This window comes from Actinotalea sp. Marseille-Q4924, assembly GCF_916618755.1.
Lineage (GTDB): Bacteria > Actinomycetota > Actinomycetes > Actinomycetales > Cellulomonadaceae > Actinotalea.
Genome location: NZ_CAKAKB010000006.1, coordinates 56,938 through 405,112, shown reverse-complemented (window position 1 = coordinate 405,112; position 348,175 = coordinate 56,938). Strand labels below are relative to the sequence as shown.

Here is a 348,175-nt window from a genome sequence, read left to right as displayed (position 1 = left end):
GTCCGGGGCGCCCCACCCTGACGCCGTGCCGGTCTGCCCCCGGCACCCCGACCGTGTCTCGTACGTGCGCTGCCAGCGGTGCGGGCGACCGGCGTGCCCGGAGTGCCAGCGCCAGGCCGCCGTCGGCGTGCACTGCGTCGACTGCGTGCGGGAGGCCGCGCGGACGGCACCGGTGGCCCGCACGGCGTTCGGCGCTCCCCTGCGCGAGGGTCGGCCCGTCGTCACGCTGACGATCGTCGCCCTGTGCGTGGTGAGCTTCGTGCTGCAGCTCGGCGTCCTCGGCGTGGGTGGCGGCGCATGGACCCAGCGGTGGATCTTCTCGCCGGCCGCGGGTGCGTTCGAGCCCTGGCGGTTCCTCACGGCCGGCTTCCTGCACAGCACCGGGATGCTCCTGCACATCGGCTTCAACATGTATGCGCTGTGGTTGCTCGGCCCGATGCTGGAGCGGGCGCTGGGGCGGTGGCGCTTCCTCGCGCTCTACCTGCTGTCCACGCTCGGCGGCACGGTCATGTTCACGCTGCTCGCGTCGGACGTCGTCGACTTCCGCACCGGTGTGGTGGGCGCCTCCGGAGCGGTGTTCGGGCTGTTCGGGGCGCTGCTGCCGGTGCTGCGGCGGCTGCGTCAGGACGCCCGCGGCATCATCGTGCTCGTCGCGATCAACGGCGTGCTCGGGTTCGTGGTGCCCGGCATCGCGTGGGAGGCGCACCTCGGCGGGTTCCTCGTCGGCCTGGGCCTCGGTGCGGCGTTCGCGTACGCGCCCCGGCGTCACCGCGCCGTCGTCGGCGTGGCGGCTCCTGTCCTCGCCCTGGCCCTGCTGGTGCTCGCCGTCAGCGGCCGCTACCTCGGGGTGTACGGCACGGTGCCGTTCCTCTGACGAGCGCGCACGTCCCCTGGTGACCCGCCCGCACACAGGTCCGCGCCGGCCTCCAGGGCCACGTCGACCTCTTCGTCCCCACAGTTCCCCACACCTGTGAACGACACCGATGTAGTTCTCCACAGGTTTGTGCACCGCTGGGGACAATCACATCGGTGTGACTTCCGTCGACAGCCGTTCGGGCGGGCGTCAGCGCCAGCGCAGCGTCAGGCCGAAGCCAGCGAACAGCAGGACGAACCCGATCGCGAGGTTCCAGTTGCCGATCTCCGGCACGGGGAAGCGCGTCTGCGAGACGTACGTGACGACGATCCAGATCAGGCCGAGGATCATCAGCGTGAGCATGGTGGGTACCAGCCACGGCGGGTTGCCCTCGACCTTCGCGGGTGCGGGGGCCGCGGGGGTGGTCGCCTTCTTGCGCGGCGGCTTCGACTCGGGCACGACGTCTCCTCAGGGGGTCCCGGGGCACCAGGGGCACCCGTCGTTCGTCGTCTAGCGTAGTGGTGTGCGCGCACCGACCGTGTGCACGCCGACGGCAGGCAGGAGGCACCTGTGCCCGAGCATCGCGACCACGCAGCGCACCGCGCGCCGCGGTGGCCGACGCTGCGCGGCGCGATCGGGGTGGCGCTCGTCCTCGCCCTCGCCGGTTACCTCTTCGCCGCCAACGCGCAGCTGTCGCGCGTCGGGAACGGCCGCGAGGTGCAGGACCTGCCCAGCCTGGTGGAGGCCGAGAGCGTCCGCACCGAGGCGCTCGCCGCGGAGGTCCGGGCGCTGCAGTCGGAGATCGACGAGCTCACCGACCTCGTCACCGCCGACGTGCCCGAGGCCGACCCCGAGGCCGAGCTCGTGCGGATCGCTGCCGGCCGCGTCCCGGTCACCGGACCGGGCGTCACTGTCTCGCTCACCGACGCGACGTCGAGCGGCACCCGGCCCGCGGGGGTGTCCAACAACGACCTCGTCGTCCACCAGCAGGACCTGCAGGCGGTCATCAACGCGCTGTGGTCCGGCGGTGCGGAGGCGATGGGCCTGCAGGACCAGCGAGTCATCTCCACGTCGGCGTTCCTGTGCGTCGGCAACGTCCTCCTGCTGCACGACAACGTGTACTCCCCGCCCTACACGGTGACGGCCATCGGCGACCCGGACGAGCTCGTCGACGCGCTCTACGACTCCGAGGCGATCCAGCGCTACCTGGACTACGTCGAGGCGTACGGCCTGGGCTGGGAGGTCACCGTGACCGAGTCCGCCGAGCTGCCGGCGTACGACGGCGCCATGGAGCTGCGCTACGCGTCGGTGCCGGGCAGCGAGGACGGCACCGAGGGCGGCAGCACGGACGGCAGTACGGACGGCAGCGCGGTCGAGGAGACCGCGGTGGTCGGCTCATGACCACGGCAGCCCGGTCGCCCGGGGCGGCCGACCTCCCCACCCTGACGAGCCGCCGCGCCCTGCGCCGCGCCGCCGCCCGGAGATGTCGTGCTCACGGCGCGAGGGTGGTCGGCGTGGTGGGCGAGCTCCTCATCACGCTGGGTGCGCTCCTCGCGCTCTTCGTCGTCTGGCAGCTCTTCTGGACCGACGTGGTCGCGGAGCGCGCGCAGGACCAGGTCGTGCAGGAGCTCGGCTGGGCGCGGACCGCCGACGACGCCCCCGGGGGCGGCGGTCAGGAGCCCGCCCCGGCGGTCCCGGCGGCCCCGGCACCGGAGGAGGCGCCCGCCGAGACCCCGGAGCGGCGGGACGCGGCGCCGGTGCTCGCCGAGCAGCCGCACGCGACGACCTTCGCGACGCTCGCCGTCCCGCGCTGGGGGCCGGACTACGTCCAGCCGATCAGCGAGGGCGTCACGCGGCGTGACGTCCTCGACGTCCTCGGCATCGGGCACTACCCCGGCACGGCCATGCCGGGAGAGGTCGGCAACTTCGCGGTCGCGGCGCACCGCGTGACCTACGGCAAGCCGTTCAACCGCGTGGCCGAGCTCCAGGTCGGCGACCCCCTCGTCGTCCAGACGCAGGACGCCTGGTACGTCTACCGCGTCTCGTCCACGCAGATCGTGCTGCCGCAGGAGGTGGACGTCATCGCCCCCGTGCCGGACCAGCCGGACGCCGAGCCCACGCAGGCGATGATCACCCTGACGACGTGCCACCCGATGTTCTCCGCGCGGGAGCGGTTCATCGTGCACGGCGAGCTGGACTACTGGATGCCGACGGATGCCGGGACGCCGGTCGAGCTCACCGGGGAAGGTTCGTGATGTACGGATGGTTGTGGCGGGTGATGCCCGGACCGGCCTGGTTCAGGGCGATCCTCATGCTGCTGCTCGCGGCCGCCGTCGTGGCCGTGTGCTTCCTGTGGCTGTTCCCCGCGATCGCGCCCTTCATGCCCTTCAACGACATCACGGTGGATGAGACATGACCCGGATCCTCGTCGTCGACAACTACGACTCGTTCGTCTACACGATCGTCGGCTACCTCGACCAGCTCGGTGCCGAGACCGTCGTCGTCCGCAACGACGCGGTGCCGTCGCGCCAGGAGCGGTCGGAGTACGACGGCGTCCTCATCTCCCCCGGGCCCGGTACCCCGCGTGCCGCGGGCGCGAGCATGGACGTCATCCGGGACTGCGCCGACGACGGGACCCCGATGCTGGGCGTCTGCCTCGGTCACCAGGCCCTCGGTGAGGTGTTCGGCGCGACCGTGACCCACGCGCCCGAGCTCATGCACGGCAAGACGAGCCTCGTCCAGCACGACGGCACGGGCGTCCTGGCCGGACTGACGACGCCGTTCACCGCGACGCGGTACCACTCGCTCGCGGTCGTCGACGGCACCGTGCCGGGCGAGCTGGTCGTCACGGCGCGCACCGCCGCGACGGACGGCACGACGACCGGCGTGATCATGGGCCTGCAGCACCGGGACCTGCCGCTGCACGGGGTCCAGTTCCACCCGGAGTCGGTGCTCACCGAGGGCGGTCACCGGCTGCTGGCGAACTGGCTGGAGCTGTGCGGGCTCGAGGGCGCGGTCGCCGCGTCCGAGGGCATGGCGCCGCTCGTGCGCGAGGGCGCCGGCTCGCACTGAGGACGCGCCGGACGGTGCGGGGGCATCGGTCCCGGACGTCGGCGGCGCCCGCGGGGATCAGTCCCCGCCGCCGCCGCCCTCGCCGCCGCCGCCGCCACCTTCGCCGTTGTTGCCGCCGCCCTCGCCCTCCGCGGGGCCGGACGAGACGACGAGGTCGACCGTGCTGCCCTCGGGGATCTGCGACCCGGCGGTGGGGCTGGTCCGGATGACGCGACCCGCCTCCACCTCCTCCGACGCCTCCTGCGTCTGCGCGCCGAGGTTGAGCGCCGTCGCGTTGAGGCGCTGCTCCGCGGTCTCCACCGTGAGGTTGAAGAGCTCCGGGACGGCGACGTTCTGGGGCTGCGGCTCGGTGGCGATGACGAGCTCCACCTCGCTGCGCTGCGGCACGGGCCCGGGCGTCCGGCTCTGCCGCACCACGGTGCCGGCGGGCTGGTCGCTCTCCTCCTGCGTGATGACCGGGGTGAGGCCGAGGTCCACCAGGGCCTGACGTGCCGTGGCCTCGTCGACGCCCGTGAGGTCGGGCAGCTCCACCTGACCGGAGGACAGCTGGAGGACGACCGGGTCCGAGGGGGCGATGCTCTCGCCGGCGCCGGGCGTCGTCCCGACGACGCGGCCCTCGGCGATGCTCGGGTGGTCCACGGTCTCGGTCGTGACGTTGGTGATCCCGAGGTCCGCGAGCTCGGCGCGCGCCTGCTCCTGCGTGAAGTTCTCCAGCACGGGGATCTGCACGGCGTCCGGCCCGTTGGAGATCGAGACCCGCACGGCCTCGCCCGGGTCGAGCATGGTGCCGGCCGGCGGATCCGTCTCGACGACGGCGTCCACGGGGACGTCCGCACTGGCGACCTCGAGGGGCTCGAAGACGAGCCCGAGGCCCTCGATCTCCGCCCGCGCCTCCTCGGCGGTGGCGCCGACGACGTCCGGCACCTCCACCTGGGTGAGCGGCTCCTCGCCGTCCCCGAGGGTCAGCACGAGGATGATCCCGAGGGCCGCGAGAACGGCCACGGCGATGAGCGTCCACAGCAGCCCACGGCGTCGCGGCTCGTCGTCGTCGCGGTCGCCCGGCGGCACGATCGGCTGCTGGCCGGTCTGGACCTGCGACCACGAGGACTGCGGCGGGACCGCCGCGGGTGCGGCGGCGCCCATGAGCCGGGTCTGCTGGCCGGCGCCCGCGGCGCCCATGACCTGCGTCTCGCCACCGCCGCCCGGTCGCATGACCTGGGTGGCGTTGCCGTCGTACGCCTGGGCCGCACCCGCGGCGGCCAGCCCCGCTGCCGCGGCCGCGGCGCCGATCGCCCCGACCGGCGGCGCGTCGACGTGACCGCCGCGCAGCGAGGACTCGAGGTCGGCGCGGAAGTCCCCGGCGGTCGGGTAGCGGTCGTCACGGTCCTTGGCCAGTGCCTTGACGGTGATGCGGTCCAGCGACTCGGGCACGTCCGAGGCGAACGTGCTCGGGGGCTGGGCCTCTTCGCGCGCGTGCTGGTAGGCGACCGCGACCGGCGAGTCCCCGATGAACGGCGGCCGGCCCGTGAGCAGCTCGAAGAGCAGGCAGCCGGTGGAGTAGAGGTCCGAGCGGGCGTCGACGGCCTCGCCGCGCGCCTGCTCCGGGGAGAGGTACTGCGCGGTGCCGATGACGGCCTGGGTCTGGGTCATGGTGCCCGCGGCGTCGGCCATCGCGCGCGCGATGCCGAAGTCCATGACCTTGACCGCGCCCGTGGGCGTCAGCATGACGTTGGCCGGCTTGATGTCGCGGTGGACGATCCCGGCGTGGTGGGAGTACTCGAGCGCCGACAGCACGCCGACGGTGATCTCGACGGCTTCCTCGATGGGGACCGCGGAGCCGTCGCGCAGGATGTCGCGGACGGTGTGGCCCTCGACGTACTCCATGACGATGAAGGGCACGTGGTGGACGGTGCCGGCGTGGTCGGTGTGCACGTCCTCGCCGGTGTCGTACACGGCGACGATCGCGGGGTGGTTGAGGGACGCGGCGGCCTGAGCCTCGCGGCGGAACCGCGCCTGGAAGGACGGGTCGCGCGCGAGGTCGGAGCGCAGGATCTTGATCGCGACGGTGCGGCCGAGGCGCGTGTCGTGGCCGATGTGGACCTCGGCCATGCCGCCGCGCCCGATGAGCTCGCCGACCTCGTACCGGCCGCCCAGCATCCGGGGTGCGTCGTCCACCACTACAGGTCCCTCGCTGTCGTCGTCGTCCCCGGTGCTCCGGGGACCCACTGGATCATCCCATCCTGGCTCTCCAGGACCGGGGAGGCGGGGTGCGAACCGCTCGCCCTGGACGGACCCCACACGCTATCCGCGAAGGCGGCGCCCAGAAGCGCGAAGACCACCATGAGGACGAGCGCGACGAAGGGGTGCGACACCGGCCCCCACCGACGTCCGGTGGTCGTGGAGACCCGGCCGGGTTCCTCCGCGGGAGCGGTGGGGTGGTCAGGGACCTCCGCCGCCCGGGTCGGCGGCGCGGTGCTCGTCGCGTGCTGCGCCGGCGTCGGGACGGCGGGGACGACGACGGCGGCCTCGGTGGACGGCGGCGGAGCGGCGGGATGCGCGGGCGGCACCGTGGGTGGCGCGGCCGTGGGTGGCGACCCGGCGGAGGGTGCCGACCCAGCCGTGGGTGGTGACCCGGCGGTGGGTGACGACGCGGCGGAGGGTGCCGACGCGGCAGTGGGTGGTGACGCGACGGGGGCCGGCGGAGCGACGGGCGTCGGCGTGACCGGGGCCGCCGGCGTGGGCCTGCTCGGCGGCACCGCGGGAGCATCCGCGGCGTCCGCCACGTCGACGGGCCGCGCGTGCCGGCCCTGGGCGACCGGCACGCCGTCGGACGGGGTCTTGTCGAGCATGTCGTCCAGGTGCCGCGCCAGCGACGCGGCCGACCGCGGGCGGGCCTGCGGGTCCTTGGCGAGCATGCGCATGACGACGTCGGCGAGCACCGGGTCGATGGACGCGGGCAGCGGCGGGACGGCGGTGTTGACGTGCGCGATCGCGATGTCGACGGCCGTGGACCCCGTGAACGGCCGGTGCCCCACGAGCGCCTCGTAGGCGACGATCCCGAGCGAGTACATGTCCGACGCGGGCGTCGCCGCCCGCCCCATCGCCTGCTCGGGCGAGAGGTACTGCGCGGTGCCCATGACCATCCCGGACGCGGTCATCGGCACCTGGTTGATCGCCGTGGATATCCCGAAGTCGGTGATCTTCACCTGGCCCGTGCGCGCCACGAGGATGTTGCCCGGCTTGACGTCGCGGTGCACCACGCCGGCGACGTGGGCGGCGTGCAGCGCCCGCGCCGTCTGGGCGAGGATCGGCAGGAGCCGGCGGGTCGACAGGACGGGCTGGCGGTCCAGGAGGTCGGACATGGGCTCGCCGAGGATGAGCTCCATGACGAGGAACGCCGAGCCGTCCTGCTCGCCGTAGTCGTACAGCGCCGCGATGTTGGGGTGGGACAGCTGCGCGCTGTTGCGGGCCTCGGTCCGGAACCGCTCGAGGAAGCCGGCGTCCCCGGCGAACTCCTCGCGCAGCACCTTGACGGCCACGTCGCGCCCGAGTGCCGTGTCGTGCGCGGCCCACACCTCACCCATGCCGCCGACGGCGATGCGTGTCCCGAGGCGGTAGCGGTCGCCCAGGGCGATCCCCTCGGTCGGCTTCACCGGCAGGCGCCGTCGTCGCGGGTGTGCGTGGTGCGCGCGCTCGGACCGGTCACTGGAGCGCCGCCTCGATCACGGCCCGCGCGATCGGTGCGGCGACCGCCCCGCCGGTGGCCTCGCTGCCCAGCGAGCCACCGTTCTCGACGACGACCGCGACGGCGATGCGCGGGTCGTCGGCGGGCGCGAAGGCGGTGAACCACGCGTGCGCGTCCTGCTCGTTGCCGGTCTGGGCGGTGCCGGACTTGCCCGCGACGCGGACGCCGGGGATCTGGGCGGTCCGTCCGGTGCCGTCGTCGACCACGCCCAGCATCATCTGGGTGAGCAGCTCGGCGGTCTCCGCGGAGATGCTGCGGCCCATCTCCTCGGGCTCGGTCTCGTCGACGACCTCCAGGTCGGCGCTGCGGACGGCCGCCACCGAGTACGGGCGCATGAGGACGCCGTCGTTCGCGACGGCAGCCGAGATCATCGCCACCTGCAACGGGGTCACACGCACCTCGTACTGCCCGATCGCAGAGAGAGCGGTCTGCGGGGCGTCCGGTTCGGCCGGGAAGGAGCTCTCCGTCACTCTCATCGGCACGGAGAGCTCCTCCGAGAAGCCGAACGCCTGCGCCTGCTCGCGCAGGGCCTCCGCGCCGACGTCGAGGCCGAGCTGACCGAACGCCGTGTTGCAGGAGATCCGCAGCGCGTCGGCGAGCGTCTGGGTGCCCGTCGGCGAGCACGCGGAGCCGCCGAAGTTCGGCAGGGTCGTGCTCGTCAGCGGCAGGTCGAGCTCCACGGGGGCCGGGATCTCGGTCGCCGGGTCCAGCCCGCTCTCCAGGGCCGCGGCCGCCGTCACGATCTTGAACACGGAGCCCGGCGGGTAGAGGTCGCCGCGGAGCGCCCGGTTCATCAACGGCTTGCCGGGGTCGGAGCTGAGGGCCTCCCAGGCCGCGGTCACAGCCGCCTGGTCGTGCGGGGCGAGGACGGCCGGGTCGTAGGTCGGCTTCGACACGAGCGCGAGGATCGCCCCGGTGCGGGGGTCCAGCGCCACGACGGCGCCCCGCTGGTCGCCCAGGGCGTCGGACGCCGCCTGCTGCAGGGCGGGCACGACTGTCGTCTCCACGACGGCGCCCTGCGGCTGGCGGCCGGTGACGAGGTCCTGCACGCGGCGCAGGAAGAGCGAGTCGGCGGAGCCGTTGAGCTCGGTGTTCATGGCGCGCTCGAGCTCGGAGCGGCCGTAGACCACGGAGTAGTACCCGGTGAGGTGCCCGTAGAGGGCGCCGTTCGTGTAGACGCGCTGGTAGCCGAAGACGTCGTCGACCGGGACCGACGACGCGATCGCCTCGCCGCCCACGACGATCGGGCCCCGCGGCGTGCCGAACTCCCGGTAGAGGGTCCGCACGTTGCGCTGGTCGGCGTTGAGGTCCGGCGCCGTGACGAACTGCACCCACGTGCTGCCGAGCATGAGCGCCAGGAACATCACGACGACGACGGACGCGAGCCGGCGCAGGGGCGTGTTCACCGCAGCTCCCTCACGTCGATCCGCTCGGTCTCCTGGTCCGGTCCGTCCCCGCCGCCCTCCGCCGGTCCGCCGCGACGACCGCGACGCCACCCGGCACGCGGGGCGTCGTCGGCCCCTGCGACGGGCGGGAGCGCCCCGGGCTCGGCGGCGGCCTCACGGGTGGGGCGGCGGGCGCTGTCGGAGATGCGGAGCAGGAGCGCCACGATGACCCAGTTGGCGAGCAGCGACGACCCGCCGTACGCCAGGAACGGCATGGTCAGCCCGGTGAGCGGGATGATCCGCGTCACCCCGCCGACGACGACGAAGCACTGGAACGCGACGACGAACGACAGGCCGCCCGCGAGCAGCTTGCCGAACCCGTCCCGGACGCCGATCGCCGTGCGCAGGCCGCGCTGGGCGAGCACGAGGTAGGCCAGGAGGATCGCCAGCAGCCCGGTGAGGCCGAGCTCCTCGCCGAGCGAGGCGACGATGAAGTCGGACTCGGCGAACGGCACGAGGTCCGGGCGACCCTCGCCCCAGCCGGTCCCCAGGAGCCCGCCGTTGGCCATGCCGAACAGCCCGCGGACGAGCTGTCCGGAGCCGCCCGGGGAGGCGTTGAAGACGTCGTCGTCGAAGGCGTTGAGCCAGGCCGCGAAGCGCTGCTCGACGTGGGAGAACACGTTCGCGGCGAGGACCGCGCCGCCGGCGAACAGGCCGAGGCCGATGACGACCCAGCTGAGCCGCTCGGTGGCGAGGTAGAGCATCGCGACGAAGAGGCCGAAGAAGAGCAGCGAGGTGCCGAGGTCGCGCTGGAGGACGAGGACGGCCAGCGACGCCGCCCAGGCGAGCAGGATCGGTCCGAGGTCGCGCGGCCGGGGCAGCTGCAGGCCGAGCACCTTGGGCCCGGCGAGTGCGAGGGTGTCCCGCGTCGTGACGAGGTAGCCGGCGAAGAACGTGGCGAGCACGATCTTGCCGATCTCGGCCGGCTGGAAGGAGAACCCGGCGACGCGGATCCAGATCTGCGCCCCGTTGATCTCGGTGCCGAGCCCCGGGACGAGCGGCAGCACGATGAGCACCAGGCCGACGACCATCGCCGTGTAGGTGTAGCGACGCAGCGTGCGGTGGTCGCGCAGGACCACGAGCACGACCGCGGCCAGGATCACCGCGAGCGCCGTCCAGGCCAGCTGGCGGGCGGCGAAGTCCGTCTCCCGCCCGCGCAGCGCGTAGGCGATGTCGAGCCGGTAGATCATCGCCAGCCCGATGCCGTTGAGCGCGACGACGATCGGCAGGAGGACCGGGTCCGCGTACGGCGCGCGCCAGCGCAGCACCACGTGCAGGCCGACCGACAGGCCGACGAGCCCGACCGCGTACCCGGTGATGCCCGCAGGCACGGTGCCCTGCGTCGCGAGGCCGACGAGGGCGTAGGCACCCACGCCCAGCAGGAGCGCCGGCACGAGGAGGAGCAGCTCGAGGTGCCGACCGGGGCGTGCCCGGTACGGGATCACCGTCGCCATGCGCCCACCCCCCGACGGTGCTCGTCGGTGCGGGCCGTCATGCGCCCGGGTCCGGCTCGAGCGAGGCGGCGCGCTCGCGGGCTTGGCGCAGGTCGTCGGCGGGGATGGTCTGGTCGAGCCGGTCCTGGACGAACCCGGGCAGGTCCTCCACCTCGATGTCCGTCGTCTCCAGGACGGTGGACAGCTCGAAGCCCGCCACGCTCTGCGGGATGCCCTGGTAGATCGCCACCCGGTCGCCGTCCACACCCACGTAGTACTGCTGCTGGGTCCAGCGGTAGCCGAACCACGCAGCCGCCGCGACGGCGCCGAGCACGAGGAGCGCCACCGCGAGGACCGCGAGCCGACGACGCACCGGGGACGGGTCCGCCTCCTCCTCGTCCTCGCGGACGGGACGGACCGGGGCCGGGGAGGCGCCGTCGTCGGCGGGCCGGTTGCGGGCCTGGGCGGACATCTGGGCAGCACGCGCTGCAGCGCCGTCACCGCCGACGGTCGGGCGCTTGCGGTCCTTCGCGGCCGCGCCGACGACGGCGGACGCGGTGGAGGGCGCGGCGCCGTCGGGCAGGCCGTCGACCTCGACGACGTCGCCGACGACCACCGTGATGTTGTCCGGGCCTCCTCCGCGCAGCGCCAGCCGGACCAGCTGGTCCGCGCACGCCTCGACGTCGCTGTACTCCAGGAGCGTGCTCGCCAGCGTCTCGGCGGAGACCACCCCGGACAACCCGTCGGAGCACAGCAGCCAGCGGTCCCCGGGGCGCGCCTCGCGCACGGACATGTCCGGGGCGATCTCCATGTCGAAGTCGCCGAGGACGCGCAGGAGCACGGAGCGCTGCGGGTGGTGCTCGGCCTCCTCCGCGGTGATCTTCCCGGTGTTGACGAGGTGCTGGACGAAGGTGTGGTCGCTGGTGACCTGCGCGAGCCGGCCGTCCCGCAGGAGGTAGGCGCGGGAGTCACCGATGTGCGCCATCGCGAGCTTGTTGCCCGAGCGCAGGAGCGCGGTGACGGTCGTGCCCAGGCCGGCGAGCTCAGGCTCGGCGTCGGCGCGGGCGAGGAGCTCCTGGTGCGCCGTCGAGAGGGCCCGGGTCAGCTCGGCGAGGGCGTCGTCGGGGCCGTGCGCCTCGTCGTCGAGCGGTGCGAGGTGGGCGACGGCGAGGGAGGAGGCCACGTCACCGCCGGCGTGCCCGCCCATGCCGTCCGCGACGACGAGGAGGTGGGGACCCGCGTAGCCCGAGTCGTCGTTCTTCGCACGCACCAGTCCCACGTCGGACCGGGCGGCGTACCGCAGGGCGATGGACACGCGGGACTACCTCTGCAGCTCGAGGGTGCTCTGCCCCACCCGGATCTGCGAGCCGGGACGGACGGGCGTCGGTGCGTCGACCCGCCGACGGTCCACGAAGGTGCCGTTGGTGGAGCCGAGGTCCTCGACGAACCACTGCCCTGCCTCGGGGTACACGCGGGCGTGGCGGGAGGAGGAGTAGTCGTCGTCGAGGACGAGCGTGCACGACGGCGCCCGGCCGATGAGGATCGCCGAGGTGGCCAGGGGCAGCGTCGTGCCGCGCAGCGGGCCCTCGGTCACGACGAGACGACGGGGGCTCGCGTCGCGGCGCGGGATCGGCGGGCGCGGCTCGCCCTGCCGGCCGTCCGGCTGACCGGCGCCGGGCGGGGCGGCGGCGGGTGCGGCGAGGGGGTTCTGCTCGCGGCGCAGGCGCCGGACGATGCGGGTGCCGTAGAGGTCGCGGCGGAGCACCCCGATGGCGGCCAGGACGAACAGCCACAGCAGCACGAGGTACCCCAGCCGCAGCAGGGTGATCGTCAGCTCGCTCACCCGGTGGTCACCCGTCCTCGGGGTCGTCGTCCACGCCGGTCCAGAACAGGATCCGCGTGCGACCGATGGTGATGGTGTTGCCGTCGACGAGCGTCGCTGCGGGGACCTGGTGGCCCTCGACGAACGTCCCGTTGGTCGAGCCGAGGTCCGTCGCGACGACGCCGTCGGGCGTGACGCGGATCTCCAGGTGCTTCCGGGAGATGCCGGGGTCGTCGACGATGATGTCCGCCTCGCTCCCCCGGCCGATCACCGTGATCGGACCGGTGAGCAGGTAGCGCTGGCCGTCGATGTCCACGAGGGGGTGGCGCATCGAGGCGGCCACCGTGGTCGCGGGCGCGACGGCGCCGCGGACTGTGGCGCTGCGGACCTGGAAGCGGCCCTCCTCGAGGGTGTCGTCCTCGACGAACGCGACGGTGACGGGGCCGACGAACGCGTAGCGCTGGTGCGTCGCGTGCTCGGTGACGCTGGCCGCGAGCTCGTCCGCGAGGGGCTCGGCGCCCCAGGCCAGGACCTTCTCGTGGTCCTGCGGGGACAGCTCGATCGTGAAGTCGTTCGGCACCACGGTGCGGTCCCGGCCGACGACGGCGGCGCGGTCGTCCACCTCGCGCCGCAGGGCGCTGGCGAGCTCCACGGGCTTGACCTCGCTGCGGAACGCCTTGGCGAACGCGGTGCTGACGACGCGCTCGACGCCCTTCTCGAACCGGTCGAGGACTCCCATGCCACCTCCTTCCCGTCTGGGGGACTTCCCGTGATCGGGACGGACCCGCACAGGTCCCAGGTGATGGTATCCGCCGGTCCGAGGTCCCGCCGGGACGTGCGCGGGTGAGGCGGTGGTGCTGCCGCTGTGGCGGCACTCCGGCGTTCGGAACGGCCCTGCGACGCGTGCTAACCTCGTCCGTCGCGGGCAAGTGGCGAAATGGCAGACGCGCTGGCTTCAGGTGCCAGTGTCCGAAAGGACGTGGGGGTTCAAGTCCCCCCTTGCCCACCAGAACAAGAGCCGGTGACCACCAGGTCACCGGCTCTCGTCGTCTCTCGGGTCGCTCCCGTCAGCCCTCCTCGGCGCTCCTCAGGCGTGGGTCGCCATGTGCGTGGGCGCTGTGGGATCCGCCGGCCCGATCCGGAACGGCCGCATCATCTCGTTGTCCTCGTGCTCGACGATGTGGCAGTGCCAGACGTACTGGCCCGCCCGCTCGAACTGCAGGCGCACCCTCGTCACCTCGCCCGGGTAGGCCGTGACGGTGTCCTTCCAGCCGTCCTCGTTGGGCTCCGGCGGGCGGGGTGTGTCGACGGCCTCGACGTGCCTCGTCTCCTCATCGAACGTGATCGGCTGCCGGTCGACGACCTGGAACAGCGCCTCGTGGATGTGGATGGGGTGGGCGTCGGCGGTCGTGTTGTAGATCTCCCACATCTCGGCGACACCGACGGCGGGGTTCTCCGTGACGACGTCGGCCCACGCGCGGGTCGTCCACGTGTTGCCCGTCACGGTCGCCAGGACTGCTGCGATGGGGGTGTCGGGGTAGTCCATGGACATCTCTTCCACCAGGGCGAGCGACCGCGTCACGACTGGAACGACCGATGCGATCGCCGGCAGCTGGAGGAACTGGACCGGCGTGCTGGCATCGGCGGTGAGCGCCGGCACGACGTCGAGGCGCAGCACGCGACCGGTGGACAGCGGGTCCGCCTCGTCGAAGTCCACGCCCGGCACACCGCCGCCGAACGGCTCGTCGGGGCCGACGTTCAGGAGCTCGTACGAGCCGGTCGGGACGTTCGTCAGGTCGAGGACGACGTCGGCGCGCTCGGCGGGCGCCAGGAGCAGCCGCCCACCGGTCGCCGTGAGGTCGACCGGCACCGCGAGGAAGCCACCCTCCGTGCCGATCTGCGACACCTGGGCACCCGGGATCCCCGAGAAGTCGAGGATGAGGAAGCGGGAGTTGCATCCGTTGAGCAGGCGCAGTCTGTACCTGCGCTGCTCGAACGTGTGGAACGGCCACGTCCGGCCGTTGACCATGATGGACGTGCCGAAGAACTCGGGGTTCCAGATGGGTGGGACGTCGCTCTCGGGGAGGTACTTCTCCTTGATCTCTTTGTCGAAGTACGCGCGGGTGTCCGGGTAGAAGAGCTCCCCGTCGTTCGTGAAGGTGCGGTCCTGGATCGCCAGCGGGATCTCGTAGTACGTCTTCTTGGCGGGGTCGAAGCCGTCGCCGTCCTGGGGCGCCGGTCCCGGCAGCACGGCGGGCAGCCCCGTCCGGCTGTCGAGGACGGCCTTGTCCCCGTCCGGCCCCCCACGGACGATGTAGAAGCCCGCAGGACCGGCGTAGACGTTGGTCCGGGTCATGCCCAGGGTGTGGTCGTGGTACCAGAGCGTCCCGGCGCGCTGGGAGTTCGGGTACTGCGCGATCACGGAGCCTGCCGGCCACGTGATCCCCAAGGCGGCGGCTGCCTTCGCCTTGAAGTAGTCGTACCAGGTCCCGACCTCGGCGTACCCGGCGGGCACACCGGCGTCCGCGGGCAGGTACCAGGCCTCCGGGTATCCGTCGCTCTCGTCCCCGACGCCGGCTGCGCCGTGCACGTGTGTGACCGCGGGCACCGGTCCGTCGTACGGGCCCGGGGTCGCCTCGAAGCTCGGACGGCTGTCCCGACCCATGGTTCCGCCGGCCGGGTTGGCCCAGTGCAGTGTGGGATCCACCGGGAGAAGGTGCGGCAGGTAGTGCCCGTCGTCGCCGACGAGCTCGTTGCGCCACCGGATGCGGACCGGCCGGCCGCTCTTCGTCTCGATCGTCGCGCTTGGCGCGTGGAAGACGGTGGCGGCGCGCCTGCCGACGGCCGTCGCGGGGCCGTAGCCCCACACGGTGGTCGCCCCGTTCTCGGGAGGCAAGATCTGCTGCACGTTCTGGCGCAGGGCGATGTCGTAGAGGTCGGCGTTCCGGCCGCCCTTGAGCCGTAGCGTGCCGGCGAGGGGCATGGCCGGCGGGATGACCAGGGGGGCTGCCCACTTGCGGATGCCCTGGCTGGGCAGGATGTCGAAGTCCTCGTCTTCGAGCGTGGCCTCGACCGCATAGGACGTCCCGCCGATCGAGCCGACGAACCAGAGCCCGAATCCGGCGCCGCCCGCCTTGAGCACGGTGCGCCGGGTGGGCGCGACGTCAGAGAATCGAGCGATCGTGCCGGGAGCGTCCATGACTCCTCCTTGAGTCACGAGCCAGTGATCCACTGACGGTAGGTCCCGGTAGAACCGGCAAAAAAGGGACCTTTCGCCCACGTTCATCCGAACGGCCGCGGGGAATTCGGGTGAGGGCGTCCTCGCTCAGGTCCACGCACGCGCCGAGCGTGCAGCCCAGTACGCCGCGGGCACCTCAGTTGCGGCGAGCGCCTCGGCGACGACGTCCTGCCGCAAGTCCAGCCGGGCCCCCGCGACGTGCGACGCGAGGTGCTCGACCGTCGCCGCGCCGGACAGCACCCGCCACACCCAGGGCTGGGCGAGCGCGACGGCGACGCACAGCTGGTCGACCGGGACGCCCGCCTCCTGGGCGAGGCCGACGACGTGACGCACGCCCGGGGCGTCGTCGGCGGTGCCGGGAGCCAGGCGGCCGTTGGCGACGGCCTCCTTGACGACGACCTGGGCTCCGCGGTCGGCAGCCTCGGCGGCCAGGGGACCCACCGACGGCTCCAGCGGGTTCCACGTCACCTGGAAGGCGGTGAAGAGCGGCGCCCCGCCGACGACGACGTCCAGGGCCGCCCGTACCGCGTCCGCCTGCTGGGGTCCGGACGTGGAGATGCCGACGCGGATCCCGCGGTCGCGCACGCGCGCCAGCTCCCGGTGCAGCGCGGGGTCGGTGAGCGCGCCGGTGTCGAGCGTCGCGGAGTGGACGAGGTACCGGCCGAGGTGGGCGCCGAGCAGCCGGTCGGTCTGCGGCCACTGCTCGTGGAACGCCGCGACGGAGTGGTCCTTGACCTCGTGGACGTCGGCGTCCAGCCGCCACCCGCCCACGTACCGGTAGCCCCACTTGGACCCGACCTCGACGTCACAGAGGTCCCGAGCGGCGAGCCAGGTCGAGACGAACTCCTCCGCACGGCCGTAGGAGCGGGCGACGTCGACGTACCGGATCCCGGCGTGGACGGCGGCGTCGAGCAGACCGTGCGTGTGGCGCTCCAGGTCCTCGGGTGCGCGGCCGCGGCCGAGGTCCGCCGACCGGCCCGGTGTGATGTACGCGGGGCGACCGACGGCGGCGAGGCCGAGCCCGAGGCGCAGGACGTCCGGCTGAGCGGGGGCCGAGGAGGTGCTGTGCGGCATGCGTCGATCATCCACCGACGCGCGATCACGGCGACCCGGTCGTAGCGTCGCTGGAGGGCGCCGCACGACCGGGCGCCCCAGCGACCGAACGGCCGCGCCGACCGGGGACGACCCCGGTCGCGGACCCAGCGAGAGGACCGCAGACATGGGAGCCGACGGCGAGACCGGTGCCTTCACGGGCACCCCCGACGCGCACTACAACCTCATCTGGTTCACCGAGGCGTGCCTGAGCAACGCCCTGCGCCTCGAGACCTACATCGGCGACGCGGAGCGGGACGGCGACACGGAGCTCGTCGACCTCTTCCGCAAGGCGCAGGCGGACAGCCGCAAGGGCGCCGACCTCGGCAAGAGGCTGCTCGCCCAGCGTCTCTCGGGCTCGGGCGGGTGACGGGCGCCTCGACCGACCGCCGACCGCTGACCGCACGACCGCCGGGCGACGTCCGGCAGGAGAGGAGCAGCCGATGACCGCGGAGATCGACGACGGCCTGTGGGAGGACTTCCACCGGGTGGTCAACATGACCTCGCGCGAGCTGCGCGACTGGCTCGCGACCGACCAGGCGGGTGAGGGGACGGACGGCCTGCCCGACCAGGCCGGCTCGGAACGCTCGCGCGGCGTCCTGGAGGTGCTCGGCAAGCGCCGCACGGACCTCACCCACGACGACGTCGCGATCATGCGGTCCGTCGTGGAGGAGGTGTCGGCGGAGCGGGGGCCCGACTTCGAGCCCACGGCCGGCGAGACCGGCTGGCGGCACCGCCTCATGTCGCTCGGCCACGACCCGCTCAAGCCCGAGGCGTCGAACGCGCAGAGCCGCTGACGACGACGGCGCCCGGCGTGGGCCTGCGGGAGGGCCACGGCCACCTCTACGGTCGTGACGTGATCACCGCCCGCAGGCCCGCGCCGTGACCGGCGTCCTCGACGTCCTGGCGTCCTCGCCGCTGCTGGCGATCGTCCTCGTCATGGCGCTCGGGACGGCGCTCGGCGCGGTGCCCTTCGGGCCCGTGCGCTTCGGTCCGGCGGGCGCGCTGTTCGTGGGGCTGGCCGTCGGCGCGCTGGACCCGCGGCTGGGCGAAGGGCTCGCGCTCGTCCAGACGCTGGGGCTCGCGCTCTTCGTCTACACGGTGGGGCTCGCGGCCGGGAACACGTTCTTCCGCGACCTGCGGCGCCAGCTCCCGCTCATGGCCGTCGGCGTCGGCGCGATCCTCGTGGCCGGCGCCACGGCGTTCGGGCTCGGCAGCATGGCGGGCCTCGGCGGCCCCCTCACCGCGGGCACCTTCACCGGCGCCATGACGTCGACGCCGGCGCTCGCGGCCGCCGTGGCCGCGGCGGGGAGCCAGGAGCCCGCGGTCGGGTACTCGCTCGCCTACCCCGTCGGCGTGACCGTGGCGATCCTCGTCGTCGCGGCGACCGTGCAGCGGCAGTGGCCGGGGTCGCGGGACCCGCAGCCCGCGGCCGGCCTCGGTCTGGTCGCCCTCACCGCCGAGGTCCGGCGCACGACCACGCTCGACGACGTGCCGGGCGTTCGGGACCAGCGGGTCCGGATGTCCTACCTGGCGCGGGGCAGCCGGACGCGCGTCATCGCGCCGCACGAGGAGCTGCACGCGGGTGACCAGGTCGTCGTCGTCGGGCCGCAGACCGCTGTGGACGAGGCCGTCGCCCATCTCGGGGTCCGGGTCGACGAGCACCTCGCCGACGACCGCACCGCGGTCGAGAACCAGCGGTTCGTGGTCTCCGACCGGCGCATCGCGGGCCGCACCGTCGCCGACCTGGACATGCCGGGACGGTTCGACGGCGTCATCACCCGCGTCCGCCGGGGTGACCTCGACCTCCTCGCGCGGGACGACCTCACGCTCGAGGTCGGCGACCGGGTGCTCGCCGTCGTGCCGCGGGAGCGGCTGCCCGAGGTCCAGGACTTCTTCGGTGACTCGGAGCGCCGGGTCTCGGAGATCGACCCGGTGCCGGTGGGCGGCGGTCTCGCTCTGGGTCTGCTGCTGGGCCTCCTGACCCTGCCGTTGCCCGGCGGAGCGGGGTTCTCCCTCGGCTCCGCCGCCGGCCCCCTGCTCGTCGGCATGGTGCTGGGACGGGTCGAGCGGACCGGACCGTTCGTCTGGCGGATGTCCCTGGCGGCGAACCTCACGATCCGCCAGATCGGGCTGCTGCTCTTCCTCGCTGCCGTGGGCCTCGCGTCCGGCCAGGCCTTCGCCGAGCAGGCGCTGACGGCCGCCGGTCTGCGCGTGGTGCTCGTGGGCGTCGTCGTCGTCGGTCTGTCCTCGGTGCTGTTCGTGCTCGGGGCGCGGCTCGTCGGGGTGAGCGCGCCGCGGGCCGCTGGGGGGCTCGCCGGGTTCGTGGGGCAGCCCGCGGTCCTCGCCTATGCGGGGTCGCGCGTGGTCGACGAGCGCGTCGAGGCGGGCTACGCGGCCCTGTTCGCGCTCGGGATCATCGTGAAGATCCTGCTCGTGCAGGTGCTCGTCGCCGTGTGACCTGCGGAGGGGCGTCTACTGCCCCGTCGCCTCGTGCTCCGCCGGCGGGCGCGGCTGCGAGGGTGCCTGCGCCGACTGCCCGCGGGCCCGCGCCTTGGCCGCGCGGACGCCCTCGGGGGTGTGCACGTCGGCCGCCGTCAGCGGCACCCACCGGGACGCGAGCCGCCCCTCGATGGCCGGCATCGTCGTGTACTCGAGGTCGTCCAGCGGCAGTCGGTGCGGCTCGAAGGGCCCGTGCCGGCGGTAGTAGTCCATGACCTCGTTGGCCTGCGCGCGGGCGCGGTCGAACGACGTGTCCGCGAACATGTCGCGCGGTCCGACGAGCTCCCCCTTCGTCATCTGGAAGCCCAGGCACACCACGCGCGGCGGTCCGTCGAAGCGGGTCGGGTGTGCGTCGTCGAGGCTCACCGGCATGAGCGGGGCGTGGTGGGACCCGCGCATGCACCCGGCCACGGTGTAGGGGAACGCGAAGGGCTCGAGGACCTCGCCGACCGCCGGCAGCCCGGACTGGGCGCGCACGATCATGACCGGGTCGTCCTTGCCGACGTACTTCCCGGCGATGAGCGAGAGCCGCTGGGTGCTCGTCGCCGCGGCGACGATGCCCTGGGCCACCGACCGGACCGAGTGCACGACGTACCGGGACGGTGCGCCGATGTACATGAGCAGGTCGTACATCTCCGCGGGGCACGTGAGCTCGATGCACGTGTTCTCGTAGAGGTCGTAGACCTCGAAGACGAAGCCCTGGTGCATGGCCGCGTCGATGACGAGGCCCGCCGACGTGAAGGGGTCGGCGAACATCTTGAACAGCGGGTAGTTCCAGGCGCCCGGCTCGGTCTTGTCCGCGAGGAAGCACAGGATCGGCTCGCTGCGTCGCTCGTGGCCGAGCTCCAGCTCCGCGTACCCGGGCCCCATGCCGCGGAGGTTGCCCGAGAAGGCGTCGGAGAGCAGGTCCTGCCCGCCGCCGTAGAGGCCGAGCTCCTCGGCGACCTGGGTCGTCTTGAGGAAGACGTCCCACGCGAAGCTGTGGATCCGCTGCGCGTCGGCGCCCTGCCGGTGGCTCATGATCAGGGCGAGGTCGTCACCGCACGCGGCGACGTGGCCGTCGTCGAGCAGCCCCGTCTCGATGGCGTGCCGCAGCTCGCGGGCGGCCACCGCCTCCTGATCGGGGTGGACGGACGAGTGACCCACCCAGCCACCGGTGTCGGCCTTGATGATGGAGAGCGTCCGCATCGTGCCCACCTCCGCGCGTCGTCGGGCGGCCCTCTCCACCGTCCGCCGGGGCCGTGGGGAGGTCGAGGGACGAAGGTCCCTTGCCCCGAGGATCCGAGCACGCCCGGGCGGACCGCAGGGGTCGTTGCGGCGGCTCGGCCCCTGCGCCGATCAGGCCGAGCCGCGCAGGACCACGTGCGTCTCGAGGAGCGTCCCGCCCGGCTCGGGGGCCTCGCCGCGGAGCTGGGCCAGGACGGACTCCGCCGCGCGCTCGCCGAGGAGCCGGGCCGGCTGGTGGACCGTCGTCAGCTGGGGGTGGGTGCGGCGGGCCCACGAGGAGTCGTCGAAGCCCACGACGCCGACGTCCTCCGGCACCCGCCGACCCCGTGCCCGCAGGGCGTCGAGCGCGCCGGCGGCGACGGCGTCCGAGGCCGCGAAGACGCCGTCGACGTCCGGGTCGCGGTCGAGGAGCTCCTCCATCGCCGTGCGTCCGGCGGTGTACTCGTACAGCGGTCGGTCGACGACGAGCCGCTCGTCGAACCGGTCCCCGAGGGCGTCGCGGAACCCGGCGAGGCGGTCGGCGCCGGAGTCGCGGTCCAGCGCCACCGCGATCATGCCGATCCGCCGGCGCCCGGTCCCGACGAGGTGCTCCGTGATCGCCGCCGCGGCGCCCCGGTTGTCGATGCCCACCCACGGCACCTGGACGTCGGCCGGCGGCCGGCCGACCAGCGTCGCCGGGATGCTCAGGCGCCCGATCGCCCCGAGGAGGGAGTCGTTCTGGCGGGCGGAGACGACGACGGCGCCGTCGACGAAGCCGCCGCTGAGGTAGCGGGCGACCCGGCTGCTGTCCCGCTCGGAGTCGATGACGAGGCTGACCATCTGGTGGTCGGCGCCTGAGAGCACCCGGTTGGCACCGAGCAGGATCGCGCCGATGTTCGGGTCCTCGAGGAAGAGCTCGTGCGGCTCGTGGACGATGAAGCCGACCGCCTGGGCGCGCTGGAGCGCCAGGTTGCGAGCAGCGGTGTTCGGCACGTACCCGACCTTCGCCACCGCGGCCTCGATGGCCTCTCTGGCCTGCGCCGACACGTAGGGCTCACCGTTGAGGACCCGGGAGACCGTGCCGCGCGAGACGCCGGCCTCGAGCGCGACGTCACGGATCGTCGCGCGCCGGGGGCGTCCCGTGGTGGACATGCCCGGATGCTAGCCGGACGCACGACGGCGCCCGGGGACCTCCGTCGCACACGGCCGTCTCGGCGACCTCTCCTCTCGTGACGCGACGGCTGCGGGCGCCAGTCCCACGCGCCGTGATCTCCCCGCGACCTCGCCGTGACCCTTCTGTGATCGGTTTTGGGCGGCATTGGTCGGATGTGTTGACACGTCGCAATCGCCGCCCTACGTTCTGTGCACGGTCACAGAACATCATCCGCCTCCGTTCGGCGTGCTGTCTGTGAACGGTCACAGAAACGTCAGAGCCGACGTCCCGGTAGTGCAGCAGCGCCGGCGGCTCTCGAGCGAAGGAGCGCGATGAGCACCCCCGGACGCGACGCCGCACGCGAGGCCGCCACAGGCGCGGTCCCGCCCGGCAGCCGCGCGGGAGCACGTCCGCGCTGGGCGCCGGAGCGCTTCGCGTTCGGGTGCGACTACAACCCCGAGCAGTGGGACCCGTCGGTGTGGCAGGAGGACGTCGTCCTCATGTGCGAGGCCGGGGTCGACCTCGTCGCGGTCAACGTCTTCGGCTGGTCGGACGTCGAGCCCGAGCCCGGCCGCTTCGACTTCAGCCGCCTGGACGCCGTCGTCGACCTGCTGCACACGCACGGCATCGGCGTGAACCTGGGCACCGGCACGTCCTCACCACCGCCGTGGCTGTCGACCCTGCACCCGGAGATCCTGCCCGTCATGGCGGACGGCACCACGCGCTGGCCGGGCGGCCGCCAGGCGTACTGCCCGAGCTCGCCGGTGTTCCGGGAGCGGTCGCGGGCGCTCGTCGAGCAGGTGGCGCAGCGCTACGGCGCGCACCCCGGCGTCCGCCTGTGGCACGTGTCCAACGAGCTGGGCTGCCACAACTCGCTCTGCTACTGCGACGTGACGGCGGAGGCCTTCCGGGCCTGGCTAAGTGCCCGCTACGGCACGGTGGACGCGCTCAACGCGGCCTGGGGCACGTCGTTCTGGAGCCAGCGCTACGGCGCGTTCGAGCAGGTCCTGCCCCCGCGGGCCACGGTCTCGAGCCGCAACCCGTCGCAGGTGCTCGACTTCCACCGCTTCAGCTCCGACGAGCTGCTGGACCTCTACCGCGGCGAGGCGGAGATCATCCGCAGCCACAGCGACATCCCGGTGACCACGAACTTCATGGTCACGGCGCACCAGCGGGACATGGACTACTTCGCGTGGGCGCCGGACATGGACGTCGTCGCGAACGACCACTACCTCGACCACCGCCTGCCTGACCCGCTCGCCGAGCTCGCGTTCGCGGCGGACACGACGCGGGGCATCGCAGGCGGCCGGCCGTGGCTGCTCATGGAGCACTCCACGAGCGCCGTGAACTGGCAGCCGGTCAACGTCGCCAAGTCGCCCGGCGAGATGCTCCGCGTCTCCCTCGCGCACGTCGCGCGCGGCGCCGACGCCCTCTGCTTCTTCCAGTGGCGCGCCTCGGCCCAGGGCGCGGAGAAGTTCCACTCGGCCCTGCTGCCGCACGCCGGGACGTCGTCGCGCACGTGGCAGGAGGTGCTCGAGCTGAGCCGGACGCTCGACGCGCTCCAGGAGGTCGTCGGGAGCACCGTGCGCAGCGACGTCGCCCTCGTCTTCTCCTACGAGTCGTGGTGGGCGGCCGACGGCGAGAACCGCCCGTCCGCCGACGTCCGGTACCTCGAGCAGGTCCACGCCATGTACGGGGCGCTGCGGGCCGCCGGGCTCGCCGTCGACGTCGTCCCGCCGGGCGCGGCGCCGGAGGTCCTGGCGCGGTACCGGATGCTCGTGGTGCCCGAGCTGTACCTCGTGCGCGACACCGAGGCGGCCGCGATCGAGCAGTACGTGGCCGACGGCGGGCACGCGCTCGTCACCTTCTTCAGCGGCATCGTCGACGAGGACGACCGGGTGCGCCTCGGGGGCTACCCCGGCGCGTTCCGCGACATGCTCGGCGTGGTCAGCGACGAGTTCCACCCGCTGCTCCCCGGCCGGACGGTCACCCTCGACACGGGCGCCACCGCGTCCCTGTGGACCGAGCAGCTGCGCGTGGTGACGGCGAAGGCCGTCGCCCACCACGTCGACGGGCCGCTGCCCGGGGTCCCCGCCATCACCCGCAACGAGCACGGTCACGGCACCGGTTGGTACGTCGCGACCGCGCTCGACCTCGACCACGCGACCGAGCTGGTGCGCGAGGTCGCGGCCCACGCCGGCATCCAGCCGATGCCGGGCGCGGGTCCTCAGGTCGAGGTGGTCCGCCGCGCGCACGACGGCGGCGCGTCCTACCTCTTCGTCATCAACCACAGCGACGACGTCGTCGAGGTGCCGGTGCCCGGTCACGAGCTGACCCGGGGCGAGCGCGCCGAGACGGTGCGGGTGCCCGCGGGCGCCGTGCGCGTCGTCAGGGAGGACGAGACGCGATGACCACCACCGCGTTGGACGCGCCGTCGACGACGGCGCCCCGCCGGACGAACCGCACGAAGGTCGGCCACAAGTCCGCGATCGCGGTCTTCGTCGCACCGTTCGGCCTGCTCTTCGCGCTCTTCTACCTGCTGCCCATCGGGTACGCGGTGTGGCAGTCGACGCGCGTGGTGGAGCGCGACGGCACCTTCGGCCCGCCGACGGAGGTGTTCGGCGGGCTCGCCCAGTACCAGAACGTCATCGCCGACGAGGCGTTCTGGGAGTCCGTCGGACGGGTGCTGCTCTTCGGCGTCGTGCAGGTGCCGATCATGCTCGGGCTCGCGCTCGTCTTCGCGCTCCTGCTCGACTCGCCGCTCGTGCGCGGGCGGCGCTTCTTCCGCCTGGCGTTCTTCGCTCCCTACGCGGTGCCGGGCGTCATCGCGGCGATCATGTGGGGCTTCCTGTACTCGCCGAACCTCTCCCCGTTCCGGCCGCTGACGGCGGAGATCAACTTCCTGTCGGCCGACCTCGTGCTCTGGGCCATCGCCAACGTCGTGACCTGGGTCTACGTCGGCTACAACATGCTGATCATCTACTCGTCGCTCCTGGCGATCCCGACGGAGGTGTACGAGGCGGCCCGGCTCGACGGGGCGTCGCAGTTCCGGATCGCCTGGTCGATCAAGATCCCGCTGGTCATGCCGGCGATCATCCTCACCGCGATCTTCTCGATCATCGGCACGCTGCAGCTGCTGGCGGAGCCCCAGGTCTTCCGGACCTTCACGTCTTCGGTGACCAGCGACTACACGCCGAACCTCCTCGTCTACACGACGGCCTCGGTGCCCAACCCCAGCCTCGCGGCCGCCTTCTCGGTGGTCCTCGCGCTCGCCACGTTCATCCTGTCCTTCACCTTCCTCAAGGTGACCCAGCGGAAGGCGTTCCAGTGAGCACCCCTGTCGTCACGCCGACCACCGACGGCGACCGGACGCCGCCGTCGGCCCGTGCCGCGGTCCGGACGCGGGACGGCCGCCCGGGGCCACCGTCGACCGGCCCGCGCGAGAGCATCCTGTCCCGCACGGGCGCGATGCTCGTCATGGGCGTCTTCACGCTCTACTTCCTCACCCCGATCTGGTGGCTGCTGGTCGCGTCGACCAAGAGCCGCGGGGACCTCACCAGCACGAACGCCCTGTGGTTCTCGGACGTCCAGCTCGGGCAGAACCTCGCCGCCGTCTTCGACTACCAGGGCGGCATCCTCCTGAAGTGGCTCGGCAACAGCGTGGTCTACGCCGGTGGGGGCGCGCTCGTGGCGACGCTGCTGGCGGGCATGTGCGGCTACGCGATCGCCAAGTACCGGTTCCCCGGGCGCGAGCTCCTGTTCAACGTCGTCCTCGGTGGTGTGCTGGTGCCGGCGACCGCGCTGGCGCTGCCGCTGTTCCTCATCTTCAGCGAGGCGAACGCCACCAACACGTTCTGGTCGGTGTTCCTGCCGAGCATCGTCAGCCCGTTCGGCGTCTACCTCACGCGGATCTTCGCCGCGGCCTCCGTGCCGGACGAGCTGCTCGAGGCCGCGCGGCTGGACGGCTCGGGTGAGGTGCGGACGTTCTTCACCGTCTCGGTGCGGCTCATGTTCCCCGCGCTCGTCACCGTCTTCCTCTTCCAGTTCGTCGCGATCTGGAACAACTTCTTCCTGCCGCTGATCATGCTGCGGGACTCCGAGCTCTTCCCCGTGACGCTCGGTCTGTACAACTGGAACTCCGTCGTCAACCAGGTGCCGGAGCTGCGGCTCTACGTGCTCGTCGGGGCGCTCGTCTCGATTGTGCCGCTGATCGGGCTCTTCCTGCTCCTGCAGCGCTTCTGGCGCACCGGCCTCGGCACGGGGGCAATCAAGTGACGGCCCGCGCACGACCTGCGCCCCGGGCGCCCGTCTCGAACCGCTGAGCGCACACCGGCGACGCGTCCCTCGCCCGCCCGCATCGGGCGACATCTGGCAGCACCACCTCAGCACCACCGCAGCACCATCCCGTGACACCCCGTCACCACCCAGCACGACCCTGCACCACCTCTGGACCGATCACCCCGACCGGAAGAAGGAATCGATGCGCACCACCACACGAGCGGTCAGCGTGGCCCTGCTCGCACCCCTGCTGCTCGCCGCCTGCTCCGACGCAGGCAGCGACGACGGCGCGGCGGCCGGGGGCGGCGGCGGCGACGCCGGCGCCTGCGAGCCGGCCGGCGAGCCGGTCACCCTCACCTACACCTCCTGGATCCCCGGGATCGAGGACGTCGTCGCCATCTGGAACGAGGCGAACCCCGACATCCAGGTCGAGGTGCAGACCGGTCCGAACGGCAACGGCGGCACCTACGCGAACTTCTTCAACCAGCTCGAGGCCGGCAACCCGCCCGACCTGGGTCAGATCGAGTTCGACGCCCTGCCGAACTTCCGCGTGCAGGACGGCCTGGAGAACCTCGCCGTCTGCGAGGACGTCGCCGCCGCCGGCGACCAGTTCATCGACTGGACGTGGAGCCAGGTCGGTCTCGGCGAGGAGGACGCGGCCTACGCGATCCCGCAGGACACGGGCCCCATGGCCATGTTCTACCGCGCCGACCTCTTCGAGCAGGCCGGCATCGAGATCCCCACGACGTGGGAGGAGTACGCGGCGGCCGCCGAGAAGGTGCGCGAGGCCGGCGGCTACATCACCAACTTCTCGACCGGTGACATCAACCAGTTCGCCGGCTTCGTGTGGCAGGCGGACGGCTCGTGGTTCAACAACACCGGTGAGGAGTGGGAGGTCTCGCTGACCTCCGACGAGTCCGTGCAGGTGGCCGACTACTGGCAGGACCTCATCGACCGCGACCTCGTCTCGTCGCTGCCGGGCTGGACCACCGAGTGGGACAACGCCTACAACACGGGCCAGGCGTGGACGTGGATCTCCGCCGTGTGGGGCGCCAACTCGATCATGAGCGGTGCGCCGGAGACGGCCGGTCAGTGGCGCGTCGCGCCGGCCCCGCAGTGGGACGGCGTCGACGGCGGCGGCAACTGGGGCGGTTCGACCACGGCCGTCTTCAAGGGCACGGAGAACCTGTACGAGGCCTCGCAGTTCGCGCTGTGGCTGAACACGTCCGAGGAGGCGCTCAACGCGCTCATCGAGGCGGCGAACCTGTACCCGGCCACGAAGGCGGGCATCGAGCTGCCGGCGCTGTCCGAGGGCGTCGAGTTCTACGGCGGCCAGGAGATCTACGAGGTGTTCCGCGAGGCGGGCGCCAAGGTCTCGCCGGACTTCGTCTGGGGCCCGACGATGACGCAGGTCTACAACGACGTGTCCGACGGCTTCTCGGCCGCCGTGTCCGGCCAGGGCACGCTGGGCGAGGCGCTCGAGTCGGGCCAGGAGTCGACGATCGCCGCCCTCCAGGCGCAGTCGATCCCGGTCGCGGAGTGATCTGACGGTCCCGTCTGCTGCTGACGCGGCAGGCGGGGCCGGCAGCGGCCCGGCGCGAGTCCCCCTCGTGCCGGGCCGCTGCTGCATGCTCCTCCAGACGCGGAGTGGCGGTCCGCCACCCGCAGCGCGCCCGGGAGATGCTCGGACCGGTCCGAGCGACACCGGCCGCAGCGCCCCATGGCCAGCGTCCTCACCCAGCCGTCCCCGCCCTCCCGCCGTCGAGGAGCCGACCCGTGATCTTCCATCTCCGTGCCGCGGGCACCAGCGTCCTGCTCGACGCGCGCGGGACGGCCGTGCCCGCCGTCGTCCACTGGGGCGCGGACCTGGGTGATCTCGACGACGCGACGGTCGAGCGGCTCGTCGACGCCCAGGTGCCCGCCGTCCCGCCGAGCGCGATCGACGTCCCCTTCCGGCTCAGCCTGATACCGACCCTGCACGAGGGGTGGACCGGCCGGCCCGGCATCAGCGGGTACGTGGTGGAACCTGCCGCACCGGCGTCGTCGGGCGCGGCCTCACCGACCGCCCGCCACCCTCTGCCGCCCCTGCGCCTGGGCGCGGCGCAGGTGGTCGAGCCCGCCTCGGGCTCGGGAGTCCCAGCAGGGTCCGCCGTCCGCCTGGAGCTGGCGGCCGACGGCGACCTCCGGGTCGTCACCGACGTCGAGCTCACGGGGGAGGGCGTGCTCCGCCTCCGGCACACCTGGACGAACGCGGGCGACGCCGTCGTCGAGGTCGGGTCCCTGGACGCCGTGCTGCCGGTGCCCGACCGCGCAGCGGAGGTGCTGGACCTGTCGGGGACCTGGGCGCACGAGCGCCGGCCCCAACGGCGCGCCGTCGGCGACGGGGTGTGGAGCAGGGAGGGCCGGCACGGGCGGCCGGGGCACGACCACGCCTACCTCGTCGTCGCGGGGACGCCCGGCTTCGGGTTCCGGTCCGGCGAGGTGTGGGCGATGCACGTGGCGTGGAGCGGGGACACCCGCCACGGGGTCGAGCGCTCGACGCTCGGCCGTACGGTGCTGGCCGGCGGTGAGCTGCTGGCGCCGGGCGAGCTGGCACTGGGGCCGGGGGAGTCGTGGACGACGCCGTGGGTCGTGGCCGTGTGGTCACCCGAGGGGCTCGACGGGTTGTCGGCGCGCCTGCACGCGTGGGTGCGGTCGACGTCCCCGGTGCCGTCGGAGCGGCCGGTCACGCTCAACACGTGGGAGGCGGTGTACTTCGACCACGACCTGGAGCGGCTCGGGGCGCTCGCCGACGTCGCCGCGCGGGTCGGGGTCGAGCGGTTCGTCCTGGACGACGGCTGGTTCCGGGGGCGGGTCGACGACCGGCGGGCGCTGGGGGACTGGTTCGTCGACGAGCAGCGGTGGCCGGACGGTCTCCACCCCCTCGCCGAGCGCGTGACGGGGCTGGGGATGCAGCTCGGGCTGTGGGTGGAGCCGGAGATGGTGAGCCCGGACTCCGACGTCGCGCGGGCGCACCCGGAGTGGCTGCTGTCGGGCGGGGTGACCTGGCGCCACCAGCACGTGCTGGACCTGCGCCAGGACGACGCCCGGGACTTCGTGCTCGAGCGGCTCGACGCGCTGCTGACCGAGTACCCCGTCGCGTACGTGAAGTGGGACCATAACCGGGACCTGCTGACGGAGGGTGCCCACGGTCAGACCGTGGCGCTGTACGGCGTGCTGGACGAGCTGCGCCGACGGCACCCCGGGGTGGAGATCGAGTCCTGCGCGTCGGGCGGGGCACGGGTCGACCTGGGGATCCTGGAGCGGGTCGACCGGTTCTGGACGTCGGACGTCAACGACCCCCTGGAGCGCCAGGCCGTGCAGCGGTGGAGCACCCTCCTGCTGCCCCCGGAGTACCTGGGGAGCCACGTCGGTCCGTCGCCGGCGCACACGACCGGCCGGCAGAGCGACCTCGGCTTCCGGCTCGTCACCGCACTGTTCCTCAGCGCAGGGCTGGAGTGGGACCTCACCCGCGCGTCCACGGCGGAGCTGGAGCACGTGCGCCGCTGGATCGGCGAGTACCGGGAGCTGCGAGGGCTGCTGCACGGCGGCACGGTCGTCCGTGTGGACGCGACCGACCCGGCGACCGAGGTCCACGGCGTCGTCGCGGAGGACCGGACGGAGGCGGTGTTCGCGCACGTCGCGCTGACGGCGCCCCGTTCGGCGCTCCCCGCGCCGGTGCGGTTCCCGGGTCTCGACCCGGAGCTGCGGTACGTCGTCCGGGTGCTCCCGATCGGTGACCCACCGCGGACGCTCGAACCCCGACCGCCGGCCTGGTTGCAGGGCGACGGCTGGCTCGGTGGCGAGGGCACGCTGCTCGACGACGAGGACCTGGTGCTCACCGGGCGCGTGCTCGGGGAGGTCGGCCTTCCGGGCGCGCTGCTGCTGCCCGGGCAGGCGATGGTGTTCCACCTCGGGGCGTGCTGAGGCGCGGTCGTTCGTGCTGCGCGCGCCATCGTTGGGCGCCCTCAGAACGGCGGTTCGCCGTTGCGGGCGGTGCCGGGGGGCTCCGCCGTGTCGCCGGGGCGCAGTGGGTTGCCTGTGTTGCGGCCGGCTGGGTCGTCATCGACCGTCGCCGTTTCGTCGCTGGGTGTGCCCGTCCCGAGTCTGTGTCTCGGTCTGCCCGTGCGGGGTGGTTCCGGTGCGGTCGATCCGGTGTCGCTGGGTCGGGTATCGCTCCGTGCGGTGTGGGTCGGTCTCGTCTCGCTGGGTGGGCTCTGGCTCGGTCGGTTCTGGTCGGGTCGGACCTCGCTCGGCGCAGCGACGGGGTTGCGGGTGTACGGCTTACCGGTCGGTGAGGTCCACGTCGTGACTCCGGTCGCGGGGTCGCGGTGGGGTGTCCATCCGGCGTGGGTCTTGAGCTGGTGGTGGTGGCGGCACAGGGCGGCGAGGTTGGACCGTCGGGTCTGCCCGGCCGCGTCGCGGGTGTCGTCGAAGGCGATGGTGTGGTCCAGGTCGCAGGTGTGGGCGGGGGTGCGGCAGCCGGGGAAGGTGCAGGTGACGTCGCGGCGATGATCGCCTCACGCAGGGCGTCCGGGGGGCGGTAGCGGCTGCCGGGTTGTTCCAGGGCCTCCCCGGTGGCGGGGTCGGTGCGTTGGAAGTGCCAGGTCGCCTCCGCGGCCAGGTGGCGGGCCAGGGAGGGCAGGACCGGCCCGTACCGGTCCAGCCATGCCGGGGTCCAGGTCGCCCCGGCCAGCGCGTCCGCGGTGACGGTGATCGCGAGCTTGACCGGGCGGCGCCGGCGCCGCCGTGAGGACCGCACACCGGCACCGGTACCGGCACCCCCGCCCGCGCCCGCGCCCGCGCTGTCGCGTGCGTCGGCGCCCGGGCCGCCGCGGCCGGTGAGCAGCGCGCCCAGGTCGTCGGTCGTACCGTCCAGGACCGAACCCAGGACGTCGACGAGGGCGTCCGCGCGGCGCGCGTCCACACCGCGGGGGTCCTCCGGGGCGGCGGTGGTGGCGACGGTGTCCAGGGCGTGCATGACCCGCACCGCGTCCCCCGCCGGCAGGTACGCCCGCAGCGTGGCCATGCAGTCCGGCGCGGGTTCGAGCACCACGCACCGGTCCCGCACCGCTTGGTGGTGGCGGTGCTCGGCGGCGTCGGGGTCCACCTGCAGCACCGCCCGTCGGGCGGCGGCACCGACCTGGGGTGCGGTCAGCTCGTGCGCCCGGTCCAGCACCTCGGTGTGCACCGCCCGGGCCTCCTGGCCGGTCAGGGACCCGGTCTCGCGCAGCAGCACGTCCGCCTTGCGCACCGACACCACCCCGAGCGCCAACGCGTCGTGGACCTCCGGGGCGTGACCGAGCTCCACGGCCCGGTCCAGCAGGACCTGCGCGGCCCGCCCCGACGCGGCCAGGGTCCCGGCGACCTCGTCCCGCAGGCCCTTGACCGCCCACGTGGACCCCACCGCCCGGCGGTGCAGCTCCTGCAGCACCCTGGCCTGACCGGCCACCACCCACCCGGCCAGCCGGTCCCACGCCGCGACCACCTCCAGCAGGTCCTCGCTGGGGGCGTCGGCGACCGCGACCTCCTGCACCATCCCGGCCAGCCCCGGACCGGGGACCGCAGCCGCGAACCGGGCCGCGTGGGGGTGGTTCAACGCCCACCGCACCGCCACGTCCTGCGCCGGGATCGACCGGCCCGCCCGCGACCGCGCGATCGCCAGCGCCGCGGCGACGTCGTCCTGCGCCGTCCGCTCCACCACCACGCCATCGAACATGTGTACGACACTAGAACGAGGCACCGACACGGACGGGACCAAGGACCGCGATGCTGTGGAGGAAGCCCCGCAACCCATGGCCCTTCATCGTTCGAAGCCCATGGCGCCAGGCGAGGTCGCGGACTCGGGTGATTCGAGAGGCGCATCACGTCGCCTCGTTCCTCGTCACCCTCCGCCTGTCGCTGCCCCCTCGTCGACGACCGACGCCCCGAGCCGCTCGACCTCCGCCGCCACCCCACGCGGCCACCGGCCGAACGGCTCCGCCTCCACGCGCCGCCGCTTCCCCGACCCCACGACCCGCCACACGCCGACGGCACGGCCGTCGTGGAGGACGGTGGGCCGGAACACGCCGTTCCCCCCGGGGACGATCCGGTCCGCGTGCTCGGGCGCCACGGTCACGGACCGGTCGGCATAGCCGAGCACGATCTCGTCGAAGCCCGGCAGAAGCATGGTCCGACGCGCGTCCTCACGGTGCGCCGGGAAGGCGTCGAGCAGCTCCGGCGCGACGTGCAGCACTCGACCGTCCAGCTCGAGCGTCGACAGCTGCTCCGCCACGGACGCCAGCCCACGTCGCACGTGGCCGAGCGGCAGGCCGGTCCAGCGCGCCAGGTCCTGGACGCTCGACGGACCGTGGCCCTGCGCGTAGCGGAGCGCGATCTCCGCGAGCGCCTCCTCCTCGTCCAAGTCCCGCCCGAGGACACGCGGGTCCCGGACCCACTCCGCCGTGAGGACGAACACCTGCTCACCGGCGCGGAACGGCCCGAGGCACACGACGCCGGTCTGGGCGAGGAAGGCGAGCAGGTGGTAGCCGGCGCCCTGCGCCGTCGGCAGACCGGCGTCCGTCCACAGCGCCAGCACCTCCTGGCGGCTCAGGCCTGCACCACCGGTGAGCGCCGCCGTGAGCACGACCCCGGCCTTCTCGACGTGCTCGTCCGTGAGTCCCAGCTGACCCCGTCGCTGCGCCGCAGCGGCACGGGGCCGTCCGGCCATGAGCGGCACCATCCAGAGCGCGTCCCGCGAGTCGACGAGATGGAGCGTCCCGCGCATCGGCCACGTGCGCACGACCTCGCCGCCGTCCACAGCCCGGACGACGTCCGCGACGGTGCTGCCCGTCCGCAGGGCCACCGACCGCAGTGCTCCGGGCAGGTCCTGGCTCTGCACGGCGGTGAGGTGGGCCACCGCCTCGCGCGGCGTGCCGGCGCGCGGTCCGGCCAGGCGCTGGGCGACCAGCCTCAGGAGGGCGACGTCGTGCGCCGTCGTCGGCGGTGGGCGGTCGGGCATCTCCCCAGTGAAGCAGCGCGGTCCGACACGGTCCGCGACGACATCCGGGCGGCGACCGGAGGAGAGCCGCCTCACCACGCACGACGGAATGCCGGGCGCGCCGCCGCGGTTCGACCGTGACATGAGCGCTGTGATCTCCGTGGACGTCTGGTCCGACGTCGTGTGCCCCTGGTGCTACATCGGCAAGCGTCGCTTCGAGCGGGGCGTCGAGCGCTACCGCGAGCAGGGCGGCGACCTCGAGGTCGAGGTCACGTACCACTCGTTCCTGCTCTCGCCGGACACGCCCGAGGACTTCGGCGGCACCGTCGCGGACTTCCTCGCCCGCCACAAGGGCATGCCGGCCGACCAGGTGGAGCGCATGCTCGTCCAGGTCACCGACATCGCCGCCGCCGAGGGGCTGAGCTACGACTTCGACGCTGCCCAGCACACGACGACGCTCCGGGCGCACGAGCTGCTGCACCTCGCTGCCGCGCACGGCCTGCAGGGCGCGATGGTCGAGCGGCTGTTCCGCGCGTACTTCGTGGAGGGTCGCCACGTCGGTCGCGCCGAGGAGCTGACGGAGCTCGCCGCCGAGGTCGGCCTCGACCCGGACGAGGTCCGTGCCGCCCTGGCGGACCGCCGCTACGCGGACGCGGTCGAGCAGGACTTCGCCCAGGCGCGCGCCTACGGCATCTCCGGCGTGCCGTTCTACGTCCTCGACGGGCGCTACGGCGTGTCCGGTGCGCAGGACGCGGAGGTCTTCGCCCAGGCCCTCGCCCAGGTCACGGCGGACCGGCAGGGTGCGGGCACGGGTGGAGCGCGGGCATGAGCGAGGGAGCGGACGCCGTGATCGACGTCGACGCCTGGCCGACGACGCCTCCGGACGAGGCCGAGTCACCGGCGCCGCGCTTCCAGCTGCTCGGCGGCGACGGGCCGGGGTGCGTGGGCGACGTCTGCGCCGTCCCGGGCACCGTCACTCCGCAGCGCTGACCGACCGCGACGCCGGCCGGCAGCCGCTCCGTCTCTCGATCGACGGCGCGTGTCGGCGCCGTGTGGTCGAATCGGCCTGAACGGCAGCCCGCGGCCACCCCGCACCGCCACCCGAACGACGACGCGCAGGAGCGAACCATGCAGCACCGGTACCTCGGCAACAGCGGCCTGAAGATCTCCGAGATCACCTACGGGAACTGGCTCACGCACGGCTCCCAGGTGGAGAACGAGACGGCCGTCGAGTGCGTCCGCGCGGCGCTCGAGGCCGGGATCAGCACGTTCGACACCGCGGACGTCTACGCGAACACGGTCGCGGAGGAGGTGCTCGGCGACGCCCTCCGGGGGGAGCGTCGGGAGTCGCTCGAGATCTTCACCAAGGTCTACTGGCCGACGGGCCCGAAGGGCCCCAACGACACCGGGCTGTCCCGCAAGCACATCATGGAGTCGGTCCACGGCTCCCTGCGCCGACTGGGCACCGACTGGGCACCGACTACGTCGACCTGTACCAGGCCCACCGGTACGACGTCGAGACGCCGCTCGAGGAGACGATGCAGGCGTTCGCCGACGTCGTCCGGCAGGGCAAGGCCTTGTACATCGGCGTGAGCGAGTGGACGGCGGACCAGATCCGGGCCGGGCACGCGCTGGCGCAGGAGCTGGGCATCCAGCTCATCTCGAACCAGCCGCAGTACTCGATGCTGTGGCGCGTCATCGAGGCAGAGGTGGTGCCGGCGTCCGAGGAGGTCGGCGTGTCGCAGATCGTGTGGTCGCCCGTGGCCCAGGGCGTGCTGACCGGCAAGTACCAGCCCGGGCAGTCGGTGCCCGAGGGGAGCCGCGCCGCCGACGAGAAGGGCGGCGCGGACATGATCAAGCGGTTCATGAACGACGAGGTGCTGACAGGGGTCCAGGCCCTCAAGCCGATCGCCGACGACCTGGGCATCACGATGGCGCAGCTGGCGATCGCCTGGGTGCTCCAGAACCCGAACGTCGCGTCGGCGATCATCGGCGCGTCCCGGCCCGAGCAGGTGCGCGACAACGTGCGCGCGTCGGGCATCGAGCTCGACGAGTACGTCATGGCGGCGATCGACGACGCGGTCGGGCACCTCGCCGAGCGCGACCCGGGAAAGACGCAGGTGCCGCCGACCCGCGTCGCCTGAGGCCACGGCGGAGCCGACGGGCACGCCCCGACTGCGCCGTCGTCGCGGGGCGGTTTCGGTCGGGGCCGCGCGCGCAGTCCTACCGGATCAGCGCGAGCAGGCTCGACGGCAGCAACCGGTCCGTCACCTCGAGGGCGGCGCGGTGGAGCGCCTCCTGATGGCGTAGCTCGAGGACGACGGACGCAAGCTCGGCGTCCTCCTCGGTCGGCCCTGCGGTCGCGCTGGAACCCGAGGCGCGACCGAGGTCCTCGACGAGCTCGTCCACCGCCGCGAGGACCGCGGACGCCCTGCGGTGCCCACGATCGAGCGTGCCGGAGCGGGGCGAGGTGCCCACGGCCGCCTCAGGGCCGGAGCGACGCGGGGTGCTCACCGCCGCCTCACCGGGTCCGGTCGAGCACGTGAGCGCTGCCGTCGGCGGGGCCGTCCGTCGCGTCGTCGGTCGCGTCGTCCGTGCCCACCGCGTCCTCCAGGGCCGTGAGCGCCTCCTGGACGGAGCGGTGCGACGTCGTGAGCAGCCCACTGTTGGTCTCGCGCAGGGCTCGGATCTCCTCGACCAGCCCGACGACGGCGCGCCGGTGGTCGTGGAGGAGGTCGTCCCACGGTGCGGGTGCCGCCTCCGCGAGGTCGGCCAGGCTGCAGTCCGGATCCAGGTCGAGCGCCAGAGCAGCGTCCTGCACCTCGACGGCTACGCCGAGCTCCGCGCCCCGCACCTTCTCGAGGACGCTCTCGATCTCGTCGGTCGTGTACTCGAGCCACTGCGTGCGCCCGTCGACGAGGACGAGGCGTTGCTCGTCGAGCTTGAACAGCAGCAGCTCGAGGAGCCGGCGCTCGCGCCACAGCGCGGCGGACAGCTCGTTCAACGCCATCGACGATCCCCCTCGTCCTGGACCGGGCCCTCGACCTTCCCGGTCACGAGGACTCATCGGACGCGCGCAGCGGCATGTGATGGGTTCGCAGCTGTGCCTGGGGCGTCGTGCCTGTCCACCACGTGGTCCGAACGGGGTACAGCGGCGATTGTGATAAAGATCACGTCAAGTTCCCGACCCATCCGTTGTGTCCGTATTCAAAATCGGACGGTTCCAGACAACCGCGGACAAGGTCGCTGAACTGCACCGATGTCATTCGATCGGGTGAGCGCCGCTAGGCAGCATTCACCCTCTGCTGCGCCTCAAGCGGGGGCTCATCCACCCCGAAAACCGGTCCATGGCTCCCACGGCAGCGACCCAGCACCCGACGAACGTTCTCGTGACCGAGAACCTCGCGCTCGTCGGCTACCACGTGAACGCGATGCTCGCCCGCGTGCCGAGCTACGTCTCGCGGAGCGACCTCGTCTCGGCCGGCCACCTCGCTCTCGTCCGCGCCGCCCGCTCCTTCGACGAGTCGACCGGGGTCCCCTTCGCCCGGTACGCGGCGCTGCGCATCCGGGGCGCGCTGGTGGACGAGCTGCGCTCGATGGACTGGGTCTCCCGCGGCGCTCGGCAGCGGGCGCGGCGTATCACCACCCTCACGGACGAGCTCACCGGCACCCTGGGGCGGACGCCGTCGCGGAACGAGCTCGCCGAGGCCATGGGAGTCGCCGTCGAGGAGGTCGACGTGGCGCGCGGTGCCGCGGAGACGCGGGTCCTCTCGATCGAGGGGTTCGACGGCTCCATCGCCGACACCGTCGCGACGACGACCATGGGTCCGGAGGAGAGCCTCCTCGTGAACGAGCGCCTGCAGTTCCTCGGTGCCGGTGTGGCCGCCCTGCCCGAGCGGCTCCGTTACGTCGTCGAGCAGCTCTTCTTCCACGACCGGCCCGTCTCGGACCTGGCGGACGAGCTGGGCGTGACGCAGTCGCGCATCAGCCAGCTCCGCACCGAGGCGCTCGGACTCCTCAAGGACGGCATCAACGCCAGCCTCGACCCTGAGCTCGTGCCCGTCGCGGACCGTCCCGCCGGCGTCGCGGAGCGTCGTCGTCGGGCGTACTTCGCGCAGGTGGCCGCGCGCGCGGTGTCGTCGACCACGGTCACGACGGTCGCGCACGTGCCGACGCAGCGCTCGCCGCAGCACGACGCGCTCGTCGCGCCCGCGGCGCGGCAGCACGTCGCGGTCTGAACGCCGCTCGACGTCGAGCCCGCCCTCGTCCCCTCCGGGCGACCGCCCTCACGCTCAGAGCGAGCTCCTCCGAGGCGCACGCACCGCCGCCACCGGGCCGCCCGAGCGGGTGAACTCGCTCCACCGGGGCGGGCACGGGCGCAGAACCTCTTCACACCCCGACCCGGGCACCCGATCAGGAGGGTGCCTGCGCGTACCGCGCGGCATCGGTCGGTGAGGAGCAGCTCATGCGTCTCGGGGTGTCCCCATGAGCACGGTCGTCATGCTGCCGACCGTCCCGCGGTCGGCGTCGCGTCCCGCCGCCGGGAGCCACGCAGCCGCGGCGAGGGTCATGACCGTCGCCGAGGTCGTCCGACGCGCCATCACGTCCCTGGAGGCCGCGGCCGTGCCGGAGCGCGTCCCGCCGACCCCGCTGACCCCACTGACGGGGTCCCCCGCACGCACCGCACCGTCCGACGCGGACGGCGGCCCCGCCGGCCTCGCGGACGTCCTGGACCTCACCCCGCTCCTGGCCGCCAGGAGACGCATGACCTTCGAGCGCTGACGAGGCGCGAGCAGGGGTCGTCCGTCCCCTCGGAGGGGGTGGGACGGGCGACCACGACGGCGGTGCACCGGGCCGGGTGCACCGCCGTCGTCATGCGGGCATCGCCGCCTCGACGGGGGCCGGCGGCGCTAGCGTCCCCGTCATGACCGCACGCCGCTTCGCCCAGGTCGACGTCTTCACGGCCGCACCGCTGCTGGGCAACCCCGTCGCCGTCGTCCTCGACGCGCAGGGCCTGACGACCGAGCAGATGCAGCGCTTCACCGACTGGACCAACCTCTCCGAGGCCACGTTCCTCGTGCCCCCGACGCATCCCGACGCCGACTACGCCGTCCGCATCTTCACCGCGGGCCGCGAGCTCCCGTTCGCCGGACACCCGACGCTCGGCACGTGCCACGCGTGGCTCGCGGCGGGCGGGACGCCCCGCGGCGACGTCGTCGTCCAGGAGTGCGGCGCCGGGCTGGTGCCCGTGCGTCGCGGCGACGACGGCGTCCTGGCGTTCGCGGCGCCCGGTCGGCGGCGCACCGGTCCGCTCGACGAGGACGACGTCCGGGCGATCGCCGAGGGTCTCGGACTCGCGCGCGGCGACGTCGTCGACCACGCCTGGTGCGACAACGGCCCGCCCTGGCAGACCGTCCTCCTGCGCTCCGCCGACGACGTCCTGGCCGTGCGACCCCGGGCGGACGTGCTGGGGGAGCGGTTCGTGGGCGTCGTCGGGCCCCACGCAGGCGGCGACGTCGCGCTCGAGGTGCGCGGGTTCTTCCCCAGGCCCGGCGGGTTCGCCGAGGACCCGGTGACCGGCTCGCTCAACGCCGCCGTCGGGCAGTGGCTCATCGAGGCGGGGCGTGTGCCGGAGCGGTACGTCGCCGCGCAGGGCACCGCACTGGGACGCGCCGGCAGGGTCGCGGTGGAGCGCGTCGGCGGCCAGGTGTGGGTGGGCGGCGGCACCGTGACGGTGCTGGAGGGAACCGCGGCCATCGGCTGAGCATCCGGCTCGGGGCCGCTGAGGGAGTCCCCCGACAGGGCCACCGTCGCACGGCCCGGGTGAGCGGTTGCCGTGGTGATCTTCCCGGCGCAGCATGGCAGCACCCGACACCAGGAGGCCCCAGATGCTGCCAGGACGTGCTCAGTCGTACTGGATCCGCTCGGCGCCGGGGACGCCGTACCCGTCCCTGCCCGGGGACCTCACGGTGGACGTCGTCGTCGTGGGGGGTGGCATCGCCGGCATCTGCACCGCGTGGGAGCTGACGCGGGCCGGCCGGAGCGTCGCCGTCCCCGAGGCGGACCGGATCGTCGAGAGCGTCACCGGCCACACGACGGCGAAGCTGTCCGCGCAGCACACGCTCATCTACGACCACATCCGCCGCTCGGCCGGCGAGCAGGCGGCGCGCGACTACGGACGCTCCCAGCTCGACGCCGTGCAGCACGTGTGGGACGTTGCCGCGGAGCTCGGCATCGACTGCGAGCTGGAGCGTGTGCCCGCATACACGTACCTGGAGTCCGCGGACGAGCTCGAGCAGCTCGCCGACGAGGTCGAGGCGGCCCGCTACGCCGGTCTCCCGGCCTCGTACGTCACGACGACCGACCTGCCCTACGACGTCGCCGGTGCCGTCCGCGTCGAGGACCAGGCGCAGTTCCACCCGCGCAAGTACCTCCTGGGGCTCGCGGAGGACGTCGTCCGGCGGGGCGGGCGCATCTTCGAGCGCACGCGCGCCGTCGGGCTCGACGAGGGTGAGCCCTGCCGCGTCACCACCGAGGACGGCGCGACGGTCACCGCCGAGCACGTCGTCGTCGCGACGCACTACCCGGTGTACGACCGCGCGATGCTCTTCGCCCGGCTCACGCCCCGCCGCGAGCTCGTCGTCGCCGCGACGATCCCGGAGGCGGACGACCCGCGCGGCATCTACATCACCGAGGAGCAGAACACCCGCTCCGTGCGCACCGCCCCGTACGACGACGGACGACGCCTCCTCATCGTCACCGGCGAGCACTTCAACCCCAGCGAGTCCGGCGTCGAGGACCGGTGGGAACGGCTCGCCGCGTGGACGACCGAGCGCTTCCCCCGCGCCGAGATCGTGCACCGCTGGGCGACGCAGGACATCACGTCGACGGACAAGGTGCCGTTCGTCGGGCCCTTCCACCCGGGGTCCGACCACGTCCACGTGGCGACCGGGTTCGGCGGCTGGGGGATGAGCACCGGGGTCATGAGCGGGCGCCTGCTGGCGTCCCAGATCGGCGGCGACCCGCTGCTCTGGGCCGACCTGTACGACCCGCGACGCCTGCACCCGCGGGACGCTCCGGCGATGGCGAAGCTGCAGGTGAACGTCGCCAAGCACTTCATCGGGGACCGGCTCAAGCGGTCCGACGTCGCCTCGCCGGAGGAGCTGCAGCCGGGGTCGGGTGCGGTCCTCCGCGTCGAGGGTGAGCGCTGCGCCGTCTACCGCGACGACGCCGGCGACCTGCACGCCGTGTCCGCCCGATGCACCCACCTGGGCTGCCTCGTCGGGTTCAACGACGCCGAGCGGGCGTGGGAGTGCCCCTGCCACGGCTCGCGGTTCGGCATCGACGGCGAGGTGCTCCAGGGCCCGGCGAACCGTCCGCTGGAGCGCAAGGTGCTCGGCGACGCGCCGACCAGCGGGTGAAAACCATGGTCCGAAAGGGTGATGTCGATCTTTGACCTGCTGACAACACTCAAGTCACGGGTGGAGAGTTCCGTTGTCAGCGACAAGGCAAACCCGTCGAAAGGCGGGGACGCAAAGCCACGGGACCACCAGGGTCAGCCGGGCTGCCGAACGGAAGCAGGTCATCATGGGTGATTTCGCCGTCGCCAACGCCGGTGCCTCCACCGCTCGCGAGGACGTCACCGCGGCAGTGCCGCCGCAGCTCGTGGCCCGGTGGGCCGCCATCGCCGGGGAGCGGGCGCTCCTCGGCTTCCTGCCCAACCAGGTCAGGACCGCCTGACACCCTCAGCACACGAGAGCCCGGCGCCCCGAGGGGTGCGCCGGGCTCTGTGCTGTCCGGGTGCGCGTCGGTCCGTGCGTGCCGCCCGTCCCGGGCAGGCACCTCCGCGCTACTGGTAGCTGACGAAGTCCGGCACCGGCTGCACCCCGCCGTACGTCTGCTCCGGCGTCAGCATCGGCAGGTCCTCGTCGACGAAGTTCTTCCAGCCCCACCACAGCCCCTCGGGCGCCGTCCTCCGCAGGGCGCTCCACGTGTCCTGCTTCGCCGGCTGGGAGCCCTGCCCGTCCACGTGGACCATGAGGGCGAGCTCCTCGTGCGACATGTCGAGCCGCTCCCGCTCCTGCACCATCGACAGCCGGAACTGGTGCAGGACCAGCAGCTTCTGGGGCAGCGCGTTGTCCCGGGTGAGCTGGGCGAGCCAGTCCGCGACGGTGTTGACCTCGTCGATCCCGACGGAACCGATCTGGCGCAGGTGCACCTGGTCCGGCGCGAGGCGCCACTCCGGGTCGAGCGCGAGCCCGACGTTCGGGTACCGCAGCAGCGGCTCGTACATCTTCGCCTGGGTGAGGAAGTCCGTGCGCCCCGGCTGCAGGTCGATGACGACGTAGACGCCGGCGTCCCGTGCCGCCTCGACCCACGGCACGAACGACTCCACGGGCAGCTCGCGCGAGTAGTTGCCGTCGGGTGTCGCCTCGGCCGCCGCGACCGTCGCGATGATCTCGAAGGCGGGGACGACGACGTCCGGCGTGAGGGCCTGGTACTGCGCGGCGAGCTGCTGGGCACGAGCGATGCTGCCCGGCAGGTCCTGCTCGCCGAGCATGCCGAGCGCGGACGTCCCCGGCGTGCCGTACAGCGCCACCATGCGCCGACCCGGGAACAGCACCTGGCCGCCGCCGGGCAGCTCGACCCCGGTCGCCGCGGTCCGGACCTTCCACGCCAGCTCCTCGGGCGTCCCGAAGGCCGGTCCGAGGGCCACCACGGTCTGCGGCGCGGCGGCCGCGACGGCCTGCACCGTCGCGCTCGTCGCACGAGGGTCGCCGCTGGGCACGGCGACGACGGCGAGCCCCGCCGCACGGGCCGTCGCCGTGGGGGCGAGGTCCTGCGTCCCGCCCGTGACCAGCAGCGTCGCCGCCTCCGGCGCCTCGGGCAGCTCGGTGAGGGGCCATGCCTCCGCCGGGGCGTCGTCGGTGGACTCCTCGCTGCCCTCGTCCTCGGGCGCCTCGTCCTCCTCGCTCGAGGGGGAGGGCGCGGGCGAGGTCCCAGGCGTCGCGCCGGGTGTCGCCCCGGGAGCCTCGGTGCCCGACCCGGTGGTCTCGTCCTCGGCGCCGGGCGCCGGGGGCGCCGCGCCCTCGAGCGCCAGCAGCGCGGGCGCCGCGCGGTCCAGTCCCGCGACCGACGTCGCCTCGCCCCCGGCTGCGACGGGCGTCGCCGCGCCGAGCTCCGTCCCGAGCAGCTCGGCGAGGGCGGCGTCGTCCTGCGGGGCGGCCACGACGACGACGTCCTCCGTGGCGTCGACCGTCACCTCACCGACGGTGAGGACGGCCAGGACCTCCAGGCGGTCCAGCTCGGCCGCGGTGGCGTCCGTGGGCGGGGCGCTCTCGTCGGACGCGTCCGGCGAGGGGGTCGGCGCGGGCGAGGCGGCGTCCCCGGACCCGTCCTCGGTGCCCTCGCCGGCCTCGGCCGCGGCGCCGTCGTCGGCAGCGTCCAGCAGGAGGGGCGCGCCGAGCGCGACGGCCGCGGACGCCGCCCGGAGCTGCGCCGCGACGTCGTCGGCCGGAGCGACGACGGCGACCGGCGCGGAGGCGAAGAGCGTCTCGCTGGTGCGCAGGGCGGCGGCGACCGGGTCGGCGGCGTCGAGGACGGTCGTCGCGTCCGGCGGCACGCTCACCTCGCCCTGGTGGACGGTCGGCGGCTCGGGCGTCGGGGTCGGCGTGGCGGTCGGCAGCGACTCGCGCTCGCCGTCGGGCGCGACGACGGAGCAACCAGCAAGGGCGAGCGCGACCACGGCGACGAGGGCGGTCCGGGTGGGACGAGGCATGCGGTCCTGGGTCCTGTGCGGGGGCAGACGGGCGCGCCGGACGTCAGCGGCCCGGACGACCCGACCATACGGGGGGCACCTGGGGAGCGCACCGTGGCGAAAACTCTTGGCAGACGGCCGACGGCGGCTTACCGTCGTGCCACACGGGAAAGGAGGTGGTCCGACGGTGCATACATCCAGGACGCGTGAGGTGACTGTCCGCTAGTCGCCCGAGAACATCGGACGGAGTGCTTCCGGTCCCGACCCGCCTCGAGCGGCGAGCGAGACCCAGGCAGTCGCCGGAGCCCGTGGGGGTCGTGACTCGTCCATCGCGACACCCTGGTCCCAGACCAGGAGCCCACGGGTTTTCTCCTGCCCGCCGGCGCCCCCCGCCCGCCCCACCCCGCGTCTGATCCGCCACCGTGCGTCCGATCCGCACGGTGCGACATGCGGATCGGACGCAGAGATGCGGCCTGGAGGGGTTGGGGTCGGCCGGCGCCGCGAGAGGTCCGCCCGTGCCGGCCGTCCGCGACAATGGGCACGTGAGCCGCCCCTACCGCGTCATGACCGTCTGCACCGGCAACATCTGCCGCTCCCCGATGGCCGAGGTGGTCCTTCGGGACCGGTTCGAGCGTGCGGGCCTCGGCGACGCCGTCGTCGTCGACTCGACCGGGGTGAGCGACGAGGAGCACGGCAACCCCATCGACCACCGCGCCCAGGTGGCCCTGCGCGCCGGCGGCTACGACGTGCCGCGTCGCCGCGCCCGGCAGGTGACGGCGGTCGACCTCGCCGCGCACGACCTCGTGCTCGCGATGACGGCGAGCCACGCCCGCGCACTGCGCCGGATCGCGCACGAGGAGCCGGGCGTGACGGAGCGCATCCGCATGTACCGCTCCTTCGACCCGGCCGCACCGACCGACGGGCCCGAGCACGCCCTCGACGTCGACGACCCGTGGTACGGCGACCAGGCCGGCTTCGAGACGACGCTCGCGGAGGTCGAGGCGGCCGCGGACGGCATCGTCGAGCACGTCCGTCGTGCGCTCGCGGACCGCGCGGCGGGAACAACCGGACCGTCCTGAGCGTCGAGTCAGTGGGATGCTCGTGCCTCGCCAGCCCGGCGACCACCGACCGAGGAGGACCCGATGCGCTGCCCCGTCGACAGCGTCGAGCTCGTCATGACCGACCGCCAGGGCATCGAGATCGACTACTGCCCGACGTGCCGCGGTGTGTGGCTCGACCGCGGAGAGCTCGACAAGATCATCGAACGGTCCACGGCCCCGGTCGCGGCGCAGTCGGCGCTCGACGCGGCCACGGGCGAGTACCGGCCCGACCACCACGACCCGCGCTTCCAACCGCGCTTCGGTGACGTCCGCCCGGACCCGGGGTACGGCAGCGGGTACGACCCGCGTCGCGACCCGCGGTCCGGGGACCCGCGGTACGGCGGTGACCGGGACCAGCGCGGCTACGACCCGCGCCAGGGCGGGTACGACCCCCGCTACGACAAGCGGCGCAAGAAGAAGGCCTTCCTCGAGGACCTGTTCGACTTCTGACGGCACCCCGGGGCGGTGCGCCGGGCGCACCCGGCACCATGGGGCCATGAGGATCGCCCGACGTTCGCAGGTGCCACCGTTCGCCGTCATGGAGGTCCTCGCGGCGGCCAACGCCCGCGCGGTCGCCGGCGAGTCCGTCATCAGCCTGTGCGCCGGTCAGCCGGCGTCGGGCGCACCGTCCGCCGTCCGCGCCGCGGCCATGGGTCTCCTCGCCGACGGCGACCTGGGCTACACCGAGGCGATCGGCACCCCGGCGCTCCGTGCGGCCCTCGCCCGGCACTACGGCCGCTGGTACGACGTCGACCTGGACCCGGCGCGCGTCGTGGTCACGACCGGGTCCTCGGGAGCCTTCCTGCTCGCGTTCCTGGCGGCGTTCGAGCCGGGGGACCGCGTCGCGCTGGCCCGCCCCGGCTACCCGGCGTACCGCAACATCCTCACGTCGCTGGGCGTCGATGTGGTCGACCTGGACTGCGGTCCCGCGACCGGCTTCCGCCCGACGACGGCGCAGCTCGCCGCCGCGCACGACGACGCCCCGCTCGCGGGTCTGGTCCTCGCGAGCCCGGCCAACCCCACGGGGACGATGGTCACCGGGGCCGAGCTGGACGCCGTCGTCGGCTGGTGCGCGGACCACGGGGTCCGGCTGGTCAGCGACGAGATCTACCACGGCATCACCTACGGCGACGCGGGGCGCGGGGCGACGGCCGCGGGCCGGGCGGACGAGGGCGCCGTCGTCGTCTCGAGCTTCTCGAAGTACTGGGGGATGACGGGCTGGCGGCTGGGGTGGCTCGTGCTGCCGCCGGACCTCGTGCCGCCGGTCGACGCGCTCGCCGGCAACCTCGCGCTGTGCCCGCCGGCGCTGGCGCAGCACGCGGCGCTCGCGGCGTTCACGGAGGAGTCGTACGCGGAGGCGGACGAGCGGGTCCGCGGGTACGCGGCCGCGCGGGACCTGCTGCTGCGGCGGGTGCCGGCGCTGGGCTGGTCCGTCGCCCCGCCCGACGGTGCGTTCTACCTCTACGCGGACGTCGGGACCGACGACTCCGTCGGCTGGTGCGCGCGGCTGCTGGCCGAGACGGGCGTCGCGCTGACGCCCGGGACGGACTTCGACCCGGTCGACGGCGCCCGGTGGGTGCGGTTGTCCTTCGCGGCGGGGGAGGCGGCGGTGGACGAGGCGCTGGACCGCATCGCCGCCTGGCAGGGCTGAGGCCGGCCCTCTCAGCGTTCGTTCGACACCTGGACGACGACCTTGCCGCGGACCCGGCCCTCCTGGACGTGCGCGAGGGCGGCGGCCGTCTCCTCGAGCGGGAAGGTGCGTTGGAGGGTCGGCCGGACCTGCCCGCGCTCGACGTAGCCGGCGAGCTCCTGGAGGTCCGCTGTGCGGGTTGACGAGACGAACATCCGCACCCGCGGTCCGCGGCGGCCGACGAGCGACGCGAGGCTCGCGCGGATCTGGCGGCCGAGGTTGCCGGTGACGGGGCCGCCGGTCTCGTCACCGACGAGCACGAGGGTGCCCGACGAGCGCAGCGCCTGCCGTAGCCGGGTCACCGGTCGCCCGCCGGCGATGTCGAGGACGGCGTCGAACGACCCGTCGGTCGGCAGGTCCTGCTCGTCGTGGGCGATCACCTCCGTTGCTCCGAGCGCGCGCACGAGGTCCGCCTTGGCGGCGCTGCACACGCCGACGACGTCGCAGCCCATCGCGACCGCGAGCTGCACCGCGTACGAGCCGACCCCTCCGGAGGCGCCGATGACGAGGGCGCGGTGGCCCGGCTGCACCCGCGCGACGTCGCGCAGCGCCTGCAGGGCCGTGAGGCCGGAGACCGGCAGCGCGGCGACCCGGACCGGGTCCACCCCCGTCGGGACCCGCGCGAGCTTGCGGGGGTCGGCGACGGCACGCTCGGCGAACGACGACGTCGCGGCGCCGTAGACCGTGTCGCCGACCGCGAGTCCCGTCACGTCCGGGCCGACGGCCTCGACGATGCCGGCGACCTCCAGCCCGAGGCCCGACTGCCGGGGGCGCCGCAGACCGGTGGCCACCCGCATGACGCTCGGCGTGCCGGTCATCATGTGGACCTGGCCGCGGTCGACGCCCGCAGCGACGACGCGGAGGAGGACCTGGCGACGGCTCGGGGCGGGCGTCGGCACGTCGCGGACCTCCACGACCTCCGGGCCGCCGTACTCCGCTCGGACAGCGGCGCGAATGGTGGGGCCGCGACTGGTCGCGGCTGCCTGCTGGGCGGGCTGACTCGACGACATGGCGACTCCCTGACGCTGTAAGGCTGATGTGGACGGACGCTAGTCTTACGCCGTAAGAGCCGTCAAGCCTTATGGTGTAAGTCGTCAGATCGGCGAGTGGACGACGACGGGAGGCGCCGTGCCCGCAGGCACCCGCACACCGCTCAGCCGCGAGCGCATCGTCGGCGCGGCGATCGCGCTCGCGGACGACAAGGGCGTCGAGGGGCTGACGATGCGCGCCCTGGGCCGGGTGCTCGGCGTCGAGGCGATGTCGCTGTACCACCACGTGCCGAACCGGGACGACGTGCTCGACGGCGTCGTCGACCGTATCTACGCCGAGTTCTACGCGCCCGTGGCCGGGGCGGACTGGAAGGACGAGCTGCGCCGTCGGTCGCACTCGGCGCGGGCGGTGATCCGGCGCCATCCCTGGGTGATCCCGCTGATGAACGCGCGCAGCAGGCCCGGCCGCGGCACGCTCGCGCACCTCGACGCCGTCATCGCCGTGCTGCGCTCCGCCGGCTTCTCCCTCCCCATGACGGCGCACGCGTTCGCGCTCGTGGACGCGCACCTGTACGGCTTCCTGGCGCAGGAGGTCAGCCTCCCGATCAGCCCGGGTCAGGGTGTTCAGGAGATCGCCGACGGCCTCGCGGAGACGACCGACATGGCCGCGCACTTCCCGCACCTGGCTGAGCTCGTCGCCGGTCACGCCCTGCAGCCGGGGTACGACTTCGGTGACGAGTTCGAGTACGGCCTGGAGCTGGTGCTGGAGGGCTTGGAGCGCGACCTGCACACGGACGAGGGCGCTCGGTAGGGCCTGTGCGGCGGGCGTGAGCCCTCGCTCCGTCGGGCGCGAGAACGGCATCTACCCCACGTGGAAACCTGTGGAGCCATGAGGGAACGCGCCGTCCACCGCGAGGTGAACTCTCATCGAGTTGACGCCCGCTTCCCACGTCACAGCCCGATCGGGCTGACTCATCCAGTCGCCCATGCCCTGCAGCAGCACCCCGAGTCGCTCGTCCGGGTCCCGACGAAAGCGCACGTACGCCGCACCGCCCGTCGGCAGCGGGCCGTCTGTCGCCCAGCCGAGGTCAAGGAAGCGTGCGGCGAACCAGGTCAGCACTGCTCCAGCACCCGCGTCGACCTCGACCCAACGCTCGACATAGGCATCGGCGCTTCCGTTGTCGAAGCCGCAGCCGGCGCCCTCGTCGTGCGCGTTCGTCGTCGCCGTTGACGCGCGCTCCGCCGGATGCAGCAATCGCATCTCGGGCGCGCTCAGCAAGTGCGTGCCTGTGACGGGACGCCGGTACCGAACCACCTCGCCGATGCTAGACCGCTTGCAGTTCGGCGTTCCGGAACGGCACCAGGCCGGTCACCCCAGCGCCCGGCCCACCGTCGAGCAGTAAGTCGGAACACTCGAAAGGGGAAGAACACGGCACGGCTATCACATCGGAAGTCGCGGGAGGCGGTGCGGTAGCGTCCCGACCGGTTGTCCAGGACGCCAGGAGGAGCATGAATCTGCCCCGCGGCAGAGATGTCACCATCGACGCCATTCAACTCGGCACGATGGCAGGTACACGAGGCCGTTCACTGGACATCACGGGCGCCGCCACCGTGCGCGACGTCGACTGCAGAGGTCTCCACTGGGAAGAGCTCGCCATCAGGGGTGAGCAGTCGTACTGGCGCTCAGGGATTCGACTCGTGATGGGAAAGCGTGCCCAGCCTGTGTTCATCCGGTGCGACTTCTCCGGACTCCGCACCGCGGGATTCGTCGCCCATGCCGACTTCGCGCAGTCGCTCTTCCGTGATGTGGAGGTGAAGGTGTCGCTCGGGACGCTCCGGTGCACCTTCGTTGGGTGCTCCTTCACGGGCGCCGAAGCCCGAGGTAGCGCGGGGCTCGCCCTCCTGGCCGCGGCGCTGCTCGTGAACGCCGTGTGGCTCCTGGGCCGAGCCCCGCTCGTCGGGGTGTGGGTCGCGCCGGAGGCCGTCGTCGTCCGCGGGTGGCTCCGCACCACGGTGCTCGACCGCGGCCGGCCCGTCGACGTGAGGGCGGCGCGCTACGACGGCGCGCTGGTCCGGGGTCGGTCTGCGCTGCTCTGGTACCTGGTGGTCCACAGTCCGGACCACGAAGAGCGCCGGCTGCGCGTCACGACCACGACGCAGCGGCGCGCACTGCAGCGGTGCCGTCAGCTCGAGGACGTCCTCGCGGCGGGGCAGCCGGCGTGATCGCCAGGGCGAGAACTGGCCACTGTGGGTGCGTCTCGTTCTCATCGGGCTCGTCGGGTTGAGCGGCGGCCTGCTCATCCCCGGAGCGTCTCGCAGAAACCGCGCGGACGGACCACCCGGCCCGGACGCGCGTCGGGACGGTGCGGACACAGCTTCCCTCTGAGGGCCGCTCGGGACGGCGAGTACGCTTGCCCTCCGAGCCACCACAACTGAATCGCTGCTCGAACCGTGACGGGAGAGCTCGCTGCCCACCCAGGCAGCCGGGCGCCGAAGGAGCAACCTCCCCGGGAATCTCTCAGGCCCACGTACCGCCACGGTGAGGCAACTCTGGAAAGCGGGCAGGCGTCCGATGACGTCGCCCCACCGACGGTGCAAGTCGGCGCGCCCCGGGCCCCTGCGACACGCAGACCGGCCATGGCGGACCGGCAAAACTCTCAGGTCGCGGCCCCGCCGCGGATGACAGAGCGGGGAACCCACACCCTCGTCCCGGCGCGCGCCGGGCACAGCCCTGGGGAGTTCCCGTGAACCACAGCCGCACCCCCGCCGCCGACGGCTTCGTCGACCGGCACGTCGGCCCCCGCGCCGCGGACCTCGACCGCATGCTCGAGACCGTCGGCGCCCCGTCCCTGGATGCGCTCGTCGACGAGGCCGTCCCCGCCAGCATCCGGCAGCCCCGGCCGTTGCAGCTGCCGCCTGCGCGCAGCGAGGCCGAGGTGCTCCGCGACCTCCGCGCGCTCGCGGCCCGCAACACCGCCCTCCCGACGATGATCGGCATGGGCTACCACGGCACCGTGACGCCGCCGGTGATCCGCCGCAACGTCCTCGAGAACCCCGCCTGGTACACGGCCTACACGCCGTACCAGCCGGAGATCAGCCAGGGGCGGCTCGAGGCGCTCCTCGTCTTCCAGACCGTCATCGAGGACCTCACGGGCCTGCCCGTCGCCGGCGCGTCCCTGCTCGACGAGGCGACCGCCGTCACGGAGGCCGTCCTGCTCATGCGTCGCGCGGTCAAGGGCAAGCCGGACGGCGCCGTCGTCGTCGACGCGGACTGCCACCCGCAGACGCTCACCGTCGTGCGCGGGCGCGCCGAGGCGCTCGGTCTGCCGCTCGTCGTCGCGGACCTCACCGACGGACTGCCGACCGACCTGCCCGACGACGTCGTCGGCGTCGTCGTGCAGCAGCCGGGCACCTCCGGACGCATCCGCGACCTGCGCGGCATCGTCGAGCAGGCGCACGAGCGCGGCGCCCTCGTCACCGTCGCCGCGGACCTGCTGTCCCTCACCCTCCTGACGAGCCCCGGCGAGCTCGGCGCCGACATCGCCGTCGGCACGGCGCAGCGGTTCGGCGTCCCGCTCTTCTACGGCGGCCCCCACGCCGCGTACATGGCGGTCCGCGGCGGCCTCGAGCGCAGCCTCCCTGGTCGCCTGGTAGGCGTCTCCACCGACGCCGACGGCGCCCCGGCCTACCGCCTCGCCCTGCAGACCCGCGAGCAGCACATCCGCCGCGAGAAGGCCACGAGCAACATCTGCACGGCCCAGGCCCTCCTCGCCGTCGTCGCCGCCATGTACGCCGTCCACCACGGCCCCGACGGCCTGACCCACATCGCCCAGACGGTCCACGCACGCGCCACCACCATCGCCGACGCCCTCCGCGCCGGCGGCCTCACGGTCGTCCACGACGCCTTCTTCGACACGGTCCTGGTCAAGACCGAGGGCCGTGCGGACGAGGCCGTCGCCGCAGCCCTCGACGCCGGCTACACCATCCGCCGCGTCGACGAGCACCACATCAGTCTCACCACCGACGAGACCACGAGCGACAGGGACGTCGAGGCGGTGACGCGAGCGCTGGTCCAAGCCCTCACCGGGGGTGAGGCACCGTCCCCCCGCGCCGGAGCGGACCCGACCACGACCTCGATCCCGGCAGACCTGCGTAGAAGCACGCCGTTCCTCGACCACCCCACCTTCCACCGCCACCGCAGCGAGACCGCCCTCATGCGCTACCTCCGCCGCCTCGCGGACAAGGACCTGGCGCTGGACCGCACGATGATCCCGCTCGGCTCCTGCACGATGAAGCTCAACGCCGCTGTCGAGATGGAGGCGATCTCCTGGCCGGAGTTCGCCAACCTCCACCCGTACGCCCCGGCCGAGCACGCCGAGGGCTACGCCGAGCTCATCGCCCAGCTCGAGCGCTGGCTCGCCGAGATCACGGGCTACGCCGCCGTCAGCGTCCAGCCGAACGCCGGCTCCCAGGGCGAGCTCGCCGGGCTCCTGGCGATCCGCGGCTACCACCGCTCCCGCGGCGACGAGGGCCGCACCGTCTGCCTCATCCCGGCCAGCGCGCACGGCACGAACGCGGCGAGCGCGGTGCTGGCGGGGATGCGCGTCGTCGTCGTCGGCACGGCGCCCGACGGCGAGGTCGACCTGGCGGACCTCAAGGCGAAGCTCGACCAGCACGGCGACACGGTCGCCGCCATCATGATCACCTACCCGTCGACGCACGGCGTCTACGAGGAGCACGTCCGCGAGGTCTGCGCGCTCGTCCACGAGGCGGGCGGGCAGGTCTACATCGACGGCGCGAACCTCAACGCGCTCGTCGGGCTCGCGCAGCCGGGCGACCTCGGCGGCGACGTGTCGCACCTCAACCTGCACAAGACGTTCGCGATCCCGCACGGCGGCGGCGGTCCCGGCGTCGGACCGGTCGCGGTGGCCGAGCACCTCGTGCCGTTCCTCCCGGGGCGCGGGGCGACGCAGGTCTCCGCGGCGCCCTTCGGGTCGGCCGGCGTGCTGCCGATCTCCTGGGCGTACGTCGCGCTGCTTGGTGCCGAGGGCATGCGGCGCTCGACGGAGGTCGCGGTCCTGTCGGCCAACTACGTCGCCACGCGCCTGCGCGAGCACTTCCCGGTGCTCTACACCGGCCCGAACGGCCGGGTCGCGCACGAGTGCATCCTCGACCTGCGTGACATCACCAAGCGCACCGGCGTCACCGCCGAGGACGTCGCCAAGCGCCTCATGGACTACGGCTTCCACGCCCCGACGCTGAGCTTCCCCGTCGCCGGCACGCTGATGGTCGAGCCGACCGAGAGCGAGGACCTCGGTGAGCTCGACCGGTTCTGCGAGGCGATGATCGCGATCCGTGGCGAGATCGACAGGGTCGAGGCGGGGGAGTGGGAGCTCGCGCGCTCCCCGCTGCGCAACGCCCCGCACACCGCGGCCGCCGTCGTCGCGGACGGCTGGGACCTGCCGTACAGCCGCGAGGTCGCCGCGTTCCCGGTCCCGGGACTGCGTGCCGCGAAGTACTGGCCACCGGTGCGTCGGATCGACCAGGCTGCAGGGGACCGCAACCTGGTGTGCGCCTGCCCGCCGATCGAGGAGTACGTGTGAGCGACGAGACGTCCCCCGCGACCGACGACGGCGTCGAGGCCCTGCGGCTGACCCCGCTCGACGCCGAGCACCGCGCTCTCGGCGCGACGATGACCGGCTTCGCCGGGTGGTCGATGCCCCTGCGCTACACCTCGGACCTCACCGAGCACCAGGCGGTGCGCGCGGCCGCGGGGTTGTTCGACCTGTCGCACATGGGTCAGATCAGCGTCACGGGTCCCGAGGCGGGCCGCGCGCTCGACCTGGCGCTGGTCGGGAACATCAGCGGGCTCGCCGTCGGCCGGGCGCGCTACACGATGATCTGCCAGCCGGACGGCGGGATCATCGACGACCTCATCGTCTACCGCACGTGCGAGCAGGAGTTCCTCGTCGTCGCGAACGCGTCCAACGCGACGGTCGTCACGGCGGAGCTGCAGCAGCGCTGCACCGAGCACGGGGTCGACGGCAGCGTCGGCACGGGCACGGAGGACCCGGCGGGCCCCGAGGCGACGACGACGGCGCTCGTCGCCGTCCAAGGTCCGGCGGTGGCCGGGATCGTCGGTGGGCTGGTCGTCGAGGACGACCGCGCCGCGCTGGAGGCCCTGCGCTACTACGCGTGCACGCGGGCTCGGTTCGCCGTCGACGGCGGCACGGTGGAGGCGCTCGTCGCCCGCACGGGGTACACCGGTGAGGACGGCTTCGAGCTGTACGTCGCCGCGGCGGACGCGGTCGCGCTGTGGCGCTCGCTGCTCGCCGCCGGCCGCCCGGAGGGGCTCGTCCCGGCCGGCCTCGCGTGCCGCGACTCGCTGCGCCTCGAGGCGGGGATGCCGCTGTACGGCCACGAGCTGGACCGCACGACGACGCCCCACGACGCCGGCCTCGGCCGCGTGGTCAAGCTGGACAAGACCGACGACGACGGCGCCCCGCTGCCGTTCGTGGGGCGCGAGGCGCTCGCGGCGCGCGGCGGCTCGGAGCCGTCGCGCGTGCTCGTGGGGTTGCAGGGCCTGGGCCGCCGGGCGGCACGGCACGGTCACGAGGTGCGGCGGCCCGGCTCCGAGCACCGCGTGGGCGTGGTGACGTCGGGAGGACCCTCACCCACCCTGGGCCACCCGATCGCGATGGCGTACGTGACACCGGAGGTCAGCGCGGTCGGCACCGAGCTCGCCGTCGACGTGCGCGGCCGGGCCGAACCGGTGCGCGTGGTGGCCCTGCCCTTCTACCGTCGTCCTGACTGACCTCTGCCTGACCTGACCTGCACGAGACCCGCACCGACCGCACTGGAGCCGACGTGAGCGACGCCATCCCCGCCGACCTGCAGTACACCGCCGAGCACGAGTGGGTGGCGCAGGGAACGCCCGTCACCGTGGGCATCACGCGGCACGCCGCGGACGCGCTCGGCGACCTCGTCTACGTCGAGCTGCCGGAGGTCGGCGCCGAGGTGACCGCCGGGTCCGTGTGCGGGGAGGTCGAGTCGACGAAGTCTGTCTCGGAGATCTTCTCGCCGGTCTCGGGCACGATCGCCGAGGTGAACGCGGCCGTCGTCGACGACCCTTCCCTGGTCAACACCGACCCGTACGGCGAGGGGTGGCTCTTCAAGGTCGAGGTCTCCGACGCGAGCGGTCTGCTCTCGGCGGAGGAGTACGGGGCGCTCGTCCAGGCCTGACCTGCCTCGGGGCGCTGCTCCATCCGGGTGAACCGACCTGGAGCGCGACCTGTGTGTGTCGCAACGCGTTGACCTGCGGTTTCGCGTCGCCACGACGCCGCTCTACCGCTCCCTGTCGGTCCGCGCAACGGCTCGCGGGCGATGTCGGGGGTGAAAACCGCGTCATGGCCGAGGCTGCGCGTGCTCTCACCCGGTGTCACCACGAGCACGCACGGCGCGCAGGAGCGCCGTCGCCCCCAGGAGGTCACCATGTCGACTCAGGCGGACGTCACCACGCATCGCCTCGGCGAGCCCCTCACGCGCCGCGAGCGCGTCATCCTGTCCAACCTGGACGAGGACGTCACTCTCGAGGAGATCGCGAGCAAGCTCTTCGTCACCCGCAACACGGTGAAGTCGCAGGTGCGCAGCGTGTACAAGAAGCTCGGCGTCTCCACGCGGGCCGACGCGGTGGCGTGCGCCCGCGCCTTCGGCCTGCGCTGACCTCTTCTCCGACGCGCGCCGGTCAGCCCGGGTGAGGGGCGGCCCCGAGGGGCCGCCCCGTTCGCGGGTACTGTCGGGGCCACGTGGTTCTCCCCCGGGCCCGTGCAGCCCCAGGTCGTTGGCAGGTGAGCGTGGATCGTCCGGCCGTGCCCTCTCCGGCGGACGACCACTGGGCCCCCGAGCGCATCGTCCTCGCCGGCCGCTCCCTGGACCACGCCGGTGTGCTGGTGGTGGAGCGTGACCAGTACGGCGAGGTCCTGACGCAGGAGCCCCTCGAGGGGATGGCGGCCGTCGAGCAGCGCTACCCGCCATGGGCCCGTGGACCCTTCGGGCGGATCGAGCCGCAGCGCCGCCTGCCCCGGCGGCCGGGGGTGTTCGCGCTGGTGCAGGCGGGGGTCGTCCGGTACGTCGGCGGTTCGCCGGACCTCGCTCGGACGTTCTCGCCGAGAGGGCTGGGGGAGATCAGCCGTCGGGACGCGCAGCGCAGCACGGCCGAGGAGGCGTGCCGCCTGAACCGGCTCGTCGTCGCCGAGGCCGGCGTCGGCAGGGTCGTGGACCTCTACGTCCTCGTGCTGGAGCGTCCGGCGTTCCCGGCCGCCCTGCTGGGCGGGGTCCTGCGGGGTGCGAGGAGCGAGGACCCGCACGCCGTCGCCGACGAGCTCGCCACCCGGAGCCGGGGGGACTGGCACAGGGCGCCATGACCGGGGCGGGTCCCACCGTGGCGTCGCCCACGTCGCGGATAGCGGCTCGTCCGACCTGCGAGAATCTGGACATGTCCGAGCGCCCTGCCCCGGTCGTCGTCGTGGCGGCCGCGCTGGTGGACGACCTGGTGGTCCCCCGGCGGCTGCTCGCGGCGCGCCGACGGCGCCCCCTCACGCTCGCCGGCCGGTGGGAGTTCCCGGGCGGCAAGGTCGACGCGGGGGAGACGCCGGAGGAGGCCCTGCACCGCGAGCTCGTCGAGGAGCTCGGGGTGCGCGTCGAGCTGGGTGAGGAGATCGTCGCCCCGGAGCCGGACGGATGGCGCATCACGACCCGTCACGTCATGCGGCTGTGGACGGCGGTGGTCGTCGACGGCTCCCCGGAGCCGCTCGTCGAGCACGACGCCGTGCGGTGGCTCGACCAGGGGGCCTGGCTGGACGTGCCGTGGCTCGACGCCGACGTCCCGATCGTCCACGCCCTCGCCGCGCGCGCCGCCGTGCTGCGGACCGACGACAGGAGCCGCTGATGGTCAAGGACCCGGTGCGGCGGCACGAGCACGCCGTGAGCGAGGAGGCGGTCCGGGAGCGGACCGGTCGCAGCCGCGAGGAGTGGTTCACGGCTCTCGACGAGGCCGGCGCGACGGCGTGGACCCACCCGCGGATCGCACGCTGGCTGGGGGAGGAGCACGGCGTCGACGCCTGGTGGTGCCAGTCGCTCACCGTCGGCTACGAGCAGGCGCGCGGGATGCGGGCGCCGGGGCAGCGCCCGGACGGCACCTTCGAGACCAGCTCGAGCGTGACCGTGCCGGTGGCGGTGGAGAGCGCGTGGGCGTGGTGCACGGAGCCGGAGCGCCGTGACCTCTGGCTCGACGAGCCGATCGAGGTGCGGGGCCAGACGCCCCACAAGACGGTCCGGTGGACCGCCGCCGACGGCCGACGTGTGCTGCTCAGCACCGATGCGCTGCCCGAGGGCACGCGCGGTCCGCGGACACGCGTGGCGGTGACGCACCGTGGCCTGTCGTCGTCGGAGGAGGTCGCGCAGCACAAGGAGCGGTGGGCGGCTCGACTGCGCCGGCTCAAGGAGCTGACCACCGGGGACTGAGCCGGGCAGGCGTCAGCCGGTGACGACAGGGCAGCCCGCCAGGTGGTCGTCGACGAGGCCGCACGCCTGCATGGCCGCGTACGCCGTCGTCGGGCCCACGAACCGGAAGCCCTGCGTCTTCAGGGCCTTCGCGAGTGCTCGCGACTCCGGCGTGGTCGCCGGGACCTCGGCGTAGGTGACCGCACGGGGGTCCCGCACGCGCTGCTCCGGCGCGTGCGACCACAGGAGGTCCGTCAGCGTCTGGCCGGCGTCCCAGAGGCCGAGGACCGCGCGCGCGTTCGCGATGCTCGCGTCGATCTTGGCCCGGTTGCGGATGATGCCCGCGTCGCCGAGGAGGCGCGCGACGTCGTCGTCGTCGAACCGGGCGACGCGCTCCGGGTCGAAGTCCGCGAACGCCGCCCGGAAGGCGGGACGCTTGCGGAGCACGGTGATCCACGCGAGCCCGGACTGGAACGCCTCCAGGCACAGGCGCTCGTACAGCGCCTGGTCCCCGCGGACCGGCACGCCCCACTCCGTGTCGTGGTACTGCTCGTAGAGAGGGTCTCCGTCACCGAAGCAGCGCCCGGCGACGGCGCCGGGTGTGCTCGCGAGCCCGGGCTGGGCCACGGACGATGACGGCGCGGCCGCGAAGGGTGACGAGGCGGATCCGTGCAGCGGCGGGGGCGTGGGCGGCATGTCCCGAGTCTGCTCCGAGGGCCCGACATCGGGGCGGGCGGCGGTCGCGGAGCCTGTGGACGACGTCGCCGGGCCGGGGGCTGTGCTCATCGGCTGCTCATCGGCTGCTCACCGCAGGACGACGACGTCCTCGCGACCGCCGGACGGGATGACGGCCACCACCGCCCGCCCCTGGCGCTGGACGAGCCGGCTCCCGTCGGGCAGCCGCGCGTCCCAGACCTGGCGTCCGGAGGCGAGCTCGAAGGTCGACATCGTCGCCACCCCGTCCCCCTGTCCCGTCAGCGCGATGCGGACGCCGTCGGTGAGGGTCGGCGAGGTCGCACCCTCCACGGTCGGCTGGAGCTCCGTCTCCCACAGCGTCTCGCCCGTGCGGACGTCGACGGCCACCAGACGGTCGCGCTCGGAGAGCACCAACCGCCCGTCCAGCAGTGCGCGCGCCCTGCCCGACGCCGGGCGCTCCCACCGCTCCTCACCCGTCCCGACGTCCACGCCGACCAGCGCGCCGTCGCGCACGAGCACCACGACCGGCGGCTCGGCGTCCCCCACGACGTCGAGCTCGACCGGCGCACCTGTCAGCGTCGCCGTGCGCTCGCCGTCCGGCGCCACCCACACGCCGGTCGTCGAGTCGGTCCAGATGCCGACGCCGTGCCCCGGCAACGTCGCGAAGGGCAGGCGTTCCGGAGCCGGCCCGGATGTCGGCGTCCGCTCGACGAACTGCAGCTCGCGGCCGTCCGCGGCCAGCACGACGGTGGCCTCGGCACCGCGGACGACGACCAGGTCGCCCACCGTGACCAGGCTCGTGGCGGCGCCCACGCCCACCTCGACGGAGAGTGCCGTCCGCCAGACCGACTCGCGCGACCCCACGTCGTAGCGCGTCACGTGCGTCGTCCGGGTCGCGTCGTCGCTCTCGACCAGCAGGAGGTCGTCGCCGACCTGACCGACCGAGACACCGAACCAGGGGGCGTCGTCGTCGACGCCCTCCACGCGGCTCGCCTCGCCGCTCGCTGCATCGACCAAGTGCCAGTCGACGACCGGCTGACCGACGGCGTCGGTCTCGTCCGTCACCCAGAGCGCGCAGAGCAGGACCGACCCGCCGGGCGGGCCGACCGCGGCGTCGCACGACCCCGGCCACGCCTCGGGCGGGCCCTCGACGCGCCAGCGCTCCTCTCCCGTCGCGAGGTCGAGCGCGGCCACCGCGGGTCGGTCGGGAGGGCGTGGGTTCGAGGACGTCACCAGGAGGTCTGCGAGCTGGGTCGCCGCGCCCCCCGCGCCGAGGTCCACCCGCCACGCCTCCTCGGGCGGCTCCGCGAGGGAGTCCACGACGCCGGGGACGTCCGCGTGGCGGTCGAGGCCCGACTGCCGTCCGCGTTCGTCGACGACGGCGTACATGCCCGCCGCCCCGACCACGGCAAGGCCCAGGACGACGGCCCAGGTGCGGCGTGCACCCCAGCCGGGTCCGGAGCCACGCCGCGACGCGCTCGGCCTGACGGCGGTGCCATCGCCCTGCGTATCCTGCTCGCCCTCGAGCTCGACGAAGGTCCCCCTGCTGTCCCCCTGCATCCGCCGAGGCTACCTGCGCGCCGTCGCTGGGAGGCCGTCGTCGTCGGCGCGCGACGCCTCGTGGCCGACCGGGACCGAGAGCAGCCCGTCGCGGACGGCACCGAGGAGCGACACGTCGACGCGCGTGGACGGCATCGTCAGTGCCTCGCGGGCGCGGGCAAGATCATTCGTGTCCGCCATGGCGGACAGGCTACGACGCGGGTGCCGCACGCGGGCAAGACCTCGGCCGGGTGAGTCGCGGGGTGAACTCGGCCCCCGCGTCGATGGGGAACGCCTGCCCCGCCGGCCGGTGCACCCGCTCCCCGTGAGCCGGGGTGCTACCGGCCGAGGGCCGTCCGGATGCGCTTGGCCGACACGGGCTGAGGGGTGCCGAGCTGCTGGGCGAAGAGGCTCACCCGCAGCTCCTCCAGCAACCAGCGCACCTCGGTCAGGCGCTCGTCGCGGGCGGCGTCGGGCGCCGCCGAGCGGGCGGCCTCGACGGCGGCGTCGTACTCGTCCTGGAGCTCGTGGACCTGCCACGCCAGGCCCTCGTCCTTGCCCGGGTTCTCGGCGGCCTTGCGCAGCCGGTGAAGCGCGGCCCGCAGGTAGCGCACCAGGTGGGGCAGGCGCCCGGCGCCGGCATCGGCGACGAAGCCGTCGTGGACGAGCCCCGCGAGCTGGTCCTTGAGGTCGGTGAGGGTGTTGAGCAGCGCGAGGCTCGACGTGCCGCGGATCGCGACGTCGAGGTCGCGGCCCGCCGTCAGCACCGCCGCGGCCTCCCGCGCGACGGCGTAGGTGCGGTCCTCGAGGGCGTCGCGGGCCGCGGTGCGGGCCTTGGCGTAGGTGTCGGCGTCCCGCACGGCGCGCGCCCCCCCGATGGCGCCCTCGAGGATCACCTCGAGCGCCGCGCGCTGCAGGTCGAGCACCAGCGCGTCCGTCGACCGGTACGGGCTCGCGGCCAGCGTCAGCGACTCCGCGGCCGTCCAGCGCGTGGTGATGCGTCCGGTCGCGAGCGCGAGCTCGGCCAGGAGCAGCTCGCGCACCCCCTCGGGGTGGCGACGGCGCTGCTGCGCCTGGTCGGCGAGGACCCGCACCGCGACGGTCGTACGGCCGCCGTTCGGTTCCACCACCAGCGCCGGGTACCCGTGCACCGTCAGGCCGCCGACGGCGGTCGTCACCACGTCGGGCAGGCGCCCGTCGGGCAGCCCGTCCGGCCAGGTCGCCAGGTGCTCCCGCTCCAGGTCCGTCGGAGGAGCGGCCGCCGCCGGCCGGCCGGCCGGCGTCGAGGTCGCCGCTTCGGGAGGGCCGGCTGAGCGTGACGGGGCAGTCTCGGCGCGGGCGGCGTCGTCGGCCGCCCGGGCGTCGCGCTCCGCGACGGCGGCGCGCACGGCGTCCCGGACCGCGGTGCGGACGGCGCTCTGGGACTGCGCGGCGAGGCGGCGCTGCAGGGCGAGCAGGTCGGTGCCCTCGTCGAGGACGACGGCGCCCGAGCCCCGCTCCTCGAAGACCCGGAACGTCATGCGCAGGTGGGCCGGAAGCCGGGCGGTACGCCAGGCGTCGTCGGGCACCTCGACGTCGCGCAGTGCCCGGACGGCGCGCGTGAACGTCTCGGCGAACGACGGCGCCATGTCCGCCGCGCGCACGATGTCCTCCCACGACGGCTCGTTCTCGCGGATCCAGGCGACGACCTCGCGGGCGACGTCCGGCGCGGGCACGAGCTGGACGCGCACGGGCTTGGGCAGGCCGCGGATCGTCTCCGTGACCAGGTCGGTGAGCATCCCCGGGACGAGCCGGTCGAAGCCCTCGGGCCGCACGCGGTTGAGCACCTGGACGGGGACGTGGACGGTGACGCCGTCGGCCTCCGTGCCCGGTTCGAACTGGTACGTCAACGGGAGGCGCAGGTCGCCCTGCTCCCACACCGCCGGGAAGTGGGCGAGGTCGGCAGCGGCACCGGCGGCCTCCTCGGTGACCAGCATGTCCAGGCCGAAGGTCAGCAGGTCGGGCTGCTCCCGCTGCGCGGTCTTCCACCACTGGTCGAAGTGCCGCGCGGAGACGACGTCGGCGGGCACGCGCTCGTCGTAGAAGGCGAAGAGGACGTCGTCGTCCACGACGAGCCCGCGCCGGCGAGCGCGGTGCTCGAGCTGCTCGGCCTCGGCCATCGTGACCTGGTTGTCCCGGAAGAAGCGGTGGTGCGTCGTCCACTCGCCCTGGACGAGCGCGTGGCGGATGAAGAGCTCGCGCGCGTGCTCCGGGTCGACCTTCGCGAAGAGCACCTTGCGCCGCGCGACGATCGGGACGCCGTACAGCAGCACCTTCTCGAGCGCGGTCGCGGCACCCTGCTTGGTCGACCACGCCGGCTCGGAGTAGGTGCGCTTGACCAGGTGGGGGGCGAGCTCCTCGGCCCACTCCGGCTGGATGCGTGCGGCGTCCCGCGCCCAGAGCCGCGAGGTCTCGACGAGCTCACCGGCCATGACCCACGACGGCGGCTTCCGCGACAGCGGCGACCCGGGGAAGATCGCGAACCGCGCCCCGCGGGCTCCCAGGTACTCGTTGCGCGCCTGCGGCTTGCGCCCGGGCCGGTCGCCGCGGCGGTCCTTGCCCGTCGGCCCCCCGACGCGCACCTCGGTGACCTCCTGCATGCCGATGTGCGACAGCAGCCCGGCCAGCAGCGCCTGGTGGATCCGGTCCGCGTCCCACGCGAGGCGCAGCGCGCCGGGGGCGGCCGGGTCGGCGTCGTCGTCGGCCGGGGCGTTGACGCGCGCCGGCGGGCGCACGGTGATGCCGAGCGGCTTGGCCATCTCCTTGAGCTGGGCGACGACGTCCTGCCACTCCCGCATCCGCAGGTAGTTGAGGTACTCGGCCTTGCACAGGCGGCGGAACGCCGACCCGGACAGCTCGCGCTGCTGCTCGCGGACGTAGTTCCACAGGTTGAGGTAGGACAGGAAGTCCGACGTCGGGTCGGCGAAGCGCGCGTGCTGCTGGTCGGCCTGGGCGCGCTGCTCGGCGGGACGCTCCCGCGGGTCCTGGATGGACAGCGCCGCAGCGATGATCATCACCTCGCGGGCGACGTCGCGCCGGCCACCCTCGACGATCATGCGCGCCAGGCGCGGGTCCATGGGGAGGAGGGCGAGGGCGCGGCCGACGTCCGTCAGGCGAGTGCCACCAGCACGGTCGGAGGGCCCCGTGCCACCAGCACGGTCGGACGACTCAGTGCCACCAGCACGGTCGGACGACTCAGTGCCGCCAGCACGGTCGGACGACGCAGTCCCGCCAGCACGGTCGGACGACTCAGTCCCTCCGCCGCGCTCCGGCGGCACCGTCTCCAGCGCGCCGAGCTCGGTGAGGAGCTGGACGCCGTCGCGGATCGCGCGCGTGTCGGGCGGGTCCACGAAGGGGAACGCGGCGACGTCGTCGGGGGTCTGCGCGACGCCGACCGCGACCATCTGCAGGATGACCGACGCCAACGACGTGCGGAGGATCTCCGGCTCGGTGTACTCGGGGCGGGACAGGAAGTCCGCCTCGGAGTACAGGCGGATCGCGACGCCCTCCGCGACGCGGCCGCAGCGCCCGGACCGCTGGTTCGCCGACGCCTGGCTGATCGGCTCGATGGGCAGGCGCTGCACCTTGGTCGCCTTGGACCAGCGGGAGATGCGCGCGGTGCCGGGGTCGACGACGTACCGGATCCCCGGGACCGTCAACGACGTCTCGGCGACGTTCGTGGCCAGCACGACGCGGCGGGTGCTGTGCGCCGCGAACACGCGGTGCTGCTCCGCCGCCGACAGCCGGGAGTACAGCGGCAGCAGCTCGACGGCGCGGGGGTGGCGTGGGTCGGTGACGCGGGGGCCGAGATGGCCGCGCAGGGCGTCCTCGGCGTCGCGGATCTCCCGCTCCCCGGACAGGAAGACGAGGACGTCGCCCGGGCCCTCGCGCTCGAGCTCGTCCACGGCGTCGCAGATCGCGGTCATGAGGTCGCGGTCCTCGTCGGCGCGCGGGGCGCTCCTGGCGCCACCGCCCTTCGCCGCCTTGCATTTGGGGGGCTTGCCCGCCTTGGGGGGCGACGGGGCCTCGAGGTCGCGCAGGACGTCGTCGTCGGAGCCCTCCGGGAGGTCTGGCGACAGGGGCCGGTAGCGGAGCTCCACCGGGTACGTCCGGCCGCTGACCTCGACGACCGGCGCGGGGACGCCGTCGGGGTGCTCGGGCGTCGGCGGGCCGGCGAAGTGCCGGGCGAACCGCTCGGAGTCGATGGTCGCGGACGTGATGATCAGCTTGAGGTCCGGCCGCCGGGGGAGCAGGCGCGTGAGGTACCCGAGGATGAAGTCGATGTTGAGGCTGCGCTCGTGCGCCTCGTCGACGACGATCGTGTCGTAGGCGAGCAGCTGCGGGTCCCGCTGGATCTGCGCGAGCAGGATGCCGTCGGTCATGACCTTGACCAGCGTCTCCTCGCTGGACTGGTCGGTGAACCGGACCTGGTAGCCGACGATCGAGCCCAGGGCACCGGTGCCGCCGGTGACCTCCTCGCTGATCCGCTCGGCGACGCTGCGCGCCGCGATCCGGCGGGGCTGCGTGTGGCCGATCTGCCCGTCCCGGCCGCGACCGAGGTCCAGGAGGATCTTCGGGATCTGGGTGGTCTTGCCCGATCCCGTCTCCCCCGCGACGACGACGACCTGGTGGTCGCGGACGGCCGCGGCGATGTCCGCCCTGCGCGCCGAGACCGGCAGCTCCTCGGGGTAGGTGATGGGCGGGACGACGACGGCGCGACGCTTCTCCGCCCGGCGCTCGCGGCGGGCGTGCTCCCGGGCGGCGTGCTGGGTGGCGCGGCCGACGGCGGCGCGGGCGTCGTCCTGCGGGCCCGTGGGGTCGGCAGGGCGGTCCGGCCGGCGCCGGCCGCGACCGCGTCCGCGCGAGCCGGGACGCCGTCGTCGGTCCTCCGACGACGGTCGCTGCTCCTGCTCGGGCTCACCCACGGACGACCATTCTCACCGACCGGCCGGGGCGTGGCCCGCGGATGCCCGGGAGGACGGTGCTGGGACACTGCCGTCATGCCGCTCGAGCCTCATGACCGCGCGCCCGTCGTCGTCGCGGTGGCCTCCGACGACGCCCACCGGTTCAGCAAGGTCCTGCGCGAGGCGATCACGCTCGTCGAGGGCTGGGGCGTCGAGGGCGACGCGCACGCGGGTGCGACGGTCAAGCACCGGTCACGTGCCGCCCGCGAGCCACAGCTGCCCAACCTGCGCCAGGTCCACCTGCTGCACGCCGAGCTGTTCGACGCGGTCGCCGACGACGGCTACGTCGTCACCCCCGGCGCCATGGGCGAGAACGTCACGACGCTGGGCGTCGACCTCCTGGCGCTGCCGACCGGCACGCTGCTCGAGCTGGGCGAGGACGCCGTCGTCGAGGTCACCGGGCTGCGCAACCCGTGCAGGCAGATCGACGCGCTCGGCAGCGGCCTCATGAGCCGCATGGTGCGGCGCCGGGCCGACGGCAGCCTCGAACGCCGGGCCGGCGTCATGGCCGTGGTGCGCCGCGGCGGCGTCGTCCGGGCCGGCGACGACATCCGCGTGCGCGTGCCCGACGGCGACCGGCACCCGCTCGAGCCGGTCTGACGCCGGCGTCGGACCCGTCCGTCCCCGGTCGGTCCCCACCGTGGAGGACTCCCCGCGTCCGCCGCGGGTAGGTCTCCACGATCGTGCGGCGAGCCAGGGTCAGAGCTCGGCGGCCATCGCGGCGAGCCGCCCGACGGTGTTCATGTTCCGCGCGGTGCCGTGCGCGGCCGCGGGGAGGGCGAGCCGCGACCGGCCCATGCCGACCTCGCCGTACGCGACGTAGATCTCGCGGGCGCCGACGGCGATCTGCTCCGTCGTGCGGTTCCGCGCCGCGGCCACGGCGTCGGCCGCAGGCGGCTCGGGCAGGAAGATGGCCACGGTGCTGCTCCCGGGAGCGTCGGGGAACGGGTTCGCCGCGACCACCGCGGCCATCTCCGCGGCCGTGCGGACGAGCACCCCGACCGGCTTTCCCGCGTACTCCTCGAGTCGGCTGCCCAGCGCGGCGACGACCTCCGCCTCGGTCCGGTCCGCGGTGAGGACGACGTTCCCGCTCGCGATGTACGTGCTCACGTCGCGGAACCCGGCGTGCTCGCACATCGCCCGCAGCTCGACCATCGGGAGCTTGCCGGTGCCGCCCACGTTGACGGCGCGGAGCAGGGCGACGTAGGCGCTCATGGTCCGGACCGTAGGGCCGTGCGCGCGGCGCTGTACAGACGGCCACCGGGCGGGGCCGTCGCGCCGCACCGTGGAGACCTTCCCGCGTCCGGCGCGGGGAAGACGGGTGCTGTTCGCTCTGCGCGCACCCGCTGTCGCCGGCGATCTTCGGGCCGGATGATGGGGACGGCGGGCGCCGGCGCTGGTCGCTCGCTCTCGCGTGACGGCTCAGCGGGTGCCCCGCCGCAGGAACCGGGAGAGGATGACCAACCAGGGTGCACCCGACCCGATCATGACCGTTTCCCGACCGGGCGACCCGGCAGACGACGAGCAAGGGGACCGTGTGAACGGCAACGCGACGACCGTCCACAGCAACGTGGCCCTGCTCTCGCTCGCGGCGGTCACCCCCGAGCGCGTCACGACGTCGGCCGAGCTGGACGACCGCCTGCGCTCGACGCTCGAGCGCCTGCGGCTGCCGAGCGGTCTGCTCGAGCGGATCGCCGGAGTGCACGAGCGCCGCAACTGGGCCGAGGGTCAGTCCTTCGACACGGCCGCGATCGAGGCCGGCGAGAAGGCCCTCGCGGAGGCGGGCGTCGACCGCTCCCGGATCGGCCTCCTCATCAACACCTCGGTGACGCGCCCGCACCTCGAGCCGTCCGTCGCGGTGCGCATGCACCACGGGCTGAGCCTGCCGCCGTCGGCGGTGAACTTCGACATCGCCAACGCCTGCCTGGGGTTCGTCAACGGCATGAGCCTCGCGGCGCAGCTCATCGACGCGGGCCAGATCGACTACGCGGTCGTCATCGACGGCGAGGACGCCGACGAGATCCAGGTCAACACCGTCGACCGGCTCAACCGGCCGGGCGCCACGCGCGCGGACTTCCTGCGCGAGTTCCCGACCCTCACGCTCGGCTCCGGCGCGGTGGCGGCGGTCCTCGGCCGCGCGGACCTGCACCCGTCGGGCCACCGGATCCTCGGTGGCGTGACGCGCGCGGCGACCGAGTTCCACGACCTGTGCGTCGGCAGCGTCACCGGCATGTACACGGACGCGAAGGCGCTGCTCAAGGGCGGGATGAAGCTCGTCATGGCGGCGTGGCAGGAGGCTCGGGAGCGCTTCGACTGGTCCGCGATGGACCGCTACGTCCTGCACCAGGTCTCGGACGTGCACACCAACGCGATCGTCAAGGCGGCGAAGCTGGACCGGTCCAAGGTGCCGCTGACGTACCCGCGCTTCGGCAACGTCGGGCCGGCGTCGATCCCCATCACGCTCGCCCACGAGGCGCCGAACCTCTCCCCGGGCGACCGGGTCCTGCTCATGGGCGTCGGCTCGGGCCTCAACACCGCGATGCTCGAGCTCGCCTGGTGAGTCGGGCGCGGCCCGCCCGACGAGGCCGCCCGACCGCCGTCAGCCCCAGCACGAGGACTCCACGATGACGACGACGTCCCCGCCCGCCGCCGCCACTTCGCCGGCAGCCCTGCCCCCGTCCGGGCTGCCCGGGCTGGACCCGGCCTGGTCGCGGCTCGTCACGGTGCCGGAGTCCCGGCTGCTCGGTGACCTCGGCTGGGGCTCCGAGACACACGCGGAGGCCGACGACGGCGCCGCGCGTCCGGCGCGCACCTGGCACGTCCTGGACACCGGGCCGTGCCTGGCGGAGCTCGGTGCGGAGCCCGTCGGCACGCTCCTGTGCGTCCACGGCAACCCCACGTGGTCCTACCTGTGGCGGGACCTGCTCGAGGCGTCCCTGCGCCAGGCCGCCGAGGGCGGGCCGGCCTGGCGCGTCGTCGCGGTCGACCAGCTCGAGATGGGCTTCTCGGACCGCTCGGGCGAGGTCCGGACGCTGCGCCGACGGGTGCGCGACCTCGGCGACCTCACCGACGCCCTCGGCCTCGACGGACCCGTCGTGACCGTCGGGCACGACTGGGGCGGCGTCGTCTCGCTCGGGTGGGCGGTGGACCACCGCGACGTGGTCTCAGGCGTCGTCCTGCACAACACGGCCGTGCACCACCCCGAGGGCGAGCCGATCCCCGCGCCGCTGCGGCTCGCGCTGCGCGTGCTCGGACCGTCCACCGTGGCCACCCCGGCGTTCCTCGAGACGACCCTCGCCCTGGCGCGCCCGCCGCTGGGGCCGGAGGTCCGCGACGCTTACCGTGCGCCGTACCGGACGGCGGAGCGGCGCGGGGGGATCGGTGGCTTCGTCGCGGACATCCCCGCCACGGCCGAGCACCCGAGCGCCGGCGAGCTCGACCGCATCGCCGAGGGGGTCCGGCGCCTCGACGTCCCGGCGCTGCTGCTGTGGGGGCCGCGCGACCCGGTGTTCGGCGACCGCTACCTCGACGACCTGCTCGACCGGCTCCCCCGCGCCGACGCTCACCGGTTCGAGGGCGCGAGCCACCTCCTGGCCGAGGACGTCGACCACGCGGGCGCGACGCTCACCTGGCTCCGCGACCGGCACGACGCCGTCGTCCGCCCCCAGCCCATGACGTTCGGTGAGCAGCCGATCGGGCAGGCCGAGGGTGAGCCCGTGGGTCGTCCGCCGCACGAGGTGGGCGCCCAGCCGGCGGTGGGCGGGGACCACGTGGACGGCGACGGGTCGCCCGGCGACGTCCAGGCGTCCGGACCCGACCTCGTGGGTCCACGCGCCGACATCGACGCGCTCGCGGGCGTCACCGCCGTCACGGCCGGCGGCTGGTCGGCGCCCGGGCAGCGTCCGCCGCTGTGGGAGCGCCTGGACGACCTCGCCGACAGCACCGCGACCGCGCTCGTGGAGATGGCACCGCCGGGCGGCGGCGGCGCGCCCCGGGTCGTCAGCTGGCGCCTGCTGTCCCGCCGGGTCCGCGAGATCGCGGCGGGCCTGCACGCCGTCGGGGTCCGGCACGGCGACCGCGTGTCGCTGCTCGTCCCGCCCGGCGCCGACCTCACCGCCGTGCTCTACGCGTGCCTGCGGATCGGCGCCGTCGTCGTCGTGGCCGACGCCGGGCTGGGCGTGCGGGGGCTGAGCCGGGCGGTCCGGGGCGCCCAGCCGGACCACGTCATCGGCGCGGCGAAGGGCCTCGGCGCCGCCCGCGCGCTCGGCTGGCCGGGCCGGCGCATCTCCACGACGCCGCTGTCGGCTGCGGCCGCGACGGCGCTCGGCGTCGAGATGTGCCTGGCGGACGTCGTCGACCTCGGCCGGGTCACCGAGCTGCCGCCCGAGCCCGCGCCCGACGACGTCGCGGCCGTCCTCTTCACCTCCGGCTCGACCGGGCCGGCGAAGGGCGTCGTGTACCGGCACGAGCAGCTGGCAGCCGTCCGTGACGTGCTCGCCGCGCAGTACGGCCTCGGTGTCGGGGACGGGCTGGTCGCCGGGTTCGCCCCGTTCGCGCTGCTCGGCCCCGCGCTGGGGTGCCTGTCGGTGACGCCCGACATGGACGTCACCGCCCCCCGGACGCTCACCGCCCGGGCGGTCGCCTCCGCTGTCCGCGCCGCCGGCGGGGACGCCGCCGAGGGCGGTGGGGAGGCCGACGCGGGCAGCGGCGGGCGCGGTGCGGGCGTGACGCTGTTCCTGTCGCCCGCCGCGATCGCCAACGTCGTCGCGACCGCGGACGACCTCGATCCTGCGGGCCGTGAGGCGCTGGGGCGCGTGCGGACGTTCCTGTCGGCGGGCGCGCCGGTGCCGGTGCGGCTGCTCGAGGGCGCCTCCCGGCTCATGCCGCGCGCGACCCCCCACACCCCGTACGGCATGACCGAGGGGCTGCTGCTCACCGACATCACGCTGGACGGCATCCGCGCGGCCGGCGACGGCGGTCCCGCCGGCGGCGTGTGCGTCGGGGCACCGGCGCCGGGCGTGCACGTGCGGATCAGCCCGCTCGACGACGACGGCGCGGCGACCGGGCGGCTGACGACCGCCACGGAGGTGACCGGCGAGGTCGTCGTCGCCGCGCCGCACGTCCGCGACCACTACGACCGGCTCTGGCTCACCGAGCGCGCGAGCCGGGGCGTCCACCCCGACGACGCCGCACCGGACGGCCTGCGCTGGCACCGCACGGGCGACGTCGGGCGGCTCGACGCGCACGGACGCCTCTGGGTCGAGGGCCGGCTCGCGCACGTCGTCGTGACCGCCGACGGCGTCGTCACCCCCGTCGGTCCCGAGCAGCGGGCCGAGGGCGTCGGGGGCGTCGCGCGCGCCGCCGTCGTCGGTGTCGGGCCGCGGGGGACGCAGCAGCTCGTCGTCGTCGCGGAGACCGAGCCGCGTGTGCGGCGCCCCGCACAGGTCGAGCCGGCGCTCGCTGCCGCGGTGCGGGCCGCCGTCGGGCGCCCGGTCGCCGCAGTCCTCGCGGTCGCGCAGCTGCCGACCGACGTGCGGCACAACTCGAAGATCGACCGGGCGCGGCTCGCGGCGTGGGCGGAGGGCGTGCTCGCCGGCGGGCGGGTCGGCGCGCCGTGAGGGTCCTCGTGACCGGGGCGAGCGGGCTGCTCGGCGGCAGCGTCGCGGGCCTGCTGCGGGACGCCGGGCACGACGTGCGGACGTTCCAGCGGCGGCCGAGCGGCGTCGTCGGCGTCGAGGACGTGCTCGGGACGGTGACGGACCGGACCGACGTGGACCGCGCCGTCGCCGGGACCGACGCCGTCGTGCACCTCGCGGCGAAGGTGTCGTTCGCCGGGGACCAGGCCGACTTCCGGCGCGTGAACGTCGACGGGACGCGTCTGGTGGTCGACGCCGCACGCCGGCACGGTGCGGACCGGTTCGTGCACGTGTCCTCCCCGTCCGTGGCGCACACGGGGACGTCGATCGTCGGCGCCGACGCGGAGCCGGCCGACCCGGAGCGCGCCCGCGGCGACTACGCCCGCACGAAGGCGGAGGCCGAGCTGGCGGCGCTCGCGGCCGACGGGCCGGACCTGCAGGTGGTCGCCGTCCGCCCGCACATCGTGTGGGGACCGGGGGACACGCAGCTCGTCGCGCGCGTCGCGGACCGCGCCCGGTCCGGGCGTCTGCCGCTGCTGGGCCACGGCCTCGCGCTCATCGACACGACGTACGTGGACAACGCGGCGTCGGCGATCGTCGCGGGCCTGGACCGGCTGGGCGACGACGGGGACGGATCCGGTGCGGGGGCCGTGCGGGGCCGGGCGTATGTCGTCACCAACGGCGAGCCGCGGACGGTCGCGGAGATGCTGGCCGGGATCTGCGCCGCCGTCGGCGTGCCTGCACCTGCCTGGCGCGTGCCCGCGTCCGTGGCGCGGGCGGCCGGGGGAGCGGTCGAGACCCTGTGGGCGTCCGGCCCGGGTACCCGGCCGGACGCCGACGAGCCGCCGATGACGCGCTTCCTCGCCGAGCAGCTGTCCACGGCCCACTGGTTCGACCAGCGCCGCACGCGTCACGACCTTCGCTGGTCGCCCGCGGTGAGCCTGGACGAGGGTCTCCGCCGCCTCGCCGCCCACCACGCCACGTCCTGACCACCGCCTCGTCCACGCGACGCGGCGGCTCGCCGGTGAATCGCAGGCCCACCGTCAGGCGCGGCGGGCCCGCCTCACCAGCAGGTCGCGGAGGGACAGCGGGCGGCGGCCGGTGACGCGCTCGACGTCGTCGGTCACGCGCGCCATCTCGCCCGCGGCGATCGCCGTGTACGTCGACACCCACGCGTCCACCTGCCACTGCGGGGCGCCGTACGACTGGCGCGAGGCGTACGCCTCCTCCAGCGACTCGTCGACGTACCGCACCTCCCGACCCGTCAGCTCCGTGATCGTCGCGGCGGCCTCCCCGAGCGTGAGCGCCTCCGGTCCGGTGAGCTCGTACGTCCGGTCGACGTGCCGGCGCGGGTCGAGGAGCACGGCCGTGGCGACCCGGGCGACGTCGGCCCGCGCCACCGCAGCGAGGCGGCCGTCCCCGGCCGGGCCTCGCAGGACGCCGTCGTCGCCCGCAAGCTCCGGCAGCAGGTCGAGGTAGAGGTTGTCGCGCAGGAGCGTGGTGCGCAGTCCTGACCGGCGCAGGTGCTCCTCGGTCTCCCAGTGGTCGCGGCCGAGGAGGAACGTCGCGTCCGGCGCCGCCCCGCAGAAGGACGTGTAGACGACGTGCTGCACACCGGCCTCGGCGAGGTCGTCGACGAACGCCCGGTGCTCACCGACCCGGTCCTGGCTCTCGGCGCCCGACACCATGAGGACGACGTCGAGCCCCTCGAGGGCCGGTGCGCAGTCCTCGCCGTACGCCACGCGGCGCACCTCTGCGTCCGGCAGGTCCGGGGCGTTCCACGGCGAGCGGACGAGGAGGCGCTGGGCGATGCCGGCGTCGGCGAGGGCACGGGCGACGAGCCCGCCGACCTGTCCGGTGGCACCCGTCACGCCGACGGTGGGGGAGGACGTCATGGTCCCGAGCCTCGCACGGTCGGCGGGTCGGGCGGAATCACCGGTCAGGGGGTGAGCGCCCCGCCGCGTCGGCACCCACGGCCCGCCCGCGACCGTCTGATCCGCCACCCTGCGTCTGGATCGCACGCTGCGACTGGCGGATCGGACGCAGGGTGGCGGACCGAACGGGCGGGTGGTGGGCAACGGGAGTGGGTTGGGGACGTTCGGACCTCGCGGGACGACGACGGCGCGCGGACGGTGGAGAGTGTGGAGCAGGGCGCACGCCTGCCGGCGCCCGAGGACCGGAAGGGAGACGGCCGTGACCCGCCCCGTCGTCGTCGGTGTCGAGGGCACCGAGTCCAGCCATCACGCCCTCGTCTGGGCAGCGCGCGCCGCCCTGTCCCGGCACGCGCCCCTGCACGTCGTCCACGCGGTCGGCCTGCCCGTCGTGGGCCTGGAGACCTACTGGGACGACTCGGTCGAGCGCTCCGCCAAGGAGCTCGTCGAGCAGGAGGCCGAGCGCGCCCGCGACGCGGGTCCGGGCCTCGACGTCGTCACGGTCGTGGACCAGGAGTCGCCGGGCCGGGCGCTCACGCACCGGTCGAGGGACGCGCAGCTCGTCGTCGTCGGCACGCACCGACTCACCGCGGCGGAGCGGATCTTCTCCGGCTCGCTCGCCTACCAGGTCGCGGCCGGCGCGCACTGCCCGGTGGCGGTCGTCCCGACCCTGCCGGCCGACGTCACCGATCGCGTGGTGGTCGGCGCCGACGGCTCCGCCGACTCCCTCGACGCCATCCGTGCTGCCGCGACGGAGGCGGACCGCGCCGGGCTCTCCCTCCACGTCGTGCACGCGTGGCAGCAGCCGGCCGTATACGTCGACGTCAGCCTGCTCGCCGACTACGACCGCGCCGTCGAGGAGGCCGCGCGCGTGCTGCTGGGCGAGTCGGTCGCCGGGCTCGCGGAGGACTTCCCCGACCTCGTCGTCACGCAGGACCTCGTGCAGGAGCAGCCGGCGACGGCGCTCCTCGACGCCGCCCAGGACGCCCGGCTGCTCGTCGTCGGCAGCCGGGGGCTGCACGGCGTGGCCCGGATGCTGCTCGGGTCGGTGAGCCACGCGGTCGTCCTGCACACCCCCTGCCCGGTGCTGGTGGTCCGGGGCTGAGCCCTGCACGCCCGGTACGGACCGCCCGACGGGTCCAGGAGCACAATGCTCGGGTGAGCGACACGCGCCCCGACCCGTCGTCCGACGCCGCCGGCTCGACGGCACCCGTCCCCGACGGCGAGGCGCGGGCCGTCGCCGCGCTCGACGCGTCGGGCCTGCGGTACCGGCTCGTCCGGCACGGGCGGGTCCGGAGCCTCGCGGAGGCCGCCGCGGCGCGGAAGGTCAGCCCGTCCCAGGTGATCAAGACGATGGTGGTGCGGCGGGGGGAGGACGACTACCTCTTCGTCCTCGTGCCCGGCGACCGGCAGATCTCCTGGCCGCGGCTGCGCGAGGTGCTCCAGGTGTCCCGGCTCTCGATGCCCGACGCCGACGTCGCGCGCGAGGTGACCGGCTTCGAGCGCGGCACCATCACGCCGTTCGGGTCGACGCGTCCCTGGCCGGTCGTCGCCGACGCCCGCGTGGCGGGCCGCGCCGTGTCCATCGGTGCGGGGGCGCACGGCGTGGCCGCGACCCTCGACGGCTCGAAGATGGTGCTCGCCCTCGGCGCCACCGTGGCGGACGTCACGGAGCCCGAGCCGCAGGGCTGAGGCTGCGCTGGCATCCCCGCAGGTGAGGGGCCTCCCGGTGAGCGCGTGTCAGGGCGCGGCCCTACGCTCCTGCGGGCGGTGACCGGAACGACCGGGGCCGCCGGGACGTCTGCACACGTGGACGACCACCCCCGACCGGAGAGGCCTTCGTGACCGACGACGACGCGACGACCACCCTGACCGACCCGTCCGGACCGGCGACCGGAGGTGCCGGCGACGTCGGCGGCATCGACGTGACGGAGGAGTCCGGACGCACCCTCGTGCGGATGTGGGGTGAGGTGGACGCCGCCCTGCGGGACCAGGCCAGCCTCGCCATGGTGGAGTGCGTGCGCCGCGCGCTGCCGGTCACCGTCGACGCCGGCCGCCTGACGTTCATCGACTCCTCGGGCCTCGCCTTCGTGCTGCAGCTGCACAAGGTCGGTCAGGAGGACGGCACGGGGATCGTGCTGCGTGACGCGCCGTCCCTCCTCCTGGACCTGCTCGAGATGATCGGGATGGCGGGCGCGATCCGGCTCGAGACCACCGACGGCGGGCCGGCGGTCCTGGCGCGCTGACGACGCACGACGGGGCCAGCACCGTAAGGTGCTGGCCCCGTCGTCGTTCCGGTGTCAGCCGAGCGTCTCCGGCAGCGGCGGCGGCTCCTGGCCGAGGACGTGCTGGGCGAGGAAGCCCTCGACGACCTGGTACCAGACCTTCGCGTGCTGCGGCGTGAGGATCCAGTGGTTCTCGTCGGGGTACAGCAGGAACCGGTGCGGCGACCGGCCGCGGTCGTCGGCCGGCAGGCCCGAGGAGGACAGCAGCTCGTACCAGAGCCGCAGACCCTCGCCGACCGGCACCCGGTAGTCCTTGTCGCCGTGGATGACGAGCATCGGCGTGACGATGTCCTGCACGAACCGGTGCGGGGAGTACCGCTCGGCCATCTCCGGGCTCATCTCGCGGCCCCAGTAGTACGCCGCGTCCGTCGTCGGCCCGAACTGGTCCAGCGCCCACAGGCTCGCGTGCGTGACGATCGCCCGGAACCGGTCCGTCTGGCCCGCGACCCAGTTCGCCATGTAGCCGCCGAAGGAGCCGCCCATCGCCGCGGTCCGCGTCTCGTCGACGTCGTCCCGGGCCACGGTGGCGTCCGTGATGGCCATGAGGTCCGTGTAGGGCGCGGCACCCCACGCGCCCCAGCCCCGCTGGACGAACTCCTGCCCGTACCCGGTGGACAGCGCGGGGTCCGGCAGCAGGACGGCGTAGCCCTGGGCGACCATCAGCCACGGGTTCCAGCGCCACGACCACGCGTTCCACGACCCGAGCGGCCCGCCGTGGATCCACAGCAGGAACGGTGCGGGCGTCTCCGCGGAGGCGCCGTCCGGCAGCGCGAGCCAGCCGCGGACCTCGGTGCCGTCCTCGGCGGTCGTGCGGACCTCCGTGAGGGTGCCGGGCAGCGTGGGCGGCGGGGTGGGGGCGCGCAGCACCGTGACCGTGCCGCGCCCGCGGTGCTCGTCCGCGACGAGGTGGATCCGCACCGGGTGGGCCGGCGCCAGGTACGACGAGCGCAGCGCGTAGACGACGCTCGCGTCCGGGGCGACCTGCAGGTCCGAGTACGCCGAGTCGTCGTGCGTCAGCTGCTCGACGGTGTCGGACCCGAGGTCGATCGTGAACACCGGGGCGCGGCCGTCCTGGTCCGCGGTGACGACGAGGCCCGAGCCGTCCGGCAGCCACTGGTGGCCGGACACCCAGCGGTCCCAGTCGGCGACGAGCTGCCGCGGCCGGCCGGGCTCGCGGCCCTCGCCTTCCAGGGGGAGCAGGTGGAGCGTGACGCGGGGCGCCTGGTCGGGGGTCGCGAGCGACTCCCGGACGTACGCGACCCCGGTCCCGTCGGGCGAGATGACCGGGCGACCTAGGTCGGCCTCGGGGTCGTCCACGAGGACGGTGCGCTCGGCGGTGTCGAGGTCGAGCCGGACGAGGATGCGTCGCTGCGTGCCGCGGGCCTCGGTGAGGTCCCACGTCGAGACGACGAAGGTGCCGTCGGGGCTGAAGTCGTACTCCGCCTCGCGCAGGGCGCCGCCTGGGCGCGGGGTGAGGTCGGAGACCTTGAGGTGCTCGGTGCTGCGGCTCGCGACCTCGACGGACCGGGCGACGTCGTCGCCGGCGGTGAAGTGCCAGCCCAGCAGGTGCGGCGCCTCGGGACCGAGGTCGTGGTCCCAGTACCGCACGGGGTACCCGTCGTGGAGGATCGCGCTGACCTTGGCGTCCTTGCGCACGGTGCGCAGGCGCTCGTCGTCGGCGCCGTCCTTGGCACCCGGCAGCATCTCGGTCGCGAAGACGACGGCGTAGGACGACCGGGCCGTCTTGACGCCGCTCACGCCGCCGGGCCGGGTCGCGACGATCCGGGCCTCGCCGCCACCCGCGGGCAGCACCCACAAAGCCGGCTTGTCGAGGGGCTTCTCGGAGTCCTCGGTGGCGTCGGCGTCGGGGCGGGAAGACGTGAACAGCAGGTCCCCGTCGGGCGTGAACGCTGCGCCCGACTCGCCCTGGGCGCTCCGTGTGAGGCGGCGGGCCGGCCGGGCGCGGGTCGGGTAGACCTCCCACAGCGCGGTGTGCACCTTGGTCTTGTCGTGGTTGAGCGTCGCGACCTGGGTGACCAGGCGCGAGCCGTCGGGCGAGAGGACGAGGCCGGACATCCGCGGCAGGGCGACGTACTCGTCGAGGTCGTGGAACGCGGTGCGCAGGCCCGCGAAGGCGCCCTGATCGCTCGTTCCTGCGCCGGCGGTGGGCCCGTGCGGCGGCGTGGGCCCGCCGTCGTCGGCTGTGACCAGCCGCAGCCCGTGCTCGTTCTCGGATGCCATCAGACCTCCAGCGTCGCGGGCGCGCGGGCCGTTCCCGCCGCGCCCTCCTCGTGCGTCGTGAGCGTGCTCAGCATGCTCGGGTGTCGGGGGCGCACGACGGCGCACCTTCCCCCCGGGGACGATCGGCCGACGGCGGTCGGGCATGACCTCTCCGTCGGGACCTCACCCGCGATCCTCGCACCGGGGTACCCGACGGCGCTGCGTCACCGGCCGTGTCGGTGCCCTCGGTTAGCGTCGCGGCCATGCGGATCCTGCACACGAGCGACTGGCACCTCGGTCGCACCCTGCACGGGGTCGACATGCTCGAGCACCAGGCCGCGTACCTGGACCACCTCGTCGAGCTGGCCCGCATGGCGGACGCCGACGCGGTGGTCGTGGCCGGGGACGTCTACGACCGTGCGGTCCCGCCGGTGGAGGCCGTCACGCTGCTGTCCGACGCGCTCTCCCGGCTGGCGCGGACGACGACGGTCGTGGTCACCCCGGGCAACCACGACTCGGCCGTGCGGCTCGGGTTCGGCGCCGATCTGCTCCGCAGCGGCGTGCACGTGCGGGCCCGGGTCGCCGACGTCGGCATCCCGGTCGAGCTAGGCGACGACGACGGCCCCGTCCTCGTCCACGCACTGCCGTACCTGGACCCGGACACGACGCGGCACGCGCTCGCCGAGGGCGACCCCACCGTGACCACGGGGGAGCCGCTGCCCCGGTCCCACGAGGCCGTGACGGCGGCGGCCCTGCGGCGGGTGCGGTCGGACCTCGCTCGCCGGTCGACCCGAGGCGGGGGACGCCCGCGGAGCGTCGTCATGGCGCACGCGTTCGTCGTGGGCGGGCAGGCGTCGGACTCGGAGCGGGACATCCGCGTCGGCGGCGTCGACGCGGTGCCGGCCGGCGTCTTCGGGGGCGTCGACTACGTGGCGCTGGGTCACCTGCACGGTCCCCAGCGGATCGGCTTCCCGGTCGGGGTGAACGGCGGTCCGGGTGACGGGGCCGCCGGCGCGGCGGTCGACCCGGTCCTGCAGTACTCCGGCTCGCCGCTGGCGTACTCGTTCTCCGAGCTGCGGCAGCGCAAGGCGACGGTGCTCGTCGACCTCGGACCCGACGGCGTCCGCGGGACCGAGCTGGTCCCCGCGCCCGTGCCGCGGCGGCTCGCCGAGGTGACGGGTCGGCTCGACGACCTGCGCGGGGCCGCGGGAGAGCCGCACCGGGACGACTGGCTGCGCGTCGTGGTCACCGACGACGCCCGGCCCACGGAGCTCTACGCCCGGGTCAAGGCTCGCTTCCCGCACGCGCTCGTCGTCGAGCACCGGCCGGCGGTCGCCGCACAGCGCGCCCGCGCGACGGTCGTGACGAGCGCGAGCGACCCGCTGCAGGTCACCGGCGAGTTCGTCGAGCACGTCACCGGTGCACCGCCGTCGCCGGAGGAGCTCGCCGTGCTGCGCCGTGCCTACGAGGACGTGCTCGCCGGGGACCGGAGCGCCTGATGCACCTGCACACGCTCACGTTCCAGGCGGTCGGCCCCTTCCCCGGCCGGCACACGGTCGACCTCGCCGAGCTCGGCGCCGGGGGCATCTTCCTGCTCGAGGGACCGACGGGTGCCGGCAAGTCGACGCTCATCGACATGATCGTGTTCGCGCTGTACGGCAAGGTCGCCTCGCGCGACGCGAGCGAGGACCGGCTGCGGTCGGGCCACGCGGGCCCCGACGTCGAGACGTTCGTCGACCTCGTCTTCGAGACCTCGTCCGGGGTCTATCGGGTGCGCCGCACGCCGGCCTACCAGCGTCCCAAGCAGCGCGGCGCGGGCACCACCACGCAGCAGGCCGGTGTGCGGCTGTGGCGCCTCGCCTCGCCGGACGCGCCGGACACCGGTGAGCTCCTCTCCGCGCGGCTCGACGAGGCGGGCGCCGAGCTGCAGCGCATCGTCGGGCTGGACCGCGACCAGTTCGTCCAGACGATCGTGCTGCCGCAGGGTGAGTTCGCCGGGTTCCTCCGCGCCAAGCCCGAGGACCGCCGAGGGCTGCTGCAGAAGGTCTTCGGGACGGCGGTGTACGAGCAGCTGCAGGTCCGGCTGGAGCGCATGCGCGCCGAGGTCCACCGTGACGTCGGGGAGGCGCTGGCGCGGGTGCGGCAGTCGACGGCCTCGTTCTGCGGGGCCGCCGGGCTGGACGAGGTCGCCACGGCGCAGCTGACCGACCTCGCGGCCGAGAGCCTCACCACCGCGGACGAGCGACCCCACGTCGAGCGGCGCGCGGCGGAGCACGTCGAGCACCTCGCCGCCGCGTCGGTGGAGGCGGACACCGCCGCCGCTGCCGCGCGCGAGCGGTGCGCCACCGAGCGCGAGGCCCTCGACGCCGCGCGGGCCCTGGCGGCCGCCCTCCGTCGCCGTGAGGTGCTGCGCGCGGAGGAGGCGGACCTCCTGGCGCAGGTCCAGGAGGTCGCCGCGCTCGCGGACCGGGCCGCCGCGGCACGGAAGGCCGGTCAGGTGCTGCCCTACGTCGATGCGCTCACCGAGGCCGACCGGGCCCACGCCGCGGCCCGTGACGTCGAGGCAGCGGCACAGCAGCGCGCGCCGGAGGACCTGCGGGCGACGGTCGCCGCCCAGGACGAGGGCACGAGCGGCGTGGAGCCGCACCTCGTCGCCGCTCGGGACGCGTGCACGGGCACCGTTGCGGTGCTGGAGCGGCTGGTCGAGCTCGAGCGGGGCATCCCGGCGCGGCGGGCCGCGCTGGCCACGGCGACCGGGGCGGTCCAGGCCATCGACGTCGAGCTGCACGCGCTGCACGGTGCTCGTGCCGAGCGGCCGGTCCGCCGCGCGGAGCTCCACGACCAGCTCGTCGTGGCCCGTGGGACGGCCGAGGGGCTGGGCGCGGCCGAGCAGGTCGTCGTCGCCGCCGAGGAGCGCCTGGCCGCCGCCGACGACGTCGCGGCCCGTGGTGTCGAGGTCGAGCGTGCGGCCGGTGGCCTGGCGCGCCTGGCCCAGGCGGCCGCGAGCAGCGTCGCGCACGAGGCGGCGCTGCGTGCCGCCCGGCTCGCCGGCATCGCGGGCGAGCTCGCCGCGGCCCTGCGGCCGGGGGAGCCGTGCGGCGTCTGCGGCGGCACGGACCACCCCGCCCCGGCCGGTCTGGCCGCGGACCACGTCAGCGCCGCCGACGTCGCCGCCGCCGAGGCGGCGCGCGCCACGGCGGAGGGCGCGGTGGCGTCGGGCGCGAGCCGGCTCGCTGCGCTCCGGGAGCAGGTCGAGGCGCGTCGTGCCATGACGGGCGGGCTCGACCAGGCCGCGGCCAAGGCGGCGCTGCTCGAGGCGCAGGACGCGCGGGACCGCGCTCGTGCGGCCGTACGGCGGCGCAAGGAGCTCGACACGGCCCTGGTCCGTCACGACCAGGAGACGCTGTCCCTGGACCAGCGGGTCGCGGACCTGGCGACCCGCCTTGCCGCGGAGCGGGCACGGGTGGAGGGCCTGGAGGCGGCGCTCGCCGCGGACGTGGCCGCCGTGGCGACCGAGCTCGACGGGCACGCCACGGTCGCCGAGCGCGTCGACGAGGTGCGTGACCGCGCCCGTCGCATCGGCGCGTGGCTCGCCGCGTCGTCGGCGGCACGAGCGGCCGCCACGGGCGTCGACCGCTGCACGGCCGAGCTGGCGGCGGCGCTCGGGCGCGCCGGCATGGCGTCCGCGGAGGAGGTCCGTGCCTGCGCCGTCACGGACGTCGTGCTCCAGGGGTGGGTCCGCCGCACCGAGCAGCACGCGCGCGACCTCGACCGGGTCCGGTCGGCGCTCGCCGAGCCCCCGCTGCGGGACCTGGGGGAGGACGTCGTCGTCGACGTGACCGGTGCCGAGGCCCGTCACCGGTCCGCGGACGAGGCCGCGACCCACGCGACCGCCCTCGCCGGCCAGGTGCGGGACCGCGCCCGTGCGGCCGAGGACGCCCTCGAACGGCTGCGGGCGTCGGTCGACGCCGCGGAACGGGTCCGGCGGGAGGCGGTCCCCGTGGTCCGCATGGCCAACCTCGCCGCGGCCTCGGGGTCGGACAACGCCAAGCAGCTCACGCTCGCCACGTACGTCCTCACCCGCCGGTTCGAGGACGTCGTCGCGGCGGCGAACGGGCGGCTCACGGCCATGTCGGCGGGCCGGTTCGAGCTCGCGCGGTCCGAGGAGAAGGAGGCCGTGCGCGCGCGGCGCACCGGGCTGGCCATGAAGGTCGTCGACCACGAGATCGGCGGCGAGCGCGACCCCCGGACCCTGTCCGGCGGGGAGACGTTCTACGTGTCGCTGTGCCTCGCGCTCGGCCTCGCGGACGTCGTGACCGCCGAGGCCGGCGGGACCGAGCTCGGGACCCTCTTCGTCGACGAGGGCTTCGGGACGCTCGACCCCGAGACCCTCGAGGTGGTGCTGGCCGAGCTCGGGCGGCTGCGCGACGGAGGGCGCGTCGTCGGCGTCGTGTCGCACGTCGAGGCGCTCAAGCAGGCCATCGCGGAGCGCGTCGAGGTCCGCCGGCTACCGGGCGGCGGCAGCACCCTGACGGTCAGGGCATGAGCCGTCAGGGCATGGGCCCCGGCGGCCGTGTCACGGGACAGGCGGTCACGGAACCAGGCGGCCACGGGTCCACGCGTGTCACCACGACCAGCCGCGTGACGCCAGCTCCATCTCCTCGCGGAACCGTTCCTGGTCCGACCAGGGGCTCGTCCCGCTCCCCGTGGCGAGCTCACCGTCGTCCTCGTCGAGCTCCACACCTGCGAGCCGGCACGCCTCCGCCAGGAGCGCGTCATAGGCGGCGCGGACCGCCATGAGCCGCCGGGCTCGCGCGAACACCTGCGGGTCGCTCTCCAGGACGCGCAGCTGGTCGGCGAGCATCCCGAGCCGCAGCTGGAGCGACAGCACCTCGAACGGGTCCGGCACAGGCGGCGGGGGCGGCGGCCGGCGGCGACGCCAGGCCTGCCGCGGCCTGTCGAGTGCGCGGGCGAGCCGAGCCCGCAGCCACCGTCCGGCGGACCGCACGACGCGGGACGGCGGGTCCTCGGGCAGGAGCAGGGACCCGATGACGCAGAACACGACCATCGGCAGCAGCACCCACACCAGACCCATCCGAACCCCCGCTGCGCGGGCCTCGTCGTCGAGGCGGTGACTCCAGGCTAGGTCGCTCCGCGCCCCCTGGACAGAGCCCTGGCGGTGCGCGTGCGCCCGGCGAAGCCACGGAGCCACAGCGCGGTCACAGCCGGGGCCACAGCGGGCGCGGGACCCGGTTCACCTCGCCCCGCCGGGGGCGGCTGCCTACTGTGCGTCCCATGGGTGCGCGTGCGGTGATCGGGACCGTGGTCGTCGTCGTGGTGCTCGCCGGGGGCGCCGTGGTCGCCGACGGCATCGCCCGCGACCGGACGGAGGACCGCCTCGCCGCGGACCTCCCGGAGCAGATCCGCGGGCTCGACGCACCCCCGGACGTCACCATCGGCGGCTGGCCGTTCCTCACCCAGGTGCTCGCGGGCGAGCTCGACCAGGTCGACATCGCCGCGGAGGAGGCGGTCCTCGAGGGGCTCACGCTGCAGGACGTCGAGGTCCGGCTCACCGGGGTGTCCACCGACCAGCCGACGACGGCCCGGACGGCCGAGCTGACGGCCGTCGCACCGGTCGACCGCCTCGGCGAGGTCATCGACCTGCCGGTCACGCTCACGGCGCGGGACGGTTCCCTGGTCGCCGAGGGCGACGTCCTCGGGATCCCGCTGGAGATCGTCCTGCTGCCCACCGCCGCGGGACGCGAGATCGCGATCGAGGTCCAGGAGATCAGCGCCGGCGGAGGCTCCTTCGACCTCAGCGGCATCCCGGGGCTCGAGGGTGCGTTCGACGGACTCGCCGTGCCCGTCGACCAGCTGCCGGAGGGGCTTGAGCTCACGGACGTGCGGGTGGAGGGTGACACCGTCGTCCTGGAGGCGGCGGGCGAGGACGTCACGTTCGAGACGCAGGCGGCGAGCGGCTGAGGAGGGGCCATGAGCAGCAGGACGGTGAGTGCGCACCACGGCGCCGACCGTGAGCAGTGGTCGGGCCAGTTCGGGTTCGTGCTGGCGGCGATCGGCTCGGCGGTGGGCCTGGGCAACATCTGGCGGTTCCCGGGGGTCGCCTACGAGAACGGCGGCGGCGCCTTCCTCATCCCGTACCTCGTGGCGCTGCTCACCGCGGGCATCCCGATCCTGCTGCTGGACTACTCGATCGGGCACCGCTTCCGCGGCTCGGCACCCACGTCGTTCCGGCGGATGAGCAGGCCGGCGGAGGGCCTGGGCTGGTTCCAGGTCGGCGTCTCGCTGGTCATCACCCTCTACTACACGGCCGTCATCGCGTGGGCGACGAGCTTCACGGTGTTCGCCGCGACCCAGGCGTGGGGCGACGACCCCGAGGGCTTCTTCTTCGGCGACTTCCTCCAGGTGGCCGACGCGCCCGGGGTGGGTCTCGACGTCGTGCCGGGGGTCCTGATCCCCCTCGTGCTCATCTGGCTGGTCACCATCGCGATCCTCGCGCTCGGCGTCCAGAAGGGTGTGGAGCGCGCGAACGTCGTCTTCATCCCCACGCTCGTCGTCATGTTCGCCGCCATCGTCGTCCGGGCGGTGACCCTCGACGGTGCGGCCGACGGTCTCAACGCCTTCTTCACGCCGGACTGGGGCGCCCTGACCGACCCCGGGGTGTGGATCGCCGCGTACGGCCAGATCTTCTTCTCGCTGTCGATCGCCTTCGGCATCATGATCACGTACTCGTCGTACCTGCGGCGCCGCGCGAACCTCACCTCCACGGGGCTCGTCGTCGGCTTCGGGAACTCCTCCTTCGAGCTCCTCGCCGGCATCGGCGTCTTCAGCGCCCTCGGGTTCATCGCCTTCGAGCAGGGCGTCGCCGTGAGCGAGCTGGAGACGATCCAGGGCGTCGGCCTGGCGTTCGTCGCCTTCCCGCAGATCCTGTCGCTCATGCCGGGCGGGCCCGTCTTCGGCGTCCTCTTCTTCGCCTCGCTGACGCTCGCGGGGCTGACGTCGCTGCTGTCGATCCTCCAGGTCGTCTCCGCCGCCTTCCAGGAGAAGTTCGGCTGGTCCCCGCGGCAGGCGGCGCTCCTCATCGGCGGCGCCGTCGCCGTCGTCTCGATCGTCCTCTTCTCGACGACGACGGCGCTCTACGTCCTCGACGTCACCGACAAGTACATCAACGAGGTGGGCGTCGTCGGGTCGGCGGTGATCATGACGCTCGTCGTCGGGCTCGCACTGCGCCGCCTGCGCGAGCTGCAGACGCACCTCAACGCCCGGCCGGGCGTGCACGTCGGCGGCTGGTGGCGCGTGCTCGTCGGCCTCGGCGTCCCGCTCGTCCTCGGCTACATCTTCGTCACGGGTGTCCGGTCGCTCCTCGGCGAGCCGTACGAGGGGTACCCGTGGGGATTCCTCACCACGATCGGCTGGGGCGCCGTCGGCCTCGCCGTGCTCGTGGCGATCGTCATGACCGTCGTCCCGTGGCGGCACGACGTGGACACCTTCGTCCCGCACGAGCTGCCGCCGCGTGAGCTCTGGGGCAGCAGGTGGTCGCGGGTCCCGGCCCGCCCCGGTGAACCCGTGCAGGGCACGCGCCCCACCCACCCCGAGGAGGGACTGCGATGACCGCGACAGCGATCGTCTTCCTCGTCCTGTCGGCACTCCTCATCTGGGGTGGCCTGGTGGTGAGCGTGGTCCTGCTGCGCCGCGACGGGCGGCTCGTGGAGGAGCTCGACGCGATCGAGCGGGAGGACGCCGGCCGCGGAGGGCCCGGCGACGCACGGAGCGGCTGAACTACAGTCGCCCCCATGGCTACCCCGCACATCGGCGCCGAACCGGGCGACTTCGCTCCCGACGTCCTCATGCCGGGCGACCCCCGTCGCGCGCAGCGCATCGCGGAGACGGTGCTCTCCGACGCGAAGCAGGTCACCGAGGTCCGGGGGATCCTCGGGTACACCGGCACCTTCGACGGTCGCCCGGTGTCCGTGCTCGCCTCGGGCATGGGGATCCCCTCGATCTCGATCTACGCGACCGAGCTGTTCCGGTTCTTCGACGTGCAGCGGATCATCCGCATCGGCACGGCGGGCGGCATGGCGCACCACCTCGACGTCGGCGACGTCGTCATCGCCAGCGCCGCCCACACGGACTCGTCGGTCAGCGCCCACCGGATCCCCGGCATGCACTACAGCCACGCCCCGAGCTTCTCCCTCATGGCAGCTGCTGCGGCCGCGGGCGACGTCGGGCCGGGTCACCCCAGGCCCGCGAAGCCCAAGGACGGCAAGGACCCGAAGGACGGCGCCGCGCGACGTCGTCGGCGAACCCGGGGCGGCCAGGTGTACGTGGGGCCCGTCCTGTCCTCGGACGTCTTCTACGCGAACCGGCCCGCGACCATGGACGCGCTCGTGCAGCACGGCACGCTCGCGGTGGAGATGGAGGCCGCCGGCCTCTACGCCGTCGCCGACCAGGAGCAGCGCGAGGCGCTCGCCATCTGCACGATCTCCGACCTGCTGTTCAAGGACGTCTCCCTCTCGGCCGCCGAGCGGGAGGTCCTCTTCGACCGGTCCGTCGCGCTCGGGCTCGCCGCCTTCGCGGAGGGCTGAGGGTGATCTTCCGGCGCGTGGGCTTGGCATGACCCGCACCGCGCTGCCACCCTCGGGCAGATGAGCTCACCGGCGAGCTGGGAACGGCGCGGGGACCAGGTGCCCGAGAGGGTGCGGGTCGCCGCCGACCTGGTCGACCCCCGGCCCGGCCAGCGGGTCTTGGAGATCGGGTGCGGTGCCGGCGTCCTCACGGACGTCCTGTGCCGGCGCGGCGCGACGGTCGTCGCCATCGACCGTTCGGCGACCGCCGTGGAGAAGGCCCGGCACCGCAACGCGGAGCACCTCGCCGCCGGCTACGTCGAGCTCCACGAGGTGGCGCTCGCGGACCTCCGGTACGACGGCCCCCGCTTCGACGCGATCGTCGGCGTGGACGTCAACAGCTTCTGGACCGGCAGCGCCGAGGAGGAGGTGCTGCGCGTCACGGAGCTCCTCGCACCGGACGGCCAGGTCGTCCTCGTGCACGCACCGCCCACCGGCAGCGGGACGCACCGCGCCGCCTGGCTCGTCCCCGCCGCGCTCCAGGCGGGCGGGCTCGTCACCGAGGTCCAGCACCACGGCGACCTCATCTGCATCACCGCCCGCCGCGGCACCGCCGCCTGAGCCGCGCCCGTCACTCCCCGTCGACGGGCCGCGCCTCGTGGTCCGGGCGGCCGTGCGTGCGGTTCTGCTCCTTGAGCTGCGCCTCGTACACGTGCCGCCGACCGTCCATGAGCCGGTCGCGGGCCTCCTTCTCCCAGTGCCGCCACTTGGACCAGTAGTGGTCGTCGTAGTCCTCCACGATCTGGAACGTCCACCGGTAGCGCAGGACGTTCTGGCCGAAGAGGTCCGCGCGGATCTTCTCCGCGAGCTCGCCGTGACCGGCCCGCTCGAGGGCCTCGATCGCCTCGACGAGGTCGTTGTCGGCGCGGCCGGTCATGCGGTGGACGCCGTAGAGCATCCCGCGCGCCTGCTCCACGACCTCCAGGGCCGCGGTCAGCTTCCCGACCGCCTCGACCGTGGCGTCGTCGACGCCGTCGGGGATGCGGTGCGCCTCGTCGGGGCCGTCGTCGTGGGCGCGGGTCGTGGTGGTGGTGTCGGTCATGGAGCGATCGAACGACGGCGCCGTGGGGTCGGCAACCGGAACCGGAGCGGCAGCCCCCAGCGCCACCTCAGCACCCGGTCATCGCGTACGGCACGTCCCGACGCGGTCACCGCGCCGGGCACGCCGCGGCGCCGCCCGGGATGAGCAGGTCGTGGTCGACGACGGCGACGTACCGGCGGTGGCCGCTGCGGTACTCGATCTCGACGGCCTCGTAGCGGGCGTCCTGGGCCGGGTCGCGGACCTGCGCGCGCCAGGTGAGGTTCGTCGGTGCCTCGTGCACGAGGACGGCGCCGACGAGGGGGTCGCCCTGCGCCCACACGACGTCGGCCGCGCCCGCGTCGGCCGGCGGGTAGCCGGGGACGTCGCCGAGGAGCGTCCGGTCGCCGTCGCCGTCGCGGTCACCGACGAACGGCAGCACGGTGCCCTCACGGACGACGACGTTCTGGGGCCGCACCGCGCGCACGTCGAGCACGACGACGTCGGCGGTCGGCTCGGCCAGGACGCCACCGATGGTCCAGTCCACGGCGGCAGGCGAGCTGCGCGACAGGCACGACCCCCAGCCCCAGCGCTCGCCGCCCAGCAGCGGTTCGTCGTCGTGGAGCGCCCCGAGCTCCCACACGGCGACGGCCCCGCCGACGAGCACGACCGCGGCGACGAGCCGTGCGCGGTCGCGTCGCCGCTCGCCGGGCGGCACGGCCGCCGGCTCAGGTGCCTCGCCGGGCGGGTGGTCCGGTGCCGTGCCGCGCGTGTCGACCGCCATGTGCCCTGTCCGATCCCCCCGGGTGGACGTGCGGTTGCACGTCCACCGCGACGCTACGGGCGCGCGGAAGCACGGCGGATCCACCGGAAGGACGACATGCGCGGGCCTCGGCTCACCCCGGAGAGGCGACGGCGGGGCGCCATCAGTCCCCGGCGAACCACCCGTGGGGCTCGGCGAGACGCGCGGACTCCGCCGGGCCCCATGATCCCGGCGCGTACGGCACCGGGTCGGGGCGGTCCCCGCCCAGCAGCGGCTCGAACGCGCGCCACGCGTGCTCGAGGCCCTCCGGCGTCGTGAAGAGCGAGCGGTCGCCCACGAGCACGTCCTGCAGGAGCGACGCGTAGGCCGCGAGCGGCTCGCCACCCTCGACGTCGCCGAGGTCCAGCCGCGCGGTCCCGGCGACGATGTCCAGGTCCGGTCCGGGCTTCTTGATGCTCGTCGTCACCTCGATGGCACCGTCGCCCTTGAGGGAGAGGCTGATGAGGCCGGGTACGACGCGGTCACCGAAGAGCTGCTCGGGATCGCGGCGCAGGACGAGCGTCACCCGCTGCGCCGACGCCGCCATCCGCTTGCCGGTCCGCAGGAGGAACGGCACACCGCGCCACCGGTTGTTGTCGACCCACAGGCGCGCGGCGATGAAGGTGTCGGTCGTCGAGTCGTCGGCCACGCCCTCGATGTCGCGGTACCCGTCGAACTGGCCGAGGACGACGTCGCCGGTCGGGTCGAGCGGCCGGAAGCACGCGATCGCCGCCTCCCTGGCCTCGACGAGGTTGTCGATGTCCATGCCCTTGGGCGGCTCCATCGCGACCTGCGCGGCGACCTGGAAGAGGTGGCTGACCACCATGTCGAGCGCCGCGCCCGTCGCGTCGTAGAACTCCGCGCGCTGGGCGACGTCGAGCGTCTCGGGCACGTCGATCTGGACCTGCTCGATGTGCCGGGCGTCCCAGACGCTCGCGAACAGCTCGTTGGCGAACCGCAGGACGTGCAGGTTCTGCACGGCCTCCTTGCCGAGGAAGTGGTCGATGCGGAAGACCTGCGACTCCTCCAGCGCCTCGTGCACGACGGCGTCGAGGGTGCGGAACGAGTCGGGGTCCGTCCCGTAGGGCTTCTCGTAGACGACGCGGACGGTGTCGGCGCGCCCGTCGGGGCCGCGGGTCAGGCCGTGCCGGTCGAGGTTCCGTGTGAGCGGCTCGAACGCCGCCGGCGGGATCGCGAGGTAGTGCACGACGACGACCTCGGACACGTCGCCGTCGGCCGCCTCGGCCAGGACGCCGCGCACGTGCTCCAGCGCCTCGGGCAGGGTGCCGGGGTCCTCGTCGCCGACCTCCGAGCAGAACACCGAGTGGCGCGTGAGCGCCGCGACGACCTCGCCGTCCGGGGTGTCCGTCCCGTCCTCGCCGCCGAACTCCGCCAGGGACTCCGCGACGAGCTCGTGGAACTCCGCGTCGGGCATGGTCTCCCGCCCGGTGCCCAGCAGGGCCCAGTGCGCGGGGAGGAGCCTCCGGTGGTGCAGGGTCGCCAGCGCCGGGTACACCGACCGGCGCGCGAGGTCGCCGCGCGCGCCGTGCAGCACGAGGACGAGCGGGTGCTCCGGTGCCTGTGCGGCGGTGGGCTCCTCGGCACCGAGGTCCGTGCCGGCGGACGGGTCGTCGTGGTCGTTCCGGTCGGGCGTGCTCATGGTGCTCGGGCCTCTCCTCGGGTCGACGACGACGCTACGGGAGCGGGGTGATCACCGCTCCCCGGGACCGATGGCCCGTTGCCCGCGCATCGGCGCACGCGGAGGATGGCGTCATGGCACAGCAGGGCGAGACGCCCGCCATCCGCACCACCGGGCTGGTCAAGGACTACGGGCGCACGCGAGCCCTGCACGGCCTGGACCTCGAGGTCCGGGCCGGCGAGGTCTTCGGCTTCCTCGGTCCCAACGGCGCCGGGAAGTCCACGACCATCCGACTCCTGCTGGACCTCCTCCGCCCCACCGCCGGGACGGTCGAGGTGCTCGGCCAGGACCCCACCGTGGGTGGCCCCGCGCTGCGCTCGCGCCTGGGCTACCTGCCCGGCGAGCTCGCGCTGCCGCCTCGCACCACCGCCGGGGAGTACCTGCACCACCTCGCGGCGCTGCGCGGTGGCCGCGGCGCGTCCCGGATCGCCGGGCTCGCCGACCGCTTCGCCCTCGACCTGTCCCGCGACATGCGCGCGCTGTCCAAGGGCAACAAGCAGAAGGTCGGGCTCGTGCAGGCGTTCATGCACGCACCCGAGCTGCTCGTTCTCGACGAGCCGACGAGCGGCCTGGACCCCCTGCTCCAGCACGAGTTCCGCGCCTTGGCCCGCGAGGCCGCCGACGACGGCGCCACGATCTTCCTCTCCTCGCACGTGCTGCAGGAGGTGGAGCAGGTGGCGGGCCGCGTGGCCATCATCCGGGCCGGGGTGGTGGTGGACGTCGACGACGTCGCGACCCTGCGCCGGCGCGCCGGCCAGCACGTGGTGCTGCAGTTCGCCGAGCCCGTCGACGCGGCGGAGCTCGCCGGGGTGCCGGGGCTGACGGACGTCGTCCTCGACGGCACGACCGTCACGTGCCTGCTGCGGGGGGAGCCCACCGAGCTGCTGCGGTTCGCGGCGCGGCACCGCGTGCTGCGCTGGCAGGCGCAGGACCGCGAGCTGGAGGACCTGTTCATGGACTTCTACCGGACCGACCCGGGCGCCGGCCCGCCGGAGGAGCCGGCCGGGGGCCGGGTCGCCGTCCTCCGGCGCGGCGTGCGGGGAGGCGTCCGATGAGCGCGCCGACGACGGCCCACGCCGCCCGACCGACGACGACGGCGCCCGCCGGCACCGTCCTGCGCGGGGTGCTGCACAGCGGGCGTCGGTCGACGCTGCTGTGGACCGTGGCCGTCTGCGCCGTCGGCGCGATGTACACGGCGTTCTACCCGAGCGTCGGCGGGGCGAAGATGGACGTCATGCTCGAGGCGATGCCGCCCGAGCTCATCACCGCGATGGGGTTCGAGAGCATCGCGACGGCCGGCGGCTACGTCCAGTCGACGGTCTACCAGCTGCTCGGCGCGATCCTGGTGCTGGTCTGCGCGATCGGGCTGGGTGCCCGGCTGCTCGCGGGGGCGGAGGAGGACGCCGTCCTGGAGCTGGAGCTGACGGCGCCGGTCTCCCGCACGACCGTCTACGTCGAGCGGCTCGCCTCCTTGTGGCTGGTCGTGCTCGTCCTGGTGGTGGCCCTCACCGCGGTGCTGGTGGCGCTCACGGGTGTCATGGGGATGGACCTGCCGGTGACGAGCCTCGCCGCGGGCAGCCTGGGGCTGTGGCTCTTCGGCGGAGCGCTCGGGACCCTGGCCTACGCGGTCGGAGCCGCCACCGGCCGGCGCGCGTCCGCGGTCGGAGCCGCAGCCGGGGTCGCCGTGCTGTCCTACGTCCTCGCCTACCTCGGCCCCCTGGTCGAGGGCGGCTCGTGGATGGAGCAGCTCTCGCCGTACCACTGGTACGTCGGTGGCGACCCGCTGACCGAGGGGGTCAGCGCGGGCGGCTACGGGCTGCTCGTCGCGCTCGCGGTGGTGGCGGCCGTCGTCGGCGTGATCGCGTTCCGCCGCCGCGACGTCATGGTGTGACGGGCGCCGTGCCCTAGCGTTCGACCACGCGGGCGACGGGGTCCGCGCGGTCGACGGAGGCGTCATGGGTCGCAGGGCACACATGCTGGGGTGGACGCTCGGTGCGGCCGTCGGGGCGGTGCTCGTGGGCGTCGTCGTCGGCGTCGTCGTCGGCCTGGCGTCCGGGGTGGGCGGGCCGCCGCGCGACGGCTGGGAGGACCTGGCCGCGTTCGCCCTCGGGCTCGTCGTCGGGCTGCTGGCCGCCGCGGTGGCGTGGGTCGTGCTCTTCACGCTCGTCCTGCGGCGGTTCGTGCGGGAGGGCCGGCGCCTTCGTGTGTGGCTGTGGTCGCTGCCGGTGCTGGTGGGGCTGCCGCTGGCGGTCTGGCTGCTCCTCGGGCTGAGCGGGGGCGTCGTGGGCGGGGAGCTGACGCGGACCGTGCTGCTCGTGACCGTGGCCGCCGCGCTCGTCGTGCCGCCGGCCGTCATGGTCGTGCGCGAGGGGGGACCGCAGCCGATCTAGGCGGTCGGCCGTCGGGCTCGCTCGCCGTCACACGACGGTGTGAATCCCACGGGTGGAACTCACCCGGGTGGCGGAGAAGATCGAGGTCCGGGCTTCAGTGGGAGCGCGCACAGGCCGATGGGACTGAGGTCAGGACGCGTCGGGACGACGGCGTCACGGGGATCGCGGGAGGTGAACGTGGTGATGGCGACGATCGCTGCGACCCGGAAGCCGCGCACCAGCGCGTCCACCATGGTCGTCCACGGCAGGCACCCGCTGCGCGGCTACGCCGTGACGTGGCGCATCACGCCGTTGACCGCACCGGGTGGCGAGGCGATGTTCGTCGTCGAACGGGCCGACGGCCACCTCACCGGCGACGCGTGGCACCTGGCGGAGAAGCAGTCGTCCCTCATGGGTGTCGACGGCGTCCGCGACCTGGTGCGCCAGGCCCGCGAGCAGCGGCCCTGACGTCCCTCGTCAGGACGTGACCGCGGCGATCGCCGCACCTTCCTGGCCGGCCGGACCGGCGCCCGCGGCGTAACGCTCCAGGGCCGCTGTGTGCAGGTCGATCGCCGGGCCGCTGCCCGGCCGGCCCAGCACCAGCGTGAGGTTGACCATCTGGAGGCGGCGCGCCGCGAAGAGGTCGCGCAGCAGCCCCGCGTCCAGCGCGGGCCACGGTCGGACGGCGGCATACCCGGCGCGGAACGCCGCGCACCGCTCGCCCGTCTCGTCGTCGCGGGACAGGCGCAGCAGCGAGATGGCCAGGTCCTGCTCGACGTGGCCCCACAGGAGGTCCTGGAAGTCGATCGGGACGAGCCGCGGCGCGTCACCGGGTGAGGTGTCCGCGGCGGTGTCCGGCGACGGCTCGGTCGTCAGGACGTTCGTCTGGGTGAGGTCGCCGTGCAGCACCCGCGCCGCGGCCCCCGCCCCGGCCCGGGACTCCCACAGGTCGTCGACGGCGGCCTGGGCCCGGTCGTGCGCGTCCCGCAGCACCGGCGCGAGGCGGCCGGCGGTGTCGAGGAGGTCCGGGACGGCGAAGGCCAACGCGTCCCGTCCGTCCAGGACACCGGGGGGCAGGAGCAGCGCCGTCGGCGCCAGCTCGTGCAGCTGCGCGGCGACGCGGCCCAGGTCCGTGGCCTGCTCGACGCTGCACGGCCTGCGGACGGGGACCCCGGGCACCCACGCCAGCAGCATGCACTCGCGCGCGCCGGGCAGGTCGGGCACCTCGACGGTGACGGAGGCGGCGCCGTCGTCCGTGGGCACGACGCGCGGTGCACGGACGCCCCGGGAGGCGAGGTCGTCCAGGAGCGCACGCTCGGCGTCCGCGGCACCTGGCCGGTGCACCGTCCCGTGCGGCGCGATGCGCAGCGCGAACGGGCCGCCTGGCGCGTCGACGCGGCAGACCGTGTTGTGGGAGGTGCTGATCTCGACGAACGGTGCGTTGGCCCGGCCGTAGGCGTCGAGTGCGGCGCGCGCGGCGGCGTGCAGTCCCCCGGTCATGACCCGAGGGTAGGGGTGCGGCGGGACCGGGCCGTCCGCGGTCGCCGGCGTGGGGTCGTGAGCTGTCGTCGGGGCGGCGCTGCGCCGCGCGGCGTCGTCGGCGGTCAGAGCCGGTCGCCGTACGGGTGGCCGAAGCGCTCGCCGTCCTCCCATGCGGGACCGGACGTGCCGTGGGCCGGGATGCCGCCGGAGCGCTTGAGCAGCGCCGCCATGTGCATGAGGTTCCAGCTCATGAACGTCAGGCTGCGCTGGGTGAAGACGTTCTCCGGGCCGCCGGAGCCCTCGTCGGCGTACGACGGGCCGGGCCCCGCCTCGCCCACCCACCCGCAGTCCGCCTGCGGCGGGATCGTGTACCCGATGTGCTGCAGGGAGTACAGGACGTTCATGCCGGCGTGCTTGTAGCCGTCCTCGTTGCCGGTGACCACGAGCCCGCCGACCTTGCCGTAGTAGATGTACTGGCCGGCGTCGTTGGTCTCGCCGGACAGGGCGTAGAGGCGCTCGATGACGCGCGTCGCCACGCTGGACTTCTCGCCGAGCCACAGCGGGGTGCCGAGGACGAGGATGTCCGCCGCGAGGACGCGCTCGCTCAGCTCGGGCCAGGCGTCGTCGGGGAAGCCCGCCTCGCGCATGTCCGGCTGGACGCCGGGGGCGATCGGGTGGTCGACCGCGCGGAGCTGGTCGACCTCCACGCCCGCCCCCCGCATGATCGCGATCGCGTTGTCCATGAGGGCCTGGGTGTTCGACGTCTGCGGGCTCGGCGTGAGCGTGCAGTTGATGAACAGGGCGCGCAGGTCGGAGTAGTCGGGAGGCGTCGTCATGCTCGCCAGGTGATCATCGCGTCCCGCGCGCCGCAACCCGGGACGGCGGCACGCTCAGCCGCGCCTCATGCGGCCGGCGGGTGGCGGTCGGTGCGAGCCCGCCGCGCCGGGGGATGATCTGCCCGGAGGTGGGTCGGTGGACGGTGCGGAGGGGTCGGTGACCCGGTGGCTCGGTGACCTGTGGCGGGAGGTGACGACGCCGCAGCCCCCGCCGCCCGGTCCCGTGGTGCTGGGCGCCGTCGTCGCCGTGCTCGTGGTCCTGGCGATGCCCCGCCTGTGGCGCGTCGCGCGCCACGCGCTGACGATCGTCCACGAGGCCGCGCACGCAGCGGTCGCGGTGCTCACCGGCCGTCGGCTGCAGGGCATCCGGCTGCACTCGGACACCTCGGGGCTCACCGTCTCCGTCGGCCTGCCCCGCGGCCCCGGGATGGTGGCGACCGCGTTCGCCGGGTACCCCGGGCCGGCGGTGCTGGGGCTCGGCGCCGCGTGGCTGCTCTCCCGCGGGTACGCGGTCGGGGTGCTGTGGGCGCTGCTCGTGGTGCTCGCCCTCGTGCTGCTGCAGATCAGGAACGGGTACGGGCTGTGGGTCGTGCTCGTCAGCGGCGTCGTGCTCGTGCTCCTGACGTCGTGGGCGCCGTCGGCCTGGCAGGTGGCTGCCGCGTACGCCGTCACGGGGTTCCTCCTGCTCGGCGCGCCCCGCGCCGTCCTCGAGCTGCAGGCGGCGCGGCGACGGGAGCGCCGGCGTGGACGGGGCGGGTCGGACGCCGACGTCCTGGCCGGGCTGACCCGGGTGCCCGCGCTGCTGTGGGTGGGGCTGTTCCTCGTCGTCTGCGTGGGCGCCGCGGTGCTCGGTGGCTCGTGGGTGCTGACGGCCGGCGGGGTGCTCGCGGGAGCGTGACGGGGCATCGGCGCCGATCGAGCCGCCCTTCGTGCGCGGTACGAACCGCACCGCGCAGGACCGGTGGGTGCTCGGCACCGGCGGGGTCAGGCCCGGCGCGGGGCGCCCTGCGGAGGCCGGCTCACGTCGCGGAAGACCGACGTCTGGAGGGCCGGCACGCACCTGCTGAGGTCGAGCTCGGCGGCGACGTCGACGTCGTGGGGGTGCCCCGCCGCGATCAGCTCGGCACCCGACGCACAGCTGCGCAGCTGGGCCCCCAGGCCCGCCCGGACCTCCCGGAACGCGGCAGCCGCGGTGCGGGCCTCCGGGGACGCGCTGGTCCACCCCCGCTCGAGCAGTCCGACGACGACCGCCCCTGCACCCCAGAGGTCCTCCACCGCAGGGCGCAGGGTGCCGCCGGGCCAGCGCTCACCGGAGGGGACGACGGCGACCGGGGCGCCGTCCGGACCGTGCTGGGCGGTGATCCACTCGGCGATCGCCGTGGCGTTGCGCAAGGACGCCGCCAGCACGCCGCGGCCGGAGCCGGAGAGGTGGGCGGCGATGGTGGAGCCGTTCGGCGACGGCAGCACGAGCCGCCTGATGCCCCGGGCGGCGCGGAGGCTCGCCGGGGAGAGGCTGACGTCGCCCGGCCCGGCCGATGAGCGGGGGACGGCCAGCACCGCGTCGTGCGCCACCGCGTGGTCGACCCCACCGGCGTCGGACGCGGGGTAGGGGAGCACGTCGATCCCCGCGTCCAGCGCGACCGACACCGTGGTGGTGAAGGAGAGCACGTCCACGACCACGGTCGTCGACGTCCCCGGTGCGATCGCACGGGCGCCGTCCAGGCCCCAGTCCAGCCGGACGAGGAACGGCAGCTGACCGTGGGCGGGGTCCACGGTCACGCGCCGGCGGCGGCCCGCGCGTCGCGCCAGCGGACCCACTGCTCGACCAGGGAGAGGTCGTAGTCGGGGCCGGAGACGCCGATGGTGAAGAGGGTGGCGCCCGCTGCGACGAGGGCGTCGGCGACGGCCTCGGGCGGCTTGCTGACGCCCACGGAACGCTCGATGACGGTCGCGTCGCGACCGACCGCGGCGCCGTGGTCGTCGAGGATGGCGCTCTTGCGCGTGAGGACGTCGACCCCACCGAAGGTGTGCCAGATGTCGGCGTGCTCGGCCACGATCCGCAGCGTCTTGCGCTCGCCACCGCCGCCGATCATCACGGGGATCTGCCGGGTCGGCGCCGGGTTCCCGGCAGCGAGGCGAGCCGTGAGGCGCGGCATGGCCTGGGCGAGGTCGGCGATCCGCGAGCCCGCGGTGCCGAACTCGTACCCGAGCTGGTCGTAGTCCTTCTCGAACCAGCCGGCGCCGATGCCGAGGATCAGCCGGCCGCCGGAGATGTGGTCGACCGTCCGCGCCATGTCCGCCAGCAGCTCGGGGTTGCGGTAGGAGTTGCAGGTCACCAGCGCGCCGATCTCGACGCGGCTCGTCTGCTCCGCCCACGCGCCGAGCATCGTCCAGCACTCGAAGTGCTTGCCGTCCGGGTCGCCGGACAGCGGGAAGAAGTGGTCCCAGTTGAAGATCGCGTCGACGCCCGCGTCCTCCGCGCGCAGCACGGCGTCGCGGATCTGCGTGTACTCGGCGTGCTGGGGCTGGAGCTGGACCGCGATGCGGATGGGATGCGTCATGAGGTGACTGTAGGTCGCGTCAGGCGCACGGCCACGGCGCCCGAGCTCGCGCTCGTGCCGCCTGTGCCTGCTAGGGGACCGGGCGGTCGTTGCGCGGCATGGCCAGCGCCGCGAGCACGAGGGCCCCGGCCACGACGGCGACCGCGGTGAACACCGCCGTGGCGGCGTCCCCGAAGCGCTCGGGTGCGGACACGGCGTCCTGGCCCCGCATGAGGCCGTTCACCAGCGCGCCCAGCATGGCGACGCCGACGGCGCTGCCGATCGCGCGGGCGAACATGTTGGCGCCCGTGACCACGCCGCGCTCGCCCCAGCCGACGCTGGACTGCGCGGCGATGAGGCTCGGGGAGGCGACGAGGCCGAGGCCCAGGCCCATGACGAAGCAGCACACCGCGACCACGACGACCGACGCCGTGCCGGAGGTGACGGCCAGCGTCGTCGCCGCCGTGACGAGGACGGCGATGCCGATGAGCACGGTGCGACGGAAGCCGATGCGCAGGTAGATGCGTCCCGACACCGTCGCGGCGATCGGCCAGCCGATGGTGAGGGAGGCCAGCGCGAGGCCCGAGACGAGAGGCGTCACGCCCAGCAGCGCCTCGAGGTAGGTCGGGACGTAGGTCGTCACGCCCATGAGCACGACGCCGACGCCCATGCCGATGAGCGCGGTCGTGAGCAGCAGGCGCCGACGCAGCACCCACAGCGGCAGGACCGGTTCCGCCGCGCGCCGCTCGACCAGCACGAACGCCGCGAGCATCCCCAGGCCGACCGTGAACGCACCCACGCTCTGCGGTGACGTCCACGCCCAGGCGTTCCCGCCCTCCAGCATCGCGAGGATGAGCAGGCTCATCGACCCGGTGAGCAGCAGGCCGCCCGCCCAGTCGATCCGGTGGCTGCGCCGCTCGACGGTCTCGTCGAGGAAGCGCACCAGCAGCCACGCGGCGGCGACGCACAGCGGGAGGTTGACGAGGAAGATCCAGTGCCAGGTGAGGAACTGGGCGAAGGCGCCGCCGAGCGTCGGGCCGACGACGGCTGAGACGCCCCACACGCTCGCGATGTAGCCCTGGACCTTGGCCCGCTCCGCGACGCTGTAGATGTCGCCGGCGATGGTCACCGCCATGGGCTGGACGGCGCCGGCCCCGAGGCCCTGGATGGCCCGGAACGCGATGAGGGCCGGCATCGACCACGCGACCGCGCAGAGCAGGGACCCGACCGCGAAGAGCCCGATCCCGAGGAGGACGACCGGCTTGCGACCCACCGTGTCCGCCAGCTTGGAGTAGATGGGGACGGACACGGCCTGCGTGAGCAGGTAGATCGAGAACAGCCACGGGAAGCTGGAGAAGCCGCCGAGGTCGGCGACGATCGTCGGGACCGCGGTGGCGAGGATCGTCGAGTCGATGGCGATGAGGCCCGTCGTCACCATGAGGGCGACGAGGATGCGGCCGCGCTCGGACCGGAAGCCGACGGCGGCCGTGCCGTCCTTCGTCGCGCGGTCGGTCGTCACGGTGCTCCTCGTCGGCTGCGGTGGACGTCGGTGCAACCGTGCCTCTCGCACGGGCATTCCGCAGGGCGGGGCCGACGACCCGTGCGTGTGCGGCCACCCGTGGCCCGTGGCGCGGGCGGGCGCGAACGGCGCCGTCAGGACGACAGCGGGTCGCTGCCGTCCCACGGCTCGGCGACCACGCTCCGGACCCACCAGGCGCCTTCCACCCACGCTGTGGTGACCTGCACGAGCTGGAGCCGGTGGTCGACGACCTCGATCTCGAGGGCCTCGGCGGCCGTCGGGTCGCCTGCGCGCACGGCGACGAGCTCGATGCCGGCGACGACCGTGCTGTGCGGTGGGTCCTCGGACGGCCCCCACGACGTGACGGGCCAGAGCGTCGTGGAGATGGTCACCGTGGGGTCCACGGTCGACTGCTGGGCTGCCTCGACCACCGCCGCGCAGTACGTGCACGACTCGAGCGAGAGGGCGCGCACCTGCGCCCCGTCACCGGTGTTGAGGGCGTCGTTCCAGGCGGCGACGAAGAGCGTGGCGGTGAGCTCGGCGCCGACCTGCGAGCCTTCGGCGCGGGCGGCGGCAGCGGCGTCGGTGGCGATCGCCGCCCCGCTGACGTCGTGCCCGTGCCCCAGGGCCGGGTCGACCGCTGCGATCGTGACGAGGTCGGAGAGCTCCCCGGCGTCCGACGGCGTGGTCCCGGGCTGGTGGGCGTCGTCAGCCCGAGGCGCCGCGGCGGCTGTGTCGTCGGTACGGCCCTGACCCGCAGGGTCGGGTGAGCTCGTGACGGGCCCCTCGGTGGTGGGGTCCTGGAGAGGTGCCGAGCAGGCGGCGAGGAGAGGGACGAGGACGGCGGTGAGCGCTGCAGCGGCGCGGAGTCGGATCACCTGGACACCCTGACCAGCGCCGGCCGGCGACCCGCCCCCGGGACCGTCCGGGCTGTGGATGGCGGACGACCCGGAGCACCGCGAGGTCAGCCCGGCGGCGGCGTCGTCGGCAGCGGTTCACGGAGACCCGACGCGCGGCGGATCGGCCGTGCGACCGCGACGCGGATCGCCTCCTCCGTCCCGACGACACGCACGTGCTCCCGCGCCCGCGTCACCGCCGTGTAGAGGAGCTCGCGCGTCAGCAGCGGCGACGTGGCGGGCGGCAGGACGACCGACACGCGTCGGAACTGGCTCCCCTGGCCGCGGTGGACGGTCATGGCGTGGACGACCTGGACCGCCGGCAGCCGGTGCGGTCGGACCAGGCGCGGGGAGTCCGGGTCGCCGAACGCCACGGTGCGCCCCCCGCGGCCGTCGTCGACGACGACGCCCGTGTCGCCGTTCGACAGGCCGGTGTCCCGGTCGTTCGTCGTCACGAGGAGGGGCAGGCCGAGCGGCCACGGCCCCGTGAGGTCCTCCTGCACCGCATCGGCGACCCACCGCTCGGCGCGGTCCGCCCAGGTGCTGACGCCCGCGGGACCGCGGCGGTGCGCGACGAGCAGCCGGTGGGACTCCAGCGCCCGGAGGGCCTCGGCGGCGTCGCCGGCCCGGGCGGCGTCCACGAGCGCCGTGCCCGTGGCGACGACGTCGGCGCGCACGCCGGCCACGTCGTCGTCGGTGAGGTGACCGAGTTCCCCGAGGTGCGCGGACTCGACGAGCTCGACGTCCGTCGCGCCGCCCCGCATCACGGCGAGGGCGGCGTCGCCGTCGCCGCGCCGGATCGCCTCCGCCAGCTCGGCGAGCGCTCCGTGGTAGCGGTGCACCCGGGTGAGCCGGACGACGCCGTTGCGGAGCGCGCGCAGCTCCGCCGGGTCGTCGGGCACGTCGCCCGGCACCACCGCGGCCAGCCGGGTCGGCAGGTCGACGGTGTCGCGGGAACCGGGGTCGTCGTCCGCGGGGGGCCGGGCGACGAGGTCGCCGAGGACGGCCCCGGCCTCCACGGACGCGAGCTGGTCGGGGTCGCCGACGAGCACGAGCCGAGCCTGCGGCCGCAGCGCCTCCAGGAGCCGGGCCATCAGCGGCAGCGACACCATGGACGTCTCGTCCACGACGACGACGTCGTGGGGGAGCCGGTGGGTCCGGTCGTGCCGGAAGCGGGTGGTCGAGCGCCAGCCGAGCAGCCGGTGCACGGTCGTGGCCGCCGGCTCCCCGACGCGCCGCCGGTCGGGCTCGGGCAGACCGCGCACGACGGCGTGAACCGCCTCCTGCAGCCGGGCGGCCGCCTTGCCCGTCGGCGCGGCGAGGGCGATGCGCAGGTCGCCCCCGCCGACCTCCTGGAGGACCGCGAGCAGGGTCGCCACGGTCGTCGTCTTGCCCGTGCCCGGACCGCCGGTGAGCACCGTGACGCGGCTCAGTGCGGCCGTGGCCGCGGCGAGCCGCTGGCGGTCGTCCTGGGCCTCGGGGAACAGGCGGGTCACCGCCGCGCGCACGGCAGCGGGCTCGAGGGCGGCGCCCGACCGCGGGGACGCGTCGTGGACCACCTCCCGTCCCGGACCGGCGCGCAGCCGCTCGTCCAGCGCCGTCCGCACGACCTGCTCGTCGCGCCAGTACCGGTCGAGGTAGAGCCGTCCGGCGACCCACCGCGCGGGGCGGACGTCCGCCAGGTCCTCCACGGGCCCGACCGCGACCAGGCGGCTGGCCTCCAGCGCGGCGGCCCACTCGGTGGGCTCGTACCAGGGCAGGTCCTCGACCGCCTCGTCCGCCTCGGTGGTGGTGAGGACCCCGCGGTCGGCGAGCTCGACGCAGACGGCCCCCTGGCGCAGGGCGCGGACCGCGAGGGCGACGGCGAGCACGACCTTCTCGTCCTGCTCGCCTTTGAGACGCGCGAGGCGTTGCGCGACGTGCACGTCGGCGGTCGTCAGGACGCCCGCGCGGTTGTAGGTGGCGAGCACCCCGGTGGCGAGCACCGCGAGCCGGGCGTCGCCGGCGGGCCGCTCGGAGGTGTCGGTGGTCACGGTCACGGGGTCCTCCCCTCGAGCAGGGCGGAGAGGCCGAGGACGACGGCGGTCGGGGGCCGCCATGCCATGACGCCGCAGGGCTGGCCCTCGACGACCGGGGTGTCGGCCCCGGCCATCCCGCGGACGAACAGGTAGAGCCCCCCGCCGAGGTGCTGGTCCGGGTCGTAGGCGGGCAGCCGCCAGCGCAGGAACCGGTGCAGGGCGGCCGCGTAGAGCAGGAGCTGCAGGGGGTAGTGGGCGTCCATCATGGCCGCCTCGAGCGCGGCCGGACGGAAGTGCCAGAGGGTCAGGTCCTCCTCCGGCCCGGCGAGCCGGTTCGTCTTGTAGTCGACGACGACGTACCGGGTCGGGCCCCCCGCGGTGTCGCGCAGGCGGAGGACGGCGTCGATGCTGCCGGTGAGGTAGCCGCGCACGTACTCGGCGGCGAGGTCCGGGTGCGCGAGCCGGCCCGCGTACGCCGCGAACGGGTCGTCGGGCGGCAGGTGCCGGGACAGCAGAGCCGCGACGTCACGGAGCGTCGCGGCTCGACCCGTCGGGGTGTCACCGCCGGCCAGCGGCAGCTCGAACTCGAGCTCGGGGAGCCGGTCGACCGGGGCGACGTCGCGGAGGCGGCGGTCACCACCGACCGGCCCGAGCGGGCTCTCCAGCACCGTCATGAGGCGCTCGGCGAGCGTGGCGGCGTCGACGCCCAGGCTGCGCCGCAGCGGCGTCTCCTCGCAGCGGCGCAGCACCTCGGCGGCCAGGTCCGGCGCCGCCGTGTCGACGTGCTCGAGGACCTCGTGCACGAGGGTGCCGAACGCGGTGCCCCCGGGCAGGTCCGCCATGGGGGACGGCAGCGCCCGCAGCCCGGGGGCGACCGTGGCGGTGCCGTCGGTCGGGGCGACCGCCGACCCGGCCGGCGTGGGCTCGTCCTGGATCCCGGCCCCCTCAGGCTCGTCCGCGACGACCGGTGCGCCCCCGTAGGCGTGGTGGGCGGCCGCCGTGAGGCCCGAGTACGAGGTCCGCCGCCACGTGCTGTCCAGCGTGCGCGCGAAGCGGGCGACGGCGAGCTCCGGCCGGGTGGCCTCCTGCGCGGTCCACCGGGTCGCCGTCGGTCGGTCGGTCACGACCTCGTGGGCCAGGGTCCCGCCGGACGCGGCAGCCAGGGCGGCGAACCGCTCGGTGACCAGGGCGTCGCGCGGCACCGCGACGGAGGACGGTGGTTCCCCGCCCTCGCTGCGGCCACCCAGCAGCAGGCGCGTGAGTGCCCCGCCGCCGGTGTTCCGGCTGGGCGCCCACCACAGGACGACGTGGCTGCTCGCGCGGGTCAGGGCGACGTAGGCCAGGCGCAGGTCCTCGCCGACGTCCTCGGCCTGGTGGCGCAGCAGCGCGTCGGCGTACCCAGGGCTGCCGACGTCGCCGACGTGCAGCAGCCGGTCGTCGCCCTCGTGGTACTGCAGGATCGCGGGGTTCTTCGGGGTGAAGCGGTCCCAGGCAAAGGGGACGTGCACGACCGGGAACTCCAGCCCCTTGGCGGCGTGCACGGTGACCACCTGTACCGCCTCCGCGTCGGTCTCGAGCCGGCGGCTGCGCTCCTCGGTGTAGTCCTGGTCGGCCTCGGCGATGCGCGCCCGGAGCCACTCGGTCAGCGCGGCGGCGCCGAGCTGCTGGCGCACGGCGGCCTCGTGCAGCACCTGACCGATGTGCCGGACGTCGGTGAGCAGCCGCTCGCCCTCGGGCCGCCCGAGCAGCCGCTCGGTGAGGCCCGCGGCGGTCGCCGCCTCCAGCAGCGCGGCGACCCCGCGCTCGGTGAGCACGTGGGCCCACGCGCGGAGCCGTTCGGCGAGGCGGTCACGGGCGTCGTCGTCGGCGTCCGCGAGGCCGTGGGCGTCCCAGCCGAGGAACGGCGTGAGGGCGGCCGCGGCGCCCCGACCCGCGTGCCCCGGCTGGTCGAGCGCCACCAGGAGTGTCAGCCACTGCTCGGCCGCCGCGGTCCGGAACACGCTGGACAGCCCGGAGACCACCGCCGGGACGCCCGCCGCCGTCAGCGCGTCGCGGACGGCGAGCGCGTCCGCGTTGCGACGGCACAGGACCGCCACGTCGCCCGGCCGCAGCGGCCGCCAGCCGGTCCCGCCGGCCCCGGACGCCGCGCCGTCGGCTCCGTCGACCGGGGTCGTGCCCGGCGGGGTCCCGTCGCGGAGCCGCTCCGTCCGGAGCTGCTGGACGACCTGTGCGGCGACGTCGGCGTACACGAGGGCGCGCACCTCGCCGATGGCCGGCGTGCCCGTCGACGCGCCCAGCGCCGCACGGGTGACCTGGCGCAGCCGGACCGCGGCCGCGCCGTCGTGCCGGCGGCCCGTGTGCTGCGCCTCGACCGGGCGGACCACGATCCGGGGGTCGCCCAGGGCCGTGGTGCCGAGGACGTGGTGCAGCCCGTCGAGGACCGCGGCGTCGCTGCGCCAGTTGCGGCCGAGCGTCGCCGTGTCGTGCGCGTCGCGGCGGGCGGCGAGGTAGGTGACGACGTCCGCGCCCCGGAAGGCGTAGATGGCCTGCTTCGGGTCGCCGATGAGGACGAGCGTGCGGTGCCCGTGGAAGGCGGTGCGCAGGATGTCCCACTGCACGCGGTCGGTGTCCTGGAACTCGTCGACCATGACCACCCGGTACCGGGAGCGGACCCGCTCGACGGCCGCGGGCCCGGTCTGCGGGTCGGTGAGGGCGTCTCGCAGGAGCGTGAGGAGGTCGTCGTAGTCGATGAGGCGCCGGGCGCGCTTGCGTCGCACGACCTCCGCGCGGACCCCGGCGGCGAACCGCAGGCGGTGCTCCGCGACACCGGTCGCCTCGGTCGGGCGCAGGTCGGCGTCGTGGTCGCTCACGGCGGCCCGCGCGACCTCGCGGGCGTCGCTGACGGTGAGGAGGGGCTCCCGGTCGAGGGCGTACCGCTGCAGGTACAGGTCGTCGACGACCTCCTCGCGCAGGTCCGCGATGTCGGGCAGCAGCACCGCGTCGGGGTCCGTGTCACCGGCGATGCCGAGAGTGGCGAGCATCTGCTGGCAGAAGCCGTGCGTCGTGGCGATCGTGGCGCGGTCGAACTCGGCGAGGGCCCGGGTGAGCCGTCGGCGACGGCGGTCGAGCTCCGCGTCGTCGACGTCCGACAGGTGGCGCAGCAGCGCGTCGTCGCTGTGCCGCACGCCCGGGTCCCGCAGCGCGCGCTCGGCGGCGACGAGGCGCTCGCGGACGCGGTCGCGCAGCTCGGACGTCGCGGCGCGGCCGAACGTGACGAGCATGAGCTCGGAGAGCTCCGCCGCGCCCTCCGCGACGTACCGGGTGGCCAGGGCCGCGATCGTGAACGTCTTGCCGGTGCCTGCGCTCGCCTCCAGCACGGTGGTGCGCTCCGGCAGGGGGCCGCAGACGTCGAAGACCCGCGGCTCGGCCGTCGTCGCGAGGGTGTCCACGCCCGCCTCGCGGCTCACAGCGTCTCCGTCCGCTCGTGCTGGAGCAGCGGCTCCCAGACGCGGCGCGCCAGGACGCCGAGCCGGCTGCCCTCCTCGGGCCACCACCCGGCCTCCGTCGGGCTCGGCTCCGCGAGGACGGTCCGCAGGGGCGCGCCGTCACCCCACACCAGACGGTGGTACGCGTCGGACTGCTCGCCGGGCACCATGCGGTCGTCCTTCCACTGCCGGTCCGCGCCGTCCAGCGCCTGGCCGACCTCCTCGTGGGCGTGGCGGCTCCGGGCGTAGGCGCACGTGGCCTTCACGGGCAGGGGCAGGGGCTCGCGGAGCGCGGCGTCGCGGAGGGCGACGAGCTCACCGAGGAGCTCGCGCGCGGTCGGCCCGTCGGGTGCCGTGAGCACCGACACCGCGGCGCGCGCGGACGTCCCCGGACCCCGGCCGATCGTCACGGCCGTCCACGACGCGGCAGGCTCACCGGCCGACAGGGCCAGCAGCTGGACCCAGGCGCGCAGCCGGTGCTTGGCGGCCAACCGCGAGAACACCGTGCGCACGAGGGCGTCGCCCCGCACGCCGGTCACGGTGCCGGTCAGTTCGCGACCGTCGGGGAGGCCCGCCGTGACGTCGACCGTCCGCGCAGCGGCACGGACATGGTGGCTCGTCGCCTCGAGGATGGGCTCCACCTGCTCCCGCATCTGCGTGAGCACCGCCCCGCCCAGCGCCCGGGGTGGTGCCGTCCCCCGGCGCCACTCCGCCTGGACCGCCCGGTCCAGGTCGCCGCCGTCGAGGGCCGCAGCCAGGAGCCGGTCGCCGATCTGCCACTTCTCCAGACCGTCGAGCTCGAGGGGGATGCGGTCGTCGACCTCGTCGACCTCGCCCGGCAGCGTCACGCCGAGGCGCTGCCGCACGAAGGTCCGGACCGGGTGCTCCAGCGCGCGGACGAGGTCCTCGAGGTCCACCGAGCCGGGGTCCCCGGGCGCCGGCAGCGGGGCGCGCAGGAACGGGGGCCGCTCGGGGTCGCCGCGGCGGGCGGTGAGGGCAGCGGCGTGCGTGAGCGCGTCGAAGCTGAACGGCCCGGGAGCACCGAGGGAGCCCGCGGAGAAGTTGCGCTCGTCGACCGTCTGCAGCGGGTGCCGGACGACGACGTGCTCCCGCACCGGCCGCCCGTCCGGCGCAGCGGCCGCGAGGTCGAGCGCGTCGAGCAGCTCGCTGACCGGCACCGCCGGCGGACGGGCGGCACCGGTCCGCTCGTCGGCACCGCTGTGCAGCACGACGAGGTGTTCGCCGGCGGCGGTGACCGCGTCGAGGAAGAGCTGACGGTCCTCCGCGCGCCGGTCGCGCTCACCGACCAGGGGGTCACGGAGGAGCACGTCGTCACCGTCGGCGCTCGAACCGCGCGGGAAGGCGCCGTCGTCCATCCCGAGCAGGCACACCACCCGGTGCGGGACGGCGCGCATCGGCTCCAGCGAGCAGACCGTCAGGGCCCCGGTACGGAAGCCCGTGCGGGTGGGCCGGCCCTGCAGGCGACGTGCGAGGAGTGCCCGGACGTCTCCGAGGCCGAGGGCCGTGGTGGCGTGCTCGGCGGCGGACCGGCGCGCGTCGTCGAGCACGGACCGCGCCTGGACGGTCTGCCACGCGTCGGCGGGGGACACGTCGGCGAGGAGGTCAAGCGCACGGTCGAGCGCGTCGAACCAGTGCGCCGGCGGGTGGGTGCCCGACAGGTCCGCCAGCACCGCGGTGAGCCGGTCGAGCACCTCGGCGAGCCGGCCGGCGAGGTCCACGTCGGTGGAGTCCACGTCGTCCAGGGGCAGCGCCGTCCCGACGTAGCGCTGGTCCTCCTCCGCCATCGCGGCGCCCAGGAGGATCCGGTCCAGGGCTGCGTCCCACGTGCCCTGCGCGACGGCGCCCACGCCGAACCGCCGGCGACGCTCGTGGTCCTCGCCCCACCGGGCACCGGCCTCGGCGGCCCACGAGCGCAGCCGGTCCACGTCGTCGTCGTCGAAGGAGAAGCGCCGGCGGACCGGCTCGCTCGCCGCGAGGTCGAGGACCTGCGAGGCCGTCACCCGGTCGTCCGCCAGCTCGAGCAGCCGGCTGACCAGCGACAGCAGCGGGTTGGTCTGGCGCAGCGACCGGTCCGCGAGGCGGATCCGCAGCGCCCGGCCGGGGTGCACCCAGGCCCCCTCGCCGTCGTCGGAGGGCAGGTCGGAGGGGGCGACGCCGAACGTCGCGGCGACCAGCGGCGCGAAGGTCTCGACGTCCGGGCACAGGACGACGACGTCCCGTGGCTCGAGCGTCGGGTCCGCCGCGAAGAGCCCGAGCAGGGCCTCGCGCAGGACCTCCACCTGGCGGGCGCGCCCGTGGCAGGCGTGGACCTGGACGGACCGGTCGTCCGGCGCGAGGGGATGGGCGGGCGCGCCGGGGTCGTCGTGGTGCAGGGCGTCCTGGAGTGCGCCGAGGAGCGTCGGCGGCGCCGACGGGGCGGCATGGTGCTCCGCACGGACCGCCCACGTCGCGAGCCTCAGCTGCAGCTCCGTCGCGTCCCGGGCCATCGAGGCCAGCAGCGGGTGGGCCGCCGCGCCGGGCAGCGCCGACCGCCGCACCGGATCCGGGGGCAGGGCCGTCACCCGCTCCCACAGCGTCGGCGACGGGTGCGGCAGCCACAGGTGCACGTCGCGGTGCGCCGCGAGCGCCGCCAGGACCTGCAGGTGGTGCTCGGGCAGCCGGGTGGCGCCGAAGAGGGAGATCCGCTCGGGCAGGTCGACGGCGGCGGGGCGCTCCCGTAGCAGGACCAGCGCGTCCTCCAGCGCCTCGGCCGGGCCGGGCGCGCCGACCGCGTCGCGGACGTGGCGCCAGAGGCGGGGCTGCCAGGCCAGGTCGTCCGGGACGGGTGAGCCCGCGCCGTCGTCGTCGGCGCCGGCGGCCCACGCGCGGAGCATGGCGGGGCGCTGCGCCGCGTACCCGGCGAACAGGTGGGCGAGGTGCTGCGCCGCCTGGAGCCGGCGGGCCTGCCGCACCGTGTCGGGCGCCAGGGAGCCCGCCCCGACGAAGCGTCCGAGCGCCCGGCACCACGGCTCGCCGGCGCACGTGTCGATGGCCTCCAGGACCTGCCAGGCGAGGCGGTCGGCGCGCCACGGGTCCGTCTCCGGGTCCACCCCGGTCACGGCGGCCAGCACGTGCGCGACCACGCGCCCGGGGGAGTCGAACGAGACGTTGGCGCAGATCCCCGCCTCGGCGTCGGTGGCGCCCAGGTGGTGGGAGAGACGCTGCGCCAGCCACCGCTCCACGCCGCGGGTGGGCACGGCGACGACCTCGCCCGCGAACGGGTCGGACGGCGGCGTGGACAGCACCGCGGCGAGCGGCGGGACGAGCGCGTCCGCCCGCTCCGAGCGATGCACGTGGAGCACGTCCCACCCCCCTGGTCGTGGCCCGCGACCACCTGCCGGACCCTTCGCACGACACCCTAGGCCGGGCCACCGACACGATCCCGCGTGTGCGCCCTACTCGCCGGTCGACCCGTCGATCGACTCGCGCAGCAGGTCCGCGTGGCCGCAGTGCCGCGCGTACTCCTCGACCATGTGGACGAGGATCCACCGCAGGCTCGGCGTGCGGCCGTCGGACCACGTCCGGGCCGCGAGCCGGTCCGCGCCGCCGTCGGCGAGTGCCTGGGCGACGAGCTCGCGCGACCGGGCGACGGCGGCGCGCCACAGCTCCCGCAGCTGGTCCGGGGTGTCGTCGGCCGCCGAGCTCCACTCCCAGTCCCGGTCCGCCGCCCAGTCGACGGTGTCCCAGGGCGGCGCCGGGTCGTTGCCGTGCAGGGACCGCGAGAACCAGTGGTCCTCCACGTCGGCGAGGTGCTTGAGCATGCCTCCGAGCGACATGGTGGACGGCGGCAGGGTCGCGCGGAGCCCCGCGGCGTCGAGCCCGGCGCACTTCCACTCGAGCGTCGCGCGCAGGAAGTCGAGGAAGCCGAGGAGCGTCTCGACCTCACCGCCTGCCGTGGGCGGCTCGGGCCGGCCCTGCTCGTCGACCACGGCTGGTTCGGTGTCGGTCATGGCGCCAGCATGCCCGGCGCACGTCGCGCGATGGCTGGGGCCCGGTCGGAGGGGTGTCCAGGAGGACGCCGAGCGGTCGTGTCGGTGGCTCGTGGTCGGATCCCGGCATGACGGACGACGACGCCACCTACCGGATCCACATCCAGCTGCTGCGGGTCCGGCCGCCGCTGTGGCGCCGTGTCGAGGTGCCGGGATCGATGACGCTCGACCGGCTGCGGCTCGTCGTGGACACCGTCATGGGCTGGCCCGGCGCCGACGGCGAGTTCCGCGTCGGGGACACGACGCGTGACCCGTGGGCGACGCCGGTGCGTCCCTTCGACGTGCTGGCCGCGGAGATCGCGCAGGACCGGCGGACGTGGTCACGGCTGGGGTTCTCGGGCGCCGAGCTCGAGGTCGTGGAGGAGGACCTCCTGGTCGAGGAGCACCTGCGCGTCCGGGACCTCCTGCCGCACGAGCGGTCGACGCTGCTCTACGCCTACGGGATCGCGTGGGAGCACCGCCTGCGGGTCGAGCGGGTGACTCCCGGAGCGGTCCCGCCCCGGCCCCGGTGCCTGGCGGGTCGGCGTGCCGCACCGCCGCAGTACCTGGTCAACGGCTGGAACTACACCGAGCTGCTCCGCCTCGCCCGACACGTGGCCGAGGGCCACGGCTCCGGGCAGGACGAGGTCGCCCTCGCGGTGCACATGCCCGGCCTCTCGCCGCGGGAGGCGTGGGCCGCGCTGGACGGCTTCGACGTGCTGGAGGCGGACGGGATGCTGCGCGTCCTGCACGAGCAGGGCCGCCTGTGACGGCCCCGCTCGCTGTCGGCCGGGCGCCCGCCGCACCGTCCGGCACCGTGCAGGTCAGCCGACCCTCACCACGACCTTGCCGCGCACGTGCCCGCTCGCGGACAGCTCGTGCGCCGCGGCCGTCTCCTCCATCGGGAAGACCTGCGCGACGTCGGCCCGGAGCCGGCCGGTGTCGACCAGTGCCGCGAGCGCCGCGAGGTCGTCGCTGTCCGGACGCACCCACATGTACGTCCCGCCGACCTTCGTGACGTCGGGGTCCGCCACCGAGCCCACGCGCACGTCGGCCGTCCCGACCTCGGGCGTCGTCGCCACCGCGCCGCCGCCGACGAGGTCCAGGACGACGTCGACGCCGTCCGGGGCGAGCGCACGCACGCGCTCCACGAGCCCGTCGCCGTACGCCACCGGCTCGGCGCCCAGGGCGCGCAGGTGCTCGTGGTTGCGCTCGCTGGCCGTCCCGATGACGCGCGCCCCGAACGCCTGCGCGATCTGCACGGCGAGACCGCCGACCCCGCCGGCCGCGGCGTGCACGAGCACGGTGTCGCCCTCGGTGACCTCCAGGCGGTTGAGCGCCTGGTACGCCGTCAGGCCGGCGAGCGGGATGGCGGCGGCCTCCTCGAAGGACGCCGTCTGCGGCTTGTGGGCGAGGGTGCGCACGGGCGCCGCGACGAGCTCCGCCGTGGTCCCGCCGCCGACGACGTCCTTGCGCACGTAGCCGAAGACCTCGTCGCCGACCTCGAGCTCGGGCACGTCCAGTCCAACCTGCTCGACGACGCCCGCCACGTCCCAGCCCGGGACGACGGGGAAGACCGTGTCCATCAGCCCGTCGAGGTAGCCCTCCCGCACCTTCCAGTCCACCGGGTTCACGGAGGTGGCGCGGACCCGGACGAGCACCGAGTCGGGCCCCACCTTGGGCGTCGGGAGGTCGGTCAGCTGCAGGACGTCGGTCCCGCCGAAGGTCGTGTACGCGATCGCTCTCATACGGGCGGCAACAGGTGAGCCCTCCAGATGTTCCCGTTGCTGCGCGAGAGCCCCTGCGCGTGCAACCGTGGCCCTCGTGCGGGAGCGACCGGGCGGAGGCGGCAAGGCCGGCGACGGCGGCCGCTCCGTGCCCGGGCCCCGGAGGGGCGAGCCCGACCCCGACGGCCCCCTCGACGCGATGCTGCTGCGCGCCTCCGGTCCGGGGGAGGAGGCGTTGGCGTCCCTGGTCCGCCGGGCGCGGCTCGACGAAGCGGTGGACGTCGACCGAGCGACGGCGACGCGGATGGTGGGCCCGGTCGCGTGGCTCGTGGAGCGGGTGGGGGTGGAGGGCGTCCCGCTCACCGCCGCGGGCTACCTGCGGCCGGTGGACGTCGCCGCCGTCGCGCACGAGCTCGACCTGGCCGAGGAGTGGCAGGGCACCCTGACCCGGGAGTCGTCGACGGTGCCGGTCCTCGTGTGGCGGGAGGCGCTGCAGCGGGCCGGCGTCCTGCGCGTGGTCAAGGGGCGGCTGCACGCGACCCGCGCGGCGGCGGCCCTCGCGGACGACCCCGTCGGGCTGTGGTGGTTCCTCGCCCAGCGTCTCCCGGTCGGCACGACCGCCGAGCACGACGCCGGGGTCGTCATGCTGCTGGAGCTCGCCGGGGACGACGCGGCAGCCGACGACGACACCCCGGCGGCACCGGGCCTGGCGGCCGTCGGCCACACCCGCACGGGGGCCGCGATGCACGCGCTGGGGTGGTGCGACCGCGACGGCGGCGTCCTGGGCACGGCGGAGGTCCGGTCCACCGCCGAACGGACCATCGAGATCCTGCACCGGATGGGCGCGTACCTCGACGCCGGGATGCTGGGCCGCCGTGCCGTCCCCACGCCGGAGGGCGTGCTGTTCGCGCGCGCCGCGCTCCAGTCCTGGCGGTAGGCGACCCGGCCGCGCGGGTCACGGCTCGGTGTCGATGGCCGCCGCCGTGCAAGGCTCGCCGACCTGCGCACACGTGAGGGGTAGAAGGCCCGACCGGGCCGGACCGAGCGGGACCAGCGCGGCACCACCGCGCGAGAGGGGTGAGCGCCATGGGCGCGAGGAGACGGGCGGCGCGCGGCGCCGTCGTCGGCGTGGCGGTGCTGGGCCTGGCCGCGTGCGGCGGGACGGTCGACGCGGGCAGCGGCGGCGAGAGCGGCGGGGGCGAGCAGGACGGGCTGGTGCGCGACGTGGAGACCGACACCCCGATGCTGCAGGTGGTCCAGGCGGGCGGGTTCGTCATGCCCGGCTACGACTTCGCGAGCGTCCCGCCGATCACCGTCTACGAGGACGGCCGGGCGATCACCCACGGGCCGCAGATCGAGATCTTCCCCGGTCCGGTGCTGCCGAACCTGCTCGTCGCGGAGCTCACGGACGAGGACCTGGACGCGATCGTCGCGGCCGCGCGGGACGCCGGTCTCCTGACCGAGTCGCCGGACTACGGCCAGCCGCCCGTGGCCGACGCCCCGACGACGTCCGTCACCCTCACCGTCGACGGCGAGACGTACGTGCACGCCGCGAACGCGCTCGGCCTGGGCGACGGCACGGAGCCGCCCATGGACGAGGGGATCGTCGGCGGGGAGGACGGGGCGGACGGCGGGTCGGACGAGATGGGCCAGCCGCAGGAGATCGGCCTCACGCCGGAGCAGGTCGAGGCGCGGACCGCGCTCAACGACTTCCTCGCCGCGGTCTACGACATCGTGCCGACCGGCGAGGGCGAGCCCTACGACGTCACCGCCTTCGCGGTCGCCGGCCGCCCGGCCGACGGCGGCGCAGCGGCCGACCCGGAGCTCGCACCCCAGGTCGTGCCGTGGCCGCTGGAGGAGGTCGCGCTCGCGGACCTGGGCGAGTGCGTCGTCGTCGACGGCGACGCGGCCGCCACCCTGCTGGAGACGCTCGCCGACGCCAACCAGCTCACGCAGTTCGACGAGGCCGGCACGACGTACGAGGTGTGGTTCCGCCCGCTGCTCCCGCACGAGACGGAGTGCCCGGACGGCGCGTGAGATCGGCCCGCGCGGGGGCCGCGGGTGGGCCGGGCACGGCCCGAGCGGACGGGGAGCCGGTGGTGGACCGGCTCCCCGTTCGTGTGCCCGGGGACCGACGACGCCCGGCGGCGCCCACGCGTGCGGCGGACCGGGCGTCAGCCGCCCGCGGTGAGCCCCGCGACGACGGCCCCGGCGATGACGCACACGAACGCCACCCCCATGAGCGTCAGTGCGGCACCGTTCTCGCTCGCCGGGGCGTCGAGGTCCGGCAGGTTCCCGCTGAGGCGGACGAGCGCCACGCTCGCCACGCCGAGCAGCACCGCCGTCACCAGCAGTGACCAGCGCTCGGTGAGCGGCGCGGCGATGAGCGCCGCGACCGCGAGGCCCCCGAACGCGAAGCCGATGACCCGCACGCGCCACTGCCGGAAGCGGCGGAACGAGCCGGGGGCGCCGGGGTCCTGGGTCATGGTGGGCGTCAGCGTAACGACCGCCGCGCCTCCCCCGGGACGTTCGCCCCTCGCGGGCGCCCGCGCCTCGCGCAGGCTGGGAGGAGCGGCGCGGTCGATCGTGGAAGGAGCGGAGATGAGCGTCCTGGTGGTGCACGGGTCCAAGCGCGGAGGGACGCAGGGCCTCGCCGAGCAGATCGCCGCGGAGCTGCACGCCCTTGGCGACGACGTCCGCGTCGAGCCGGCGCGCGGCGTCAAGCGGCTGGAGGACGCGGAGGCCGTCGTCGTCGCCGGCGGGCTGTACGCGGGCCGCTGGCACAAGGACGCCCGGCGCTTCGTGCGCAAGCACGAGCAGGAGCTCGCGGCGGTGCCGGTCTGGCTCGTCGCGTCCGGTCCGCTGGACACGTCGGCCGACGACGGCGCCCTGCCGCCCGTCGAGCACGTGCGCGAGGCGATGGAGCGGGTGCACGCGCGGGGTGAGGTCACGTTCGGCGGGCGGCTGGAGCCGGACGCCACGGGCTTCCCGGCCAGCGCGATGGCCAAGACGAAGGCAGGCGACTGGCGCAACCCCGAGCGGGTCCGGGCGTGGGCGGCGACGGTCCACGGCGACCTGGCGGGACAGGGCGCGGTGCCGGTGCGCTGACCTGCGACCGGCGGGGCGGCCTCGGCCGGCGCGGCCGACCGGGAGGTCGAGCGCTACATCGCGTCGTCGGCCCGGAAGGTGGCGTCGCCGGCGGCTGCCGCGCGGATCGTCGGCTGCCCCGGCACGGGCTCGGTCGGCCCGTGGTCGGCGAACGGCTCCGGCGCCGCCTCGCGGTACGTCCTGGACAGCGCCCGGTACACCGGCGTGCGCAGCGCGAGCAGCGCGGTGACCATCATGATCAGACCGGCGACGAGGAACACCAGCGCGATGCCTCGGGTCTCGCCGACGCCGAGCAGCGGCGCCAGTGCCTCGCCGCCCTCCTCGGACCGGGCGTAGGGGATGATCCACAGCTCGGCGAGCGGCGCGATGAGGAAGGCGGTGATCGGCGCGGCCGCCGTCTCGAAGGCCATCGCGAACCCGAACACCCGGCCCTGGCGCTCCAGCGGCACGACGCGCTGGATGACGGTCTGCTCGGCGGCCTCGCACGCGGGCACGAGGCTCAGGTACAGGAAGATCCCGATGATGTAGAGGGCGGCCCACTCGCGCACCGTGAACAGCGCGCCGAGCAGCCCCATCGCGGCGACGAGCAGCAGCATCGTCCGCATGGGGTTGCTGCCGAGGCCGAACCGGGCGACGGCCGCACCGCCGACGAGGAACCCGGTGGAGGCGAACGCGAAGACCAGGCCCCACACCTCGACGGAGAACATCTCCAGTCCGTAGGGGTCCATGAGCGCCATGTAGACGCCGCCGATGAGGTTGTTGAACGTGGCGAAGATGATCAGCGCGAACAGCCCCTGGGCGGCGCGGATGACGGCGATGGAGCCGCGCAGGTCGATCGCCGCGAGCGCGTTCTCCGCCGGGGCCGCGGCGACGCGGTCCTCGGGGAAGCGGATCGTCAGCAGGTGCAGCAGCGACGCCGCGGTCAGGCCGAGCGCGATGGCGAGCGTCCAGCCCATGCCCAGCATCCCGATCGACAGGCCGCTGAGCACGCTGGTGACGATGAACGCGACGCCCTGCACCGTCCCGACCAGGCCGTTGGCGTTGGCGCGGCGCTCGTCGGGCACGAGGATCGTCACGGTCGTCGACAGCGCGATGTTGCGCATGTGCTCCACGACCGCGCCGGCGAGGATGATCACGGCGAACATCCAGAACCAGGGTCCGCCGAGGTCGGTGAGCACGCGCTCCGGGACGAGCAGGAACACCGCCGCGGCGAACGCGAACGCCAGCAGGGTCAGCAGGCTCGACAGCCGCATGACGGCGAGCTTGCGGTGGTGGTCGACGATCGTGCCGAAGAAGATGCTGCTGAACGAGATGAACAGCATGTAGGCGCCGCCGATGAGGCCGGTCGCCAGGACGTTGCGCGTCTCGAGGTACGCCCAGAACGTCAGCCCCCACCACAGGTAGCTCGTCGTCACGTTCGCGACGGCGGTGTTCGCCAGGATGTGCAGGAACGTGCGCATCGCCGCGGGCGGGGCGATCGGGTCGGTGACGGGGGTGCTCACGGGCGCCTTCTCTCAGCGGCTGAAGCCTTCACACGACGACAGACCTCCGAGGGTGCCGGATCTCATCGGGGCGGCCGACGCCTTTTTCACGGTCCCTGTCCGTCACTCCCGGTGGTCGGGCGTGCAGCAGCCGTCGTCGCAGCCGTCCCCCGCGGCGTCGTCGTCGTGCGCCACGAGGGCGGCGACGGGGGAGCAGCACGGGTCGCCGCGCCACGCCTCGAGTCCCTCCTTGAGCGCGACGGCGGCGATGACCAGGGCCGCGAGGGGGTCCGCCCACGTCCAGCCGAGGGTCGAGTTGAGGACGAGGCCGACCAGCAGGACGCCGGAAAGGTACGCGCACAGGAGCGTCTGGTGGGAGTCGGCGACGGCGGTGTGGGAGCCCAGCTCGCGGCCGGTGCGGCGCTCCCACCACGACAGGCCGGGCATGACGAGGAGGCTCACGGCGGCGAGCACGATGCCGACGGTCGAGTGCTCGGGCTCGGCGGCGCCGAGGAGCGTGCGGACGGCGTCGACGGTGACGATCGCGGCGAGGCCGAAGAACGCGACGGCGATGAACCGCATCGCGCGGTGCTCGCGGGTGCGGGGGTCGGGCGCGGCGAACTGCCACGCGACGGCCGCGGCGGAGAGCACCTCGACGATGGAGTCGAGCCCGAAGCCGATGAGCGCGGCCGACGACGCCATGCGCCCGGCCGTGATCGCGACGACCGCCTCGATCAGGTTGTAGGTGATCGTCGCGCCGACGACCCAGCGGATGCGGCGCTCGAGGACGGCGCGGCGCTCCGCGGTGGGGGCCGTCCCGGACAGCGTGGTCATGAGCTGGTGCACCCCTCGGTCGAGCAGCGGGTCTGGTCAGGTCGTCGAGCCGGATCTGCCCGCCGGGCGCGGGTCTGGTCCGCGGCCTGTCGCGCTTGGTGACCATTCTGCGACGCGGAACGGCGCGCGCGCGCCGGCGTCGACGGCGGCGCGGCGGTCGGTGATCTTCCTCGTCGTCGCTGCCAGACTGGGCGCGCCCCGCGTCGCCGGTGACGCAGCGGGCTCGGACAGGGGGAGTCGTGACCGTCGCCGACGAGTACGCCGTCGTCACCAAGGACCTGCGCAAGACGTACCGCACGGCGCGCGGCACGCGCGTCGCCGTCGACAGCCTGTCGCTGCGCGTCCCGGTCGGCGGCGTCCACGGGTTCCTCGGGCCCAACGGCTCGGGCAAGACGACGACCATCCGCATGCTGCTCGGGCTGGTGCGGGCGGACGCGGGGCGCATCCGGATCTTCGGCCACCACGTGCCCGAGGCGCTGCCGGACGTCGTCGGGCGGGTGGGCGCGATCGTCGAGTCGCCGACGTTCCTGCCGAGCTTCTCCGGCCGGCGCAGCCTCACGCTGCTGGCGGACGCGATCGACGCCCCGGCGGGCCGCGTCGACGAGGTGCTCGAGGCGACGGCGCTGCGCGAGCGGGCCGACGACGCGTTCTCCGCCTACTCCCTCGGCATGAAGCAGCGGCTGGCGATCGCGGCGACGCTCCTGAAGCGGCCGGACCTGCTCATCTTCGACGAGCCGACCAACGGCCTGGACCCCGCCGGCATCCACGAGATCCGCACGACGATGCGCCGGCTCGCGGACGAGGGGCGGACCGTCCTGGTGAGCAGCCACATCCTCGCCGAGGTCGAGCAGGTCGCGGACACGGTCTCGATCGTCGGCCGCGGGCGGCTGCTGGCGTCCGGGACGGTCGCGGAGGTCATCGGGGACCGCGGCGGCGCCGTCCGCGTGGGGGTGCCGGACCCGGCGCGCGCCGCGCAGGTGCTCACCGCTGCGGGGCTCACCGTTCGGCCCGACGGCGACCGGCTGCTCGTCGAGGGCGAGCGGGAGCCGGGACGCATCACGTGGCTGCTCGCGCAGCAGGACCTGTGGGTGCACGAGCTCACGCCGGTCCGCGCCGGGCTGGAGGGCGTGTTCCTCGAGCTGACGCAGGGCGCGTCGCTCGGGGCGCCACCGCCCGACGGCGCCGCTCTGCCCGGGGGTGCCGCGGCGCCGTCGTCGGCGGCTGTGGGAGGTGTGCGGTGAGGCTGCTGGCGGTGGAGATGCGGCGGATCCGGGCGCGCCGGCTCGTCCTGCTGGTGGTGCTGGCGGGGCTCGGGGCGATCGCGCTGGTGCTCGCGGGGACCTGGCAGAGCGCGCGGCCGCTGACGGAGGCGCAGATCACGGACGCGCAGCGGCAGTACGAGTTCGCGCTGGAGGACTGGGAGGCCAACGGCGAGCAGATGGTCGCGGACTGCCTCGAGCAGCAGGAGCGCGAGTCCGAGCTGACGGGCGGGCCGGTGGACTTCGGCTGCGAGCAGATGGGCCCGCCGCGGGAGGAGTGGTTCTTCCCGCAGGCCAACGAGCTGGCGCAGACGTTCGTGCCGCTGCTGTCGTCGACGGCGACGCTGCTCGTGCTGCTGGTCTTCGCGATCGGGGTGACGTCGACGGCGGCGGAGATGAGCTCCGGCTCGATGTCGACGTGGCTGACGTTCGTGCCGCAGCGGATGCGGGTGCTGTTCTCCAAGGTCGGGGCGGCGGTGGTGGTCGGGCTGCCGCTGACGCTGCTGCTGGTGCTCGTGCTCCTCGCCGGGCTGGTCGGGGTGCACGCCGCGAACGACGCCCTCGGCGACCTGACCGGCGAGGTGTGGACCGACGTCGCGTGGACGGTGCTGCGGATCGTGGTGCTCGGCGGGATCGTCGCGGGCGTCGGGGCGGCGCTGGGTGTGCTGCTGCGGCACACGGGCATCGCGCTGGGCGTGGTGCTCGGGTACGCGGTGGTCGTCGAGGCGATCCTCGGCAGCCTCGTCACGCGGCTGCAGCCGTTCCTGCTGCGCACGACGATGACCGGCTGGATCGAGGGCGGGACGTCGTACTGGGTCAACGAGTGCACCGTGACCGACCGCGGGACGGAGTGCATGGGCACCGAGGTGCCGGTGTCGCTGCTGCACAGCTCGGTGGTGCTCGTGGTCGCGGTGGCGGTGGTGCTCGGGGTGACGGCGCTGGTGTTCCGGCGGCGGGACGTCGCCTGAGGGGGTGGCCTGGGGACCGCGGCGGTCGGCGCTGACGGCGGCTTTGGGGTCCGGCCCCTCCCGTTCGGTATGCCGCCCGGGAGGGCCGGACAGCCTGCATGTGTCGGGAGGGGTGGGTGTCTTGCACGGCACCTCGCAATGGTTGATCTCGACTCTGCGGCCGGCGTGAGCACTCGCCTGGCCGGTGAGGAACAGCGTGGATCGCGCGGTGAAAGACCGGCATGGACCGGGACATATGCCGTGCAGGAAGCCCGCTCACCCAGCCGAAGGAGACCTCCCGTGCGCACCTCATCCCTCATCGCCGCCACGGGCGGCGCAGCCCTCCTGCTGGGTGCGGCCGGCCCGGCGGTGGCCGGCGAACAGCCCCTGGTCGATCAGCGGAAGGTGCTCGAGCAGCGGGCCACCTTCTCGTGGGTCGAGGAGGACCACGGCGACACCGTCGGACGCGCCGGCACGGTGCACACCGGCGGGGTCCTCGTCGAGAAGGCGTACGGCAACACGGACCTGTTCGGGTACCTCGTGGACTGGGACTGCGAGCCCGGGGAGGTCCCCACGGCCGAGGGCCCCGGCGGGTGCGTGATGCTCAAGCAGTACGAGATCGCCTCGGCCGGCGCCGTGTTCGAGCTCGACGTCCGGTCCGGGTCGGCCACCCTGACCGGCGAGCTCGCCTTCTTCGACCTGGAGATGGAGGAGGAGCAGTTCCAGCTCCCCGTGGACATCGCGTGGACGAGCGACGGGAAGCCGATCCGCAGCCGGGTGCACCACAGCGACCTGTCGCCGACGTCGAAGGTTCAGGTGCACCAGCAGGGTGTGACGTGGGCCGGGACCGACGCCGCTGGGTCGATCGGTGCGCTTGTGCTCGGCGACGCGCCGGGTGAGGTGATCGAGCACGGCCTGTGGAGCGCCGACAGCCGGTACTTCTTCTGGCAGCGCGGCGGGGACGTGCCGCCGGACGACGGTGGCGGGATGGGGTGAGGCGACGACGACGGCGGCTCGGGCGACCGGGCCGCCGTCGTCGTGCACCGCCCGCGTCAGCCGGCGGGGTCGTAGGAGAGCTCGTAGTTGTCGAAGGTGCCGCTCGCCGGCTCGAACGACCCGTCGGCCGCGGCCGGCTCCACCGGGCCGACCATGACGGCGACCGCAGACGTCTCGCGGGCGGGCAACGTCAGCGACAGCCTGCTCTCCTCCACGCTGACCCAGACGCCAGGACCGGCCGCTTCCATGAGTACGGCGGTGAAGACCTGCTCGGTGCGGTCCTCGCTGTAGGCCATCTCCAGCGACACCTTGGCGCCGCCCTCGGCGATGACGTCGGCGGCGGTCTCCGTTGCCGTCCTGGCGCTGTCGAAGAGGTACAGCTGACCGGCGTCCGTCACCTGTGCGGTGACGTACCAGCCGTCGTCGGGGGTGGTGTAAGGAACACCGATGGCCGGGCCCGCGTAGGAGCCGGTACCCGGGAGGACGTCGACGGTGACCTGCGTGCTGTCCATCGGGCCGACGATCGAGTAGTCGAGCATGTCGCCGACCGAGCTCTCGAGGACCAGCGCGCCGTCTTCGACCGCTGCGCTGCCCATGCCGTCGTCGAACAGCTCGAACGCGACGTCGGTGCCTCCGAAGGTCTCGATGAAGGACCCGTCGTCACCCTCGGGGTCGGTGTTCACGATGAGGCCGCTCCGGCCGAGCAGGGCGATGAGTCCCCCGAGGAGTGCCAGCACGGCGACGCCGGCCACGGCGAGCACGATCATGAGCCGGCCGCGACGGCGCGGCGGACGAGCGGGCGGCTGCTGGGGTGCGGTGTGCCATCCGGGCGGCGGGCCCTGCGTCCACTCGGGAGGTGGCCCGCCCAGCGACTCGCTGGGAGGTGGGCCGGGTACAGGGCCGGGCGGCGCCGGGGAGGGAACAGGGCCCTGGGAAGGGCCGGATCCGCTGTGCCGGTCGGGGATGTGGATGGACATCGCCCTCACCTCCACCTTCAGGCTCCGCCCGGGCGGCAGTACGGGAAGAGACCAACGTCCCTCGACGGGTCACACCCCACTTCTCCCGGGCTGACGCGCTAAGGAGCCTTCAGGGGCCCGACTCGCAGCACGGCGTCGCGAAACGCTCGATGGGTGCTGAAGGCGTCTCTCCCAAGCCGCGCACGAAACTCGGGGAAGACCGCGAGGATCTCGTCACGAGCTCTCATCGCTCACGCCGATCGCCGGCGCCGTTGCCGTTTGCCGTCCCCCATCATCGCTCGCTGCGTCGACAAGGGCACGAGGGGACCGTGGCGGTGCGAGCAGCAGGAGGGGTTCATCCTCGCTTCGGGGCCACGCCGCGCACCGCACCCGGGGGAAACCGTTCCTCAGCTCGAACAAGCTTCTCCTGTGCCGCTCCGCGGAGATCGACCTCGAATACGTCGGCGAGCCGCACCAGGTAGAGCAGCACGTCCGACATCTCCTCGCTTACGCGCGCCCGCCGCTCCGGATCCCGGAAGTGCTCCACAGCCCCATCGGCGGGGATCCACTGCAACAGCTCCGCGAGCTCGCCCACCTCGCCCATCAGCGCGAGCACCAGCGACTTCGGGTCGTGGAACCGCCCCCAGTCGCGCTCCTCGGTGAAGGCGCGCATCCGCGCGGCCAACTCGGCGAGATCACCCGTGCCCTGGTGCTCGGTGTCGGTCACGGGAGCGAGCCTGCGCCCGGTTAGTCTCCGAGAGCAAACGCGGTTCGACGAGCTTCCGCGCCTCCGGGCCGGACATGCCCCCTCCGCACGATCCTTCGTGCTGCCCTGGGGGCGTTCGTGCAGGTTCTTCGGTGGAGCGGTCGCACGCTCGCCACGCTGTGTGACGGTGACGCGACAGAGCTGGAGCGGCGTCTGGCCGAGCACTTCCTGAGCCTCGGGATGGGCGTACCGGGCGCCGGCGAGCGCCGGTCCTGGCGCAACAGCCTGCCCGCCCTCGCCGCCGACCTCCACGACGCCGGCCTCCAGGACGTCGAGGTCATCCCCGAACACCGCCTCCCGCTGAGCAGCAAGCGCGCCGACGCCGTCCTGGCGGGCGTGCATCCGAAGACCGGTCGGCCCTCGTACCTGGTCGTCGAGCTCAAGCAGTGGGCCAGCGCCCACGCCTGGGAGGGCAGCGACACCCTCGTGGACGTCGACGGCGCCCGGTACCGGCCGGCCCTACACCCCTCCGCGCAGGTGGCCGGCTACGCGAGCTATATGCGCGACTTCGTCCGCGCCCTCGACGGGCAGCCGGACGCGATCGTCGGTGCGGCGTACCTGCACAACGCGACGGAGTTCGGCGTCTCCGACCTCCGCGCCATGCCCGCAGCCCAGGACGCCCGCCTCTTCACCGGCGAGCGCCGCGGCCAACTGCACGAGTTCCTCCGCAGCCGGTTCGCTCCCGAACCTGGCGTCGAGGCCGCCGACCTCTTCCTCGGTTCCGCGATCGCCCCGTCCAAGCAGCTGCTCGCCGTGGCGGCGGAGGAGATCCAGCACCGTGAGCAGTTCGTCCTCCTCGACGAGCAGCGGGTCGCCTACGAGATCGTGCTCGCGGCCGTAGAGCAGGCGCGGCAGGCGGACCGCAAGACCATCGTCGTCATCGCCGGCGGCCCGGGCAGCGGCAAGAGTGTCATCGCGCTGTCACTGCTCGGTGAGCTGGCGCGGCAGGGGCACACGGTGCTCCACGCGACCGGCTCGAAGGCGTTCACTTCGACGCTGCGGCAGGTCGCCGGCAAGGGTTCTACCCAGGTGAAGAGCCTGTTCAAGTACTTCAACAGCTTCATGACGGCGGAGAAGAACGGCCTGGAGGTGCTCATCCTCGACGAGGCGCACCGGCTCCGGGAGAAGTCCGTCAACCGGTACACCCGCAAGGAGCTGCGCGAGACAGCGCGCCCGCAGATCGAGGAGCTCATCGACGCCGCGCGCGTCCCGGTCTTCCTCCTCGACGAGAACCAGGTGGTGCGGCCGGGCGAGATGGGCAGCGTCGCCGAGGTCGAGTTGTACGCCCGTGCGCGCAACCTCGACCTTCGGCACGTCGACCTGAGCGCCCAGTACCGCGCCGGCGGGTCCGAGGCGTACATCGCGTGGGTCCTGCGGCTGCTGGGGCTGGCGCCGGGCGGGCCGACGGTGTGGCACGACGAGCCGCACTTCGCCGTCGACGTCGTCGACACCCCGCGGGAGATGGAGGACCGGCTCGCCGGCATGCTCGCCCAGGGCTACGGGGCGCGGATGACGGCGGGCTACTGCTGGCGCTGGAGCGACCCGCGGCCGGACGGGACGCTCGTGCCCGACGTGTCGATCGGCTCGTGGTCGCGGCCGTGGAACCTCAAGAGCGAGCGATCCGTCGGCGGGGCGCCGCCGTCGCAGCTGTGGGCTACCGATCCGGCCGGCTTCGGGCAGGTCGGCTGCGTCTACACGGCGCAGGGCTTCGAGTACGACTGGAACGGCGTCATCTTCGGCGACGACCTCGTGTGGCGCACCGACCGCTGGGTGGCGCGGCGGGAGTTCAACAAGGACCCGGACTTCAGGAACAGGAACGCCGTCGACGACGCGACGTTCGAGCGGCGGATCCGGAACGTCTACAAGGTGCTGCTCACCCGGGGGATGGTAGGGACGCTGCTGTACTCCACGGACCCGGAGACGCGGGAGATGCTCCGGAGGCTCGTGAACCCTCACGGCTGAGCGCGCAGATCTGGTCGCTACGCCGGCGCGTGCGCACCCATTGCTTCACAGCAGTGGAGAGCTGTGTCGGTCCACGACCCGACCGACTGCACCCGCGTGAAGACGACGAACACGCTCGGGCGCCGTCGGTGCTGGGCTAGCGTGGACGACGTTCCGCGGAACGACGGACTTCCGGGAGACCTCTCCCGGACATGACCCCTCCGCACGCTCAGCCGTGCTGCCCAGGGGTCACCCGTGTCGCCGACGACCGATCGCCGTCCCGAGGTCCTCCCGTGACCTCGGTGCTGATCCACGCCACAGGCGTGGCAGTGGCGCAGGGTCGGCGCAACTGGGCCACCACCATCGAAACACCCGTCGACTTCCGCTCCGGTGCGGTCGCCGCCGCGCTCAGCGGCGCCGAACGACGGCGCCTGGAGGAGGTGCACCCCGAAGGGCGAGCGCCGATCTGGGGTGCTCACCGCTACCACTCGGCGAAAATGGCACAGCTGGATCCCGGCGACGTCGTCATCTTCACAGGCAACAGTCGGGTGCTGGCGATCGGTCGGATCGGCTTGCTGACCGACAACCCTTCACTCGCGGACGCCCTCTGGCCCCGGCACCCCGCGCACGGCAGCTACCGGCATGTGTACAGCCTCGAGCCGTTCGCCTTCACCGACATCCCCTACCGCGAGTTCCGGACCCGCGGAGGCTTCGGTGTGGCGGACGACTTCCGAGGACTCCGTCTGATCACCGGCCCGAAGGCCGATCAGCTGCTTGCCGAGTTCGCCGACGAGATTCCGGGTGAGTCGGTCCGCCGATCCGGAACGGGCGTCATCGACATCTCTCATGGCGCTGCCCGCGGAGTGACGGTCGAGACGCCTGGCGATGTCGCCGCCCCGCCCGGGCTGGATGATCTACTCGCACGGCTGGAAGCGATGGGCACGACCGACGCAGCGGGCGCCGCGCGCGCGGTGCGCTTGGAGCAGTCCCTGCTGCGGGACTCCCTTGGAATCGGCGCTGCGGCTTCAGAGATGCCGGCCCAGTGCGGGCTCTGTGGGCGATACCTGCCGCGCGCCCTCCTTGTCGCCGCTCACGTGAAGCCGCGCAGCGAGTGCTCCGAGGAGGAGCGGCTGGACATGCCGCACGTAGCGATGGCCGCGTGCACGCTCGGATGCGATGCGTTGTACGAACGTGGCTATCTCGCGGTCGACGCGACCGGCCGCATCGTCATCGCGCGCGTGGCTGCTGGGGACGCCCACCTCCGGACGGTACTTCGCGGACTCGACCGGCACAGGGCACCGGCGTGGTCACCAGGGAGAGAGCCGTACTTCGAGTGGCATCGGGAGAACCGGTTCCGTGGGCGTACGTCCGTCGGCGTGGATGGGTGAAGTGGCTGTCCTGCGCCGAGGCTCTCGGAAGTCCAGGTCGACGACCGGCTCTTCACTGCCGATTCGGGACCCGATGTGTCTGGTCGGCAGGGGGATCGGCGAATCCGCGGTCAGCGCCGCCCGGCGAGGCCGTCAGGAAGCCGCTTGCTGTGGACCACTGCCAGTTCCCTGTTCGCTCGGGTCAGGCTCGTGTAGAGCAGGCCGTTGCGTCCAAGGTTGATGGGGAAGTCCGCGGGTTCGACGACGACGACCGCGTCGAACTCGAGGCCTCGGGCCGACTCAGGATGCAGTACGCGCACCGCCTGCCCTCCGCGTTCGCAGCGCTGCCCTCGGCACTTCCAGCCCTGATGGGCGAAGCGCTCTCGGGCGCCACGAGGGTCCACGGTGATCACGGCGACCGTTCCAGCGGTGTGACGACCCAGGAGGCTCGTTGCAGTCGTCACGACCTCCTCTTGGAGGACGGTCTGGGCGACGCGGACGACGACCGGTTCCGGACCGTCGGCCTGCAGTGACTCGACGGTCCGCTCATGACGGGGGAGGAGCAGCCCCGCGAATCGCATGATGGGTCCCGTCGAACGGTAGCCGCGTTCGACCACCACGACCGGCGGCTTCCCAGCCTCGTCCAGGCAACCGAGATGGTCTGCGATGTGTGTCCAGGAGTGGAACGCCCAGTCGTTCCGTCGCTGGTTCATATCGCCCAGGACCGTCCAACTCGGCTCTTCGAGAAGGTTGTCGAGAAGTGCCCACTGCAAGGGCAGCACATCCTGCGCCTCGTCCACGATCACGTGGTCGAACCCGCGCAGGTCCGGCGGTGGGCTCAAGGCCCAGGCGCAAGCAGCGAGCAGCCCTTGAAGGACGCGGTAACCGTGCGCCCGATCGTACGCCGGGAGTTGAGTGGTGAGGTAGGACGACCATTCGCGGTCGGACGTGATCACGCCTTGGGTGTCCCCGTTCGTCCGCAACGCTTCGTAGACGGCGGCTGCAGCCTCTCGGCGGCCTGGCGGAAGCACGCCGCGCCGCTGAAGCCGCCGCCGCGCGTCCTGAGCCAGAAGCATGAGGTGGACATCTGCGTCGCGGTAGTCCCGGCAGAGGGGTCCACTCAGCTCTGTGCTGACGCCACGGATGCGCTGGATCAGGTCATCGACGGAAGTGACCTCGACCGAATGAGGGTCCGTGACGAGGCTGCCGAGGAGCCCGCTGACGTGGTCGGCGTACTCGCGCGTCGGTCCGACCAGGAGGAGCTTTCGGACGCGGTTCTCCCGCCGCTCGGTGTCGACAAGGAAGGCTGCACGGTGGATCGCGATGATCGTCTTGCCGGTCCCTGGGTGACCCTGGACGAGCAATGGCTCGTTCCCCGGTCGGGACACCAGGTCGTACTGATCCGGCTGCAGGGTGGACAGCACCGCTTCGAGGCGGCTGGACCGAGGGGCTGCCAGGCGCTCACGCAAGGCCGACTCGGCGCGGAGGTGGGCCCTGGCCGGCGAGGGCGATCGACGTAGTGCAGTCGGTTGCCCCTCACTCACTGGAGCCGGCACGTTGCGACCGACTGCAGGAGTCTTCGAGGCGGTCGCCTCGCTCGAGCGCTGTACCGGCGCATCAGGGGCGGGCCGGGGGAGGGTCACCTTGCGAGGTGCTGCCGGGATGGACAGTTCGCGACGTGAGAACGGATCGGTGACCCCGTCCACCAGCGCCTCTTCGACGACCTGGGCGATGACGCCGTCCCGACGAAGGAAGGTCCGAACAGCCACCGTCGACTCGCAGAGCGCATGGTGATTCGTGCCACGGAAGAAGGCACACGCGACGGGGGCTGCCCAGCTGTAGACGTGGAGTCCGTCCTCCTCCACGTACCGCTCGCCGATGTAGAAGTCACCAGCATCGATCAGGGGATGGACACCACGCAGAGCGACGCGACCGACGAGCTCACCTTGTGCATGCGGCGCGAGGTGCGGGCGACCGGTGCCGGTCCACTGCGTGTTCCGCGGGCCCTGGTACTTGACGGGATGCTGCTTCCGCTCCAGTGCCTTGCGGTAGCGGCTCTCGGCGGCCCGCTCGTCAGCAGCGTCGATCCGGCGTTCCGGGGTCGACTTCACGGCGTCACCTCCAAGGCGCAGACGGCGAGCATCTCGAGCTCGATGGCCGCTCGTTCCTTGTCGTCGAGCTCTGCGAGCAGTTGGTCACGTCGCTGCACGGCGCGTCTCGCCTGGCCGCCGAACAGTCGTTCGGTCGCGGGCCCGCGCCCGCGCGCACGGGCCGTCTCCCGCCTCCGGCGGATCGCATCCATCCTCCGGTCGTACTGGGCCGTGATCGTGAGGCGACGCGCGTCGCGGAGCGCCGCTGATTCTGCGTCCTGACGACGCTGTGTCCGGACCTGCCTGCCGGCGAGCAGGTCGGTCGCGCACCGTGCAGGACGCGACAGGTCCGTCGTGGGGACCGCGCCGTCCGGAGTGCTGAGGGTCCCAGCAGCCAGACCCGCGAGCACGAGGTCCGCTACCCGGTCGCTCACCTCACGGCCTTGAAGATCGACCGCGGTGGCCCACATCTCGTCGCCTCCACCGATCGTCGCTCCGCGTGCCTGCGCCAGGACGACGACGTACCAGCCGGGAGACGTCCCCTCCTGGCCGGCGACCCGGATCTGCGAGTAGCGGGCATGCCGATGGCCCGGGACGTCGGTCGCCGCCAGAACCAGAGGGTGCGTGGCGGTCAGGAGGTCACCGCCGCCGGTGCGGGCGAACTCCTGGTCGAGGACGAGATGGATCTCGGCCTCGTCGCGCAGCTGCGACGCGTAGACGGAGATCTCCGCCCGAGCGCGGCGTCTGTCGCGCCCCAGCTGTTCGACTCGCCCCGCCATGGCGGTGTTGCCTCGGAGCACCATGGACCTGCCGTCCGAGTGGATCGTCACCGGCGGAGCGCCGTCGGTGCGACCCCAGTCGTCCAGAAGGAGGGCCAGTTCCCGCTGTCCGACGTACCGGCCTGTCCGGATGAGGTCGTCCTCGAGGCCGGCGATCTCCACGTCGTTGCTGACCAGCAACGCACTGGAGGCGTCGGTGAGCTCACGGATGCCGGCGCGCTGCGTCTCGACCGCCCTCTCGAACTGCCGGACCTTCATCTCCCGCTGTTCCGGAGTGAGAGTGAAGTCGAAGGCTGCCTGCAGTGCCTTCACCTGCTGATTGATGATCGGTTCGATCTCCCCGATGGAGCGCTTGAAGATCTCGATCCGGTCGAGGACGCGGACGAGGATCCGCTCGTCGATCGTCGCCTCGTTGTAGAAGTTCGCGACGAGGACCTTCTCCTCCTGCTGCCCGATGCGATCGATGCGGCCGATGCGTTGCTCGATCTCCATCGGGTTCCACGGGAGGTCGTAGTTGACGACGGCGGAGCAGAACTCGAAGTCCAGGCCCTCGCTGGCGACACGGTTGGCGAGGACGAGGTCGATCTCTCCGGCACGGAATCGCTTGAGGATCTGGCGCCGCTCCTCGCGCGCGACCCCGCCGTGCATGACCTCGGTCCGGAACCGGTCACCCAGGCGGCCACGCAGGTAGGAGAGAGTGGGCCGGGAGAAGGTGAAGAGCAGAACACGCTTGCGTTGGTGGCTGATGAGGCGGTCAAGGACCGGGGCCAGCCGGTCGAACTTGCTGTCGACATCGGGGTCGAGGGCGGCCGCTGCTTCGAGCAGTTCACGGTGGGGAGCCACGACGGCCGTCTGGTGCTGAGCCGCGGGATCGTCCTCGTCCTGCATCAGCGCGCCGCTGGGCTCCAACACAGCGCGGCGAGCCATGGGCAAGCACGCACTCGCCAGGCGCAACGGCATCTGCATCGCGAAGTACACCGGCATGCCCACGGCATCCGCCCGAGCGTGACACCAGCGGACGTACTCCTCGTAGAAGCGCTCCTCGTCAGGGGTCCATACGACCTTCGTGAGGTCTGGTTCCCGAAGTGTCTTGCGGTCGTCGACTTCCGCCTTGCGGGTTCGGGTGATGACCGCGGAGAGCGTGTTGAGGTCGGCGAGCAGCCTGCGGGCCTCCACGACGTCGGCCGCGAGGAAGGGGGTCCGCGAGATCACCTCTCGTAGGACCGGGACGTCAGGACGGAGAGCCAGGGTCCGCCCGAAGTCACTGGTCGGAAGCCGGTCGAGCAGTGCTACCCGCTCTGCGACCGTCGACGACGGCCGGGAGATGGCCTCGCTGAGCCGGTTCAGGACGGCGTTGGGTTCGAGCCGTCGCTCGAGATCGGCGAGATCGCCGAAGTCCTCCGGGACCAGCAGCTCGAGGAGGTGCAGCAGGTCCTCCTGGCGGAGGTTGATCGGCGTCGCAGTGAGGAACACCAGTGCGTCCGCCCAGTCGGTGAGCTGCTCGCCCAGTGCGTGGCTGCGGGTGTCGGCGTTCCGCATGGAGTGCGCCTCGTCGACGATGACGAGGTCGAACGCCGGCGGCGACTGCGCGAAGTCCTCGAGCCCGTCCCACTTGCGCAGCCTCTCGAGCGAGCAGATGTAGGCGCCGCGGGCGGGTGTGCGGCCGGTCTGGTGCTTCTCGAGCAGTGTGCGGAGGCCGGCGGTATCGAGTTCCGTCAGCTCGAAGCCGAACCGCTCGTCCATCTCCTCCTTCCACTTGCCGAGGAGGGACGACGGGCACACGACCAGGACACGGTCGGCCTCGCGCCGCGCCTCGAGCTCCGTCCAGATGAGCCCCGCCTCGATGGTCTTGCCGAGGCCGACCTCGTCGGCGACGAGGAGGCGGGCCTTCCCGGTCTGCAGCAGCTTGAGGACGGGTTTGAACTGGTACGGCCGGAAGGACGTCCTGGTGGCACGGAACGAGAACAGGGTGTTGGCGAACGTGCCCCTGAGCTTGGCTCGTGTGAGGGTCGCACCGAATCTGTTCACGGAAGCGGGTTCCTCGGTGACCCACACGGTGGGGTCGTCGACGGCCGCGATCGGAGCCAGGCCGGACTCCAGCACCTGACTCATGCGACCGTCCGTACGCACGTCGTACAGCCACGTGCCTTCGGTGAAACGCCGCCGCTGGACGATGGCGTCACGCCCCGCAGGGACGGTCAGGAGCGCCTCGTTCACCGCATACCGCGGCGGCGCGATCGGGTACGCCTGTTCCCACAGGTGTTCGCCCCAGGAGAGGGCGGCGACCAGAGGGTGGTCGTCAGGGAGCGAGCTCGGCGCGGCGGACTGGGTCTGAGCCTCAGGCGTCCCTGCATCGACGACTACGGCGAGCGTGGGGTCGAGCCCGCCGGCGAACCAGTAGGCGCCGTCCGGCAGTGGGCATGAGTCGGGTAGCAAGAGCCGTGCCTCGTCGACGAGGTGGACGACATCCGGAACGGACCGCGCGATCACGAGAAGTCGGTCGAACACCGCTGTCTGCAGCAGTTCGGCGGCCGCCGAGTGCAACGGGAAGTAGCCGAACGTGTCGGTCAGATCGTCGGTGTCGAACGGAAGTGAGCTCACCGTGTGTCCGGGACGTCCTTGTCCGGGCCGGGTCGATCGGTGCCCTGCCCCTGTGTGTCCAGTCTGCGTCGTCCCGAGGTTCGCGGCGACCGCCGATCGAGTATGGATGCGGTCAGGTCCCCGTGACGGGGACGATCGGCCCTCCTCCCTGCCGGCGAACCGAGAAGCCGACCCGGGGCGACGGAGCCGCTGAGCGCGGGAAGGCGAGGGAGAAGAGCGTTGCGATGTCGCCTGCCGGAGCCGGGTCGCGGAGATCCTTCGGCCCTCTGCCCGCACCGATGTCAGCGGCGAAGGTCAGGAGGAACGCTCCACGGTGATCACGGTGCAGCCCGGAGGCGATCGGATCGCCGTCGCTGGGCGGCTGACCGCCCGAGACGATCCGCATGGAGGGTCGTTGTCTGGGAGAGCTTCCCGAGAAGGCCCAGTTGCGCTCCGGACGGCGCTCGCGCTTGAGCACATGGAACGTGTCCTGGTGATCCACGACGTGCCGTTTCGCGACCGCGGCTCCCTCGAGGAGAGGGACGATGACGACCCAGTCCTGGAGCGTCCCCTCGGCCATGGCCTTCCTGTAGAACGTCAGTGTCGGTTGGATGACGTCGTCGTTCTGCCACCGGAACTGCTGGATCACGCTCAGGAGGGCCTCGGCGCCCACGATCCCGTACCGGGCCGCGTAGAGGTTGCGTGAGTCGTTGGCGAACGACCCCGTCTCCTGGGCCGCAGCGAGCAACGGGCCCACCGCCGCGAAGTGGTCCTCGTTCACCTTCGCGTCTCTCGGCGGCTGCTGGAAGAAGTCCCGCACCTGGCCGCCCTCACCCTGGAAGCTGAGGACGGCGTTGTACATCCGGTTCGTCCCGGTGGGCTTCAGCCAGGGCACCGACTGGAAGACCATGGGCGGCACGTCACGTGGCCGCAGCAGCGGGTTCCCCTGAGCGTCCCGGCCCTGGAACGCCCGCAGCTCCCGGCGGAAGTCCTCCTCATCACGGATGATCGCCTCGAACGTGCGGTAGAGGTCCACCGTCGTTCCCCGCGGGGCGGGCACGGACCTGCCGAGATAGAGGCGCACGAGGTCCTTGTACCCGGCGCGGTAGCCGAACCACCGGCCCATCTGCATGAGGGTGTCCGCCGCGGTGGTCCGCCGGGTGTAGTAGGACACCGTGAGTCCTTCGACCGTGAAGCCGCGACTCAGCTTGGCGCCGCCGACCAGGATCTTCCAGACGTCACGAGTGTCGAAGTTCAGGTCCGGCTGGGCGTAGTCGGACTCCTTGTTCCCGTTGACGACCGCGATGGCCGACGAGCCGCTCGAGATCCTGTCCACGGCCGGGCCGATCCATGGCGAGAGCTCCTTGAAGTCGCGCGGAACCGGCAGACCGTCGGCTCGAGCCTCGCTGACCGGCAGGACGTCGTCCCGCCAGAGGTCGTGGAGCCGGCGCAGACCATGGGACTGGCTGTACCCGGCGCGGCGCCACGTCGCCGCTACGGAGCGAGCCAGTTCCTCGTGCTTCTTCTGCTCGACCGCCTCGTGGACGAGCATCGTGTGGTGCCTGAACCGCGACTTCCCCTCGACGTCGTCCCGCCAGAGCTTCACCGCACCGGCCAGCACGTAGGAGTCGATCGCCCGGAGCAGCTCGGCATCGCGCGTCGCGTCGTCGTCGGGATCGGCGGTGAGGTCCCGCACGAACGCCAGCTCGTTCGAGTTCTTCACGGTCCTCGCGTCCTCCGGAGCCAGGTGCAGGTCGTGGAAGTCACGGCCGCCCATGTAGGCCGCCGGCGGCTCGAGGCTGACGATGAAGTCCTTGGGGAAGAGGTCCTCGGAGTCGTCCGGGTCGATGAAGACGTTGGCGAACGGAGTGGCCGTGTAGCCCACGTACTGCGCCCGCTTCAGCTGCCCGAGCAGTTCCGCGATGAGGCTGTTGATCCGTGTCCGCTCCCGGGCCTCCTCCTTCGAGGCACGTTTGTCCCGCAGGGTGTTGACGGACGCCTGGTCAGCCTCGTCGTCGATGATCAGGGTGGGGATCTCGCCCGCGCGGGCGTGGATCCGCGACAGGTCCTTGACCAGATCCTCGAGCGCCTTCTTGTTCTTCTTCACGACGGCGACGCGGACGTCGGTGCCGTGCAGGTTCACGGGGTCGTAGAGCGGCTTCGTCGCGTCGGCCAGCTCGTTGCCGACGCGGAAGTCGAGTGTGGCGATCCCCTGCTTGAGCGCGCGGTAGTCCCACTTCAGTCGAGTGAGCCGGCGGATCTCCGGCGCGCCGACGTCGCGGGGACGGACGCCGTGCTTCACGAATCTGCCGTCCACCCAGTCCCGGTCGCCGTCGCCCGCGTAGTCGACCTCGGCGAGCAGGTCCGTGCTCGCCGGGTCGATGCCGCCGAGGATGTTCTCGACGCCGACCAGCTCCATGTCCAACCGCCGCTGGGTCTGGGCGCGCAGGATCTCGATCGTGCCGGTGAGCACGATCACCAGGCGGTAACCGGCGTCCACGGCCTTGGCGATCACGCCGGTGAAGTTGGCGGTCTTGCCGCTCTGCACGTGCCCGACGACCAGCCCCTTCGACTGGTACGGCTGTGGCCGCGACGGATCGGCGAGCCGCCGCACCACCTCACGCGTGGCGTGGTCCAGACGGTCGACGGCGTAGGCGTCCATCTTCTGCGCGAGCACGCCCTTGTAGGCGTCCCAGTAGAAGGTCCGCTCGTTGGCTCGGTCGTCGGTGTACCAGGGTGTCCAGTCGGCCGGCTCCTCGGCGATGACGACGGTGTCCAGACCGTGGACGGGGAATGCCTCGCCGATCCTGGCGGCGGAGTCGTTGCCGAGGCCGAGGAGCCCGATGACATGGGCACGCCGGGCCGGCGACCCTGCCTGGGTGAGCGCACCGTCCGGTGTGTGTGCCCACGGCTCGTCGTCGACACCGTCCCAACGCGACAGCTGGATGTGGAAGCGGATGCGTACGGGATCGTCGAGGTTCGAAGTCGTGACCATCTCGACGAGTTCGTCCTCGGTGAGGGACTCCTCGGAGCGCCGTAGGTGGAAGTTCGCCAGCTCCAGCAACGGTTCGGGCTCGTACCCCTGCAGGCCGTCCAGCGCGCGGATCACGGCTGCACCGAGCGGGTCAGTCATCGTTGGCGTCCTCGTCGTTCAGGAAGTGGTCCAGTGGCCCGCCGGGCATGCCGGAGTCCCGGTTCGTGACGTCCACCCGGTAGGAGACGTCGCTGACGAGCTCGTGGTGTGGGACGGCGCGGGAGACCCGCGCCGTCGTGATCGCGGGGAAGTCGTCGTCGACGAGGTAGGCGGCAGGAGTCGAACGGGGGATGTACCGGGCGCGGTAGAGCTCGGCGTCGTCGTCGCGCCAGCCCTGGGTGACGAGGTTCTCCAGGAATCGGCCGCTGTGCGCCGGCAGGAGTCCACGGACCTCGTGAATCAGGGCGGGAAGGCTCAGCCCGTCTGCGCCGCCTGCCCGGGTCAGCTGGATGGACAGGAGCCAGAGCGGCCTGCCGGGATTCGGCTCGAGCTGCCCGGTGCCGTGGATGACGTGGGTGCGGCGTTCGGAGGTCGTGGTCTTCACCTCGACGTCGTAATCCGGCGTGGCGAGGTCGTGCTGCTCCGCGAGGGGGCCCAACCACCACTCGACGACATCGGCCTCGTCGAAGGAGCGCAGCAGCGAGCGCAGCACCAGGAGCTCACCGATGAGCCCGATCTCCTTGTCGTGCGTCAACCGGCGGCGGGACTCCAGCAGCGTGCGGAGGTTGCCCACAGCAGCCTCAGCGGCCGCCGCGAAGGACGCCCCGCCTCGCATCGCCTGGACGACCGAGACGACGACCCCGTACGTCTCGTGGCGCATCTCCCGGCAGTCGAGACGCAGCCGGAACCAGGGTCCGTCCTCCATCGACACCTGGTCGACGGCCACCCGCTTCATGCCCAGAAGATCCGGCTCCGCTCCGACGACGGGTGTGAGGAGCTCGTATGTCTGCGCCCCCGGGTCGATGATGAGATCGCAGCGCGGCGCACTGGCGAGCACGTGCGTCGAGGGGATTCCCGCCGAGAAGTACTGGTCGAGGGAGTCCGGCGAGAGCCGAGCGACCGTCGTGTCTTGGTCCGTCATCGCTGTCCTCCGTGCGGTCCGTCGTCAGAACGAGGTCGTCGCGCGTCGTCCTCCTGCACGGCGGCGAGGAGCATGGCGTTCCAGGCCGTCTCCAAACGCTTCTCCCGCGCCCCGGCGATCGCGCCGGCAGCGTGCGGTGCGAGCAGCAGGTGGAGGAGGACCTTGACGACCTGGCCGTCGTCGTTGCGCAGGCCGGTCGTCCCCCCGAGCGCGGCCCGGTACCTCTGGTTGACCCACAGGGTGCGGTTCTCGCGGTCGACACGGACGACCTGGTCGTCGGGCAGGCCCTTCCACCGGATGCTCACCGGCTCGGCGCCCTCGGGATAAGTGGCGTTGTCCTCGATCGCCTCGACCACCCCCGCCGTGAAGCCCTTCCCGGGTTCGGGGACCTCGACCGGGCGGGGGTTGCGCTTTCGCGAGGTCCGGGCACCGGTGCGCACGACCTCGAGGTAGTCGGCGAACGTCGCGCCGTCGTCGAGCCGACCCGACGCCCACGCCTCGGTGAACACGGCGTCGAGCGTGACGCCCGTCTTCTCCGGGTTGATCTGCACGTGTCCGGCGAGGGCCGCGCCGTACTCGACGGCGACGCGGGCGTGCACCAGGTCACGGCTGGGGTTCGTCAGGCCGTTCCACCCGCCGGCCTGCAGCAGCCGGTCCCGCCGGTACACGTAGAGCCCCTGGGACTCCACGGGCGTCCGGCCGCCGAGGAGCCAGGACGGGTGGGTGGGGTCGTGTGGCCAGACGTGCAGCTCGGTCTCGACGATGCCGTCGGGGAGGACGAGTGTCAGCGGCTGAGGGAAACTCGCGGCGCCGCTCCGGGAGTACCCGAACGGGTCGAGAGGCTCGACGGTCCGGGCCACGGTCCCGAGGTCCGGCCAGTGCTCGTCGAGGACGTCGATCCGGACGGTCACCTGCCGGCGCGCGAGGATCCGGTGCAAGGTCAGGCCGAGGTGGGTGCGCAGTCGCTCGATCGCCGACTCGAGCCAGGCCCGCTGCTCCTCAGGGTCGGGCGACTGCAGGAAGCCGCGCACGTCACGCCACTCCACGACGGTGCCGGTCTCCAGCGAGAAGCCTGCGTCCACGGCGGCCAACCGCTCGACGGCGTCCTCGGTGGCGATGGATTTCACGAGTGGTCCGGTGTCCAGGGACTCCCGTTCGAGCAGCCGGCCCACGGCCGGAGCGCCCCACCGGCGTGACCAGACCAGGAGCGTGTCCGCCTGGCTGAGGGACGCCGCCTTGAGGCCGATGCCGAAGTGGCCCAGGTCCTCCTCGCCGTACTCGCGGCGCCGTGCGTACCCCATGGCGTGGTCGACGGCCTCGGTGTCCATGCCCTGGCCGTCGTCGACGAGCAGGAGGCCGACCGCGCGCTCGTCGCGCTGCAGCACCCGGATGAGGACGTTCCGTGCGCCGGCGTCGATGCTGTTGTCGACCAGGTCGGCGACGGCCGTCTGGAGGGAGTGGTGCCGCCCGATCGCGGACGTGATCGAAGGGTCCGGGTCGACCCGTCGGACCTCCACCACGTTCGGGCGTTGCACCATCAGGCGTCCTCGAAGCGGGCCCGCGCCGCGCCGAGTGTGCGGCTGTTCTCGTTGACGGCGCGCACGGTGGCGGCATCGAAGCCCTCGTGGCGCTCGGCCGTGATCTCCAGGCTGATCTCCAGGACCTCCGGCCCGCCGCGCCGCAGTACGTCGACGACCTCCTGCGCGATGACGGCAAGGGCCTGCTCGACATCGCTCTCGGGGTCGATGTCGAACCGACCGGCCCACCGGACGTCCCGGCGCCGCTCGGGCGGGGGAGGGGTCCCCCCACCCGGTCCGGTGCCGCCACCGGGACGGACGCGCCCGCCCGGCTCCCCGTCACCGCCAGGCGGCGTGTCGTCGCCGTCCGGCCTCTCGCGTCGGCGGCGCTCCGCCTCCTTCTCCCGCTCCCGCTGGTCGACGGCCAGGTCCGGCCGGACGAGGAGGGTCGTGTCGGTGACGGCGCCGAAGTCGAGGTCGTACAGCGGCACTGCGAGGCCGCTGAAGACCCCGCTGCTCTCGCCGTAGCCGGTGGCGAGGGCGAACCCGGTCTGCACCCAGGCCGCGTCGTGTAGGACGTCCCGCAGGGTCTCGGTGAGCACACGCTTGTCCCGCAGTCGCGGCATGTACGGGTAGCGCGTGCAGTAGTCCCACAGCTCGCCGACGGAGACGTGCCCACGGTTCCACTTCGCGAGCAGGTGCCCGGTGAGGTCGACGTGCAGCGCGGCCGGCGCGAGTTGTGTTCGGAGGGCGTCCTCGCGGACGAGGCGCGCGCCGGCTCGGACGGCAAGCCGCTTCTCTGAGCCGTCGCACTTGACCTGGCCGACGGTGAGCGGCTGCCGAGGGTCTGTCTGGACACCGTGGAGGGCCCAGATCCACGCGTTGGCGATCTGGTCGTCGATCGTGCGGCTGCTGTCCTCGGTGCGCTTGCGGGCCTGTTCGGCGTTCTGCTGGGTGAGGTCGAGCCGGACGGTGTCGTCCATGATCGAGCGCCACGCGAGGTGGCTGCGGACCGTGGACTCGAGGTCCTTCCAGCGGCCCTCGTCCGCGGCGAGCGCGACGATGCTGTTCGGGCGGATCCGCGGTGCGGTGCCCCGGTGCTGGAGCAGGTCGAGGACGAAACGAGCGGCGCTGCTCTCCTTGTCCTTGCCGTTGTGCCGGTGCTCAGGGCGCAGCAGGACCAGACGTGTCGACTCCTCCTCGGGGACGTCCCCCGTGGTCTGCGGCGCGACGACGACGCCGCTGAACTCGGGGGTCGCTCCGCCGGCGCCCCGTCGAAGGCGGGCGATGACCTCGTCGTGCACCTGGTGCTCGTGGACGTTCCTCGCGCGTTCTGCGGCCATGCGGTTGAGCGACGGCTGGGTGTCGTACCAGTAGCGGTCGCCGTCGTGGAACATGTGGCTGGAACCGTTGACGAGTCCGTCGAGCGCGGAGCCGAGGTTGCCGACGACGTCGCCGGGCATGGTCACGCCCAGGGCGATGCGCTTGCGGTCGACGCCCTTGCGAGCGGTCTCGAGCGTCGGTGCGGAGTCGAGGAACACCGTGCGGGCGACGCGGAGGGTGAGGGCCCGCTTGCCGAGCAGGGGGCGCTCGGCGTCAACGCGCCGGGAGACGGCGTTGGCACCGTCGATGTCGGCCTGGACGATCTCGGCCCACCCGGCGTCGACGTACTGCACCACCTCGCTGCGCACCCCGGACGAGTCGAGCGGGACCGAGCCCGGCAGGATGAGCGGCGACGGGTCACCGCGCTCCCAGAGCTGATGGACGACCGTGCTCATGAGGCGCAGGACGCCGCGAGTGCGCTGGAAGCGTTCGAGCGTGGACCAGTCGCTGTAGAGCCGGTCGAGCAGTTCCGGGTGGATCGGGTAGGCGACCTTGATCCGGTTCTCGTAGTCGCGCTCGGTGACGCCGGAGGGGAACTCGGTGGCGTGCTGCCGGTAGTGGTCGCCGAAGCGCCGAGCGGTCGCGTTGATGACCGCCTGCGCGGCGTTGTCGGGCTCGCTGAAGAGCCGACGGCGCACGATCTCGTAGGACTCGTCGCCGGAGGCGTGCGCCCACTGGTGGGCGACCCGACGCACCACGTTCTCCAGCCGCTGGAGCGCCTCCCGGCCGTGCTGCCCGCCGACCTCGAGGTCCGAGACGTGCGTCTGCTCGTCCTCCGACCCGTCGGCGGCCGGCCGCCGGGCGTCGCTCGCGGGAACGGAGACGAGCAGGAGCATCCCGGGGACGGCGGCGACAGCCTGCGTGAGGGCCTGCGCGAAGGTGAACTGGGTCTCGAAGTCCCCGGCCGGGAGATCCGTCCGTGCGTGGAGCTGACGGGCGTAGGAGACCCACTCGTCGATGAGGACGACGGCGGGGGCGTGCGCAGCCAGCAGGTCACGCAGCGCGGCCCCGGGGTTCGTCGCGTTCCTGTCCGATTCGGCGACGACGGCGTAGCCGTCCGCACCGCCGAGCTGCCACGCGAGCTCTCCCCACAGCGTGCGGACCACGGTGCCGTCCGGCTTGGTGACCGGCTGGCCGGGCGCGATCTCGTTGCCGACGAGCGCGACGCGGCGGACCTCACCGTCGGGCAGCGGGACGTCGTGGAGGAGGTCCTGCACCTCCTGTGGGAAGGCGGTGAGCAGCCGGCCGGAGAGCAGGTGCCAGACGGCAAGCATCGAGTGCGTCTTGCCGCCGCCGAATGTGGTCTGGAGGTTGATGACCGGCTGGGCGCTGGGATCGCCGGCCACGCGTGCGGCCGAGCGGCGGAGGAGGTCCTTGAGGCCTTCGGTGAGGTAGGTGCGACGGAAGAACTCGACCGGTTCGGCGTACTCGTCGGCGGTCGCCGCGGGGTCCATGGCGACGCGGTAGAGGTCGGCCGCGAACTCGGAGGCGGCGAACGTGCCGTTCTGGACATCAGGATGCGGTGGCAGCACCTCGCGCCACGACGGCAGCTCGGCATCCGCGGTGTCCGGGGCGGTGGCGCGGGCGGCGGCGCGGCGGGTCTCGCTCTCGTAGGCGCCGCGCTGCACGTCGAGGCGTCGCCGACGCACCTCGTCCGCCTGCGGCGCTGCGCCGATCGCGCGCATGAGGCGTTCCACCGTGTCGAGCGACCGGTACGCGTCGTCCGTGCTGAAGGACTCGTTGTGGGCCACCCGGTTGCGCACGTCCGCCAGCTCGCCGGCGAGGTTGCGCTCCGCGCGGGAGAGGTCGGCGCTGAAGGGGTAGCCGATGTCGCCGTGGCGCTCGTTGATCGCACGCAGCTGCAGGTGCAGATCGTGCCGGTTGTAGCGCTCCATCGCACGGTTCCGGGCCTCGTCGCGGAGCTGCAGCAGCACGGTCCAGTCGTGGCCCGTGGGCACGTGGCGTGCGAGGACCCGAGCGACGAACGGCTCCAGAACCTCGGCGAGGAGATCGAGCCCCTTCGCCACGTGTTCCTTGTTGCTCAGCGCCATGGTCCGCTGCTCCTTGTAGTCGGTCGATCGGTCACAGTGCGTCCAGGTCCAGGCCGCCCTGCATCCCGCGGGTGTCTACGCGCTGAGCGGCAGCTGAGAGCGGCGCCCACTCGGACGCCAGCGCATTGAAGAGACCTGCGTCTTCCGGATCCTTGTGCTGAGCGAGCTCATAGAGCCGGTATGCGAGCAACTGAACGGCTTCCAGGTTGACCCGCGTGTTGGCTTTCGCCATGAGGCGGGCTGCAGCTTCGGTGCCCTCAGTTGTGACGGCACGTGCCAGGTGGCACGTGACCTCCCAAACTGAGATTCGGTCATCCTTCGCCGGGTCCCATTTACGCGGCAGCTCCGACGGGCGAAGGAGGCGGACCGAGCCTTCACGTGCGGTTAGCACGCCGCCGTGCTCAAGTCGCTTGACGGGAATATTGAGGGCGTTACCCATGCTCTCGGCGATCCCGTAGTCCCCGCGCTTCCAGCCGAACTGCTTGTACCAGCGCAGGCAGAACCGACTGTCCGCATCTAGATCCCCGTCCTGCTCTGCCAACAGTTCATCGAGTGCCTGGTTGACGAGCGAGAGCGCGGACTTAACCGACAGGCTCGAGCCGTCGGACTCGATGACACGTGAGTATCGAGAGTACACGGCCATGCCGGGGCCGATCGTCGCCTGCGCGAGGTCAACGGGAGCGATCGCACCTTGCTGGAGTTCCGTGAGCGCCGCTGGAAGCTCTGCCCTGAGTGCACGAATAAAGTCGCGTCGAGAGATCACCGGCTCGTCAGCATTCCGAGGCCGAAGGACGAGGACGATCGATGAAGCAAGGGCGTTGGCGCCTGAGGCGACCAGGCGTTTGTCCAATTCGGTAAGCAGGGGCCAGGTCGCAGTGATCCGCCACCCCGCTGCAAGCATCGCCTCAAGGATGGTTGCCCAGCCGGTCGAGAGGATATCGCTCGCTTTGCGTTCTTGCTGCTTGAAGGCGTAATACACGGTGATTGGCGTGTCGTTCCCCGCGCTTAGTCGCATGGCGGTAAAAACCTGCCTGAAGCCATCTTCGAAGTGCCGCTCGGCGGAAGCCGAGCCGCCGTGTCTCTGGGGACTTGCAATGAGTTCCTCAAGCTTGGGGGTCAGGACCGTGCCGAACAGGTCTGGATGTGCATCGCGGAGTACCCGTCGCAACCAAACATAGAAGAAGTCCGAGAGATCCGCGTACCCAATATTGCTGTAGTAGGGAGGGTCCGTCGAAACTACGAAGCCGGAGTAATCGCGCGTGCGCGCGTCCGCCTGCACCACCGTCGCTTCGCCAACTGCCCACGACATCGTCAACGGCTTGATCACGTACTTCAACGCGGCATCCAGGGATCCGCTGCTCGCGGCCAGCACATCGCCTCAGAATAGTCCCATACCATCGGAATCGATTGCTGTCCGAAGAGCTGCTGAGAAACCTGTCCCTTACTCTCCCAACGACAGAGGGAGTTCGACCAGTCGGTCAGCCTGGAAATCGCCAAACCAAGGTATGTGAGAACGGCGTCCGCGTAAGCCCTCGCGCCCGTACCGCCGCTCACAAGGGAACCCTCCTCGCTGAGTCCGGCCGAGATGCCGTCCATCAAGATTTCGGTGTGAAGATCGGACGCAATATCGCAAATTGTTGTCAAGGCGATGAGCTGTCTATCGGTAAAGAGGTGACTCCACGAAGTCATGCCGTAGGCCTGTACGCGAAATCCTAGCGCCGCCTCTGGAAGATTTCCCGGGACTCCGCTATTCTTCTTCTGCACCCTGGCCGCTCGCTCGTGCTCTTGAGTTGGAGGTAGATACTCCCGACCTCTCTTGCCTTGCGCCACAACCGCGATCAGCCGGCTGCCAATTCGATCAGCGCGGCCCTCGCTGCGAATGTACTTCAGTTCGATAGAGGAGTCACAGGCCAGGCAGCGAGCGCCCGAACCGCTAACGGTCCCCGGAGCGGTCGCCTGCTGGTTATGGCAAATCGTGTACTCGATAGCCCGTCCCGCTCCCGTGGCAGCGGGAACGACCTTTGGAAGGATCCGAACTTGCTTCCCGGGCTTACTGCTGAGTAGCCATGATTGAACGAGTGGAGCTTCCATGCGACACGCGGGATTCGGGCACTTGACCGTCCGGGCCCATAGCCAAGCGATCACTTCGGCGCTGCTGCCGTCGGGGAGAGTCGCGTTTGGATAGTGTTCGCGCAGTCATACTTTGGCCCGCTCGCGCAGCAGTTCGCCGTATCTCCGGACGTCTTCCGCGAGGCCGGTTGCACCAGGCCACGTGTTCAGGTCCCGACCAGCACTGCTAGGGGAGACCGGAGGGTTGCCGGCGAACCTTGGAGGGATCTCTACCAGTGCGCGCGTGAGAATGGCCGCAACGGGATTGAGATCGCTCGCTTCGACACCAAGGCCAAGGCGTTGCGCTTCGATCGGGATTGCGCCGCCACCGGTGAAGGGGTCGAGGACGGTAGGAGCGGTGCCCATCGACGCCACGATCTCAGCGTGCGCCTCGCGCATCAGTGCTCGGTCGTTGACCGCATCCCACTGAATGAGTCGCCTTATCAGGTCATGCAGGCGCGCACGCTCTCGGCGGACTGAGGCTTCCGTTGGAAATCTATCCGGATTCGAGGATGGATCGTCAACCAGCTGGGCGAAGAGAACGGCGCGCGCAGCCGTGATTGGGCGGCGAGCCCACCAGTGATGAATATGTTGCGGCTTGCCGACTTTTCTAGCCTTTTCCGCCTTGAGCGCACGATTGATGTCCTCCAGGGGCAGGGAGACCTCGATCAGCTTGCGACGCGTCACCTGGGGATTCCTTCCGGCCTGAGCGGGCCTGTGGATTCGTGCTCCGGGGCAGCGTAGGGCGAGGCACCCACACGGTCTTCCACGAGGTCCGTGCTGTCGGCAGCGGAAGACCGCCGACGCAGCGAAGAGCGGGTACAGCGTGCCTCGGCGGTCGTGCGGGCGTAGCCGGCGCAGCGTCGGGCGATGCCGTTTGCGGCCGTCATGGCCTCGGCGGTGGTGTCGACGCACGACGGGCCGTCCGGGAGCACGTCCCAGCCGAACGGTTGCTGGGGTGTCTGGCGCACCCACCTCACGTAGCCCGCGACGTCGTCGGCCGCGTAGCCGACCTCGGCCTCGGGCGGCGCGCCGGCGGTCGCGAGATTGACGACGCGAGCGAGGTCGTTGACGTCGTCGGCGGACACCTCCTCCTCCCGCCCCTCGGGTGCGGCGACCTCGAGGAGTGCCAGGGCGAGCGGCCGGCAGCGGAGGAACGGCCGGTGCAGGTAGGAGTTGGGCAGGTCCTGCCGGACGAAGGCGCGGACGACGGGCCGGTAGTCCGAGCCGTCGCGGAAGAGCTCGCCGCCCCACCACAGGCGGGCGATCGCCTGCTTGTTGACGGCCCCGGTCCAGCGGTCCTCGGTCACGCCCTTGTCGCCGTCCCACCGCCATCGGACGTAGTCCGCGCACTGCAGCGCGAGCCAGAGCCACACCTGGCGGTCCCCGGCCTGGGCCCGGGTGAGCCGTAGCGCCCAGTGCACCCTGGGGGCGAGCCAGCGGTCGCTCTCGGCGCGATCGGCGGACCACCGACCGGCGTCACGATGGTCCGCCCAGTTCGCCATGAGGTCCGCGAAAGCGGCGAGCGGGACGGGCGACCCGTCGCGGTGGGTGACCGGCCCCGCGCCGGCCGGGAGCCAGGCCGGGTCCTCGACGATCCGAGCCCGGTCCTGCGCATCGACCGGCGCCGTGAAGGTATGGAGCACGTCAGGCATTGCGGGCCTCCTCGCTCAGCGAGGCCTGGAAGTCGGGTAGCCCGGCCAGGCGCGCGACGGCACCGTCGATCTCGCTCCAGAGGTTCGCGCGGGCAATGGCCGGGCCGGTGTCGGCCTCGACGATCCGGCGGCACAGCTCGTCGATCCCACTGGTCGATCGCATCACTCCCGCGACGCCCTCGAGGGTCTGACGCAGGAGCTGATCCGCGGGTGTCACGACGCCGTCGTCGTCCGCCTCGAGGTCCGCGGCGGCTGCCCGCACCAGCGCGGTCAGCGTGATCCGGGCGACCTCCGCCCCCATGAGGTCGCGAGCCCGCCGGCGCTCGCCCCGCGCGGTGTCGGCGTGGAGGAGCCGGTGGAGCCCCGGCATGGCGTCGTTGAGGTAGAGCGTCGGTGAGCCCGAGAGGTCCATGACCGCCGGCGCGCCCGGAGAGCGCCTGGCGAGCTCCGGCGCTCCTGGGTCACCGAAGTCGACCCACACCATCGGGAAGGGTGGTGCTCCGACCGGGACCGGTGCGTCACTCGGGTCCACCACGACCGACCAGGGTTCGGACCGTCCGAGGAACCGTACGCGACCGTCGAGGACCGCCGTCAGCTCGGCGGTGACGGTCGCGATGCCTGCGAGCAGGTCCTGCGGCAGCTCGACGCGCGCGCGCCAGGAGCCAGCACCGTCCGGGGAGAGCGGGAGAGGCAGGCGGGTCTGGGCGCGGGGCGCGGAGACGAGGAGGTGAGCGGCGTCGGGACGGGGAGCACCACCCGCGGACGGAGCGGTGGCCACGGCCTCGAGGGCGCAGATCGCCCAGTCGGCCACCAGGTCAGAACGCAGCCGGCGATGATCCGGCATCAGCACGTCGCTGCGGGCGACCCCGTCGAACGTCGGCTCGCGGAGATCCAGCTGCCACGGTTCGCGGAAGGTCGGCCACGGGTAGAGCGGGATCATGCGTCCCGTCCCACCGGTGCGGGCCCGAGGGCACCCAGCACGACCTCGACAGCGGACTCCTCCGCAGGGATCGGCAGCTCTGCCGTGCTGACCCCCCGCACCAGGATTCTCACCACCCGCGCGTTGGCCTTGGCCGGGAGGAAGACGCGGCCATCGGCCGCCCCGCCCTCCCGCGACAGGACCTCCAGTGGTCCGTCCCACGTCACGTGACGGCGGGACCCGTCCAGGCCGACCAGCGCGAGCTCGGGCACGACGGACCAGCCCTCGTCCCGGTTCTGCGCCCTGACGGTGAAGTCGACAACCCACCGCCCCTCCTCCACCCAGCCGGAGTCCATCGCGACGGTGGGCTTCCGCGGCGCGGCGGGTCCGCGACCACCGCCCTCCCCGGGCTGTCCGCGGAGGAACCGCAGATGCTTAAGGACGGACAGGGGAGCGGTGTCCGGTGGCGGTGGCGGCGGTCCGAAGAGGTCCTGCAGTGCGCGGGCGACGTCGAGCTCGATGTCCGTGAGGTTCCGGCGCCACGGCGCCACGTAGACGCCGTTGAGGTTGACCTGGCTGACCTGCTTGCGGCCGCTCCGGGGGATCCAGCGGTCGTGCGGCGGGGGCTCGGCATGGCGCAGGAAGTCGTCGGCGCGGAGGTCCTCGGCGGTCGGCGATTCCGGGTCCTTCGCTCCACCGGCCAGGAGGAAGGCGTGGAACATCGCGCCCTCGACCGGCGGCGGGGTGAGCGTCTCGACGACCATCTCGGGACGGCGGAACAGGCACACCTGGTTCTCCAGGCTGTCCTTGACGTCGTCCGACAGGGTGACGACGAGCTTGGCCGTGTGCTCGAACGCGGGATGGTCGGGCCTCCGGCGACGCGGGACACGGATCGGGACGTCGCGGACGACGACGTCGCCGACCTCCTCGAGCGTCTCCTGCGCGCGCCCTTCGTCGTAGGCGCGGAGGGCGCCCACCAGCTCGGTGAAGGTCTCCTCGGCGTCGACCCGGTCCTGCTGCACGAGCACGCCGTCGTCGACGACGTCGATCCGGACGCTCATCCGACCCCGCGCCAGCGCCGGCCAGAAACTCTCCGCGATGCCCTGGCGGAGCTCCGTCGCGAGTCGGGTCAGGTCGCGTCGACCGTCGAGCGCCGACGTCGGGTCCTCGGGGTCGAAGAAGCCGACGATCAGGGCCGACGTCCCCGGGCGGTCGTCCTCGCGGGTCAGGTGCAGCGCGGCGACGAGCTCGTCGTCGGCCCAGTGCGACCGGACCAGGTCCTCGCCGTCCGGCACGACCCCGAAGTGGCCCCTGCCCTGGTACGGGACGCCGTCGCGGTGGTGGGAGACGCCCTGCTGCACGCCGAAGAGCCGGGTGCGTCCGCGGCCGTTGTCGTCGGCGGTCCTCGACCCGAAGAGGGCCGTCTGGAGCCGCGAGAACCGCCAGTAGACCGCCTTGCCGAGTCCGAAGGAGCCGCCGGCCGCTGCGTCCTTCCCGCTGAAGAGGTCCAGGCGACACAGCTTGACGAAGTCGCGGAAGTCGTCCGGATCGCCGTCGGCGAACTCCGGCCCACCCAGCCCGCGGCAGCCGTAGTCGGCGACGCGCAGGAGGACGAGTGACTCGGCGTGGCGGAGGGACTCCATGCCGTCGATCAGCTGGTTCGCCGAAACGGCGCCGCGGGACGCGGCACGCATGGCGTCGAGGTGGGGCTTGAGGCCCGTCTCCCAGCCCAGCGCGTTCTCGAAGGCGCGCCGGTCGCCGCCGGTGAGGCGGATCAGGGTGTAGACGATCTCGACTGCGCCTCCGGGTAGGGCTGCGTCATTGGAGTTCTGCGCGGTCTCCCGAGCGAGGGACGTCAGGCCGGCGCCGACGGTCCACTGGTTGGCGTTGCCGAAGTTGGCATGAGCAGGGCTCTGCCGCTCGAACTGCCACCGCAACGCCACGTCGTGGATCCCCTCGCCTCACGTCCCCTGCCCTCATCGGCACGGGACATCGAGTCCATGAGGGGATGCTCTCAGCTTCCCTCGGTTCTTGTCCGCTCCCATGCCACCATCACGCGGTCTGCCGCCATCGACGGGTCCTCGTGCTCCCAGATGCGCAGGACCGTCCAGCCGATGGCTGCCAGGTGAGCATCGGTGGACCGGTCCCTCGCGACGTTCCGCTCGAGCTTCGCCGACCACCATGCGGCGTTGCTGACGGGCTGGGTGCCGTGATCCGGGCATGCGTGCCAGAAGCACCCGTCGATGAACACGGCGATGCGGGCGCGCGGGAACAGGACGTCGGCACGGCGACGGGGGAGCCCGGGGAGGGGGTGGTCGACGCGGAAGCGGAGGCCACGCCGATGCAGGTCGTGCCGGAGCAGGACCTCCGGAGCCGTGTCACGGCGGGCCTGACGGGACATGCGAGCGGAGACCGCGGGGGAGTGGGGCACCGGTGCTGTCGCTGCAGGGTCATGGGGCACGGGCGTCGCCACCTCCGGGTTCGAGCCGTCGTCTCAGCCCTCACCATGATCCGCCGGCGTGGTGCCGCGGGCGTGTGGGTGGCCGGACCTATCGTGCGACCTGTGAGCTCCTCCGCCCCAGACCTTGCGCCTGCTGACGGAGACGAGCTCCCCGCGGCGGCGCTGACGGTCCTCGATCTCTTCGCGGGTGCGGGCGGCATCAGCACGGGACTCGGCTTGACGAAGGGCTTCCGCACCGTCGCCGCCGTGGAGATGGACGTCGCCGCTGCGGCCACGTACCAACTGAACCACCCGGACACCGAGGTCTTCGTCGGTCCCATCCAGGACTGGCTCCGGGACGCCGAGGTGCCGCGGGTCGACGTCGTCGTCGGTGGTCCGCCGTGCCAAGGGTTCTCCACCCTCGGGAAGCAGGACGCCGAGGACGTTCGGAACTCCCTGTGGCACGAGTACGCACAGACGATCGTGCGGGCACGACCGAAGTACTTCGTGCTGGAGAACGTCGGTGCCTTTCTGAAGTCGGCGCAGTACGAGCAGCTCGTCGCCGCGACCGAGCCCGGCGGGTTGCTCGAGAAGTACAGCGTCCTGGCCGATGTCCTCAACGCCGCAGACTACGGAGCCCCGCAGGCGCGCAAGAGGGTGGTCCTGATCGGCCATCGCAAGGACCTCGACTTCCCCGGATGGCCGGAGAAGAAGTTCGAGGGCCGCCACCGGACGGTGGGTCAAGCGTTGCGTGGCTTGGCGGCGGAGGTCGACGGGATCGACCTACCGCCTCGAACCGCTCCCGTCGGCAACAAGCGGCTGCCGGGTCCGTTCCGGACGATCGAGCTCCACCTCGGCCGGAACTACTCGAAGCTCTCCTTGGCTCGCTTCGCCCTCATCAAGGAGGGCGGGAACCGCTTCCAGATCGATGACCCGAAGCTGCTGCCTCCGTGCTGGGTGAACCACCGGAGCGGATCGGCCGACGTCATGGGACGCCTCCGATGGGACAAGCCGTCCGTGACGATCCGCACCGAGTTCTTCAAGCCCGAGAAGGGTCGGTACCTCCACCCCGAGGCCGACCGGGCGATCACCCACCTGGAGGCTGCACTCCTGCAGGGATTCCCCCTGGACTACCGATGGGTCGGGTCCAAGGTCGCGATCGCCCGGCAGATCGGGAACGCGGTGCCGATCCCGCTGGCCAAGGCGATCGGCGAGCAACTGCTCAGCGCCCGCTGACCTTCTCCAGGTCGTGCCACCTCGACCGGGCGGCGACGTGGTGTTCCTCGATGAGCTCCGTTCGCGGTCTGAGGCGCTCAGGCACGGTGATGCGGCGACCCTCGAGGGCTTCGAGGGAGGGATGAGCGGCCAGTACGACCGGCGCCACCCTGGAGGTCCAGGTCGACGGCTCGAACGTCACGAGGAGCCGATCGAACAGACGGTGGACGTCTGCGCGGAGAAGCAGGCCGCCGTCGTCCTCGTGCACCGGGCGCTCGGCGTACGTGTACAGGTGTGCCGCGTCGAGGACGGACTCCGGCTGGTCACCGGTGAGGGCGCACGTCGCGCCGAACCGGTCCAGCATCCGCTCGCGGAATCGCTGCTGGCCGACCCGCTGCTTGACGAGCCGCTCGACGTGGCCGGCCGCGAGCGGCGCCTTCCGCATGAGCACCTCCACGTGGAGGAAGGCCTCGACCCCACCGTGGAACTGCAGCAGTGCCAGGGCCTGGGCCACGTCCAGGCGACGGATCGCGTTCTGCTGGTCCGCTCCCGCGTAGACGGGCTCGAGGGCTCGGACCGGTACCGGGGACGGGAACTCGAACCACCAGGACGTGTACGACGCCGAGTACGTCATGACGTCCTTCGGGGTCGGTACGGGCGCCTCGAACGTGTTCTTGCAGTCGTTGCACCGCCATGGGGGCAGCGACCTCGTTCGCCGCTTCACGTCGGCCGAACCGCATTCTGGGCATCGGTCCATGACCTTGACGTCCGGTGCTCGGTCGATCGACTCGACCACGCCGTACCCGTAGACGAGATGGGCGTCGCGGAGGATCAGGATGTCGCCCTCGTGGACGTTGCTGTGATTGACGACGTTCGAGTCGTAGGCGTACCGGCGGCCCGTCTTGTCGCGGTAGAGCTGCGTCGCGTCCTCGGCGTCGCCCTTGGTGAAGCAGCTCCACGCCCGGATCTCCCCTGCCATGGGGTGAGCTCAGCACACGCCATGGCGGTTCGGTAGGGCTGTCAGGCGGCCGCCTGCGTGCGGGTCACCCGCTCGGACGAACCAGTGCCTGGCAAGCGGGGGGCGGACCTTGTCTGACTGCCGCGACCTGCCGATAGGGCAGCGAAGCCGCGTGAACACCGTGGAGGGGTGGCATGAGCACGACCGCAATGGCAGACATCGAGTGGATCCTCGAGCGGAACGACTGGGTCGTTCACGACTTCCAGGGCGTGTTGGTCATGTCCTTCGAGTCCGGCGTACACATCTTCGTGTCCGCGATCGACCTGGCCGGCGTGAGCTTCGTCTGTCTGCGGGCCTCCGTCGGATCGGACCTTCAGCCATCCCCCGCGCTGTACAGGTGGGTCGCCACCCAAGCAGGTGAGTCGATCGTCGGTGCGCTCGACGCCGACGTGACCGAAGACGGCCTCGTCGCCGTGACGCTCCAGTACTTCGTGCCGGTGGACGGGTTCAACGACGACACGGTCGACGTCCTCGTCGGCGCGATGTGCGCTCGTGCTGAAGGTCTCAAGGAGACGGTCACGCAGATGTTCGCGTGAAGGGAGGCCGCCGCGAAAGGTGCCGGGATACGTTCACGACATGCGGGCCGACGATGACGTCCACAACGAGCCGAACGGGCTCCTCGCCGCGCTGGTGACGGCGAGCGTCCTGGCGCAGCCGGAGGTCGCGCTGACCCGTGGCATCGCATGGGTGCTCGGACTGGAGGGAGCGTCGGGCGCTCTCGACCAGCTGGTGCGGGGCGCAGGCCTCGAACCATCCCATGGGACTCGGTGGTTCACCGAGGTGGCGGGTGCCGACGGTGGACGCACGGATCTCGAGTGCCATTGGGGGACGCCGTCACGTGCGCACGTCGTCGTCGAGGCGAAGCTCGGCGACGCGCTCACCTACGCGCAGTTCGGCGGCTACCGGTCCCGACTGCCGGCGGACGGTGGGCTGCTCGTCGCGCTCCTCCCGCAGGCCCGACGCGCCCACGGCGACCGCGTCGTTGCGGAGTACCGGCACGTCCACTGCGACGACCCCGTTCGTCTCGCCGTCTGGACCTACGACGACGTCCTCGGTGCGCTCGAGGCGCAACTACCGGACAGCGGCGACCTCGCCCAGCTGCGGAGCCTCCTCGAGGCGCATGAAGCCCTCGATGTGCCGCCGCTCACTGAGGACGACCTCTGGGACGACGGCCGGATCCGGGACCTCAGGACGGACCCGGTGTGGCGGGTGCTGGACGCCGCCTCGTCCGGGATCTTCGGGCACCGCCTCCCTGCTGGGCGGGCGCCGGGCATGCAGATGCGCCGCTACGTCGCCGTGACGCCTGATGGCGGGGTGTTCGCGGTCGGCGTGGGGCTGACGGAGAAGGACTCGACCGCACCGCGGCCGTGGCCATGGCTCGTGGTCCCGCATGACACGCCGTACGGCCGTGTCATGGCGCAGGCGGTCGCCGCCATGTCGGCCGGGCGCGCCGAGGAGCGACACGACGCAACCTTGGTCCCACTCGAGATGCCCCTCGGCGTTCCGGGCGCTGTCATGGTGCCGGAGGTACGCGCCCGCATCGAGGGCTACGCCGAGGCGGCGCGGGACGCCGTCGTCCGAGCGCAGCAGGCCTGGAGCGAAGACGCGCCGGACCGGTTGCTGCAGTACCTCCCCGCCGTTGCGGGGATCGCACCGATCGCCCCGGCCGACATGGTGGACAGCTCGGACCGGCGCCTGGCGGACATCGAGCACCTCGTGGACCAGTTGGGTCGCAGCGCCACGGCGGGCCGCGTCTCCCAGCGCATCTCGAACGATCCCGACTATCGCGTGGTGCGCTACATGGGTGTGCCGCCGCTCGCAACCTACGTGTCCACGGCGATCGGTGCCCGGACCTCGGACGACGAGCCGCTGCCCTGGGCCTGGCTCCGTGTGCCCCGTGGTGCCCGTACGTGGAGATGGCTTGGGAGGTGTTCGAGCAGATGGCGCCCGGCCGGGTACGTGAGGACCCGAACGGACGCGCGATCCCGATCGACTGGGCTGCTGGCGCAGAAGGTCCGGACCTACTGCGTGCCGCTCTTGCCCAGTTGCAGGACCTGCGGGACCGGATCCGGGCTGCCGTCCTCGCGGCCGAGCGGTGACGCCGCGCCGCCCGCGTGGCGGAACCGTCCGCTAAGTGACCCGCGATAGACAGGAACACGTGCCCCGCCTCCACCCTGAGACGCCGGCGTTCCTCGACGCCGGTGGTGACGCCGAGCGCACGGTCTGGGACCACCTCCGCGACCAGCTCCCCGACGACGCGGCGCTGTTCGCGCGGGTGAATCTCCTCCACGGGTCCCACGAGCGGGAGATCGACCTGCTCGTCGCGTGGCCGGGCGTCGGGCTCGCCGTCGTCGAGGTCAAGGGCGGCCACGTCACGTACCGCGACGGGCAGTGGTGGCAGAGCGGCGGTGCGGACACGCACCCGATCGACCCGGTTCGCCAGGCGCAGGGTGCCCGGCACACGCTCACCACGCTCCTGCGGGAGCGGGGACTCGCGGCGCAGCACGCGCGCGCCGTCCACATGGTCGCGTTCCCGCACAGCCGCGTGCCGCGCGACTTCGCCACCACGGAGGCACCGCGCGCCGTCGTCGTCGACCGGGACGACCTGGGCAGCGTCGCCTTCTGCGTGAAGCGGGCGATCGAGGAGCACGGCGCCGGGCACGGCGTGCCGGACGAGGCTGACGTCGACGCGCTGGTCGACCTGCTGGCCGGCGGGTTCGAGGCCCAGGTCGAGCTGCTCAGCCTCGCGGCGCAGCACGAGGACCGCATCGACCACCTCACCGCCGACCAAGCGCACGTGCTGGACGTGCTGCGCCATATGAACCGCCTGCAGGTCGTCGGCGGGGCGGGCAGCGGCAAGACATTCCTGGCGCTGGAGCAGGCGCGTCGTCGGGCGCGGCAGGGGGAGCGGGTCGCGCTGCTGTGCTACTCCCGTGGCCTCGGCCGGTACCTCGAGCGCGTGACGCAGACCTGGCCCCGCAAGGAGCGGCCGGCCTACGTCGGGCTCTTCCACGACCTGCCGCTGGCGTGGGGAGCCGAGCCGGGCGCCGACGACGACTCCGACTACTGGGAGCGGCGCCTGCCGCTGCGGTTGGCCGAGCTCGCCGACGCTCGGGTGCCCGAGCAGCTGTTCGACACGGTCGTCGTCGACGAGGCCCAGGACTTCGGCGAGCTGTGGTGGCCGTCGCTGCTGCGCTGCCTGCGTGACCCGGACCGCGGTGGGCTGTTCGTGTTCCTCGACGAGGCGCAGCGGGTGTTCGACCGAGACGGGCACGCACCCGTGGACCTCGCGCTGGTCCCGCTGGAGGAGAACCTGCGCTCGACGCGGCAGATCGCGCAGGTATGCGGGGCGTTCGTCGACGGGGTGGTCAAGCCGCGCGGGCCGGTCGGGACGCCGGTGCGGGTGGTGGACGTGCCCGCCGAGGACGCGATCGACGTCGCGGACGTCACCGTCGAGCGGCTCATGGACGAGGGGTGGAACCCCGGGCAGATCGCGCTGCTCACGACCGGGCACAGGCACCCCGCGCAGACGCTGGCAGTCGACATGGTCGGCCACGCCGAGTACTGGGACCGCTTCCTGGCGGAGGAGGACGTCTTCTACGGGCACGTGCTCGGGTTCAAGGGGCTGGAGCGGACGGTGGTCGTGCTGGCCGTCAATGGGTTCCGTGAGGCCGAGCGGGCGCGGAGCCTGCTGTACACGGGGATGTCGCGGGCGCGGCTGCAGCTCATCGTCGTCGGGCCGCGGGCGGAGATCGAGCGGGCGGGGGGAGAGGGCGTGCGGCGGCGGTTGGCGGAGGCGGAGGAGTGGGTGGTGGCGTGATCGCCGATGGGGTCGCTGGCCATCGTCTAGCCCGGGGCCGGCGACGGACTTGCCTGCGTGTCGGCGTCCCGGGCCCGCGGACTGCGAGATGGTGAAGGACGCGTACTACGGCGCGCCGCGTCGTCAGCGTTTCCGAGCGGTGGCTTCCCTGGACAACTCCGGGACCGGCATCGATTCATGTCCGCAGGTCAGAGAGGGGCGCAGGTTAGGACCGTAGATAAGAACACTCGCCCCGGAGTGCGCGCGGACCAAGACGGCCGTGGACGTCCGGCAGTTGCGGCCCTGGTCATCGGAGCGCGATCCGAAGGTAACTGCCTCTTTCCTCTCCCTTCCCCGCTGCCACCCATGTCGCGACCTGGCCGGGTTGGTCACTCCGCACATCAACGTTAGTGCGATTGAGATAGGCGCTGCCTCCGATGCACTTCACGACAACCCCCCAGCCGGGCCATGGTGCGTCTGCGTCGGCCACTCGCATGCCGACGGTCTCGAGCGCTGTGACCAAGGGTGCGACGGAGCCGACGGGCTGTCCTGGGACGGGTGCGTCAGACCCGGTACCGGCAGGCTCCGCCCGGACCGCCGTAGGCCGGTCCGGCGCCGGCGCGGGGCTCACGCGCACCGTCCCACCGAGAGCATCCGGGCCTGGCCAGACTCGGGTTGCCACGGATGCGAGGAAGGCGCATCGTGCATCGATCTCGGACTCGGTCCAGTCTTCGACGGCGGCGACTCCCTTGTTGATCACGAGGGCGCCCTGCTTTGCGAACTCTGGCCGCTTCGCGGCCCACCCCAAGTTCGACACGTCGAGGTTGAACGCCTGCGTGACGAGAGTCAGGTTGCCCAAGCGATCGAGAGCCTGACGACGTTCCAATACTCGTTGCACGGACGCAGCGTCTCCGGCATCTGGATCGACCGGAGTGCCGTCGCCGCCGATCAGCGGCCAGTGCATCGTCCAACTACGTGGCATCACGTGTTCGATCTGCAGGCCATCGAAGCCGATCGCCGCGGGCGGCTCGTGCAGGTCCTCGCTACGTAACTGGTCGTCGATCGCACGGAACAGTGCGCGGATGCGGTACTGCGCGACGGCGTTGTAGAACGGCCGTGTCCGAAACGCCTCGCGAACCTCAACGTCGGAGGGCCAGGCGAGCGCACCGTCCTGAAGCGCATCGACTACCGCATCAGCGACGTTCTTGCCCGCGACGGACGCGTTCTTCGCCGTGCGCAGGACGCGAGCTAGGTGTGTGCCGTATCCACGCGTCTGCCAACCCACGTATGAACGGCGCATCGCCCACGACTCCACTGCGTGGACGGCGCGCACCTCGTCGTCGAGGCTGATCAAATCGGGCGATGCGATGCGCAGCCAGGCGAGGAGGGGCACCGCCGTCGTGATCTCGAACTCGTTTAGCCTGTCGTACGACGTGCGCAGGCGCGGATCGACGGCCTCTGCGCCGTAGATGGCGCGGTACGCCTTGGCGTAATCGCTCAGCTCGCGCAGGACGTGCTCCGTGTCAGGTGCGTCCGACCCGTTAAGGTACTCCCGCGCCTCGCGGTACAGATGGCTCACGTTCGCCTCCTCGCCAGAGACAGCGGTGAGCCAGACCGATAGCAGGACGTCGCGCCGCCCGCGGGCTGCATGGCCACGACCAACGACGGCCTTCCACCAGTCGTCGTCGAAGCCTGCCCAGTAGGTGTCGTAGAGCCGGTCGACGTCTTCGTCGGCAAGCTCGCCGCGGAGGAAGAGCAGGTTCTTCACCAGGTCGATTGGCGCGAGCGGCGTCTGCCGTCCGTTGAGCACCTCGAAGATCACCTGCGCGTCGTCGTTGTCCTCGAGGTCGATGACAACGAGCTTGAACAGGCTCGACAACGCGTCCGCCAGAGCCTGGAGTCGCTCGGGGTCGGGCTCGCCTGCGTCATTGCGCACGCTCTCGCGCACGGCCTCCGCGAAGTAGCGACGTGCTCGCAGATACAGGTGGTCGTTGCTCCCGGCGTAGGCCGGGACCGCGTCACTCATCGCGGCGGGCCACACCTCGCGGTCCCGTCGCCTCGGCCACAGCTTGTGCACCTCCTCGGGCGAGTCCACCACGTCGTCAGGGTTGAAGAGCATGCGGCGGACCGACTTGCGCCTGTCGGACTCGATCTCCTGGAGGACGTCCAGCAGCCCCCGCACAAGGAGCTGGATCGTGGTGAGCCTCTGTTGACCGTCGATCACCGAGCGCAGCGCGACACCGCCAGTAGCGAACGGAAGGCTGGCGCACACGATCGCCCCGAGGAAGTGGGGTGTGACGTTCTGCTCCTTGTTCTTCAAGAGGGCAGAGCTCTCACCCTGGCTCGCGCGCGCATCGATCAGCCTGTCAGCCGTGCTTTCCAGGTCCTCGAACAGGAGCTTCCACTGACCGTCGAGCGTCCACTCGTAGTCGCGCTGAAACGTCGGGATGATGTATCGGCGCTCAGGCTTGAGGATCTCCTGCAACGGGTAGGTCTTGGCGTCCACGGGGCTCCTTGTCATCTGCTGCGATGCTCATGATGCCAGCGGCCCACCCGACGGCGTCTGCGGTCGGAGCCAGTCTGGAGAGTGGCGTCCCGCAGAGTGGTGTGCGACCGGTCCAGTCGGGGTGTCTTCGATGAAGGTGAGGCCAACCGCGTGACCTGGCGGTCGACGCCGCCCCGCTTGGACACGAAGGCTCAACCGCACCCCCTCCCCTGCCGATCCTTCCGCCAGGGAAGGGGGCCACATGCCCGCAGGGGACTCCGCCGGTACCGAGGCGCGCCGGCAGCTCGCGCTCGCTGATGCCCACACGCAAGCCGCCGCCGAGGCCCGCGCCACCGCCGGCCGCTACGCCGTCGCCGAGGTCACCGAGCGCCGCACCGCCCAGGCCCTCGCGCCGCTGAGCGCCGTCGGGCACCACCTCCTCGCCGACCGCGCCTGGCCCGGCAGCCGCCGCGCCCAGGTCGACCTGGTCGTCGTCGGCCCGGGCGGGGTGTTCATCGTCGACACCAAGGCGTGGAAGGACGTCGTCATCCACGCCGGCCGGATCCACCGCGGCCAGGAGGACGTCACCGACGACGTCCTCGCGCTCGCGGACCTGGGCAACCTCGTCGAGGCGGACCTCGCCGAGGTGGGCCTTGCGCCGGGGGAGGTGCGGCCCGTCGTCGTCCTCGCCGGACGGCAGGGGATCGACGAGTCGGTCCACACCGTGCGGATCGTGGGCGAGAAGGACGTGCTGCGGCACATCGCCTCCCACGGCACCCGCCTCACGCCGACGCAGGTCGACGCCGTCCTCGCCCGCGCGCTCGCGCTCTTCCCGCAGGTGGGGGCACCCGCCCCGGTGAGTATCACCGTGCCGGAGCCGGTGCTTCCGGCGCCGCCCGAGCCGGTTCAGGACGCGCTGCTCACCGAGGACGAGGTCCAGTCCGCCCTGATGGAGGGCATCCTCGCCAGCCCCATCGAGGAGTGGATGTCCTTCCTCCACCCCGACCAGGCCAAGCTCGTGCGCCGCAGCTTCAACGGGCCGAGCCGGATCCGCGGCGCGGCGGGCACGGGCAAGACCGTCGTCGGGCTGCACCGCGCCGCCTACCTCGCGCGGACCCGGCCCGGGCGCGTGCTCGTCGCGACGTACGTCCGGACGCTGCCGGCGGTCCTGCGGCAGATGCTGACGCGGATGGCGCCCGACGTCGTCGACCGCGTCCACTTCACCGGCGTCCACGAGCTCGCCCGGACGGTCCTGAGCGCGCGTGGCGTGCACTGCCGCGTCAACGACAAGCAGGTCGACGAGGCCTTCGCCGCCGCGTGGGCCGCCGTCGGCCGCACCGGACCGCTCGGCCAGGGCAAGCGGCTCGACGAGCGCTACTGGCGGGAGGAGGTCGACCACGTCATCAAGGGGCGCGGCATCACCGACCTCACCACCTACCTCGACCTCCTCCGCACCGGCCGCCGGCACCGCCTCGGCGTGGAGCAGCGGCGCGCCGTCTGGGCGCTGTACACCGCGTACGACGCCGAGCTTCGCCGCCGCCACCTGGTCGACTACGCCGACCTGGTCCTCCTCGCCGAGCGCGAGCTGCGGCGTCAGCCGTGGGAGGAGCCGTACACCGCGGTCATCGTGGACGAGGCGCAGGACCTGTCCTGCGCCATGGTGCGGATGCTGCACGCGCTGGTCGGCGACGCGCCCGACGCGCTGACGCTCATCGGCGACGGTCAGCAGTCCATCTACCCCGGCGGCTACACGCTCGCCGAGGTGGGGATCTCGGTCGCCGGCCGCGGCGTCGTCCTCGACGTGAACTACCGCAACACCGCGCAGATCCTCGACTTCGCCTCCCGCCTGGTCGACGGCGATGAGTTCGCCGACATCGAGGGCGTCGTCGGACGCGGCGACGTCCCGCAGGCGGTCTCGCGGACGGGGCCGGAACCGGTCATCGAGCGGTGCCGAAACCCGCTGGAGCGCGACGCGCGGATGCTGGCGCGGGCGCGCGCCGTCGTGCGCGAGGTGGGCACGCGGCCCGGTGACGTCGGGGTGCTGTGCCGCAGCCGGCGCGCCGTCGAGCGAGCGGCCGCGGCGCTCCGGGCCGACGGCGCCCCGGTCGTGCTGCTGACGGAGTACGACGGCGCCCCCACCGACGCCATCAAGGTCGGCACCGTCAAGCGCGCCAAGGGCCTGGAGTTCAAGCACGTCCTGCTGCCGGAGGTGCGCGCGAGCGACCTCGCCGAGGCCGGCCCGCCCGCCGACGACACCCGTCGCGAGCAGTGGGAGCGGGAGCGGCGCGAGCTGTACGTCGCGATGACGCGGGCGCGGGACGGGCTGTGGGTGGGGGTGGTGTGAGATGCACGGACCGTGCCGGGAACCTACGGGAGAGAGCCGCAGGACGAGCACGTCGGTCGGGAAGTGAAGCGCCTAACGGTTACTCGGAGAGAGACAGGTCGAATGAAGAGTGTGATGGGTGACGCGCGACGGGTATGCGATTTCACGTGGCACTCCACTCGGCTTCTTGTCTTGCTGCCGGCGGTCTTGCTGTCGGCGCTCGCGCTCGCTGGGTGCACCGCTGCGGCGCCCCCTGCGCCACCAGCGACGGTCACCGTGACAGCAGAAGCCCCCGCGCCGGCGCCCACCCCCACCACAGAGCCGACGGCCGAGGCGGCCGCTGAAGCGCCCGGGTCCCCAGCCCCGGCGGCAGAGGAGACGCCGCGAGAAGTCGAGCCATTGACGATGCCCGATCTCGTGGGTCAGAACCTCCAGTACGCCCAAGACACCTTGCAGTCCCTTGGCTCGTACGTCATTGATCAAGAGGATGCTTCCGGACTCGACCGGATGCAGGTCAACGACAGCAACTGGGTGGTGTGCTCCCACGAGCCTGTGGCCGGAACGGTCGTGCCGGTCGAAGCCCAGGTCACGGTGTGGGCGGTGAAGATCGGCGAGACATGCCCGTAGCCGTCACACGATGATGCCTGGAACGAGGCCGGAGTCGCTTCAGCCTTCGCCTCGGGCCTACCGCGTCGGGCGGGCGCGCGGGCACATCGGCGACGCCGCCGGGCTGGCCTGTCAGGGACCAAGTCCTCTGGACGCTCACACCGGCTCGTTCGACGCTGAAGGCGACGGAGCCCTCACGCGCGACAGCAGGCGATCACGATGGCGATGCACACCGCCCCCCACGGAGCCCTCACGCAGACGACGCCCAACGGCACACGCTGGTGGTGGGACGGTTACCAGTGGCATCCGCTCGTCCCGTGGCCGCCGCGGGAGCGACGAACGGTCACCCTTGCCGCGTGGTCCCTCGGCCTAGGGATCGCCGAGGTCCTCGGCGGCATGGCGATCATCTTGGCGCTCATCGGTCAGGGGCCGGAACCGACCCAGCCGTACGTCGTCGGTCCGATCGACGCCTGGCTGGGGGCGCTGTGGGTGATGCCGTCCATCGTCCTCGGCTTCGTGGTCCAGGCCCGGCGCCCGCCGACGAGCAACGTCCGCACGTTCGCCGTCATCGGCATCCTCGCCGGTATCGGCACGGCGCTCGTCACGGTGGGGGTGCCGCTCAACCTGATGTGGGTCGCCGCCAACTGAGGCTACGAGCGGCAGCAGCCGCGGCCCGCGCCCGCCGTCAGCGCGTCTCCGGCATAACCGGGGCGTGCCACCGCACGACGCCACCCATCGCCCGCGTCAGCATCCCGGCCGGTGCGAGCGCGATCGCTCGGTCCCGCAGCGCGACGGCCGCGGCGGAGCGCACCATCTGCCCCGTACGCCCGGCGCGCACCGCCGCTCGTGCCACCCGGGTCGCGCGCGGGCGCCGTCGTCGGTCGTACTCGGCCAGCGCGGTGGGCACGTCGTCGTCCGGCGCGACCACGGCGGCCAGCACCGCGGCGTCCTCGAGAGCCTGGTTGGCGCCCTGGCCGAGGTACGGCGGCATCGCGTGCGCCGCGTCGCCCAGGAGCGCGACGGCCCCGCGCGCCCACGGTGCCGGGCCGGGTCGCAGGTGCACGAGCTCGGTCCGGAGCACCGCCACCGGGTCGGTGCCGGGGACGGCGTCCACCACCCCGGCGTACCACCCGTCCACCAGTGCGGAGGCGTCCGCGTGCGCCCCACCCTGGCGTGACGAGCCGATCCGGTCGTCGGTCACGGACACGTACCAGTACACCCGCCCGTCCTCGAGCGGGACGAGCCCCACCTCCGTCCCCGGCCCCCACGACACCTCGGCGTCGCGCAGCGGCGTCGGGCCGCGCGTCACCCCGCGCCACGCCGTGCTGCCGACGGCGACCGGCCCGCGCGCCTCAGGCCACAGGACGGACCGAACCAGCGACCGCACGCCGTCCGCACCCACGAGTAGGTTCGCCGGGAGCGTCGTCGTCGACCCGTCCGCCGAGCAGTAGGTCACCTCCGGGCTGCTCCCGCCGACGACGCCGGTGACCTCGGCGCCGAGCCGGACGACGTCGTCCGGCAGGGCATCGGTGAGGAGCCGGTGAAGCGTCGCCCGGTGCACGCCGCAGCTCGGCGCGTCCGCGGGCATCGCCGCCCGGACGAGGACCCGTCCGCCCCGCGAGCGGAACGTCATGGCCTCCAACGGCCGCACCGTCGCTCGGACGCTCGCACCCACCCCGATCGCGTCGAGCGCGGCCAGCCCGTTCGCCATGAGGGTCAGCCCCGCCCCGACCGGGGCGAACTGCGGCGCACGCTCCAGCACGACGACGTCCCACCCCCGACGCCGCAGCCCGACGGCCGCGGCCAGCCCGCCGATCCCCGCCCCGACGACGACGGCGAGGCCCATCCGGCGTCGGCCCTCAGGCCACGGGGCCGCGGGCGACCGGGCACGACATGCACCGGGGCCCGCCGCGCCCGGACCCGAGCTCCGACCCGGCGATCGCCAGCACCTCGATCCCGGCGTCCGCGAGCCGGGCGTTGGTCTCGGCGTTGCGCTCGTAGGCGACGACGACGCCCGGCGCCAGCGCGAGGGTGTTGTTGCCGTCGTCCCACTGCTCGCGCTCCGCGGTCACGGGGTCCAGCCCCGTCTCGACGACGCGCAGGCGAGTCCCCATCGCCTCACCGGCAGCTTCGAGGAAGGGCACCGGGCCGGCGACGCGCACGCCGCGCCCGTTGCTGCCCGCCTGCCCTGCGGCGCCGTCGTCGGGCGTCAGCGTGTACGCGCTGAGGGTGTCACGCACCGCCGGGTACATGACGACGGCGTCGCGGTCGACCATGGTGCAGACGGTGTCCAGGTGCATCGTGGCCCGGGACTGCTCGATGGGGACGGCGAGCACCGCGCGCGCGAGCCCGTCGGCGAAGAGCGACCGCGCGAAGGACTCCGCCCCCGCCGGCGACGTGCGCTCCCCGACCCCGACGGCGACGACGCCCGGTCCCAGCAGCAGCACGTCCCCGCCCTCGAGCGGCGCCGAGTGCGCGGCGTAGGCCCGCGGCGTGCCGGCGAAGCGCGGGTGGTGCGCGTAGATGAGGTCCAGGACCGCCGACTCCCGCCGCCGCGCCGGCAGGGCCAACGACGTGACGGCGACCCGGTCCCCCACCCACACCGACGAGTCGCGCGTGAAGAGCAGGTTCGGCAGGGGGTCGACGGCGAAGTCGTGGGGATGGTGCATCGCACGGACCAGGGACGCACCCTCGGCGGCGGGCAGCTCCTCGAACGTCAGGCCGCCGACGAGCGCGCCCGCGACGGTCTCCGCGTCCGCCGACGCCAGGTGCGAGGTGAGGGCGTCGGCGAGGTGCAGGCCGACCCGCCGCTCGTCGACGAGGTCGCGGACGGCGCGCTCGCGGGCGGCCGGGTCCGCCAGGGCCTCGACCAGCAGGTCGACGAGGAGCAGCACCTCGACGCCGCGGTCCCGCAGCAGGTCGGCGAAGGCGTCGTGCTCCTCCTGGGCTCGCTCGACCCACGGCAGCCCGTCGAAGAGCAGCTGGTCGTTGGTGCGGGGAGTGAGGCGCTGCAGCTCCGGGCCGGGGCGGTGCAGGAGCACCGTGCTCAGCCGGCCGACCTCGGACGTGACTCCGGTGGGCTTGCCCATGGTCATGGACAGTAGACCCGAGGCCGGGCCGCCGCCCCCGAGCTGGCGTCCCGCTCACGTCAGCACCTCCACGGCTGGCATGCAGTCGGGGGTCGTGGTGGTCAGGCAGGTCTGGTCAACCTAGTCTTGTCTCCATGGCCCAGGTCAACGTGCAGCACGCCAAGACCCATCTCTCCGAACTCCTCCACCGGGTCGAGCGCGGCGAGGAGGTGGTCATCGCGCGGGCCGGACGGCCGGTCGCGCGGCTCGCCCCGATCGACGTGGTCTGGCAGCGCACCTTCGGAACCGTGGCTCTGGAGGTGCCCGACGACTTCGACGCACCCCTGGACGAGGAGGAGCTGGACGCGTGGGAGTGACGTACCTCCTGGACACGCACGTCCTCCTCTGGCTCCTCGCGTCCCCGGACAAGGTCCCGCCGGACGTTCGCGGCACCCTCGCTGCGGGGACGACGACGCTCCTCGCCTCGGCCGTGTCCGCGATGGAGGTCGCGACCAAGGCGCGCTCGGGGCGACTGCCGGGCGCCGACGCCCTCGTTGCCACCTGGACCGCACGGGTGGCCGAGCTGCAGGTCGAGGAGCTGCCGCTCAGGACGGAGCACGCCCTCCTCGCCGGATCGATGCGCTGGGACCACCGAGATCCCTTCGATCGCCTCCTCGTCGCCCAGGCGCTCGTCGACAACCTCACGCTCGCGACGGTCGAAGCGGCCGTGCGCGCGGTCCCCGGTCTCCGGACCCTCTCCTGGTAGCTGACCGCGATGGCGGCGCGGCCGGCAGGTCAGTCGTCGCGATCGACGAGGACCGCGAGCCCGTCGAGCGTCCGAGCCAACCCGAACCGCCATGCGTGAGCGGCGTCCCAGGCGCTGCCCTGGGCCTCGCCGGCCGCGGAACCGATCCGGGCGGCGCGGGGGTAGGCCTCCGCGTCGAGGACGCGCTCGAGCAGTGGTGCGTTCACCGCCCACCAGTCGGCGTCGCTCATGGCGGTGTCCGTGGTGACCCGTGCGGCGTCGTGCGCGGAGCGGCAGTGCGCCTGCACGAACCCCAGCAGGTAGGTCAGGGCGGCGTCGGTGTCGACGTCGGACAGGCCGGTGTCGTCGAAGGCAGCGAGCTCATGCTCGTACTTCGCCATGACGCCGGGGCCGAGGGGCGGGCGGCTCAGCGCCGCGACCTCGGTCAGCCACGGGTGTGCGGTGAGCAGCGCCCGGTTCACCTCGGCGACCGCGGTCAGCCGGTCGCGCCACGGCTCGCCGTCCCACGGCGGGCGCCCCATCCGCAGGTAGCGCGCGTCGACCATGAGGTCGAGCAGCTCCGGTTTGCCGGGCACGTACGTGTAGACGGACATGGGGGAGACGCCGATCCGCTGCGCGACCGCGCGGATCGTGACCGCGGCGAGGCCCTGCTCGTCCGCGAGCTCGAGGGCTGCGTCGACCAGCTGGTCGAGACTGGCCGACCTCGCGGGCCCCCGCCGGCCCGACGCGGCGGCCTCGCCCCACAGCAGCGCGAGCGTGCGGCTGGGTTCGCCCGATCCGGTGCTGCTCGCGGCCATGGCCGCCATGATGCCACGAATCGCTGTACATCGTACGACGTACAGCGTACAGTGTTGCTCCGCCACCGACCCGGCAGGAGATCACCGCATGCGCATCACTGGAACCGCCATCTCGCTCAACGTGCCCGACGTCGCCGCCTCCGCCGCCTGGGCGCAGAAGCACCTCGGCTTCACCGAGGCGATGTCCGCCGACGGATTCGCGTCGCTGAGCCACCCCGACGCCGGCATGAACCTCGTCTACCTGCGCACTGGCCTACCGACGTTCAAGCCCGCCTCGGCCGCCGGCCGCGCGGACGGGCTGCTCGTCGTCTTCACCGTCGAGGACATCGACGCCGACTACGCCCGGCTCCGGGAGGACGGCGTCGACGTCGTGACTCCCATCGAGACCGAACCGTGGGGCGAGCGGTACTTCCAGATGGCCGACCCGAACGGCGTGATCTACCAGCTCGTCCAGTGGGTCACCCCGACGGACCCGCAGTACGCGAGCTGACGACGACGGCGCCCCCCCTCACGCGGGGCGGCAGAGGTCGTGGATCTCGGGCAGCGGGCGGAAGCCCGCGGCGAGGTACGTCGCGACCGCCGCACGGTTGGCGCTCGGCGTGTAGACCATCGCGCTCGACGAGCCCATCTCCTGCAGGGCCGCGGCGGCGGCGATGGTGATCGCCCGGCCGTGACCGCGACCGCGATGGTCCCGGTGGACCCCCATCGGCTCGAGCAGCCCCGGGCGGCCCGGGCCCGCCGACCACACGGTGACCGCGGCGACCGCGGCGCCGTCGTCGTCGTACGCGACGAGGCAGCGCGCGTCCGCGTACGGGAGCCCGGCCGCCATCGCGTGCCAGCGCTCGACGGTGAACGTCGACCGGTCGAACGACGCCAGCTGCACGGCCGCGCGCAGGGCCGCCGCGTCGGGCCCGACGACCTCGATCCGCAGCCCCGGGTCCGGCACGCGGTCGCGCAGCTCTCGCCGCAGGGGCGTCCACGGCTCGCCTGAACTCCATCCGCGGGCGTCCAGCATGTCGTGCACGCGGGTGCTCGCGGGGACGTCGACGCAACCGTCGGCCGCGGGGAGCGCCCCGCGGTCGGGCTCGCTCAGGTCGTCGACCACGCGGCGGGCGAGCTCCTCGTCCTGCTCGGCGTCCGGTGCGATCGCGAGCCGCAGCAGCGCGGGGTTGTCGACCAGGCCGATGGCGAGGACGTCCCCGCCCCGGCGCCAGGTCCGCACCGCCCCCGCTGTCGCCTCGGCGCCGAACCGCCAGAACCAGCCGAGGTCCCCCGGGTGCAGCTGCATCGACGACCCCTCGGACCGCCACGCCCGCAGCACCCCGACGACCTCACCGAGCCCATCGACGTCCGGTACCCCCAGGACGATCGCCATGCCCCGATCTCACCTCACCGCGTCGCCTCCGCGCACGGTGAGGTGAGATCGGCTCGCCCCTGCAGCCCTGCCCCGACCCAAGACCTCAGGGCACGACGACGGCGCGGCCGTCCACCGTCCCGGCGTGCAGCTTCTCGTACCCGCTGATCGCGTCGTCGAGGCTGAACACCTCGGTGTGCACGTCGAGCCTGCCCTCCTTCGCCAGCTCGACCACCTCGTACAGGTCCTCGCGCGTCCCCCAGTACGGCGCCAGGACCGATGCCCCGTACGGCTGGGTCAGCAGGCTGACGTGCGCGACGCCGCTGCCCACGCCGACGATCGTGAGGTCCGACGCGGGCTTGAGGAGCTTGGAGGCCAGGTCGATGGTCGGCTGGGCGCCGACGAAGTCGATGACGACCTCCGCACCGCCGCCGGCGGCCTCCTTGATCGCGTCGAGGTTGTCCATGCTGGAGATGAGCGCCGCGTCCGCCCCGAGGCTGCGCGCGAGGGCCAGCTTCTCCTCCGACACGTCGAGCGCGACGACGCGCGCCGGCGAGACCATCTTGAGGATCTGGATCGCCAGGTGACCCAGCCCACCCACGCCGATGACGACGGCGGTGGCGCCCGGCGTCAGCTTTGGCCAGGAGCGCTTGATCGCGTGGTACGGCGTCAGGCCCGCGTCGGTGAGCGGGACGGCCTTGACCGGGTCGAGGTCACCGATCGGCACGAGGTGCCGCGCGTTGTCGACGATGACGTACTCGGCCAGGCAGCCGGGGGAGCCGAGCCCCGGCGGCATGATGCCGCGCGCCGCGGCGTTCGGGCAGTACTGCTCGCGGCCGGTGACGCAGACCGGGCAGTGCCCGCAGCCCCACGGCCCGTACACCGCGTACGCCCCGCCGATCTCGACGTCGCTGACGCCCGGACCGACCTCCTCGACGATGCCCACACCCTCATGGCCGAGGGTCATGGGCAGAGTGAAGTGCGGGAACGCGGCGATGTTCTCGACCACGAACACGTCGGAGTGGCACCAGCCGGCGGCGGTGACCTTGAGCAGGATCTCGCCCGGCCCGGGAGTGGGCTTGGGGATCTCGACGACGCGCGGGTCCTGGCCCGCCTCGACCAGCTGGACAGCCTTCATGGGGTGCTCCTTCGGTGTGGACGCCGTTGTCCGGCGGGCGTTCGCGGCCCGCTCGATCGATGCTCTCCCGCGGCCGCCGACCGGTGTAGGACGTTCGGACCTGGTCCGGAGCGCGACGAAGCCCCGCCCACCGAGGTGGACGGGGCTCCGGCACTGCGGTCAGCGCATCATCGCGTCACGGCCACGCCGACGGTGGCGCTGACGTCGTCGGCGCCGTCCGGGTCCGCGGTGTCGGATGCGGAGCCGCCGACGGCAGTGACCGTGCCGCCCTTCTTGGCCGACACCTTGCCGGTGACGGTGAGGGTCACCGACTCGCCTGAGGCGAGGGTCGGGACGGTCCATCGGGTGCCGGTGAGCGCCGTGCCGCGGACCGTGATCGAGCCCGCCTCCCCGTCCCCGCTGGCCGAGATCTTCGTGATCCCGCTGGTGGCGAGGACCGCGGAGACGCCCTCGGCCGTGGACGGGCCGTCGTTGGTGACGGTCATCGTGAAGGTCACCGTCGAGCCGGCACGGGCCGTGCTCGGGCCGGTCACCACGGTGCTGACGTCCGCCGACGGCGGCGCGACGACGACCCGGAAGGTGGTGGGTCGGGCCTGGTTGCCGGCGGAGTCGGCCGCCGTGCAGGTCACCGTGGTGGTGCCGACGGCGAAGTGCGAGCCGGAGGCGGGGGAGCAGACCGGGGTGAGCTGTCCGTCGCGTGTGTCGCCGGCCTCCGGGAGGCCGTACGTCACGACGGCACCGCTGCTGTCGGTCGCGGTCGCCGTCGCCCCGTCGTGCCCGGCGATGCGCGGTGCCAGCTGGTCGGTAGGGCGGGCGGCGAGCTTCGACGGGTCGACGATGCCCCAGTACGCCGGGGTGGCCTGCAGGTCGTCGTCGAAGGGCAGCGGCGTCTCCCACGGACGGGCCGCCGGCCAGGTCCGCAGCCAGCTGCGGGCGTTGCTGATCCCCCAGAAGGTCACCGACTCCAGGGAGTCGGAGTGGCTGCGCAGCACGTCGAACAGATCGCGGTAGTAGTAGCCGACCTCGGTGGCGGACTCGGCGGGGTCGGTCATCCCCGCGCGGTGCTGCGGGGTGGTGCCGGCGCTGACGTCGGCGCCGTAGTTCTCCGCGGAGCTGCTGACGTCCAGCTCGGTGATGACCTGCAGCAGCGTGGGGTCGAGGTCCTCCACCGCGGTGAGCGAGTCATCCAGCCACTGGATCGGCCGGGCGAAGTCGACGTGGACCTGGTGCCCCACGCCGTCGATCGGGGCGTCCCGTGCCTGCAGTGCCGCGACCAGGTCGAGGTAGTCCACCCGCTTGGTGGGCATCTCGGTGTTGTAGTCGTTGATGAAGAGCTTCTGCTCCGGGAAGTACGTCTCGGCCAGGCGGAACGCCTCGTCCACGAACTGCTCGCCGAGGACCTGGAACCACCGGCTGTCGCGCATGTCGTGCGGGTTCGGGGTGTCGCCGTCGGCGATCACCTCGTTGACGACGTCCCACGCCCAGATCGGGCTGTCACCGTTCGGGTAGCGGGCGGCGATGTGGTCGGCGATGCCCTTGACGTGCGCCTCCATGCGGGCACGCAGGAGCGCCTGGTCCTCCGGGCTGCTGGTCAGCGGCCGGGTGCCGTCGAGGAAGAACCACGCCGGGGTCTGCGAGTGCCAGAAGAGCACGTGCCCGTAGACGTCGACGTCGTTGGCGTCGGCGTAGTCGAGCAGGCGGTCCAGGTTGGTGAAGCTGAAGCGGCCCTCGGTGGGCTGGACGACCTCCGGCTTGCCGTCGTTCTCGGGCGTGATGGCGTCGTAGTGGCGCAGCAGGAGCTGCGACGGACGTCCCACCGTCTCGCGCTGGTCGATCGCGACCCCGACCCGCTCGATGCCGTCCTCGCCGAGCACGTCCTTGAGGCCGGGGAGGTCCTGGATCGGGGTCTCGACGACGCCCGTGAGCGCGAAGTCGTCGACGAGGAAGCTCACGCCGGCCGTGCCCTCGACGTACAGCTGCGCCTTATCGATCTGGGCGCCGAGCGTGTAGGTGCCCTTGAGCTGCGTCCAGGCGTCGGCCGAGACGACGGCGCTGGCGCCGGCCACGTTGTCGTAGCTGGTGCTCGTGCCGCGGTCCCGCTGGATCGAGACGCGCAGCGAGGCGGGCTGCTGCCCCGCTGCGAGCTTCGCCCACACCGAGACACCCACCGTCTCGCCGACGGCGAGGCCCTTGGTGACGTCGACCGTGGGGCCCTGCCAGGACTGCAGCCGGTTGGTGACGGACAGGCTGGTGGTGCCGCCGTGCGCGTCGCTGGTCGTGGTGGCGACCTGTGCCGCGCCACGCGGGCCCCAGCCCTCCAGGCCGGTCTCGAAGGTCGTCGCGATGTCGCTGCGGGTTCCCGGGACGACCGTGCCGGCGGCCTCGCCGACGATCCGCACGTCGTCGACGTAGAAGCTCTGCGTCGCGTCCGGGCTCTCGAGGTACAGCTCGAGCTGGCTGTTGGTGGTGGCGAACTCGTAGGTGCCGCCCACCTTGGTCCAGGTGGCGTCAGACACGGGGACCTGCCAGGCGACGGTGTCGTACGCGGTGGCGCCACCCGTGGGCGTGCGCGCCACGCTCGCCGTGACGACGTCGGTGCCGGTGCCCGGGGCGAGCTTGACCCACGCCTCGACGGTGTAGGTGCCGGCGGGCATGATCGGCCGGGCGTCCAGCGCCGGGCCGTGCCAGGTGTCGGTCCGACCGGTGACCGCGAGGCTGCGGGTCCCGGTGCGGGCGGTGTCGGTCGTGGTCGCGACGACGGCCGACCCGCGTCCGAACCAGGCCGAGGTGCTCTCCTCGAAGCCGGTCTCGTGGACGGTGCTGGGTGCGGCCGCGGCGGGCGCGCTGACGAGCGCCGCCGGTCCGAGCAGGGCCATGAGGGCGAGCCCGGCAAGAGGGCGTCGGGGCATACAGATCCGCTCCTTCGAGGACGTACGGCGAGGGGGATCAGGCGCGTCAGGGACCGGGACGTGACCTGCAGGGATTCGGGCGGGCGCCGACGAATCGGCCGCGATTCCGCTCGTCATCAGTGCAGCACGACGTATTGGGTCAGGTCAATAAACAAATGCAAGATCTTTCAGGGGACGGAGCCGGGACGGCGCGGCACGAGCGAGGCGTGACCGGCAGCCGTCCGCGTGCGCCCGGGCCGTCCACCGACCCGGGCGCACGCGGAGGCGTGGGCTGCTCAGCCCTCCGTGACCAGGCTCGTCGTCACCGGCGTGGCGTTGGTGAACAGGTCGAGCACCGGGCAGTGGGCGTCGACGGCGGCGTGCAGCTCGGCGTAGCGCTCCGGGGTCTCCGGGCCGGTGAGCCGGACGTCGAGGCGGATCTCCCCGAAGCCGGGGCGCACCGCCTCGTCCAGGCCGAAGAAGCCACGGACGTCGAGGTCCCCGACCGCGCTGACCTGCACGTCGTCGAGCCGGATGCCGAGCCGCGTGGCCCAGAACCGGTACGTCACCACCTGGCAGCCGATGAGGGAGCCGAGGGCGTACTCGACCGGGTTGGTGGCCGAGTCGTCGCCGCCGAGGGACGCCGGCTCGTCGACGACGAACGTGTGCTGACGCGCCTGGACGTCGGTCGCGACGGACCCGGTGGACGCGCCCGTCACCGTGAACTGGACGGCGGCGCGGGTCGGGTCGGCGGCGACGGCCTCGGCGGTCCCCGCGATGACGGCGGTGAGCTGCTCGGTGCGCTCCTCGGCGAGGCGGGTGCTGCTGCTGGTGGTCGTGGTCATGGTGTGCTCCTGAGGTCGATGGGTGCCCGGGTGGGCGTGCATCGACGGGCGTGCGGCGGTGCAGCCCGTCGCGGTGCGGGCACGGCCGGAGCCTCGGCACTCGATCGCTGACGTCGTCAAGCCGTCGGCGGGCGACGGCGTGGCGCAGCGAAACGGTCCGGCGGGAGCCGGTGTGCGAGGGACGGCGCGCGCCCTACGGCATTCGACGCCGGAGCGGGACGCAGGCAGGGCGGGGCGACGTGCTCGCCGGCCCGGTGTGCGTCATGACGCCGATGCAACCGCAGGTGCGCGCCGGCGACAACGGGCGTCCGGCATGTGGAGCCGCGAAGTTGCCGGTCGCAGGCCGTTCGCCCCGGGCTCCCGGAGTTGTCCACAGGTTTCCAGGGCCCTCGGCACGGGGCTCGGTCGGCGTCGGCATGATCGGCGTCGGTCGCGGGCAGGGGGTCGGCGGCTGGCCGCAGGGGGGTGTCGTGGGCGACGTGGGCACGATCGATCCATCGTTGTTCGCGGGTGCCGGCGTTGACCCGGACGCGGTGAGCGCGGCGGCGGTGGAGCTGAGCCGGGGAGCGCGGGCGGTCCGCGATGGTGGGGCGGAGGTCCTGGCGCAGTGGAGGCAGCTGGCCTGGCACTACGAGGCGCCGGAGGCGGACCGCCTCCTGGCTGCGATGGACCCGGTGGAGCGCGAGAGCGACCGGTTCGCGGACCACCTGGAGGCGGTCGCCACGGCGCTGCACCGGTACGCCGACGACGTGCGCCCGGTGCTGGACCTCCGGCGGATGCTGACGATCCAGGCGGAGGGGTTCGTGCAGCGGGTCGCGGCGGATGCCCGGTGGCAGTACGACCAGGGGCTCGTGGACGAGCACATGGGGCTGATGCGGTCGGCGAACGACCTGCAGGTGCAGCTGTGGGACGCCGAGCGGCGGTGCGCGAACGCGATCCGCGCGTCCTACGGCGCTGTGTCGTTCCGCGCGTCGACGGGCTCGGAGGATCCGCGCGGCTACGGGTGGGCGGAGATCCCCGCCGAGGCGGAGATGCCGTGGGGTTCGCCGGTGCGCCGTCGGGACGACTGCGCCAAGGCGGCGTTCGTCCAGGTCAAGCACTTCGTGTGGGACGGCGTGGTCTGGGACGGGGTGATGGGCGGCCTCAAAGGCGTGCTCGCCCTGGTGGGCGTGGGCGACGAGACCGACGGGTCCTGGGGCTGGTCGCACTCCTGGCAGTCGGCTGGGCAGACCTGGAGCGGGCTGACCGTGCTGGCCGGGTACGACGACGGCACCTGGTCCGCCGGCACGGCGGGCGACGCCTGGCTGGGGATGGGCGAGGGCCTGCTGTCGTGGGACACCTGGGAGGACGACCCGGGGCGTGCCGGCGGGGGCGCCGTCTTCAACGTCGCCTCCCTGGTCATGCCGCTCGTAGGGCTGGGAAAGGTGGCGTCCACCCTCGGGACCGCGGGACGTGCGGGCGCCGCAGCACGTTCAGCCGCGGGCATCGTCGAGCCGAGTGATGTCGCCGCCGACGTTGCGTCGGGCGCGGGCTTGGGACCGCCACCTGACCTTCAAGCACGGTTCCTGCTGAGAGGGCCGGACGAGCTCGTCGAGTCGGTGACCACGGTCGACGGCACAACCTTCGGAACAGGACCGAGCGGAATTCCGGCGCCCAACGGTCTGCAAGCCGTAGATGTCACGCCCGTACCTCGCAGGAATCCGCGGTCCTCCGCGAACTTCCTGCCGCCGACGAATGCCCCGGAGCCTCCGCCGATCTTCATCCCACAGGGGTATGAGCTCTGGGTTTCTGGTCCCACTCCCGACTACCCCACGGGATACTGGCGCCTCCGTAACGAGCATGGGCAACCGATCGATCCCGGTGCAGGACGCCCTCCGGCAAACGTCTCCGGCGCAAGAGCCGCCGCGCGCACGCACGTTCCACTCCCACATGATTGGCAGCCCTGAGATGCACGGACTACCCGATGACGCAGACCTCACCTTTCTTGTGGGCAAGACCTTGAACCAGGTCGGCGTCGGTCGCAATGACGTCGGTCTCTACTTCGACGGTCCGAAGACCAGCATCATGATCGAGGCTACGTCGGCGGTCGAGAACGGGTCGGAGGTGACGGCCTCGGACAACAGCTTCGTCATCGCGCCCGCGATGTTCCCTCTGATCGGCCGCACCGTCACAGACATCAGCTGGAACCGATCCGGAATGGTCCGACTCACGTTCGACGACGGCGCCGTTCTAGTCATCGAGGACGACTCCCCGCACTACGAGAGCTATCAGATCGTCCATGGCGACCTTCGCATCACCGTGTGAAGGGAGACAGCCGCCTGCACGTTCCAGTCTGCAGTCCGAGGCGACGGCGAACACTGGTCTACGATGTAGCACATGGACGACACCGTCGGGATCCGCGCTCTCAAGCAGAACGCGTCGTCGGTCGTCGCCCGGACGGCGGCGGGGGAGACGATCACGGTCACTGACCGCGGACGACCCGTCGCGCGCCTCGCGCCCATCCCGCGGTCTCCGCTGGAGGAGATGCTCCAGGCGGGGGAGGCGCGCCCCGCGCGTCGATCTCCGGTCGACCTTGCCCACCCCCGGGACGGCGCGGCGCTCTCGACCGAGCTCGCCGCCATGCGCGAGGCCGAGCGGACCTGAACGGTGGCGCACTACATGGACACGTCGGCGCTGACGAAGCTCGTCGTCGCCGAGCCGGAGTCGCCAGCCCTCCACGGGTGGGCGACGACGCCCGGACGCGTCCTCGTGGGCTCCGATCTCGCGCGAACCGAACTCGTCCGTGCCGTCCGACGGGTCGACGCGACGTTCGCGCTGGCCGCCCGGGCGGTGCTGGATGCGCTCGTCCTCATCCGTGCCACCTCGGCCGTCTTCGAGTCGGCGGCCCGCCTCGACCCGCCTGGGCTGCGCACGCTCGACGTCCTGCACCTGGCGACCGCCCTGAGCCTGGGCGACGACCTCGAGGCGATGGTCACCTACGACGAACGACTGGCACAGGCCTGCGCGCCCTACGGGCTCGCCGTCCTCGCACCGGCCTGAGCCCACCGGCCGGTCCGCCGAGCCGTCGTCAGCCCGGCGTCGCCGCGTCCCACCACGCGAGCGCCCGGAGCGCGTGGAACGTCAGCCACTTCGACGGCTCCCCGGCCGGGGCGTCGACCTCGAACCACACCCGGCCCGGGTGCCGCCGCTCCTGCATCCACGTGCCGTCCGACTGCCGCGCCCGGCGGATGACGTCGACGGCGTCGGCCAGCCGGGGGTCCGGTGCGACGTCGTCGTGCAGCGCCGCCTCGCGGAAGTGGTCCACGGCGTTGAGCGCGCTGTAGAACCACCGGAACGGGTAGACGAACCGGGTCGCCCAGTGCGCGACGACCTCACCGGTCGACTTCCGGTACAGCAGCCGCCGCTCGAGCAGGTACTCCTCGCCGGCGTGTCTCGCCGCACGGAGCCCGCCGTCGGCCCCGGTCGCGCGCTCGTAGTACAGCAACCCCTTGATCGAGTTCAGCGTCGAGTGGAACGACGAGCGCGTGGATCCCTCCACCCACTCGCAGTTCCACCCGCCGTCGGGCATCCGGTGCTCGACGAACCACCGCGCGAGCCGGGACACGTCTACGCCGAGCCACGCGCCGTTGGCGAGCGTGTACGCGTTGATGCAGGCGTCGACCTCCCCGTCCCAGTAGGGCAGGTCGTCGTACTCCCACCGGCTGTTCGCCCCCAGCCGCTCGGCGGTGTCGCCGAGGACGGTGCCGTCGACGCCCCAGTCCCGCAGGGTGTTGAGGGACCACGTCGTCGCGGTCCAGGGCTGGCCGGCGTCGTCGGCGGCCTCGGGGCCGTGGAAGTCGAAGTCACCGGGGAAGTACGCGCCGCCGGCCCACTGCCCGTCCGGGTCCTGGAGGGCGAGGAGCTGCGCGCCCATGCCCTCCGTCGCGACCCGCGCGCGCGTCGCCTCCCACACGTCCGCCGGCGCGCCCGCGAGATCCCGCTCGACCTGCCACCGCAGGGCAGGGTCGCTGTCGAGCAGCCACGCCAGCAGCCCGGGATCGACGACGACGGCGCCCGTGCCTCCCGACCCGTCGGCTGCCGCGCTCACTGGACGGCCCGACGGACGAGGTCGGCGATCCGCTCTTCCTCCGCCGCGCTGATCCCGGTCAACGCGTACGACGTCGGCCACATGGCGCCGTCGTCGTGCCGGGCCTCGTCACTGAAGCCGAGCGTCGCGTACCGGGCCTTGAACTTGGCCGCGTCCTGGAAGAAGCAGACGACCTTGCCGTCCTTGGCGTAGGCGGGCATGCCGTACCAGGTGCGGCAGGTGAGCTCCGGCGCGGCGGCGCGGACGATGGCGTGGACACGCTCGGCGAGCATGCGGTCCGGCTCCGGCATCTCCGCGATCCGCGCCAGGACCTCCGCCTCCTGGTCCTTCCCCTTGCCGCTGCGCGCGGCCCTGACCTCGCGTGCGCGGTCCTTCATCGCGGCGCGCTCCTCGGCCGTGAGCCCTTCCTGCTCGGCGTTGCGCGTGCTGCTGGTGTCGGACTTCGTCGTCCTCGCCATGGTCGGCTCCCCTCCGTGTGGCCCGTGGGCCACCAGGATGCCTCGGCGGAGGGCGACGGCGCCCATTCACGGCATCAGGGCGACCGCCGCTCATCAACCCACCGGGCATCAAGGCCTCGGTCTGCACCTCAGCCCGCAGCACCGGACGTGCTCAGGTCGTCCCAGAGAGGACGACCCCGCCCGCGAGGACGACCCACGGAAGCGCGGTCGCCGCCACACCCGACGGGACGAAGCCCGGTCGGCATCCCCCCTGCTGGTGGCGGTCCCGTTCTCGGTGGCGTGCTGGTGGCGCTCAGGCGCCCCGCACCGTCGATCCGCGCACCACCACGGTGCACTCGACGCGCTCGACGCCGGCCGTGGACCGCCCCTCGATCGCCGCGACCAGCCGCTGCGCCGCCCGCCGCCCGATCGTCTTGAAGTTCATGTCGACGGTGGTGAGCAGGGGGCGGGCGCCGGCGACCATGGGGTCCCAGTTGTCGAAGCCCATGACGGCGACGTCGTCCGGCACGTCGAGGCGCCGGTCGCGCAGGGCGTCGAGGACGCCCCGCGCGATCTGGTCACTGCCGGCGAGGATCGCGTCGACCTCGGCGCCGCCCTCGAGCAGCGAGTCGGTCGCGGCGCGTCCCCACGCCTCGGTCCAGCTGCCGTAGCGGACCGGCCCCACGAGCTCGAGGTTGACGTCGAGCATCGCCTCCCGGGCGCCGGCCGCGCGCTCCCGGGCCGCGGCGTACGTCTCCGGGCCAGTGATGTGGGCGACGCGCGTCCGCCCGAGCGAGATGAGGTGTTGGGTGGCGAGCACGCCGGCGTTGAGGTTGTCCGGGACCACCGACGCGTCGGTGTCGTCGGTCGACGGCGCGTACGCGTAGACCGCCGGGACGGGGAGGGCGTGGCCGAGCGAGGGCCGCGGGTCCGTCGAGCTGCCGACGACGATGAGCCCGTCCACACGCCGGCCCAGCAGCGCCTTGAGGTGGTACTGCTCGCGGATCGCGTCTTCGCGGGCGTCGCACAGCAGGACCGACATCTGCCCGGCGCCGAAAGCGTCTTCGGCACCCATGAGGATCGGCAGGCTGAACCGGCCCTCGAGGTCGTTCGTCAGGAGGCCCACGGTGCCGGTCTGCCCGGCCAGGATCGCCTTGGCGAGGCTGTTCGGGGTGAAGGACAGGCGCTCGGCCGCCTCCACCACGCGGCGCCTCGTGTCCGGGTGGACGTTGTCCCTCCCGTTCAGCGCCTTCGACGCCGTGGCCACGGACACACCCGCCACCTGCGCGACGTCGCGCAGCGTGACCGTGCGCGGCCGCGTCGTGGCGTCCTCCGTGGTGGCCACGGCGTCCCTCCAACACGTTTCGGTGACGAAAACCGAGTCACACCCTAGACCTGTTGACCACGTTCTGACCACGATGCTACGGTGCAGAAACCGGTTTCGGGAACTTTCGGGACCGGCGGTGCGGCGAGGTCGCCGGACCGGCCGACCGCGGGACGTTGCACGCCCCGCGCCCATCTGGATCGACGAGGATCGGAGACGGCGATGACCCCCACGACGCACGGTGCTCGTCCCACGGACGAAGGAGCTCCGTTGAGAGTCACCGACAGCAGCGGTCGCGCCAGCGGCGGCCGCACCGGGCGCCGGCGCGCGCTCGGCCTCACCGCGACCACGATCGCCGCCGCCCTGACGCTCGCCGCGTGCGGCGGGGGTGACGGCGACGGCGACGCCGACGCGGGCACGGATGGCGGGACCGAGGATGTCTCACAGGGCGACGGCACCGTCACCGTGTGGCACTACTTCAGCGACGACAACCAGGTCCGGCTCATGGACGAGTTCGCGGCCAAGTTCGAGAGCGAGCGGGAGGGCGTCACCGTCGAGAACGTCTACGTCCCGTACGACGAGATGAACTCCAAGGTCATCGCCGCAGCCGGCTCCCAGACCGGCCCCGACGTCGTCGTCTTCAACGGCGCCGAGACCGCCACGCTGGCCCTGGCAGGCGCGCTCGCGCCGCTCGACGACTACTGGAGCGGGTACGAGGACGCGGGCGAGTTCCCCGACTCCGTGATCCACCAGGTCGAGGGCCAGACCTACGCGGTCCAGGGCTACGTCAACCTCCTGGGCCTCTGGTACAACGCCGAGATCCTCGAGGAGATCGGCGTCGAGCCCCCCACCACCCTGGATGAGCTCGAGGAAGCCATGGCCGCAGCTGCCGACGCCGGCTACGAGGGCATCACCCTCTCCGGGCTCCCGCAGGGCCAGGGCGAGTGGCAGGCCTACCCGTGGCTGTCCGCCGAGGGCTTCACCTACGAGGACCCCGACGCCGCGGCGCTCGAGGCCGGCCTGGCCCGCGTCCGCGGGTGGGTCGACAACGGTTGGCTGTCGCAGCAGGCCGTCACCTGGGACCAGACCGTCCCGTTCCAGGAGTTCGCCGCGGGAGGCGTCGCCTTCGCCGAGAACGGCAACTGGCAGATGGGCACCGCCGAGTCCGACGCGACGTTCGAGTACGGCGTCGTCCCGCTCCCGCTCGGTGACGACGGCCAGGTCTACCTCGGCGGTGAGGGCCAGGGCATCGGCGCCTACAGCCAGGACCCCGACCTCGCGTGGGAGTACCTCACCGCCACCTATCTCGACGCCGAGGGACAGCTCCTCCCCGTCGAGATCGTCGGCTCGATCCCCTCGCGCAGCGACGCGGCACAGGACGAGATGGTGACCGGCAACGACCTGCTCCAGCCGTTCGCGGAGACGATCGAGAAGTACGGCGCCAACTACCCCTCGCCGGCGATCCCCCCGGAGAGCGTCGGTGACGTCCAGCTCACCGTCGGCCAGGCGTGGAGCGCCGCGCTCGGTGGCCAGCAGTCGCCCGCCGACGCCGCACAGGGCGTCGTGGAGCAGCTGCAGAACCTGGGCTGACGCGCACGGGCGGGCCGGTGCACGCCGGCCCGCCCACCGCGCACGGTCCTCGAGGCTCCGGACCTTCGTCCGGGGGACCGGCGACGACGACTGCCACCCGAGGGGGCGACATGACTTCACAGCTTGCGCCGACCGCCGCTCCGGCGGGCGTCTCGACGGCGAGCCGACGGCGGGGTCGGCGGATGAGCCAGCGGCAGGTGCGCCTGCTCTTCCTGGCGCCGGCCGCGATCTTCCTCGTCCTGTTCAGCCTCTTCCCACTCGTGCAGCTGCTGCGGATGAGCGTCAGCGAGGTCACCGCCCGGACGCTCAACGCTGAGTGGGTGTTCACCGGGCTGGAGAACTTCCGCAGGTCCTTCGACGGCGGGGAGGGGACCGACGCGCTGCTGCGGACGGGCATCTTCGTCCTCGTCGTCACGCTCCTCGGCATGCTGCTGGGCCTGGCGGCCGCGATCGCGCTGCGCACCCGAGGGCGCTGGTCCGCGGCGCTGCTCGCGCTCATGGTCTTCGTCTGGGCCCTGCCTCCGGTCGTCAACGGCTCGGTGTGGAAGTTCCTCCTCGGCGACCGCGGCCTGTTCAACATGATCGTGCTGGAGCTGGGCCTGCGGGACACCCCGATGCCGTTCCTCTACGACCAGTACTGGGCGCTCATGTCCGTGGCGTTCGTGAACTCCTTCGCGGTCATCCCGTTCAACGCGCTGGTCTTCCGTGCCGCGCTCATGAACATCCCGCCCGAGACGTTCGAGGCCGCGGCGCTGGACGGCGCGAACAAGTGGCAGGAGGTGCGGCACGTCATGCTGCCCGCCGTCCGACCGACCACCCTCGTGCTGCTCGTCCTCACGGTGGTCTACGGCTTCCGGAGCTTCGACTTCATCTACGTCATGACCTACGGCGGCCCCGGGACAGCGACCAACACGCTGCCGTTCCTGGGCTACCTCCAGGCCTTCGCCCGGTTCGACTTCGGCCTCGGCGCCGCGACGTCCGTGGCGACCGTGCTGGGTGTGCTCGTGCTGGCCGCCGTCTATGCCCGCAGCATCCGCCGTGAGGAGGCCGAGTCGTGAACTACACGAAGGCCGGCCCGGTCACGACCACGGTCAAGCTGTTGCTGACCCTCATGTACGGCGTGCCGATCCTCTGGATCGTCCTCACCTCGTTCAAGAGCTCGCAGGACGTCTTCAGCACGCAGGCGTCGTTCCTCTTCCGGCCGGTCGTCACCGCCTACGTCGACGCGCTCGACGGCGCCCTTGCCGACGCGCTCCTGAAGTCCGTCCAGATCGCGGCCGGCACGACGGCCCTCGTCCTGCTCATCGCGATCCCCGCGGCGTACGGCCTGGCCCGCACCCGCGGGTGGATCACGACGCTCGGGCTGGGCCTGCTCATCGTGCTGCAGATGATGCCGCAGACCGCCACCGTCATCCCGCTGTTCCAGATCTTCGGCGACTGGCGGCTCCTGGACCGCACGACCGGTGTGATCATCGCGGACGCCGCCCTGCTCACCCCCTTCGCGACCCTCCTGCTGCGCCCGTTCTTCCGGGCGGTCCCGCGCGAGCTCGAGGAGGCGGGTGCGATCGACGGCGCCTCGACGCTGCGGACCTTCTGGTCCGTGGTGCTGCCCGTGGCCCGCAACGGCGCGTTCACCGTCGGGACGCTCGTGTTCCTGCTGGCGTGGGGCGAGTTCCTCTACGCCGTGAACTTCTTCCTCTCACCGGGCAGCTACCCGCTCAGCGCCCTGCTGGCCCAGCAGGTCTCCGCGTTCGGCATCGACTGGCCCGGCCTCATGGCCCTCGCCGTCCTCACGTCGATCCCGATCCTGCTCGTCTTCGCCGCCACCTACCGGCTGCTGCGCGACGGGCTCACCGTCGCGCGGTCAAGTGACCGACGCCGCTCGCCGACCCCCCCGCCCCGTCCGCACCGACCGCACCGCACCGCACCGCACCGCACCAGGAGATCGCCATGCCTGCCGTCCCGACCAGCACCCCCGACAGTACGGACGCCGGTCACAACCACGGCCTGCCCGTGGCGCCGTCGTCGGGGGCCCTGCGACCGCTCGGCCTCGACGACGTCACCCTTGAGCACGGCTTCCTCGCCGACCTCCAGGCCCTCAACGCCGCGGCGATGATCGGCCACTGCGCGACGTGGGTGGAGCGCGCCGGGTGGGTCGACAACTTCGACGCTGCCGTCGAGGGCCGGCTGCCGCAGGACAGGAAGGGCCGGGAGTTCTCCGACTCCGACGTCTACAAGCTCATGGAGGCCATGGCCTGGGAGATCGGGCGGACCGGCGACCAGCACCTCGACGAGCTGTTCCGCTCGTACACCGCGCGGATCGCCCCGGTGCAGGAGCCGGATGGCTACCTCAACACGATGTTCGGCCGGCCCGGCCAGGGCGAGCGGTACAGCGACCTGCAGTGGGGGCACGAGCTGTACTGCTTCGGCCACCTGATCCAGGCCGGCGTCGCCCGCGCGCGGACCACCGGCGCCGACGACGACTTCGTGCGCGTCGCGGTCCGGGCGGCGGACCACGTGTGCGAGGCCTTCGGCCCGGACGGCAACGCCGGCGTGTGCGGTCACCCCGAGATCGAGGTCGCGCTCGTGGAGCTGTACCGCCTCACCGGCGACCAGAGGTACCTGGACCAGGCGCGGCTGTTCGTCGAGCGCCGCGGCCGCGGCGTCCTCGGCGACATCGAGTTCGGCGCGCAGTACTACCAGGACCACCAGCCGGTGCGGGAGCAGACGGTCTTCGACGGCCACGCCGTCCGCGCGCTGTACCTTGCGGCCGGCGCCGCGGACCTGGCGATCGAGGACGGCGACGACCAGCTGCTGGAGACCATCACCCGGCAGACCCTGACGACGCTCGCACGGCGCACGTATCTCACCGGCGGGATGGGCGCGCACCATGAGGGCGAGTCCTTCGGGGCCGACCATGAGCTGCCCCCGGACCGTGCCTACTCCGAGACCTGCGCCGGCGTGGCGTCGGTGATGCTGAACCACCGGCTCCTGCTCGCGACCGGCGAGGCCCGCCACGCAGACGCCGTCGAGCGCACCCTCTACAACGTCGTCGCCACGAGCCCGGCGGAGGACGGCCGCGCGTTCTACTACACGAACACGCTGCACCAGCGGACTCCCGGGCAACCGGCCGACCCCGAGCACGCCAGCCCCCGCGCCGCATCCAGCCTGCGGGCACCGTGGTTCCACGTGTCCTGCTGCCCGACGAACGTCGCGCGCACCGTCGCCTCCCTGGGGGCGTACCTGGCGTCGACCGACGACTCCGGCGTCCAGCTCCACCAGTACGCCGGGTCGACCGTCCGCGCGCACCTCCCCCAGGGCGACGTCGTCCTGCGCGTGGTCACGGACTACCCGGCCGACGGCGTCGTCCGGGTCGAGGTGGTCGAGGCGCCGTCGGCGGCGTGGACGCTGAGCCTGCGCGTGCCCGCGTGGGCCGAGGGGGCGACGCTCGAGGTGGCCGGCGGCCCGGCCGAGACCGTGGCGCCCGGGTACAGGCAGGTGGAGCGCACCTTCGCCGCGGGCGACACCGTGGTGCTCACGCTCCCCATGGCGCCGCGGTGGACGTGGCCCGACCCGCGCGTCGACGCGGTCCGCGGACAGGTCGCCGTCGAGCGCGGGCCGCTGGTGATGTGCGTGGAGTCCGTGGACCTGGGTGACGACGTCGCGGCGGTACGCGTCCGCACGGACCAGGCGCCGCGTGAAGAGGACGGGCGCGTCGTCGTCACCGCCTCGACCGTCGACCTCGCCGACACGCCGTGGCCGTACGGCGTGGAGCCCGATGCCGGCGCGGTGCGGGGGAGCAGCGGCGGGGAGCGGTCGGTGCCGCTCGTGCCGTACCACCATTGGGCGAACCGCGGGCCGTCGACCATGCGGGTGTGGATGCCGACGATCTGACGCTCGATCTGGCGGCGTCACCCGGTGCGCTGCCGAGCACCCTCCTCATCCCGAACGGCCGGAGGAGGGCGCTCGGCGGCCCGTGCGCCGGCGTCGGAGCGCTCGGTGCCGCCGGCTCAGGCGCGCTGCGCGTCCACGGTGTGCTCCGCCTGCCACCGCTCCGCGAAGGACCGCACGCGCGGCACGAGCAGCTCGACCGACGCCTCGGGGTCGTGCACGAACAGCAGGTGCTCGGGGGAGGCCACGACGACCAGCTGCTTCGAGGGCGCCTCGATCCGCGCGAAGACCGCGCGCGTGTAGGCGAGCGGGAACAGCGGGTCCCCGCTCGTGGCGACGACGACGACGGGGCACGTCACCGGCTGCGTCACGTCCTCCTCGAGCATCTCGGCCAGGAAGCGCAGCGGGTACGAGCGGCGCCCGAGCGGGTCGGTCCAGAACTGCTCGGCGGTGGCGGCGTCGCGGGTGACGCGAGCCATCTCCAGGTACATCCCGAACGGCACGGGCAGCCGCGGCGCGACCTGTGCCACCCCACGCAGGGCGGCCCGGAGCGCCGAGTACGCAGGAGCCAATGCTCTGGGGAGGCGCGTCGTGGCGAGCGTCTCCGGCAGCGAGGCGTCGAGCACGTTGTGGGCGACGACGCCGGCCGCGAGGTCCGTGCGGGCGGCGACGGCGATCGCGAGCACACCGCCCTGGCTGGTCCCGAGCAGCACCGGAGGGGCGTCGGGGAAGGTCGAGCGCACCCACGCGAGCGCGTCCAACGCGTTCCCGACGACGGTGGCGAACGTCAGCGGGTGGCGGGTGCGGGGGCTCTTGCCGTGCCCGGCGGCGTGCAGCCCGACGACCGTGAGGCCGCGGCGGTTCAGGCCGTCGAGGAACTCCTCGTAGAACAGGGGATGGGTCATCGTCCCCGGCAGGAAGAGGACGGCGGGGGCACCGGGATCGCCCCGCCAGACGGACAGCACGATCGGCGCCGCGCTCCCGTCGAGCACCACCTCGTCGTAGGCCTCGGGGCGCTGGACGTCGTTGATCAGGCGTTCGTGCGGCGTGCGCATCGCGGTTCCGTCCGTCGTCCGGCGCGCGGCTCGCGCCGTCCTTGACGGCCACGCTGCTGCCGCGTCGGCCCGGCCTCAAGGGCCGGAGGTCCGTGCCGCGCTCGTGCCTGGGTGCGAGAACCCGCGCCGGACGGCGCTCGCCGCGGCGGTCAGCCGAACGGCCCATCACGCGTGCGAGCGGCGGTGCCGACACAGTCGCCATGACCTCCCCGACGACGGCGCCCGCCGGCTGGTATCCCGACGGCGCACTGCCCGGGGTGCTGCGCTGGTTCGACGGCACCTCCTGGACCGAGCACGTGACCCCGGACCAGTCCGCGATGCCCGCGCAGCCATCGGCACGGCCGGACGCCGTGGGCGGGGACCCGGCGCCGTGGCAGCCGCTCGTTCCCCTGGCTGCACAGCCGGCTGTGGCATCGGCCGCCGCACCGGGACCCTGGCAGCAGCAGGGTCCCTGGCAACAGCACGGTGCGTGGCAGCAGCAGGGTCCCTGGCAGCAGCCGGGTGCGTGGGAGCAGCCGGCGCCGTGGCAGTACGCCCAGCCGGCGCCCGCCGACAACGGCCCGTCGACCGCCGTGCACTGGATGCTCCCGGTCGGTCGCTCGTGGCAGTCGGTGGTGGCGGGCTACCTCGGGCTGCTGTCGCTCGGCTTCTGGGTGCTCGGACCGTTCGCGATCGCGTCGGGCGTCTGGGCCCTCGTGCGCGCGCAGGACGGCGGCCATGGTCGCGGCCGGGCGATCACCGGCATCCTCGGCGGCGGGATCGGCTGCGTCATCCTGCTCGCGTTCGCCCTCAACGCCGGAGGCTGAGGCCGCCCAGAGCGTCGCCCGCCCATGACTGGGGAGCTTGTGTTGCGCCATGTGCGACGGATCTTCCCCACAGCGGCAGCGTCGCGGTAGCGGCTGGGGCGCGGGCGCGCACGGCAGCGGGCGCGCTAGGCACCCCGCACCTTCCGGACATACCGTGACGAGATGACCACGGTGGAGGTGTGGGGGAGCGGCCAGCGCGTCGTCCTCGTCCACGGGTCCGTCGCCACGGGGCCCACGGAGTGGCAGGGCCAGCGCGTCCTCGCGGATGCCGGCTACGAGCTCGTCGTCCCCACCCGTCGCGCCTATGCGGAGACGCCGGTGACGCGCGGCGAGGACGTCGTCGGCGATGCCGCCGAGATCGCCGACCTGCTCGGCGACGGCGGACATCTCGTGGGCCACTCCTCCGGCGGGCTCGTCGCGCTGCTCGCCGCCGCTGCCCGGCCGGACGCGGTCCGTTCGCTCGTCGTCGCCGAGCCGCCCGCGTTCTCCCTTGCCGAGCACGAGCCGGCCGTCGCCCGGCTGCGGGCCGACGTCGAGCCGCTGTTCAGCGAGGCGATGAGCGACCGCGCCTTCCTCGAGGAGTTCCTGCCCGCCGTGGGCAGCCCGGTCGACGAGCTGCCGACGACCGTCCTGGAGGAGTGGGAGCGTCTCGTCCCCGCGCTGCGCCGCGGGACGCTCATGTGGGACGTCGTCGTGCCGGTGCAGGCGCTCGCGGACGCGCCCTTCCGGATCGTCGTCGTGTCGGGCGGGCACCATCCCGGGTTCACGGCGATGTGCACGCACCTCGCGCAGGCGGTCGGCGGCGAGCACGTCGTCCGGCCCGGCGCCGGCCACGAGGTCCAGGAGGCGCCCGGCTTCACCGACCTGCTACGCCGCGTCTGGAACGGCCGCCCGACCGACTCGCCGATCTGAGGCGTCACCCGTCCAGCGGTGCGCGCCGCCCGCCCGCCGCACCTCGATCGATCTCACTCACCGGACAGCCCGGCGCGGTCCCAGGCCCGCTGTGCCAGGTTCTCCGCCATGTCCCGCACCCGCCTGCTCTGCCTGCCGCGCGCCGTCGTCGGCATGCGAATGCGCAGCGCCGGGTGGGACATCGCGACCGTCCGCTGACCTCCCCGGGCTCCGCCCGGACCTCGAGGCCCGACGCCGCACCCCTCACCGCACGGCGCTGACCGCCGCCTGCCCGCGTCCCTGGCGCGCCCGGCGGCGTCCGCACGCCCGGTGACCCGTCTCCCCGGCTCCCGTCGACCGACCGACCCCGGCACCTCCGCGCCGACCGGCCCGCACCCCTGCGGCCGACGACGCCCCGCGTGCCCGTCACCGACGAGGACCACCCATGCCCACGCACGACGTCCTGGCGCAGCTGCGCCCGACCCTGGACCGCATCGCCGCCGGCGCCGCCGACCGCGAGCGCACCCGCACCCTGCCGTTCGAGCCCGTCGTGTGGCTCCGCGACGCGGGCTTCGGCGCCCTGCGCGTCCCGACCGAGCTCGGCGGCGCCGGCCTCTCCCTGCCGGAGCTCGTCGAGGTCGTCACCGAGGTCGCCCGCGCGGACTCCAACGTCGCGCACCTGTGGCGTGGCCACTTCGCCGTCGTCGAGCATGCCCTGCTCGGCGACGACCCCGAGCGGCGCCGCCGCTGGGCGAGCGCGGCCGTCGGCGGCGTCGTCGTCGGCAACGCCAGCAGCGAGCAGGGCAACGGCGGCCTGTGGGACACCCGCACCCGGCTGACCCAGGACGAGGACGGCCGCTGGTGGCTGGACGGCATCAAGTACTACTCGACCGGCACGATCTTCGCGGACTGGGTCAACGTCGGGGCGGTGCTGCCCGACGGGACCCGCGCCGGCGTCCTCGTCCCGGTCACCGCCCCCGGCGTGCGGGTCGACGACGACTGGGACGGCTTCGGCCAGCGCCTCACCGGCAGCGGCACGACGCACCTGGACCGCGTGCCCGTCGAGGCGCGGGACATCACGCCGTTCGGTTCCGTGCGGCCGGCGTTCCTCGGCGCGTACTACCAGCTGTACCTGCTGGCGGTGCTGTGCGGGATCGGTCGGGCCGTCGTCGACGACGCCGTCGCGTTCGTCCGCCCGCGCACGCGCACCTTCGGTCGGGGGGACGCCCCGCCGCCGCGGCACGACCCGCTGGTCCAAGGCGTCGTCGGGCGCCTGCGCGCCGCGAGCTTCGCCGCCGACGCCGCCACCGCGGTCGCCGCCGCGCGCCTCGGCGAGCTGCTGGACCGGGGAGCCGTCGCGACCGACGACGACGAGGCCGCCGCCGACGTCGCCGTCTACCAGGCCCAGGTCGTCGTGTGCGACGCAGTGCTCCGCGCCACGACCGAGCTGTTCGAGGTGGGCGGGGCGTCGTCGACCGCCGTCGGCCGCGGGCTCGACCGGCACTGGCGCAACGCCCGCACCATCGCGTGCCACAACCCCGTCGTGGAGAAGGAGCGCCTGCTCGGCGACCACCTGCTCAACGGCACGCCGCCGTCGGCGACGTTCGCGACGCGCGTCCCCGATCGGCTCCCCGAGCCCGCGTCCGTCCCCGCCCTCGTGCGCTGAGGCGCGCCCGCTCGACCCGCCCCACCCCCACAGACCCGCGGAGTTGCCGCTCCGCACGCCCCCGGCCACCGCCGGACGGCACCACCCCCGTGCACCACCGTGCACACCCCGGAAGGAACGACCATGCACCGCACCATCCCCGCCGTGGCCCTGCCCATCACGCTCGCGACCGCCCTCTCCGCGTGCTCCGGCGCGCAGGCCGACACCGGCGACGACGGCCCCGTCACCGTCGGCGTCACCGACGCCAGCAAGGACTACTGGCGCACCTTCGAGCAGCTCGCGGCGGAGGAGGGGATCGAGGTCGAGCTGGTGAACTTCACCGACTACGCCCAGCCGAACCCGATCCTCAGCCAGGGCGAGCTCGACCTCAACCAGTTCCAGCACCTGCTGTACCTGGCGAACTACAACGTCAACGCCGACGACGACCTCGTCCCGGTCGGCTCGACGGCGATCTACCAGCTCGGGCTCTACACGACGAAGGGCTACGCGTCGCCCGAGGACCTGCCCGACGGCGCCGAGATCGCGATCCCCAACGACCCGGTCAACCAGGCGCGCGCGCTGCTCGTCCTGCAGTCGGCGGGGCTGGTCGAGCTCGCCGACGGCGGCAACGCGTTCTCCACGCCCGCGGAGGTGGTCGACGGCTCCCGCGTCACGGTCGTCCCGGTCGACGCCAGCCAGACGGCGGTGCAGGTCAACACGATCGACGCCGCGGTGATCAACAACAACTTCGCCGCGGACGCCGGCATCGACCCGACCACGGCGATCTACTCCGACCTCGAGGACACCCGCACCGCGCGGCCGTACCTCAACCTCTGGGTCGCGCGGGCCGACGACGCCGACAACCCCGTCTACGCGCAGCTCGTCGAGATCTACCAGTCCGAGGAGGTCCTGGCCGGGGTGGAGGCGGAGAACAAGGGCACCGCGGTGACCGAGCAGGTCCCCGCCGAGGAGCTGCGGGCGGACCTGACGGAGCTCGAGCAGCTCGTCCGGGACAGCCAGGGCTGAGGCGCGCGGCGGGGCCGGCACGGCCCGACCGTCACCGGCCCCGCACCCGTCTCCCGCAGCACGCAAGGAAGGAACCACCCGTGGACCCCATGGTCTCCCTGCGCGGCGTCTCCAAGGTCTTCGACGGACCGTCGGGACCCGTCCGCGCCGTCGACGACGTCACGCTCGACGTCGCGCGCGGCGAGGTGTTCGGCGTCATCGGCTACTCCGGCGCCGGCAAGAGCACGCTCGTCCGCCTCATCAACGCCCTCGAGCAGCCGACCGCGGGCGAGGTCGTCGTCGACGGCACGCGCCTGAGCGGCCGGCCGGAGCGCGAGGTGCGCCGGGCTCGTGCCGGCATCGGCTTCATCTTCCAGCAGTTCAACCTGTGGCGGTCCCGGACCGTCGCGGGCAACATCGCCTACCCGCTGCGGGTCGCCGGCTGGCCGAAGCAGGACCGTGAGGTGCGCGTCGCGGAGCTGCTCGACTTCGTGGGCCTGGCCGACAAGGCGCGGCAGTACCCCGAGCAGCTGTCCGGCGGGCAGAAGCAGCGCGTCGGCATTGCCCGTGCGCTGGCCACCTCCCCGAGCCTGCTCCTCGCTGACGAGGCGACGAGCGCGCTCGACCCCGAGACGACGAAGGACGTGCTCGACCTGCTCGCGCGTGTCAACCGCGAGCTGGGCGTGACGATCGTCGTCATCACGCACGAGATGAGCGTCGTGTCCTACCTCTGCGACCGCGTCGCCGTCATGGAGTCCGGGCGGGTCGTCGAGGTCGGCGACGTGTACGACCTCTTCTCCCGACCGCAGGCACCGGTCACGCGCCGCTTCATCGGCACAGCGCTGCACGACCGGCCCCGGCCCGACGTCGTCCTGCGCCTGCGCGACCGGCACCCGGGGCGGCTCGTCACGGTCGGCGTGCAGGACGCCGCCGGGCACGCCCCGCTCACCGACGCCTTCCGCGCGCACGGGGTGGCCGGGAACGTCGTCTTCGGCGGGATCACCGAGGTCGGCGCACGCGCGCTCGGCTCGCTCACCTTCGAGCTGACCGGCGCGGACGACGACGTCGCCGCGCTCCTGGCGGACCTGCGCTCCTGGACCGACGTCACCGAGTACGACGCCGACGGCGCCCCGGTCACCGTCGGAGAGGGCGTCGGCGTCGCAGCAGGGGTGGCGCGATGAGCAGCGGCGGTGTGTCCCTGTGGCCGGTGCTCCTCGACGCGCTCTGGGAGACCCTGTGGATGGTCTCCGCGACGCTGGCGATCGGCGGCCTGGGCGGGCTCGTCCTCGGCGTGGCGCTCTACGTCACCCGGCCCGGCAACCTCATGGCCCACCGGCCCGTGCACGTCGTGCTCAACGCGGTGGTCAACACGGTGCGGCCCATCCCGTTCATCATCTTCATCACCGCGATGCTGCCGCTGACGGTGCAGGTCACGGGCACGAGCTACGGCACCAGGGCCGTGATCTTCCCGCTCGCGCTCATGACGGTGTTCGGCACGTCGCGGATCGTCGAGCAGAACCTCGTGGCGCTCGAGCCGGGCGTGGTGGAGGCGGCGCGGGCGGTCGGCGCCGGACCGTTCCGGATCCTGCTGACCATCGTCATCCCCGAGGCGCTGGGCCCGCTGATCCTGGGCTTCACGTTCCTGTTCGTCGCGATCACCGACATGTCGGCGATGGCCGGCGCGGTCGCGGGCGGCGGCCTCGGGGACTTCGCCCTGCAGTACGGGTACCAGCGGTTCGACTACACCGTCACGTGGCTCACGGTCGCGGTGATCATCGTGGTCGTGCAGCTCGCCCAGCTGCTCGGCAACACCCTGGCGCGGCGCGTGCTGCGCCGGTGAGGCACGGGCGGCGCGTGCTGCGCCGCCGGGACGAGCGAGCGGGCGGCGCCGCGTGCGCCGCCCGCGTCGTCGTCAGCGTCCGCGCTTCGGCCCGCCCGGACGTCCGGTGCCGCCGCGGGGGGCGGGCCGCTGCGCGCCCTGCTGCCGACGGCGCGCCCGCTGCTCCGCGCGCTTCTGCGCCAGGACCTGGCCGCGGCGCCACTTCGGCCGGACGCCGTTCGGTGTCGGCAGGTTGAGCAAGGGCCACAGGGCCGCGATCACGCCGATGACGACGGGGACCGCCGCGGTGATGTACCACTCCTGACCCTCGGTGACGAGGGCGGCCGGCCACACGAGCGCCAGTGCGAGTCCGATGCCGGGCGCTGCGACGAGCGCCGCGCTCTCCTTGCGGCCGCCGCCGCTCCACCAGCGCCGGCCGCTGCGCGGGCGACGCCGCCACCAGAACGCGAGCGCGATGAGCACCACGCCCACCACCGACAGCACCGGTGCCACCATGAGTCCGTCCTCGTCCCGTGTCCGACCGTCACCGCGGAGGGGTGCACCCCTCCGACCCGCAGCGTGCCACGTCCGGGGGGCGTCGTCCGAGGATCCGGGCCGACGTCCCCGCATCGGAGCAGCGCGAGGAGCACGGCGCCCGACCCTGCGCCGGGTGCTGCGCTACCGCGGGCTCGCGGCGGCCGTGTCCGCGGCCCGGCCCTCGCGGCGCCGTCGTCGGCGGGGCTCGTCGACCAGCCACCACGTCACGGCACCCAGGACGAGGGCGGCGACCGCCACGGCGCCCCACGGCGTGAGGTAGCCGGCGAGCGCGTGCGCCAGGACGAAGCAGCCCGCGCCGACGCCGACGACGACCGCCAGCCGCTGCCACATCGTCCGGCGCGCCTCCCGGGCCAGGCACCAGCCGACGCCCGCCAGCACGACGACGGCGCCCGTGGCGGGGTTGTCGGTGATGCGCGCGGCGGCGAAGCCCAGGACGAGGGAGGCGCCGGCGACGACGGCCGTGGGGAGGCGGTGCACCCGCTCAGCCTAGGCACGGGGGCGCCCAGGGGTGGCGGACGTCACGCCTCCTGGGACCCTCGGCCCGCCCGCCTGGCGTCCGACATGCGAGACAATCGGAGGGCCGGTGACCCCGGCGCACGACCCACCACCCGTCACCCCTGGGAGCCCGCGATGTCCACCCTGACCACCCACCACGACCGCCCGTCGCTGCGCGAGGCCGTCCGCTGGTACCGCGAGGCACCCGCCCCGCGCTGGGAGGACGGCGCTGGCAAGAAGGCGACCTTCGCGGGCTACCTGGGCGGCAACGTCGTCGCCTGGATCGCCGTCGGCCTCCTGGGGGCCATGGGCCTCAACGCGCTCGTCGAGGCGCTCGCCGCCGCCCTCTGACGACGCCGGCGCCCCGAGCGCCCGTCGCGCGGTCGAGCACCGCGCCGGCGTGAGCGGAGGAGTCGTCCTGCGGCTCGGACCCTTACGCGGACGCGCGCTCGTCCGCGCCCACCGACCGCCGACGTCGGGCCGGGTGTCCTGACCACCCGGCCCGACGAACGGCACACCCGACCCTTTTCGGCGCCGGCGCGGATCGCTACATTCGGGACGAATCGGTCGCGCTGGCGCTCGACGGGGAGCGCCGCAGGGGAGGGCGACCCGCCTGAAGGGCATCTCCATGGCCATCGACGCCGCCCTGCCGACCCAGCCGTCCGACGCCCCCGACCTCGCCGGTCTGCGGGAGCAGCTCACCGGCCACGTCTGGCAGCCCGGTGAGGACCGCTACGCCGAGCTCGCGACACCCTGGAACGTCGCGGTGCGCACCTCACCGTTGGCCGTGGCGGAGGTCGCGGACGCCGACGACGTCGCGCGAGCCGTCCGCTGGGCGGGCCGGTCCGGCGTGCCGGTGACCGTCCAGTCGACCGGGCACGGCACCGGCTGGGACCTCGCCGGGACCCTGCTGGTCCACACCGGTCGCCTCGACGAGTGCACGGTGCACGCCGAGGGCTGGGCGCGCGTGGGTGCCGGCGTCCGGTGGCACCAGGTCCTCGATGCGGCGGCTCCGCACGGGCTGGCGCCGCTGTGCGGCTCGGCGCCGCACGTCGGCGTCGTCGGCTACACCACGGGCGGCGGGATCGGACCCGCCGCCCGCAGCTTCGGCGCGGCGTCGGACCGGGTGCGGGCGTTCGACGTCGTCACCGGCGACGGCGAGCTGCGCCGGGCCACGGCGACGCAGGAGCCGGACCTGTTCTGGGGCCTGCGCGGGGGCAAGGGGACGCTCGGCGTCGTCACCGCGATCGAGTTCGACCTCGTCCTGCAGCCGGAGATCTACGCCGGGGCGCTGTTCGTCGACGGCGAGCACGCGGACGCCGTCGTGCGCCGCTGGCTCGCCTGGAGCCTCGACCTGCCGATGGCGGCGTCGACGTCCCTCGCGATCCTCAACCTGCCGCCCCTGCCGTCCGTCCCGGAGCCGCTCGCGGGGCGGTGCACCGTCGCGGTGCGGTTCGTGTGGACCGGCGACCCGGACGACGGCGAGCGGACCTTCCGGCCGATGCGCGAGGTCGCGCCCGCGCTCATCGACGCCGTGCAGACGATCCCGTACGCGGCGATCGGGACCGTGCACGCCGACCCGGTCGACCCCATGCCGGTCCGGGACGTCGCGGCGCTGCTGGGGGACCTGCCCGACGCGGCCGCCGACGCGTTGCTCGAGGTCGCGGGCCCGGGGTCCGGCTCGCCGCTGGTCATCGCCGAGCTGCGCCGGCTGGGCGGGGCGCTCGCGGCCGAGCCGGCGGTGCCGTCGGCGCTCGGTCACCGGGACGCCACCTACGCGCTGTACGCCGTCGGGATCGCCGCCCCGCCCGTGGGCGAGGCCGTCGCCGAGCGGCAGGAGCGGCTCGTCGACGCGCTGCGGCCGTGGGCCACGGGAGGGGCGATGCCGACGTTCGTGGTGTCGGGATCCGCGCCGTTCCTGCCGTGGGACGAGGCGACCCGCACGCGCCTGGACGAGCTGGCGCGGCGCTACGACCCCGCGGGGGCGCTGCGGACAGGTCTCGTCTGAGGGCGCGGGTCGGTCCAGGACCGTCTGCGCCGAGCGGTGCGCGTCACGACGGGACAGCGGGTCGACGACGCCACCGGGCCGCTGGTAGACCGGACGCATGGACATCCCCACCGCCCTGGAGTTCGTGCGCGGCAACGGACACGCCGTCCTCGCCACCCGCCGGGCCGACGGCGAGCCGCAGATGTCGCCGGTGCTCGCCGTCGTCGACCAGGAGGGGCGGGTGCTCGTGAGCACCCGCGAGACGGCTGTGAAGACGCACAACCTCCGGCGTCATCCGCGCGCGTCGGTGTGCGTCTTCACCGACCGGTTCTTCGGGCCGTGGGTGCAGCTCGCCGGTCCGGTCGAGATCGTGTCCCTGCCGGACGCGATGGAGCCGCTGGTCGAGTACTACCGGCTGGCCGCCGGCGAGCACGAGGACTGGGACGCGTACCGCGAGGCGATGGAGCACGAGCAGCGCTGCCTGCTCGTGCTCACGCCCGACGAGGCCGGCCCGACGATCAGCGGCTGACCGAGCGCCGGCGCGCTGCCACCACCCGCTCCGCGTGGGCGACCACGTGCTCCAGGCGTGCGGCGTGCGCACCGCGCCAGTACACGCGTCCGCACGCGGTGCACCGGGAGAAGTCCGCGTAGGTGCGACGCGTCCCGGGCTCGAGCTGGGCGGCGACGTCGTCGGCCGATGCCTCGGCCAGCGTGCCGCCGCAGGCGACGCACCGGGTCCACGGGGCCAGGGGTGGGGCGAAGCGGTCGAGGACGTCGGCCGCCTGGTCGTCGACCCGTGTGCCCCGGACGAGCGCGCCGTCCGGCAGCGACCGCCGACGCAGCAGCCCCCGGTCCTGCGTGAGCAGCACGCGACGCTCCTCGGCCGCCCGCGCCGCGAGGGCGTCGTCGGCGGAGTCCGGGCCGTCGGGGTACCACGCGACGTCCAGCCCGAGCAGGCGAAGACGGCGCGCGAGGGTGCCGAGGTGGACGTCGAGGAGGAAACGCGGCGGGTCGGTGGGTCCGCGCTGGGGCCGCGGTCGGGCCGTCACCGCGATGCTGCGCCCGAGCGCGCGGGCCGACGGCGGCACGACCCGACCGTCGAGGAGCAGGGTGCCAACCTCCGTCAGCGGGATCCCGACCGACTCCACGACATGGCCGACCGTGTCGGTCGCGGACGCGGGGATGTCCGGCGTCCCGTTCCGGCGACGGGTGGGGAGGAGGAACCGCAGGTCCGGAGGCACCGCCACGCGGATCGAGGCGCGGGGCGTCGCGTCTCCCGGACGTTCCGGGCCGCGCGGAACCGGTGGATCCAGCGGATGCTGCCCGGTGCTCACGGTCGGCGGGCGCGGATCATGCGGAGGTGCTCGAGCACGTCGTCGGTCGGCACGACGACCTCGTCGGTCGCGGGCCGGGCGTCGGCGCGGTGCAGGCGGTCGTGGAGGCCCTCCATGAGGACGTCGAGCCGGTGCGCGGTCTCCGCCGCCTGTCGGAGCGCGCCGGCCACCTCGGCGGGTGCGTCACCGCGGTACTTGTAGAAGATCTTGTGCTCGAGGGTGGCCCAGAAGTCCATGGCGATCGTCCGCAGCTGCAGCTCGACCGGGACCTGGACGACCGAGCTCGACAGGAAGACCGGGACCTCGACGACGGCGTGCAGGCTCCGGTACCCGCTCGGCTTGGGCTCGAGGACGTAGTCGCGGACGCGGCGGACGGTGAGGTCGGCCTGGCCGCTGAGCATGTCGAAGACCCGGTACACGTCCGAGGTGAAGCTGCACGTGACCCGGACGCCGGCGATGTCCGTGACCTCCGCGCGGATGGCGTCGAACGACGGGTCGATGCCCTTGCGGGCGACCTTGGCGATGAGGGACTCGGGCGTCTTGACGCGTGAGCCCACGTGCTCGATCGGGTTGTAGGCGTGCAGGTGGAGGAATTCCTCGCGCAGGATGCCGATCTTCGTCGTCATCTCCTCGACGGCGAACCGGTAGGTGAGCATGAACCGCGTGAACTCGGTCCGCAGCCGGTTGAGCTCCTCCAGGTGCGGTGACGGTGGGGGGAAGCCGAGGCCGCCGCGGTCTGCGGGCGGTGCTGCGTCGGGGGTCATGCGCGGGCTCCTGGGCGGGTGGCGTCGCGACGTCCTGCACCACCATGCTCGCCCCTCGTCACCGCCGGGGCGAGGGTCCGCTGACCCGGTCGGGCCTCACCAGCCCCAGGTGCCGGTCCCGCCCTTGAACGGGCCGACGACGCGACTCGTCCCCCACCCGCCGTAGAAGTCACCCTGCTGTGCCTGGACGAGCTCGCCGTCGACGGTGCATCGCGTCATCCGTCCGGGGTAGAGCGCGACGTGCCCCGCGAGGTCGGCGTAGCCCGGCGCCGGCGACGGGTACGTCCACGCCGCCTGCTTCGCGACGAGCGGTCGGCCGAGCTCCTCCGTCCCGACGACGTCGAAGTACGTCGCCCGGCCCTTGAACTCGCAGAACGTGGCCGCGCCCTCGACGGGCACCAGCGCGCCGTCGGCGAGGTCGTCGAGAGGGAGGTAGTAGGTGGGCGGGTGGGACGTCTCCAGGACCCGCAGGGCCCGGCGCGTATCCGCGACCACCGTGGTGCCCAGGACGACGACGACGTGCTCGGTGGTCGGCACGACGGCCGGGGGGCGGGGGTAGTCCCACACCGACTCCTGCCCCGGCCCGGGTGGTGTGGCGGTGCGACCGCCCGGTGGTCGCGTGCGCGGACGCCACGCGCTGAACGCCTCGGGTCCCATGCCTGTACTACGGCGGGAGGGGCCTCCGTGGATGCGGGACAGGGGTGCGGCCGCCGGATCCGCCCCCGCGGTCTGCGGCCGCGGCGGCGGCGGCGTCGCCGTCGTCGGCGGTCGGGACCATGGTCCCCCCATTCCCACGCCCTGCGGGCGAGGCTGGGAGGGCCGGGGGCGGGGTGGCTCCCCCGTCCCCTGCCTCCGGCACCTGGTCGGTACAAGGACGTGCCCCGGTCGCCGCGAGCGCCGGGCCAGGACGGAGGCGACATGAAGGCATGGCACTTCACCGGGACGAACGAGCCGTTGGTGCTCGCGGAGATCCCCGAGCCGGAGCCGGGACCGGGTGAGGTCCTGCTCGACATCAAGGCGGCGGGCCTGTGCCACTCGGACGTCGGCGCGATGACCGACGCCGGGTGGATGGCGCTCATCGACTTCACGCCCATCGTCATGGGCCACGAGATCGCCGGCGTGGTGACGAAGGTCGGCGAGGGCGTGACCCGCGCCGCCGTCGGCGACCGTGCGGGCATCTGCCCGACGGCCGGTCACGGGGCGCCCGGCTACCAGCGCGACGGCGGCTTCACGCTCCAGCACGTCGCGCACGAGGACGACCTCGTCCCGATGCCCGACGGCCTGTCGTTCGAGCTGGCCGCGCTCGGGACCGACGCGGGGATGACGTCGTACCACGCCATCGCCGTGCGTGGTGAGGCCGGACCCGGCATGAAGATAGGGGTCATCGGGCTCGGCGGCCTCGGCCAGATCGGCGCCCGTGTCGGGGTGCTCAAGGGCGCGGAGATCCACGTCGCGGAGATCAACGAGGACGTCTGGCCGCTGGCGGAGAAGATCGGCGCGAGAAGCGTCGTGAAGAGCGTCGAGGAGTGGGCGGGCCAGGACTTCGACGTCATCGTCGACTACGCGGGGTTCGGCACCACGACGTCGGGCGCGCTCAAGGCGATCAGGCAGAACGGGCGCGTGGTCCAGGTCGGCATGGGCCGGCTGGAGACGACGCTCGACATCCGCGACGTGATCCTCAAGGAGGCGCAGCTCTGGGGCTCCGTGGGTGGCACCAAGGAGGACATCGCGGCGGTCTACGAGATGCTCGCCGCCGGTGACATCGAGCCGATCATGACGGTCACGGACTTCGAGGGGATCCCCGAGGGCCTGGACAAGCTGCACCACGGCGAGATCCAGGGCCGGCTGGTGGCGAAGGTCGCCGACTGAGGTCCATCCAGGCGGCGGGCGGCGCGTCCGGGGTTCGCGCCGCCCGCCGCCGTGTGCCCGGCTGCGCCCGCCGTACCCCAGAGCCCTGCGTGGAGACTTACCCGCGCGTGGCGCGGCGACTCCTCCGCGCTCACGGCCGGGGTGCGCGGCGTCGCAGGATCGTGGAGCGGTGCCCGTGCCCGTCGCGGGGACGTCTCCGCGGTCACCGGCCTGTCGCCACCGCGCACGTCGGGCCGCAGGGTCGAGGGCTTCCTCGCCACCCGCGGACGCGTAGCGCGTCGGCGACCTGGGCCGCCGTCCGGCACGGCGTCACGCGGACGTGGTGCCACCGGTACCGGAGGGCGATCTCGCCGAGTGCCACGAGCACGGCGTTGTCCCGCCAGGTGTCGGCGACCGTTCGCCCGCCCGGGTGCGCGAGCTCGCCGTCGAGCTCCACCCGCACGCCCATGCCCTCGTACACCGCATCCGCGCGGATGCTCCGGCCGCCCACGGCCTGCGCCAGCTGTCGCGTCGACCGCGGCAGGCGGTGCCGCTGCTCGACGTCACGGTGGTACCGCAGCTCCATGGCCGACTCCGTCCCGGCGGCGACCTCGCCGAGGAGCTCCGTGACGAGCTCGCGGTGACGGGCGCGGGGGCGTCGATGCAGGACGTCGAGGACCTCCTGCGGCCGGACCCCGGCCCGCACCGCGGCGGTCAGGACGCCGACGGCGTCGTCAGCGGAGCGGACCGTGTCGAGCACGTCGACGACGCTCCACCCGCGGCTGGTCACCGGGAGCCCCGCCCGCACCGTGACCTCGAGCTGTCGGCGTCGCCGGATGACGACACCGTGGCCGCCCGTCGCCCGACGGTGCTCAGGGATGGAGACCTCCAGCACCGTCGGGGCGTCCCGCAGGTGCTGATGGACGAACGACGCCGACCGGTGGCTGAGCGCTGCGCCGGCTCCGGCCAGGAGCAGCGCGCCCACCGCGCGGGCCCGCCAGCTCGGCGTTCCGGCATGGGTGAGGTAGACGCCCCTGTGCAGGCGCTGCCACTGCCCCGAGCGCACCCGGCGTTCGACGGCGTCCGCGCCCAGGCCGGCGACCACGCACTGCGCGACGGCCACCACACCGTCCTGCCGCCGGGCGAGGTCGCGGATCGGGGACGGGATGTTCTCCGTGCCACCTCATCCGACCGGCGGAGGACCGCCCTGCCGAAGCGGGTCCGCGTCGGCGGTGGACGCCGCCGGTCACCACCCGTCCTGGGCACGACGGAGGGCTGCCCCGCTCGCCGGCTCACCCGGTCACCGCGGAGGATCCCCCGCGCCGCACGCGGGCAAGATTCCGCGATCCGGCGCGACGCGACGTGCACGGGGCGGTCCTGAGCGATCGCGGAGGATCGGCCGCGGCGGGGACGGTGACCTTTCCGCGCCCCGCTGCGCCGGTGCGCCCCGGGGTGTCAGGCGGGCGTGTGACGATGCGCGGGTGCCGACGCTCGCGACGACGCTGACCCTGAGCGCGCCCACCGACGTCCGGCGCACGGTGTCCCCGCTGCGTCGGGGCTTCCGCGACCCGGCGTTCCAGCAGACCACCGACGGCGCGTTCTGGCGCACCACGCGCGTCCCGTCGGGCCCCGCGACGGTCCGGATCCGTCAGGTCGGGCCGTGCGATGTCGAGGTGGCAGCCTGGGGAGCCGGTGCGGACGATGCGCTCGCCGGCGTGCCCGCGGCGCTGGGCGCCCTCGACGACTGCTCGGGGTTCGACCCCCCGCACGGCCTCGTGCGCGACGCCCACCGCCGGCTCGCGCACGTCCGGATCGGACGCACGGGGCTCGTGCTCGAGGCCCTCGTCCCCGCGATCCTCGAGCAGCGGGTCATCACGAAGACGGCTCACGACGCCTGGCGTCACCTCCTGGTCCGCCACGGCGAGCCCGCGCCCGGCCCCGCGCCGGACGGGATGCGCGTCCCGCCGTCGGCGGACGGGTGGGCGCAGGTGCCGGTGTGGGACTTCCACCGCGCGGGTGTCGACCCGCAGCGCGCCCGCACGGTCCTCGCCGCCGCTCGGGTCGCCGGTCGGCTCCAGGAGGTAGTGGACCGTGAACCGGGTGAGGTGCACCGACGGCTGCTCACGGTGCCCGGGATCGGTCCGTGGACGGTCGCCGAGACGGTGCAGCGCGCGCTCGGCGACCCCGACGCCGTCTCCGTCGGGGACTACCACCTCGCCGGTCAGGTCGGCTGGGCGCTCGCCGGCGAGAAGGTCGACGACGACGGCATGCTCGCCCTCCTCGAGCCCTACCGCGGCCACCGCTACAGGGCGATCCGGTACCTGCTGCTCAGCGGGCTGGCGCGGGTGCCCCGCCGGGGACCGCGGCTGGCCGTGGAGGACCACCGCTCCCGGTAGACGGGCACACCGGGGAGCGTTCGTCGCGCCATGTGCCACGAGTCATCCCCGATCCCGTGGCCGCGGTGCCGCACGGGGCGGACGCGGCGACACGCCCGCAGGGTGACGCGGGCGCCGTCGTCGGGCGATGATCGAAGGGCACGACGACGACGACGGCGCCGGGACGGGCGCGGGACCGTGCGTCGACCGCGGGAGCGGGAGCGGGGAGGCGAGCACGGTGAGGTTCATGCTGCTGATGTCGTACGAGGAGATCCCGGGGGTCCCGCCGATCGAGCAGTGGGACCGCGCCGACATCGCCGCGCACATCGCCTTCCAGCAGCGGCTCGGTCAGGAGCTCGCCGACCGGGGAGAGCTCGTCGGTGGCGAGGGCCTCGCGGCGCCGCAGAGCGCGAAGGTGGTGCGGAGCGACGGCGCGAACCCACCCGTGATCCAGGACTGGCCGTTCGACGACGAGCGCACGCACCTCGCCGGGTACTGGACGGTCGAGGTCGGGACCGAGGAGCGTGCGCTCCAGGTCGCCGGACGGCTCTCCGCCGCACCGGGCCCCCGCGGCAGGCCGCTCCGTCAGCCGATCGAGGTCCGCGCGGTGGTCGGCCCGGGAGCCTGACCGGCGCGGCGTCAGGCCGTCAGTGGTCCGCGGTCAACGGCGTGAGCAGCAGCAGGGGGATGAGGCGGTCGGTGTTGCGCTGGTACTCGGCGTAGTCCGGCCAGACCTCCAGCGCGCGCGGCCACCACTCCTCGCGCTCGGCACCCTCCAGCTCGCGCACGGAGCAGTCGTACCGCTGCGCGCCGTCCTGGACCTCGACGAACGGGCTGGTGAGGAAGTTGCGGTACCACGCCGGGTTGTCGGGCGCCCCGCCCTTGGACGCGACCGCCAGGTACCGCCCGTCGTGCTCGACGCGCATGAGCGGCGTCTTGCGGAGCTTGCCCGACGACGCCCCGACGGACGTGTAGACCACGATCGGCACGCCGCGGAGCAGGTTGCCCTCCGCGCCGTCCGTCGCCTCGTACGTCTCAGCCTGCTCGCGGGCCCAGTCGGACGGGCTCGGCGCGTACTCCCCGGTCAGTGGCATGTCGGCGACAACCGTCGGCGCGGCGCCGTCCATTCCCGGCGCACCCCACCGGACGCCGTCAGCCGACCAGCCCCGACTCGTACGCCGCGATGACGAGCTGTACCCGGTCCCTCCGGCCGAGCTTGCGCAGCACCGCGGCGACGTGCGTCTTGACGGTCTGCTCCGTCACCCACAGCTCCGCCGCGACCTCCGCGTTGGACAGCCCGCGCGCCACCGCGAGCAGCACCTCGTGCTCCCGGGGCGTGAGGGTGCCGAGCCCGTCCACGGGGGCGCGCTCCGGTGTCCGGGTCGCGACGTCGTGCACGAGCCGTCGGGTCACGTTCGGCCCCAGGAGCATCGAGCCGTCGGCGACGGCGCGCACCCCCTCGACGAGACGCTCGGCCGGCACGTCCTTGAGCAGGAACCCGCTCGCCCCCGCCTGGAGGGCGTCGTAGACGTACTCGTCCAGGTCGAACGTCGTCAGGACGAGCACGCGCGTCGCCGGGTGGTCGCGCGTGATGAGCGCCGTCGCCGCGATCCCGTCGAGGACGGGCATGCGCACGTCGACGACGGCGACGTCGGGCGCGTGCTCCGCGACCGCCGCCACCAGCTCGCGGCCGTCCGCGGCCGAGCCGACGACGGCGAGGTCCGGCGCCGCGTCGAGGATCGCCGCGAAGCCGAGCCGCACCACCGGCTGGTCGTCGGCGATGACGACGCGGATCGGGCCGGCCGCCGACCGCTCCGTCCCCGCCTCGTGCACCGTCCCGGCACCGCGAGCCGCCTCCGGGCGGCGCGCCGACCGCTCCGTCCCGGCGCCAGGACCAGCTCCGCGAGCCGCCTCCGCGCCCCCATCCGCCCCGGCGGTCCCGGCGGCCCGGTCGGCACCGCCCGGTGTCACAGGGCACCACCGCCCAGGGGGACCCGGACGTCCACGGTGAGCCGGCCGCCGTCGGCCGTCACCGCGAGGATCCCGCCGAGCGCCTCCGTCCGCTCCCGCATCCCGAGCAGCCCTCGTCCGGGAACGACCGTCGTCGCGGCGGACGGGTTCGACGCGCGCAGCCGAGCGGCGCCGTCGGCGACGCTCACGTCCAGCTCGACGGCGGCACCGGAGGCGTGACGGCGCGCGTTCGTGAGGGCCTCCTGCGCCGCTCGGTACAGCACGTACCCGGGCGCAGGGGGCACGTCCGCGGGCCCGGTCCACGTCAGCCGGGCGTCCTGACCGGCGGACCGGGCCTGCTCCACCAGCCCCGCGATCTCCCCGGCGCCAGGCTGAGGGGCACGCTCGGCGCCCAAGGTGTCCGAGCGCTGCAGGACGACGAGGACCTGACGCAGCTCGTCGAGGGCGCCGCGCGCATCCGTCGCGATGTCCGCCAGGACGCCCCGCGCCACCGGGTCCAGGTCGGGGTGCACGTAGGGCGCGCTCTCGGCGCGGACCGCGACGAGGGAGACATGGTGCGCGACGACGTCGTGCAGGTCCCGGGCCACGCGCGCCCGCTCGGCCGCGACCGACTCCGTCTCCAGCGCCCGGCGGGTGTCCTCGGTCGCGCGGGCGTCCTGCCGGCGCGCGTACCGCACGACTCCGACGGCTCCGACGACGGCGACGACGGCGGTGGCCGCGACCGTCGCGAGAGCGAAGAGCGCCCAGGGGCTGACGTCCGAGGCCGTGCCCGCCGACGCCGCCGGCACGACAGTGGCGCCGATGACGGCGGGGACCTCCAGGAACGCGTGCACCGCCCCGGCGGCCAGGGTCAGCAGCATGGGGACGGGTGCGAGCACCGACCGGTCGTACGCGGCGAAGGCCGCGACCACGACGAGCCCCAGCCACCAGCCCGCCTCGAAGGAGCCCAAGAGCGGCACGAGCGCGAACGGCAGGGCGGCCAGGAGGCTCGCGAGGAGGCGGTGCCGCCGACCGAGCACGACCCCGAGGACCACGCTGACGCGCGCGAGCCAGACGAGCAGCGGGCCGGGTCCGTCGGCGAACCACGCCGCCGCGGGCTCCAGGACCACCTCGACCGGCGTGCGGGCCATCAGGACCGCGACCATGGTGCCGAGCGAGACGGGCCACTGCATGCTGGGCCGGGCGGCGCCGTCGGCCGCGGTGGTGCCGAGCGGTGCCGGTGCTGTGCCGGCGCCCGGGGGTGCGGCGGGTGCGGTGCGCTCGCCGGCCGCACGAGCCGGGCCGTCGCCGCTGCCGGTCACGGATGTCGGGGTCCCCTGCGTCGATGCCATGGCTCGATCCTGGCCGACGGACGCAGCGGGCCACGAGACCCGCAGGGATGGTGCGGTCTCACCCGCGAGAGGGAGATCGCGGTGCCGCGGGCGCCGTCGGCCGCTGCTCCTACTCACTCCAGAGGCACGGTCTCGCGAGCAGCCGTCGGCGGGTTCCCGGGCTCGTCAGGCGAAGCGGCTCGGGTCGCCCGCTCCCTCGCGCACGACCTCCGGGTACCCCTCGGACCAGTCCACGACCGTCGTCGGCTCGGTGCCCGTGTCCCCGCCGTCGAGGACCGCGTCGACGAGGTGGTCCAGCTCCTCCTTGATGAGCCAGCCCTCCGTCATGGGCTCCTCGTGGCCCGGGAGCAGGAGGGTCGAGGACAGCAGCGGCTCACCGAGCTCCCGGACGAGCGCCTGCGTGACGCGGTGGTCCGGGATCCGCACGCCGACGGTCCTCTTCCTCGGGTGGGCGAGGCGGCGCGGGACCTCCTTCGTCGCAGGGAGGATGAACGTGTACGCACCGGGGGTCGCGGCCTTGATCGAGCGGAACGCCGCGTTGTCCAGGTGCACGAACTGCCCGAGCTGGGCGAAGTCGCTGCACACGAGCGTGAAGTGGTGCTTGTCGCCGAGGTGCCGGATCCGCCGGATGCGCTCGGCCGCCGTCGGGCTGTCCAGGCGGGCGCCGAACGCGTAGCAGGAGTCCGTCGGGTAGGCGATGAGGGCGTCGTCCTGCAGCATCGCGACGACCTGGCCGATCGTGCGCGGCTGGGGGTCGTGCGGGTGGACGTCGAAGTACCGGGCCATCCGCCGAGGCTATGCCGTTGATCAGCGACCGGCCACGGATCCCTGGTCGGACGCGGCTGCGGGCGACGGACGCGGGTGAGCGCCGTCGTCGGGACCTTGTGCCCTCGACCGGTGCGGGGCCCCCGTCGCGATGCTGGGAGAGGCGCGACGACGCGCCCCGGACGAGGGTGAGGACCATGACGACCGAGCGACGCCCCACCGCCCACCACCGGACCCCCGAGCTGCGCACCGGACGCTTCACGAACGGCATGGAGTACGGCGTGTGGGGCGACGGGCCGAAGGACCTGCTGTGGATGCCTGGCGGCCCGGGTGGCACCGTCCCGACCGGGGCGATGTACCGCACGATGACGCGGCTCTTCCGCCCCCTGACCGACGACGGCTACCGCATCTGGTGGGTGCTGCGGCGCACGGACATGCCCGAGGGTCACACCGTCGCGGACATGGCGGACGACTACGCCACGGTGATCCGCGAGGACTTCGGCGGACGCGTCGACATCGCGGCGGGGGTCTCCTACGGCGGGATGGTCGGGCAGTACCTCGCGGCCCGGCACCCCGAGACGTTCGGCACCGTCGCACTCGTGGCGGCCGCGTGGAAGGCCAGCGAGTGGGCGATCGACGTCGACCGACAGCTCGCGGAGGCCACGGCGCGCGGCGACGCCCGGGGCGTCGCGGAGGCGATGGCGTCGTACGTCGTGCCGGACGAGCGCCTCGCGCGGCCCCGGCGGCTCCTGGTCCCCGCGATGGCTCGCATGGTGGGTCGCGACGTCGCGGCCGACGACGACGCCCTCGTCGAGTGGCGCGCGGAGGCGGCGTTCGACTCCCGTCCCGTCCTGGGGGAGATCACCGTGCCGGTGCTGCTGCTCGCCGGCGACCGGGACCGCTGCTTCGAGCGGGAGGTGATCGTCGAGACGGCGGCGCTCATCCCGCACTCCACCCTCGTCTGGTACCGAGGTCGGGGCCACATGCGGACCGCGACAGACCCGAGGGTCGGGCGGGACATCCTGCAGTTCGCGCGCGCGAACGAGCGCGCCAGCGCGGCCTGACGCCGGCTCCCGTCACCCGGCCCGGCACCGTGGAGGATCTGCCGCGCCTGGCGCGGTGAGGTCTCCGCGGTGCCGCCGGCGGATGCGCGTCCTACCGGGGTGACGGGGCGGTGGGGGCCCGGCGCTCCGGCGCGCCGACGACGGCCCGGGACGCCTCGAGCGCGGGCGAGGCTCTCGGTGTCGTGCCCGCTCTGCGAACGCGGAACTCACGGGACCGTGGGGACATTCCCGCGTCCGGCGCGGGGATCTCTCCACGCCCTGGCGAGCGCCGCCGGGCAGGGGTGCACATAGGTGCGTGGCTGCAGAGACGTCAGCCGAGGGTGAGGGCTGCGAGGGCAGCGTTGACGATCGAGCCGGGCAGCAGGTCGTGCAGCTCGTACAGGTCGTGCACCGACCCCGATTGCCCGAACGCGTCGACGCCGAGCGGCACGGCGTGCACACCGAGCGCCGACCCGAGCCAGGCCATGGCGTGCGAGGCGGCGTCGTGCACGGTGACCACCGGTGCGCGGTCCGGGAAGGCGGTCCGCAGCGCGCCGGCGACGCTCGGCGCCGTCGCGGTCCGCACGCCCTGCCGCAGCGTCCGCTGCCACGCCGTGTACAGCCGGTCCAGGGACGTGACGTCGACGACGTGCGCAGCAACCCCCTCGCCGGCGAGCTCCTCCGCGGCCGCCAGCACCTCCGGCATGACCGCTCCCGACGCTACGAGGTGCACGACCGGGGCGCTGTCGGTCTTGAGCCGCGGGTGGGCCTCGTGCGCGTCGACGAGCCGGTACGCGCCGGCGAGCACCTGGCGACGCGGTGATCGTCGACTGGTGCGCCCCGCCCTCCGGCGCGAGCGTGATGCCCGACGGCGTCCCGGCGACGACGAACCGCGCGCCGGAGTAGACGGCGTGCACGAACGCGTCGAGCCCGCGCAGCACGAACGGGTCGTACACCGTCCCGACCGCCAGCAGCGGCTGACCGGACAGGTCCCACGCCAGGCCCAGCTGCTCCAGCAGCAGGAAGAGGTTCATCTCCGAGATGCCGAGCTCGATGTGCTGCCCGGTCGGCGTCTCGGTCCATCGCAGCATGCGGTCCTCGGACCAGGACCTCCGCTCCGCCGGCGCGAAGACGCCGGTGCGGTTGATGAACCCGGCGAGGTTGGTCGACGTCGCGACGTCCGGCGCGGTGGTCACGAGCAGCGGCGCGACGGCCTCGTCGCGGCTGAGCTCCACGAGGACCCGCCCGAACACCTCCTGGGTGGAGACGGGCTTCCCGGACCGCGCACCGGTCGCCGTCGGCACGGTGACGCCCGACGACGGCGTCCGCGGCGACCGGGCGAGCGCCTCGCGCCGGGCCGCAGCCAGCACCCCCGCCGCCGACGACGGCTCGAGCCGGTCCCACTCCGTCTCGCGGCTCAGCCCGTGCTCCGTGCGCAGGGCGTCGACCTGTTCGGTGCTCAGCAGCGCGGCGTGGTTGCGGGGGTTGCCGGCGATGGGCAGGCCCCAGCCCTTGACCGTGTACGCCAGGACGACGCTCGGCCGGTCCGTCACCGCGTCGCACTGGGCGAAGGCGTCGAGGAGCGCGGCGAGGTCGTGGCCGCCGAGGTCCGTCACGAGGGGCGCCAGCTCGGCGTCGGGGATGCCGGCGACGAACGTGGCGACCTCCGGCGGGGCGCCGTCGAGGAAGCGCTCGCGCACCACGGCCGGCTCGGGGCCGAACAGCGACTGGTACTGCTCGTTGGGCATCGCGTCGATCCACGCACGCAGGTGCTCCCCGCCGGGACGGGTGTACGCCTCGGCCAGCCGGCGGCCGTACTTGACCTCGACGACGTGCCAGCCGGCCGCCTCGAACTGCCCGCGCCACTGCGCGACCCGGACGCCGGGGACGACCCGGTCCAGCGACTGACGGTTGAGGTCGACGACCCACATCACCTCGCCGAGGCCGGCCGTCGCCGGGTCCGCCACGGCCTCCCAGACGTTGCCCTCGTCGAGCTCCGCGTCGCCGAGCAGGGCGATGAAGCGCGACCGTGGGCGCGGACCGAAGTGCGCGTCGACGTAGCGGCGCACGGCCGCGGCGAACAGCGGCGCCGCGGCGCCGAGGCCCACGGAGCCCGTCGAGAAGTCGACCTCGTCCGGGTCCTTGGTGCGGCTCGGGTAGGACTGCAGGCCGCCGCGCTCGCGCAGGCGCGTGAGGTAGGAGCGGTCCAGGTTGCCCAGCAGGTACTGGATGGCGTGGAACACCGGCGAGGCGTGCGGCTTCACGGCCACCCGGTCGGGGCCGTCGAGGTGGGCGAACCACAGGGCGGTCATGACGGTCACCAGCGACGCGCTCGACGCCTGGTGCCCCCCGACCTTGACGCCGTCGCCGGTGTCGCGGTCGTGGTTGGCCGCGTCGACGATGCGGGTGGCGAGCCACAGGACGCGGCGCTGGACCTCGTCGAGGACCTCGAGGTCCGCGGGCGCCGTCGCGGCGTCGACCGCGCGGGCGAGCGCGGTGACGTCGTCGGGGGCGGTGGTCACCGCGGTCCCTCGACGGCGAGGGCCTGTGCGAGGTCCGCCTGGAGGTCGGCGGGGTCCTCGAGGCCGATGGACAGACGCAGCAGGTCGGCTCCGGGCCGCGCGTCGGCGGGCACGGGACGGTGGGTCAGGGCGGCGGGGTGCTGGACGAGCGAGTCGACCCCGCCGAGGGAGACCGCGTGCGTGAAGAGGCGGACGCGCTCGGCCGTGCGTGAGGCGGCGTCGTACCCGCCCGCGAGCCGGATCGTCACCATCGCACCCGGGCCGCGCAGCTGCCGGCCGAGGAGCCCGGTCGGGTCCGTGCCCGGCAGCCCCGGGTAGAACACCTGCGTGACCGCCGGGTGCTCGGCGAGCCAGCCCGCCATCTTCTCCGCCGACTGCTGCTGCGCGCGGACGCGCACGGGCAGCGTCGGCAGGCCCCGGTGCAGCAGGTACCCGGCGAGCGGGTGCATGATCCCGCCGGTCACGGCCCGCACGCGGCGCAGCGCTGCCGCCCAGGCCGCGTCCGTCGCCACCACGCCGCCGACGGCGTCGCCGTGCCCGCCGAGGTACTTCGTGGCGCTGTGCAGGACGAACGTCGCGCCGTGGTCGGCCGGGTTCTGCAGGACGGGCGTCGCGAAGGTGTTGTCGACGAGCACGGGGCGCCCGGCGGCGGCGCGCACGACGGCGGCGATGTCCACGAGGTCGAGCGTCGGGTTCGCCGGGGTCTCGACGACGACCAGGCACGTGTCCGGGCGGACGGTCGCGGCGACGTCGTCGGCGGAGCAGTAGGTGGTCTCCGTGCCGAGCAGTCCGGAGCCGAGGAGGTGGTCCGTGCCGCCGTAGAGGGGACGGACCGCGACGACGTGCCGGCCTCCGCTCTCGGCCTGAGTGGCGAGCACCGTCGCGGTGACCGCAGCCATGCCCGACGCGAACGCGACGGACTCCTCGGTGTGCTCGAGGGCGGCGAGGCCCGCCTCGAAGCGGGCGACGGTCGGGTTCCAGAGGCGCGCGTAGACATGCCCGCCCGCGGTGGGGTGACCGCCGGTCGCCATGGCCTCGTAGGCCTCGCCACCGGCGTCGACGCTCGGCAGCGGGTTGGTCGTGGAGAGGTCCAGGGGTGGGGCGTGCACGCCGGCCGCGGTGAGGTCGTCGCGTCCGGCGTGGACGGCGAGCGAGTCCAGCGCGAGGCGGGGCGCGGTGCGGTCTGCGGTGCCGGCATCGGTGGCGGCGTTCGGTCCCATCGGTCGATGGTCGCCCGATCCTGCGGCCGCCCTCAAGATGTGACGCAGATCTCGTCGGTGCTGGGCGGTTCACCGCTGGATCCTGCATGATGCCGTGCGTGGAGGAGTCGACGACGACGCAGGATCCGCGGCGAGCCGGCGGGCGCCCAGCGGGTCCGGGCGGCGCCGTCGGCGGTGCGCGCGCACCCGGCGGGGTGCTGGACCGGACGGACCTGCGGCTGCTGGCCGAGCTCGTCGAGAACGGCCGGCTGACGAACGCCGCGCTCGCGGCCCGTGCGGGCATCGCGGAGTCCACCTGCTCGCAGCGCGTCCGGGCCCTGCGCGAGTCGGGGGTGGTGCGGCGGTTCACCGCCGACGTCGACCCGGCCGCCCTCGGCCTGGGCATCCAGGCGGTCGTGAAGGTGCGGCTCGCCACGCACGGGCGCGACCACGTGCTGGCGTTCCACGCGATGGTCCAGCGGATCCCCGGCGTCCTGACGATCTTCCACGTGGCGGGGGAGGACGACTACCTCCTGCACGTGGCGGTCGACACCGCCGCGGCGCTGCGCGACCTCGTGCTCGAGCACCTCAACGTCCACCCGACGGTGCGGCACACCGAGACCCAGCTCGTGTTCGAGGTGCTCCCGGGCGCGGGGATCCTGCCGCGGGCCTGAGCCGGGCCTCGACCCGCCGACCTCAGCGCGCGCCCTCCAGCAGGTCGTCGACGACCACGCACCGGTCGAGCTCGCGGTCGATGGCGTCGCGCTCGGCCGCCGTGACCCACAGGCCGTAGGCGGCCTTGACCGTCGCCTGCGTGAGCACGTACCGGCAGCGGAAGCCGCGGTGCGGCGGGAGCCAGGTCGCGGCGTCGGAGGCGCCCTTGAGCTGGTTGAGGTCGCCGTCGACCGCGAGGAGGTTGGCCGGGTCGTTGGCGAACGCGACGCGCTGCTCGGCCGACCACTGCTGCGCGCCCTTCTGCCACGCGTCGGACAGCGCGACGACGTGATCGACCTGGACGTCCGCGCTGCGCTCGCCGCGCTCGAACGCGAGCTCCTCGTCGCTGAAGGGGTCGAGCAGCCGGCCGGTCAGCACCACGCACCCGCCGGTGGTCGGGTCGGTCGTGACGTCGACGAGGTCCCGGCTGAGGACGTCGTTGCGGGTGTCGCAGCCGTTGCGGTCGACGTCGACCCAGCCGTCGCCGAAGTGCTCGCGCTCGTAGCCCGTCCTCGGCGCCCGGCCCTTGACCGGCAGCACCGCGAGCGCGGCCCGCGCGTCGGCGAGCTCCTGCGCCGTCACGCCGACGACGGTGCCGGTGGGTTCCCGGGCGCCCAGCGGGTCCGGCAGGCCCAGCTCGGCGGCCGTGTCCGTCGCCGTGAGCAGTAGGGCCGCGAGCAGCACCGACGCCACGGTCGCGACCACCGTGACGAGCCGGTTCACCCGGCGTCGGCGGCGCCCGGCCGCGCGGGCGAACGGGTCTCGACGTCGGGTCACGGGCGGAACGGTGCCACAGGGCGCCGACACGGACGCCGGCGCCGTGCCGCGCCTGTGAACGGCCCTGTGGTCCCCCCACGCGGTGCGGGACGGTGGGAGTCTGGAGCCGTGGACACCGTCGTGCACCTGGGCCTCGACCTGGCCTGGAGCCACCGCAACCGGACGGGCGTGGCCGCGCTGGACGCGGAGGGCCGGCTGATCGGGTCGACCTCGGTGCGGACCGACGACGAGATCGCGGCGTTCGTCGACATGCACGCCCGCGGCGCCGTCGTCGTCGCGGGGGTGGACGCACCCCTGGTGGTGCCGAACGCGACCGGGCAGCGCCAGTGCGAGGCGCAGGTGACACGCGAGTTCCGGGCCTTCCATGCCGGCTGCCACCCCGCGAACCGGTCCTGGCCGTGGTTCGACCCCCCGCGGGGCGAGGTGCTCGCGGAGCGGTTCGGCTGGGACGTGGACCCCGCGACACCGCCCGCCCGCGACCGCTCGGTGGCCGTCGAGGTCTACCCGCACCCCGCGATGGTGACGCTGTTCGACCTCGACACCGTCATCCCGTACAAGCAGCGCGGGCCCGCGCGGGACCTGCCCCGGCTGCGTGTGGCGCTGGGGGACCTCCTCGCCCACATGGAGAAGCACTGCGAGGAGCCGCTCGCGCTGGGGGCGTCCCCGCGGTGGGGCCAGCTGCGCCGTGCGGTGGCCACGGCCACCCGCAAGGTCGACCTGCGCGTCGTCGAGGACGAGGTGGACGCGATCTTCTGCGCGTACCTGGCGTGGCGGTGGGCGCAGCAGGACCCGTGGCTGCGGGTCGTCGGCGACGTGCGCGAGGGCTACATCGTCGTCCCGGACCCGCCGCCGCGCTGAGGGCTGCCCGGGACGTTCGGCAGCCGAGGCGTCGCAACGGGGAAGATCCGTGACGCCATGCGCGACGAACCTTCCCCGATACGTCGCGGCGCCCTGACTCAGGCGCGGCGCAGCACCGCGACGAGGAAGTCGGACTCCGGCGTGAACGGGCGCAGGTCCCACGTCGACAGGGCCAGGTCGAGGCGAAGGCCGGCCACCTCGACGTCGGCGAAGAACTGCACGAACGCGTAGCCGCGGCCCGCACCGAAGCCGACCGCGAGCCGGCCCTCCGGCGCCAGGTGCGCACCCAGCCGCCGCAGCACCTCGACCTCCGTACCGGGCGCCAGGAACGTCATGACGTTGCCCGCGCAGACGATCGCGTCGAACGGCTCGGCCACCCCGCGCGCGGGCAGGTCGAGCTCGACGAGGTCCTCGACGAGCCACGTGGGCCCGGGAGCGTCCTGCTCAGCGGCCTCGATGAGCACCGGGTCGACGTCCACGCCGACGACGACGTGCCCGCGCCGGTGCAGCTCGCCGCCGACCCGGCCGGGCCCGCACCCGGCGTCCAGGACGCGGGAGCCGCGGGCCAGCATCGCGTCGACCATCCGCGCCTCGCCGGCGAGGTCCGCCCCGTCGGCCCGCATCCGGCGGAACCGCTCGACGTACCAGTGCGAGTGGCCGGGGTCCGCCTCGATCTTGCGGGTCCAGCGGCTGCGGCGGTCCGGGGCGGGCGTCGTCATGCCGCCGACGCTACCCGCGCCCGCGCAGCGCTACGCCCGCCGCGTCCGCCAGAGCAGGTGGACGAAGTACGGCGTCCCCACCAGCGCCGTGATGAGGCCGACGGGCAGCTGGCCGGGTGCGACCACCGTCCGCCCGATCGTGTCCGCGACGCTCACGAGCACCGCGCCCAGCAGCGTCGCCACCGGCAGCGACCGCCGGTGCGCCGAGCCGACGAGGCGCCGCGCCAGGTGCGGCGCCACGAGGCCCACGAACCCCACCACGCCCACGGCCGACACCGCGGACGCGGTCAGCGCCCCGGCCAGCACGAGCAGGCGCAGCCGTGCACCCCCGAGCGGCACACCGAGGACGCGGGGGGTGTCGTCGTCGAGGGCGAGCAGGTCCAGCGTCCGAGCAGCGGCGAGCGAGGCCGGGAGCGCGACGGCGAGCGCCACCGCAGCGGGCACGCTCTGCTCGAGGGAGCGCCCGTACGTCGACCCGGACAGCCAGGTCAGCGCCGCCGTCGTGCTGTACGGGTTCGTCACCACGACGACGACGGTCGTGATCGCCGCGGCCGCCGCGCTGACCCCCACCCCGACGAGCACCACCCGGTCCGAGCCGAGCCCGCCGCGCCGGGCGAGCGCCCAGACCACGACGAAGGCGATGACCGCCCCGACCGCCGCGGCGGCCGAGATCTCCCACACCCCGGCGGCCGGCGCGACGCCGATGAGCAGCACCGCCCCGACCCCCGCGCCGCCGGTGATGCCGAGCAGGCCGGGCTCGGCCAGCGGGTTCCGTGCGACGGCCTGGACGAGCGTCCCTGCGAGCCCCAGCGCGGCCCCGGCGACGAGTGCGGCCAGCACCCGCGGCACCCGCTGGTCCAGCACGAACGTCACGAGACCACCGGACCGGCCCCGGGCCCAGAGCCCGACGTCGCCGAGCAGCAGGAGCCGGTCGCCGAGCAGCAGCGCCGCCACCACGGCCCCCGCCAGCAGCGCCACGACGACGGCGGCCGTGGTCGCCACCAGCCGCCGGGTCGCCGGCCGGGCGCCCGCGTTCGCCGTGCGGCTGCGGGCGACGTCGTCGCGGAGGCGGGACGCCACCACCACGAGCACGACTGCACCGACCAGCGTCGTCGCCACGCCCGTCGGAATGACCGTCCCGGACGACGCCGGCACGAGGAGGCGCAGGGCGACGTCGGCGGCCAGCACGACCACGCAGCCCACCAGCGCGGCCAGCGGGACGACGGCGCCGTGCGCCGACAGGCCGGGGACGCGCCGGGCGAGCATGCGCGCGAGGACCGGGGCGGCCAGGCCGACGAAGCCGATGGGGCCCGCGACGGTGACCGCCGCGGCCGCGAGGACCACCGCCAGCACGACGACGCCCACGCGCGTGCGCCGCACGTCCAGGCCGAGGGAGCGGGCGGCGTCGTCGCCGAGCGCGAGGACGTCGAGGCGCCGGCCGAGCGCCACGAGCGCGACCACGCCGAGGACGACGACGGGCGCCACCTGCGTGACCGTCCGCAGCCCGGACTGCGCGACCGAGCCGCTGCCCCAGGCGAACAGCCCGGTCGTCTCCTGGGAGTACACGAGCAGCAGCACCATCGTCACCGATGCCAGCGCGATGCTGACCGCCGAGCCGGCGAGCACGAGGCGCGTCGGCCCGGTGGCGCCGGCCCGGGCGACGGCGAGCACGAGGGCCGCCGCCGCCAGGCCGCCCACGAAGGCCAGGAGCCCGCGCACCGGCAGGGGAAGGCTCACCCCGATCACCGCGGCCACGACGACGAGCAGGTAGCCCCCGGCGTTGACGGCGAGCGTGTCCGGCGACGCGAGCGGGTTGCGGGCGACCGACTGGAGCACCGCCCCCGCGGCGCCCAGGGCCGTGCCGACGAGCAGGGCCGCGAGGACGCGGGGCAGCCGGGAGGCGACGAGCACGGCGAGCGCCTCGTCGTCACGGCCGGCGAGCAGCCCGAGCAGGTCCAGCGCGTCGACGTCCGCGGTGCCCAGCGTGAGGTCGACCGCCGCCAGGACCACGACGACCACCCCGACCAGCGCGAACGCGACGCCGCGCGCGGTGCGGGCGCGCGCCGTCGTCGGCGGCCGCGGCACGTCGCCGGGCGGGCCGACGACGGCGGCCGGGGTGGTCGTGGTCATGGTCAGGCGGCGCGGGTCACGCGGTGAGCGCCGCGACGACGGCGTCGATGTACGCCTCGCCCGAGGCCGGGCCGCCGAACAGCCAGATGCCGTCGGGCATGCGGTGCACCGAGTCCGACGTCACGAAGGGCAGCTGCTCCCAGATGGGGTTGCCCTCGAGGCTCTCGCCGAACGGGTCGGGGAACGCGGCGTTGGCGGCGTAGAGGAAGTCGACGTCCTCGAGGGCGGTCAGACCCTCGACGTCGGTCTGCGCCAGCCCGTAGTCCGGGTCGCCCTCGCCCTGCCAGACGTTGTCCAGGCCGAGCTCCTCGAGGATCGCGCCGAAGTACGAGCCGTCGGTGAACATGCGGACGGAGACGACCCCGTTCGTGTCCCAGCCGTCCGCCATGACGACCGGGGCTCCCGCGAGCCCGGCCTCCTCGATCGCGGCGCGGCCCTCCGCCAGCGCGGCGTCGAAGCCCGCGAGCAGCTCGTCCGCGCGGTCCTGCGTGCCGGTGACCTCGCCCAGCAGCTCGACGGTGTCGCGCATGTAGCCGATCGGGTCGGTCGCGTCCGACCCGCGCAGCGCCACGACCGGCACCTGCTCCTCGATCTGCGCGATGACGTCCTCCGGCAGGTCGGTCGTGGTGACGACGAGGTCGGCGTCGAGCGCCGCGATCGCCTCGAGGCTCGGCTCGCCACGGAAGCCGACGTCCGCGACCTCCCCCTCGAGCGGCACGACCGTGTTCCAGGTGCCGTAGCCCTCGACGTCGGCCTGCCCGACCGGCACCACGCCCAGGCTCAGCAGGTTCTCGGTGAGGCCCCACCCGAGCGAGACCACGTCCTGGGCCGGGGCGTCCAGCGTCACCTCACCGCGCTCGTCGGTGACGGTGACCGGTTCGCTGGCGGTCGCCGGCTCGTCGTCGGGCGTCGGGGCGGCCGGGTCCTCGGTCGTGCCGCAGGCGGCGAGCGCCGTCGTCGTCAGGGCGACCAGGCCGACGGCGAGGCGGCGGGGGAGTCGTGCGGGGGTCATGGGTTCCTCTCGGGTGGGGTCGGCGTCGGGCGGTGGGCAGGGCGACGACCGCGGCCGCGGTGGCGGCCTCGGTGAGGGTGGTCGGGGAGCGGGTGGGTCGGCTCAGCGCGGCGCGGCGCGGCGCTGCCGGCCGACGGGGTGGATCCGGACGTGGCCGTGCCCGTCGAGCGAGACCTCGACGGGCAGGCCGTACACCTCGGTGAGCGTCGCGGCGTCGAGCACCTGCTCGGGCGGTCCCTCGCCGACGACGACGCCGCGGTGCAGCAGGACGAGGCGGTCGGCGACGCGCGCCGCGTGCTCGAGGTCGTGCAGCACGACGCCGACGGCGACGCCGTGGTCCTCCGCGAGGTCGCGGACCAGGTCGAGGACCTCGACCTGGTACCGGAGGTCGAGGTGGTTCGTCGGCTCGTCGAGCAGGAGGACGCGCGTGTCCTGGGCGAGGCTGCTCGCGAGCCAGACGCGCTGCAGCTCGCCGCCGGAGAGCTCGTCCGCGGGACGGTCGGCCATGGCGGCGACGCCGGTGACGTCCATGGCCCACGCGACGGCGCGCGGGCCGTCGTCGTCGGTGCCGCGCCACCGGGGTCGGTGCGGGTGGCGCCCGTACTGGACGACCTCGCGCACCGTGACCCCGCCGGGCACCGGGCGGTTCTGCGCGAGGAGCGTGACGCGGCGGGCGAAGGCGCGGGCGTCGAGCGCGCGGGCGTCGCCGTCGGGGAGCGTGACCGCGCCCGCCTCCGGCTCGTGGAGACGGGCGAGGGCACGGAGCACGGTCGACTTGCCGCTGCCGTTCGGCCCGGCGAGCACGGTGACCTCGCCGGCGCGCAGCCGGACGTCCGCCTCGTGCACGACGACGGCGCCGCGCCCGTAGGCCAGCCGGAGGCCGCGGCCGCTCAGCGCGTCGTCGTCGGCGGTCGGCGACGGTGCGGTCGTCGGCAGGGAGTGCAGCAAGGTCACGCGAGGAAGGTAAGGCTTACCTTTGTCGCGAGGCAAGTTCGTCGCAGCCGTACCGGTCCTCGGCGCGACCGGCGCCCTCGGTGCGGCGCGCGCGACGCCGAGGGCGGCAGCGCCCGCGGCAGCTCAGGCCTGGCCGTCCTCGCTCTTGTGGTCGAAGTTCGCGACCCCGAGACGCCAGTAGCCCGTCATCGAGCAGGAGCGCTTGTCCAGGCCGCTGCGGGTGACGTGCCCGCGGATCGCGCGCACGACCGTCGCCTCGGCGGCGGCCCAGAGCCACACCGTCGCGTCGTCGGGGAGCTCGGTCAGCGCGTCGCGGACCGCGTCGGGCAGGAGCGTCGTCGTGCCGGGCTCCGCGGTCCCGCGGTGCAGCCACGTGACCTCGACGCCCGGGTGCTCGGGCACTGGGACCTCGTCCGCCGTGCCGCCCACCTCGGCGAGCACGCGCACGCGCGGCCCGGCGGGCAGCTGCTCGAGCCAGCTCTGCAGCCCGGGGAGGCCCGTCTCGTCGACCGCGAAGACGTAGCGGTCGCGGTCCATCGGCGGAGTCTTCGTCGTCTTCGGACCCAGCAGACCGAGCTGCTGCCCGGGGCGGGCCTGCGCCGCCCAGCGACCGGCCGGGCCGTGCGCGTGGACGGCCATGTCGAGGACCACCTCGCCCGCCCCCGGGTCGAACGTCCGGATGGAGTAGTCGCGGCACGTGGCGCCGTCGGGGGCGACCCAGGCGCCGTCGACCTCGGACGGCAGCAGCGGGGCGTCGTCGGGCCGACCGTCCGGCGGGAACCAGACCTTGGCGTGGTCGGTCGGGCCGTCGGAGCGGAACCCGGCGAGCTCCGGCCCGCCGAGGGCCACCCGACGCATCGACGCGGAGAGGTCCTCGACCCGCAGGACCTCCAGCCGGCGGGCCACCAGCGGCAGCTTCGTGCGGCGGACCGGCGACGCCGGTGCGACGTCGGACGGAGAGGTGGCGGACGAGCCGGTCCCGGCTCCGGCGATGCTGCTCACGGGTGCTCCCGACGACGAGGCGGACGGACAGGCCAGCGTACGTCCGCGTGCCGACGGCAGCCGTCGTCAGGTGTTCACACGGCAGCCATCGGGCCGACACGTCCGCTGCCTACCGTCGGGGGCGACCCTCCGTGGAAGGACCGACATGGACCTCACCGCACCCGCGGGCCAGGCCGCACCCCAGGCCGGCTCCCCGGACGTCCCGCCCGGTCACCGCTTCGCGCACGAGATCGCCTGGCTGACCCGCCTGGGCCTGCTCGACCGCCGCGGTGACCGCACCTTCGCACCGATGCAGCCGGTGGAGCGCGGCCAGCTCGCCCAGGCGCTGTTCCGCTACGCCGGGGCCGACGACGGCGCCCCCGCCCCCGTGGGCATGGTGGCCACCGACGTCTCCGCCACCCACCCGCTCGCGCGCGAGATCGCGTGGGCCGTGCGGCACCGGCTCGTCCTCGTCCACGCGGACGGCAGCTTCCGCCCGTCGCGGCCCGCCCGTCGGCAGGAGCTCGTGCTGGCGCTGCACAGGGCGATCGGCTGCCCGGCGCCCACGGGTGCGCCTCCCTTCCGGGACGTGCAGCAGTGGCACCCGAGCGTCGCGGCGATCGCCTGGGCGGCGGAGGCGGGTGTGGTCCGCGGCATGCCCGACGGCACCTTCCGCCCCTCGCGCCCCGTGACGCGGCAGGCGCTCGCGGTGCTGCTGCAGAGGTTCGACGAGCTGGCCTGAGGCCCGACGCGCCCGAGGTCCCTGCCTCAGGGGTGCGCCGGTCGGGGGTGGGTGCCGCGTCGGGGGCGGCACCCACTCCTTCGTCGTCGCCGCGCGCCCGCGACCCTCCCCACCCTGTCCCGCCGCAACCCCATCCGCCCCTCGCCCGCCCCACCCCTCTACCGGGGAAGGTCGGTTGCGGATAGCGACACGAACGTTCCCCGGTGACGGCGTCACTGGCCCGACGGTGTGCACAGGCGGGACCGGGCAGTGCGCGTGCACCTGCGTGACGGCGCCTTCGCGGGCCCCGTGCGGGCGTCGGGCACCGTGCCGGCATGGGGGTCGACCGGGAGCGCCTGCTGGCCCTCGCGCGCGGCCACGACGGCGTGCTGACGGCGGCACAGCTCGAGTCGGCAGGGATCGACCGCAGCTGGGTGCACCGTCAGGTCCGCGCCGGTCACTGGCAGCGCCTTCACCCCGGCGTCTACGTCACCCACTCCGGCCCGCTGGCGTGGCGGTCGCGGGCGCGCGCCGCGCTGCAGCACGCCGGCACGGACGCCGCCCTCAGCCACCTGTCGGCGGCGTTCCTCCACGGCTGGACGCCGGCACCGGCCGTCCTCGACGTGTCCGTGCCGCACGGGCGTCGAGTCGTGGAGCGGCCGGGACTGAGGATCCACCGGCGCCGGCTCCTCACCGTGGTGCGCGGCAGGCTGACGGTGGTGCCCCGCGGCGACACCGTGATCGATCTCGTCGGGATGGCGCGGTCCGTCGACGACGCTGTCGCCGTGGTCACGGCTGCCGTGCGGAACGGCACCCGGCCGGACGAGGTGCTCGAGGCGGCCGGGCGTCGGTCGAGGGTCCGTCGCCGCGCCCTCCTCCACGAGCTGCTGGACGCCGCTGCCCAGGGCGTCGAGTCCGCGCTCGAGCTGCGCTACCACCGGGACGTGGAGCGGCGGCACGGCCTGCCACGTGCGGCACTGCAGCAGTGGCAGCGGCTCGGTGATCGGTGGGCGCGCGCGGACGCGATCTACGTGGGCACCGGCGTGCGCGTCGAGCTGGACGGTCGTGTGGCGCACGAGGGCCGCGTCGACGACGACGTCTGGCGCGACAACGCGGTGGTGGTCGCGCACAGCGAGCTGACCCTGCGGTACCGCTGGTCGCACGTCGCAGGGGCGCCGTGCGGGACGGCGGCACAGGTCGTGTCGGCGCTCAGGTCGAGAGGCTGGACCGGCACGCCTCGCGCGTGCGGTCCGTCCTGCCCGGTCCGCTGAGGCGCCGATCCCCGAGATCGGGGAAGGATCGTGTCGGATAGCGACACGGATCTTCCCCGATCTCAAGGCAGCAGGGGTCAACGCCGACCCGCACCCACGTCAGCCGACCGGGACCGCCAGGCGTTCGACGAGGTGGGCGGGCACGACGTCGTAGTGGCTGTGCTCCGCGGTGAACGACCCGCGGCCGCCCGTCAACGAGCGCAGGTCCATGACGTACCGCACGAGCTCGGCCTCCGGGACGGTCGCCTCGATCACCGACCGGCCGTCCGGAAGGACGTCCGTGCCGCTGATCCGCCCACGCCGACCCGACAGGTCACCCATGACGTCGCCCTGCAGCTCGCCGGGCACGAGGACCTGCACGTGCGAGACCGGCTCCAGGACCACCGTCCCGGCCCGCGCCAGCGCCTCCTTGAGCCCGATGGACGCCGCGGTGCGGAACGCCATGTCGGAGGAGTCGACCGAGTGGTACTTGCCCTCGTAGCACTCGACGCGGACGTCGACCACGGGGAACCCGTGCAGGCCCCCGGTCTCCATCTGCTCCATGACGCCGCGCTCGACGGCGGGGATGTAGTTGCGCGGGATGGAGCCGCCGACGATCGAGTCGACGAACTCGCTGCCCTCTCCGCGTGCTCTCGGCGAGACCCGCAGCTGCACGACGGCGAACTGCCCGTGCCCGCCCGACTGCTTCTTGATCTTGCCCTCGACGTCGGCGTCGGCGGCGATGGTCTCCCGGTACGCGACCCGCACGGGCGCCGTCGTGACGTTGACGCCGAACTTGCGCGCGAGCTTCTCCAGCGCCACCGCGACGTGCACGTCACCGGTCCCGCGAAGGACCGTCTGGCTGTGCCCGCCGGCCGCGGCGCCGCCCTCCGTCGTGCGCTCCACCCGCAGCGCCGGGTCCTCCGCGCACAGCCGCTGGAGCGCGCCGGAGAGCTTGTCGTCGTCGGACTGGGTGACGGGGGTGAGGGCGAGGCCGTAGAGCGGCGCGCGCGTGGGCGGCGCGGGGACGACGACGGGCGTCGCCTTCCGCGCGAGCGTCGACCCGGTGGGGGAGCCGGCGAGCTTCGCGACGGCGGCGATGTCCCCCGCGACGACGGCGTCCGTGGGCAGGTGCTCCTTGCCGCGCAGGTGGAAGAGGCCGTGCAGGCGCTCCTCCGCGCCGGTCACCGCGTTGACGAGGCGGTCGTCGTTGCGGACGGTCCCGCTCAGCACCTTGAACAGGGAGACCTGACCGACGAACGGGTCGGCCACCGTCCGGAACACGTGCACCAGCGGGTCCCCGGCCGGGTCGGCAGCGACGTCGATCTCGGCTCCGTCGCCGTTCGACCCGACGCGCACGGTCACCGGGCGGGGAGCGGGCCCGATCTCGCAGAGGAAGTCGGCCAGCCGGTCCACACCGACACCGGTCGAGGCGGACCCGAGCACGACCGGGTACTCCGTGCCCTCCAGCACCTCGTGCGCGAGGGTCAGCTCGAGCTCGGAGGCCGTCGGCACGTCACCGGACAGGTACCGCTCCAGCTGCTCGTCGTCGCCGGAGACGATCTCCTCAGTGACCTCGTCGTGCAGGCGGTGCTCCTCCTCCGCGACGTCGTCGGGCATCGGGCCGGTGTGGTGCGTGCCGTCGCCGTCGTACTCGAAGGCCTGGTCGGACAGCACGTCGGCGACGCCGTGCAGCGCCTCCTCCTCGCCGAGCGGCAGCTCCAGCACGACGAAGCCCGAGCCGAACCGCGCGCGCAGCTGCTCCAGCACCCGGTGGAAGTCGGCGCGCGGCTTGTCCTCCTTGGTCACGAAGACCATCCGCGGCACACCGAGCGCCTCGCACCGGTCCCACACGGCCTCGGTGCCGACCTCCACGCCGTCGACCGCGCTGACGACGACGACGGCGAGGTCCGCGACCTGCAGCGCCGCGTCGACCGAGCCGGCGAAGTCCGCGTAGCCCGGGGTGTCGAGCAGGTTGACCTGGTACGTCACGCCGTCGGACGCGGTCCACGGAAAGGGGGCGACCGCCAGGGAGAGCGAGATGCCTCGCTTGATCTCCTCGGGCTCGGTGTCGCACACGGTGCTGCCGTCCTCGATGCGCCCCATCCGCGGGATCGCGCCCGCGCGGTGCAGAAGTGCCTCGACGAGTGTCGTCTTGCCGACACCGCTGTGGCCCACCAGGGCCACGTTGCGGATCCTCGGCGTCGCTGCCTGGTCCATGACGGATCTCCTTCGCTGGAGTGGCCCTTGGCGGCAGGTTAGTCACGGCGGGTGGGCGGGCAACAGGACCAGTGGCCCTCGACGGGGGACCTCCGCGCGTCCGACGACGGCGCCGGGGTCAAGGTCCCTCGAGCGTCACCCGCTCGGCGGCGTGGGCGCTCTTGACCGGCCGCCCAGATCATCGGCCGAGCTCGTCGGTCGGCGCTGGTCAGGCCAGCACAGACCCCGCCCCGCCGGCTCCACCCGCGCCGCGACCGCGCGGCGCCCCGGCCGCCCTACCCGTCCTCGGGGAAGTCCCGTCGCACATGGCGCAACGAAACGTCCCCGATCCTCAGCGGGCTGCGGCGAAAGCGGCATCGTGACCGCGCGGCGGCCCCGCCGCCTACGCGTCATCGGGGAAGTCCTGTCGCACATGGCGCAACGCAACGTCCCCGATCCTCAGCGGGCTGCGGCGAAAGCGGCATCGTGACGGCCGAGGCGCCACTCACCGCCCAATCCTCATCGGGGAGGTTCCGTTGCACATGGCGCAACGAAACTTCCCCGATCCGTGGGGTCGGGGGTCGGGGGTGTGGGGCGGGGGTCGGGGATCGGGGTCGGGGGCATGAGGAGTGGGCGGGACTCCCGGCCCTGGCGCGTGGCGTTGTCGGCGCAGTAGCGTGGGAGCGCTCTCACCCGCTCGACCGGCGTCCGTCACGGACCCGCACCAGGAGCCCCACCATGCGCTACGGCCACTTCGACGACGACGCCCGCGAGTACGTCATCACGACCCCGCGCACGCCGTACCCGTGGATCAACTACCTGGGCTCCGAGCGGTTCTTCTCGCTGGTGTCGCACCAGGCGGGCGGCTACTCCTTCTACCGCGACGCGAAGATGCGGCGACTCACGCGCTACCGCTACAACAACGTGCCCACGGACGTCGGCGGCCGCTACCTCTACGTCCACGACGACGGCGACGTCTGGACGCCGAGCTGGTTGCCGGTCAAGGCCGACCTCGACCACTTCGAGGCGCGCCACGGGCTCGGGTACACGCGCATCACCGGCGAGCGGAACGGCGTCCGCGCCGAGACGCTGCTCTTCGTCCCGCTCGGCGAGGACGCCGAGGTGCAGCGCATCACCGTGACGAACACCTCCGACGCCCCCAAGTCGCTGCGCCTCTTCACGTTCGTCGAGTTCGCGCTCTGGAACGCCCAGGACGACCAGACCAACTACCAGCGCAACCTCTCGATCGGTGAGGTCGAGGTCGAGCCCGACGGGCCGCACGGCAGTGCGATCTACCACCGCACCGAGTACCGCGAGCGCCGCGACCACTACGCGGTGTACGGCATCAACACCCGCGCCGACGGCTTCGACACCGACCGCGAGACGTTCCTCGGCGGCCCGTACCGCGGGCTCGACGACCCGGAGGTGCCGCGGACGGGCCGCTCGGCCGGCTCGGTGGCGAGCGGCTGGTACCCGATCGGCTCGCACGGCCTCACGGTGGACCTCGCTCCCGGGGAGGCGCGCACCGTCGTCGTCGTGCTGGGGTACGTCGAGAACCCGCGCGACGCCAAGTGGGCCGACGACGCCCAGCAGGTCGTGGACAAGGAGCGCGCCCACGCGCTGCTCGGCCGCTTCGCCACGACGGAGCAGGTCGACGCGGCGTTCGCCCGGCTGACCCGGCACTGGGCCGACCTGCTGTCCACCTACACCGTCAGCTCCACCGACGAGAAGCTCGACCGGATGGTCAACGTCTGGAACCAGTACCAGTGCATGGTCACGTTCAACATGAGCCGCTCGGCGTCGTACTTCGAGACGGGCATCGGCCGCGGGATGGGCTTCCGCGACTCCAACCAGGACCTGCTGGGCTTCGTGCACCTCGTCCCGGAGCGGGCGCGGGAGCGGATCCTCGACATCGCCGCGACCCAGCTGCCCGACGGGTCCGCGTACCACCAGTACCAGCCGCTGACGAAGCGCGGGAACGACGACGTCGGCTCGGGCTTCAACGACGACCCGCTGTGGCTCGTCGCGGGCGTTGCCGCCTACCTCAAGGAGACGGGCGACTGGGGGATCCTCGACGAGCAGGTCCCGTTCGACAACGACGACGCCCTGGCCGCACCGCTGTTCGAGCACCTCACCCGGTCGTTCCGGTTCACCCTGGCGCACCGCGGACCGCACGGACTGCCGCTCATCGGCCGCGCCGACTGGAACGACTGCCTCAACCTCAACTGCTTCTCGACGGAGCCAGGGGAGTCGTTCCAGACGACCGAGAACAAGGGCGGCGGCGTCGCGGAGTCGCTCTTCATCGCCGCCCAGCTGGTCCTGTACGGCGCCGACTACGCCGAGATCGCCGAGCGACGCGGGCTCGCCGACGTCGCGCGGGAGGCCCGGGCCGCCGTCGCCGTCATGCGCGCGGCGGTGCTCGCGCACGGCTGGGACGGCCGGTGGTTCCTGCGCGCGTACGACTACAACGGCCGCCCCGTGGGCACGGACGCCCACGAGGAGGGCAAGATCTGGATCGAGCCGCAGGGCTTCGCCGTCATGGCGGGCATCGGCACGCGCGAGGCCGACGGCGCGCCGGGAGGCGAGCCGGCCCCCGACGGCGACCCAGGAGACGTCGCCCCGGCCGACGGCGCCCGAGCGCCCGAGAACGCCGCCGACGGCGCGCGGCGCCCGTCCCGCACCGTGGCGCTCACGGCGCTCGACTCCGTCGCCGAGCATCTGGCGACCCCGCACGGGCTCGTGCTCCAGCACCCCGCCTACACGACCTACCAGGTCCACCTCGGGGAGGTGTCGACGTACCCGCCGGGCTACAAGGAGAACGGCGGCATCTTCTGCCACAACAACCCTTGGGTGATCATCGCCGAGACCGTCGTGGGGCGCGGCGAGCGGGCGTTCGACTACTACCGGCGCATCACGCCCGCCTACCGCGAGGACATCAGCGACGTGCACCGGCTCGAGCCGTACGTCTACGCGCAGATGATCGCGGGCAAGGAGGCCGTGCGGCACGGCGAGGCGAAGAACTCGTGGCTCACCGGGACGGCCGCCTGGACGTTCGTCGCCGCGAGCCAGTACCTGCTCGGTGTGCGCCCGGGCTGGGACGGGCTGGTCGTCGACCCGCAGCTCGGGCCGGACGTCCCCGCGTTCACCGTGCGGCGCGTGCTCCGGGGTGCGACGTACGACATCGAGGTGCGCAACAGCGGCCGCCCCGGCGCCCGTGCCCGGCTGACCGTCGACGGCGAGCCGGTGGCGGGCCAGGTCGTGCCGTTCGCCGCCGCGGGGAGCACGGTGCGGGTCACGGCCGAGGTCTGACGCCCCACGCGGCACCGCGCAGCACGACGGGGTCGGCCGGGATGCCGGCCGACCCCGTTCTGCGTGCGTCGCACGACGCTGTGGACGGTCGCGGAGGTGCACCGTTGCGCACCGGTGCAGCACCACGGTGGCGGGCCGTCTCGCCGGCACAGGGCGTCACGGACCCCGCTCGACCCGGAGGCCGCCGGCCGCTCTCGCGGTCGGAGAAGGAGCCGTGGACAAGGTTACGAATGCATCACGGGACGGGTGAAGGGGACCAAGGTCCCGTTCTGGCCGCCGCGAGGGATCGCGCGATCCGGATCGATGCTGTAGGACTGTGTCCAACGTTTACCGGCACCGGGCGCGCACCGCAGCCCGCCCCCGTGCCGGAGCAGGGGACAGCCCGTGCGACCGCGCGGTCTGCGGCCCCACCGCGCCGTCATGGCGCCGTCGTCCGCCCGTCCACTGAACGACAGGTCCACAGCCCATGCGTCCGAACAGAGCCGTTCCCGCAGTCACCGGCGTCGCCGTCGTCGTCGGCCTCGCGCTGCTCACCCCACCCGCCGTCGCGGCCCCGCCCGACGACGGCTCAACGCCCGGAGGGCGTGGTTCCGCCACGTCCTCCACCACCTACACGAACCCGGTGAGCGAGCCGTTCGCCGACACGTTCGCCGACCCCGCCGTCATCCGCGGGAAGGACGGGTACTGGTACGCCTACGGCACCACGGACCCCCTGTTCGAAGGCGAGGGCCAGCGCCACCTGCTGCCGATCTCCCGCTCCACGGACCTCGTGACCTGGGAGTACGTCGGCGACGCCTTCACCGAGGACACGCTGCCCGACTGGGCCGACACCGAGCGCAACGCCGCGCTGTGGGCCCCGGACATCCGCTACGTCGACGGGGAGTACCGCCTCTACTACGTCGTCACGGAGACGACGGTCACCCCCGAGCACAACGACAACGCCATCGGCGTCGCCACCGCACCGACGCCGGTCGGCCCGTGGACGGACTCCGGGGAGCCGGTCGTCCCGCCGCGCCGCGTCGGGCCGGACAACTTCCTGTGGACGTTCGACCCCTCCCACGTCGTCGACAGCGACGGCACGGAGCACCTCTTCTACGGCTCCTACTACGGCGGCATCTACGTCACCGAGCTCTCCGAGGACGGCACGCGTGCCGTCGGGGCCGCCACGCAGGTCGCCATCGACAACAAGTACGAGGGCGCCTACGTCATCCACCGCGACGGGTACTGGTACCTGTTCGTCTCGTCGGCGAACTGCTGCGCCGGCCCGACCACGGGCTACAGCGTCCACGTCGGCCGGTCGGAGTCGCTGACCGGGCCCTACGTGGACCGCGAGGGCGTCCCGCTGCTGCAGTCGCGCGCCGGCGGCACGCCGGTCCTCGCGCCGAACGGCAACGCCTTCGTCGGCACCGGCCACAACGCCATCGTCACGGACCTGGCGGGCCAGGACTGGAACGTCTACCACGCCATCGACCGCGCCGACCCGTACCTCGACGGCACCGGGGGCATCAACGAGCGCCCGATGCTCATGGACCGCCTCGACTGGATCGACGGGTGGCCGACCACCCGCGCCGGCCTGTGGGCGTCCGACGACGCCCAGCCCGGCCCGGTCACGGGCGGCCGCGCGATGACGTCCTTCGACGACGGGATCACGCGCCCGTTCACGACGACGGGCACGTGGACCACCGCGGACGACGAGCAGGCCGGCACCCACGCGGTCTCGACCTCCGCCGGCACGCTCCTCACCCGGCACGCCCTGCCGTACGACGTGCGTGTCGAGGCGGACGTCCGGCTCGACGACGGCGCCTCGTCCGTCGGGCTCGTCGCGGCAGCGGCACCGCGAGGGGACCAGATCCGCGCGACGGTCGACGCGGCGACGTCGACCCTCGTCGTGGAGGTGCTCGACCGTCGTGGGGCCGTCGTCACCAGCGGCGCCTCGCCGATCCCGGCGGACGTCGATCTCACGGCCTGGACCAGCGCGGTCCTCGAGGTCCGTGACGGTCAGGCGTACGCCGAGCTGAGCCACGCCCGCCTCAACGACCCGTTCGCGAGCGTGACCGTCGACCTGCCCGCCGGCACGCGGTTCGCCGGCAGCGCCGGTGCCCACGCCGGTGGCGCCGGTGCCCACGTCGACAACCTCAGCGCGCTGCCCGCCTCGGAGGTCGCGGTCGACGAGGTCGCCGCTCCGCCGGCGCCGGGTGCGCTGCTCGACGGGGACGAGTTCGAGGGTGACGCCCCCAATGCCGGCTGGACCGCGGTGCGGGACCCGGACGTCACCGTCGCCGACGGCGCACTGCGGTGGGTCGTCGAGAGCACCGACCTCGTCGGCGGCGGGAACAACGCCGGCCTGCTCCTGCGCGACGCGCCGGAGGGTGACTGGGTCGCGGAGACGAAGCTGACCATCGACCTCGGCACCGACACGATCCGCAACTACCAGCAGGGCGGGATCATCGCGTACGTCGACGACGACCGGTTCGCCCGCCTCTCCCACGTCGCGATCTGGAACACGCGACAGACCGAGTTCGGCTACGAGATCCCGTACGCGGACCGGCTCCAGTACGGCGGGACGATCATCGGCCCGCCGTCGGACACGACGTGGCTCCGGCTCACCCGGACGACCGACGCCGCCGGCGAGCAGGAGGTCCAGGCCTCCACGAGCACCGACGGCGAGACGTGGGTGCACGGCGGGGTCTGGACCTTCCCGGCCGACGCCGACATCCGCATCGGGCTGCTCGCCCACGGCAACCAGGGTGGTGACCCGGCGACGGCCGAGTTCGACTACCTCCGGGTCCACGGGACCGCCGGATGACCGGGTCCTGACCCGGTCCTGACCGCGGACGGGGGTCGGGCGGCTGCGCTCCGCCGGCCGACCCCCGTCTCGCACCACAGCCGCCCCTTCCGCACGCCGGGTCGGGGCCGATGCGAGGGTGGAGTCGATGTCCGACTCCACCCTCGCGCCGTGCGCGCTGCTTCCGACGCGGTGGCTCAGCGCGAGGGCGCGCGATCCCCGGGACCGGGCGGGCTCGCGACGACCGTCCCCGGCGTGCTCGCCGACGTCCCCACCGGGATCCCCGGCACCGTCCCCAGCGGGACCGGGCGGCGCAGCCTCAGGCCGCGGACGCCCTGCCCCAGCGCGACGCCGAGCAGGATCACCAGGGCCCCGACGGGCTCGTTCCAGTGCAGGCGCTCGCCGAGGAACGCCACCCCGACGACCGTCGCGACCACCGGCGTGATGTAGGTGACCGTCGCCGCCGTGCCGGGCCCGGCGATCGCGATGACCCGGTAGTTGAGCGCGTAGGCCACACCGGTGCCCAGCGAGCCCAGCGCGACCACGGCCAGCACGACGTCGACCGTGACCGGCCCGCGCGGCGTCACGCCCGTGAGCGCGAGCACCGGGAGCATCAGCGTGCCGGCCACGACCACCTGACCGGTGACCAGGGACAGCGGCCGCTGACCGGAGGACGTGAGGTAGCGGCGGGAGTACGGCAGGGCCAGCCCGTAGCAGGTGATCGCCGCGAGGCACGCCAGGACGCCGAGCCAGCGGCCCTCGCCGAGCCCGCGCCACACCCCGATCACGACGGCGACGCCCGCGAACCCCAGCAGGAGGCCGAGGACCCGCCGCCGGGTCGGCCGCTCCTCGGGATAGGCCGCGAGGATCACCGCGAGCGTCGCCAGGGGCGTCATCGCGTTGATGATGCCTGCGATGACGGAGGAGACGGTCTGCTGCCCGACCGCGAAGAGCAGCCCCGGCGCGGCGTTGAGGAGCAGGCCGACGACGACGAGGTGGCCCCACGTGCGCCGTCCGCGCGGCAGCGGCACCCGCAGCACCAGGCACAGCGCGAGGAGCGTCAGCGCACCGAGCACCTGCCGCGCCGTGGCGACCTGGACCGGAGTCAGGGCACGGAGCCCCACCGCGATGAACGCGAACGAGCAGCCCCAGATGACGGCGGCCGCCAGGTAGCCGGGTACCCACGACCGGGCGCCCGACGGCGCCCCGGCGGCCACCGCCCCGGTGCTCACGACGCGGCCCGCTCGCGTTCGCGGGCGAGCAGGCGCTCCTTGACCGCGAGGCCCCAGCGGTAGCCCCCCATCGACCCGTCCCCACGGATGACGCGGTGGCACGGGACGACGAGCGCGACGGGGTTGCGGGCGCACGCGGACGCCACCGCACGGACCGCCGTCGGCGCGCCGATCTCCGCGGCGACCTCCGTGTACGACCGGGTCTGGCCTGCGGGGATCCGGCGCAGTGCGGCCCACACCCGGGCCTGGAACGCGGTGCCGTGCAGGTCCAGCGGCAGGTCCCGGTCGGGCGACCCGCCCGCGGCGAGGGTCCGCAGCCCGTCCGCGAGCCCGGCGAGGCTGTCGTCGTCGCGCTCGAACGAGGCAGCAGGCAGCTCGGCGCGCACCTGCGCCAGGAGGGCCTCGACGTCGTCCCCGATCCGTACGGCGGTGAGCCCGAGGTCTCCTGCGACGGCGACGACCGTCCCCAGGTCGGTGTCCACCGCGGTCCAGCGCAGCGCCTGGCCGGCGCCGCCGCGCGCGTAGCGCCGTGGCTCCATGCCGAGCGTCGGGCCGGCGGTCTCGTAGAAGGCTCGGGTCGACCCGAAGCCCGCGGCGAACACCGCGTCCGTCACCTGCCCGTGCTCGCGCAGCAGGTCGCGCGCCCGCCCGGTCCGGACCGCGTGCCCGAAGGCCCGCGGCGCCACCCCGACGACGACGGCGAAGTCGCGGGCGAGCTGGCGCGCGGAGACGGCGGTGAGGCCCTCGAGCTCGCCGGCGGTCAACGGACCGCCGGCGGCGACCATCGCGCGGCATGCCACGACGACGCGCTCCCGCCGTGCGTCCGCGACCGTCGCCATCTCGGTGCTCATGGCAGGAGCGTACGGACGGCCGCCGACACGGGCATCCCGCTTCCGGACACCCGTCCGTCAGCGACCAGGGCCCTCCCGCAGGGCCGCCGGGCCGGGGCCGCCCTCGCCCGTGACCAGGGCCCGCAGCACCTCGACCGGCAGCTTCGGCCGGCGGTCGGCGTGCAGGATGCCGTTCGTCTCCTGACCGGTGTCCGTGAGCTGGGTCCAGCAGAAGCCGGTGATCGTCCGGCACTCGCGGACGGCGTCGAGCAGGGCGCCGATGCGGCGGGCGAAGTCGTCCGCGTCCGTGGCGGTCGAGTACCCCCAGGCGTCGTCACGCCCGCCGGCCCAGCTGATCCCGCCGAACTCCGTGAGCATGAGCGGCTGCCCGCGGTCCACGGTGGGCGCCGCGTCGTCGAGCAGCATGCGCCGGCCCGCCGGCCCCACCCCGCGGAGCAGCTCCGCGACGGACTCGGGCGTGCCGTACCGGGCGCGGATGGCGTCGCCGTCGGGGGTGTAGTCGTGCACGGACCAGATGTCCGAGTCGGTGTGCTCCCAGCCGTCGTTGGAGACGACCGGGCGCGTCGGGTCGAGGGCGCGCGTCAGGTGTGCGAGGCCGAGCCCGTAGTGCTGCTGGCGGACGTCGTGCGCGCCGTGCTGCACGCCCCAGCTCTCGTTGAGCGGCACCCACGCGACGACCGACGGGTGCGAGCGGTCCCGGCGGACGAGCTCGAGCCACTCGTGCGTCAACAGCTCCACGGAGCGGGGCGAGTATGCGTAGGCGTTCGCGGTCTCCGCCCAGACGGTCAGGCCGAGCCGGTCGCACCAGTACAGGAAGCGCGGGTCCTCGGCCTTCTGGTGCACGCGCGCGGAGTTGAACCCCAGCTCCTTGATGAGCTCGACCTCGTCGCGCAGCGCGTCGGCGCTCGGTGCCGTGAGCAGCGACTGCGGCCACAGCCCCTGCTCGAGCACGGAGCGCAGGTAGAACGGCCGGTCGTTGAGCAGCAGCCAGCCGTGCGCCACCTCCACGCTGCGCAGGCCGAGGTACGAGGCGACGGCGTCGGTGACGTGCGGGCCGTCGTGGTGGGTCAGGCCGCTGATGTCGGCCTCGAGGTCGTGGGGGGACCCGGTGCCGGTGAGGCCGTCGTCGGCGACGTGCAGGACGACCTCGGCGTCGACCAGGGTCGGCTGCTCGGGGGACCACAGGATCTCCTCGTAGCCCTGCCCGTTGGCCTGGCGCGGCACGTCGACGCGCATCCGCACGTCGCGGTCGAGCACCCGGACCTGCTGCTCCGCGAGCAGCTCGTCACCGAGGTGGAGGCTCACGGCGAGCGTCGTGCAGGCGCGCGGCTCCGCGCTGAGGCGCGCGGTCAGCGTGACGGAGCCGTCCGGGACGTCGACCTCCCACGCCAGGTCCTCCAGGTGCACCTCGGGCACCGCCTCGAGCCAGACGGGCTGCCAGATGCCGGAGGTCCGGTCGTACCAGATGACGTGCGGATCGGGCTTCCAGTCCTGCTTGCCGCGCGGCTTGGCGACGTCGGTCGGGTCGTCCTCGGCGCGCACGACCAGGGCGAGGCCCTCCGGTCCGAGCAGGTCGGTCCACCTCCCGCCGGCCTCGGACCCGGCAGGTGCCTCACCCCGCTCTCGGGCCGCCGACGCGTGCCGCCGCTGCCGCTCCCGCAGGACAGGGGTGAGGTCGACGGAGAAGGGGGTCTGCCCGCCGACGTGGCGTCCGACGTGCTGCCCGGCGAGCCAGACGTCGGCGGTGTGGTCGACGGCGCCGAAGTGGAGCAGCAGCCGTTGCCCCTGGACGTCGACGCCTGCGGCGTCCAGGTCGGACCCCGTGATCCGCCGCCGGTACCAGACGACCGGGTGCGGCCGGGTGTCGCCGATGCCCGAGGCCTCCGACTCGGGCGGGAACGGCACCTGGATGACCTGGTCGAACGGCCCGCCGCCCGCGTCGGACGGCCCGTCCTCACCGGTCCACCACCCCGCGTCGAGGCCCGTGCCCGCGGCGTCGCGGGCGAAGTCCCACGGTCCGCCGAGGTCGGCCCAGTGCCGGCGCAGGAGCTGCGGTCGCGGGTACGAGCCGTCCTGCCGCGTCGCGCGCAGCACACCGGACGCGGGGTGGCCCTCGACGGCGGCGGCGTGGGCGTCGGCGTCCGCGCGGGCGTCGTCCTGGGCTTCCTCTGGCTGCGTCATGACGTGCTCCCTCCTGCGCCGCCGGTGCTCTCACGGACCACGAGGCAGTGGCCGATGACGGCGGTCGGCGGCCCCTCGTCGGTCCGTCGGCCCAGCAGCAGGTCGATGGCGGTCTCGGCGATCGCGCGCTTGTCGGGCGCGACCGTGCTGAGGCTCGGGGTCGAGAAGCGCCCCTCCTCGATGTCGTCGATCCCGATGACGGCGACGTCGTCGGGTGCGGTGAGGCCGTGGTCCCGCAGGGCGCGCAGCGCGCCGAGGGCGAGGAGGTCGTTGAAGCAGAAGACGGCGTCGGGCGGCTCGGGCAGCGCCAGGAGGGTGTGCATGGCCTCCGCGCCGTCGGCCCGGTGGAAGTCGGTGACCGTGCCGACGAGGTCGTCCCGCCACGGGATGCCGGCCTCCGCCAGCGCGTCGCGGTACCCCTCCAGCCGCAGCTGCGCGGTCTCGGCGGGCGTCGCGTCACCCTCGGCACGCTTGGCCCCGATCGCGGCGATGCGCCGCCGCCCGATCTCGGCGAGGTGCCGGGTCGCGGCGGTCGCGGCGGCGCGGTTGTCGATCGCGACGTGGGGCACGGGGGAGTCGGCGTCGACGTGCTCGCCCAGGAGCACGAGCGGCGTGGCGTCGAGACGCCGGCGCAGGTCCTCGGCGCCCAGGGTCAGCGGGCTCATGACGAGGCCGTCCATGAGCGGCATGTCGATGCCGTCGGCGACCGCGCGTTCGGTCTCGACCTGCCCGTCGGTCTGGTTGAGGAGGACCGTGAGGTGCCGGGCCTTGGCGGCGCGGACCAGCTCGGAGGCCAGCTCGGCGAAGTACGGCTGGGTCAGCTCCGGCAGGGCGACGGCGATCATGCCGCTGTTGCCGCGGCGCAGGTGGCGGGCCGCGACGTTGGGCCGGTACTGCAGCGCGGCGAGCGCCTCCTCGACCTTCGAGCGTGTCGCGGGTGTGATGGCGCCCTTGTTGTTGACGACGTTCGAGACCGTCTTGATGGACACGCCGGCACGCTCGGCGACGTCCTGCAGTCGGATCCGAGCCATCGTCGCCTCCTCGTCAGCCCCCGGGTGGGCGGCACTGCGATCCTCGCCGTCCTCGGGCCTCGCCGCACGTGTGTCCGTGCCGCGTCCTCCTCGTCGACCGCCGGACCCCGTGCCCCGGCACCGGCCGTCGCCTGGGCCGGCCACCCCTGGGATGACCTCGTCGTGACCTACTTGTGACCATCCTCCGGTGGCGGGACCTGACCTGCGGGTTGACGCTAGCGAGATCAGGCCGATCGGTACAAGGTTTACCACATGGCCTGTACAAGGTTTACCGCGATGGGGTAGGAACGTCGGTACAAGGTTTACCGAACCGGCGGGACGTCCTGTCGGAGGGGCAAGGCCGCCCCGCCGGGCACGCGCCCGGTCCACCTCGAAGAGGAGCTCAACGATGAGAACCACAGCGCCGCGGCGCGACCGCAAGCGCCGGCTCCTGGCCACAGGGGCCGTGTCGATCACCGCAGCTCTCGCCCTGGCGGCTTGCGGCGGCGGATCCACGCCCGAGGACATCGCCGGGGGCGGCGAGGCTCCCGAGGGTGCCGGGGAGTTCACGGGCGAGTACGACGGCCCGGACGTCGAGCTGTCCTACTGGAACGGCTTCACCGGTGGTGACGGCCCCTTCATGCAGGAGCTCGTCGACCAGTTCAACGAGGAGCACCCGAACATCAACGTGGTGTCCAACACGATCCAGTGGGCAGACTTCTACCAGCGCGTGCCCGCGGCCGTGAACGCCGGCGAGGGCCCGGACGTCGGGGTCATGCACCTCGACCAGCTCGCCACGAACGCCGCCCGCAACGTCATCGTCCCGCTGGACGACCTGACCGAGTCCCTCGAGCTGACGGCCGACGACTTCAGCGAGGAGGTCTGGAACGCCGGCATCTACCAGGACGAGCGCTACGGCATCCCCCTGGACGTCCACTCGCTCGCGATGTACTACAACACCGAGCACTTCGAGGCCGCGGGCATCACCGAGCCGCCCACGGACCAGGAGTCGTTCATGGCGGCGCTCGACGCGCTCCAGGCCGCCGGTTACCAGCAGCCCTTCTGGATGCCCACCCTGTGGCCCGCCCACCTGCAGTACCTGTCGCTGACGTGGCAGAACGGCGGTGACCCGTACGAGGCCGACGGCAGCGCGGCGAACTTCGGCGCGCCGGAGTCCGTGGAGGCGCTCGAGTGGCAGCGCAGCATCGTGGAGGAGGGCTACAGCCCCTCCAACGTCGCCATCGACTCCCAGTACGTCGCGTTCAAGAACGGCGAGACCTCGATCACGTGGGACGGCATCTGGCAGATCAACGACCTCGAGGCCTCGGGCATGGCGTGGGACATGGCGCCGATCCCGCAGATCTTCGACGAGCAGCTGTTCTGGGCCAACTCGCACCAGTTCTTCATGACGAAGCAGGCGACGGCGGACGAGAACAAGTACGCGGCCGCGCAGGTCTTCCTCGCCTGGATGAGCGAGCAGTCCGGCACCTGGGCCCAGGCGGGCATGATCCCGGCGCGCGAGTCCGTGCGTGCCGAGGCCGTGGCCGGCATGCCGCAGGAGCCGATCGCCGAGATGATCGACAACATGCGGTTCCTCCCCGCGGTGCCCGGCATCGGGACCGTGCAGGCGGAGGCGCTCGAGCCGGCCGTCTCCAAGGTCATCCTCGGTGAGGCGGAGGCGCAGGAGGCGCTGGAGCAGGCAGCCGAACGGGCCACCTCCCTCATGGAGGAGAACCTCGAGAGCTTCGGGGGCTGATCGACCATGAGCACGACGCGCGTCGCGGCGCCCGGGGACACGGTGGACTCCGTGCGGAAGGACCAACGGGCGCCGCGACGCGGCGTCGTCAAGCACGGGAAGCTGACCCCCTGGCTCTTCCTGGCGCCCTACCTGCTCCTCTTCGGGGCCTTCGTCATCCTGCCGGTGGTGCTGGGCTTCTGGATCAGCCTGCACCGGTGGGACTACACCCTGCCGGGCAAGCCGTTCGTGGGGCTGGAGAACTACACCGAGCTCTTCGACAGCAGCTCGCTGATCTTCAACACCTTCTGGCAGTCCATGCAGGCCACGGCCATCTTCACCGCCGCCAGCGTGCCGCTCCTCATGGTGCTGCCACTGCTCGTGGCGCTGGTGATGAATCAGAAGTTCCCCGGGCGGAACCTGTTCCGCGCGGTGTACTTCGCGCCCTACGTCCTCGGTGTCGCCGTCGTCGCGGTGCTGTGGCGCTACCTGCTCGACGCGAACATCGGGCTGATCAACTACTACCTGGGCATCCTCGGCCTGCCGGACAGCACCGCCTGGACGACGTCGCTGCCGGCGGCGTGGGTGGCCCTGGTCGGCGTCACGGTGTGGTGGACGCTGGGCTACAACTCGGTCATCTACCTGGCCGCGCTCCAGGACATCCCGCAGGAGCTGTACGAGGCGGCCCGCGTGGACGGCGCCTCACGGTGGCAGCAGTTCTGGAACGTCACGCTCCCGGGCCTGCGTCCGGTCCTGGCGTTCATCCTCATGATCACGATCCTGGCCTCGGCGAACATGTTCGGGCAGTCCTACCTCATCACCCAGGGCGGGCCCGGCCGTGAGACGCGGACGGCGATCTACCAGATCGCCGAGACGGGGCTGCGGAACTTCTCCATGGGCAGTGCCGCGGCGATGAGCTACGTGCTCACGGCGTTCCTCATGGTCCTCAGCGTGGTGGTGTTCTGGCTGTTCCGGGAGAGGAAGACGCGATGACGACGACGACATCCGGCGTCCACGGGGCGACCGACCCGAGCACCATCCCCACGGACTCCGAGAAGGGACGCAAGCAGCTCACGCCGCGCACCGTCCTGCGGTACGTGCTGCTGGTCGTCCTCGGCCTGATCTTCATCAGCCCGCTCATCTTCATGATCGTGACGTCGTTCAAGACGCGCGGGGAGGCGGCGGGCTTCCCTCCGACCTGGATCCCGAACCCCTTCTCGCTCGACGCGTACTCCTCGATCCTCAACTCCAGCGGCACACCCGTGCTGCGCTGGTTCGCCAACAGCCTCATCGCCGCCCTGGCGAACGCGGCGCTCGTGGTGGCGACGGCGGCGATGGCCGCCTACGCCCTCGCCCGCATGCAGTTCCGGGGTCGGGGCATCGTCTTCGGCCTGATCATCGGGACGCTGTTCGTCCCGCCCGTCATCCTCATCATCCCGAACTACCTCATCGTCGGTGAGATGGGCTGGCTCAACACCCTCGCGGCGGTCATCGTGCCGACCGCCGCCTCCGCGTTCGGCGTGTTCTTCCTGCGGCAGTTCTTCCTGTCGATCCCGGAGGAGCTCGAGGAGGCGGCGCGGCTCGACGGCGCGAACCCGCTGCAGATCTTCGTCAAGGTCATCCTGCCGCTGTCCCGGCCGGCGCTCGCGACGCTGGCGCTGCTGGCCCTGCTGACCAACTGGAACGACTTCCTCTGGCCGGTCTACGTCCTGTTCAGCCCGGAGATGCAGACGCTGCCCGCCGGTCTGTCCACGCTGCAGTCCGCCAACGCGGTCCGGTACGACCTGCTCATGGCCGGGGCGGTCATCGCCTCCGTCCCGGTGCTCATCCTCTTCGTGTTCCTCCAGCGCTTCATCATCGAGGGCGTGTCCCGCTCGGGTCTCAAGGGATGAGGGCTGCGACGGCACGCCGTCTCGGGGGTGCGGTCGTCGCGCTGCTGCTGCTCGCGGCGTGCGGCGACGGCGGCACGGAGGAGGCGTCCGGCGACGCGGTGTCGGGGTCCGCGTCGCCGGACGCACCCGAGGAGACCGAGGGAACCGACGACGGCGCCGCGGGCGGGCTGCACGACGTCAACCCGGTGTTCGACGACGACTTCCCGGACCCGGACGTCCTCGAGGTGGACGGCACCTACTACGCCTACGCGACGAACGGGAACAACCGCAACGTGCGGGTCGCCCGCTCCACGGACCTCGTCGAGTGGGAGGAGCTGCCCGACGCCCTGCCGGAGCTGCCCAGCTGGGTGATCCCCGGGAAGACGTGGGCGCCGGAGGTGGCGATGCTCGCCCCCGACCGGTTCGTCATGTACTTCACGGCGACGAACTTCCGTCCGACCTTCCAGTGCATCGGAGTCGCCGTCGCGGACTCCCCCGAGGGGCCGTTCGAGGTCGTCGGCGAGCAGATGCTCGTGTGCCCCGACCAGGAGGGCGGCGCCATCGACGCGGCCACCTTCCAGGACTCCGCGGGCACGTGGCACCTGCTGTGGAAGAACGACGGCAACTGCTGCGGGCTGGACACGTGGCTCTACCGCGCGCCGCTCACCGCGGACGGCACAGCCCTGGCGGGGGAGCCGGTGCGGATGATCCAGCAGGACCTGCCCTGGGAGGGCGACCTCGTCGAGGCCCCCACCCTGGTCGAGCGGGACGGCACCTTCACCCTCCTCTACTCCGCCAACAGCTACGGCGGTGCGGAGTACACGATCGGGTACGCGACCGCGCCGTCGATCGACGGGCCGTGGACGAAGAACCCGGAGCCCCTGTTCAGCTCGGACATGTTCGACGGCCGGTACGTCGGCCCCGGCGGTCAGGACGTCGTCGTGGGCCCGGACGGCGAGGACCACCTCGTCTTCCACTCCTGGTACGGCGGGAACACCTACCGCGCGATGAACCTGCTGCCGCTGGGCTGGGAGGACGGCCGCCCGGTCGTCGCGCCCGACGACGCGGGCTGACCGAACCCGGCGGGCGAGCCGCAGCCGCCGAGGTCCACGAAGCACCCGCACCCACGACGACGGCCCCGCCTCCCACCCGGGAGACGGGGCCGTCGGCCGTCCGGGCGAAGGGCCCGGGTCACCTCAGGACGCGTCGAGGATGTCGACGACGAACACGAGGTCGGAGTTCGCGGGGATCGGGTCGCGCTCCTGGTCGCCGTAGGCGAGCTCGGACGGGATGACCAGGAGGACCTGGCTGCCGACCTTCTGGCCCACGAGGCCCTGGTCCCACCCGGGGATGACCTGGCCGACGCCGATGCCGAACTGCGCCGGCTGCCCGCGCTCCCACGAGGAGTCGAACACGGTGCCGTCGGACAGCAGCGCGCCGTGGTACTGCACGGTGATCGTCTGGCCGGACTCCACGACGGGGCCCTCGCCCTCGATGAGGGTCTGGACGACGAGCTCGGTCGGCTCGGTCGCTCCCTCGACGTCGATGGTCGGGGCGCCGTCCTCGGCGAGCGTGACGGTCGGCAGGCCCTCCTGCGTCGGCTCGACGGGCGTGCCCTCGGCGCGCGTGGGCAGGACGTCGACGACGTCGATGCTCAGCAGGGTGGCGGGAACGTCCTCGCCGCCCTCCTCCTGCGCGGGTCCGCCGGGGACGGCGTACAGCAGGCGCGTCCCGACGTTCTGCCCGGTGAGCGCCGCGTTGAGCTGGGGGAAGCCCGGGTCGCCGAAGGGCAGGCGCTCCGGCGTGCCGTCGGCGTAGGTCGACTGCAGCGTCTCGCCGGCGTCGCCCGACAGGGCCAGCACGTCGACGACCATGATCTGGCCCTCCTCGAGGGGCTCGCCGTCGCCCTCGGCGACGACGTGCGCGGCGGGGGCGGCGATCTCGAACGGCTGGTCGAACGTCAGGGTCGGCTCGGAGCCGAAGTCGCCCTCGACCTGCACCGCGCGCAGGATCTCGAGGTCCTCCTCGGAGCCGGCGGACTGCTCGGCGCCGTCCGCGCCGGCGGTCTCGGCCGGACCCGGCGTCTCGGCGGGCTCGTCCGTGGAGCCGCACGCGGTCAGCAGGAGGGCGGTGGTCACAAGGGTGGCGGCCAGTCGGCGCACAGGCAGGTCCTTCGTCGTCGGTCGTGGTGGGCGGAGGCTCGACCACGAGGCGTCCGCGGTCGCGGACCCGGACGACTCTACGGGCTGGGTCTGGGAGGTACCTGGGCGTCGTGTGAGAGGGGTGTGCAGGGCGGGACCCACCCCCGGACCGCCGCGGACCACGGGCGGACGGTCAGGCGCTCACGCGCTGTGCCGGCTCCCGGCCCCCGCCCGACGCTCGTGGCGCTCGAGCCCCTCGCCGAGCGCGGCGATCATCGCGGCGGCCTCCGCGGGGTCCAGCCGCACCGTCCCGGCGCACCGCCCGTCACGCCACAGGCTGACGACGACGACGTCCGGGTCGTCGTGCCACGTCATCTGGAGGGCCCGGTCCCCGCGGACGTCGGGCAGCGCGACGGAGCGTCCCAGCGGCAGTGCGGCCAGCTCGCCCATGAGTCGACGATCCTCCCCGCGGGGGACCTTGTCCAGGGGCGGGACGGCCGGCGCGGGGCACGGGGACGGGACCTCCGGCGGGCACGGGCCGAGGCGCGTCTGGCACCCTGTCGCGGTGAGCCGTCCGAGCCCGTCCGACCTGCGCCGCTGGCGCCGCCATCTCGCCGACGAGCGTGCCGAGGCCGCGGTGTACCGCGAGCTGGCGAGCCACCGCACCGGTGAGGAGCGCGCGATCCTCCTGGCCCTCGCCGACGCCGAAGGCCGGCACGCCGCCCACTGGGAGCAGCTCCTGGGGGAGCACGTCGGCCCTCCCGGCCGCGGCGACGTCCGGTTCCGCGTCCTCGCGTGGCTCGCGGGGCGGTTCGGGTCCGTGTTCGTGCTCGCGCTCGCGCAGCGCGCCGAGGTCCGTGCGACATACGAGGCGGACAGCGACGCGACGCCGACCATGGCCGCCGACGAGCGCGTCCACGCCGAGGTGGTCCGGGCGCTCGCCGCACGCGGACGGCAGCAGCTCTCCGGCACCTTCCGCGCCGCCGTCTTCGGGGCCAACGACGGCCTCGTGTCGAACCTGGCGCTGGTCATGGGCGTGGCTGCCGCCGGGACGGCGACCTCGACCATCCTCCTCACCGGTCTGGCGGGCCTGCTCGCCGGCGCGCTGTCGATGGGCGCGGGGGAGTACATCTCGGTGCGCTCGCAGCGGGAGCTCCTCGCCGCCTCGACCCCGAGCCCGGCGGCCACCGCCGCACTGCCCCACCTCGACGTGAGCGCCAACGAGCTGAGCCTCGTCTACCGCGCCCGCGGCATGTCCGCGCAGGACGCCGAGCGCCACGCGCGGGAGGTGCTCGCGGACCTCGACGGCCTCGACGCGGACTGGCGGCACGGACGCCGGTCGGCCGACGCGCCGAGCGAGGCACCCCGCCGGTCCGTGGCCGACGACCACGAGATCGTCGGCTCCGACCTCGGCGCCGCCGTGTCCTCCTTCACCTTCTTCGCCAGCGGCGCCGTCGTCCCCGTGCTGCCCTACCTGTTCGGGCTGGACGGGACGACGGCGATCGTCGTCGCGATGGTCGCCGTCGCCGCCGCGCTGCTGCTCACGGGCGCCGTCGTCGGTCTCATCTCGGGCGCGCCGCCCCTGCGGCGGGCGCTGCGCCAGCTCGCCGTCGGCGCCGTCGCGGCCGCCGTCACCTACGCGCTCGGCGCCGTGTTCGGGGCCACCGCCCTCTGACGTCCCGGCGCACCGGGCCCGCGGCGCAGCGTCCGCGAGCCGGCCAGCGTCGCGACGGCGGCGGCCGCCGCGGCCCCCGCCACGACGAGGAAGCCGCCGTGCGCGCCGTCGCGGTCGATGAGCGCGCCGCCGACCGACGCCCCGATCGCCACGCCCACACCGAGCGAGGTGCTCACCCACGTCAGCCCCTCCGTCAGCCGGCCCGGGGGCACGAGCTCCTGGACGAGACCGTTGCCGGTGATGAGGGACGGCGCGATGGCGAAGCCCGTGACGAACATGACCACGGCCAGCGTCAGCAGGCCGTCGACGACGAAGAAGAGGGAGACACCCACCGCGAGCGCGACCACCGACACCGTGAACCGGCGCCACAGGGGACCGCGCCAGTGCCGCACCCCGTAGCCGAGGCCGGACAGCAGCGAGCCGAGCGCGAAGACCGCGAGGACCGCGCCGGCGGCGCTCTTGCGGCCCTGCTCCTCGGCGAACGCGACGGTGGCGACGTCGGTCGCGCCGAAGATCGACCCCATCGCGACGAAGACGAGCACGAGCACCGCCATGCCGGCCGACCGCAGGACGTCCAGGCGTCCACCGCCGACGTCGTGCACCGCCGTCGGCGGCTCGGTGCGCCGTTGGGCGAGGAACGCCAGACCGCCCACGAGCATCGCCAGGACGGGCAGGACGAGGCCGGTCTGGGGCGCGAGCGTCGTCGCGAGGAGCGTCACGACGATCGGCCCGACGACGAAGACCAGCTCGTCCAGCGCCGACTCCAGCGAGTACGCGGTGTGCACCTCGCGCGGGTCGTCGAGCGCGTGGGACCAGCGGGCCCTGACCAGCGCGCCGATGGACCCGGCGCCCGCCCCGGCCAGCGCGGCCGCGAGGAAGAGCAGCAGGACCGGACCTCCGACGGACGCGACGGCGACCAGTGCTGCGAGGCTCGCGGCGGCGAAGGTGATCGCGGGGCGCATGACGCGTGCCTGCCCGTGGCGGTCGACGAGGCGGGCGAGCTGCGGTGCGCACACGGCGTGCGTCACGACGTGGGCAGCGGCCACCTGGCCCGCCAGCGCGTAGGAGCCGTAGAGGCCCTGCACCATGAGCACGATCCCGATCGCCACCATGGACATGGGCAGGCGCGCGACGACGCCGGCCGAGGAGAAGGCGAGGGCCCCGGGGCGCGAGAGGACCGTGCGGTAGGGCTGGAGCACGAGGGGATTCTCTCCCACGCCCGTGCGGCCGGCCGCCCACCGGGAGCAGGGGACGGTTCCGCCGGCCGTCCGGCACGGGCGGGCGACCGTCGCGAGCCCCGCACGGACAGGCTCCTCAACTCGGCCGGGGGACCGGCCGATCATGCGGACGGAGGCGAGCGTCTCCCTCGGTCCCCCGCCTCGTGCGCGACCGTGCGTGCGACGAAGCGGAGACCGGCGCGATGGCGACCCCTGCACCACCGGGGGCGGACCTGGCGGGGCGCGAGCCCTGGCGGCGCTTTGACGCGCCCTCACGCTCCTGGGTGCCGCTCGGCGTGCGACGGTCGCCACGGCCGACGACGCCGCCGCCCGCGGGCGTCACCGTGACGTCGAGCGGGCGACTGCTCGAGCCGGGCGGCGCCCTGTTCCTGCTGCTCACCGGGCTCGTCGTCCTCGGTGTCGCCTCCGCGGCCGTGCACCTGACCCACGACTCCGGTCGGGTCTCCGCCTGGTGGCCCGCCGCGGGCATCGGCCTGCTCGCCTTCCTCGCCTCGCCGCCCCGCCGTCGGTGGGCCGTGCCGGTCGTGGTCTGCGTCGCGACGTTCGCCGCGAACCTGGCGGTGGGGCGCCCCTTGGCGCCGTCGGTCGGCTACGGGTTGAGCAACATGCTCGACGTCGTCGTCACGGGGTGGTGGCTCCTGCGCGGCCGCGGCCGGGCCGCCCTCGAGACCCTGGAGGACGTGGCCCGGTTCCTGGCGGCGACCGCGCTCGGCGTCCTCGCCCTCGGGCTGGGCGTCGGCACGACGGCGGCCGTGACCGGCTACGGCGGCTTCGTCGCCACGGCGGGCGGTGCGATGGCCAGCCACGCCGCGGCCATCGTGCTCATCGTCCCCCTCGCCCTGGTGGCCCGGGACCACGGTGCGCGACGGCCCGCCGTGGAGGTCGTGGCGCAGTCGGGCGCTCTCCTCGTCGCACTCCTGGTCGTCTTCGGCGTGCCCATGGACACACCGCTCGGCTACCTGCTGGTCCCGCCCGTCGTCTGGGGTGCGCTGCGCCTCCCTCCGCGCGTGGTCACGGCGCAGCTGCTCGCGCTCGCGGTCGCCGTCACCACCCTCACCACGGTGGGGTCGGGGCCCTTCGCCGCCTCCGACCCCGCGACGGTGGCGCTGGTCGTCCAGGGGTACCTGCTCACCCTCGCGGTCGTCGCGCTGCCCCTGACCGTCGCCGCCAGCACCCGGCGCCACGTGGTGGCCGGGCTCGTCGCCAGCGAGCGCCTGTTCCGGCAGGGCTTCAGCGAGTCGCTCGTCGGCATGCTCCTCCTGCGGCTCTGCCGGGGTGACGGGACGAGCGACCACGTCGTCGGCGGTCTCGACGTCGTCGAGCTGAACGCGGTCGCGGCGCGGCTGCTGGACGAGCACGAGGAGCGGCTGCTGGGCACGTGCTGGACGTCCAGCCTGGACGACCACGACCGGGCGCTCCTGGCGGAGGTGGTCGAGGCGCTGGTGCGCGGCCGGTCGACCGGCTGGCGCGGGGAGGTCGAGGTGCCGGGTCCGCACGGGTCGCGCTTCCTCGAGCTGGCCCTCTCCCCGCTGAGCGTCGGGGACGGCATGTTCGTCGCCCAGATGATCGACGTGACGGCCCGTCGCGAGGCCGAGGAACGGCTCACGGCCCAGGCGCTCGAGGACGCGCTCACCGGGCTGGCCAACCGGACCCTGCTGCGGGACCGCATCGGCCTGGCGCTCGCACTGCTGCCCCCGGACGGCAGCGAGGCCGCGGAGGGACCCGACGCCGCGGCCCTGCTCTTTTGCGACCTGGACGACTTCAAGCACGTCAACGACTCGGCCGGCCACACGGTGGGCGACGCGGTGCTCGTCGAGGTGGCCCGCCGCCTGCGGAGCGTGCTGCGCGCCGGCGACGTCGCGGCCCGCCCGGGCGGCGACGAGTTCGTGCTCCTGCGGCCGGCAGTCGTGCCGGGCGAGGCGGAGGCGCTCGCCGAGCAGGTCATCGAGCTGCTGTGCCGCCCCGTCGAGGTGGGCGGTCAGACCTTCGTCGTCGGTGTGAGCATCGGTGTCGTGCACGGCCGCCGCGGCTCGACCGCCGAGGACCTCCTCCGCGACGCCGACGCGGCGATGTACGCGGCGAAGGCGAGCGGGAAGCGCCGTGCTGTCGTCTACTCCGACGAGCACCGCGAGAAGGCGCTGCGCTCGGTGCGCGTCGAGGCCGAGCTGCGCCGTGCCCTCGCCCGCGACGAGCTGCGCGTGCACCTGCAGCCCGTCGTCGACGTGCGCACGGGGGCCACGACCGCGGCGGAGGCGCTCGTGCGCTGGCAGCACCCCGAGCGCGGCCTCCTGCCGCCGGGGGAGTGGCTGGACGTGGCGGAGCGGTCCGGCCTCATGCCGGAGCTGGGCGCGTGGGTGCTCGAGCAGGCGTGTGCGGCGGCTACGCGGTGGCCCGCGCCGACCGACACGGCCCGACCGGTCGCCGTCCACGTGAACGTCTCCGCGCGCCAGCTCGAGGCGGACGGCTTCGTCGACACCGTCCGGGAGGCGCTGAGGCGCTCCGGGCTCCCGCCGCAGCGCCTGGTGCTGGAGTTCACCGAGACGCACCTGGACGAGGTCAGCGACGCGCTCCTGGAGGACCTCGTCTCGCTGCGGGAGGAGGGCATCGGTCTGGCCGCCGACGACTACGGCACGGGCTACTCCCCGCTGACCCGCATCATCGAGCTGCCCCTGTCGATGATCAAGATCGACCGTCGGTTCGTGGGGGACATGCTCGAGGACGTGCGGTCCCGGGCCATCGTGACCACGCTCGTGCGGCTCGGCGAGTCGCTCGGCCTGGAGGTCGTGGCCGAGGGCGTGGAGACCCCGGAGCAGGCGCTCGAGCTCGCCGCGCTCGGGTGCGTTGCGGGCCAGGGCTACCTGTGGTCGCGCCCCGTGCCGGTGGAGGAGTTCGCCGCGCGCGCCCTGCCCCGCCCCGTCGGCGCCGGGGCGTGGCGGTGGGCGGGCCATGCCGGTCGCCACGCGCCCGTCGGGCGCGCGGCCGCCGCGACGCCGTCGGCCGTCCTGCCCTGAGGCCGGCTCAGCCGAGCGTGCGGGTGACCAGGTCCTGCGCGGCCTCCTGCACCTCGGCCAGGTGCTCCGCCGACCGGAACGACTCCGCGTACACCTTGTAGACGTCCTCGGTCCCCGACGGGCGCGCGGCGAACCACGCGTTCTCGGTCGTCACCTTGAGCCCACCGATGGCCGCGCCGTTGCCGGGCGCCTCCGTGAGCCGGCCCGTGATGTCCTCGCCCGCGAGGGTCGTGGCCGTCACCTGCTCCGGCCGGAGGGCTCCGAGCGCCTTCTTCTGCTCCCGCGTCGCCGGGGCGTCGACCCGGGCGTACCAGGACTCGCCGTGCCGCTCGACGAGGCGCGCGTGCAGCTGCGACGGCGAGTGGCCCGTCCGGGCGGTGATCTCGGCGGCGAGCAGGGCGAGCAGGATGCCGTCCTTGTCGGTGCTCCACACGGTGCCGTCGTGCCGCAGGAACGACGCTCCCGCCGACTCCTCGCCACCGAAGCCGACGGACCCGTCGAGCAGGCCCGGGACGAACCACTTGAAGCCCACGGGCACCTCGAGCAGGCGACGGCCGTGCGCGGCCGCGACCCGGTCGATGAGGGCCGAGGACACCAGCGTCTTGCCGATCGCCGTGCCGTCGGCCCAGCCGGGCCGCGCTCCCCCGTAGAGGTAGTCGATCGCGACGGCGAGGTAGTGGTTCGGGTTCATGAGGCCCGCGTCGGGCGTGACGATGCCGTGCCGGTCGGCGTCGGCGTCGTTGCCGGTGGCCACGTCGAAGGGCGAGCCGCCGTCGGTGGCCGCCATCGCCTCGACGAGCGAGGCCATCGCCGACGGCGACGAGCAGTCCATCCGGATCTTGCCGTCCCAGTCCAGCGTCATGAAGGCGAAGCGGGGGTCGACCTCCGGGTTGACGACGGTGAGGTCAAGCCCGTGGCGCTCGGCGATCTCGCCCCAGTAGTGCACGGACGCGCCGCCGAGCGGGTCGGCGCCGATCCGTACGCCGCTGGCCCGGATGATCTCGATGTCGAGCACGTTCGGCAGGTCGTCCACGTACGCGGACAGGAAGTCGTGCCGGCGCGTCGTCGGCGCCGCCACGGCCTTCTCGAACGGCACGCGCCGGACCGACCCGACGCCCTGGCGCAGGATCTCGTTGGCGCGCCCGGCGATCCACGACGTCGCGTCGGAGTCCGCCGGCCCGCCGTGCGGCGGGTTGTACTTGAAGCCGCCGTCGCGCGGCGGGTTGTGCGAGGGGGTGACGACGATGCCGTCGGCCAGGCCGGTGCCGGCCTCCGCCGAGCCCGTGGTGGTGCGCACGCCCTGCGCCGTCGTGGCGCCGTTGTGCAGCAGGATCGCGTGGGACACGGCCGGCGTGGGTGTGAACCCGTCCCGCGCGTCGACGTGCACGGTGACCTCGGCGGCGGCCAGGACCTCCAGCGCCGTGCGCCAGGCCGGCTCGGACAGCACGTGCGTGTCCCGCCCGATGAACAGGGGCCCGTCCGTGCCCTGCCCGCGGCGGTACTCCACGATCGCCGCCGTGGTCGCGATGATGTGCGCCTCGTTGAAGGCGCCGTCCAGGCTCGACCCCCGGTGCCCCGACGTCCCGAACACCACCTGCTGGGCAGGGTCCTCCGGGTCGGGCACACGGTCGTAGTAGGCGCCGACCACGGCGTCGGTGTCGATGAGGTCCTCGGGGCGGGCAACGGTTCCGGCGCGCTCGTGCATGGTCATGAGTCAACCACCCGGGCCGTGCACCGCGCACGGCGTCGACTACCCTGCCTGCTCATGGCCAAGCGACCCGCCGTCGAGTTCGTCCTCCGCCCCTTCGAGGGCCTGCCCGGTGAGCCGGACTACGTCGCGATGCGCGAGGTGGTGCCCGCGGCGACGGCCACGGCCCGCACGACGGCGGAGCACGGCGCCCGTCCCGTCGTCGTCACCACGGTCCTGCCGGCCGGCTGGCCGGCGCTGCACCGCGGCGACGGCACGATCATGCTCGCGCTGCAGACCACCGCGGGCTCCGGCGACCTGTCGCGCGACCTCGCCGACATGCTGCTCCTGGCGATGGAGTCGCCCGCCGGGACCCCGGTCACCGCGACCCGTCTGCCGGAGCCGGGCCCGCGCCTGCAGGACGTCCTGGACCTCTCGGTTCCGTTCGAGGTCACCGTCCACGAGGGCTTCGACTACTGGCGCTCCGAGGGCGTGGACCTCACGCCCGAGCTCAGCGCGGTCCTGGACCGGATGAACGAGACGGTCATCCCGACCCAGCGCCTGACGTCCGTCGACGCCGCCTACCGCGCGCAGATGGGCGACAAGGACTTCCTGCGCTGGGCCCAGCCGCACGACGAGCAGGTCTTCCTCGACGCCCTCGCGCGGCTGCACGCCCGCCGCGAGTCCGGCCTCGGCGAGGCCGGTGCGCTCGGCCGCTTCATCGGGGCGTTCCGGTCCTGCGGGATCCTCGTGCCGGTGTGGGACCTCGACCAGGACGCCACCCTGGAGGACCTGGAGACGGCCGTCGCGGCCCTCGGCGAGCGGCTCGACGCGGCCCTGGCGGACGACGCCCCCCTCGACGCGACGCAGCGCCGCGCCCGCGCGGGACTCGTCGCAAGGCAGCTCACGCTCCGCTGAGGGCCGGCCCCGCATGTCGCGCTCGAGTCCGCGGCGGTGTCACCGGGAGAGATGACTTCCGGTTGACCTTGACCTGGCGTGGCGATGACGCGATCGCGGTCGATAGGGTGGCCCCGTGTCCACTCCACGCCGCGCCGACGACGGTCGGCGCACCGGGCCCCGGCAGCGGGTCGCCGTGGTCATCCCCGCGAAGAACGAGTCGCGGCGCATCGCCGCCACCGTCCGCTCGGCCCGCTCCATCCCCCACGTGGACCTCGTCCTCGTCGTCGACGACGGCAGCGAGGACGCCACCCAGCACGTCGCGCGCGACGCGGGGGCCGTCGTCGTGCGCCACTCGCACAACCGCGGCAAGGCGTCCGCGATGGAGACGGGCGCCGCCGTCGTCGCCATGCGGGACGCGCCGGACCGGCCCGCGCGACTGCTGCTCTTCATCGACGGCGACCTGGGCGAGACCGCCGTCAACACCGCCCCCCTCATCCCGCCGGTCCTGGACGGGACGGCCGACGTCTCCATCGCGGTGCTCCCCCCGCAGGCCGGCGCCGGTGGACGCGGCCTCGTCGTCGGCCTCGCGCGCCGGTCGATCCAGGCGATGACCGGCTGGACCCCGACGCAGCCGCTGTCCGGGATGCGCTGCCTCACGCGGGAGGCGTTCGAGGCGGCGACGCCGCTCGCGCACGGCTGGGGCGTCGAGACCGGCATGACGATCGACCTGCTCACCAAGGGCTTCGTCGCGGTCGAGGTGCCGTGCGACCTCAAGCACCGGCCGTCGGGCTCGGACTTCCGCGGGCAGATGCACCGGGCGGCGCAGTACCGCGACGTGCTCCTGGCGGTCAACGCCCGCCGCATGCGGAAGGTGCTCGGCCGGGACGGCTGACGGAGCCGGCGGTCACGGTGTCAGCCGCGTGTCAGCCGCGTGCCGGCAGCGTGTCACCGCGTGCCGGCCGGGCCCGTGCCACCGCGCACGCGCAGCAGCCAGCCCGCGCTCACCGCGACCAGCAGCGGGACCGCCACCGACACGCCCATGGCCGGGATGACGATCCCGGAGTCGTTGACGAGGAACCCGATCCCGAGCGTCACCGCGAGGGCCCACACGACCGGGCGGAGCATCGGCGCCGCCGTCGCCAGCGCGGTGAGCGGCTCCCCGGAGGACAGCCAGCCGTACGCGCCGCCGTCGGGCGCCGACGCCGCCTGGCGCAGCGGCCGCAGGAGCACGACGACGACGAGCGCGATGCCGCCGACGGCGAGCAGCGTCAGCCACGTGCCGCCGAGGTTCGCGACGTTCTGCGCGAGCTTGCGCCCGACCACGTCGCCGAGGCCACCGTCGAGCACCGTGTCGACGAACCGGCCGAGGTGCGTGCGGTCCTCGGGCGGCCGGAGCCAGTCCACGAGGAGGAACGCGAGCATCGCGGCACCGGTGCCTCCCAGCACGACGACGGCGCGCTGCCAGGTGAGGCGGATGCCCGCGGCGGCGAGCGCCAGCACGGCGAAGCCGGGGAGCAGGGCGGGGGGCCCGCCGAAGTCGCTCCCGAGGCCCGGCGTGCCGTTGACGACGGCGGCGACGAGGCCGATCCCAGCGACGACGAGGGCCGCGGTGCGCCGTCGGCCGCTGCGGACCAGCGGGTCCGCCGCGCCCGCGGCGGCGAGCAGGACGGCGGCCGCGAACACGGCGAAGGAGGTGTTGTTGAAGCCGTAGAACCGCGCGCCCACGACCGTCGAGACCCCGAGCGGGGCGGACAGCTGCAGCGTGGCCCCGGTGACGACGTCGGCGACGAGCACGAGCGCCGTCGTGCCGGCGACGACGGCCATCGGCCCGAGCAGGCGGCGGCGCACGGGCGGCAGGAGCGCGACGGCGGTGAGCACGGCGATCCAGAGGACGACGACCCCCGTGACCGCCCAGCCCGGCGAGCCGGTCCGCCACCACGGCACCAGGTTCGCCAGGGTCGCCGCGACCGGCAGGGAGCCGACCGCCACGCCCGCGACCACGAGCCCGCGCAGGACGGGGACGGCGACGGTGGGCCGCGTGGGGGACAGGATCGCCCTGCGGTCCCGCAGCCGGGCGGCGACCCCGGAGGCCCAGGCGAGCGCGCGGCTGTTGAGCCCCACGACGACGACGGCCTGCAGCAGCAGGTTCACGACGATGAGGTAGGTGTAGGTGGACGGCACCACGGGGCGGGACGCGACCTGGTGCACGTCGATGTCGACGACGGCGGCCATGCGGGCCGTGGCGGTGTCCGGCGCGGGAGCCGGCCGGACCGGGCTGCCGACGAGGGCTCCGGACGGCGCCTCGCCCTGCAGGCCGAGCAGGTCCAGGAGCGTGGGGGTCACGTCGGTCGTCTGGAGGATCCCGACCTGGCGGGTGGACCGGGTCGTCAGCAGCGACTCCTCGTACCGAGCCTGGGCGGGCGCCGGGCCGAGCGCGGCGGCGAGCTGCATCCGGGCGACCGTGCCGGAGTCGGACAGCGAGACGACGAGGACGGTGGCGTCCTCCTCGTGCTGCTCGACCGCCCGGAGCACGGCAGCCACCCGGGCGTCGACCGGCTGCACCTGCTGCAGCCGCGTCGGCTCGGTGATGACGTCGGGGCCGGCCGGCTCGTCCCCGGTCGGCTGCGGGTCGGGGACCGTCGCACCAGGGCCCTCGGCGCCCTCGCTGCCGTCGACACCCTCCGGGACGGCGGATCCGCCGTCGGGCTCCCGTCGCGGGACCGTGGCGCGGCCGATGTCCCGCACCGCACCCGCGTCGACGACGACGAGCCGTGACGTCGTCAGCGCCTCCGCCACGGCCGCCGTGAGCTCGCCCGGGTCGGTCGGCAGCCGCTCGTGCGTCCCGACCACGGTGCCGTCGGGCCCGGCGAGGGCGATCGCCGCGCCCGGGCCGAAGCCCGCGGCCGGGATGTCGTGCTCGGCGAGGAGGCCGCCGAGCAGACCGAGGGTCGGGGAGAAGCTGGACGTGTCGGCGGACTCCTCGTAGTCGGCCCAGCCCGGCACGTCGCCGTCGGCCGTGGCCTCGCGCAGCGTCCGGCACTCGCCGAAGCCCTCGCCCGGCAGGTCGCCGGCGCGTGCACCGGCGGACACGGCGAGCCAGCCGTCGGCCGGGCACGAGTACGACCGCAGGCTCCGGGGCGAGACGGTGCCGAGCCCGGCGTGCCGCGACAGCTCCCACAGGGCAGGGGTCGCCAGCGTCCGGACGTCCTCCCACCGCACGCCGGAGGTGCCGACGAGGACGACGGGCCCGGCGTCGTCGGCGTCGTCGGCAGCTGCGGGGGGCGACGTGGCCGCGGTGGCCGGGGCCGCCGGCGCGAGGGGCGCCAGGAGCACGAGCAGCCCGACGGCGACCGCGAGGACGAGCGCACGCAGGCGCCGGTGCCCGCCGTCGCCCATCCCCCGACGACGCGTCCCCGGACGCCGGGCGGCGCGCGGGTGCGGGGTCGGGACGGGCACCCGCCCAGCCTAGGGGCGCACTACGCTCGGGCCGCGGACCCGCCGGAGGGCCCACGGGTCCCCCCGGCGACCCGCACACCACGGACACAGACGTGCGCGACCTGCACCTGCACGCCGGTGCCGAGGACCCACCGCCACCACGCCAGGAGGAACGATGGCCAGCGGCACCCACGGGTCGAGCCGGACCCGGTACGCCTACCTGGGCCCGGCCGGCACGTTCACCGAGGCAGCGCTGCGGCAGATCGCCTCGCCGGAGGAGGCCGAGTTCCTCCCGCAGGTCGACGTCGTCTCCGCGATCGAGGCCGTGCGCGGCGGGGCCGCCGACCACGCCGTCGTCGCGATCGAGAGCTCGGTCGAGGGCTCGGTGACGGCGGTCCTGGACACCCTCGCCACGGGCGACCCGCTCGCGCTCCAGGGCGAGATGATCGTGCCCGTCTCCTTCGTGCTGGCCGTGCGTCCCGGCACCGGGCTGGGCGCGGTGCGCCGCGTCGCCGCCCACCCGCACGCGTGGGCGCAGTGCCGCCGCTGGCTGGCGCAGCACCTGCCGGACGCCGTGCACGTGCCGGCGACGTCCAACACCGCGCCCGCCGCGGCGATGGCCTCCTCCGAGCGCGAGCTCGGGTTCGACGCCGCACTCGTGCCCCCGCCCGCGGTCGAGGTGTACGGGCTCGTCCCGCTCGCCGACGACGTCGCGGACAACCACCACGCCGTGACGCGCTTCGTGCTCGTCGGGCGGCCCGGTCCCGTGCCGCCGCGGACGGGCGCCGACAAGACGACGCTCGTCGTCCACCTGCCCAGCAACCAGGCCGGCGCGCTGCTGGAGATGCTCGAGCAGTTCGCCGCCCGGGGCGTCAACCTGTCGCGCATCGAGTCCCGGCCCCTGGGCGACTCGCTCGGTCGTTACTCCTTCTCCATCGACGCCGAGGGGCACGTCGCCGACGAGCGCGTGGCCGAGGCCCTCATGGGCCTGCACCGCGTGTGCCCGCACGTGCGGTTCCTCGGGTCGTACCCGCGGGTGGACGCGCCCCACGGCGACGTCCGGCCGGGGACCTTCGACGCCGACTTCCTCGCCGCCCGCGCGTGGGTGCAGGCGCTGCGGGAGGGCCGCGCCCACTGACGCTGACGCCAGGTCACGGCGTCCTCAGGCGTCGGCCTCCAGGGGGAGCCGGAGGACGAGCGCCCCGGGCTGGATCCGCGCGTGCAGCTCGAGCGCCTCGCCGATGGTGTCGCCGTCGACCTGGACCGGCTGGGGGTCGCGGGACCGGACGCGGACCTCGCGGGCGTCGGTGTGCTCGATCCTCCCCAGGCCGTCCTGCTCCCGCTTCGGCCGGATCCCGAAGCGCTGCAGCGTGACGTCGCCGGCGACCCGCGCCCACCCGAGCACGCCGGCGCGGGCGTCGATCGAGCCGACGTGCAGGACGCCGTCGTCGACCTCGGCGCCCGGGATGAGGGTGATGCCGCCGGGGAGGCGTCCGACGTTGCCGAAGATGATGCTGCGCAGCCGGACCGCCCGCCACGGCCCGTCGTCGAACGACAGGGCGAGGCGCATGCGGCGTCCGCCGAGGTGCCGCAGGCCGGAGAAGACGTACGCGACCCAGCCCACGCGGGCCTTGAGGTCCTCGTCGGTGTCGCCCATGACGGCGGCGTCGAAGCCGAGCCCCGCCATGACGAGGAAGATGTGGTCGCGCGCGGGCTCGACCGCGTCCGGCGGCGTCTCGGCGGGCTCGACCGCCTCGGGGTCCGCCTCGGCGACGACGTCGTCGACCTGCGACTCGTCGCGCACGATCGTCAGCCAGCCGACGTCGATCGTCCGGTCGGTCCCGGTGAGGGCGATCCTCAGCAGGGCGTCGATGTCGCCGATCGGCAGGTCGAGGTTGCGCGCCAGGAGGTTCCCGGTGCCCTGGGGCAGGATGCCCATCGCGGCGCCCGTGCCGGCGAGCCCCTCGGCCACGGCACGAACGGTCCCGTCCCCGCCGATCGCCACGACGAGCCGGGCGCCCTGCTCGAGCGCCTGGCGGGCCTGGCCGACGCCGGGGTCCTCGGCCGTCGTGTCGAACCACAGCGGCTCGGGCAGGTAGCGGGCGGCGCACGCCTGCACGGCGGCGTCGCGGAGCTCGGGCACGCCGGGCTTGGTCGGGTTGGCGACGAAGGCGACGCGGACGTGGGCGGCGTCGGCGTCCGCGGTCGCGGCGGTCCCCTCCGCCCCCGGTCCCGCGGCGGACGGGCTGAGCTCCAGGCCGTGCCCACGCAGCGCGCGGCGCGTCCTGACGACGAGCACGAGGGCGACGGTCGCCAGGGCGATCGCGAGGCCGGTGACGAGCCATCCCACCCAGGTCATGTCCGAACGGTACGGGTGCCGGGTTCTCAGCACACCCTCAGTCGGCCCCGGACGCCTGTGCGCTGGCCCACACCGAGCCCGGAGGCCTGAGCGCCCGCCCACACCGGGTCGAGCGGCTCGGACCCGGTCGATACCCTCCTGGGGTGATCGACCTGCGCCTCCTGAGGGAGAACCCCGACGCCGTCCGCGCCAGCCAGCGTGTGCGGGGCGACGACCCCGCCCTGGTCGACCAGGTGCTCGAGCTCGACTCCCGGCGCCGCTCCGGTCTCGCGCGCTTCGAGGAGCTCCGGGCGGAGCAGAAGGGGCTCGGCAAGCAGGTCGCTCAGGCGCAGGGAGCCGACAAGCAGGCGCTCCTGGTGCGGGCGAAGGAGCTGGCCGAGGGGGTCAAGGCCGCCCAGGCCGACGCCGACGACGCCGCCGCCCAGCTGGACGACGCCGTCATGCGGATCGCGAACGTCGTCGTCGACGGCGTCCCGGCGGGCGGCGAGGACGACTACGCGGTCCTGCGCCACGTCGGCACGCCGCGGGACCTGGCGGCCGAGTACGGCCCCGCCTTCACGGTGCGCGACCACCTCGACCTGGGGGAGCGGCTCGCGGCCATCGACACCGAGCGCGGCGCGAAGGTCTCCGGCGCGCGCTTCTACTTCCTCACCGGTGTCGGCGCGCGGCTGGAGCTCGCGCTGCTGACCGCCGCGATGGACCGCGCGGTCGCGGCGGGGTTCACCCCGATGATCACGCCCACCCTGGTGCGCCCGGAGGTGATGCGCGGCACTGGGTTCCTCGGTGCGCACGCGGACGAGGTCTACCGGCTCGAGGCGGACGACCTGTACCTCGTCGGCACGTCGGAGGTCGCGCTCGCCGGCTACCACGCGGACGAGGTCCTCGACCTGTCCGGCGGCCCGCGCCGGTACGCGGGGTGGTCGGCCTGCTACCGCCGGGAGGCGGGCTCGCACGGGCGCGACACCCGCGGCATCATCCGCGTCCACCAGTTCCACAAGGTCGAGATGTTCAGCTGGACGACCGTCGAGGACTCCGAGGCCGAGCACGAGCGGCTCCTCGCCTTCGAGGAGGAGATGCTCGCGCTGGCGGAGCTGCCGTACCGCGTCATCGACGTGGCGGCGGGTGACCTCGGCTCGAGCGCGGCCCGCAAGTACGACTGCGAGGCGTGGCTGCCCAGCCAGCAGCGGTGGCTCGAGCTCACCTCGACGTCGAACTGCACCACGTTCCAGGCGCGCCGCCTGGGCGTGCGGGAGCGGACCGACGCGGGGACCCGCGCCGTCGCCACGCTCAACGGCACGCTCGCCACGACGCGCTGGATCGTCGCCCTGCTCGAGAACCACCAGCTCGAGGACGGGTCCGTACGCGTGCCGGAGGGGCTGCGTCCCTACCTCGGCGGGCTCGAGGTCCTCAGCCCGGTGGCCGCATGAGCACCGGTGTCGACGGTCGCGGGCGGGACGGGGCAGGGCCCCGGCTCGTCGCGCTGGACCTGGACGGGACGCTGCTGGACTGGTCGGGGACGCTGCTCGGCGGGATCGCCGAGGCGGTGGCGGAGCTCCGGGACCGGGGCGACCACGTCGTCGTCGCGACGGGCCGGTCCGTGCACTCGGCGCTGCCGTACGCCCAGCAGCTCGGCATGCAGGCCGGCCCTGCGGTGACGTCCAACGGGGCGGTCACGGTCGAGCTCCACCCGGAGGAGCCCGGCTACCGGATCGCGGACCTCGTGACGTTCGACGCGGGCCCGGCCCTGCGGCTCGTCCGTGAGGAGCTGCCGGACGCGCTGTTCGCCGTGGAGGACGTGGGCCGGGGCTTCTTCGTGCACGGCGCGTTCCCCGACGGCGAGATGGACGGCCACGTGACCCCCGTCGGGTTCGACGACCTGTGCGCCGTGCCGGCCACGCGCGTCGTCATCCGCAGCCCCGAGCACACCGACGCGGACTTCCACGCGATGGTCGAGCGGATCGGTCTGCACGAGGTGTCCTACGCGGTGGGCTGGACGGCGTGGCTCGACCTCAGCCCGCAGGGGGTGTCCAAGGCCACCGCGCTGGAGGCGGTGCGCGAGCAGCTCGGCGTGGACCCGTCCCGGACCGTCGCCGTGGGCGACGGGCGCAACGACGTTGAGATGCTGCGGTGGGCCGCCCGGGGTGTCGCGATGGGCCACGCCGACGACGTCACGCGCGCCGCCGCGGACGAGGTCACGGGCTCCTGGGAGGACGGCGGCGCGCTCGCCGTGCTGCACGACCTCCTGACCACCTGACCCTGCCCTCCGGGCAGCCGCCCTCTTACCCGCTGCGCCCCCCACCCACCTCCCGTCCAGCCCGCCACCCTGCGTCTGATCCGCACGGTGCGACATGCGGATCGGACGCGAAGTGGCGGGTAGGACGCGACGGGGGCAGGGCCGACGGGGGCAGCGCGGACGCATCGGCGTCGGGGCGGGGAGGGGCCGCACGGGTGACGGGGTCACCCTGCGGCAGCCGTGGGGAGGGGTCTGTGGTGGACCGCCGGTGGCGCGAGGAGGACAATCCCGCACATGGCGGCAGGCATCGACGACGTCGCCCGCGCCGCCGGCGTGTCGACGGCGACCGTGTCGCGGGCGCTGCGAGGGCTGCCCAACGTCAACGCTGCCACGCGCGACCGGGTCCGGGTGGTGGCCGAGGAGCTCGGGTACGTCGCGTCGCCGTCGGCGGCCAGCCTCGCGTCCGGCAGGACGCGGACGATCGGGCTCATCAGCCCGTTCATCAACCGCTGGTTCTTCTCCAACGTCATCGAGGGCGCGGAGCGGGCGCTGCGCGCCCAGGGCTTCGACGTGCTGCTGTACACCTTCGAGATCGACCGGTCCGCCGGACGGGCGTACCGGGTCGACCCGTCGGTCCTGCGCCGCCGCGTCGACGGCATCCTCGTCGTCGGCCTGCCGCTGGAGGAGGACGAGGTCCGGGCGCTCCAGGGCCTCGGCTACCCGATCGTCTGCGTGGGCTGGGGCGGCTACGGGATCGTGACGGTGCGGCTCGACGACCGGGGGACCGCGCAGGCGGCGACGCGGCACCTGCTCGGGCTGGGCCACCGCCGGATCGCGCACATCTCCGGCGCCCCGGACGACGTCTCGCCGTGGTCGCCCCCGGTCGACCGCGCCGCGGGGTGGCGGGAGGCGATGCGCGAGGCCGGGATCGAGCCGGGCCCGGAGCTCGAGGTGCACGGTCACTTCGACACCGCCGGCGGCCGGGAGTCGCTGCACGAGCTCATGGCGCGGGCCCCTGACGTCACCGCGGTCTTCGCCTCCTCCGACGAGATGGCGATGGGCGCGATCCTCGGGCTGCGCGACCTGGGCCTGCGCGTCCCGGAGGACGTCTCGGTCATCGGGGTCGACGGCCACGACATGGGCGAGCTCGTCGGCCTGACGACCATGGCGCAGGCCGCGGACGAGCAGGGTGCTGCGGCCGCGCGCCTCGTCCTGGACATGATCGGCGGCTACGCCGCGCCCAAGGAGGTCGTCTACCCGACCGAGCTGGTGCAGCGGTCGTCCACGGGGCCGCCCCCGCCCCTGGCCCCGGGCGCACGCCGCGCCCGACCGGTGCGTCGCGCCGGCTGAGTCACCCGGTTGGCCCCGCGTGACGGAATCGTTACCACTTCGTCGCCCGGATGTGGCCGCAACTGCTTGCAGGACCCCCATGAAAGCGCTTGCATTGCCAGCGTGCCCGGGGAAGTGCACGTCACGGACCTCGGGTGGAACCGGGGCGGACATCCGCCCTACGACGACGTGGAGGTTCGTTGATGAGAAGCACGACGCGAGGTCGCGGCGCTGCCGCCGTGGCCGGCGGTCTCGGCCTGGCGCTGGTCCTGGCCGCCTGCACCGCCCCGCCGGAGGACGACGGCGGTGACGCCGGCGGTGGCGGCGACGGTGGCGGGGACGTCTCCGAGGAGTGCCAGGACTACGTCGACACGTACGGGGACCTGAGCGGCACCGAGGTCACGGTCTACACCTCGATCACCGCGCCCGAGGACGAGGCCCACATCCAGTCGTGGGTCCCCTTCGAGGAGTGCACCGGCGCCGACGTGATCTACGAGGGCTCGCGCGAGTTCGAGGCGCAGCTCCCCGTCCGTGTCCAGGCCGGCAACGCGCCTGACATCGCCTACGTCCCGCAGCCCGGTCTGCTGAACACCCTCGTGACGGACTTCCCCGACGCGGTGCAGCCGGTCGGCGAGCTCGCCGAGGCCAACGTCGACGAGTACTACTCCGAGGCGTGGAAGGGCTACGGCACGGTCGACGGCACGTTCTACGGCACCCCGCTGGGCGCCAACGTGAAGTCGTTCGTCTGGTACTCCCCCTCGATGTTCGAGGAGGCCGGCTACGAGATCCCCGAGACGTGGGACGACATGATCGCCCTGTCGGACGAGATCGTCGCCGCCGGCGGCACCCCCTGGTGCGCGGGCATCGGCTCCGGTGACGCCACCGGCTGGCCGGCCACGGACTGGGTCGAGGACGTCATGCTCCGCTCCGCGGGCCCGGACGTCTACGACCAGTGGGTCAACCACGAGATCCCCTTCAACGACCCCGCGGTCGCCGAGGCCATGGAGTACGTCGAGGGCATCCTCAAGAACCCGGAGTACGTCAACGCGGGCTTCGGTGACGTCAGCTCGATCGCGACCACCGAGTTCACCGACGCGGGCTACCCGATCCTGGACGGCGAGTGCTGGATGCACCGCCAGGCGTCCTTCTACCAGGCGCAGTGGCCGGTCTACCAGGAGGACGCGGTCGTGGCCGAGGACGGCGACGTCTTCGCCTTCTACCTGCCGCCGATCGACCCCGAGAACCAGCCAGTCCTCGGTGGCGGCGAGTTCGTGGTCACGTTCTCCGACCGTCCCGAGGTCCAGGCCTTCCAGGCGTACCTGGCCAGCCCGGAGTGGACCAACGCCAAGCTCGAGTCCTCGGGCCCGGGCTGGGTGTCGGCGAACAACTCGCAGGACACCTCCCTCTACGAGTCGCCGATCGACGCCCTGTCGGCCGAGCTGCTCGCGGACGAGAGCCGCACGTTCCGCTTCGACGGCTCGGACCTCATGCCCGGTGCCGTGGGCGCAGGCTCCTTCTGGGCCGAGATGACCGCGTGGCTCGCGACCGACAAGCCGACGCAGGACGTCCTCGACGCCATCGAGGCCTCCTGGCCGTGATGCTGGCGTGAACCGGCCGGGGCCTGCTCCACTAGGAGCGGGCCCCGGCTGGCACGTCGACGTCGACGTCCCGCGCCTCACCGGCCCGTGAGGCGCCGCACACGGAGGTGGCAGTGGACTTCTTCTCCAACATCGGCGCATGGTTCGAGTACCTGACTCGCGGCCTGCGCACCTGGCTCACGGACGCGTCGGACCCGGGGCACAAGCTCGCCCTCATGGTCGTCGCCGTCCTCCTGTTCGTCCTCGTCATGGGCGCGATCCTGCTCGCGGTCGACAGGATCAAGCGCATGCCGACCTGGGCGGTCACCGCGGCGTTCCTCGCCCCGACGCTCATCTTCCTGACGTTCGGCCTGCTGTACCCCGGTCTGCGGACGATGTACGCGTCGTTGTTCAACCGCAACGGCTCGGAGTTCATCGGCCTCGACAACTACGTCACGTCGTTCACCAACCCGGACCTGCAGATCGTCCTGCGCAACACCGCCCTGTGGGTGATCCTCGTCCCGCTGCTGTCGACGCTCTTCGGACTCATCTACGCCGTCCTCGTCGACAGGACCCGCTTCGAGCGCTTCGCCAAGACGCTGATGTTCCTGCCGATGTCCATCTCGCTCGTCGGCGCGTCGGTCATCTGGCGGTTCATGTACGAGTACCGGGCGCTCCTGCCGGACGCCGAGGGCAACCCGACGAACGAGCAGACCGGTCTGCTGAACCAGTTCCTCGTCTGGTTCGGGCTCGAGCCGCAGCAGTTCCTGCTCAACGCCCCGTGGAACAACCTGTTCCTCATCGCCGTCATGATCTGGATCCAGTCCGGCTTCGCGATGACGATCCTCTCCGCCGCCATCAAGGCGATCCCCGACGACATCGTCGAGGCCGCGCGCCTGGACGGTCTCACCGGCGTCAAGATGTTCCGGTACATCACCGTCCCGAGCATCCGCCCTGCGCTCGTCGTCGTCCTGACGACGATCGCCATGGCGACCCTGAAGGTCTTCGACATCGTCCGCACGATGACGGGTGGCAACTTCAACACCTCGGTCGTGGCCAACGAGTTCTACACGCAGAGCTTCCGCGCCGGTAACGCGGGCCTCGGGGCGGCGCTCGCCACGATCCTGTTCATCCTGGTCATCCCGCTGGTCGTCTACAACGTCCGGCAGATGCGACTCGCGGAGGAGATCCGATGACCACGACGCCACCGCCTCCTCAGGCGTTCCAGAAGTCCGAGGAAGGCGAGATCGACGGCGGCAAGGCGCCAGGCCTGGGCCGGCCGAAGGAGCGCAAGCTCTCGCGCACCGAGAAGCGTGCGATCGCGGTCAAGGGGAAGATCAGCTCCCCCTGGGCCTCCGGCATCGCGCTCATCATCGCGCTGCTGTGGACCGTCCCGACGTTCGGCCTCCTGGTCACGTCCTTCCGGCCCGCGAGCGACGTGCGGCAGACGGGCTGGTGGACCTCCCTCGCCAACCCCAACTTCACGATGGAGAACTACCAGGAGGTGCTGTTCGGGGGGGCGAGCTTCTCGAACTACATCATCAACTCGCTCGTCGTGACGATCCCCGCGGTGCTCATCCCGATCAGCCTCGCGCTGCTCGCGGCGTACGCCTTCGCGTGGATCGACTTCCGCGGCCGGGACGTGCTGTTCGTGGCCGTCTTCGCGCTCCAGATCATCCCGATCCAGATCACCCTGATCCCGCTGCTGACGCAGTACGTGGACTGGGGCCTCGCCGGGTCGTACTGGGTCGTGTGGCTCTCGCACACGATCTTCGCGCTGCCGCTCGCGGTGTTCCTCCTGCACAACTTCATGAAGGACATCCCGCCGTCCCTCATCGAGGCCGCCCGCGTCGACGGCGCGGGGCACGTGAAGATCTTCTTCCAGGTGCTCCTGCCCCTGCTCGTCCCGGCGATCGCCGCGTTCGCGATCTTCCAGTTCCTCTGGGTCTGGAACGACCTGCTCGTGGCCCTCGTCTTCGCCGGCGGCACCGCCGACGTCGCGCCGCTGACCGTCCGCCTCGCCGAGCTGGCGGGCAACCGTGGTGAGACGTGGCACCTGCTGTCCTCGGGTGCGTTCGTCACGATCGTCGTCCCGCTGGTCGTGTTCCTCGCGCTCCAGCGGTACTTCGTCCGCGGCCTGCTCGCCGGCTCCGTCAAGGGCTGACCCGCAGGACGCACGGCCACCTCGACGGCGCCCCCGGATCCACCGGTCCGGGGGCGCCGTCGTGTGTCCGATCTGCGTCCGATCCGCCACCCTGCGTCCGATCCGTACCTCTCGACTGGTGGATCGGACGCGAAGTGGCGGAGAGGACGGCGTGATGCGGCGGGAGGGGGGCGGGGCCGGCGTGACCTAGCCTGGCGCGGTGACCGCCGAGCCGCCGACGACGACGCCGGGCACGGCTCCCGGGCGAGCCCTCGCCCGCGTCCCCGCACCGGCGATCTTCGTCGTCTCCGGCCTCACCCAGTACCTGGGCGCCGCGCTCGCCGTCTCGCTGTTCGACCGGATCCCGGCCGCGGCGGTGGCGTGGTTGCGGGTCGTCGTCTCCGCCCTCGTCCTCGTCGCGCTGACGCGTCCGTGGCGCGTCGGCTGGACCCGCCGTCGCCTCGGCGCTGCCACCGCCTTCGGCGTGTGCCTGGCAGCCATGAACATCACCTTCTACGTCGCGATCGAGCACCTTCCGCTGGGGACCGCCGTGGCGATCGAGTTCCTCGGGCCCGTCGCGGTGGCCGCCGTCACGGGCTCGGGCTGGCGCGAGCGCTGGGGCATCGTGCTGGCCTTCGCGGGCGTCGTCCTGCTCGCGGGGGTGACTCTCGAGGTGGGCGGCCCGGGCGTCGTCGTCGGGCTCGTCGCGATCGGTCTGGCCGCCGCGTTCTGGGCGGGCTACATCGTGCTGGGGCGGCGCGTCGCCCTGGGCGGCGCGGGTGTGTCCGGGCTCGCGGTCGCGATGGCGGCCGGCGCACTCGCCACCGGGCCGTTCCTCGTCGCCCCGGCGGCCCCGGTCGTGACGTCGTGGTGGCTCGCGGGCGCCGTCGTCGGGGTGGCGGTGCTCTCCTCGGTCATCCCGTACGGGCTGGAGCAGGTGGTGATGAGACGGGTGGGGGCGGCCGTGTTCGCGATCCTGCTCGCGCTGCTCCCCGCCACGGCGACCGTGGTGGGCGCCGTGGTGCTGGGGCAGGTGCCGGGCCCCCTGGAGGTCGTCGGCCTGGTCCTCGTGTCCGGCGCGATCGCGCTGGCGTCGGCACGCCGGCGTCAGCCCGTGCCGGTGCCCGACCCCACGCCCTGAGGAGCGTCAGCTCACAGGTACTGGCCGGGGTGCCGCTCGTCCTGACGACGCGGCTCGCCGTCCTCGCCCGCCTGCCCCGGCGCCATCCCCATCGCGCCCGGCGGGATCGAGCCGGGCGGCAGGGCGCGGCGCATCTGCGCCAGCTGCGCCTGGGTCGACATCTGCTGCGCCACGAGCGCCGTCTGCAGGCCGTGGAAGAGGCCCTCCAGCCAGCCGACGAGCTGGGCCTGCGCGACCCGGAGCTCCGCGTCCGACGGGCTCTCGTCGTCGGAGAAGGGCAGGGTGATGCGCCGCAGCTCGGCGACGAGCTCGTCGGACAGGCCCTCCTCGAGCTCGTGCAGCGAGCGATCGTGCACCTCCGCCATGCGCGCGCGGGCCGCCTCGTCGAGCGGTGCGTTGCGCACCTCCTCGAGGAGCTGCTTGACCATCGTGCCGATGCGCATGACCTTCGCGGGCGAGCCGGTGAACATGGCCTCGGACGGCGAGCCGGGCCCGTCAGGGTCCTCGACCGTCACGGCGTCCTCGGGCTCCACCACGTCGTCGGCCTCGTCGGGGCGGGCGTCGGCGGGCTGCGGGCTGTCGGGGCTGGACGTCATCCGCCCATTCTGGTCGTCCCGACGTGCGACGTGCGAGGGCGAGCCGCTCACGGTCGCTCAGGGACCAGCACGACCTTGCCGAAGACGGTCCCCGCCCGCAGGAGCTCGTGCGCCCGGCCGGCCTCGGACAGCGGGACCCGCTCCGCCACCACAGGTCGCACGGCGCCCGTCGCCACGAGCGGCCAGAGGCCACGCGCGACGCCGGCGACGACGGCGGCCTTCTCGTCCGCGGGGCGCGACCGCAGCGTCGTGCCGAGCACCCGCGCGCGCTTCGCCAGGAGGAGGCCGAGGTCGAGCTCCGCGCGCCGGCCCTGCTGCAGCCCGATGACGGCCAGCCGGCCCCCCGTCGCAAGGACGTCGAGGTTGCGGCCCAGGTAGGCGGCCCCGACGACGTCCAGGACGACGTCGACGCCACGCCCCCTCGTCGCCCGGCGCGCCGCGTCGACGAAGTCCTCGGTGTGGTGGTCGACGACGACGTCGGCGCCCAGCTCACGGCAGCGCGCCGTCCGCTCGGGGCCGCCGGCCGTCGCCACGACGTGGACGCCCGACGCCTTGGCGGCCTGCACCGTGAAGGACCCGACGCCGCCCGAGCCGCCGTGGACGAGCAGCCACTCCCCGGCGCGCAGGCCCGCGCCGAGCTCCGGCGACCACAGGGTCGACCAGACGGTGCAGGCCGCCTCCGGCAGCGCCGCGGCGTCGACGAGGTCGAGGGCCGGCGGGACGGCGAGCACCTGCGCCGCCGGGACGACGACCTGCTCCGCGTAGCCCCCACCCGCCAGCAGCGCTGCGACCCGGTCGCCGACGACGACGCCGCCCACCCCGGCGCCGACGGCGGTCACGGTCCCCGAGACCTCCAGGCCCGGCCAGTCCGGTGCCCCGGCGGGGGCGGGGTAGCGGCCGGCGACCTGGAGCAGGTCCGCGTTGTTGACGCCGGCGCCCGCCACCTGGACGAGCACCTCACCGGGACCGGGGACCGGCGCCGCACGGTCGGCCAGGGCGAGGCGGCCCTCGCCGTCGTCGTCGATGATCGTGACGAACCTCATGACCGTGAGTCTCGCAGCCGGGTCGACGACCACCACCGGGGTCGGAAACCCGCGACCAGCAACTCCGTCACAATCCTCATGCCTGGGGGCTACCGGGCCGATGTGTTGTGGACGGCGAAGTCGCGTCCTGGCGCCGTCGTCGGCCGGCACCGCGCGCGGTGTGCGCACACCGCGCAGTGAAGGAGACACCATGCTTCGCAGGTTGGGCATCCGCGGGAAGCTCCTCGCGGCCCTGTCCGTGCCCGTCCTCGTCCTCTTCGCGCTCGCGGGGACGATCTCGATGCAGGCGGTCGAGGACGTGAGGGTGGCGCGCACGGTGACCGAGCTGCTGGGTGCGCTCGACCGCGCACGCGAGCTCACGGTGGCGTTGCAGGAGGAGCGCGCGGCGACGATCCCGCTCCTGCTCGCGGACGACGCCTCGCGGCTCGACGCACGAGGCGCCATGAACCAGTCGCGCGCCCAGGTCGACAAGGCCATCTCCGCGGCGGACACCGCGGCGAACAGCATCGACCTGGCCTCCCTGGACCCGGTCGTCGACCGTGCCGTCACCGGCCTGCGGGACCAGCTGGTCGCCCTGGACCAGCTCCGGCGTGCCGTGGACAGCGACGAGATGACCGTCCGCGCCGCCTTCACCGGCTACACGACGGTGGTCGAGCGCGTGACCGCGTTCCCGGAGGTCGTGGCGAACGCGCTGGACGACCGTCCCCTCGCGACCGTGATCACGGCGCAGACGGCGGCGATGCAGCTCGCGGAGGACTACCGCCAGGAGCAGGTCCTCGGCTCGGCGGTCCTCGCCGGCGCTCAGACCCAGACGGACGTCCAGGAGCTCCTGCGCCTGATCCCCGCCACGAACGTGCAGCAGGAGACGGTCACGCTCCTGGTGCAGCAGCTCCAGCTCGGCGACGACGTGCTCGTGCCGCCGCTGCGGGTCGGTCTGCAGAGCTACGGCAGCATCCGTGCCCTCCCGGTCTCGGGAGGCAACACCTTCTTCACCTTCATCACCCCGGACCAGTGGTTCGAGCTGGCGGGCAGCCAGGCGGCCGAGTACGACGCGCTGCTGGGCCAGCTCGACGCCGCCGGGCAGGTGCGGGCCGACGACGTCGAGGCGACGGCGTTCCGCACCGCTGCCCTCACCATCGCCCTGACCGTCCTCGCGGTCGTCATCTCCCTCGCGACCGCGCTGACCATCGCCCGGCAGATCGTCGAGCCGCTGCGACGCCTGACGCTCGCCGCGGGCCAGGTCCGTGACGAGCTGCCGCGCCTGGTCGAGCAGGTGTCCGTCCCCGGGCAGGGCCCGGACCTCGCGCTCGTCCGGATCCCGGTCGACTCCCGCGACGAGGTCGGCCGCCTGGCCGAGGCGTTCAACGAGGTCAACGCCACGACGATCCAGGTCGCCCAGGAGCAGGCCGCCCTGCGCGGCTCGATCGCGGAGATGTTCGTCAACGTCGCCCGCCGCGACCAGGTGCTCCTCAACCGCCAGCTGTCCTTCATCGACGCGCTCGAGCGCTCCGAGGAGGACCCGGCGACCCTCGCCGACCTCTTCCGTCTCGACCACCTCGCCACCCGGATGCGCCGCAACGCCGAGTCGCTCCTCGTCCTCGCGGGGATCGACACGGGGCGCCGGCTGCGCGAGCCGATCCCGGTGTCCGACGTCATCCGCACCGCGTCGTCGGAGATCGAGCACTACGAGCGCATCCACCTCGACCTGCCGGTCGACCCCTCCATGCTCGGCCACGTCGCCCTCCCGGCCGCGCACCTCCTCGCCGAGCTCCTCGAGAACGCGACGGTCTTCTCCGACCCCGGCACCCCCGTCCAGGTGTCGACGGGCATCGACGAGACGCACGTCGTCGTCACCGTCCTGGACCAGGGCCTCGGCATGACCGCCGCCGAGCTCGCCGAGGCGAACGCGAAGATCCGGACGACCTCCGCCAGCGACGTCGTCGGCGCGCAGCGTCTCGGCCTCTTCGTCGTGGGCCGCATCGCCGGTCGGCTCGGTGCGCAGGTCGAGCTGGGCCTCGGGCCGGACGGCACGGGGACGCTCGCCACCGTGCGCATCCCGGTGATCCTCTTCGTCGAGACGGCGTCGATCCCGCTCACCGCGCCGATCACCGCCGCCGAGCGGCCCAGCGAGAGCTTCGCCCCCGTGGAGGAGGCGGCCGTCGTCGTCCACGACACCGCCTTCGCCCCCGTGCCCGAGCACGTGCAGGACGTCAGCCCCGGCAGCCTCGGCTCGGCCGAGAACCCGGCCGAGGAGGTCGACCTCGCCTCGCTCACCGACGGCCGGACCGGTCACGGGCTGCCGCGCCGCCGCTCCCGCGGGGCGGACAGCGAGGCGCCCGCGCCCAGCACCGAGTACCGCGAGCAGGACGACGCCGCCGCCGCGCCGTCGATCCCGCTCGCCCCGCAGGCGGACGCCCTCGCCGGAGCGGCCACGCTGCCGACGGACGAGGGCTGGGCGCCGGCCGTCGTGGAGGCGCAGCCGCTCGTGGCGCGCCGCCGCGCCGACGACGACGAGGCTGCCGCGCCCGCACCGCTCCCGACGCGGGGCGACGCCCTGCCGGTCCGCGAGCCGGCCGCCACGACCGGGGAGCCGGTCGTGGGGGAGGCGGCGACGGAGCTGCCGACGCGGGCCCTGCCGACGCGTGCACCGGGCGGTGCCGGTCTGCCGAGCCGCACGCCGGTCGAGCTCGTGGCCGAGGCGACGCCCGCCGTGCCGGCAGGTCCGCCGGAGAGCCGCGCCGCCATGTTCTCCGGCTTCCGGTCCCGGCGTGCCGAGCTCGCCGCGGCCGCCGTCGACCAGCTGCCGGACCGCGACGACGAGCGTCCGGCCGGGGACGGTGCGGACCGCCTCGCCGCGGCCGCGGCGTTCTTCGGGCGCAACGGCGACGCGGTGGCGGACGAGCCCGAGCCGCTGGTGATCCCGGCCCTCGAGGACGACGACGAGTTCCCGCCGTCCCTGCTCGGCGCGGTCGAGGACCGCCCCGGTGGGCGCCACGCCTACCGGGACGACGAGCTGACCTGGCCGCCCGCGGTCGACGCGGTCGAGGACACGTGGGCCCCAGCCGACGACGCCGCCCCGGAGTGGACCGTGGACACCGGCTGGCAGCAGCCCGTCGCTCCCGCGCCCGCCGCCGAGCAGGACTGGGCCGCTCAGCAGCCCTGGACCCCGCCGCAGCAGGAGTGGGCCGCCCAGCAGGAGTGGGCGCCGCAGCAGGCCTGGACGCCCCCGCAGCAGGACTGGGCGGCGGCCGAGCCCGCCCCGACCGTCGACGAGCACCAGCACGCCGCGCCGGCCCCGTCGTGGGACGCGCAGCCCGTGGCGGCGTCGTGGGACGCGCAGCCTGCAGCGGCGACGTCGTCGTGGGAGGCCGGTGCTCCCGCCGCCGAGGACGGGGCCGCCGACGAGGCGCTCGAGGACGCGGCGTCGTCCGTGTCGCCGTGGTCGCCGGTCACCGGGCCGACACCGGTCGTCCCGGAGCCGGCCGACGCGCCGTGGACCGCCGTGGGCGACCGGGGTGACGAGGTCCTCGACCTCCTCACCGCTGACGCGCCCGCCGCCGCCGCCGCCGACGCCGACGCGACCGTGCTCGGTGCGGCAGCGCCCGCCGCGGCCGGCGGCGCAGCCGTGGCGGCCGGGGCCCCGCCGAAGCGCCGGTGGTGGCCGTTCGGTCGCGCCAAGAGCCGTACCGCACCGGCCCAGCCGGCGTTCGAGCCGGCCCTCGAGCCGGCCCTCGAGCCGGTCGGCACCGCACCGGAGCCGTCCGCCGAGGCACCCGCCTGGCCCGCGACCACGGACGACGTCCCGGCGCCCGTGGCACCCCCGCTCCGTTCGTCGGCGTGGGGTCCGTCGGAGGCCGGTGCGCACGCGCTGCCGCCGGTCGAGCCGGAGGCCCCCGCGGCGCCGTCGGCCACGCCGCGTCTCGGCGCGAGCGCGTTCTTCCCGGCCGTCCACGCGACGCGTGAGGCAGGTGACCTGCTCTTCCCGGAGGAGGTGCCCGCCGACCTCGGCGGCGCGCCGCTCGACGAGGCGGCGCACCAGGGTGGGCAGGACGTCGTGGGGGAGTGGGGTCTGCCGTCGCCGCGGCCGATGCCCCCGCAGCCTGAGCCCGCCGCCGAGCCCGCCGTCGCCCCGGCAGCCTTCGTCGCACCGGCGGAGTCGTGGGCGCCGGAGACGTGGGACGTGCCGGAGGAGCCGCAGTGGCGGCCCACCATGGCGCCGCCCGCCGCACCGGAGCCGGCGGCCGGTGGTGGCGGTGGTGGCCTCGGCCACCGGACGCCCGGAGCGACCCAGCAGTCGTTCACCCCCGCGCCGCTGCCCGCCTTCCAGCCCGCGACCTTCACCCCGGAGCCCACGGGCGTCTCGGGCTTCGACGCCGAGGTGAACTCGGCACTCGCGCAGCGGGCCGACCTCGCCCAGCAGGCGCTGGCCGAGCTGAGCCAGCTGTCGAGCTACCGGCCGCAGACGGTCGCTGGAGGTGCCGGGTCGCTCACGCGTCGGACGCCCTCCGCCGTGCCGGCGGCGCCGGAGATCACGACCCGGCCCGGGGTGCCGCGTCCGGAGCGGGACGCCAACCAGGTGCGATCGCTGCTGTCCAGCTTCCAGTCGGGCACCAGCCGCGGCCGCATGGCGGTCGACGGCACGCAGACCACCGGTACCGGGACCTCCGGCACCGGTCACGAGGAAGGTCCGTCCGAGCGCGAGCAGCTGGCCCCGGTACCGACGGACTCCGACCTGACCCAGCGGAGCACCTCATGGTGACCGCGACACTTCGCCGCCGACAGGCCGGCTACCTCGAGGAGGAGCAGTGACAGCGCTCAGCACGGAAGCCGCCAACTTCGGCTGGCTCCTGGACAACTTCGTCCGCACGGTCCCCGGCACGCTGCACACGCTCGTCGTGTCCGCCGACGGCCTGCTCATGGCGATGTCGGAGAACCTGGACCGCACCAGCGGGGACCAGCTCGCGGCGATCGTCGCCGGCATGTCGAGCCTGACCCGGGGCGCCGCCCGCCAGCTGCGCGCCGGTGACGTCCGGCAGGCGATCGTGGAGATGGACGAGCTGTTCGTCTTCCTCATGAGCGTCTCGAACGGGTCGGTGCTCGCGGTCGTCGCGGACTCCTCCTGCGACGTCGGCCTCATCGGCTACGAGATGGCGATGCTCGTCTCGCGCACGGAGAGCACGCTGACGCCGCAGCTCGTCACCGAGATGCGCGGCGCCCTGCCGGTCGACGGCGCGGTCCGGACCCCGGTGGTCTGAGCCGATGACGACCCAACCAGGCCCCGGGGCGGGGTGGCACGCCGACCCCGACGACGGGAGCGAGTACGAGGCGCGGACGGTGCGGCCCTACGCCGTCACCGGCGGTCGCGTCCGTGCCGCCAACTCCGACCTGCCCCTCGAGGCGCTGGTCGAGGTGCTCCCTGGCGCGGCGTCCTCCCACGGCCTGCCCCCGGAGAAGCGAGCGATCCTCCAGCACGCGGCCCACACGTTCGTGTCGGTCGCCGAGCTCTCGGCGCTCCTGCGCCTGCCCCTCGGCGTCGTCCGGGTCCTCGTGACGGACCTGTCCGACGCCCAGTACATCCGTGTCCACACGTCGACGCCCGTCAGCGTGCACACGGGCCAGTCCCCTGCCCTGTCCCTGAGCGTGCTGGAGAGTGTTCTCAATGGCATTTCAGCCCTCTGACACCGCGGTGTCGAACCGGTCCGACCGCACGACGGTCGGTGCGGGTGTCGCGCCCACGGTCGTCAAGATCGTCGTCGCCGGCGGCTTCGCCGTCGGGAAGACGACCTTCATCGGCTCGATCTCCGACATCGAGCCGCTCAACACCGAGGCGGCCATGACGGAGCACTCCGTCGGGGTCGACGACGCCGGCGGCGTCACCGACCGCAAGACGACCACGACGGTCGCGATGGACTTCGGTCGCATCGCGCTGCCGGGGTCGCTGTGGCTGTACCTCTTCGGCACGCCGGGCCAGGACCGCTTCCTCTTCATGTGGGACGACCTGGTCCGCGGCGCCATCGGTGCGGTCGTGCTCGTCGACACCGAGCGCCTGGACCAGTGCTTCCCGGCTGTCGACTACTTCGAGTCGCGGGGCATCCCGTTCGTCGTGGCGGTGAACTGCTTCGACGGCGTCGCCAAGCACCAGCTGGACGACGTCCGGGAGGCCCTGTCCGTCCCGGCGCACGTGCCGCTGATGTACACCGACGCGCGCAACCGCGCCGCGACCAAGCAGACGCTGATCTCGCTCGTGCAGCTCGCGATGCAGCGGCTCCGCGCGGGCGCGGCCTGAGGGTCTCGCACCGGCGCGGTCCGAGAGCACGGCGCGGGCGCCTGACCGCGTCCCCCGGTGCGCGCGGCGGCGCGGTCCCACCCGGACCGCGCCGCCGTCGTCGTGATCTAGGCTCCGCCGTGGAGGAGCGACCAGGGAGATGCTGACGTACGCGGACGGCTCGGCGTTGAGCCGGGTCCTTGCGGCCGACCCCGAGTCCGCCTCGTGGCTGCGCTGGTACGCCGTCCACGCCGACGACGTCGTGACGTCGCCCCTCGGTCTGACGGAGCTGCGACGGTCGGCGCTCGGCACGGACGCGGTCGCGCGCGCCACGGCGTACGAGCTGGCCGAGCAGGTCACCGTCGTGCGGTTCTTCGACCAGGCGTTCAGGCCGGCGTCGATGGCGTCGGCGGTCCTGGACCCGTTCCGGGCGATGCACCTCGGGATCGTCGTCGCGCACCCGGACATCGGGCGGCTCGCCACCTACGACCCGCTGCTGGCGCGCGTGGCGTCGATCTACGACGTGCGGGTCGTGACCCCCGGCCGGCCCGACGGCTGGTGGGACGGGTAGGGACGACGCACGGGTCACGGGCGGGCGGGTGGCAGCGGCCGACGGCGTGCTGCTCACCCTGGCAGAATGAGCGCCGCTCCACGGTCGCCCCGGCGCCGTGCGCGAGGAGGGCTGGCTGAGCGGCCGAAGGCGACGGTCTTGAAAACCGTTGTGCGGTGACCCCGCACCAAGGGTTCGAATCCCTTGCCCTCCGCAGGACCCGTCGGGGCCAGCCGCCACGTCGTCGACGGCCCGCCCCCGTGCGGCCGAGGGGCTCCCGCCGCCGGGCGGGAGCCCCTCGTGCACGCGCTGCGCGCGCGCCGTCGTCGGTCCGTCTCGGGGTGAGCCGTCAGGTCGTCTCGGCCCGGAAGGCGCCGTCCTCGTCCTGGTGGACGCACCACGTCCGCACGTCCTTGCCGTCCCCGGCGGTCTTCTGGTGGAAGCGCAGCGAGTCGTCGACCAGCGCGCCCTCACCGAGCAGCTCGTGGCGGCCGGTGGGGCCGTCGACGACGAGCCGCGCGGTCCCGTGGAAGTCCGCCATCGCCGTGGGCGGATGTCCGTCGGTCTCGACCACCGTGTAGGCCACGCCGGAGATGATCATCTCTGGTGTCGTGCTGGTCATGTGCGTTCCTGTCCGGATCGCGGCATGCGTGCCGCTGTACCCGCAGCGCGTCGGTGGACCGCTGCTCACCTCAGCATGCGCCCGCACCCGGGGGAAGTCACGCGGGGTCCGTCGGGCGTCCCGCCGTCGTCGAGACGCCCCTGGCCTCTGTGACCGGTCACAGGTACGGTGTGGCATCCGCCGGGTCGTTCTCCCCGGCCTTCGTCGGCAGGGGACTGGGAACGGTCACAGACGACCGCCCCGGCGCTCGCGGCGAGGGCGGCCCGCGCCCACCGACGACGGAGTTGGAGCTCATGAGGTCATCCACGGACCCCCACCGCCCCCGGCGCAGGACCGCACGGACCACCACGGCCACCCTCGGCGCGCTCGCCGTGGCCCTCGCCGGGGCGGTCCTGCCGGCGCAGGCCGCCACGCCGTCGGCCGCGCCGGCCGCCACCGCGCAGGACGAGACGTCGGTCTCGCTCGACCTGTCCGGCACCTGGCGCTTCACGCTCGGGGACGACCCGGCGTTCGCCGACCCGGCCTTCGACGACTCGGCCTGGACCGAGCTCCAGGTCCCCGAGGTCGACGGCGCGCCGCAGTTCGACGGCTACGACGGCTTCGGCTGGTACCGCCTGACGTTCGACCTGCCCGCCGGCGCGGAGGGGGCCAACCTCGTCGCCTCGATGGGCTTCCTCGACGACGTCGACGAGGCCTTCCTCAACGGCGAGCGCATCGGCGGGTCCGGCTCGATGCCGCCCAACGCCCAGAGCCAGTGGTTCGAGCGGCGCCTGTACCCCGTGCCCGCCGACGCGCCCGTCTTCGGCGGCACGAACACGCTGGCCGTGCGCGTCTACGACATGAGCGGCGGCGGCGGCTGGTACCAGGGCCCGGTCGGCCTGTTCTCCAAGGACGCGGTGCGCTCCGAGGTCTACGGCGTCGAGGGCCCGCTCGCGGACGCGGCCACCACGGCCTGGGCGACGGACCTCCTGGACCGGCAGGCCGCGGCGCTCGCCGCGGGTGACGTCGAGGCGTACCTCGCGACGCTGACCCCCGACTACGTCCACGACGGGCGTGACGTCGACCGGCGCGAGCGGGAGCTGCGCACGTGGCTCGAGCAGTCCGGTGGCAGCCTCACGCTGTCCGACACCGGGGTGGAGGTCGTCGAGGCCGCCGACGGCCGGCTCCTCGTCGACACGAACCGGACCATCACCGGCACCCGCGACGGCGCTCCGTACACGTTCGACGAGGCCGGTCAGGAGTTCCTGGTCCTGGACCGGGCGTCGCGCCTCGAGGCCGGCAACCGCTCGCGGTTCTTCCGCGACCACGTCGACTCGGCGCTCGAGGGGCAGCGGCGCGAGTACGCGACCTACCTGCCGCCGTCCTACTACGAGGACACCAACCGCGAGTACCCCGTCGTCTACCTGCTGCACGGGGTGAACGGCGGCAGCCGGGAGTGGGAGCCCCGGAACATGGACGAGCGCCTGGACGAGCTGTTCACGACCGGCGGGCTCGAGGAGTCCGTCGTGATCATGCCGGACGGGGAGTCGCTGTGGTACGTCGACCACCAGGACGGCGTGCCGTGGCGGAGCATGTTCCTCACGGAGATGCTGCCGCAGGTGGAGGCCGAGTACCGCACGTCGGAGGCGCGTGAGCTGCGCGGCCTCACCGGCATCTCCATGGGTGGCTTCGGCGCCTACTCCATCGGCCTGGCGAACCCGGACCTCTTCTCGTCGCTGGCCTCGCACATGGGTGCGCTCAACATCCCGCCGTCGCTGGTCGGCGTGCGTGAGGCGACGCCGACGGCGCCGCCGATCGCCGTCGCGGGCGCGATGACCCCCGAGCAGCTCGCGCGCCACACGTACTTCCTCGACGCGTGCGAGTTCGACGGCTTCCGGTTCGACGACGTCGTGCGTGGGTTCAGCGGGATCCTCACCGCCAAGGGCGTCGCCCACGAGGCCGTCGTCTACCCGGAGGGCATCCACAACGACGACTGCTGGCTGCCGCACGTCGACGACTCCTTCGGGCTGCACACCGCCCAGGTGCGGGCGGCGGTCGAGGCGGACACGACGGCGCCGACGGTGACCGCTGCCGTGGACGGCCGGACGGTCACGCTCACGGGTGAGGACGACCTGGCGCTCGCGGAGCTGGAGTTCGCGGTCAACCGCAACGACGGCACCTTCGAGCCGTACACCGGCCCTCTCGGGGTGCCGGACCGAGCCGCGACGATCCGCGTGCGGGCCGTCGACGTCGCCGGCAACGTCAGCGAGGTGCAGACCGTGAAGGTCCAGCCGTCGCGGGCACGAGGGCGCTGAGGCGCTGACCTCCTCCTCACGTCGGCGGGCGGGTGGTGCTCCGGCACCCCCGCCCGTCGGCGTACCGGGGCCAGGGACGCCCGGAGCGACCGGCCGCGCGCGGCCCGCCGGATTCGACAGGCGCATGATCGGCACCGGTGCCACAGTGACCGGATGACCACCTCGGCCCACGGGTCCGCGTCCCGCGCTGCCCAGCACCCCGCGTTCCGCAAGGGAGCCCGCCTCGGCTACGCCGCCAACGGGCTCGTCAACATCATCATCGGGTGGATCGCCCTGCAGCTGGCGGTCGGCGCGGCCTCGGGTGGCGGACAGGACGCGAGCGCGTCGGGAGCGCTCCGGACGCTCGCCGACCAGCCCTTCGGGCAGTTCCTGCTCTGGTTGGCCTTCGTCGGGTTCGTCCTCCTCGGCCTGTGGAACGTCGTCTCGGCCTTCCTCGGCGGGGAGACGAAGGACCGCGTCAAGGACGCCGCCAGGGGGGTCGTCTACCTCGTGCTCGCCGGCACGACCTTCGGCGTCGTCACCGGCTCGGGCGGCGGTGGCGACGCGAGCAGCACGACGGCGACCGTCATGCAGCAGCCGCTCGGTCGCATCCTCGTCGGCCTGGTCGGCCTCGGGATCGTGGGCGTGGGCCTCTACCAGGTGCACAAGGGCTGGACGAAGCGGTTCCTGCAGGACCTCCGCGAGCGGCCGCCGTCGTGGGTCGTCACGGCCGGGCGCGCCGGCTACGTGGCGCGGGGCGCGGCGTTCGTCGTCGTCGGCGGCCTGCTCGTGTCCGCCGCGGCAGCGAGCGACTCCGCGCAGGCGCAGGGCCTCGACGCCGCCCTGGAGGCGTTCCGTCAGGCGCCCTTCGGGCAGGTGGCCCTCGGGGCCGTGGCGATCGGCTTCGTCGCGTACGGGGTGTACTCCTTCGCCCGGGCGAAGTACGCGCGCCTCTGACGCCGGCACCACCCACCGGTCGCTCGCGTGGGTCACGGGGGCGCTGACTGGACCGACGGTCCCCGGGCACCGCCGTCGACCGTCGCTAGCCTGACCCGCGTGACGACCCGCGAGGACGACCTGGAACCGGTCGAGCTCATCCGCCAGTCCGGCACGATCCTGCGCATGGGCAAGGCGATGCTCGCCTCGGGCACCGGCTCCTACCGCGTCAAGACGGCGATGCAGCAGGTCGCGGCGGCGCTCGGGCTGGACCGTCACCAGGCGCACGTGACCCTGACGGAGATCACGGCGACGTCCCACCGCGGCCCCATCTTCCGCACCGAGGTCGCGGAGGTCCGGGCCATCGGCGTCAACGCGCACCGGCTCGAGCAGCTGACCCACCTGGCGAACGGCCTGCGGCCGGGCGCGACGGTCGAGCAGGTCAACGCCGAGCTGGACCGGATCGAACGGCTACGGCCGCTGTACCCGGCGATCCTCAACGCGCTGTTCGCCGCCGTCGCCTGCGGCGCCTTCGCGTTCCTCAACAACGGCGGGCCGGTCGAGGTGCTCGGCGTCTTCCTCGCCGCGGGGCTCGGGCAGGCCGTGCGGCGGTACTTCCTGCACCGCCACGTCAACCAGTTCGCCGTCACGGGGGTGGCCGCGGCGGTGTCGTGCCTCGTCTACCTGGGGTTCGTCGAGGCGCTCGACGCGCTCGCCGACGGCGCCGGCCGCGGCCACGAGGCGGGCTACATCTCCGCCGTGCTGTTCCTCGTCCCGGGGTTCGCGCTCGTCACCGGCGCGCTGGACCTGGCGAAGTTCGACTTCTCCGCGGGCGTCGCGCGGGAGGTCTACGCCCTCGTCGTGCTGCTCGCCGCCGGCATCTCGGTGTGGGCGGTGTCCTGGGTGACGGGGCTCGTCCCGGACCCGACGGCGGCGCTCGCCATCCCGGCCGCGCTCCAGGTCGTCCTGCGCCTGGTCGCCAGCTTCCTCGGCGTGCTGGGCTTCGCGCTGCTGTTCAACTCGCCGGTCCGCATGGCCATCGCCGCCGCGGGCATCGGGATGGTCGCGAACGTGCTGCGTCTGGAGCTGGCCGACCTCGGCATGGCGATGCAGGCGGCGACGATGATCGCGACGTTCGTCGTCGGCGCCCTCGCCGCGCTGGTGGCCCCGCGCATGCGGCTGCCCCGCATCACGCTCTCCGTCCCCGCCGTGGTGATCATGGTCCCGGGGGCGGCGGTCTACCGGACGTTCGTGAGCCTCAACAACGGCGACGCGGAGGTCGCGGTCACGGCCGGCGTGCAGGCGCTGTTCGTCGTCATCTCCATCGCCATCGGGCTCGCCGCGGCGCGCATCCTCACCGACCGCGCCTGGGGCTTCGAGCGGTAGCCGCGGGCCGCCGGGCGGCCGAGAGCGCGCACGGGCCGGCCGGCGCGCCACGGCGTCGGCGGGCGCGCGCGGCGCCTTTGCTCCGTGGTCGCGGCGCCGGGTACCCTGACCGACGCAAGGCCTGGAGACGTCGCATAGTCAGGTCTAGTGCGCGGCCCTGCTAAGGCCGTGAGGGGTGCAAGCTCCTCCGTGGGTTCAAATCCCACCGTCTCCGCCGCGTCACCGACAGCCCGGACCGTCACGGTCCGGGCTGTCGTGCTGTGGGCCGACGTCACCGTCGCGACTCCTCACCAGGCCGGGGGCGGCATGCCCCGCCTCTTCGGGCCGCAGGTGTGCCGGTACCCCGTGCACGGGCTCCCCGCGCCGTCGTCGTCGGTCGCGGCTACCGTGCCAACGTGAGCGCGCAGACCGACCTCCAGCCGGCCCACGTCGACGCGGCCGCCGACGCCCCGACGACCGCCGAGACGGGCCTCACCACCGTCCCCGTGGAGCTGCCGGGCGTCGCGCCTGCCGACCCGCCCACGGAGCTGCTGCCGGGGCGCCTCTGGCAGGGGGGCTGCCCGGTCGACTTCGACTGGGTGCGCGAGCAGGGCGTCTCGGTGGTCGTCGACATCGCCGACGCCGACACGCACCCGCCCGCCGGTGCCACCGACGGCCTCGCGTACGTCAAGGCGCCGCTCGTCGACGCCGAGGACGTCCCCGACCCCGCCTTCACGCAGCACCTGGCGCGGATGGTCGCCGGTCTCATCGCGCAGGGGCGGACGGTCCTCGTGCACTGCACGTTCGGGCGGAACCGGTCGGGGCTGGTCGCGTCGCTGGTCGTGCGGGAGGTCCTCGGTGTCACCGGCGCCGAGGCGGTCGCGCACGTCCAGGCGCACCGCGCGGGCACCGTCAACAACGAGACCTTCGCCGCGTGGCTCCGCTCGCTGCCGGCGCCGCGCTGACCCGCCCGGCTGTCCGCCTGCACACCCGGGAAGACCCGTTGCGCAGGGTGGCACCGATCCTCCCCGGTGATGCCGTCGCCCGCCGCCGTCAGAGCGGTGTGCGCCACTCGCTGACGGTCGTGGGCAGCCAGTCAAGCGGGCGGCCGTGGCGCCGGTCGTCCCAGAGCCGGAACGCCACGCCGCCGAGCCGCCCGATGCGGTCGAGCACCGCGAAACCGTCCCACCCCCGCACGTCGGCGCCGTACGCCCGGCAGAAGCCGAGGTAGGCGACGTCGTCGAGCTCGCCGGTGACGTGCCGGCGCGCGGCGCTGAAGAGGTCGTACTCCCGCGGGCCCCGCGCGACGAAGTCGATGTCGATGAGCACCGGCCCGTCCGCCGTGCGCAGGACGTTGAGCGGCGACACGTCGCCGTGCAGCACACCGGGGGCGAGGAACGGCCGGAGGTCGGCGACCGCGTCGAGCAGCGCGCGCCGGGCGTCCAGCAGCACGCGGGCGTCGTCGTCGGCCAAGCCGTCGACCTGGGTGACGAGGCGTCGCAGCGGGTCCCACGCGGCGACGTCCGCGTCGGCGTGGTCGTCGTGGAAGCGGCGCAGCAGGGCCCCGGTCTCGGTCCAGTCCACCGGTCGCACGGGCGCCCGCCACGGGGACACGAGCACGACGCCCGACGAGGTCACGACCGGACCGCCCGTCGGCAGCAGCGCCGTCGTCGAGCCGGCCAGCCCGGTGACGATGCGCCCGAGGTGCGCCGGGTCCGTGCCCGGCGGGTAGACCTTCACCGCGTGGTCGCCCAGCCGCAGCACGACCGTCGTGAGGTCGCTGACGACGACGACGGCGTCCGTGGCCGGCAGGTAGGGCATGGCCAGTCGCGCCTCGGCCAGGGCGTCCAGGGCGTCGGCGAGGTGCCAGCCGGCCGTCGGCAGCGGCAGGACCTCCACGCGGTCACCGAGGAGGCGGTGCTCGAGGGCCTCCGCGGACGGCGCGACGACGGCGCCCAGGGCCTCGTCGGGCGGCGTGACGGGTGCGGCGGCCGCGCGCGGCGGCGTCGTCGGCGGCGCGGGCGGGGTCAGGGCGACCGGGGCGGCGGGCCCGGGCAGAGGGAGGGGGAGGTCGAGCGACACGGGAGCTCCGGCGGAGGACGGCCACCACGCGACGTCCTCGGCGATGGCGCCGTGACCGGGTTGGAGGGCAGGAGCGTACGACACCCGGAGGCCCGCTGGCGTTCACCCGTTGGAGGGACACGGTTCTGGCGGCCGACCCGGATTGGGTCCAGCCTCGGGGGCCATGTATCCTCGTCTGCGGCCCTCCGGGGCCCTGCGCCCGTAGCTCAACGGATAGAGCATCTGACTACGGATCAGAAGGTTGGGGGTTCGAGTCCCTCCGGGCGCGCACGTGACGAGAGGCCCTGACCTGCGGCGAGAGCCGGGTCAGGGCCTTCGTCGTCCAGCATCCCTCGTCCTGGCCGGACCGCGGGCTACGGTCGGCCGGTGACGACCGCCCCCGAACCACCACGGCCGTCCGCGACCAGGGCCGGCGCGCCGGTGCCCCTGCGCTCGCGGGTGTCCGCCGCCCTCGCACCCGTCGCGATGATCGGCGGCTGGACCGTCGCCGCCGGGCTCCAGCCGGGCGCCTTCGACTCGGTGCGGGAGACCATCAGCGCGCTCGCAGCCGCTCCGGCGGCGTACCCGGCGGTGATGACGGCCGGGCTGGCCGTGACCGGTGTGTGCCACCTGGTCACGGCGAGCGGGCTGCGTGACGTCCCGCGCCCCGGTCGGCTGCTCCTGGCCCTGGGTGGCGTGGCGACGGCCGCCGTGGCCGCTACCCCGGTCACGTCCTTCCCCCAGGCGCACGGCGCCGCGGCGGGTGTGGGGTTCGTCGCGCTGAGCATCTGGCCGGCGTTCGCGTGGCGCCGGGCGACGTCCGACGGTGAGGGACGCGGCGACCCCCGAGCCGCCCCCGCCTGCCGTCCCGCCCACCCCCGACCCGCGGCCGGCCGTCGTGCGCCCCCGTGTCGCCTGCACCGCCGCCGCCGTCCTCACGGGCCTGCTCGGCTGGTTCCTCCTCGAGCTGCAGCGGGCGACCCCGACCGACGGCGCCCTGACCGGCCTGTCCGAGCGCATCGTCGCCGGCGCGCAGTCGCTCTGGCCGCTGGTCGTCGTCGCCGCGCTGACCGCGGCGCGGCGTCGCCGTGGGGTCGACCCGATGTCCCGCTGACGTTCCGGGAGCCGTCACCCGTCGTTCACCGGGACGGTCACCCGCGGTGCCAGGGTCACGTCGACCGACTGCCACCCGACGGGGGACGACCATGACGACGACGGACGACCGGTCCAGCACGACCGCCCACCACGCTCCCGACGCACCGCGGCGCCGGAGCCTCCTCCCGCTCCTGCCGATGCTCGGCCACACCGCCGGCAAGCGCTCCGCGGTGACGTGCCACCTGAAGTGCGCCGACGCGTGCTTCCACCCGGTGCCGAACACGAGCGACAACCCGACCTTCAAGGAGGTCGCCGACGCCGCACTGACGCGCCGGTCGGTGCTCGTCGGCATGGCCGGCGGTGCTGGTGCGGTGACCATCGCCGCCCACGTCGGTGGGGCGCCGTCGGCCGCCGCAGCGGGGGCGACCAGGGGACGCCTGCCCTTCCAGCCGATCCCGCCGACGGGCGCCGCGGTGGACGACCTCGTCGTCCCGGGCGGCTACGTGTGGGCGCCGCTGGTGCGCTGGGGCGACCCGCTCTTCTCCGAGGCCGACGCCTTCGACCCGGCCACGCTCACCGCGGAGCTGCAGGAGCGCCTGCTCGGCTACAACGTCGACTACCTCGACATCCTCGAGGCGCCGAACGGTCGCAGCGGCGTGCTCGTGACGAACCACGAGTACACGAACGAGGACGTCATGTTCCCGCCCGCGACGAGCCCCGAGCAGCTCGCCGAGCAGCGGCGCATCGGCATGGCGGCGCACGGCATGTCGGTCGTCGAGCTCGCCCGTGGCCGCAAGCGCGAGCCGTGGCAGTACGTCGTCGGCGCGCCGCTGAACCGACGGATCACCGTGAGCACGCCGATGACCTTCAGCGGCCCCGCCGCCGGCTCGCCCCTGCTCCGGACCCAGGACGACCCGACGGGCACCGTCGTGCTCGGCACGCTCAACAACTGCGCCGGCGGCACGACGCCGTGGGGCACCGTCCTGTCCGGCGAGGAGAACTTCCAGGGCTACTTCCGCGCCCCGGCCACACGGGAGAACGCCCGTTACGGGCTCGCGGACCGGCCGACGACGCGCGGCTGGGAAGAGGTCGAGCCCCGCTTCGACGCGCGCACGCCGGGGTACGAGAACGAGCCGAACCGCTTCGGGTGGATCGTCGAGGTGGACCCGTACGACCGACGTCGACGCCGGTCAAGCACACGATGCTCGGGCGGTTCAAGCACGAGGGTGCGACGGTCCGGGTCGCCCCCAGCGGCCACGTCGTGGCGTACATGGGCGACGACGAGCGCTTCGACTACCTCTACAAGTTCGTCTCGCGCGAGACCTACCGCAAGGGCGACCAGCACCGCGAGCACAACAAGCGGCTGCTCTCCGCGGGCAGCCTCTACGTCGCGCGCTTCCGGGGCGACTCCCCGGTCGAGGAGATCACGGGCACGGGTGCCCTCCCGTCCGACGGCGCCTTCGACGGCACGGGGGAGTGGGTCCCGCTGGTGCTCGACGGCGTGAGCCAGGTCCCGGGCTTCACCACGGAGGAGGTGCTCGTCCGCACCCGCCTGGCGGCGGACGCCGTCGGCGCGACCAAGATGGACCGCCCGGAGGACGTCGAGCCGAACCCGCGCACCGGCCGCGTCTACGTGGCGTGCACGAACAACACGGCCCGCGGCACCGGCACGAACGAGGGCGCCACCGAGCCCAACCCCCGCACCCGCAACCGTGACGGTCACGTCGTCGAGCTGACGGAGGCCGCTGACGACCCGACGGCGACGACGTTCGGCTGGCAGATCCTCCTGCTGTGCGGCGACCCGGCCGTCAACGGGTCGACCTACTTCGCCGGCTTCCCGCCGGAGGCGGTCTCCCCGATCTCGTGCCCGGACAACGTGGCGTTCGACGGCGACGGGACGCTGTGGATCTCCACCGACGGCGCCCCGGGGACCATCGGGTACTGCGACGGCCTCTACAAGGTGCCGCTCGAGGGCCCCGAGCGGGGGCGTGTGCAGCAGTTCCTGTCCGTGCCGACGGGTGCGGAGACGTGCGGCCCCGTCATCCGGGAGCAGCAGGACATGGTCTACGTCGCGGTGCAGCACCCCGGCGAGGACGGCCGCTGGGGCGCGCAGCAGTCGCTCTTCCCGGACTACGTGCCGGAGGGCACCGTGACCCCGGACGCGTGGGGCGGCCCGCGGCCGAGCGTCGTCCAGGTCTGGCGGGACTGACCGGACCCTGCCTCCGCCTCTGCCTCTGCAGCACCTCCCGGGCTTGATCTTTCGGCGCCCATCTAATTAGATGAGTACCGAATCAACCGGGAGGTGCTGCCATGTCGGTCGACACGAGGGCCACGTCGCGCGCGCAGGCGATGCCCCGCGACGTCGCGGAGTCCGTCGCCCCGGTCGTCCGCGCGATGGCCGACCCCCTGCGGCTGCAGATCGTCTCCGCCCTCGCGGGCGCCCCCGGGGGTCGGCTCGCGGCCGGTGACGTCGCGTCGCTGACCGAGCTCGCCGCCCCCACCGTCTCCCACCACCTGCGCTCCTTGCGCGAGGCGGGTGTCGTCACGGCCGACCGGCGCGGGACGTGGATCTTCTACTCCCTCGCCCCCGGCATGGACCGCGTCGCGTCATCCCTCCTGGACGCGCTGGCGCGGGCGGCCTCCGCACCGCCACCGGTCGGCGACGTCGAAGAGCCGAGCCGCCTCGACGTCGACGCGGCCCTGTCCCACGCCGTCGAGCGCCTCGTGACCCGCTTCCCGCAGCTCTCGCCCGACGTCGTCCGGCTCGTCGTCCGGGAGTCCGGCGCGGCGCTCGCCAGGACCGCGACGGTCACCACCCACCTGCCCGTCCTCGCGGAGCGCTTCGCGGTCCAGCGCCTCGAGGACCTGCTCGCGGTCGCGGCGGCCGACGACGTCGCGGCCGACGACCGTCCGGACGACGGCGCCTCGCGGACCGACGTCCCGGCCACCCGTCCCCGGGTGCTCTTCGTGTGCACCGCCAACGCAGGCCGGTCCCAGCTCGCCGCCGCGCTCCTGCGCCGGCTCGTCGGGGACGCGGTCGTCGTGCGCTCGGCCGGTTCGCTGCCCGCGGCGCGGATCCACGCGACGGTCGAGCCGCTCCTCGCCGAGCTGCTCGGGCCCGACGCCGAGGAGCCGTTCCCCAAGCCGCTCACCGACGACGCGGTGCGCGCCGCCGACGTCGTCGTCACCATGGGCTGCGGCGACGCGACGCCGGTGCTGCCGGGCAAGCGCTACGAGGACTGGCCCGTCGGGGACCCCGCACTGGCATCCCCCGAGGGTGTGCGCGCCATCCACGACGACCTCGCCGCGCGCGTCGCGGCGCTCGCGGGGGAGCTCGTGCCGCCCGCGGAGGCCCACGGCCGCTGATCGTCCCGACGAACCCCACCACCGATCACCAGGAGGACCCCGTGACCACGACCGACACCCGCCCGTCCGCCCTCTTCGTCTGCATCCACAACGCCGGCCGCTCGCAGATGGCCGCCGGCTTCCTCACCCACCTGTCCGGCGGGCAGGTCGAGGTGCGCTCCGCCGGCTCGATGCCCGCGGACCAGATCAACCCCACGGCGGTCGAGGCGATGCTCGAGCTCGGCATCGACATCCGCGACCAGAGGCCGAAGGTCCTCACCACCGAGGCGGTCCAGGCGTCCGACGTCGTCATCACCATGGGCTGCGGCGACGTGTGCCCGATCTTCCCCGGCAAGCGCTACGAGGACTGGAAGCTCGACGACCCCGCCGGCCAGGGCATCGAGCCGGTGCGCATCATCCGCGACGACATCCACGGGCGGGTGCAGACCCTGCTGTCCGAGCTCGGCGTGGAGCCGGTGACGAGCGTCGCCCCCTGAGGGCCGGGCCCGGAGGTCCCTCGGGGCGGACCCCGTCGACCGCGAGACTGGGAGCGGGCCGGCGCACCGTGCCGCGTCGAGTGAGGCTGCCATGAAGCGAGGGGTCCTGTACGCGAGGCTCTCGGCGAGCCAGCGCGCGGGGGTCGTCGCGGCCGCGGCGTCGGTGCCGGCCGGGCTGGTCCCCCTCCTGCGGCCGCGGTCGGCCCTCGACCAGGGGCTCGTGACGGGGCTGTCGGCAGCCGCCGGCTACGCCCTGACGACCGTCGAGCACGACGTCGTCCTGGTCCTCTCGCGCGGGCTGCGGCGCGTCGCCGGCCGTCGGACCGACACCCCCGGCACGGCGCGCACGACGCTCGCCGTGGACCTGATGACGGTGATGGTCACGAGCGCCGTCCATGCGGTCCTGCCCCGCCGTGACGACGAGTCGACCCTCCGGGCGCTCATCGGGACCGGCGTCGTCCGTGCGCGGTCCGCCGCCCTGGCCGGGGCGCTCGCCGGAGCGCTCGACGCCGTGCCCGTCGGCGGCCCGGGCACGGCGGGTGCCGTGGTCAGCAGGGCGCTGCACACGGTGCCGGCCGTCGTCCTCGCCGGCGGAGGAGCGGCCACGGTGGTGGAGGCGCTGCGTCTGCGGCGCGCCCGGCGGGCCGGCCTGGAGCTCGGCCGGGACCGGGACGCGCCCGTGATGACGTCGCTCGCCTGGGGAGGTGCCGTCGCGACCGGTGCCGTCGGCGTCGCGGCCGCGGAGCGACAGGTCGCGCGGGCGGTCGACCGGCTCCTCGACGGTGTCACGGGCCCCTCGCGGCACGGCCAGGTGGTGAGCCACCTCGCGTCGCTGACGGTCATCGCCGTCGTCCTCGCCGCACTCGGTGCCGAGGTGGGGCGCCGCGCCGAGACCGCCGTGTCGCTGCCCGACGTCGCGCTCGGCGAGCCACCGACCTCCGCGCGCGTCAGCGGAGGGCCCGGCAGCCCGGTCCGGTGGGAGACGCTGACGCGCGAGGCGCGCCGCCACCTGGCGTCCGCCTCCACGGTCGAGTCCCTTCGCGCCGTCATGGGCGGTGAGGTCCAGGAACCGATCCGGGTCTACGTCGGCCTGCGCAGCGCACCGACGGTCGAGCGGCGCGTCGCCCTGGCGGTGGCCGAGCTCGAGCGGACCGGAGCCCTCGACCGCTCCCTGCTGGTCCTGTGCTCGCCGACGGGTGCGGGGTACATCCACTACGCGGCGGCCGCGGCGTGGGAGCACCTCACGCGCGGTGACTGCGCGAGCCTCACGGTGCAGTACGGCGCCCGCCCCTCCCTGCTGTCCCTGCGCCGGGTCGGCGCGGCCCGGGAGCAGAACAGGGCGGTGTGGACGGCCGTCGCGGCGCTCCTGGCCCGCCGCGCCCCTGCGGACCGGCCCCGCGTGGTGACCTTCGGGGAGAGCCTCGGGGCCCTCACCGGCCAGGACGTCTTCCGGCATACCGGGACGCAGGGACTGCGGGCGCTCGGCATCGACCGGGCGTTGTGGCTCGGGACGCCCCTGCCGAGCATCTGGGCGCGCGAGACCGCCGGCCCGGCGCGCCCCGACGTGGGTCCCGGCGAGGTGCTGCGGCTGACCGCCGTCGCGGAGATCGATGCGCTCGACCCGGTCGCCGCGGCCGCCGCGCGGTACGTCCTCCTGTCCCACGACGACGACGCCGTCGCGCTCTTCGCACCCCAGGCGCTGTACCGGCGTCCGTCGTGCCTCGGGGAGCACCGGCCGCCGGCGATCCCGTCGCAGGCCGAGTGGTCGACGCCGATCACGTTCCTCCAGGCGGTGGTCGACCTGAAGAACGCCATGAAGCCCGTGCCCGGCCGGTCCGGTGGCGGCGGGCACGACTACCGGCCCGACATCGCCCGGGCCGTCTGCTTCGCCTTCGGGCTGCCGTGCACCCCCGCGGAGCTCGCCGCCGTCACGGAGGCGTCCGCCCAGGAGGAGCTGGGGCGGACGTCCCGCTGGTCGCGGCCACCCGCCGGTGGGGTCCACCGGCCCGCACGGCTCCCCGGGCTGCCCGTGTCCGCGCGGCCACGCGCGTCCGCGCGGGACGGTCGCGAAAAAGGCGTGCCGCGCGACCGCGCGGAGCCGTACGGTCGGAGTGCGGGCCCGGTCGGGCTCGACCATCGTCCGGACCGAGGGGAGGTGCCGTCATGAGCGTCGTCGTCGTCGCCGTGCCGACCAACCTCTCCTCGCCCCGCGGGACCTGACGCCGCGGGGCCCTTCGAAGGGTCCTCCGTTGTCCTCAGCCGTACCCCGCTCGTCCCGTCCCGCCTCCTCGTCGGTCTCCGCCGCGCCGCTCGACCCGCGCGCGACCGACGCCGCCCCTGCCCCCGACCGAGCCGATCCGCTGGCGGCGCTCGGCTGGGGGACCGCCTGGCGCAACACCTGGGCGGCGCACCGCCCGCCTCCCGGTGCCGTCCCCGCTCGTGTCGCCCGCTCCGGCCGTGGCCGGTGCGACGTCCTCGTGGCCGCCGGCGACGACCTCGCGTCCGTCCCGGCTGCCTGGTCGACGGCGCTCGAGCGCGCCGTCGCCGCCGACCCCGTGCACGTCCCCGCCGCCGGGGACTGGGTCGCGCTCGCGCCCGTCGCCGGTGCCGACTCCTGGTCGGTCCACGAGGTGCTGCCGCGCCGCACGGCGGTCGTACGGGCGCAGGTCGCGCGCGGCTCGTCCCACGGGCAAGTGCTGGCCGCGAACGCCGACGTCGTCGCCGTCGTGGAGGGCATGGCCCCCGACGTCGACCTGGCGCGCATCGAGCGCCTCCTCGCGCTGGCGTGGTCCTCAGGGGCGGAGCCCGTCGTCGTCCTCACCAAGGCGGACCTGCCGGCCGAGCCGGAGGTGCTGGCCGCCGAGGTCGCCGAGATCGCTCCGGGCGCCGTGGTCCTCGCCGTCTCGGCGCTGACCGGAGCCGGCCTGGAGCCGCTGCGCGACCGCCTCCGGGGCGGGGCGACGGTCGCGCTCCTCGGGGCGTCCGGCGCCGGCAAGAGCACCCTGCTCAACGCCCTGGTGGGCGGGGACGTCATGACGACGCGCGACCTGCGGACCGACGGCAAGGGCCGGCACACCACCGTGACGCGTGAGCTGCACCTCGCGGCCGGCGGTGGTGCCGTGCTCGACACCCCCGGGCTGCGGACCATCGGCCTCGCGGGACAGGAGGCGCTCGACGAGGTCTTCGCCGAGATCGAGGACCTCGCCCGGCGGTGCCGCTTCAGCGACTGCGGGCACCGCACCGAGCCGGGGTGCGCCGTGCTGGCGGCCGTCGAGGACGGCACGCTGCCGCAGCGCCGGCTCGACAGCCACCGGAAGCTGCTGCGGGAGCTCGAGCACCAGGCGGCCCGGGTCGACGCCCGGCTGCGCGCGGAGCTCACGGGTCGGGTCAGGGCCCAGCAGCGCGCGTACCGCAAGCAGCAGATCCGCCCGTGAGCCGCCCGGCCGGCGCGTGCGCGGCGCCGGGACCCGGCTCAGACCTGGCCGGGGGCCATGCCGAAGCGCGCGAGCGGCTCGACGAGCTCGCGCTCCTCGTACGACAGGTGCGACAGCAGCACGTCCGTGAGGAGGTCCACGGCCTCGCGCAGCACCGCGGCGCCGTCGTCGTCCGTCACGAAGCGCACGAGCGCCGCGTCGACGTCCTCCAGGACGTGGTGGATGTCGACGTGCTCCGCCTTGAGGCGGTCGACGACCGGCTCCAGCCCCGGCTCGACGCGCCGGAGGTACGGCAGGATGCTCCGGTCCTCGAGCGTGTGGTGGCCGGTGACGGTGCGGCAGTACGTCGCGCAGTAGGCCCCCAGCACCCAGGCGTTCTGCCGCAGCGTCATGGCGTTGACCGCGGACCGTGCCGCGCCGGCATCGAGCCCGCCGTCGAGCACCTGCTCGGCCACGCGCCGCAGCTCGGCGAGCTCCGACCTGAGGTGGTCGTGCACGTCGACGAGGTGCTGCGCGACCGCCCGGCCGGTGGGTGAGTGGGTCGTGCCGGGCGGCGGAGGCGGCGCCGTCGGGCGGTCGTCCTCGCGCCACACCGCGCGGGAGGAGTGCCGCACGCCGTCGTCGGGGGTGGGCGTCACCCCGGCTACGGCCTTCGCCGCCGACGGCGCCGAGCCGCCCGGCGCGTCGGCGGACGACGACGTGGGGCTGCCCGTCCCGTACGCGGACGACGGCCCGCCCGCCTCCACCCGGGCGGTCACCCCGGCGCGCGGGGACGAGCGGAGGGCCTGGGCGAGGGGTGCGGCACCGTCGGAAGGGCCGCTGCTGCTGGGCTCGGCGCTGCCCGCACCGGAGCCGCGGCTCGCGCGTGCGACCGCCACGGCGTCCCGGACGGCGGGGGCGATCTCGCGGCCGAGGAGCGTGAGCGCGCGCGGGTCGTCGCCCATGGCGATGAACCCGGCCACGCCGTGGTCGAGCGCGAGCCGCGTGAGGACCTCGACGTCGAGCTCGGCCGGCGTGACGTTGAGCAGACGCCGGACGGCGCTCGGGTCGCGCCCCGCCTCGAGCGCGGCGGCGTCGATGACCGCGTTGCCGCGGTCGAGGTCGTCGAGGGAGCGCAGGTAGGGCAGCGAGGGGAGCCAGCCGTCGGCGCGCGCGCCGACGAGGCGGAGCATCCGTGGCTTGTACGCGCCGACCCAGACGGGGATCTCGTGTGCGGGCGTCGGGCCGCGCTTGGCCCCGCGGACCCGGTGGTGCGTGCCGTCCACCCGCAGCGGTGCGCGGTCCTCCGTCGCCCAGATCCCGCGGATGATCTCCAGCGCCTCCTCGAGCGCGACGACGGACTCGCCCGGCGTGAGCCTCGCGCCCCCCATCGCCTCGATCGCGTCCCAGAACCCGCCGGCCCCGAGGCCGAGGGCGACCCGCCCGCCGGACAGCAGGTCCAGGCTCGCCGCCGACCGCGCGAGGACGGCGGGCTGCCGCAGCGGCAGGTTGAGCACGTTGCCGGCGAGCTGGACCCGGTCGGTGCGCGCGGCGACCCACGTGAGCAGCGTCCACGTGTCCAGGAAGCCGGCCTGGTACGGGTGGTCCTGGAAGGTGACGAGGTCCAGCCCCGCCTCCTCCGAGGCGACCGCCAGGCCGACGACGGCGTCCGGGTCCTGCGCGCTCGGGGTCACGAAGGACCCGAGCAGCAGGTCGTGGCCGTAGTCGGTCATGGCTCCTCCTCGATCGTCCGAGGGGTGCAGCGCCCGCCGCGGCCGCGGTGTTCCCGGCCCACTGCCTCAGACGACGGCGCCGTCCGTCCGGGCGCCCGCCACCGGCTTCTTCTCCTCCTTGATGCGCGGGCGCGACGGCCACCTGCGCTGCAGCGCGACCGTCAGCGGTACGGCCATGGAGATGGTGGAGGCGGTGCCGACCACGATGCCGAGGACGAGCGCGAGCGCGAAGTCACGCAGCGAGGAGCCACCCAGGAACAGCAGGGCGAGGAGCACGAACAGCGTGCTGGCACCGGTGTTGATCGTGCGCGGGAGCGTCTGCAGCACGGCCGAGCCGGCGAGCCGGTGGAACGGCTCGTCGGGCTTGGCGCGCCACATCTCGCGGATGCGGTCGAACACGACCACGGAGTCGTTGACGGAGTAGCCGATGATCGTCAGCAGCGCCGCGAGGAAGACGCCGTCGAGGGGCTTGCCGAGCCACGCGAACGTCCCGAGGACCACCAGCACGTTGGTGGCCAGGGCCGCGACCGCACCCGTCGAGAACGTCCAGTGGAACCGGATCGCGAGGTACGCCAGCTGGGCGGCCAGGGCGATGCCGAGGGCGATGAGCGCGTTGCGCCGCAGCTCGTCGCCCAGGGTCGGGCCGATGAGCTCGTCGCTGACGACGGTCGCACCGCCGGAGATCTCGCCGATCGCGTCCCGGATCTCCTGCTGCTGCCGGTCGTCGATCGGGCTCGTGCGGACCGCGATGCCGCCGTCGCCCGTCTCCTGCACCACGGCCGCCGGGTATCCGGCGGCGGACACGGCGTCCCGGGCCTCGTCGGCCGAGACCGGCTCGGCCACCTCGTACTGGATGCTCCGCCCGCCGGTGAACTCGACGCCGAGGTCGACGCCGCGGACGGCGAGACCCAGTCCGGTGAGGAGCACCAGGGCGAGCGACCCGGCGAGCCAGGCCCGCGGGTGGTCCAGGAACCTGGGGTCCATCGCGGTGAGGCGCTCGCGCACGCGCCCCAGCGTGTCGATGCCCGTGATCCCGGGCTTGCGCTGGACGGCGCCCATCCGGGCGGCCGACTCCGCCAGCACGCGGGTGATGACGAGCGCGGAGAAGAAGGAGGCGAGCACACCGACGGTCAGCGTGACGCCGAAGCCGCGGACCGGACCGGACGCCAGGAAGAACAGCAGGCCGGCCGAGATGAGGGTCGTGATGTTGGTGTCGGCGATGGCGGGCAGCGCCTTCGCGAACCCCTCGCGGACCGCCATGGGCAGGGAGCGGTTGCGGGTGGCGCGCTCCTCGCGGGCCCGCTCGTACACGAGGACGTTCGCGTCCACCGCCATGCCGACCGCCAGGACGAAGCCCGCGAGGCCGGGCAGGGTGATGGTGGCGCCCAGCCCGATGAGCGCGGCGTAGGCGATGAGGGCGTAGCCGGCCAGGGCGATCACGGCGAGGAGGCCCATGAGCCGGTAGACCACGACGAGGAACACGCCGGTGATCGCGACGCCGAGGAGGATGGCCTGGACGCTCGCGTCGATCGCCGCGGCGCCGAGGCTCGGGCCGACCGTCCGCTGCTCGATGACCTCGACCGGGACGGGCAGGGCGCCACCCTGGATGACGGCCGCGAGCTCGCGGGAGGACTGCTGGTCGAAGCCACCGGTGATGTCCGTCTGCCCGCCGGTGATGCCGGTGCCGCACGGGACGCTCGAGTTGACCTCGGGCGACGTGATGATGCCGCCGTCGAGGACGATCGCCACGCGGCGGGTCGGGTCGCCCAGGGGGGCGCACGCCGCCTCGCCGGTGAGCGACGCCCATGCGCGACCACCCTCGCCGGTGAACTCGACGGTGACGTACCAGCCGCGCCCGGACTGCGTGTCGAGCGTGTTGTTCGCGCCGGTGACCGCCTCACCGGTGAGCTGCGCGGGGCCCAGCCGCAGGGGGATGCCGGAGCTGTCCGCGAGCGTGACCTCCTGCGTCACGTCGACGTCGGGCAGGGGCTCGGCGTCGGTCGGGTCCTCGGCGCCCTCGGCCCCGGCCTCGGGGCTCCCCGCAGGGAGGTTCGCGGGGTCCCCGACCCCGAGCACGGGGTGGAAGGAGAGCTGCGCCGTCCGGCCGATGACCTCGACCGCCTCGGCCGGGTCCTGCAGACCGGGCAGCTCGACGATGATGCGCCGCTCGCCGGAGCGGACGATCGTCGGCTCGGCGACACCGAGGGCGTCGACGCGGCGCCGCAGCACCTCCAGCGCGCGGTCGGTCGACTCCGCGTCGGCGACGACGGTCGGACCGTCCTGCGCCTCGAGGACGATCTGCGTGCCGCCGCGCAGGTCCAGGCCGAGGGTCGGCGACTGCGTCAGGACGACCACCACCGCCCCGACGAGCACGGCGAGCGACAGGAGCGCTCGGACGAGCAGAGGCCGGCCCTGGCCGGACGACGGGGCGAGGCTGGACATGCGGACTCCGGGTGGTGAGAGGGGTGGCGCCGCGTCAGGCTACCCGTGCGCGCTGCCCGCTCCCGAACACCATGGTCCCGACGGGTGCGGCAGGGCCGGCCGTGGGCGCCGGTCCGCTCAGCGCGCGCGGCGCACGGCGACGTCGTGCCGCGTCAGGTGCACGAGGGTCGCGGGACACGTCGGGTCGACGACGAGCTGCGCGAGCAGGCCGTCGAGGATGCAGGTGCAGCGCGTGGCGCTCATGAGGTCTCCGGGGTCCGTCGGAGGGTCGCTCAGCGGGTCGCGCTGCCAGGTGCGGTCGGCGGGGCCGGCGGGGTGGGCCGGCGGTCGTGGCCCGGGTGGGGCTGCCTCCTGTGTCGGTACGTCGCCCGTGCAGCATGAGCGTCCGGACGGTCACGGATCGGAGACGCTGCCGTGACACAGCGACCTGCTGGGCCGACCGGGTGAGGTGCGGGCAAGTCCCGGGATCGGCACCCCCGGCCGGCGCTTGCGTTCCCGTGCCGCGGGGGACGGCCTCCTCGGTCCGCTCACACACCGAGGACCATCATGCGTATCTCCCGCTGCCTGCCCGCGTTCGCCGGCGCCGCCCTGCTCCTGTCCGGCTGCTCCCTGCTCGGCCCGGCCGACGCCGTCCGGGACGGCGAGTCCGGCGAGATCACGGAGGCGGCCGACGCGGACGCGTTCTCCGTGCGCGTGGGCGACTGCCTCACGCTGCTCGGCAGCGAGGCCGAGGGTGCGGCCGAGGTCGACTCCCTCCCCACCGTCCCCTGCACCGAGCCCCACGACAGCGAGGTCTACCTCGCCGAGCAGATCACGGACGCCGAGTACCCGGGCGAGGAGGCCGCGGGGGTCATGGCGGACGAGCTGTGCTACGGCGCCTTCGAGGGGTTCGTCGGGATGGCCTACGAGGAGTCGGCGCTGGACTTCACGACGCTCTTCCCGACGCAGCAGAGCTGGGACGACATGGAGGACCGCGAGATCCTCTGCATCGTCGTCGACGGCGAGGGCGGTGTGACCGGGTCGCTGAAGGGCGTGGCGCGCTGACGCAGTCGCAGCCGCAGCCGCGTCACGGCACGCGGCGCTGCACCCAGTCGCGGACGGCGTCCAGGTAGGCCGTCCGCGCCGGCTCCGGTGACAGCGCGAGGTCGTGCACCCCACCAGGGATGCGGACGACCGTGACGTCCGCCCCCAGGCGCGGCGCACGCTGCCACATGTGCTCCACGGCGAGGACCGAGTCGGTGCGGTCGAGCGCGTCGTGCACGCCCTTGGCCGGTCCGCTCGCGTCCGAGGTGCATACGAGGACCGGCACGTCGATCTCCAGCCCCCGGGCGACGGCCTCGTGCGCGCGGCGGATCGTGCGCAGCCAGCCGGCTCGCGCCCCGAAGCCCTCGTGCGGCTTCCAGGTGAGGTCGTACTCCCACGCGCCGCCGTCCCCGCGCGCCAGCCACTGGCCGTAGGCGGGGCTCAGGCTCCCGACGACGGCGGTCGGCGCCACCCGCGCCACGACCAGGTCGACGAGGTGGGTGGTGACCACGCGGTCCCACCACGGGCGGTTGAGGTCGAGCCAGGGGGAGTTGAGCACGAGCGCGTCCATCGGCCGCTCGCCCCGCCCCCGGCGCCCGTGCGCCCAGAGCGCCGCGACGAGCCCGCCGGTGGAGTGCCCGTTGACGACGACGACGTCGTGCCCGTCCTCCTCGCGGAGGATCCGTGCCGCGCCGTCCAGCTCCTCGGTGTAGTCGGCGAGGCGCGCGGTGTAGTTGGCCAGGCGTCCGTCGCGGATGGACCGTCCGTGGTCCCGCAGGTCGATCGCGTAGAAGTCGTACCCCGCCTCGGCCCAGGCGTCGGCGAGGTGCGTCTGGAAGAAGTAGTCGACGTACCCGTGGACGTAGAGCACCGCCCGCCGGCGCGGCTCGGCACCGGCCGCCGGGGCGCCGTCGTCCGCCGGGGCGCGACGCACGAGGGTCGCGACGGCCCCGTCGCCCTGCCCGTCGGGCCGCAGGGGCAGGGTCCGGGCCTCCCAGCCCTCGCCGAGGACGTCGGGCTGCCAGCTCTCGCGCTCCGGTGCGGCCATGCGCCGATCATGTCAGTGCCGGCCTGAGCCGGCTCGGAGAAAGCAGGGGAGGCACGGCGAGGCACGGACAAGCCGGACAGGCACGGAGAGGCATGGAGGGAGCGGCGACGCAGGGCGCGCCGCCGGCTCAGCCCCGCTGGCGGTCCTTGCGGCGGGCCTTGACCGCGATGACCGGGCACGCCGCCTCGAGCAGGATCCGCTGGGAGTTGCTGCCAAGGAGCAGCTTGCCCACCGGGGTGCGGTGCCGGACGCCGATGACGATGCCCCTGACGTCCATCTCCTCGGCCAGCCCGAGGATCTCGTCGGCCGGGTCCTTGCCGCGCACGAGCTGCCGCAGCGTGTACCGGACGCCCTCGGCGTCGAGCCGTTCGCGGACCGCCTCGAGCTCGGTGTCGGTCGCGAAGGTCGACTCGGGCGGGTCGGACCGTGCCGACACGTTGACCACCAGGAGCTCGTCCCCGTGGTTGTGCGCCTCCTTCACGGAGTGCTCGAGGGCTGCCTCGCCCTCGGGCGTGGGGGTGTAGCCGACGATGATCGTCACGACGCCTCATCTCCTCCTCCCGGGTCTCCGTCGACCCGGCGGCTCGATCATCGCAGGTCAGCGCGCCGACCGGCCACCACCGCCCGTGCTCCCCCGCACCACGAGCGTGAACCCCGCGACGTCGTCGACGGCGGGCTCGACCTCACGACCGCCGATCCGCGCCACGAGGAGGTCGACGGCGCGGGAGGCGATGCCCGCCATGTCCGGCGCGATCGTCGTCAGGGTGGGGACCGAGAAGGCGCCCTCCTCGATGCCGTCGATGCCGACGACGGCGACGTCCTCCGGGCACCTGAGGTCGTGGTCGGCGAGGGCCCGGATCGCACCCAGCGCGAGGAGGTCGTTGAAGCAGAAGAGCGCATCGGGACGGGCGTCCGCGCGCACCAGCTGCACGACGGCGTCGTACCCGTCCTGGCGGGTGAACCACGGCGTGGCGACGACGAGGCGCTCGTCGCGCGCGACGCCGGCGCCGGCCAGCGCCTGGTGGTACCCGTCGAGCCGGAGGTCCGCCATGCGGCTGTCGTGACCCGGCCGCGCGCCGATCGCGGCGACCCGGCGACGTCCCAGGTGGATGAGGTGCGTGGTGGCGTCGCGCGCGGCACGCACGTTGTCGATCGCGATGTGGTCGATGGGCTCGTCGTAGGTGCGTTCGCCCAGCAGCACGACGGGGACCGCCCGGCGGGGGTCGCTGAGGTCCTCCGCCTCCGCGCTCAGGGGGCTGAGGATGAGACCGTCGATGGTGCTCGAGCGCGGTCCGGTGGCGAAGAGCACCTCGCGCTCCCGGTCGCCGTCGGTCTCCTCGATGAGGAGCGTCAGGCCGTGCTGGTGGGCGGCTCGCATCATGTAGCCGGCGAGCTCGGCGAAGTAGGGGACGGACAGGTCCGGCACCGCGAGCGCGATCATCCCGGTCCGGCCGCCGCGCAGGAACCGGGCCGTCATGTTCGGCGTGTACCCGAGGTCGGCGATCGCCTGCTGCACCCGCTCCCGGACGGCGGGGCGGACGTGCGGGAAGTCGTTGACGACGTTGGAGACGGTGCGGACGGAGACGCCGGCGCGCTCCGCGACGTCCTGAAGGCGTGCTGCCATGGCGTCGTTCCTCTCCCAGGGCTTCGTCGAGTCTAGGTCGGGTGTCCCGGCCGTGCCGCCGACAGGGACGGCCCCCGTCCTGCGAGGGGGAGCGCAGGACGGGGGCCGAGGCACCGACCGCACCGGAGGCGGTCCGTGCCGGCCGCGTCGACAGGGGCGACGCGGGGACTGCGCCGTCAGTCGAGCTGGGCGGCGACCTGGGACTGCGCCGCGGCGAGCGCGTCGTCGACGTCGGCGCCGGTCAGCCAGACGGTCTCCAGCGCGCGGGCGAGGGCGTCCTCCGCCCCCTGCCAGCCGTCGACCTGCGGGACGAGGCTCGCGACGTCGGCGGTGGTGGCGTAACCGGCCCGCTGGTCGGCCTGCTGGTACGAGTCGCTCTCGAGCACCGACGTCAGCGGCGACAGGTGCCCCGTGTTGAGCGCCCACGCCTCGTTGTGCTCGAGCATGAACGCGGCGTACTCCAGGGCGGCGCGATAGCGCGCCGGGTCGGCGTCAGGCTGCGCCGGGACCACCCAGGTGTGGGAGTTCGCCCAGACCCCGGGCTCGTCGTACAGGGTCGGGAAGTCGACCGCCTGGTAGTCGAAGCCCGCGGAGCGCGAGTACTCGTTGACGACCCACGTGCCGTTCACCAGCATGCCGACCTCGCCGTTGAGCCACCCCTGCTGGGACGAGTCGTAGGTCTGCGCCGGGTCTGCGGTACCGCTCGAGTAGAGCTCGGCGATGAGGCCCAGCGCCTCGCGACCGGCGTCGGTGTCGACGGTCGCCTCGCCGTCGGCGGAGATGACCGTCTCGCCCTGCTGGGCGACGAGGGTCCAGAACATGCGGAACGGGATGTTGAAGTCGTTCGCCCACGCGATGTACTGCTTCCCGGTCGCCTCCTCGAACTGCCGGGCGTGCTCGACCAGCTCCTCCGGGCTCGTCGGCAGGACGGGCGCGCCGTCGTCGGCGACCAGCCCGGCCTCGGCCATGAGGTCGGTGTTGAGGTGCACGAGGTTGCCGTGCAGGTCGTGCGGGACGCCGTGCACCACGCCGTCGCGGTCGGTCACACCGGCGAGGGCGGGCTCCGTGAGGTCGGCGGCGTCGATGCCCACGGCCTCCAGCCCGTCGTCGAGCGGGAGGAGCAGCCCGCGGCCGGAGTAGTCGGGGATGTTCGCGGCGTGCATGAAGAGGACGTCCGGCGCCGTGTCCGCGGCGAACGCGGAGTTCACCGCGTCGTAGTACACGGACCACTCCGAGCCGGCCTCGCGTGCGACCGTGATGCCCCAGGGGTTCTCGGCGTTGAACTTGTTGTTGAGGATCCGCATCGTCTCGCACTCCGTGGTGCCCACGGCGGGGTCGGTCTCGTCGCCGACCGCGTCCACGCAGTCGCCGAAGAAGTCACCGACCGTGATCGTGAGGCCCTCGAGGTCGTCGTCGGTGACCGCCGCGAGGTCGACCGCCTCGGCTGAGCCGACGGCCGAGCCGCCGCAGGCGCTGAGGGCCAGCGCGGCCACCGACAGCGCGGACCATCGCGCCAGCGGGGAACGGGGGAGGGGACGGGACATGGCGATCTCCTTCGATCCGGGGGGTGGGAGAGGTGGGTCGTGCGGGCTGAGGTGGGCTGTCACTTCTCGCCGCTGCCCAGGGCGATGCCCCGGACGAGGTGGCGCTGGAAGACGAGGAAGACGACGACCAGGGGCAGGCTGCCCAGGACCCCGCGAGCCATGAGGTCGCCGAGGCTGCGGGCGGCCTCGAAGGAGGCCTGCTGCTGGGCCAGCCCGACGGTCAGGGTGTAGAACTGCGGGTTCGTGCCGACGACGAGCGGCCAGAGGTAGTCGTTCCAGGACTGGACGAACGCGAAGATGGCGAGTGCGGCCATGGCGGGCTTGGCCAGCGGCAGCATGATCTGGAAGAACGTGCGCCAGTGGCCGGCGCCGTCGAGCCGGGCGGCCTCCTCCATCTCGGCGGGGACGGCCTTGAAGAACTGGGTCATGATGAAGACGCCCAGCGGGAGGGCGATCCGGGGCATGGAGAGCGCCTGGTAGCTGTTGAGCTGGTCCGTCGTCGCGAACATCAGGTACAGCGGGATGAACATCGCCTCGCGCGGGACCATGAGGCCTGCCAGCGTCAGCACGAACAGGCTCTTCTTGAACCGGAAGTGCAGCCTGCCGAAGGCGTAGCCCGCGAGGGCGGACGTCAGGACGGTGCCCGCGGTCGTGATGCCGGTGACGACGACGCTGTTGAGGAACCAGCGCGGGATCAGCGACGTGCTGAGCTCGCCGACGATGTTGTCGAACGTCAGGCCGAGGGGGACCAGGGTCTGGCTGTTGCGCTGGAGGGCCTCGTTGTCCGAGACGGCGAGGACGGCCATCCAGAGCACCGGCAGCAGCCAGAGCACGACGACGACGCCCACGGTCACGTGGAAGGCGATCCGCGACCCGTGCCGCCGGCGGCGTGGCGCGCTCGCTGCGGGTGCGGTGACGGTGGGGGGCGTGGGCGTGGGCGCGGGGGAGGTCAGGACGGCCATGATCAGGAGTCCTCCGTACGGAGCAGCTTCAGCTGCGCGAGCGAGACGGCGAGGATGATGACGAGGAGCACCAGGGACAGGGCGGAGGCGTAGCCCAGGGCGGAGTCGCGGATCCCGGACTCGTAGACGTGCTGGATGAGCACGAGGGAGGAGTCGCCCGGCCCTCCCCGGGTCATGAGGTACACCTGGCCGAAGATCTGGAACGACGCGATCACCTGGGACACGACGACCAGCACGGTGACGCGCCGGAGCCCGGGAACCGTGATGGCGCGGAAGGACTCCCACCGTCCGGCGCCGTCGAGCGAGGCCGCCTCGTACAGGGACGGGTCGATGTCCTGCAGGCCGGCGAGGAACAGGATCATCGTGAAGCCGACGGTCCACCAGACGGTCGTGAGGATCACCGCGGGCAGCGCCGTCGTCGGCTCGTTGAGGTAGTCGACGGTGCCGAGGCCCAGCCGCTGGGTCGCCCAGGCCACCAGGCCGCGGTCGGGGTTGAGGAGGTAGATCCAGATGAGCGTCACGACCGAGACGGGCAGCACGTACGGCAGGAAGAACGCCGTGCGGTAGAACGCCGAGCTGCGGCCCTTGCGGTTGACCAGCAGCGCCATCGCGAGGCCGCCGACGACGAGCAGCGGTGTGGCGACCACGGTGAACTCGACGGTGTGCTGCAGGGCGGCCCAGAAGCGCGGGTCGTTCCACTGCCCACCCGGACCGGGGTGGATCCCGAGGGCGAGCACCAGGAGGAGCAGCGGGACGGCGGCCGTGACGGCCGCCCGCGTGCCGATGCGTCCGTGCCGAGGGGCCACGGCCAGGCCGGCCACGACGGCGAGCAGGACGAGGCGCCACGAGAGCATCGCGGTGACGGACCAGGTGAGGCCCGTCCCGCCGAGCATCCGGGCGTAGTTGTCCAGGCCGAAGTCCGTCGCGGACTGGGTCAGGAGGTCCCAGTCGAAGAGGCTCATCGCCACGGCCTGGACGACCGGGTAGAGGATGAACACGACGAACAGGAGGAGGAACGGCGCCAGGAAGACGGCGGCGGTCCTCGCGTCCCGGCGGGCGCCGGCGCGGGTCGTGCCGGGCGGGTCCGGCAGCGTGGGGCGCGCCTCGAGGCGCGGGCTGCTCGTCGTCGAGCTGACCATGTCGTCCTCCGGTCGAGGTGGGGTCGTGCCGGTCGGGGTCGGGTGGGAGGCGTCGGGAGGTGCCGGGGCGGTCAGGCGCCGCGGCGCACGGGGGCGAGGCGCAGGACGTTCCACGACAGCGGCGGCAGCGTGGCGTGGAGCACCCCGTCGACCACGCGCGCGCCGTCGGCGCGGCGGGGGCGGACGGCGTCGGGCTGCTCACGGGTGTTGACGCGGCGGGCGTCGCCGTCGGCCGCGAGGGTCACGTGCTCCACGAGGTCCAGACGACCGAGCCCGTGCAGGGCGCCGGTGAGGGAGAGCGGCTCGGTCAGGTCCCGGTTCACGGCGAAGACCGTGACCTCTCCCGTCTCGCCGTCGCGGGTCGCCACGGTGTCCAGGACAGGGACGTCGCCGTAGGGCTCGGCGGCGTAGGTGGGCGAGGAGACGGCGAGGCGCAGCACGTCGCCGCGGGCGAACCGGGCGGCGTGCGCGAAGGGGTGGAAGATCGTCTGGCGCCACGCGGGGCCGCCCGGCTCCGTGCGGATCGGCGCGATGACGTTGGCCAGCTGCGCCTGGCACGCCACGGAGACGCGGTCGGCGTGCCGCAGCAGCGTCATGAGGTACGTGCCGACGACGACGGCTGCGGCGACGTCGTAGGTGTCCTCGATGAGGCGGGGCTCGTCCTCCCACGTCTGCGCCTCCGGGCCGGCGAACGCCCGCTGGAACCACACGTTCCACTCGTCGAAGGACAGCCGGAGCCGCTTGGGACTCCGCTTCTTCGCCGCGACGTGGTCGACGGTCGCGACCACCTCGTCGATGAAGGCGTCCATGTCCAGCGCGGTCGCGAGGAAGCCGGCGAGGTCCTGGTCGTGCTCCTCGTAGTAGGCGTGAAGAGACAGGAGGTCGACCTGCTCGAAGCAGTGGTCGAGGACCGTGGCCTCCCAGCTGCCGAACGTCGCCATGCTGCGCATGGAGCTCCCGCAGGCGACGAGCTCCACGGTCGGGTCGACGAGCCGCATCACCTTGGCGGTCTCGTTGGCCAGCCGGCCGTACTCGTCGGCGGTCTTCGCACCGAGCTGCCAGGGACCGTCCATCTCGTTGCCCAGGCACCACAGCCTGATGCCGAACGGGTCCGGGGAGCCGTGCGCCCGGCGGAGGTCGGACAGCCGGGTGCCGCCGGGGTGGTTGGCGTACTCGAGCAGGTCGGCGGCCTCCTGCGGCCCGCGGGTGCCGAGGTTGACCGCCATCATCGGCTCGACCTGCGCCTTGCGGGCCCAGCCGATGAACTCGTGCAGGCCGAAGGCGTTGCTCTCCACGGAGCGCCAGGCGAGGTCGAGGCGGCTCGGTCGCTGCTCGACCGGGCCGACGCCGTCCTCCCACCGGTAGCCCGAGACGAAGTTGCCGCCCGGGTAGCGCACCAGGGTCACGCCCATCTCGCGGGTCAGCTCCAGCACGTCCTTGCGAAGGCCGGCCTCGTCGGCCTCGGGGTGGCCGGGCTCGTAGATGCCGGTGTAGACGCACCGGCCCATGTGCTCCACGAAGGACCCGAACAGCCGGCGGTCGACGACCCCGATGGTGAAGTCGGCGCTCGCCGTGAATCTGGCCTGCATCGTGAGGGCTCCTTCGCCGGTCCGACGGCCCGGGTCGCTCCGCTGGGGTGGGGGGCCGTGTGATCTTCCTAGCGAAGACTTGCAACGTTGCAAAGGGTCGCCGTGGAATGTCTCAACCACTGAAATCGTCCGATGATCGAGGTCACCCGCCCCGCGGAGGCGGTCCTCGGTGCGTCCCTGCAGGTAAACCGACGGCCCGCTGCCCCTCGCGACGCAGACTTGAGCGGAATAGACTCAACTTCGGACCGGTTGCCCCGAGCAGTCCCCCAAGACGCCCACGGAGGAAGCACACCGATGGACAAGTTCACGACGAAGGCGCAGGAGGCGCTCGCCGCCGCCATCCAGGCCGCGTCCGCCGCCGGTCACCCCCAGATCGAGCCGGTGCACCTCCTCGAGGCGCTGCTCGCCGAGCCGCGCGGCGTCGCCTCCGGCCTGCTGGACGCCGTCGGCGCGGACCGCGGCGCCCTGGGACGCCGGGTCGCCGCCGTGCGCACCTCGCTGCCGTCCGCGTCGGGCGGCTCCGTCACCCAGCCTGCGACGTCCCGGGGGCTGAGCGCCGCCCTGACCGCCGCCGGCACGGAGGCCCGCGCCCTCGGTGACGAGTACGTCTCCACCGAGCACCTGCTCATGGGGCTCGCCGCCGGGTCCTCGCCCGCCGGCGAGGCGCTCCGGGGCGCCGGCGCGACGCGCGACGCCCTCGCCGCCGCGCTGCCCGCCGTCCGCGGCAGCGCCAAGGTCACCAGCCCGGACCCCGAGGGCACCTACAAGGTGCTCGAGAAGTACGGCCGCGACCTCACCGCCGAGGCCCGTGACGGCCGGCTCGACCCCGTCATCGGCCGCGACGGCGAGATCCGGCGCATCGTGCAGGTGCTCTCCCGGCGCACGAAGAACAACCCGGTCCTCATCGGGGAGCCCGGCGTCGGCAAGACCGCCGTCGTCGAGGGGCTCGCCCAGCGGATCGTCGACGGCGACGTGCCGGAGTCCCTGCGCGGGAAGCGCCTCGTCGCGCTCGACCTCGCGGCGATGGTCGCGGGCGCCAAGTACCGGGGCGAGTTCGAGGAGCGGCTCAAGGCCGTGCTCGAGGAGATCAAGCAGTCCGACGGCCAGGTCGTCACGTTCATCGACGAGCTCCACACCGTCGTCGGCGCGGGGGCCGCGGAGGGCTCCATGGACGCCGGCAACATGCTCAAGCCGATGCTCGCGCGCGGGGAGCTGCGCCTCGTCGGCGCCACCACCCTCGACGAGTTCCGCGAGCGGATCGAGAAGGACCCGGCGCTGGAGCGGCGGTTCCAGCAGGTGTTCGTCGGGGAGCCGTCCGTGGAGGACACCGTCACGATCCTGCGCGGCATCGCGCCCAAGTACGAGGCGCACCACCAGGTGACGATCTCCGACGCCGCCCTCGTGGCTGCCGCGACGCTGTCGGACCGCTACATCTCCGGCCGGCAGCTGCCCGACAAGGCGATCGACCTCGTCGACGAGGCCGCGTCCCGGCTGCGGATGGAGATGGACTCCTCGCCCGTCGAGATCGACGAGCTCCAGCGCGCCGTCACCCGCCTGGAGATGGAGGAGACGTACCTGCGCACCGCCGACGACGACGCCTCGCGCGAGCGCCTGGAGAAGCTCCGGGCCGAGCTCGCCGACCGGCGGGAGGCGCTCGCGGGCCTGACCGCCCGGTGGGAGAACGAGAAGGCGGGTCACGACCGGCTGGGCCAGCTGCGCGCGCGCCTGGACGAGCTGCGGATGGCGGCCGACCGCCACCAGCGCGAGGGCGACTACGAGAACGCCTCGCGCCTGCTCTACGGCGAGATCCCGGCGGTGGACAAGGAGATCGCGGAGGCCGAGGCGGCGGAGGCGGAGCGCGCGACGAGCGGCGACCAGGGCGGGGAGCCGCCCATGATCTCGGAGAAGGTCGGGCCCGACGAGATCGCCGAGGTCGTCTCCGCGTGGACCGGCATCCCGACCGGCCGCCTGCTCGAGGGCGAGACCGCCAAGCTCCTGCGCATGGAGGACGTGCTGGGCGAGCGGCTCATCGGCCAGGCCCGCGCGGTGCGGACCGTCTCGGACGCCGTGCGCCGGTCGCGTGCCGGAATCTCCGATCCGGACCGGCCCACGGGGTCCTTCCTCTTCCTCGGCCCGACGGGCGTCGGCAAGACCGAGCTCGCGAAGTCGCTCGCGGACTACCTCTTCGACGACGAGCGGGCCATGGTCCGCATCGACATGTCCGAGTACTCCGAGAAGCACTCGGTCGCGCGGCTCGTCGGCGCGCCCCCCGGATACGTCGGCTACGAGGAGGGCGGCCAGCTCACCGAGGCCGTCCGACGCCGGCCGTACTCCGTCGTGCTCCTGGACGAGGTGGAGAAGGCGCACCCGGAGGTCTTCGACATCCTCCTCCAGGTGCTCGACGACGGTCGCCTCACCGACGGCCAGGGCCGGACGGTCGACTTCCGCAGCACGATCCTCGTCCTCACGTCGAACCTCGGGTCGCACTTCCTCGTCGACCCGACGCTCGACGACGCGGCCAAGCGCGAGGGGGTCATGCAGGCCGTCCGGACGGCGTTCAAGCCGGAGTTCCTCAACCGTCTCGACGACGTCGTCGTCTTCGACGCCCTCACGCTGGAGGAGCTGGGGCGGATCGTGGACCTGCAGGTCGCCCGGCTCGCGCACCGCCTGTCCGAGCGGCGACTCACCCTCGACGTCACGCCCGCCGCACGGGAGTGGCTGGCGATCGAGGGGTACGACCCGGCGTACGGCGCCCGGCCGCTGCGCCGGCTCGTGCAGCGCGAGATCGGCGACCGGCTCGCGCGGATGCTGCTGTCCGGCGAGGCGCACGACGGCGGCACCGTCGTGGTCGACCGGGGCGCGGGCGCCGACGGGACGCCGGCGCTGGAGCTCACCGCCTCCTGACGCCGGGCAGGCTCGGCACGACGTCGGGGCGCCCGACCCGTAGCGTCGAACCATGGACTGGACCCCCTACGACGCCGCCCTCTTCGACCTCGACGGGGTCCTGACCCCGACGGCGGACGTCCACATGCTCGCGTGGGCGGCGATGTTCACCGAGTTCTTCGACCAGCACGGGGTCACGCCGCCGTACTCGGACGAGGACTACTTCCTCCACGTCGACGGCCGCCCGCGGTACGACGGCGTGCGCGCGGTGCTCGTGTCGCGGGGCGTCGCGCTGCCGGAGGGCCTCGCGACGGACGAGCCCGGCGTCGAGACGGTCTGCGGGCTGGGCAACGCCAAGAACGCCATGTTCAACCGCATCCTCGCCGACGAGGGGGTGGCGCCCTACCCGGGCTCGGTGCGGCTGGTGGACGAGCTGCGGGCCCGCGGCACGGGAGTCGCCGTCGTGTCGAGCTCGCGCAACGCCCGCGGCGTGCTCGAGGCGGCGAGGATCGCGGACCGCTTCGCCGTCGTCGTCGACGGCGCCGTGGCGCGGGCCGAGGGCCTCGCGGGCAAGCCCCACCCTGAGACGTTCCGGCGCGCCGCCGAGCTGCTCGGCGCGACGGTGGCACGCTCGGTGGTGATCGAGGACGCGGTGTCCGGCGTCGCCGCCGGGCGCGCGGGTGGCTTCGGCCTCGTCGTCGGGGTGGACCGGGGAGCAGGTGAGCAGGTGCTGCGGGACGCGGGCGCGGACGTCGTCGTCACCGACCTGGCCGAGCTGGTGCCGTCGTGACCCGGCCGGACGGCCCGACAGGTCCGTCGAACGGCCCCGCGGACCGCACCTCGGACGGTGCCTCGCCGCAGCGCCCAGCGAGCGGTCCGATCGGGGGCTACGCCGAGGACCACATGGACGGCCCGCGCCGGGACCCGAGCGGGCCGCTGCGCCACGAGCGCTACCACGAGGACGTCCCCGGGCACCGTCCGGGCGAGCGCGGCGCGCACGCGGGCCGCGGCGCGCACCGCCGCCCCGAGACGGTGCGCCGCGACCCCCTCGCGTACCTGGACCGCACCCGGTTCCCCACCCACCCGTGGCGGCTGACCGAGTCCTTCTTCGACCCTGACGACCACGGCACCGTCGAGACGCTCTTCGCCCTGGGCAACGGGTACATCGGCATGCGCGGCAACCTCGAGGAGGGCCGGGACTTCCACACCCACGGGACGTACGTCAACGGCTTCCACGAGACCTGGCCGATCCGCCACGCGGAGGAGGCCTTCGGGTTCGCCGAGGTCGGTCAGACCGTCGTCAACGTCCCGGACCCCAAGGTCATCCGCCTCTACGTCGACGACGAGCCCCTGCTGCTGTCCGTCGCCGACCTCGTCACCTACGACCGCACGCTCGACCTGCGCGACGGCGTGCTCTACCGGGACATCCTGTGGCGCACGCCGTCGGGCAACCGGGTCCGGGTGCGCTCGCGGCGGATGGTCTCCTTCCGCCAGAGACACCTGGCCCTGATGACCTTCGAGGTGACGGTGCTCGACCGGGAGGTGCCGGTCGTCGTCTCGTCCCGGCTCATCAACCGTCAGGACGGCCTGGACGAGTACCGCACCCGGGCGGGGTCGGCGACGAGCGCGGACCCGCGTCGGGCGACGCAGTTCGACCACCGCGTCCTGCAGCCGGAGGTGCACTGGGGGGACGACACCCGGACGGTGCTGGCGTACCGCTGCACCAACTCGGGCATGACGCTGGGCGTCGCGATCGACCACCACGTCGAGAGCGAGAACGTCGTCGAGCTCCTCACGCAGGTCGAGGAGGACTACGCCAAGCACGTGTACCGGGTGACGGCGCAGCCGGGCGTCCCGGTCGTCATCACCAAGGCGGTGAGCTACCACACGTCGCGCAGCGTGCCCGCGCGCGAGCTGGTCAACCGCTGCCGCCGGACGCTCGACCGCGTCCGCGAGGAGGGGGTGGAGCGGCAGTTCGTGGACCAGCGTGCGTGGCTGGACGAGTACTGGGACCGCTCGGACGTCGTCGTCGAGGGCCAGCCGGCCGTCCAGCAGGCGATCCGCTGGAACCTCTTCCAGATCGCGCAGGCCGCCGCGCGCGCGGAGGGCAACGGCATCGCCGCGAAGGGGCTGACGGGGTCGGGCTACAGCGGCCACTACTTCTGGGACACCGAGGTGTACGTCGTCCCGTACCTCGTCTACACCTCGCCGGTCGTCGCGCGGAACGCGGTCCGGTTCCGCTACACGATGCTCCCGGCGGCCCAGCGGCGCGCGCGCCAGCTCAACGAGGACGGCGCCCTCTTCCCGTGGCGGACGATCAACGGCGAGGAGGCGTCCGCCTACTACGCGGCGGGCACGGCGCAGTACCACATCGACGCCGACGTCGCGTATGCGCTGAGCAGGTACGTGCAGGTCAGCGGGGACGAGGAGTTCCTCGCGCGCGAGGGCATCGACGTGCTGGTGCAGACCGCGCGGATGTGGGTCGACCTCGGCTTCTGGCGTGGCAACGGCAGCGACTCCTTCCACATCTACGGCGTGACGGGTCCCGACGAGTACACGACGGTCGTCAACGACAACCTCTTCACCAACGTCATGGCGCGGTTCAACCTGCGCAAGGCCGCCGAGGCGGTCCGGTCCCTCGAGACCGGGGCGCCGCTCGACCACACCCGGATGGTGACGCGGCTCGGGCTGCGCGAGGAGGAGGTCGGCGACTGGCTGCGCGCGGCCGACGCGATGGCCATCCCCTTCGACGAGCACCTCGGCATCCACCCGCAGGACTCCCAGTTCCACGAGCGCGAGGTGTGGGACCTGGCCGAGACGCCGGCCGACAAGCGTCCCCTGCTGCTGCACTACCACCCGCTGGTCATCTACCGGTTCCAGGTGCTCAAGCAGGCCGACGTCGTCCTGGCGCTCTTCCTGCAGGGCGAGCACTTCACGCCGGAGGAGAAGAAGGCGGACTTCGAGTACTACGACCCGATCACCACGGGCGACTCGAGCCTGTCCGCGGTCGTCCAGTCGATCGTCGCGGCCGAGGTCGGGTACCACGAGCTCGCGCTGCGCTACTTCCTCGACGCGCTCTTCGTCGACCTGGCGGACCTGCACCACAACGCGGCCGACGGCGTGCACGTGGCCTCCGCCGCCGGGACGTGGGCCGCGCTCGTGCACGGCTTCGGCGGGATGCACCACCCCGACGACGTGCTCACGTTCGACCCCCGCCTGCCGGAGGGGTGGACCGGTCTCACCTTCCGCCTGACGGTCCGCGACGCCCGGCTGCGGGTCACCGTCCGCCAGGACTGCGTCGAGCTGGCGCTCGAGACCGGCACCGCCTTGGAGGTCGTGGTCCGCGGCACGCGCGTCACGGTGGGGCGCCAGACCGTCGTCGTCCCGATCGACGGCCAGGGGCCCCGGCTGCCGGGCGCGCCGGACGCGTCGGCGCTGCGTGGCAGCCTCCGCGCCGACGGCACCCTCATCACGGCGTCGATCCCGCACCTGCCCCTGCCGGCGGCCACCGAGGCCGAGGAGTGGGAGGCGCGGTGAGCCGCGGCCCGGCGCGCCGGCCCCTCAGGCGGTCGGCCGGTCCGCGACCTCGGCGAGCAGGTCGTCGAGCTGCTCCTCGCGCACCGGGACGTCGGGGAACCGGGTGAGGCGACGCAGCGGGATGGCGCGGAGCATGGGCCCGTGCTGCGGGTCCTCGAACATCCGCAGCATGGTCGACCCGGCGAGGCGCTCGCGCAGCACCGGCCCCGCGACGGGGTGCTCGAGCCACGCGGACGTCGGCTGCTCCGGGCTGAGGGGCTCCGTCACCCCGTCCCCCGCGAGCTGGACGACGGCGCGACCGCGCAGGTCGCGCGACGACGCCCCGAGCCGCACCTCGAAGGCCCCCGCCTCGACGACCCACCGCTGCATCGGGACGTGCCAGAAGGCGAACGCGCGGGCGTCGAGGTCCACCGTCACCCGGCGGCTCTCCCCGGGCTCGAGCGCGACGCCCGCGAACCCCCGCAGCTCCTGCTCGGGGCGGTGCACGGACGCCTCCGGGTCGGCGACGTAGACCTGCACGGTCTCGCGTCCCACGCGGTCGCCGGCGTTCGTCACGGTGACCTGCACCTGGACCTGCACCCGGGCGTCGTCGTCGGCGGTGTGGGTCGACGCGCCGGGCGCCGCCGGGGTGTCCCGCCGCACGACGACCTCGACGTCGGACCAGGTGAAGCGCGTGTACGTCAGCCCGTGGCCGAACGGGTACGCGACGGGCAGCGCGTGGGCGTCGTACCAGCGGTAGCCGATGAGGAGGCCCTCGCCGTAGCGGACGTGCCCGTGCTCGCCGGGGAACGCGCCGACCGTCGGGGTGTCCGTGGCGCGCAGCGGGATGGTCTCCGCGAGCCGGCCCGACGGCGCCGCGCGGCCCGTGAGCAGGTCCGCGACCGCGCTGCCGCCCGCCTGCCCGAGGAGCCAGCCCTCGAGCACGGCGCGCGCGTGCCGCTGCCACGGGTGCACGGTCACCGCGGCGCCGTTCGACAGGACGACGACGACGTCGCGGTTCACGGCCGCGACCGCGTCGAGGAGCGCGACCTGCTCGGGCGGCAGGTCCATGTGCGCTCGGTCGTACCCCTCGGCCTCGTACGACGGCGGCAGCCCCAGGAACACGACGACGATGCCGGCCTCGCGTGCCACGTCGACCGCCTCCTGGCGCAGCGCCGCCGCGACGTCGGCGTCGTCGTCCGCCGCGGGCTCCAGGACGTACCCGGGGGCGAACGGCACGTCGCCGGACAGCCGCTCGCGCAGCGCGCCCAGCGCGTCCTCGAGGCGCGTCGGGTTCACCTGCGAGCTCCCCGAGCCCTGGTACCGGGGCGTGCGGGCCAGCTCCCCGACGACGGCGACGCGGCTCGCCGGGTCGAGGGGGAGGATGCCGTCCTCGTTCTTGAGCAGCACGGCGGCGGCGACCGCGGCACGGCGCGCGAGATCGTGGTGGGCGTCGAGGTCGGCGCTCCCGCCCTCGGCGAGCGCCGGCTGCGAGCGGTCCACCAGGCGCAGGACCCGCTCGGCGGCGCGGTCGACGTCCGCCTCGTCGAGGGTGCCGGCGCGGACGGCGTCGACGACCTTGCGCGTGCCGTTCCCGCCGGACGACGGCATCTCCAGGTCGAGCCCCGCGGCGACGCCGGCGGGCCGGTCGTCGACGGCGCCCCAGTCGGACACGACGAGGCCCTCGAAGCCCCACTGCTCGCGGAGCACCTCGGTGAGGAGCCAGTGGTTCTGCGACGCGTAGACGCCGTTGACCTTGTTGTAGGCGCACATCACCGTCCAGGGCTGCTCCTGCCGCACCACGCGCTCGAACGCGGGCAGGTAGATCTCGCGGAGCGTCCGGTCGTCGACGTCCGCGGAGATCGTCATGCGCTGGGTCTCCTGGTTGTTCGCGGCGAAGTGCTTGAGCGACGTGCCGACGCCGCGGCCCTGCGTGCCCCGGACGAGGGCGGCCGCGAGCACGCCGGCCAGGAACGGGTCCTCGGAGAGGTACTCGAAGTTCCGGCCGCACAGCGGGCTGCGCTTCATGTTGACGCCCGGGCCCAGCAGCACGGACACGCCCTGCGCGCGGCACTCGTCGGCGATCGCGGCGCCGACGGCCTGCACGAGGTCGGGGTCCCACGTGGAGGCCAGACCGGCGGCGGGCGGGAAGCAGGTCGCCGGGACGGAGTCGCCCAGCCCCATGGTCTCGCTGTCCTCCGGCTCCTTGCGCAGGCCGTGCGGGCCGTCGGCGACCATGACCGCGGGCACCCGCACCGACCCGTCCGTGCGCTGGACCGGCTCCGTCCGCCAGGCGTCGGAGCCGTCCAGGAGCGCGGCCTTCTCCTCCAGCGTCAGGGCGGCGAGGACGGCCGGGACGTCGAGGCGGGTCGGGCGGGGCGTGTCGGTGGTCATGCGGGCTCCCTGGACGACGGACCGCCGCGCGGCGTCGGCTGCCGACGGCGGGAGCACCAGGCTAGACCGGATCCCGACCGAGTGGTAGGCATTCAGCATGGAGAGGAACGGCGGGTACGCACGCGGACGCGCGACGCGGCAGGTCGTGCTGGCGGAGGCGCTCCGGCTCTTCGGCGAGGTCGGCTATCGCTCGGCCACCCTCCGCGAGCTCGCCGCGCGCTGCGGGCTGTCCCACCCGGGGCTGCTGCACCACTTCCCGAGCAAGGCGGCGCTCCTGCAGGCCGTCCTCGAGGAGCGCGACGTCGTCGAGGGCGCCCGGGCCGGCGCGGTCGGTGCCACGGGGGTCGCGCACCTGCGGGCGCTCCTGCGGATCGCGCGCGCCAGCGCCGCGGCACCCGGCCTGGTGGAGCTGTTCGCGGTGCTGTCCGCGGAGGCCGGTGCACCGGATCACCCGGCCCACGACTTCTTCGTCCGGCGCTACGCGCGCCTGCGCGCCGAGCTGACGACGGCGTTCCGCGAGGCGGCCGAGGACGGGCTGCTGCGTCCCGGTGTCGACCCGGTGTCCGCCGCGGTGCTCCTCACCGCCTGCTGGGACGGGCTTCAGGTGCAGTGGCTCCACGACCGGGACTCGGTCGACGTGGCGGCGGGGCTGGAGGCGGCGCTGCGGCTGCTCGTGGACCTCGACGGCTGACGGTCGCGCGGCCGGCGCTCAGGGCAGCCGCACGTCCCCCTCGGTCCAGGAGCCGCGCAGGCCGGGCAGCCACGCGAGGCAGAGCGACGTGCGGTCGCCCTGGCGCCACGACGCCTCGGTCGGTGCCCACACGACCGGCTGGACCCCCGCCTGCTGCTGGGCGGAGTCCATCTCGCAGGCGGCCTCGGCCTCGCGGCGCACCTGAGCGTCCCCCGGCCAGGGACCGTCGGCGTGGCGGTGGGTCGCCAGGACCTCGGCCTCGTGCGGTCGGTCGCACGGGACGAGGGTCGTCCGGCGCACCGTGCCGTCCGGCGGGAGCGTCTGCACGCAGTGCCCGGCGACGAGCTGGCGAGGATGCGCCGAGACGTCGCCCGAGACCGTTCCGAGCGGGCGGGAGTCGGCCCAGGTGCGCGCGCCCACGCCCACGACACCCACGAGGGCCACCACGCCGAGGACCGCCAGCACCCGCACGACCGTCCGGGCGCCGCGGTGTCCCCGGGGAGGGGGAGGCGCGTCGACCGGTGCCGACCAGCCGGGGGCGTAGTACGCGTCCTGCGGGTAGTAGCCCGGCGGCGGCCCGCCGGACGGGGACGTCGTCACACGCCCCACCAGGCGATCGAGGCGAAGAAGCCGAGCAGCAGCAGGACGCCGAGCGTCCCCAGGGAGCCGAGCACGATCCCGGCGACGGCCATGCCGAAGCCCTGGTCGCCGCTGCGCCGGACGCGCCGCATCCCGACGATCCCCAGGACGAGTGCCACCTGCGAGAGCACCAGCGGGAAGACCAGCAGACCGAGGATGCCGAGGACGAGGGAGGCGACGGCCAGCCCGTCCGTCCGCGGCGGGGGTGCCCAGACGGGCGGCGGGCCCCACGCGCCGGTCGGTGCGTCGAGGCGGTACTGCGCTCCCGGGACCGTCGGCGGGGGGCGCAGCAGACTGGTCCCGTCGGTGCGGAAGGGGTCGATCCCGGCATAGGGGTCGGCGGCCGGCGCGGCGGAGGACCCCCAGGTGGAGGTCGTCACCGACGGCGCCGCGGCGCCGGGGCCGAGGGGTGCGCCGGTGCCGGGCGCCCACACGGGGGCCGGCTGTGACGACTGCCAGGGCGGCGGGGGAGGCGCGGCGTCGCCCGCGGGCCCCGGAGGCGGCGGCGGCGCGGTGCCCGGACCCTGCCACGGCGGCACCGGCTCCGGCGTCCACCCTGTCCCCTGCGGCGTGCTCACACGGTCAACGCTAGCGGCAGGGGCACGGCACGATCAGGCATCCGACACGGCGCCGTCGAGCCCGTCCGCACGGCGCCGTCAGGGCTCCGGCACCAGGTCGACCACGACGGGGACGTGGTCCGACGCGCCCTTGCCCTTGCGCTCCTCCCGGTCGATCGAGACGCCGCCGACACGAGCGGTCAGGGCGGGGGACGTCCACGTGAAGTCGATGCGCAGACCCTTGTTCTTCGGGAAGCACAGCTGCTGGTAGTCCCAGTAGGTGTAGGTGTGCTCCGTGGGCACGTGCCGCCGCGACACCTCGGTGTAGCCGGCCTCCTCGAAGGCGAAGAAGGCCCGCCGCTCCGGCTCCGTGACGTGCGTGTGCCCCTCGAACGCCGAGGCGTCGTAGACGTCCGTGTCGTAGGGGATGACGTTCCAGTCCCCGACGAGGGCGATCGGCGCCCGCGGGTCGCCCGTCGCCCCGTCGAGCCAGGAGCGGGCCGCGAGCCGCAGCTGCTCCAGCCACTGCAGCTTGTACGCGTAGTGCGGGTGGCCGGGCTCCCGGCCGTGCGGCACGTACAGGCTCCACACCCGCACCCCACCGCACGTGGCCCCGATCGCGCGGGCCTCGACGACCGGGTCCTCGTCCCCGTACGGGGGCTGCCCGGGGAACCCGACCTCGACGTCGGCCAGACCCACGCGCGAGACGATCGCGACGCCGTTCCACTGGCTCGTCCCCGCGTGGACGACCTCGTACCCGGCTGCCTCGAACACGGAGTACGGGAACTGCTCGTCCCGGCACTTGGTCTCCTGCAGGGCCAGCACGTCCGTCCCGGTCCGCTCCAGCCAGGCCACCGCACGGTCCGCCCGCGCGCGCACCGAGTTGACGTTCCACGTCGCGATCCGCATGGGTCCGGACGCTACCGTCCGGCACCGACACGGCCCGCGGCGTCCGCCCGTAGGCTGGCCGCATGGGTACCGCACTGATCACCGGAGCGAGCGCGGGCCTAGGCCTGGAGTTCGCCTGGCAGCTCGCCACGGCTCGTCACGACCTCGTCCTCGTCGCCCGCGACCGCGAGCGCCTCGAGCGGGTCGCCGGCCAGCTGCACGCCGCCGCCGGCATCCACGTCGAGGTGCTGCCGGCCGACCTGTCCGTGCACGAGGACGTCGAGCGGGTCGCGGAGCGGCTGCGCTCGACGGAGCGCCCGGTCGGCCTGCTCGTCAACAACGCCGGCTTCGGGCTCAGGCAGAAGTTCGTCGGTGGTGACCTCGACGTGCAGGAGCACGGGCTCGAGGTGATGGTGCGCGCGGTGCTGGTCCTCAGCCACGCCGCGGTCAACGCGATGGTCCCCCGCGGGCGCGGTGCGGTGCTCAACGTCTCGTCGGTGTCGGCGTTCGCCACCATGGGCGCGTACTCGGCGCACAAGTCCTGGGTGAAGGTCTTCACCGAGGCGCTCGCCGTCGAGCTCTCCGGCACGGGTGTCACCGCGACGGCGCTGTGCCCCGGCTTCGTCCACACGGAGTTCCACCAGCGCGCGGGCCTGCACCGGGACAACATGCCCGGCATCGCGTGGCTCGACGCCGAGCGGGTCGTGGCCACGGCCCTCGCGGACGTCCGCCGCGGCGCCGTCGTCTCCGTGCCCAGCCTGCGGTACGAGGCCGTCGCGGTCATCGCGCGGCTGCTGCCGCGCTCGGTGATCCGGGCGCTGTCCGGCGAGGGCAAGCTCCTCGCCAAGGTCCGCGAGAACGAGGCGAAGGAACCGCAGACGACGGAGTGAGCGGGCCGCGCTAGCGTGCGGCCATGGACCGACCGAGGGACCTGTCCCGGCACGCGCTCGTCGTCGTCGACGTGCAGCGGGGCTTCGCCGACCCGTCCTGGGGGCGCCGGGACAACCCGGCGTGCGAGGCGAACGTCGAGCGCCTGGTGCGAGCGTGGCGCGAGGCGGGCCGTCCCGTCGTGGCCGTCCGCCACGACTCCGTGTCCCCGGACTCGCCGCTGCGGCCGGGCCAACCCGGCAACGACCTGCTGCCGCTCGTCCCGGCGGAGCCAGACCTCCTCGTCATCAAGACCGTCAACTCCTCCTTCCACGGCACGCCCGACCTCGAGGTGTGGCTCCGGGCGCAGGGGCTCACCGGCGTCGTCGTCTGCGGCATCACGACCAACCACTGCTGCGAGACGACGGCGCGGGTCGCGGGGAACCTCGGCTTCGACACGCTCTTCGTGCTCGACGCGACGCACACGTTCGACCGCGTGGCGCCGGACGGGAGCGTCGTGCCCGCCGAGACGCTCCGCCACGTCACGGCCACCAACCTCGACGGCGAGTTCGCCACGGTCGTCACGACAGACGACGTCGTGGGCGTCGGGTAGACGCGTCGGCCCCGCCCACTAACCTGCGAGCGTGCGCACCGACGACCTGGTCCTCAGCCCCACCCCGCGCGAGCAGCTGCGCGACCTCATCCGCGAGCTCGCCGTCGTCCGCGGCCGCGTGACGCTCTCCTCCGGCAAGGAGGCCGACTACTACGTCGACCTGCGCCGGGTGACGCTGCACCACCGGGCGGCTCCGCTGGTGGGCCACGTGCTGCTCGACGTCCTCGAGGAGCACGCGCTGGGCACGGCGGACGTCGAGGCCGTCGGAGGGCTGACGCTGGGCGCGGACCCCGTGGCCGCCGCGCTGCTGCACGCCGCGGCCGCCCGCGGGCAGGACCTCGACGCGTTCGTCGTCCGCAAGGAGGGCAAGGCGCACGGCCTGCAGCGCCGCATCGAGGGCCCGGACGTGGCCGGACGCCGAGTCGTCGCCGTCGAGGACACCTCCACCACGGGCGGCTCCGTCCTCACCGCCGTCGAGGCGCTGCGCGAGGCGGGCGCGGAGGTGGTCGGCGTCGCCGTGATCGTGGACCGGGGGACCGGTGCCAAGGAGCGCGTGGAGGCGGAGGGCCTGCCCTACGTGTCCGTGTTCGGCCTCGAGGACCTCGGCCTGGCCTGACCGCCCGGGGTCAGCCGGCCAGCAGGACGACGACGAGCGCGGTCGTCGCGACGATCTCCCCGATCCCCACGGCCTTCGGCGTGGCGGTCGGCCACCGCAGCGGGACGACGACGGCGCGGACGGCCAGCAGGGCCAGGAGCACCGCCAGCGTCGGGACCGGCAGCAGCCGCCCCACCGCCGGCACGAGTGCCGCGGTGCCGAGCAGCAGGACGGGCAGCGCGGCGTGGAACAGCACCGAGCTGCGCAGCATGGCGCGGTTGCCGCGCTCGCGGATCATCGTCTTGACGTAGAGGACGGTGCCGGCGAAGTACGCCACGAACGTCGCGGCGAGGGCCCACGCGTGCGCGTCGTCGGCGCCGGGGAACCAGGTCCCGGCCCCCGTGGGCCCCGCAGCGACCGGCACCCCCGCGGCGACGACGACCATGAGCCCCGCGGCGACGACCGTCAGCAGGTCGTTCGCCAGCGACCGCTCGTCCCGGCGTGCCGAGTAGCCGAGGCTGGCCGCGAGCAGCGGGGCGTAGGCGAGGGCCCACGTGAGCAGCGACGGTGCCGTCGCGACCAGCAGCCCCCCGAGGACGACGGTCGCGGCCCCGTAGGCCCGCACCGGTGGCAGCCAGCGCGGGCGGCGTCGGGCCTTGAGCCACAGACCCGCGGCGTTGTACGCGCAGAAGCCGACGAGCCACACGAGCAGCAGCAGGGCGTGCTGCCACCGCGGCCCGGCGACGAGGGCACCGACGACCGGCGGGGCGACGAGCATCGCCCACGCGCCGTGCTGCTGGGGGACCCACCCTGGCCCGCGGCGCCGTCGTCGAGGACCGTCCGACGGGCGGGCCGACGGCCTGCCCGCGGTGAGGTGCGGCGTCGCGGGGCTGCGCATCCGGCGACCGTAGGCACCGGGCGCCCGCGGGCACCCGGGACGAAGGTCCCGGTCCGGGACGGCCGGCCCACCCGGGCGGCTGAGGGCCGCGGCGGCCGGTGGTTCCGGCGGCGATAGGGTCGACCGGGCAGAAGGGAGTCACGGTGCACGAGCTGCGGCTGGCCGGCGTCACCCGCACGTTCGGCGAACGGCGGGCGCTGGACGACGTGACGTTCACCGTGCGACCCGGACGCGTCACGGGGTTCATCGGGGCCAACGGCGCGGGCAAGACGACGGCGATGCGGATCGTCGTCGGGGTGCTGGCGCCGGACTCCGGCACGGTGACCTGGGGCGAGCGTCCCGTGACCCGGGCCGACCGGCGGCGCTTCGGCTACATGCCGGAGGAGCGGGGCCTCTACCCCAAGATGCCGGTCCTCGAGCAGCTCGTGTACCTCGGTCGCGTGCACGGACTGCGCGCCGGGGTGGCGCGCGGCCGCGCCGAGGCGCTGCTGGCGCAGCTGGGCCTCGAGGACCGGGCCGGCGAGCCCCTGCAGACCCTGTCGCTCGGCAACCAGCAGCGCGTGCAGGTCGCGGCGGCGCTCGTGCACGACCCCGTCGCGCTCGTGCTCGACGAGCCGTTCTCCGGGCTGGACCCCCTCGCCGTCGACGCGATGGCCACGCTCCTGCGCGAGCGCTCGGGCACCGGCGTCCCCGTGCTCTTCTCCTCCCACCAGCTCGAGCTCGTGGAGCGGCTCTGCGACGACGTGGTGATCGTCGACCACGGCCGGGTCGTCGCGGCGGGCTCGGCCGACGAGGTCCGCGCCGCGCACACCGCGCGCCGGCTGCGGGTGTGCGTGGAGGTGCCCGGTGGGGCGCCCGGCTCGGTGACCACCGCGGGGCCGGACCTCCTGGCCGGCGTGCCGGGGGTCGTCGCGGTGCGCGCGGAGCGCGGTCGACTGGTCGCCGACCTCACCGAGGACGCGGACGACCAGGACGTCCTGGTGGCCGCCCAGCGCGCGGGCACGGTGCGCGAGTTCGCCCCCGTGGTGCCGACGCTCGCCGAGATCTTCCGGGAGGTCGTCCGATGAGCACGACCCCGGACGCGACCCCCCACGTGAGCCCCGGTCGCGACGACGGCCTCAGCGCGCTGTCGGCCGTCCGGGTCGTCGCCGGCCGGGAGATCCGCGTCAAGCTCCGCGACAAGGCGTTCCTCGTCACGACCGCCTTCCTCCTCCTCCTCGTGGCCGTCGCGACGGTCGTGCCGGTCCTGCTGAGCCAGCAGGTCCCCGTGCTCCGGGTCGCCGTCCAGGGCGACGCCGCCCAGCAGACGGTCGAGCTCGCCGCCGAGCTGGGTCGCCAGGCGCAGCAGGACGACGACGACGTGCCGCCCGTCACCGCGCTCCTCGAGCCCGCCGGCCTGCCGGCCGCCGACCTCGAGCTCGTCGTCCTCGAACCCGAGGCCGACCCCCGGCGGCTCGTCCTCGACGAGGACGTCGCGGCCGCCGTCGTCGGTGACGACCTCGCCGCCCTGCAGGTGCTCGGACGCGAGGGCGTGCCGCCCGAGGTGGACGTGCTCGTCGGCGCCGCCTCCGCGCAGCTGCAGGTCGCCCGCGCCGCCGAGGAGGCCGGGCTCAGCCGCGCGGACGTCATGGCGCTCATCGACCCGACACAGCCGCGGACGACGGTCCTGGACGCGCAGCCGACCGGTTCCGTGCCCCCGGAGCTCCTCGTCCTCGTCTTCGCGTTCCTCTTCTACATCTCGGTCCTGACGTTCGGCATGTCCATCGCGCAGAGCGTCGTGGAGGAGAAGCAGTCCCGGGTCGTGGAGCTGCTCGTCGCGGCCCTGCCGGTGCGCTGGCTGCTGGCCGGCAAGGTCCTCGGCAACACCGTCATGGCGGTGGGCCAGATCGTCGTCATCGTGGGGGCCGGGCTCGTCGGTGCGATGCTCATGGGTCGGGGGGACCTCCTCGGGCAGGTCCTCGCGGCGTCCGGCTGGTTCGTCGTCTTCTTCCTGCTCGGGTTCGTCATGCTCGCGTGCCTGTGGGCGGCCGCCGGGGCGCTGGCGTCCCGCGTGGAGGACCTCAACGCGACGACCGTCGTCATGCAGGTCCTCGTCGTCGTGCCGTTCTTCACCGCGATCTTCGCGATCGAGCCGGGCCCCGTGCAGCGGATCCTGTCCTACGTGCCGTTCACCGCCCCGCTGCTCATGCCGGCGCGCATCGTCCTGGGCAACGCGGACCCGTGGGAGCCGTTCGTCGCGGCGCTGGTGGTGCTCGCGACGGGCGTCGCGTTCGTCGCGCTGGGGGCGCGGCTGTACCGCAACGCGGTCCTGCACACGGCGTCGCGGCTGCCGGCGCGGCAGGCGTGGCGCGGGGTGGGGCGCTGACCGCCGACGACGACGCCCGGCCGGCGCGGGAGGTCGGCGTCGGTCCGTGGCCGGGGGGGTCCGACGCGTGGCCGCGCAGCGGTGCGGGCACCGACGCCCCGCTCGACCCGCGCTACGACCCCGAGCTGCTGGCCCACGGCGACCGCCGCAACGTCGTGGACCGGTACCGGTACTGGACGGTGGAGGCGGTGGTCGCGGACCTCGACACGCGCCGCCACGACTTCCACGTGGCGATCGAGAACTGGGCGCACGACCTCAACATCGGGTCCGTGGTCCGGACCGCGAACGCGTTCCTCGCGGCGCAGGTGCACGTCGTCGGGCGTCGGCGGTGGAACCGGCGCGGGGCGATGGTGACGGACCGGTACCAGCACGTGCGCCACCACCCGGACGTCGCGGCGCTCGCGGGCTGGGCGGCGGGGGCAGGGCTCCCGCTCGTCGGCCTCGACAACGTCGCGGGGTCGGTGCCGCTCGAGGGGTACGCCCTGCCGCGCGCGTGCGTGCTCCTGCTCGGTCAGGAGGGTGCGGGCCTGTCGGACGAGGCCGTCGCGGCGTGCGACGTGGTGCTGCACATCCGCCAGTTCGGCTCGACGCGGTCCATCAACGCGGGCGCGGCGGCGGCCATCGCGATGCACGCGTGGATCACGCAGCACGCCTGACGACCCGCGCACGGAACCCGGTGTCTTGACATCGAGAGGTTCTCGCGGCATCGTTCCCAAGACCTGAATCACCTCTCAGTTTTCGGCGACGACGGCGTCGCCGTACCAGGAAGGTCCGCTCATGCGCGTCACGAAGAGGTCTCTCGCGCTGGCCGTCGTCACGACGACGGCCCTCGCCCTGGGCGCCTGCGCCCCCAGCCCGGACGCCTCGGAGGACCCCGCACCGGGTGCCACCGCCGACGGCGCCGAGCAGTCCGACGACGAGGCGGCGGGCGGGGACCCGATCGACGTCGGCATCATCACGTCCACCACCGGCCCGCTGGCCACCTACGGCGAGGCGTACCTCGCCGGCCTCGAGGCGGGGTTCGACTTCGCCACCGACGGCACGGGCGAGGTCGACGGCCGGCCGCTGAACATCACCATCACCGACGACGGCGGCGACACCGACCGCGCCGTCGCGCAGGCCCGCGACCTCATCGGTCAGGGCTACACGATCCTCGCGGGCACGGCGTCGTCGGGCGTCGCGCTGGCGCTCGCCGAGCAGGCGGCGCAGAACGAGGTCCTCTACATCTCCGGGCCGGCCGCCGCCGACGCCATCAGCGGCGTCAACGAGTACACGTTCCGCTCCGGCCGCCAGTCCCTGCAGGACGTCGCCACCGCCGGCTCGTTCATCGAGCCCGAGGGCAAGAAGGTCGTCGTCTTCGCCCAGGACAACGCGTTCGGCCAGGGCAACCTCGCCGCCGTCCAGGGCGTGCTCGGTGCGCAGGGCGCCGAGGTCAGCAGCGTCCTCGTGCCGGAGGACGTCACGGAGTTCACGCCGTTCGCGGCGCAGGTGCTCCAGGCCCAGCCGGAGATGGTGTTCGTCGCGTGGGCCGGGGCGACGTCGGGCGCGATGTGGCAGGCGCTCGACCAGCAGGGTGTCCTCGACGGCACCACGGTCGTCACCGGCCTCGGTGACGTCGCCACCTACGGGGCCTTCGGGGCCGCGTCGGAGAAGATCGACTTCCTCAACCACTTCTTCGGCGGTGCGGCGGACAACGAGGTCGCCCAGGCGATGGCCGAGCACGTCGAGGGCGCCGGCGGCACCGTCGACCTCTTCACCCCCGACGGCTTCGTCGCCGCGCAGATGATCGTGCGGGCGATCGAGGAGGCGGGCGGCGCGGACGACGTCGACGCCATGCGCACGGCCCTGGAGGGCTGGCAGTTCGACGGACCCAAGGGCTCGTACGAGATCCGCGCGTCCGACCACGCCCTCATCCAGCCCATGTACCAGGTGCGGCTCGTGTCCGACGGCAACGGCGGCTGGACCCCCGAGCTCGTCGCCGAGGTCGCGGGCGAGGACATCGCCCCGCCCGAGGCGAGCTGACGCGGGTGCCGCGCCGGGGTCGCACCCCGGCGCGGCACCCCCTCCACGACGCACCCGCACCCTCCGAACGGGAGAGCCCATGCCCACCCCCTCGTCGTCGGCCGGCGGCACCCGCACCGCGGGCGGCGCGCTCGTCGTCGAGCAGCTGTCGTTCCAGGTCGGCGGCATCCACATCCTCAGCGACGTCGACCTCGACGTCCGCCCCGGCGAGATGATCGGCGTCATCGGGCCGAACGGTGCGGGGAAGACCACGCTGTTCAACATGATCTCCGGCGTGCACCGGGCGACGGCTGGCCGCGTCCTGCTCGACGGCGCGGACATCACCCACGCGCCGATCCACCGGCGCGCGCAGGCCGGGCTGGGCCGCACGTTCCAGACGTCGAGCCTCTTCGCCGGGCTGAGCGTCCTCGAGAACGTCCGCCTCGCCGCGCAGCGCCGCCTCGGAGGGAACCTCTCGTTCCTGCGCTTCCCGCGCCGGGGCGACGAGGCGACGACGACGGCCCTGGGTCACCTCGAGGACGTGGACCTGGCGCACCGTGCGGACGTCCTCGCCGGCGGCCTCTCGCACGGCGACAAGCGCAAGCTGGAGATCGCCGTGCTGCTCGCCATGGAGCCCTCGGTCATCCTGCTCGACGAGCCCATGGCGGGCGTCGCCCGCGCGGACGTCCCCGGCCTGAGCGACGTCATCCGGCGGCTGCACCGCGACCACGCGTGCACCGTCCTCATGGTGGAGCACCACATCGACGTCGTCCTGGGCCTCGTGGAGCGCGTCGCGGTCCTGGACCAGGGCCGCGTGCTCGCGTTCGACGACCCGGCGACGATCATGGCCGACCCGCGCGTGCAGAGCGCCTATCTGGGCACGGCCGCATGAGCGCCGTCCTGGAGGTCCGGAACCTGTCCGCGTCCATCGCCGGCCAGCAGGTCGTCGAGGACGTCTCGTTCACCGTCCCGGCGACCGGGGTCACGGCGGTGCTGGGGCGCAACGGCGTCGGCAAGACCTCCACGATCAAGGCGGTCCTGGGGCTCATCGACCGCACCGGCACCGTCCTGCTCGACGGCGAGCCGATCGACCGCGAGCCGACCCACCGGATCGTCCGGCGCGGCGTCGGCTACGTGCCCGAGGACCGCGAGGTCTTCACGGGGCTCACCGTCGAGGAGAACCTGCGGCTCGCCGTCCGCGACCGCGAGCCGCGGCGGGACCTCGTGGAGGCCCTGTTCCCGGACCTCGTCCGACGCTCGGCGCAGCGCGCGGGGACGTTGTCCGGCGGGCAGCAGCAGATGCTGTCGATGGCCCGCGCCCTGCTCAACCGCAACCGGCTCCTCCTCGTGGACGAGCCGACCAAGGGACTCGCGCCGAAGATCGTCACGGAGCTGGCGGTGGCGCTGGAGGAGGCGGCACGAACCGTGCCGATCCTGCTCGTCGAGCAGAACCTCCAGGTGATCGAGCGCCTGGCGCAGGACGTCGTCGTCATCGACGGCGGGCGGGTCGTGCACGCCGGTCCCGCTGCCGACCTGCTCGGCGACGAGGCGGCCGTCAGGCGCTACCTGGGCGTCCACGCCGAGGAGCCCGGTGCCGCACCCCCGCGCACCCACCGCACCGCCGAGGAGGCCCGCCCGTGAGCATCACCGTCCTGCTGCTCATCACCGGGCTCGGCCTCGGGGCGCTGTACTTCCTCGTCGCGTCGGGCCTGTCCCTCATCTACGGCCTCATGGGCGTCCTCAACTTCGCGCACGGCGCCTTCCTCACCCTCGGGGCCTTCGTCGGGTTCGAGGTCTCGCGGCTCATGGGCGCGACGAGCTGGGGCGGCTTCACCCTGGCCGTCGTCGTCGGGGCGCTCGCCGGCGCGGCGATCGCCGCCCTCAGCGAGCTGCTCCTCATCCGCCCGCTGTACGAGCGGCACATCGAGCAGGTGCTCATCACCGTCGGGCTCGGGCTCGTGACGGTCGCCCTCTACGAGGGCGTGTGGGGCACGGACCCGATCTTCATCTCCGGTCCGGCGTGGCTGGACCGGACCACGGCGGTCCTGGGCGCGAACGTCCCGAACGACCGGTTCCTCGCGATCGGCGCCGCCGTCGCGGTGCTGGTGGGGCTGGTCCTCTTCCTCAAGCACACGCGCTACGGGCTCGTGATCCGGGCCGGCGTGGAGAACCGGTCCATGGTGACCGCCCTCGGGATCGACGTCCGGAAGTCCTTCACCCTCGTCTTCACGATCGGCGGCGCGGCAGCCGGCCTGGGCGGCGTGCTCGCGTCGCAGTACTTCGGGTACGTCTCCGCGCACCTCGGCGGCACGCTGCTCATCTTCGCGTTCATCGTCACCGTCATCGGCGGGCTCGGGTCGCTCACCGGTGCCGCCCTCGCGGCCGTCCTCGTGGCCGTCCCGCAGCAGTTCGCCAACTACTACCTCGGCATCGGGGACCTCATCGCGGTGCTCGCGCTGGCCCTCGTCCTCCTCGTGCGTCCGTCCGGCCTGATGGGAGCGAAGGCGGCATGACCACCCCCATGAGCACGCCCACGAGCACCCCGCCGACGAGCGACTCCCGGCCCGAGGCCGTGCGCGCCGACGGCGGCGCCCCGTCCGACGGCGCGGGGCTCGCCGCCCGCCTGGCCGCCCCGCCGTCGCGCCGACGCGGCGCGGCGCCGTGGGTCGGGGCCGCCGTCGCCGCGGTGGTCCTCGCCTGCCTGCCGCTCTTCAACCTCCACGTGCCCGGGGTGCTGCCCGGCCCCACCTACACGCCGGGCGCGCTCCACCTCATGGCGCTCTGCCTCCTCTACGCCGCGCTCGCGCTGAGCTACCACCTGCTCTACGGCGTCGCCGGCATGCTCAGCTTCGGTCACGCGCTGTACTTCGCCGCCGGGGCCTACGGGCTCGCGGTCGTGCTGCAGCGCACGGACGTGCCGTTGCTCGTCGCGGGCGTGCTGGTCCTCGTGGGTGTCGTGGTGCTGGCGAACCTCGTCGGGGCGATCTCCCTGCGCGTGTCCGGGGTGTCCTTCGCGATGGTGACCCTCGCCTTCGCCCAGGCCGGGAACGTCGTCGCGCGCCGTGACCTCGGCGGCTGGACCGGGGGCGAGGAGGGCGTCGGGCTCCGCACCGCCCACGTCCCGGACTGGCTCGTGGGCGTGGCCGACACCCGCAACGTCTACTGGCTGGCGCTCGCGGTGCTCGTCGTCGTCTACGTCGTCGTGACGTGGTTCCAGCGCTCCCGCGCCGGCCACGTCGTGGAGGCGACCCGCGAGAACGAGCTGCGCGTCCGGGTGATCGGTCAGCAGCCCTACCTCATCCGGCTGCTGACGTTCGCCGTCGCCGGGGCCCTCGCCGCCGTCGTCGGCATGGCGTACCTGCTCCTGCAGTCCCAGGCCGTGCCGACGATCACGTCGGCCGACCTCACGATCACCCTGCTCGTCATGGTGGTGCTCGGTGGGGTCGGGTCGCGCTGGGGCGCCGTCGTCGGGGCCGTCCTCTACACGCTCCTCGACCAGCGGCTCTCGGTCTTCGCGTCGTCCGACCTCGTGGACGGCCTCCCCGCCGTGCTGCACGTGCCGCTGTCCGAGCCGCTCTTCACGCTGGGGACGCTGTTCGTGCTCGTCGTCCTCTTCATGCCGGGTGGCCTGGCGGGCGCCGCCGCCCGCCTGCGACCCGGGCGTGACGGCCGGGGGCGCGCGTGATCCCCCCGACCGTGCCCACGGAGCCCGGCATCGGCGCGGCACGCCACGAGGACCGGTCGGCGGACGGGCTGCACACGCTCGGCCGCTGGGTCTGCGACCGCGCACGCCTCGCTCCCGACCACGCCGCCGTCGTCGAGGACGGCCGGACCACGACCTACGCGGAGCTCGACGCGCGCGCCGAGGCGCTGGCCCGCCGGCTGCAGCGCGCGGGCTACCTCGTCGGCGACCGGGTCGCGACGCTGACCCGGAACAGCACCGACCACGTCGTCCTCTTCATGGCGTGCGCCCGGACCGGCCTCGTGCTCGTCCCGCTGTCCTGGCGGCTCGCGCCGGAGGAGCTGGAGCACCAGCTGCGGCACAGCCGCGCCGTCCTGCTGCTCGCGGAGCGTCCGCTCGTGGCGGCGGCGCAGGACGCCGTGGGGTCGTCGTCCCCCGCGCCCGCGGTGGAGCTCCTCGGGCCGGACGGCGTCGAGCAGCACGTCCCCGGTCCGGTGCGTCTCGAGGCGCCCCCCGACGCCGGCCGGCGGGCTGTCCACGACGACGACGCCCTGCTCCAGATCTACACGTCGGGCACCTCCCGCTCGCCCAAGGGCGTGGTCCTCACGCACGCCAACTGCTTCTGGACGAACCTGTCCCTCAACGGCGTCGCGCCGCTCGGGACCGACGACGTCGTCCTGGCCGTCCTGCCGCAGTTCCACGTCGGCGGCTGGAACGTCCAGCCGCTGCTCGCGTGGTGGACCGGGGCGACCGTCGTCCTCGAGAGCGAGTTCGACGCCGGTCGCGCGCTGGGGCTCCTGGCGCGCCACGGCGTGACGACGCTCATGGGCGTCCCCGCGACGTACCGCCTCATGGCCGACCACCCGGCCTTCGCCGACGCGGACCTCTCGAGCCTGCGCTACGCCGTCGTCGGCGGGGCGCCCATGGAGGAGGACCTGCTGCGGACGTGGCACGGCCGCGGCGTGCGGATCCTGCAGGGCTACGGGCTCACCGAGGCCGGCCCCAACGTGCTGGGGCTCCCGCCGGCGGACGCGGAGAAGCACGTCGGCTCCGTCGGCAAGCCGTACCCGTACGTCGACGTCGCCGTGCGGGACCCGCTGACCGGTCGGCCGCTGCACGGCCCGGCGCGCGGCGAGCTGCTGGTCCGCGGGCCGGCGGTCTTCGCCGAGTACTTCCGGGACCCGGAGAGCACCCGTGCCGCCCGCCGGGACGGCTGGCTGCACACCGGCGACTACGTCGAGCGCGACGCCGAAGGCTGGTTCCGCGTCGTCGACCGGCTCGACGACATGTACATCTCCGGCGGGGAGAACATCTCCCCGGCCCAGGTCGAGGCTGTGCTCACCCAGCACCCCGCGATCGCCGAGGCCGCCGTCGTCGGCGTGCCCGACCCGCGCTGGGGTCAGGTCGGCCACGCCTACGTCGTCCTCGAGCCCGGCGCGTCGGTCACCACCGACGACGTCGTCGCCCACTGCCGCGCACACCTCGCGGCGTTCAAGGCCCCGCGCCACGTCACCGTCGTGGACGCGCTGCCGCGCACCGCCCTGCACAAGCTGCGCCGCTCCGCCCTGACGAGCGACGACGACGGGAGCCTCCGATGACCGCACCGGACACGAACCGCCCTACCGGGGCTCCCCCGGACCCGGACCCGGACCGGCACCCGGACGGGGCCGCCGCGACCGGCTCACGCGCCGCCGCGCCGCGGACGACGAAGGGCACGCGCACCCGTGCCCGCCTCCTGCGGGTGGCCGCGCAGGTCTTCGCCGACCACGGCTACCACGACGCGTCCATCGTCAAGATCACCGAGGCGGCCGAGGTCGGGCAGGGCACGTTCTACCTCTACTTCTCCTCCAAGCAGGAGGTGTTCGAGGAGGTCGTGCGGGACCTGAACTCCCAGGTCCGCCACGCGATGTTCGAGGCGTCGAGCGCCGAGTCGGACCGCATCGCCGCGGAGCGTGCGGGCTTCCGGGCCTTCTTCCGGTTCGCGGCGCAGAACCCGGCGCTGTACCGGATCGTGCGGCAGGCGGAGTTCGTCGCGCCGCAGATGCTGCGCTGGCACTACGAACGGATCGCCGAGGGCTACGTCGACGGCCTGCGGGCCGCCCAGGCCCGCGGCGAGCTGGCCCCCATCGACCCCGAGGTCCTCGCCTGGGCGCTCATGGGCATCGGGGAGATCGTCGGGATGCGCTGGGCGCTGTGGGGCGACGCGGACCCGGCCGAGCCGAACCGGGACGGCGCCGACGACCGGCCCGACGGCGTCCCGCCGCTGATCTTCGAGGCGACCATGCGTCTCATCGAGCGGGCCCTCGCGCCCGAATCCACCGGTCCGGGCGACACCACCCCCGTTCCCGCCACCCAGGAGGAGCAGTCATGACGACCACGCCGCCGGGCGGTCGCGACCTCGCGGGCCGGCGCGCGCTCGTCACGGGCGGGGGAGCGGGCATCGGCGCCGCGTGCGTGCGCGCCCTGGCCGCAGCCGGCGCCGACGTCGTCGTCGCGGACCGGGACGCCGAGGCGGCGGGGGTCGTCGCGCGCGAGGTCGGGGGCGAGGCCTGGGTCGTGGACCTCGACGACACGCGTGCGCTCGACGACCTGCGCCTGGAGGTCGACGTCCTCGTCAACAACGCGGGCCTGCAGAAGGTCAGCCCGATCGAGGACTTCGACCCGGAGGACTTCCGGCGCATCCAGCGCATCATGCTGGAGGCGCCGTTCCTCCTGGTCCGGGCCGCCCTGCCGCACATGTACGCCCGCGGGTGGGGGCGCGTCGTCAACATCTCCTCGGTGCACGGCCTCGTGGCGTCCGCGTACAAGTCCGCGTACGTGGCGGCCAAGCACGGGCTGGAGGGCCTGAGCAAGGTCACGGCGCTGGAGGGTGCTGCGCACGGCGTGACCAGCACCTGCGTCAACCCCGCCTACGTGCGGACCGCGCTCGTGCAGCACCAGCTCGCCGACCAGGCGCGCGTGCACGGCATCACCGAGGAGGAGGTGCTGGAGAAGGTCCTGCTCACGGAGCAGGCCGTCAAGCGCATGGTCGAGCCGGAGGAGGTCGCCTCGCTGGTGCTGTGGCTCGTGGGGCCGGCCGGGGCGATGGCCACCGGCGCCTCGTACACGCTCGACGGCGGGTGGTCGGCCCGATGACCGCGGACCTCACCGCCACCACCACGCACGTCTACCGATCCGTCGACGTGCCCGTCGACGGCGGGCTCCTCCACGCCGGCGTGTGGGAGCCGCTGGGGCCCACCGGGGCCGGGGCCGTCGGCACCGTGCTCGCGATCCACGGCGTCACGGCCCACCACCTGGCCTTCTGCGAGCTGGCCGCCCGGCTGCCGGGCGTCCGCGTCGTCGCGCCGGACCTGCGGGGCCGCGGGCGCAGCAACGTCCTGCCCGGCCCGTACGGCATGCCCCGGCACGCCGACGACGTCGCCGCGCTCGCGGCCGCCCTCGGGGTCCGCCGCGCGGTCGTCGTCGGCCACTCGATGGGCGGCTTCGTGTCCGTGGTGCTGGCCCACCGTCATCCGGTGCTCGTGGAGCGGCTGGTGCTCGTCGACGGCGGCCTCCCGCTGGCCCTGCCGGCGGGCGTGGACCTCGACGCGGCGATGGCCGCGGTCCTCGGACCGGCCGCGCAGCGGCTGTCGATGACGTTCGCGGACCACGAGGCGTACCGGGCGTTCTGGCGGGCGCACCCCGCGTTCACCGCCGACTGGACCGAACGGCTCGGCGCCTACTTCGACCACGACGTCGATCCCGTGCCGGGCGGCCTGCGCCCCGCCGCGCGGATCGAGGCGCTGAGCGAGGACCAGGCGGAGCTCTTCACGGGGGTCTCGCTCCTGCCCGCGCTCGAGGCGCTGGCCGTGCCGACGACGTTCCTGCGGGCGCCCGCGGGGCTGCTCGGTGCCGAGCCGCTCTACGCGCCGGGGCACGTCGCCGGGTGGTCGGAGCGGCTCCCGCGGCTCGAGGTGCACGACGTCCCGGGCGTCAACCACTACACGGTCGTCATGGCACCGCACGGTGCCGCCGCGGTCGCCGACCACGTGCGCCGCCCGGGCGGCGGGGCGGTGGACGACGGCGGCCGGTTCGCTTCCGGCCGCCGGGACGACGAGAATGCCCAGCAGCACCCCGAGCAGCGTCGCTCGGTGGTGCGTCACCCGTCGACGGAGCCGGAGACCCCGCACACCGTCGACCTGACGTCGGAGGTGGACCGGTGACCCGGTTGGACAAGGTCGTCCCGAGCGCCGCGGTCGCGGTCGCGGACGTGCCGGACGGAGCGAGCGTCGCCGTCGGCGGCTTCGGGCTCTGCGGCAACCCCGTGGCGCTCATCACGGCGCTGCTGGAGCAGGGCACGCGCGACCTGCACGTCGTCTCGAACAACTGCGGCGTGGACGACTGGGGGCTGGGCGTCCTGCTCGCCGCCGACCGCATCCGGAGGATCACCGCGTCGTACGTGGGGGAGAACAAGGAGTTCGCGCGCCGCTACCTCGCCGGAGAGCTCGAGGTCGAGCTGACCCCGCAGGGCACGCTCGCCGAGAAGCTGCGCGCCGGGGGGTCCGGGATCGCGGCGTTCTTCACGCAGACGGGCGTGGGGACCCAGGTCGCGGAGGGTGGCCTGCCGCAGCGCTACGACGCCGACGGCGGCGTCGCGCTCGCCTCCGCGCCCAAGGAGGTGCGCACGTTCGTCGTCGACGGCGAGGAGCGGGAGTTCGTGCTCGAGGAGGCGGTCACGACGGACGTCTCCCTCGTCCACGCCGAGGTGGGTGACCGCTACGGCAACCTCGTCTTCCACCGCTCGGCCCGGAACTTCTCGCCCCTGGCCGCGATGGCAGGGCGCCTCTGCATCGCCCAGGTCGAGCAGCTGGTGGAGCCGGGCGCGCTCGACCCGGACGAGGTCCACCTGCCCGGGGTCTTCGTGCACCGGGTGGTCGAGGTCGGCAGCGACATCGAGAAGCGCATCGAGCGACGGACGGTGCGCGCGGGCGCGCCCGGCGGAGAGGGGGCCTGACATGGCGCTGACCAGGGAGGAGATGGCGGCGCGGGCGGCGCTCGAGCTGCCCGACGGCGCGTACGTCAACCTCGGCATCGGCCTGCCGACGCTCGTGCCGAACTACCTGCCCGAGGGCAGGCACGTGATGCTCCAGTCCGAGAACGGCATCCTCGGCGTCGGGCCGTACCCGACCGAGGACGAGGTCGACCCGGACCTCATCAACGCCGGCAAGGAGACCGTCACGGTCCTGCCTGGTGCGGCGTTCTTCGACTCCGCCCTGAGCTTCGGGATGATCCGCGGCGGCAAGATCGACGTCGCCGTGCTGGGCGGCATGGAGGTGTCCGAGCACGGCGACCTCGCCAACTGGATGATCCCGGGGGCGATGGTCAAGGGCCCCGGCGGCGCCATGGACCTCGTCCACGGCGCGCGGCGCGTCGTCGTGCTCATGACCCACAACGCGAAGGACGGGTCGCCGAAGGTCGTGCGCGAGTGCGCGCTGCCGCTGACCGGTCGGGGCGTCGTCGACCGGATCATCACGGACATCGCGGTGCTGGACGTCGGGCCGGACGGGCTGACGCTCGTCGAGACGGCCCCGGGGGTGACGCCGGACGAGGTCGTGGAGCGGACCGGTGCGCCGGTCCGGGTCGAGGGATCGGTCGAGACCGTGGAGGTGACGGCATGAGCAGCTCCACCGGCCCCGAGGGCCGCCGCGACGAGGGCGGCGTCCCCGAGGGCGCGCCGCCCACCGGCTCGATCCCCCTGGTCGACGTCGAGGAGGCGGCGACACCCCACTGGACGCCCACGTCGGCGGCCGGCCCGGACGACGTCGTCGTCGTCGGCGCGGTGCGGACGCCGCAGGGGCGGCTGCGCGGGGCCCTGTCCACGGTCCCGGCCACGCAGCTCGCCGCGACCGCCATCCGCGGGGCGCTGGAGCAGTCCGGCGTGCCCGCCGAGGCGGTCGACGCGGTGATCCTGGGGCAGGTGCTCCAGGCCGGCGCCGGTCAGAACCCGGCCCGCCAGGCGTCGCTCGCGGCGGGCATCGGCATGCGCGCGCACACCACCACGGTGAACAAGGTCTGCCTGTCCGGGCTCACCGCGGTCATCGACGCGGCCCGGCTGCTGCGCTCCGGCGAGGCCGAGGTGGTCGTGGCGGGGGGCATGGAGTCGATGTCCCTCGCGCCCCACCTGCTGCCCGGGTCGCGCACCGGGACCGCCTACGGCGCGATCCAGATGCTCGACCACATGGCCCACGACGGTCTGACCGACGCCTACGAGGGCGAGTCGATGGGCACGTGCACCGACCGCACGACGCAGGAGCGGTACGGCCTCACGCGCGAGCAGCAGGACGAGGTCGCGGCGCTGTCGCACCAGCGTGCGGCCGCGGCGTGGGAGGAGGGACGCTTCAAGGCCTTCGTCGTGCCCGTGACGGTGCCGGGACGCAAGGGCGACACGGTCGTCGACCGCGACGAGGGCATCCGGCCGGAGACGACGGTGGAGACGCTCGCGAGGCTGCGGCCCGCCTTCGTCCCCGACGGCCAGATCACCGCCGGCAACTCCTCGCCGATCTCCGACGGTGCCGCGGCGCTCGTCGTCACGACCCGCCGGCGCGCGGAGGAGTCCGGGTGGACGGTGCTGGCGACCGTGCGGGCCGCGGGCCAGGTGGCCGGGCCGGACACCGCGCTGCACTCGCAGCCGTCGGCGGCGATCCGGACGGCGCTCGAGCGGCAGGGCTGGGACGTGGGCGATCTCGACGTCATCGAGATCAACGAGGCGTTCGGGGCGGTCGTGGCGCAGTCGGCGGCGGACCTGGGCGTGCCCGTGTCGGCCGTGAACACCGACGGCGGTGGCATCGCCCTCGGCCACCCGATCGGCGCGTCCGGGGCCAGGCTCCTCGTGCACGCCGCGCACGCACTCCACGCCCGCGGGGGCGGCCGTGCCGCCGTGGGGCTCTGCGGCGGCGGCGGCCAGGGGGAGGCGCTCCTCCTGGAGCTCTGAGCGGCGCACCACGGATCCGGACGAGGTGCCGGGCGAGCACGTCGTGCGGGCGCGTCCACGGGAGAGAGGTCCCGGCGTGCCCAGGTGCGGTCGTGCCAGGATGGGCGTGGAAAACCCACCCCTCATCGAGCAGGAGTCTTCATGGCCATCGCCACTCCCGAGGTCTACGCCGAGATGATCGACCGCGCGAAGGCGGGCTCCTTCGCCTACCCCGCGGTCAACGTCACCTCCTCGCAGACGCTGACCGCGGCCCTCCAGGGCTTCGCGGAGGCCGAGTCGGACGGCATCATCCAGGTCTCCGTGGGCGGCGCCGAGTACGCCTCGGGCTCCACCGTCAAGGACCGCGTCGCCGGTTCGCTCGCCCTCGCCGCGTACGCCGCCGAGGTCGCCAAGGGCTACCCCGTGACGGTCGCGCTGCACACCGACCACTGCACCAAGAAGAACCTCGACAGCTGGGTCCGCCCGCTGCTGGAGATCGAGGCGCAGCAGGTCAAGGACGGCAAGCTGCCGACCTTCCAGTCCCACATGTTCGACGGCTCGGACATCCCGCTGGACGAGAACCTCGTCATCGCGGCCGAGCTGCTCGAGCTGTCGCAGGCGGCGCGCACGATCCTCGAGATCGAGGTCGGCGTCGTCGGTGGCGAGGAAGACGGCCACGAGGCCGCGATCAACGACAAGCTCTACACGACGGTCGAGGACGGCCTCGCGACGGTCGAGGCGCTCGGTGCCGGCGAAAAGGGTCGCTACCTCACCGCCCTGACCTTCGGCAACGTCCACGGGGTCTACAAGCCCGGTGCGGTCAAGCTGCGCCCCGCGATCCTCAAGGAGATCCAGGACGCGGTCGGCGCGAAGATCGGCAGGACGAACCCGTTCGACCTCGTCTTCCACGGCGGCTCGGGCTCGACCGCCGCGGAGATCGCCGAGGCCGTCGACAACGGCGTCATCAAGATGAACATCGACACCGACACGCAGTACGCGTTCACGCGTCCGGTCGTCGGCCACATGTTCGCCCACTACGACGGCGTCCTGAAGATCGACGGCGAGGTCGGCAACAAGAAGAACTACGACCCGCGCGCGTGGGGCAAGCTCGCCGAGGCGGGCATGGCCCAGCGCATCGTCGAGGCCTGCCAGCAGCTCCGGTCCGCCGGGCACTCGATCGGCTGACGTCCGACGGGCTGACGTCCCGCAGCACGACGACGCCGCCGCACCCCACGGGGTGCGGCGGCGTCGCGCTGTGCCGGTACGTCGCGCTGTGCCGGTCCGGAGAGGGTCGCGCTCAGGCGACGTCGTCGGGCGTGGGCGCGAGCCGTCCACCGCGGCCGGCGGGGCCGATGGTGGGCAGGCCGTGATCGGGCCCGTCGTCGTCGGGGGTCGCGTCGGTGACGACCTCGAGGAGCTCGCCGATGCGCGTGACCTCCAGGAGGAACCGCACCGTCTCGGGCGGGCGGATGACCCGCGTCCGGCTGCCCGTCCGGGTCGCGATCCGGGCGAGGAACGCGATGCCGGACGAGTCCATGAACGTCACGTGCTCGGTGTCGATGTCGATCGGCAGACCCGTCGACTCGGCGTCCGTCGTCGCCTCCTGCAGGTCCGGCCCGAGGTCGGCGTCGATCTCGCCCGACAGGACGATCCGCGTGCGTCCGCCCTGGACGATGACCTGGACCGAGCCCGGCTGGGACTCCGCGACGGGACCCGGACGCGTGCTGTCCACGAGCTCGGGGGCGTCGACGCGCTCGTCCGGCGACTGACCGCTACCTTCCTGCACGGCGCTCCCCTCGTCTTGCGGCCGTCACGAGTCGGGCCACGGCTCACCGCGACCCGTCGTCGCAGGTGGCGTCCAGTCGAACGCTAGACGATCGTAGAGGGTGATGGTCAATCCACTGCCGGACGACCTGGCCGAAGTCCGTGACCGCGCGCTGCGCGCCACGGACGTCTCCTTCGTGCTCACGAGCGCCGGACCGGGCAGCCCCGTCGTGTGGGTCAACGACGCCTTCACCCGCACGACCGGCTGGACCCTCGAGGAGATCGTCGGTCGGCGACCCAGCGTCCTGCACGGCCCGGACACCGACCCGGCCGTGGGTCGCCGGATGGCGGCGGCCGTCGCCGCGGGCCGCACGGCGACCGAGACGATCCTCAACTACCGCAAGGACGGCACGCCGTTCTGGAACCAGGTCTCCCTGTCGCCGGTCGCGGACGACGACGGCGTCGTGCGTCACTGGGTGGGCATCCAGGTCGACGTGACGGAGCGGGTCGAGCACGCCGGGGGGCTGGAGCGCTCGGTGCAGGAGGAGCGCCGCGCCCGCCGCGGCCTCGCCGTGGTGGCGCACGTGTCGCGGCTGCTCGGCGACGTCGACGACCCGCACCTGCTGCGCGAGGTCGCGCGGCTCCTGGAGCACGACGTCGTCGAGCTCGCGGCGTACTTCCTCGACGAGGGCGGGTTGCGCGCCGTCGACGGCATCGCCGCGACCGTCCCCGAGGGCAGGTCCACGCGGCGGCACCGCGACCGCCGCCCCGACGACGACGCGGGCGGTGCGGCCGACGTCGTCCAGCAGCTGCTGGACGGCGCGGTCGAGGGGCCGGTCGAGGTGCGCCTCGACGCCGATGCCGCAGGGGAGACGACCGCATGGCTGGTCGACCAGGTGCGCGAGCGCCTGGGGCGCCGGGACCGGGCGGTCGCCGTGGTCCACGCGATCCCCGGTCGGCGGCGGACGCTCGGCGTCCAGGTCACGGTGCCGCTGGGCGGCCGGGGTCTGGCGGACCTCGACGAGCACGAGCAGCTCGTCCTGCCGCTCGTCGCCCGGCGCATCGGCACGGTCACGGACAACGTCAGGCTCTACGCGCAGGAGCACCGCCTCGCCGAGACGCTGCAGCGGGCCATGCTGCCCCAGCAGGCCGAGGTCAGGGACCTGGACGTCTGGACCTACTACGCACCCAGCTCCGCGCACGCCCAGGTCGGAGGCGACTGGTTCGACGTGCTCGAGCCGGACGCGCAGCACGTGGCGCTCGTCGTGGGCGACGTCGTCGGCCACGACGTCGAGGCGGCAGCCGCGATGGGGCAGCTGCGCTCGGTCGTCCGGTCCTACGTGTTCGGGATGCCCGAGCCCGCAGAGGTCCTGCGCAAGGTCGACCAGCTCGTGGCCGGCATGCAGGTGCCCCGGGCCGCCAGCCTCGTGCTCGTGACCCTCCGGCGCGACGACGAGGGCGGCGGGTGGACGGCGGGGTACTCGAGGGCCGGGCACCTCCCGCCCCTGGTCTCACGTGACGGCGAGGTCATGCGGCTGGACGACGCCGGTGGGCCGATGATCGGGTTCGGCACGGGGGAGCGGACCGCCGGGTCGATCCACCTGCGGCCCGGAGACGTCCTCGTGCTCTACACGGACGGGCTCATCGAGCGGCGCGACCGCCGCATGCGCGACGGCCTCGAGGCGCTGGTCGACGCCGCGGCGCTGTTCGGCCGCCAGGACGCCGCGGGCGTCGGCGAGGACCTGCTCTCGCGCCTCGCGGACAAGCCCGAGGACGACGTCGCCGTCGTCGTCGTGCGCGTGCCGGACCCGGCGGCCGACGGGCAGGACGGGGGAGGTGCGCTGCGTCGTCGGCGGTGGTCCCTGCCGAGCCAGCCGTCGTCGATCGGCCGCGCCCGCCAGGCGGTGCTGCGGACGTGTGCGGCCTGGGGCATCCCCGGGGCGTCGAGCGCGGAGCTCGTGGTGTCGGAGCTCGTCGCGAACGCCGTGCTGCACGGGTGGGGCCACCTCGAGCTGCGGCTGTACGACACGGGGGACGGCCTGCGGATCGAGGTCGAGGACGCCAACCCCACGCCGCCGGTGACGACCGACGGGCACGTGGGTCGCGTCGGCGGGTACGGCATGCGGATCGTCGAGCGGCTCGCCGACTGGGGATGGCGCCCGGCCGGGACCGGCAAGGTCGTGTGGGCGCGGGTGCGGCCGCTGCCGATCACCGCTGCGATGCAGCAGGAGCAGCCCGGGGCCTGAGTCAGAGGCGCTCGTCGCCGGGGTCGTCGCTGACCTGCAGGGCCTCTGCGGTCTCGGCCCGCGCGGCGATCTCCTCCGCCGAGCACCGGTGGTCCTGGTCGATGCGGAACAGGTCCAGGGCGCCGCACACCTCGAGGACGAACAGGTCGCGCTCGTCGCAGCCGCGCAGCACCGTGGCGCCGCCCCGCCGACGGCCGGCGTCGGCGAGGGAGATGAGGAACGCGGCGCCGGTGGAGTCCATGAAGGTCACGGCGCACATGTCCACGACGAGGAGCTGCCGGCGCAGGCCGGTCACCCGCGCCGTCACCTCGGGGAACTGGTCACGGGCGCCGAGGTCGAGGTCGCCGGAGATGACCAGGGTCGCCGTCGCCGACGACATCGCGATCTCGATCATCAACGCCTCCCGCCCTGCTGCGGCGGACCACCCCGTCCCTGGCGGCCCGGCATCCGACTGTACGTGCTGGCTCGGGACCGGTGCATGTCGGGCGGGGCGCGGCCCTCAGGGCATGTCCGTCCCGCGGTGCAGGATGGGCACATGGACAACCTCCTCGGCGGCCCCGCGCCCACCCTGCTCCCGGCCGACCACCCCGACGTGGCCGCGCGTGCCGCCGTGGCGGGCGGCGCCGACCCGCGGGCCGTCGTGCCGGACCACCCCGCGTCGTCCCTGCTGTGGGCGCTGCTGGCCGAGGAGGCCCTCGGGCAGGACCCGGTCGCCGCGTACGCCTACGCCCGCACCGGCTACCACCGGGGCCTGGACGCGCTGCGCCGTGCCGGCTGGCGGGGCGCCGGACCGGTCCCCGTGGACCACGAGGCGAACCAGGGCTTCCTGCGTGCGCTCCTCGCCCTCGCCGAGGCGGCCGCGGCGATCGGCGAGACGGAGGAGGCGGACCGCTGCCGGACGTTCCTGCTCGACAGCGGGACGTCCCCGGACGAGGTGGCAGCCCTCCGGTAGCCTCGGTGCGGCCCTGACTGCCTGAGGAAGAAGGTCGAACCATGCCAGCCGTCGTCGTGCTCGGCGCCCAGTGGGGCGACGAGGGCAAGGGCAAGGCCACCGACCAGCTCGGCTCGCGGGTCGACTACGTCGTCAAGTTCAACGGGGGCAACAACGCCGGGCACACCGTCGTCATCGACGGCGAGAAGTACGCGTTGCACCTGCTCCCCTCCGGGATCCTCTCGCCCGGCGTGACGCCGGTGATCGGCAACGGGGTCGTCATCGACCTCGCGGTGCTGTTCACCGAGCTGGAGGCGCTGGTCGAGCGGGGCGTCGACGTCTCGAAGCTCCTCGTCTCGGCCAACGCGCACCTCATCGCGCCGTACAACCGCACGATCGACAAGGTGACGGAGCGCTTCCTCGGCAAGCGGCGCATCGGCACGACCGGGCGCGGCATCGGCCCGACCTACGCCGACAAGATCAGCCGGGTCGGCGTGCGTGTGCAGGACCTCTTCGACGAGAAGATCCTCGCGCAGAAGGTCGAGGGCGCCCTCGACCAGAAGAACCACCTGCTGGTGAAGGTCTACAACCGGCGTGCGATCACGGTCGAGGAGACGGTCGACGAGCTCCTCTCGTTCGCGGACCGGGTGCGCCCGATGGTGTGCGACACGGGCCTCGTGCTCAACCAGGCGCTCGACGCCGGGAAGACGGTGCTCTTCGAGGCCGGGCAGGCGACGATGCTGGACGTCGACCACGGGACGTACCCGTTCGTCACGTCGTCGTCGGCGACGGCGGGCGGCGCCTGCACGGGCTCCGGCGTCGGGCCGACCCGCATCGACCGCGTCGTCGGCGTCATCAAGGCGTACACGACGCGCGTCGGTGAGGGTCCGTTCCCCACGGAGCTGCTCGACGACACGGGTCAGTGGCTGCGCGAGGCCGGCGGGGAGTACGGGACGACGACGGGCCGGCCGCGCCGGTGCGGCTGGTACGACGCGGTCATCGCGCGTTACGCGACGCGGGTCAACGGGCTCACCGACCTCGTGCTGACCAAGCTCGACACCCTCACGGGCCTGGAGCGCATCCCCGTCTGCGTCGGCTACGACGTCGGCGGGCGGCGCCTGGACGAGATGCCGGAGAACCAGAGCGACTTCCACCACGCCGTGCCGGTCTACGAGGAGCTGGAAGGCTGGTCGGAGGACATCTCGCAGTGCCGTCGCTTCGAGGACCTGCCCGCGGCGGCGCAGCGGTACGTCCTGGCGCTGGAGGAGATGTCCGGGACGCGGATGTCGGCCATCGGTGTCGGTCCGGGTCGCGAGGCGACGATCGTGCGGCACGACCTGCTCACGTGACCGCTGCACATGGGTCGCGGCACGTGAGCGCCCGCACGTGAGCCCCTGCACGTGAGCACCCCCGCGTGGGCGCCGGACCGGGTCGTCGACGAGGAGCTCGCGGCTCATCTGGTGCGGACGCAGTTCCCGGATCTCGCCGGGCTGCCGGTGCGGTGGTTCGCCGCCGGCTGGGACAACGCGGTCTACGCCGTGGGGCCGGACCTGCTGTTCCGGTTCGTGCACCGGTCGGTGGCCGTGCCCCTGGCGGAGCGTGAGCTCATGGTGCTCCGGGTGGTGGACGGCCGGCTCCCGCTGCCCGTCCCGCGGCCGACGTACGTCGGGCGGCCCGTGCCGGAGTTCGACCGGCCGTTCTGGGGTGCCCCGCGGATCCCCGGAACCGAGATCGCGATGTCCGGCCTCCCCGACGGCGCACGGGTCCACGCGGCGCGCGCGCTCGGGGAGTTCCTGCGGGCGCTGCACGCGCCGGAGGTGGCGCAGGACGTCGTCGACGCCGCGCGGGCACAGGGCGTCACCGTGCCGGTCGATCCCAACCGGCGCGGCGAGCCCGTCACCCTGCGCGACAGGGCGGCCGGGCGGCTGGTGCGCCTGGCTCAGGGCACCCTGGAGCGCGAGGGCCTGGATCGCGGCGCCCTGGAGCGCGAGGGCCTGGATCGCGGCGCCCTGGAGCGCGAGGGCCTGGATCGCGGCGCCCTGGACCACGACGGCCTGCTGGCCGTCCTCGACGCAGCCGTCGCGGCGGGGCCGAGCGTCGGGCCGCAGGTCCTGCTCCACGGAGACCTGCACGTGCGGCACGTCCTGGTTGCTGCCGACGGATCGGTGACCGGCGTCATCGACTGGGGCGACACCGGACTGGGCGACCCGGCCATCGACCTCATGATCGGCTACGCCGCATTCGTCGGGGCTGCGCGCGAGGCCTTTCTCACTGCGTACGGTCCCGTCGAGCCGGGCGCGGACGCGCGCGCCCGAGCCGTCGCCGTGAACGGGTGCGCGGCCCTGCTCGAGAGCGCGATCGGAGACGGGGACGCGGTGCTCGCCAAGGAGGCGGCCGTGGCGCTGCACCGGGTGCTCCAGCCCTGACGGGCACGCCGGCGTGACGGTCGTCGATGACGAGCACGGGTGACCGCGGAGCTCGAGCCCTACCCGCGGTCAGAACGGCGCCGGGTCCGGTGGATCGGCTCCGGTCAGCGACGACCGGTCGTCGCCGACGTCACCGTCCCGGCCGGCCCCTTGGTGGCCGGCACCGACGTCACCGCCGCCCTGATCAGCCTCCCGGCGCGCGAGACGTCGGTCCGGCTCGCCCGGCGCTTCGACGGGATCCCGCGTGTACGGCTTCCCGCCCGGGGACGTCCACACGACGACACCCGAGTCGGGGTCACGGCTCGGCGTCCATCGCCCGTGCGTCTTGAGCCGGTGGTGGTGGCGGCAGAGCGCGGTGAGGTTGCTGCGCCGGGTCTGCTCGGCCGCCTCACGCGTGTCGTCGAACGGGACCGTGTGGTCGAGATCGCACACCTGCGCCGAGACGCGGCAGCCGGGGAAGGTGCACGTCACGTCTCTGGCGATGATCGCGGACCGCAGAGCCTCGGGCGGGCGGTACCGGCTGCCGGGCTGCTCCAGCGCCTCACCCGTGGCGGGATCCGTCCGCACGAAGTGCCAGGCGGCCTCATGGGCGAGGCGGCGGGCGAGGCTCGGCAGCACGGGCCCGTACCCGTCGAGGAACCCGGCGGTGCTGGTCGCCCCGGCGAGCGCGTCGGTGCTGATCGTGAGGTTGAGGCGCGGCGTCCGGCGCCTGCGGCGCCCTGGACTGGTGGCCTGCACGCTGACGCCGGCGTCCAGGACCGCCGCGAGGACGTCCACGAGCGCGTCCGCGCGCCGGGCGTCGATCCCACGCGGGTCCTCCGGCGCTGCGGCGGCTGCGACCGCGTCGAGGGCGCGCATCGCGCGGACCGCGTCCGTCGCCGGGAGGTACGCGCGGATCGTCGCCATGCAGTCCGCCGCCGGCTCGAGCACGACGCAGCGCTCCTCGCGCGCCTGTCGGTGTCGTGCCTCCGCGGCGTGCGGGTCCAGCTCCAGCACGGCTCGACGCGCGGCCGCGCCGAGCTGCGGAGCCGTGAGGAGCGGGGCCTGCGCGATCAGCGCGTCGTGGACGCGCCGCGCCTCGGACGCGGGGAGGGAGCCGGTGTCCCGGAGGAGCACGTCGGCCTTCCGGACGGACAGGACGCCCTCCCTCAGGGCGTCGTGCACCTCGGGGGCCGCGGTCAGCTCGCGCGCGCGGTCGCAGAGGATGCCGGCGGCACGGCCCGACACGGCCAGCGTCCCGGCCACGTCCTCCCGGAGCCCCTTCTGCGCCCAGGTCGATGCAGCGACCCGACGCTGCAGCTCCTGGAGCACCCTGGCCTGCTCGGCGGCGACCCAGGCCGCCGTGCGCTCCCAGGCGCCGAGCGCCTCGAGGAGGTCCTCGCTGGGGGCGTCGGCGACGGCGAGGTCCGTCAGTCGCCAGGTCAGCGCCGGGCCCGGGCGAGCGGCTGCCAGGCGCGCGGCTTCCGGGTGCGCCAGCGCCCAGTGCATCGCCAGGTCCTCGGCGACGTGGGACCTGCCCGCGACCGACCGCGCGTAGGCCAGCGCCGCGGCGACGTCGTCGTCCGCGGTGCGCACCTCGCTCGACAGTTCGAACATGTGTTCGATGCTAGTGCCACGGTGTGACACGGGGTCTTCCGGAGCGCACCGGCGCGAGCTGACGCGCCCCCCGACCGGCTCACCTGTGCGCCCGGCTCGACGCCGACAGCATGGGCCCAGGGTCGATCGCGCGCTCCGTCGTCCCGCGGCGTGCCGACGCGGACGGCACTCGCGTTCCAGCGGTCGACCGGGGAAGTCCGCCGTCCTCCGGGTCACCGATGCGTCCGCACGACGAGTCGCTGGGCCACCCAGCCCCGTCCGCACCCCGGGCCTCCTCCCGCCGAGCGCCGCCGCGTCGATAGGCTCACCGCTCGTGAAGATCCTCGTCGTCGGATCCGGTGCCCGCGAGCACGCCATCACCCGAGCCCTCGCGCTGGCGACCGCCGGGGGACATGCCACCGGTCACGCCGCCGGGCACCCAGCCCTGCACGCCACCGACCACACTGCCGCACACACCGCCGCGCCCACCCCCACCGACCACGAGCTCCACGCCGCACCCGGCAACCCCGGCATCGGGCAGCTCGCCACCCTGCACCCCGTCGACCCCGTCGACGGCGCGGCGGTCGCGGACCTCGCCACGCGCCTCGGCGTGGACCTCGTCGTCGTCGGCCCCGAGGCACCGCTCGTCGCGGGGGTCGCCGACGCCGTCCGCGCCGCCGGGGTCCCCTGCTTCGGGCCGAGCGCCGAGGCGGCCGCGCTCGAGGGCTCCAAGGCGTTCGCCAAGGAGGTCATGGCCGCGGCGGGCGTGCCGACCGCCATGGCCCACGTCTGCACGACCGTCGACGAGGTCGCCACGGCGCTCGACGCGTTCGGCGCCCCGCACGTCGTCAAGGACGACGGCCTGGCCGCCGGGAAGGGCGTCGTCGTCACCGACGACCGTGACGCGGCCCTCGAGCACGCCGCCGCCTGCCTGGCCAAGCCGGGCGGTGCCGTCGTCGTCGAGGAGTACCTGGACGGTCCGGAGGTGTCGCTCTTCTGCCTCAGCGACGGGACCACGGTCGTGCCGCTCGCCCCCGCGCAGGACTTCAAGCGCGCACTCGACGGCGACGAGGGACCGAACACCGGCGGCATGGGCGCGTACTCGCCGCTGCCGTGGTCCCCGGACGGGCTGGTCGACGAGGTCGTCGCCCGGGTCGCCCAGCCGACCGTCGACGAGATGCGGCACCGCGGAACGCCGTTCGCCGGCGTCCTGTACTGCGGCCTCGCGCTCACGTCGCGCGGCGTGCGGGTCATCGAGTTCAACGCCCGCTTCGGGGACCCGGAGACGCAGGTGGTGCTCCCTCGCCTGGCGACGCCGCTGGCGGAGGTGCTGCTCGCCGCCGCGCAGGGGCGTCTGGACGACCTCCCGCCGCTGCGCTGGCGCGACGAGGCGGCGGTGACCGTCGTCGTCGCCGCGCACGGGTACCCGGGGTCCGTCCGGGCGGGCGACCCGGTCGACGGCGTCGCGGACGCCGAGGCGGTCCCCGGCGTCCACGTCCTGCATGCGGGCACCGCGACCGACGACGGCGCCCTGGTCTCCTCGGGCGGCCGGGTGCTGTCCGTCGTCGGCGTCGGCGCGGACCTCGCGGCGGCCCGCGCCACGGCGTACGAGGGCGTCGCCCACATCAGCCTGCGCGGCTCCCACCACCGCACCGACATCGCGTCGCGCATGCCCGTGCTCGACGAGGACGCGTCGTGACGACGGCGCCGCAGCTGCCCGGCTGGACGCACACCTACTCCGGCAAGGTCCGGGACCTGTACGTCCCCGAGCCGGGCTCCCCGGCGGCGCAGGCCCACGGCGACGTCGTGCTCGTCGTCGCCAGCGACCGCATCAGCGCGTACGACCACGTCCTCGCGACGCCGATCCCCGGCAAGGGCACGGTCCTCACGCAGCTCAGCCTCTGGTGGTTCGAGCAGCTGGCCGACCTCGTGCCCAACCATGTCGTCACCGCCGAGCCGGGGCCGGCCGGCGTGCCGGACGCCGTCGCCGGCCGCGCGATGGTCTGCCGGCGCCTGGAGATGTTCCCCGTCGAGTGCGTCGCGCGGGGGTACCTCACCGGCTCGGGGCTCGTGGAGTACCGCGCCGGTGGTGCCGTCTGCGGCGTGCCGCTGCCCGGCGGTCTCGAGGACGGGTCACGCCTGCCGGAACCGATCTTCACGCCGGCCACCAAGGCCGCCGTCGGCGAGCACGACGAGAACGTCACCTTCGAGGCGGTCGCCGCGAGGATCGGGGCCGACGACGCCGCCCTCCTGCGCGACCTCACGCTGGCGGTGTACCGACGTGCGGAGGGCCTCGCCCGCGAGCGCGGCGTCATCCTGGCGGACACCAAGCTGGAGTTCGGGCGGACCGCGGCGAAGCGCCTCGGTGCGGAGGACGCCGGCGAGCCCGACGCGCCCGACGCCATCGCCCCCGGCACCGTCGTCCTCGGCGACGAGGTGCTCACGCCGGACTCCTCGCGGTTCTGGCCCGCCGACCAGTGGCGCCCGGGGCGCGCGCAGCCGTCGTTCGACAAGCAGTACGTCCGGGACTGGCTGACGTCCCCGGCCTCGGGCTGGGACCGCGCGGCGGACGCCCCGCCGCCCCCGCTGCCCGACGACGTCGTCACTCGCACCCAGGAGCGCTACCTCGACGCGTTCCGGCGGCTCACCGGCCGCGACCTCACCGTCTGACCGGGGCTGCTCGGCGCCGTACGCTGCGCGCGTGACGAGCACGCTCCCGACCGGCAGCACGCTGCTGCGCCACGCCAGGGTCGTCCCGCTGCCCGACGGGCCCGGCGCGGCCCCCTCCGTCACGGGCACCTCCGGCGACCACCCCGACGGACCGCACGACCCGGTCGACGTGCGCCTCGAGGACGGCGTCGTCGCCGCCGTCTCCGCACCCGGCGAGCGCCTCGACCCCCGGCCGTGGGACGTCGTCGTCGACCTCGACGGGCGGTGGGTCCTGCCCGGCCTGTGGGACCACCACGTCCACATGGGCCAGTGGGCGCTCGCCCGGCAGCGCTTCGACGTGTCCGCGGCGACGTCCGCGCCCGAGGCGGCGGCGCTCCTCGTCGGCCGCCTGCGGGAGCGCGGCGCCGACGACGACTCCCTCCTCATGGCCGTGGGCTTCCGCGACGGCCTGTGGCCCGAGCCGCCGACGGCGTCCGTGCTCGACGACGCGCTCGCCGCGGCCGGTCTGCGGCCCACGCCGGTCGTCGTCGTGTGCGGCGACCTGCACAGCGCGTGGCTGAGCACGGCCGCGCTGCGCCGGTTCGGCGTCGTCGGGCACGACGACGGCGTGCTGCGGGAGGAGGACTGGTTCCCGCTCCTCGCGGCCCTGCAGGAGGTGCCGACGGACCAGCTCGACCGGTGGGTCGGCGACGCGGCCGCCGCGGCCGCCGCCCGGGGGGTCGTCGGGGTCGTCGACCTGGAGATGGCCGACAACGTCTCCGTCTGGGAGCGCCGGGTCGCGGGCGGCATGACGCAGCTGCGCGTCGCCGCGGGCATCTGGCGCGACCACCTCGACCGTGCCGTCGCGCGGGAGCTGGCCACGGGCGACGTCGTCGGCGGGACGCACGGGCTGGTCACGCTGGGGCCGTTCAAGGTGATCAGCGACGGGTCGCTCAACACCCGCACCGCGTACTGCCACGACCCCTACGACGGGCTGCACGGCCCCGACGCCCACGGCATCCTCAACGTGGCCGGTGACGAGCTCGTGCCGCTCATGGCGTACGCGACCCGCCACGACATCCACTGCGCGATCCACGCCATCGGCGACCGTGCGAACGCCCTCGCGCTGGACGCCTTCGAGGCGACGCGGGCCCGCGGCTCGGTGGAGCACGCGCAGCTCCTCGCGGACGACGACGTCGCCCGCTTCGCCCGGCTCGGCGTCGTCGCCTCGGTGCAGCCCGAGCACGCGATGGACGACCGGGACGTCGTCGAGCGCTACTGGGGCGACCGTGCCCAGCGCACCTTCCCGCTGCGGCGGCTGCACGAGGCGGGCGTGCGGCTCGCGTTCGGGTCAGACGCACCGGTGGCGCCGCTGGACCCGTGGCTGGCCGTGTCCGCGGCCGTGGACCGCGCCCGTGACGGCCGGGAGCCGTGGCAGCCCCAGGAGGCGCTGCCCGTCGGGGTCGCGCTCGCGGCGAGCGTCCGGTCGCGCGTCGCCGTCGGGGAGCCCGCGGACCTGGCGGTGCTCGACGCGGACCCGCTGACGACCCGCGGCGCCGCGTTGCGGGCCATGCCCGTCGCGGCGACGCTGCTCGCCGGCCGCTGGACCCACCGCACCTTCTGACGAGCCGGGGCCCGATCGCTGACGACCTGTGACCGTCGACCGGGGCCGGCGGCCGGGAGGGCAGGGCCGGTTTCGCGCGGACCGGTCCCGGGCCGCAGGATGGGCAACCATGAAGGCGACCCTCATCCACGGCGGCTCCGACATCCGCGTCGAGGAGGTGCCGGACCCGGTCCTGTCCGAGCGCACCGACGCCGTCGTCCGCGTCCTCCTCTCCTGCATCTGCGGCAGCGACCTGTGGGGGTACCGGCGTCCCGGCCCGCGTGAGGGCGGGCCTGCGCGCATCGGTCACGAGTTCCTCGGCGTGGTCGAGGAGGTCGGCGCCGACGTCACGACCGTCCGGCCCGGCGACGTCGTCATCGCCCCGTTCACCTGGAGCGACGGCACCTGCGTGCACTGCCGGGCGGGCGTGCACACGTCCTGCGTGCATGGCGGGATCTGGGGGAACGGCACCGACGGCGGCCAGGGCGAGGCCGTCCGGGTGCCGTACGCGGACGGCACCCTCGTGGCCGCGCCCGTCGGCCCCGACGACGAGCGGCTGACCGCGCTGCTGGCGCTCTCCGACGTCATGGGCACGGGGCACCACGCTGCGCTCGCGGCGGGTGTCGGGCCCGGCTCGCACGTCGCGGTGATCGGCGACGGTGCCGTCGGGCTGTGCGGGGTGCTCGCCGCGCACCGCCTCGGCGCGGAGCGCATCGTCCTGCTCGGGCGGCACGAGGACCGCATCGCGATCGGCCGTCGGTTCGGCGCGACCGACGTGGTGCCCGAGCGGGGCGACGACGCCGTCGCGCGCGTCCAGGAGCTCACGGACGGCATCGGCCTGCCGCACGTCATGGAGTGCGTCGGGATGCAGTCGTCCTGGGACACCGCGGTGGCGATCGCGCGGCCCGGCGGCACCGTGGGCTACGTCGGGGTGCCGAACGGGCTCGACGACGGCCTGCCGATCCGCGCGATGTTCAGCAACAACGTCGCCGTCCGCGGCGGTGTCGCGCCCGTGCGCGCCTACCTGCCCGAGCTCCTCGCGGACGTCCTCGCCGGCACGATCGACCCGTCGCCCGTCTTCGACCTCGAGCTGCCGCTGGACGGCGCTCCCGAGGGGTACGCCGCGATGGACGAGCGGCGCGCGATCAAGACCCTGCTGCGCCCGTGATGCCTCTGGCGCCCTCGGCGGACGGCGCGCGCGCGACCATGCGCGCCGTCGTCGTCGAGCGGTTCGGCGGGACCGGGCGCGTGGTCGACGTGCCGGTCCCGGCGTGCCCGGCCGACGGCGTCGTCGTCCGCGTCGAGGCGACGGGGCTGTGCCGCAGCGACTGGCACGCCTGGATGGGGCACGACGACGGCGTGACGCTGCCGCACGTGCCGGGGCACGAGCTGGCCGGGACCGTCGTCGAGGTGGGCCGGGAGGTGCGGTCCTGGCGCGAGGGCGACCGCGTCACCGTCCCGTTCGTGTGCGCGTGCGGGACCTGCGACGCGTGCCGGGCGGGGGAGCAGCAGGTCTGCGAGCGGCAGGAGCAGCCGGGGTTCACGCACGCCGGCTCGTTCGCCGAGCGGGTCGCGCTGCACCACGCCGACGTCAACCTCGTGCGGCTGCCGGACGCGATGTCCGCGGTCACGGCGGCCTCCCTCGGGTGCCGGTTCGCCACGGCGTACCGGGCGCTCATGGTCCACGGGCGGATCCGCGCGAACGACCGCGTCGTCGTGCACGGGTGCGGTGGCGTGGGGCTGTCGGCGGTGATGATCGCCGCGGCCGGCGGGGCGCGCGTCGTGGCGGTGGACGTCTCGGCGGCGGCCCTCGAAGCCGCCCGCGACGCCGGGGCGGAGGACGTCGTGGACGCCACGGGCCTGACGCCCGAGGAGGTCGCGGCGCGCGTCGTCGCGACGACCGACGGCGGTGCGCACGTCTCGGTCGACGCGCTCGGCTCCCGGGCGACCGCCGTCGCGTCGGTGCTCGGCCTGCGGCGACGCGGTCGCCACGTCCAGGTCGGCCTGCTGCTGGCGGGCGACGAGCGCACCCCCCTGCCGATGGACCGCGTCATCGCCTGGGAGCTCGAGCTCTACGGCAGCCACGGCATGGCCGCGCACGAGTACCCGGCGATGCTCGAGGCCGTCGCCGCCGGGGTGCTGCGGCCGGACCGCCTGGTGACGCGGGAGATCGGCCTGGACGAGGTGCCCGCCGCCCTCGCGGCGATGGGCGACGGTGCCGCCGGTGCCGGGATGACCGTCGTCGTCCCCTGACCTGACGCGAGTCCCGGTCCAGTGTCCCGGCGGGACGTCCGTCCCTGGCCGACGACGGCGCGGCCCGCTTGCCTGGGAGCGGAGGTGGTGGCGGTGCCCCGACGCCGACAGGTGCTCGCGCTCGCGGGCGTCGTCGGGGTGGTCCTCCTCCTCGCCGCCTGCGCTCCCGGTGCCAACGACGTCGCCGGGAGCGCCGACCCGACCGGCGCAGGCCCCTACGGCTTCTGGTGGGGTCTGTGGCACGGCGTCATCGCCCCGGTGACGTTCGTCGTCTCCCTGTTCAGCGACACCGTCGGGGTCTACGAGATCCACAACACGGGCGGCTGGTACGACTTCGGCTTCCTCGCGGGGCTGTCGATCACCTTCGGTGGGCCCGGCGGCGCCGCGGCGCGCGGTCGCCGCTGACCCGACCCGATGCTGTGCGGGCGTGAGCCGGCCGACGCTGCTGCGGGGACGCGCCCCACCCGCCGAGGGGTGGGCACCCCGGCTCCCGCGTCGGGCCGGCGGGTAGTCTGGCGCCGCATCCGGGGGGAACGCCGACGCGGGCTGCCCGGGGCGCCTCGTCAGAGTCCGGCCCCGGCTGGACCTCCAGCACAGATCCAGCACAGGAGTCTCCGTGGGACGTGTCGTCGTCGATGTGATGCCGAAGCCCGAGATCCTCGACCCGCAGGGCAAGGCGGTCGCGTCCGCGCTGCCGCGGCTCGGCTTCCACGGGTTCACCGGGGTGCGCCAGGGCAAGAGGTTCGAGCTCGAGGTCGAGGGCCCCGTGACCGACGAGGTCCTCGAGCAGGTGCGCAAGGCCGCCGAGACGCTCCTGTCCAACCCGGTCATCGAGGACGTCGTCCGCGTCGGGCCGGCCGACGAGCACGACGGGGCGCCGGCATGACCGGCGGGACCCCAGCAGCTGCCTCCGCGTCGGGCGACGGCTCGACCCGGCTCGGCGGCGCCCGGGTCGGTGTCGTGACGTTCCCCGGGACGCTCGACGACCGGGACGCGGCGCGCGCCGTCCGGCTGGCCGGCGGCACGGCGGTGCCCCTGTGGCACGCCGACGCCGACCTGCACGGCGTGGACGCCGTCGTCCTGCCCGGCGGCTTCTCCTACGGGGACTACCTGCGCGCGGGCGCCATCAGCCGGTTCGCGCCCGTGATGGGCAGCGTCGTGGACGCCGCGCGCGGGGGGATGCCGGTCCTCGGCATCTGCAACGGGTTCCAGGTCCTCGCCGAGGCGCACCTGCTGCCCGGCGCGATGATCAAGAACGACCACCGGGCGTTCCTCTGCCGCGAGCAGGTCCTCGCCGTCGAGAACGTCGACACGGCGTGGACGCGCGAGTTCGCGCAGGGTGAGCGCATCACCATCCCCCTGAAGAACCAGGACGGCCAGTTCGTCGCCGACGAGCGCACCCTCGACGAGCTCGAGGGGGAGGGCCGCGTGGTCTTCCGCTACCAGGGCTGGAACCCCAACGGCTCCCGCCGGGACATCGCGGGCATCTGCAACGCCGACGGCAACGTCGTCGGCCTCATGCCCCACCCCGAGCACGCCGTCGAGCCAGGCTTCGGCCCCGACGGCCCGCACGGTCCGCGTACGGGCACGGACGGCCTGCGCTTCTTCACCTCCGTCCTGTCGACGCTGGTCCGGCGGTCCGCCGCATGACGGCGGCCGCCACGCCGACCGCGCCGGTCCCGGCTGAGGCTTCCGTCACCCCGCCCGTGCCCGCGTCGTCCCCGGCGACCGGGCGGCTCACCGGGTCCGTCCCGACCCCGCACGGGGAGGCGCGCCTCGTCGCGCCCGGCATCACGATCACCCACATGCCGTGGACGCACCCGACGGCGCAGGCCCTCCGCCTCGAGCAGCAGCAGGAGATCGCCGCGATCTACGACGGCCAGGGCGACGTCTGCCAGCACCTGCCGGACGAGGAGATGCTGGCGACGGTGCTGGTGCACGTCGACGGGCAGGTCGCCGGATGCGCCGCCCTGCGCGACGGCTCGACCTACGGTGCCGGTACCGCCGAGCTCAAGCGGCTGTTCGTCCGGCCCGCGTTCCGTGGGCGCGGGCTGTCGGGCGTCGTCGTCGGCGAGCTCGAGCGGGTCGCGCGGGCTCTCGGGATCGAGCGGATCGTCCTGGAGACGGGGGACCGGCTGACCGCGGCCATCGCCCTGTACTCCTCGCGCGGGTACGACCGGATCCCCAACTACGGTCCGTACGCCGACGAGCCGTCGTCCTTCTGCTTCGCGATCGACCTGCGCGGCGACGCCTGAGCCGTGCAGCACGACCTCACGCTGACGGCGGGTGACGTCACCCTCGTCCCGCTGACCGTCGCCCACGCACCCGGCCTCCACCGGCTCGTCGACGACAGGCTGTGGTTCGGTATGACGTCGCCCACGCCCCGGCACACCGCCGACATGGCGGCGTGGGTCGAGGCGGCGCACGGCACGCCGGCCCGGTACGCCTTCGCCGTCCTCGGGCCCGACGGGGAGGTGCGCGGTGCCACCTCCTACTACGACGTCGACCCGGCGATGGGGCGGTGCGAGGTGGGCAACACGTTCTACGGGCGCGCCTGGTGGGGCGGCGCGACCAACCCGGCCTGCAAGCTGGCTCTCCTGGGCCACGCGTTCGAGGAGTGGGGCGTGCACCGGGTGGCGCTGCGTGCCGACACCCGCAACGCCCGCAGCGTCGCGGCGATGCGCCGCCTCGGCGCCGTGGAGGAGGGCGTGCTCCGCGGTCACCGCGTCGCGGCGGACGGGTCCCGCGGCGACACGGTGTACTTCTCCGTCCTCGCGCCCGAGTGGCCTGTGGTCCGGACGCGGCTGGAGGAGCGGCTCACCGCCACCGGCTGAGGCGTTCGACGACGACGACCGCGATCCTGCGTCAGCGCGGCGGGCCCACCGTGAGGCCGAGGTGACCGGCGAGGGCGGGAGCCAGGTCGAGCAGCTGCTCCTCGGTGATCGTCGCGCCCGCGAGCCCACCGATCCCGTCCACCCGGGACAGGTCGGCGCCGCGCAGGTCGACGTCCCGCAGGGTCGCCCGCGTGACGTCGAGACGGCGCACCGTGCAGCCGCGCAGCACGAGCCGCGTGACGCGTGCTCCGGCCAGGTCCAGCTCCCCGACGACGCACCCGTCGAGCCCGACGTCGGTGAGCTCGGCGTCCCGGAGGTTGACGTAGTCGAGCTTGCCGCCGTGCACCTCGACCCGCGTCAGCTCCGCGCCGAACCACGGCACGGCGCCCAGCCGGCAGTCGCGGACGACGACGTCCTGCCACGTCGAGGCAGGCGCGTGCAGCGTCCCCGCATGCAGCCGGGTGAGGGTGCAGTCGACGAGGCGGGCGTCGTCCAGGTGGACGTCGTCGACGGTGCAGTCCTCGAGGACGCACTCGGTGAACCGGGCGTCCGACGAGTCCTGCCCGCTGAGGTCGAGACCCGCGAACCGCTCGAGGTCGTGGTCCCCGCCGGGCTCGAGCGGTCCGGCGACGTCGGTCAGCTCCATGCGAGGACTCTCCCACCCCTCCACCCCACCGGACATCGGTTCCGCCCGCCCCACCCACCGGCGGCGAGATAGCGGGTCCCGCGCCAGGTAGCGGGCTCTTGCCCGCTGTCTCGCGTGCCACCCGCTATCTCGACGGCGAGAGGGGCGAGGAGGGAGGGCCGGCGATGGGCCGGCAGTCAGGGGAGCGGGGTCACCGTGCCCGTCAGGTGCGGCGTGCCCGTGCGCGGGTTCCACGCCGCGTACGCGAACCCGGCGCCCTCGCGGGCGACGCGCACGGCGACGGTCGACGGCAGCAGGACCGGCTTCGCGAAGGCGACGTCCCACCGGAAGGCGTCCCCGCGTGCCGGCCCGACGGCGGCCAGGGCCCGCGCGGCGGTGTCCATGCCGTGGGCGATCGTCCGGGGGAAGCCGAACGCCTTGGCGGCGAGCCGGTTCGTGTGGATGGGGTTGCGGTCGCCCGACACCGCGGCGTACGTCCGCCCCTCGTCCGCGGCCAGCCGCCACTGGGCGGTCGGGACCGGCGGGACGAACGACGGCCGTTCACCCGACGTGCCAGCACCGGACGCACCTGCACCGGACGCACCTGCACCCGACGCCCCGTCAGCCGTCACGCCGTCACCCGAGGCGCGCCCTCCCGCGACACCCTCATCCGTGCCGGCACCGTCGAGACGGACGCCTTTCGCCAGGTACGTCGAGACGCCCTCCCACGCGCGCTCGCCGTCCACGGACACCTCCGCGACCACGTCCACCATCACTCCCGCCCGGTGGGACCGCAGCGCGCGCACGTGCACCTCGACGTCGAGCGCGTCGCCCAGCCGCAGGGCGCGCCGCTGCTCGACGCGGTTGGCGACGTGCACCATGCCCAGCAGCGGCAGCGGGAACTCCGGGCGCACGAGGAGCGCCGTCGCGACCGGGAAGGCGAGCACGTGCACGAAGCCGGCGGGCAGCACGTCGTCGGCGCGCTCGCCGAGGAGGTGCTGGTACGCCGTGAGGTGGGCCGCGTCCGCCTGGACGCCGCGCACGACGAGCCGCGTGCCGGGGAGGTCGTCGGCCCGGACACCCGACCGCCGGGACGCCGCCGCCCGCACGGACCCGACGACGCCGCGCCCGTACAGCCCGCCGAGCGCCGGGACGGCCGGCAGCTCGACGACCCGCCCCGGCGCGCCGCCCGTCATCGGCCCACCATGTTCTGCCCGCAGACGCGCAGCGTCTCGCCGCTGATCCCGGCCGCCTGCGGCGACGCGAGGAACGCGATGGTCTCCGCGACGTCGACGGGCTGACCACCCTGCTGCAGGGAGTTGAACCGCCGCGCGAGCTCGCGCGTGGCGAACGGGATGCGGGCGGTCATGTCCGTCTCGATGAAGCCCGGCGCGACGGCGTTGATGGTGCCGCCGACCTCCGCGAGGGCCGGCGCGGACGCCGCCACGAACCCCACCACGCCGGCCTTCGACGCCGCGTAGTTCGTCTGCCCGCGGTTGCCCGCGATGCCGCTCGTGGACGCCAGGCACACGACGCGCGAGCCCTCGCCGAGCGCCCCTGCGGCGAGCAGCTCCTCCGTGATCCGCAGCGGTGCACCGACGTTGACCGCGACGACCGGGTCCCACTTCTCGGCGGTCATGTTCGCGAGCAGCTTGTCGCGGGTGATGCCGGCGTTGTGCACCACGACGTCCAGCCGCCCGTGCCGGGAGCGCACGTGCTCCAGGATGCGCGCCGCGGCGTCGTCGGCGGTGATGTCCAGCTGGAGCGCGCTGCCGCGCACCTCGTTCGCGACCTTGGCCAGCGCGTCCCCGGCGGCCGGCACGTCGACGGCGACCACGGTCGCGCCGTCGCGCGCGAGCACCCGGGCGATGGCCGCCCCGATCCCGCGCGCCGCGCCGGTCACCACGGCGACGGTGCCCTCCAGGGGCCGGTCCCAGTCCCCGGGCAGCGCGCCGGCGCCGGACGTCACCTGGACGAGCTGGCCGTCCACGAACGCGGAGCGTCCCGACAGCAGGAAGTGCAGCGCGCCCACCACCGACGGCGCCCCCACCGGCACGCCCTCCGCGACGACGACGCCGTTGCCCGTGGCGCCGCCGCGCAGCTCCTTGGCGACCGAGCGCAGGACGCCGTCGACGCCCTGCCGGGCCGCGGCGACCGCGGGCGAGGCGGCCGACGACGCCGGGCGCGACACCGTGACGACGCGTCCCCCCGGGGTGAGCCGCTTGAGCACGGGACCCAGCGCGAGCAGGGGCGTGCTCAGGGCCTCGGGGCCGCCCACCTCCGTCAGCACCACGACGACGGCGCCGTACCGCTCGTCGCCCGGGGCGTGCCGGCGGACGTCGAGGTCCCAGTCGAGCAGCTGCGCGGCCAGCGCGTCGGCGTCGGAGGACGAGGCGTCGTCGTGCAGGACGAGGACCGGCCCGGGCACCAGGGGGGCCCCCGGCCGGTACCGGCGCAGGACCGCCGGCCGCGGCAGGCCCAGCTGCTTCGCGAGCTTCTTCGTGAACCCGGCGTTGACGAGGTTCAGGTACGTGTCGGTCACGCTGCCTCCATGATCATGGTGATGGCCTGGCCGCCCGCGGCGCACACGGAGATGAGGGCACGCGGCGTGCCGCCGTCGGCCGCCTTGCGCTCGGCGAGGAGCTTCGCGGTCGTCGCCACGATGCGCCCGCCGGTCGCGGCGAACGGGTGGCCGGCGGCGAGCGAGGACCCGGTGACGTTGAGCCGGTCGCGGTCGACGGTGCCGAGCGCGCCCGGCAGGCCGAGCCGGTCACGGCAGAAGTCCTCGTCCGCCCACGCCGCGAGGTTGACGAGCACCGTGGAGGCGAAGGCCTCGTGGATCTCGTAGAGGTCGACGTCACCCAGGCCCAGACCGTTGCGCTCGAGCAGGCGCGCGACGGCGTAGGTGCCGGCCGTGAGGAGCCCGTCCGTGCCGTGCACGAAGTCCACCGCGCCCGCCTCGGCGTCGACGATCGTGGCGAGCGGGGTCAGGCCGCGCTCGGCCGCCCAGTCGTCGCTCGCGAGCAGCACGGTCGAGGCGCCGTCGGACAGGGGCGTGGAGTTGCCGGCCGTCATGGTCGCCGGGGTCTCGAGGGCCTTGCCGAACACCGGCTTGAGCTGCGCGAGCTTCTCGACCGACGTGTCCGCCCGCAGGTTCGCGTCGCGCGTGAGGCGCCGGTACGGCGTGAGCAGGTCGTCGAAGAAGCCGCGGTCGTAGGCGGCGGCGAGGCGGTGGTGGCTGGCCGCGGCCAGCTCGTCCTGCGCCTCGCGGCTGACGCCCCACGCGGCGGTCGTGAGCGCCTGGTGCTCGCCCATCGACAGGCCGGTGCGCGGCTCACCGGTCGTCGGCGCCGACGGCGCGAGGTGCGCCGGACGCAGCCGCGCGACGGCCTTGAGCTTCTGCTGCGGGGTCCTGGCCCGCGCGAGGTCCAGCAGGACCCGGCGCAGGGGCTCGCTGACGGCGATGGGCGCGTCGGAGGCGGAGTCGACACCGCCCGCGATCGCCGACTCCAGCTGGCCGAGCCGGATCTTGTTCGCGAGGCCCACCACCGTCTCCATGCCGGTCGCGCACGCCATCTGCACGTCGTACGCGGGCGTGCTGGGCGCCAGCGCGGAGCCGAGCACCGCCTCGCGCGTGAGGTTGAAGTCGCGCGAGTGCTTGAGGACCGCACCGGCCGCGACGGATCCGACGCGCTCGCCGGCCAGCCCGAACCGGGCCACCAGACCCTCGAGCGCCGCGGTGAGCATGTCCTGGTTCGAGCTGTGCGCGTACGGCCCGCCCGCACGGGCGAAGGGGATCCGGTTGCCCCCGACGACGACGGCGCGGCGTGCGCCCGCCACCCCGTGCCCGCTGCCCCCGGTCGTCTGCGTGCTGCCTGACTGGGTGCCTGACGGGGTGGTGCCTGACTCGCGTGCCGCCATCGCGGACTCCTTCTCGTCGGTGCGTACTCGTCGCTGAGGTCGTGCTGAGCCGAGCGGGGGGCGCCACGCCCCGAGACTGTCTGACACCGACAGTACCTGATACCGTCGGTTTCGTGAGCCCAGTCACAGCGGCGACGACGCCAGGAGAGACGCCGGTCGACGGCCGGTCCGCGCGGTGGGACGTCCACCGTGCCGCCCGCCGCGCCGAGCTGGCTCGCGTCGCGCGCAAGGCCGTGCACCTGCGGGGCCCGGACGTGTCGATGGACGAGATCGCCACCGAGGCGGGGACGTCGAAGTCGGTCGTCTACCGGTACTTCGTCGACAAGAGCGGCCTGCAGGCCGCCGTCGGCGAGGTCGTGCTGGACGACATGCACGCGCGGCTGGACGAGGCCGTCAGCAGCGCGGTGACGCCGCGCGAGGGCCTGCGCTCCATGATCGCCGCCTACCTCGAGATGATCGACGGCTCGCCGAGCGTCTACTGGTTCGTCACACAGCCGGTCGCCGAGGGCTCGTCCGTCACCCTGAACCGCTTCCTCGACGACATCGCGACGCTCATCGCCCGCCCGTTCGTCGCCCTCCTCCGCGGCCGCGGGGGCGCCTCGGTCCTCGAGGGCCAGCCGGCGGACGTCTGGTCGGCGGGCGCGGTCGGCTTCGTCAAGGGCGCCGGCGACTGGTGGCTCGCCCACCGCGACGAGCCCGGTGCGCCCACCGCCGACGAGCTGGCCGAGCGCGTCACCGCGTGGCTCTGGGCCGGCCCGGTCGGCTCCCTGGCCCGTCCCCTCCCTGCCGACACCACCACCGATCCCGCACCTGTCCACCTCGACGACGAGGAGCCGTCATGACGATCCTGAGCGAGAAGCGCCCCATCACCCCCGATGCCGAGCCCGACGTGACGATCGACGTCGCCCACCTGGAGCAGGTGCTGCTCGGACGCTGGGCGGAGATCCGGCGCGAGGCCCGGGGCTTCCTGCGCGACCCGCGGCTGCACCGCGACGAGAGCCTGCCCATGGCGGCGCACCGGGACCGCGTGCTCGAGCAGCTGCGCATCCTCGCCCGGGAGGGCGACGTGCTGCGCGCCTTCCCCTCGCGTCTGGGCGGCTCCGACGACCACGGCGGCAGCCTCGCGCGGTTCGAGGAGGTCGTCACCGCCGACCCGTCACTGCAGATCAAGGCCGGCGTCCAGTGGGGGCTCTTCGCGTCGGCGATCATGCACCTGGGCACGGACGACCACCACGACCGCCTCCTGCCGGGCGCCATGTCCGTCGACGTGCCGGGTGCGTTCGCGATGACCGAGACCGGCCACGGCTCGGACGTCGCGAGCATCGGCACGACGGCGACGTACGACCCGGACACCGAGGAGTTCGTCATCCACACGCCGTTCCGGGCGGCCTGGAAGGACTACCTCGGCAACGCGGCCCTGCACGGCACCGCCGCCGTCGTCTTCGCGCAGCTCATCACGGCGCGCCGCGGGGAGCAGCCCGTCGACCACGGCGTGCACGCCTTCTACGTGCCGATCCGCGACCCGCAGACCGGTGCGTTCCTGCCGGGCGTCGGCGGGGAGGACGACGGCCTGAAGGGCGGCCTCAACGGCATCGACAACGGCCGGCTGCACTTCGACCACGTCCGGGTCCCGCGCCGGGACCTGCTCAACCGCTACGGCGATGTCGCCCCCGACGGCACCTACACCTCGCCCATCGCGAGCCCCGGCCGCCGGTTCTTCACGATGCTCGGCACGCTCGTCCAGGGACGGGTGTCCCTCGACGGCGCCGCGGTCAACGCCGCCAAGATCGGCCTGATCGTCGCGGTCACCTACGGCAACCAGCGCCGCCAGTTCTCGGGCCCCGGCAACGACGAGGTCGTCCTCCTGGACTACGCCGAGCACCAGCGCCGCCTCCTCCCGCGCCTCGCGCACACGTACGCCGCCGCCTTCGCGCACGAGCGCCTCCTCCAGGCGTTCGACGGCGTCTTCTCCGGCGCGTCCGACACGGACGAGGACCGCGAGAACCTCGAGACGATCGCCGCGGCGCTCAAGCCGTCGTCCACGTGGCTGGCGCTCGACGTCCTGCAGGCGAGCCGCGAGGCGTGCGGCGGCCAGGGCTTCATGGCGGAGAACCGCATGACGGGGCTGCGCGCCGACTTGGACGTCTACGTGACGTTCGAGGGCGACAACACCGTCCTGCTCCAGCTCGTCGCCAAGCGGCTCCTCGCGGACTTCGCCGGCCACTTCAAGGACGCGGACGCGGGTGCGATGGCGCGCTACATGGCCGGTCGGGCCGCCGACGCGGCGCTGCACCGGACCCCCCTCGCCCGGGTGGTCCAGACGCTCGCCGACGGCGGCGACGTGCGTCGCTCGGTCGGCCACCTGCGGGACGCGGAGACCCAGCGCGAGCTGCTGACCGACCGCGTCGAGACGATGGTCGAGGAGCTCGCCCAGGCCCTGCGTCCGGCGCAGAAGGCGCCGCGCGACGTCGCGGCGGACATCGTCAACGAGCACCAGCACGCGATGATCGAGGCAGCCCGCGCCCACGCCGACCTGCTGCTGTGGGAGGGCTTCACCGCCGGGGTCGCGAAGGTGCAGGACGAGGGGACCAAGCAGGTCCTCACCTGGCTTCGGGACCTTTTCGGCCTCACGGTCATCGAGCGGAACCTCGCGTGGTACCTCATCCACGGCCGGCTGTCGGCGGGTCGCGCGCGCACGGTGACGTCCTACGTCGAGCGCCTCCTGCGCCGGCTGCGGCCGCACGCGCAGGACCTGGTCGACGCCTTCGGGCTGGCGCCGGAGCACGTCCGTGCCGGGATCGCCACGGGCGTCGAGGCGCAGCGCCAGGACGAGGCGCGGGAGTACTACCGCCGGCTGCGGGCGAGCGGCGACATGCCGGTGCCGGAGAAGTCGCTGCCGAAGGAGCGGCGCGCCTCGGCCTGAGGCGTCACGCCCCAGCTGTCACGCCGACGCGTCGGCCGACGGCGTCGCGAGGACGGCCGCCGCGACGTCGTCGGCCCGGGTCTCCGGGAGCCAGTGGCCCGCGTCCAGGGCGACGGAGCGGTAGGGGCCGACGACGTACCGTCCCGTCGCCTCGACCGCGGCGGGAGCGAAGAACGGGTCGGCGGTGCCGTGGAGGAAGGTCGTCGGCACGCGCACGCGCCCGGCTCCGAAGCCGTCCCTGACCCGCAGGGCGCGGTACCACGCGAGCGCCGCCGTGAGCGCGCCCCAGGTCATCCGGCCGGGACCGCCCGGGAGGGCGGGCTCGCTCATCCGCCGGACGTAGCGGTCCGCGTGCGCGGCGTCGAGGCCGGACCCGCCCAGCATCTGCCGCAGCCGCGCGCCGTCGTCGGCGAGGAGACGCCGCTCGGGCCGACGCGGCAGCTGGAACCCGAGGATGTACGCCGAGCGCCGGGCCTGGCCGCGCCACAGGGCGTCGCGCATCGCGGCCGGGTGCGGCGTGGACAGGACGGTCAGGGCCGACACCCGCGGTGCCCGCCGGCTCGCGACCGCCCACGCGACCGTCCCGCCCCAGTCGTGCCCGACGACGTGCGCGCGTTCCACCCCGGCGGCGTCGAGGACGGCGACGACGTCGTCGACGAGCCGGCGCAGCACGTACGCGCGCAGCTCCGCCGGGCGGGCACCGGGGGAGTAGCCGCGCTGGTCGGGCACGAGGACGCGGTGCCCGGCGGCCGCCAGCAGCGGCGCGACGTCGTCGTACGCCGTGCCGTCCTGCGGGAACCCGTGCAGGAGGAGGACAGGCGGGCCGTCCACGGGGCCGGTGTCGCGGACGTCGAGGGTCAGGCCCTCGCGGGTGACGGTGCGGAGACGGTCGGGCGGGGCCATCCCGGCATCCTGTCCGGCCGCACGCGCTCAGGCCAGCAGGGACGCGTGGAGGTACTCGC

The 348,175-nt window shown here is 73.9% G+C and carries 295 protein-coding genes, 4 tRNA genes, 4 pseudogenes and 2 riboswitches (1 of these 305 cut by a window edge); of the genes and pseudogenes, 174 read left to right on the top strand and 129 right to left on the bottom strand.

Annotated elements, in window-relative coordinates; genetic code table 11:
- Positions 1-874, top strand: an 874-nt coding sequence (locus LG379_RS16885; protein ID WP_370634549.1) for a rhomboid family intramembrane serine protease, incomplete at its 5' end; no start/stop codon positions are given.
- Between the two features lie 189 nt (positions 875-1,063).
- Here LG379_RS16885 and LG379_RS16880 read toward each other — a convergent pair.
- A complete protein-coding gene (locus LG379_RS16880) occupies positions 1,064-1,312 on the bottom strand; it encodes a cell division protein CrgA (protein WP_225755748.1) in 249 nt (82 codons plus the stop codon).
- Between the two features lie 111 nt (positions 1,313-1,423).
- Here LG379_RS16880 and LG379_RS16875 point away from each other — a divergent pair, with 111 nt between their 5' ends.
- From LG379_RS16875 to LG379_RS16860, 4 genes are read left to right on the top strand one after another with little or no spacing between them, the layout of a single operon-like run.
- Positions 1,424-2,254 (top strand): DUF881 domain-containing protein, encoded by an 831-nt coding sequence (locus LG379_RS16875; RefSeq protein ID WP_225755747.1) that lies wholly within the window; start codon positions 1,424-1,426, stop codon positions 2,252-2,254.
- A complete protein-coding gene (locus LG379_RS16870; RefSeq protein ID WP_225755746.1) occupies positions 2,251-3,108 on the top strand; it encodes a class E sortase in 858 nt (285 codons plus the stop codon). The genes LG379_RS16875 and LG379_RS16870 overlap by 4 nt, the downstream gene beginning before the upstream one ends.
- Entirely contained in the window at positions 3,108-3,269 is a 162-nt protein-coding gene (locus LG379_RS16865; RefSeq protein WP_225755745.1) for a hypothetical protein, read from the top strand. Before LG379_RS16870 ends, LG379_RS16865 begins: the two co-directional genes overlap by 1 nt.
- Positions 3,266-3,925 carry an aminodeoxychorismate/anthranilate synthase component II gene (locus LG379_RS16860; RefSeq protein WP_225755744.1) on the top strand — a complete coding sequence of 220 codons (660 nt, stop codon included), beginning with the start codon at positions 3,266-3,268 and terminating at the stop codon, positions 3,923-3,925. Before LG379_RS16865 ends, LG379_RS16860 begins: the two co-directional genes overlap by 4 nt.
- Before the next feature lie 57 nt (positions 3,926-3,982).
- Here the strand turns inward: LG379_RS16860 and pknB are convergent, their stop codons facing one another.
- From pknB to LG379_RS16825, 7 genes are read right to left on the bottom strand one after another with little or no spacing between them, the layout of a single operon-like run.
- Positions 3,983-6,103, bottom strand: coding sequence for a Stk1 family PASTA domain-containing Ser/Thr kinase (gene pknB, locus LG379_RS16855; RefSeq protein WP_304522803.1), 2,121 nt, complete (start codon positions 6,101-6,103; stop codon positions 3,983-3,985).
- Positions 6,103-7,578: a serine/threonine-protein kinase gene (locus LG379_RS16850; RefSeq protein ID WP_225755743.1), complete on the bottom strand. Its 1,476-nt coding sequence runs from the start codon at positions 7,576-7,578 to the stop codon at positions 6,103-6,105. The genes pknB and LG379_RS16850 overlap by 1 nt, the downstream gene beginning before the upstream one ends.
- Positions 7,579-7,627: 49 nt before the next feature.
- Positions 7,628-9,076, bottom strand: coding sequence for a penicillin-binding protein 2 (locus LG379_RS16845; RefSeq protein ID WP_225755742.1), 1,449 nt, complete (start codon positions 9,074-9,076; stop codon positions 7,628-7,630).
- On the bottom strand, positions 9,073-10,569 hold the full coding sequence (locus tag LG379_RS16840; protein WP_225755741.1) for an FtsW/RodA/SpoVE family cell cycle protein: 1,497 nt from the start codon (positions 10,567-10,569) through the stop codon (positions 9,073-9,075). Before LG379_RS16840 ends, LG379_RS16845 begins: the two co-directional genes overlap by 4 nt.
- A 37-nt stretch (positions 10,570-10,606) precedes the next feature.
- Positions 10,607-11,863 carry a PP2C family serine/threonine-protein phosphatase gene (locus LG379_RS16835; protein WP_225755740.1) on the bottom strand — a complete coding sequence of 419 codons (1,257 nt, stop codon included), beginning with the start codon at positions 11,861-11,863 and terminating at the stop codon, positions 10,607-10,609.
- A 6-nt stretch (positions 11,864-11,869) separates the two neighbouring features.
- The gene (locus tag LG379_RS16830; RefSeq protein WP_225755739.1) at positions 11,870-12,391 is read right to left on the bottom strand and encodes an FHA domain-containing protein; all 522 of its coding nucleotides are present in this window, start codon (positions 12,389-12,391) and stop codon (positions 11,870-11,872) included.
- A 7-nt stretch (positions 12,392-12,398) separates the two neighbouring features.
- Positions 12,399-13,109, bottom strand: a complete 711-nt coding sequence (locus tag LG379_RS16825; RefSeq protein WP_225755738.1) for a DUF3662 and FHA domain-containing protein — start codon at positions 13,107-13,109, stop codon at positions 12,399-12,401.
- A gap of 184 nt (positions 13,110-13,293) precedes the next feature.
- Here LG379_RS16825 and LG379_RS16820 point away from each other — a divergent pair.
- A tRNA-Leu gene (locus tag LG379_RS16820) sits at positions 13,294-13,379 on the top strand.
- 78 nt (positions 13,380-13,457) lie between these two features.
- Here LG379_RS16820 and LG379_RS16815 read toward each other — a convergent pair.
- Both LG379_RS16815 and LG379_RS16810 read right to left on the bottom strand, forming a co-directional pair.
- Positions 13,458-15,569: a multicopper oxidase family protein gene (locus tag LG379_RS16815; protein WP_225755737.1), complete on the bottom strand. Its 2,112-nt coding sequence runs from the start codon at positions 15,567-15,569 to the stop codon at positions 13,458-13,460.
- A gap of 126 nt (positions 15,570-15,695) precedes the next feature.
- Positions 15,696-16,682: an aldo/keto reductase gene (locus tag LG379_RS16810; protein WP_225755736.1), complete on the bottom strand. Its 987-nt coding sequence runs from the start codon at positions 16,680-16,682 to the stop codon at positions 15,696-15,698.
- 145 nt (positions 16,683-16,827) lie between these two features.
- Here LG379_RS16810 and LG379_RS16805 point away from each other — a divergent pair, with 145 nt between their 5' ends.
- From LG379_RS16805 to LG379_RS16795, 3 genes are all read left to right on the top strand, one after another.
- Positions 16,828-17,070 (top strand): hypothetical protein, encoded by a 243-nt coding sequence (locus tag LG379_RS16805; protein WP_225755735.1) that lies wholly within the window; start codon positions 16,828-16,830, stop codon positions 17,068-17,070.
- A gap of 73 nt (positions 17,071-17,143) precedes the next feature.
- Positions 17,144-17,497 carry a DUF3140 domain-containing protein gene (locus tag LG379_RS16800; RefSeq protein ID WP_225755734.1) on the top strand — a complete coding sequence of 118 codons (354 nt, stop codon included), beginning with the start codon at positions 17,144-17,146 and terminating at the stop codon, positions 17,495-17,497.
- An 85-nt stretch (positions 17,498-17,582) separates the two neighbouring features.
- Positions 17,583-19,160 carry an aspartate:alanine exchanger family transporter gene (locus LG379_RS16795; RefSeq protein WP_255632957.1) on the top strand — a complete coding sequence of 526 codons (1,578 nt, stop codon included), beginning with the start codon at positions 17,583-17,585 and terminating at the stop codon, positions 19,158-19,160.
- A 15-nt stretch (positions 19,161-19,175) separates the two neighbouring features.
- Here the strand turns inward: LG379_RS16795 and fbp are convergent, their stop codons facing one another.
- Together fbp and LG379_RS16785 are read right to left on the bottom strand one after the other, a co-directional pair.
- On the bottom strand, positions 19,176-20,390 hold the full coding sequence (gene fbp, locus LG379_RS16790) for a fructose-1,6-bisphosphate aldolase/phosphatase (protein ID WP_225755733.1): 1,215 nt from the start codon (positions 20,388-20,390) through the stop codon (positions 19,176-19,178).
- A gap of 150 nt (positions 20,391-20,540) precedes the next feature.
- A complete protein-coding gene (locus LG379_RS16785) occupies positions 20,541-21,560 on the bottom strand; it encodes a LacI family DNA-binding transcriptional regulator (RefSeq protein ID WP_225755732.1) in 1,020 nt (339 codons plus the stop codon).
- Positions 21,561-21,893: 333 nt separating this feature from the next.
- On the opposite strand from LG379_RS16785, the gene LG379_RS16780 reads away from it, so the two are divergent.
- The 5 genes from LG379_RS16780 to LG379_RS16760 all read left to right on the top strand — a co-directional run bounded on the left by LG379_RS16780 (position 21,894) and on the right by LG379_RS16760 (position 29,805).
- On the top strand, positions 21,894-23,972 hold the full coding sequence (locus LG379_RS16780; protein ID WP_225755731.1) for a beta-galactosidase: 2,079 nt from the start codon (positions 21,894-21,896) through the stop codon (positions 23,970-23,972).
- Entirely contained in the window at positions 23,969-24,892 is a 924-nt protein-coding gene (locus tag LG379_RS16775; protein WP_225755730.1) for a carbohydrate ABC transporter permease, read from the top strand. The genes LG379_RS16780 and LG379_RS16775 overlap by 4 nt, the downstream gene beginning before the upstream one ends.
- A 137-nt stretch (positions 24,893-25,029) precedes the next feature.
- The gene (locus LG379_RS16770) at positions 25,030-25,836 is read left to right on the top strand and encodes a carbohydrate ABC transporter permease (RefSeq protein ID WP_370634554.1); all 807 of its coding nucleotides are present in this window, start codon (positions 25,030-25,032) and stop codon (positions 25,834-25,836) included.
- 205 nt (positions 25,837-26,041) lie between these two features.
- The gene (locus tag LG379_RS16765) at positions 26,042-27,382 is read left to right on the top strand and encodes an extracellular solute-binding protein (RefSeq protein ID WP_225755729.1); all 1,341 of its coding nucleotides are present in this window, start codon (positions 26,042-26,044) and stop codon (positions 27,380-27,382) included.
- Between the two features lie 233 nt (positions 27,383-27,615).
- Positions 27,616-29,805: an alpha-galactosidase gene (locus LG379_RS16760; protein WP_225755728.1), complete on the top strand. Its 2,190-nt coding sequence runs from the start codon at positions 27,616-27,618 to the stop codon at positions 29,803-29,805.
- Here LG379_RS16760 and LG379_RS16755 read toward each other — a convergent pair.
- Together LG379_RS16755 and LG379_RS16750 are read right to left on the bottom strand one after the other, a co-directional pair.
- On the bottom strand, positions 29,717-31,597 hold the full coding sequence (locus LG379_RS16755) for a hypothetical protein (protein WP_225755773.1): 1,881 nt from the start codon (positions 31,595-31,597) through the stop codon (positions 29,717-29,719). The genes LG379_RS16760 and LG379_RS16755 overlap by 89 nt on opposite strands.
- A 165-nt stretch (positions 31,598-31,762) precedes the next feature.
- Positions 31,763-32,878, bottom strand: coding sequence for a winged helix DNA-binding domain-containing protein (locus tag LG379_RS16750; RefSeq protein ID WP_225755727.1), 1,116 nt, complete (start codon positions 32,876-32,878; stop codon positions 31,763-31,765).
- Between the two features lie 121 nt (positions 32,879-32,999).
- On the opposite strand from LG379_RS16750, the gene LG379_RS16745 reads away from it, so the two are divergent.
- The 3 genes and pseudogenes from LG379_RS16745 to LG379_RS16735 all read left to right on the top strand — a co-directional run bounded on the left by LG379_RS16745 (position 33,000) and on the right by LG379_RS16735 (position 35,001).
- Positions 33,000-33,686 carry a DsbA family protein gene (locus LG379_RS16745; protein ID WP_225755726.1) on the top strand — a complete coding sequence of 229 codons (687 nt, stop codon included), beginning with the start codon at positions 33,000-33,002 and terminating at the stop codon, positions 33,684-33,686.
- Positions 33,683-33,847 (top strand): hypothetical protein, encoded by a 165-nt coding sequence (locus LG379_RS16740; protein ID WP_225755725.1) that lies wholly within the window; start codon positions 33,683-33,685, stop codon positions 33,845-33,847. Before LG379_RS16745 ends, LG379_RS16740 begins: the two co-directional genes overlap by 4 nt.
- A 138-nt stretch (positions 33,848-33,985) precedes the next feature.
- Positions 33,986-35,001: pseudogene (locus LG379_RS16735) on the top strand (aldo/keto reductase family protein).
- A 79-nt stretch (positions 35,002-35,080) separates the two neighbouring features.
- On the opposite strand, the gene LG379_RS16730 reads toward LG379_RS16735, so the two are convergent.
- Together LG379_RS16730 and flgN are read right to left on the bottom strand one after the other, a co-directional pair.
- Positions 35,081-35,371, bottom strand: coding sequence for a hypothetical protein (locus LG379_RS16730; protein ID WP_225755724.1), 291 nt, complete (start codon positions 35,369-35,371; stop codon positions 35,081-35,083).
- Positions 35,372-35,378: 7 nt separating this feature from the next.
- Positions 35,379-35,867, bottom strand: a complete 489-nt coding sequence (flgN, locus tag LG379_RS16725; RefSeq protein WP_225755723.1) for a flagellar export chaperone FlgN — start codon at positions 35,865-35,867, stop codon at positions 35,379-35,381.
- Between the two features lie 337 nt (positions 35,868-36,204).
- On the opposite strand from flgN, the gene LG379_RS16720 reads away from it, so the two are divergent.
- The 5 genes from LG379_RS16720 (at position 36,205) to LG379_RS16700 (ending at position 40,597) form a co-directional block, all read left to right on the top strand.
- Positions 36,205-37,095, top strand: coding sequence for a sigma-70 family RNA polymerase sigma factor (locus LG379_RS16720; RefSeq protein WP_225755722.1), 891 nt, complete (start codon positions 36,205-36,207; stop codon positions 37,093-37,095).
- Positions 37,096-37,342: 247 nt separating this feature from the next.
- Complete coding sequence (locus tag LG379_RS16715) at positions 37,343-37,639, top strand: hypothetical protein (protein ID WP_225755721.1); 297 nt, start codon at positions 37,343-37,345, stop codon at positions 37,637-37,639.
- 142 nt (positions 37,640-37,781) lie between these two features.
- Positions 37,782-38,621 carry a PhzF family phenazine biosynthesis protein gene (locus LG379_RS16710; RefSeq protein ID WP_225755720.1) on the top strand — a complete coding sequence of 280 codons (840 nt, stop codon included), beginning with the start codon at positions 37,782-37,784 and terminating at the stop codon, positions 38,619-38,621.
- A 124-nt stretch (positions 38,622-38,745) separates the two neighbouring features.
- Positions 38,746-40,278: an FAD-dependent oxidoreductase gene (locus LG379_RS16705; RefSeq protein WP_225755719.1), complete on the top strand. Its 1,533-nt coding sequence runs from the start codon at positions 38,746-38,748 to the stop codon at positions 40,276-40,278.
- A gap of 76 nt (positions 40,279-40,354) precedes the next feature.
- A riboswitch (cyclic di-GMP riboswitch) is annotated at positions 40,355-40,429 on the top strand.
- A 15-nt stretch (positions 40,430-40,444) separates the two neighbouring features.
- Complete coding sequence (locus tag LG379_RS16700) at positions 40,445-40,597, top strand: hypothetical protein (RefSeq protein ID WP_225755718.1); 153 nt, start codon at positions 40,445-40,447, stop codon at positions 40,595-40,597.
- Between the two features lie 109 nt (positions 40,598-40,706).
- On the opposite strand, the gene LG379_RS16695 is transcribed toward LG379_RS16700, so the two are convergent.
- Complete coding sequence (locus tag LG379_RS16695) at positions 40,707-42,635, bottom strand: hypothetical protein (RefSeq protein WP_225755717.1); 1,929 nt, start codon at positions 42,633-42,635, stop codon at positions 40,707-40,709.
- 521 nt (positions 42,636-43,156) lie between these two features.
- On the opposite strand from LG379_RS16695, the gene LG379_RS16690 reads away from it, so the two are divergent.
- From LG379_RS16690 to LG379_RS16680, 3 genes are all read left to right on the top strand, one after another.
- Positions 43,157-43,693 carry a low molecular weight protein-tyrosine-phosphatase gene (locus tag LG379_RS16690; protein WP_304522802.1) on the top strand — a complete coding sequence of 179 codons (537 nt, stop codon included), beginning with the start codon at positions 43,157-43,159 and terminating at the stop codon, positions 43,691-43,693.
- 63 nt (positions 43,694-43,756) lie between these two features.
- Entirely contained in the window at positions 43,757-44,164 is a 408-nt protein-coding gene (locus LG379_RS16685; protein ID WP_225755716.1) for a zf-TFIIB domain-containing protein, read from the top strand.
- A 46-nt stretch (positions 44,165-44,210) separates the two neighbouring features.
- Positions 44,211-45,365, top strand: a complete 1,155-nt coding sequence (locus tag LG379_RS16680; protein WP_225755715.1) for a pyridoxal phosphate-dependent aminotransferase — start codon at positions 44,211-44,213, stop codon at positions 45,363-45,365.
- 11 nt (positions 45,366-45,376) lie between these two features.
- On the opposite strand, the gene LG379_RS16675 is transcribed toward LG379_RS16680, so the two are convergent.
- Positions 45,377-46,414 (bottom strand): NAD(P)-dependent alcohol dehydrogenase, encoded by a 1,038-nt coding sequence (locus tag LG379_RS16675; RefSeq protein ID WP_225755714.1) that lies wholly within the window; start codon positions 46,412-46,414, stop codon positions 45,377-45,379.
- A 118-nt stretch (positions 46,415-46,532) separates the two neighbouring features.
- Here LG379_RS16675 and LG379_RS16670 point away from each other — a divergent pair, with 118 nt between their 5' ends.
- The gene (locus tag LG379_RS16670; protein ID WP_225755713.1) at positions 46,533-47,204 is read left to right on the top strand and encodes a TetR/AcrR family transcriptional regulator; all 672 of its coding nucleotides are present in this window, start codon (positions 46,533-46,535) and stop codon (positions 47,202-47,204) included.
- Positions 47,205-47,255: 51 nt separating this feature from the next.
- On the opposite strand, the gene LG379_RS16665 is transcribed toward LG379_RS16670, so the two are convergent.
- Entirely contained in the window at positions 47,256-47,708 is a 453-nt protein-coding gene (locus LG379_RS16665; RefSeq protein WP_225755712.1) for a hypothetical protein, read from the bottom strand.
- A gap of 386 nt (positions 47,709-48,094) precedes the next feature.
- Here LG379_RS16665 and LG379_RS16660 point away from each other — a divergent pair, with 386 nt between their 5' ends.
- From LG379_RS16660 to LG379_RS16625, 8 genes are all read left to right on the top strand, one after another.
- Positions 48,095-48,616 (top strand): hypothetical protein, encoded by a 522-nt coding sequence (locus tag LG379_RS16660; RefSeq protein ID WP_225755711.1) that lies wholly within the window; start codon positions 48,095-48,097, stop codon positions 48,614-48,616.
- A 222-nt stretch (positions 48,617-48,838) separates the two neighbouring features.
- Positions 48,839-48,937, top strand: a riboswitch (glycine riboswitch).
- A 200-nt stretch (positions 48,938-49,137) separates the two neighbouring features.
- Positions 49,138-51,996, top strand: coding sequence for an aminomethyl-transferring glycine dehydrogenase (gene gcvP / locus LG379_RS16655; RefSeq protein ID WP_225755710.1), 2,859 nt, complete (start codon positions 49,138-49,140; stop codon positions 51,994-51,996).
- On the top strand, positions 51,993-53,207 hold the full coding sequence (gene gcvT, locus LG379_RS16650) for a glycine cleavage system aminomethyltransferase GcvT (RefSeq protein WP_225755709.1): 1,215 nt from the start codon (positions 51,993-51,995) through the stop codon (positions 53,205-53,207). The genes gcvP and gcvT overlap by 4 nt, the downstream gene beginning before the upstream one ends.
- A gap of 53 nt (positions 53,208-53,260) precedes the next feature.
- Entirely contained in the window at positions 53,261-53,635 is a 375-nt protein-coding gene (gene gcvH / locus LG379_RS16645) for a glycine cleavage system protein GcvH (protein WP_225755708.1), read from the top strand.
- Between the two features lie 249 nt (positions 53,636-53,884).
- Positions 53,885-54,115: a helix-turn-helix transcriptional regulator gene (locus tag LG379_RS16640; RefSeq protein WP_225755707.1), complete on the top strand. Its 231-nt coding sequence runs from the start codon at positions 53,885-53,887 to the stop codon at positions 54,113-54,115.
- 146 nt (positions 54,116-54,261) lie between these two features.
- On the top strand, positions 54,262-54,816 hold the full coding sequence (locus tag LG379_RS16635) for a hypothetical protein (RefSeq protein ID WP_225755706.1): 555 nt from the start codon (positions 54,262-54,264) through the stop codon (positions 54,814-54,816).
- Positions 54,817-54,887: 71 nt separating this feature from the next.
- Positions 54,888-55,340 (top strand): NUDIX domain-containing protein, encoded by a 453-nt coding sequence (locus tag LG379_RS16630; protein ID WP_225755705.1) that lies wholly within the window; start codon positions 54,888-54,890, stop codon positions 55,338-55,340.
- On the top strand, positions 55,340-55,915 hold the full coding sequence (locus LG379_RS16625) for a DUF4287 domain-containing protein (RefSeq protein ID WP_225755704.1): 576 nt from the start codon (positions 55,340-55,342) through the stop codon (positions 55,913-55,915). Before LG379_RS16630 ends, LG379_RS16625 begins: the two co-directional genes overlap by 1 nt.
- 12 nt (positions 55,916-55,927) lie before the next feature.
- Here LG379_RS16625 and LG379_RS16620 read toward each other — a convergent pair whose 3' ends face one another.
- From LG379_RS16620 to LG379_RS16605, 4 genes are all read right to left on the bottom strand, one after another.
- On the bottom strand, positions 55,928-56,590 hold the full coding sequence (locus LG379_RS16620) for a DNA-3-methyladenine glycosylase I (protein ID WP_225755703.1): 663 nt from the start codon (positions 56,588-56,590) through the stop codon (positions 55,928-55,930).
- Between the two features lie 108 nt (positions 56,591-56,698).
- Positions 56,699-58,150, bottom strand: coding sequence for a PQQ-binding-like beta-propeller repeat protein (locus tag LG379_RS16615; protein WP_225755702.1), 1,452 nt, complete (start codon positions 58,148-58,150; stop codon positions 56,699-56,701).
- A 9-nt stretch (positions 58,151-58,159) separates the two neighbouring features.
- Positions 58,160-58,330 carry a hypothetical protein gene (locus LG379_RS16610; RefSeq protein ID WP_225755701.1) on the bottom strand — a complete coding sequence of 57 codons (171 nt, stop codon included), beginning with the start codon at positions 58,328-58,330 and terminating at the stop codon, positions 58,160-58,162.
- 137 nt (positions 58,331-58,467) lie between these two features.
- A complete protein-coding gene (locus LG379_RS16605; protein ID WP_225755700.1) occupies positions 58,468-63,093 on the bottom strand; it encodes a DUF3418 domain-containing protein in 4,626 nt (1,541 codons plus the stop codon).
- 75 nt (positions 63,094-63,168) lie between these two features.
- Here LG379_RS16605 and LG379_RS16600 point away from each other — a divergent pair, with 75 nt between their 5' ends.
- Positions 63,169-63,732 carry an MOSC domain-containing protein gene (locus LG379_RS16600; RefSeq protein WP_225755699.1) on the top strand — a complete coding sequence of 188 codons (564 nt, stop codon included), beginning with the start codon at positions 63,169-63,171 and terminating at the stop codon, positions 63,730-63,732.
- A gap of 99 nt (positions 63,733-63,831) precedes the next feature.
- Here LG379_RS16600 and LG379_RS16595 read toward each other — a convergent pair whose 3' ends face one another.
- The gene (locus LG379_RS16595; RefSeq protein WP_225755698.1) at positions 63,832-64,347 is read right to left on the bottom strand and encodes a DUF1697 domain-containing protein; all 516 of its coding nucleotides are present in this window, start codon (positions 64,345-64,347) and stop codon (positions 63,832-63,834) included.
- Positions 64,348-64,618: 271 nt separating this feature from the next.
- Between LG379_RS16595 and LG379_RS16590 the strand changes: the two genes are divergently transcribed.
- The 3 genes from LG379_RS16590 (at position 64,619) to LG379_RS16580 (ending at position 69,757) form a co-directional block, all read left to right on the top strand.
- Complete coding sequence (locus LG379_RS16590) at positions 64,619-65,692, top strand: 3-oxoacyl-ACP synthase III (RefSeq protein WP_225755697.1); 1,074 nt, start codon at positions 64,619-64,621, stop codon at positions 65,690-65,692.
- 64 nt (positions 65,693-65,756) lie between these two features.
- A complete protein-coding gene (locus LG379_RS16585; protein ID WP_225755696.1) occupies positions 65,757-68,750 on the top strand; it encodes an alpha/beta fold hydrolase in 2,994 nt (997 codons plus the stop codon).
- Positions 68,747-69,757 carry an NAD(P)-dependent oxidoreductase gene (locus LG379_RS16580; RefSeq protein ID WP_225755695.1) on the top strand — a complete coding sequence of 337 codons (1,011 nt, stop codon included), beginning with the start codon at positions 68,747-68,749 and terminating at the stop codon, positions 69,755-69,757. The genes LG379_RS16585 and LG379_RS16580 overlap by 4 nt, the downstream gene beginning before the upstream one ends.
- 54 nt (positions 69,758-69,811) lie before the next feature.
- Here the strand turns inward: LG379_RS16580 and LG379_RS16575 are convergent, their stop codons facing one another.
- Positions 69,812-70,663 (bottom strand): SDR family oxidoreductase, encoded by an 852-nt coding sequence (locus LG379_RS16575; protein ID WP_225755694.1) that lies wholly within the window; start codon positions 70,661-70,663, stop codon positions 69,812-69,814.
- A gap of 298 nt (positions 70,664-70,961) precedes the next feature.
- Here LG379_RS16575 and LG379_RS16570 point away from each other — a divergent pair, with 298 nt between their 5' ends.
- From LG379_RS16570 to LG379_RS16560, 3 genes are all read left to right on the top strand, one after another.
- Positions 70,962-71,804: a universal stress protein gene (locus LG379_RS16570; RefSeq protein ID WP_225755693.1), complete on the top strand. Its 843-nt coding sequence runs from the start codon at positions 70,962-70,964 to the stop codon at positions 71,802-71,804.
- Positions 71,805-71,857: 53 nt separating this feature from the next.
- A complete protein-coding gene (locus LG379_RS16565) occupies positions 71,858-72,391 on the top strand; it encodes an aminoacyl-tRNA deacylase (RefSeq protein WP_225755692.1) in 534 nt (177 codons plus the stop codon).
- Positions 72,392-72,540: 149 nt separating this feature from the next.
- On the top strand, positions 72,541-72,945 hold the full coding sequence (locus LG379_RS16560) for an STAS domain-containing protein (protein ID WP_225755691.1): 405 nt from the start codon (positions 72,541-72,543) through the stop codon (positions 72,943-72,945).
- A gap of 54 nt (positions 72,946-72,999) precedes the next feature.
- Here the strand turns inward: LG379_RS16560 and LG379_RS16555 are convergent, their stop codons facing one another.
- Entirely contained in the window at positions 73,000-75,225 is a 2,226-nt protein-coding gene (locus LG379_RS16555) for an alpha/beta fold hydrolase (RefSeq protein ID WP_370634547.1), read from the bottom strand.
- Positions 75,226-75,467: 242 nt separating this feature from the next.
- Here LG379_RS16555 and LG379_RS16550 point away from each other — a divergent pair, with 242 nt between their 5' ends.
- Positions 75,468-76,703, top strand: a complete 1,236-nt coding sequence (locus LG379_RS16550; protein WP_225755690.1) for an exonuclease SbcCD subunit D — start codon at positions 75,468-75,470, stop codon at positions 76,701-76,703.
- Positions 76,703-79,750, top strand: coding sequence for an AAA family ATPase (locus tag LG379_RS16545; protein WP_225755689.1), 3,048 nt, complete (start codon positions 76,703-76,705; stop codon positions 79,748-79,750). Before LG379_RS16550 ends, LG379_RS16545 begins: the two co-directional genes overlap by 1 nt.
- Positions 79,751-79,828: 78 nt before the next feature.
- Here LG379_RS16545 and LG379_RS16540 read toward each other — a convergent pair whose 3' ends face one another.
- A complete protein-coding gene (locus LG379_RS16540) occupies positions 79,829-80,299 on the bottom strand; it encodes a hypothetical protein (RefSeq protein ID WP_225755688.1) in 471 nt (156 codons plus the stop codon).
- 200 nt (positions 80,300-80,499) lie between these two features.
- Here LG379_RS16540 and LG379_RS16535 point away from each other — a divergent pair, with 200 nt between their 5' ends.
- From LG379_RS16535 to LG379_RS16515, 5 genes are read left to right on the top strand one after another with little or no spacing between them, the layout of a single operon-like run.
- A complete protein-coding gene (locus LG379_RS16535) occupies positions 80,500-81,186 on the top strand; it encodes a DUF2993 domain-containing protein (protein ID WP_225755687.1) in 687 nt (228 codons plus the stop codon).
- Between the two features lie 9 nt (positions 81,187-81,195).
- The gene (locus LG379_RS16530) at positions 81,196-82,833 is read left to right on the top strand and encodes a sodium-dependent transporter (RefSeq protein ID WP_225755686.1); all 1,638 of its coding nucleotides are present in this window, start codon (positions 81,196-81,198) and stop codon (positions 82,831-82,833) included.
- Positions 82,830-83,000 carry a methionine/alanine import family NSS transporter small subunit gene (locus LG379_RS16525; RefSeq protein ID WP_225755685.1) on the top strand — a complete coding sequence of 57 codons (171 nt, stop codon included), beginning with the start codon at positions 82,830-82,832 and terminating at the stop codon, positions 82,998-83,000. The genes LG379_RS16530 and LG379_RS16525 overlap by 4 nt, the downstream gene beginning before the upstream one ends.
- 15 nt (positions 83,001-83,015) lie before the next feature.
- Positions 83,016-83,807: a purine-nucleoside phosphorylase gene (gene deoD / locus LG379_RS16520; RefSeq protein WP_225755684.1), complete on the top strand. Its 792-nt coding sequence runs from the start codon at positions 83,016-83,018 to the stop codon at positions 83,805-83,807.
- Positions 83,808-83,867: 60 nt separating this feature from the next.
- A complete protein-coding gene (locus LG379_RS16515) occupies positions 83,868-84,407 on the top strand; it encodes a cyclopropane-fatty-acyl-phospholipid synthase family protein (protein WP_225755683.1) in 540 nt (179 codons plus the stop codon).
- Positions 84,408-84,417: 10 nt separating this feature from the next.
- Here LG379_RS16515 and LG379_RS16510 read toward each other — a convergent pair whose 3' ends face one another.
- The 3 genes from LG379_RS16510 to LG379_RS16500 all read right to left on the bottom strand — a co-directional run bounded on the left by LG379_RS16510 (position 84,418) and on the right by LG379_RS16500 (position 87,326).
- Positions 84,418-84,888, bottom strand: a complete 471-nt coding sequence (locus tag LG379_RS16510) for a hypothetical protein (RefSeq protein ID WP_225755682.1) — start codon at positions 84,886-84,888, stop codon at positions 84,418-84,420.
- 106 nt (positions 84,889-84,994) lie between these two features.
- Positions 84,995-85,648, bottom strand: coding sequence for a hypothetical protein (locus LG379_RS16505; RefSeq protein ID WP_225755681.1), 654 nt, complete (start codon positions 85,646-85,648; stop codon positions 84,995-84,997).
- 142 nt (positions 85,649-85,790) lie between these two features.
- On the bottom strand, positions 85,791-87,326 hold the full coding sequence (locus LG379_RS16500; protein ID WP_225755680.1) for a glucose-6-phosphate dehydrogenase: 1,536 nt from the start codon (positions 87,324-87,326) through the stop codon (positions 85,791-85,793).
- Positions 87,327-87,439: 113 nt separating this feature from the next.
- On the opposite strand from LG379_RS16500, the gene LG379_RS16495 reads away from it, so the two are divergent.
- The 4 genes from LG379_RS16495 to LG379_RS16480 all read left to right on the top strand — a co-directional run bounded on the left by LG379_RS16495 (position 87,440) and on the right by LG379_RS16480 (position 90,202).
- Positions 87,440-88,420, top strand: coding sequence for an ABC transporter ATP-binding protein (locus tag LG379_RS16495; RefSeq protein WP_225755679.1), 981 nt, complete (start codon positions 87,440-87,442; stop codon positions 88,418-88,420).
- Positions 88,417-89,256 carry an ABC transporter permease subunit gene (locus LG379_RS16490; protein ID WP_225755678.1) on the top strand — a complete coding sequence of 280 codons (840 nt, stop codon included), beginning with the start codon at positions 88,417-88,419 and terminating at the stop codon, positions 89,254-89,256. Before LG379_RS16495 ends, LG379_RS16490 begins: the two co-directional genes overlap by 4 nt.
- Before the next feature lie 64 nt (positions 89,257-89,320).
- On the top strand, positions 89,321-89,755 hold the full coding sequence (locus LG379_RS16485) for a hypothetical protein (RefSeq protein ID WP_225755677.1): 435 nt from the start codon (positions 89,321-89,323) through the stop codon (positions 89,753-89,755).
- 183 nt (positions 89,756-89,938) lie between these two features.
- A complete protein-coding gene (locus tag LG379_RS16480; RefSeq protein ID WP_225755676.1) occupies positions 89,939-90,202 on the top strand; it encodes a hypothetical protein in 264 nt (87 codons plus the stop codon).
- Between the two features lie 9 nt (positions 90,203-90,211).
- Here LG379_RS16480 and LG379_RS16475 read toward each other — a convergent pair whose 3' ends face one another.
- Together LG379_RS16475 and LG379_RS16470 are read right to left on the bottom strand one after the other, a co-directional pair.
- On the bottom strand, positions 90,212-91,234 hold the full coding sequence (locus LG379_RS16475; protein ID WP_225755675.1) for a phosphotransferase enzyme family protein: 1,023 nt from the start codon (positions 91,232-91,234) through the stop codon (positions 90,212-90,214).
- Positions 91,235-91,338: 104 nt separating this feature from the next.
- Positions 91,339-92,052 carry a flavodoxin family protein gene (locus LG379_RS16470; RefSeq protein WP_304522801.1) on the bottom strand — a complete coding sequence of 238 codons (714 nt, stop codon included), beginning with the start codon at positions 92,050-92,052 and terminating at the stop codon, positions 91,339-91,341.
- Between the two features lie 136 nt (positions 92,053-92,188).
- Here LG379_RS16470 and LG379_RS16465 point away from each other — a divergent pair, with 136 nt between their 5' ends.
- The gene (locus LG379_RS16465) at positions 92,189-92,950 is read left to right on the top strand and encodes a M50 family metallopeptidase (protein ID WP_225755674.1); all 762 of its coding nucleotides are present in this window, start codon (positions 92,189-92,191) and stop codon (positions 92,948-92,950) included.
- Between the two features lie 86 nt (positions 92,951-93,036).
- Here the strand turns inward: LG379_RS16465 and LG379_RS16460 are convergent, their stop codons facing one another.
- From LG379_RS16460 to LG379_RS16425, 8 genes are all read right to left on the bottom strand, one after another.
- Positions 93,037-93,831 (bottom strand): 2-phosphosulfolactate phosphatase, encoded by a 795-nt coding sequence (locus LG379_RS16460; protein WP_225755673.1) that lies wholly within the window; start codon positions 93,829-93,831, stop codon positions 93,037-93,039.
- Positions 93,828-94,613, bottom strand: coding sequence for an LLM class F420-dependent oxidoreductase (locus LG379_RS16455; protein WP_225755672.1), 786 nt, complete (start codon positions 94,611-94,613; stop codon positions 93,828-93,830). The genes LG379_RS16460 and LG379_RS16455 overlap by 4 nt, the downstream gene beginning before the upstream one ends.
- A 70-nt stretch (positions 94,614-94,683) precedes the next feature.
- Positions 94,684-96,030, bottom strand: a complete 1,347-nt coding sequence (locus tag LG379_RS16450) for an MDR family MFS transporter (RefSeq protein ID WP_225755764.1) — start codon at positions 96,028-96,030, stop codon at positions 94,684-94,686.
- A 215-nt stretch (positions 96,031-96,245) separates the two neighbouring features.
- Complete coding sequence (locus LG379_RS16445) at positions 96,246-96,989, bottom strand: hypothetical protein (RefSeq protein WP_225755671.1); 744 nt, start codon at positions 96,987-96,989, stop codon at positions 96,246-96,248.
- An 86-nt stretch (positions 96,990-97,075) separates the two neighbouring features.
- Positions 97,076-99,046, bottom strand: a complete 1,971-nt coding sequence (recD, locus tag LG379_RS16440) for an exodeoxyribonuclease V subunit alpha (RefSeq protein ID WP_370634546.1) — start codon at positions 99,044-99,046, stop codon at positions 97,076-97,078.
- The gene (locus LG379_RS16435) at positions 99,043-102,492 is read right to left on the bottom strand and encodes a UvrD-helicase domain-containing protein (RefSeq protein WP_225755670.1); all 3,450 of its coding nucleotides are present in this window, start codon (positions 102,490-102,492) and stop codon (positions 99,043-99,045) included. The genes recD and LG379_RS16435 overlap by 4 nt, the downstream gene beginning before the upstream one ends.
- Entirely contained in the window at positions 102,489-105,872 is a 3,384-nt protein-coding gene (gene recC, locus LG379_RS16430; protein WP_225755669.1) for an exodeoxyribonuclease V subunit gamma, read from the bottom strand. The genes LG379_RS16435 and recC overlap by 4 nt, the downstream gene beginning before the upstream one ends.
- A gap of 93 nt (positions 105,873-105,965) precedes the next feature.
- Positions 105,966-106,520 (bottom strand): DinB family protein, encoded by a 555-nt coding sequence (locus LG379_RS16425; protein WP_225755668.1) that lies wholly within the window; start codon positions 106,518-106,520, stop codon positions 105,966-105,968.
- A 107-nt stretch (positions 106,521-106,627) separates the two neighbouring features.
- On the opposite strand from LG379_RS16425, the gene LG379_RS16420 reads away from it, so the two are divergent.
- On the top strand, positions 106,628-107,308 hold the full coding sequence (locus LG379_RS16420) for a plasmid pRiA4b ORF-3 family protein (RefSeq protein ID WP_225755667.1): 681 nt from the start codon (positions 106,628-106,630) through the stop codon (positions 107,306-107,308).
- A gap of 54 nt (positions 107,309-107,362) precedes the next feature.
- Here LG379_RS16420 and LG379_RS16415 read toward each other — a convergent pair whose 3' ends face one another.
- Complete coding sequence (locus LG379_RS16415; RefSeq protein WP_225755666.1) at positions 107,363-108,286, bottom strand: NADP-dependent oxidoreductase; 924 nt, start codon at positions 108,284-108,286, stop codon at positions 107,363-107,365.
- A 76-nt stretch (positions 108,287-108,362) separates the two neighbouring features.
- On the opposite strand from LG379_RS16415, the gene LG379_RS16410 reads away from it, so the two are divergent.
- Together LG379_RS16410 and LG379_RS16405 are read left to right on the top strand one after the other, a co-directional pair.
- Entirely contained in the window at positions 108,363-109,202 is an 840-nt protein-coding gene (locus tag LG379_RS16410; protein ID WP_225755665.1) for a hypothetical protein, read from the top strand.
- 149 nt (positions 109,203-109,351) lie between these two features.
- A complete protein-coding gene (locus tag LG379_RS16405; RefSeq protein WP_225755664.1) occupies positions 109,352-110,302 on the top strand; it encodes a hypothetical protein in 951 nt (316 codons plus the stop codon).
- 137 nt (positions 110,303-110,439) lie between these two features.
- Here the strand turns inward: LG379_RS16405 and LG379_RS16400 are convergent, their stop codons facing one another.
- The gene (locus tag LG379_RS16400) at positions 110,440-110,751 is read right to left on the bottom strand and encodes a hypothetical protein (protein WP_225755663.1); all 312 of its coding nucleotides are present in this window, start codon (positions 110,749-110,751) and stop codon (positions 110,440-110,442) included.
- Positions 110,752-110,866: 115 nt separating this feature from the next.
- Here LG379_RS16400 and LG379_RS16395 point away from each other — a divergent pair, with 115 nt between their 5' ends.
- Positions 110,867-111,373 (top strand): flavodoxin domain-containing protein, encoded by a 507-nt coding sequence (locus tag LG379_RS16395; protein ID WP_225755662.1) that lies wholly within the window; start codon positions 110,867-110,869, stop codon positions 111,371-111,373.
- A 53-nt stretch (positions 111,374-111,426) separates the two neighbouring features.
- Here the strand turns inward: LG379_RS16395 and LG379_RS16390 are convergent, their stop codons facing one another.
- Both LG379_RS16390 and LG379_RS16385 read right to left on the bottom strand, forming a co-directional pair.
- The gene (locus LG379_RS16390; protein WP_225755762.1) at positions 111,427-112,833 is read right to left on the bottom strand and encodes an MFS transporter; all 1,407 of its coding nucleotides are present in this window, start codon (positions 112,831-112,833) and stop codon (positions 111,427-111,429) included.
- A 144-nt stretch (positions 112,834-112,977) separates the two neighbouring features.
- Complete coding sequence (locus LG379_RS16385) at positions 112,978-113,688, bottom strand: cation transporter (RefSeq protein ID WP_225755661.1); 711 nt, start codon at positions 113,686-113,688, stop codon at positions 112,978-112,980.
- Between the two features lie 239 nt (positions 113,689-113,927).
- Here LG379_RS16385 and LG379_RS16380 point away from each other — a divergent pair, with 239 nt between their 5' ends.
- The 3 genes from LG379_RS16380 to LG379_RS16370 all read left to right on the top strand — a co-directional run bounded on the left by LG379_RS16380 (position 113,928) and on the right by LG379_RS16370 (position 116,890).
- The gene (locus LG379_RS16380; protein ID WP_225755660.1) at positions 113,928-114,929 is read left to right on the top strand and encodes an ABC transporter ATP-binding protein; all 1,002 of its coding nucleotides are present in this window, start codon (positions 113,928-113,930) and stop codon (positions 114,927-114,929) included.
- Positions 114,926-115,915, top strand: a complete 990-nt coding sequence (locus tag LG379_RS16375) for a magnesium transporter (protein ID WP_225755659.1) — start codon at positions 114,926-114,928, stop codon at positions 115,913-115,915. Before LG379_RS16380 ends, LG379_RS16375 begins: the two co-directional genes overlap by 4 nt.
- Before the next feature lie 279 nt (positions 115,916-116,194).
- Complete coding sequence (locus tag LG379_RS16370) at positions 116,195-116,890, top strand: hypothetical protein (RefSeq protein ID WP_225755658.1); 696 nt, start codon at positions 116,195-116,197, stop codon at positions 116,888-116,890.
- 56 nt (positions 116,891-116,946) lie between these two features.
- Here the strand turns inward: LG379_RS16370 and LG379_RS16365 are convergent, their stop codons facing one another.
- Positions 116,947-117,657 carry a hypothetical protein gene (locus LG379_RS16365; RefSeq protein ID WP_225755657.1) on the bottom strand — a complete coding sequence of 237 codons (711 nt, stop codon included), beginning with the start codon at positions 117,655-117,657 and terminating at the stop codon, positions 116,947-116,949.
- Between the two features lie 544 nt (positions 117,658-118,201).
- Positions 118,202-118,573, bottom strand: a complete 372-nt coding sequence (locus LG379_RS16360) for a nucleotide pyrophosphohydrolase (protein ID WP_225755656.1) — start codon at positions 118,571-118,573, stop codon at positions 118,202-118,204.
- Between the two features lie 117 nt (positions 118,574-118,690).
- Between LG379_RS16360 and LG379_RS16355 the strand changes: the two genes are divergently transcribed.
- Positions 118,691-120,574, top strand: a complete 1,884-nt coding sequence (locus LG379_RS16355; protein ID WP_225755655.1) for a DUF2075 domain-containing protein — start codon at positions 118,691-118,693, stop codon at positions 120,572-120,574.
- 272 nt (positions 120,575-120,846) lie between these two features.
- Positions 120,847-121,941: a hypothetical protein gene (locus LG379_RS16350; RefSeq protein WP_225755654.1), complete on the top strand. Its 1,095-nt coding sequence runs from the start codon at positions 120,847-120,849 to the stop codon at positions 121,939-121,941.
- A gap of 110 nt (positions 121,942-122,051) precedes the next feature.
- Here the strand turns inward: LG379_RS16350 and LG379_RS16345 are convergent, their stop codons facing one another.
- The 12 genes from LG379_RS16345 to LG379_RS16290 all read right to left on the bottom strand — a co-directional run bounded on the left by LG379_RS16345 (position 122,052) and on the right by LG379_RS16290 (position 143,519).
- Positions 122,052-124,031: an AAA family ATPase gene (locus tag LG379_RS16345; protein ID WP_225755653.1), complete on the bottom strand. Its 1,980-nt coding sequence runs from the start codon at positions 124,029-124,031 to the stop codon at positions 122,052-122,054.
- Positions 124,028-127,390: a helicase-related protein gene (locus LG379_RS16340; protein WP_225755652.1), complete on the bottom strand. Its 3,363-nt coding sequence runs from the start codon at positions 127,388-127,390 to the stop codon at positions 124,028-124,030. Before LG379_RS16340 ends, LG379_RS16345 begins: the two co-directional genes overlap by 4 nt.
- A gap of 112 nt (positions 127,391-127,502) precedes the next feature.
- Complete coding sequence (locus tag LG379_RS16335; protein WP_225755651.1) at positions 127,503-130,502, bottom strand: Z1 domain-containing protein; 3,000 nt, start codon at positions 130,500-130,502, stop codon at positions 127,503-127,505.
- Complete coding sequence (locus tag LG379_RS16330) at positions 130,495-131,484, bottom strand: PD-(D/E)XK motif protein (protein ID WP_225755650.1); 990 nt, start codon at positions 131,482-131,484, stop codon at positions 130,495-130,497. The genes LG379_RS16335 and LG379_RS16330 overlap by 8 nt, the downstream gene beginning before the upstream one ends.
- On the bottom strand, positions 131,481-133,022 hold the full coding sequence (locus tag LG379_RS16325; protein WP_225755649.1) for an ATP-binding protein: 1,542 nt from the start codon (positions 133,020-133,022) through the stop codon (positions 131,481-131,483). Before LG379_RS16325 ends, LG379_RS16330 begins: the two co-directional genes overlap by 4 nt.
- Positions 133,022-136,435, bottom strand: a complete 3,414-nt coding sequence (locus LG379_RS16320) for a Swt1 family HEPN domain-containing protein (protein WP_225755648.1) — start codon at positions 136,433-136,435, stop codon at positions 133,022-133,024. The genes LG379_RS16325 and LG379_RS16320 overlap by 1 nt, the downstream gene beginning before the upstream one ends.
- A gap of 31 nt (positions 136,436-136,466) precedes the next feature.
- On the bottom strand, positions 136,467-137,807 hold the full coding sequence (locus LG379_RS16315; protein WP_225755647.1) for a hypothetical protein: 1,341 nt from the start codon (positions 137,805-137,807) through the stop codon (positions 136,467-136,469).
- Positions 137,808-138,631: 824 nt separating this feature from the next.
- Positions 138,632-139,231, bottom strand: coding sequence for a DUF1156 domain-containing protein (locus tag LG379_RS16310; protein WP_225755646.1), 600 nt, complete (start codon positions 139,229-139,231; stop codon positions 138,632-138,634).
- A complete protein-coding gene (locus LG379_RS16305; RefSeq protein ID WP_225755645.1) occupies positions 139,228-140,199 on the bottom strand; it encodes a DUF6339 family protein in 972 nt (323 codons plus the stop codon). The genes LG379_RS16310 and LG379_RS16305 overlap by 4 nt, the downstream gene beginning before the upstream one ends.
- Entirely contained in the window at positions 140,192-141,139 is a 948-nt protein-coding gene (locus LG379_RS16300; protein WP_225755644.1) for a hypothetical protein, read from the bottom strand. The genes LG379_RS16305 and LG379_RS16300 overlap by 8 nt, the downstream gene beginning before the upstream one ends.
- Positions 141,136-143,061 (bottom strand): hypothetical protein, encoded by a 1,926-nt coding sequence (locus LG379_RS16295; RefSeq protein ID WP_225755643.1) that lies wholly within the window; start codon positions 143,059-143,061, stop codon positions 141,136-141,138. The genes LG379_RS16300 and LG379_RS16295 overlap by 4 nt, the downstream gene beginning before the upstream one ends.
- A gap of 71 nt (positions 143,062-143,132) precedes the next feature.
- The gene (locus LG379_RS16290) at positions 143,133-143,519 is read right to left on the bottom strand and encodes a very short patch repair endonuclease (RefSeq protein ID WP_225755642.1); all 387 of its coding nucleotides are present in this window, start codon (positions 143,517-143,519) and stop codon (positions 143,133-143,135) included.
- 162 nt (positions 143,520-143,681) lie between these two features.
- On the opposite strand from LG379_RS16290, the gene LG379_RS16285 reads away from it, so the two are divergent.
- Positions 143,682-144,794, top strand: coding sequence for a DNA cytosine methyltransferase (locus LG379_RS16285; protein WP_225755641.1), 1,113 nt, complete (start codon positions 143,682-143,684; stop codon positions 144,792-144,794).
- On the opposite strand, the gene LG379_RS16280 is transcribed toward LG379_RS16285, so the two are convergent.
- A complete protein-coding gene (locus LG379_RS16280) occupies positions 144,781-145,752 on the bottom strand; it encodes an HNH endonuclease (RefSeq protein WP_225755640.1) in 972 nt (323 codons plus the stop codon). The two genes, LG379_RS16285 and LG379_RS16280, sit on opposite strands and share 14 nt — an antisense overlap.
- A 173-nt stretch (positions 145,753-145,925) precedes the next feature.
- Between LG379_RS16280 and LG379_RS16275 the strand changes: the two genes are divergently transcribed.
- The 3 genes from LG379_RS16275 to LG379_RS16265 are packed head-to-tail and all read left to right on the top strand — an operon-like array spanning position 145,926 to position 149,611.
- A complete protein-coding gene (locus LG379_RS16275) occupies positions 145,926-146,327 on the top strand; it encodes a hypothetical protein (protein WP_225755639.1) in 402 nt (133 codons plus the stop codon).
- A 40-nt stretch (positions 146,328-146,367) separates the two neighbouring features.
- Positions 146,368-147,939, top strand: a complete 1,572-nt coding sequence (locus LG379_RS16270) for a hypothetical protein (RefSeq protein WP_225755638.1) — start codon at positions 146,368-146,370, stop codon at positions 147,937-147,939.
- Between the two features lie 10 nt (positions 147,940-147,949).
- The gene (locus LG379_RS16265; protein ID WP_225755637.1) at positions 147,950-149,611 is read left to right on the top strand and encodes a nuclease-related domain-containing DEAD/DEAH box helicase; all 1,662 of its coding nucleotides are present in this window, start codon (positions 147,950-147,952) and stop codon (positions 149,609-149,611) included.
- 286 nt (positions 149,612-149,897) lie between these two features.
- Here the strand turns inward: LG379_RS16265 and LG379_RS16260 are convergent, their stop codons facing one another.
- Positions 149,898-152,096 (bottom strand): DUF262 domain-containing protein, encoded by a 2,199-nt coding sequence (locus LG379_RS16260; RefSeq protein WP_225755636.1) that lies wholly within the window; start codon positions 152,094-152,096, stop codon positions 149,898-149,900.
- 241 nt (positions 152,097-152,337) lie between these two features.
- Here LG379_RS16260 and LG379_RS16255 point away from each other — a divergent pair, with 241 nt between their 5' ends.
- From LG379_RS16255 to LG379_RS16245, 3 genes are all read left to right on the top strand, one after another.
- Positions 152,338-154,419 carry a UvrD-helicase domain-containing protein gene (locus tag LG379_RS16255; RefSeq protein WP_225755635.1) on the top strand — a complete coding sequence of 694 codons (2,082 nt, stop codon included), beginning with the start codon at positions 152,338-152,340 and terminating at the stop codon, positions 154,417-154,419.
- A gap of 384 nt (positions 154,420-154,803) precedes the next feature.
- On the top strand, positions 154,804-155,025 hold the full coding sequence (locus tag LG379_RS16965) for a PASTA domain-containing protein (RefSeq protein ID WP_255632955.1): 222 nt from the start codon (positions 154,804-154,806) through the stop codon (positions 155,023-155,025).
- Between the two features lie 198 nt (positions 155,026-155,223).
- Positions 155,224-155,652, top strand: a complete 429-nt coding sequence (locus tag LG379_RS16245) for a hypothetical protein (protein WP_225755633.1) — start codon at positions 155,224-155,226, stop codon at positions 155,650-155,652.
- A gap of 37 nt (positions 155,653-155,689) precedes the next feature.
- Here the strand turns inward: LG379_RS16245 and LG379_RS16240 are convergent, their stop codons facing one another.
- On the bottom strand, positions 155,690-156,850 hold the full coding sequence (locus LG379_RS16240; protein ID WP_225755632.1) for an FAD-dependent monooxygenase: 1,161 nt from the start codon (positions 156,848-156,850) through the stop codon (positions 155,690-155,692).
- 13 nt (positions 156,851-156,863) lie between these two features.
- A complete protein-coding gene (locus LG379_RS16235; protein WP_225755631.1) occupies positions 156,864-158,093 on the bottom strand; it encodes an arginine deiminase in 1,230 nt (409 codons plus the stop codon).
- 134 nt (positions 158,094-158,227) lie between these two features.
- Here LG379_RS16235 and LG379_RS16230 point away from each other — a divergent pair, with 134 nt between their 5' ends.
- Both LG379_RS16230 and LG379_RS16225 read left to right on the top strand, forming a co-directional pair.
- The gene (locus tag LG379_RS16230; protein WP_225755630.1) at positions 158,228-158,449 is read left to right on the top strand and encodes a type II toxin-antitoxin system Phd/YefM family antitoxin; all 222 of its coding nucleotides are present in this window, start codon (positions 158,228-158,230) and stop codon (positions 158,447-158,449) included.
- Positions 158,440-158,838 carry a type II toxin-antitoxin system VapC family toxin gene (locus LG379_RS16225; RefSeq protein ID WP_225755629.1) on the top strand — a complete coding sequence of 133 codons (399 nt, stop codon included), beginning with the start codon at positions 158,440-158,442 and terminating at the stop codon, positions 158,836-158,838. The genes LG379_RS16230 and LG379_RS16225 overlap by 10 nt, the downstream gene beginning before the upstream one ends.
- Positions 158,839-158,867: 29 nt before the next feature.
- Here LG379_RS16225 and LG379_RS16220 read toward each other — a convergent pair whose 3' ends face one another.
- Positions 158,868-159,635: a TetR/AcrR family transcriptional regulator gene (locus LG379_RS16220; RefSeq protein ID WP_225755628.1), complete on the bottom strand. Its 768-nt coding sequence runs from the start codon at positions 159,633-159,635 to the stop codon at positions 158,868-158,870.
- An 88-nt stretch (positions 159,636-159,723) separates the two neighbouring features.
- Here LG379_RS16220 and LG379_RS16215 point away from each other — a divergent pair, with 88 nt between their 5' ends.
- A complete protein-coding gene (locus LG379_RS16215) occupies positions 159,724-160,125 on the top strand; it encodes a VOC family protein (RefSeq protein ID WP_225755627.1) in 402 nt (133 codons plus the stop codon).
- Between the two features lie 18 nt (positions 160,126-160,143).
- Here LG379_RS16215 and LG379_RS16210 read toward each other — a convergent pair whose 3' ends face one another.
- From LG379_RS16210 to LG379_RS16195, 4 genes are all read right to left on the bottom strand, one after another.
- Complete coding sequence (locus tag LG379_RS16210) at positions 160,144-161,010, bottom strand: GNAT family N-acetyltransferase (protein ID WP_225755626.1); 867 nt, start codon at positions 161,008-161,010, stop codon at positions 160,144-160,146.
- Between the two features lie 85 nt (positions 161,011-161,095).
- Positions 161,096-162,127 carry an NAD(P)-dependent alcohol dehydrogenase gene (locus LG379_RS16205; protein WP_225755625.1) on the bottom strand — a complete coding sequence of 344 codons (1,032 nt, stop codon included), beginning with the start codon at positions 162,125-162,127 and terminating at the stop codon, positions 161,096-161,098.
- A gap of 167 nt (positions 162,128-162,294) precedes the next feature.
- Positions 162,295-165,036 (bottom strand): endo-1,4-beta-xylanase, encoded by a 2,742-nt coding sequence (locus LG379_RS16200; protein ID WP_225755624.1) that lies wholly within the window; start codon positions 165,034-165,036, stop codon positions 162,295-162,297.
- 275 nt (positions 165,037-165,311) lie between these two features.
- Complete coding sequence (locus LG379_RS16195; protein ID WP_225755623.1) at positions 165,312-165,860, bottom strand: OsmC family protein; 549 nt, start codon at positions 165,858-165,860, stop codon at positions 165,312-165,314.
- A gap of 470 nt (positions 165,861-166,330) precedes the next feature.
- On the opposite strand from LG379_RS16195, the gene LG379_RS16190 reads away from it, so the two are divergent.
- The 4 genes from LG379_RS16190 (at position 166,331) to LG379_RS16175 (ending at position 168,899) form a co-directional block, all read left to right on the top strand.
- Complete coding sequence (locus tag LG379_RS16190; protein WP_225755622.1) at positions 166,331-167,806, top strand: WXG100 family type VII secretion target; 1,476 nt, start codon at positions 166,331-166,333, stop codon at positions 167,804-167,806.
- Positions 167,790-168,164: a DUF6188 family protein gene (locus LG379_RS16185; protein WP_225755621.1), complete on the top strand. Its 375-nt coding sequence runs from the start codon at positions 167,790-167,792 to the stop codon at positions 168,162-168,164. Before LG379_RS16190 ends, LG379_RS16185 begins: the two co-directional genes overlap by 17 nt.
- 72 nt (positions 168,165-168,236) lie before the next feature.
- Positions 168,237-168,503 (top strand): type II toxin-antitoxin system Phd/YefM family antitoxin, encoded by a 267-nt coding sequence (locus tag LG379_RS16180; protein WP_225755620.1) that lies wholly within the window; start codon positions 168,237-168,239, stop codon positions 168,501-168,503.
- Between the two features lie 3 nt (positions 168,504-168,506).
- Complete coding sequence (locus tag LG379_RS16175; protein ID WP_225755619.1) at positions 168,507-168,899, top strand: type II toxin-antitoxin system VapC family toxin; 393 nt, start codon at positions 168,507-168,509, stop codon at positions 168,897-168,899.
- Between the two features lie 28 nt (positions 168,900-168,927).
- On the opposite strand, the gene LG379_RS16170 is transcribed toward LG379_RS16175, so the two are convergent.
- The 3 genes from LG379_RS16170 to LG379_RS16160 form a co-directional block, all read right to left on the bottom strand.
- Complete coding sequence (locus LG379_RS16170) at positions 168,928-169,947, bottom strand: squalene cyclase (RefSeq protein ID WP_225755618.1); 1,020 nt, start codon at positions 169,945-169,947, stop codon at positions 168,928-168,930.
- Positions 169,944-170,405 carry an iron chaperone gene (locus tag LG379_RS16165; protein WP_225755617.1) on the bottom strand — a complete coding sequence of 154 codons (462 nt, stop codon included), beginning with the start codon at positions 170,403-170,405 and terminating at the stop codon, positions 169,944-169,946. The genes LG379_RS16170 and LG379_RS16165 overlap by 4 nt, the downstream gene beginning before the upstream one ends.
- A 292-nt stretch (positions 170,406-170,697) precedes the next feature.
- Positions 170,698-171,729 carry a LacI family DNA-binding transcriptional regulator gene (locus LG379_RS16160; RefSeq protein ID WP_225755616.1) on the bottom strand — a complete coding sequence of 344 codons (1,032 nt, stop codon included), beginning with the start codon at positions 171,727-171,729 and terminating at the stop codon, positions 170,698-170,700.
- 249 nt (positions 171,730-171,978) lie between these two features.
- Between LG379_RS16160 and LG379_RS16155 the strand changes: the two genes are divergently transcribed.
- From LG379_RS16155 to LG379_RS16140, 4 genes are all read left to right on the top strand, one after another.
- On the top strand, positions 171,979-173,298 hold the full coding sequence (locus LG379_RS16155; protein ID WP_225755615.1) for an extracellular solute-binding protein: 1,320 nt from the start codon (positions 171,979-171,981) through the stop codon (positions 173,296-173,298).
- 182 nt (positions 173,299-173,480) lie between these two features.
- Entirely contained in the window at positions 173,481-174,356 is an 876-nt protein-coding gene (locus LG379_RS16150) for a carbohydrate ABC transporter permease (protein ID WP_225755614.1), read from the top strand.
- Positions 174,353-175,414, top strand: coding sequence for a carbohydrate ABC transporter permease (locus LG379_RS16145; protein ID WP_225755613.1), 1,062 nt, complete (start codon positions 174,353-174,355; stop codon positions 175,412-175,414). The genes LG379_RS16150 and LG379_RS16145 overlap by 4 nt, the downstream gene beginning before the upstream one ends.
- The gene (locus LG379_RS16140; RefSeq protein ID WP_370634553.1) at positions 175,312-177,192 is read left to right on the top strand and encodes a glycoside hydrolase family 127 protein; all 1,881 of its coding nucleotides are present in this window, start codon (positions 175,312-175,314) and stop codon (positions 177,190-177,192) included. Before LG379_RS16145 ends, LG379_RS16140 begins: the two co-directional genes overlap by 103 nt.
- Before the next feature lie 116 nt (positions 177,193-177,308).
- On the opposite strand, the gene LG379_RS16135 is transcribed toward LG379_RS16140, so the two are convergent.
- A complete protein-coding gene (locus tag LG379_RS16135; protein ID WP_225755612.1) occupies positions 177,309-178,244 on the bottom strand; it encodes an alpha/beta fold hydrolase in 936 nt (311 codons plus the stop codon).
- A gap of 200 nt (positions 178,245-178,444) precedes the next feature.
- Here LG379_RS16135 and LG379_RS16130 point away from each other — a divergent pair, with 200 nt between their 5' ends.
- From LG379_RS16130 to LG379_RS16105, 6 genes are all read left to right on the top strand, one after another.
- Positions 178,445-179,050, top strand: coding sequence for a DUF2510 domain-containing protein (locus LG379_RS16130; protein ID WP_225755611.1), 606 nt, complete (start codon positions 178,445-178,447; stop codon positions 179,048-179,050).
- 162 nt (positions 179,051-179,212) lie between these two features.
- Positions 179,213-179,962 (top strand): alpha/beta fold hydrolase, encoded by a 750-nt coding sequence (locus tag LG379_RS16125; protein ID WP_225755610.1) that lies wholly within the window; start codon positions 179,213-179,215, stop codon positions 179,960-179,962.
- A gap of 424 nt (positions 179,963-180,386) precedes the next feature.
- Positions 180,387-181,607, top strand: a complete 1,221-nt coding sequence (locus tag LG379_RS16120) for an acyl-CoA dehydrogenase family protein (protein ID WP_225755609.1) — start codon at positions 180,387-180,389, stop codon at positions 181,605-181,607.
- Positions 181,608-181,730: 123 nt separating this feature from the next.
- Complete coding sequence (locus LG379_RS16115; RefSeq protein ID WP_225755608.1) at positions 181,731-182,612, top strand: MetQ/NlpA family ABC transporter substrate-binding protein; 882 nt, start codon at positions 181,731-181,733, stop codon at positions 182,610-182,612.
- A gap of 89 nt (positions 182,613-182,701) precedes the next feature.
- Complete coding sequence (locus LG379_RS16110) at positions 182,702-183,772, top strand: methionine ABC transporter ATP-binding protein (protein WP_225755760.1); 1,071 nt, start codon at positions 182,702-182,704, stop codon at positions 183,770-183,772.
- Positions 183,769-184,431, top strand: coding sequence for a methionine ABC transporter permease (locus LG379_RS16105; RefSeq protein WP_225755607.1), 663 nt, complete (start codon positions 183,769-183,771; stop codon positions 184,429-184,431). Before LG379_RS16110 ends, LG379_RS16105 begins: the two co-directional genes overlap by 4 nt.
- 72 nt (positions 184,432-184,503) lie before the next feature.
- Here LG379_RS16105 and LG379_RS16100 read toward each other — a convergent pair whose 3' ends face one another.
- Both LG379_RS16100 and LG379_RS16095 read right to left on the bottom strand, forming a co-directional pair.
- The gene (locus LG379_RS16100) at positions 184,504-184,926 is read right to left on the bottom strand and encodes a hypothetical protein (RefSeq protein WP_225755606.1); all 423 of its coding nucleotides are present in this window, start codon (positions 184,924-184,926) and stop codon (positions 184,504-184,506) included.
- Positions 184,927-185,088: 162 nt separating this feature from the next.
- Positions 185,089-185,445 (bottom strand): hypothetical protein, encoded by a 357-nt coding sequence (locus LG379_RS16095; RefSeq protein ID WP_225755605.1) that lies wholly within the window; start codon positions 185,443-185,445, stop codon positions 185,089-185,091.
- Positions 185,446-185,598: 153 nt separating this feature from the next.
- Here LG379_RS16095 and LG379_RS16090 point away from each other — a divergent pair, with 153 nt between their 5' ends.
- The 3 genes from LG379_RS16090 to LG379_RS16080 all read left to right on the top strand — a co-directional run bounded on the left by LG379_RS16090 (position 185,599) and on the right by LG379_RS16080 (position 187,979).
- The gene (locus LG379_RS16090; RefSeq protein WP_225755604.1) at positions 185,599-185,814 is read left to right on the top strand and encodes a hypothetical protein; all 216 of its coding nucleotides are present in this window, start codon (positions 185,599-185,601) and stop codon (positions 185,812-185,814) included.
- A gap of 277 nt (positions 185,815-186,091) precedes the next feature.
- Complete coding sequence (locus LG379_RS16085) at positions 186,092-187,471, top strand: FAD-binding oxidoreductase (protein WP_225755603.1); 1,380 nt, start codon at positions 186,092-186,094, stop codon at positions 187,469-187,471.
- A gap of 97 nt (positions 187,472-187,568) precedes the next feature.
- The gene (locus tag LG379_RS16080) at positions 187,569-187,979 is read left to right on the top strand and encodes a PPOX class F420-dependent oxidoreductase (protein WP_225755602.1); all 411 of its coding nucleotides are present in this window, start codon (positions 187,569-187,571) and stop codon (positions 187,977-187,979) included.
- On the opposite strand, the gene LG379_RS16075 is transcribed toward LG379_RS16080, so the two are convergent.
- From LG379_RS16075 to LG379_RS16065, 3 genes are all read right to left on the bottom strand, one after another.
- Positions 187,969-188,697, bottom strand: coding sequence for a Mut7-C ubiquitin/RNAse domain-containing protein (locus tag LG379_RS16075; protein ID WP_255632950.1), 729 nt, complete (start codon positions 188,695-188,697; stop codon positions 187,969-187,971). The genes LG379_RS16080 and LG379_RS16075 overlap by 11 nt on opposite strands.
- 83 nt (positions 188,698-188,780) lie before the next feature.
- A complete protein-coding gene (locus tag LG379_RS16070) occupies positions 188,781-189,548 on the bottom strand; it encodes a GTP pyrophosphokinase family protein (RefSeq protein WP_370634545.1) in 768 nt (255 codons plus the stop codon).
- A gap of 96 nt (positions 189,549-189,644) precedes the next feature.
- Positions 189,645-190,205, bottom strand: coding sequence for a DUF427 domain-containing protein (locus LG379_RS16065; RefSeq protein WP_225755601.1), 561 nt, complete (start codon positions 190,203-190,205; stop codon positions 189,645-189,647).
- A 261-nt stretch (positions 190,206-190,466) separates the two neighbouring features.
- On the opposite strand from LG379_RS16065, the gene LG379_RS16060 reads away from it, so the two are divergent.
- The gene (locus tag LG379_RS16060; protein WP_225755600.1) at positions 190,467-191,417 is read left to right on the top strand and encodes a zinc-binding dehydrogenase; all 951 of its coding nucleotides are present in this window, start codon (positions 190,467-190,469) and stop codon (positions 191,415-191,417) included.
- A 202-nt stretch (positions 191,418-191,619) separates the two neighbouring features.
- Here LG379_RS16060 and LG379_RS16055 read toward each other — a convergent pair whose 3' ends face one another.
- A complete protein-coding gene (locus tag LG379_RS16055; protein WP_225755757.1) occupies positions 191,620-192,552 on the bottom strand; it encodes a type IV toxin-antitoxin system AbiEi family antitoxin domain-containing protein in 933 nt (310 codons plus the stop codon).
- Between the two features lie 325 nt (positions 192,553-192,877).
- On the opposite strand from LG379_RS16055, the gene LG379_RS16050 reads away from it, so the two are divergent.
- Positions 192,878-193,792 carry a DNA-3-methyladenine glycosylase gene (locus LG379_RS16050; RefSeq protein ID WP_225755599.1) on the top strand — a complete coding sequence of 305 codons (915 nt, stop codon included), beginning with the start codon at positions 192,878-192,880 and terminating at the stop codon, positions 193,790-193,792.
- Between the two features lie 226 nt (positions 193,793-194,018).
- Positions 194,019-194,399 carry a YciI family protein gene (locus LG379_RS16045; protein ID WP_225755598.1) on the top strand — a complete coding sequence of 127 codons (381 nt, stop codon included), beginning with the start codon at positions 194,019-194,021 and terminating at the stop codon, positions 194,397-194,399.
- A 19-nt stretch (positions 194,400-194,418) separates the two neighbouring features.
- Here LG379_RS16045 and LG379_RS16040 read toward each other — a convergent pair whose 3' ends face one another.
- The 4 genes from LG379_RS16040 to LG379_RS16025 form a co-directional block, all read right to left on the bottom strand.
- Positions 194,419-194,865: a nitroreductase family deazaflavin-dependent oxidoreductase gene (locus LG379_RS16040; protein ID WP_225755597.1), complete on the bottom strand. Its 447-nt coding sequence runs from the start codon at positions 194,863-194,865 to the stop codon at positions 194,419-194,421.
- A gap of 58 nt (positions 194,866-194,923) precedes the next feature.
- Positions 194,924-195,604: a response regulator transcription factor gene (locus LG379_RS16035; protein ID WP_225755596.1), complete on the bottom strand. Its 681-nt coding sequence runs from the start codon at positions 195,602-195,604 to the stop codon at positions 194,924-194,926.
- 134 nt (positions 195,605-195,738) lie between these two features.
- Complete coding sequence (locus tag LG379_RS16030; RefSeq protein WP_225755595.1) at positions 195,739-197,073, bottom strand: sensor histidine kinase; 1,335 nt, start codon at positions 197,071-197,073, stop codon at positions 195,739-195,741.
- A 165-nt stretch (positions 197,074-197,238) separates the two neighbouring features.
- Positions 197,239-197,859 (bottom strand): L-threonylcarbamoyladenylate synthase, encoded by a 621-nt coding sequence (locus LG379_RS16025; RefSeq protein WP_225755594.1) that lies wholly within the window; start codon positions 197,857-197,859, stop codon positions 197,239-197,241.
- 176 nt (positions 197,860-198,035) lie between these two features.
- Here LG379_RS16025 and LG379_RS16020 point away from each other — a divergent pair, with 176 nt between their 5' ends.
- On the top strand, positions 198,036-198,902 hold the full coding sequence (locus LG379_RS16020) for an alpha/beta fold hydrolase (RefSeq protein ID WP_225755593.1): 867 nt from the start codon (positions 198,036-198,038) through the stop codon (positions 198,900-198,902).
- Positions 198,903-199,212: 310 nt separating this feature from the next.
- Here LG379_RS16020 and LG379_RS16015 read toward each other — a convergent pair whose 3' ends face one another.
- The 3 genes and pseudogenes from LG379_RS16015 to LG379_RS16005 form a co-directional block, all read right to left on the bottom strand.
- A complete protein-coding gene (locus tag LG379_RS16015) occupies positions 199,213-199,587 on the bottom strand; it encodes a hypothetical protein (RefSeq protein ID WP_255632959.1) in 375 nt (124 codons plus the stop codon).
- Positions 199,588-200,353: 766 nt separating this feature from the next.
- A pseudogene (locus LG379_RS16010) lies at positions 200,354-201,193 on the bottom strand (pyruvate dehydrogenase); the annotation flags it as partial.
- A gap of 206 nt (positions 201,194-201,399) precedes the next feature.
- Positions 201,400-202,623 (bottom strand): PLP-dependent aspartate aminotransferase family protein, encoded by a 1,224-nt coding sequence (locus LG379_RS16005; RefSeq protein WP_225755592.1) that lies wholly within the window; start codon positions 202,621-202,623, stop codon positions 201,400-201,402.
- Positions 202,624-202,721: 98 nt separating this feature from the next.
- Here LG379_RS16005 and LG379_RS16000 point away from each other — a divergent pair, with 98 nt between their 5' ends.
- The gene (locus tag LG379_RS16000) at positions 202,722-203,276 is read left to right on the top strand and encodes an Lrp/AsnC family transcriptional regulator (protein ID WP_225755591.1); all 555 of its coding nucleotides are present in this window, start codon (positions 202,722-202,724) and stop codon (positions 203,274-203,276) included.
- Positions 203,277-203,298: 22 nt separating this feature from the next.
- On the opposite strand, the gene LG379_RS15995 is transcribed toward LG379_RS16000, so the two are convergent.
- Entirely contained in the window at positions 203,299-204,093 is a 795-nt protein-coding gene (locus LG379_RS15995) for an HNH endonuclease family protein (protein ID WP_225755590.1), read from the bottom strand.
- A gap of 108 nt (positions 204,094-204,201) precedes the next feature.
- On the opposite strand from LG379_RS15995, the gene LG379_RS15990 reads away from it, so the two are divergent.
- Entirely contained in the window at positions 204,202-204,951 is a 750-nt protein-coding gene (locus LG379_RS15990) for a DUF429 domain-containing protein (RefSeq protein WP_225755589.1), read from the top strand.
- A 98-nt stretch (positions 204,952-205,049) separates the two neighbouring features.
- Here the strand turns inward: LG379_RS15990 and LG379_RS15985 are convergent, their stop codons facing one another.
- The 5 genes from LG379_RS15985 to LG379_RS15965 all read right to left on the bottom strand — a co-directional run bounded on the left by LG379_RS15985 (position 205,050) and on the right by LG379_RS15965 (position 210,768).
- Positions 205,050-205,670, bottom strand: a complete 621-nt coding sequence (locus LG379_RS15985) for a bifunctional 2-polyprenyl-6-hydroxyphenol methylase/3-demethylubiquinol 3-O-methyltransferase UbiG (protein WP_225755588.1) — start codon at positions 205,668-205,670, stop codon at positions 205,050-205,052.
- A 30-nt stretch (positions 205,671-205,700) separates the two neighbouring features.
- Positions 205,701-207,800: an iron ABC transporter permease gene (locus LG379_RS15980; protein WP_225755587.1), complete on the bottom strand. Its 2,100-nt coding sequence runs from the start codon at positions 207,798-207,800 to the stop codon at positions 205,701-205,703.
- A gap of 16 nt (positions 207,801-207,816) precedes the next feature.
- On the bottom strand, positions 207,817-208,812 hold the full coding sequence (locus LG379_RS15975; RefSeq protein ID WP_225755586.1) for an iron-siderophore ABC transporter substrate-binding protein: 996 nt from the start codon (positions 208,810-208,812) through the stop codon (positions 207,817-207,819).
- A 102-nt stretch (positions 208,813-208,914) separates the two neighbouring features.
- A complete protein-coding gene (locus tag LG379_RS15970) occupies positions 208,915-209,766 on the bottom strand; it encodes an ABC transporter ATP-binding protein (RefSeq protein ID WP_304522800.1) in 852 nt (283 codons plus the stop codon).
- Positions 209,767-209,889: 123 nt separating this feature from the next.
- Positions 209,890-210,768: a siderophore-interacting protein gene (locus LG379_RS15965; protein ID WP_225755585.1), complete on the bottom strand. Its 879-nt coding sequence runs from the start codon at positions 210,766-210,768 to the stop codon at positions 209,890-209,892.
- A gap of 145 nt (positions 210,769-210,913) precedes the next feature.
- On the opposite strand from LG379_RS15965, the gene LG379_RS15960 reads away from it, so the two are divergent.
- Both LG379_RS15960 and LG379_RS15955 read left to right on the top strand, forming a co-directional pair.
- A complete protein-coding gene (locus tag LG379_RS15960) occupies positions 210,914-211,489 on the top strand; it encodes an S-layer homology domain-containing protein (RefSeq protein ID WP_225755584.1) in 576 nt (191 codons plus the stop codon).
- A gap of 314 nt (positions 211,490-211,803) precedes the next feature.
- The gene (locus LG379_RS15955; protein WP_225755583.1) at positions 211,804-212,739 is read left to right on the top strand and encodes a type IV toxin-antitoxin system AbiEi family antitoxin domain-containing protein; all 936 of its coding nucleotides are present in this window, start codon (positions 211,804-211,806) and stop codon (positions 212,737-212,739) included.
- 99 nt (positions 212,740-212,838) lie between these two features.
- Here the strand turns inward: LG379_RS15955 and LG379_RS15950 are convergent, their stop codons facing one another.
- The gene (locus LG379_RS15950) at positions 212,839-214,938 is read right to left on the bottom strand and encodes an elongation factor G (RefSeq protein WP_225755582.1); all 2,100 of its coding nucleotides are present in this window, start codon (positions 214,936-214,938) and stop codon (positions 212,839-212,841) included.
- 717 nt (positions 214,939-215,655) lie between these two features.
- On the opposite strand from LG379_RS15950, the gene LG379_RS15945 reads away from it, so the two are divergent.
- Positions 215,656-218,226 (top strand): GH36-type glycosyl hydrolase domain-containing protein, encoded by a 2,571-nt coding sequence (locus LG379_RS15945; protein ID WP_225755581.1) that lies wholly within the window; start codon positions 215,656-215,658, stop codon positions 218,224-218,226.
- A 466-nt stretch (positions 218,227-218,692) separates the two neighbouring features.
- Complete coding sequence (locus tag LG379_RS15940; RefSeq protein ID WP_225755580.1) at positions 218,693-221,032, top strand: family 43 glycosylhydrolase; 2,340 nt, start codon at positions 218,693-218,695, stop codon at positions 221,030-221,032.
- A gap of 176 nt (positions 221,033-221,208) precedes the next feature.
- Here the strand turns inward: LG379_RS15940 and LG379_RS15935 are convergent, their stop codons facing one another.
- The 4 genes from LG379_RS15935 to LG379_RS15920 are packed head-to-tail and all read right to left on the bottom strand — an operon-like array spanning position 221,209 to position 226,306.
- Positions 221,209-222,243: a DMT family transporter gene (locus LG379_RS15935; protein ID WP_225755579.1), complete on the bottom strand. Its 1,035-nt coding sequence runs from the start codon at positions 222,241-222,243 to the stop codon at positions 221,209-221,211.
- Entirely contained in the window at positions 222,240-223,094 is an 855-nt protein-coding gene (locus tag LG379_RS15930) for a methylated-DNA--[protein]-cysteine S-methyltransferase (protein WP_225755578.1), read from the bottom strand. Before LG379_RS15930 ends, LG379_RS15935 begins: the two co-directional genes overlap by 4 nt.
- 57 nt (positions 223,095-223,151) lie before the next feature.
- Entirely contained in the window at positions 223,152-225,275 is a 2,124-nt protein-coding gene (locus LG379_RS15925) for a glycoside hydrolase family 2 protein (RefSeq protein ID WP_225755577.1), read from the bottom strand.
- On the bottom strand, positions 225,272-226,306 hold the full coding sequence (locus tag LG379_RS15920) for a LacI family DNA-binding transcriptional regulator (RefSeq protein WP_225755576.1): 1,035 nt from the start codon (positions 226,304-226,306) through the stop codon (positions 225,272-225,274). Before LG379_RS15920 ends, LG379_RS15925 begins: the two co-directional genes overlap by 4 nt.
- Positions 226,307-226,694: 388 nt before the next feature.
- Here LG379_RS15920 and LG379_RS15915 point away from each other — a divergent pair, with 388 nt between their 5' ends.
- Genes LG379_RS15915 through LG379_RS15900 form a run of 4 tightly spaced genes read left to right on the top strand, consistent with a single transcriptional unit; the run spans position 226,695 to position 230,964 of the window.
- Positions 226,695-228,041, top strand: a complete 1,347-nt coding sequence (locus tag LG379_RS15915; RefSeq protein ID WP_225755575.1) for an ABC transporter substrate-binding protein — start codon at positions 226,695-226,697, stop codon at positions 228,039-228,041.
- A gap of 6 nt (positions 228,042-228,047) precedes the next feature.
- Positions 228,048-229,013 carry a carbohydrate ABC transporter permease gene (locus LG379_RS15910; RefSeq protein ID WP_225755574.1) on the top strand — a complete coding sequence of 322 codons (966 nt, stop codon included), beginning with the start codon at positions 228,048-228,050 and terminating at the stop codon, positions 229,011-229,013.
- Positions 229,010-229,912, top strand: coding sequence for a carbohydrate ABC transporter permease (locus tag LG379_RS15905; RefSeq protein WP_225755573.1), 903 nt, complete (start codon positions 229,010-229,012; stop codon positions 229,910-229,912). The genes LG379_RS15910 and LG379_RS15905 overlap by 4 nt, the downstream gene beginning before the upstream one ends.
- A complete protein-coding gene (locus LG379_RS15900) occupies positions 229,909-230,964 on the top strand; it encodes a glycoside hydrolase family 43 protein (RefSeq protein ID WP_225755572.1) in 1,056 nt (351 codons plus the stop codon). The genes LG379_RS15905 and LG379_RS15900 overlap by 4 nt, the downstream gene beginning before the upstream one ends.
- A 123-nt stretch (positions 230,965-231,087) precedes the next feature.
- On the opposite strand, the gene LG379_RS15895 is transcribed toward LG379_RS15900, so the two are convergent.
- Positions 231,088-232,053: an FKBP-type peptidyl-prolyl cis-trans isomerase gene (locus LG379_RS15895; protein WP_225755571.1), complete on the bottom strand. Its 966-nt coding sequence runs from the start codon at positions 232,051-232,053 to the stop codon at positions 231,088-231,090.
- Between the two features lie 180 nt (positions 232,054-232,233).
- Positions 232,234-232,482 carry a hypothetical protein gene (locus LG379_RS15890; RefSeq protein WP_225755570.1) on the bottom strand — a complete coding sequence of 83 codons (249 nt, stop codon included), beginning with the start codon at positions 232,480-232,482 and terminating at the stop codon, positions 232,234-232,236.
- 115 nt (positions 232,483-232,597) lie between these two features.
- Here LG379_RS15890 and LG379_RS15885 point away from each other — a divergent pair, with 115 nt between their 5' ends.
- A complete protein-coding gene (locus LG379_RS15885; RefSeq protein ID WP_225755569.1) occupies positions 232,598-233,707 on the top strand; it encodes a VIT1/CCC1 family protein in 1,110 nt (369 codons plus the stop codon).
- Here LG379_RS15885 and LG379_RS15880 read toward each other — a convergent pair.
- Positions 233,668-234,906 carry an MFS transporter gene (locus tag LG379_RS15880; RefSeq protein WP_225755568.1) on the bottom strand — a complete coding sequence of 413 codons (1,239 nt, stop codon included), beginning with the start codon at positions 234,904-234,906 and terminating at the stop codon, positions 233,668-233,670. The two genes, LG379_RS15885 and LG379_RS15880, sit on opposite strands and share 40 nt — an antisense overlap.
- A 221-nt stretch (positions 234,907-235,127) precedes the next feature.
- On the opposite strand from LG379_RS15880, the gene LG379_RS15875 reads away from it, so the two are divergent.
- Complete coding sequence (locus LG379_RS15875; RefSeq protein ID WP_225755567.1) at positions 235,128-237,956, top strand: EAL domain-containing protein; 2,829 nt, start codon at positions 235,128-235,130, stop codon at positions 237,954-237,956.
- A 7-nt stretch (positions 237,957-237,963) separates the two neighbouring features.
- Here LG379_RS15875 and pgm read toward each other — a convergent pair whose 3' ends face one another.
- Positions 237,964-239,661, bottom strand: a complete 1,698-nt coding sequence (gene pgm, locus LG379_RS15870) for a phosphoglucomutase (alpha-D-glucose-1,6-bisphosphate-dependent) (RefSeq protein ID WP_225755754.1) — start codon at positions 239,659-239,661, stop codon at positions 237,964-237,966.
- A 60-nt stretch (positions 239,662-239,721) separates the two neighbouring features.
- Between pgm and LG379_RS15865 the strand changes: the two genes are divergently transcribed.
- Both LG379_RS15865 and LG379_RS15860 read left to right on the top strand, forming a co-directional pair.
- A complete protein-coding gene (locus tag LG379_RS15865) occupies positions 239,722-240,561 on the top strand; it encodes a DUF5926 family protein (RefSeq protein WP_225755566.1) in 840 nt (279 codons plus the stop codon).
- A gap of 115 nt (positions 240,562-240,676) precedes the next feature.
- The gene (locus tag LG379_RS15860) at positions 240,677-241,435 is read left to right on the top strand and encodes a glycosyltransferase family 2 protein (RefSeq protein WP_225755565.1); all 759 of its coding nucleotides are present in this window, start codon (positions 240,677-240,679) and stop codon (positions 241,433-241,435) included.
- Between the two features lie 53 nt (positions 241,436-241,488).
- On the opposite strand, the gene LG379_RS15855 is transcribed toward LG379_RS15860, so the two are convergent.
- Positions 241,489-243,999, bottom strand: coding sequence for a hypothetical protein (locus LG379_RS15855; protein ID WP_225755564.1), 2,511 nt, complete (start codon positions 243,997-243,999; stop codon positions 241,489-241,491).
- 154 nt (positions 244,000-244,153) lie between these two features.
- Between LG379_RS15855 and pheA the strand changes: the two genes are divergently transcribed.
- Entirely contained in the window at positions 244,154-245,116 is a 963-nt protein-coding gene (pheA, locus tag LG379_RS15850) for a prephenate dehydratase (RefSeq protein WP_225755563.1), read from the top strand.
- 24 nt (positions 245,117-245,140) lie between these two features.
- On the opposite strand, the gene LG379_RS15845 is transcribed toward pheA, so the two are convergent.
- Positions 245,141-246,337 carry a diacylglycerol kinase family protein gene (locus LG379_RS15845; RefSeq protein ID WP_225755562.1) on the bottom strand — a complete coding sequence of 399 codons (1,197 nt, stop codon included), beginning with the start codon at positions 246,335-246,337 and terminating at the stop codon, positions 245,141-245,143.
- A gap of 143 nt (positions 246,338-246,480) precedes the next feature.
- Here LG379_RS15845 and serS point away from each other — a divergent pair, with 143 nt between their 5' ends.
- From serS to LG379_RS15810, 7 genes are all read left to right on the top strand, one after another.
- Entirely contained in the window at positions 246,481-247,764 is a 1,284-nt protein-coding gene (gene serS / locus LG379_RS15840; RefSeq protein ID WP_225755561.1) for a serine--tRNA ligase, read from the top strand.
- Positions 247,761-248,591 (top strand): HAD family hydrolase, encoded by an 831-nt coding sequence (locus LG379_RS15835; protein ID WP_225755560.1) that lies wholly within the window; start codon positions 247,761-247,763, stop codon positions 248,589-248,591. Before serS ends, LG379_RS15835 begins: the two co-directional genes overlap by 4 nt.
- Positions 248,592-248,864: 273 nt before the next feature.
- On the top strand, positions 248,865-249,920 hold the full coding sequence (locus LG379_RS15830; protein WP_225755559.1) for a LacI family DNA-binding transcriptional regulator: 1,056 nt from the start codon (positions 248,865-248,867) through the stop codon (positions 249,918-249,920).
- A gap of 182 nt (positions 249,921-250,102) precedes the next feature.
- Complete coding sequence (locus LG379_RS15825) at positions 250,103-251,497, top strand: ABC transporter substrate-binding protein (protein ID WP_225755558.1); 1,395 nt, start codon at positions 250,103-250,105, stop codon at positions 251,495-251,497.
- Positions 251,498-251,712: 215 nt separating this feature from the next.
- Positions 251,713-252,672, top strand: a complete 960-nt coding sequence (locus tag LG379_RS15820; protein ID WP_225755753.1) for a carbohydrate ABC transporter permease — start codon at positions 251,713-251,715, stop codon at positions 252,670-252,672.
- The gene (locus LG379_RS15815) at positions 252,669-253,640 is read left to right on the top strand and encodes a carbohydrate ABC transporter permease (protein WP_225755557.1); all 972 of its coding nucleotides are present in this window, start codon (positions 252,669-252,671) and stop codon (positions 253,638-253,640) included. The genes LG379_RS15820 and LG379_RS15815 overlap by 4 nt, the downstream gene beginning before the upstream one ends.
- Before the next feature lie 199 nt (positions 253,641-253,839).
- Positions 253,840-254,760, top strand: a complete 921-nt coding sequence (locus tag LG379_RS15810; protein WP_225755556.1) for a DMT family transporter — start codon at positions 253,840-253,842, stop codon at positions 254,758-254,760.
- A gap of 11 nt (positions 254,761-254,771) precedes the next feature.
- Here LG379_RS15810 and LG379_RS15805 read toward each other — a convergent pair whose 3' ends face one another.
- Positions 254,772-255,356, bottom strand: a complete 585-nt coding sequence (locus tag LG379_RS15805; RefSeq protein ID WP_225755555.1) for a bacterial proteasome activator family protein — start codon at positions 255,354-255,356, stop codon at positions 254,772-254,774.
- A 47-nt stretch (positions 255,357-255,403) separates the two neighbouring features.
- Positions 255,404-256,399: an NAD(P)H-quinone oxidoreductase gene (locus LG379_RS15800; RefSeq protein WP_225755554.1), complete on the bottom strand. Its 996-nt coding sequence runs from the start codon at positions 256,397-256,399 to the stop codon at positions 255,404-255,406.
- A gap of 190 nt (positions 256,400-256,589) precedes the next feature.
- Here LG379_RS15800 and LG379_RS15795 point away from each other — a divergent pair, with 190 nt between their 5' ends.
- The 6 genes from LG379_RS15795 to LG379_RS15770 all read left to right on the top strand — a co-directional run bounded on the left by LG379_RS15795 (position 256,590) and on the right by LG379_RS15770 (position 263,428).
- Entirely contained in the window at positions 256,590-261,158 is a 4,569-nt protein-coding gene (locus LG379_RS15795) for a nitrate- and nitrite sensing domain-containing protein (RefSeq protein ID WP_225755553.1), read from the top strand.
- Between the two features lie 46 nt (positions 261,159-261,204).
- Complete coding sequence (locus LG379_RS15790) at positions 261,205-261,654, top strand: roadblock/LC7 domain-containing protein (RefSeq protein WP_225755552.1); 450 nt, start codon at positions 261,205-261,207, stop codon at positions 261,652-261,654.
- A 4-nt stretch (positions 261,655-261,658) separates the two neighbouring features.
- Entirely contained in the window at positions 261,659-262,078 is a 420-nt protein-coding gene (locus LG379_RS15785; protein ID WP_225755551.1) for a DUF742 domain-containing protein, read from the top strand.
- Positions 262,059-262,685 carry an ATP/GTP-binding protein gene (locus tag LG379_RS15780; RefSeq protein WP_225755550.1) on the top strand — a complete coding sequence of 209 codons (627 nt, stop codon included), beginning with the start codon at positions 262,059-262,061 and terminating at the stop codon, positions 262,683-262,685. The genes LG379_RS15785 and LG379_RS15780 overlap by 20 nt, the downstream gene beginning before the upstream one ends.
- 139 nt (positions 262,686-262,824) lie before the next feature.
- Complete coding sequence (locus tag LG379_RS15775) at positions 262,825-263,235, top strand: PIN domain-containing protein (RefSeq protein WP_225755549.1); 411 nt, start codon at positions 262,825-262,827, stop codon at positions 263,233-263,235.
- Positions 263,236-263,340: 105 nt separating this feature from the next.
- Positions 263,341-263,428, top strand: a tRNA-Ser gene (locus tag LG379_RS15770).
- Positions 263,429-263,563: 135 nt separating this feature from the next.
- On the opposite strand, the gene LG379_RS15765 is transcribed toward LG379_RS15770, so the two are convergent.
- A complete protein-coding gene (locus tag LG379_RS15765) occupies positions 263,564-263,836 on the bottom strand; it encodes a hypothetical protein (RefSeq protein WP_225755548.1) in 273 nt (90 codons plus the stop codon).
- Positions 263,837-264,129: 293 nt separating this feature from the next.
- On the opposite strand from LG379_RS15765, the gene LG379_RS15760 reads away from it, so the two are divergent.
- From LG379_RS15760 to LG379_RS15740, 5 genes are all read left to right on the top strand, one after another.
- Positions 264,130-266,130: an esterase family protein gene (locus LG379_RS15760; protein ID WP_225755547.1), complete on the top strand. Its 2,001-nt coding sequence runs from the start codon at positions 264,130-264,132 to the stop codon at positions 266,128-266,130.
- A 153-nt stretch (positions 266,131-266,283) separates the two neighbouring features.
- Positions 266,284-267,066, top strand: coding sequence for a DUF1206 domain-containing protein (locus LG379_RS15755; RefSeq protein WP_225755546.1), 783 nt, complete (start codon positions 266,284-266,286; stop codon positions 267,064-267,066).
- A 99-nt stretch (positions 267,067-267,165) separates the two neighbouring features.
- Complete coding sequence (locus tag LG379_RS15750) at positions 267,166-268,431, top strand: threonine/serine exporter ThrE family protein (RefSeq protein ID WP_225755545.1); 1,266 nt, start codon at positions 267,166-267,168, stop codon at positions 268,429-268,431.
- Positions 268,432-268,554: 123 nt separating this feature from the next.
- Positions 268,555-268,645, top strand: a tRNA-Ser gene (locus LG379_RS15745).
- Between the two features lie 181 nt (positions 268,646-268,826).
- A complete protein-coding gene (locus LG379_RS15740) occupies positions 268,827-269,375 on the top strand; it encodes a dual specificity protein phosphatase family protein (RefSeq protein WP_225755544.1) in 549 nt (182 codons plus the stop codon).
- 88 nt (positions 269,376-269,463) lie between these two features.
- On the opposite strand, the gene LG379_RS15735 is transcribed toward LG379_RS15740, so the two are convergent.
- Complete coding sequence (locus tag LG379_RS15735) at positions 269,464-270,492, bottom strand: aminoglycoside phosphotransferase family protein (protein ID WP_225755543.1); 1,029 nt, start codon at positions 270,490-270,492, stop codon at positions 269,464-269,466.
- Positions 270,493-270,687: 195 nt separating this feature from the next.
- On the opposite strand from LG379_RS15735, the gene LG379_RS15730 reads away from it, so the two are divergent.
- The 8 genes and pseudogenes from LG379_RS15730 to rsgA all read left to right on the top strand — a co-directional run bounded on the left by LG379_RS15730 (position 270,688) and on the right by rsgA (position 278,842).
- Positions 270,688-270,760: transfer RNA gene (locus tag LG379_RS15730), tRNA-Arg, on the top strand.
- Positions 270,761-270,957: 197 nt separating this feature from the next.
- Positions 270,958-271,218 (top strand): annotated as a pseudogene (locus LG379_RS17105) (DUF998 domain-containing protein); the annotation flags it as partial.
- 79 nt (positions 271,219-271,297) lie between these two features.
- On the top strand, positions 271,298-271,585 hold the full coding sequence (locus LG379_RS15720) for a hypothetical protein (protein WP_225755772.1): 288 nt from the start codon (positions 271,298-271,300) through the stop codon (positions 271,583-271,585).
- Positions 271,586-271,763: 178 nt separating this feature from the next.
- Positions 271,764-273,775: pseudogene (locus LG379_RS15715) on the top strand (PhoX family phosphatase).
- Between the two features lie 101 nt (positions 273,776-273,876).
- On the top strand, positions 273,877-274,932 hold the full coding sequence (locus LG379_RS15710; protein ID WP_225755542.1) for a metalloregulator ArsR/SmtB family transcription factor: 1,056 nt from the start codon (positions 273,877-273,879) through the stop codon (positions 274,930-274,932).
- 41 nt (positions 274,933-274,973) lie between these two features.
- The gene (locus LG379_RS15705; RefSeq protein ID WP_225755541.1) at positions 274,974-275,408 is read left to right on the top strand and encodes an arsenate reductase ArsC; all 435 of its coding nucleotides are present in this window, start codon (positions 274,974-274,976) and stop codon (positions 275,406-275,408) included.
- Positions 275,409-275,499: 91 nt separating this feature from the next.
- On the top strand, positions 275,500-277,575 hold the full coding sequence (locus LG379_RS15700; RefSeq protein ID WP_225755540.1) for an alpha/beta-hydrolase family protein: 2,076 nt from the start codon (positions 275,500-275,502) through the stop codon (positions 277,573-277,575).
- Positions 277,576-277,657: 82 nt separating this feature from the next.
- On the top strand, positions 277,658-278,842 hold the full coding sequence (rsgA, locus tag LG379_RS15695) for a ribosome small subunit-dependent GTPase A (protein WP_225755539.1): 1,185 nt from the start codon (positions 277,658-277,660) through the stop codon (positions 278,840-278,842).
- Positions 278,843-278,880: 38 nt separating this feature from the next.
- Here rsgA and LG379_RS15690 read toward each other — a convergent pair whose 3' ends face one another.
- The 3 genes from LG379_RS15690 to LG379_RS16955 form a co-directional block, all read right to left on the bottom strand.
- Complete coding sequence (locus LG379_RS15690; protein WP_225755538.1) at positions 278,881-280,554, bottom strand: LLM class flavin-dependent oxidoreductase; 1,674 nt, start codon at positions 280,552-280,554, stop codon at positions 278,881-278,883.
- Positions 280,555-280,620: 66 nt separating this feature from the next.
- Positions 280,621-282,996: a protein translocase subunit SecD gene (gene secD / locus LG379_RS15685; RefSeq protein WP_225755537.1), complete on the bottom strand. Its 2,376-nt coding sequence runs from the start codon at positions 282,994-282,996 to the stop codon at positions 280,621-280,623.
- 117 nt (positions 282,997-283,113) lie between these two features.
- Positions 283,114-283,239 carry a hypothetical protein gene (locus LG379_RS16955; protein ID WP_255632948.1) on the bottom strand — a complete coding sequence of 42 codons (126 nt, stop codon included), beginning with the start codon at positions 283,237-283,239 and terminating at the stop codon, positions 283,114-283,116.
- A 303-nt stretch (positions 283,240-283,542) separates the two neighbouring features.
- Between LG379_RS16955 and LG379_RS15680 the strand changes: the two genes are divergently transcribed.
- A complete protein-coding gene (locus tag LG379_RS15680; RefSeq protein ID WP_225755536.1) occupies positions 283,543-284,040 on the top strand; it encodes a septum formation family protein in 498 nt (165 codons plus the stop codon).
- Between the two features lie 22 nt (positions 284,041-284,062).
- Here the strand turns inward: LG379_RS15680 and LG379_RS15675 are convergent, their stop codons facing one another.
- From LG379_RS15675 to LG379_RS15645, 7 genes are all read right to left on the bottom strand, one after another.
- On the bottom strand, positions 284,063-285,067 hold the full coding sequence (locus LG379_RS15675) for an alpha/beta hydrolase (RefSeq protein ID WP_225755535.1): 1,005 nt from the start codon (positions 285,065-285,067) through the stop codon (positions 284,063-284,065).
- 127 nt (positions 285,068-285,194) lie between these two features.
- Complete coding sequence (locus LG379_RS15670; protein ID WP_225755534.1) at positions 285,195-285,608, bottom strand: universal stress protein; 414 nt, start codon at positions 285,606-285,608, stop codon at positions 285,195-285,197.
- Positions 285,609-285,665: 57 nt separating this feature from the next.
- Positions 285,666-286,691, bottom strand: coding sequence for a LacI family DNA-binding transcriptional regulator (locus tag LG379_RS15665; RefSeq protein ID WP_225755533.1), 1,026 nt, complete (start codon positions 286,689-286,691; stop codon positions 285,666-285,668).
- A 176-nt stretch (positions 286,692-286,867) separates the two neighbouring features.
- Entirely contained in the window at positions 286,868-288,235 is a 1,368-nt protein-coding gene (locus LG379_RS15660) for an ABC transporter substrate-binding protein (RefSeq protein WP_225755532.1), read from the bottom strand.
- A gap of 59 nt (positions 288,236-288,294) precedes the next feature.
- Positions 288,295-289,197, bottom strand: a complete 903-nt coding sequence (locus tag LG379_RS15655; RefSeq protein ID WP_225755531.1) for a carbohydrate ABC transporter permease — start codon at positions 289,195-289,197, stop codon at positions 288,295-288,297.
- A gap of 2 nt (positions 289,198-289,199) precedes the next feature.
- Complete coding sequence (locus tag LG379_RS15650; RefSeq protein ID WP_225755530.1) at positions 289,200-290,336, bottom strand: carbohydrate ABC transporter permease; 1,137 nt, start codon at positions 290,334-290,336, stop codon at positions 289,200-289,202.
- 71 nt (positions 290,337-290,407) lie between these two features.
- A complete protein-coding gene (locus tag LG379_RS15645) occupies positions 290,408-291,925 on the bottom strand; it encodes an alpha-N-arabinofuranosidase (RefSeq protein WP_225755529.1) in 1,518 nt (505 codons plus the stop codon).
- A gap of 294 nt (positions 291,926-292,219) precedes the next feature.
- Here LG379_RS15645 and clpB point away from each other — a divergent pair, with 294 nt between their 5' ends.
- The 3 genes from clpB to LG379_RS15630 are packed head-to-tail and all read left to right on the top strand — an operon-like array spanning position 292,220 to position 298,345.
- Positions 292,220-294,829, top strand: coding sequence for an ATP-dependent chaperone ClpB (gene clpB, locus LG379_RS15640; protein ID WP_225755528.1), 2,610 nt, complete (start codon positions 292,220-292,222; stop codon positions 294,827-294,829).
- 52 nt (positions 294,830-294,881) lie between these two features.
- Positions 294,882-295,598, top strand: coding sequence for an HAD family phosphatase (locus LG379_RS15635; RefSeq protein ID WP_225755527.1), 717 nt, complete (start codon positions 294,882-294,884; stop codon positions 295,596-295,598).
- A complete protein-coding gene (locus LG379_RS15630) occupies positions 295,595-298,345 on the top strand; it encodes a glycoside hydrolase family 65 protein (protein ID WP_225755526.1) in 2,751 nt (916 codons plus the stop codon). The genes LG379_RS15635 and LG379_RS15630 overlap by 4 nt, the downstream gene beginning before the upstream one ends.
- Positions 298,346-298,369: 24 nt before the next feature.
- On the opposite strand, the gene LG379_RS15625 is transcribed toward LG379_RS15630, so the two are convergent.
- Positions 298,370-300,718, bottom strand: coding sequence for a glycoside hydrolase family 3 C-terminal domain-containing protein (locus LG379_RS15625; RefSeq protein ID WP_225755525.1), 2,349 nt, complete (start codon positions 300,716-300,718; stop codon positions 298,370-298,372).
- Between the two features lie 97 nt (positions 300,719-300,815).
- On the opposite strand from LG379_RS15625, the gene LG379_RS15620 reads away from it, so the two are divergent.
- Positions 300,816-301,409, top strand: a complete 594-nt coding sequence (locus LG379_RS15620; protein WP_225755524.1) for a TetR/AcrR family transcriptional regulator — start codon at positions 300,816-300,818, stop codon at positions 301,407-301,409.
- An 18-nt stretch (positions 301,410-301,427) separates the two neighbouring features.
- On the opposite strand, the gene LG379_RS15615 is transcribed toward LG379_RS15620, so the two are convergent.
- From LG379_RS15615 to LG379_RS15605, 3 genes are all read right to left on the bottom strand, one after another.
- Positions 301,428-302,009: a septum formation family protein gene (locus tag LG379_RS15615; RefSeq protein WP_225755523.1), complete on the bottom strand. Its 582-nt coding sequence runs from the start codon at positions 302,007-302,009 to the stop codon at positions 301,428-301,430.
- On the bottom strand, positions 302,006-302,626 hold the full coding sequence (locus tag LG379_RS15610) for a DUF4190 domain-containing protein (RefSeq protein ID WP_225755522.1): 621 nt from the start codon (positions 302,624-302,626) through the stop codon (positions 302,006-302,008). The genes LG379_RS15615 and LG379_RS15610 overlap by 4 nt, the downstream gene beginning before the upstream one ends.
- Positions 302,627-302,704: 78 nt before the next feature.
- A complete protein-coding gene (locus tag LG379_RS15605; protein WP_225755521.1) occupies positions 302,705-303,514 on the bottom strand; it encodes an exodeoxyribonuclease III in 810 nt (269 codons plus the stop codon).
- Between the two features lie 62 nt (positions 303,515-303,576).
- Between LG379_RS15605 and LG379_RS15600 the strand changes: the two genes are divergently transcribed.
- Genes LG379_RS15600 through pyrE form a run of 3 tightly spaced genes read left to right on the top strand, consistent with a single transcriptional unit; the run spans position 303,577 to position 305,589 of the window.
- The gene (locus LG379_RS15600; RefSeq protein WP_225755520.1) at positions 303,577-304,383 is read left to right on the top strand and encodes an SDR family oxidoreductase; all 807 of its coding nucleotides are present in this window, start codon (positions 303,577-303,579) and stop codon (positions 304,381-304,383) included.
- 23 nt (positions 304,384-304,406) lie between these two features.
- Positions 304,407-304,973 carry a cysteine hydrolase family protein gene (locus LG379_RS15595; protein ID WP_225755519.1) on the top strand — a complete coding sequence of 189 codons (567 nt, stop codon included), beginning with the start codon at positions 304,407-304,409 and terminating at the stop codon, positions 304,971-304,973.
- Positions 304,974-305,004: 31 nt separating this feature from the next.
- The gene (gene pyrE, locus LG379_RS15590; protein ID WP_225755518.1) at positions 305,005-305,589 is read left to right on the top strand and encodes an orotate phosphoribosyltransferase; all 585 of its coding nucleotides are present in this window, start codon (positions 305,005-305,007) and stop codon (positions 305,587-305,589) included.
- Between the two features lie 10 nt (positions 305,590-305,599).
- On the opposite strand, the gene LG379_RS15585 is transcribed toward pyrE, so the two are convergent.
- Positions 305,600-306,466 (bottom strand): YwiC-like family protein, encoded by an 867-nt coding sequence (locus LG379_RS15585; protein ID WP_225755517.1) that lies wholly within the window; start codon positions 306,464-306,466, stop codon positions 305,600-305,602.
- Between the two features lie 143 nt (positions 306,467-306,609).
- Between LG379_RS15585 and LG379_RS15580 the strand changes: the two genes are divergently transcribed.
- The 16 genes from LG379_RS15580 to fbaA all read left to right on the top strand — a co-directional run bounded on the left by LG379_RS15580 (position 306,610) and on the right by fbaA (position 322,648).
- Positions 306,610-307,533: an ABC transporter ATP-binding protein gene (locus LG379_RS15580; RefSeq protein ID WP_225755516.1), complete on the top strand. Its 924-nt coding sequence runs from the start codon at positions 306,610-306,612 to the stop codon at positions 307,531-307,533.
- Positions 307,530-308,831 (top strand): ABC transporter permease, encoded by a 1,302-nt coding sequence (locus tag LG379_RS15575; RefSeq protein ID WP_225755515.1) that lies wholly within the window; start codon positions 307,530-307,532, stop codon positions 308,829-308,831. The genes LG379_RS15580 and LG379_RS15575 overlap by 4 nt, the downstream gene beginning before the upstream one ends.
- Complete coding sequence (locus LG379_RS15570; RefSeq protein ID WP_225755514.1) at positions 308,810-309,487, top strand: TrmH family RNA methyltransferase; 678 nt, start codon at positions 308,810-308,812, stop codon at positions 309,485-309,487. Before LG379_RS15575 ends, LG379_RS15570 begins: the two co-directional genes overlap by 22 nt.
- 121 nt (positions 309,488-309,608) lie before the next feature.
- Entirely contained in the window at positions 309,609-310,853 is a 1,245-nt protein-coding gene (locus tag LG379_RS15565) for a substrate-binding domain-containing protein (RefSeq protein ID WP_225755513.1), read from the top strand.
- A 79-nt stretch (positions 310,854-310,932) separates the two neighbouring features.
- Positions 310,933-311,724 carry an ABC transporter ATP-binding protein gene (locus tag LG379_RS15560; RefSeq protein ID WP_225755512.1) on the top strand — a complete coding sequence of 264 codons (792 nt, stop codon included), beginning with the start codon at positions 310,933-310,935 and terminating at the stop codon, positions 311,722-311,724.
- Complete coding sequence (locus tag LG379_RS15555; protein ID WP_225755511.1) at positions 311,721-312,473, top strand: ABC transporter ATP-binding protein; 753 nt, start codon at positions 311,721-311,723, stop codon at positions 312,471-312,473. Before LG379_RS15560 ends, LG379_RS15555 begins: the two co-directional genes overlap by 4 nt.
- Positions 312,470-313,345 (top strand): branched-chain amino acid ABC transporter permease, encoded by an 876-nt coding sequence (locus tag LG379_RS15550; protein WP_225755510.1) that lies wholly within the window; start codon positions 312,470-312,472, stop codon positions 313,343-313,345. The genes LG379_RS15555 and LG379_RS15550 overlap by 4 nt, the downstream gene beginning before the upstream one ends.
- Positions 313,342-314,517, top strand: coding sequence for a branched-chain amino acid ABC transporter permease (locus tag LG379_RS15545; RefSeq protein ID WP_225755509.1), 1,176 nt, complete (start codon positions 313,342-313,344; stop codon positions 314,515-314,517). Before LG379_RS15550 ends, LG379_RS15545 begins: the two co-directional genes overlap by 4 nt.
- Positions 314,514-316,112, top strand: a complete 1,599-nt coding sequence (locus tag LG379_RS15540; protein WP_225755508.1) for a class I adenylate-forming enzyme family protein — start codon at positions 314,514-314,516, stop codon at positions 316,110-316,112. The genes LG379_RS15545 and LG379_RS15540 overlap by 4 nt, the downstream gene beginning before the upstream one ends.
- The gene (locus LG379_RS15535; RefSeq protein ID WP_225755507.1) at positions 316,109-316,885 is read left to right on the top strand and encodes a TetR/AcrR family transcriptional regulator; all 777 of its coding nucleotides are present in this window, start codon (positions 316,109-316,111) and stop codon (positions 316,883-316,885) included. Before LG379_RS15540 ends, LG379_RS15535 begins: the two co-directional genes overlap by 4 nt.
- Positions 316,882-317,649 (top strand): 3-hydroxybutyrate dehydrogenase, encoded by a 768-nt coding sequence (locus tag LG379_RS15530; RefSeq protein ID WP_225755506.1) that lies wholly within the window; start codon positions 316,882-316,884, stop codon positions 317,647-317,649. Before LG379_RS15535 ends, LG379_RS15530 begins: the two co-directional genes overlap by 4 nt.
- Positions 317,646-318,716: an alpha/beta fold hydrolase gene (locus LG379_RS15525; protein WP_225755505.1), complete on the top strand. Its 1,071-nt coding sequence runs from the start codon at positions 317,646-317,648 to the stop codon at positions 318,714-318,716. Before LG379_RS15530 ends, LG379_RS15525 begins: the two co-directional genes overlap by 4 nt.
- Positions 318,713-319,507 carry a CoA transferase subunit A gene (locus LG379_RS15520; protein WP_225755504.1) on the top strand — a complete coding sequence of 265 codons (795 nt, stop codon included), beginning with the start codon at positions 318,713-318,715 and terminating at the stop codon, positions 319,505-319,507. Before LG379_RS15525 ends, LG379_RS15520 begins: the two co-directional genes overlap by 4 nt.
- Position 319,508: 1 nt before the next feature.
- On the top strand, positions 319,509-320,171 hold the full coding sequence (locus LG379_RS15515; protein ID WP_225755503.1) for a CoA transferase subunit B: 663 nt from the start codon (positions 319,509-319,511) through the stop codon (positions 320,169-320,171).
- Positions 320,168-321,484 carry an acetyl-CoA C-acetyltransferase gene (locus tag LG379_RS15510; protein ID WP_225755502.1) on the top strand — a complete coding sequence of 439 codons (1,317 nt, stop codon included), beginning with the start codon at positions 320,168-320,170 and terminating at the stop codon, positions 321,482-321,484. Before LG379_RS15515 ends, LG379_RS15510 begins: the two co-directional genes overlap by 4 nt.
- Before the next feature lie 141 nt (positions 321,485-321,625).
- Positions 321,626-322,648, top strand: a complete 1,023-nt coding sequence (gene fbaA / locus LG379_RS15505; protein WP_225755501.1) for a class II fructose-bisphosphate aldolase — start codon at positions 321,626-321,628, stop codon at positions 322,646-322,648.
- Between the two features lie 112 nt (positions 322,649-322,760).
- Here the strand turns inward: fbaA and LG379_RS15500 are convergent, their stop codons facing one another.
- Positions 322,761-323,249, bottom strand: coding sequence for an STAS domain-containing protein (locus LG379_RS15500; RefSeq protein WP_370634542.1), 489 nt, complete (start codon positions 323,247-323,249; stop codon positions 322,761-322,763).
- Between the two features lie 103 nt (positions 323,250-323,352).
- Here LG379_RS15500 and LG379_RS15495 point away from each other — a divergent pair, with 103 nt between their 5' ends.
- Positions 323,353-325,473: a SpoIIE family protein phosphatase gene (locus tag LG379_RS15495; RefSeq protein ID WP_225755500.1), complete on the top strand. Its 2,121-nt coding sequence runs from the start codon at positions 323,353-323,355 to the stop codon at positions 325,471-325,473.
- A 1-nt stretch (position 325,474) separates the two neighbouring features.
- Here LG379_RS15495 and LG379_RS15490 read toward each other — a convergent pair whose 3' ends face one another.
- Positions 325,475-325,867: an STAS domain-containing protein gene (locus tag LG379_RS15490; protein ID WP_225755499.1), complete on the bottom strand. Its 393-nt coding sequence runs from the start codon at positions 325,865-325,867 to the stop codon at positions 325,475-325,477.
- 141 nt (positions 325,868-326,008) lie between these two features.
- Between LG379_RS15490 and LG379_RS15485 the strand changes: the two genes are divergently transcribed.
- From LG379_RS15485 to LG379_RS15475, 3 genes are read left to right on the top strand one after another with little or no spacing between them, the layout of a single operon-like run.
- The gene (locus LG379_RS15485) at positions 326,009-326,425 is read left to right on the top strand and encodes a DUF3151 domain-containing protein (RefSeq protein ID WP_225755498.1); all 417 of its coding nucleotides are present in this window, start codon (positions 326,009-326,011) and stop codon (positions 326,423-326,425) included.
- Between the two features lie 41 nt (positions 326,426-326,466).
- A complete protein-coding gene (locus LG379_RS15480) occupies positions 326,467-327,753 on the top strand; it encodes an adenylosuccinate synthase (RefSeq protein WP_225755497.1) in 1,287 nt (428 codons plus the stop codon).
- Between the two features lie 51 nt (positions 327,754-327,804).
- A complete protein-coding gene (locus LG379_RS15475) occupies positions 327,805-328,830 on the top strand; it encodes a phosphotransferase (RefSeq protein ID WP_225755496.1) in 1,026 nt (341 codons plus the stop codon).
- 69 nt (positions 328,831-328,899) lie between these two features.
- Here the strand turns inward: LG379_RS15475 and LG379_RS15470 are convergent, their stop codons facing one another.
- Positions 328,900-330,426: an HNH endonuclease signature motif containing protein gene (locus tag LG379_RS15470; protein WP_304522799.1), complete on the bottom strand. Its 1,527-nt coding sequence runs from the start codon at positions 330,424-330,426 to the stop codon at positions 328,900-328,902.
- A gap of 313 nt (positions 330,427-330,739) precedes the next feature.
- Between LG379_RS15470 and purD the strand changes: the two genes are divergently transcribed.
- The 10 genes from purD (at position 330,740) to LG379_RS15420 (ending at position 339,744) form a co-directional block, all read left to right on the top strand.
- Positions 330,740-332,104, top strand: a complete 1,365-nt coding sequence (gene purD, locus LG379_RS15465) for a phosphoribosylamine--glycine ligase (protein WP_225755495.1) — start codon at positions 330,740-330,742, stop codon at positions 332,102-332,104.
- The gene (locus LG379_RS15460; protein ID WP_225755494.1) at positions 332,101-333,075 is read left to right on the top strand and encodes a phosphoribosylaminoimidazolesuccinocarboxamide synthase; all 975 of its coding nucleotides are present in this window, start codon (positions 332,101-332,103) and stop codon (positions 333,073-333,075) included. Before purD ends, LG379_RS15460 begins: the two co-directional genes overlap by 4 nt.
- 31 nt (positions 333,076-333,106) lie before the next feature.
- Positions 333,107-334,678 (top strand): amidohydrolase, encoded by a 1,572-nt coding sequence (locus LG379_RS15455; protein WP_225755493.1) that lies wholly within the window; start codon positions 333,107-333,109, stop codon positions 334,676-334,678.
- A gap of 109 nt (positions 334,679-334,787) precedes the next feature.
- Positions 334,788-335,825 (top strand): zinc-dependent alcohol dehydrogenase family protein, encoded by a 1,038-nt coding sequence (locus LG379_RS15450; protein WP_225755492.1) that lies wholly within the window; start codon positions 334,788-334,790, stop codon positions 335,823-335,825.
- Positions 335,826-335,863: 38 nt separating this feature from the next.
- On the top strand, positions 335,864-336,910 hold the full coding sequence (locus LG379_RS15445; RefSeq protein ID WP_225755750.1) for an alcohol dehydrogenase catalytic domain-containing protein: 1,047 nt from the start codon (positions 335,864-335,866) through the stop codon (positions 336,908-336,910).
- Positions 336,911-337,003: 93 nt separating this feature from the next.
- Positions 337,004-337,315, top strand: coding sequence for a hypothetical protein (locus tag LG379_RS15440; RefSeq protein WP_225755491.1), 312 nt, complete (start codon positions 337,004-337,006; stop codon positions 337,313-337,315).
- Positions 337,316-337,526: 211 nt separating this feature from the next.
- Positions 337,527-337,796, top strand: a complete 270-nt coding sequence (gene purS, locus LG379_RS15435) for a phosphoribosylformylglycinamidine synthase subunit PurS (protein ID WP_225755490.1) — start codon at positions 337,527-337,529, stop codon at positions 337,794-337,796.
- On the top strand, positions 337,793-338,560 hold the full coding sequence (purQ, locus tag LG379_RS15430; protein WP_225755489.1) for a phosphoribosylformylglycinamidine synthase subunit PurQ: 768 nt from the start codon (positions 337,793-337,795) through the stop codon (positions 338,558-338,560). Before purS ends, purQ begins: the two co-directional genes overlap by 4 nt.
- Entirely contained in the window at positions 338,557-339,165 is a 609-nt protein-coding gene (locus LG379_RS15425; RefSeq protein WP_225755488.1) for a GNAT family N-acetyltransferase, read from the top strand. Before purQ ends, LG379_RS15425 begins: the two co-directional genes overlap by 4 nt.
- 3 nt (positions 339,166-339,168) lie before the next feature.
- Positions 339,169-339,744: a GNAT family N-acetyltransferase gene (locus LG379_RS15420; protein ID WP_225755487.1), complete on the top strand. Its 576-nt coding sequence runs from the start codon at positions 339,169-339,171 to the stop codon at positions 339,742-339,744.
- Positions 339,745-339,775: 31 nt separating this feature from the next.
- Here LG379_RS15420 and LG379_RS15415 read toward each other — a convergent pair whose 3' ends face one another.
- The 4 genes from LG379_RS15415 to LG379_RS15400 all read right to left on the bottom strand — a co-directional run bounded on the left by LG379_RS15415 (position 339,776) and on the right by LG379_RS15400 (position 344,290).
- The gene (locus LG379_RS15415; protein ID WP_225755486.1) at positions 339,776-340,390 is read right to left on the bottom strand and encodes a pentapeptide repeat-containing protein; all 615 of its coding nucleotides are present in this window, start codon (positions 340,388-340,390) and stop codon (positions 339,776-339,778) included.
- Positions 340,391-340,566: 176 nt separating this feature from the next.
- Positions 340,567-341,565, bottom strand: a complete 999-nt coding sequence (locus LG379_RS15410) for a MaoC/PaaZ C-terminal domain-containing protein (RefSeq protein ID WP_225755485.1) — start codon at positions 341,563-341,565, stop codon at positions 340,567-340,569.
- Complete coding sequence (locus LG379_RS15405) at positions 341,562-342,911, bottom strand: 3-oxoacyl-ACP reductase (RefSeq protein ID WP_225755484.1); 1,350 nt, start codon at positions 342,909-342,911, stop codon at positions 341,562-341,564. The genes LG379_RS15410 and LG379_RS15405 overlap by 4 nt, the downstream gene beginning before the upstream one ends.
- The gene (locus tag LG379_RS15400) at positions 342,908-344,290 is read right to left on the bottom strand and encodes an acetyl-CoA C-acetyltransferase (RefSeq protein WP_225755483.1); all 1,383 of its coding nucleotides are present in this window, start codon (positions 344,288-344,290) and stop codon (positions 342,908-342,910) included. The genes LG379_RS15405 and LG379_RS15400 overlap by 4 nt, the downstream gene beginning before the upstream one ends.
- 113 nt (positions 344,291-344,403) lie before the next feature.
- Here LG379_RS15400 and LG379_RS15395 point away from each other — a divergent pair, with 113 nt between their 5' ends.
- Both LG379_RS15395 and LG379_RS15390 read left to right on the top strand, forming a co-directional pair.
- On the top strand, positions 344,404-345,132 hold the full coding sequence (locus tag LG379_RS15395) for a TetR/AcrR family transcriptional regulator (RefSeq protein WP_225755482.1): 729 nt from the start codon (positions 344,404-344,406) through the stop codon (positions 345,130-345,132).
- The gene (locus tag LG379_RS15390; RefSeq protein ID WP_225755481.1) at positions 345,129-347,213 is read left to right on the top strand and encodes an acyl-CoA dehydrogenase; all 2,085 of its coding nucleotides are present in this window, start codon (positions 345,129-345,131) and stop codon (positions 347,211-347,213) included. Before LG379_RS15395 ends, LG379_RS15390 begins: the two co-directional genes overlap by 4 nt.
- Positions 347,214-347,231: 18 nt before the next feature.
- On the opposite strand, the gene LG379_RS15385 is transcribed toward LG379_RS15390, so the two are convergent.
- Together LG379_RS15385 and LG379_RS15380 are read right to left on the bottom strand one after the other, a co-directional pair.
- Entirely contained in the window at positions 347,232-348,116 is an 885-nt protein-coding gene (locus LG379_RS15385; protein WP_225755480.1) for an alpha/beta fold hydrolase, read from the bottom strand.
- A 27-nt stretch (positions 348,117-348,143) separates the two neighbouring features.
- Positions 348,144-348,175, bottom strand: the 3' portion of a protein-coding gene (locus tag LG379_RS15380; RefSeq protein ID WP_225755479.1) for a phosphotransferase. It continues 715 nt past the right edge of the window; the window shows 32 of its 747 coding nt (coding positions 716-747); the start codon falls outside the window, past its right edge; the stop codon is at positions 348,144-348,146.

Coding starts and splice junctions, on each gene's coding strand:
- LG379_RS16870 (WP_225755746.1), top strand. CDS start 2,251: ATGACCACGGCAGCCCGGTCGCCCGGGGCGGCCGACCTCCCCACCCTG.
- LG379_RS16865 (WP_225755745.1), top strand. CDS start 3,108: ATGTACGGATGGTTGTGGCGGGTGATGCCCGGACCGGCCTGGTTCAGG.
- LG379_RS16860 (WP_225755744.1), top strand. CDS start 3,266: ATGACCCGGATCCTCGTCGTCGACAACTACGACTCGTTCGTCTACACG.
- LG379_RS16840 (WP_225755741.1), bottom strand. CDS start 10,569: ATGGCGACGGTGATCCCGTACCGGGCACGCCCCGGTCGGCACCTCGAG.
- LG379_RS16825 (WP_225755738.1), bottom strand. CDS start 13,109: ATGGGAGTCCTCGACCGGTTCGAGAAGGGCGTCGAGCGCGTCGTCAGC.
- LG379_RS16815 (WP_225755737.1), bottom strand. CDS start 15,569: ATGGACGCTCCCGGCACGATCGCTCGATTCTCTGACGTCGCGCCCACC.
- LG379_RS16810 (WP_225755736.1), bottom strand. CDS start 16,682: ATGCCGCACAGCACCTCCTCGGCCCCCGCTCAGCCGGACGTCCTGCGC.
- LG379_RS16805 (WP_225755735.1), top strand. CDS start 16,828: ATGGGAGCCGACGGCGAGACCGGTGCCTTCACGGGCACCCCCGACGCG.
- LG379_RS16800 (WP_225755734.1), top strand. CDS start 17,144: ATGACCGCGGAGATCGACGACGGCCTGTGGGAGGACTTCCACCGGGTG.
- fbp (WP_225755733.1), bottom strand. CDS start 20,390: ATGCGGACGCTCTCCATCATCAAGGCCGACACCGGTGGCTGGGTGGGT.
- LG379_RS16785 (WP_225755732.1), bottom strand. CDS start 21,560: ATGTCCACCACGGGACGCCCCCGGCGCGCGACGATCCGTGACGTCGCG.
- LG379_RS16780 (WP_225755731.1), top strand. CDS start 21,894: ATGAGCACCCCCGGACGCGACGCCGCACGCGAGGCCGCCACAGGCGCG.
- LG379_RS16775 (WP_225755730.1), top strand. CDS start 23,969: ATGACCACCACCGCGTTGGACGCGCCGTCGACGACGGCGCCCCGCCGG.
- LG379_RS16770 (WP_370634554.1), top strand. CDS start 25,030: ATGCTCGTCATGGGCGTCTTCACGCTCTACTTCCTCACCCCGATCTGG.
- LG379_RS16765 (WP_225755729.1), top strand. CDS start 26,042: ATGCGCACCACCACACGAGCGGTCAGCGTGGCCCTGCTCGCACCCCTG.
- LG379_RS16755 (WP_225755773.1), bottom strand. CDS start 31,597: ATGTTCGATGGCGTGGTGGTGGAGCGGACGGCGCAGGACGACGTCGCC.
- LG379_RS16750 (WP_225755727.1), bottom strand. CDS start 32,878: ATGCCCGACCGCCCACCGCCGACGACGGCGCACGACGTCGCCCTCCTG.
- LG379_RS16745 (WP_225755726.1), top strand. CDS start 33,000: ATGAGCGCTGTGATCTCCGTGGACGTCTGGTCCGACGTCGTGTGCCCC.
- LG379_RS16740 (WP_225755725.1), top strand. CDS start 33,683: ATGAGCGAGGGAGCGGACGCCGTGATCGACGTCGACGCCTGGCCGACG.
- flgN (WP_225755723.1), bottom strand. CDS start 35,867: ATGGCGTTGAACGAGCTGTCCGCCGCGCTGTGGCGCGAGCGCCGGCTC.
- LG379_RS16720 (WP_225755722.1), top strand. CDS start 36,205: ATGGCTCCCACGGCAGCGACCCAGCACCCGACGAACGTTCTCGTGACC.
- LG379_RS16715 (WP_225755721.1), top strand. CDS start 37,343: ATGAGCACGGTCGTCATGCTGCCGACCGTCCCGCGGTCGGCGTCGCGT.
- LG379_RS16710 (WP_225755720.1), top strand. CDS start 37,782: ATGACCGCACGCCGCTTCGCCCAGGTCGACGTCTTCACGGCCGCACCG.
- LG379_RS16705 (WP_225755719.1), top strand. CDS start 38,746: ATGCTGCCAGGACGTGCTCAGTCGTACTGGATCCGCTCGGCGCCGGGG.
- LG379_RS16700 (WP_225755718.1), top strand. CDS start 40,445: ATGGGTGATTTCGCCGTCGCCAACGCCGGTGCCTCCACCGCTCGCGAG.
- LG379_RS16695 (WP_225755717.1), bottom strand. CDS start 42,635: ATGCCTCGTCCCACCCGGACCGCCCTCGTCGCCGTGGTCGCGCTCGCC.
- LG379_RS16685 (WP_225755716.1), top strand. CDS start 43,757: ATGCGCTGCCCCGTCGACAGCGTCGAGCTCGTCATGACCGACCGCCAG.
- LG379_RS16680 (WP_225755715.1), top strand. CDS start 44,211: ATGAGGATCGCCCGACGTTCGCAGGTGCCACCGTTCGCCGTCATGGAG.
- LG379_RS16675 (WP_225755714.1), bottom strand. CDS start 46,414: ATGTCGTCGAGTCAGCCCGCCCAGCAGGCAGCCGCGACCAGTCGCGGC.
- LG379_RS16660 (WP_225755711.1), top strand. CDS start 48,095: ATGGGAAAGCGTGCCCAGCCTGTGTTCATCCGGTGCGACTTCTCCGGA.
- LG379_RS16640 (WP_225755707.1), top strand. CDS start 53,885: ATGTCGACTCAGGCGGACGTCACCACGCATCGCCTCGGCGAGCCCCTC.
- LG379_RS16630 (WP_225755705.1), top strand. CDS start 54,888: ATGTCCGAGCGCCCTGCCCCGGTCGTCGTCGTGGCGGCCGCGCTGGTG.
- LG379_RS16625 (WP_225755704.1), top strand. CDS start 55,340: ATGGTCAAGGACCCGGTGCGGCGGCACGAGCACGCCGTGAGCGAGGAG.
- LG379_RS16620 (WP_225755703.1), bottom strand. CDS start 56,590: ATGCCGCCCACGCCCCCGCCGCTGCACGGATCCGCCTCGTCACCCTTC.
- LG379_RS16615 (WP_225755702.1), bottom strand. CDS start 58,150: ATGCAGGGGGACAGCAGGGGGACCTTCGTCGAGCTCGAGGGCGAGCAG.
- LG379_RS16610 (WP_225755701.1), bottom strand. CDS start 58,330: ATGGCGGACACGAATGATCTTGCCCGCGCCCGCGAGGCACTGACGATG.
- LG379_RS16600 (WP_225755699.1), top strand. CDS start 63,169: ATGCCGCTCGAGCCTCATGACCGCGCGCCCGTCGTCGTCGCGGTGGCC.
- LG379_RS16595 (WP_225755698.1), bottom strand. CDS start 64,347: ATGAGCGCCTACGTCGCCCTGCTCCGCGCCGTCAACGTGGGCGGCACC.
- LG379_RS16590 (WP_225755697.1), top strand. CDS start 64,619: ATGACCGTTTCCCGACCGGGCGACCCGGCAGACGACGAGCAAGGGGAC.
- LG379_RS16585 (WP_225755696.1), top strand. CDS start 65,757: ATGACGACGACGTCCCCGCCCGCCGCCGCCACTTCGCCGGCAGCCCTG.
- LG379_RS16575 (WP_225755694.1), bottom strand. CDS start 70,663: ATGACGTCCTCCCCCACCGTCGGCGTGACGGGTGCCACCGGACAGGTC.
- LG379_RS16555 (WP_370634547.1), bottom strand. CDS start 75,225: ATGGCATCCGAGAACGAGCACGGGCTGCGGCTGGTCACAGCCGACGAC.
- LG379_RS16550 (WP_225755690.1), top strand. CDS start 75,468: ATGCGGATCCTGCACACGAGCGACTGGCACCTCGGTCGCACCCTGCAC.
- LG379_RS16545 (WP_225755689.1), top strand. CDS start 76,703: ATGCACCTGCACACGCTCACGTTCCAGGCGGTCGGCCCCTTCCCCGGC.
- LG379_RS16540 (WP_225755688.1), bottom strand. CDS start 80,299: ATGGGTCTGGTGTGGGTGCTGCTGCCGATGGTCGTGTTCTGCGTCATC.
- LG379_RS16535 (WP_225755687.1), top strand. CDS start 80,500: ATGGGTGCGCGTGCGGTGATCGGGACCGTGGTCGTCGTCGTGGTGCTC.
- LG379_RS16530 (WP_225755686.1), top strand. CDS start 81,196: ATGAGCAGCAGGACGGTGAGTGCGCACCACGGCGCCGACCGTGAGCAG.
- LG379_RS16525 (WP_225755685.1), top strand. CDS start 82,830: ATGACCGCGACAGCGATCGTCTTCCTCGTCCTGTCGGCACTCCTCATC.
- deoD (WP_225755684.1), top strand. CDS start 83,016: ATGGCTACCCCGCACATCGGCGCCGAACCGGGCGACTTCGCTCCCGAC.
- LG379_RS16515 (WP_225755683.1), top strand. CDS start 83,868: ATGAGCTCACCGGCGAGCTGGGAACGGCGCGGGGACCAGGTGCCCGAG.
- LG379_RS16510 (WP_225755682.1), bottom strand. CDS start 84,888: ATGACCGACACCACCACCACGACCCGCGCCCACGACGACGGCCCCGAC.
- LG379_RS16505 (WP_225755681.1), bottom strand. CDS start 85,648: ATGGCGGTCGACACGCGCGGCACGGCACCGGACCACCCGCCCGGCGAG.
- LG379_RS16500 (WP_225755680.1), bottom strand. CDS start 87,326: ATGAGCACGCCCGACCGGAACGACCACGACGACCCGTCCGCCGGCACG.
- LG379_RS16495 (WP_225755679.1), top strand. CDS start 87,440: ATGGCACAGCAGGGCGAGACGCCCGCCATCCGCACCACCGGGCTGGTC.
- LG379_RS16490 (WP_225755678.1), top strand. CDS start 88,417: ATGAGCGCGCCGACGACGGCCCACGCCGCCCGACCGACGACGACGGCG.
- LG379_RS16485 (WP_225755677.1), top strand. CDS start 89,321: ATGGGTCGCAGGGCACACATGCTGGGGTGGACGCTCGGTGCGGCCGTC.
- LG379_RS16480 (WP_225755676.1), top strand. CDS start 89,939: ATGGCGACGATCGCTGCGACCCGGAAGCCGCGCACCAGCGCGTCCACC.
- LG379_RS16475 (WP_225755675.1), bottom strand. CDS start 91,234: ATGACCGGGGGACTGCACGCCGCCGCGCGCGCCGCACTCGACGCCTAC.
- LG379_RS16470 (WP_304522801.1), bottom strand. CDS start 92,052: ATGACGACGCCTCCCGACTACTCCGACCTGCGCGCCCTGTTCATCAAC.
- LG379_RS16455 (WP_225755672.1), bottom strand. CDS start 94,613: ATGACGCATCCCATCCGCATCGCGGTCCAGCTCCAGCCCCAGCACGCC.
- LG379_RS16450 (WP_225755764.1), bottom strand. CDS start 96,030: ATGGTGACGACGGGCCTCATCGCCATCGACTCGACGATCCTCGCCACC.
- LG379_RS16425 (WP_225755668.1), bottom strand. CDS start 106,520: ATGACCGACACCGAACCAGCCGTGGTCGACGAGCAGGGCCGGCCCGAG.
- LG379_RS16420 (WP_225755667.1), top strand. CDS start 106,628: ATGACGGACGACGACGCCACCTACCGGATCCACATCCAGCTGCTGCGG.
- LG379_RS16415 (WP_225755666.1), bottom strand. CDS start 108,286: ATGAGAGCGATCGCGTACACGACCTTCGGCGGGACCGACGTCCTGCAG.
- LG379_RS16405 (WP_225755664.1), top strand. CDS start 109,352: ATGGGCGCGAGGAGACGGGCGGCGCGCGGCGCCGTCGTCGGCGTGGCG.
- LG379_RS16400 (WP_225755663.1), bottom strand. CDS start 110,751: ATGACCCAGGACCCCGGCGCCCCCGGCTCGTTCCGCCGCTTCCGGCAG.
- LG379_RS16395 (WP_225755662.1), top strand. CDS start 110,867: ATGAGCGTCCTGGTGGTGCACGGGTCCAAGCGCGGAGGGACGCAGGGC.
- LG379_RS16390 (WP_225755762.1), bottom strand. CDS start 112,833: ATGCGCACGTTCCTGCACATCCTGGCGAACACCGCCGTCGCGAACGTG.
- LG379_RS16385 (WP_225755661.1), bottom strand. CDS start 113,688: ATGACCACGCTGTCCGGGACGGCCCCCACCGCGGAGCGCCGCGCCGTC.
- LG379_RS16365 (WP_225755657.1), bottom strand. CDS start 117,657: ATGATCGTGCTCGCCGTGGCCGGCGTCGCCGTGCTGGCACTCCTCGGG.
- LG379_RS16335 (WP_225755651.1), bottom strand. CDS start 130,502: ATGACTGACCCGCTCGGTGCAGCCGTGATCCGCGCGCTGGACGGCCTG.
- LG379_RS16330 (WP_225755650.1), bottom strand. CDS start 131,484: ATGACGGACCAAGACACGACGGTCGCTCGGCTCTCGCCGGACTCCCTC.
- LG379_RS16325 (WP_225755649.1), bottom strand. CDS start 133,022: ATGGTGCAACGCCCGAACGTGGTGGAGGTCCGACGGGTCGACCCGGAC.
- LG379_RS16320 (WP_225755648.1), bottom strand. CDS start 136,435: ATGGCGCTGAGCAACAAGGAACACGTGGCGAAGGGGCTCGATCTCCTC.
- LG379_RS16305 (WP_225755645.1), bottom strand. CDS start 140,199: ATGCCTGACGTGCTCCATACCTTCACGGCGCCGGTCGATGCGCAGGAC.
- LG379_RS16300 (WP_225755644.1), bottom strand. CDS start 141,139: ATGATCCCGCTCTACCCGTGGCCGACCTTCCGCGAACCGTGGCAGCTG.
- LG379_RS16290 (WP_225755642.1), bottom strand. CDS start 143,519: ATGTCCCGTCAGGCCCGCCGTGACACGGCTCCGGAGGTCCTGCTCCGG.
- LG379_RS16280 (WP_225755640.1), bottom strand. CDS start 145,752: ATGGCAGGGGAGATCCGGGCGTGGAGCTGCTTCACCAAGGGCGACGCC.
- LG379_RS16275 (WP_225755639.1), top strand. CDS start 145,926: ATGAGCACGACCGCAATGGCAGACATCGAGTGGATCCTCGAGCGGAAC.
- LG379_RS16270 (WP_225755638.1), top strand. CDS start 146,368: ATGCGGGCCGACGATGACGTCCACAACGAGCCGAACGGGCTCCTCGCC.
- LG379_RS16255 (WP_225755635.1), top strand. CDS start 152,338: ATGCCCGCAGGGGACTCCGCCGGTACCGAGGCGCGCCGGCAGCTCGCG.
- LG379_RS16965 (WP_255632955.1), top strand. CDS start 154,804: ATGCCCGATCTCGTGGGTCAGAACCTCCAGTACGCCCAAGACACCTTG.
- LG379_RS16245 (WP_225755633.1), top strand. CDS start 155,224: ATGGCGATGCACACCGCCCCCCACGGAGCCCTCACGCAGACGACGCCC.
- LG379_RS16240 (WP_225755632.1), bottom strand. CDS start 156,850: ATGGGCCTCGCCGTCGTCGTCGGGGCGGGGATCGGCGGGCTGGCCGCG.
- LG379_RS16235 (WP_225755631.1), bottom strand. CDS start 158,093: ATGGGCAAGCCCACCGGAGTCACGTCCGAGGTCGGCCGGCTGAGCACG.
- LG379_RS16230 (WP_225755630.1), top strand. CDS start 158,228: ATGGCCCAGGTCAACGTGCAGCACGCCAAGACCCATCTCTCCGAACTC.
- LG379_RS16220 (WP_225755628.1), bottom strand. CDS start 159,635: ATGGCCGCGAGCAGCACCGGATCGGGCGAACCCAGCCGCACGCTCGCG.
- LG379_RS16215 (WP_225755627.1), top strand. CDS start 159,724: ATGCGCATCACTGGAACCGCCATCTCGCTCAACGTGCCCGACGTCGCC.
- LG379_RS16210 (WP_225755626.1), bottom strand. CDS start 161,010: ATGGCGATCGTCCTGGGGGTACCGGACGTCGATGGGCTCGGTGAGGTC.
- LG379_RS16205 (WP_225755625.1), bottom strand. CDS start 162,127: ATGAAGGCTGTCCAGCTGGTCGAGGCGGGCCAGGACCCGCGCGTCGTC.
- LG379_RS16200 (WP_225755624.1), bottom strand. CDS start 165,036: ATGCCCCGACGCCCTCTTGCCGGGCTCGCCCTCATGGCCCTGCTCGGA.
- LG379_RS16195 (WP_225755623.1), bottom strand. CDS start 165,860: ATGACCACGACCACCAGCAGCAGCACCCGCCTCGCCGAGGAGCGCACC.
- LG379_RS16185 (WP_225755621.1), top strand. CDS start 167,790: ATGATTGGCAGCCCTGAGATGCACGGACTACCCGATGACGCAGACCTC.
- LG379_RS16180 (WP_225755620.1), top strand. CDS start 168,237: ATGGACGACACCGTCGGGATCCGCGCTCTCAAGCAGAACGCGTCGTCG.
- LG379_RS16165 (WP_225755617.1), bottom strand. CDS start 170,405: ATGGCGAGGACGACGAAGTCCGACACCAGCAGCACGCGCAACGCCGAG.
- LG379_RS16150 (WP_225755614.1), top strand. CDS start 173,481: ATGAGCCAGCGGCAGGTGCGCCTGCTCTTCCTGGCGCCGGCCGCGATC.
- LG379_RS16135 (WP_225755612.1), bottom strand. CDS start 178,244: ATGCGCACGCCGCACGAACGCCTGATCAACGACGTCCAGCGCCCCGAG.
- LG379_RS16130 (WP_225755611.1), top strand. CDS start 178,445: ATGACCTCCCCGACGACGGCGCCCGCCGGCTGGTATCCCGACGGCGCA.
- LG379_RS16125 (WP_225755610.1), top strand. CDS start 179,213: ATGACCACGGTGGAGGTGTGGGGGAGCGGCCAGCGCGTCGTCCTCGTC.
- LG379_RS16120 (WP_225755609.1), top strand. CDS start 180,387: ATGCCCACGCACGACGTCCTGGCGCAGCTGCGCCCGACCCTGGACCGC.
- LG379_RS16115 (WP_225755608.1), top strand. CDS start 181,731: ATGCACCGCACCATCCCCGCCGTGGCCCTGCCCATCACGCTCGCGACC.
- LG379_RS16110 (WP_225755760.1), top strand. CDS start 182,702: ATGGTCTCCCTGCGCGGCGTCTCCAAGGTCTTCGACGGACCGTCGGGA.
- LG379_RS16105 (WP_225755607.1), top strand. CDS start 183,769: ATGAGCAGCGGCGGTGTGTCCCTGTGGCCGGTGCTCCTCGACGCGCTC.
- LG379_RS16100 (WP_225755606.1), bottom strand. CDS start 184,926: ATGGTGGCACCGGTGCTGTCGGTGGTGGGCGTGGTGCTCATCGCGCTC.
- LG379_RS16090 (WP_225755604.1), top strand. CDS start 185,599: ATGTCCACCCTGACCACCCACCACGACCGCCCGTCGCTGCGCGAGGCC.
- LG379_RS16085 (WP_225755603.1), top strand. CDS start 186,092: ATGGCCATCGACGCCGCCCTGCCGACCCAGCCGTCCGACGCCCCCGAC.
- LG379_RS16080 (WP_225755602.1), top strand. CDS start 187,569: ATGGACATCCCCACCGCCCTGGAGTTCGTGCGCGGCAACGGACACGCC.
- LG379_RS16070 (WP_370634545.1), bottom strand. CDS start 189,548: ATGACCCCCGACGCAGCACCGCCCGCAGACCGCGGCGGCCTCGGCTTC.
- LG379_RS16065 (WP_225755601.1), bottom strand. CDS start 190,205: ATGGGACCCGAGGCGTTCAGCGCGTGGCGTCCGCGCACGCGACCACCG.
- LG379_RS16060 (WP_225755600.1), top strand. CDS start 190,467: ATGAAGGCATGGCACTTCACCGGGACGAACGAGCCGTTGGTGCTCGCG.
- LG379_RS16045 (WP_225755598.1), top strand. CDS start 194,019: ATGCTGCTGATGTCGTACGAGGAGATCCCGGGGGTCCCGCCGATCGAG.
- LG379_RS16040 (WP_225755597.1), bottom strand. CDS start 194,865: ATGCCACTGACCGGGGAGTACGCGCCGAGCCCGTCCGACTGGGCCCGC.
- LG379_RS16030 (WP_225755595.1), bottom strand. CDS start 197,073: ATGGCATCGACGCAGGGGACCCCGACATCCGTGACCGGCAGCGGCGAC.
- LG379_RS16025 (WP_225755594.1), bottom strand. CDS start 197,859: ATGGCCCGGTACTTCGACGTCCACCCGCACGACCCCCAGCCGCGCACG.
- LG379_RS16020 (WP_225755593.1), top strand. CDS start 198,036: ATGACGACCGAGCGACGCCCCACCGCCCACCACCGGACCCCCGAGCTG.
- LG379_RS16015 (WP_255632959.1), bottom strand. CDS start 199,587: ATGCCGGAGGTGCTGGCGGCCGCGGAGGAGCTCGCCGGCGAGGGGGTT.
- LG379_RS16005 (WP_225755592.1), bottom strand. CDS start 202,623: ATGGGACCGAACGCCGCCACCGATGCCGGCACCGCAGACCGCACCGCG.
- LG379_RS15985 (WP_225755588.1), bottom strand. CDS start 205,670: ATGACGACGCCCGCCCCGGACCGCCGCAGCCGCTGGACCCGCAAGATC.
- LG379_RS15980 (WP_225755587.1), bottom strand. CDS start 207,800: ATGACCACGACCACCCCGGCCGCCGTCGTCGGCCCGCCCGGCGACGTG.
- LG379_RS15975 (WP_225755586.1), bottom strand. CDS start 208,812: ATGACCCCCGCACGACTCCCCCGCCGCCTCGCCGTCGGCCTGGTCGCC.
- LG379_RS15960 (WP_225755584.1), top strand. CDS start 210,914: ATGGACCTCACCGCACCCGCGGGCCAGGCCGCACCCCAGGCCGGCTCC.
- LG379_RS15955 (WP_225755583.1), top strand. CDS start 211,804: ATGGGGGTCGACCGGGAGCGCCTGCTGGCCCTCGCGCGCGGCCACGAC.
- LG379_RS15950 (WP_225755582.1), bottom strand. CDS start 214,938: ATGGACCAGGCAGCGACGCCGAGGATCCGCAACGTGGCCCTGGTGGGC.
- LG379_RS15945 (WP_225755581.1), top strand. CDS start 215,656: ATGCGCTACGGCCACTTCGACGACGACGCCCGCGAGTACGTCATCACG.
- LG379_RS15940 (WP_225755580.1), top strand. CDS start 218,693: ATGCGTCCGAACAGAGCCGTTCCCGCAGTCACCGGCGTCGCCGTCGTC.
- LG379_RS15930 (WP_225755578.1), bottom strand. CDS start 223,094: ATGAGCACCGAGATGGCGACGGTCGCGGACGCACGGCGGGAGCGCGTC.
- LG379_RS15925 (WP_225755577.1), bottom strand. CDS start 225,275: ATGACGCAGCCAGAGGAAGCCCAGGACGACGCCCGCGCGGACGCCGAC.
- LG379_RS15920 (WP_225755576.1), bottom strand. CDS start 226,306: ATGGCTCGGATCCGACTGCAGGACGTCGCCGAGCGTGCCGGCGTGTCC.
- LG379_RS15915 (WP_225755575.1), top strand. CDS start 226,695: ATGAGAACCACAGCGCCGCGGCGCGACCGCAAGCGCCGGCTCCTGGCC.
- LG379_RS15910 (WP_225755574.1), top strand. CDS start 228,048: ATGAGCACGACGCGCGTCGCGGCGCCCGGGGACACGGTGGACTCCGTG.
- LG379_RS15905 (WP_225755573.1), top strand. CDS start 229,010: ATGACGACGACGACATCCGGCGTCCACGGGGCGACCGACCCGAGCACC.
- LG379_RS15900 (WP_225755572.1), top strand. CDS start 229,909: ATGAGGGCTGCGACGGCACGCCGTCTCGGGGGTGCGGTCGTCGCGCTG.
- LG379_RS15890 (WP_225755570.1), bottom strand. CDS start 232,482: ATGGGCGAGCTGGCCGCACTGCCGCTGGGACGCTCCGTCGCGCTGCCC.
- LG379_RS15875 (WP_225755567.1), top strand. CDS start 235,128: ATGGCGACCCCTGCACCACCGGGGGCGGACCTGGCGGGGCGCGAGCCC.
- pgm (WP_225755754.1), bottom strand. CDS start 239,661: ATGCACGAGCGCGCCGGAACCGTTGCCCGCCCCGAGGACCTCATCGAC.
- LG379_RS15865 (WP_225755566.1), top strand. CDS start 239,722: ATGGCCAAGCGACCCGCCGTCGAGTTCGTCCTCCGCCCCTTCGAGGGC.
- pheA (WP_225755563.1), top strand. CDS start 244,154: ATGGCCAGCGGCACCCACGGGTCGAGCCGGACCCGGTACGCCTACCTG.
- LG379_RS15845 (WP_225755562.1), bottom strand. CDS start 246,337: ATGACCTGGGTGGGATGGCTCGTCACCGGCCTCGCGATCGCCCTGGCG.
- LG379_RS15835 (WP_225755560.1), top strand. CDS start 247,761: ATGAGCACCGGTGTCGACGGTCGCGGGCGGGACGGGGCAGGGCCCCGG.
- LG379_RS15830 (WP_225755559.1), top strand. CDS start 248,865: ATGGCGGCAGGCATCGACGACGTCGCCCGCGCCGCCGGCGTGTCGACG.
- LG379_RS15825 (WP_225755558.1), top strand. CDS start 250,103: ATGAGAAGCACGACGCGAGGTCGCGGCGCTGCCGCCGTGGCCGGCGGT.
- LG379_RS15820 (WP_225755753.1), top strand. CDS start 251,713: ATGGTCGTCGCCGTCCTCCTGTTCGTCCTCGTCATGGGCGCGATCCTG.
- LG379_RS15815 (WP_225755557.1), top strand. CDS start 252,669: ATGACCACGACGCCACCGCCTCCTCAGGCGTTCCAGAAGTCCGAGGAA.
- LG379_RS15805 (WP_225755555.1), bottom strand. CDS start 255,356: ATGACGTCCAGCCCCGACAGCCCGCAGCCCGCCGACGCCCGCCCCGAC.
- LG379_RS15800 (WP_225755554.1), bottom strand. CDS start 256,399: ATGAGGTTCGTCACGATCATCGACGACGACGGCGAGGGCCGCCTCGCC.
- LG379_RS15795 (WP_225755553.1), top strand. CDS start 256,590: ATGCTTCGCAGGTTGGGCATCCGCGGGAAGCTCCTCGCGGCCCTGTCC.
- LG379_RS15785 (WP_225755551.1), top strand. CDS start 261,659: ATGACGACCCAACCAGGCCCCGGGGCGGGGTGGCACGCCGACCCCGAC.
- LG379_RS15780 (WP_225755550.1), top strand. CDS start 262,059: ATGGCATTTCAGCCCTCTGACACCGCGGTGTCGAACCGGTCCGACCGC.
- LG379_RS15775 (WP_225755549.1), top strand. CDS start 262,825: ATGCTGACGTACGCGGACGGCTCGGCGTTGAGCCGGGTCCTTGCGGCC.
- LG379_RS15765 (WP_225755548.1), bottom strand. CDS start 263,836: ATGACCAGCACGACACCAGAGATGATCATCTCCGGCGTGGCCTACACG.
- LG379_RS15760 (WP_225755547.1), top strand. CDS start 264,130: ATGAGGTCATCCACGGACCCCCACCGCCCCCGGCGCAGGACCGCACGG.
- LG379_RS15755 (WP_225755546.1), top strand. CDS start 266,284: ATGACCACCTCGGCCCACGGGTCCGCGTCCCGCGCTGCCCAGCACCCC.
- LG379_RS15710 (WP_225755542.1), top strand. CDS start 273,877: ATGTCGGTCGACACGAGGGCCACGTCGCGCGCGCAGGCGATGCCCCGC.
- LG379_RS15700 (WP_225755540.1), top strand. CDS start 275,500: ATGAAGCGAGGGGTCCTGTACGCGAGGCTCTCGGCGAGCCAGCGCGCG.
- LG379_RS15690 (WP_225755538.1), bottom strand. CDS start 280,554: ATGACCGACTACGGCCACGACCTGCTGCTCGGGTCCTTCGTGACCCCG.
- secD (WP_225755537.1), bottom strand. CDS start 282,996: ATGTCCAGCCTCGCCCCGTCGTCCGGCCAGGGCCGGCCTCTGCTCGTC.
- LG379_RS16955 (WP_255632948.1), bottom strand. CDS start 283,239: ATGAGCGCCACGCGCTGCACCTGCATCCTCGACGGCCTGCTCGCGCAG.
- LG379_RS15680 (WP_225755536.1), top strand. CDS start 283,543: ATGCGTATCTCCCGCTGCCTGCCCGCGTTCGCCGGCGCCGCCCTGCTC.
- LG379_RS15675 (WP_225755535.1), bottom strand. CDS start 285,067: ATGGCCGCACCGGAGCGCGAGAGCTGGCAGCCCGACGTCCTCGGCGAG.
- LG379_RS15665 (WP_225755533.1), bottom strand. CDS start 286,691: ATGGCAGCACGCCTTCAGGACGTCGCGGAGCGCGCCGGCGTCTCCGTC.
- LG379_RS15660 (WP_225755532.1), bottom strand. CDS start 288,235: ATGTCCCGTCCCCTCCCCCGTTCCCCGCTGGCGCGATGGTCCGCGCTG.
- LG379_RS15655 (WP_225755531.1), bottom strand. CDS start 289,197: ATGGCCGTCCTGACCTCCCCCGCGCCCACGCCCACGCCCCCCACCGTC.
- LG379_RS15650 (WP_225755530.1), bottom strand. CDS start 290,336: ATGGTCAGCTCGACGACGAGCAGCCCGCGCCTCGAGGCGCGCCCCACG.
- LG379_RS15645 (WP_225755529.1), bottom strand. CDS start 291,925: ATGCAGGCCAGATTCACGGCGAGCGCCGACTTCACCATCGGGGTCGTC.
- clpB (WP_225755528.1), top strand. CDS start 292,220: ATGGACAAGTTCACGACGAAGGCGCAGGAGGCGCTCGCCGCCGCCATC.
- LG379_RS15635 (WP_225755527.1), top strand. CDS start 294,882: ATGGACTGGACCCCCTACGACGCCGCCCTCTTCGACCTCGACGGGGTC.
- LG379_RS15625 (WP_225755525.1), bottom strand. CDS start 300,718: ATGACCACCGACACGCCCCGCCCGACCCGCCTCGACGTCCCGGCCGTC.
- LG379_RS15620 (WP_225755524.1), top strand. CDS start 300,816: ATGGAGAGGAACGGCGGGTACGCACGCGGACGCGCGACGCGGCAGGTC.
- LG379_RS15605 (WP_225755521.1), bottom strand. CDS start 303,514: ATGCGGATCGCGACGTGGAACGTCAACTCGGTGCGCGCGCGGGCGGAC.
- LG379_RS15600 (WP_225755520.1), top strand. CDS start 303,577: ATGGGTACCGCACTGATCACCGGAGCGAGCGCGGGCCTAGGCCTGGAG.
- LG379_RS15595 (WP_225755519.1), top strand. CDS start 304,407: ATGGACCGACCGAGGGACCTGTCCCGGCACGCGCTCGTCGTCGTCGAC.
- LG379_RS15585 (WP_225755517.1), bottom strand. CDS start 306,466: ATGCGCAGCCCCGCGACGCCGCACCTCACCGCGGGCAGGCCGTCGGCC.
- LG379_RS15575 (WP_225755515.1), top strand. CDS start 307,530: ATGAGCACGACCCCGGACGCGACCCCCCACGTGAGCCCCGGTCGCGAC.
- LG379_RS15565 (WP_225755513.1), top strand. CDS start 309,609: ATGCGCGTCACGAAGAGGTCTCTCGCGCTGGCCGTCGTCACGACGACG.
- LG379_RS15560 (WP_225755512.1), top strand. CDS start 310,933: ATGCCCACCCCCTCGTCGTCGGCCGGCGGCACCCGCACCGCGGGCGGC.
- LG379_RS15555 (WP_225755511.1), top strand. CDS start 311,721: ATGAGCGCCGTCCTGGAGGTCCGGAACCTGTCCGCGTCCATCGCCGGC.
- LG379_RS15545 (WP_225755509.1), top strand. CDS start 313,342: ATGACCACCCCCATGAGCACGCCCACGAGCACCCCGCCGACGAGCGAC.
- LG379_RS15535 (WP_225755507.1), top strand. CDS start 316,109: ATGACCGCACCGGACACGAACCGCCCTACCGGGGCTCCCCCGGACCCG.
- LG379_RS15530 (WP_225755506.1), top strand. CDS start 316,882: ATGACGACCACGCCGCCGGGCGGTCGCGACCTCGCGGGCCGGCGCGCG.
- LG379_RS15525 (WP_225755505.1), top strand. CDS start 317,646: ATGACCGCGGACCTCACCGCCACCACCACGCACGTCTACCGATCCGTC.
- LG379_RS15515 (WP_225755503.1), top strand. CDS start 319,509: ATGGCGCTGACCAGGGAGGAGATGGCGGCGCGGGCGGCGCTCGAGCTG.
- LG379_RS15510 (WP_225755502.1), top strand. CDS start 320,168: ATGAGCAGCTCCACCGGCCCCGAGGGCCGCCGCGACGAGGGCGGCGTC.
- fbaA (WP_225755501.1), top strand. CDS start 321,626: ATGGCCATCGCCACTCCCGAGGTCTACGCCGAGATGATCGACCGCGCG.
- LG379_RS15495 (WP_225755500.1), top strand. CDS start 323,353: ATGGTCAATCCACTGCCGGACGACCTGGCCGAAGTCCGTGACCGCGCG.
- LG379_RS15490 (WP_225755499.1), bottom strand. CDS start 325,867: ATGATCGAGATCGCGATGTCGTCGGCGACGGCGACCCTGGTCATCTCC.
- LG379_RS15485 (WP_225755498.1), top strand. CDS start 326,009: ATGGACAACCTCCTCGGCGGCCCCGCGCCCACCCTGCTCCCGGCCGAC.
- LG379_RS15480 (WP_225755497.1), top strand. CDS start 326,467: ATGCCAGCCGTCGTCGTGCTCGGCGCCCAGTGGGGCGACGAGGGCAAG.
- LG379_RS15470 (WP_304522799.1), bottom strand. CDS start 330,426: ATGTTCGAACTGTCGAGCGAGGTGCGCACCGCGGACGACGACGTCGCC.
- LG379_RS15450 (WP_225755492.1), top strand. CDS start 334,788: ATGAAGGCGACCCTCATCCACGGCGGCTCCGACATCCGCGTCGAGGAG.
- LG379_RS15445 (WP_225755750.1), top strand. CDS start 335,864: ATGCGCGCCGTCGTCGTCGAGCGGTTCGGCGGGACCGGGCGCGTGGTC.
- purQ (WP_225755489.1), top strand. CDS start 337,793: ATGACCGGCGGGACCCCAGCAGCTGCCTCCGCGTCGGGCGACGGCTCG.
- LG379_RS15425 (WP_225755488.1), top strand. CDS start 338,557: ATGACGGCGGCCGCCACGCCGACCGCGCCGGTCCCGGCTGAGGCTTCC.
- LG379_RS15415 (WP_225755486.1), bottom strand. CDS start 340,390: ATGGAGCTGACCGACGTCGCCGGACCGCTCGAGCCCGGCGGGGACCAC.
- LG379_RS15410 (WP_225755485.1), bottom strand. CDS start 341,565: ATGACGGGCGGCGCGCCGGGGCGGGTCGTCGAGCTGCCGGCCGTCCCG.
- LG379_RS15400 (WP_225755483.1), bottom strand. CDS start 344,290: ATGGCGGCACGCGAGTCAGGCACCACCCCGTCAGGCACCCAGTCAGGC.
- LG379_RS15390 (WP_225755481.1), top strand. CDS start 345,129: ATGACGATCCTGAGCGAGAAGCGCCCCATCACCCCCGATGCCGAGCCC.
- LG379_RS15385 (WP_225755480.1), bottom strand. CDS start 348,116: ATGGCCCCGCCCGACCGTCTCCGCACCGTCACCCGCGAGGGCCTGACC.